412 protein-coding genes, 3 tRNA genes, 2 other RNA genes, 1 pseudogene and 2 riboswitches (2 of these 420 only partly in view) are annotated in these 461,373 nt (G+C 36.4%); of the genes and pseudogenes, 231 read left to right on the top strand and 187 right to left on the bottom strand.

From position 1 onward, the window contains the following. Nucleotides 1-81, bottom strand: the beginning of a protein-coding gene (locus AQF98_RS10340; RefSeq protein WP_055131856.1) for a trypsin-like serine protease. 849 nt of this gene lie to the left of the window's left edge; only the first 81 of its 930 coding nucleotides appear in the window; its start codon is at nt 79-81; its stop codon lies beyond the left edge, outside the window. Nucleotides 82-169: 88 nt separating this feature from the next. Between AQF98_RS10340 and AQF98_RS10335 the strand changes: the two genes are divergently transcribed. The 3 genes from AQF98_RS10335 (at nt 170) to AQF98_RS10325 (ending at nt 2,928) form a co-directional block, all read left to right on the top strand. Further along, nucleotides 170-1,672, top strand: a complete 1,503-nt coding sequence (locus tag AQF98_RS10335; protein ID WP_055131855.1) for a sensor histidine kinase KdpD — start codon at nt 170-172, stop codon at nt 1,670-1,672. Further along, nucleotides 1,662-2,339 (top strand): response regulator transcription factor, encoded by a 678-nt coding sequence (locus AQF98_RS10330; RefSeq protein WP_200911868.1) that lies wholly within the window; start codon nt 1,662-1,664, stop codon nt 2,337-2,339. The genes AQF98_RS10335 and AQF98_RS10330 overlap by 11 nt, the downstream gene beginning before the upstream one ends. Nucleotides 2,340-2,550: 211 nt before the next feature. Then, nucleotides 2,551-2,928, top strand: coding sequence for a YchJ family protein (locus AQF98_RS10325; RefSeq protein ID WP_055131854.1), 378 nt, complete (start codon nt 2,551-2,553; stop codon nt 2,926-2,928). A 77-nt stretch (nt 2,929-3,005) separates the two neighbouring features. Here the strand turns inward: AQF98_RS10325 and AQF98_RS22255 are convergent, their stop codons facing one another. Beyond that, nucleotides 3,006-3,581 (bottom strand): hypothetical protein, encoded by a 576-nt coding sequence (locus AQF98_RS22255; RefSeq protein ID WP_235524207.1) that lies wholly within the window; start codon nt 3,579-3,581, stop codon nt 3,006-3,008. A gap of 155 nt (nt 3,582-3,736) precedes the next feature. Here AQF98_RS22255 and AQF98_RS10315 point away from each other — a divergent pair, with 155 nt between their 5' ends. The 9 genes from AQF98_RS10315 (at nt 3,737) to AQF98_RS22365 (ending at nt 12,215) form a co-directional block, all read left to right on the top strand. Next, a complete protein-coding gene (locus AQF98_RS10315; RefSeq protein WP_152969691.1) occupies nt 3,737-4,369 on the top strand; it encodes a hypothetical protein in 633 nt (210 codons plus the stop codon). 229 nt (nt 4,370-4,598) lie between these two features. Further along, on the top strand, nt 4,599-7,208 hold the full coding sequence (gene mutS, locus AQF98_RS10310) for a DNA mismatch repair protein MutS (RefSeq protein ID WP_055131852.1): 2,610 nt from the start codon (nt 4,599-4,601) through the stop codon (nt 7,206-7,208). A gap of 14 nt (nt 7,209-7,222) precedes the next feature. Then, nucleotides 7,223-7,990 (top strand): methyltransferase domain-containing protein, encoded by a 768-nt coding sequence (locus AQF98_RS10305; RefSeq protein WP_055131851.1) that lies wholly within the window; start codon nt 7,223-7,225, stop codon nt 7,988-7,990. A 70-nt stretch (nt 7,991-8,060) separates the two neighbouring features. After that, nucleotides 8,061-8,597 carry a C40 family peptidase gene (locus tag AQF98_RS10300; protein WP_055131850.1) on the top strand — a complete coding sequence of 179 codons (537 nt, stop codon included), beginning with the start codon at nt 8,061-8,063 and terminating at the stop codon, nt 8,595-8,597. A 4-nt stretch (nt 8,598-8,601) separates the two neighbouring features. Continuing rightward, the gene (locus AQF98_RS10295) at nt 8,602-9,150 is read left to right on the top strand and encodes a redoxin domain-containing protein (RefSeq protein WP_055131849.1); all 549 of its coding nucleotides are present in this window, start codon (nt 8,602-8,604) and stop codon (nt 9,148-9,150) included. A 30-nt stretch (nt 9,151-9,180) separates the two neighbouring features. Then, nucleotides 9,181-9,654 carry a TlpA disulfide reductase family protein gene (locus AQF98_RS10290; RefSeq protein WP_055132113.1) on the top strand — a complete coding sequence of 158 codons (474 nt, stop codon included), beginning with the start codon at nt 9,181-9,183 and terminating at the stop codon, nt 9,652-9,654. Between the two features lie 6 nt (nt 9,655-9,660). Beyond that, nucleotides 9,661-10,275, top strand: coding sequence for a thioredoxin family protein (locus tag AQF98_RS10285; RefSeq protein WP_055131848.1), 615 nt, complete (start codon nt 9,661-9,663; stop codon nt 10,273-10,275). 197 nt (nt 10,276-10,472) lie between these two features. Next, a complete protein-coding gene (locus AQF98_RS10280; RefSeq protein WP_055131847.1) occupies nt 10,473-12,005 on the top strand; it encodes an alpha/beta hydrolase in 1,533 nt (510 codons plus the stop codon). An 87-nt stretch (nt 12,006-12,092) separates the two neighbouring features. Continuing rightward, nucleotides 12,093-12,215, top strand: coding sequence for a hypothetical protein (locus AQF98_RS22365; protein ID WP_255352927.1), 123 nt, complete (start codon nt 12,093-12,095; stop codon nt 12,213-12,215). Here AQF98_RS22365 and AQF98_RS10275 read toward each other — a convergent pair. Together AQF98_RS10275 and AQF98_RS10270 are read right to left on the bottom strand one after the other, a co-directional pair. Next, the gene (locus AQF98_RS10275) at nt 12,199-14,103 is read right to left on the bottom strand and encodes a DUF3857 domain-containing protein (RefSeq protein ID WP_055131846.1); all 1,905 of its coding nucleotides are present in this window, start codon (nt 14,101-14,103) and stop codon (nt 12,199-12,201) included. The genes AQF98_RS22365 and AQF98_RS10275 overlap by 17 nt on opposite strands. Then, nucleotides 14,104-16,080, bottom strand: a complete 1,977-nt coding sequence (locus AQF98_RS10270) for a DUF3857 domain-containing protein (RefSeq protein WP_055131845.1) — start codon at nt 16,078-16,080, stop codon at nt 14,104-14,106. A 170-nt stretch (nt 16,081-16,250) separates the two neighbouring features. On the opposite strand from AQF98_RS10270, the gene AQF98_RS10265 reads away from it, so the two are divergent. The 3 genes from AQF98_RS10265 (at nt 16,251) to AQF98_RS10255 (ending at nt 20,307) form a co-directional block, all read left to right on the top strand. Beyond that, complete coding sequence (locus AQF98_RS10265; RefSeq protein ID WP_055131844.1) at nt 16,251-17,213, top strand: 3'-5' exonuclease; 963 nt, start codon at nt 16,251-16,253, stop codon at nt 17,211-17,213. Nucleotides 17,214-17,273: 60 nt separating this feature from the next. Further along, complete coding sequence (locus AQF98_RS10260; protein ID WP_055131843.1) at nt 17,274-19,133, top strand: M1 family metallopeptidase; 1,860 nt, start codon at nt 17,274-17,276, stop codon at nt 19,131-19,133. A gap of 160 nt (nt 19,134-19,293) precedes the next feature. Further along, nucleotides 19,294-20,307, top strand: coding sequence for a DUF6624 domain-containing protein (locus AQF98_RS10255; protein ID WP_055131842.1), 1,014 nt, complete (start codon nt 19,294-19,296; stop codon nt 20,305-20,307). 8 nt (nt 20,308-20,315) lie between these two features. Here the strand turns inward: AQF98_RS10255 and AQF98_RS10250 are convergent, their stop codons facing one another. Both AQF98_RS10250 and queG read right to left on the bottom strand, forming a co-directional pair. Further along, the gene (locus AQF98_RS10250) at nt 20,316-21,149 is read right to left on the bottom strand and encodes a hypothetical protein (protein ID WP_055131841.1); all 834 of its coding nucleotides are present in this window, start codon (nt 21,147-21,149) and stop codon (nt 20,316-20,318) included. Continuing rightward, nucleotides 21,146-22,084, bottom strand: a complete 939-nt coding sequence (gene queG / locus AQF98_RS10245) for a tRNA epoxyqueuosine(34) reductase QueG (protein WP_055131840.1) — start codon at nt 22,082-22,084, stop codon at nt 21,146-21,148. The genes AQF98_RS10250 and queG overlap by 4 nt, the downstream gene beginning before the upstream one ends. A 110-nt stretch (nt 22,085-22,194) precedes the next feature. On the opposite strand from queG, the gene AQF98_RS10240 reads away from it, so the two are divergent. Continuing rightward, nucleotides 22,195-22,416 (top strand): hypothetical protein, encoded by a 222-nt coding sequence (locus AQF98_RS10240; RefSeq protein WP_055131839.1) that lies wholly within the window; start codon nt 22,195-22,197, stop codon nt 22,414-22,416. 39 nt (nt 22,417-22,455) lie between these two features. Here AQF98_RS10240 and AQF98_RS10235 read toward each other — a convergent pair whose 3' ends face one another. From AQF98_RS10235 to AQF98_RS10225, 3 genes are all read right to left on the bottom strand, one after another. Then, nucleotides 22,456-23,964 (bottom strand): carbon-nitrogen hydrolase family protein, encoded by a 1,509-nt coding sequence (locus tag AQF98_RS10235; protein WP_055131838.1) that lies wholly within the window; start codon nt 23,962-23,964, stop codon nt 22,456-22,458. An 83-nt stretch (nt 23,965-24,047) separates the two neighbouring features. Further along, nucleotides 24,048-25,070, bottom strand: a complete 1,023-nt coding sequence (ruvB, locus tag AQF98_RS10230; protein ID WP_055131837.1) for a Holliday junction branch migration DNA helicase RuvB — start codon at nt 25,068-25,070, stop codon at nt 24,048-24,050. A gap of 105 nt (nt 25,071-25,175) precedes the next feature. Next, nucleotides 25,176-26,063, bottom strand: coding sequence for a 3-hydroxybutyryl-CoA dehydrogenase (locus AQF98_RS10225; RefSeq protein WP_055131836.1), 888 nt, complete (start codon nt 26,061-26,063; stop codon nt 25,176-25,178). A 435-nt stretch (nt 26,064-26,498) separates the two neighbouring features. Between AQF98_RS10225 and AQF98_RS10220 the strand changes: the two genes are divergently transcribed. The 4 genes from AQF98_RS10220 (at nt 26,499) to AQF98_RS10205 (ending at nt 32,250) form a co-directional block, all read left to right on the top strand. Continuing rightward, complete coding sequence (locus tag AQF98_RS10220; protein ID WP_082434975.1) at nt 26,499-29,540, top strand: TonB-dependent receptor; 3,042 nt, start codon at nt 26,499-26,501, stop codon at nt 29,538-29,540. Nucleotides 29,541-29,551: 11 nt separating this feature from the next. Continuing rightward, nucleotides 29,552-31,027, top strand: coding sequence for a RagB/SusD family nutrient uptake outer membrane protein (locus AQF98_RS10215; protein WP_055131834.1), 1,476 nt, complete (start codon nt 29,552-29,554; stop codon nt 31,025-31,027). Nucleotides 31,028-31,097: 70 nt separating this feature from the next. After that, complete coding sequence (locus AQF98_RS10210) at nt 31,098-31,484, top strand: hypothetical protein (RefSeq protein ID WP_055131833.1); 387 nt, start codon at nt 31,098-31,100, stop codon at nt 31,482-31,484. Nucleotides 31,485-31,569: 85 nt separating this feature from the next. Continuing rightward, a complete protein-coding gene (locus tag AQF98_RS10205; protein WP_055131832.1) occupies nt 31,570-32,250 on the top strand; it encodes a hypothetical protein in 681 nt (226 codons plus the stop codon). On the opposite strand, the gene pdxH is transcribed toward AQF98_RS10205, so the two are convergent. Then, nucleotides 32,251-32,901 (bottom strand): pyridoxamine 5'-phosphate oxidase, encoded by a 651-nt coding sequence (gene pdxH, locus AQF98_RS10200; RefSeq protein WP_055131831.1) that lies wholly within the window; start codon nt 32,899-32,901, stop codon nt 32,251-32,253. A 49-nt stretch (nt 32,902-32,950) separates the two neighbouring features. Between pdxH and AQF98_RS10195 the strand changes: the two genes are divergently transcribed. Then, nucleotides 32,951-33,514: a YqgE/AlgH family protein gene (locus AQF98_RS10195; RefSeq protein ID WP_055131830.1), complete on the top strand. Its 564-nt coding sequence runs from the start codon at nt 32,951-32,953 to the stop codon at nt 33,512-33,514. Between the two features lie 103 nt (nt 33,515-33,617). Here the strand turns inward: AQF98_RS10195 and purE are convergent, their stop codons facing one another. Together purE and AQF98_RS10185 are read right to left on the bottom strand one after the other, a co-directional pair. Next, nucleotides 33,618-34,100, bottom strand: coding sequence for a 5-(carboxyamino)imidazole ribonucleotide mutase (gene purE / locus AQF98_RS10190; RefSeq protein ID WP_055131829.1), 483 nt, complete (start codon nt 34,098-34,100; stop codon nt 33,618-33,620). A 104-nt stretch (nt 34,101-34,204) separates the two neighbouring features. Continuing rightward, the gene (locus tag AQF98_RS10185; protein ID WP_055131828.1) at nt 34,205-35,344 is read right to left on the bottom strand and encodes a 5-(carboxyamino)imidazole ribonucleotide synthase; all 1,140 of its coding nucleotides are present in this window, start codon (nt 35,342-35,344) and stop codon (nt 34,205-34,207) included. Nucleotides 35,345-35,400: 56 nt separating this feature from the next. Here AQF98_RS10185 and AQF98_RS10180 point away from each other — a divergent pair, with 56 nt between their 5' ends. After that, nucleotides 35,401-36,591 (top strand): NAD(P)/FAD-dependent oxidoreductase, encoded by a 1,191-nt coding sequence (locus AQF98_RS10180; RefSeq protein WP_055131827.1) that lies wholly within the window; start codon nt 35,401-35,403, stop codon nt 36,589-36,591. Between the two features lie 40 nt (nt 36,592-36,631). On the opposite strand, the gene AQF98_RS10175 is transcribed toward AQF98_RS10180, so the two are convergent. Then, complete coding sequence (locus tag AQF98_RS10175) at nt 36,632-39,886, bottom strand: amidohydrolase family protein (protein ID WP_055131826.1); 3,255 nt, start codon at nt 39,884-39,886, stop codon at nt 36,632-36,634. A 119-nt stretch (nt 39,887-40,005) separates the two neighbouring features. Between AQF98_RS10175 and AQF98_RS10170 the strand changes: the two genes are divergently transcribed. The 9 genes from AQF98_RS10170 (at nt 40,006) to AQF98_RS10130 (ending at nt 49,639) form a co-directional block, all read left to right on the top strand. Beyond that, on the top strand, nt 40,006-41,898 hold the full coding sequence (locus tag AQF98_RS10170; protein WP_055131825.1) for an ATP-dependent DNA helicase RecQ: 1,893 nt from the start codon (nt 40,006-40,008) through the stop codon (nt 41,896-41,898). 32 nt (nt 41,899-41,930) lie between these two features. Next, nucleotides 41,931-43,253, top strand: coding sequence for an MFS transporter (locus AQF98_RS10165; protein WP_055131824.1), 1,323 nt, complete (start codon nt 41,931-41,933; stop codon nt 43,251-43,253). A gap of 25 nt (nt 43,254-43,278) precedes the next feature. Further along, on the top strand, nt 43,279-44,016 hold the full coding sequence (locus AQF98_RS10160; RefSeq protein WP_055131823.1) for a (Fe-S)-binding protein: 738 nt from the start codon (nt 43,279-43,281) through the stop codon (nt 44,014-44,016). Nucleotides 44,017-44,123: 107 nt separating this feature from the next. Continuing rightward, nucleotides 44,124-45,032 carry a hypothetical protein gene (locus tag AQF98_RS10155; protein WP_055131822.1) on the top strand — a complete coding sequence of 303 codons (909 nt, stop codon included), beginning with the start codon at nt 44,124-44,126 and terminating at the stop codon, nt 45,030-45,032. Nucleotides 45,033-45,190: 158 nt separating this feature from the next. After that, a complete protein-coding gene (gene thrS / locus AQF98_RS10150; RefSeq protein ID WP_055131821.1) occupies nt 45,191-47,116 on the top strand; it encodes a threonine--tRNA ligase in 1,926 nt (641 codons plus the stop codon). 13 nt (nt 47,117-47,129) lie between these two features. Continuing rightward, nucleotides 47,130-47,699, top strand: a complete 570-nt coding sequence (gene infC, locus AQF98_RS10145) for a translation initiation factor IF-3 (protein ID WP_055131820.1) — start codon at nt 47,130-47,132, stop codon at nt 47,697-47,699. Nucleotides 47,700-47,725: 26 nt separating this feature from the next. Further along, on the top strand, nt 47,726-47,926 hold the full coding sequence (gene rpmI, locus AQF98_RS10140) for a 50S ribosomal protein L35 (RefSeq protein ID WP_055131819.1): 201 nt from the start codon (nt 47,726-47,728) through the stop codon (nt 47,924-47,926). 82 nt (nt 47,927-48,008) lie between these two features. Then, on the top strand, nt 48,009-48,353 hold the full coding sequence (gene rplT / locus AQF98_RS10135) for a 50S ribosomal protein L20 (RefSeq protein ID WP_055131818.1): 345 nt from the start codon (nt 48,009-48,011) through the stop codon (nt 48,351-48,353). Nucleotides 48,354-48,553: 200 nt separating this feature from the next. Continuing rightward, on the top strand, nt 48,554-49,639 hold the full coding sequence (locus AQF98_RS10130; protein WP_055131817.1) for a peptide-N-glycosidase F-related protein: 1,086 nt from the start codon (nt 48,554-48,556) through the stop codon (nt 49,637-49,639). A 45-nt stretch (nt 49,640-49,684) separates the two neighbouring features. Here the strand turns inward: AQF98_RS10130 and bioD are convergent, their stop codons facing one another. The 5 genes from bioD to AQF98_RS10105 form a co-directional block, all read right to left on the bottom strand. After that, nucleotides 49,685-50,296, bottom strand: a complete 612-nt coding sequence (gene bioD / locus AQF98_RS10125; RefSeq protein WP_055131816.1) for a dethiobiotin synthase — start codon at nt 50,294-50,296, stop codon at nt 49,685-49,687. A gap of 2 nt (nt 50,297-50,298) precedes the next feature. Continuing rightward, nucleotides 50,299-51,417, bottom strand: a complete 1,119-nt coding sequence (locus AQF98_RS10120) for an 8-amino-7-oxononanoate synthase (protein WP_055131815.1) — start codon at nt 51,415-51,417, stop codon at nt 50,299-50,301. A gap of 67 nt (nt 51,418-51,484) precedes the next feature. Continuing rightward, a complete protein-coding gene (locus AQF98_RS10115) occupies nt 51,485-52,222 on the bottom strand; it encodes an MIP/aquaporin family protein (protein WP_055131814.1) in 738 nt (245 codons plus the stop codon). 62 nt (nt 52,223-52,284) lie between these two features. After that, nucleotides 52,285-53,775, bottom strand: a complete 1,491-nt coding sequence (glpK, locus tag AQF98_RS10110; protein WP_055131813.1) for a glycerol kinase GlpK — start codon at nt 53,773-53,775, stop codon at nt 52,285-52,287. A 24-nt stretch (nt 53,776-53,799) separates the two neighbouring features. Then, nucleotides 53,800-55,383 carry a glycerol-3-phosphate dehydrogenase/oxidase gene (locus tag AQF98_RS10105; protein WP_055131812.1) on the bottom strand — a complete coding sequence of 528 codons (1,584 nt, stop codon included), beginning with the start codon at nt 55,381-55,383 and terminating at the stop codon, nt 53,800-53,802. Between the two features lie 150 nt (nt 55,384-55,533). Between AQF98_RS10105 and AQF98_RS10100 the strand changes: the two genes are divergently transcribed. The 7 genes from AQF98_RS10100 (at nt 55,534) to AQF98_RS10070 (ending at nt 66,361) form a co-directional block, all read left to right on the top strand. Continuing rightward, nucleotides 55,534-56,298, top strand: coding sequence for a DeoR/GlpR family DNA-binding transcription regulator (locus AQF98_RS10100; protein ID WP_055132112.1), 765 nt, complete (start codon nt 55,534-55,536; stop codon nt 56,296-56,298). 478 nt (nt 56,299-56,776) lie between these two features. Next, the gene (locus tag AQF98_RS10095) at nt 56,777-60,106 is read left to right on the top strand and encodes a SusC/RagA family TonB-linked outer membrane protein (protein WP_082434973.1); all 3,330 of its coding nucleotides are present in this window, start codon (nt 56,777-56,779) and stop codon (nt 60,104-60,106) included. 7 nt (nt 60,107-60,113) lie between these two features. After that, a complete protein-coding gene (locus AQF98_RS10090) occupies nt 60,114-61,676 on the top strand; it encodes a SusD/RagB family nutrient-binding outer membrane lipoprotein (protein WP_055132110.1) in 1,563 nt (520 codons plus the stop codon). Between the two features lie 11 nt (nt 61,677-61,687). Continuing rightward, nucleotides 61,688-63,229, top strand: coding sequence for a DUF5689 domain-containing protein (locus AQF98_RS10085; protein ID WP_055131811.1), 1,542 nt, complete (start codon nt 61,688-61,690; stop codon nt 63,227-63,229). A gap of 119 nt (nt 63,230-63,348) precedes the next feature. After that, nucleotides 63,349-64,752: a calcineurin-like phosphoesterase family protein gene (locus tag AQF98_RS10080; protein ID WP_055131810.1), complete on the top strand. Its 1,404-nt coding sequence runs from the start codon at nt 63,349-63,351 to the stop codon at nt 64,750-64,752. A gap of 11 nt (nt 64,753-64,763) precedes the next feature. Continuing rightward, nucleotides 64,764-65,666 (top strand): glycerophosphodiester phosphodiesterase family protein, encoded by a 903-nt coding sequence (locus AQF98_RS10075; protein ID WP_055131809.1) that lies wholly within the window; start codon nt 64,764-64,766, stop codon nt 65,664-65,666. 8 nt (nt 65,667-65,674) lie between these two features. Further along, on the top strand, nt 65,675-66,361 hold the full coding sequence (locus AQF98_RS10070) for a GDSL-type esterase/lipase family protein (RefSeq protein ID WP_055131808.1): 687 nt from the start codon (nt 65,675-65,677) through the stop codon (nt 66,359-66,361). Between the two features lie 56 nt (nt 66,362-66,417). On the opposite strand, the gene AQF98_RS10065 is transcribed toward AQF98_RS10070, so the two are convergent. Together AQF98_RS10065 and AQF98_RS10060 are read right to left on the bottom strand one after the other, a co-directional pair. Then, complete coding sequence (locus tag AQF98_RS10065; RefSeq protein ID WP_152969690.1) at nt 66,418-66,852, bottom strand: hypothetical protein; 435 nt, start codon at nt 66,850-66,852, stop codon at nt 66,418-66,420. Nucleotides 66,853-66,925: 73 nt separating this feature from the next. Next, nucleotides 66,926-67,702, bottom strand: a complete 777-nt coding sequence (locus AQF98_RS10060) for a LexA family transcriptional regulator (RefSeq protein WP_055131806.1) — start codon at nt 67,700-67,702, stop codon at nt 66,926-66,928. Between the two features lie 135 nt (nt 67,703-67,837). On the opposite strand from AQF98_RS10060, the gene AQF98_RS10055 reads away from it, so the two are divergent. Beyond that, nucleotides 67,838-68,188: a GIY-YIG nuclease family protein gene (locus AQF98_RS10055; RefSeq protein ID WP_055131805.1), complete on the top strand. Its 351-nt coding sequence runs from the start codon at nt 67,838-67,840 to the stop codon at nt 68,186-68,188. Nucleotides 68,189-68,257: 69 nt separating this feature from the next. Here the strand turns inward: AQF98_RS10055 and AQF98_RS10050 are convergent, their stop codons facing one another. Next, nucleotides 68,258-71,380, bottom strand: coding sequence for a basic secretory protein-like protein (locus AQF98_RS10050; protein ID WP_055131804.1), 3,123 nt, complete (start codon nt 71,378-71,380; stop codon nt 68,258-68,260). A gap of 70 nt (nt 71,381-71,450) precedes the next feature. After that, a complete protein-coding gene (locus AQF98_RS10045; protein WP_055131803.1) occupies nt 71,451-73,907 on the bottom strand; it encodes a transglycosylase domain-containing protein in 2,457 nt (818 codons plus the stop codon). 118 nt (nt 73,908-74,025) lie between these two features. On the opposite strand from AQF98_RS10045, the gene AQF98_RS10040 reads away from it, so the two are divergent. Both AQF98_RS10040 and AQF98_RS10035 read left to right on the top strand, forming a co-directional pair. Then, nucleotides 74,026-74,907 (top strand): polyphosphate kinase 2 family protein, encoded by an 882-nt coding sequence (locus tag AQF98_RS10040; RefSeq protein ID WP_055131802.1) that lies wholly within the window; start codon nt 74,026-74,028, stop codon nt 74,905-74,907. 51 nt (nt 74,908-74,958) lie between these two features. After that, complete coding sequence (locus tag AQF98_RS10035; protein ID WP_055131801.1) at nt 74,959-75,696, top strand: hypothetical protein; 738 nt, start codon at nt 74,959-74,961, stop codon at nt 75,694-75,696. Between the two features lie 8 nt (nt 75,697-75,704). On the opposite strand, the gene AQF98_RS10030 is transcribed toward AQF98_RS10035, so the two are convergent. Continuing rightward, nucleotides 75,705-76,952 (bottom strand): serine hydrolase, encoded by a 1,248-nt coding sequence (locus AQF98_RS10030; RefSeq protein ID WP_055131800.1) that lies wholly within the window; start codon nt 76,950-76,952, stop codon nt 75,705-75,707. Nucleotides 76,953-77,050: 98 nt separating this feature from the next. Continuing rightward, a riboswitch (cobalamin riboswitch) is annotated at nt 77,051-77,242 on the top strand. Between the two features lie 94 nt (nt 77,243-77,336). On the opposite strand from AQF98_RS10030, the gene AQF98_RS10025 reads away from it, so the two are divergent. From AQF98_RS10025 to AQF98_RS09975, 11 genes are all read left to right on the top strand, one after another. Beyond that, nucleotides 77,337-79,376: a TonB-dependent siderophore receptor gene (locus AQF98_RS10025; RefSeq protein WP_055132109.1), complete on the top strand. Its 2,040-nt coding sequence runs from the start codon at nt 77,337-77,339 to the stop codon at nt 79,374-79,376. Beyond that, nucleotides 79,373-80,500 (top strand): YncE family protein, encoded by a 1,128-nt coding sequence (locus AQF98_RS10020; RefSeq protein WP_055131799.1) that lies wholly within the window; start codon nt 79,373-79,375, stop codon nt 80,498-80,500. Before AQF98_RS10025 ends, AQF98_RS10020 begins: the two co-directional genes overlap by 4 nt. A 14-nt stretch (nt 80,501-80,514) precedes the next feature. After that, nucleotides 80,515-81,639, top strand: coding sequence for a YncE family protein (locus AQF98_RS10015; RefSeq protein WP_055131798.1), 1,125 nt, complete (start codon nt 80,515-80,517; stop codon nt 81,637-81,639). Nucleotides 81,640-81,675: 36 nt separating this feature from the next. Then, complete coding sequence (locus AQF98_RS10010; protein ID WP_152969689.1) at nt 81,676-82,773, top strand: YncE family protein; 1,098 nt, start codon at nt 81,676-81,678, stop codon at nt 82,771-82,773. A gap of 5 nt (nt 82,774-82,778) precedes the next feature. Next, on the top strand, nt 82,779-83,723 hold the full coding sequence (locus AQF98_RS10005; RefSeq protein ID WP_055131796.1) for a hypothetical protein: 945 nt from the start codon (nt 82,779-82,781) through the stop codon (nt 83,721-83,723). A gap of 21 nt (nt 83,724-83,744) precedes the next feature. Further along, nucleotides 83,745-84,878, top strand: a complete 1,134-nt coding sequence (locus AQF98_RS10000) for a hypothetical protein (protein WP_055131795.1) — start codon at nt 83,745-83,747, stop codon at nt 84,876-84,878. A gap of 20 nt (nt 84,879-84,898) precedes the next feature. Then, entirely contained in the window at nt 84,899-85,996 is a 1,098-nt protein-coding gene (locus AQF98_RS09995) for a DUF5074 domain-containing protein (RefSeq protein ID WP_055131794.1), read from the top strand. Nucleotides 85,997-86,060: 64 nt separating this feature from the next. Beyond that, the gene (locus AQF98_RS09990) at nt 86,061-87,371 is read left to right on the top strand and encodes a DUF5074 domain-containing protein (protein ID WP_055131793.1); all 1,311 of its coding nucleotides are present in this window, start codon (nt 86,061-86,063) and stop codon (nt 87,369-87,371) included. A 191-nt stretch (nt 87,372-87,562) separates the two neighbouring features. Beyond that, nucleotides 87,563-88,138, top strand: a complete 576-nt coding sequence (locus tag AQF98_RS09985) for a DUF6580 family putative transport protein (protein WP_055131792.1) — start codon at nt 87,563-87,565, stop codon at nt 88,136-88,138. A 69-nt stretch (nt 88,139-88,207) separates the two neighbouring features. Beyond that, the gene (locus AQF98_RS09980) at nt 88,208-88,900 is read left to right on the top strand and encodes a Sir2 family NAD-dependent protein deacetylase (protein ID WP_055131791.1); all 693 of its coding nucleotides are present in this window, start codon (nt 88,208-88,210) and stop codon (nt 88,898-88,900) included. Further along, a complete protein-coding gene (locus AQF98_RS09975) occupies nt 88,893-89,591 on the top strand; it encodes a diphthine--ammonia ligase (RefSeq protein WP_055131790.1) in 699 nt (232 codons plus the stop codon). The genes AQF98_RS09980 and AQF98_RS09975 overlap by 8 nt, the downstream gene beginning before the upstream one ends. 118 nt (nt 89,592-89,709) lie before the next feature. Here AQF98_RS09975 and AQF98_RS09970 read toward each other — a convergent pair whose 3' ends face one another. The 3 genes from AQF98_RS09970 to AQF98_RS09960 form a co-directional block, all read right to left on the bottom strand. After that, nucleotides 89,710-90,345, bottom strand: coding sequence for a hypothetical protein (locus AQF98_RS09970; protein ID WP_055131789.1), 636 nt, complete (start codon nt 90,343-90,345; stop codon nt 89,710-89,712). A gap of 365 nt (nt 90,346-90,710) precedes the next feature. After that, a complete protein-coding gene (locus AQF98_RS09965) occupies nt 90,711-90,959 on the bottom strand; it encodes a hypothetical protein (RefSeq protein ID WP_055131788.1) in 249 nt (82 codons plus the stop codon). A 62-nt stretch (nt 90,960-91,021) separates the two neighbouring features. Further along, on the bottom strand, nt 91,022-93,190 hold the full coding sequence (locus tag AQF98_RS09960; protein ID WP_055131787.1) for a S46 family peptidase: 2,169 nt from the start codon (nt 93,188-93,190) through the stop codon (nt 91,022-91,024). A gap of 128 nt (nt 93,191-93,318) precedes the next feature. Here AQF98_RS09960 and AQF98_RS09955 point away from each other — a divergent pair, with 128 nt between their 5' ends. From AQF98_RS09955 to AQF98_RS22155, 12 genes are all read left to right on the top strand, one after another. Then, nucleotides 93,319-93,507, top strand: a complete 189-nt coding sequence (locus AQF98_RS09955; protein ID WP_055131786.1) for a PLDc N-terminal domain-containing protein — start codon at nt 93,319-93,321, stop codon at nt 93,505-93,507. Nucleotides 93,508-93,592: 85 nt separating this feature from the next. Continuing rightward, complete coding sequence (locus AQF98_RS09950) at nt 93,593-94,069, top strand: GAF domain-containing protein (RefSeq protein ID WP_055131785.1); 477 nt, start codon at nt 93,593-93,595, stop codon at nt 94,067-94,069. Next, complete coding sequence (locus AQF98_RS09945; protein WP_055131784.1) at nt 94,062-94,667, top strand: DNA-3-methyladenine glycosylase; 606 nt, start codon at nt 94,062-94,064, stop codon at nt 94,665-94,667. Before AQF98_RS09950 ends, AQF98_RS09945 begins: the two co-directional genes overlap by 8 nt. A 99-nt stretch (nt 94,668-94,766) precedes the next feature. Then, complete coding sequence (gene kynU, locus AQF98_RS09940; protein ID WP_055131783.1) at nt 94,767-96,053, top strand: kynureninase; 1,287 nt, start codon at nt 94,767-94,769, stop codon at nt 96,051-96,053. Next, the gene (locus AQF98_RS09935) at nt 96,050-96,910 is read left to right on the top strand and encodes a bestrophin family protein (protein ID WP_055131782.1); all 861 of its coding nucleotides are present in this window, start codon (nt 96,050-96,052) and stop codon (nt 96,908-96,910) included. The genes kynU and AQF98_RS09935 overlap by 4 nt, the downstream gene beginning before the upstream one ends. A 44-nt stretch (nt 96,911-96,954) precedes the next feature. Next, nucleotides 96,955-97,857, top strand: coding sequence for a histone deacetylase (locus AQF98_RS09930; RefSeq protein WP_055131781.1), 903 nt, complete (start codon nt 96,955-96,957; stop codon nt 97,855-97,857). 298 nt (nt 97,858-98,155) lie between these two features. Then, complete coding sequence (locus AQF98_RS09925; RefSeq protein ID WP_055131780.1) at nt 98,156-98,839, top strand: pseudouridine synthase; 684 nt, start codon at nt 98,156-98,158, stop codon at nt 98,837-98,839. Nucleotides 98,840-98,878: 39 nt separating this feature from the next. After that, nucleotides 98,879-99,625 (top strand): hypothetical protein, encoded by a 747-nt coding sequence (locus AQF98_RS09920; protein ID WP_055131779.1) that lies wholly within the window; start codon nt 98,879-98,881, stop codon nt 99,623-99,625. 23 nt (nt 99,626-99,648) lie between these two features. Further along, nucleotides 99,649-100,605, top strand: a complete 957-nt coding sequence (locus AQF98_RS09915; RefSeq protein WP_055131778.1) for a hypothetical protein — start codon at nt 99,649-99,651, stop codon at nt 100,603-100,605. 2 nt (nt 100,606-100,607) lie between these two features. Beyond that, the gene (gene dinB / locus AQF98_RS09910) at nt 100,608-101,717 is read left to right on the top strand and encodes a DNA polymerase IV (RefSeq protein WP_055131777.1); all 1,110 of its coding nucleotides are present in this window, start codon (nt 100,608-100,610) and stop codon (nt 101,715-101,717) included. Between the two features lie 108 nt (nt 101,718-101,825). Beyond that, nucleotides 101,826-103,463, top strand: a complete 1,638-nt coding sequence (locus tag AQF98_RS09905) for a glycosyltransferase family 39 protein (protein ID WP_055131776.1) — start codon at nt 101,826-101,828, stop codon at nt 103,461-103,463. 107 nt (nt 103,464-103,570) lie between these two features. Continuing rightward, a complete protein-coding gene (locus AQF98_RS22155) occupies nt 103,571-103,729 on the top strand; it encodes a hypothetical protein (RefSeq protein ID WP_161805861.1) in 159 nt (52 codons plus the stop codon). Here the strand turns inward: AQF98_RS22155 and AQF98_RS09900 are convergent, their stop codons facing one another. From AQF98_RS09900 to AQF98_RS09860, 9 genes are all read right to left on the bottom strand, one after another. Continuing rightward, nucleotides 103,730-104,359 carry an RNA polymerase sigma factor gene (locus tag AQF98_RS09900; RefSeq protein WP_082434971.1) on the bottom strand — a complete coding sequence of 210 codons (630 nt, stop codon included), beginning with the start codon at nt 104,357-104,359 and terminating at the stop codon, nt 103,730-103,732. A gap of 100 nt (nt 104,360-104,459) precedes the next feature. Beyond that, the gene (locus tag AQF98_RS09895; RefSeq protein WP_055131775.1) at nt 104,460-104,825 is read right to left on the bottom strand and encodes a response regulator; all 366 of its coding nucleotides are present in this window, start codon (nt 104,823-104,825) and stop codon (nt 104,460-104,462) included. 64 nt (nt 104,826-104,889) lie between these two features. Then, entirely contained in the window at nt 104,890-106,029 is a 1,140-nt protein-coding gene (locus tag AQF98_RS09890; RefSeq protein ID WP_055131774.1) for a cytochrome-c peroxidase, read from the bottom strand. Nucleotides 106,030-106,033: 4 nt separating this feature from the next. Then, a complete protein-coding gene (locus tag AQF98_RS09885) occupies nt 106,034-107,638 on the bottom strand; it encodes a DUF6850 family outer membrane beta-barrel protein (protein ID WP_055131773.1) in 1,605 nt (534 codons plus the stop codon). Between the two features lie 25 nt (nt 107,639-107,663). Beyond that, the gene (locus tag AQF98_RS09880; protein WP_055131772.1) at nt 107,664-108,977 is read right to left on the bottom strand and encodes a DUF4876 domain-containing protein; all 1,314 of its coding nucleotides are present in this window, start codon (nt 108,975-108,977) and stop codon (nt 107,664-107,666) included. 11 nt (nt 108,978-108,988) lie between these two features. Beyond that, nucleotides 108,989-111,742, bottom strand: a complete 2,754-nt coding sequence (locus AQF98_RS09875; RefSeq protein WP_082434967.1) for a TonB-dependent receptor domain-containing protein — start codon at nt 111,740-111,742, stop codon at nt 108,989-108,991. 81 nt (nt 111,743-111,823) lie between these two features. After that, complete coding sequence (locus tag AQF98_RS09870; protein WP_055131770.1) at nt 111,824-113,191, bottom strand: MATE family efflux transporter; 1,368 nt, start codon at nt 113,189-113,191, stop codon at nt 111,824-111,826. Nucleotides 113,192-113,244: 53 nt separating this feature from the next. Beyond that, nucleotides 113,245-113,877, bottom strand: coding sequence for a helix-turn-helix domain-containing protein (locus AQF98_RS09865; RefSeq protein WP_055131769.1), 633 nt, complete (start codon nt 113,875-113,877; stop codon nt 113,245-113,247). A 12-nt stretch (nt 113,878-113,889) separates the two neighbouring features. Then, nucleotides 113,890-114,375: a PaaI family thioesterase gene (locus AQF98_RS09860; protein WP_055131768.1), complete on the bottom strand. Its 486-nt coding sequence runs from the start codon at nt 114,373-114,375 to the stop codon at nt 113,890-113,892. A 104-nt stretch (nt 114,376-114,479) separates the two neighbouring features. On the opposite strand from AQF98_RS09860, the gene AQF98_RS09855 reads away from it, so the two are divergent. Further along, complete coding sequence (locus AQF98_RS09855; protein ID WP_055131767.1) at nt 114,480-114,791, top strand: hypothetical protein; 312 nt, start codon at nt 114,480-114,482, stop codon at nt 114,789-114,791. Between the two features lie 157 nt (nt 114,792-114,948). Here the strand turns inward: AQF98_RS09855 and AQF98_RS09850 are convergent, their stop codons facing one another. After that, nucleotides 114,949-115,632, bottom strand: coding sequence for a response regulator transcription factor (locus AQF98_RS09850; RefSeq protein ID WP_055131766.1), 684 nt, complete (start codon nt 115,630-115,632; stop codon nt 114,949-114,951). Further along, the gene (locus AQF98_RS09845; RefSeq protein ID WP_055131765.1) at nt 115,632-117,233 is read right to left on the bottom strand and encodes a sensor histidine kinase KdpD; all 1,602 of its coding nucleotides are present in this window, start codon (nt 117,231-117,233) and stop codon (nt 115,632-115,634) included. Before AQF98_RS09845 ends, AQF98_RS09850 begins: the two co-directional genes overlap by 1 nt. Between AQF98_RS09845 and AQF98_RS09840 the strand changes: the two genes are divergently transcribed. The 3 genes from AQF98_RS09840 to AQF98_RS09830 all read left to right on the top strand — a co-directional run bounded on the left by AQF98_RS09840 (nt 117,232) and on the right by AQF98_RS09830 (nt 121,081). Further along, entirely contained in the window at nt 117,232-118,416 is a 1,185-nt protein-coding gene (locus tag AQF98_RS09840; protein WP_055131764.1) for a TIGR03435 family protein, read from the top strand. The two genes, AQF98_RS09845 and AQF98_RS09840, sit on opposite strands and share 2 nt — an antisense overlap. A gap of 11 nt (nt 118,417-118,427) precedes the next feature. Next, nucleotides 118,428-119,603, top strand: coding sequence for a TIGR03435 family protein (locus AQF98_RS09835; protein WP_055131763.1), 1,176 nt, complete (start codon nt 118,428-118,430; stop codon nt 119,601-119,603). 257 nt (nt 119,604-119,860) lie between these two features. Continuing rightward, the gene (locus AQF98_RS09830) at nt 119,861-121,081 is read left to right on the top strand and encodes an MFS transporter (protein ID WP_055131762.1); all 1,221 of its coding nucleotides are present in this window, start codon (nt 119,861-119,863) and stop codon (nt 121,079-121,081) included. 71 nt (nt 121,082-121,152) lie between these two features. On the opposite strand, the gene AQF98_RS09825 is transcribed toward AQF98_RS09830, so the two are convergent. Together AQF98_RS09825 and AQF98_RS09820 are read right to left on the bottom strand one after the other, a co-directional pair. Further along, a complete protein-coding gene (locus AQF98_RS09825) occupies nt 121,153-121,371 on the bottom strand; it encodes a hypothetical protein (RefSeq protein WP_055131761.1) in 219 nt (72 codons plus the stop codon). A 55-nt stretch (nt 121,372-121,426) separates the two neighbouring features. Then, nucleotides 121,427-121,651 (bottom strand): annotated as a pseudogene (locus AQF98_RS09820) (hypothetical protein); the annotation flags it as partial. Nucleotides 121,652-121,842: 191 nt separating this feature from the next. Here AQF98_RS09820 and hemF point away from each other — a divergent pair. From hemF to AQF98_RS09760, 13 genes are all read left to right on the top strand, one after another. Next, the gene (hemF, locus tag AQF98_RS09815) at nt 121,843-122,739 is read left to right on the top strand and encodes an oxygen-dependent coproporphyrinogen oxidase (protein WP_055131759.1); all 897 of its coding nucleotides are present in this window, start codon (nt 121,843-121,845) and stop codon (nt 122,737-122,739) included. A gap of 114 nt (nt 122,740-122,853) precedes the next feature. Then, entirely contained in the window at nt 122,854-124,041 is a 1,188-nt protein-coding gene (gene dinB / locus AQF98_RS09810) for a DNA polymerase IV (RefSeq protein ID WP_055131758.1), read from the top strand. A 67-nt stretch (nt 124,042-124,108) separates the two neighbouring features. Beyond that, nucleotides 124,109-127,099 carry a DNA polymerase III subunit alpha gene (gene dnaE / locus AQF98_RS09805; protein WP_055131757.1) on the top strand — a complete coding sequence of 997 codons (2,991 nt, stop codon included), beginning with the start codon at nt 124,109-124,111 and terminating at the stop codon, nt 127,097-127,099. An 872-nt stretch (nt 127,100-127,971) separates the two neighbouring features. After that, nucleotides 127,972-130,551 carry a DNA gyrase subunit A gene (gyrA, locus tag AQF98_RS09800; RefSeq protein ID WP_055131756.1) on the top strand — a complete coding sequence of 860 codons (2,580 nt, stop codon included), beginning with the start codon at nt 127,972-127,974 and terminating at the stop codon, nt 130,549-130,551. 29 nt (nt 130,552-130,580) lie between these two features. Further along, complete coding sequence (locus tag AQF98_RS09795; RefSeq protein WP_055131755.1) at nt 130,581-131,663, top strand: lipopolysaccharide assembly protein LapB; 1,083 nt, start codon at nt 130,581-130,583, stop codon at nt 131,661-131,663. A gap of 81 nt (nt 131,664-131,744) precedes the next feature. After that, nucleotides 131,745-132,878, top strand: a complete 1,134-nt coding sequence (locus tag AQF98_RS09790; RefSeq protein ID WP_055131754.1) for a lipopolysaccharide assembly protein LapB — start codon at nt 131,745-131,747, stop codon at nt 132,876-132,878. 235 nt (nt 132,879-133,113) lie between these two features. Beyond that, nucleotides 133,114-133,521, top strand: coding sequence for a helix-turn-helix transcriptional regulator (locus AQF98_RS09785; RefSeq protein ID WP_055131753.1), 408 nt, complete (start codon nt 133,114-133,116; stop codon nt 133,519-133,521). 18 nt (nt 133,522-133,539) lie between these two features. Further along, nucleotides 133,540-133,713: a HEPN family nuclease gene (locus AQF98_RS22435; RefSeq protein ID WP_161805860.1), complete on the top strand. Its 174-nt coding sequence runs from the start codon at nt 133,540-133,542 to the stop codon at nt 133,711-133,713. Then, a complete protein-coding gene (locus AQF98_RS22360; RefSeq protein ID WP_255352926.1) occupies nt 133,710-133,916 on the top strand; it encodes a HEPN family nuclease in 207 nt (68 codons plus the stop codon). The genes AQF98_RS22435 and AQF98_RS22360 overlap by 4 nt, the downstream gene beginning before the upstream one ends. 3 nt (nt 133,917-133,919) lie before the next feature. Then, a complete protein-coding gene (locus AQF98_RS09775) occupies nt 133,920-134,699 on the top strand; it encodes a restriction endonuclease (RefSeq protein ID WP_055131751.1) in 780 nt (259 codons plus the stop codon). Between the two features lie 148 nt (nt 134,700-134,847). Further along, a complete protein-coding gene (locus AQF98_RS09770; protein ID WP_055131750.1) occupies nt 134,848-135,666 on the top strand; it encodes a Shedu anti-phage system protein SduA domain-containing protein in 819 nt (272 codons plus the stop codon). Continuing rightward, nucleotides 135,663-135,896, top strand: coding sequence for a hypothetical protein (locus tag AQF98_RS09765; protein ID WP_055131749.1), 234 nt, complete (start codon nt 135,663-135,665; stop codon nt 135,894-135,896). Before AQF98_RS09770 ends, AQF98_RS09765 begins: the two co-directional genes overlap by 4 nt. Before the next feature lies 1 nt (nt 135,897). Next, entirely contained in the window at nt 135,898-137,226 is a 1,329-nt protein-coding gene (locus tag AQF98_RS09760) for a hypothetical protein (protein ID WP_055131748.1), read from the top strand. A 25-nt stretch (nt 137,227-137,251) separates the two neighbouring features. Here the strand turns inward: AQF98_RS09760 and AQF98_RS09755 are convergent, their stop codons facing one another. The 3 genes from AQF98_RS09755 to AQF98_RS09745 all read right to left on the bottom strand — a co-directional run bounded on the left by AQF98_RS09755 (nt 137,252) and on the right by AQF98_RS09745 (nt 142,221). Continuing rightward, nucleotides 137,252-138,547, bottom strand: a complete 1,296-nt coding sequence (locus tag AQF98_RS09755; protein WP_055131747.1) for a reverse transcriptase domain-containing protein — start codon at nt 138,545-138,547, stop codon at nt 137,252-137,254. Between the two features lie 660 nt (nt 138,548-139,207). Then, the gene (locus AQF98_RS09750) at nt 139,208-140,035 is read right to left on the bottom strand and encodes a metallophosphoesterase (protein WP_082434962.1); all 828 of its coding nucleotides are present in this window, start codon (nt 140,033-140,035) and stop codon (nt 139,208-139,210) included. 197 nt (nt 140,036-140,232) lie between these two features. After that, a complete protein-coding gene (locus AQF98_RS09745) occupies nt 140,233-142,221 on the bottom strand; it encodes a tetratricopeptide repeat-containing sensor histidine kinase (protein WP_055131746.1) in 1,989 nt (662 codons plus the stop codon). A 442-nt stretch (nt 142,222-142,663) separates the two neighbouring features. Between AQF98_RS09745 and AQF98_RS09740 the strand changes: the two genes are divergently transcribed. Both AQF98_RS09740 and AQF98_RS09735 read left to right on the top strand, forming a co-directional pair. Beyond that, the gene (locus tag AQF98_RS09740; RefSeq protein ID WP_152969687.1) at nt 142,664-143,128 is read left to right on the top strand and encodes a hypothetical protein; all 465 of its coding nucleotides are present in this window, start codon (nt 142,664-142,666) and stop codon (nt 143,126-143,128) included. Between the two features lie 32 nt (nt 143,129-143,160). Then, the gene (locus tag AQF98_RS09735; RefSeq protein WP_152969686.1) at nt 143,161-143,535 is read left to right on the top strand and encodes a hypothetical protein; all 375 of its coding nucleotides are present in this window, start codon (nt 143,161-143,163) and stop codon (nt 143,533-143,535) included. A gap of 286 nt (nt 143,536-143,821) precedes the next feature. Here the strand turns inward: AQF98_RS09735 and AQF98_RS09725 are convergent, their stop codons facing one another. Further along, nucleotides 143,822-144,670, bottom strand: a complete 849-nt coding sequence (locus AQF98_RS09725) for an AraC family transcriptional regulator (protein WP_055131742.1) — start codon at nt 144,668-144,670, stop codon at nt 143,822-143,824. Between the two features lie 90 nt (nt 144,671-144,760). Between AQF98_RS09725 and AQF98_RS09720 the strand changes: the two genes are divergently transcribed. From AQF98_RS09720 to AQF98_RS09705, 4 genes are all read left to right on the top strand, one after another. Next, nucleotides 144,761-145,951 (top strand): MFS transporter, encoded by a 1,191-nt coding sequence (locus AQF98_RS09720; RefSeq protein WP_055131741.1) that lies wholly within the window; start codon nt 144,761-144,763, stop codon nt 145,949-145,951. 88 nt (nt 145,952-146,039) lie between these two features. Then, entirely contained in the window at nt 146,040-147,242 is a 1,203-nt protein-coding gene (locus tag AQF98_RS09715; protein ID WP_055131740.1) for a DUF763 domain-containing protein, read from the top strand. Then, nucleotides 147,242-147,958 carry an endonuclease V gene (locus AQF98_RS09710; RefSeq protein ID WP_235524206.1) on the top strand — a complete coding sequence of 239 codons (717 nt, stop codon included), beginning with the start codon at nt 147,242-147,244 and terminating at the stop codon, nt 147,956-147,958. The genes AQF98_RS09715 and AQF98_RS09710 overlap by 1 nt, the downstream gene beginning before the upstream one ends. A gap of 51 nt (nt 147,959-148,009) precedes the next feature. Continuing rightward, nucleotides 148,010-149,224: a TCR/Tet family MFS transporter gene (locus AQF98_RS09705; protein ID WP_055131739.1), complete on the top strand. Its 1,215-nt coding sequence runs from the start codon at nt 148,010-148,012 to the stop codon at nt 149,222-149,224. On the opposite strand, the gene AQF98_RS09700 is transcribed toward AQF98_RS09705, so the two are convergent. Beyond that, on the bottom strand, nt 149,225-150,568 hold the full coding sequence (locus tag AQF98_RS09700; protein WP_055131738.1) for a PhoH family protein: 1,344 nt from the start codon (nt 150,566-150,568) through the stop codon (nt 149,225-149,227). A gap of 848 nt (nt 150,569-151,416) precedes the next feature. Here AQF98_RS09700 and AQF98_RS09695 point away from each other — a divergent pair. Together AQF98_RS09695 and AQF98_RS09690 are read left to right on the top strand one after the other, a co-directional pair. Continuing rightward, a complete protein-coding gene (locus tag AQF98_RS09695) occupies nt 151,417-153,573 on the top strand; it encodes an FUSC family membrane protein (RefSeq protein WP_055131737.1) in 2,157 nt (718 codons plus the stop codon). 65 nt (nt 153,574-153,638) lie between these two features. Next, the gene (locus tag AQF98_RS09690) at nt 153,639-154,049 is read left to right on the top strand and encodes an organic hydroperoxide resistance protein (RefSeq protein ID WP_055131736.1); all 411 of its coding nucleotides are present in this window, start codon (nt 153,639-153,641) and stop codon (nt 154,047-154,049) included. Between the two features lie 296 nt (nt 154,050-154,345). Here the strand turns inward: AQF98_RS09690 and bioB are convergent, their stop codons facing one another. The 4 genes from bioB to AQF98_RS09670 all read right to left on the bottom strand — a co-directional run bounded on the left by bioB (nt 154,346) and on the right by AQF98_RS09670 (nt 158,641). Continuing rightward, nucleotides 154,346-155,347 (bottom strand): biotin synthase BioB, encoded by a 1,002-nt coding sequence (bioB, locus tag AQF98_RS09685; protein WP_055131735.1) that lies wholly within the window; start codon nt 155,345-155,347, stop codon nt 154,346-154,348. A 16-nt stretch (nt 155,348-155,363) separates the two neighbouring features. Further along, nucleotides 155,364-156,713 (bottom strand): magnesium transporter, encoded by a 1,350-nt coding sequence (gene mgtE, locus AQF98_RS09680; RefSeq protein ID WP_055131734.1) that lies wholly within the window; start codon nt 156,711-156,713, stop codon nt 155,364-155,366. Between the two features lie 197 nt (nt 156,714-156,910). Beyond that, nucleotides 156,911-158,029 carry a magnesium/cobalt transporter CorA gene (corA, locus tag AQF98_RS09675; RefSeq protein ID WP_055131733.1) on the bottom strand — a complete coding sequence of 373 codons (1,119 nt, stop codon included), beginning with the start codon at nt 158,027-158,029 and terminating at the stop codon, nt 156,911-156,913. A gap of 3 nt (nt 158,030-158,032) precedes the next feature. Continuing rightward, nucleotides 158,033-158,641, bottom strand: coding sequence for a WbqC family protein (locus AQF98_RS09670; RefSeq protein WP_055131732.1), 609 nt, complete (start codon nt 158,639-158,641; stop codon nt 158,033-158,035). A 434-nt stretch (nt 158,642-159,075) separates the two neighbouring features. Here AQF98_RS09670 and AQF98_RS09665 point away from each other — a divergent pair, with 434 nt between their 5' ends. Further along, nucleotides 159,076-160,101 carry a glycosyltransferase family 2 protein gene (locus AQF98_RS09665; RefSeq protein WP_055131731.1) on the top strand — a complete coding sequence of 342 codons (1,026 nt, stop codon included), beginning with the start codon at nt 159,076-159,078 and terminating at the stop codon, nt 160,099-160,101. On the opposite strand, the gene AQF98_RS09660 is transcribed toward AQF98_RS09665, so the two are convergent. Genes AQF98_RS09660 through aroQ form a run of 3 tightly spaced genes read right to left on the bottom strand, consistent with a single transcriptional unit; the run spans nt 160,098 to nt 162,037 of the window. Continuing rightward, nucleotides 160,098-160,844 (bottom strand): hypothetical protein, encoded by a 747-nt coding sequence (locus tag AQF98_RS09660; protein ID WP_055131730.1) that lies wholly within the window; start codon nt 160,842-160,844, stop codon nt 160,098-160,100. The genes AQF98_RS09665 and AQF98_RS09660 overlap by 4 nt on opposite strands. Nucleotides 160,845-160,879: 35 nt before the next feature. Further along, a complete protein-coding gene (locus AQF98_RS09655; RefSeq protein WP_055131729.1) occupies nt 160,880-161,596 on the bottom strand; it encodes a TlpA disulfide reductase family protein in 717 nt (238 codons plus the stop codon). 21 nt (nt 161,597-161,617) lie between these two features. After that, on the bottom strand, nt 161,618-162,037 hold the full coding sequence (gene aroQ, locus AQF98_RS09650; protein ID WP_055131728.1) for a type II 3-dehydroquinate dehydratase: 420 nt from the start codon (nt 162,035-162,037) through the stop codon (nt 161,618-161,620). A gap of 60 nt (nt 162,038-162,097) precedes the next feature. Here aroQ and xerD point away from each other — a divergent pair, with 60 nt between their 5' ends. Continuing rightward, on the top strand, nt 162,098-162,997 hold the full coding sequence (gene xerD / locus AQF98_RS09645; RefSeq protein WP_055131727.1) for a site-specific tyrosine recombinase XerD: 900 nt from the start codon (nt 162,098-162,100) through the stop codon (nt 162,995-162,997). Here the strand turns inward: xerD and prmC are convergent. Next, nucleotides 162,972-163,856, bottom strand: a complete 885-nt coding sequence (prmC, locus tag AQF98_RS09640) for a peptide chain release factor N(5)-glutamine methyltransferase (protein ID WP_055131726.1) — start codon at nt 163,854-163,856, stop codon at nt 162,972-162,974. The genes xerD and prmC overlap by 26 nt on opposite strands. 86 nt (nt 163,857-163,942) lie before the next feature. On the opposite strand from prmC, the gene ribD reads away from it, so the two are divergent. From ribD to AQF98_RS09615, 5 genes are read left to right on the top strand one after another with little or no spacing between them, the layout of a single operon-like run. Then, nucleotides 163,943-164,989 (top strand): bifunctional diaminohydroxyphosphoribosylaminopyrimidine deaminase/5-amino-6-(5-phosphoribosylamino)uracil reductase RibD, encoded by a 1,047-nt coding sequence (ribD, locus tag AQF98_RS09635; RefSeq protein ID WP_200911867.1) that lies wholly within the window; start codon nt 163,943-163,945, stop codon nt 164,987-164,989. Between the two features lie 4 nt (nt 164,990-164,993). Beyond that, nucleotides 164,994-165,863 carry an EamA family transporter gene (locus tag AQF98_RS09630; protein WP_055131724.1) on the top strand — a complete coding sequence of 290 codons (870 nt, stop codon included), beginning with the start codon at nt 164,994-164,996 and terminating at the stop codon, nt 165,861-165,863. Then, nucleotides 165,850-166,464, top strand: a complete 615-nt coding sequence (locus tag AQF98_RS09625) for a YigZ family protein (RefSeq protein WP_055131723.1) — start codon at nt 165,850-165,852, stop codon at nt 166,462-166,464. The genes AQF98_RS09630 and AQF98_RS09625 overlap by 14 nt, the downstream gene beginning before the upstream one ends. A gap of 49 nt (nt 166,465-166,513) precedes the next feature. After that, nucleotides 166,514-167,383 (top strand): nucleoside phosphorylase, encoded by an 870-nt coding sequence (locus tag AQF98_RS09620; RefSeq protein WP_055131722.1) that lies wholly within the window; start codon nt 166,514-166,516, stop codon nt 167,381-167,383. A 6-nt stretch (nt 167,384-167,389) separates the two neighbouring features. Continuing rightward, nucleotides 167,390-167,884, top strand: coding sequence for a GtrA family protein (locus AQF98_RS09615; protein WP_055131721.1), 495 nt, complete (start codon nt 167,390-167,392; stop codon nt 167,882-167,884). Here the strand turns inward: AQF98_RS09615 and AQF98_RS09610 are convergent. From AQF98_RS09610 to AQF98_RS09590, 5 genes are all read right to left on the bottom strand, one after another. Continuing rightward, nucleotides 167,881-168,657, bottom strand: coding sequence for a polysaccharide deacetylase family protein (locus tag AQF98_RS09610; RefSeq protein ID WP_055131720.1), 777 nt, complete (start codon nt 168,655-168,657; stop codon nt 167,881-167,883). The genes AQF98_RS09615 and AQF98_RS09610 overlap by 4 nt on opposite strands. Further along, a complete protein-coding gene (locus AQF98_RS09605; RefSeq protein ID WP_055131719.1) occupies nt 168,657-169,592 on the bottom strand; it encodes a glycosyltransferase family 2 protein in 936 nt (311 codons plus the stop codon). The genes AQF98_RS09610 and AQF98_RS09605 overlap by 1 nt, the downstream gene beginning before the upstream one ends. Then, nucleotides 169,585-170,796 (bottom strand): glycosyltransferase family 87 protein, encoded by a 1,212-nt coding sequence (locus AQF98_RS09600; protein ID WP_235524205.1) that lies wholly within the window; start codon nt 170,794-170,796, stop codon nt 169,585-169,587. The genes AQF98_RS09605 and AQF98_RS09600 overlap by 8 nt, the downstream gene beginning before the upstream one ends. A 95-nt stretch (nt 170,797-170,891) precedes the next feature. After that, nucleotides 170,892-171,284 (bottom strand): DUF1398 domain-containing protein, encoded by a 393-nt coding sequence (locus AQF98_RS09595; RefSeq protein ID WP_055131718.1) that lies wholly within the window; start codon nt 171,282-171,284, stop codon nt 170,892-170,894. A 9-nt stretch (nt 171,285-171,293) separates the two neighbouring features. Beyond that, entirely contained in the window at nt 171,294-172,340 is a 1,047-nt protein-coding gene (locus AQF98_RS09590; protein ID WP_055131717.1) for an aldose epimerase family protein, read from the bottom strand. 67 nt (nt 172,341-172,407) lie between these two features. On the opposite strand from AQF98_RS09590, the gene AQF98_RS09585 reads away from it, so the two are divergent. The 4 genes from AQF98_RS09585 to AQF98_RS09570 all read left to right on the top strand — a co-directional run bounded on the left by AQF98_RS09585 (nt 172,408) and on the right by AQF98_RS09570 (nt 177,380). Then, nucleotides 172,408-173,559, top strand: a complete 1,152-nt coding sequence (locus tag AQF98_RS09585; RefSeq protein WP_055131716.1) for a galactokinase — start codon at nt 172,408-172,410, stop codon at nt 173,557-173,559. 30 nt (nt 173,560-173,589) lie between these two features. Continuing rightward, nucleotides 173,590-174,120 (top strand): RNA methyltransferase, encoded by a 531-nt coding sequence (locus AQF98_RS09580; RefSeq protein ID WP_055131715.1) that lies wholly within the window; start codon nt 173,590-173,592, stop codon nt 174,118-174,120. Nucleotides 174,121-174,142: 22 nt separating this feature from the next. Then, entirely contained in the window at nt 174,143-174,805 is a 663-nt protein-coding gene (locus tag AQF98_RS09575) for a YdeI/OmpD-associated family protein (protein ID WP_055131714.1), read from the top strand. Between the two features lie 118 nt (nt 174,806-174,923). Next, nucleotides 174,924-177,380 carry an outer membrane beta-barrel family protein gene (locus tag AQF98_RS09570; RefSeq protein ID WP_055131713.1) on the top strand — a complete coding sequence of 819 codons (2,457 nt, stop codon included), beginning with the start codon at nt 174,924-174,926 and terminating at the stop codon, nt 177,378-177,380. Between the two features lie 117 nt (nt 177,381-177,497). On the opposite strand, the gene AQF98_RS09565 is transcribed toward AQF98_RS09570, so the two are convergent. The 8 genes from AQF98_RS09565 to AQF98_RS09530 all read right to left on the bottom strand — a co-directional run bounded on the left by AQF98_RS09565 (nt 177,498) and on the right by AQF98_RS09530 (nt 190,783). Beyond that, on the bottom strand, nt 177,498-179,627 hold the full coding sequence (locus tag AQF98_RS09565) for a xanthine dehydrogenase family protein molybdopterin-binding subunit (protein WP_055131712.1): 2,130 nt from the start codon (nt 179,625-179,627) through the stop codon (nt 177,498-177,500). Then, the gene (locus AQF98_RS09560; RefSeq protein WP_055131711.1) at nt 179,627-180,610 is read right to left on the bottom strand and encodes a xanthine dehydrogenase family protein subunit M; all 984 of its coding nucleotides are present in this window, start codon (nt 180,608-180,610) and stop codon (nt 179,627-179,629) included. Before AQF98_RS09560 ends, AQF98_RS09565 begins: the two co-directional genes overlap by 1 nt. Continuing rightward, a complete protein-coding gene (locus tag AQF98_RS09555) occupies nt 180,607-181,227 on the bottom strand; it encodes a (2Fe-2S)-binding protein (protein ID WP_055131710.1) in 621 nt (206 codons plus the stop codon). Before AQF98_RS09555 ends, AQF98_RS09560 begins: the two co-directional genes overlap by 4 nt. Before the next feature lie 485 nt (nt 181,228-181,712). Next, nucleotides 181,713-183,179, bottom strand: a complete 1,467-nt coding sequence (locus AQF98_RS09550; RefSeq protein ID WP_055131709.1) for a glutamate synthase subunit beta — start codon at nt 183,177-183,179, stop codon at nt 181,713-181,715. 1 nt (nt 183,180) lies between these two features. Beyond that, complete coding sequence (gene gltB / locus AQF98_RS09545) at nt 183,181-187,689, bottom strand: glutamate synthase large subunit (RefSeq protein WP_055131708.1); 4,509 nt, start codon at nt 187,687-187,689, stop codon at nt 183,181-183,183. A gap of 258 nt (nt 187,690-187,947) precedes the next feature. Further along, complete coding sequence (locus AQF98_RS09540) at nt 187,948-189,066, bottom strand: TlpA disulfide reductase family protein (protein WP_055131707.1); 1,119 nt, start codon at nt 189,064-189,066, stop codon at nt 187,948-187,950. Between the two features lie 17 nt (nt 189,067-189,083). Beyond that, nucleotides 189,084-190,421: a M56 family metallopeptidase gene (locus tag AQF98_RS09535; protein ID WP_055131706.1), complete on the bottom strand. Its 1,338-nt coding sequence runs from the start codon at nt 190,419-190,421 to the stop codon at nt 189,084-189,086. Then, nucleotides 190,418-190,783 carry a BlaI/MecI/CopY family transcriptional regulator gene (locus AQF98_RS09530; RefSeq protein WP_055131705.1) on the bottom strand — a complete coding sequence of 122 codons (366 nt, stop codon included), beginning with the start codon at nt 190,781-190,783 and terminating at the stop codon, nt 190,418-190,420. Before AQF98_RS09530 ends, AQF98_RS09535 begins: the two co-directional genes overlap by 4 nt. Before the next feature lie 298 nt (nt 190,784-191,081). Here AQF98_RS09530 and ffs point away from each other — a divergent pair. Next, an RNA gene (ffs, locus tag AQF98_RS21830) (signal recognition particle sRNA small type) lies at nt 191,082-191,181 on the top strand. An 87-nt stretch (nt 191,182-191,268) separates the two neighbouring features. Further along, on the top strand, nt 191,269-191,928 hold the full coding sequence (fsa, locus tag AQF98_RS09520; protein WP_055131703.1) for a fructose-6-phosphate aldolase: 660 nt from the start codon (nt 191,269-191,271) through the stop codon (nt 191,926-191,928). Nucleotides 191,929-192,000: 72 nt separating this feature from the next. On the opposite strand, the gene AQF98_RS09515 is transcribed toward fsa, so the two are convergent. Then, a complete protein-coding gene (locus AQF98_RS09515) occupies nt 192,001-192,498 on the bottom strand; it encodes an HAD-IIIA family hydrolase (RefSeq protein ID WP_055131702.1) in 498 nt (165 codons plus the stop codon). A gap of 103 nt (nt 192,499-192,601) precedes the next feature. Between AQF98_RS09515 and AQF98_RS09510 the strand changes: the two genes are divergently transcribed. Next, a complete protein-coding gene (locus tag AQF98_RS09510) occupies nt 192,602-194,659 on the top strand; it encodes an OPT family oligopeptide transporter (protein WP_055131701.1) in 2,058 nt (685 codons plus the stop codon). A gap of 75 nt (nt 194,660-194,734) precedes the next feature. Here AQF98_RS09510 and AQF98_RS09505 read toward each other — a convergent pair whose 3' ends face one another. The 8 genes from AQF98_RS09505 to fucP form a co-directional block, all read right to left on the bottom strand. After that, nucleotides 194,735-195,517 (bottom strand): SDR family oxidoreductase, encoded by a 783-nt coding sequence (locus AQF98_RS09505; protein WP_055131700.1) that lies wholly within the window; start codon nt 195,515-195,517, stop codon nt 194,735-194,737. Nucleotides 195,518-195,533: 16 nt separating this feature from the next. Further along, a complete protein-coding gene (locus tag AQF98_RS09500; RefSeq protein WP_200911866.1) occupies nt 195,534-196,355 on the bottom strand; it encodes an amidohydrolase in 822 nt (273 codons plus the stop codon). After that, nucleotides 196,352-196,681: an L-rhamnose mutarotase gene (locus AQF98_RS09495; RefSeq protein ID WP_055131698.1), complete on the bottom strand. Its 330-nt coding sequence runs from the start codon at nt 196,679-196,681 to the stop codon at nt 196,352-196,354. The genes AQF98_RS09500 and AQF98_RS09495 overlap by 4 nt, the downstream gene beginning before the upstream one ends. An 87-nt stretch (nt 196,682-196,768) precedes the next feature. Further along, a complete protein-coding gene (locus AQF98_RS09490; RefSeq protein WP_055131697.1) occupies nt 196,769-197,617 on the bottom strand; it encodes a fumarylacetoacetate hydrolase family protein in 849 nt (282 codons plus the stop codon). Between the two features lie 12 nt (nt 197,618-197,629). Beyond that, nucleotides 197,630-198,955, bottom strand: a complete 1,326-nt coding sequence (locus tag AQF98_RS09485; RefSeq protein ID WP_082434958.1) for an alpha-L-fucosidase — start codon at nt 198,953-198,955, stop codon at nt 197,630-197,632. 3 nt (nt 198,956-198,958) lie between these two features. After that, on the bottom strand, nt 198,959-199,723 hold the full coding sequence (locus tag AQF98_RS09480; RefSeq protein ID WP_055131696.1) for an SDR family NAD(P)-dependent oxidoreductase: 765 nt from the start codon (nt 199,721-199,723) through the stop codon (nt 198,959-198,961). A gap of 178 nt (nt 199,724-199,901) precedes the next feature. Further along, a complete protein-coding gene (locus tag AQF98_RS09475) occupies nt 199,902-201,536 on the bottom strand; it encodes a UxaA family hydrolase (protein ID WP_055131695.1) in 1,635 nt (544 codons plus the stop codon). Nucleotides 201,537-201,548: 12 nt separating this feature from the next. Further along, the gene (fucP, locus tag AQF98_RS09470) at nt 201,549-202,826 is read right to left on the bottom strand and encodes an L-fucose:H+ symporter permease (protein ID WP_369816917.1); all 1,278 of its coding nucleotides are present in this window, start codon (nt 202,824-202,826) and stop codon (nt 201,549-201,551) included. 191 nt (nt 202,827-203,017) lie between these two features. Between fucP and AQF98_RS09465 the strand changes: the two genes are divergently transcribed. Continuing rightward, nucleotides 203,018-203,878 (top strand): AraC family transcriptional regulator, encoded by an 861-nt coding sequence (locus AQF98_RS09465; protein ID WP_055131693.1) that lies wholly within the window; start codon nt 203,018-203,020, stop codon nt 203,876-203,878. 170 nt (nt 203,879-204,048) lie between these two features. Continuing rightward, nucleotides 204,049-204,121: transfer RNA gene (locus AQF98_RS09460), tRNA-Lys, on the top strand. Between the two features lie 144 nt (nt 204,122-204,265). On the opposite strand, the gene AQF98_RS09455 is transcribed toward AQF98_RS09460, so the two are convergent. Both AQF98_RS09455 and AQF98_RS09450 read right to left on the bottom strand, forming a co-directional pair. Continuing rightward, nucleotides 204,266-206,011, bottom strand: coding sequence for a S41 family peptidase (locus AQF98_RS09455; protein WP_055131692.1), 1,746 nt, complete (start codon nt 206,009-206,011; stop codon nt 204,266-204,268). 276 nt (nt 206,012-206,287) lie between these two features. Continuing rightward, entirely contained in the window at nt 206,288-206,908 is a 621-nt protein-coding gene (locus tag AQF98_RS09450; protein WP_055131691.1) for an NAD(P)H-dependent oxidoreductase, read from the bottom strand. A gap of 79 nt (nt 206,909-206,987) precedes the next feature. On the opposite strand from AQF98_RS09450, the gene AQF98_RS09445 reads away from it, so the two are divergent. Beyond that, complete coding sequence (locus AQF98_RS09445; protein WP_055131690.1) at nt 206,988-207,881, top strand: LysR family transcriptional regulator; 894 nt, start codon at nt 206,988-206,990, stop codon at nt 207,879-207,881. A 665-nt stretch (nt 207,882-208,546) separates the two neighbouring features. On the opposite strand, the gene AQF98_RS09435 is transcribed toward AQF98_RS09445, so the two are convergent. Continuing rightward, nucleotides 208,547-209,932: a tetratricopeptide repeat protein gene (locus AQF98_RS09435; protein ID WP_055131688.1), complete on the bottom strand. Its 1,386-nt coding sequence runs from the start codon at nt 209,930-209,932 to the stop codon at nt 208,547-208,549. Nucleotides 209,933-210,165: 233 nt separating this feature from the next. On the opposite strand from AQF98_RS09435, the gene AQF98_RS09430 reads away from it, so the two are divergent. Further along, a complete protein-coding gene (locus AQF98_RS09430) occupies nt 210,166-210,882 on the top strand; it encodes a DUF3667 domain-containing protein (RefSeq protein WP_055131687.1) in 717 nt (238 codons plus the stop codon). Between the two features lie 5 nt (nt 210,883-210,887). Further along, nucleotides 210,888-211,085, top strand: coding sequence for a hypothetical protein (locus AQF98_RS09425; RefSeq protein WP_055131686.1), 198 nt, complete (start codon nt 210,888-210,890; stop codon nt 211,083-211,085). Nucleotides 211,086-211,182: 97 nt separating this feature from the next. On the opposite strand, the gene AQF98_RS09420 is transcribed toward AQF98_RS09425, so the two are convergent. Both AQF98_RS09420 and murQ read right to left on the bottom strand, forming a co-directional pair. Next, a complete protein-coding gene (locus AQF98_RS09420) occupies nt 211,183-212,448 on the bottom strand; it encodes a sugar MFS transporter (RefSeq protein ID WP_055131685.1) in 1,266 nt (421 codons plus the stop codon). Then, the gene (gene murQ / locus AQF98_RS09415; protein ID WP_055132103.1) at nt 212,445-213,263 is read right to left on the bottom strand and encodes an N-acetylmuramic acid 6-phosphate etherase; all 819 of its coding nucleotides are present in this window, start codon (nt 213,261-213,263) and stop codon (nt 212,445-212,447) included. Before murQ ends, AQF98_RS09420 begins: the two co-directional genes overlap by 4 nt. 128 nt (nt 213,264-213,391) lie before the next feature. Here murQ and AQF98_RS09410 point away from each other — a divergent pair, with 128 nt between their 5' ends. Further along, complete coding sequence (locus AQF98_RS09410; RefSeq protein WP_055131684.1) at nt 213,392-214,414, top strand: GntR family transcriptional regulator; 1,023 nt, start codon at nt 213,392-213,394, stop codon at nt 214,412-214,414. A 63-nt stretch (nt 214,415-214,477) separates the two neighbouring features. Here the strand turns inward: AQF98_RS09410 and AQF98_RS09405 are convergent, their stop codons facing one another. Next, nucleotides 214,478-215,341, bottom strand: coding sequence for an AraC family transcriptional regulator (locus tag AQF98_RS09405; protein ID WP_055131683.1), 864 nt, complete (start codon nt 215,339-215,341; stop codon nt 214,478-214,480). A 263-nt stretch (nt 215,342-215,604) separates the two neighbouring features. On the opposite strand from AQF98_RS09405, the gene AQF98_RS09400 reads away from it, so the two are divergent. Continuing rightward, a complete protein-coding gene (locus AQF98_RS09400; RefSeq protein WP_055131682.1) occupies nt 215,605-215,952 on the top strand; it encodes a hypothetical protein in 348 nt (115 codons plus the stop codon). Between the two features lie 125 nt (nt 215,953-216,077). After that, nucleotides 216,078-216,455 (top strand): hypothetical protein, encoded by a 378-nt coding sequence (locus AQF98_RS09395; RefSeq protein ID WP_055131681.1) that lies wholly within the window; start codon nt 216,078-216,080, stop codon nt 216,453-216,455. Here the strand turns inward: AQF98_RS09395 and AQF98_RS22355 are convergent. Then, a complete protein-coding gene (locus AQF98_RS22355) occupies nt 216,442-216,564 on the bottom strand; it encodes a hypothetical protein (protein WP_255352925.1) in 123 nt (40 codons plus the stop codon). The genes AQF98_RS09395 and AQF98_RS22355 overlap by 14 nt on opposite strands. 92 nt (nt 216,565-216,656) lie before the next feature. Between AQF98_RS22355 and AQF98_RS09390 the strand changes: the two genes are divergently transcribed. From AQF98_RS09390 to AQF98_RS09375, 4 genes are all read left to right on the top strand, one after another. Further along, nucleotides 216,657-217,763 carry a TlpA disulfide reductase family protein gene (locus tag AQF98_RS09390; RefSeq protein WP_055131680.1) on the top strand — a complete coding sequence of 369 codons (1,107 nt, stop codon included), beginning with the start codon at nt 216,657-216,659 and terminating at the stop codon, nt 217,761-217,763. A 191-nt stretch (nt 217,764-217,954) separates the two neighbouring features. Then, entirely contained in the window at nt 217,955-218,509 is a 555-nt protein-coding gene (locus AQF98_RS09385; protein ID WP_152969685.1) for an RNA polymerase sigma factor, read from the top strand. After that, nucleotides 218,502-219,311, top strand: coding sequence for a HEAT repeat domain-containing protein (locus AQF98_RS09380; protein ID WP_055131678.1), 810 nt, complete (start codon nt 218,502-218,504; stop codon nt 219,309-219,311). The genes AQF98_RS09385 and AQF98_RS09380 overlap by 8 nt, the downstream gene beginning before the upstream one ends. Before the next feature lie 30 nt (nt 219,312-219,341). After that, nucleotides 219,342-220,346, top strand: coding sequence for a hypothetical protein (locus AQF98_RS09375; RefSeq protein WP_055131677.1), 1,005 nt, complete (start codon nt 219,342-219,344; stop codon nt 220,344-220,346). Nucleotides 220,347-220,447: 101 nt separating this feature from the next. Here AQF98_RS09375 and AQF98_RS09370 read toward each other — a convergent pair whose 3' ends face one another. From AQF98_RS09370 to AQF98_RS09360, 3 genes are all read right to left on the bottom strand, one after another. After that, nucleotides 220,448-221,602: a serine hydrolase gene (locus tag AQF98_RS09370; protein WP_055131676.1), complete on the bottom strand. Its 1,155-nt coding sequence runs from the start codon at nt 221,600-221,602 to the stop codon at nt 220,448-220,450. 112 nt (nt 221,603-221,714) lie between these two features. After that, nucleotides 221,715-222,281, bottom strand: coding sequence for a helix-turn-helix domain-containing protein (locus tag AQF98_RS09365; RefSeq protein WP_055131675.1), 567 nt, complete (start codon nt 222,279-222,281; stop codon nt 221,715-221,717). A 111-nt stretch (nt 222,282-222,392) separates the two neighbouring features. After that, complete coding sequence (locus AQF98_RS09360; RefSeq protein ID WP_055131674.1) at nt 222,393-223,823, bottom strand: TlpA disulfide reductase family protein; 1,431 nt, start codon at nt 223,821-223,823, stop codon at nt 222,393-222,395. A gap of 260 nt (nt 223,824-224,083) precedes the next feature. On the opposite strand from AQF98_RS09360, the gene AQF98_RS09355 reads away from it, so the two are divergent. Then, a complete protein-coding gene (locus tag AQF98_RS09355; protein WP_055132102.1) occupies nt 224,084-224,557 on the top strand; it encodes a hypothetical protein in 474 nt (157 codons plus the stop codon). Nucleotides 224,558-224,638: 81 nt separating this feature from the next. Further along, on the top strand, nt 224,639-225,262 hold the full coding sequence (locus AQF98_RS09350) for a bifunctional 2-polyprenyl-6-hydroxyphenol methylase/3-demethylubiquinol 3-O-methyltransferase UbiG (RefSeq protein WP_055131673.1): 624 nt from the start codon (nt 224,639-224,641) through the stop codon (nt 225,260-225,262). Between the two features lie 125 nt (nt 225,263-225,387). On the opposite strand, the gene AQF98_RS09345 is transcribed toward AQF98_RS09350, so the two are convergent. Beyond that, on the bottom strand, nt 225,388-225,846 hold the full coding sequence (locus tag AQF98_RS09345; RefSeq protein WP_055131672.1) for a hypothetical protein: 459 nt from the start codon (nt 225,844-225,846) through the stop codon (nt 225,388-225,390). Nucleotides 225,847-225,885: 39 nt separating this feature from the next. After that, nucleotides 225,886-226,302: a hypothetical protein gene (locus AQF98_RS09340; RefSeq protein ID WP_055131671.1), complete on the bottom strand. Its 417-nt coding sequence runs from the start codon at nt 226,300-226,302 to the stop codon at nt 225,886-225,888. Nucleotides 226,303-226,852: 550 nt separating this feature from the next. Between AQF98_RS09340 and AQF98_RS09335 the strand changes: the two genes are divergently transcribed. Together AQF98_RS09335 and AQF98_RS09330 are read left to right on the top strand one after the other, a co-directional pair. Continuing rightward, entirely contained in the window at nt 226,853-228,841 is a 1,989-nt protein-coding gene (locus tag AQF98_RS09335) for a sensor histidine kinase (RefSeq protein ID WP_055131670.1), read from the top strand. Then, entirely contained in the window at nt 228,828-229,463 is a 636-nt protein-coding gene (locus tag AQF98_RS09330; protein ID WP_055131669.1) for a response regulator transcription factor, read from the top strand. The genes AQF98_RS09335 and AQF98_RS09330 overlap by 14 nt, the downstream gene beginning before the upstream one ends. Before the next feature lie 6 nt (nt 229,464-229,469). Here AQF98_RS09330 and AQF98_RS09325 read toward each other — a convergent pair whose 3' ends face one another. Then, entirely contained in the window at nt 229,470-230,039 is a 570-nt protein-coding gene (locus AQF98_RS09325; RefSeq protein WP_055131668.1) for a hypothetical protein, read from the bottom strand. A 185-nt stretch (nt 230,040-230,224) separates the two neighbouring features. Here AQF98_RS09325 and AQF98_RS09320 point away from each other — a divergent pair, with 185 nt between their 5' ends. From AQF98_RS09320 to AQF98_RS09310, 3 genes are all read left to right on the top strand, one after another. After that, nucleotides 230,225-230,722: a hypothetical protein gene (locus tag AQF98_RS09320; protein WP_055131667.1), complete on the top strand. Its 498-nt coding sequence runs from the start codon at nt 230,225-230,227 to the stop codon at nt 230,720-230,722. A 344-nt stretch (nt 230,723-231,066) separates the two neighbouring features. Next, nucleotides 231,067-231,648 (top strand): TetR/AcrR family transcriptional regulator, encoded by a 582-nt coding sequence (locus tag AQF98_RS09315; protein WP_055131666.1) that lies wholly within the window; start codon nt 231,067-231,069, stop codon nt 231,646-231,648. A gap of 53 nt (nt 231,649-231,701) precedes the next feature. Further along, nucleotides 231,702-232,193 (top strand): thioesterase family protein, encoded by a 492-nt coding sequence (locus AQF98_RS09310; protein WP_055131665.1) that lies wholly within the window; start codon nt 231,702-231,704, stop codon nt 232,191-232,193. 57 nt (nt 232,194-232,250) lie between these two features. Here AQF98_RS09310 and AQF98_RS09305 read toward each other — a convergent pair whose 3' ends face one another. After that, a complete protein-coding gene (locus AQF98_RS09305) occupies nt 232,251-232,733 on the bottom strand; it encodes a hypothetical protein (RefSeq protein WP_055131664.1) in 483 nt (160 codons plus the stop codon). Nucleotides 232,734-232,860: 127 nt separating this feature from the next. Here AQF98_RS09305 and AQF98_RS09300 point away from each other — a divergent pair, with 127 nt between their 5' ends. From AQF98_RS09300 to AQF98_RS09280, 5 genes are all read left to right on the top strand, one after another. Continuing rightward, a complete protein-coding gene (locus tag AQF98_RS09300) occupies nt 232,861-233,397 on the top strand; it encodes a GNAT family N-acetyltransferase (RefSeq protein ID WP_055131663.1) in 537 nt (178 codons plus the stop codon). Nucleotides 233,398-233,489: 92 nt separating this feature from the next. Then, nucleotides 233,490-233,987, top strand: coding sequence for a GNAT family N-acetyltransferase (locus AQF98_RS09295; protein WP_055131662.1), 498 nt, complete (start codon nt 233,490-233,492; stop codon nt 233,985-233,987). Continuing rightward, on the top strand, nt 233,984-234,460 hold the full coding sequence (locus AQF98_RS09290) for a MarR family winged helix-turn-helix transcriptional regulator (protein ID WP_055131661.1): 477 nt from the start codon (nt 233,984-233,986) through the stop codon (nt 234,458-234,460). The genes AQF98_RS09295 and AQF98_RS09290 overlap by 4 nt, the downstream gene beginning before the upstream one ends. A 77-nt stretch (nt 234,461-234,537) precedes the next feature. Further along, nucleotides 234,538-235,446 carry a helix-turn-helix transcriptional regulator gene (locus tag AQF98_RS09285; RefSeq protein ID WP_055131660.1) on the top strand — a complete coding sequence of 303 codons (909 nt, stop codon included), beginning with the start codon at nt 234,538-234,540 and terminating at the stop codon, nt 235,444-235,446. A 71-nt stretch (nt 235,447-235,517) separates the two neighbouring features. Further along, on the top strand, nt 235,518-236,432 hold the full coding sequence (locus AQF98_RS09280) for an alpha/beta hydrolase (RefSeq protein ID WP_055131659.1): 915 nt from the start codon (nt 235,518-235,520) through the stop codon (nt 236,430-236,432). A 283-nt stretch (nt 236,433-236,715) separates the two neighbouring features. Here AQF98_RS09280 and AQF98_RS09275 read toward each other — a convergent pair whose 3' ends face one another. The 8 genes from AQF98_RS09275 to AQF98_RS09240 all read right to left on the bottom strand — a co-directional run bounded on the left by AQF98_RS09275 (nt 236,716) and on the right by AQF98_RS09240 (nt 245,115). Further along, a complete protein-coding gene (locus tag AQF98_RS09275) occupies nt 236,716-237,279 on the bottom strand; it encodes a DUF3347 domain-containing protein (RefSeq protein WP_055131658.1) in 564 nt (187 codons plus the stop codon). Between the two features lie 23 nt (nt 237,280-237,302). Next, nucleotides 237,303-238,529, bottom strand: a complete 1,227-nt coding sequence (locus tag AQF98_RS09270) for an efflux RND transporter periplasmic adaptor subunit (protein ID WP_055131657.1) — start codon at nt 238,527-238,529, stop codon at nt 237,303-237,305. Between the two features lie 4 nt (nt 238,530-238,533). Then, the gene (locus AQF98_RS09265) at nt 238,534-239,757 is read right to left on the bottom strand and encodes an efflux RND transporter periplasmic adaptor subunit (protein ID WP_055131656.1); all 1,224 of its coding nucleotides are present in this window, start codon (nt 239,755-239,757) and stop codon (nt 238,534-238,536) included. Next, complete coding sequence (locus tag AQF98_RS09260) at nt 239,735-240,958, bottom strand: TolC family protein (protein WP_235524204.1); 1,224 nt, start codon at nt 240,956-240,958, stop codon at nt 239,735-239,737. The genes AQF98_RS09265 and AQF98_RS09260 overlap by 23 nt, the downstream gene beginning before the upstream one ends. 13 nt (nt 240,959-240,971) lie before the next feature. Continuing rightward, nucleotides 240,972-242,909 carry an efflux RND transporter permease subunit gene (locus AQF98_RS22350; RefSeq protein ID WP_055131654.1) on the bottom strand — a complete coding sequence of 646 codons (1,938 nt, stop codon included), beginning with the start codon at nt 242,907-242,909 and terminating at the stop codon, nt 240,972-240,974. Continuing rightward, a complete protein-coding gene (locus AQF98_RS22345; RefSeq protein ID WP_055131653.1) occupies nt 242,906-244,204 on the bottom strand; it encodes an efflux RND transporter permease subunit in 1,299 nt (432 codons plus the stop codon). The genes AQF98_RS22350 and AQF98_RS22345 overlap by 4 nt, the downstream gene beginning before the upstream one ends. 50 nt (nt 244,205-244,254) lie before the next feature. Continuing rightward, entirely contained in the window at nt 244,255-244,617 is a 363-nt protein-coding gene (locus tag AQF98_RS09245; RefSeq protein ID WP_055131652.1) for a heavy-metal-associated domain-containing protein, read from the bottom strand. A gap of 99 nt (nt 244,618-244,716) precedes the next feature. Next, nucleotides 244,717-245,115 (bottom strand): hypothetical protein, encoded by a 399-nt coding sequence (locus AQF98_RS09240; protein ID WP_055131651.1) that lies wholly within the window; start codon nt 245,113-245,115, stop codon nt 244,717-244,719. A 169-nt stretch (nt 245,116-245,284) separates the two neighbouring features. Between AQF98_RS09240 and AQF98_RS09235 the strand changes: the two genes are divergently transcribed. The 9 genes from AQF98_RS09235 (at nt 245,285) to AQF98_RS09195 (ending at nt 253,450) form a co-directional block, all read left to right on the top strand. Further along, complete coding sequence (locus tag AQF98_RS09235) at nt 245,285-245,755, top strand: VOC family protein (RefSeq protein WP_235524203.1); 471 nt, start codon at nt 245,285-245,287, stop codon at nt 245,753-245,755. Beyond that, the gene (locus tag AQF98_RS09230) at nt 245,752-246,285 is read left to right on the top strand and encodes a GNAT family N-acetyltransferase (RefSeq protein WP_055131650.1); all 534 of its coding nucleotides are present in this window, start codon (nt 245,752-245,754) and stop codon (nt 246,283-246,285) included. Before AQF98_RS09235 ends, AQF98_RS09230 begins: the two co-directional genes overlap by 4 nt. A 14-nt stretch (nt 246,286-246,299) precedes the next feature. Next, on the top strand, nt 246,300-246,863 hold the full coding sequence (locus tag AQF98_RS09225; RefSeq protein ID WP_055131649.1) for an AraC family transcriptional regulator: 564 nt from the start codon (nt 246,300-246,302) through the stop codon (nt 246,861-246,863). 216 nt (nt 246,864-247,079) lie between these two features. Continuing rightward, entirely contained in the window at nt 247,080-249,494 is a 2,415-nt protein-coding gene (locus AQF98_RS09220; RefSeq protein WP_055131648.1) for a heavy metal translocating P-type ATPase, read from the top strand. 55 nt (nt 249,495-249,549) lie between these two features. Beyond that, nucleotides 249,550-249,987, top strand: coding sequence for a heavy-metal-associated domain-containing protein (locus AQF98_RS09215; RefSeq protein ID WP_235524202.1), 438 nt, complete (start codon nt 249,550-249,552; stop codon nt 249,985-249,987). Between the two features lie 138 nt (nt 249,988-250,125). Next, the gene (locus tag AQF98_RS09210; RefSeq protein ID WP_055131647.1) at nt 250,126-250,572 is read left to right on the top strand and encodes a DUF1569 domain-containing protein; all 447 of its coding nucleotides are present in this window, start codon (nt 250,126-250,128) and stop codon (nt 250,570-250,572) included. Between the two features lie 325 nt (nt 250,573-250,897). Then, complete coding sequence (locus AQF98_RS09205) at nt 250,898-251,566, top strand: DUF2306 domain-containing protein (protein WP_055131646.1); 669 nt, start codon at nt 250,898-250,900, stop codon at nt 251,564-251,566. A gap of 151 nt (nt 251,567-251,717) precedes the next feature. Next, on the top strand, nt 251,718-252,287 hold the full coding sequence (locus AQF98_RS09200) for a Crp/Fnr family transcriptional regulator (RefSeq protein ID WP_055131645.1): 570 nt from the start codon (nt 251,718-251,720) through the stop codon (nt 252,285-252,287). 86 nt (nt 252,288-252,373) lie between these two features. After that, entirely contained in the window at nt 252,374-253,450 is a 1,077-nt protein-coding gene (locus AQF98_RS09195; RefSeq protein WP_055131644.1) for a DUF418 domain-containing protein, read from the top strand. Here the strand turns inward: AQF98_RS09195 and AQF98_RS09190 are convergent. Beyond that, nucleotides 253,447-254,361 carry a phosphotransferase gene (locus AQF98_RS09190; RefSeq protein WP_055131643.1) on the bottom strand — a complete coding sequence of 305 codons (915 nt, stop codon included), beginning with the start codon at nt 254,359-254,361 and terminating at the stop codon, nt 253,447-253,449. The two genes, AQF98_RS09195 and AQF98_RS09190, sit on opposite strands and share 4 nt — an antisense overlap. A 9-nt stretch (nt 254,362-254,370) precedes the next feature. Continuing rightward, nucleotides 254,371-254,757 carry a VOC family protein gene (locus AQF98_RS09185; RefSeq protein WP_055131642.1) on the bottom strand — a complete coding sequence of 129 codons (387 nt, stop codon included), beginning with the start codon at nt 254,755-254,757 and terminating at the stop codon, nt 254,371-254,373. Between the two features lie 259 nt (nt 254,758-255,016). Between AQF98_RS09185 and AQF98_RS09180 the strand changes: the two genes are divergently transcribed. Beyond that, a tRNA-Lys gene (locus tag AQF98_RS09180) sits at nt 255,017-255,089 on the top strand. A gap of 410 nt (nt 255,090-255,499) precedes the next feature. Here the strand turns inward: AQF98_RS09180 and AQF98_RS09175 are convergent. The 4 genes from AQF98_RS09175 to AQF98_RS09160 form a co-directional block, all read right to left on the bottom strand. Beyond that, nucleotides 255,500-256,105: a hypothetical protein gene (locus AQF98_RS09175; RefSeq protein ID WP_152969684.1), complete on the bottom strand. Its 606-nt coding sequence runs from the start codon at nt 256,103-256,105 to the stop codon at nt 255,500-255,502. Nucleotides 256,106-256,355: 250 nt separating this feature from the next. Beyond that, nucleotides 256,356-256,784 (bottom strand): hypothetical protein, encoded by a 429-nt coding sequence (locus AQF98_RS09170; protein ID WP_055131640.1) that lies wholly within the window; start codon nt 256,782-256,784, stop codon nt 256,356-256,358. Next, nucleotides 256,781-257,389 carry a hypothetical protein gene (locus AQF98_RS09165; protein ID WP_055131639.1) on the bottom strand — a complete coding sequence of 203 codons (609 nt, stop codon included), beginning with the start codon at nt 257,387-257,389 and terminating at the stop codon, nt 256,781-256,783. The genes AQF98_RS09170 and AQF98_RS09165 overlap by 4 nt, the downstream gene beginning before the upstream one ends. Next, a complete protein-coding gene (locus AQF98_RS09160; protein ID WP_055131638.1) occupies nt 257,386-257,952 on the bottom strand; it encodes a Crp/Fnr family transcriptional regulator in 567 nt (188 codons plus the stop codon). The genes AQF98_RS09165 and AQF98_RS09160 overlap by 4 nt, the downstream gene beginning before the upstream one ends. 380 nt (nt 257,953-258,332) lie before the next feature. Between AQF98_RS09160 and AQF98_RS09155 the strand changes: the two genes are divergently transcribed. The 3 genes from AQF98_RS09155 to AQF98_RS09145 all read left to right on the top strand — a co-directional run bounded on the left by AQF98_RS09155 (nt 258,333) and on the right by AQF98_RS09145 (nt 262,889). Continuing rightward, a complete protein-coding gene (locus tag AQF98_RS09155) occupies nt 258,333-260,051 on the top strand; it encodes an SLATT domain-containing protein (RefSeq protein ID WP_152969683.1) in 1,719 nt (572 codons plus the stop codon). Between the two features lie 12 nt (nt 260,052-260,063). Then, on the top strand, nt 260,064-261,989 hold the full coding sequence (locus AQF98_RS09150) for a hypothetical protein (RefSeq protein ID WP_055131636.1): 1,926 nt from the start codon (nt 260,064-260,066) through the stop codon (nt 261,987-261,989). Between the two features lie 168 nt (nt 261,990-262,157). Then, entirely contained in the window at nt 262,158-262,889 is a 732-nt protein-coding gene (locus AQF98_RS09145) for a hypothetical protein (RefSeq protein ID WP_200911865.1), read from the top strand. A 78-nt stretch (nt 262,890-262,967) separates the two neighbouring features. Here AQF98_RS09145 and AQF98_RS09140 read toward each other — a convergent pair whose 3' ends face one another. Beyond that, nucleotides 262,968-263,762, bottom strand: a complete 795-nt coding sequence (locus AQF98_RS09140) for a LuxR C-terminal-related transcriptional regulator (RefSeq protein WP_055131634.1) — start codon at nt 263,760-263,762, stop codon at nt 262,968-262,970. Nucleotides 263,763-263,890: 128 nt separating this feature from the next. Between AQF98_RS09140 and AQF98_RS09135 the strand changes: the two genes are divergently transcribed. Genes AQF98_RS09135 through AQF98_RS09125 form a run of 3 tightly spaced genes read left to right on the top strand, consistent with a single transcriptional unit; the run spans nt 263,891 to nt 266,845 of the window. Continuing rightward, nucleotides 263,891-264,649, top strand: a complete 759-nt coding sequence (locus tag AQF98_RS09135) for an RHS repeat protein (protein WP_055131633.1) — start codon at nt 263,891-263,893, stop codon at nt 264,647-264,649. Nucleotides 264,650-264,660: 11 nt separating this feature from the next. Continuing rightward, nucleotides 264,661-265,710, top strand: a complete 1,050-nt coding sequence (locus AQF98_RS09130; protein WP_055131632.1) for a hypothetical protein — start codon at nt 264,661-264,663, stop codon at nt 265,708-265,710. 25 nt (nt 265,711-265,735) lie between these two features. Further along, the gene (locus tag AQF98_RS09125; protein ID WP_055131631.1) at nt 265,736-266,845 is read left to right on the top strand and encodes an OmpA family protein; all 1,110 of its coding nucleotides are present in this window, start codon (nt 265,736-265,738) and stop codon (nt 266,843-266,845) included. A gap of 229 nt (nt 266,846-267,074) precedes the next feature. On the opposite strand, the gene AQF98_RS09120 is transcribed toward AQF98_RS09125, so the two are convergent. From AQF98_RS09120 to AQF98_RS09110, 3 genes are all read right to left on the bottom strand, one after another. Continuing rightward, complete coding sequence (locus AQF98_RS09120; RefSeq protein WP_055131630.1) at nt 267,075-267,749, bottom strand: hypothetical protein; 675 nt, start codon at nt 267,747-267,749, stop codon at nt 267,075-267,077. A gap of 129 nt (nt 267,750-267,878) precedes the next feature. Next, nucleotides 267,879-268,991, bottom strand: coding sequence for an agmatine/peptidylarginine deiminase (locus AQF98_RS09115; protein WP_152969682.1), 1,113 nt, complete (start codon nt 268,989-268,991; stop codon nt 267,879-267,881). Between the two features lie 90 nt (nt 268,992-269,081). Further along, nucleotides 269,082-269,918, bottom strand: a complete 837-nt coding sequence (locus AQF98_RS09110; RefSeq protein ID WP_055131628.1) for a GyrI-like domain-containing protein — start codon at nt 269,916-269,918, stop codon at nt 269,082-269,084. 66 nt (nt 269,919-269,984) lie between these two features. Between AQF98_RS09110 and AQF98_RS09105 the strand changes: the two genes are divergently transcribed. From AQF98_RS09105 to AQF98_RS09095, 3 genes are all read left to right on the top strand, one after another. Then, the gene (locus tag AQF98_RS09105; protein ID WP_055131627.1) at nt 269,985-270,557 is read left to right on the top strand and encodes a Crp/Fnr family transcriptional regulator; all 573 of its coding nucleotides are present in this window, start codon (nt 269,985-269,987) and stop codon (nt 270,555-270,557) included. Nucleotides 270,558-270,628: 71 nt separating this feature from the next. Next, nucleotides 270,629-271,321 carry an alpha/beta hydrolase gene (locus AQF98_RS09100; RefSeq protein ID WP_055131626.1) on the top strand — a complete coding sequence of 231 codons (693 nt, stop codon included), beginning with the start codon at nt 270,629-270,631 and terminating at the stop codon, nt 271,319-271,321. 137 nt (nt 271,322-271,458) lie between these two features. Further along, entirely contained in the window at nt 271,459-272,301 is an 843-nt protein-coding gene (locus AQF98_RS09095; RefSeq protein ID WP_055131625.1) for an NAD(P)-dependent oxidoreductase, read from the top strand. Here AQF98_RS09095 and AQF98_RS09090 read toward each other — a convergent pair. After that, entirely contained in the window at nt 272,290-272,601 is a 312-nt protein-coding gene (locus AQF98_RS09090; RefSeq protein WP_152969681.1) for a hypothetical protein, read from the bottom strand. The genes AQF98_RS09095 and AQF98_RS09090 overlap by 12 nt on opposite strands. Before the next feature lie 47 nt (nt 272,602-272,648). After that, nucleotides 272,649-272,927, bottom strand: coding sequence for a hypothetical protein (locus AQF98_RS09085; protein ID WP_152969680.1), 279 nt, complete (start codon nt 272,925-272,927; stop codon nt 272,649-272,651). Nucleotides 272,928-273,069: 142 nt separating this feature from the next. On the opposite strand from AQF98_RS09085, the gene AQF98_RS09080 reads away from it, so the two are divergent. From AQF98_RS09080 to AQF98_RS22215, 5 genes are all read left to right on the top strand, one after another. Then, a complete protein-coding gene (locus tag AQF98_RS09080) occupies nt 273,070-273,948 on the top strand; it encodes an AraC family transcriptional regulator (protein ID WP_055131622.1) in 879 nt (292 codons plus the stop codon). A 97-nt stretch (nt 273,949-274,045) separates the two neighbouring features. Beyond that, nucleotides 274,046-275,083 carry a bestrophin family protein gene (locus AQF98_RS09075; RefSeq protein ID WP_055131621.1) on the top strand — a complete coding sequence of 346 codons (1,038 nt, stop codon included), beginning with the start codon at nt 274,046-274,048 and terminating at the stop codon, nt 275,081-275,083. 79 nt (nt 275,084-275,162) lie between these two features. Beyond that, nucleotides 275,163-275,705, top strand: coding sequence for a GNAT family N-acetyltransferase (locus tag AQF98_RS09070; RefSeq protein ID WP_055131620.1), 543 nt, complete (start codon nt 275,163-275,165; stop codon nt 275,703-275,705). 151 nt (nt 275,706-275,856) lie between these two features. Further along, a complete protein-coding gene (locus AQF98_RS09065; RefSeq protein ID WP_055131619.1) occupies nt 275,857-277,554 on the top strand; it encodes a S41 family peptidase in 1,698 nt (565 codons plus the stop codon). 82 nt (nt 277,555-277,636) lie between these two features. Further along, a complete protein-coding gene (locus AQF98_RS22215) occupies nt 277,637-278,101 on the top strand; it encodes a hypothetical protein (protein ID WP_055131618.1) in 465 nt (154 codons plus the stop codon). Between the two features lie 2 nt (nt 278,102-278,103). On the opposite strand, the gene AQF98_RS09055 is transcribed toward AQF98_RS22215, so the two are convergent. After that, a complete protein-coding gene (locus AQF98_RS09055) occupies nt 278,104-279,051 on the bottom strand; it encodes a peptidoglycan DD-metalloendopeptidase family protein (protein WP_082434955.1) in 948 nt (315 codons plus the stop codon). Nucleotides 279,052-279,225: 174 nt separating this feature from the next. Here AQF98_RS09055 and AQF98_RS09050 point away from each other — a divergent pair, with 174 nt between their 5' ends. Beyond that, nucleotides 279,226-280,131, top strand: coding sequence for an AraC family transcriptional regulator (locus tag AQF98_RS09050; protein WP_055131616.1), 906 nt, complete (start codon nt 279,226-279,228; stop codon nt 280,129-280,131). 90 nt (nt 280,132-280,221) lie between these two features. Further along, nucleotides 280,222-281,061: an oxidoreductase gene (locus AQF98_RS09045; protein WP_055131615.1), complete on the top strand. Its 840-nt coding sequence runs from the start codon at nt 280,222-280,224 to the stop codon at nt 281,059-281,061. Nucleotides 281,062-281,101: 40 nt separating this feature from the next. On the opposite strand, the gene AQF98_RS09040 is transcribed toward AQF98_RS09045, so the two are convergent. The 3 genes from AQF98_RS09040 to AQF98_RS09030 form a co-directional block, all read right to left on the bottom strand. Beyond that, nucleotides 281,102-281,413 carry a hypothetical protein gene (locus tag AQF98_RS09040; protein WP_055131614.1) on the bottom strand — a complete coding sequence of 104 codons (312 nt, stop codon included), beginning with the start codon at nt 281,411-281,413 and terminating at the stop codon, nt 281,102-281,104. A 166-nt stretch (nt 281,414-281,579) separates the two neighbouring features. Beyond that, the gene (locus AQF98_RS09035) at nt 281,580-281,759 is read right to left on the bottom strand and encodes a hypothetical protein (protein ID WP_055131613.1); all 180 of its coding nucleotides are present in this window, start codon (nt 281,757-281,759) and stop codon (nt 281,580-281,582) included. Between the two features lie 182 nt (nt 281,760-281,941). Beyond that, nucleotides 281,942-282,337, bottom strand: coding sequence for a hypothetical protein (locus AQF98_RS09030; protein WP_055131612.1), 396 nt, complete (start codon nt 282,335-282,337; stop codon nt 281,942-281,944). A gap of 111 nt (nt 282,338-282,448) precedes the next feature. Here AQF98_RS09030 and AQF98_RS09025 point away from each other — a divergent pair, with 111 nt between their 5' ends. Continuing rightward, entirely contained in the window at nt 282,449-283,216 is a 768-nt protein-coding gene (locus AQF98_RS09025; protein ID WP_055131611.1) for an MBL fold metallo-hydrolase, read from the top strand. Nucleotides 283,217-283,423: 207 nt separating this feature from the next. On the opposite strand, the gene AQF98_RS09020 is transcribed toward AQF98_RS09025, so the two are convergent. From AQF98_RS09020 to AQF98_RS09010, 3 genes are all read right to left on the bottom strand, one after another. Next, a complete protein-coding gene (locus AQF98_RS09020) occupies nt 283,424-284,455 on the bottom strand; it encodes an LD-carboxypeptidase (protein ID WP_055131610.1) in 1,032 nt (343 codons plus the stop codon). Nucleotides 284,456-284,521: 66 nt separating this feature from the next. Then, nucleotides 284,522-286,369 (bottom strand): DNA topoisomerase III, encoded by a 1,848-nt coding sequence (topB, locus tag AQF98_RS09015; protein WP_055131609.1) that lies wholly within the window; start codon nt 286,367-286,369, stop codon nt 284,522-284,524. A gap of 289 nt (nt 286,370-286,658) precedes the next feature. Then, entirely contained in the window at nt 286,659-288,941 is a 2,283-nt protein-coding gene (locus tag AQF98_RS09010) for a GH92 family glycosyl hydrolase (RefSeq protein WP_055131608.1), read from the bottom strand. 177 nt (nt 288,942-289,118) lie between these two features. Between AQF98_RS09010 and AQF98_RS09005 the strand changes: the two genes are divergently transcribed. Both AQF98_RS09005 and mnmA read left to right on the top strand, forming a co-directional pair. Beyond that, the gene (locus AQF98_RS09005) at nt 289,119-290,150 is read left to right on the top strand and encodes a LacI family DNA-binding transcriptional regulator (protein WP_055131607.1); all 1,032 of its coding nucleotides are present in this window, start codon (nt 289,119-289,121) and stop codon (nt 290,148-290,150) included. Between the two features lie 77 nt (nt 290,151-290,227). Next, nucleotides 290,228-291,319 (top strand): tRNA 2-thiouridine(34) synthase MnmA, encoded by a 1,092-nt coding sequence (gene mnmA, locus AQF98_RS09000; RefSeq protein WP_055131606.1) that lies wholly within the window; start codon nt 290,228-290,230, stop codon nt 291,317-291,319. A gap of 167 nt (nt 291,320-291,486) precedes the next feature. Here mnmA and AQF98_RS08995 read toward each other — a convergent pair whose 3' ends face one another. Together AQF98_RS08995 and AQF98_RS08990 are read right to left on the bottom strand one after the other, a co-directional pair. Further along, on the bottom strand, nt 291,487-292,257 hold the full coding sequence (locus AQF98_RS08995) for a zinc-dependent peptidase (protein WP_055131605.1): 771 nt from the start codon (nt 292,255-292,257) through the stop codon (nt 291,487-291,489). A 92-nt stretch (nt 292,258-292,349) separates the two neighbouring features. Further along, a complete protein-coding gene (locus AQF98_RS08990) occupies nt 292,350-292,868 on the bottom strand; it encodes a glutathione peroxidase (protein ID WP_055131604.1) in 519 nt (172 codons plus the stop codon). A gap of 233 nt (nt 292,869-293,101) precedes the next feature. Here AQF98_RS08990 and topA point away from each other — a divergent pair, with 233 nt between their 5' ends. From topA to pbpC, 5 genes are all read left to right on the top strand, one after another. Next, complete coding sequence (gene topA / locus AQF98_RS08985) at nt 293,102-295,651, top strand: type I DNA topoisomerase (RefSeq protein WP_055131603.1); 2,550 nt, start codon at nt 293,102-293,104, stop codon at nt 295,649-295,651. A gap of 86 nt (nt 295,652-295,737) precedes the next feature. Continuing rightward, entirely contained in the window at nt 295,738-296,142 is a 405-nt protein-coding gene (locus AQF98_RS08980; RefSeq protein WP_055131602.1) for a hypothetical protein, read from the top strand. A 49-nt stretch (nt 296,143-296,191) separates the two neighbouring features. Next, the gene (locus AQF98_RS08975) at nt 296,192-297,178 is read left to right on the top strand and encodes a S41 family peptidase (RefSeq protein WP_055131601.1); all 987 of its coding nucleotides are present in this window, start codon (nt 296,192-296,194) and stop codon (nt 297,176-297,178) included. A 143-nt stretch (nt 297,179-297,321) separates the two neighbouring features. Then, nucleotides 297,322-302,907 (top strand): alpha-2-macroglobulin, encoded by a 5,586-nt coding sequence (locus AQF98_RS08970; RefSeq protein WP_055131600.1) that lies wholly within the window; start codon nt 297,322-297,324, stop codon nt 302,905-302,907. A gap of 229 nt (nt 302,908-303,136) precedes the next feature. Beyond that, nucleotides 303,137-305,527: a penicillin-binding protein 1C gene (gene pbpC / locus AQF98_RS08965; RefSeq protein ID WP_055132099.1), complete on the top strand. Its 2,391-nt coding sequence runs from the start codon at nt 303,137-303,139 to the stop codon at nt 305,525-305,527. Here pbpC and AQF98_RS08960 read toward each other — a convergent pair. The 5 genes from AQF98_RS08960 to AQF98_RS08940 form a co-directional block, all read right to left on the bottom strand. Further along, nucleotides 305,517-306,251 (bottom strand): lysoplasmalogenase, encoded by a 735-nt coding sequence (locus AQF98_RS08960; RefSeq protein WP_055131599.1) that lies wholly within the window; start codon nt 306,249-306,251, stop codon nt 305,517-305,519. The two genes, pbpC and AQF98_RS08960, sit on opposite strands and share 11 nt — an antisense overlap. Beyond that, nucleotides 306,226-307,461, bottom strand: a complete 1,236-nt coding sequence (locus AQF98_RS08955) for a sterol desaturase family protein (RefSeq protein ID WP_055131598.1) — start codon at nt 307,459-307,461, stop codon at nt 306,226-306,228. The genes AQF98_RS08960 and AQF98_RS08955 overlap by 26 nt, the downstream gene beginning before the upstream one ends. Nucleotides 307,462-307,709: 248 nt before the next feature. Beyond that, the gene (locus AQF98_RS08950; RefSeq protein WP_055131597.1) at nt 307,710-308,015 is read right to left on the bottom strand and encodes an RNA-binding protein; all 306 of its coding nucleotides are present in this window, start codon (nt 308,013-308,015) and stop codon (nt 307,710-307,712) included. Nucleotides 308,016-308,312: 297 nt separating this feature from the next. Beyond that, nucleotides 308,313-308,666 carry an MmcQ/YjbR family DNA-binding protein gene (locus AQF98_RS08945; RefSeq protein ID WP_055131596.1) on the bottom strand — a complete coding sequence of 118 codons (354 nt, stop codon included), beginning with the start codon at nt 308,664-308,666 and terminating at the stop codon, nt 308,313-308,315. Between the two features lie 2 nt (nt 308,667-308,668). Then, nucleotides 308,669-309,439 carry a queuosine precursor transporter gene (locus AQF98_RS08940; RefSeq protein WP_055131595.1) on the bottom strand — a complete coding sequence of 257 codons (771 nt, stop codon included), beginning with the start codon at nt 309,437-309,439 and terminating at the stop codon, nt 308,669-308,671. A gap of 136 nt (nt 309,440-309,575) precedes the next feature. Here AQF98_RS08940 and AQF98_RS08935 point away from each other — a divergent pair, with 136 nt between their 5' ends. The 7 genes from AQF98_RS08935 to AQF98_RS08905 are packed head-to-tail and all read left to right on the top strand — an operon-like array spanning nt 309,576 to nt 318,022. Next, the gene (locus AQF98_RS08935; protein ID WP_055131594.1) at nt 309,576-310,781 is read left to right on the top strand and encodes a multidrug effflux MFS transporter; all 1,206 of its coding nucleotides are present in this window, start codon (nt 309,576-309,578) and stop codon (nt 310,779-310,781) included. A 60-nt stretch (nt 310,782-310,841) separates the two neighbouring features. Further along, the gene (locus AQF98_RS08930) at nt 310,842-311,987 is read left to right on the top strand and encodes a methionine aminotransferase (RefSeq protein WP_055131593.1); all 1,146 of its coding nucleotides are present in this window, start codon (nt 310,842-310,844) and stop codon (nt 311,985-311,987) included. A gap of 28 nt (nt 311,988-312,015) precedes the next feature. Next, nucleotides 312,016-312,819, top strand: coding sequence for a nitrilase family protein (locus AQF98_RS08925; protein WP_200911864.1), 804 nt, complete (start codon nt 312,016-312,018; stop codon nt 312,817-312,819). 30 nt (nt 312,820-312,849) lie between these two features. Continuing rightward, nucleotides 312,850-313,884, top strand: a complete 1,035-nt coding sequence (locus tag AQF98_RS08920; RefSeq protein WP_055131592.1) for a N(4)-(beta-N-acetylglucosaminyl)-L-asparaginase — start codon at nt 312,850-312,852, stop codon at nt 313,882-313,884. 14 nt (nt 313,885-313,898) lie between these two features. Then, nucleotides 313,899-314,651, top strand: coding sequence for a copper homeostasis protein CutC (locus tag AQF98_RS08915; RefSeq protein ID WP_055132097.1), 753 nt, complete (start codon nt 313,899-313,901; stop codon nt 314,649-314,651). Beyond that, nucleotides 314,648-315,085, top strand: a complete 438-nt coding sequence (locus tag AQF98_RS08910; RefSeq protein ID WP_055131591.1) for a hypothetical protein — start codon at nt 314,648-314,650, stop codon at nt 315,083-315,085. The genes AQF98_RS08915 and AQF98_RS08910 overlap by 4 nt, the downstream gene beginning before the upstream one ends. Before the next feature lie 9 nt (nt 315,086-315,094). Continuing rightward, a complete protein-coding gene (locus AQF98_RS08905; RefSeq protein WP_055131590.1) occupies nt 315,095-318,022 on the top strand; it encodes a GH92 family glycosyl hydrolase in 2,928 nt (975 codons plus the stop codon). Nucleotides 318,023-318,073: 51 nt separating this feature from the next. Here the strand turns inward: AQF98_RS08905 and AQF98_RS08900 are convergent, their stop codons facing one another. Further along, entirely contained in the window at nt 318,074-319,177 is a 1,104-nt protein-coding gene (locus AQF98_RS08900; RefSeq protein WP_055131589.1) for a S41 family peptidase, read from the bottom strand. A 183-nt stretch (nt 319,178-319,360) separates the two neighbouring features. On the opposite strand from AQF98_RS08900, the gene lepA reads away from it, so the two are divergent. From lepA to AQF98_RS08880, 4 genes are all read left to right on the top strand, one after another. Beyond that, complete coding sequence (gene lepA / locus AQF98_RS08895) at nt 319,361-321,148, top strand: translation elongation factor 4 (RefSeq protein ID WP_055131588.1); 1,788 nt, start codon at nt 319,361-319,363, stop codon at nt 321,146-321,148. A gap of 84 nt (nt 321,149-321,232) precedes the next feature. Then, nucleotides 321,233-322,114 carry a bifunctional 5,10-methylenetetrahydrofolate dehydrogenase/5,10-methenyltetrahydrofolate cyclohydrolase gene (locus tag AQF98_RS08890; RefSeq protein ID WP_055131587.1) on the top strand — a complete coding sequence of 294 codons (882 nt, stop codon included), beginning with the start codon at nt 321,233-321,235 and terminating at the stop codon, nt 322,112-322,114. A gap of 84 nt (nt 322,115-322,198) precedes the next feature. Next, nucleotides 322,199-322,456: a DUF6364 family protein gene (locus AQF98_RS08885; protein ID WP_055131586.1), complete on the top strand. Its 258-nt coding sequence runs from the start codon at nt 322,199-322,201 to the stop codon at nt 322,454-322,456. 2 nt (nt 322,457-322,458) lie between these two features. Next, nucleotides 322,459-322,884, top strand: coding sequence for a PIN domain-containing protein (locus AQF98_RS08880; RefSeq protein ID WP_055131585.1), 426 nt, complete (start codon nt 322,459-322,461; stop codon nt 322,882-322,884). Here the strand turns inward: AQF98_RS08880 and AQF98_RS08875 are convergent, their stop codons facing one another. Further along, complete coding sequence (locus tag AQF98_RS08875; protein ID WP_055131584.1) at nt 322,885-323,220, bottom strand: Rieske (2Fe-2S) protein; 336 nt, start codon at nt 323,218-323,220, stop codon at nt 322,885-322,887. Nucleotides 323,221-323,266: 46 nt separating this feature from the next. On the opposite strand from AQF98_RS08875, the gene AQF98_RS08870 reads away from it, so the two are divergent. Beyond that, a complete protein-coding gene (locus tag AQF98_RS08870) occupies nt 323,267-323,890 on the top strand; it encodes a 7-carboxy-7-deazaguanine synthase QueE (RefSeq protein WP_055131583.1) in 624 nt (207 codons plus the stop codon). A 69-nt stretch (nt 323,891-323,959) separates the two neighbouring features. Here AQF98_RS08870 and AQF98_RS22340 read toward each other — a convergent pair whose 3' ends face one another. After that, nucleotides 323,960-324,094 (bottom strand): hypothetical protein, encoded by a 135-nt coding sequence (locus AQF98_RS22340; RefSeq protein ID WP_255352923.1) that lies wholly within the window; start codon nt 324,092-324,094, stop codon nt 323,960-323,962. A 488-nt stretch (nt 324,095-324,582) separates the two neighbouring features. Here AQF98_RS22340 and AQF98_RS08860 point away from each other — a divergent pair, with 488 nt between their 5' ends. Further along, nucleotides 324,583-326,481, top strand: coding sequence for an OmpA family protein (locus AQF98_RS08860; protein ID WP_055131581.1), 1,899 nt, complete (start codon nt 324,583-324,585; stop codon nt 326,479-326,481). A 220-nt stretch (nt 326,482-326,701) separates the two neighbouring features. On the opposite strand, the gene kdsA is transcribed toward AQF98_RS08860, so the two are convergent. Together kdsA and recQ are read right to left on the bottom strand one after the other, a co-directional pair. Continuing rightward, nucleotides 326,702-327,511, bottom strand: a complete 810-nt coding sequence (gene kdsA, locus AQF98_RS08855; protein WP_055131580.1) for a 3-deoxy-8-phosphooctulonate synthase — start codon at nt 327,509-327,511, stop codon at nt 326,702-326,704. A 95-nt stretch (nt 327,512-327,606) separates the two neighbouring features. Further along, nucleotides 327,607-329,796 (bottom strand): DNA helicase RecQ, encoded by a 2,190-nt coding sequence (gene recQ, locus AQF98_RS08850; protein ID WP_055131579.1) that lies wholly within the window; start codon nt 329,794-329,796, stop codon nt 327,607-327,609. A gap of 87 nt (nt 329,797-329,883) precedes the next feature. Between recQ and AQF98_RS08845 the strand changes: the two genes are divergently transcribed. Continuing rightward, on the top strand, nt 329,884-330,849 hold the full coding sequence (locus AQF98_RS08845) for an SIS domain-containing protein (protein WP_055131578.1): 966 nt from the start codon (nt 329,884-329,886) through the stop codon (nt 330,847-330,849). A 21-nt stretch (nt 330,850-330,870) separates the two neighbouring features. Next, nucleotides 330,871-331,962: a mannose-1-phosphate guanylyltransferase gene (locus AQF98_RS08840; RefSeq protein WP_055131577.1), complete on the top strand. Its 1,092-nt coding sequence runs from the start codon at nt 330,871-330,873 to the stop codon at nt 331,960-331,962. 202 nt (nt 331,963-332,164) lie between these two features. Here the strand turns inward: AQF98_RS08840 and rlmB are convergent, their stop codons facing one another. Beyond that, nucleotides 332,165-332,932, bottom strand: a complete 768-nt coding sequence (rlmB, locus tag AQF98_RS08835; RefSeq protein ID WP_055131576.1) for a 23S rRNA (guanosine(2251)-2'-O)-methyltransferase RlmB — start codon at nt 332,930-332,932, stop codon at nt 332,165-332,167. Nucleotides 332,933-333,120: 188 nt separating this feature from the next. On the opposite strand from rlmB, the gene dnaB reads away from it, so the two are divergent. Further along, nucleotides 333,121-334,689, top strand: coding sequence for a replicative DNA helicase (dnaB, locus tag AQF98_RS08830; RefSeq protein WP_055131575.1), 1,569 nt, complete (start codon nt 333,121-333,123; stop codon nt 334,687-334,689). On the opposite strand, the gene chrA is transcribed toward dnaB, so the two are convergent. Beyond that, nucleotides 334,690-335,889 (bottom strand): chromate efflux transporter, encoded by a 1,200-nt coding sequence (gene chrA / locus AQF98_RS08825; protein WP_055131574.1) that lies wholly within the window; start codon nt 335,887-335,889, stop codon nt 334,690-334,692. 43 nt (nt 335,890-335,932) lie between these two features. Further along, complete coding sequence (locus AQF98_RS08820; RefSeq protein WP_055131573.1) at nt 335,933-336,268, bottom strand: lipopolysaccharide assembly protein LapB; 336 nt, start codon at nt 336,266-336,268, stop codon at nt 335,933-335,935. A gap of 120 nt (nt 336,269-336,388) precedes the next feature. Here AQF98_RS08820 and AQF98_RS08815 point away from each other — a divergent pair, with 120 nt between their 5' ends. The 6 genes from AQF98_RS08815 (at nt 336,389) to AQF98_RS08790 (ending at nt 342,697) form a co-directional block, all read left to right on the top strand. After that, nucleotides 336,389-337,126: an electron transfer flavoprotein subunit beta/FixA family protein gene (locus AQF98_RS08815; protein ID WP_055131572.1), complete on the top strand. Its 738-nt coding sequence runs from the start codon at nt 336,389-336,391 to the stop codon at nt 337,124-337,126. A 65-nt stretch (nt 337,127-337,191) separates the two neighbouring features. After that, on the top strand, nt 337,192-338,160 hold the full coding sequence (locus tag AQF98_RS08810) for an electron transfer flavoprotein subunit alpha/FixB family protein (protein ID WP_055131571.1): 969 nt from the start codon (nt 337,192-337,194) through the stop codon (nt 338,158-338,160). Nucleotides 338,161-338,223: 63 nt separating this feature from the next. Next, nucleotides 338,224-338,838 carry a bifunctional nuclease family protein gene (locus AQF98_RS08805; RefSeq protein ID WP_055131570.1) on the top strand — a complete coding sequence of 205 codons (615 nt, stop codon included), beginning with the start codon at nt 338,224-338,226 and terminating at the stop codon, nt 338,836-338,838. A gap of 176 nt (nt 338,839-339,014) precedes the next feature. Next, nucleotides 339,015-340,400: a nucleoside permease gene (locus AQF98_RS08800; protein ID WP_055131569.1), complete on the top strand. Its 1,386-nt coding sequence runs from the start codon at nt 339,015-339,017 to the stop codon at nt 340,398-340,400. Nucleotides 340,401-340,435: 35 nt separating this feature from the next. Then, nucleotides 340,436-341,527 carry a DUF3667 domain-containing protein gene (locus tag AQF98_RS08795; RefSeq protein ID WP_055131568.1) on the top strand — a complete coding sequence of 364 codons (1,092 nt, stop codon included), beginning with the start codon at nt 340,436-340,438 and terminating at the stop codon, nt 341,525-341,527. Nucleotides 341,528-341,572: 45 nt separating this feature from the next. Continuing rightward, on the top strand, nt 341,573-342,697 hold the full coding sequence (locus AQF98_RS08790) for a DUF3667 domain-containing protein (RefSeq protein WP_055131567.1): 1,125 nt from the start codon (nt 341,573-341,575) through the stop codon (nt 342,695-342,697). Nucleotides 342,698-342,765: 68 nt separating this feature from the next. Here the strand turns inward: AQF98_RS08790 and AQF98_RS08785 are convergent, their stop codons facing one another. Next, nucleotides 342,766-344,055: a citrate synthase gene (locus tag AQF98_RS08785; RefSeq protein WP_055131566.1), complete on the bottom strand. Its 1,290-nt coding sequence runs from the start codon at nt 344,053-344,055 to the stop codon at nt 342,766-342,768. A 125-nt stretch (nt 344,056-344,180) separates the two neighbouring features. Beyond that, nucleotides 344,181-344,720: a DUF3347 domain-containing protein gene (locus AQF98_RS08780; RefSeq protein WP_055131565.1), complete on the bottom strand. Its 540-nt coding sequence runs from the start codon at nt 344,718-344,720 to the stop codon at nt 344,181-344,183. Nucleotides 344,721-345,097: 377 nt separating this feature from the next. Here AQF98_RS08780 and AQF98_RS08775 point away from each other — a divergent pair, with 377 nt between their 5' ends. From AQF98_RS08775 to AQF98_RS08760, 4 genes are all read left to right on the top strand, one after another. Next, nucleotides 345,098-346,123, top strand: a complete 1,026-nt coding sequence (locus AQF98_RS08775) for a LacI family DNA-binding transcriptional regulator (RefSeq protein ID WP_055131564.1) — start codon at nt 345,098-345,100, stop codon at nt 346,121-346,123. Between the two features lie 165 nt (nt 346,124-346,288). Further along, nucleotides 346,289-347,770 carry a xylulokinase gene (locus AQF98_RS08770; protein ID WP_055131563.1) on the top strand — a complete coding sequence of 494 codons (1,482 nt, stop codon included), beginning with the start codon at nt 346,289-346,291 and terminating at the stop codon, nt 347,768-347,770. Between the two features lie 20 nt (nt 347,771-347,790). After that, the gene (xylA, locus tag AQF98_RS08765; RefSeq protein ID WP_055131562.1) at nt 347,791-349,122 is read left to right on the top strand and encodes a xylose isomerase; all 1,332 of its coding nucleotides are present in this window, start codon (nt 347,791-347,793) and stop codon (nt 349,120-349,122) included. Nucleotides 349,123-349,219: 97 nt separating this feature from the next. Beyond that, nucleotides 349,220-350,896 (top strand): sodium/sugar symporter, encoded by a 1,677-nt coding sequence (locus AQF98_RS08760; RefSeq protein WP_055131561.1) that lies wholly within the window; start codon nt 349,220-349,222, stop codon nt 350,894-350,896. 189 nt (nt 350,897-351,085) lie between these two features. Here AQF98_RS08760 and AQF98_RS08755 read toward each other — a convergent pair whose 3' ends face one another. Genes AQF98_RS08755 through AQF98_RS08745 form a run of 3 tightly spaced genes read right to left on the bottom strand, consistent with a single transcriptional unit; the run spans nt 351,086 to nt 362,941 of the window. Further along, entirely contained in the window at nt 351,086-353,104 is a 2,019-nt protein-coding gene (locus tag AQF98_RS08755) for an OmpA family protein (protein ID WP_055131560.1), read from the bottom strand. A gap of 11 nt (nt 353,105-353,115) precedes the next feature. Continuing rightward, nucleotides 353,116-354,111 carry a PorP/SprF family type IX secretion system membrane protein gene (locus AQF98_RS08750; RefSeq protein WP_235524201.1) on the bottom strand — a complete coding sequence of 332 codons (996 nt, stop codon included), beginning with the start codon at nt 354,109-354,111 and terminating at the stop codon, nt 353,116-353,118. Nucleotides 354,112-354,160: 49 nt separating this feature from the next. Further along, on the bottom strand, nt 354,161-362,941 hold the full coding sequence (locus tag AQF98_RS08745) for a putative Ig domain-containing protein (RefSeq protein WP_055131558.1): 8,781 nt from the start codon (nt 362,939-362,941) through the stop codon (nt 354,161-354,163). Between the two features lie 294 nt (nt 362,942-363,235). On the opposite strand from AQF98_RS08745, the gene AQF98_RS08740 reads away from it, so the two are divergent. Both AQF98_RS08740 and AQF98_RS08735 read left to right on the top strand, forming a co-directional pair. Further along, nucleotides 363,236-365,758 (top strand): hypothetical protein, encoded by a 2,523-nt coding sequence (locus AQF98_RS08740; RefSeq protein ID WP_055131557.1) that lies wholly within the window; start codon nt 363,236-363,238, stop codon nt 365,756-365,758. Nucleotides 365,759-365,945: 187 nt separating this feature from the next. Beyond that, nucleotides 365,946-368,492 (top strand): hypothetical protein, encoded by a 2,547-nt coding sequence (locus tag AQF98_RS08735; RefSeq protein WP_055131556.1) that lies wholly within the window; start codon nt 365,946-365,948, stop codon nt 368,490-368,492. Here AQF98_RS08735 and AQF98_RS08730 read toward each other — a convergent pair. The 6 genes from AQF98_RS08730 to AQF98_RS08705 form a co-directional block, all read right to left on the bottom strand. After that, complete coding sequence (locus AQF98_RS08730; protein ID WP_055131555.1) at nt 368,489-370,840, bottom strand: ATP-binding protein; 2,352 nt, start codon at nt 370,838-370,840, stop codon at nt 368,489-368,491. The two genes, AQF98_RS08735 and AQF98_RS08730, sit on opposite strands and share 4 nt — an antisense overlap. A gap of 180 nt (nt 370,841-371,020) precedes the next feature. After that, nucleotides 371,021-371,881 carry a flagellar motor protein MotB gene (locus AQF98_RS08725; protein WP_200911863.1) on the bottom strand — a complete coding sequence of 287 codons (861 nt, stop codon included), beginning with the start codon at nt 371,879-371,881 and terminating at the stop codon, nt 371,021-371,023. A gap of 334 nt (nt 371,882-372,215) precedes the next feature. Then, nucleotides 372,216-372,602, bottom strand: coding sequence for an acyl-CoA thioesterase (locus tag AQF98_RS08720; protein WP_055131553.1), 387 nt, complete (start codon nt 372,600-372,602; stop codon nt 372,216-372,218). Nucleotides 372,603-372,695: 93 nt separating this feature from the next. Further along, nucleotides 372,696-374,996: a 5-methyltetrahydropteroyltriglutamate--homocysteine S-methyltransferase gene (gene metE / locus AQF98_RS08715; RefSeq protein ID WP_055131552.1), complete on the bottom strand. Its 2,301-nt coding sequence runs from the start codon at nt 374,994-374,996 to the stop codon at nt 372,696-372,698. Between the two features lie 197 nt (nt 374,997-375,193). Then, nucleotides 375,194-375,391: riboswitch (cobalamin riboswitch) on the bottom strand. A gap of 310 nt (nt 375,392-375,701) precedes the next feature. Continuing rightward, nucleotides 375,702-376,298, bottom strand: a complete 597-nt coding sequence (locus tag AQF98_RS08710) for a cupin domain-containing protein (protein ID WP_152969679.1) — start codon at nt 376,296-376,298, stop codon at nt 375,702-375,704. A gap of 131 nt (nt 376,299-376,429) precedes the next feature. After that, nucleotides 376,430-376,783: a hypothetical protein gene (locus AQF98_RS08705; protein ID WP_055131550.1), complete on the bottom strand. Its 354-nt coding sequence runs from the start codon at nt 376,781-376,783 to the stop codon at nt 376,430-376,432. 249 nt (nt 376,784-377,032) lie between these two features. Here AQF98_RS08705 and AQF98_RS08700 point away from each other — a divergent pair, with 249 nt between their 5' ends. From AQF98_RS08700 to AQF98_RS08680, 5 genes are all read left to right on the top strand, one after another. Beyond that, nucleotides 377,033-377,392, top strand: a complete 360-nt coding sequence (locus tag AQF98_RS08700; protein ID WP_055131549.1) for a hypothetical protein — start codon at nt 377,033-377,035, stop codon at nt 377,390-377,392. 307 nt (nt 377,393-377,699) lie between these two features. Further along, the gene (locus AQF98_RS08695) at nt 377,700-377,933 is read left to right on the top strand and encodes a hypothetical protein (RefSeq protein WP_055131548.1); all 234 of its coding nucleotides are present in this window, start codon (nt 377,700-377,702) and stop codon (nt 377,931-377,933) included. 189 nt (nt 377,934-378,122) lie between these two features. Next, complete coding sequence (locus AQF98_RS08690; protein ID WP_055131547.1) at nt 378,123-378,485, top strand: response regulator transcription factor; 363 nt, start codon at nt 378,123-378,125, stop codon at nt 378,483-378,485. A gap of 182 nt (nt 378,486-378,667) precedes the next feature. Then, complete coding sequence (locus AQF98_RS08685; protein WP_152969678.1) at nt 378,668-378,997, top strand: hypothetical protein; 330 nt, start codon at nt 378,668-378,670, stop codon at nt 378,995-378,997. Nucleotides 378,998-379,123: 126 nt separating this feature from the next. Continuing rightward, entirely contained in the window at nt 379,124-380,080 is a 957-nt protein-coding gene (locus tag AQF98_RS08680; protein WP_055131545.1) for a carbon-nitrogen hydrolase family protein, read from the top strand. A gap of 7 nt (nt 380,081-380,087) precedes the next feature. Here AQF98_RS08680 and AQF98_RS08675 read toward each other — a convergent pair whose 3' ends face one another. The 5 genes from AQF98_RS08675 to kdpB form a co-directional block, all read right to left on the bottom strand. Beyond that, the gene (locus AQF98_RS08675) at nt 380,088-381,839 is read right to left on the bottom strand and encodes an ATP-binding protein (RefSeq protein WP_055131544.1); all 1,752 of its coding nucleotides are present in this window, start codon (nt 381,837-381,839) and stop codon (nt 380,088-380,090) included. A 43-nt stretch (nt 381,840-381,882) separates the two neighbouring features. Continuing rightward, the gene (locus AQF98_RS08670; RefSeq protein ID WP_055131543.1) at nt 381,883-383,004 is read right to left on the bottom strand and encodes a histidine kinase; all 1,122 of its coding nucleotides are present in this window, start codon (nt 383,002-383,004) and stop codon (nt 381,883-381,885) included. A gap of 314 nt (nt 383,005-383,318) precedes the next feature. Beyond that, nucleotides 383,319-384,392, bottom strand: a complete 1,074-nt coding sequence (locus AQF98_RS08665; protein WP_055131542.1) for a porin — start codon at nt 384,390-384,392, stop codon at nt 383,319-383,321. A gap of 141 nt (nt 384,393-384,533) precedes the next feature. Further along, nucleotides 384,534-385,097 (bottom strand): K(+)-transporting ATPase subunit C, encoded by a 564-nt coding sequence (locus AQF98_RS08660; RefSeq protein ID WP_055131541.1) that lies wholly within the window; start codon nt 385,095-385,097, stop codon nt 384,534-384,536. A gap of 114 nt (nt 385,098-385,211) precedes the next feature. Then, the gene (gene kdpB, locus AQF98_RS08655; protein WP_055131540.1) at nt 385,212-387,242 is read right to left on the bottom strand and encodes a potassium-transporting ATPase subunit KdpB; all 2,031 of its coding nucleotides are present in this window, start codon (nt 387,240-387,242) and stop codon (nt 385,212-385,214) included. Nucleotides 387,243-387,405: 163 nt separating this feature from the next. Here kdpB and AQF98_RS08650 point away from each other — a divergent pair, with 163 nt between their 5' ends. Then, nucleotides 387,406-387,771 (top strand): four helix bundle protein, encoded by a 366-nt coding sequence (locus tag AQF98_RS08650; protein WP_055131539.1) that lies wholly within the window; start codon nt 387,406-387,408, stop codon nt 387,769-387,771. A 48-nt stretch (nt 387,772-387,819) separates the two neighbouring features. On the opposite strand, the gene kdpA is transcribed toward AQF98_RS08650, so the two are convergent. The 5 genes from kdpA to AQF98_RS08630 form a co-directional block, all read right to left on the bottom strand. Beyond that, entirely contained in the window at nt 387,820-389,538 is a 1,719-nt protein-coding gene (gene kdpA / locus AQF98_RS08645; RefSeq protein ID WP_055131538.1) for a potassium-transporting ATPase subunit KdpA, read from the bottom strand. Nucleotides 389,539-389,632: 94 nt separating this feature from the next. After that, nucleotides 389,633-389,710 (bottom strand): potassium-transporting ATPase subunit F, encoded by a 78-nt coding sequence (locus tag AQF98_RS21820; protein ID WP_152969700.1) that lies wholly within the window; start codon nt 389,708-389,710, stop codon nt 389,633-389,635. A gap of 254 nt (nt 389,711-389,964) precedes the next feature. Beyond that, nucleotides 389,965-391,086 (bottom strand): M20 family metallo-hydrolase, encoded by a 1,122-nt coding sequence (locus AQF98_RS08640; RefSeq protein WP_055131537.1) that lies wholly within the window; start codon nt 391,084-391,086, stop codon nt 389,965-389,967. Between the two features lie 21 nt (nt 391,087-391,107). Beyond that, nucleotides 391,108-391,710 carry a GNAT family N-acetyltransferase gene (locus AQF98_RS08635; protein ID WP_055131536.1) on the bottom strand — a complete coding sequence of 201 codons (603 nt, stop codon included), beginning with the start codon at nt 391,708-391,710 and terminating at the stop codon, nt 391,108-391,110. A 172-nt stretch (nt 391,711-391,882) separates the two neighbouring features. Continuing rightward, nucleotides 391,883-393,220, bottom strand: coding sequence for a sigma-54 dependent transcriptional regulator (locus AQF98_RS08630; protein ID WP_055131535.1), 1,338 nt, complete (start codon nt 393,218-393,220; stop codon nt 391,883-391,885). Nucleotides 393,221-393,346: 126 nt separating this feature from the next. Here AQF98_RS08630 and AQF98_RS08625 point away from each other — a divergent pair, with 126 nt between their 5' ends. The 6 genes from AQF98_RS08625 to AQF98_RS08600 all read left to right on the top strand — a co-directional run bounded on the left by AQF98_RS08625 (nt 393,347) and on the right by AQF98_RS08600 (nt 401,561). Then, nucleotides 393,347-394,027, top strand: a complete 681-nt coding sequence (locus tag AQF98_RS08625) for a response regulator transcription factor (RefSeq protein ID WP_055131534.1) — start codon at nt 393,347-393,349, stop codon at nt 394,025-394,027. Continuing rightward, complete coding sequence (locus AQF98_RS08620) at nt 394,028-395,374, top strand: HAMP domain-containing sensor histidine kinase (RefSeq protein WP_055131533.1); 1,347 nt, start codon at nt 394,028-394,030, stop codon at nt 395,372-395,374. Nucleotides 395,375-395,430: 56 nt separating this feature from the next. Beyond that, nucleotides 395,431-396,699, top strand: a complete 1,269-nt coding sequence (locus AQF98_RS08615) for a TolC family protein (protein ID WP_055131532.1) — start codon at nt 395,431-395,433, stop codon at nt 396,697-396,699. A gap of 5 nt (nt 396,700-396,704) precedes the next feature. Further along, nucleotides 396,705-397,799: an efflux RND transporter periplasmic adaptor subunit gene (locus tag AQF98_RS08610; RefSeq protein ID WP_055131531.1), complete on the top strand. Its 1,095-nt coding sequence runs from the start codon at nt 396,705-396,707 to the stop codon at nt 397,797-397,799. Nucleotides 397,800-397,830: 31 nt separating this feature from the next. Further along, complete coding sequence (locus tag AQF98_RS08605) at nt 397,831-400,971, top strand: efflux RND transporter permease subunit (RefSeq protein ID WP_055131530.1); 3,141 nt, start codon at nt 397,831-397,833, stop codon at nt 400,969-400,971. 80 nt (nt 400,972-401,051) lie between these two features. Next, complete coding sequence (locus tag AQF98_RS08600; RefSeq protein ID WP_055131529.1) at nt 401,052-401,561, top strand: DUF1772 domain-containing protein; 510 nt, start codon at nt 401,052-401,054, stop codon at nt 401,559-401,561. Between the two features lie 36 nt (nt 401,562-401,597). Here AQF98_RS08600 and msrB read toward each other — a convergent pair whose 3' ends face one another. Genes msrB through AQF98_RS08565 form a run of 7 tightly spaced genes read right to left on the bottom strand, consistent with a single transcriptional unit; the run spans nt 401,598 to nt 406,567 of the window. Continuing rightward, nucleotides 401,598-402,101: a peptide-methionine (R)-S-oxide reductase MsrB gene (gene msrB / locus AQF98_RS08595; RefSeq protein WP_055132096.1), complete on the bottom strand. Its 504-nt coding sequence runs from the start codon at nt 402,099-402,101 to the stop codon at nt 401,598-401,600. A gap of 6 nt (nt 402,102-402,107) precedes the next feature. After that, nucleotides 402,108-402,875 (bottom strand): thioredoxin family protein, encoded by a 768-nt coding sequence (locus AQF98_RS08590; protein ID WP_055131528.1) that lies wholly within the window; start codon nt 402,873-402,875, stop codon nt 402,108-402,110. Between the two features lie 54 nt (nt 402,876-402,929). Continuing rightward, a complete protein-coding gene (locus AQF98_RS08585) occupies nt 402,930-404,723 on the bottom strand; it encodes an NRDE family protein (protein WP_055131527.1) in 1,794 nt (597 codons plus the stop codon). After that, nucleotides 404,711-405,211, bottom strand: coding sequence for a hypothetical protein (locus AQF98_RS08580; RefSeq protein WP_055131526.1), 501 nt, complete (start codon nt 405,209-405,211; stop codon nt 404,711-404,713). Before AQF98_RS08580 ends, AQF98_RS08585 begins: the two co-directional genes overlap by 13 nt. 7 nt (nt 405,212-405,218) lie before the next feature. Then, entirely contained in the window at nt 405,219-405,623 is a 405-nt protein-coding gene (locus AQF98_RS08575; RefSeq protein WP_055131525.1) for a DoxX family protein, read from the bottom strand. A gap of 11 nt (nt 405,624-405,634) precedes the next feature. Beyond that, nucleotides 405,635-406,078 carry a YHS domain-containing (seleno)protein gene (locus AQF98_RS08570; protein WP_055131524.1) on the bottom strand — a complete coding sequence of 148 codons (444 nt, stop codon included), beginning with the start codon at nt 406,076-406,078 and terminating at the stop codon, nt 405,635-405,637. Nucleotides 406,079-406,102: 24 nt separating this feature from the next. Then, the gene (locus tag AQF98_RS08565) at nt 406,103-406,567 is read right to left on the bottom strand and encodes a YHS domain-containing (seleno)protein (protein WP_055131523.1); all 465 of its coding nucleotides are present in this window, start codon (nt 406,565-406,567) and stop codon (nt 406,103-406,105) included. Nucleotides 406,568-406,709: 142 nt separating this feature from the next. Here AQF98_RS08565 and AQF98_RS08560 point away from each other — a divergent pair, with 142 nt between their 5' ends. Together AQF98_RS08560 and AQF98_RS08555 are read left to right on the top strand one after the other, a co-directional pair. Beyond that, on the top strand, nt 406,710-407,297 hold the full coding sequence (locus tag AQF98_RS08560) for a sigma-70 family RNA polymerase sigma factor (protein ID WP_055131522.1): 588 nt from the start codon (nt 406,710-406,712) through the stop codon (nt 407,295-407,297). Between the two features lie 11 nt (nt 407,298-407,308). Continuing rightward, nucleotides 407,309-407,584 (top strand): zf-HC2 domain-containing protein, encoded by a 276-nt coding sequence (locus tag AQF98_RS08555; RefSeq protein WP_055131521.1) that lies wholly within the window; start codon nt 407,309-407,311, stop codon nt 407,582-407,584. Nucleotides 407,585-407,626: 42 nt separating this feature from the next. Here the strand turns inward: AQF98_RS08555 and AQF98_RS08550 are convergent, their stop codons facing one another. The 4 genes from AQF98_RS08550 to AQF98_RS08535 all read right to left on the bottom strand — a co-directional run bounded on the left by AQF98_RS08550 (nt 407,627) and on the right by AQF98_RS08535 (nt 413,671). Continuing rightward, nucleotides 407,627-410,059, bottom strand: coding sequence for a TonB-dependent receptor (locus AQF98_RS08550; protein WP_055131520.1), 2,433 nt, complete (start codon nt 410,057-410,059; stop codon nt 407,627-407,629). After that, nucleotides 410,035-411,378, bottom strand: coding sequence for an HTTM domain-containing protein (locus AQF98_RS08545; protein WP_055131519.1), 1,344 nt, complete (start codon nt 411,376-411,378; stop codon nt 410,035-410,037). The genes AQF98_RS08550 and AQF98_RS08545 overlap by 25 nt, the downstream gene beginning before the upstream one ends. Further along, on the bottom strand, nt 411,368-412,486 hold the full coding sequence (locus tag AQF98_RS08540) for an imelysin family protein (RefSeq protein ID WP_055131518.1): 1,119 nt from the start codon (nt 412,484-412,486) through the stop codon (nt 411,368-411,370). The genes AQF98_RS08545 and AQF98_RS08540 overlap by 11 nt, the downstream gene beginning before the upstream one ends. Before the next feature lie 93 nt (nt 412,487-412,579). Next, nucleotides 412,580-413,671 carry a DUF4856 domain-containing protein gene (locus AQF98_RS08535; RefSeq protein WP_161805858.1) on the bottom strand — a complete coding sequence of 364 codons (1,092 nt, stop codon included), beginning with the start codon at nt 413,669-413,671 and terminating at the stop codon, nt 412,580-412,582. Nucleotides 413,672-413,819: 148 nt separating this feature from the next. Here AQF98_RS08535 and AQF98_RS08530 point away from each other — a divergent pair, with 148 nt between their 5' ends. Further along, on the top strand, nt 413,820-414,494 hold the full coding sequence (locus AQF98_RS08530) for a response regulator transcription factor (protein ID WP_055131516.1): 675 nt from the start codon (nt 413,820-413,822) through the stop codon (nt 414,492-414,494). Next, nucleotides 414,494-415,735, top strand: a complete 1,242-nt coding sequence (locus AQF98_RS08525; RefSeq protein ID WP_055131515.1) for a HAMP domain-containing sensor histidine kinase — start codon at nt 414,494-414,496, stop codon at nt 415,733-415,735. Before AQF98_RS08530 ends, AQF98_RS08525 begins: the two co-directional genes overlap by 1 nt. A gap of 9 nt (nt 415,736-415,744) precedes the next feature. Here AQF98_RS08525 and AQF98_RS08520 read toward each other — a convergent pair whose 3' ends face one another. The 4 genes from AQF98_RS08520 to AQF98_RS08505 all read right to left on the bottom strand — a co-directional run bounded on the left by AQF98_RS08520 (nt 415,745) and on the right by AQF98_RS08505 (nt 417,656). Next, complete coding sequence (locus AQF98_RS08520; RefSeq protein WP_055131514.1) at nt 415,745-415,930, bottom strand: hypothetical protein; 186 nt, start codon at nt 415,928-415,930, stop codon at nt 415,745-415,747. Nucleotides 415,931-416,020: 90 nt separating this feature from the next. After that, nucleotides 416,021-416,629 (bottom strand): hypothetical protein, encoded by a 609-nt coding sequence (locus tag AQF98_RS08515; RefSeq protein ID WP_055131513.1) that lies wholly within the window; start codon nt 416,627-416,629, stop codon nt 416,021-416,023. A 22-nt stretch (nt 416,630-416,651) separates the two neighbouring features. Beyond that, nucleotides 416,652-416,900: a hypothetical protein gene (locus tag AQF98_RS08510; protein ID WP_055131512.1), complete on the bottom strand. Its 249-nt coding sequence runs from the start codon at nt 416,898-416,900 to the stop codon at nt 416,652-416,654. A gap of 120 nt (nt 416,901-417,020) precedes the next feature. Further along, nucleotides 417,021-417,656 carry an HAD family phosphatase gene (locus AQF98_RS08505; RefSeq protein WP_055131511.1) on the bottom strand — a complete coding sequence of 212 codons (636 nt, stop codon included), beginning with the start codon at nt 417,654-417,656 and terminating at the stop codon, nt 417,021-417,023. 67 nt (nt 417,657-417,723) lie between these two features. Between AQF98_RS08505 and AQF98_RS08500 the strand changes: the two genes are divergently transcribed. Together AQF98_RS08500 and AQF98_RS08495 are read left to right on the top strand one after the other, a co-directional pair. Next, a tRNA-Ile gene (locus AQF98_RS08500) sits at nt 417,724-417,797 on the top strand. 202 nt (nt 417,798-417,999) lie between these two features. Further along, nucleotides 418,000-418,323 carry a hypothetical protein gene (locus tag AQF98_RS08495; RefSeq protein ID WP_055131510.1) on the top strand — a complete coding sequence of 108 codons (324 nt, stop codon included), beginning with the start codon at nt 418,000-418,002 and terminating at the stop codon, nt 418,321-418,323. 243 nt (nt 418,324-418,566) lie between these two features. Here the strand turns inward: AQF98_RS08495 and AQF98_RS08490 are convergent, their stop codons facing one another. Beyond that, nucleotides 418,567-419,268 (bottom strand): CPBP family intramembrane glutamic endopeptidase, encoded by a 702-nt coding sequence (locus AQF98_RS08490; protein ID WP_055131509.1) that lies wholly within the window; start codon nt 419,266-419,268, stop codon nt 418,567-418,569. Between the two features lie 87 nt (nt 419,269-419,355). Between AQF98_RS08490 and AQF98_RS08485 the strand changes: the two genes are divergently transcribed. Beyond that, complete coding sequence (locus tag AQF98_RS08485; protein ID WP_055131508.1) at nt 419,356-419,796, top strand: helix-turn-helix domain-containing protein; 441 nt, start codon at nt 419,356-419,358, stop codon at nt 419,794-419,796. Between the two features lie 25 nt (nt 419,797-419,821). Here AQF98_RS08485 and AQF98_RS08480 read toward each other — a convergent pair whose 3' ends face one another. Continuing rightward, a complete protein-coding gene (locus AQF98_RS08480; protein WP_152969677.1) occupies nt 419,822-420,232 on the bottom strand; it encodes a TfoX/Sxy family protein in 411 nt (136 codons plus the stop codon). A 91-nt stretch (nt 420,233-420,323) separates the two neighbouring features. Between AQF98_RS08480 and AQF98_RS08475 the strand changes: the two genes are divergently transcribed. The 3 genes from AQF98_RS08475 (at nt 420,324) to AQF98_RS22335 (ending at nt 423,338) form a co-directional block, all read left to right on the top strand. Continuing rightward, nucleotides 420,324-420,641, top strand: coding sequence for a DUF962 domain-containing protein (locus AQF98_RS08475; RefSeq protein WP_055131506.1), 318 nt, complete (start codon nt 420,324-420,326; stop codon nt 420,639-420,641). 208 nt (nt 420,642-420,849) lie between these two features. Next, nucleotides 420,850-423,138, top strand: coding sequence for a catalase/peroxidase HPI (katG, locus tag AQF98_RS08470; protein ID WP_055131505.1), 2,289 nt, complete (start codon nt 420,850-420,852; stop codon nt 423,136-423,138). Nucleotides 423,139-423,215: 77 nt separating this feature from the next. Next, the gene (locus tag AQF98_RS22335) at nt 423,216-423,338 is read left to right on the top strand and encodes a hypothetical protein (RefSeq protein ID WP_055131504.1); all 123 of its coding nucleotides are present in this window, start codon (nt 423,216-423,218) and stop codon (nt 423,336-423,338) included. A gap of 95 nt (nt 423,339-423,433) precedes the next feature. Here the strand turns inward: AQF98_RS22335 and AQF98_RS08460 are convergent, their stop codons facing one another. Beyond that, nucleotides 423,434-424,618, bottom strand: coding sequence for a proline dehydrogenase family protein (locus tag AQF98_RS08460; RefSeq protein ID WP_055131503.1), 1,185 nt, complete (start codon nt 424,616-424,618; stop codon nt 423,434-423,436). Between the two features lie 95 nt (nt 424,619-424,713). Here AQF98_RS08460 and AQF98_RS08455 point away from each other — a divergent pair, with 95 nt between their 5' ends. From AQF98_RS08455 to AQF98_RS08410, 10 genes are all read left to right on the top strand, one after another. After that, nucleotides 424,714-424,920 (top strand): RNA-binding S4 domain-containing protein, encoded by a 207-nt coding sequence (locus AQF98_RS08455; protein WP_055131502.1) that lies wholly within the window; start codon nt 424,714-424,716, stop codon nt 424,918-424,920. After that, on the top strand, nt 424,920-425,978 hold the full coding sequence (gene aroB, locus AQF98_RS08450; protein ID WP_055131501.1) for a 3-dehydroquinate synthase: 1,059 nt from the start codon (nt 424,920-424,922) through the stop codon (nt 425,976-425,978). Before AQF98_RS08455 ends, aroB begins: the two co-directional genes overlap by 1 nt. Nucleotide 425,979: 1 nt before the next feature. Further along, entirely contained in the window at nt 425,980-426,891 is a 912-nt protein-coding gene (locus tag AQF98_RS08445) for a sterol desaturase family protein (protein WP_055131500.1), read from the top strand. 216 nt (nt 426,892-427,107) lie between these two features. Then, nucleotides 427,108-427,347, top strand: a complete 240-nt coding sequence (locus tag AQF98_RS08440; RefSeq protein WP_055131499.1) for a hypothetical protein — start codon at nt 427,108-427,110, stop codon at nt 427,345-427,347. A gap of 252 nt (nt 427,348-427,599) precedes the next feature. Further along, nucleotides 427,600-428,436, top strand: a complete 837-nt coding sequence (locus tag AQF98_RS08435; RefSeq protein ID WP_055131498.1) for a prephenate dehydratase — start codon at nt 427,600-427,602, stop codon at nt 428,434-428,436. A 104-nt stretch (nt 428,437-428,540) separates the two neighbouring features. Then, the gene (locus AQF98_RS08430; RefSeq protein ID WP_055131497.1) at nt 428,541-429,677 is read left to right on the top strand and encodes a chorismate mutase; all 1,137 of its coding nucleotides are present in this window, start codon (nt 428,541-428,543) and stop codon (nt 429,675-429,677) included. Nucleotides 429,678-429,766: 89 nt separating this feature from the next. Beyond that, on the top strand, nt 429,767-431,041 hold the full coding sequence (gene aroA / locus AQF98_RS08425) for a 3-phosphoshikimate 1-carboxyvinyltransferase (RefSeq protein ID WP_055131496.1): 1,275 nt from the start codon (nt 429,767-429,769) through the stop codon (nt 431,039-431,041). A 95-nt stretch (nt 431,042-431,136) separates the two neighbouring features. Further along, the gene (aroC, locus tag AQF98_RS08420) at nt 431,137-432,234 is read left to right on the top strand and encodes a chorismate synthase (protein WP_055131495.1); all 1,098 of its coding nucleotides are present in this window, start codon (nt 431,137-431,139) and stop codon (nt 432,232-432,234) included. Nucleotides 432,235-432,239: 5 nt separating this feature from the next. Next, nucleotides 432,240-432,848, top strand: a complete 609-nt coding sequence (locus AQF98_RS08415) for a DUF1684 domain-containing protein (RefSeq protein ID WP_055131494.1) — start codon at nt 432,240-432,242, stop codon at nt 432,846-432,848. A gap of 169 nt (nt 432,849-433,017) precedes the next feature. Beyond that, entirely contained in the window at nt 433,018-433,764 is a 747-nt protein-coding gene (locus tag AQF98_RS08410; protein ID WP_055131493.1) for a LytTR family DNA-binding domain-containing protein, read from the top strand. A 248-nt stretch (nt 433,765-434,012) separates the two neighbouring features. Here the strand turns inward: AQF98_RS08410 and AQF98_RS08405 are convergent, their stop codons facing one another. Together AQF98_RS08405 and AQF98_RS08400 are read right to left on the bottom strand one after the other, a co-directional pair. Continuing rightward, nucleotides 434,013-436,298 carry a tetratricopeptide repeat-containing sensor histidine kinase gene (locus AQF98_RS08405; RefSeq protein ID WP_055131492.1) on the bottom strand — a complete coding sequence of 762 codons (2,286 nt, stop codon included), beginning with the start codon at nt 436,296-436,298 and terminating at the stop codon, nt 434,013-434,015. 214 nt (nt 436,299-436,512) lie between these two features. Continuing rightward, nucleotides 436,513-438,939 carry a thiamine pyrophosphate-dependent enzyme gene (locus AQF98_RS08400; protein WP_152969676.1) on the bottom strand — a complete coding sequence of 809 codons (2,427 nt, stop codon included), beginning with the start codon at nt 438,937-438,939 and terminating at the stop codon, nt 436,513-436,515. Between the two features lie 130 nt (nt 438,940-439,069). Between AQF98_RS08400 and AQF98_RS08395 the strand changes: the two genes are divergently transcribed. From AQF98_RS08395 to ssrA, 3 genes are all read left to right on the top strand, one after another. After that, complete coding sequence (locus AQF98_RS08395; RefSeq protein WP_055131490.1) at nt 439,070-439,462, top strand: DUF1573 domain-containing protein; 393 nt, start codon at nt 439,070-439,072, stop codon at nt 439,460-439,462. Between the two features lie 60 nt (nt 439,463-439,522). Next, a complete protein-coding gene (locus AQF98_RS08390) occupies nt 439,523-440,722 on the top strand; it encodes a pyridoxal phosphate-dependent aminotransferase (RefSeq protein WP_055131489.1) in 1,200 nt (399 codons plus the stop codon). Between the two features lie 151 nt (nt 440,723-440,873). Further along, nucleotides 440,874-441,240: a transfer-messenger RNA gene (gene ssrA, locus AQF98_RS21815) on the top strand. Between the two features lie 318 nt (nt 441,241-441,558). Here ssrA and AQF98_RS08385 read toward each other — a convergent pair. Together AQF98_RS08385 and AQF98_RS08380 are read right to left on the bottom strand one after the other, a co-directional pair. Next, the gene (locus AQF98_RS08385) at nt 441,559-442,479 is read right to left on the bottom strand and encodes a hypothetical protein (RefSeq protein WP_055131488.1); all 921 of its coding nucleotides are present in this window, start codon (nt 442,477-442,479) and stop codon (nt 441,559-441,561) included. Nucleotide 442,480: 1 nt separating this feature from the next. Further along, nucleotides 442,481-442,885 carry a hypothetical protein gene (locus AQF98_RS08380; protein ID WP_055131487.1) on the bottom strand — a complete coding sequence of 135 codons (405 nt, stop codon included), beginning with the start codon at nt 442,883-442,885 and terminating at the stop codon, nt 442,481-442,483. Between the two features lie 79 nt (nt 442,886-442,964). On the opposite strand from AQF98_RS08380, the gene AQF98_RS08375 reads away from it, so the two are divergent. After that, nucleotides 442,965-443,195 carry a helix-turn-helix domain-containing protein gene (locus tag AQF98_RS08375; RefSeq protein ID WP_200911861.1) on the top strand — a complete coding sequence of 77 codons (231 nt, stop codon included), beginning with the start codon at nt 442,965-442,967 and terminating at the stop codon, nt 443,193-443,195. Nucleotides 443,196-443,383: 188 nt separating this feature from the next. Here AQF98_RS08375 and AQF98_RS08370 read toward each other — a convergent pair whose 3' ends face one another. From AQF98_RS08370 to AQF98_RS08355, 4 genes are all read right to left on the bottom strand, one after another. Next, nucleotides 443,384-443,626, bottom strand: a complete 243-nt coding sequence (locus AQF98_RS08370; protein ID WP_055131486.1) for a hypothetical protein — start codon at nt 443,624-443,626, stop codon at nt 443,384-443,386. 6 nt (nt 443,627-443,632) lie between these two features. Further along, nucleotides 443,633-444,343: a hypothetical protein gene (locus AQF98_RS08365; RefSeq protein ID WP_152969675.1), complete on the bottom strand. Its 711-nt coding sequence runs from the start codon at nt 444,341-444,343 to the stop codon at nt 443,633-443,635. Between the two features lie 242 nt (nt 444,344-444,585). Beyond that, nucleotides 444,586-444,939, bottom strand: coding sequence for an AlpA family transcriptional regulator (locus tag AQF98_RS08360; RefSeq protein WP_152969674.1), 354 nt, complete (start codon nt 444,937-444,939; stop codon nt 444,586-444,588). 110 nt (nt 444,940-445,049) lie between these two features. Next, complete coding sequence (locus AQF98_RS08355) at nt 445,050-446,291, bottom strand: site-specific integrase (protein ID WP_055131483.1); 1,242 nt, start codon at nt 446,289-446,291, stop codon at nt 445,050-445,052. Nucleotides 446,292-446,713: 422 nt separating this feature from the next. Between AQF98_RS08355 and AQF98_RS08350 the strand changes: the two genes are divergently transcribed. Together AQF98_RS08350 and AQF98_RS08345 are read left to right on the top strand one after the other, a co-directional pair. Then, entirely contained in the window at nt 446,714-447,049 is a 336-nt protein-coding gene (locus AQF98_RS08350) for a helix-turn-helix transcriptional regulator (protein WP_055131482.1), read from the top strand. After that, complete coding sequence (locus AQF98_RS08345) at nt 447,036-447,518, top strand: SRPBCC domain-containing protein (protein ID WP_055131481.1); 483 nt, start codon at nt 447,036-447,038, stop codon at nt 447,516-447,518. Before AQF98_RS08350 ends, AQF98_RS08345 begins: the two co-directional genes overlap by 14 nt. A 50-nt stretch (nt 447,519-447,568) precedes the next feature. Here the strand turns inward: AQF98_RS08345 and AQF98_RS08340 are convergent, their stop codons facing one another. The 3 genes from AQF98_RS08340 to AQF98_RS08330 form a co-directional block, all read right to left on the bottom strand. Further along, entirely contained in the window at nt 447,569-448,159 is a 591-nt protein-coding gene (locus AQF98_RS08340; RefSeq protein ID WP_235524200.1) for a YdeI family protein, read from the bottom strand. Between the two features lie 4 nt (nt 448,160-448,163). Next, the gene (locus tag AQF98_RS08335) at nt 448,164-448,616 is read right to left on the bottom strand and encodes a DUF1569 domain-containing protein (protein WP_055131480.1); all 453 of its coding nucleotides are present in this window, start codon (nt 448,614-448,616) and stop codon (nt 448,164-448,166) included. A gap of 241 nt (nt 448,617-448,857) precedes the next feature. Then, complete coding sequence (locus AQF98_RS08330; protein WP_055131479.1) at nt 448,858-449,439, bottom strand: GrpB family protein; 582 nt, start codon at nt 449,437-449,439, stop codon at nt 448,858-448,860. A 170-nt stretch (nt 449,440-449,609) separates the two neighbouring features. Between AQF98_RS08330 and AQF98_RS08325 the strand changes: the two genes are divergently transcribed. After that, nucleotides 449,610-450,224: an insulinase family protein gene (locus tag AQF98_RS08325; protein ID WP_055131478.1), complete on the top strand. Its 615-nt coding sequence runs from the start codon at nt 449,610-449,612 to the stop codon at nt 450,222-450,224. Between the two features lie 65 nt (nt 450,225-450,289). On the opposite strand, the gene AQF98_RS08320 is transcribed toward AQF98_RS08325, so the two are convergent. Continuing rightward, complete coding sequence (locus AQF98_RS08320; protein WP_055131477.1) at nt 450,290-451,351, bottom strand: patatin-like phospholipase family protein; 1,062 nt, start codon at nt 451,349-451,351, stop codon at nt 450,290-450,292. Between the two features lie 225 nt (nt 451,352-451,576). Here AQF98_RS08320 and AQF98_RS08315 point away from each other — a divergent pair, with 225 nt between their 5' ends. Continuing rightward, nucleotides 451,577-452,245: an HAD family phosphatase gene (locus AQF98_RS08315; RefSeq protein WP_055131476.1), complete on the top strand. Its 669-nt coding sequence runs from the start codon at nt 451,577-451,579 to the stop codon at nt 452,243-452,245. A gap of 38 nt (nt 452,246-452,283) precedes the next feature. Here the strand turns inward: AQF98_RS08315 and AQF98_RS08310 are convergent, their stop codons facing one another. From AQF98_RS08310 to AQF98_RS08285, 6 genes are all read right to left on the bottom strand, one after another. Further along, on the bottom strand, nt 452,284-455,073 hold the full coding sequence (locus tag AQF98_RS08310) for a TonB-dependent receptor domain-containing protein (RefSeq protein ID WP_055131475.1): 2,790 nt from the start codon (nt 455,071-455,073) through the stop codon (nt 452,284-452,286). A gap of 165 nt (nt 455,074-455,238) precedes the next feature. Continuing rightward, complete coding sequence (locus AQF98_RS08305; RefSeq protein ID WP_055131474.1) at nt 455,239-456,216, bottom strand: FecR family protein; 978 nt, start codon at nt 456,214-456,216, stop codon at nt 455,239-455,241. 81 nt (nt 456,217-456,297) lie between these two features. Continuing rightward, a complete protein-coding gene (locus tag AQF98_RS08300) occupies nt 456,298-456,876 on the bottom strand; it encodes an RNA polymerase sigma factor (protein ID WP_055131473.1) in 579 nt (192 codons plus the stop codon). A 131-nt stretch (nt 456,877-457,007) separates the two neighbouring features. Next, nucleotides 457,008-457,391 carry a DUF3037 domain-containing protein gene (locus AQF98_RS08295; RefSeq protein ID WP_055131472.1) on the bottom strand — a complete coding sequence of 128 codons (384 nt, stop codon included), beginning with the start codon at nt 457,389-457,391 and terminating at the stop codon, nt 457,008-457,010. Next, complete coding sequence (locus AQF98_RS08290) at nt 457,369-458,169, bottom strand: HipA family kinase (protein ID WP_055132093.1); 801 nt, start codon at nt 458,167-458,169, stop codon at nt 457,369-457,371. Before AQF98_RS08290 ends, AQF98_RS08295 begins: the two co-directional genes overlap by 23 nt. Nucleotides 458,170-458,265: 96 nt before the next feature. Beyond that, complete coding sequence (locus tag AQF98_RS08285; protein WP_161805856.1) at nt 458,266-458,955, bottom strand: DUF4397 domain-containing protein; 690 nt, start codon at nt 458,953-458,955, stop codon at nt 458,266-458,268. A gap of 390 nt (nt 458,956-459,345) precedes the next feature. Between AQF98_RS08285 and AQF98_RS08280 the strand changes: the two genes are divergently transcribed. Together AQF98_RS08280 and AQF98_RS08275 are read left to right on the top strand one after the other, a co-directional pair. Then, nucleotides 459,346-460,152 carry a hypothetical protein gene (locus AQF98_RS08280; protein ID WP_055131470.1) on the top strand — a complete coding sequence of 269 codons (807 nt, stop codon included), beginning with the start codon at nt 459,346-459,348 and terminating at the stop codon, nt 460,150-460,152. A gap of 7 nt (nt 460,153-460,159) precedes the next feature. Continuing rightward, nucleotides 460,160-461,373 carry the 5' portion of a helix-hairpin-helix domain-containing protein gene (locus tag AQF98_RS08275; protein ID WP_235524199.1) on the top strand. The gene runs 805 nt beyond the window's last position, so 1,214 of the gene's 2,019 nt are visible here — the first part of the coding sequence; its start codon is at nt 460,160-460,162; its stop codon lies beyond the right edge, outside the window.

The following is a 461,373-nucleotide window of genomic DNA, read 5'->3' as shown; positions in this document are numbered from 1 at the left end:
TACCGTTGTGCCTATCAATAATCCTATTTTTTTCATATCATTTCTTATTTCTTGTTGGGGTAAAACTATAAATACTGCCATTGGCCTAGTACTAATCATTATAAACTAGTGTTAATTAGTGTTAACTTTTTCTGCCAACATTTAAAGTAATTGTTAATTTGTATCAAGCATGAAAAGAAAGATCAATCTTATTATCATTTTAATGACCATTTGCACGGCATTATTGTTGGCCCTACAGTTATATTGGAATGATGAGGTATACCAAAACAATGATCGAATTTTTAGAAGTGATGTGAACGATGCCTTAGAAGAATCAGTAGATAAACTGGCCAACTTACGTAGAGATGAATTTGCCAATCAGTATAAAAAATGGATGGCTGATACTAATCTAGTTGTAATTAGCTGTAGTTATAACAAAAAATCAAAGGAAATGGTATTTAGCCTTAGTGATAAAGACCCAGTGTTAAGGAATGCACGTCCTCCTTCAAGAATAGCATTGAGAGATTTTAAACAACATTTAGATCATATTACTCCTGAGGCTAAAACTATATTTATCAATTCATTTGTAAAAAACTTTGTTTACTACGACCTGAGAGATGCTAAAGTATATTATCATACTACAAAATTGGGCGAATTACTGGGAAAGGCATTTAAAGATGAAAAGCTCGACACCATAAGATTAGGTAAACTTTACCGACAGGCATTAGCCAACAGAGGTATTAAAGAGTTATTTAAGTTCCATACATTCAAATATGAGTTTCATAAATTTGATACCAATAATCCTGATTCAGTAGGTAAAGTATATACTACTCGCCAGTTTAAGTATGGTTTCGGTAATACAATTGCTTTGAATGCATCATTTGCTAATCCTAAACTCATTTATCTACAAAAAATGAAATGGATTTTGTCTAGCTCTTTATTCTTGATTGTGATCACTTTGGGTTGTTTTGTTTATACCATCAAGACTATGCTCACGCAAAAGAAGCTAACCCTGCTAAAAGATGATTTTGTAAACAACATGACCCATGAACTTAAAACACCAGTGGCTACCATTAGCATTGCGGCAGAGGCTATTGATCATTTTAACTTAGATGAAAAAGCCAAAACTGAATACATTTCCATTATCCGCTATCAAGCAGCAAACCTTACCCATTTAATAGACCAGATATTAACCAATTTAGTTAACCAGCAGGCTATTATAGGATTAGGTAAAAAGAAAGTTCTCTTTAATGAACTGCTGCAACTGGTTATACAACAATATCAGCCCCAGTTTTTAACAAGCAATAGTACGTTGAAGCTTAACCTGAGTACAAAAGAAATGTGGATCAATGCAGATCCAATCCATTTGGGTAATACCATAGCTAATTTGTTAGATAATGCCTTGAAATATGGAAATCATCAATCGCAAATTACTATAGATTTACTGCAACAAGAAAATAGTGCAGTATTAAAGATAACTAATATAGGTGATGAGATACCAACAGAGTACTTATCTAAAATATTTGAACCCTTTTTTAGAGTACCTACCGGCAATGTGCACCAGGTTAAAGGGTATGGCCTAGGTTTAAGTTATGTACATGATATTGTTAAACAACATGGTGGATATATTAAGGTTACCAGTATCAATCAATTAACCACGTTTACGCTTCAATTACCATTGTATGATAGCTAATGTATTGTTTTTGGAAGATGAGCCACAATTGGCTAAAATTGTGAGTGAAACCTTGCAGAGTAGGGGTTTTATTGTGAGTCATTTTAGTAATGGTCGATTAGGTTTAGCTGCTTTAAATAGCCAAACATTCGATATTTGCATAGTAGATGTAATGATGCCCTTTATGGATGGCTTTACCTTTACTACTGAACTTAGAAAAACCAATCTGCAATTGCCAGTGTTGTTTCTTACTGCCAGATCGCAAGATAAAGACTTGTTTGAAGGTTATGAGGTGGGAGGGAATGACTACCTAAAGAAGCCTTTTAGTCTCGAAGAGTTGGTGTTAAGGATGAAAGAACTCCTCAAAAGAAACAGCCTCAATTTGTTTACCACCGAAATGGTAAAAATAGGGGCTTTCCAGTTTTTCCCCAATCGACAAGAATTGTTATTTAATGAACAAAAAATTAGGTTATCACATCGAGAAACAGAGCTTCTTTCCTTATTGGTTAAACATCAAAATCAGGTATTAGATAGAAAAGCAACCTTACTTAAATTATGGGGAGATGATAGCTCCTTTCACGCTCGTACCATGGATGTTTTTATCACCAAATTGCGTAAACACCTTCAGGCAGATCCACATATAGAGATCATCAATATTCGGGGCCATGGCTATAAGTTGATTGTTTAAATCTGAGGGCTTCAACATTAAGAAGTTAAAGGCTTATTTTACGAGTATTACCTTTACCATCTAAGCTATCTTAGTTCATCTAAGTAGGTCTAATAAGCCTTTCTTAAGTTGTTGAGCTGGCGAATATGATATAAAATCTTAATGCCTTCATGTTTCAATAGCTCTAACCTTGCTTTTATCATTAAATTAGCAACCGTTTAAATTAATTAAGATGACCGATCCTTGTTTTTGTTGTTCAAACTTAAGTTATGACCATTGTTGCCAGCCTTATCATTTAGGGACGGCCAAGCCCGCTACACCAGAAATTTTGATGCGCTCACGTTACAGTGCCTATGCCTTGCATTTGATCGATTACCTGATACAGACTACCCATCCAAACAAAAGACATTTGTATAAAAAGAATGAAATCGAAAACTGGGCCACCAGTAATCATTGGGTTAAACTAGAGATCTGTAAGGCTAAAAAAGACAAAGTAGAGTTTAAAGCCTATTATCAACAAGGTATACAAGCTTATATGCACCATGAGAACTCTACCTTTAAAAAAGAACAGGGAGTTTGGTATTACCTAGAAGGAAGCTATTTTGATTAGTTAAAAGAGATGCAAACAAAAAGGATAAGCCATTAGACTTATCCTCTCTAGTTTATTGCAAAAATAGATCGGCTAAACTATTTTTTAGCCACAGCTTTTTTCTTTACCGTAGGAGTTTCAGCTGCAACCTCTTTCTTTTTTGTAACCGCTTTGACTTTCTTTACTGCCTCAACAGGTGTTTCGATAACTTCAGTATTCTTTTTAGCGCTTGCTTTTTTAACCTTTGGCTCTGCAACGGCTACTTTTACAATTGTATCCTTTTTAACAGCTGTCTTTTTTACTTTTTCAACCTGAAGCTCAACAACATCAGCGTTTTCTTTTGTAACAGCTGCTTTTTTAACCGCTACTTTTTTAACTTTTTCTGTTGGTGCAACCACAGTTTTAACTTCTTCCTTTATCACCTCGGCTTTTGGTGGATTAGCCTTAATGTATATTTCAGCAAGCTGTTTAAGGTACAGATCTGGTTTTGGCATATTGATTACCGTTCCTGGTTCTTTATCCTGTGCTTGTTTAATGTAAGCAGCTTTAATTTTGCCCCAATCTTTCGAGTACAATTTAATAAACATGCTCACAAAGTCTTCGTCTGTATAATTCTTAGGCAACCTGCCCAATACTGCCTGTATCTTTTCTTCTTTTCTATGTAAAATTGCCATGTCCAAAGATAGACCTTATTTAACATTAATTTAAAATATCACCTAAAATGGCCTTAATAGGTGTTTAAACGCATATTATTCTTGTGTGTTGTCCAAAATAATTACTTACATTGAATGTAATTAACAAAAAATGCACCCTTAAACGACAAATACCTATGTCAACAATTTACGAAATGAAGCACGTCAAGAACCTGACGAACTTCGAAAAATTAGTCTCGCTGGTAAGCAATTATGGTAAAGCTTATAATCCACCAAAACCAGCACTCCAACTCGATAGCTTAAAGGCTATAGCTGTTAATGCGCATGCTGCAATTACAAACCTCAACGAAATTTTTCAGGTGTATAACAATGCTGTCACCATGAGAGAAATTGCATTTGAACCTTTAAATAAGCTGAGGGCACGTTTCTTAAGCCTGCTAAAAACAACAGATGTAAAGAGTAAAACCGTACTTGAATATAACTCACAAGCTCATTACGAAAGTACATTAGAAAGCCTTTCTGAACAGATCAAATTCTTAAAAACAATTCCATTAGAAATTCCAAATCATACCGACCTACAGACAGCAACACTACAAATTCTTTATGACGATCTTCAAGCTAAGCACCAAATGGCCATTAACCAAAGTCTATTGTTTAACAATGCTAGGCTAATTTGTAATGAAGTAATGTACCACAAGGAGTTTGGTTTGGTAACCATTGCAATTCAAACCAAAAACTATATCCAATCGCTGTATAGCGAAAAGAGAACGAATTATCAGCAGGTTTCTGTGTTAGAATTTAATATATAGTACATACGGTATCAACAGCAGTTGAGCTTCAATTCAACTGCTGTTGATTTAGCTAAGACCTCATTAATTTTGTGTATCAAGCAATTAATTAAAAGAAATACAGCTGTGCTAAATTAATCCAAAACTTTACTCACAATTTGTGGATATCAGCCACTCAACAAATTTCAACAAAAACTTCAACCCTAAGCCTCAAGATGCTATATTTACACCTTAGTAATTTAGAAATATTTTGGCCAAAGCAAAGCAGACAGAAACACCATTAATGCAACAATACAACACCATTAAGGCTAAGTACCCGGGTGCGTTATTGTTGTTTAGAGTAGGCGATTTTTACGAAACATTTGGCGAAGACGCAGTAAAAACGGCCAATATATTAGGCATCGTTTTAACTAAAAGAGGGACTGGTCCAAATGGTGCATTAGAATTAGCAGGTTTTCCGCACCATTCCTTAGAAAATTATTTATCTAAACTAGTTAGGGCAGGGCAAAGGGTAGCCATTTGCGATCAGCTGGAAGATCCAAAAATGACCAAAACCATTGTAAAGCGTGGGGTTACAGAATTGGTTACGCCCGGTGTTGCCTACAATGACAATATTTTAAGCCAAAAAGCAAATAATTACCTGGCTGCAGTTTTTTTTGATAAACAAAATATAGGCGTAGCTTTTTGCGATATCTCTACAGGAGAATTTTTAGTTGCCCAAGGCAATGCAGAATATATAGACAAACTTTTGCAAGGTTTCAGACCTACAGAAGTTGTTTTTCAGAAGAGTAAACGTCAAGAATTTTTAAACCTATTTGGCGATAAATTTTATACTTACACACTTGACGATTGGGCATTTACCAACGATTATGCCAATGAAATATTAACCAAACATTTTGAAGTTAACTCTTTAAAAGGGTTTGGGGTAGATAAGCTGCCATCGGGTATTGTGGCGGCTGGTGTAGTGCTTTATTACCTAGGCGAAACCGAACATCGCAACTTACAGCATATTTCTGCTATTTCTCGTTTAGAAGAAGATCGTTACATGTGGTTAGACCGATTTACCATTCGCAACTTAGAATTGGTAAGTACAGCTAACGATGGTGGTGTAACCCTTTTTGAGGTGTTGGATCAAACCTGTACCCCGATGGGTGCCCGAATGTTGCACAAGTGGATTATCATGCCGCTAAAAGAGCTTAAACCGATCCAAGAACGTTTAGGTATGGTAGAATATCTTGTTAACCATGAGGAACTGGTACAGGAGTTTTTAGGGCATATTAAACCTATTGGCGATTTAGAAAGGCTAATTTCTAAAGTTGGTTTACAAAAAGCAGGACCAAGAGAGTTGGTGCAGTTGAAAAGAGCACTAACACATATTGAGGAGGTAAAAGTCCTAGCCGATCAGACCCAGAACCCTTTCTTAACTGTATTGGCCTCACAATTAAATCCTTGCTTAAGTATCAAAGAAAGACTTGAAAGAGAACTACAGCCAGACCCACCTGCCTTATTGATTAAAGGAAATGTGATTGCAGATGGTATTGATGAAGAACTAGACCGTTTGCGCAAAATTGCATTTGGTGGTAAAGAATATTTGGTAGAAATCCAAAAAAGAGAGGCTGCAAATACAGGTATCCCGTCTTTGAAAATATCATTTAACAATGTTTTTGGCTATTATTTAGAAGTTACCCATACCCATAAAGATAAGGTGCCAGAAAGCTGGATTCGTAAACAGACTTTGGTAAGCGCAGAGCGATACATTACGCCAGAGTTGAAAGAATATGAAGAACAGATTTTAGGTGCTGAAGAAAAGATACAGGCCATTGAAGTTCGTTTGTACAATGAGCTCATGTATCAGGTAAGCCATTATATCAAGCCAATTCAGCTCAATGCCTATTTAATTGCGCAATTAGATGTGTTGCTTTGTTTTGCGCAATTGGCTGTTAAAAACCATTATGTAAAACCTCAACTCAATAATAAAAAAGATTTAGATATTAAAGGTGGTCGCCACCCTGTAATAGAAAAACAATTGCCCATTGGACAAGAGTATATTACCAATGATGTCTTTTTAGATAGCGAGAACCAACAGATCATTATCATTACTGGTCCCAATATGTCGGGTAAGTCTGCCATTTTGAGGCAAACGGCCTTAATTGTACTAATGGCACAAATGGGTTGTTTTGTGCCTGCAAAAGCGGTACAGATAGGTTTGGTAGATAAGATTTTTACCAGAGTTGGTGCTTCAGATAACTTATCATCTGGCGAAAGTACATTTATGGTAGAGATGAATGAAACCGCAAGTATTCTCAACAATATTTCAGATCGGAGTTTAATTCTGTTAGATGAAATTGGAAGGGGTACAAGTACCTACGACGGTATTTCTATTGCTTGGGCTATCGCCGAATTTTTGCATGAGCACCCAACGGCCAGGCCAAAAACCTTGTTTGCTACCCATTACCATGAGCTTAACGACTTAGAAAATACCATGGTGCGCATTAAAAACTATAATGTTACCATTAAAGAAGTAGGCAATAAAGTTATTTTCTTGCGTAAATTGGTGCCAGGTGGCAGCGAGCATAGCTTTGGTATCCATGTGGCTAAAATGGCAGGTATGCCAGCCAAATTGATCAATAGGGCCAACGAGATCTTAAAACGGCTGGAGATAGACCGAACAGAAGGCCAGAGCATTAAAGACAGTATTAAAAAAGTACAGAACCAAGCTTACCAGTTGCAGATGTTTGCTGTAGATGATCCTGTTTTAGTTAAAATTAGAGATACGCTCAATAATTTAGATGTAAATACGCTAACGCCAGTAGAAGCGTTGTTAAAGTTAGACGAAATACAAAGACTAATTAAAACATAAGTTCAGATTAAATTATGGCATGGAACCCAGATCAATACAATCAATTTAAAACAGAAAGATTTGCTCCATTCTACGATCTGTTACAATTGATCGATGTAGGTGCAGACCTTGATGTAATTGATTTGGGCTGTGGAACTGGAGAATTGACCAGTAAGCTAGCCGAAATATTGCCCAATGCAAATGTGTTGGGAGTCGATTCGTCAGCAGAAATGCTGGCTCAATCTGCCACATTTGTTAAGCCACACCTCAAATTTGAACAACGGACTATCGAAGCACAATTAAACACAGGTCAAAAATGGGATCTTGTGTTTTCAAATGCTGCATTGCAATGGGTTGATGATCATGAAGCGCTCTTACCCAAAGTTATTGCCTCAATTAAGGCAGGTGGACAATTGATTGTTCAAATTCCTTCGCAAAATGAAAACCTGTTGAACAAAATGCTCAATACCCTTGTTGCAGAAGAACCTTATTGTACTGCGTTGGTTAATTGGAGCAGAACCTCGCCAGTTTTAACTACAGATACCTATGCTCAAATTGTATTTGAAAATGGAGGAAAGGAAATCAACATCTACGAAAAGATTTACCCACTTGTAGTAGCCAATCCAGAAGAGCTTTTCAATTGGATTGCAGGTACGGCAATGATCCCATATATAGAAAAATTGAATGGACAGGTTAAGGAAAATTTTGTGGCCGAGTTTAAGAAAAGGATCAACGAGCGCTTTGTAAAAACTCCAATCTTGTATCCATTTAAAAGAATAATTATAGCTGCAAAATTTGAATAAACGCATAAATATATTCTGGTTTGTGATAACACGAACCAGAATGATGATATCAAAACATAATTTATAGCTCATGATTAAAAACTACAACCCAATAAAAGCATTTAATTTTTTGAGACCCAAAAGATCATTTACTTGGGTAATTTTGGTTTTTGTGCTTATCTTGGCTTCTTGTAGTTCGAGAAAACATGTAGTTAAAACCGATACCAAAGCCGCTAAGGCCGCAGAGGTAATGGCCAATTTAAGAAGCAAAGAACTGTACCGTTTCATTACCGATTGGACAGGCGTGAGGTACAAATTGGGTGGTTTAGATAAGAGTGGAATAGATTGCTCAGGTTTTGCACTATTGTTAGAAAAGAATATTTATGGCTTAAGCATGCCCAGAAGATCCAAAGATCAGGCAGATGCCATTAGAAAGAAAAATATAAACAATTTAGAAGAAGGCGATTTGATCTTTTTCTCTTTTGGAGGCAATGAAGTAGACCATGTTGGCGTTTACTTGAATAATGATTTTTTTGTACACGCATCAACTACCAGAGGGGTAATAGTTGATGATCTGACTTTACCTGTTTATCAGAAAGCTATTGTAAAAACAGGAACTTTAAAATAAAACTATGCGTAAAATAATTGTCACTCTCTGTCTATTGGTTGTTGCAACCGCTACTTTACATGCACAAAAAGTATATAAAGTAGGTGAAATACTGCCTAATATTGCTTTAAAGAGCACAAAAGGCACTATTTATGATTTAAAAGCCCAAAAAGGCCCAAAAGGTTTTATTGTGGTTTTTATGACCCCAACCTGCGATCATTGTATTGCCTACGAAAGTAGAATTATGGCCTTAGATAAAAAATACAGAGCCAAAGGTTATCCAATAGTTGCTATAGGCCCATATGGCGATGATCCGGTTAAATATCCACTAGATGCCATGCCTGAAATGAAAAAATTGGCCACTACCAAAGGCTTTACTTTCCCATACCTATCAGACGAAGGTTTTAAATATACTTGGATGTTGAACATTACCCTTACACCAACAGCTGTGGTATTACAGAAAAAAGCAAATGGTTTCTTGATCAAATACATCGGTAAAATTGACGATGAACCAAACCCAAAGAAATTGCCTAAAAATAAATTTGTAGAGCAAGAGGTTGATAAATTGTTATAATCTAGATTTTCGGTTTTGATTAAATTTAAAGTGAAATATCTTGTAACCTTATTGTTGTTATTGGCGGGTTTTGTTGCAAATGCTCAAGTTAAATTGTTAACTTTAAGTCAATTAGAAAGCAGGGTGGCTAAAGGAAAAGACACCACTTACGTTATTAATTTTTGGGCAACATGGTGTGGGCCATGTGTTGAAGAACTTCCAAATTTTGAAGAGATCACTAAAAAAAGTGCCAACAAACCTTTAAAGGTAATATTGGTAAGCATGGATTTTAAATCTAAATTGAACTCGGCAGTTATTCCATTTGTTCAGAAAAACAAAATTAAATCGGAAGTGTATGTCATCAACGAGCCAGACCAACAAGCCTTTATAGAAAAGGTAGATAGCAAATGGTCTGGAGCAATACCTGCAACGCTTTTTGTAAATACAAAGCTTAAGATTAGGCAATTCTACGAAAAGGAATTTACAGTACAAGAATTGACAAAAACTATAGAAACCTTAAAGTAAAAAATTATGAAAACATTTTTATTCGCTTGTCTGCTAGCGTTAAGCGTTACAGCAAAAGCTCAAAATGGTTATCAGGTTGGAGATGTGGCTTCAGATTTCAATTTAAAAAATGTAGATGGCAAAAATGTCTCTTTGGCTTCTTATACCAATGCCAAAGGATACATTGTAGTGTTTACTTGTAATACTTGCCCAGTGTCAAAAGCTTATCAAGATAGGGTAGAAGCCTTAAACAAATCCTATGCAGCCAAAGGGTACCCTGTAATTGCCATTAATACCAATGATCCAGTTACTTCTCCAGGCGATAGTTATGCTAAAATGCAAGAACGTGCCAAAGAGAAAAGCTTCAGTTATGCCTATTTAGAAGATCCAAACCATGTGTATACCAAGAAATTTGGTGCCAATAAAACACCACATGTTTTTGTATTGCAGAAAACAGCTAAAGGTAATGAAGTGGCTTATATTGGAGCTATAGATAACGATCAAGAAGAGGTAAATGCTTCAAGAACAATGTATGTTCAAAGTGCCGTTAATGCTTTGTTAGAAGGCAAAAAACCAGCTATAACCAGTACAAAAGCAATTGGATGTAGCATTAAATGGAAAAAAGAAGCTGCTAGCAAGTAAGATTAGCCAAAATATTCAGAACCACCTCAGTAACTAATAAACCAAGTTGCTCAGGTGGTTTTTTAATGCAATTTATAGTCAGTATGTCCAAATATTTTAAAAAAGCGAGCAATGCTTAAAAGAAATCTGGTCAATTTGGAAGCTGCTGATAAGTTTGTATATTTAAAAGTGTTACACAAAAATGGAATGTTAATGCGATGAAAATTGACAATAATAGAATAGACCCGCAAAAAATAAAATATCACCATTTCCTAAAGGTATTCCTTTTATTTTTTATACCATTCTCAGTAGCTGCGCAAACTAACCCTCCGGCAAATGGTGCATTAGCACTTTTTATACAGCAACAAAAAATTGTCAATCGTTCTTTTAACACCTATTTCAATACTAATCTTGCAAAATTATATGGAGCTAATGAAAGCACTTTTATACAAAAGATAGACTCGCTTCGCAATACCTTTATTCTTCCACTCGATAGTCTTAAACAAGCTAATAAAGACATCGAAGCCTCTTTTTTTGAAGAACAATATACAGACCTTAACTATACCTTTGATAAATTTATACTTGATTATGTACCTGTACATAAACGGATTACAGGACAGATAGTAACATTAAGTAAGCCTATACAAGTTCGGCTTCAAAAAATAGAGGTTAACAATCCTGAAAGCTTAAAGTATGATGCATTTCGTAAATATTTGAATTCAATTTTACAGCAGAGTATTGATGCAGAACTGTTAAAAAATAAAAAAGTTTACCAAAATAGCAACAATAAACGCTTAGATGCAGGCATGGTAACAGTGACACAGCTGTTCAAAAATCCAATTGTTCAAAACCAAATGTTATATGAGTTATTAGCTTATCATATAGATAATTATGGTGTAAAAGATATCAGTCGCCAATTGGCTGTTTTTAAACAAAAAAATAACAATGATAGGTTAGGTGCCAAAATAGATAGCGCTTACCAAGAAGGAATTACAGATCGTAAATCACATTTGGTTGTAGTTTATAAGAAAGTAGAAGGCTATGCACTAGATGCTCATATTTTTAAACCGAAAGATGGTAAAAAAGTACATCCTGCAATTGTTTTCTTTCATGGAGGTGGTTGGAGTGAAGGAAAACCAGATTGGTTTTTCTATACCTGTCAGGAGTATGCAGCAAAAGGATGGGTAGCAATAGCTATAGAATATCGTTTACGCGATCGCCATGGTAATTTACCACCTCAAGCCATTGCTGATGGTAAATCGGCAATCCGTTACCTGCGTATCAATTCGAAACGTTTAGAAATAGATCCCAATCATATTGTAGCTTCTGGAAATTCGGCTGGTGCAAATTTGGCATTGGCACTTGCAGTTATCGATACCCTTGATAATAAAAAGGAAGATTTACGGGTTAGTTCTGTGCCCAATTCGGTAATGCTTAATAGTGTAGCTACCGATTTTACCCAAGGTGATTTTTGGCAACAGTATTATACTGATTCAAAATTTTTAGAAAGAATTTCACCACTTCACCAGATTAGAAAGAACCTGCCTCCAATACTTATCATTAGTGGCAATAGAGATAATAATGTGCCTGTGCAACCTACAATTGCATTTGCAGAAAAAATGAAAGCTATTGGAAACGATTGTGAGATACATATATTAGATGGTGCAGGTCATTTTCTTTGGTACGACAGAAGATTTGGTAAACAAGTACAAGAATACCGTTCGGGCTTTTTAAAAAGGTTAGGATATTAGTTGTTGAATAGCTTTTTTGGCTATTCAACAGTGGTCAATTCCAAACAAAATCCTTAGTTTTGTGGCAAATTCAACCACTGAGTTTTTATGGCTAAACCTAAACAAGATTACTCTTTCTGGACCAAATACAAACGTTTTGCCACCACCGAAATCCTCATGTATTTGATCATGATTATCGGTATTACACTTGGTATTATTTTTTTAAGTTAAGGATCAGTTTCTGATGATCAGCAGAATTTACGTCTGCAATGAATTTACTGTATACCGCATAACTCTCTGCTTTAAATGTACCATCATTCAGTATAAACTTTCTGGTATAGCTTAATTTTTTACCCTCTAGCTTTGCTGTTGCAACATAAGATCCATACTCACAATTGATCACTTTTTCATAAGGCTCAATGGCGCCATTAAAATAATCTGGCAATAGATATATAATGGTATCTACATCTGTATACCCTCTATTGATATAAACTGGCATCATTCTATTCTTAACTTCAGGTATGGTACGTTGCACATTGAAGGGGTTAAGGGGTAAAAATATTTTATCGTTGTTTAACGCACCATAGTTTTTAATGTTTAACGCTAAGGTTTCAATCAACTCTGGTTCAATATTCTTCTTTTGGATGTAGTCTATTTTGTCGAAGTTGATATTGTCAATGGCATAAGCCTCCTTTAGCATTTTTTCCTGTTCAAGCAACGGTTTGCCAATAATGTGCTCATGGTTGTCATATTGTGAACCAGAAAATACGGTTTTCACGGTACCTGTTATATTACCTTGATCTGTAAGTGTCAAATCGGCTTGGCGTACCTGTAAGTTATTTTGTACAGTTAGTTTCGGTGTTCTTAAAAGTTTACCGCCTTCTGGGGTGCATGCCAATACATAACGATCGTCTGTAAAGTCGCTTAAAAAGCCAAAAGGGATTTTCTGACTAGTACATTCTAACCAAGTGGTATCACCTTTAAGGGGCATGCATAAAATAATGTGGTTCCCTTGGTTCATACTGGCATAAGTAGGATCTAAACTCTTTTTTTCACTTCCAGCTTGTACTACACAATAGTAAGATTCGATGCCTACAACAGCTAAAAGACTCTGCATATAATTAACCAATGCTTTACAGTCGCCATAGCCCAAACGGTCAACCTCTGCAGCCGCAAAAGGCTGAAAACCACCAATACCTATTTGCACACTAATGTATCTTGTTTTGGTTTGTAGGCATTCATAAATCTTTTTGGCTTTTTCTTTGTCTGTTGGGATGTCCTTTACCAATGCTTTAATCGTTTCAACAGTTGCTGCTGGTAACACATTTCTACCTTTTAATAAATTTTCATAGTACCATTTGCCCAACTCTTGCCAATTGGTATAGGCTCCTTTATAGTTGTAATAAGTAAATTGTTCTGGAGCAATTTTAATGCTGGGTTGGTAGCTTTCCTTGTCTGGACTAAATGGTTCATCTTTTTGACTAGTTAAATTACTTACTTTCCAAACTAATGATTTTTGTTTGTCATTTACCTGTTCTTCTGCCTTGTTGTTGATGTTTTGTGCCTTAATTCTAAACTGATCAGTAGGCTTGCAAACAAAGGTGTAACTGCTTTTTTCTACAGAAACATCGTTAGCAGGTTTAGGTGTCCAATTCGGAATAATTAGATTTTGCTTAAATCGAATGGTATAATTGTAAACAATGGTGTAGGGATAAACATTCAGGTTTGGTAGGTAGTGTTTAATCCTATTGTCTTCAAATAAAGAAAAATCATGTACTGCACTTTCGTCTTTAAAAGCACTTTCATTAAATTTTCCCATTAATTTGCCAACCTCATTATAAATTTCGCCTGTTACATTTTTAATGGTGGTGTTTTTATCGTAAAATAAAACCAAACGGGCATTGTCTTCTCCATTTTTGTTCAAAATGGTAATGGCCTGTTTAACGGTATATTGTACATTGTTTGGCGCTAACATGTTTACATAGGTTTCTTCGTTACGTATAACTGCATTAGCTCTATTGCGAAGTGTGGCAGGTATCAAGTCTGCATCGTAATTGTCTTGTGCAATACATGGAGTTAAACCAAAGAAACAAAGGATAAGGGTAACTGCTAATTTCATTTATTTTGTCTTTTTTAATAAAAGATCTTTCTTTTGGTTTTGGATAATGCGACTATAAAATTCTTTTAATGAGAGGTAGTGATCTGCAGGATAAATGGCATTGCTGAACTGTAAAACCTGATTAACCGCAATTTTATTATCCAATAAACTGGTCTGTAGCAAATACCTTCCACCATTTTCAGGTAAGGCTATGGCCATATCTTTAGGTTTCTCTATCAATTCGTATGCTTCAGGTAGCGTTACGCTAATGTTAATTCGTTCATCAGATGCAGCGCCTAGATCTATTGGATAGGTTCTGTCATTCAAGTTGAATGGGTTTTTTGCTATCCTATTAATGAAAAATGGATTGAAATATACCTGATCCATTACTTTTCCATCAAATACTGTAAATTCTACGTCATACCTCTCAGTCAAAGTATTCTCCACACTGTCAATATTTAAAATCTCATGTTTTACAATACTTAGCTTGGGCATCTGCTCATCTAATTTTTCTACAAACTCATCAATAGAATTGTATTTTTTGATTTCCTTTCTTCTATTAAAGGCAGCATAACCAAGTGTATAGGTAGTAATGGTACCTTTAATTTTTCCATCGGTAGTTAAGGCACCAGATAAGATATAATTGGTTACATTTTTTTGGTCGGCTTTGAGATCTATCCAGTAAGAAGGTTTTTTAAGGTTAATTACCCTTCCTTGATCGTTAATGCAACGTAGTGGCAATAATCCAAAAGGTAATAAAGGTTCAGTAGCATCAAGCAAATAACTTTTGTTTGCAATGTTTACCTTGGCCACAATGTAGTTAAAGTCCGACATTACTGGATAGAGCTTATTTACCGTTCCATTTTCTCTGGTTGATAAAATTACGGCCTCTGCATCTAAACCGGCAGCAGATAGTGCTGCAATTAAGCTTAGGTTAATGTCTGCTACATTGCCAGAACGCATTTCTACTACATCTTTAATGTTTTCTTCACTATATTTTCCATAGTAGTTGTTCCATTTGATCTGTTTTTTAATATAGTTGTAAATCGCTTTGGCTTTACTCAGCTCGTCGGTAGCATTTTTAAGTACATTGGGTAAAATATCCTTAAAAACATCTTTACGTTTCATCTGTCCACCAATATTTTTAGCTGTAGTTAATTCAAAGTCTACATCTTTCCAGGTTTTGGTATAGCTCTGTCTACTGCCGTTGAGGTTTTGTACATCAGAAAGTTCAAAATAGATAGCAGATCTGAAGTTGCTCGCAGCCGTCATGTAATCCTCTTCCAAAAACGCTGGAATATTTTTCATGATGTAAGTGATTTTAGAACAATCGATAGCGTTTCCGGCAATACGTAAACATTCTTTAAACAGTTCAGTTTTTTGATCGGTTAGTTTATAGGGTCCACGTAACGATACATTATAGTTGTATATGGCTGGTATGTTAACTTGGTATTCGCTATAAACTTTAGGAATGTTGCTCTGAAAATCCCAAGTTTTAAAATTAAACAGGTTAGGAGATTGCAATTCATAAACATACTCTATAACTGAACCTTCTTTAATGTTGGGCAAAGTAAACTTGGTCAATAAAGTGTATTTGGATCTATCTTCGGTAAAAACCGCTTTTTTATCTAAAGGGGTTTCTACAAAAACACCATTATTATAATTAAAGGTTGATGCTTTTGTAATTTTGATCATTTCCCTGTTGCGTTCATCTTTATATGTAGGGATTACAATATTAGAATGGTTAAAACCGTCTTTATTAAAAATTTTAATCCGAACATGATATTCGAAGTGTATTTCAGGTCTGCCATCGCTCTCATTGATTTGGATAGACGTTCTTCCAAACTCTTTAAGTACCACTGCATTGGCGTTGCTATCTAAAGTGTTTTTTTTGAATTGATAATCGCTTTCGGTAAGGCCACCGAAATTAAAGTCTTGAGCAACGGCCGTAAAATGGACAATAAAACAGAGTGTAATTAGTGATAAAAATTTTTTCATGGTTAGATTTAATGTAAATTGCAATTTAAAATTTAGAAATTAATTGAAAACTAAATTTTAAATTAATAGTATTGTTTTACAAAACTAACCAAACCTTTTTAGCATTTTTGAAAAATATAATTAATGGTATAAGTTTTGAGACTTGTACAGAAATATCGGACCATATATAAATGAAATTAAATTTAAAACGCCCACTGGCATTTTTTGATCTTGAAGCAACTGGAATTAACGTAGGAGTAGATAGGATAGTTGAAATTGCAATTTTAAAAGCAATGCCAGATGGATCAGAGCTAGTAACAACTAAACGTATCAATCCAGAAATTCCAATTCCGTTAGCTTCTTCTTTAATTCATGGCATATATGATGAGGATATTAAAAATGAGCCAACCTTTGGCCAGGTTGCTAAAGAAATAGCTAAGTTTATTGGCGATGCCGACTTAGCAGGATATAACTCTAACAAATTTGATATACCGATGCTCTTAGAAGAGTTTTTACGAGCTGGCGTAGATTTAGATATGCAAGGCCGTCGTTTTGTTGATGTGCAGAATATTTTTCATCAAATGGAGCAGCGTACCTTAAAAGCAGCATATAAATTCTATTGTAACGAAGAGATCATCAATGCACACTCTGCAGAGGCTGATATTAGGGCAACCTATCATGTGTTACTGGCACAGTTAGATCGTTACAAAGACAAAGACTTTGAGGATAAACAAGGTAATATCTCTCAACCTGTACAAAACGATATTGACGCTTTACACAATTTTACCAACATGAGTAAACCTGTAGATTTTGCAGGCAGAATGGTGTACAACGAAAATGGCGAAGAGGTAATCAACTTTGGTAAACATAAAGGCAAAATTGTTGAGCAGGTATTTGATATCGAACCTAGTTACTATGCTTGGATGAAACAAGGTGATTTTCCTTTGTACACCAAAAAGAAACTAGATGAAATTTGGAACCGTTGGAGCAAAAAGAAAGACGAGCAACGTTTGGCCAAACAACAAAGCCAAAATGCTAAAAGTAATCCTCCGGTAAATAACAATAAACCAAAACCAGTACAACAGAAACAAAAACCTGCTGCAGTAGTTACAAATGACATGTTGGAACAACTGAAAATGAAATTTGGAAAATAAGTTATTCGTTTTGAGCTATCTGAAAATTGCTTAAAGTAGTTTAACTAAACCCTCGTTCCTATGAAATCTATCAAATTATTGTACTTAATGCTTTTCATAGCAGTAAGTGCCAATGCGCAATTGCCTGTAGAGCAGATTTTTAAAAATGCTTATCAAAAGGGAACGAGAGATGTTAGTGGTAAACCGGGTAAAAACTATTGGCAAAATACGGCCAATTATCAGCTTAAAATTAATTTCGACCCTACTTCTAGAGTAATTAAGGGAACAGTAGATGTACAATACTTTAACAATAGCCCTGATACCTTAAAAGAGCTTTGGTTTAAATTATATCCAAACTTGTATAAAAAGGGTGTAGTGGTTAAATCAAAAATAAATGAAAGAGATTTAGGAGACGGAGTGAGCATCACTGCTGTAGTATTGAACAATGCCACAAAAGATGTTGCTAGTTTGGTTATTGATGGTACCAATATGCATACGCCAATTAATCCATTGGCACCTGGAAAAAGCCTTACCCTTAAAATTGAATACAATTATATTTTAAATAAGGGCTCGCACGTACGTACCGGACAGGTTGATGATGGCGCACATTTTATTGCTTATTTCTTTCCACGAATAGCTGTTTACGATGATGTAGATGGCTGGAATAAAATTCCATACACTGGTTCTGAAGAGTTTTATAATGATTTTTGCAACTTCAATGCAGAAATTACCGTACCTAAAGATTATGCGGTTTGGGCAACTGGAGATTTGTTGAATGGTGCAGAAGTATTTGCCCCAAGCGTATTTAAAAAATATGAGCAAGCGCAATTAACAGATCAGGTAATTGATGTAATTGATAGTTTGGATTTAAAGCAACAAAAGGTCACTGCTCAAAATGCTTTCAATACTTTTAAATTTGATGCCAAGAATGTAGTCGATTTTGCTTTTGCAACCAGTAACCATTATTTGTGGAAATCGACCAGTTTGGTTGTTGATCCTAAAACCAAAAGAAGAACTCGGGTAGATGCAGTATTCAATCCTAAACATAAAGATTATTACGAGGTAATAGATTTTGCCCGTAAAACCGTTCACGCCATGAGTTACGAATTCCCAAAATGGCCTTTTCCCTATAGTCACGAAACTATTTTTGATGGTTTAGACCAAATGGAATACCCAATGATGGTGAACGATAACCCGGTTGACAATAGGGTAGATGCCATTACTTTAACAGATCACGAAATTTTCCATACCATGTTCCCATTTTATATGGGCATAAATGAAACCAAATACGGTTGGATGGATGAAGGGTGGGCAACCATAGGTGAGTGGTTGATCTCCCCAATGATAGATAGCAGTATTGTAGATGAATATGGTATTGCACCAACTGGAAATTCATCTGGTGAAAAGGAAGATACCCCAATTGTAACCTTAACCACTGCCTTAAAAGGGATAGGTAGCTTTACCAATTCTTATCCAAAACCAGGTTTGGGCTATCTTTTCATTAAAGATTATTTAGGCGATGAACTGTTTACCAAAGCCTTGCATAACTATATTAAATTGTGGAATGGTAAACATCCTATGCCATACGATTTCTTTTACAGCATGAATGCTGGAGCGGGAAAAAATCTAGATTGGTTTTGGAAACGTTGGTTTTTTGAAGATGGGGTAACTGATATGGCTATTAAATCGGTAAATAAAGTGGATGGCGGTTTTGCTATTACCATAGAGAATAAAAGCACCAAACCCTTACCAATAGACCTCAGCATTACTTATAATGATGGTTCGTTAGAAAAGGTACACCATACCATTGGCGTTTGGGAAAGTGGAAGCAAAACCTTTGTATCAACAATTAAAACCACAAAAAAAATAACAAAAGTGGTACTGGGCAGTAGCCATGTACCTGATAAAAATAGAGACGACAATACTTTCGTAGTCAATTAAATAAAAGCCTTATCTATGTAGATAAGGCTTTTTCATGCAACATTTTCTAATATGGTACGTCTTATCGTACATGGGTATTTTTCAAATCTTTGAGCAAAAAATGCTTTTTGATTCGATGGATTGAATACCCCAATTGTATAATTATATAAAATATCACATTATGAAATATCTGATGCTTAAGTTTTCTGGTTTAACCTTTATTTGTTTATTGTTGCTTACAAATTCGCTGGTTGCACAAACAAAATATCAGCAATCTATTGATAGTGCTATGCATTTTTACGATAGCAAAGAATATGCTAAAGCAGGAGCTTATTTTGCCAAGGCAGCCAAAATTAATAACAACAGAGATACACAAACCAATCGCTATAATGCTGCCTGTTCTTGGTCTTTGGCTAACCAACCCGATCTGGCTTTTAAAGAGTTAGATCATATACTTTTAGGTAAAGGCATGATCAGAGGTTGGGACGATCCAACAGAATTCCATAACATGTTGCTTAAAGATGCTGATTTTGCGAACCTAAAAAAAGATAAAAGATGGGAAAAAGTAATAGCAGCATCAGCAAAGAGAAAAACGCTTTTCGAAACTAATGTTGATCAAAAACTAGTTGCCGAATTGGCCACTGTAAGAAAAGAAGACCAAGGTTTAAGGTTAAAATTAGATACCATAAGAAAAGACAAAGGCCCTAATTCGGTCGAAGAGAAAGATTTGTGGAAGAAAATAAACCATAGCGATTCGATCAATCTGGCTAAGATTGAAACTTTGCTAGACCAAAAAGGTTGGTTAGCTCCAGAACAAGTAGGTTATGTGGGTAGTCAGACTATTTTTTTGGTGATACAACATGCAAACCTTGCGGTGCAACAAAAATACTTGCCGATGATGAGGGCAGCAGTGAAAAAAGGCAGTGCAATGCCAAATGATTTGGCACTTTTAGAAGACCGTGTGGCCATGAGAGAAGGAAAAAGCCAGATTTACGGTAGTCAGATAACGATTGATAAGGAAACAAAAAAATATTACCTATATCCTGTGATCGATCCAGATCATTTAGACGATAGAAGGGCAACTGTTGGTTTAGAGCCGATTGCCAATTATCTAAAAAGTTTCAGTTTAAATTGGGATCTGGAAACTTACAAGAAAGAGTTGCCAGCCCTTGAAGCGAAGGTTAAAAAGAAATAACAATTGCACTAGTAAGATTTGAAAATCGGATAATACGCTTTTTCAATTCTACCTTCGTCGCTTAATAGTGGGTTTAAATTTGGCTCAGCCAATACTTTTTGTACAGTAGTTTTTTTGCCATTTACCCATACTTTATTTTGGATTAGTCTAATACCATGACTATAATCGGCCCAAGTATTGGTGTGTTTATTGTAAACGGGTTGTATTGCTTTCCCATCTAACTTGTGCCAACCATAAATCACCACTCTTGGAGTTTGTTCACCATAGATTTTGTTGCTAATGATGACATCTTTTTGATTGCCTGCTGTAAGTTTCCCTTTTGGATAAGATTTCAATTGAAGTTTAACCAATTCATTATGGGCTACAAAAACTGGAACAGTAGTCATTGCTTTGGTAGGTGGCATAGGCTGGGGTTCAAGTTTAATGTTTGCACTTTTGTAAATCCTATCTACCATTTTCTTGGTGGGTAAGCTACACTTTAAAAGATAGGCAATACGTTGTGCCAAGATAGGTGTCATAGGTATATAGATGTAATCGTCATTGTTGCCAATAGCTAGGTAATCTGGTAATACATCATATTTGATGGTGGCAAATTGTTTGGGATTCAATTGAATAGTATCTCGAACCTCTTGTAGTATTCTTAAGAAATCAGGGATGTTGCCACTTTTTATTTCTTTAAAAATTAAAATTTCTCGTTGCTGTAAAGTTAAACTACTATCAGCAATGGATTTGGCAAATTCACTTCCTGTTAAAGCATTCTTTTTTCGTGTCTTTAACTTTAATTGCTGTGCATCAGCTGTGCTGAAAAAAAACAGGAGCAAACATAGTGATACGTATTTCATTCTATTTGATGTAAAAAATCAATATTTCTCTTTAATCCTGTAAACTTTGTTCTTTTAACAGCAGAGCCTTTGAATACTTGTTTAAATACCTCGTCGGTCATGTCAATCAACTCATTTTTATTTAAGTTCAAAAGTTCATGTGCAGGTGTAAATGCAGGTTCTTGGTGAGGTGTTGCAAAACGGTTCCAAGGGCAAACATCCTGACAAATGTCGCAACCAAACATCCAGTTTTCTAATTTGCCCTTAAATTCTGTAGGGATTTCATTTTTAAGCTCTATGGTTAGATAAGAAATACATTTGCTACCATCAACTACATACGGAGCCATAATGGCATTAGTAGGGCAGGCATCCATACAACGTGTACATGAGCCACAGTGGTCTGCCGCAAATGGCGTGTCGTATGCTAGGTCTAAATCTATGATCAGCTCTGCTAAAAAAAAGAAAGAGCCAGTGTTTTTACTGATTAGGTTAGAGTTTTTACCTCGCCAGCCCAAGCCAGATTTTTGTGCCCAAACCTTATCCATTACCGGTGCCGAATCTACAAAACATCTGCCGCCAACTTCACCAATGTTATCATTGATAAAAGCCATCAACTCCTGTAGTTTTTCTTTGATTACGGTATGATAATCTGTGCCGTACGCATATTTTGATATTTTAGGTGCATTGACATCAACTTGCTTGTCTTGGGTAAAATAATTCAGTGTTAGGGAGATCACAGATTTTGAACCTTCTACCAATAACCGAGGATCAAGTCGTTTATCGAAATGATTTTCCATATAGGCCATTTCGCCATGGTTATTATTTTTTAGCCAATTTTCTAAACGAGGTGCTTCTTCTTCTAAAAAATCTGCCTTAGCGATGCCACAAGCCATAAAGCCAAGCCTTAGGGCTTCGGTTTTAATCATTTGACTATATTTTGCAGCATTGTTGTACATCGCACTACAAAGATAGGTTTTTAAGGTAAAAACCTTTTAACGCAATGTTTGTTAGTTAATAAAGCGTAATAAGGGTTATTGTGCTGCTCTTACATTTAATTCTCAATGTTATGGAAAATACAACATCAAAACATACCGAAGATCCAAATAAACCAGCACCGCCGATAGAAACGAATTATGAAGCCCATAAAGAAAACCCAGGACCGGCACCCACAGTGAATGAACCTGATAATGAAGGTGCCGGACAAGCAATGAAGTGGATTATCCCAATTGTAATTGTGGTTTTATTGGTTGTTTGGTTTATATTTTTCAGGAATAATACTTCTGCTTAGTTTAACTTGTTTGAAGAAAATTAATGGGGTGCGAGAGATTTAATTCTTTAAGAGTTTAACCTCATAAAGGTCATTCCTTCGGTCTTTGAGTATCTTAACCGTACCGAAGTGATGAAGTTCATCTAATAAATGCAAGTCCACATCAACTACCAACATCATTTCTGTATTGGGTGTGGTTTCTGCTTTTACGGCATTGGTAGGGAAGGCGAAATCTGAAGGGGTAAAAACTGCCGATTGCGCAAATTGGATGTCCATGTTGTTTACTTTTGGTAAATTGCCAACACAGCCAGCTATGGCTACATAACATTCATTTTCAATAGCCCTGGCTTGGGCGCATCTTCTTACACGGGTATAGCCATTCTGTGTATCTGTTAAAAAAGGCACAAACAAAATTTGCATGCCTTGGTCTGCATAAATTCTACTTAGTTCAGGAAATTCAACATCATAACAGATTAAAATGCCAATTTTACCACAATCTGTATCAAAAACACCAATTTTATCGCCACCAACCATACCGTAGTATTTCTGTTCGTTGGGCGTAATATGGATTTTTCTATATTCTTCTGTTAAACCATTGCGGTGACATAAGTAGGTGGCATTATATAGTTTACCATTGTCAATAATGGGCATGCTGCCAGAAATGATATTTACGTTATAAGCCACAGCATATTCTTGAATTTTGCTTACAATTTCTGTAGTGCTTTCGGCCAATTTTCTCATGGCCTCCATTTCTGGTAAGTGATTATACGGTTGGAGCAGGGGAGTATTGAAAAATTCAGGAAACATGATGAAATCTGATTTGTAGCCACTCACTGCATCTACAAAGAATTTAACCTGTTCATAAAATGCTTCGATATCATTAAATAAACGCATTTGCCATTGCACTAAGCCTAGTCTAATCGTTTTTGCAGATCTGGCAGATACATTATCTTGATAATAAATGTTATTCCATTCAATCAGCGTAGCAAATTCTTTAGATTCTAAGTCTCCGGGTAAATAGTTTTTTAAAATTTTGCGAACGTGAAAATCATTAGATAATTGGAAGGTAAGCGTAGGATCGTATATTTCTTTGGCCTTTACCTTATCGATGTATTTTCGAGGTGTTAGGGTAGCCGCATATTCATGATAGCCCGGTATTCTACCCCCTGCAATGATACTTTCTAAACTTAAAAGTTCGCAAAGTTCTTTTCTGGCTTCATATAAACGTCTGGCCAAACGTAAGCCCCTATAATCTGGATGTACAAAAACTTCAATACCATATAATACATTTCCTCCTGCTGTATGGGTAGAAAAGGTATACTTTCCTGTAATCTCTTCATAGGTGTGGTTGTCGCCAAAAATGTCGTAATCAACAATAATCGAGAGCGAGCAAGCAACTACTTTATCATCTACTGCAATACATTGTTGTCCCTCTGGGAAAATATTGAGTAGGTTCTGGATATTTGCCTTGCTCCAAATGCCATTGCCACTCGCATCATAAGCTTGCACCATTGATTCACGTAGGTCTTTATAATCTGCTATCGTGAGTTTTCGTATTTCTATATTCATAAAAATAAATTAATAGGCAATAGAATATAAGGCCCATTTTATTGAGAATAATTAGTTTGTTAGCAATACAAACAATAGAAATACTAAAAAAGTTTGCCTGTTTGGCCTATTTTTATTCGATTGAGGTGTTTGTAGGCCGCTTCGGTTACCTCACGGCCGCGAGCTGTGCGCATTAAATAACCTTCTTGTATCAGAAATGGTTCATAAACTTCTTCAATGGTACCATCATCTTCACCAACAGCAGTTGCAATGGTTTTTAGCCCCACTGGGCCGCCTTTAAACTTATCGATAATCGCCAGTAAGATTTTATTGTCCATTTCGTCCAAGCCATGTTCATCAACGTTTAAAGCGGTTAATGCATATCTTGCAATTTCAGTGTCAATGTTTCCATTGCCTTTAATTTGAGCAAAATCTCTAGTTCTGCGAAGTAGGGCATTGGCAATACGAGGTGTGCCGCGACTTCTGCGGGCAATCTCATAAGCACCTTCGTCTGTAATAGGCGTTTTTAAAATCTCAGATGAACGTAAAACAATGGTGGTAAGTAATTTTGCATCATAATAGGCTAGCCGAGAATTAATGCCAAATCTAGCTCTTAATGGAGCTGTTAATAATCCAGAACGGGTAGTGGCACCTACCAAGGTAAAAGGATTTAAGCTGATTTGAACAGAGCGGGCATTTGGACCACTCTCTAACATAATGTCAATCTTAAAATCTTCCATGGCAGAATATAAATATTCTTCAACCAGAGGGCTTAAGCGATGAATTTCATCTATAAAAAGAATATCACCAGTTTCTAAATTGGTTAACAAACCCGCCAAATCACCGGGTTTATCTAAAACCGGACCAGATGTAACTTTAATATTTACACCCATTTCATTGGCAATGATATAAGATAAGGTTGTTTTCCCTAATCCTGGTGGGCCATGCAATAATACATGATCTAAGGCTTCGCCACGAAGTTTAGCCGCTTTTACAAAAATCTTGAGATTTTCTAGAATCTTATCTTGACCTGTAAAGTCTTCAAACTCTTGAGGACGCAGTACTTTTTCAATATCACGTTCAATTGGGCTTAAATTTTCAGAAGAAGGGTCAAGGTTTTCGTTCATTTTAAGGTATGGTGTAGATCGTATTTTTGTATATACAGGTGGTATATACAAAAATACGTCAAATATTATAATATGTGATATAAATAGTCTTCTATAAGCTATAGTTTACGCAAATTTGGCCGCTACCTTGGCTTCTTTCACACCATTGCTATAATCGTAAAAACCTTCACCAGATTTTATTCCTTTCTTTCCGGCCATTACCATGTTTACCAATAGGGGGCATGGCGCATATTTTGGATTGCCAAAACCATTGTGTAATACATTTAATATAGCAAGGCATACATCCAGTCCTATAAAATCGGCTAATTGCAATGGGCCCATCGGATGTGCCATTCCTAGTTTCATTACCGTATCAATTTCTTCAACTCCAGCAACATTTTCATATAGGGTGTAGATGGCTTCATTGATCATTGGCATTAAAATTCTATTGGCTACGAAACCTGGGTAATCATTTACTTCAACTGGAGATTTGGCTAGATTTTTAGATAAATCCATTACCAAATTTGTGGTTTCGTTACTGGTTGCATAACCTCTAATTACTTCAACCAATTTCATTACAGGCACAGGGTTCATAAAATGCATACCGATTACCTTATCTCCGCGATTGGTTACAGCCGCAATTTGAGTAATTGAAATTGACGAGGTATTGCTGGCTAAAATAGCTTCTGGTTTGGCAAACTGATCAAGGTCTTTAAATATCTTCAATTTTAAATCGATATTTTCTGTTGCTGCTTCTACAATTAGATCTGCATCTTCAACGCCTTGTTCTAGATTAGTGTAGGTAGTAATATTAGCTAATGTATTTTCTTTGTCCTGTTCAGTTAAAGTGCCTTTAGCAACTTGTCTTTCCAAGTTTTTAGTGATGGTAGCAACCGCTTTACCCAAGGCATCTATATTGATATCTACTAAGTTTACCTGATAGCCAAATTGGGCGAAAGTATGTGCTATGCCATTACCCATTGTACCTGAGCCTATTACTGCAATATTTTTCATTCGTTTATTTATTTTTTTTTATGCTGATGATACCATTATGCTTTATACCTACTTACAAAGTAACAGCTGTTGACATAAAGGTTTAATTTGAAAAAATGTTAAGAACAAAGCTACAAAAAAGCGATAATGAAAAGGAAGCTTTCTATGGGGATGGCAGGAAGAAAGATTAATTATGGTTTTTTTTAAAAAAATGTTGCCTTACAAAAATGAATTATGACGGACAAAACGGTCAAAAACTGAGTGTACCATGTTTTTGTTTGTCATTGTATTGTAATATTAGGGTGTTTGATGTATTTTAAAAAGGACAATATATACTAAATAGGACACTTTTAGTAAAAAAGTACACTTTTGATAGAGTATGGAGTGTTATTGGATTGAATGTAATATTTATATTGCAGAACAAATTAACTCATTATTAATCTAAAATTAATCTAAATGAAAAAACAACTACTAGGACTAATTGTTCTTGGGTTGCTGACGTTGAGCACAGCAATGGCCCAAAATAGAACGATTACAGGTAAAGTGACTAGCGCAGATGATGGCTTACCAATTCCATCAGCAAATGTGAAAGCTTCGGGTACAGCACTCGCCGTACAAACTAAACCAGACGGAACTTACTCTATTTCAGTTCCTCAAAATGTTAAATTTCTTGAATTTTCTTACATCGGACTTGGAACTGTGTCAGAAACAATTGGTTTAAGAACAGTAATTGATGTGAAATTAGTTTCAACATCATCTTTAGAAGAAGTTGTAGTTACAGGCTTTGGTATTAGACAATCTAAAAAGGATATCACCGGTTCTACTACTTCAATTTCAGGTAAGGATATAGAAAACCTACCTGTACAAAGTGTGGATAGAGCGATGCAAGGTAAACTTGCTGGGGTTCAGGTAACTTCATCAAGTGGTATTCCAGGATCGGCCATGAGTGTAAGGATTAGGGGGGTAGGTTCCATCAATGCTGGAAGTTCGCCATTATATGTTGTTGACGGAATTCAGGTAAGTGCTGGTGACTTTACTAGTGCAACTACCAGTGCAAATGCTTTAAGTGCACTTAATCCAGATGATATCGAATCGTTAACTGTATTGAAGGACGCTTCTTCCGCAGCGATTTATGGTGCTTCAGGTGCAAATGGTGTAGTGATCATTACCACAAAAAGAGGTAGAGAAGGTAAAACCCAACTTACTTTTAATGGTTATGCTGGTTATAACGACTTCATTAGTCTTCCAAAATTGTTAACTTCTCCAGAGTGGATCCAATTGTCATTAGAAGCTTATGCCAATCGTTATGGAGCTACATCTACTCAATATGTTAACTTTTATAATACTTATGTAACTCCATTTGGTGGAATTGACAAAGTTCCTACATATGATTGGTTATCTGCGGTTTCTACAAAAGGGATCACTCAAAATTATGAACTTAATGCAAGAGGTGGTAATAAAGAAACTAAATTTTATATTTCTGGAGGTTACAACACTCAAAAAGGTCAAGTTATTGGTACTGACTTTTCTAGAGGAAACATTAAAGTTAATTTAGACCATAAAGCTACAGAAAAGTTAGATTTTTCAACATCTTTAGGTTTAAGTACAATTACTCAAAATACAACATCATCTGCTGGTGCTTTTGCTAATATTAGCAGAACGGCTCAGTTACAGTCGCCAATCAATGCGATCTATAATGCTGATGGTACCTATAATACAAATCTACCTGGTGCATACGATCAATTTAACGTGGTTCAAATTGCTAAAGGAAATATTCAGCGAGGTACGAGTAATCAATTTACTGGTAATGGAAATGCTAAATATAAATTCACAGATTATTTATCATTCAGATCTAATTTTGGAGTTGATTATTTAGAAATTGTTGAAAATACATTTAATGACCCAAGGTTTGGTGATGGAAGATCTGTAGATGGTTCTGCAACGGCTGGTAATACAAGAAATACCAACTTCCAGACAGATCAAATCTTAAATTTTTCTAAAACAATTGCCTCTAAGCATAATATCAACGCTTTATTAGGCTTTAACTATAGAAGTGAAGTTAGAACTTATTCTAATGCAACTGGCCAAACTTTGCCATCTTACAGATTTACTCAGGTTTCTTCTGTAAGTACACCGCTATCTCCATCAGGAACTTATACTACTTTCAGAACTGCAGGTTATTTTGCTAAAGTTGATTACAACTATGACAATAAATACTATGCATCAGGAACAGTAAGATATGATGGATCTTCTAGATTCGGGTTAGAAAATATATTTGGTTGGTTCCCAGCTGGAGCAGTTTCTTATCGTATCTCTCAAGAAGATTTCCTTAAAGATGTGAAGTTTCTTACAGATTTGAAATTAAGAGCAAGTTATGGTACTACTGGTAACCAAGCTATTGGTAACTTTGACTCTAAATCTTTATACAGTAAAACTGGTGAGTATGTGACAAGTGGAACTGGAGCAGCTCTAGGTGGAGCCGTAGCCCCTTCTCAACTTGGCTACCCTGCCTTGGCATGGGAGCGCGCAACCACTTTAGATGTGGCTATGGAATTTAGCTTATTTAAAGGAACTGTAAATGGTACAATTGGTTATTATAATAGAGCCAATACTAATCTATTGTTAGGCCAGCCTTTACCATTAACCTCTGGTTTTAGTACAATTAGCCAAAACGTAGGTAAAATGAGAAATAGAGGTGTTGAGTTTGAACTCTCTACACAAAACGTGAAAACGAAAAATTTCTCTTGGAGAACTGATGCCAATATTGCTTATAACAAAAATAAGATCGTTAAACTATTAGATGGTCAGACTTTATTAGGTGGTAACTTTGGTATTGCTGTAGGTCGTCCTCTCAATTCAGTTTATACCTATAGATCAGCAGGTGTAAATCCAGCAGATGGTAGACCAATGTGGTATGATGGTTCAGGAAATATTACTTATACTCAAAATGCTGCAACTGATAGAACCTATATTGGCGATCTAAACGCTAACTATACTGGTGGTTTAACCAATACTTTTAATTATAAAGGATTATCTTTAAGCGCATTCTTCCAATTTAGTTATGGTAACTTAGTTCTAGATCAAGACAGGACCTTCTTTGAAAGAGCTGGTTCAACAGTAGATAGAAACCAATATGCTGTTAACTTAGAGAGATGGACTACACCTGGTCAGTTTACTGGAATTCCAAAGCCATTTTTTGGAGGTACAATTTTGAATGTTGGTGGAATTAATCACACCTCATCAACTGCGATCTCAGATCGTTTTTATGAGGATGGTTCATACATTAGGTTAAAAAGTATTACCTTGGGCTATGACTTGCCAAAATCATGGTTAAATGCTGCTAAGTTAAGATCAGTGCGTATTTATGCACAAGGTTTAAATCTTTTAACCATTACAAAATACCAAGGTGTTGACCCAGAGTTTGTGAATGCTAGTGGAGATTTTGGACAGTACCCTCAGTTTAAAAATTACACCCTTGGTTTAAGTGTTGGATTTTAATAAAAATAAAAATGAAAAATAAATATATATTAATATTGATGACAGGAATGTTAGTTCTAAGTTCATCATGTAAAAAATTACTACAAACGGAACCGAAAAACTCGATTGCGGCAGATATTGCTTTGACTGAAGCAGCTGGTATTGAAACATTGGTAAATAGTTTTTACCAAACTTTGCAAGGTTCTGGTTATTATGGTAGAGATTTTATTGTTATTCCGGAAGTACTTTCAGATAACATGCGAATTGTGAGTACAAACTCTAATCGATTTGTGCAAGAATCTAATAATGCAATTGCTGCAACCATCAATTTATGGCAAACCAATTATAACTTGATCAATAGAACAAATGGCGTATTAAAATATGTGAATACTGCTACTGGTTTAACGCCATTAAGAGTTAAACAATTGAGTGGAGAGGCGTATTTTATGAGAGCTTTGGCTTACTTTGATTTAGTTAGAACTTATAGTTATAACCCTAAACAAGTTGTACCTGGAAGACCTAATAGTAATTTGGGTGTGCCAATTGTATTAAATTTTGTGGAAACTTTTCCTGGTGATATCATTTATCCTTCTAGAAATACAACGGATGAGGTATATACTCAGATCAAAAGTGACTTAGATAAAGCAATCACCTTATTGGATAACAATTTTGCACCAAAAAGAATAAGCTTATCTGCTGCCAATGCGTTAAGAGCTAGAGTAGCTTTATATAACGGAGAGTGGGAAGCTGCTGCTACTTTTGCCAATGCAGCGATCACTGGTGGTGTAGGTTCTTTTGTTGACCCACCTACTGCAATTACTCCAGCATTAAAATCTGCAGCTTATGCAAGTATATTTACTGCAGCATCATCAGCAGAATCAATTTTTGAATTGAATTATGAACTTACCGAAAGTTTAGGATCTGATGGATTGAGTTCTATTTATACGAGAAGTAATCCTGGTGGTGCTCCTCCATCGTTAGCTGGTGCTGGTTATGGTGATGCTGCTCCACAAGCTAATATGGTAGCTGCTTATGAAGCAGGTGACGTAAGAAAAGATCTATTGTTTGCAATAACTAAAGGTTCTGAGGCCATTTTATGGAATCAAAAATATCCTGCAGCAAAAGCAGCACAAATTGATAATATTAAGCTAATTAGAGTAAGTGAAATGATTTTAACCAGAGCTGAAGCTAATTTTAGAAATGGTTCTGCAATTGGAGCTAGTCCACAAGCAGATTTAGACAAAATTAGATTAAGAGCTAATCTTGCAGCTGTACCGGTTACGTTAGATGCCATTTTGAAAGAAAGAAGAGTTGAGCTAGCTTATGAAGGTCATAGATGGTTTGATTTGTTAAGATTAGGTTCTGATGTGAATAAATCTAACTCAACTTTACCAGCTAACGCTACACCTAATACAGTTATTCCATTTACTGACTTTAGGTTATTGTCAAGAATTCCTTTAACGGAAGTTCAAAATAATCCTAAAATTATTCAAAACTTCAATTATTAAAATCATTAATATGAAATCGAAATTATTAATACTATCTATATTTCTTTTGAGCATTTCAAGTATGTCATGCATGAAAGATAGAAAAAACATATACGAGGGTCCGGATGTAGTAGAGTTTTTAGGCATTACAGGTACCGTTAAAAAAGGTACTGTAGCAACCCCAGGCGTTGCAAATGTTACTGTTCAATTGGTAGGCCATCAGTCTACTAGTCCAACAGAAATTTCATATGCAATTGCAACTACAGGAACTGGAGTTAATGGTACTGACTATACAATTGCAGGTACGGCTAATAAAATAACCATTCCTGCGAATAGTAGTTCTGCAAATATTGTAGTTACTGCAATACCAGCTAACATTCCTACTGGAACAAAAACTGTTGTTTTAACCTTGTTAGGTAACTCAACAATTGGAGTTAGTGCTAACTATAAAACTTTTACATTAAGCATTACCCAATAAAATTAATCAGTTAATTAATTTTTAATTTAAGCCCCTAATCAAAAATTAGGGGCTTTTGTTATATTTTATTTATATATTTATTGATATGAAAAAGCAATTTTATTTTATTTTATTCGTGTTTATTAGCCTGATAAATGCGAGTGTAGCTATGTCCCAAACCTTAACTGATATTAAGGGGCAACCCTTAAAACAAATTATTTATGCTGAATTTGAGGGCTCACCTTTTTTCTCTAAAGTATGGTCAAAGGGAATTGTAGAAATGGCTAATGGAGCAAAATATACCGATCTTGATCTGAAATACGATCAACTTAAAGATGGCTTGGTTTTTAAAGGTAAAAATGATGAAGAGCTTTATTTTTCAGATGCTATTAAAAAATTCACTTTAAATAATACACCTGATAATGGAAAACAATCTGTGTTTAGAAATGGTTTTGAAGCTTATAAAGATTTTACCACCCAAAGTTTCTACGAAGTAATTACAGCTGGAGAGATTTCTTTGCTCAGAAAGAATTTTAAAACTGTTATAGAAAATAGAGAATATAATTCAGCAAATGTAATCAAGAAAATTCTCAATAATAATCTTTTGTATATCGCTAGAGATAACAAAATTATCGCTTCGCAGAATGACAACATTAAAGTTATTGCGAATGCCATAGACGCTAATAAATCGTCTTCTATCATTGAATTTTCAAGTAAAAACAAGTTAAGTCCAAAGAAAGAAGAAGATCTAAAGAAAATTATTGAATATTATACTTCTATAAAATAATTAAGGAGCCAATCTAGTTGTTTGCCATTTTCCGTTAATTAAATCATATTTAATTCGATCGTGCAAACGACTGGTTCTTCCTTGCCAAAACTCTATAGAGATCGGTTTCACAATGTATCCACCCCAATGTGCAGGTTTTGGAATGGTTTTATCTTGATAAAACTCGTTTAATTCTTCAACCTTTGTTTCTAATAGTGCTCTGTTGGTTATAACTTGGCTTTGTGGAGATACAATAGCTCCAATCTGACTTCCTTTTGGTCTGGAGTGGAAATATTTTTCTGATGCCTCTTTATCAAGCTTCTCTACCTTTCCTTCAATTCTAACCTGTCTTTCTAATTCGGCCCAAAAGAAAACTAAACATGCTTGTGGGTTTTTCTTCATTTCTTTACCTTTTTGACTTAGGTAATTGGTATAGAAGCTAAAGCCATTTTCATCAAATCCTTTCAATAGCACAATACGTGCATTAGGTTTCCCAGATTTGTCGGCAGTTGCCAAAGTCATTACATTGGGTTCATATAATTGGGCCTTCATTGCGTCTGCAAACCAACGCTCAAACTGCTGAATAGGATTTTTATTGACATCATTTTCGTTCAATTCTGCAGCACGATAATCTTGTCGTAAATTTTGTAAAGTTTCTTTTGTAAGCTCCATACCACAAAAATACGCTTTAGTTCTTTTAATTTTTTCTTAAATTTCGCAAATGTTAAGTAGAGTAGAACCTTCAACGGGAAAATTATTAATTTCAGAACCGTTTCTAAATGATCCAAATTTTAAACGCTCGGTGGTTTTAATAGCCGAACATGAGGAGCAGGGCACTTTGGGCTTTATTTTAAACCAACCTAGTACTTTATTGTTGAAAGATCTGATCCCTGATTTATGGGAAGCGAACTATCCTGTCTTTATTGGTGGACCTGTAGAAGTTGATACCGTGCATTTTATTCATCGCTGTTACGATAAATTAAATAGTGGAGAAGAAATTGCCAATGGAATTTACTGGGGTGGCAATTTTGAAACACTTAAGGTTTTGGTAAACAATAATAGTATTTCAGCAAGTGAAGTAAAGTTCTTTCTCGGGTACTCCGGATGGGGAGAAATGCAACTGACTGAAGAAATTAAGGAGAATACCTGGATAGTTTCGGATAAATACCATCCTGATATTGTTTTTTCTGCCAATGAAGAAGAACTATGGAGGGAAGTAATTGTCAATTTGGGCCCTAAATATGCTCATATTAGCAATTTCCCTAGCGATCCAAGTCTTAATTAGCCATTTATTGGTTCATTTGTTCACTAGTTCATTGGTGCTAAAAGATTGGTATACTTATCCGTCTAATCTTAATGGGCGCTTGAGTTTATTTCGAGCTTGAAACTTACATGTCAAGCGCACTTTCCTCAACCTTTTTTCTTAATTCATCTTTGTAAGCCTGCATTTTTACAGTTAATGAATCATCAGCAGTAGCTAAGATTTGTACAGCTAATAAACCTGCATTTTTAGCGGCATTTAAAGCTACAGTGGCTACTGGAATACCATTGGGCATTTGTAAAATAGATAAGATCGAATCCCAACCATCTATTGAGTTGGAAGATTTAACAGGAACGCCAATCACTGGTAAAGTAGTAATAGAAGCAACCATGCCTGGTAAATGAGCTGCACCACCAGCACCTGCAATAATTACTTTTAAACCTCTGTTTGCTGCTTCCTTAGCGTAAGTAAACATACGTTCTGGTGTGCGGTGTGCTGATACCACTGTCATTTCAAAATCGATATTAAATTCTTTTAAAACTGCTGCTGCATCATTCATGATGTTTAAATCAGATTTGCTACCCATTATTATACCTACTTTTGCACTCATATTGTATGTTTTAATCTTTTTTCTTTAGTTAATTGGTTCATCAGTTCATTGGTCATTCGTAACCAACCTAAAACCCCATTAATATGTACTCTTTATTTCTTGCCCTAAGAAACTACTTTTAAGGTTTGCTGTATGTACCTAGCTTTTTCTATCGCTTTTTCTCTGTTCTGATCTACAATGGTAATATGACCCATTTTACGGAAAGGTTTTGTATATTTCTTCCCATATAAGTGAACGTAAACGCCATCTATGGCCATTATTTTTTCTAATCCATCATATTTAGCCAAGCCATCATGTCCTTTTTCACCCAAGAGATTGATCATTACCGCATTGCTGATAGAACGGGTATCGCCCAACGGTAAATTGAAAATAGAACGTAGATGCTGTTCAAATTGCGAAACATAATTCCCCTCAATGGTTTGGTGACCACTGTTGTGTGGACGTGGAGCCAATTCATTTACTAAAATATCGCCATTTTTAGTAACAAACATTTCTACCGCTAAAATTCCTGTAATATTTAAGGCCGAAGCAATGTTTAAGGCAATTTTTTCTGCTTTATGTTGGATATCTTCTGGATAGGTAGATGGAGAAATTAAAAACTCCACCAAGTTGGCCTCCGCATTGAATTCCATTTCTACCATTGGGAAAGTTTTCATATCCCCATTGGCATTTCTAGAAACGATCACCGCTATTTCCTTATCAAAATCAATCAATTCTTCAATTAATGATGGACTTTCAAAAGCTTTGCTAACGTCAGCAAGGTTACTGATTTTCATTACTCCTTTGCCATCATAACCATCTTTTCTTTGTTTTAAGATGTATGGAAAAGCAAAATTGCCATTACTCAGATCTGCTTTGCTATTTACCAGTTGAAATGGCGCAGTAGGGATATCGTTTTCTTTGAAAAACTGTTTTTGAACACCTTTGTCTTGAATTAACCGAATTACCCGTGATTGAGGAAATACGAGTTTACCCTCTTTTTCCAACTGTTCTAAGGCTTCGATATTTACCTTTTCAATTTCAATGGTAATGATATCGGCCTTTTTGCCAAAGTTATAAACGGTATCAAAATCGGTAATAGAACCGCACTCAAATTTATTTGCAATGTTTTTGCAGGGTGCATCTGGGTCTGGGTCTAATACTAAAGTAGTTAAATTATAGTTGATAGCTTGTTGGATGAGCATTCTGCCCAATTGTCCACCTCCCAATATTCCTAATTTTAACTCGCTGATCTGTTTTGCCATTATCGAATATAAATTTATGCTTATTTTGCACAAAAATAACAATATAAACCAAATTGATGGATGTAGATGCGATAATTATTGGAGCCGGAGCTTGTGGATTGATGTGTGCGGTACAAGCAGGGTTTTTAGGGAAAAGGGTTGTTGTACTAGAAAAAAACAACAAACCGGGTGCTAAAATCCTAATTTCTGGTGGTGGTAGGTGCAACTTTACCAACCAATGGGCAACGGCTGATCAATTTATTTCCGCTAATCCACATTTCCTAAAGTCAGCTTTTACGCAGTGGACAGTTGAAGATACCATTAACTTTTTTGAGACTTATGGCATTATAGGTAAAGAAAAGACTTTGGGACAGTTATTCCCGGAAAATAAAAATGCAAAAGACGTAGTAGAAGTTTTTACTTCACTTTGTGCAGAAATGGGACAAGAAATAAGGTGTAATGCCGATGTAACTGAAATTGAACAAACAGATGGTTTTTTTAATGTAAGTTATAATTCTGGCGAAAAAACGAAGAAAATTACAGCAACAAAATTAGTGATTGCCAGTGGTGGCTTACCTATCCCGAAAATGGGGGCTAGTGATTTTGCCTTACGTTTTGCCCGTAAACAAGCCCTAAATATTGTTGAAACTGCACCTGCTCTGGTTCCTTTAACCATAACTGGTAAAGATGAAGATTGGTATGCTCAACTTTCGGGCAACTCAGTGTTTTGTGAAGTGAGCAATGACCTGATTTCTTTTGAGGAAAATATTTTATTTACCCACTGGGGATTAAGCGGTCCGGCCATTTTACAGATTTCGTCTTATTGGCGTAGGGGAGAAACAATCAATATTGATTTACTCCCACATCAAAATATTCTTGAAATTATTGAAGAAGAGCGTAAAACCAATGGAAAAACGTTGCTTTCAACATTGTTGAATCGCTTTTATGCTAAAAAATTTACCGATGCATTGAGTAAATTTTTACCATTAACAAAAACGGTAGCAGATCTAAGTAAAACTGAGATGGAAACCATCCATCGTACCATACACGAATTTAAAGTTAAACCAGCAGGTGATAAAGGTTATGATAAAGCTGAGGTAATGCGAGGTGGGATTGATACCAATGAGATCTCTTCTAAAACGCTCGAATGTAAAAAAATACCTGGTTTGTATTTTGGAGGAGAATGTATGGATGTTACAGGTTGGCTAGGGGGATACAATTTCCAATGGGCTTGGGCCAGTGGGTATGTGATTGCGCAACAGTTATAAATCACTGTGGTTCGTGCGGACACGAACCACAGTGTAAAATTTAATCACAATTAGGAACGGTAAAGGTCCAAGTTTCTGACATTTTATAAGGAATAGAAAAAGCAACACCTCTATCTAATTCAAACCATAGTTTAGAGCGCACTTTTTCTCTGCTTCCAGTTTCATTCATGGTTAAGCTATCATACAACCTACCATTTACCATAACATACTTGATTTTTTCAGAGTTTCTGATATCGTCTAAAGGATTAGAATCCATTACCACAAGATCGCCCAATTTACCCACTTCTAACGAACCAATTTCTTTATCCATACCTAAATAAGCTGCACCATTAAGTGTAGCATAACGAATGGCCTGCAATGGTGTAGCACCACCTTGTACAAACATCCACAGTTCCCAGTGCGCACCTAGACCTTGAATTTGGCCATGGGCACCTAAATTGATTTTTGTACCCCCATCTGCAATCTGTTTTACTGTTTTAGCTACTTCAATGTGGCCATAATCTCCATATTCAGAAGTAGTTCTTCTTCTAGAACGGGCATCAATAATGGCTCTCGGTGTAAAGCTTAACAAACGCTCGTTTTCCCATACATTGGTTCTGTCGTACCAGTAATTTTCGCCCCATTGCCCTCCGTAAGCTACAATTAAAGTAGGGGTATAAGCAACGGCAGTATTGTTCCAAAAGTTAACCACATCTTTATATGCTGGAGCAACTGGAATGCTATGTTCAATTCCTGTATGCCCATCAGCCACCATTGTCATGTTATGGTAGAACGTTGAACCTCCTTCTGGAACAACTTCCATTTTTAACTGTCGCGCTGCCTCTAATATTTGTTGACGTTGATCTCTGCGGGGCTGATTGTAAGATTTTACAGAAAATGCACCAACTGCTTTTAATCTTTTTAAATGTGATAAAGCATCATCTAAACTGTTGATCACCACTTTGAAATCGCCATCGGCACCATATAAAATTGAACCTGTAGAATATAGACGCGGACCAATCATTCTTCCGGCTTTTAACATCTCACTTTGGCTAAATACCATTTCTGTATTGCTCGACGGATCATGAGAAGTAGTTACACCAAAAGATAGGTTAGCTAAATACGACCAATCTTGTTGTGGGCTAATTCCATCCGGGCTGGTACGCAAATGTGCATGTACATCAATAATCCCAGGCATAATAGTTTTGCCAGTTACATCTACCACTTTTGCAGCAGCAGGAATATTAACTTCAACAGCTTTGCCAACAGCAGTAATTTTATTGTTTTCTAAGAGAATGGTTCCTTCTTCAATAACTTCATCCCCTTTCATGGTAATGATTCTAGCTCCTTTTAATGCTAGGATACCAGTAGGTACATCAGTTTTTAATTTTAACCCTAGCGAAATGCCAGCAGTGTCAAGTTCTGGTAAAACCTGTGGGGCACCTTCAACAAAAGTAAATGTGTTTTTAATTTCTCTATTGTAATATTGCTCGCCTAAAGTCCACAATAACTTTTTGCTATCTGCACTCCAATGCAAAAAGGTACCTGCATCTTTGGTTACTCTAGCTAAAGGGATAGATTTGTTGTTTGCAGATAAATCTAATGGAATACCCGTGGTAACCATTGGGGTAATATAGGCATTGAACAGTTCTGTAAATGCCATCCATTTTCCATCCGGACTTGGAGCAAATTGTGTAGCATATTGAGAGGTGTAATGTGTTCTTTCATTGCCACCATTCAAATCCATACTTTTAAAGGCCTTTTTGCCAGCTTCATATCCTTGGAAATAAATACGAGTATCGTCACTGTTAAAAATAGGCTTAATTCCGCTTTCACTTACCAATGTTTTGGCCCCACCATTGGCTGGCATAATGAAAATGCCTGTGTTTTTACCATAAGTTAAACCTAAAGTTTCATTACCAACTCCTTTTCTAAAAACAATTTTATCGCCTTTATTAGAATATGATGGAGAATAATAATAACCTTTCTCATCAGTTAACGAAATGGTTTTACCAGTTTTAAGGTCTGTTCTTTTAATTGCACCTTTAAACTCATCACTCCAAGTGGTATAGATTACAAATTTACCATCAATGCTAAATTCGGGTTCAAACTCAAAATCAATACCATTACTTATCCTTTCAGGTACACCATTTGGCAATTCTTTTTTATATAAATAACCAGCCGCATTAAATACAACTAGTTTACCATCTGGCGATGTAGTTAACTGACGAACCATTTTAACCGTAAAATCAGGGCTAAAAACCTCATGATCGAAATGTACTGCCTGTTGAATGGTTTGTTGACTGTTCACTTCAAAAGGAATATCGCTCACATATAAAGAGCTAAGGTCTATTTGTTTGATTTTTCCTTTGGCATAAAAAATAATTCGTTTAGAATCTGGTGTCCACGCAAAATTTGGATAAACCCCAAAAATGGCCCATGTTTCTTGCTGATCATGTGATAGATCTTCATATAAAGGCCATTCTTCGCCTGTTTTAATGTTTTGGATATAAAGAGCAGATTTTAGACGGACCCTTTTTACATAAGCCATTAATTTGCCATCAGGCGATATTTGCGGACGGGCAGAACCACCTTGCTCAGCAATTAAGTTAGACAGTTTTCCTGTAGTGAGGTTCAATTGTCTAATGGCATAGATTAATCCATTTGGGTCTTTGCTGTATTCGAAATTTGGACCTGGAGAAACGTCTTCACTAAAATATAAAAATTTGCCATCAGGCGATACATTAGGCTCCCCAGCATCTTGTTGGTCATTTTTTCTTTTGGTTAACTGTACCCCATCGCCACCGTATATGCTATACATCCACATCTCACCAGCACCTAAAGAACGAGAACCAGTAAAATGTTTACGGGCGATCAGATAATCACTATTTGGCATCCATGTGGCATTGTTTAATAAGCGGAAGCTCTCTTTTGTAATTTGTTTTTTATTTCCACCTTCTCGGTCCATAATCCAAATGTTATCAGCGCCATTTTGATCGCTGGTATAAGAAATGTATTTTCCATTTGGGCTAAAACGTGGTTGTACCTCAAAAGCAATTCCGCCACTTAACAGTTTTGCAGATCCACCATTGATCGGCATTTTATAAATATCACCTAATAAATCAAATACAATTTCGGTTCCATCAGGGCTAACGTCTAAGTTCATCCAAGTGCCTTCATCAGTATTAATGGTAAAGGTTTTGGTTTGTCCTCTATATTTCTCTACATTCCATTTGGTTGTTTCTTTTTTATCTTGGGCAACAGCCGAAACAACAGTAAATAAACAGGTAAGGAATAGGGAGTATTTTTTCATCATTGCAGTAAAATTTAATTTGAATAGCGATGAAGATTGCCTTCATTTTGCTATTTACGATTAATTAATGCGCAATTTAATAATATCAGTCCGTTTTTGTTAGTTTTGGTGACACCTTTTTTATGACAGCAGCGGAGATATTAAAAAAATACTGGGGATTTGACAACTTTCGTCCATTACAAGATGAGATTGTACAATCGGTCTTAAATGGAAATGATACATTGGCTTTGCTTCCAACCGGTGGAGGAAAATCGATCTGCTTTCAGGTGCCTGCAATGGTAATGGATGGGATCTGTATTGTGGTTTCGCCCTTAATTGCTTTGATGAAAGACCAAGTTGAGAATTTAAAGGCGAAGGGGATTGAAGCTATTGCCATTTATGCAGGCATGGGGAAAAGGGAAATTGATATTCTTTTGGACAATTGTATCTATGGTAAAATTAAGTTCCTTTATCTATCGCCAGAAAGGTTACTCGCCGAAAAAGTAAGAGAACGAATCTCTTACATGAATGTCAATTTGATTGCTATTGATGAGGCTCATTGTATTTCGCAATGGGGTTATGACTTTAGACCTCCCTATTTAAAAATTAAAGATTTACGCGAAATCCTTCCTGGTAAGCCAATTTTAGCACTCACTGCTACTGCAACGCCTTTTGTTAGGGAAGATATTGTACAAAAGTTGGATATGAAGCATACCCAAGTTTTTGTAAAGAGTTTTGAACGTAGAAATTTGAGTTATGTAGTATTTGATCTGGAAGACAAACACAAAAAACTACTAGAAGTTGCCAGAAATGTAAAGGGTTGTGGATTGGTCTATGTACGTAACCGTAGAGAAACCACAGAAATTGCAAATTTCTTACGCCGAAATGGAATTGCAGCCGATTTCTATCATGCTGGGATAGAAAAAGATCTTCGGTTTAAAAAACAGGAAGATTGGAAAAAAGACATTATTAGGATTATGGTGGCCACAAATGCCTTTGGAATGGGCATTGATAAACCTAACGTTCGCTTTGTGATCCATTTAGATTTGCCAGATAGTTTAGAGGCTTATTACCAAGAAGCAGGGCGGGCCGGACGAGATGAGAAAAGAGCTTTTGCTGTGCTATTGGCCAATAAAGCTGATCAATTGATCCTGAATGGGAGATATGCAGATAGTTTTCCAACCGTTGATGAAATTAAAAAGACGTATCATTATTTAGGGAGCTATTTTCAATTGGCTTATGGAGCAGGAGAGGGCCTGAATTTTGAATTTGATTTGGCAGATTTCTGTAAGAAATTTAGTCTGAGTGTAATGAAAACTTTGGCCTCACTCAAATTTCTAGAGCATGATGGGTACATAGCCTTATCTGAAAATATATTTCTGCAATCGCGGATCATGTTTACGGCTAGCCATGAAGATGTGTACCGCTTCCAAATAGAAAATTCGGGATATGATCCCATTATAAAAACCATTCAACGTTCTTATGGAGGTGCATTTGATGGTTATGTTAAAATTAAAGAGGCCGATTTATCCAATCGATTAAAAATCTCCTATAATGATGTAATTACTCATTTAAATCGTTTGCAGCAATTGGAAGTATTATCTTATCTGCCACAAACAGACAAGCCTCAATTACAGTTTATACTGCCACGGGCAGATCAGATGCATTTAGATATTGATGTAAAATACATTAAGCTTAGACAAGAAATACAGATAGAGCAGATTAAGGCAGTATTGGCTTATGCAAGTGCACAAACCTGCCGAAGTCAACAGTTACTTCATTATTTTGGAGAAACCAATGCCGATCCCTGCGGATTTTGTGATATCTGTTTGGCAGAAAGAAAATTAGAAGAGTTAGCTGAACTGAAAGATAAAATAGATTTTGAAATTGTAACCCTTTTACAAAGCGAACATTACGGTTTAGATGAGCTGGTGCAAGGGATAAATACAGGTAATGAAAACGATAAGATAGATAGGATCAGAGAGTTACTAGATGCTGGTAAAATTAAAACAGATGGAAAGAAATATTATTTATAGAAATTTAATTACTTTTAGTTCCTCATAAAGATATGCAACAGAAAAACGATAAAAAAGTTATTCGCTCTTGGGCCTTTTTCGATTGGGCCAATTCTGCTTATAACTTGGTAATTACCTCCACTATATTTCCGGCCTATTATACCGCAATTACATCAGATAATGATAACAATACCATAGATTATATTACCTTTTTTGGTAGAAAATTTGTGAATTCTGCATTGTATAGTTATGCCATGGCTTTTGCCTTTTTGGTTATTGCCATCATTTCTCCAATTTTATCTTCAATAGCCGATACCAGAGGTAATAAGAAGATTTTTATGCAAATGTTCACTTATATAGGTGCCTTTGCTTGTTGTGGCCTTTTCTTTTTTAAGCTTGAAACCTTAGAAATGAGCGTGGTCTTTTTTGTTTTAGCTGCCATTGGTTTTTGGGGTAGTTTGGTCTTCTACAACTCATATTTACCAGAAATTGCCACAATTGACCAACAAGATAAAGTAAGTGCTAAAGGCTATACCTTTGGTTACATTGGTAGTGTTATTTTACAGTTGATCTGTTTTGTTTTTGTATTTAAACCGGAGTGGTTTGGTATTACCGATCCTTCTTTGCCCATGCGTCTTTCCTTCTTTATGGTAGGGCTCTGGTGGATAGGTTTTGCACAAATTCCATTTAAAAATTTACCAAAAGGAAGTCCGAATTTTAAACCAGAAAAACAGAATGTAATGACCAGTGGCTTTAAAGAGCTACAAAAGGTGTGGAGGCAAGTAAAACAGGCAGCCTATTTGAAACGTTTTCTGTTCTCGTTCTTCTTTTACTCAATGGGTGTGCAAACCGTGATGTTGATGGCAACCATTTTTGCAGAAAAAGAGTTACACATGTCGACCAGTAAGTTGATTGCTACCATTCTATTATTGCAGATTGTGGCTATTCCTGGTGCAATGTTAATGTCATATTTATCTACCAAAAAATTTGGGAATGTGAATGTGCTGATCGGTGTAGTGTTAATTTGGATTGGCTGTTGCGTTGCTGCTTATTTTGTGCAAACAGAATATCAATTTTATGCCTTGTCTGCAGTTGTAGGTTTAATTATGGGTGGTATCCAATCGTTATCTCGTTCAACCTATTCTAAATTTTTACCTCAGGAAAGTCCAGATCATACTTCATTTTTCAGCTTTTATGACATTGCAGAAAAGGTGGCTCTGGTAATTGGAATGTTTAGTTTTGGTTATATTGAAGAGTTTACGGGTAGTATGCGAAATTCTACACTTGCATTAGCCCTGTTTTTCGTTTTAGGATTACTATTTTTGTTGCTTTTAAAAAGGGTAGAACCTAAAACAGTTGCTGTTGTTGAAGAATAACAGTCTTAAATTTTAACATCCACCAATGAAGATAGAGTTATTTGTTCCTTGTTTTGTAGATCAATTGTACCCAGAAACTGCCTTTAATACGGTTAAAGTATTAGAAAAAGCGGGATGTGAGGTAAGCTACAATTCAAAACAAACGTGTTGTGGTCAGCCTGCGTACAATGCAGGGTATTGGGAACAGGCCAAAGAAATTGGCAATAAGTTTTTAAATGATTTTTCTGAAAGCGAATACATTGTAGCGCCATCAGCCTCATGCGTTGGTATGGTTAAAAATGGATTTAACGATTTGTTTACCAATACGATAGTGCATAACAAATGTAGGAGTATGCAAGCCAATATTTTTGAACTGTCTGATTTTTTAATCAATGTGTTAAACAAAGATTATTTCGGAGCAGAGCTAGAAGGAAAAGCGGTGTATCATGATTCATGCAGTGGCTTGCGAGAGTGTAAAATCAAAGAAGAACCTCGTCAATTGTTAGCTAAAGTACATGGATTAGAGATGGTAGAGATGAAAGATACAGACATGTGCTGTGGTTTTGGTGGTACCTTTGCGGTTAAGTTTGATGCCATCTCATCGGCAATGGCCGAACAAAAAATAAACAATGCATTAGAAATGGGTGCAGAGTATATCATTTCTACAGATTTGTCTTGTCTAATGCATCTAGAAGGCTATATCAAGAAAAACAATATCCCTTTAAAAACCATGCATATTGCCGATGTATTGGCCAATGGTTGGTTAGAAAGTACAGAGTATTAGTCTTTGCTTTGTAAAAGAATGGTTATGTTTCTATGAATTAACCTTTTTTAACATTTGAAATCTAAAAACTACAATAAATTTGTAGTATCAAAACAATAGAGATATCGATGAAAAAAATGATGATCGCCTTTGTAGGCTTAATTACTTTGACCTTAGCAGCTCAGGCACAAAAAAAATCTGGAGCAATCCAATTTGAGACTACCATGGATCCTGCTGCAATGGCATCAGCGAGCGGTATGCAATTAACAGATGAAATGAGAGCACGTATGCCAAAAGCAATGAAATCTAATTTCGAATTGCTTTTTACAGCTACAAATGCAAGTTATATGCCTGTTGAAGAAACAGAAGATAGCAATGGTGGCGGCGGTGGCGGTGGCATGGGCCGTATGATGATGCGTTTCGGTGGAGCTGGTGGTGCAAGAGAGTATTTTTACACTTTTGCAGATCAGAAATTAGTTGAAGTATTTGATGTAAGCGATACTACGTATGCCATGCAAAGCAAATTAACTGTAGCACCTAATGTTCCTGCAAACTTTAACATGGGCGGTAACAATAGACAAGGTGGTGCAAATGCTCCTGCAAGTACTAGTGCAGTGCAGTTTTTACCGGGCTTGCCAACAATGGAAGTTGTAAAAACCGAAGAGACTAAAAAAATTCTAGGTTTTAACTGTAATAAGGTAATTATCAAATCTATTCGTAAAGCGAAAGTTTTAGATATGGATAAAGATATTGTAGACGAAACAGCAGTTTGGTATACCAATGATTTAGGCTTTAACTTTTCTCCAAATCCTAACTTATGGACAGAAGGAACGGTATTGGCTATTGAAAATAAAGGTAACAGCACCATTGCTAAAAGTATCGAATATAGAGGTGTAAGTACTAAAGATGTAACTGCTCCTAAAAAGGCATTAGCAATTACTGCAGATCAGTATAAAACTAAAATGGAAGCCATGATGAAAAGATTTAGTGGTGGTGGTAGACAAGGTGGTGCTCCAGTTAGAGTAAATATTAATTAATTTTTCCCTTTTTAATTTTTAAAGCCCTCGATTTATTGAGGGCTTTTTTGTGATTTTATCTTTAAGTCAATTCCAAAAATCGTATCTTTGCATTTCAAAAATCACGTGGTATGTGATTTGATTAAACCAATTTTTTAACCTTTAAATCATAGTTGTAGATGATTAACATTACTTTACCTGACGGATCTGTTCGTCAGTACGAAAAAGGCACAACTGCCTATCAAATTGCCTTATCTATCTCAGAAGGCTTAGCAAGAAACATTTTAGCAGCAGAAGTAAACGGAGAAGTTTGGGACTCGTCAAGACCCATTGAATCTGATTCGAGCTTAAAATTATTAACCTGGAATGATACTGCCGGGAAAGCTACCTTTTGGCATTCTTCTGCCCACTTAATGGCTGAGGCTTTAGAGTCTCTATACCCAGGTACAAAATTCGGAATTGGTCCGGCCATTGAAACTGGTTTTTATTACGATGTAGATTTTGGCGATAGAGAGTTTTCTTCTGATGATTTCAAGGCCATTGAAACCAAAATGTTGGAACTGGCTAAACAAAAAGAAGTTTTTAGCAGAGAAAGCGTTTCTAAAGCAGATGCAATTAAATATTTCACCGAAAAAGGTGATGAATATAAATTAGACCTTTTAGAAGGTTTAGATGATGGAAAAATCACCTTTTACACTCAAGGTGCTTTTACTGATCTGTGCCGTGGTCCACACATTCCGAATACTGGTTTTATCAAAGCCATTAAATTAATGAATGTAGCGGGTGCTTATTGGCGTGGCGATGAAACTAAAAAACAGTTGACCCGTATTTATGGCGTAACTTTCCCGAAAGCGAGCGAATTGACAGAATACCTGTTGATGATTGAAGAAGCTAAGAAACGCGATCACCGTAAATTAGGTAAAGAACTGGAATTGTTCATGTTCTCTGAAAAAGTAGGTGCAGGTTTACCAATGTGGTTGCCAAAAGGAACTGCTTTGCGTGAGCGTTTGGCGCAGTTTTTAACAAAAGCACAAGTGAAATCTGGTTACGAGCAAGTAATTACCCCACATATTGGACACAAAAACTTATATGTAACTTCAGGTCACTATGATAAATATGGTAAAGATAGTTTCCAGCCAATTAAAACCCCACAAGAAGGAGAGGAGTTTTTCTTAAAACCGATGAACTGTCCGCACCACTGCGAAATGTACAAGTTCAAACCCCGTTCATACAAAGATCTACCTGTTCGTTTTGCAGAATTTGGTACCGTTTATCGTTATGAGCAGAGTGGTGAGTTACATGGTTTAACCCGTGTTCGTGGCTTTACTCAAGATGATGCACACTTATTCTGTCGCCCTGATCAGGTAAAAGAAGAGTTCAAAAAAGTAATTGATCTGGTATTATATGTATTCAAATCTTTAGGGTTTGATAATTACATTGCACAAGTTTCTTTACGTGATCCAGAGAATAAGGCAAAATATATCGGTGCTGATGAAAATTGGAAACTGGCCGAAACTGCCATTATCGAAGCTGCTGAAGAAATGGGATTACCAACTGTAGTTGAACTTGGTGAAGCTGCTTTTTATGGGCCTAAGTTAGATTTTATGGTGAAAGATGCCCTAGGTCGTAAATGGCAATTGGGTACCATTCAAGTAGATTATAACTTGCCAGAGCGTTTTGAATTGGAGTATACCGGTAGCGATAACCAGAAACACCGCCCTGTAATGATCCACCGTGCACCGTTCGGTTCATTGGAACGTTTTGTGGCCGTATTGATCGAACATTGTGCTGGTAATTTCCCATTATGGTTGTCGCCAGAACAATATATTATTCTTCCGATCTCAGAAAAGTATGAAGAATATGCAAAAAAAGTTTCAGATGAACTAAATAATTCCGATATTCGCGGGCTGATAGACTTTCGAGATGAGAAAATTGGAAGAAAAATCAGAGACGCTGAGGTTAAAAAATTGCCTTATATGCTGATAATTGGAGAAAAGGAGATGGAAGAGGGGAAAGTTTCAGTACGTAAGCATGGCGAGGGAGATTTAGGAGAAATGACTTTAGCAGAGTTTAGCGCATTAATAATTAAAGAAATAACAGTTTAAATAAGAATTACATTTGGCATTAGGAAGACCAGGATTTAATAGGGGACCACGTCCTCCTTTTAAGAAAAAAGAAGCAGAACATAATATTAATCAGTATATCAGAGCCCAAGAGGTGAGGTTAGCTGGAGATAATGTTGAGCCAGGAATTTACCCTTTGGCAAAAGCTTTGGCACTTGCTGATGAGTTGGAATTGGATTTAGTAGAAATTTCACCAAACGCAGTTCCACCTGTTTGCCGCATTATCGATTATAGCAAATTTGTTTACGAACAAAAGAAAAAGCAAAAAGAGATTAAGGCAAATGCCAAACAGACTGTAATTAAAGAAATTCGTTTCGGACCGAATACCAACGATCACGATTTTCAATTTAAATTAAAACATGCTGTTAGCTTTTTAGAAAACGGCGAAAAAGTGAGAGCTTACGTACACTTTAAAGGTAGAGCTATTGTTTACAAAGAACAAGGTGAAATCTTATTGTTAAAGTTTGCTCAAGCATTAGAAGACATAGGTAAGGTAGAATTGTTGCCTAAATTAGAAGGTAAACGCATGTTCTTAACACTTGCGCCTAAAGTAGCAAAGAAGTAATAAATTATATAAATTAAAACAGGGTTATGCCAAAAATGAAAACCAATTCCAGTGCTAAAAAGCGTTTTTCGCTTACTGGAACAGGTAAAATCTCAAGAAAGAACGCATACAAAAGTCACATTTTAACAAAAATGAGCACTAAACGTAAGCGTAATTTAGGCCAGACAAGTCTGGTAAGTGACGCTGATATGGGCAACGTTAAACGTATGCTTTGCATCGGTAAATAATTAATTTTTAACCAGATACTCGGTTGTAAGATTGCTGAACCCTTAGGTAAAACGCAACACCGCTTATCAAAAACAACACACTATGCCACGTTCGGTAAACGCAGTAGCTGCTAGACGCAGAAGGAAAAAAGTCCTAAATATGGCCAAAGGCTATTGGGGATCAAGAAGCAAGGTATTTACCATTGCTAAAAACACGGTTGAAAAAGGTTTGCAATATGCATACCGTGACCGTAAAGTTAAGAAAAGAGAATTCCGCGGATTGTGGATCCAACGTATCAACGCTGGAGCACGTGAGCACGGAGTATCTTACTCTCAATTAATTGGTAAATTGGCTGCAAAAAACATTGGTTTAAACCGTAAAGTTTTAGCAGATTTAGCAATGAACCATAAAGATGCTTTCAAAGCAATCATTGATGCAGTAAAATAAGAAATACAATAACAAAAGAAAAGGGGAGCAATTTGTTCCCCTTTTTTTATGCCCTGTTTTTTGTTGTTCAGGAAATTCTTTATTGATCGTAATTTATCCTTTTGCTAAGGACAATTTTAGATTATGGATTTGAACCTCAAGATATTTCCTGATGAACCAGATGGGTAGAAATGTATTTTTTATTTTATATTCGTTGACCAATGAAAACACAAAATCTAATTCTCCTAAGTTTGCTGCTGTTCTTTGCTATTCCTGCAAAAGCAACTCCAGCTGATAGTTTAAAATTAAACATCTTCGAAAATGTAGTTTATTACGACGGTTATGCCGCTTTAGTGCCATTAAAAGTAAAGGAAGAACTGTATAGAAGCAATACTTCTTATACTCGAAAATTAAGTTCTGAAGAAGTTGCTACCCTAACCAAGGGTGAGGTTAAGATGCAAGTAGACCTAAGAGCTGCTTGTGATAACTACGATCGCATTGCTTATGTGTCTTTGTTGTTTGTTGAAAAGGGAAAGAAATATCCTCAAGTAGCTAAACAGTTAGAAGTGGGCCGTTACATTACACCATTTATGGATATGAACAAACAACCCAACATTAGACCGTATTTTTGGGATGTAACAGCTGTTGGCAATGTATTAAGAAATAAAGAGCTCAGTTTAAAATATGACGTTTATGTACAAATGAATATTTTTGGTGTTCCTTATGCGGCGCAAAAGCAAATTAAAGGCTGTGAAGGTAAAAATGACGTTTTTATCGGTAATTTATATTTTACAGTATTTCCTGCCAAAAATAAATTGAAGACAGATTATCAATTCAATAGTATTGCTTATCAAGATTCTTTAAGCAATTATAAAAACACGGATACCTTAGGGAAAACAACAAAAACTTATACTTTTAAAACAACAAGAAACCTTAAAGATCTGGAATTGTTGATCATTTCTTCTAACCATGGTGCCAATAAGAATGGCGAAGAATACAATAGAAGGATTCATTATGTCTATTTGGATGATGAATTGATCTTGAAATATATACCTGGTGAAAATAGCTGTGAACCTTATCGACAATACAATACGCAATCGAATGGGATTTATGGAAAGAACATAAAGACCAATGAACAATGGCAGAAGTTTTCCAATTGGTGTCCAGGAGCGGTAATTCCACTACGCAAAGTTAATGTTTCTAAACTCAAAAAAGGTGAACATAGGCTTAAGATTATGGTTCCAGATGCTAAATTCGTAGATAAAGAAGGGGTAATCCCATTTTCAGCTTATTTGATAGGCCGATAATTGAATTATGGGGTTTTATTCCTAATCAACGCTGTCTTTTTAGGATTAAATATTAAGGTGCTTACCTGCTTCAATAATTGAGTGTTGATTAATGTTGTTTAACAAAGGAACATTGCCCAAAGAGTTAACTTGTGTATATTTTAAAATATAGGTTTCGCTTTCCATATTTGTTTCGCCATTAAAAATAATGCCTTTAATGTTGATGTTGTGTTGTTTTAAGGTGTTGATGGTGAGTAGGGTATGGTTGATGCTGCCCAAATAGTTTTGCGAAACCACAATCACTGGGATTTGAAGGTGTTTGATGAGATCTAAGATAAGCTCCTGATCATTTAAAGGTACCATTAAGCCCCCAGCGCCTTCAACAATTAACGAATTTTCTGTTTCTGGTAAATGAAATTGGTCTAATTCTATTGCTACTCCATCCATTCTGGCAGAAAGATGAGGAGAAAGCGGATGGTTTAAGCGATAAGTTTCTGGATGAATTTTAGTTTTAGAATTGTTGATCAAATTCTCAATGGCTAAACTGTCACTTTGTGCCAAATCTCCAGATTGGATAGGCTTCCAATAATCTGCATTTAATTTTTCGGTTAAAACGGCACTTGTAATCGTTTTGCCAATTCCTGTACCAATTCCTGTAATGAAATATTTTTCGGCCATTGTTATGCTAATTTTTTGAGATGCGTTACCAGATCTTTGATCTCTTCGTCGCTATTGTAAATATGTAAACAGATTCTCAAACGCTCTTTTCCTTCGGCTACCGTTGGACTTAGGATTGCCTTAACGTCAAAACCTTTGTCTTGTAAATCCGTAGATACTTTTCTGGCATTGGCGTTTCCGCTGCACAAGATAGTTTGGATGGCACTAGAACTCTGTATAATTGGTAAATGGCTTCCTTTAATCAATTCGTTGTAAAGGGCTATTTTTTGAGTAATTTGGCTAATGTAATCGTGTTCCATTAACATTTGATAGGCGCAATTGATAGCGATGATGTTATGGATCGGTGCAGCAGTAGTATAAATGAAAGAACGGGCAAAATTGATGAGGTAATTGCGGAGCTCATTGCTGCCCAGAATGATTGCACCATGGGTTCCGATAGCTTTACCAAAAGTGACAATACGGGCAAAAATATCCTTTTCTAGACCCAGTTGTACGGCTAAACCTTGACCTTTTTCTCCAAAAACCCCGGTAGCATGTGCCTCGTCTACAATTAAATGTGCTTTGTATTGCTGGCAAAGTTGAATAATTTCTTTTAATGGAGCAGTATCTCCATCCATAGAATATACACTTTCTACTACCACATAAATGATCCCTTTGGCATTTTTAAGTTTCTGTTCCAGGTCTGCCAGGTCATTGTGTCTAAATTTATAACGCTCAGCATGGCTTAGTCTAGCCCCATCAATCAAGCTGGCATGGATCAGTTCGTCGGTTATAATGGTATCTCCGCGTTGTGGTACAGCCGATAAGAGCCCAATATTGGCATCATAACCAGAATTAAAGATCAATCCAGCAGTTGCTTGATGAAAATTGGCTACAAATTGTTCAGTTTCTTCAGTATAAGGATGATTTCCACTTAACAACCTAGAACCACCTGAACCATTTTGAAGATAGGTTTTGTTTTGAGCTTCAATGGCCTGTTTGAGTAGAGGTGATTTGGCAAAACCTAAATAATCATTGGAGCAAAAATCAAATGGAAGATTGGTACTGGTTAACTTTCTTAACAGCCCTTTTGTTGTTCTTTCTTTTAATTTATCTTGAAGAAATATTTCTGCCGAGTTCATTACCGCCAAAAATAAAGAAAGCCCGGCTGATTATCGGGCTTTCTTGTGTATATTTTTAAGATGAGGGTTATTTTGTGCTTAATGCCAAGAATACCAATGCAGCTAATGAAGAGCCGATGATAGGGCCAATAATAGGCACCCAGGCATAAGACCAATCACTATCGCCCTTTCCTTTCATTGGAATTAATGCATGTACAATTCTAGGTCCTAGATCTCTTGCTGGGTTAATGGCATAACCAGTTGTGCCGCCTAAGGCAAGGCCAATTACCCATACTAAGAAAGCAACAGGAATTGCGCCCATAGAGCCTAGGCCAATTTTGGTTACTTCTGGTGTACCCAAAGTAGCATCTGTAATGTAAAATATCACAAAGATGAGCACAAAAGTACCTACGATCTCAGAAAAGAGGTTTGAAACCTTATTTCTAATGGCTGGAGCGGTTGCAAATGGAGCTGCTTTTAGGCCTTTATCTTCCGTAGCATCAAAATGATCCTTATATATCAGCCATACCAAAAAAGAGCCTACCATAGCTCCGCTGAGCTGTGCAAGGATATAAAAAGGAACTTTAGCCCAGTCGAATCCTTTGGCAATAGCCACCCCAAGAGTTACAATAGGGTTAAGGTGTGCTCCGCTATAAGGGCCTGCAACCACTACACCTACAAATACGGCCAATGCCCATGCTGTGGTGATCACGATCCAGCCACTGTTATTTCCTTTTGTGCCTTTAAGCACTACATTGGCTACTACGCCATTGCCCAATAGAATCATCAGCGCTGTGCCTATAAATTCTGCAAGATATTCTGTCATTTTAGTTTGGTTTAGTCTTTAAATGTAAAACAATTTAAAGCGGTTTGGGTTGATTTGGTTATTTAATCTTCTGCGTTTACACGGGCGGCTTTTACAGCTCGGTTCCATCCTTTGATGCGGTCTTTGTTGTCAATTCCATCTTCTGCTACAAAAGTTTTGTTGATTTTCCATTGCGATCTGATCTGGTCAACGCTATCCCAGAAACCTGTTGCTAGTCCTGCTAAATAGGCAGCACCGATAGCGGTAACCTCCGTAACTTCTGGCCTGATTACTTTACAGTTCAATAGATCTGCTTGAAATTGCATTAACAAATTATTTGCAGTTGCGCCACCATCAACTCTTAATTCGGCAATGCCAACACCAGCATCGGCTTCCATAGCTTTTAAAACATCCATGGTTTGATAGGCAATACTTTCTAAGGCTGCTCTGGCAATATGAGATTTGTTGGTTCCTCTGGTTAAACCTGTAATGGTACCACGAGCGTGTTGGTCCCAATGTGGGGCACCTAAACCTGCGAAGGCCGGTACAATGTAAACTCCTTGACTATCTTTAACCTTTGAGGCCAAAGTTTCTACATCTGCAGATTTAGAAATCATACCTAGTTCATCTCTAAGCCATTGTACCACTGCGCCACCAATAAAAATACTACCTTCTAAAGCATAGTTAACCTCTCCATTAATTTTCCAGGCAATAGTTGTTAAAAGATTATTGGCCGATATTTTCGGCGTATTTCCAATGTTCATCAGCATGAAACAACCTGTGCCATAAGTGTTTTTAACCATGCCTGGTTCGGTACACATCTGACCAAATAAGGCAGATTGTTGATCTCCGGCAATACCTGCAATCGGTAATTTGGCTGCTAAAATATTTCCAGCAGTTTCTCCATATACCTCACTTGATGATTTCACTTCTGGGAGCATGGATTGTGGAATGCCAAAAAGAGCTAATAGTTCTTCATCCCATGTTAAGGTGTGGATGTTATAGATCATAGTACGTGAAGCATTACTCACATCGGTAACGTGGGTCTGTCCGTTGGTCAATTTCCAGATTAACCAAGTATCAATGGTGCCAAATGCCAATTGACCTGCTTCGGCCTTTTCTTTGGCACCTTTAACATTTTCTAAAATCCATTTGGCTTTGGTGGCTGAGAAATAAGAATCGATAATTAAACCTGTTTTATCCTGTATTTTTTGGGCTAAGCCTTGGCTTCTAATTTCGTCGCAATAAGCTGAAGTACGTCTGTCTTGCCATACAATAGCATTATAAATAGGTTGGCCAGTTTCCCGATCCCAAACTACGGTGGTTTCTCTTTGGTTGGTAATACCTATAGCATTGATGTCTTTTGCAGAGAGGCCTGCCTTTACAATAACTTCTGCAGCTACAGATAATTGTGTTGACCAGATTTCTAAAGGATCGTGTTCTACCCAACCGGCGTGAGGATAGATTTGGGTAAATTCTTTTTGTGCAATGGCTACAATTTCGCCATCATGGTTAAAGACAATTGCTCTCGAGCTTGTGGTTCCTTGGTCGAGGGCTAAAATGTAATTGCTCATACGTTTATATTTGGTTAGGTTATTTTAACTCGCTTGTGTTTGTTTTTTTGTGGCGTGATAAATATATCCAATAGCTAATGTATTAAATATTTCAATTTGATTTTGCACCCAGTTTTCATCTTCACCTAGTTCTTTGGCTAAAAGTTGGGCTACTTTTGTGCTCATGGCTATGGCTGCATTTGCATCAATAAATAAAATTCTTAATCTACGGCTCAAGATATCTTCTACAGTTTCGGCCATTTCATTTTTGATTGCCCAAACTACTTCTGCGGCGATATGTGGGAAATCAGGATGAAGCTTTTCTTTTAGTTCTGGACTTCTTTCTGCCAGAGCCTCGATATTTGCTCGATCTGAGCCATAGCTGTTGAGGTAGTTGTCGTCACTTGCAATTAAAGCACCATGTATTTTTAGGTTTTTGGTTGTGCAGGCTACCGCACTCAGGCCTGCATGTTTAATGGTTAAATCTATTGTTTCTTCGGCCATTCTTCTATAGGTGGTCCATTTACCACCGGTGATGGTAATGAGGCCTTTTGCAGAGACAATTAACTTATGATCTCTACTTATTTCTTTGGTGCTATTGCTATTGACATCGGTAGGGGCGGCAAGTGGACGCAAACCAGAGAATACACTTAAAATATCTTTTTCTGTAGGTTTAAGATTAAAATAATTACCAGCAGTATTTAAGATAAAATCGGTTTCTTCTTTTAATGCTCTAGGCTCTAAACTATGTTCGTCTAATGGAGTATCTGTAGTACCCACCAGCAGGTGATCGTGCCATGGTACAGCAAATAACACCCTGCCATCGGCAGTTTTAGGGATCATTAAGGCCGATTCGCTATTTAAAAACTCTTTCTTTAAAACGACATGAACACCCTGACTAGGACGCACCATTTTTTTAGCATTTGGGTTGTTCATTTGCAAAATCTCGTCTACAAAAACACCAGTTGCATTGATCACTACTTTAGCTTGCAGTTTAAAACTGGCTTTAGTGAGCATATCTTCTGTTTCAACACCAACAACTGTATCGCCTTGTTTAAGCAATTGCACAACTTTCATGTAGTTGATCAATGTTGCACCTTGTGCTATAGCGGTTTGTGCAATGTTAATGGCTAATCTAGCATCATCAAATTTACCATCGAAATAACTAATGGCTCCTTTAAGCCCTTTGGCTTTAATGCCCGGCATTAAACTTAAAGTATGTTTTTTAGAAAGGTATTTGGATTTTCCGAAACTAAACTTTCCTGCCAGCCAATCGTACAAGGTAAGTCCGGTTAGGTATTTTAAAATTGCAAACCAATCATAACAAGGAATGATAAATTCTTCTTTATGTACAAGATGTGGTGCGTTTTCGGCCAACAATCCTCTTTCTCTTAAAGCGTGTTTAACAAGACCTATATCGCCCTGTGCTAAATAACGTACGCCACCATGTACCAATTTGGTACTTCTGCTCGAGGTACCCTTGGCAAAATCGGCCTGTTCTACCAATAGTGTTTTTAATCCTCTGCTAGCGGCATCAAGTGCTGTGCCCAGGCCTGTAGCACCACCACCAATAATGATGATGTCCCAGCTGGACTGATCAACAAGATGGTAATTATGTATTCTGCGCATTGATCATGAAAGTAATAAAACGAAACAATAAACAATTATAAGTAATCATTATCGAAATAATAAAAATCAAGTAAAAAATATTTTAAAATTGTGTGGAATGAAGTATTTTTTGTTTTATTTATTATTTTGCAAAATAAGTCAAGCACCATGATCATGAATTTAGCCGAAAGGCACCAGTTTATCATTAACAGGATACAAAAAGACCAGTACATCAATGTAGTAGAACTGTGTAAAGAATTGAAGGTTTCATCGGTAACAATTAGGAAAGATTTGAAATTGTTAGAAGAGAAAAATCTGCTTTTCAGAACGCATGGTGGCGCAACGGTTAATAATCCTTACACAGTTGATCGACCTGTTAATGAGAAGGAAAAGCTACAGTCTGCTGAGAAAAACAAGATCGGATTAGCAGCAACCCAGCTTTTAAAGGAAAATGATTCTATTGTGGTGGCTTCTGGTACAACCTTGTTGTATTTTGTGAAAAATATTCCTGCTGGTTTGAATTTAACAGTAGTTACATCGGCATTAAATATCGCATTAGAGCTAATGCGAGAACCAGCTATTGAAGTGATCCAATTGGGTGGTTTATTGCGTAAAAGTTCATCTTCGGTAATGGGTACCTATGCAGAACAAGTATTACAAGATTTTTATTTTAATACCTTGTTTTTGGGTGTAGATGGAATAGATCTAGACTATGGCTTAACCACTACAAATGCCATGGAAGCACATTTGAACCGTAAAATGATCAATGTTTCGCAAAAAACAATTGTGCTAGCCGATTCTACTAAATTTGGTAAAAGAGGTTTCGGTAAGATTTGTGGTTTGGAGGATATCGACCATGTGATCACAGATAAAGGTATTTCTCAACAGATCGTTAATCACTTAGAGGGCTTAGGGGTTACGGTTACTATTGTATAAAAATCTGCTGCTGTATTTCTTTATAACTTTCGTTTTTTGAACTCAACTTTCATTTGCGCTGCTTTGGTATATCCATTGAATCTGTAAGAATGGGGGGGGTGCTGTCTTAATTATTTCTTTGTAATTGAAATATTACATAATACCTATCATTATCTGTTTTTCCACTTGATTTGGCCGTATGACGTTAATTTAAAATTAAATTTTTCAGTTTTCTGTCTTGGATTTAAACTTATTTAATGTTTAGAGTAACAGCTATTTGCCTTCTCTTTTGTGCTGATGAAATATTTTATTAGTTTCAATTTGTTTTTATATTTATATAATGAAATGTTTAGTAACATAAAATTGTATAAAACGTAATAATATGTAGGTTTCGATTATGTTAACTTTCTATTAACATCTGCTTAACGTAGGCCGGCTAGTTTTGCAACTTTCGGTAGTAAGCCTAATTATTTGTATAAACTAACCGGATATAATCATTATGAAGAAAACATTTACTCAAAAAAGTGATGCGCTGTGGCAACATCTAAGTTCTGAACGTGATGTTGCTGTTACGGGTTACAGAAAAAAGAAAACCAGATGCACATTTCTTGTAAGTGCCTTTTTTTGCTGCAAAGTAGTATTGGCAGGAACACTGGCTCAAACTCTAATTGCACAAGATGTTTTTGCACAAAGTACCAACCAGAATATTGTAGTTAAAGGTAAGGTGGTTGATGATAGCGATGGACAAGGAATGCCTGCCGTTACCATTATGGATAACAATAAAAAGGTATTGGGTGTAACCAACGAAAAAGGAGAGTATACCATTACTTTACCTAAGGGAACTCCAGTTAGCTTTACCATGGTTGGTTATACTACTGTAAGCAGAACGTTTAATGAAAACCAAAACAATGTAGTTATTGCTATCAAATCGTCTTCAAGTCAATTGAATGAGGTTGTGGTTACAGCACTTGGTATTAAACGTGAGGAAAAAGCCTTGGGTTATGCCATTACCAAATTAGATAGCACTTCATTTACCAATGCGGTAGCAAGTAACTGGACTGATGCACTTTCTGGTAAGGTAGCGGGTTTAAATTTGGTAAGAAATGGCGGTCCTGCTGGATCAAATAAAATAATTTTACGAGGAGAGAATAACCTAACGGGTGATAATGAGGCATTGATTGTAATTGATGGGGTAGTTGCCAGTAGCTCTGCCAGACGTACTGCTGGTGCAAATGGTGGTGTTTATGGTACATCTGGTGACATTATGCCTGCAGATTTTGGAAGTGCATTAAACGATTTAAATCCTGATGATATAGATAATGTAACTGTACTTAAAGGGCCAGGTGCTTCTGCACTTTATGGGCAAAGAGGTGCCAACGGGGCCATTATTATCACCACTAAATCGGGTAATAAAAACAAAAATAAACTAGGGATTTCCTTTACTTCTAATACGGCATTTGAGTCGGTGAATCGCAGTCCAGATATTCAAAATCAATATGGACAGGGGCAATATGGTGTTTCTTATTTCTCTTATGGGGCTACCGAAGATGGGGCAAGTACCAATGCAACCAGTGCAAGTTGGGGTGCACCTTTTGCAGCTGGAGGTATGTTTTATCAATACGATCCAACAACTAAGACCAGAAATTTAGTAAGAACACCTTGGATGGCTTATCAAAATCCAATTGATGCTTTTTTTAAAACGGGTGTAGAAACTACCAATTCGATAAGTTTAGATGGTACTTATCAAAAAGTTGGCCTTCGTTTTTCTGCAAGTCATGGAAGTAATGACTGGATCGTGCCAAATACAGGTTTAGAAAGAACTTCTGTTTCTCTTTCTGGAAATACCAATTTGACCAAAAGACTTGGGTTAACTTTTAAGGCAGCTTATAATAACAGAAATAGTGATAATTTACCTGCAACAGGTTATGGCAATCAATCGTTAATGTATTGGTTCATGTTTGCCCAGCCCAATGTAAATACAGATTGGTATAGAGATTATTGGGCACCAGGCAAAGAGCTTACACAGTTTGTAAACATCACTACTACCAACCCTGAGAGTCCTTATGCTATTTCTGAACAATACCTCAATACGCAAAAAAGAAACGGGTTTTTGGGTAATGTTCAGCTTAATTATAAGTTTACAGACGAGTTGAGTTTCTTGGTTCGTTCATCAATAGATTATAATAAAGAAAATCGCGAAACACTTCGTCCGTACGATGCGGCTGGAAATAAATTTGCACAAGGATCTTACCGTGTTCAAAATATTAGCTCTTATGAGGTTAACGCCGATTTCCTTTTAAAGTACGATAAGAAAATTAATTCTGATCTACGTGTTTCTGCTACAGCAGGGGGTAGCCAGATGAGAAACCACTATAATAAATCTGAACTCCGGGCTGATGGTTTAATTGTTCCGGGTGTTTACAGATTGGATAACAATGCTAATCCTTTGATTTCGGTACCCGATACCGCGAGGTACCGTATCAATAGTTTTTATGGAGCCTTGTCATTTACTTACAAGAATTATTTATTCTTAGATGTTACCGGTCGCCAAGATTGGAGCAGTACCTTGGCTACGCCAACACGTACAGATAATGTTGGTTTCTTCTACCCATCTGCCAGTTTATCTTTTGTGCCTTCAGATCTTTGGAAAATGCCAAGTACGATCAACTTCGCAAAACTGAGGTTGTCTGTTTCGCAAGTAGGTAGTGGTGGTACAAGCCCTTATCGTACGGCTTACAACTATATCTTGGCAGCAAATGGTATTTATCCGGATAGTGCAATGACAAATCCAACGGTATTGCCTAACCCAAACTTAAAGCCGCTTAAAACCACAACTATTGAAGTTGGTGCTGAAATGAGGTTATTTAAAAACAGGTTAAATATTGATATCGCTGCTTATGCTGGAAATACCAAAAATCAGATCTTAAATCGTTTGGTTGATCGTTCTACGGGTTATGCCGTGGCTGTATTTAATGTGGGGCGTGTAGATAATAAGGGAATTGAAATTGCACTTAATGGTACACCCATACAAACCAGGAATTTTAAATGGACACTTAACGGAACCTTTACCGCTAACCGAAATAAAATTAAAGAATTGGCCGATAGTTCTGTGGTATTGCGTACGGGAGCATTGGGTGGTGGACAGGTAGTAGCTAATGTAGGTGGAAGTATGGGCGATTTATATGGTCGTGGTTTCCTTCGCTCTCCTGATGGACAGATTGTATATGACGCGGTTACCGGAAATGCAAAAACCAATACCAATGACCTGATCTATCTCGGTAATACCATGCCTAAATTCAGGTTCAGCTTTGGTTCTGGTGTAAGCTATAAACAATTCAACTTAAATGTATTGTTCGATGCACAACTTGGTGCAGTTGGTCATTCGTTAACTTTTTCTAGAATGGCTGCCTTGGGTAAACTTAAAGTCACTTTACCGGGCAGGTACAATGGGGTAATTGGTCAGGGCGTGGTACAAAACCCAGATGGGTCTTATCGCCAAAACAATGTAATTGCTACCAATTTTGAAAGTTATTACACTTCACTTTATGGTTCAGATCAGGCTGAAGGAAGTGTGTTCAGGACTGACTACCTTAAATTTAGAGAGGCGAATATCAATTATACCTTGAATTCAAATTTTGTGAAACGTTTGGGCTTAAGCAGGGTAGCTATTGGAGCTTATGGCCGGAACTTATTTATTTGGTCGCCATGGCCAGCATTCGATCCAGAGTTTGGAACATTGGCTGGTTCAGATATTGTTCAAGGTTTCGAAACTGGGCAATTGCCATCTACCAGAACCTATGGTGTACGTTTAGTTGTTGGTATTAATTAAAAGGAAGATGAAAAATATAAAAATATATACATTATTACTTGTACTTGGTGTTTCGTTCTTTTCTTGTAAAAAGGATTTTAATGAAGTAAATACAGATCCTATTGGGAAAAGTGGTACAACAGCTAACCAATTATTAGCTCCTGCATTGGTAAATATACTTAATGCCAATATGGTGCGTAATCGGAACTTTACCAGCGAATTGATGCAGGTAACCGTTGATATAGGTGATGCAGAAGGAAAAGTATTTAGGTACGATGTTAGACGTAATTTAGCTGATTATACCTGGAATACTTGGTATCTGGAGTTGACCAACTTAAAGAATATCCATACCATAGCCAGTAAGGCCGAAAGTTCAAATAAATCTTATCAAGCTATTTCATTGATCACAGAGGCTTGGGTTTTTCAATTGTTGACTGATGTTTACGGTGATGTACCTTATTTGCAAGCCAATCAAGGTAAAGATGGCGTGTTAGAGCCAGCATTTGATAAGCAGAAAGATATCTACTTGGATTTGTTCAAGAAGTTGGAGGAAGCCAATACATTATTGGCAAATGGTGAAGCTATTATACCAACCGGAGATCCTGTTTACCAAGGTGACGTTTCAAAATGGAGAAGGTTATGTAATTCTTTATACCTGAGATTGTTAATGCGTATTTCTGGTAAAGCCGAGGTGAGTGCTACGGTAATTGCCAAGATCAAAGATATTGTAGATACAAATTCTGCAAAATATCCGATAATGCAGAACAATAGCCATACAGCCAAAATTCTTTGGAATGGTACCAACAGCAGTACTGCGGTATATTCTTCGCCATTTATGATCAATGTTCGTGCAGTAGATTTTAGAACACCAGCAATCTGTGCTTTCTTTATTGATAATTTATGGAACTGGAAAGATCCACGTATCGTGACCAGTTATGGTAAAAATGGAATCAGTAGATTAGGAATTGCACCTGGTTCAATTGGTTTCGCAGGCGTACCGAGTGGATATGATACTGGAAGTTCTATACAAAGACAAGCTTATTTCTATTCAGATGCAACCACAAATAATCCAACAACTTTACAGACCGATCCATATACAGGGATCATAATGAATGCAGCTGAAGTTGATTTTATATTAGCCGAAGCAGCTGCAAAAGGTTGGATCAATGGTACTGGCGAAACGTATTATTATAAAGGTATAGCAGACGCGATCAATTATTGGTTGCCAACTGTGTGGGTAAATCCAACCGATCCTGCGGTTAAAGCTTATGCTGTTGCAGCAGATATTGATTGGAATGATGCTTTGCCATTAAATACAACTACACCAGGCACTGGCAGTAAAATGGAACTTATCCAACTGCAAAAATATTATGCCCTGTTCTTGGTCGATTTTCAACAATGGTTAGAATATAGAAGAACTGGACATCCGTTTTTGCCAAAAGGCAGTGGATTGGCCAATGGAGGGAAAATGCCTGCTCGTTTAAATTATCCATTAATTAGTCAGTCTACAAATCCAACAAGTTATAAAAATGCCGTTGCAGCACAGGGTGCTGATGATATCAATACGTTAGTTTGGTGGCAAAAACCTTAAAAATTACGACAATGAAAAAGACATTAGATTATATAATTGTATTAACAGCCATTGTTAGTATTTTTTGGATGGGCTGCAAGCGAGATGATGATTATATTGTGAGTACACCTAGTGCGTATATCTCCAATTTCGATCTGAAAAAGTTGTATAAAAACACAGATTTACAACTTAATGCAGATTTACTAGGGGGTGCAACCTCAATTAAAGGTGTTGTCATTTCAGATTTTAGGTCTGGAAATTCGCCAGCAGGACTGCTTATTATGCAGAACAGCAGGATGACAGGCAATGGAATAGATTCTTTAAGAGGAATAGCTATTAATTTGGGTGCAGAAGCCTCCAAATATATCCCTGGCGATTCTATACACGTTAAAATAGATGGAACAGTATTGAAACGGATGAATGGTATTCTGCAGATTGTTGGTGTGCAAAGTACCGCCGTGAATAAAGTGGCTGCAGGGAGAGCATTGAGAACACAAGCGGTGAATACCGGTAAGATTTTGGCGTCGCCCTCAACTTACGAAAGTACACTCGTTACCATTAGCAGTGCTTTAGTTGAGCCTGAACCAGTATCTGGAGAAACCTATTCGGGTGATAAGACTTTGAATGATGGCTTTGGGAAAGCTACATTGCATACTGAAACAACAGCTAGTTTTGCCTCAACGCCAATATTGGGCAGTGGTAACTTTACAGGAATAGCCTTTGTAGTACCTAGCGGTACCTCAAATAAATTGCAGTTATGGATGCGCTCGGCAAGTGATTTCTTCTTTGTTGTGCTTCCTAAATTGTCTCCAGCTATTATTACTGGATATTTGGTAGATCCGAATGGCTCTGATGCCAATTACGAGTATATCCAGTTTTTGGCTACAAAAGATATTGATTTTTCGGTAACACCATTCTCAGTTTACACCACTAATAATGCGGGTTCAACCAATCCATTCCCAACTACAGGTTGGAATTTAGGTGGGATAAGGACCTATAAATTTAATTTAACATCTGGTAAAGTTGTTAAGGGAGAGTATTTTTATGTAGGTGGTACAGGTAAACTGATCAATGGTAGTCCAACTGCTGGACCTTCAACAGATATCAGCTCTGCAAAATGGATCGCTAGTGTTAACTATACCAATACCACAGGTGCGGATGGTGTAGGTGCGGTAACAACCAATTTATTGGCCAATAGTGGTAATGCTGCTGGTATTGCGCTATTCGCAGGTACGCTTGTAGATGCTTCTACAGTTCCTTTAGATGTGATTTTCTATGGTGGTGCAGGGGGTAATTTTTATACAGCTGGCCCGCCAGAAGCAGGTTATCGAATTACAAATACTGATTATTACAGTACAGTAAACCCACTTACCCGTTTGCCTCAAGCATTTCATGGAGCAGGTACCAATACCAATCGCTTAGGTTTTCCGGCAGCCATTAGTTTTGCGCAATTGGGTGGTGTGTACGACGCGACCTCTGGAAGATGGGTTACTGGCAGAACATTAACAAGTGTAGCGGTAAGCTCAACCGACCAAATAACGGTTATTGAAGGGGGAACCAAATTAGTTAATTAATAAACTATAGCGCCAATTAGTAAAAATTGGCGCTATTTATTTAGGCTTCAATTGTTTTGAACTAAATTTTTAAACACTATACTATTGCGCTAATTTTATATCAGTATATAGAAAATAACATGAACAGAAGATCATTCCTCCAGAAATCAACCTTATTGGGCACCACTATGTTTGTGAGCCTAAAATCCTATTCGTTTAATCTTTTTGATCTCGAAGCTAAAATTTCAGGCCGTATTACCAGTAAGGGAAAAGGAATTGCCGGAGTTGTGGTGTCGGATGGATTTAGTGTGGTACAAACAGATAAAAATGGAAACTATACCATTGAAATAAATACATTGGCTAAATTTATTTGGTTAAGTACACCATCGGGTTACGAGTTTAAAACTGAAAGTAATATTGCAAAACATTACGAATCGGTTACTGTTAAATCAGCCCTCAATTTTGAGCTGAAAGCACTCCAGCAAAAAGATGATCGACATAATTTTATCATTTGGGCAGATCCACAAGTAAAAAATAAAAAAGATGTAGAGTTGATGATGACTACTGCTGTGCCTGATGTAAAGAAAGTAGTAGGGGCTATGGGCAATGTGCCAGTACATGGCATTACAGTTGGCGATATTGTTTGGGACAACCATGCACTTTTTGTAGACTACAATAAAGCAGTAGTACAAATGGGTATTCCATTTTTTCAGGCCTTAGGTAACCATGATATGGATTATAGAATGGGTGGTGATGAAACATCGGACAAAACCTTTGGTGAACATTATGGACCAACTTATTATTCATTTAATAGGGGTAAGGCTCATTATGTGGTGTTAGACGATGTTCGTTATTTAGGTACTGAACGTAATTATGATGGTTTTATTAATCAGATGCAGTTAGATTGGTTGGCAAAAGATTTGAAATTTGTAGCTAAAGATGCCTTATTGATCATTTGTTTGCATATTCCAGTACACAATTCTGTTAAAAATAATACCGATTTCTATAAAGTTCTAGAAGGTTTTACCAATGTCCACATCATGTCTGGTCATACGCATTACAATAAAAATGTAATTACAAATGACATATATGAACATAATCATGGTACCGTTTGCGGTGCTTGGTGGACGGGGCCAATTTGCGAGGATGGTACACCTTGTGGTTATGGCGTGTATGAAGTTGATGGCACGAAACTTAAATGGTATTATCAGCCTACTGGCTTAAGTAAAAATGAACAGATCCATATTTATGTGGATGAATTGACCAATCAAAAAAGGTTGATCGCTAATGTGTGGAATTGGGACCCTCAATGGAAAGTAGAATATTTCTTAGATGGTAAAGCTATGGGCGAACTGTCTCAAGAAAAAGGCTTTGATCCTTTAGCCGTAACTTTATTTAAGGGTGATCAATTGCCAATGGGAAGAACGTTCGCTGAACCTAAAAAAACAGACCACTTATTTGTAGCTCACTTTAGTCCTTCGGTTAAAAAGGTTAAAGTAGTGGCAACAGATCGTTTCGGACAACAATTTACAACTGAAGTTTAAAATCATATCAAATGAAAAAATATATCTTTCTTGGTTTTTTTGGCGTAATTTCAATTACTGGATTTAAAGTAGCCAATCAGCAGCAAAATATGCAAACAAGTTTTCCCGAATTTAGTGCAGAAGCACATCGTGGTGGTAGAGGTTTGATGCCTGAAAATACCATTATTGCAATGCTAGATGCCATGAAATTTGAGCGTGTAACCACCTTAGAAATGGATACACATATTACAAAAGATCAGCAAGTAGTGGTTACGCATGACGATTACTTGAGCCCAGGTTTTATGTTGACCCCTGATGGAAAGGAAATCCCGAAATCGGATGAGAAGAAATATGCTGTTTTTCAGATGGATTATGCTGATTTGAAAGCATTTGATATTGGTACAAAAGTAAATGCAGGTTTTACTGAACAGAAAAAAGTTAAAACTTATATTCCTTTATTGGCTGATTTAATTGACAATGTTCAACGTGAAGTTAAGCAGAAGAACAGAAAGCAGGTGTTTTATAATATTGAAACCAAGTGTGCGCCACAAGGTGATGGAGTGGTGAACCCAACACCAGAGGTTTTTGTAAAACTGTTAATGGATGTGATTGAAAAAAAGAAAATTACTCCATTTGTAGTGATCCAATCATTTGATAAAAGAACTATCCAATTGATCCATCAAAAATACCCTAAAGTGAAAACTTCCTTTTTGGTGGCCAATAAAAAAACATACGAAGAGAATATTGCAGATTTGGGTTTCAAACCATTTATTTTAAGCCCTGAATGGAGAATGGTTGATGCCAATTTGATACAAAAAGCTCATGCAGATGGTGTGAAAGTAATTCCATGGACTGTAAATGCAGTTGATGATATCAATAAATTGAAATCGCTTAAAGTGGATGGAGTGATTACAGATTATCCAAATCTATTTTAAATTAGCTTATGAAATCCCTCAAGAAAATAATTGTACTTGGCTTATTCCTTAGTTTAGGTTTTAATGTTTCATTTGCACAGACAGTTAAATGGGACAGCACTTATCGTCCTGGTAAATACGTAGAACAGGTAGCTAAGTTTAAAGCCGAAACCACATCTAAAAAAGACATTGTGTTTTTAGGTAATAGCATTACTGCTGGTACAGATTGGGCTAAGTTGTTACAATTGCCCCAAGCAAAAAACAGAGGGATTTCTGGAGATATTACTTTTGGTGTTTTAGAACGTTTGCAAGATGTGATAGACGGTAAACCCGCCAAAATCTTTATTTTAATAGGTATCAATGACATTTCTAGGAATATCCCAGACAGTGTGATCTTAAACAATTATAAACAAATGATCAGCCGCATCCGTAAAGGATCAAAGCAAACACAGATCTATTTTAATACCCTGTTACCTGTAAATAGTTCTTTTGAGAAATTTAAGAACCATTATGGTAAGGATGAGCATATTCTTTATATCAATAAAGAAATTAGAAAAATGGCGGCAAAAAATGTGACAATTGTAGATTTATATCCTGTTTTTCTAGATAAGGAAAATCATTTAAGAGCTGAATTGACCAAAGATGGTCTGCATCTTATTCCAGCAGGATATCAGGTTTGGGCCGATTTTCTAAATGCAAAAGGATATTTGAAATAAAAGGAATTGTGCTAAAAATAAAAAAGTCTCCAAATTAAACTTGGAGACTTTTTTATTTAGTTATTTGCTGGTGGAGGTGGAGGGGTTCCTTTTTCAGGTCTCGGTCCTCTAGGACCTTTGCCACCTCTTCTATCTTTCATTTTGTCTCTCATTTCATCACGAGATGCAGCTAAAGTTTTTTTCTGATCTGCAGTTAAAATGGCGTCCATTTTTTCTTTGTTGGTTTTGAAAAAAGCTTTACGCTCTTCCATTTTACCTTGCATAGCGGTTCGGTCTTGCGTACGCCATTCGTCGTTTTTCTTGATACGGTCTAATTCTATTTGCTGTATCTTTTGTTTCTGGTCGGCAGTTAAACTTAACTTTTGTTGTAGTGCATTTGCCATTTTTTCTGCTCTTTGTTCTGCAGTTGCTTTCTCTTTGCCTGGTTTTTGGGCGTAGCTAGCAGTAATTCCCATTACTACTAAAGCCATTGTATAAAATAATTTTCTCATCTGTATTTTTTGTTATTTAATAACATAGATGAAAAAATGATTGCAGAGTTTAATTTAAGCTTGTTAAAATATGTTAATTCTTATTGAGCTGAGAAATAGATTTTTGCATTTGTGCCATCATACTTGATAGGGTTTCGATGGTAGGTTCTGGTGTAGGGTCAGGCAAAGAAGTAGAGATATATGCTTTTGCTTTCCAGATTTCTAAAATATCATCAGCATCAATAGAATAAGGATCATATACTTTATTGTCTGAAATTAGCTTCAGTTCTTTGTTCTCTTTGAAACGGTTACCTGCTCTTTTGTAAACAACACCTTCATTTTTACTAATGATTACATAAGTTTCTCCGGTTTTAACTTCGCTCCAGTTGTCTAGATATTCTCCAATAATTACACTGCCCGGTTGGATCGGTAACATTGAGTCTCCCATAATTTCAAATGCCCTAAAAGTTCCCTGTCTTAAAGCGGGTAGGGGAAGCTGGAATTTTGGTAGGTCTTGGATGTATTGTGGATCTGAAAAACCATTTAAATATCCGGCGCTAGCTTTAACAGGTACCAATTCTATATTCTCATTGTCGTTCTGATCAACAGAGATACTTAAAACCCTAAGGTTAGAACCTTGGCTCTTTGGTTTAGGTTTCCAGTTGTCATTTATATTTTCATTGATAAATTCATCAATAGTTAAATCAAAATATTCTGCTATTTTTTTTAGTAAATCATATTTTGGTTCAGCTCTATCTTCTTCATAGGCTCCAATTAATGAACGCTTAATTTCCATAGCATCAGCGAATTGTTGCTGTGTATGACCTTTTTTCTTTCTTAAGTACTTAAGGTTGGATGAAATGTTTGACATAAAAAATAATTTTAAAATAAATTTGTTTTTACTAAAATTGTTAGTATTATTGTGCCAATAAAGTTAGTAATATTTATTTAAAGTACAAGCAATAATCTAATTAATTTAGTTTTTACCTTTTAAAGCATAGAAATCATGAGAAGATTTGTTTACATCGTAACCGACAGAAATCGCACAAGTTTACACGTAGGAATGAGTGCAGACCTTATTAAAACGCTTGATTTCTATAAACAGATGCCAAATCTGTTTTTTGATAGCGCACAACAACTTACGCGTTTAGTGTACTTTGAAGAGTTCAAAACTGAAACACAGGCTTTAAGTCGTTTCAAGTTAATTAGCCGCTTTACAAGGTTGCAGAAGGAGAGAATTGTACGTTCTTGTAATCCTGATTGGATTGACCTTACGATCGGCCTTGATTTTGAAAATATTCTTTCTCATCAAAAGCTGAATACCCAAGTAGCATTGCCACTTAGCATACTTTCATAATACAACTACCTATAAATAAAAAAGGCGGCCAGATTTTAAAATCTGGCCGCCTTTTTTATGTGCTTATTTTTACCAACCTGGGGCAAATGTTAAGCCGAATACACCACCTTTAACATCTTTCCGTTGAAAAGGAAAAGCATAATAAGGTTCTAATATAAAGGCATTGAATAGATTTACCCTCAATGAAACTCCTGCACTAAATACAGGTACGCGTTCTAAAGGTGTACCATCTGGTAATAAAGTACTACTTGGCTGACCTTTAAAAACTACTTTTGAATCTTCTGTCCATGCTAAACCTGCATCAAAGAAGAGGTTTAAGTCAGAGAACAGGTATCGAGATTCTATTTGAGCTAACTTTTTAGGACCAGTAAATGGCAATCTAATTTCAAAATTAAATACAGCAATCTTACTTCCAGATAGCTGATTGATATCAAAAGTACCCGTATTCTGATTTTTACTATTGTAGAACGAATTAGCTTCATAACCCCTAATTAAATAAGGGTAGCCTAAAAACATTGGATATAGATTCTCACCATCTCTACCAATACGCATGTAATTGTAGGTTCTTACAGCAAAAGTTACTGGTTTAGCTCTAAAGTATTTTCTGGCATCGACAGAGATGGCCGTAAAGTTATAATCTCCAAAATATTGCTCTGCACCAACCCTATATCGGAAACCATCTAAAGGCCCAGTCATCCCAAATATGGAGTTATCGCCAATAAACGAAGCATTGGTCTGGTAAATTGTAAAAGAATTTAATGGAATACCTAAGACGTTTCTGGCATTTTCTGTAGAAACCTTTTCTCTATCTGAACCTAAATAATAAGCTGGATAACCATTAACATCTTGATAATAATTGTTAAAGCGATCTAAACGATAACTGTAACGTGATATGGCCGTACCAAGCTCAAAACGATGCGCTTTATTAAATGGATAAGAACCAAAAACTTCTAGTTTATCTTCAAATGTTCTTAAAATATTGGTACTAATGGTATCAATTGGATCGCCACCTTTAGTCGGATCGTAAGCGCCAAAAGTTCTAAAACCAGTAACATAAGGAATATGTGAAGCTGCAACTCCCCAATTGATTCTGCTTTTTTGGTTAATATAACCTACAAGCCCACCAAAATCGTAAATCTCACCATTTACAGAAAGGTTGGCAATAATTTGATTACGTCCTAATATATCACTGAACATGCCAATAATACCTCCTTGTATGCCTGTTCCGAACCTACTTGTAGAAACACCAACGCCACTATTTGCCAAGTAATCTAAACGGAACTTAGGTCTGTAAGGAACAGTTTCCATTGCATCGTCTCCAGTTTTTTCGAAACGATCAAAGTTGCCAAGATTTGAATTGACAATATTAACGCCTAGATTTTCCATTGGAGGTAAAATGGCCGGTCCAAAGTTGACATCTTCAGGGTTAACAGTCTTTGCCTTAAAGTTGCTTAAAGGAGAGTTGTATAAAGTGTATCGTTGGTAACGATAATAACTGTAAATGATATCATCATTACGTGAAACAGTAATGGCAGGAGAGAACTCTGTAATACCACTAATACCAGTAAAGTAATCTGTAAGTTGCTTTACAGTGTTATCGGCTAAAGTATATTCGTATAAGTTTCTAAAACCATCTCTATTCGATAAGAAAAAAATACGTTTACTATCTCCAGAGAATTGTGCGTTTAAGTTATTCGCTCCTTTAAAAACAGGGATGTTAGTTAATGCTTTAGTTTCAATATCATAAACAGTTAAATTGATCGGATTAACAGCATTGATATTTCCGGCCATCATTGCCGCTCTATCGCTTGAGAAAACTATTTTAGTACCATCAGGAGAGAAGTTAGGTGCATAATCAGAATACTCATCATTGGTAATCTGTGTAACCTCTTTTGTAGTTAGGTTATAAGAAAAAATGTCACTTTGACCTTCTACCATACCAGAGAAAGCAATTTCATTGCCACTTGGCGACCAAGTTAAATTTCCAAATTGTTCAACCTTGCCCATACCAGTTTGTAGCACGGTGTTTCCATTGGCTACATCTACTACCAACAATTGGTTTCTTCCTTTTCCAAAGATACTGAAGGCAAATTTTTTGCTGTCTGGCGACCATGTACCTGCAGATTCGATAAAGTTAAAATCATCAATGTGTGTATTGGCAATTTGACTACTCAGTTTTCGAATAATGTGACCTGTTTTGGCATCGGCTAAAAAGAGATCTATACCAAACAAATCTTTCTCTGATAAAAAGGCCAAATATTTACCATCAGGACTAATGGCAGGGGCAACGTTCATATTACCTGCATTTTTATTATCGATAATCTTGGTGCCTGCTATTTTGATCTGAGAACTGTCTGCTTTTAATAATGGTCTGTAATGTTGTTCAATTGAATTCTTCCATAAACCAGATAAGGTTTTATCATCGTAACCAAATGTATATCTTATTCCATTTTCGTATCCGTATTTAGCAGTAGCTTTAAATAATGGAACAATAGTAGTATCGCCATAAAGTGAGCCTACAAAGGTCCAGAATGCTTGTCCATAACGATAAGGAAAGTATTTGTTAGAATTGGTAAGGTCTTTTAAGGAAGGAATATCCCTATTTAGTAAGGCATCTCGCATCCACATGGAAGTAAAGGCATCTTTTTTGCCTACAGATAAGTATTCGGCCATACCTTCAACCATCCATAAGGGGGTATTGCCAACATTTTCTAAACTAATCGAGTCTTTCTCTAACAATAAATGATATTGGAAAGCGTGTACAAGCTCATGGCCCAAAACATGTCGTGTTTGGCTGTTTAACTCTAACACAGGCATAATTACCCTATTCTTTAAGGCTTCTGTAACGCCACCAGTACCCACGCCAATCTCGCCATTTAAGGCTGTAGTTTGTTGGAAATCTGGGTGATTACTATAAAGAATGATAGGGTTTTTCTTTAAAAAAGTATCTCTAAAAACCTCTTGGTGCATTTTGTACCAAGTTTCGGCATCTTGGGCAAACTTCTTTAATAGCTTCTCATTTTTGATGTAATAGTAAATCTCAAAGTGAGGGGTTTGCAGAACCTTGAAATCCTCATTTTTATACCTCACTCTGTTTTGGCCAAAATATTGGGCCTTTACAGTTGTAAATGATACCAAAATGAGCAATAAAATCAGTAACGATTTTTTTGATAAGGTAAAGTTTCTATTCATATGTCGAATTTTTAAGAACAATTTTATATTAAATTACGGAAAAATCTATTTGTCAGATCTAAATGCACAATTAGCCACCATTTCTTTGTTGTTTCTCTTTCTCTTTTTGCTCCTGTTTTTGTTTTCTTTTTAGCTCTCTTTCTTCTTTTTTAGTTAAAGGAACTGTTGCCGGAGGAGTCTGTTTTACAGGGGCTTCGGTGTTTTTCTTTTCCTCTTGTTTTGGTTGTACTTCTGGTTCTGTTTTTGGGATTTGAGGCTCTTCAGCAATTGGAATGCTCATATCTAATGAATCTATTGCAGTACTATCTATTGCAGTGGTGTCAACTTGTTGTACTGGGGTAGGGCAATTGATGTTTCTAGTAATTTCTACCTTTGATTTAGGGAAAGGCCCATAGGTGTAACCAGAATTAGGATCGTGGTAAACTTTCTCCATAAATTTAGCAAAAATAGGTAAGGCAGTACGCGATCCTTCTCCTTGTTCGCCATTTTTAAAATGCGCAGTACGTTCATCACAGCCTACCCAAACACCTGTAACCAGATCTTTGGTAATACCCATGTACCAAGCATCTACATAATCTGAAGAGGTACCGGTTTTGCCTCCAATTTGATTGTTCTTTTTCCATAAATCCCATTCCCATAACGCTCTAGATGTTCCTCCTGGCTCGTCCATACCTCCTCTAAACATATATAACATTAACCATGCAATTTCTTCGGTTAATACCCGCTTGGTTTTTGCAGTAAATTCTTCAATCAAATTGTCGTTTTGATCTGTAATTTTTTCTACTAAAATAGGATCTGTTCTTACGCCTTCATTTAAAAAGGTACTATAGGCTTTAACCATTTCAAAAACAGTTACATCATTTGGACCTAAACTTACCGATGGAACAGATTCTAAATGACTCTCAATACCACATTCTTTGGCCCATTTAACCACGTTATCCCAACCCACTTTTTCTGTTACCTGTGCAGTAACTGTATTTACAGATTTACCCATGGCCCAACGTAATGACATTTCTTGATAGCTATTGCTCCAATCTGCATTTTTTGGTTCCCAATATTCAGTTTTGCCCTTGTTTTGGTAAGCAATCTTCACAGGTTTATCTACAAAGGTATCGCATGGGCTCATGCCACTTTCTAAAGCTGCCAAATAAGCAAAAGGCTTAAAGGTAGAACCGGCTTGTCGTTTAGCTTGGTTTACATGGTCGTATTTGAAAAACTTATGGTCTATACCACCAACCCATACTTTAATTTTACCACTTTTCGGCTCCATGGTCATCATTCCGGTATTCATGATCTTTCCATAATAGCGAATAGAGTCCATGGTAGAAAATAACGTATCTCGATCTCCCTTATAAGAAAAGATTCTCATCTTTTTCTTTTTGTTAAAATAGGCATCAACAGAATCGGTGTTGTTTTTGTATTTTTTCTGTAATAGGGCATAGATAGGCAAGTTACGTTTGGCCCTATCTGGATAATCTACCTTTTTGCGTTCCGAATCTTCCCAAGGGTCTTCGTTGCCCCAAACACTATAAAACCTTTTCTGTAAAACCTTCATCTGGTCTTTTACAGCCTCCTCAGCATAACCTTGTAATTTAGAATCGATAGTAGTGTATATTTTTAGCCCATCTTCGTATAAATCAAGATCATTATCCTCGCACCATTTCTCTAGGTATTTGTCAACTGCTGCCCTTAAATACGAATCGCCATCGCTACCATCTTTCATTTTACCTTCTTTGAGCTGCATAGGCTGTTTAACCAATAGTGCCAAACTATCTTTACTCAAGTAATTGTATTTATTCATTTGGCTCAGTACTATATTTCTTCTTTCTAAAGCCCTATCTGGACTTTTTAGTGGATTATATAGATTGGTACCTTTAAGCATACCTACCAATAAGGCCGCATCGGTAGTAGATAATTCTTTAGCTTCTTTATCGAAATAAATTCGAGATGCTGTTTTAATACCATAAGCATTATTACCAAATGATACCGTATTTAAATACATGGTAATGATGTCATTTTTGCTGTAGTTGGCTTCCAATTTTAGTGCAGTCATCCATTCCTTAAATTTAGAAACCAGTGTACGTACCAATGGTACATGTTTAATAAAACCAGATGATTTGCTATATCGGGTACGGTAAAGATTTTTGGCCAATTGTTGGGTAATGGTACTTGCACCACCATCTTTTCCCATTCCTACCACCGCTCTTGCAACAGCTTGTACGTCAATGCCAGAATGTTTGTAGAAACGAACGTCTTCTGTGGCTACCAAAGCTTTGATTACACTGGGTGATATTTCTTCGTAGTTAACAGGTGTTCGGTTTTCTTTAAAGTAACGGCCAATTAACTTGCCATCTGAAGTATAGAGTTCTGATCCAACTCGTTGGGCTGGTTTCTTAATGTCGCTGTAACTTGGAGAATAGCCAAAAAGCCATAAAAAGTTAAGCTGTAAGGCGCAGAAGAAAATGATAATGTAAAATATAAAAAAGGCGATATAACGAAGGTATCTATTTTTTATTTCTTTAAACATGGGATAAAGATGTAAAAATCGTGAAATATTATCTGTTAAATTGTGTTAAAACTGTAAGTACAAATTAACGTATTTAATTTACTTAAATTTCGTCTATATTTAAAATAAAAATACCTAAATGAAGACCAATACAAAAAAATACCTAGCAAATCCTGACGTAAAGTTCCAGTTAAAAAACTTTAGCACGACCTATGATGGTCATTTAGATAAAGATACAGGCAAGATCGAATTGGAAAAAGTGAAGGAAGATCTCGATGTGTATCAAGAAGTATTGTATGCTGCAGGCACACATTCAATTCTAGTTATTTTTCAAGCAATGGATGCTGCCGGGAAGGATAGCGTAATTGAGCATGTAATGTCTGGCCTAAACCCTCAGGGCTGTCAGGTGTATAGTTTTAAAACCCCAAATAGTGAAGAATATAAACATGATTTTTTATGGAGGCATTACAAGGCCTTGCCAGAAAAGGGTAGGATAGGTATCCATAACCGTTCACATTACGAAAATGTATTGGTTTGCAAGGTGCATCCTGAATATATCATGAGCGAAAACATTCCTGGTTATACCGATGTGAAAAAAATTGACAAGAAGTTTTGGAGCAACAGGTACGAAAACATTAAAAATTTCGAAAAACAATTAACTGATAATGGAACTGTGGTGCTTAAATTTTTTCTTCATGTTTCTAAAGAAGAGCAAAAACAACGTTTCTTAGACCGGATAGATGATCCAGCCAAAAATTGGAAATTTGCAGTAGGCGATTTAAAAGAAAGAGCCTTATGGACCAACTATATGCAAGCTTATGAAGAAGCTATTGCAGCAACTTCTACTGCAAATGCACCTTGGTATGTTATTCCGGCAGATAAGAAATGGTATACCAGACTTGCAGTTAGTCAGATTATTGCTGAAACATTAGCAGGTTTAAAATTGAAATTTCCAGTTTTACCAAAAGAAGAAGCAGTGCAATTGGCTACATGCAAAGAACAATTGCTAAAAGAGAAATAGAAAATAGTTTCCTTTTAGGATATGCCTAATGTATTGTATTTTCGCCGCTGAATGAAATCAATTGGATTAACAAATGATGTCCTAAATGGTAACGAGGTAATAGGATTCCGCTTGTTGCAATGGTTTCCATTGTTCTTTTTGCTCATTACCCCGTTTGCTTTATACTTAGATTCTGTTGCCTTTACCAAAGCATATTTTGATTTGCGATGGTTGGTGAACGTTAGCGTGATCATTTTCTTTTGTGCATTTTATTATGTTTCTGATGTGCAGTTGCGAAAGCTAATGCTTATTATGGTCCCCTTGTCTTATTTGGGAGAATGGATTTTTTCTAAATGGTTTGGTTGGTACACCTATCGTTTGGAAGAAATACCCATTTATGTACCTTTTGGACATGCCATTGTTTATGGGGCTGGTTATGTGGTTGCTGGTTACAAAACAGTAATTAAACATGAGCTATCGCTCCGTAAATTGTTTTCAATCGTATTTATCTTATTATTTGCCGGAGTAACTATTTTTGTTGAAGATTATTTCTCGGGTATATTGGGTATGTTGTTCTTTTGGTTAATCTATCGCAAAAAATGGCAAAACCTTTATTTCCTTATCGCACTTTGTGTAATTTATATTGAGCTATGGGGAACCTGGTATGGCTGCTGGGCCTGGGAAGCAAAAATAGGTGGCCTACTGCCTACTGCCAACCCACCAATGGGTGCAGTTTTTTTGTATGGCGGTGGCGATGTACTCTTGGCCAGAATTGTGCGTCGATGGGACAGGTATAAAGCGAATAGCTAATTTGGATCTTATTTATAATCCATTTTAAATTGATCTAGCTTTGGAAGCTGTTTTTTATTTCTATTCAATTCGTACTCGTAAATACTCTTACCAAGGTTTTTCATAAATGGATAACAAACAGTTTCGTATTCATATTTTCCATCGTTATAAATGCCATCTTCATTAGATTGAACTACGGCGGTTAAAAAGAACTCTACTTTATTTTTAAAATCTACGAAATAAGCATTGTCGATAATGAAGCCATAGCTATCACCATATTTGTTAAAAATTCTGATGTTAGGATCTATTACAGCATTTTTTTCTCTACCATAATATAACATTTTAGCATAGGTTGGCCAAAACTCCTTGGCATCGTATTTAGGATAATCGCTTTCTGTTGGCAATTTACTCATATAGGTGTAAATGAGTTTGTAATCTTCTGGCGTTAAATTAAAACGATCTTTTGCTTTGTAAGCTTCGGGCATCATCAAACGCTTCATTAATGATTGCTGATCTGCAATAGTAAAAACATTTTTGTTCTCAAAACTATAGGGTTTGTTTACCAATTGCTCTTTACTGTCCATGTAACCTACACCTACAATTAAATTAGTTAAGGTTAATGGATATTCTTTAGCATCGTATTGTGCTGGTTGATGGTAAACCAATTGATCACCATTATAAAAATCGATAGGGTTGGTGTTTTTAGCGGCCTCTCCGGCATCGCCAATGGCTAAACGGTTTAAGATTCTACTTTCGGTCATGCCATACTTTTTAAGCTTAGCGTTGATTTCTGCACGGCCAATAAATTCAAATAAACGATTAAATGCATCGTTATCGCTGGTTAGCAAAACTTTTTTGATATAGTGTGCTAGAGAAGGCTTTCCATTTGCTGCACTTTCATCTTTCAGTACTTTGGTTTGACCTTTAAAACTGCTGTCGGTAAGCATGGTCAGGTTTGCAGTTAGTCCTTTGTTTTTAAGCTCATTTACTTTTTCGAGAGCAAAAATTACACCCGCCAACTTCACGGTACTGGCAGGATAGAAATATCGGGTTGGATTTAAATTATAACTAAAACTTTTGAAACTAGGTTTGTTGTTAGCATCGCGATTAACCTGCGTGTACATGATTTGTACCTCATTTTTATTAGGGTGATTGAGTATGCCAGCAAATAATTCGGGTTTGTCTTGCATCAATTTTTTTAAAAATAAGGTGTCGGTCTGTTGGGCCATTGCAGTGCTGCTGATTAGAAAAAATAGACAAAAGGATAATTTACGCATAAGACAAATCTTGAGGTTTAAAGATAGGATTTTCTGTTGTTTCTATAAGTTGCTATTGTAACAATGTCTATTTAATTTGTATTTGAGGCTAAATTAGCTACCTTTGCGCTGCTTTTGGTTCCCGATTTAAGGTCGGGATTAAAAGGGAATACGGTGTAAATCCGCAACTGTCCCGCAGCTGTAAGCTCTATAACGGTTTTCAATTCTATGGCCACTTTTCGTGTAAAACGAATGGGAAGGCTGGAAACCGGGAGTAAGTCAGAAGACCTGCCTAAGCATTATAATTTCATAGCTTTCGGGGATTGAAGCTAGGAGTGGGTGTTGCTTTTGTATTTACATACTCCTTAATTTCTGCTTGCTGTGGGTAATACTCACAACAAAAAAATGATAAAGAAAAGTTTGACCTTTTTTAAAGGCTTTAAATCTTTTATATTTTTTGCTATGGCGATGGGCGTTTATATGCTCCCACAACTTTGTTGTGCTCAAGTAATAGATACAACAGAAAAAGTAAAACAATTAAAGGCCGTAGAGATCAATGAATATCGCATTAGCAAGCAAAATTTATCTCCAACTCCTTTACAAATTCTTACTGCTGCCGAACTGAAAAGGATCAATAGTCTTTCTGTGGCCGATGCCATCCGTTATTTTTCGGGTGTACAATTGAAAGATTACGGCGGGATAGGTGGTTTAAAAACAGTAAATGTACGCAGTTTAGGTACCAACCATACGGCAGTTTTTTTAGATGGGATACAAATTGGCAATGCACAAAACGGACAGGTAGATTTAGGCAAGTTCTCTTTAAATAACTTAGAAGAAATTGCCTTGTATAGCGGACAAAAGCCAGAATTGCTTATTCCTGCAAAAGCCTATGCTTCGGCAAGTGCCATTTATGTGAAAACCAAAGTTCCTGAATTTGAAAAAGATCAGCACAGCTTATTAGACATCAACTTTAAAATAGGCGACTTTGGATTGCTGAACCCAAGCTTTGTGTACCAGCAAAAAGTTAACGATCAGATTAATGCGAATGTGAGTGCCGAATATATTCGTGCCAATGGCAAATATAAATTTAGGTATACCAATGGTGTTTATGATACTACAGCTGTAAGAAACAATGGCGATGTAGAAAGAATAAGGTTACAAACTGCTTTGTTTGGAAAGTTTAAAAATGGCAAATGGCATGCGCAAGCTTATTCATTTTTGTCGGATAGAGGTTTGCCAGGTGCAATTGTGGCCAATAAATTTGATTATACACAAAGAATATGGGACAGGAACTTCTTTGTTCAAGGAAGTGTAGAAAAACAATTGACCGATAAATTTACAGTTTTGGTTAATGCAAAATATGCTTATGATTATTTAAGATATTTAGATCCAGAATACATTACACTGGATGGTTTCTTGGATAATCGCTTTAAAGAGCAAGAAGCTTATATTTCTATTGCATCAAAATATAAATTAAGCTCAATTCTAGAGCTGGCCTATATTTCCGATTATCAATATCAAACACTTGATGCCAATATCTATCGTTTTGCTTACCCTTATCGAAATACCTTTTTAAATGTGTTGAGCTCTTCGGTAAATTTCAAACGTTTAAATATCCAGGCCAGTTTGCTAAGCACTACAGTTATTGATCAAGTTAGGGTATTTAGCTCTTCTGGTAATAAGCAGGTTTTTAGCCCAACAGTAATGCTTTCTTGGAAAATATTTAAGGCCGACGACTTAAGATTGAGAGCTTTTTATAAGGATATTTTCAGGATGCCAACCTTTAACGACCTCTATTATACCTTTATTGGAAATACCCTGCTCAATCCTGAATATGCCAAACAATATGATGTAGGGCTTACTTATTTTAAAAATTTCAAGAATCAGCGACTCAAGTTTATCGATGTACAGGCAGATGCCTACTACAATAGGATTAAAGATAAAATTGTGGCTCAGCCAGGTGCCAATCTCTACCGATGGATCATGTACAATATTGGTCTGGTAGATATCCGTGGTTTAGAAATCAATACCAAAATGGCTTTTGAACTAGGGAGCAATTTGGTGCTGAATGCAGGGATAAACTATACCTATCAAAAAGCGATAGACATTACCTCCAAACAAGACGAGAGTTATAAAGACCAGATCCCTTATATTCCAAAACATAGTGGCTCTTTCTTAACCAAGCTCGATTATCAAAACTGGCATGCTAATTATAGTTTCATTTATACAGGTGCTCGCTACAATCAAAAGGCAAACATCATTTATAACTATATGGAACCTTGGTATACCCATGACGCAGCCATCGGTTATGATTTTAAATTCAAGAAACAGAAATTCGGAATTAATGTAGAGGTAAACAACCTGTTGAACCAATATTATGATGTGATCCCAAATTTTCCGATGCCGGGAAGAAATTACCGTTTAACTTTAAATATGACTATATGAGGTTAAATCATTTAAAATATCTAGGTGTTTTTATCCTCTTTCTCACCTCATGTAGAAAAGAACCACAACCACTGCCTGCAGAAGTAAGCAGGGTAGAGCCTGATCCCAATGCTGTGATCAAAGGATTTTACCTCGTTAATGAAGGCAATATGAACATGAACAAGGCCTCTTTAGATTACCTAGACTTGGTGAATGGCGTTTATACCAGAAATTTGTACAATCAGGTTAATCCAGAAGCCACAAAAGGTTTGGGAGATGTAGGTAATGATATTGCCATTTATGGATCGAAATTATATATCGTAGTCAATATTTCGAATAAGGTAGAAGTATTAAATGCCAAAACGGGTAAACGTTTGGGGCAGATCAATATCACCAATTGTCGTTACGTTACTTTTAACAAGGGTAAGGCTTATGTAAGTGCTTACCTGGGCAAGGTTGGCGATCCAACGGCACCCAATGGAATGGTGGCAGAGATTGATACCACAAGTCTAACGATTAACCGTACCGTTGAAGTTGGCCGACAGCCAGAAGAAATGGCTATTGTTAACAACAAACTTTATATCGCTAATTCTGGAGGTTATAGCCCACCACATTACGAAAGTACGGTGTCTGTAATAGATCTGGATAGTTTTAAGGAAGTGAAAAAAATTGAGGTGGCCATTAATCTGCATCGCCTCAAAGCAGATCGTTATGGCGATCTGTACATCACCTCAAGAGGAGATTATTATACCATTCCATCTAAACTCTTGGTTTTGGATACTCAAACAGACCAGGTAAAAAAGGTCTTCAATATTGCAGCCAGTAATTTGACCATTGATGATGATTTAGCCTATATCTATAGCACAGAATGGAATTATATAGAAGGTAAAAATAAGATCAGTTATAACATGATCGATACCAAAAATGAAATATTGTTGGATAGAAAGTTCATCACTGATGGTACAGAAAAGAATATCAAGGTACCCTATGGTATTGCAGTAAACCATGCCAATAAAGATGTTTACGTAACAGACGCCAAAGATTATGTTACTCCAGGTAAACTCCATTGTTACAATGCTCTCGGAAAATTAAAATGGTCGGTAACCACTGGAGATATACCAGCCCACATTGCTTTTGTAAACTAATAAATAAATATAGTATGAAATTTAACAATTACCTTAAAACAACTTCCCTTGCATTTGTAGCCGTAGTGCTACTATTTAGCTCGTGTAAAAAAGACCGTCAGATTGAAAAGGCAGCGCCAGAAATTTCAGGTACCAAAGGTATCTACGTATTGTCTGAGGGTTTATGGAATAGGAATAACAGTACAATAGCTTATTATGATATAGCTAAGGGTACAGTAGAAGCGGATATTTATAGTAAAGTTAATGCCACTAATTTGGGCGAAACTGCAAATGACCTACAAGCTTATGGTAGTAAAATGTACTGTGTAGTGAGCGGTATTAAAGGGAGTAATAATTCTTTTGTAGATGTGATGAGTATTGCTACTGGTAAATCATTAAAAAGAATTTCATTTAATGGGGCGACTAATTTAGATATCCCACGTTATGTTACCTTTTACCAGAACAAGGCTTATGTATCTAGATATGATGGTGTAATCAGTCGGATTGATACTGCTACCATGACAGTAGATTCAGAACTACAGTTGATGAATGGTACCAATAAAGCAGCCGTTTTAGAGGGAATTACCGTAGCCAATGGCAAACTGTATGTAACCAATGCGGTAAATGATTATGCTAGCCCAAATAGCTTAAAAACAAAAGTGACTGTGGTAGATCTGGCAACATTCAAAAAAACAAAAGATATTGAAGTAGGTCCAAATCCATCAAAAATTGCAACCGCAGCCAATGGTGATGTATATGCAATTACCTGGAATGTATATGGACAAACCAACAAACCAACCCTAGTTAGAATAAATAGTATTACCGATGCGGTAACACAGACAGAAGAATATGATCTAGGTGCAATAACTATAGCAAAAAGCCAAGCGTGGGTAACCAAAGATCTTTATAGTGGTAGTGCAGAGATTAGATCGCTTAATTTAACAACTGGTAAATTGGGTAATGCATTAATTACCGATGGTACTGTAGTTAGCTCGCCTTATGGTATTACCATTAATCCTTTTGATAATACGGTAGTGGTTAGCAATAATGCAGGTGCAACTAAAACAGCTTTTGTATTTGGTGCCGATGGTAAAAAGAAATTCAGTTTTGCTACCGGCGAAGGACCACAAACTGCAGTATTCAATTACAGCTATAAATAAGCCAATATGATTCATCTCAATTGCTTTAAAAGAGTTGTGCTTGTATTCTTAGCAGTAGCAATGCTGTTAAGTGCCTGTAAAAAAGAACGCTCAATTACACCTAAAGTGCCGGAAATTTCTGGCACCAAAGGTATTTATATGTTGTGCGAAGGTTTATGGGGTCAGAACAACAGCGCAATTTCGTACTATGACATTGCTACTAATAAAGTGGAAAAAGATATCTACAGTAGGGTTAATAAAGCCGCTTTGGGAGAAACAGCTAACGATCTGAAAGCTTATGGCAGTAAAATGTACTGTGTGGTGAGTGGTACACAGGGCGAAGCCAAATCATTTATTGATGTGATGGATATTGCTACCTGTAAATCGCTCAAAAGAATTTCTTTTAATAGCACCAATGATGGTTTTATGCCACGTTATATCACTTTCTATAAAGATAAAGCCTATGTGTCTCGTTACGATGGTAAAATTAGTAGAATAGATACCGCTTCATTGACTGTTGATGGTGAATTGCAATTGATGAATGGCACCAAAAAAGCAGAAGGTTTGGAAGGTTTGGCTGTAGCCAATGGCAAACTTTATGTAACCAATTCATCCCATCCTTATTATCCAAATGGATTAAAATCTAAAGTAACGGTAATTGACTTGAACACTTTTACAAAAGTAAAAGATATTGAAGTGGGCAATAACCCAGCAAGAATTGCAGCCGCAAATAATGGCGATTTATATGTGATCACTTGGCAGGATTTTACCATTTTCAATGATCCTACATTGGTTCGGATCAATAGCAACACAGATGCGGTAACCCAAATAGAAAAATATGATTTAGGCACTATAAATATTGTAAAAGATCAGGCTTGGGTAACAAAAGATGTGTACAACAAATCTACTGTTAGACCGATCGACCTATCTACAGGGAAATTAGGCAATAGTTTAATTACTGATGGAACGACCATTGCCACCATGTATGGTTTAACAGTTAATCCATTTGATGGTTCGGTAGTAGTTGCCGATTCTGAAGGTAACAATGGTAGTACTGGTAAAGCCTATGTTTTTGGCTTAGATGGAAAAACGAAATACAGTTTTGCAACAGCTGGCCTACCACAACATGCCGTTTTTACTTATACCTATAAATAACAATCATGAAAATTATTTTTAAAATAAGATTACTGCTTTTGATGCTACTTGTAGTACTAGTTTATTCTTGTAAAAAAAGCAAAGAAGCAGAGCCAGAAGTAAAGCAAAGTCCTTATATCTCTAAAATATTCGAGTATAAACCTGCTCCAGGCCAATTCATCAACGATCCTAGTTATGGCACATTAGATAAGGCCAAAAGTTTAATTGGAACTGTAGACAATGGTTTACTTTCTTTAGGTGGTTTTGGTGGCTATGTTATTTTTGGTTTCGACCATGCTATTCAGAATGGCAGTGGTCACGACCTTGGTATTTTTGGTAATCCGTTAATAGGTGTGGGTATGGAGTGGGCAGAACCTGGAATTGTTTGTGTAATGCAAGATGTTAACAAAAATGGTTTACCAGACGATGGAGAGTGGTTAGAATTGGCTGGAAGCGAATATGCGAGTTCCGAAACAATTAAAAATTACAAGATTACCTATTACAAGCCAACTGGTGGTGACGATATTAAGTGGACAGACAATAAGGGTGGAACAGGCTATATTTTAAAAAATGGTTTTCATTTACAAGACTGGTATCCATTAGGGTATGCAGGCAATGAAGTTTCTTTTGAAGGTACTTTACTTAAAAACACCTTAAAAGATGGAGGTATCATCACCAATCAGCCATTTGCATTTGGTTATACAGATAGTGGCTCATCAGAATACTTGAAACTACAAAACGAACTAGGCAGAGGTTACAATACTTTTGATATTGATTGGGCAGTGAACAAGAATGGCCAAAAAGTGGCTTTAACAGCGATAGATTTTGTGAAAGTTTATACCGGACAGAACTGTAATGGCAATCCATACCATCCAATTACCGACAATGCACGCTCACGTTACCTTGGCGAAATTTCAACAGAAATTGCCGGGGCAATAGACATCAAGTTGTATCAACAACAGAAAAAATAAATCATCTTAATATACCCTTAAATGAAGTTTAAATATTCTACACTCCTCGTGCTAGCCATAGCTACGACTCTATTTTCTTGTAAAAAAAATGCTGATCCGCTACCAGAACCTATCTTGTCTATTCCTGTAGGTAGTGTTACGGTTGCAGTAAATGCTAAATATCCGTTTGTGGCAAGTGCTAACGGAGAAATCAACTATACACACGAATGGCAGTTAGATGGAAAAACAGTAAGTAACACCAATTTTTATGTATTTAATCCTAACAGTGCAGGAAGTTATACCTTAGCTTATAAGGCGACGAATGCTACAGGTGTTTTTACACATACTTATAAAATTGAAGTGCCCATTCCAGTAGTAGGTGTTTCTCCAACGAGTAGTAAATACATCAGCAGAATATTCGAATACTTGCCGGCACCAGGTCAGTTTATCAACGAAGCACCGGTAGGTTCTTTAGCTCAGGCACAAAAACTAATTGGCAATACCAATAACTTATTAACACTTGGAGCCTATGGAGGTTACGTTATTTTTGGTTTCGATCATTCTGTAGTCAACCAAAATGGGAATGATTTAGCTATTTATGGCAATCCGATAGGTGGAACAACACAATGGGCAGAACCAGGCATTGTAATGGTAAGTCAAGATAAAAATGGAAATGGCTTGCCCGATGATGAATGGTTTGAATTGGCAGGAAGTGAATATAACCATCCAACAACTATTAAAAACTACGAAATTACCTATACCAACCCTAAAGGTTATGCCAATGTAACTTGGACAGATAACCAGGGCAATAGTGGTGCAGTAGAAATCAATAATTTCCATAAACACAATTACTATCCAGAGTTTGCGCCTAACCAAGAGACATTAACCTTTAAAGGAAGCCTGTTGAGGTCTACATGGGGTAAGGTAGGAAGCATCTTTGTAAATGATGCCTTTTCTTGGGGTTATACCGATAGTTGGTCTTTAGGTGATGACTACCAGACCAATCGTTACAATGGTTTTGATATTTCGTGGGCAGTAGATCAAAATGGGAAAAAGGTAGACTTGAAAACCATTGATTTTGTGAAAGTATACACAGGCCAAAATGAAAAAGGAAATGGATTATTGGGTGAAATTTCGACAGAAATTAAAGGTGCAACAGATTTAAATATCAAATAAGAATAAAACACAAATACCAAATGAAACAATTTACACTACGAACATCTATTTTATCATTAACATTATTCGCACTTTGTCTCTTTTCTTGTCAAAAAGACGATATCCAAGAACCAGCGCCTGTAGCTAAAGGCAAATATGAAAATGGCTTTTTTATTGTTAACGAAGGCTGGTTTGGTCACGGAACCGGAGAAGTGAATTTTTATAGCTACGATACTGGAAAATTAACAGATAGTATCTTTAAAAGAGAAAACCCTACTAAGGATTTAAATCCGGCAAGTTCAACTTTGCAATTTGGAAGTATCTATAAAGGTAACATGTACTTGGTAAGCAAGGTTGGCGGGCCAGTAGTGGTGGTAGACCCTAATACGTTTAAAGAAAAAGGCCGTATTGATGCTAAAGGTGGTAATGATTGGCGTGCCTTTTTAGGAATTGACGAAAATACAGGCCTTTTAAGTAGCTCTTCAGGCGTGTATATGTTGAATCTTAACACCATGAGCACCAATAATAAATTGGTAGGTGCAGATGGACAGATTGGTGATATGCTAAAAGCAGGTAAATACATTTTTATGCACAGTGCAACTAATGGAATGCTGATTTTTAATGCAGACGATTACAGCTTGAACCAAAAAGTAAAAAATGTAACCATGGGCTTTGTACAAACACCCAATGGTAAAGTTTGGTATACAGGTGGTAAATACCTTTATCAGATCGATCCTCAAACCTTGGTTAAAGATAGCGTTGATCTTAAATTTACTACCTATGCTTCATGGGGTGCTTGGCATCCAAGTTCAATTGTGGCTTCAACTAAAGAAAATGCCGTGTATCTTTTAAAGAATGCAAGTTTCAGCGGTGGTAGCGAAGTTTATAAATATGTTTCTGGTAACAACGCTTCGATAGATGCGCCGTTGATTACCAATCCTGCCAAGCAGATCTTTTATGGCAAAGGCATCGGTTTTGACAGCAAACAGAATCAAATCATTATCCAAACCGTACAATCTGGTTTCGGCGCTAATTTTGCCATCAATAACCTTTTCTTTTATGATCCTGCCGGAAATTTGAAGAAGACCATTGCTTACGACGGCTATTATTTCCCATCGGTAACTGTGTTTAATCAATAATCAGAAATTAAATAGAATAATTCATTTTATCGGCTCTTTTGTAAGGGCCTGTTAGCAAATATTTATGAAATACGTACATTTAAGATATATTACAGCCTTCCTTTTTGTGCTATTGTTTACTGCTTCATGCAAAAAAGAACAAATGGCCACAATAGTATTAAACCATGAGCGAGTAGGAGATGGTGCGTTGTCTGTAAAGATAAAGCAAGACTTAATCCTTAACCCAAAAATGACCGGACAGGTAGATACCTATCAATGGCTGGAAGATGGAAAAGAAATTGCAAATACTGCTTCTTATAAGTTTAACAGAGCAACGCCAGGTGTGTATACCTTAATTTTTCAGGCTACCAATGCTGCTGGTACAACTACCTTAACCTATCGCATTAAAGCTTTAGGAGCTTATGGAGATGGTGTTTTACTGTTAAGTTATACAGATAAAACAGGGAGTGGTGCGGCCGAAATCTCGCATATTGATGAACAAGGTTTATTGAACTTGGATGTGTTTTCGAAAGTAAATCCAGGTTTATCCCTGTCGTCATCGGCAAATAATCTTTATCATTTTAACAACCAATATTATGTGAGCTCTGCAACTGGGCCAAACCATTTAAGTGTGCTGGACGACCAGACCTTAAAGCTAAAAGATGTAGTTAGTCAATCGGGCATTACCGGAATTACTTATTTTGCTACTACCGATGGGAAGACAGGATATGCCAATGTAACCAATAGAAGAAAACCTGGTTTATATCCAGTTGACTTGAGTAATAAAAGCATTGCTGCAGATCCAATTGAGGGTTCAAAAGACATTTCTTTGGTGCCGATCAATACCATTAATCAGTCTATTGTTGCTGGGGCAGGAAAACAATTGGTTCAACTTGATAATGGTAAAGTAAAAGTGTTATACACTTACAAAGAAAACGTTGCTGGTGTAGTAAATACAGCGGGTAAAACAACATGGGTAGTCGTACAAGGATTTACCAACAAAGCCAAATTTGTTAAATTAGATCAAAACCTAAAAGCGGTAGATTCGGTTGAACTTGCAACTACGTATAAATTACCTGCCAATGGTATCCTTACCGCATCTGGTAACGACGATTATATCTATTGGCAAGAAACCTCAAGAGGGGTAATTTGCAGGTTCAATACAGCAACTAAAACAGCAAGTGAATTTGTGGACCCTGGAAATGTGGGGATCAGTTTCGCAACAGCTTGGAAAGTAAACCCAAAAAATGGCGAACTTTACATTGCCGATAGTCCAGGATTGTTTACTGGTGAGGAAAACTGGAGCGATGTTTACATTTTTGACCAAACTGGGAAAGTAAAAAAACAGTATAAAAAAGCGGGCCGATGGATTACAGATATTGTGTTTCCTAAGTAGTGAATAGGGAATAGGGAATGGAGAGAATGGAAATAGGTAATGGGAAATAGAGTGAATTCTAAAATAAACAGTTTAGTTAAGCATCAAACTAATCTATTTCCTATTTACTATTACCCATTTCCTACTTTACAATTATATACTAGGCATTTTATTAAACAAAAATCTTAGCTTTGTGCATTAAATCGATAAAAATGGAAAATAAGTCAAATTATAGAACACCAGTATTGTTATTGTTTATGTTGCTTATTGTTGGGTTAAGGGTGATTGCACCACTTTCGCCAGACTTTAAGTTAATTGCCAATTTCTCTGGAATTGGAGCAGTAGCCTTATTTGGAGGTGCCTATTTTAAAAATAACATTTCAGCATTTTTATTACCTGTATTGGTTTTGTTGATTAGCGATTTAGGGCTTGCCGCTACAATGGGTATAGATTACGGTTTTTATCAAGGTTGGTATTACACTTATATTGCTTTTATTTTAATGGTATTGGTAGGAAAGTTAATCGTAAATAAAGTAAATGTTCCAAATGTTTTAGGTGCTGGTTTAGCTGCGGTTTTAATTCACTGGATTGTTTCAGATTTTGGTGTTTGGTTCGGTTCTACTTTTTATCCACAAACTATAGCAGGCTTTTGGGCATGTTTAGTAGCAGCAATTCCTTTTGAATTGAAATTCTTGTACGGTACTTTAGGCTACTCGGCTTTAATGTTTGGAATTTTTGAAGGATTAAAAGCAAAATACCCAGCTTTAAGTTTAAGCAGAACAGTATAAAATAAGTATTGAAAAATATAGTAAACCCTTTTGTAGAAATACAGAAGGGTTTTTTATTTAAATTTGAATATGAAGAAGAGACTTGTCGTTTTAACCGGAGCAGGAATGAGCGCCGAAAGTGGGATCAAAACCTTTAGAGATGCAGATGGCTTATGGGAAGGTTACAATGTAATGGAGGTGGCTACGCCAGAAGCATGGCATGCTAACCCGGTATTGGTACAGCAATTTTATAACGAAAGAAGAAAACAAGTGTTACAAGCCGAACCAAATACAGCACATTTTGAATTGGCAAAGCTCGAAGAACATTTCGATGTATACATTATTACGCAAAATATAGACGATCTGCACGAACGTGCTGGTTCTACTCAAATTACCCATCTGCATGGCATCATTACCTATGCACAATCCGATCGAAATTCAAATTTACTTTACCCTATCGAAGGAGATGAACTTAAAATGGGAGAATTGTGCGAGCTGGGTTCGCAACTACGCCCACACGTGGTTTGGTTTGGAGAAGCTGTGCCCGAAATAGAAACTGCTGCCGCAATTTGTGCAACTGCTGATGTGTTTATGTTGGTTGGTACTTCATTGGCTGTTTATCCTGCTGCCGGATTGATTGATTTTGTTCCCGTTCAAACCCCTAAGTATATCATTGATCCTAAAATTCCTTCTGTTGGCCAATATCAAAATGTAATTCAAATCGAAAAATCGGCAACTGCCGGATTAAAAGAAGTAGCTAACTTACTAAGAGAAAATGGCTGAGTTGATCCCAGCGGTATTCAATTGGAGCGGGGGTAAGGATAGTACGCTCGCTTTGCATTACATTTTGCACCAACAAGAATTTGAAGTACGTTATTTATTGACTACTGTAAACGATGCTTTCGATAGAGTGGCTATGCATGGCGTAAGAGCGACTTTATTATTGAAACAGGCCGATGCTTTAAATATTCCTTTGGTTCAAGTACGCCTGCCAGAAATGCCTGATATGGAAAGTTACGAGACTGCAATCAATGCGCAGTTTGAAAAATTGATATCAGTTGGAATTGGTCATTCTATTTTTGGTGATATCTTTTTGGAAGACCTTAAAGCTTATCGAGAGGCGCAACTGGCCAAAATTGGAATGAAAGCCGTTTTTCCATTATGGAAAAGAAATAGTCTCGAATTGGTAAAGGAATTTATTCAATTAGGTTATCAGACCATTGTAGTTTGTGCAAAAGATGGCTTACAAGATTTTTGTGGAAGGGTCATTGATGATTCCTTTTTAGCTGACTTACCTGTCGATGTTGATCCATGTGGCGAAAATGGTGAATTCCATACCTTTGTATTCGATGGCCCTATATTTAACAAACGAATTGATTTCGAACTCGGAGAAAAGGTATTTAAAACTTTCCCCAATCCAGATCAATCAGAAATGCCTAGTGGTTATTGGTATATCGATTTGATTCCGGTTTAATTGGGGAATAGTAAATAGGGAATGGGAAATAGGGAATAGGTGTTGAAAATTGGAAACTGTTAAACCCTTAGTCTTTATACTTACTACTTTGTACTTTTGTCTTTCTACTTTACACTTTTTACTTAAACAGTTTGCTCAAATTAGGTTTGATTCCTATGACAATTGGGACTGCGTTAAAACTGCGGTTCTGCATTTTGTTAAATCCATGCATGTAACTGGCTTCAATAAATAAAGCGGCACCTCCAATGTTATATTCTGTACCTGCGCCTGCTTCAATCATTGCCATGCCATTACTCTTATTGTCTAGGGTGGCTTGTTGGTTTGTAGGGTTTACAGTAACTCTTGGACTTAAAATGATTCCACCACCACCGCCTGCAAATCCATACCATGCAAATTTTCCGGCAATTTTACGATAACCCAAAGCAACATTGAGTAAATAGGTAGTTGCCCTTGCCTTTTGTAAGCTATAAACATAACCAGCATCTGGTGTAATTTCATTGTGGCTATAAGCATGTAAACTCACCTTTGGATATAAGAATAATCCACCATTACCTAGCCCCAAATTTAAACCTAATGAGGTAGAAAATTTTGGCTTCAGATAATCACTGGTTTCACCAACTGGGAATGAGAAACCGATGCCGCTCATGGTATATAATTTATCAGGTCTTGGTGTGTTGTTTTGTGCATGTGTACTTGCGGTCGAAAGTAGGAGTGCACCACAAATAAGGGAAGCGATACTTATATATTTTTTCATATCAGATCAGTTACTTAGGCACAACAGCAAGAGTAGGGCTTTTGTTTTTAAAGACTATCGCTAACACTGGAAATAAACCGCTAACTGATGAGATAATTATAGCAAATAAGCTTTTCATTAAAATCGCTTATTTAAGGCTTAAATCAACAAAACCTCTATAATATTTGGTTAAAACAGCCAACAAAATCATATTTTGTTTACTTATTTAATAACTTATATTTCAATAAATTAAGTTTAATTATTTAGATTTTTAATTTACTTCAATAGTATTTGAAAGATGGTAAAAAAGAAAAAACTCAAAACATTATTTTGTTTTGAGTTTAAATGTGTTAATTTACAGTAAGTTATGTATTTTATCTAAATGCTTACTGGTGTCTTCTGTAAGCGGCAGAAAAATCAGCTCTCATTGTTTTAAAACGCTCGGTTACGGTGTTTAAAAAATCATCATCAAGTATTTGAAATACTTCATTTGCTCCTCCTCCAGATAAGTCAAGTTCTGATAATTTATAGCTTTGCTCTAGCTGGCCTTGTTCAAATTTTACAATGTATTTTTGGTTCATGCTAAACAAAGTAATCTTAAATTCTGGGTGTGGTAGTTCGGCAATTGTTCTCATATATTTTGGATTAAAACCGTCAATTCATGAGTAGTTGAATTGACGGTATAAGCATAAGTTTTTTACAATTTAACACCCATTTCTTTTAACAAGAAATCGGCATGGTCTATCTTAGAAGCTACCCATAAAACATAACGGATGTCTACCCCAATAGAACGGCTATAGCTTTCGTTCCAAGCATAGTCATTAATGGTTGCGCCATAGGCTCTGTCGAAGTTTACACCAATCAATTCGCCATAAGCATTCATAATCGGAGAGCCAGAGTTTCCACCTGTGGTATCCATGTTGTATAAAAATGCTACCGGAACATCATTTAGTTCTTTTTTGGCAAATGGACCAAAGTCTTTGGCTTCCCAAAGGGTTTTAATTTGTGGTGGGTAGGCAAAATCAGGATTTCCTGTCGCTCCTTTTTCTAAAATCCCTTTAATACTGGTGTAGGGGGCCATAAAGCTCGCATCGGCAGGAGAGTAGCCACGTACATGGCCATAGGTTAATCTTAAGGTGCTATTAGCGTCAGGCACAAAATCTTTCTTTAAAAATTTCTCTTTTACGTTTACATAATCGCCCATTAGTTTGTTTAAAACGCCATCTCTACGGTCTTTTTCTGGTTTGAGTTCTGCAATCTGTTTGGCAATATCTTTTTCAAATAACAATAGGCCGTCATTATAATCAGCTATGCTCTTGCCAGATTTGAGCAAAGTATTCAGTACATAGTTTTTATCTTTCAGCTTGCTTAAGCCAAATGTATCGCCAATAAAATCAGTAATCATTGCATCGTTGTTACTGCCTCTATTGGTTACTTTATCAATAGCGCTTACCCTTTGGTTAGAAGAGAATTGTGTAGCATCGCTCATCATCTTCTTTAAAATTCTGCGGTCTACATCAATGTCGTAAGCATCATAAGTCACATTTAAGGCTTGTTTCAGCTTTTCTATATTAGTGTTAAAATAAGTTTCTTTTTGGGCACTTGGTTGGCTTTCTAGGTCGGTTTTAAAGGTGTTGATCTGTTTGGCAATGTTTAACAAGCTGGTAGAAGTATAGATTTGTGTCAACCATAGATCACGATTGGCATCGCCGTTAATTTGTTTGTAGAGTTGGTCAATATCGGTCATTAGATTGCCGTATTGTGCTTTAACTTCTACATTGTTGTTAATGAATTGAGCTAAAGCAGCATCTTCTTGTCTTTTTTGTGCAACCAAATCAATATCTCTAATCCCTTTCAGTTTGCCTCTGTAATTTTTCATTACGTTGGCATTTCTCTTAATTCTTGTAGCTAATTTAAGTTCGGTAGTTTTATCTCTTTTACCCACGTTTTCCATTGTTGTGTTCTGGAAATCGTACAATTCTGAGGTATAAGGCAACAAATATTTTGCTTGGTAATCTATAAATTGTGCTGGGCGATGACGGAATGTTTTACCTGGATAACCCAAAATGAATACAAAGTCTTCTTCGGTTGTTCCTGATGGATTTACTTTTAAGAACTTTTTAGGGGTGTAGGGAACATTATCTTTCGAGTATTTAGTAGGAGAGCCGTCTTTGGCTACGTAAGCTCTCATGAAAGAGTAATCACCAGTATGGCGTGGCCAAACCCAATTGTCTGTCTCACCACCAAATTCGCCTACTTTTCGGTTTGGTACATAAACCAAGCGCACATCTAAAATGGTTTTATATCTGAAGAGTACGTAGCTTTTGCCAATAAACATTTCAGACACTTCCGCTTTAATGCTTGGGTCTTTTTTCTCTGCTTCAATTGCAATGTTTTTCATAGCATTGTTAATGAGTTGTAGTCTTGAAGCTGGATCGCTAACTTGAGCAACAGCACCTAAAACCCGATCAGATACATCTTCATAACTATCAGTAATTCGACAGGTTAATCCTTTTGCTTCAATTTCTTGTTCATGTGATTTAGCTACAAACCCATTATTCAAATAGTCATGTTCTGGAGTGCTTGCCAATTGTACAGCACTAAAGGCGCAATGGTGGTTGGTAATGATTAATCCTTCATTAGAAACAAAAGAGCCTGTGCAGCCACCTACGTTAACCAAGGCATCAACCAAGCTAATCCCATTCGGATTGTAGACTTCATTCTGATCTATTTTTAGGCCCGCTTTCTTGAGGTCTAATTTATGAATTTCACTCAACGGAAACATCCCTTCTTCTGGTATGTGGTATCCAAATTGGATCATCCCAGCAAAGAAAAGTAAAGTAATGAATAAGGTTTTTTTGTTCATGTGATTGTGTATTATACTTATAAATTTCAAAGCTAAGTATTTTGTTTAAAGTAGAGGAAGAATGTGGAATAGTCTTAGAGATGTTAGTTTTAAATGATTTTTCGTATCTTTAAATCAAAAGAAAAGAGATGGTTTTTATTTATTTGATCGTTATTGGATGGATTTCGCTTAGCATTTGGGCGGTAATGGATATTGCTAAATATCCCTATAACAAAAGAATGAGAAAACTGGTGTGGACCAATATCGTGGTGCTTTTTCCATTTATAGGTCTACTCATCTATTTGATGATAGGAAGAAAAAGCCTGCTTTCTGCCTAAATTTTCATCTGTTTATTGTCAATCTATTGAAGTGATGTGGAGTTGATTTGGTCATTTCGTAACTTTGTATTCTAAAATCAATCTCATGGCCGAAGACTTAACAATTACCAAGGTAGGAACCAAAGAAGAACAGTATCAATCTTTAATCCCTCAAATAGAAGCTTTACTTTACGGAGAAACAGATCTTATTGCCAATTTGGCTAATGTTTGTGCAGCACTAAAAGAACAATTCAATTGGTTTTGGGTAGGGTTTTACTTGGTTAAGAATGGAGAGTTGGTGTTGGGGCCATTTCAAGGTCCTGTTGCCTGTACTAGAATTCAGTTGGGAAAAGGAGTTTGTGGTGCATCTTGGGAAAGGGCCGAAACGATTATTGTACCTAATGTTGATGAGTTTCCAGGTCATATTGCCTGCGCTTCTGCATCCAAATCAGAAATCGTATTGCCGCTTTACCAAGGAGGCCAAATTATTGGAGTTTTAGATGTAGATAGCGAATATTTTGCTCATTTTGATGAAGTTGATGGTCAATACCTGAATCAAGTCATTAAGCTCTTAAATGTCTAAATTACCCTTTTCCTTTTACCAACAAGAAGATGTAGTAAGTTTGGCTACTCAGCTTTTGGGCAAGCAGTTGTTTACCTTAATTGATGGGCAATTGACAGGTGGTACCATTGTAGAAACAGAAGCTTATAATGGAGTAACGGATAAAGCTTCTCATGCTTATGGTAGGCGATTTACTCCTAGAACTGCCCCTATGTATGAGGCTGGTGGTATTTCCTATGTGTATTTGTGTTACGGAATTCATCATCTTTTTAATGTGGTTACAGCGACTGAAAATCAGCCAAACGCTGTATTGATACGTGGAATTGAGCCAGTAGAAGGTGTATCAATCATGTTAGAACGGAGAAATATGCAAAAATTGGCACCTCGTTTAACTGCTGGACCAGGTGCTTTAGCCAAAGCGATGGGTATAGATAAAAATCTGAATGCCAAAGACCTTATGGGCGATGAAATCTGGATCGAAGACAGTGGTATTCATTTCAAGGCTGAGCAAATTGTGGCTTCACCACGTGTTGGAGTAGCTTATGCTGCAGAGCATGCCTTATTGCCTTGGCGATTTTACATTAAAGGCAATCCATTTGTAAGCAAGCCTAATTCATAAAATAGAGTTGGTCGGGATTTATTAATCTCGACCAACTATTTTACCAAGAAATAGCAAGCTTAACCCCCTAGTTAGGCTTTTTTTTGTTAATATTGGGACATGAATTTTGAGAATAATCTAGCCTTTGCACAAACATTAGATCAGCAAGATCCTTTAAGAGAAATGCGGAATGAATACCTGTTTCCACAGCAAAATGGTAGGCCATTTATCTATCTGTGTGGTAATTCTTTAGGGTTGCAACCTAAAGTAGCTAAACAGGTATTAGAAGTCCAATTAAACAATTGGCAAAACCTTGCAGTAGAGGGTTGGTTCGAGGGCAATTCTCCATGGATGTTCTACCATAAGGAACTGAAAAAACTAATGGCACCTCTAGTTGGTGCACTGCCTGCAGAGGTTTGCCCAATGAATACCTTAACGGTAAATCTTCATTTATTGATGGTTAGTTTTTACCAACCCAAAGGCAAGCGCTTCAAGATTATCATGGAAGGTGGTGCTTTCCCTTCAGATCAATATGCAATAGAGAGCCAAGTGCGTTTTCATGGTTTTGATCCAAAGGAAGCCATTATTGAAGTGAACCCAAAAGCCGGCGAATATACTTTAAGAACCGAAGATATAGTTCAGGCTATTGCAGATCAGGGCGATGAAATTGCTTTGGTGCTGTTTGGAGGGGTCAATTACTTTACTGGACAATGGTTTGATATGCCTGCCATTACCAAAGCAGGTCATGACGCAGGTGCAATTGTTGGCTTCGATTTAGCGCATGCTGCAGGTAATGTGCCCTTACAGTTACATGATTGGGATATCGATTTTGCCTGTTGGTGTTCTTATAAATATCAAAATGCAGGTCCTGGCGGGATCAGTGGAATTTTTGTACATGAAAAACACTTTAACGATACCTCATTGAATCGTTTTGCGGGATGGTGGGGTTACCAGGAAGAACAACGTTTTAAGATGGAAAAAGGGTTTATACCCGAGCTTGGCGCAGATGGGTGGCAAGTGAGTTGTACACAGGTAATGCCGATGGCTTTGTACCATGCATCCCTACAATTATTTGAAAAGGCAGGCTTTGTAGAATCATTAAGAGCTAAAAGTAAAACTTTAACTGCTTATCTATTTTATATTATAAATGAGGTAAATAAACAAATTGGAGAAGAGCAATACAAGATTATTACACCGCAAACTGAAGCAGATAGAGGCGCACAGATATCGATTATAGCGAAAGCCAATGGCAAACAAGTTTTTGATCAATTGGTGGCCCATAATGTGCTTGGCGACTGGCGTGAACCTAACGTGATCCGTTTAAGTCCGGTACCGATGTACAACAGTTTTGAAGATGTATACAGAACTGGTGAATTATTGTTGACTATTAGCCAAACCCTAAAATGATCAATTACAATCCAAAAGATTGGGTCAGCTTTATATTTCATGTCCATAAAGCAGATACCATTATCAAGTTATGGCCTTTAATGCTCAGTGTAGCAGTTTTTTCGGGTGGTATTGCCTATGTAGAGCTCAATTATTTAAAGCTGGCAGAAACCACTTACATCAAAAATGTAGGGATGATGCACAATCTCTTGGGTTTTGTAATCTCTATGTTGTTGGTTTTCAGAACGAATACTTCTTATGACAGATGGTGGGATGGAAGAAAGCTATTGGGGGCTTTAACCAATGTAAGTAGAAACTTGGCTATTAAAATCAAGGCTTTAAACTTAGATACTGAGGAGATCGAATTTTTCAAATATGCCATTCCGAAATACGGCTTTGCATTAAAAGAACATTTGAGAGAAAAACAATATTTTGGTAAGGATAGCTTCCTGATTGAAATTGATGGGGGTAAACATATCCCAAATCAGGTGGCAACCAGTATTGTAAGCAGGGTTTATGCCTTACAAAAGGCAGATAAGATTACCCAAGAGCAATTGATCATTTTAAGTGCCGATGTAAGCCAGTTTACAGACATTTGTGGGGGTTGCGAAAGGATTAGAAATACGCCAATTCCGTACTCTTACAGTGCTTTTATCAAGAAATTCATTTTTATCTACGTGATCACCTTACCATTTGGTTGGGTATTTAGCTTAGGCTATTTTGTAATCCCGATTGTACCCTTTATTTTATATGTATTGGCCAGTTTGGAGCTCATAGCCGAAGAAATTGAAAATCCATTTAATGAAGATGCCAACGATTTACCGGTTGATGAGATCTGTAACAACATTGAAAAACACGTAAAGCAAATTTTGGATTAATGCTTGTCTAGTGCGCTAAAATTTTCTGACTTTCTGACTTTAAAATGATAAAAATAGCCTGTCATCCTATTTACGCACATCCTTTACCAGAAGGACATCGTTTTCCGATGCTTAAATATGAGTTGATACCAGCACAATTATTGCACGAGGGTACAATTGGGCCAGAAAATCTATTTGCTCCAAAAGAATTAACAGAAGAATATATTCTAAGTACACATGATTTTGCCTATTGGCAACAACTTAAAGAATTGACCTTGCCAGTAAAGGAACAACGCAGAATAGGGTTTCCATTAAATACGCAATTGGTAGAGCGAGAAATCAGAATTGCACAGGGAACGATTGATGGCGCTTTATATGCACGGCAATACGGCGTGGCCTTTAATGTAGCTGGTGGTACGCACCATGCAGGGAGCAATTGGGGTGAGGGTTTTTGTTTGTTGAACGATCAAGCTATTGCAGCTAATTATTTATTAAGTAATAACTTAGCTAATCGTATCTTAATTATTGATTTAGATGTTCATCAAGGCAATGGAACAGCAGAAATCTTTCAAAATGAAGCTCGTGTATTTACATTCTCTATGCATGGCGATAAGAATTTTCCTTTCAGAAAAGAACAATCTGATTTAGATATTCCCTTAGCAGATGGTACCACAGACGAGGTCTTTTTAAACACATTGGCAGAAACACTCACCTTACTTTTTGAAAATCAACGACCAGATTTTGTATTCTACCTAGCTGGAGTTGACGTATTGGAAACAGACAAATTAGGGAAGTTAGCCTTAACAAAAAATGCTTGTAAACAACGAGATTTATTAGTGTTTGAAACCTGTATCAAATATCAAGTGCCAGTTCAGGTAAGTATGGGAGGAGGTTATTCTGCAGACATTAAAACGATTGTAGATGCGCATTGCAATACTTTTAGGGTGGCTATAGATTTGTTTAGTTAGTGAGTATCAAGATTTGAGAACCAGTTTTCAGTTTACAGTATCCACAAATGAACTAATGACGAATGAACAGTTTTCAGCTGGCAGTTTCCAGTATTCACAAATGAACCAATGACCAATGAACAGTTTCTAGTTGGCAGTTTCCAGTGCTCACAAATGAACCTATGAACAATGGGCTATTGCATCTTTATACTTTGTACTAACTACTTTGTACTAATGAACTAATGACCAATGAACTATTTATGCTAGTCTGGATTTATAATCCATATTTCAATAAACATAATTTCCTTACCTTCGCAGCATGTTAGAAATAGTGTACCAAGATGAAGATTTAATTGCGATCAATAAGCCCCACGGATTATTGGTACATCGCTCTAAAATGGCCAACGATGCTACTGAGTTTGCTTTGCAAATGCTGAGGGACCAAGTTGGCAGACACGTAAGTCCAGTACACCGTTTAGACAGAAAAACAAGTGGTTTGTTGCTTTTTGCATTCGAAAAAGAAGTAGAAATAGCCATGCACAAGCAGTTTCAAGAGAGTTTGGTAGAAAAAAAGTATTTGGCAGTACTGCGTGGTTATGCCCCAGACCAGCTAGATATCGATTATCCATTGGCCAAAGAAAATGGTACCATGCAAGAAGCCTTTACTTCATTTAGAACCTTGCAGAAAGCCGAAATTGCAGTGGCCTTTGGTAAACACGAAACCTCACGTTATTCTCTGGTAGAGGCTACGCCAAAAACAGGACGCATGCACCAATTGCGCAGACATTTTGCACATATTTTTTACCCAATAATTGGCGATCGGAAGCATGGGTGTAACAAGCAGAACAAATTTTTTAAAGAACAATTTGAAATGACAACCATGTTGTTACATGCATCAGAACTCACTTTTAATCACCCAGTAACAGGTAAACAGGTAAAGTTAAACGCTACCATACACGAGGAGTTTAAAAGAGTAGCAGAAATGATGGGTTTCAATATTTAGCATCATAATTGTTAGGCATAGGCTATTATCAATTTACCTATGTTTAAATATTTCCGTTTTTTACCCATTTTATTAGTTGTATTAACAGGCTGTTCTTCTATTTACATGCCAAGTGTGCCCAATACACCTATGTTAACCACACAAGGTGAAATTGCTGCAGGTGCCCATATTTCGCTCAAAGGCAACGCCAATTTCAATTCGGCCTATGCGGTAAGTAACCATTTTGCAGTATTGCTAAATGGGGCCTACATGAACAATGAAGCCACAAAAAAAGACATTAAACATAAAATGGTTGAGGTTGGTGCTGGCTACTTTAATACCTTCGGACCCGACAACAATAGGATTTTAGAGATCTATGCAGGTATTGGAAGTGGTAATAGTAAACGTTTATTTAGGGAATTTGACTCCAATAGTATTTTAACCAGTACGGATCTTCAAGAGTCGAAATATGATAAAAAGTTCATTCAAGTCAATTACAGCTCCAAAAAGAAAGACAACATGCGTTTATTCGGGGTAAATTTTGGTTTAAACTATGGTACTGCCTTACGGATGAGTTTTGTAAAAACCAATGATTTTTACAGAAATGGTATCAAACAGGCAAATGAAGACAATATTTTTATAGAGCCCGTATTTTTTACCAGAATGATTTTGAGTGAGCAGGTACAGTTACAGTACACCAGTGGTAGTAATTTTGGCCTAAAAAGCCGAAAATTCTTAAATGCGGGCAATTCTGTATTTAGTGTAGGTGCTGTTGTAAATTTAGGAAGAGCACCCAAAAAACAATAAGAGATTATTGTAAATTTGTAGGTATGAGGTACAGTTTGTTGATCTTTTGCCTATTCTTTCTCAATGCACAACTAAAGGCACAGAACAGCTTTGAAGCCCATTTTAAGGCTTTAAAAACAATAGCAATTGACAGTGGCATCACCTTAACAATCGACGAACCAGCTCAGTTTAATACAGCCAAACCTACCCAATTGATAGTTTTTGCATTGCCAAATGGCAATACCACGGCACAAACTTTTGGTAAAAAACTAAAAGATGGAGACGATTGGCATTTTGATATTCAACACATTGGTGCACAAACTGCTTTTATCCGTAATACCGATCAACATACAAATTATATTGTTGTTTACGCCGCAAACAATTTAAAAAGCTGGCCAGCATGGCGAAAGAAATATGAGGATAGTGATTTGAGGATTGCCAAAGTTGTTGAATACCTAGCCAATTATTACAAAAACTACAAACCAAAAATTATGCTCAGTGGCCATAGTGGTGGTGGCAGTTTTATTTTTGGGTACCTGAATTCGCAAAAACAGATTCCTATTGCGATTAACTGCATTGGCTTTTTAGATGCTACTTATGGTTATGAAAGTGAAAAGCATCAAGCGAAGCTTAAAACTTGGTTAAAGCTTAAAAATACATCCTTGCAGGTAATTGCCTATAATGACAGTGTAGTTGTTTTTAATGGAAAACCATTGGTATCGCCAACTGGCGGAACTTGGTACAGAAGCAAGTTAATGGCCAAGGAACTACAGACCGACTTTAAACTGATCCATCAAGAGCTTACAGATCGATTGATTTGGGAAGACCAACGTAAACGAATTGCATTTTGTTTGATCAAAAACCCCGAAGCCAAAATCTACCACACTGTTCTAGTAGAGAAGAATGGATTTATAGCACTAGTTTTTAAAGGTACTAGATTTGAGACCCAGCAATATCAATTCTGGGGAGATCGGGCTTATCAGCAATATATCCTGCAATAAGCATGGAAAATGAGAGCCGCAATATCGTCAGAAAGATTATCCATATTGATATGGATGCCTTTTATGCATCTGTAGAACAACGAGATTTTCCGGAATACCGTGGTAAGCCTTTGGTAGTAGGAGGCTCGCCAGAAGGACGTGGAGGGGTAGTAGCTACCGCAAGTTACGAAGCGCGTAAATTTGGTATTCGCTCTGCGATGACCTCCAAAAAAGCACAACAACTTTGTCCTTATGCCATTTTTGTACGACCGAGATTTGATGCCTATAAAGACGTATCTCGAAAAATTAGAGAAATATTTGGGCGTTATACAGACCTGATTGAGCCTCTTTCTTTAGATGAAGCTTATTTAGATGTGAGTGAAGATAAATTGGGAATAGGCTCTGCAATTACCATTGCCGAGCAGATTAAACAAGCCATTAAAGACGAGCTTAACTTAACGGCTTCTGCAGGTGTCTCCATCAATAAATTTGCAGCCAAAATAGCTTCAGATATGAATAAACCAGATGGTTTGACTTTTATTGGCCCATCAAAAATGGAGAAATTCATGGAAAAACTACCTGTTGAGAAATTTTTTGGTGTAGGTAAGGTCACTGCCGAAAAGATGAAACGACAAGGACTGCATACAGGAGCCGATCTGAAACAACTAACTGAGCAACGCTTAACACAGCTGTTTGGTAAAACTGGAAAGTTCTTTTACAATATTGTAAGAGGGATAGATAACCGTCAGGTACAGCCTCACCAAGAAATTAAATCGATCAGTGCTGAAGATACCTTTTCTTACGATTTGGATAAGGGAGAGGAGTTGGATGATTGGTTGGAACAGATTGCCAAATCGGCCTTTAAACGTTTACAACATTACCAGATCTACGGGCGTACCCTTACCCTTAAAGTTAAATTTGCCGACTTTAAACAAGTAACCAGAAGTATTTCTTTTCCAAGCCCAATTAAAGAGCTTGACCAGGTTTTAACAGAAACAAAAGCACTATTGCATCATCTTGACTTGGGTGGAAAGAAAATAAGGCTTTTAGGTGTCGGATTTTCTAATTTCGGAGAGGTTAAAATAAGAGATCGATTTGATGGCTATCAACAGTCATTGTTCCCAATGGATTAATATTAGTTTAATCTTCTGTAAATATGCGCTAACTATTTTTGGTTCAGCTAGGTATAGCTAATCTTAGTCTTTTCACGATGAAGAGTAGGGGCTATTTAGTGTAGGCTAATGAAAGTATCAGAAAAAAAGTTATACTTAATTCTTATTATCTTAATCATCATCCTTAGTTTTGGTGGCCTATTTGGTTCCTTAATGGAGCCCGATTCGGCATTGTATGCCTCAATTGCTAAAAACATTGTACTTAGAAACGATTGGGTAAACTTATATGTAAGAGGAGCCGATTGGCTAGACAAACCCCATTTGGTTTTTTGGTTGGCAGCTGCAAGCTTTAAAATTTTTGGTATTAGCGGTTTTGCTTATAAATTGCCTTCTTTTTTAATTGGTTTGTGGGGAGCATGGTATTTATTTAAGTTTACAAAAGCCATCTTTGACGAAAAAACAGCATTGATCAGTGTCATCATATTGCTCACGGCATTACACCTCATTATCTCAACTTACGATGTAAGGGCCGAAGTTTACCTTAGCACATTTACATTTGCGGCAATTTATCATTATTACAAAGCACATTATCGTCAATTACACATTATTGCAGGTTCACTTTTTGCAGCTTTGGCCATTATGGTTAAAGGTATTTTTGTGCTGATTCCAATTTTTGCAGGTTTTATTATTTATTGGTTGTTTACCCATAAAATAAAAGAATTAATCAAACCCAAATGGTGGCTCGCTATTTTGTTGATCTTTATTTTTATCGTTCCAGAACTCTATACCCTTTACTTACAATTTGATCTGCACCCAGAAAAGATGGTATTTGGGCAAACCCATGTTTCTGGCTTAAAATTCTTCTTTTACGATAGTCAGTTTGGTCGCTTTTTTAACAATGGGCCAATTAGAGGTAGAGGCGACATTACTTTCTTTTTGCATACTACATTTTGGGCATTTTTGCCCTGGTCTGTTTTGCTCTATACTGCCGTGATAGCTTTAGTTAAAAAGAAAAATAGAAAAGAAATGCCACCAGAAATGATCGTGATTTGGGCCAGTGCTGCAATTACATTTTTGCTGTTTTCTTTGTCAAAATTTCAATTGCCTCATTATATCATTATCATTTTTCCGCAATTGGCTATCATCACGTCAGTTTACCTACAAAGATTAACCGATAAAGGAATAAAAACCTTCACCATCATACAAAGTGTTATTTTAATTGTCGTAAATCTATTATTGATTGGTATTGCGCTCTATTTCGATTTCGAGAACAAATATGTAGTGATCGGAATTTTAGTTGTTATGCTAACTTTTTCATTTGTCAAGTTTAGTCCTATCAAATTACAGACCCTTGTGGGTAGGAGTGTTTGCACTTCATTTGCATTGATGATCTTTTTGTACTTTTTCTTTTATCCTTCAATTCTACAGTATCAAGCGGGTGTACATGCTGCTATTTGGTTAAAAGATAATTATCCAACGGTTAGGCCGAAGGTGTTTTTGTTTCCAGATGCTTTTTCATTTGATTTTTATGCACATGGTGAAGTTGAATATTATTGGAGCCGCGAATCGCTGATGCGAGACAAAGAAAAAAAAGATATGGTTTTGTATGTGCCAAAATCAGAATTAGGTTGGCTTAAAGAAAATTATCAAATCAAAGTATTAAAGGAATTTAAAGACTTCCATATTACCAAGCTTAAACCTAAATTTTTGAATAGTGCAACAAGAAGTACTACATTAAGCAGCTTTTACCTCATTCAGTTTAACTGATATGTTTGTTTTCCAGTTTTAACAAATAACCTTTATTTAACTTAAAGTAAACAAAAGGATGTTAATTTTAATTATTAGAATAATAATATCAGTTAAATAAAGAAAAGATGAAGGTTAATATTGTAATTATAGCCATTGTAATTGTCGCCGTTATCGCTTTTGTCTATTTTGTGGTTAAACGCAATAGAAAAGATCAAAAAGATTTAGAACAAGAGCTTAACGAAAAAGAAACCACGCCTAAAAAACACAGCGATGTGCATGTTTAATTAGGTAAATAAGCAACTGGTTTTTGTATTTGTTTCGTTAAAATATTGCCTTAAAGTGATAAGGGATAGCCTGATCTTTGTTTTCACACTTCCCAGAGGCATTTGTAGATATTCGGCAACTTCTACATGGGTATGCCCTTTAAAATAGATGAGTTCTAAAATGTGCTGTTGGTCTGCTTTTAGATTGGTCAGCAATTGTTTCATTCCAATAGCTTCTGGGTTAAATTGCAACTTGTGCTGAAAGGCTATAGTATTTATCGGTATTTCATTAATTGTTTCTGTTTTACAGCTTTGGCTATGTTGTTTACTCCTTAGTTCATCAATTGCGGTATTTCTGGCCAAATTTGCCATCCAAGTAAATAATCTGCCTTTGGTCGAATCGTAGTGGGCAATAGACTTCCATATTTTGATGAAAGTGTCCTGTAATACATCTTCTGCCACCTCATCTGATTTAACAATACGTGTAATGATTCCCAACAATGATGAAGCATACTGATTATATAATTGCTCAATAGCATTGCTATTGCTTGCTTTCAACGCTTTAACTAAGCAGGCCTCTACGGTAGTAGGTTCACTAATACTTGTTTCTTTACTGAGTTTAGGCTTAAAGGGGAGTAGAAATGCAACCATTATCGCTATTGTTGTTATTAATGTTTAAACAACAATATTTTACTAATTGTTTAGCATACTCTCGTAGGCTATGCGATTTATTGGTTTGACAATGAATAAATTAACTTACGCTTTTCAGTTGTTCTTCCAATACCTCTAATAAGCCATCAATATCAAAAGGCTTTGGTACAATTTCATCGGCGCAGATTTCTTTTACCTTCTGGATCTGGGGATGTGTAGATAATACAATTACAGGAATATGGCTAGTTCCTTCAGCCTCTTTTAGCTGTCTGCAAAGTTCTGTTCCTTCTAGGGTAGGTTTAACAATATCAAGTAGTATGGCATCTGGTTGAAATGCTTGGATATGATCAAAAATATCAGTTTCATTAGTATGTAAGCTCAATTCGTAGCCTTCACCCTCCAAAATCATTGCAATCAATTCAAGGATATCTTTATTGTTCTCTACAACCAGTATGCGCTTTTTCATGGACTTAAATATAAAGCATTTTCTATTAAAGGAAAAGAATTGAATAGAGCTATAAGCTCTAGATTTATTTAGGTAGAACTGGTGGTCTGTCTTTCCAAGGTGCTGTAGTAATCGCATTTAAAAAGGCAATAACAGCATCTCTTTCGTTTTTGCTTAATCTCAGTCCACGTAATAATTTATCGTTTTTAGGCAACAATGGATCTTTTTCTTGCTCAGGTTTTACCCTTTGTACAGGCATACCCACGTTGTACATGTTCATGATGCCATCCATATCTCCAAATAACCCATTATGGAACCAAGGTCCAGTACGCATTACATTACGTAAGCCTGGTGTTTTGAACTTACCCACATCTTCAGGCTTTTTGGTTACATTGTATAGACCCAAGTCTTCATATTTCCTACCATAATAGGTGAGGCCAACATTGTGGAATTCATTATCAGTAAATAATGCTCCATTGTGGCAATTGATACAACGGGCTTTGGTTCTGAACAAGTGTAAGCCCACTAGTTGCTGATCTGTTAAGCTGTTTTTATCTCCCTCTAAAAAACGATCGAAGTCTGATTTTCTGCTTACAATAGTGCGTTGGTAATCGGCCAAACTTTTAAAAATGCGTTCAGCATTGATTTGATCATCGCCAAATGCAGCACTAAACAATTCCCTATAGCCTTTGATCTTTTTTAGTTTTTTAGGCAGCACCTTCATATCTTGGTGCATTTCTATTGCAGAGGTAAGTGGACCATGAGCTTGATCTTCTAAGCTTTCTGCTCTTCCATCCCAAAATAAACGTTTATAAAACCAAACATTTTCTAAAGAAGGGGCGTTACGGGTATTTACAGCATGATCATGACCAATGGATACTTCTCTGCCATCGGCCCAGTTAAGGTCGGGTACATGGCAACTAGAACAAGAAATCTGATTAGATGAAGATAACCTTGGGTCGAAGAATAAGAGTTTACCTAAGTTGACGATTTTTTTGATGGAATCGTTTTTTACATCCAATGGAGAAGGAGGCAAAATACCTAACTCTTTATAATTAACTCCAGAATCAACTGTCGGTTTTGGCCATTGGCTTGGCGCTTTTGAATAGATTTTTCGAAGTGAATCAACAGTTACTTCATCACCAACTCTAAACTCTGTAGATCTAAAAGAAAGAAATAATAAAATAGCTAAAACAATAGCTAAGCCTGGCAATACTTTATTCATTGGGTCAAAAATACAGATTTAAGCTGATATTAGAAGAAAAACGATCTTTTCCTGGTAAAGATAATACTTGCCTATCTAAAGGCTCTAGTGCTCCCAAACATTGGATGTAGTTAAGATTGAACTTAATACTAGCCTGTAAAACTTTATAAGCTGGAAATGAATATTCTCCATTTAAACCTATGGCAGCATATTTTGCAGTGTTGTAAAGAAAATCATGATAAATGACATATTTATAGAAGATTTTCTCATTAATGGCAGGTACTATAAATGTATTTGATGGACTAAGACTATACATTCCATTTAAGCCAATACCATAGGTCTTTTTTGTTAAGGTATGTTTGTTAATGCTTAGGCCACCATTAATATTTAATCGGTTATAAATTACATTATTACCAGAAGAACCATCTTGTTTACCTTCTTTGCTAAATGAACTGCCTATAAACGCACTGAGATTGGTACGGTTTAATAAGTTGTTTTGCGTACCAATGAATTTAAAATCAATAACCTGTAAATCATACAAGTAGTTGTTGTATTTGTAAAGTACCTCACCTGCATTCAATTGGGCCTTATGTCCTCTTGGATAATACAAATCTTTTCCCGTTTCGTCTCTATAGCCTATTTTGAGCAGAAACTGTTTCGATTTAATATTGAATTTCCAAAATAATGTACCCTCTATAATTTCGTTGGTATAGTCCATTAATCGCCTTGGATCTAAAGAAGATATGTTAGCTCCAACAGGTAAAATCACAAAATCGTCAGTTTCTTTTAAATAAGATAGCTTTAGCATTAAGTTTTGCTGTTCGGTCAATTTGTAATCGAAATTTAAATCCAGACCTTTTCTTTTGAACAAGGTTACATAATCTAGATCTGAGATGAACTCTTCAGATGTACCATAACCTACATTTCTCCAAGTTAACAATTCGGTAGGTTTAACATTTTTGTTTTTATAACCAATATTGATATCTTCTCTACCATAACCATAAATAAAGCTTAATCCTGTTTTCAGTTGCTTATTTAAGCGATAGGCGAGTGTTGTAGTGGTATTGAGCTGAAAATCGCTCAAATCTCCCCGAGGGTCATTATTGCTAAAGTGATTTCCAATTCTATAATCTATTTTAAAGTTTAATGGCAGGTTGTTTTGTAAGATATTCCTTTCGGCCATTGCCTTAAAAGTATATATAGAACGTTCGTAATGGTTATACTTGATAGATCCAAAATATAATGGAACATTGGGTTTAAATCTGGTTTGGTGTGCCCAACGGGTACTGTCTTCAAAAATTTTATGAAAGGTAAATGAACCGTACAAATCAACTTTTTCTAATCTTGTTTTCCCTTCTGTATTGAAAAAGTAGTCTTGTGTTTTAGTACTACCTTGCGCAGTAATGAATTTACCTTTATCAAAGTTTAATCCTGCGTTAATGGAGTTGAAATTTACCGGGATATGATTTTGATAAAAAGGATTGTTTTTATAAAAGTTATACAGCGTGTTGTTAATAGAATCAGCTACATAAAGCTTATTTCTAAAGCTATTTTGTACACTGTCTATATTTTGGGCTTTGATCTGTTTTGTTACAGCCAACACAAAAAGCAACACTACTATCTTTCTCATAAAAACAATCCTTCTTTTAAATTACCTATTTATAAAATCCCCATGGTTGAGCAATATCAAATACACCAAAATCATCAGAAGAATTATTGGTGTCTTTTAAGATCACTCGACCATCAATTGTACTAGCAATTTTTCTAATTACAGATTGAGAAGAGTAGATACCTTTTGGTGTAAATGTGAAACCAGAATCGTAGCTCGCACTTAGTTTTTTTGGAATTCTAGCCGATGCAGCTTGTGGCTGTGTTTCTACTGCATCTAAAATATACTTGTTTGGAATTTGGTAATATTTTTTTTCGCTTGTGCCAGGTGCAGCTTTTAATGGATAGTAATATTGTTTAAGATCTCTAGGACCATCGTTAATTTTAAAAATAATGTAAGCTGTACGACCATTGGTATCAAAAATCATATCTCTTCCACCCATTTGTAAAACCTCTATGTTTACAGAGTTAGGGTTGTCAATATCAGAATCCAATTGATTGGCACCATAAGATGCATAGTGAGCCTCAAATTGAGCAGTACTTAAGTCTACAGTTAAACCAGGGTTACGTACAGAAATACTAGTTTGATCTGCACCTGTAAAAGGTTGTTTATGATTTTGTGCAGTTTGTGCTATAATGATACTTTTACCAGGTAAAACAGGATATTGTTGTCCAGATCCAGGAATCATATGTAATGCTTTGGTATACACATAGTCGTTATTGGCATCAATGTTAATTGGCATATCAATAGATTTGCTCCAATCCAATTGGCCATCGCTAAGTGTTTGATAAGTACTATTTGTAAGTGATTGTCTTCCTGTTAATTCAGCAAAATATAAACCATCGGCATATAGAGTCTTATCTGAGTTGTTGTGGATTTCTATAAACTGGTCTCTGTACATTGCACCTTCTACTAGGTCAGAACCCGCATAATAAACCTGTTTAATTACCCAGTCGCTAGTTGTACCTGTAATTAGCGTTAGATTAAGGTTGCCAGAAAAATTTGGCGCAATAATCTTGTTTAAGATAGAAGCATTAAATGTAACTGCTGTATTGGTAGCAATACCTGTTGCTGCAGTATATGCTGTAGCTGGGATTACAATCTTTGCAGTAATGTCATAAGTGCCAGTAGATATCGACTCAAATGTAAATTCGCCATTGGCATTGGTACTTCCTTTTTGGATATTTCCGGTAGTTAAGTTTTTGATGCTCAGCTCTACACTAGTTATGGGTAATTTACTATCAGTAACACTATAAGCAACCTTCAAACCCAAGTTTACAGGTTGAGCTTCGGGAGTATTGTTTTTTTTACAGGCGCCAAATAGGAGGGCGAGACATAATAAGTAAGCTATTCTTTTCATATTTGATATATTTATAATTTAATTGATAATTCTGCTCCGAATGTTGGACTGCTGTTGGGTTTAATTACAGAGGTTCCTAACACATTAAGGTATCTGGGTTGGTAATTGAAAACGTTATATACGTTGAATGCGAATTTGAAACGTTTTTTGATCTCTTTGGCCACACTCATATGGTAATTGGTAAACACCCTAAATTGGTTGGTTTCATTCTGTTGTGCTGTGGAAAGAAACAAGTGTTTGTAAAGAGGGTTGGTAGGATCTGGGTTAGGAAGATCGATATAATCGTTATTATTATTGTAATAACCAATTGGTATACCGCTACCTGGTTCGTATATGGTTTTATTGATGAAACTAAACTCTGCAGTAAACTGAACCAATAAACTGATTTTTGGAATGTGTGTGCTAGAAGAAATTCTGCCCGAACTGAAATAGGTAGTTCTAGAATTGTGTTGGTAAAAAGCAATTAATGGACTTTCTGGTAAGGTATTTGAAGCAAGTAGTGGACTGATTCGATTATTGGCATCAAAATAGGCCGATCTAAATATACCGCCACTAAGGTTAAAGGAAGTAGCAATGGCCTCATATTTTGGGGTATTTAAAATCAATTCAATACCTTGATTTTTAGATTTTAAACTATTGTTGAAATAATGGTAATTGATCAATTTCTTTTTGGTACCTGTTTCAACAATTAAAGGTTGCTGACCGGGTCTGAAAGTAGCTTGATAAACTGGTAGATCAATCGCTTTATATTCTTGAACGGTATTGATACCATTGCGAAGATCTTTGTTAAATAAGGATACCGAGAGGTTATAGTTCCCAAGTTTATATAAAGCAGTTAATTCTATGGTTTGTGTATTCGACGATTTTAGATTAGACGTAGGGTCATATCTATACATATAAAATATGCTTCTACTCTCTTTAACATTGCCATTGTACGAATTGATAAGTGGGATTTCAAAAAATGCTGGTCCAGGATATAAATGAGCTAAGCCCGGAGACTTATAAGCCAAACCATAGGCCAAACCTAACCTTAGGTTTTTAGAAACCTGATAATTGATATTGGTTCTTGGCGATAGGTTAAAATAATTGTTCTGCCCATCTAATCTTACCCCGATGCGGGTATTGAGGTCTTTACCGAACAAACGGATCTTAAATACATCTTCCGCATAGGCGCCAAAATCTTTTTGAGGAATGACCAATGAAAAATCATAATAACGCTCAGTTGGACCACTACTAAGCGTAGTACCTGTAGTATTAAAAGAAGGTCTTGGTCTGCTTGGATCAACTATTCTTCCTAAACCATTGTTAATTGCATAAGAGTAATTTGTACCAAAATTTAGATAATGGTTAATCTCTCCAGTTTTAAAGTAGGTGTTTAGTTCTACTTGCCCTGATAAAGTAATTGGTCTACCATCAATATGACTTACTGAGGTATAAATACCAGTATCATAAATACCATCTGTAAAACCTGTAGTAATAGCATTGGTATATAAGATATAAGCATAATTCTGATATTGCTCAGTGTAAGTGCTTTGATGCGATTGACTGTAGCGAGCATTGAAGCTAATATTTTTAAAGAAGGGGTGATTGAAACGGTAACTTGTTCTATTGCTAAAACTTAAATTCCAGCTGGTAAAATCGATAAAACGACCATAAGGATCATCAGGGTCTTTTTTAATACCATCTAAGTTTCTTCCATAATCAAAACTAAACGTGTTTTTTAAACGTTTTTCTTTGCCAAATGTATTGGTCCACATGGCATTCAGATTGAGCCTTTTATAAGCTTTCATCTTATCCCTGTTATCGGCAAAAGAATTGACATAGTTTAAGCCAACATTAAAGCTACCCAACTCTGGACTTAACCTGAAACCTTGAGAATAGCCATATGAGGTGGCATTGTCACGCAATTGCATTCTGACATAGGCTGGAGATTTTCCCGCTTGTCTCTCAACAATAATAGCACCATCTGTTAAATCGCCATATTTTACAGAAGGTACACCAGCAATCACCTCAATGCTTTCAATATTATCAGCAGGAATTTGTCTCAGATCTGTACCACCAAATGTATAATCTCCATTGTAACCCACTTTATTGGCATTGGTTAAGCCATAATCGCCACTGCCCAAAGTAACCTTTGTAGAACCAAATCCTCTATTACCAGGGTTGTATCCTTGCATATTGGCGTTGTTACTAATCGCGTTTCCATCTATAATAATGGCTACACCAAATGAGTTGTTTAAGTCAAAAACATTTGAATTATAAGCACCCCGTAATGAAATGTTTTGTACAGACTGTAGAGAGGGGGGCATGATTTTCCGATTTGGAATTTGATTGAGCAGATCGTTGATACTTAAGGCTGGAATCTGTTCAATGATATCTCTACCAATAATCAAAGAAGAATTTGACGAACCCTCGTAGTTTCTTTTGGCATTGATTTCAATAGTCTCAAGACTTAAATTGAGCTCTTTTAAGGTAATTGTCCCTAAATCTATTTTAGCATCTTTAAGATTTACAATTCTGGTTAATTTTTGAAAACCGATGTAACTAAATTCTAAAGTAAGTAGCTCATTATTGTTGTTGATTTCGAAATTAAATTGACCTAGTTTGTTACTAACAGCCAATTGATTGGTTTCTACAATCTTAATGTTTACCGCCTCTAAGGGAGTTTTTTGAGCATTTAAAACTTTCCCACTAATTGTATTTTGAGCCAATACAGTGGTTGTAGTGATGATAAGGACGAAAAGGAAGGATATATGCTGTTTCAATTTAGACTAATTCTAATTTGCCGCAAAGGTGTGAAAAATACACTATATACGCAAGTTATTTAGACTAATTCTAAGTAATTTTTATGTTGTTTGTTTGCTAACCAACAACCTTGTTCGGTGTTGGAGCCTGAAAAACAGTAGGATAGAGGCCGTTAAGAGCCCAAAAGTTAGTCCATACCAAATGCCTTTTACACCCATTTCTAAGTAAATTCCCAAGAAATAACCCAAGGGGATACCAATTACCCAATAAGAGAGAAAAGTGATAAATGTGGGCATATTTACATCGCCAATACCTCTTAAAACTCCCAAACCAACTACCTGTGTACCATCAAATAACTGAAAAAAGCCAGCGATGATTAAAAGTTGGGCTGCAATGGTTACTACTTTTAAATCGTCTGTATAAATGTAAGGTAACAATGAGCTGGCAAAGACAAATAGGAGTGCTGCGCAGATCATAAAGGCCAATACCACATGGTAACTTGCTATGGCCGAGCGACGCAGGTCTGTAAAATTTCTTTGCCCTAAATAATTGCCTGTTTTAATAGTTGCTGATGAGGCAATACCGTTGGCTACCATATAGGTTAAGGCCGCCAAGGTAATAGCAATCTGGTGTGCCGCCTGAGGTGCTGCACCTATGGTACCAATTAAAATGGCGGCACCACTAAAGGCGCTGATCTCAAAAATATATTGCATGGCCACCGGAGCACCAATTTTGAAAATTTGCATGCTCCTTACTTTATCTATGGCATTGATTTTGAATTTCTGAAGATAGATTTTGAAGTTTTTAGAACGAAGTACATAAATACACATTACCAAAGCCATTAACATTCGATCTACTAAGGTGCTGATCCCAACACCTTTAACGCCCATTGGGGTAATGCCAAACATGCCTTTAACCAAAATAATACCCAGGATAATGTTCAATATATTACCAAAAATAGAAATCAACATGGCTTGCATGGTAAAGCCCAACCCTTCGGCAAACTGCTTAAAAGTTTGGAAAATCATTAGCGGAACAATAGAAAAGGCCAATAGGCCCAAGTAGGGTTTGGCATAAGCTACTACCTCGGCCGATTGACCCAAGTGGTCGATTATAGATAAGGTTCCGAAATGAAGTATCGCATAAAGTAATGATCCAGTAAGGATATTGATGATCAGACTATTGGAAAGTAGCTTTCCGCATTCGTCATAGTTTTTTCTGCCATTTTCTTGGGCTATCAATGGAGTTAATCCGTAAGAGATGCCCATACCCAATACCAAGGTTAACATAAACAGGCTGTTTACCAAAGAAACTGCTGCCAATTGCGCTGTACCAGCAAACTGACCAACAATGATACTATCGGCAATATGTACGGCCATGTGGCCAATCTGCGAAACCACAATAGGACCCGCCAGAATTAGATTTTCTCTATAGTAAGGTTTGTATTTTGTATATAAATTGAGTAACATAGGCGGAACAAAAATCGCGTATTTATACCACAAAGCTCAAGATTGCGAAGAATTTATTTTACCTCTGCTGCTGTAAAGTATTCTTCTTTTTCAGAAATGTGTGGTAAAATTACGCCAGTGAGAATTAAACTAACAATAATTTTTTGTGCCTTTTTATAAGCACTTTTGGTCAACTTACTATATTCTTTCAAGGTAATCCGACCATGTTCTGCCAAATAGGTAAGCAATTTTTTCTCTTGATCGGAATAAGAGATCAGCTGGCCATTTTCATTGTTGCTTTCCTTTAACACGTCTACTATAATCTTGCTCGCTAATACACTTTTGTCTTTAACCCGAAAATAGACCCACCATTTTTTGTTCTCGTCCATGGCGTAGTGCGGTTTGGTATCACTTTTTGGAATGTCGACCATTAAAACAACTTTATCGTCTATATAGATTTCCTCAAATTTGGGTTCAATGGCAGGTTTACAATAGATGTGGGCAGCTTTGGTGATCATGTATTTTTCTTCATCTTCAGATTTTACGCCTTTGATCTGTCCATCGTCAGTTACACCAATTAACAGTTTACCACCTCGGTTGTTAGCAAATGCCACCAAGGTTTTCGCTATTTTCTCGCTACTGCTAATCGTCTTTTTAAAATCTAAGCTTACGTTTTCGCCTTCTAGTATTAATCTTTTGATATTCATAGCCCATGTTCATTAAATGGCAACGCGTTGTTTTTCTCCTGGAAATTTTGTGCGCAAATAAACTTCATTCATTACGGTAGCACACAATTCTCCTTGTTTATTAAATAGTTCCATTGGGTATGATTTCACAAACTTACCTGTATCTTTTAGCGAATGTTCAGCCTCTGCAATCATCTCATCGGTGATTTTTAAGGTGAAATATAAACTAGTTAAACCCGGTTTAAGGTATTGGATGGAAGCACTTTTTAGCCAAACCCTTACTTTAAAGCCACGCCGTTGCATCAATTGATCGAACAAAATGGCATAAAAAGGGTCTGTTGCCGCATAAATGGTTCCGCCAAAAATAGAGCCGTTATAGTTTCTGTTTAAAAAACTGTTGCTGATCTTCACGTCTACACCCAAAAAGCCAGAATGGAATTTTTTAACCCAAATGCGCTGAAATAATAAAGGTGGATAAAGACACATCGCCCATTTAAGGGTTTTCTCAGAAACTATCATGATGGTTAAATATCAGAAATACAATTGAGGTTTAAAAGTTTTGAGAGTTGATTTTACACACAATAAATATTTAATTGTTATTGAAAAAAATGGTAAATTGCTGAATGCATATTTACGATACATTAAGCGCCGCTGTAACCGATTTAGAGCAAAGAGGTTACGAATATGATTTTAATCTGTTAGAAGATTGTATTGAATGTAAATCTTTAGATCTTCAATTAATGCCTGAGGAGTTTGAAATTGAGGAATTCTATCGTTTTGAAGGAATGACCGATCCTGGAGATAGTGCGGTGATCTACGCCATTTCATCGCAGGTTGGAAATTTAAAAGGAGTGTTGATTGATGCCTATGGCGCTTATGCCGAAAATATTTCTCCAGAGCTCCTAGATAAACTCAAAATGCACCACGATAGTTAAGCTGTTGCTGATGTATTAGTTAAGGTCGAGATTAAAAATCCCGACCAACAACAGATGTTTCGTTCCTCAGCATGACAAACTTGAAAATCTATGTCTAGGATTTGCCTATGTGGTCATAAATTTTAGGAGCTAGATAATGTAGTAAAAATCGCTAACATTAGCAGATCAGTTTATAACCCATTCCACGTACGTTTAAGATTTCTATTCGTTGGTCTTTTTTAAGGTGTTTGCGTAATTTGGTAATGAAAACATCCATAGTTCGGGTGTTGAAAAAACTATCATCGCCCCAAAGAGAAAGGAGGGCCATTTTTCTATCTGTTAAGTTATTTTTGTTTTTATACAATAATAACAGCAGCTCACTTTCTCGGCTAGAAAGTTTAATCACTTCCTGATCAAATATCAATTCTTGTTTGTGGTGGCTAAAATTATAATTGCCTATATGAATGTCACTTAAATTTAGCGGCTCTTGTTTTTGGGTTCTTTTCAAGAGCTCATCTACCCGAAGAAACAGCTCATCCAAACTAAATGGCTTTTTAAGGTAATCATTTCCACCACTTTTGTATCCGGTTATGAGGTCTGCAATTTCTGTTTTAGCGGTTAGAAAAAGAATGGGAATAACTGAATTTACTTTTCTAATTTGTTGGGCTAAGGTAAAACCATCGGTATGGGGCAACATCACATCCAAAATCAACAAGTTAAAATTGTTGTTTAGAAACAAGTTATATCCTTTTTTGCCATCAGCCGCATAGGTTACTGCGTAGCCTTTTTGTTTGAGACTGTCTTCAATTACCTTGGCTAAAAAAGGCTCGTCTTCTACCAAAAGCAGGTGTCCATTTTCCATTAGTAGGGTAAGTTAATCAAAAAAATAGTTCCATTTGGATGGTTGTCTAATATCTTGATGGTACCTTGATGTTGATCAATCACCTTTTTAACATAACTTAAACCTAAGCCATAACCTTTGATATCGTGCACATTACCAGTTGAAATGCGATAAAATTGGTCAAAAACCTTTTCCTTAAATTCGTCAGCTATGCCAGCACCATTGTCTGCAATTTGGATTTCAATTCCTTTCTGGTATTCTTTGATCTTAATTTCTATAACTGGTGCTGCTGAGGTATTGTACTTTACTGCATTCTCTAAAATATTGCTCAATGCACGAGATAAATGGGTTTGATTTCCTTTAAATGTGCTACTTATTGCATTTGGAGCATATTTTAAGTTGATATTGTCGGCTAATTTGAGCTCGGTTGTTACCGCTAAAATGAGATCATTGATGGCAATCTGATCAGCTTTGCTAAAACCTAAAGAATCTAGTTTGGCATTGCTTAAAATTTCTTGGGTCAATGCTGTTAACTTTTGGGTTTGATATAAAATAATATTCAAATAGTTTTCTCGAGTTGCTGGGTCTGGTGCAAACTTTTGTAAAGCTTCTGCCGTAATTTGTATTGATGCCAGAGGTGTATGGAGCTCGTGCGTCATGTTACTGATAAACTGATCTTTAAGTGCAACCAGTTGATGTTGGTTAAACAAGGTTTTAATGGTGTAGTAAAAACAGAATAAGGTTATTCCAATCAATAACAAAGAAGTAACAATCAACCATTTCATTTCTTTTAAATAATAGTTGTTTGGGTTTTCTAAGCTTGCCCAAACCAATTGTATTTCAAATGGTGCTTTTAGAGAGGCATTTACCTTCGATGTTTGAAAAAATCCTTTGCTAGGAATAGTGGTTGGATTCAATTGAAAAGGAGAATAAATCTCTTTAAGTCGAAGCTCTTTTTGATACAAGTTGCTCAGTCGATGCTTATTTAATTTGTTTTCGTCAAATGCCTGGGTGATACTATCGCCCAAGCCCTGTGTGTAATAATAGATACTCCCATCTTTGATATCTTCTTTAAGTATATTTTTTGCAAAATGGTCAATAAAGATCGCTTTAGCAGCAGGGGTTATTTTTCTAAGCTTTTGTGTAAACTTAGACAAGCCGACTTGAAAAAACTTTACTTTTCTAGCGGTATCTTCCAAAAAACGTGGGTGCACATCTTGTATGGTAAAAACGGTATTGCTATCTCTATTGTTGATGTTGCATTCGATATTGATAAATGAAGTATCGGCCAGCCAATGTCTTACTTTTGAAATGATTTCTTCTTGTCTTAATTTTCTTTCTCTATTTACAGCTTGATCCAAAGCATTGTTGGCAGCTGTTTGATAATTGCGCACAGTAGTTTGATAGTTCTGATAGTTCCAATAGAGCTGTAGGCCAGTTATGCCCAAAACACAACAGCTCATCAAGACTAGTACATACACTATTTTTTTCTGCATGGTACAAACATAAGGGGCAACGATGAGAATTTCATCAGCGTTAACACTAATTAACTCAGCTTTAACTGCGGTTAACTTTTGTCTATTGAAGTTTACACCATTTTTGTTCAAAATAATTAAACACATGAAGAAGATCATTTTAATAGGCTTGTTAACTTGGAGTTGTGCTTTTGCCCAAGTTAAAAATGGCGAACAAGTACCAGATATTGAGTTTAAGACCATCTTGAACTCGTCTGTAAAAGATGTTAAACTAAGCCAGTTAAAAGGCAAGGTAGTACTGATTGATTTTTGGGCAACTTGGTGTTCGCCCTGTGTAGCAGCAATGCCCCATTTACAAGCGTTACAAAAGAAATTTAAAAATCAGCTACAGGTTGTTACTGTTAGTGATGAAACAGTGAAAAGGGTAGAACTCTTTTTGAAGGTAAGGCCTTCTAATTTATGGTTTGCTATAGATAAGGGTGAAACCTTAAACGTCTTATTCCCACACCGAACCATTCCGCATGTGGTTTTAATAGATGCCGAAGGTAAACTGATTGCCAATACCAGTTCTGAAGAGGTAACAGAAGCAGTAATGGCCAAACTCATTAAAAAGGAAACAGTAGACCTGAAAATAAAATCAGATAACATGACCCAAGATTTTATAAAAGACTACTTTTTTGCTGCCGATACAGTACAATCTCGTTTGCTGATCCAACCAGAAATTAAAGGCGGTCCGAGTATGTCGAGGCAATTTAGAGATGTTCCTGTATTTGCAGGCAGAAGGTTAACCATGATTAACCTAGGCCTACAAAACATGTATCGGATTGCTTATGGGGGCTTTGCCTATGGTAGGGTAATTGATCAAACTACAACTGTCGAAAAAAATAGAGAAGAACGGTTTTGTTTAGATCTCATTACCAAAACAGCAGAAGAATTGTTGCCTACTTTAAAAAGCGAATTGCTTAAAAGATTTGAATTACAAGCTAAAATAGAACAATTTCCTAAATCTGTGTATGTATTAAAGGTTGAAGACCAAGCAAAGGTAAACCAGATTACAGTGAGCAAAGTTGAAGGTAAGGGCGCTTATGGAGGTGGTTCGGGTACCTTTTCTGGAGATGGGGTAGTGTTTGAAGATATAGCTGATTACTTGGAAAGTTTTGGCATTGTAAATCTTCCCGTAATAGACGAAACAAAGATCAATACAAAGTTTAATATCCAATTGGTTTATCAGCCAGAAAATCCGGCAAGTTTAACAAAAGCTTTAGCTGAGCTCGGTTTGAAACTAGAAAAAGCAGAGCGAAAAATAGACATGCTTGTTTTATACAAATAATCACCACACACATGAAAAGAATAATTTTAGTTTGTTTATTGCTCACAAGCCATGCCTTTGCGCAAGTAAAAAATAAAGAACAGGTGCCGAATTTTAAATTGGAAACAATTTTAAATGCACCAATAAAAACAATAGAACTTCAACAATTGAAAGGGAAATTGGTATGGATAGAATTTTGGGCCACTTGGTGCGGGGGTTGTATCGTTGCCATGCCACATTTGCAACAACTACAGGCCAAATACAAAGATAAATTGCAGGTAATTACCGTAACGGGTGAAAGTGTAACACGGACCAAACAATTTTTAAAAGCTAGGCCATCTAACCTTTGGTTTGCCGTTGATACGGGATACACTTTACAAAAACATTTCCCACATTCGCTCATTCCGCATAGCGTACTCATTTCTACCGAAGGGAAGCTAATTGCGGCAACAGCCCCAGAAAATATTACCGCACAGGTAATTGATAGCTTACTGGCAAATCAAACCGTGCATTTAGCAGAAAAGAAAGATAACCCAACCGAAGACTATATTAAGGAATACTTTTTTGCAGCAGATACGGTACAAAATAGGTTAATGTTACAGCCCGAAATTAAAGGCGGTTCTGGTATGATGATTCCTTTTTTAGATCAGCCTGCTTTTGCAGGGAGGAGGTTAACTTTTGTGAATGCGACTTTAACAGGTATGTATAGTAAGGCTTTTGGCGATTTTCCTTATCAACGAACGATAAATAAGGTTGCTCAAGAAGGAAAAAAAGAGATCTACTGTTTAGATATCATCGTAAAAGAACAGAAAGATTTAATCCCCACATTAAAAGCAGAATTGTTAAAACGATTTGACCTGCAAGCCAAAACAGAAAAACAAGAAAAAGAAGTATATGTCTTAAAAATTGCTGATGTAAATAAGTTCAATGCCATTCCCCGAAATCAATCTGGTAAACGAACCTATTATGCCAGACATGGAGAAATTGATCAGCAAAGTATGGATATGCCCGATTTTGCAGATTTCTTAGAAACCTTTGGAACTTTTAAATCGTTGATTGTTGATGAAACTGGCAACAAAGAAAAATTAGACATTAAATTTTCTTTTCAACCAGAAAATCCAGCCAGTTTACCAAAAATACTAAACAGCATGGGGCTGAGTTTAGAAAAAGCCAAACGGCCAATTGAATTTTTGGTACTATATAAATAGTGTTGGTCGAGATTGTTAGTCGGGATTTATAATCCCGACTGTTTTAAAAACCATACACTGTTTCATCTCGTATATATGTTATAACATTTGATTTTAAGCAATGGTATTAGCCTTGTAATGAAGGTAGTTTTAAATACCAGAATAAAATAATAAGTTTAGATGGTTAGTTAGTTTAAGCCCTTTCATTTATTGATAGGGCTTTTTTGATTCTATACTATTTTTGTTGTAGTTTAATGGCACCAAATTAAACAAACGATATGAACCCTTCTAACAAGCGAAATGTGACGCTGATTATTATTGTAGCGGCATTAGGCTACTTTGTTGACATTTACGATCTTATTCTTTTTTCGGTAGTGAGGATCAAAAGCCTCCAAGATTTAGGCGTTGCAGATGCCGACATGTTAAGTGTTGGTGCCACGATTATTAATAGCCAGATGTTCGGTATGTTGATAGGCGGGATATTGTGGGGTGTATTGGGCGATAAAAAGGGGAGGTTAAGTGTATTGTTTGGTTCAATTATTGTCTACTCTCTGGCCAATATAGCCAATGGTTTTGTGAGTTCGGTAACGGCTTATACCATCATCAGGTTTATTGCAGGGGTAGGTTTAGCTGGCGAGCTAGGCGCAGGAATTACCTTGGTTACCGAAAGCATGGGTAAAGAAAATAGGGGCTATGGAACCATGATTGTGGCAGGTGTAGGACTATTTGGTGCGGTAGCTGCTGCATTAATTGGAGGTCATTATACTTGGCAAACCAGTTATTTTATTGGTGGTGGCATGGGGCTATTGTTATTGTTTTTACGAGTAGGTTTAGCAGAATCTGGCTTATTTAAAGATGTAAAAGAAACAAGCATTCAAAGAGGTAATATCCTAATGCTTTTTAATAATGCCGGACGTTTTAAAAAATACCTTTGTTGTATCCTAATTGGTTTGCCACTTTGGTTTGTGGTAGGCGTACTCATCACATTTTCTCCCGAGTTCGGAAAAGCGCTAAATGCTACAGGTATCTTAAATGCAGGTAAAGGGATCATGTATTGTTACATTGGCATTGCAGTTGGCGATGTGGTAGCAGGATTTTTATGTCAAATGTTAAGGTCTAGAAAAAAGGTAATGCTCATTTTCTTGTTGTTAACTGCAGTAGCTATTGTGGTTTATTTAAATGCCAAAGGCTTAAGCCCTGAAACGTTTATATGGTTAAGTCTGTTTTTAGGGTTTGCATCAGGCTACTGGGCAACTTTTGTAACCATTGCCTCAGAGCAGTTTGGTACCAACCTAAGGGCTACAGTTACTACAACGGTGCCTAATTTTGTGCGTGGTTCTGTAGTAGCGGTTACGCTTTCATTCCAATTTCTAAAAGGCGAATATGGTATTCTGCAAGGTGCAATGATTGTTGGTTTCGTTTGCCTACTTATTGCTTTATTGGCCTTAAGTCAATTGAAAGAGACCTTTCACAAAGATTTAGATTACGTAGAGGTATAAATGAAAAAAACCAATCTCCTGTTAAGGAAATTGGTTTTTTAGATTCATTGATTTGTCAATTTACTTTTTTACTAAGGGCATGGTACACAAAATGATTCTGATGCACTATAAATTACTCCAGAACAAGCAATGCCTATAGAAAATGTTTCACAATCTGGTACATCAAATTTCATAACGGTATTGCCTTGATCATTAACACAGTGAATTTGAGGAGTACAAAGGCCAATAGGATCTGTACCCCCGTTTACTTTCTTCATTTCAGCTTTGCTTAATAAATTTGCTTTTTTCATTTTTTTTGTTGGTTAAGGTTGAAAATTAATAAGTAGGTATCTTATAAAGAGTTAACTAGCAAGTTACACATACAGCTGATACTGAATTTTCAACTCCTACACAAGCGAATTGTAAACTAACCCAATCTGCAGCACAACCAGGTGCGTCATATTTAGTAATCGTGTTGCCACTACCATCTTTACAATGAACTTGATCCACACAAAATGATTGAGGATCATCGCCTCCTGTTACTTTTTTCATTTCAGTTTTGCTTAATAAATTTGTTTTTTTCATTTTTTTTAGGTTAAGGTTTTGAAAATTAACTAATTACTTAGTGTAAAATAGCTAATAACTTTGAGCATTTGAACTGTTCATGAAAATATTACTTAAAGGTTCATTGAAAACCAGTTATATGTCAAACAAACGTAATTCTAATTATTCCTTCGCTATAAAGCTTCGATTAGCCTTAACTTTGAGTTCTAATTTAAATAATGATGTTTAGGGACGAAGTAGCGGCAGCGTATCAACAAATACAAGATAGCATTTGTGCAGGATTGGTTCAAACAGATGGAAAAGCTAATTTTGAAGAAGAAATTTGGCAACGTGATGGTGGTGGTGGTGGCCGCACCAGGGTAATGCAACAAGGCAATGTAATTGAAAAAGGTGGCGTTAATTTTTCTGCAGTACATGGGAAACTTCCAGAAGCTGTTAAAAAGGCCTTTAATGTAGCAAATGACGATTTTTTTGCCACTGGTGTTTCTATCGTAATGCACCCAGAAAATCCATTTGTGCCCATTATTCACATGAACATTAGGTATTTTGAAATGGATGAGCAAACCCGTTGGTTTGGCGGTGGAATTGATTTAACGCCTCATTACATTATCCCAACCGATGCCCGATTCTTCCATCACCGTTTAAAACAGACCTGTGATCATTTTGATCCCACTTTTTATCCGAAATTTAAGGCACATGCCGACGACTATTTCTTTATCAAACACCGTGAAGAAACAAGAGGGGTAGGTGGGATATTTTACGATCGCCTAAAACCTGAAAATACCAATATGGACTTTAAACAACTGTTGGATTTTTCTTTAGCAGTAGGGAATACATTTTTGCCAGTATATACCGAACTGATCGATCGTAACCGTAACCAATCTTATACCGAACACGAAAAAGAATGGCAGTATTTACGCAGAAGCCGTTATGCAGAATTTAACTTGGTTTATGATGCAGGCACCAAATTTGGCCTAGAAACCAATGGGCGTATAGAAAGTATCCTAATGAGTTTGCCACCTACTGCCAAATGGAATTACAATCCTCAGGTTTTGGCCAATAGCGAAGAAGAAAATACCCTAAACCTACTTAAAAAAGGAGTAGACTGGGTTTAGCTAATATTATTTGGTTCGTGTAAACACGAACCAAATAAATCTTTGTATACTAATTATTTTAGTTTAATTTTTAATTAAACTAAAATAATTAGTATTATATTTGCTGTCATCATTATGGATTTCAGCGATAAACATATCATACACATGGATCAGGATGCTTTTTTTGTTTCTGTAGAGATCCAAAAAAATAGTAGCCTAAAAGGAAAACCTGTAATTATTGGTGGTTTGTCTGATCGGGGAGTGGTAGCCTCCTGTAGTTACGAAGCCCGTAAATATGGCGTCCATTCGGCAATGCCCATTCGCATGGCCCGCCAACTTTGCCCACATGCAACCTTTGTAAAGGGCAGCATGGAAGATTACAGTAAAAAATCGCACGAAATTACAGCACTTTTACAAGAAAGGGTACCCGTTTTAGAAAAAGCGAGTATTGATGAACATTATATCGATATGACCGGTATGGATCGTTTTTTCGGCTGTATGAAATTTGCCCAAGAACTCCGGTTGGCCGTACAGCACCAAATAGGTTTGCCCATTTCATTTGGCTTATCGATCAATAAAACCGTGTCAAAAATGGTAACCAATGAGTGTAAGCCAGATGGAGAAATGCAGATCGAAAAACTGGCAGTTAGGCCATTTTTAGACCCATTATCTATCAAAAAAATTCCTGGATTGGGCGATTCTACCTTTATTAAATTGAGTGAAATGGGCGTAAGGAAAATCCATACGCTTACTCAAATTCCACAAGACCTCATGTTTAAGATATTAGGACAAAATGGCCTTAGCCTGTGGCAAAAAGCCAACGGGATAGACCTCTCGCCTGTGGTACCTTATCGCGAACAAAAATCTATTGGCAAACAAACCACTTTTGATAGTGATAGCATGGATATTGCTGGCATGAAGCTCATTTTAACCGATATGATTACCAAATTGGCTTTTGAACTGAGGCAGAAACAGAAGTTAACAGCCTGTGTTACGGTAACCATCAGGTATGCCAATTTCGAAACGGTAACACAACAAGCCAAAATTCCTTATACAGCTATAGATTCTACCTTAATTGCTCAAGCAAAACAGCTTTTTGATAAAGTATATACCAAACGGATGTTGTTGCGCTTGGTGGGGGTTAAATTGTCTCATTTGGTGAGTGGAAATGAACAGATTTCGTTGTACGGACCTTCAGAAAAGATCTATAACCTTTACCAAAGTATGGATAAGATGCGTTCTTTATACGGTGTAGATGCCATTAAATTGGCAACCCTGATGCCTAATAAAGGCGAAACTAAGAAAATGTATAAACGGCCATAAGGATCAATAGCCTATTGGTTAATGATTTTTATGCAAATAAGCCATGGACTATTAATCCATTTAAAAAATGTTTTTAAACGTACATTCTCAATATAGTCTCCGTTATGGTACCCTAAAAATAAAAGACCTCATTGCCGAGGCCCGGGCAAAAGATATCCATCAGCTGGTACTCACCGATATCAATAACTCTACAGGTTGTATGGAGTTGATTAGGCTCTGCCGTAAAGAAAATTTTGATCAGAAAAATGATGAAGGAGAAATAATTAAGCCAGCTTACCACATTAAACCAATTATAGGGATAGAATTTAGGCGTGATCATCAATTATTGTATATAGGTATTGCCAAAAATAAAGAGGGCATGAAAGAGTTGAATGATTTTTTAACCTACCACAATCTTAACGAGTTGCCTTTGCCAGTCGAACCCTTTTCATTTAACCATGCTTTTGTGGTTTATCCTTATGGTAAAAAAGAGAATTTAAAAGACCACGAATATTTAGGCATACGTGCCAATGAACTTCATAAAATTGTAGGTAAAGCACTTCAGGCAATCAAACATAAATTGGTGGTTTTTCATCCAGTAACAGTTAAAGATAAAATACAACATAGGTTGCATAAATATTTAAGAGCTATAGCTTTAAATACAGTTTTAGGTAAGCTAACCGAAAACAATTATTGCCAGCAAAATGAGTGGTTTATTAGTGAAAATGAACTGAGGGACAAGTTTGCCTCCTATGCTTTTATCTTAGAAAATACCCAAAGGTTATTAGATTCTTGTACAACAGACGATTACCTATTTGGCAAAAAGAACAAAAAGTACTTTAAAGGTAGTGCACAAGAAGATTTGGCTTTATTAACCGAGTTGGCCATGAAAGGTTTGGCTTATCGCTATGGAAATGATAATGAAGAGGCGCTAAAAAGGATAAATAAAGAGTTAAAAGTAATCGATGAATTGAATTTTTCTGCTTATTTCCTCATCACCTGGGATGTGGTTCGCTATGCAATGGAAGAGCGGGGCTTCTATCATGTAGGTAGGGGTTCTGGCGCCAATAGTATTGTGGCTTATTGCCTTAAAATTACAGATGTTGACCCCATTGCATTAGACCTTTATTTTGAGCGTTTTCTGAACCATAAACGCAGTTCTCCACCAGATTTCGATATCGATTTTAGTTGGGACGAACGGCCATCGATCCAAAACTATATTTTCAAAAAGTATCCCCATACTGCTTTGTTAGGTACCATGAGCAGTTTTAAAGATCGGGCCATTATTAGGGAGATTGGTAAGGTAATGGGCTTGCCAAAAAGCGAGATCGACGATTTTACAGATCCTACCAAAGAAAAATTCAACCTCAACAATCCTGTTTTCAATAAAATCCTGCTCATCAATAGTTTGATGAAAGATATGCCAAATCAACGGTCTATACATGCCGGTGGGATTTTGATAGGCGAAGAGCCTTTAACTTATTATACGGCCTTAGATCTGCCTCCAAAAGGATTTCCGACCGTACAATGGGACATGTACGAAGCAGAAGAGATTGGTTTGGATAAATATGATATCCTAAGTCAAAGAGGCATTGGGCACATTAGAGAGGCTGTACAATTGATTTTAAAGAACAAGAACAAGTCTATAGAAATCCATAATTTTAAGGCTTTTAAAACAGATCCAAAGCTCAATGCACAATTACGGGCGGGTACGCCGATTGGTTGTTTTTACATCGAATCTCCAGCCATGAGGCAATTGCTGAAAAAACTGCAGTGCGAAGATTATAAAACCTTGGTAGCTGCAAGCTCTATCATTAGGCCCGGAGTAGCCAGTTCTGGAATGATGAAAATGTACATCCAGAGCTACCATCATCCAGAAGCGGTAAATTATTTGGATAACGTAATGAAAGAGCAGCTCGAAGAAACCTTTGGCATTATGGTTTACCAAGAAGATGTAATTAAGGTCTGTTGTCATTATGCGGGTTTAGATTTAGCAGATGCAGATATCCTAAGGCGTGGAATGAGTGGTAAATACCGAACCAAGAATAGCGAATTTGAAAAACTATCCAGACGCTTTTTTACCACCGCAAAATCCTTAGGTCGCGACGAAGAAGTGACCAAAGAAGTATGGAGGCAGGTATCTAGTTTTGCAGGCTTTAGCTTTTCTAAGGCGCATTCGGCAAGTTTTGCGGTAGAAAGTTACCAAAGTTTGTACCTCAAAACCTATTACCCCAAAGAGTTTATGGTAGCGGTACTGAACAATTATGGGGGTTTTTATCAACGTTGGGTTTATGTGCATGCCTTACAACAAACAGGAGCAAGGGTACATTTGCCCTGTGTAAACCATAGCGATAGTGTAGTGAATATCAATGCAGATGATGCCTATTTGGGCCTGATCGGTATCCAAGGATTGGAAAATAAACTAATCGATAGCATTCCGCAAGAGCGCAAACAAAATGGAAAATATATCGATTTAGAAGATTTAATTAAACGCACCTATCTTTCTCTAGAACAATCGATTATATTGATTAGAATTGGCGCCTTGCGCTTTACTGGTAAAACTAAAAAAGAACTGTTATGGGAAGTGCACAATTACTTGGGCAACAGCACTAAACCAACTGTAGGGCAAGAGCTGTTTCATTTAGCTGCCAAATCTTATGTGCTACCAGTTTTAGAAAGTCATTTAATTGAAGATGCCTATCAAGAACTGGAACTGCTAGGCTTTCCGGTAAGTTTAAGCATGTTCGATTTGCTTAAAACAGCTTATAGGGGAGATGTTTTGGCCAATGATCTAGTTAAACACGAAGGTAAGATTGTAAAAATGCTGGGTAATTTTGTTTGCGATAAAACAGTTTACACCATCAAAAATACCAAAATGTGGTTTGGAACCTTTATAGATAGAGAAGGGAGTTTTTTCGATACTACCCATTTCCCAAATAGCTCTCCCGTTTATCCTTTTAGAGGTAAGGGCTGTTATCTAATTTTAGGTAAAGTAATGCTAGATTTTGGTGTGCCAAGTGTAGAAGTAATCAAATTTGCCAAATTGCCAATTGTAGATAATCCCGTGTTAAAAGTTTAATTGTTCATTCCTCCTTATTACCTATTCCCCATTTTCTATTTCCAATTACCTATTCACTATTTCATATTTACTATTCCCCATTCCCTATTTTACATTAGAAAACGAAAGGTAGTAGCATTTTGGCCAATGCAGCCCCGCTTTCCGCTTTACTTCGCCTGCGGCTCCGTGTTCGCTGCAATCAGGTTTAATTGACAAGGGCATTTCGCTAGGAAACTGAACGCTCAAAAAAGACACTGTTTTCTGTGTGCTAAACCCGATGGCAGCGGCACGCAGTAGAGCGTACAGCGGGGCTATCGGAACCAAAGAACCACAGGTACTTCTTTTCCGAAATGAAGAATGATCAATATTTGCTCCTAATAATGTTTAACAAATGGATTAGCAAACGATAGTCAGTTTCTCTTCGCAAAGTCAGTCCTGCTTTCCGCTTTACTTCGCCTGCGGCTCCGTGTTCGCTCCAATCAGGTTTAATTGACAAGGGCATTTCGCTAGGAAACTGAACGCTCAAAAAGGACACTGTTTTTTGTTAGCTAAACCCGATGGCAGCGGCACGCAGTAGAGCGTACAGCGGGGCTATCGGAACCAAAGAACCACAGGTACTGCTTTTCTGAAATGAAGAATGATCAATATTTGCTCCTAATAATGGATAAAAATCTATTTTGCTACTAATAAATGACCTATTTTTTCTGATCAGAAGAAGGATTAAATGTTGGAACTGACAAGAAATCATTCGGTTAAAAATTACCCTAAAAACTCATTATCCCCAAGGGTAAAACTTTTCCACATAAAGGTGCATATTGGCGCATATTTTATTAAATTCGCAAGGTTATAGTAAAACCTAATTTAAATTCGCTTTTTAGCGAACAATATTATTTATGGCAGAAGATTTAGAAAATCAAGAGAACGACAAAATTATTTCAATAAACATAGATGAGCAGATGAAATCTGCTTATATCGATTATTCAATGTCGGTTATCGTAAGTAGGGCATTGCCTGATGTGCGTGACGGCTTGAAACCAGTACATCGCCGTGTTTTGTATGGTATGTTAGGATTAGGTTTGGGTGCAGGAAAACCTTATAAAAAATCTGCACGTATTGTTGGAGAGGTATTGGGTAAGTATCACCCACATGGAGATTCATCGGTATATATGACCATGGTACGTATGGCACAGGAGTGGAGCTTACGTTATTTAATGGTTGATGGACAAGGTAACTACGGTTCAGTTGATGGCGATTCGCCTGCTGCTATGCGTTACACCGAAGCAAGATTTAGTAAACTTGCTGAAGAAATGGTAGCAGATATCAATAAAGATACTGTCGATTTTCAGTTAAACTTTGATGACACTGAGCAAGAGCCAAGTGTACTTCCTTCTAAAGTTCCGAACTTATTGATCAATGGATCGTCTGGTATTGCCGTAGGTATGGCAACTAATATGGCACCTCACAACCTTACAGAGGCCATAAATGCAACAATAGCATACATTGAAAACAATGAGATTACGATTGCAGAGTTGATGAAACATATCAAAGGTCCTGATTTCCCTACAGGAGCTATTATTTATGGCTATACAGGTGTACAAGATGCTTTCGAAACAGGTAGAGGTCGTATTGTAATGCGTGCCAAAGCAGAAATAGAAACTGTAAAAGACCGCGAAACCATTATTGTAACCGAAATACCTTACCAAGTTAATAAATCTCAAATGATTGAGCGTACCGCTGAATTAGTGGGCGAGAAAAAACTGGAAGGTATCTCCAACATCAAAGACGAATCTAACAAAGATGGTATCCGCATCGTTTACGAAATTAAACGCGATGCCAATGCGAGTATCGTTTTAAATAACTTATACAAACAAACTGCATTACAAACATCTTTCAGTGTAAATAACATTGCTTTGGTTCATGGCCGTCCGCAAATGTTAAACCTAAAAGACTTAATTCGTCATTTTGTTGACCACAGACATGATGTAATTGTTCGTAGAACGAAGTATGAATTAGCAGAAGCAGAAAAACGTGCACATATTTTAGAAGGATTATTAATTGCTTTAGATCATATTGAAGAAGTAATTAAATTAATTCGTGGCTCAAACACACCAGAAGAAGCGAGAGTTGGCTTAATGGAGAAATTTGGTTTGAGCGACATCCAGGCTAGGGCCATTTTGGATATGACCCTACGTAGGTTAACCGGACTGGAGCGCGATAAGATCAAAGAAGAATATGCAGAGTTGATGAAAACCATCGAATACTTGAAATCTATCTTAGCTGACGAATCTTTACGTATGCAAATTATTAAAGATGAATTGGCAGAAATGATTGATAAATATGGCGATGAGCGTAGAACTACAATCGTTCACTCGGCAGAAGACATGAGCATGGAAGATTTCATCGAAGACGAAGAAGTTGTAATTACCATCTCGCACGAAGGTTATATTAAACGTACCCCTGCTACAGAGTACCGTACACAAGGCAGAGGTGGTAAAGGCGCTAAAGGAAGCGATTCTAGAAATGAAGACTTTATAGAACATTTACTAATTGCCTCTAACCATAACTACATGTTGTTCTTTACCGAAGCTGGCCGTTGTTTCTGGTTAAGGGTTTACGAAATTCCGGAAGGAAGCAGGTTAAGTAAAGGAAGAGCATTACAGAACATTATCAATATCCCTAAAGAAGAAAAAGTTAAAGCTTATATCAAGGTTGTAAATTTAAAAGACCAAGATTATTTGGAGAATAACTTTATCATTATGTGTACTAAAAAAGGTACCATTAAGAAAACCTCTTTAGAAGCTTATTCGCGTCCACGTGTTAACGGTATCAATGCCATTAACATTAACGAAGGCGATCAATTGCTAGAAGCAAGTTTAACAACGGGTAATAGTGAAATTGTAATGGCCTTGCGTTCTGGTAGAGCAATTCGCTTTAACGAAAGTACGGTTAGACCAATGGGAAGAACGGCTACGGGCGTAAGAGGCGTTACTTTGGCACATGATCAGGATGAGGTTGTGGGTATGATTGCCATTAACGATGCTGAGGCAACTGTTTTGGTAGTATCAGAAAAAGGATATGGTAAACGTACTGATATTGACGATTACCGCGTAACCAATAGAGGTGGTAAAGGTGTTAAAACAATTAACGTAACCGAAAAAACTGGCGCATTAGTTGCTATAAAAAATGTAACAGATGCTGATGACTTGATGATTATTAACAAATCAGGTATCGTTATTAGAATTGTAGTGAGCGAATTGAGGGTAATGGGAAGAGCAACGCAAGGTGTTCGTTTAATTACTTTAAAAGGTAACGATGAAATTGCATCTGTAGCTAAAATTGAACATGAGGATGAAGAAGTAGAAACTTTAGCAGAAGGAAGTGAAGATTCTACGGAAACCGCAAGCCCAGAATCAGATGAAAAAACTGATAATGATAACAATACTGATACCGAAGAAAAAACTGAAGAGAATTAATATAATTTAGAAAAAAAATTAAAAAGAACATGAAAAAATTACTTTTAAGTATATTGATTGTAGGTAGTGCTACATTTGCCAATGCTCAAAAGAGTGAAGTTGCAGACGCAAAAAAGAAGTGGAACATTTTCGCATTTGCAGGGATAAGTCAGGCTTATGATAAAAAAATGACTGCTTTGAATGATGGATTGGTGAATACCGATAAAGCGATTGCCAACGAAAAATCTAAAGATTTACCAGAAGCTTGGGTATATAGATCTTTATTTGCTTCGGCCATAGCAATAACTGATACTGTAAGTGAAGCAAACTCATTGGCTAAGCAAAAAATTGCAGAAGAAGCAATTGTTAAAGCAAAAGCATTAGATACAAAAAATGCAGACAAAGACAATATTGCAACTGCAGAAATCAATATTCGTAATGCAGTTTTTGGCAGAGGGATGAGAGCTTATAAGAGCAAAGACTATCCAACTGCATTAAATGTATTTGAGCAAATGATTGTTTTTAATCCTCAAGATACTGCTATGTATTTAAATGCTGGTGTTACAGCTAAATTGGTTAAAAATTATCCAAAAGCGATTGGTCACTTTAAAAAAGTAATTAGCTTAAATTCTCCAGACTCTAGAGCGCTTTATGCTGAAATTATAGACATGACCTTGAGAGAACTAAAAGATACTGTTGCTGGTTTGGCAGAGGTAAAAGCTGCATTAGTTAAATTCCCAGAAGATGGCGATTTTATTGGTACTGAAACAGATATCTATATTGCCAAAGGTGATATTGCTAAATCTCAAGAATCATTAAGCAAATTAATTGCTAAAGATCCAAATAAAGCAGTTTACCATTACTTAATGGGTGGTACCTATTACAAACAAGCATTGAACATGCAAGATGAGAGAAAAAAGATAGATTCTAAAAAAGTAAAAGAATTTAATGCAGCAACTGCAAAAATGACCGAATTAATTGATCAGTCTTTACCTTTCTATAAAAAATCTTTAGAAATCGATCCTAAATTTGTACCATCGTTAGAAACGTTGAAACAGATTTACGCTTTCAAAAATGATACTGCAAATTACGAAGATATCAAGAAAAGATTGGATGCTATTCCAGCAAACTAAACCAATTGAATAGATTTAAAAAGAGGGGTAATTATTATCCCTCTTTTTTTTTGACTATTTTTGTGTTAAATAGCTTGGTACATGAAATATAGAATATCCCTTTTATTTGTTTTTATGCTTGGTTTTGAGGCTTTTGCGCAAAAATCGCAAGTACAATTGGCGCAAAATAGCGTTGGTAAACTGCAAGCAAGCATTGCAGCTAAGGCCGATGTTAAAAAACAATTGAGCATTATAGGAGAGGGGATCAAAGCAATTGAAGTGGCCCAAAATGATAAAAAAACCAAAAATTGGCCAGAAACCTGGGCAACAAAAGCTTATTTGAGTTCGTACGTTGCCATTATTGATGATAACGTGGCTAATGCTGATAAATATTACGATCTGGCTGTAGAAGCTGTTGATAAAGCAAGCAAACTGGATAAATTTCAAGACAATTCTGGTTTAATCAAAGCATCAACCTACAACATCAACATCAAAAAACAAACAGAAGGAAATAGGGCATACCAACAAAACGATTTTTTTACAGCTTTTAACCTATTGAAACAAGTAAGCGACTATTTGCCTACAGATACAACTTTAGCTATAAATGTGGCTTTGTGTGCGCAAAATATCCAATCGTATGATGAAGCCTTGAACTATTTCAAAAGAGCTAAAGAAAATGGAATTAGAAATCCGGTGGTATTTCAGCACATGGCCAATATTTATGCCTCTAAATTTGAAAGCGAGATAGCCATAAAAATATTGGATGATGGTTTAAGACTCAATCCTTACCATCCATTTCTAACTAACGATTACATCAATTTGTTGCTCGATAATGAAAAATACGATAGAGCCATGAAAGTGATAGAAACTTCTATAGCAACAGAAAAGAGAAGTAAATTATTGCTGTTTTTATTTGGTTATTTACAGCAATCGCAATCCAATAATGCTACAGCAGCAGAACAAGCTTATAAAAAAGCTTTAGATATCGACCAGAACTATTTTGATGCACTTTATCAATTAGGATTGGTTTATGTCAATTATTCAAATGATGCCTTAAAGCAAAAAAACAAACAGAAATTTACTTCCTATATCAATCGATCAGAATTTACTTTGTTACGTGCATTAGAAATTAATCCTAACGATCGGAACACCATTCAATTGCTCATAGAAATCTATACCAGAAAAAATAGGTTAGATAGAGTTCAGGATTTAAAACGAAAACTTAACGAATTTTAATAGGCATTTATGGCAGTGTAGGGTTGGTTCTAAATTTATTACTTAACATAATATTTATTATAGGACAAAACGATCAACGCGGCTGCATAAAGGATTGATCTTCAGTTTATAAGTAACGGTCTTGTATGCCGCATTATACCAATGCACTTTGGCTGATATTTTTATTTGTTTTACTGGTAATTTACTGCGGGAATCCGTAATTTACACGGAAGAAAAATTTTAGATTTGCCTTATTATGACAAACACCGCCAACCCGAAGCACATACACCAGGGCCGCAACATTAAGCGTTTCCGCGAAATGATGGGCCTGAAACAGGATGCCCTGGCCTCTGAGCTGGGCTACGACTGGAACCAACAAAAAGTATCGCTACTGGAGCAAAAGGAAACCATCGAAACCGATATATTAAAGCAGGTATCTGCCATACTGAAAGTACCTGTTGAAGCCTTCGAGAATTTTGATGAGGAACAAGTTGTAAATGTTATTTCTAATACGTTCAATACGCATGACCAATCAAACGGAATGAATGTATATCCTACTTTCAATTTCAACCCTCTTGATAAAATGGTTGAGCTGTATGAGCGTATGCTAGCGCAGCAAAAGGAAATGATTGATAGGTTGGAACGGTTGATGGAGAAAAAATAGATACTAATATTATTTAAAATGGGCTATCCAACAATTGATCAGTTTGACATTAAATTTATTGAGCGCACAAAGCAAAATGTTGCAAGTTTTAGTGGCCCTAATAAGTTTACACACCTATTGAACTCCTTGATAGGATTAATATTCGTTCCTCACGAATTTAATAATAAAGGAAAAAGAAAGGCGACCTCTTGAGGTTGTTCAGAAACTCAATTGCCCACCAGAACATAACACCCGTTGCAGAAGGAGACGAATGGCAAGGGATTATTATAAAGAATTATAGAAACAAAACAGACACAGCTAATGGGTTTTTTAATTTTGAAGCATTCTTAAACCAAAAAGAGGTAAGGCTTTTTGCAACCTTAATTGCCGATGAATATTTAAAAAATGCTCAGTAATTTATGGAAAACTATAGCCAAAGGCATAAATACCAACCGGGAATGACCTGTTCTGTAGACGGATGTGAAAATCCGGCAGAATATGAAGTTGTCTTGTATGATTTTTATGATTATTCTTCTGGACCTACAACTTTCTATGAGCAAGATTATACCTGTCCTTTTCTTTGTCAAACACACTTAAATATTAATGAAGAACAGGCAGTAGGAGAAAGACGTCCAAGGGGCTCAGTGCGCTATCCATATACAAATCGTCACAACTCACTAGGCTATTCAAAATACAACCCTCTAAAAGATGTTTATCCACAGTTCTTTTCTGCTGGTGAAGCAGAAAATGCTTCTCAGATACAGATTGATTTAAATGAGATTAACGCTGAACTTATCTCTTACTTAGCCAAGCATCCAGAATATCTTAGACATCTTAACGCCAGAAAGTTTGAAATGCTAATTGCTGAAATTATTAGAAGCAAAGGATACGATGTTACTTTGACACCTCAGACACGTGATGGCGGAAAGGATATAATTGCATTGTATAAAAGTCCATTTGGACATCAAATGTTTATAGTAGAATGTAAAAGATATCAGGAAGATAATAAAGTTGGCGTTGAATTAGTAAGGGGTTTGTATGGGGTTAAAATGGCTGAAAGGTATAATCAGGCGCTATTAGTTACAACCTCAACTTTTACGCCGGATGCGCAAGAGTTTGTTAAACCTTTGAAATTTGAATTAGAGTTAAAAGATTATAATGACATAACAAATTGGTGTAAGGAGTATAGCAAAAAATAAATCGATGAGCTAAGAATAAAGAAAGCAATAAAATAGGTAGAAATGAATAGAAAACTCACAACCAATTCAAGGCTTGTAAACGAATTATTTGCAAGTTATATAAGCACATTTGCTGCGTTTAGCGAATTGATGAATAATTCCAATTGATATGCTCTACCAAAGGAACTATTTTGAACTAAGCCCAAACGAAATTAGTCAGCTCGATAAAGCAGAAAAGTATTACAAGAAAGCGCTTAAAAAAAATGATGGTGGGTTAGATGGTGCAGAGTTTATCCGCTATCACGAAATGTTGCCAAATGCCTATTACAATTATAGTTCGTTGTTTCCCAACAACCATATTCTGTTTGATTTTGAGAAGCATGGCAAGGTCATCGGGCAAAAGCTTGAAGGTTTTGCAGCGTTGGTAGAGGCTGAAGAAACGACCGAACGTGATATACTGAACTATATCCGCACAACCGAAAGCTACTTTATACTCGAAAGCCTGCTTATGGATTTCTATACCGGAAACCATGAAGCCTACCTGTTCCGGGAATTTGCACTTCCTCCCAACTACATTGTCGATTTTCTATTAGTGGGCAAAAACTCTGGTGGTTATGAGTTTATCTTTATCGAGTTCGAAAGCCCCAATGCCGATATAACATTAAAGGATGGCAATTTGGGTGTGGCATTTCGCAACGGTATTAAACAGATTGAAGATTGGGACCTATGGCTTGAGAGTAATTTTTCGAGCTTAAAGAACGTGTTTAAGAAATACAAAAACCCAGACGTTGATTTGCCCGAAGAGTTTTACGAACTGGACAAGACAAGGATACATTATATTGTAGTGGCAGGAAAGAGAAAGGATTTTACGCCCAAGACTTATAGACTGAAGAGAAAAAACATAAATGGTGTAAAAATATTGCACTACGATAATGTTCTTGACCAGGCAAATTTTTACGTGTACCATAGGCATAAAATACAACCATGAAGAATTTGCTAAAACTCCATGAAGCTGTGGCCGTGGTCTTATTGGGTAAACAAAACAGAACCTCCACATTCGAGGAGATTGCGCAAGAAATAGAGAACCGCAACCTCTTTCCAGAAAGGAAAGGCGGCATTACACTGGCCGAGCAGATAAAACTGCGAACGTCTATCAGCTCTAGTCGCTACAAGCACATGTTTGACTTTAGCAAGCCTAATCTGCTAACCCTAAAATAGTATGAGCGACAAAATCGAAGACAACTCGTCATTTAAAAAATTTGACAAAAACATTAAAAGCATTAAAGCCATAAAACAGATTGCGTCTTTATTTTCACCCTTTAGCAAGGATGCAAAGGACATCTCAAAACTGTTTGCAGGTATGGATAATATTGAACAACAGTTTAAAGCGCTTTCCAAAAGTCCAGACGAGTTCAATAGTTTGTTTAGCGAGCTGGGATGGATAGCCCACGAATCGATAAACCACGACCTGATGTTGGAATGCATAGCTTTAGCCAAGAACAACGACATTGCAGCGGCCGAAGAGAAACTTGCGGATTACTACACTTCTGACGTTCTTAAACACCTCTCTCATCAGCTTAAAGGCACCAAAGAGTTTTACCCACGCTATCCACTTATCAGGCTGGCTTACGAAGATACTATAGCAAAAAGGTTTCATGCCGCAGTTCCATTGATCTTGATGATTATTGACGGCGGTGTAAACGATATAGATAAAAACAAAGGCTTTTTTACAGAAAGTACCGACCTTACTGCTTGGGATTCTATTGCTGCCCATAGCTCTGGCCTTACTAAGCTTAGAGACATTTTCAACAAGGGAAGAAATAAGACCAACGAGGAAGAAATACGTCTTCCCTACCGCAATGGAATTCTGCATGGCAGGGATATTGCTTACGCAAACAAGTTTGTAGCCGGTAAATGTTGGGCCGCACTAATGGCCATAAACGATTGGGCAAAGGCCCTGAAAGATGGTAAGAAAACGCCTCCCAAAAAAGAAGAAGAAAAAGAATCAAGCCTTAAAGAAATACTGGAAAACCTAACAAATGTTTCAAAAGAATTTCAAAAGCACAGGGAGAAGATAGACGAGGGCAAAAGGCTTATAGATAACTGGAAGCCGAGGAACCTGATAGTAGGTACGGATATACCTGCAAGTGGTAATGTAGGCGATTACGAGGAGTTTACTCCTGAAAGCGACGCCATAAAATTTATGCATCATTGGCAGAAAAAGAACTATGGTGCAATGGCAAAGCAGGTAAGCTATTATGCAAAAGACGTAGTTCTTAGCAAAGAAGCGGCCAAAGTAAGAGGTTTCTTTGATGGCAAGTTGCTTAAAAGCTTTGAACTAAAGAAGGTGATAGATTGTGCTCCGGCGATTTCGGAAGTATTTATTGATGTATGTTTTGAGTTTGAGCAAAAGAAGTACAAGCTCGATCTAAAACTAAGGATGATTTATCAGAACGAAAAGAAAGAGAACCTGATTTTGGGGCAAGAAAATGGAGAATGGAAATTCGTAGATACATCCTTCTTTAACCAGGTAAGCTATCCAATATAATATTTTCGATTGTTCCTTTCCACCTTTATACGTGAGAAATAGTAGGGTCTATTGGAGGTCGTCTCAATTTTAGAATATCATCACAAAATGGTACCCCTGAGTTTTGGCGCTGCAGTTTTGATAAACATTGCCCACTACCTAATAAATTACCCGATTTGTCTTTCTTTCTGAATTTCCCTTTGACTCTTCCCTTTGATTTTGTAGAAAATACCCAATTGAGACGTTCTAATCCATTTAATAAGCCTTGATCCATTTCTGAATCAATTTCATCGAAATATCTTTTCAGATCCGTATAAGAGTAGGTAGAAACCCAACCATCGAGCGAATTGCGTAGCTTGAGCAATAAGGTGTATACATCTTTAACCTTAGGGGCGTTACATAGTTTGCGTATAGTATCAATATATCGATTTACACTTTTTCGGCTCGGAAAAATCTTGTCGCCATCAAACGCTACAGAAAGAAAAGAAAAATCAATGCCTGGAGCAGGTGCAACAATTCGTGTTTTGGCTCCTGCTTCGCTACTTAAGGCATGTAATTTCAACCCGAGTTGATCTTCCAAAACCTCTAGAGAAACTTTGTGTGCCCGCAGAGCTTCATTTTCGTCTTTACACATCACAATGAAATCGTCTGCGTACCTAATGAGCTTAAACCCTTGGCTTACCATTCGTGCATCGAAGCTTCGTAAGAAAAAGTTAGAAAACAACGGAGATAGTGCATTGCCTTGTGGAATGCCACCTGTAGTAAATAGTGGATGGTGTTCTGATTTAATTTTATCCAAACCACCAACCGGCTGACTTATACCACTGCGGATAAGCTCATTTATACTGGTATCGGGCAAATGGGGGAAAATATCAAGTAATAACTGTTCTTTGTTTACAGTGGGAAAGAAATTGATAATGTCGGCCTCAAATACCACTTTGTAACCTTCCGAATAGTATTGTTGCATGGCCTCAATAGCCTTTTGAACGCCTATCCCCTTTTGATAGGCAAAGCTTACATTCTTACTTTGTTCTAATTCTTTTTGAAGATGTTCTTCCAGTAATATTGCAATACCTTTTAATACAATTCTATCTTCTACTTCTGGTATCTGGAGTGGCCGGAATTTGCCATTATCCTTCGGAATAGCATATGCCCTGGTTGGAGAAAAATCGTACTTACCATTTTTTAAGCGGTCTGCAAGGGCGGGTATTTTTGTATGAAGATTTTTTCGGTATTGATCAATATTTTCGCCAGATATACCAAACGACTCCGGGTTACCTTTATTTATATTCTGCCATGCTTGTTGAAGCAAAAATTCTTCCGAGGCTAATTTATCTAGCATAAAATCAACATACCTAAAATCTTAGTGTAACGTCTTAGATTGACAAAATATATGTCAGTGTGACAGCATTACATCTAGACACAGCCCCCATGACCTTTATGACTAAGCAAATCATTTGCAGCCACCATAACAGGTTTGAGAGGACTCGGGCAATCGTGCCAATTGATGACTTGCGCCGTCGCTTGACAAAAAAACTCAATACTAGTATGTTATCAAATTATGTTCCATGATTAAAATTGCGTCATAATGTCAGAAATTGGTTTGTTCTATTAAACTTCCCCAACACCCAAGCCCCATGGCGGAGCCACGGGGCTTGGCATAACGTTATTACTGCACATGGTAACGGGCACATTGTTAATAATTTGGGCGTGCCCCCTGCCCTTTTAATGTTTGTACTGCAGGTAAGTTTTCACATGAGCAGGGGTCGGGCTATCCGCTTGTAGTCCTCGCCATTTCGTGCCTCATGGCTGTGGGCTACCCGCTTCTATCCCTCACGCAGGAGAACTTATCTTCGGGGGCAATAAAGAACAACTTTAAAGGGCAGCTACGTTAACATAATGCAATACATTATAAGACAAAATGTATAAATCTTTTTTATAGTAGTTTGGCTGTCAGCAAACCGTTTGTTATCAATGTTATAAGAGTTTGTCAAGACGGCTATTAACCTCTTTCTAAATTAAATATAGCGATTTCGGCCCTTGCCCCAAATCTTGCAGGGAAAATGCTCGTGCCAATGCCTTTTGAAACATAAAGTTTAGGTATATTATCGTTATACCAACCTTTAACATATTTGCCACTGCCTTGCGGTAAAAATGGAATGAAACCAAAAAAGTTGAATTGGCCACCATGTGTATGTCCAGAAAGGATAAAATCGACTTTCATGTTATTGGCAAGTTGTGCAGAAATTTGCTCACTATACTGTGGGCAGTGGTTCAAAATAATGTGGTAATCGCTTTCTCTATATTCTTTTATGGCAGCAGTAAAGTCTGGTTTACCTCCAATAAAGTCATCTACGCCGGTTATTGAAATTGTTCTGTTTCTAAAAGCGTAACTTACAGTTTGGTTAACGAGTAATGTACAATTGTTGTTTTCATAAACTTTTTTCAGTTCATTTAAATCTATACTGCCCCAGTATTCCCAATTCCCCAGAATTGCCACTTTTTGAATGTTTTTATCAATCAGCTTCAAAAATTCATTCAATAATGGAACATGCTCTGCCTTATCTATCGCATCTCCAGTAATTAAGATCAGTTCTGGTTGCATCTTATTAAGTTGAGCAGTTAACCGTCTCAATTGATAATTAAGCGACTGCAGATGTAAATCAGAAAGCTGTACAAGTTTTATGTTTTCAGTTTCTTTAGTTGCTTTGTCGAAAAAGAATTCGTTTATTTCTATGAAAAATTTTTCTACCCAGAACATGTCAGCAATTAAGGCACAAAATGCCACAAGAATACCACCTTTAATAAATTTTCTTCTTGTTAATCCCATTGTCTGCTACTTGAGATGGTACATAGATTTTCTACTACCATCTTAGAAAGTTAATCTACGAATTTATTCATTACCTAACTTATTTAAAATAATTCAAAAATCTTCCAGCCATTTGCGCATTAGGCAGATCTGCAGAAATCTACCGCACTGATGTTCATTAACTATAATTATATTGTGTCGGCGCTTCGGGCTAAAGCCTAAGTAGTTATGGGAAGTTTAATAAAGAAAGTTGTGCCATTACCCAATTCACTTTCAAGCCATATTTTACCATCATGCGCCTCAATAATTTGCTTGGCAATAGAAAGTCCTAAACCAAAAGAAAGTTCGCCTGAGGTACCTAAACGTTTGGCATCTGTAGATAGATCAAATACTTTATTTTTTAGCTCTTCAGGAATGCCAATGCCCTGGTCTTTTACCTTTATTAGTATATAATCTTCTTCAACGCTCATCGCTAAATCTATTTGAGTGTTCTCTGCGCTAAATTTAATTGCATTCGTAATCAAGTTATTCATTACCCGCCAAATTTTTTCTCGATTAAGTTTCAATGTGGCCGGTTGTGTTTGTAAACTAATCCTTTGTTTTTTTTCAGCGGCCTTAAAGCTGAATATATCAACACAATATCGAAGCAGATTATGAATTTCGACAGGCTCAATTTTAAGTCCCTCTTTTGTGGTATTCATATTTAATAGATCTGCTATCATTTCTAAAGAAGTATAATTGGCTGTTTTTATCAAGTCGAGCAACTCTTTATCAGGTTTTTTAACACTATCATCAGCCAACATTATGTCTGCAATACTAATGGTAATGGCCATTGGGCTACGTAAATCGTGTGCTACGATTTTCACTAAGCGGGTATTTTCATCTTGACTTTGTTGTAGGGCTAATAATGCCTTCTGCATATCAGAATTTTGAGCTGATATCCTGATGTTCAATTGTTTCAATCGCTTTCTGTTATACCAGATTATCGACATAATAACTACAGAAAGTAGTATAAAAATGATCGCAATACTGAGATATAATGTTTTAATTTGGGCTTCTTTTTTTAAGAGAGAAAGAGACTGTTTCTGTTCAAGGTCAGTAAAGTCTTTTTCGAAATTCGTATGGATAAGATCTTTATTAGTAAGAATAACAGTATCCCTTAGGGCAATATAAGATCTTAAATACTTATTGGCCTCTTTGTGGTCATTTGTAACTTCGTTGTAAGCAGCCTCTATCTTATAAAACCTTAATTTAATATTAGGTATATACAAAGTTACAGGTAAAGATGAAATTTTTCGACGAATCGCCTCTAATAAGATTTTTGCTTCCTTTAAATTAGGAATACTCATGTACTGTTCAACAAGCTTGATTTGGGTAAGCAAAGCATCAGCATTTTCATAACCTTCTTTGGAGTTGATAGCAATACTCTTTTTATAGAGTGCTTCGGCCTCAGGTAATTTCTTCATCTTATTATAAATGGTACCCATATTACCATAGATGATACCCTTTGACATCTCCATATGCTTTTTTTCTGCCGGAAACTTGTCTTCATAACTACTAATATAAGCCAGGGCCCTATCAAAATAATAGATTGCACTGTCTAGCTTCCCATATTTATCAAAACATAAGGCGATGTTATCCAAAGTGGCCGTATAATAATGATGATTAATAAATGTTTTATCCTTACATTGATCAAAATCATACAAAACGGCTTTATTGTATTCAATTGATTTTAGATACTGTTGCTGGCGGTATTCGATATCTGCCAGCCTGATATTAAAACTGGCATAAAGACAGTAATTATTTGTCTTTTTGATATTTTGTTCCGCTTTGTACAGGTACTTTGATGCACCCTTATAATCAAATTTTTTAATTAGAGAATCGCCCTTACTTAACAAAGCATCACAGTAGATATCTGATAAGTCTAATTCTAACTTGCTTTTTTCAACGATTAAAATAATGCTATCTAAATAAACTGTAGCTGAAGATTCATTCCCTACAAAATGGCTGTTTTTAAATTGGTATCTCCTGCACTGTTCTTCTGGTGTGGGAGCACCTATATTGTTAAATGCTGAATCTACTCGAGCAACCAATACAGCATTGGACAACTTTTGAGTAGCTACTTCTTTTAGCACTTGATTGAATTGTACCGATCCACCCCTACTATGTTTTTTTGTAGGTGTATCACAAGAAACAATAAATAGCATCAAACATAAAGTTATACTGAGCTGTATAAAATGGGATTTATATTTTAAAATGGACAATGAAAAATGCTTTGATAAATACACAATGGGTTTAATTTGCAAATAAGTTGATGACGTTCAATTAGCTCATATCAATGATTAATTGCCTTTAAATATAGCTTTTATTTGTTACTAATTATTTGGGACAACACATACCCTTTTTCAGTTACATAGGCACCGCTGTGAGTAAGGCAGATTTTGAAGATAATGTACCTCAATAATCTGTAAGGATATATTTTGTGGAATTTTAAAGGTTGCTTTTAAAGAAAATCCAAACAAAGTATAATGTATTTCATCGCAAGTTATGGCCTTTCTGCCTATTTTCTGTTTCATGGCCTTGCCCTTAGACCTAATTTTGAGGTATAAATTAAGATATACACAAATACAACCAATTTCTCTTGAACTGATGAAAACTTTTAAAAAGAACAAATTAAATATTTCAATACTAAAGTTCGCTTTAGTTGCCATACTAACTATGGGGCTATTTAGTAGTGCCAGTGCCGCCGAAGGTTGCGGTTTTTATGGCAACCCCACCGATGATGGTTATACCTATTACATAAAGATTGGTACTTATAATGGTAAACCTCAATTTCGATTTACTTCAGATTGGCAAGGTGAAACTTTTGCTAATCCAACCTACTGTCTTACAGTAACTGGTGCAGAAGGGAGTTGTTATGTTCGTTACAATAACGACCCTAGTTATCCATATCAAGCGGGTAGAACAATAGAGTACACCAATAAACCTTGTAACCTACCTCTTGATAACTATAGTTGGCTAATGGTTGTGTTGGTTGGAGGAGTGGCTGCAAGATCATTAGTGAGAAAAAATAATAAGAAAGATGCAAAGGACTCATCCTTACATTTAGATTAAGGCAATACCGAAAATAGGCTAACCAATAAAACGTGAACAAGAAGTTTTTAATATTGGTGATGATGGGCATGTGTTTGATGAAAACATATGCGATGCCCGCTATAAATGGAAGAGGTTGTATGGATAGCAATGGTAAAATTTACCAGATCGCTATGACCAACCCTGATGGTAAAGAGCTTAAAATTAAGAATCTGCCCATATATGAGAATTTTGGCGAAATTACTGAACGGACAGATATCTGTTACCAAACCTCATATAGTGGTGGATGTTTGATACATGGACAAAGCAAAATCCACAATGCGGTATGTGTTACCATAGTAGAATGTCCTTTAAACAGTTATATTGTGCCTTTAATAGCCATGGTTATTCTGGGTAGTGTATTTTATCGATTTTTAAGAAGAAGTTAGATTTATAGGGAATATAGAAATATTAACAAGATTGTATATCACCCTTGTGCTATGGTTTAGCCACAGTTCTTTTTTGTTAAGGCCCATTGTTAATAATTAGGGCGTGCCCCTGCCCTGCCCGTGTTTGCAAAAATGAGTGTTGGTGCAGGGCAGTGGTCGGGCTATGCGCTATTACTCCTCGCTCGTGCCTCGCTGTGGGGTAACCGCTGCTATCCCTCACGCAAAAAAAATATTATCAATAAAGGTAAACATCCAAAAAAAAGACAAACCACTGCTATATTAATAATTAATTGGCAACAGCACATATTGGTGTTAATTTTCTAAACTCTGTTAAGCTCATTTGGTGGCGTTTTTTGAAAAATTTATTCAGATGACTTTCGTCGGCAAAACCAAATTCGTCAACAATTTCATTTATTCGCCTGTCGCTAAAACGCAATCGGTGTTCTATCAATCTCATTTTATAGTTTGAAATAAAATGTTGGATAGTTTCTCCACTTTGTTTTTTAAAGTAACTGCCCAAATAAGTTTCAGAAAAAGCAAATTCTGTACTAATTACTGAGGCTTTTAGGCGTTGTGGCTCATAGATGTTCGATTGAATATAGTCTATAATCGCTAAAAAACGCTTGTCTGGATTGATAACAGCTTGTGCAGGCCTCATCTTTGATATATTTCTTGCTGCAATTACAATTAAAGCATTCACATAATGCAAGGTTAAATCTTCGTTGTACACATCATTGTGCTGCATGATATGTAAGAGCGAATCTATAATGGAGTTTACCAAAACTACATCAGCTTTATTTTTTAGGATACAACCCATTAAATGCGACGAATGGTACAATAAACATTCAATACAATTGATGTTTTTCCATTTGTATTCTCTGATGTAGCGTTCATTAAATTTCACGAACAAAAACTCAGTTGTATTGGAAATTTCAAAATTGTGAAGGTCATTGGGTGTAAGCAATAACAAACTGCCAGTACTGTAATCTACCCTGTTGTCGTTTATTTTTAAAAATCCTGAACCTGAGATCACGTATACCATTTGAAAAAAAGAAAGTTGCACATCTTTTACCGGACATTGCGCTGTTTTACAGTATTCTACGTCTACCAATCGGTGTATGTTTTCTTTTGTCATGCAGCAAATTTACTACATTATCATTAAAATATACTGATATAATAGAATTATTCTGTTCATTTTTGTGAAATAGAATTTTAGAAACCACAAATGAAAAAATCAATTTACATTCTTGCATTAGGTGCTTTCGGCATCATTACTACCGAATTTGGCGTCATCGGGATTCTACCTACCATTAGTAGAGAGTTCAAAGTATCTATGGATACTGCCGGATGGTTGCTAAGTGCCTTTGCGCTTACTGTTGCCGTGTTCTCCCCTTTTATCACTGCACTTACTGCTAAAATTAACCGTAAACTATTGTTGTGTTTGGTATTAGCTGTATTTATCTTATCTAATTTGCTTTCAGCTTTTGCAACCAGTTTTACTGTATTGATGATTGCAAGAATTTTACCTGCATTTTTACACCCTTTATTTTGGAATATTTCTCTGGCAGTAGCATTTAAACAAGGTGGTGCCAAGGCCGTTTCTATTGTAATGACCGGACTGAGTTTGGCTACAGTATTAGGAGTACCAATTACCACCTATGCAGCCGAGTTTTTCAACAATTGGCAGGCATCCTTTTTCTTGGCCAGCTTTATCAGCCTCATCGCCTTTTTAGGTTTAGCATTTTTAGTACCTAATATGCCAGCTAGTAAAGAGAAAGCAGCACAAAGTCAAATGTTTGTGCTCAAAGATCCACAATTGTGGCTTAACCTGCTTTCCACTATTCTTACACTTGCTGCCATGTTTTCGAGTTATAGTTACTTAGCTGGCTACCTTGAAAAAATTACCCACATGAACGGGGTTCAAATTAGCATGATGTTGCTGTTATTTGGTGCAATGGGGATTTTAGGCAATTGGCTTGCAGGTATTGCTTTGAGTAAAAATATAAAGGTGGCCACTAGAGTGTTTTTTATACTCCTAATCTTAACCCAGACCCTCGCCTATTACTTTGGAGACATTTTTAAACCGATGGTAATTATCCTTTCTTTTTGGGGATTGATACATACTGGCGGATTTTTGGTGCCAAATATCCGTACTACGCAGGCTGTGCCACATAGCGCTTTAGAATTTGTGAATAGCTTGTTAACCTCTTGTTACAATATCGGGATTTCTCTGGGTGCTTTTCTGGGTGGTTTTGTAATTGCACAATATGGCATCCATCAGATTGTGTGGATGAGTATTGCTTTACTTGCAGTAACATTGGGTATCAGCTTTATTAAATTACCAGAAAAAACCAAAACGAGGAAAGAAACCATTAAAGGAATTAAGGTCTCGCTACCTGTTTGCGAACAAGTATAAGACTTATTGATACTGTATTCAATTATTTAATAAAAGTTTTAGTAATTGTTTGTATTGTATTTTTCATTTTACTAAATTTGTTAGTAAAATGAAAAATACTGGAACTGCAGATTTACCTTTACACTATGGCCATGTTCCGCTTTGGCTTGCAGAGCGAATGGGTAAGCTAGGTTTGGCCATAGTAGAAGAAATTCTATCCAATAAAGGTAAAAATGAATTGTTAACTCGTTTCAGCGATCCTTTTTGGTTCCAGAGTTTGGGTGCAGTAATGGGAATGGATTGGCATTCTTCTGGAATTACTACCGCAGTAATGGGCGCCCTCAAAAGAAACATCAATCCTTACGCTAAAGAATTTGGTATTTTTATCTGTGGTGGTAAAGGAAAACAATCTACACAAACGCCAATAGAACTTACCCGCTATGCTGAATTAAATAGTTTGGATGCCGCTGCATTGGTTAAATGCAGTAAGCTCAGCGCAAAAGTAGACAATACGGCAATTCAAGATGGATTTCAGCTCTATCAACATAATTTTATCATCAGTAATGAGGGTAATTGGACTGTTATACAGCAAGGCATGAGCAATGTAAATGCTACAGCCAGACGTTACCATTGGCATTCGCCCAGTTTAAAATCGTTTACAGAAGAACCACATACTTTTATTTATGGGCAAAACAGGGGGCAAATCTTAAACTTAACAGCGCAAGAGGCCCAGCCTTTAAAAACTTCGATCTTAAGTATTACTTCAGCTCAACCTGAGCAAATGATCAAAGAGCTAAAGAAACTAAAAATGCCTGCTCATCATGATGTAAGAGCCGAAAATGTGGATATGAAACGTTTAGGTGCGATACTCTGGCTGGCGCAGGAACAAAATGTTTCCAATTTTGAAGAGTTATTGTTACTAGAGGGTTTAGGTCCCAGAACATTACAATCATTGGCTTTGGTTAGCGAGGTCATTTATGGAAGCCCAGCTAGATTTAAAGATCCTGCCCGCTTCTCTTTTGCACATGGTGGAAAAGATGGTCACCCCTTTCCTGTTCCCTTAAAAGTTTATGATGAAACCATCCAAACTTTACAAAATGCCATTCATAGGTCTAAATTGGGCAATTCGGATAAACTCAAAGCCATTCAGTCTTTATATCAGGTGGCTGAACGTGTAGAACAAGATTTTGTGCCCAATGGCAATTTCGAAGAGTTGATTGAAAAAGAAAGGGCAGATTCTTGGAAATATGAAGGCCGAACTGTATTTGGAAAGGCTAAACCACCAATTGTTAAACAACTTACCTTATTTTAATGATCAATTACGATAAAGTTACCATTGCCGAAGCCATCGTAATGCAAGAAGAGTTTCGCAAACAATTAAAGTTTGAAGTGCCAGACGATCAAGCTATTCAAACCATTGCTGGTGCAGATATTTCTTTTAATAAAAATAGCAATACCTTATATGCAGCTATCGTGATATTGAGCTATCCACAAATGGTATTGCAAGGATATGCTTTAACTACTGCTACAACCGAATTTCCTTATGTTTCTGGTTTTTTGGGCTTTAGAGAGGTGCCTGCATTAATTAAAGCTTGGCAATTGATCTTGGCCAAACCAGATTTAGTAGTGTTAGATGGTCAGGGCATTTTACACCCTCGCAGAATGGGTATTGCTGCTCATTTCGGGGTTTTAACTGCTACATCAACTATTGGTTGTGCTAAAAGCTCACTTTACGGGTTTTACGAAGAACCAACTGCCGCGAAATACTCAGCATGTTTAGTTCATGAAAAATATACAAAAACGCATATCGGTTATGCTTTACGTACAAAAGACCATACCCAACCAGTTTATATTTCTCCTGGCTATGGTTTGAGTTTGCCAAAAAGCTTAGCCGTAATGAAAAAATGTATTGGAAAATATAGGATACCTGAGCCCACCAGAATGGCCCACGAAATTGTGAATGAATTTAGGCTAGGTAAATTGAAAGAAGGATTCACCTTTGTCCATCAAACTCCCGAACTATTTTAAACAACTCGTATTCATTCATTTAAATTAATTTACATTTGCCAACTTAAACATATGAACGAAAAGAAAAACTCAGGCGTTGCTTTTATTTTAGTTACCATCTTAATTGATTGTATTGGTTTTGGTGTAATTATTCCTATTATGCCCGACTTAATAAGGGAGTTAACAGGTGTTACCTTAAGTGAGGCTTCAGAATATGGCGGTTGGTTATTGATTGCTTATTCTATTATGCAGTTTATTTTTGCACCAATTTTAGGAGCATTAAGCGACAAGCTTGGCCGAAGACCTGTTTTATTGATTTCGCTTTTTGGCCTTGGTGTCGATTATGTTTTTCTAGCATTTGCACCTACCATTGCATGGCTTTTTGTAGGTAGGATACTTGCGGGGATCTCTGGTGCTAGTATTACTACTGCTTCTGCTTATGTTGCTGATGTTAGTCCGCCAGAAAAACGGGCCCAAAACTTTGGTTTAATTGGTGTGGCCTTTGGCGTTGGTTTTATTATTGGTCCTGTAATTGGTGGTTTGTTTAGTCAATATGGTGTTCGTGTGCCATTTATGATTGCTGCAGGTCTTTCTCTTTTAAATTGGTTATATGGTTATTTTATCTTGCCAGAATCATTAAAGAAAGAAAATAGACGCAATTTTGATTGGAAACGGGCAAATCCGATTGGTGCTTTGAAACAAGTTAAACGTTACCCTGCCCTATTGGGATTATTGATTTCTCTATTCATTTTATATGTGTCGGCCCAGGCTACACAATCGGTCTGGTCTTATTACACCCTCGAGAAATTTGGTTGGAATAGTAGAGATGTTGGTTATTCAATAGGTTTTGTAGGCATTACGGTGGCCATTGTACAAGGGGGATTAATAAGGTTGATCATTCCAAAAATTGGAAATAAAAAGTCAATCCTTATGGGTTTAACCTTATATGTGATTGGCTTTATCTCATTTGCATTTGCTAGCCATGGCTGGATGATGTATGCTTTTATTGTACCTTATGCACTGGCAGGGATTACTGGACCGGCCATACAAGGCATTGTATCAACTCAGGTAGCAGCAAATGAACAAGGCGAACTACAAGGCATAATGACAGGTTTTATGAGTTTGGCCAGTATTATTGGGCCATTGTTAATGAGCTATCTGTTTTTCTTTTTTACACAAAAGAATGCGCCAATTTATTTCCCGGGTGCTCCATTTATGATGGGTGCATTTTTAACTTGCATCGCCATCCTCATTTGTAGACAAGCTTTAAAGAAACATCACTCTTAATTACAGCAGTTCGGTTGCCAGATTGGCCAATTCGCTTCGCTCTCCTTTTTGTAAGGTAATGTGGGCGTACAATGGATGTTTTTTCGCATTTTCTATCAGATAAGATAAACCATTACTTTCCGAGTCGAGGTAAGGGGTGTCAATTTGATAGATATCACCTGTAAATACAATTTTGGTATGTTCTCCAGCCCTCGAAATAATGGTTTTGATCTCATGCGGTGTCAAATTTTGGGCTTCATCTATGATAAAAAAGATTTTGGTAATCGTTCTTCCCCTTATAAATGCCAATGGAGCAATTTCAATCTTTTCTGTACGGATCAGTTCATCAATTTTGAAGATCATTTTATCGTCTTGGGCAAATTGTTCTTTAATGAACTTCAAATTATCCCATATTGGCGCCATGTAAGGATCAACCTTTGCCTTTACATCACCCGGTAAAAAACCAATATCCTTATTGCTCAACGGAACAATTGGTCTGGTAATATAGATCTGTCTAAAATCTTTACGTTGCTCTAATGCACTTGCCAATGCCAATAATGTTTTTCCGGTGCCTGCATTGCCTTGTATGGTAACCAGTTTAATGTCTGGATTTAAAAGGGCATCAATAGCGAAAGATTGTTCGGCATTGCGAGGGAAAATGTTAAAAATTGGCTTTTGGTCTACACTCCTTAAGGTTTTATCCATTACACTATAGAAAGCGGTAATGTTTTTTTTCTTGTTTTTTAAAAAGTAAAAATGGTTAGAGTCGGTATAAGGAAGTGTTAAAGCAGTAGCATCAACAACTTTATTTTTCTTGAGGTCGTCTATAATTTCAACTGGACAGTCTAGCAGTTCTGTTTTTCCGGTATAGAGTTCATCTGCGTTTTTAATCTTACCTGTTTCGTAATCTTCAGCATGTAGATCGAGTGCTTTAGCTTTTAAGCGTAGGCAAATGTCCTTCGAAACGAGGATCACTTTACGGTCTTTATGTTGTTCTTTTAAAACAAGTGCAGAGTTTAAAATCCGATTGTCAAATTTCCCATCGCCAAAGAGCTTCTCTGCATTGACTTTTTTCGGATTTTCATCTAAAACTACTTTAAACTTGCCTAAGCTATTTTTCTTTAAGGTAAACCATTTATTGATCAGGTTATTTTTAGAAGCGAGGTCGATTAACCGTATAAAATTTCGGGCTTCAAAATTTCGGGTATCATTGCCACTTTTAAAATTATCTAGTTCTTCTAATACTAAAATAGGAACGGCTACATCATGTTCCTGAAAATTATTTACAGCATCGTGATCATATAAAATAACGGATGTGTCTAAAACAAATATCTTTTTTGAGGTCTGATCTTCTTTCTTTGCCATAATGCTTAAAATTAATGTTTAGCATTTAAAGATTATAGTTTATTTGGCAATAAATTGGCTATAAATGAAAACGGAGACCCTCCTCTTTCGATTTGGCTCTCCGTTTAACCTTATCTTTAACCGTAGTTAAAAATATGGCGTCAATTGAACGTACTTAACTCTATTTATGATTATCTTTTTTCTTTCGAATTTTGAAACCCTTAATAAATCATTACACCTTGCTTTACTCCGTAAAATGCCACAATTAGTAATAATGTTCGATATTTTTAGTAAATTTAATAATTTATTTGGATTTTGCAACCCTTAGTTGTATAAAATCCATCTGTTCTTTCAAATGATCTGATTTTAATCTAACTCAAATTTTTACACTCTTTCTGTTTTTCAACTTCCTGACTGTAAACCACTTTACATTTTTCAATGTATGTTGGCTTAATTTAACTTGTTGAACATTCCCAAAAATTTGTAGCCTTGCGACTTAATTTCTGTTTTGGATTATTCTATCGAACTGTCAAAGTACTTCGTTATTGATATGATCTAAATTAGCTGCAAAAGCAATACATGTCAAGAAAAATCAATTTATTTTTTTAACAAGTTATGAACCTTATTTCGTTGGTTATCAACAGGGTTATGTTTCTGTAATGTTCAATTATATGGTTTAAATACAAGATTTTGTATTGTTGATTTCTGTTATTAACATTTTTAACTAAATGGCTTATGCACAATTAGTTAAAAACAATCAATTTATCTTCCTTCAAATTCTGCCCATTTTTCTTTATTCAGCTTTTAAATAGATTTTTTTTATAGCCAATTTAAGGTGTTTTTTATGCCTCAAAAATGTAGATTTGTGTATGCTCAACCGGCCAATTAGAAACATACAAGATTTTTTGCTCAGTACTTATTTTGCAGACGGCTTGCGGATTACTATTGGCGTGCTGTGTCCATCGTTGATATTGGCGCAGTTTGGCATGTTACAATATGGGATGACCTTATCTTTAGGTGCCCTTTGTATCAGCGTAGTTGATACCCCAGGACCAATTGTACACCGGAGAAATGCCATGTTGATTACAACAGCACTCCTTTCGATCATCTCTATTTTGGTTGGGCTAACCAATAAGAATGTTTATGTAACTGGAACATTGTTAGTGGTTTGTAGTTTTATCTTTTCCATGTTTTTCTTGTATGGCAATAGAGCGGCAGCCATTGGTACTGCTGTATTGCTAATTATGGTGTTAAGCATAGACGATATTAGACCTTGGAGAGAGGTAATGCTTTATACCTTATTGATCCTTGCTGGAAGTATTTGGTATACCTTATTAAGTTACTTTGTTTATCGATTGCGGCCTTATCGATTGGTTCAGCAAACGTTAAGTGATTCGATACATGAAGTGAGCGAGTTTTTGAGGGCTAAGGCCAAATTCTATCATGAAGGTACAGATTATGAGAAAAACTATGCAGAATTGCTACAGTTGCAGGTTCATGTACACGAAAAGCAAGACGAGGTAAGAGAAATTTTATTCAAAACCAGAGAAATTGTAAGAGAATCTACACCAGAAGGTAGGTTTCTATTATTGGTTTTTGTAGATATGGTGGATCTTTTTGAGCAAGTGATGTCTACTTATTACAATTACAAACAATTGCACGAACAATTTGACTCTGCCGGAATTTTACCACAATATGAACAGGTAATCAATAAAATAGCCTCCTCACTAGACAATATTGCTTTTGCACTAAAAAGTGGAGGCACGCCTACCCTTTCTCGTTCCTTGGTTAGTGATGTGGCTAAACTTAAAGAAGAAATAACTGTTTTAGAGCTCAATAATGAAGAGAAATACAATACGCTTGGCCTAATTGCCTTAAAAAATATTGAGGTCAATATTGAAAATATCCTGAGTAGAGTTAAAACGATTAATGGCTATTTTAACAAAAAAGAAAAGAAGAACTTAAAAAAACGCAACATCGACGTTGATAAGTTTGTAACCAGACAGAAATTTGATCCTAAACTTTTATTAGAAAATCTAAGTTTTAATTCGTCTACTTTTAGACATTCTCTTCGTGTAGCCATTGTGATGTTGATCGGTTTTGTGGTAGCAAAAAGTTTAAATTTTGCCCATAGCTATTGGATCTTGTTAACCATCTTGGTAATCTCTAAACCAGGTTTTAGCCTTACAAAAGAGCGAAACTATCAAAGATTGATCGGTACGGTTGTGGGTGCTTTTATTGGGATGGGGATATTGGTCTATATTCACGACAAGCATACCCTATTTGTGATCTTGTTGGTTTGTATGATTGGCTCTTACAGTTTTCAGCGTAAAAACTATGTAGTGAGTGTACTCTTCATGACCCCCTATATTTTGGTATTGTTCGATTTCTTGGGCATGGGGAGTCTATCAGTGGCTCGAGAAAGAATTTACGATACCTTAATTGGCTCTGGTATTGCTTTATTGGCCAGTTACTCCTTGTTCCCTAATTGGGAACATGAAAAACTGAAACAAGCGATGATAGATGTGATCAACGCCAACAAAAACTACTTTAAACAGGTTACTTTATTGTATTTTGAAAAAACACATGATCTGACCAATTATAAAGTTGCCAGAAAAGAGGTTTATGTAAATTCTTCCAACTTAGCCTCTTTATTCCAAAGGATGTTTTCTGAGCCTAAAAGCAAACAAGTGTATATTCAGGAGCTGCATCAGTTTACGGTATTGAACCATTTGTTGTCATCTTATATTGCTACTTTATCCTTATACAATAAAGAGCATGATTTCATTTATCACAATTTTGAAGAGCTGAAGCCTGTTTCGGAAAATACGATGTACTTGTTAGATCAAGCTTCAGAGCATTTAAAGGTTCATAAGGAAGAAGTAAGTAATGTGCCGTTAATTAGAAGAAAGAACATTAGCGAATTGGCTTTAGAAAATGAAAACATGATCATTGCCGAGCAATTTGACCTGATCCAAAAAGTAGCTTACGATATTTTTAAGTTGGCCGAAAAGTTAAAGATCTAACTAGCTGGTTTTATTGGCGTAAGATAAATCTTCAAACATCTGCGCTTTGCATTTGTTCTTTGTTCATGGAAAAGTTATATACAGCAGCTGTTACCGCTACAGGTGGTAGAGACGGACATATCAAATCAAGTGATGGAATTTTAGAGTTAGAGCTAAGAAAGCCTAAAGAGTTGGTTGGGCAAGGTGGGGCAACAAACCCCGAACAATTGTTTGCAGCAGCATGGGGTGCTTGTTATTTAGGAGCTTTGGGCAGCGTAGCTGAACACAATGGTGTAGATACAAGTGAAGCCAATGTAAATGTTCAGGTTTCTTTTAATAAAGATGGGAATAGTTTTGTACTCTCTGCAGAATTGGATGTACATATTCCTGGTCTTTCGCATGATGAGACACAGGCTTTGGCCGATAAGGCACATCGAGCATGTCCTTATTCAAAAGCAATAAAGGGTAATATAGAAGTTAGGGTTACCGCTGTTTAAAAACAATTTGAGCTGTATTATTACCTGTCGAAGTGTTGTTACTAATTGATATTTAATTTATAGCTTTTATTTATTAGTTGTCACACTGAGTTTATCGAAGTGCTTTTAGTAATTGGTCTTCGACAGGCTCAGACTGACAGATATGATTTTTATTTAGTTGATTGTCACACTGAGCTTGTGAAATGTATTTGATGGTTTTGGTCTTCGACAGGCTCAGACTGACATTCATATCATAAAAAAAGAGAAACCTAAGCTAGTAGGTTTCTCTTTTTTTTATTAACAGCTCAAATGATAAATTAAGCGATCACTTCTTGTTTTTGTGTATTTTCTGGTCGGCCATTTTTAAAAGCCTCTCTGGTTTTTAAGCCTAGCAATTCAAACATTGCCATATCATCTACAAATGAAGGGTTTGGTGTGGTTAATAATTTATCGCCAGCAAAAATAGAACTGGCACCAGCCATAAAGCAAAAAGCTTGCTCTAAAGTGCTCATTTCATTTCGGCCAGCACTTAAACGTACTACAGATTTTGGCATTACAATTCTGGCGGTTGCAATCATTCTCACCATATCCCAAATTGGTACACGGGGCTGATCTTCTAATGGGGTACCTTTTACCGGAACCAAGGCATTTACCGGAACAGATTCTGGATGTTGTGGCATATTTGCCAATGTTTGCAACATGGCTACCCTATCTTCGGTTGTTTCTCCTAAACCAATAATACCACCACTACAAACTGTTAATTTAGCTTTACGTACATTTTTAATGGTATTTAAACGGTCATCATAGGTACGGGTAGAGATAATTCTTTTGTAATCCTCTTCAGAAGTATCGATGTTATGGTTGTAAGCATATAAACCTGCATCAGCTAAACGTTGCGCTTGATTTTCGGTCAACATTCCTAGTGTACAACAAACCTCCATATCCATATCGTTAACCGCTTTAACCATTTCTATTACACGGTCAAAATCACGGTTATCTCTAACTTCACGCCATGCGGCACCCATACATAAACGAGATGCTCCACCCTCTTTTGCTTTAACTGCTGCACTTACCACCTGTCCAATTTGCATTAAGGGCTGTACGGCCAAATCTGTATGGTAACGGGCAGCTTGTGGGCAATAAGAACAATCTTCTGCACAACCACCTGTTTTGATAGAGATCAATGAGCTGATCTGTACTTCGTTATAATCTTTCTGCTCACGATGAATACTTGCGGCTTCATAAACCAGGTCTAAAAAAGGTTTATTATAAATTGCCAAAATCTCTTCTCTGGTCCAATCGTGTTTCAATATTTGCATATAATTGTGATAATATTTAGAGTAATAATTTGCTTGCTAATCCTAATAAAAGTAAAAATCCGAAAACGTCGGTAAAGGTCGTAATAATTATAGAAGATGCAATGGCTGGATCGATACCAACACGTTTTAAAACTAAAGGAATGCTTGATCCGGTAATTCCGGCAATCACTAAATTGCCTGTCATGGCTAAAAAGATCACTAGGCCTAACATGGGGTTTGCATCAAAAAAGTAGGCAAACATAAATACAATCAAACCTGTTACAGCCCCATTAATTAAACCTACCGTAAATTCTTTTAATACAGTTCGGTAAGCCTGATTGTCAGTTAAATCGTATAATGAAATACGCCTAACGGTTACGGCTAAGGCTTGTGTAGCTGCATTACCACCCATACCAGCAATAATTACCATGTAGGCAGAAAGCACAGTTAGGTTGCTTAAAATATTGCCATAATGCCTAACTACTGCCGAAGCCAAAAATGCAGTGCCTAAATTGATAATTAACCAAGGTAAACGAGATTTTACCGCTTCTATCCAGTTACCGCTCAATTCCTCATCTTCTGATACCCCAGATATTTTCAGGAAATCTTCCGTGTTTTCATCTTCTAAAACATCGATCACATCATCGAAGGTAACCCTGCCCAACAAGCGCATTTCGCCATCAACAACTGGAATGCTTGTTAAATTGTATTGTGAAATGAGTCTTGCTACTTCTTCTTGATCGGTATCCGTTTTAACATATACGGCATCGGTATTGACCATGTCGGTGATCTTGGCATTTCCCTTTGCTTTAATGATCTCTTTTAAGGAAACAATGCCTTTAAAAACATTGTGATCATCGACAACATTAACGGTATAAAATTCTTCTATTTCTTCGCTTTGACGGATAATTTCATCAATGGCGTCTTTTTTGGTCAAATTGATGTTAATGCGGATCACCTCCGTATTCATCAAACCCCCAGCAGTTTCTTCGTCGTAACTTAATAGGTTACGGATACTGGAAGCGTCATCCTCACTAAGGTCTTCAAGGATTTCTTTTTGTTCGTGCTCTTCTAACTGCGAAATGATATCCGTCGCATCATCATAATCGAGCTCTTCAACAATTTCGGTACGTTTATCGGGGTGTAATTGGAGGAGTAATTCTTCTGGGTGTGCCTCTTCATGCATTTCTGCAATTACTTCAGAAGCTGTCTCTACATCCAGTAAGTTGATGATCCGTTGTTGATCTTCACTACTAATGCTTTCAAATAAAATGGCAATTTCAGATGCATGGTATTCCTCAAGCGTAGCTTTAAGTAGTTCATTATCACCACTTATTGCCTGCTTTAATTTGGATACATCTGTTTTGTCCAATTCAAATGACTGCATAAGATGCTAAGATAGAAATAATTTATTTTTGAAATGCCATAAAAACGCATTTAGAATGCTTATAAAAGCATATTTAACATTCTGGAAATGGAAGTAACAGTGTGATCACTTTACACTTTACAATTGCGCTATTTCTACCTTAAAGATTCCTTACGATATGCTACATCACAAATGAACCAATGAACAAGTGAATCAACTTACTTGAACCAGCCTTTACGCCAAAAGTAGATGACCTGTACCACTGCAATGAGACCCATTACTATCATAGTGTATAAATAACCATGTTCTTGATAGAGTTCTGGCATATTCTGAGGAAGTACTTTTCCGGTAACTGGGTCTTCCCTACTAAAATTCATCCCATAAATTCCGGCAATAAAAGTTAAAGGAATAAAAATGGAAGAAATAATGGTCAGTACTTTCATGATTTCGTTCATCCGGTTACTGATAATGGAAAGATACATGTCTATATTACTGGCAGAAATCTCTTTTAACGATTCGACCATATCAATAATCTGTACACAATGATCGTAAGTATCTCGAATGTAAATTTTGGTCTGGTCATTCACCAATGGACTATCAGAACGTAAAATGTCATTCATCTTATCTCTTTCTGGCCATGCCACACGTCTTAAGGTAATTAAGTTTCGTTTGATCAATTGTGTGTCGAACATAATCGTCTTATCAGGTTTTTCGAACAAACGATCTTCGATCAAGTCTAATTGCTCACTCCAATTGCCTAACACAGAAAAATATTCGTCAGTAATCATATCCATTAAGGCGTACATCAAATAACTACTCCCACCTATTCTAATGTTACCCTTCCCTATTTCTAAACGTTTACGTACGGCTCCCAAACAATCTTCGTATCGATCTTGAAAAGTAAACAATACGTTTTTGGTCAAGATAAAAGACAGTTGTTCGTTTTCTAGGTTTTGTTCTTCATCCAGATATAACATTCTACTAATGGCAAAATCATAACTGCCATATTCTTCGTATTTAGGGCGTTGGTAGGTTCTGGTAATGTCTTCTAGAATGAGCTTATTGATGCCATAATCTTTGCTTAAGGTTTCGAACATGGCTATAGAATTGAAACCTTTTACTTCTACCCAATAAATAAATTCACTTTCATTAAGCCGCTCTTTAAGTCCTGTTAAATTTGCAATACTTTCTACTTTATAACTGTTTGCATTATAAGTATGTAAACTTATTTTAGGGTCGAGAGAATTTCCATCAATATATACCAAACCTGGACTAGAGCCGGGCATTGGTAAAGCATAACGGTGCTTTCTTTTTTTATGTTTATTGGGTTTTGCCATCTTTTACAGATATGATTTTGTTTGTGGACCTTGGTTAAACAATAGGTCAACAATACTTAAGTTAGGAATAAATTCATTTCTATCGCTAAACACCTGAAAATAGCTTTTCGTTTCTATTTCGTGAATTGTTTTTTTGCTAAACTGGTTTCTATAATCTAACCCTTCAGCAATGTCCTTTTCATAAGTTTCGGTTAAAGCCAATTCTGGATTGATTTTTAATTGTTTAAATAGCCAGTTCAACAAATCAAGGTTATAATCGAATAAAAAATCATATTTCTTTTCATAAAATGGCACTAATCCATCTTCATAATATTCAAAATAGGCTGAGCTTCTATAGCAAGTCTGTATGCTTAACCAATGCAGGCGTTGCCATTTAGAATCGTAACTGATTTTTACATCTTTGGTAGGTGTATGTAATTTAGCCCCTTTAACCACCGGGATAATGAGGTCTAATGTGCCATTGGGCGATGATATGGTAGCCCTGTTTCTATAAGTCTGCTTAGGGAAATGTTCTTGATTTTCTAATAAAAAGTTATAATCGTTTGATTTTAAGGCAGTAAAATAACTAACTGGGGCGAGATAAAAAAGGGGGAATATAGCTGAACTTTGCATCTGATAATTTATGTTTGCAATCTAGCGACCAAATTAATGATTAAAAAAGGCTTTTCGTATATCAGTATATTTTTTTTGTATTTGATATCGTTATTGCCCTTAACCATAAAGCATTTTTTTGCCAGCGATCAAACCCCTACTCGTGAGGAAGTGTAATATACTTTACAGCTTTTAAATCAGCCTACAGCAGTATAGTTAGGTTGAGGAAAAATAGCGATACAAACCAACAGACCAATATTTTACTTTGATGTGGTTTCAGTTAAAAGCGGTTATTACGAGGTGGATTGTTTACCTTTGTGCTTAAACCCCAAAGCTATTTAGGGGCATGAGATTACAAATTTACTATTTGAATCTTTAACAAAAACCATTCATAAAGAACCTGCTTACTGGCTGTGGAGCCATAGGCAGTGGAAATTAAATTGTTGCTAATCAATATGGAACCAAGTGTTGCGGTTGTTATTTTAAATTGGAACGGTAAAAAACTATTGGAACAGTTTTTACCAAGTGTAGTTGAAACTGAATACCCCAATCTTCAAATTATTGTTGGTGACAATGCCTCTACCGATGATTCTATTGCTTTTGTAAAAACACATTATCCGCAAGTTACCATTATTGAAAATGAGCAGAACTATGGTTTTGCTGGCGGATACAACCATATTTTGGCCAAAGTAGAAGCTGATTATTTTATACTGCTCAACTCTGATGTTGAAGTTCCAAAAAATTGGGTTAAACCAGTAATTGAGCTGATGCAACAGGATGAACGCATTGCAGTGGCACAACCCAAAATTAAATGGCAATTACAAAAAGCGCAATTTGAATATGCTGGTGCTGCAGGTGGTTTTATAGATCAATATGCTTTTCCATTTTGCAGAGGTAGGGTTTTTGATACGGTGGAAAATGATGAAAACCAATACAATAATTCAATAGATATCTTTTGGGCCAGTGGTGCTGCCTTTTTTATTAAGAGTAAGGCTTGGCAACAGGTAAATGGCTTAGACGAAGATTTGTTTGCCCATATGGAAGAAATTGACCTTTGTTGGCGATTGAAAAATTTGGGTTATCGTATAGTGTGCTGTACAGCTGCCGAAATCTATCATTTAGGTGGTGGTACGCTCAATGCCAACAATCCATATAAAACTTACCTTAACTTTAGAAACAACCTGATTATTATGCAAAAGAACTTGCCTAAAGGTGAGGCTTATGTAAGGGTTTTTATAAGAATGTGGTTTGATCTTTCTGCCTGGTTCCAATTTTTAATTAAAGGAAAACCACAATTTACTTGGGCCATTAGCAAAGCACACTTTCATTTTTTAAAACAATTGGGTAAAACGGCCCAGAAACGTACGGAGACTCAAATTCCAATGAACGCATTGAGTGGTGTATACCAAGGAAGTATTGTTTGGGCCTATTTTGTTAAAGGCATCAAAAAATTTAGCCAGTTGGGTTGGAAAAGCAATTAGTTAAAATAATTATCCACTAAATTTTTTCGCTCATTTGTAGCAAGATCAATCAAATCAAAACGTTTTACGGCAGTAAAAGAACCCATTTCGGTATCGCTATTGATGTGGATTGTTCCCATTAATATAATGTACTTGCAATGGTAGCTGGTTAGCTCAATCAGTTCATTTATACGATTGTCTATTGCTTCGTAAATAACCTCAGTGGCTTCCATCATCGGAATTTGGGCAGTAATTACCCTTTCCTTCTCCTTTAATAAGATCTGTTCCAGCATGTTCATCTGGTAATCAATTTCAGTAATGTTCCCCGGTTCAATTAAATTGTGAATCAGTTTGGTTAGTGCCCCTTTTGCTGCACCACAACAACTAGAGTTTTTACGCTGTCCTACCCTATGGATTTCTCCAATCTCTCCTTTTTTAGAAATGCCAATATGTGGACCATAATAAACAAAAACAGCGCCTTCGTCTGGTACATGACTAGCGAAAGCGCTCATTCCTGTTAAACCCGTAAAAGGAAAACCATCTAGTCCTCCCATTTTAAACGGCCCTAAAAATTCTGTTGCTCTAACTGGATATTGGATACTGTTGACATCATCGCTGCAAATGCTATCTGCCAACATAATTTTAGCTGGTTCTAGGTCTAATTCTTCCTCAACAAAATCAATTACCCTATTGATACCATCAATTGTGGTCAGTGCATTTGGGTAGTATTGCCTAACAATGGCTAATTTCTCTCTTTTTTTCATTGTGGACTTAGGCTTTACACCAGTTGGGTTATGTATTAATTTCCTATCTGTTCTTTAATTGTTTTTTCAATGGATGGAACTGTACCTGGTCCAAAACCAGTTGTACTGAATTTGATTAATCCGTCTTTACCAACAATCACATGTGTGGGATAACCCTTAATGCCATATTTATTCGCAAGAGGCTTACCTCCATCTACAATGTTATAATCAAAAGGGGTCTTTTTTAAGAAGCTTTTCAGTTCAGAACGTTGATCTAGTGCAATGGCTAGAAAAACTACGTCTTTATTGGCTTTATATTGTTTAACTATTTTGTTTAATTCTGGCATTTCATCTCTACAAGGTGCACAATCGATAAACCAAAAATTAATCACATAGGTTTTGTTGTCAATGTTGCTTAGGTCGTATTTATTACCATTGATATCGGTCATTTTTTCGCCGCTAAACTTTTCTCCTTCTTTAAAAACATCACTACCTGGCGGCTTCATGTTTTTTAGCAATTCTTGAATTCTTTGTGCCCGTTTTTCTTTTTCTTCGGCACTTACCGGATAAAGTAAATATTCTGTGCTACCGGGAATTGCTTTAATGGAATATTCCCCCATGGCCATCATTTTTCTCCAAGTATCATAAGGGTAAACCGTGCCTGCGGCATCTTTAACGATAGTACTTTGAGTTGGCCCAGCTTGTTTTACTGGAGTTTGGGCATAGCCGCTAAAAGCAAGGCATAGCAGAAAAATAATAAGGTATTTTTTCATATGTTTTTGTTAGAATAGGTGTTATTGTTTTAAAAAGCTTTCTAAAGCCAGGCGATAACCATCTAGGCCAAAACCTGTTAATACGCCTTTACAGTTTTTTCCAGTTAAAGAAACATGTCTAAACTCTTCTCTGGCATAAATGTTAGAGATGTGTACTTCAATTACAGGCGTTTTAATGGCTGCAATGGCATCGGCAATGGCTACAGAAGTATGTGTATAGCCTCCACCATTTAAAATAATTCCATCATAGCTAAAGCCCACTTCATGTAACTTATTGATCAGTTCTCCTTCTACATTGCTTTGGTAATAATCAATATCGATAATGCTGTACAATTCACGCAGTTGCGAAATGTAGGTTTCAAATCCCTCAGATCCGTAAATTGAGGGTTCACGCAAGCCTAACAAGTTTAAATTTGGCCCATTTATAATTTGTATCTTCATTGATTGTTTAAATTTGTATCATTACAATAATACACAATTGTAAGGATAGCCCCAATAAAAATGAATACCCAATCTTACCTCAAAGGATTTAAAGATTATCTAAAACTAGAACGCTCGCTTTCTAGCCATTCTATTGAGGCTTATTTGAATGATGTAGATAAATTGATTCAATATCATTTGTCAATAGATAAAGAGTTGATCTTGAATCAATTGCAGTTGTCTGATTTGAGGGAGTTTATTACTTGGCTAAATGAAATTGGTATGCAGGCCAATACACAGGCAAGAGTAATATCGGGGATCAAAGCTTTTTTTACCTACCTGATGCAGGAAGAAGTGATTAAAGAAGATCCGACAGCATTGTTAGAGGCCCCAAAATTGAGCAGAAAACTTCCAGATACCTTAAATATTTATGAAATTAACCAATTAATTGATGCCATAGATGCCTCTAAACCAGAGGGGATGCGCAATAAGGCTATTATTGAAATGCTTTATGGTTGTGGCTTACGGGTTACCGAACTAACAGAACTGCGTATTTCTAATGTTTATGCCGAAACTGAGTTTATTAAAGTGATTGGCAAGGGAAATAAGGAACGGATTATTCCCATTGGTGGCGTGGCCTTAAAACTGCTCGAAATTTATGTGAGCCAAATAAGGGTGCATTTAAACATTAAAAAAGGTCATGAAGATTATATCTTTTTGAACCGTTCTGGCACTAGGTTATCAAGAATTTCGGTATTTAACCTTATCAAATCTTTGGCACTTAAAGTAGGCATTCATAAAAGTATTAGTCCACACACTTTGCGTCATTCTTTTGCTACCCATTTAATTGAAGGTGGTGCAGATTTGCGTGCTGTTCAGGAAATGTTGGGCCATGTGAGTATCACTACCACAGAGATTTATACCCACTTAGACCGAGAATATTTACAAAGTGTAATTACACAGTTTCATCCTCGGGCTTAGTACAACAAATCATTCGATCTTTCCCTTGCATATCTTTCTTTAATTGAATGTTATTAAATCCTTTATGATTTAATAAGTCAACTGTTTGTTTACCTAGATACTCATTGATCTCAAAAAATAATAAACCATTTGCAGTTAAATTTTCTAAGGCAAAATCAGCAATGGCATGATAAAAAACTAAAGGATTTTCATTGCTTACAAATAGTGCACGGTGAGGTTCATGTACAAGCACATTGGTATGCATCGCCTCTTTTTCATCTTCTTTAATGTAAGGAGGATTGCTAACAATGATAGTGGGTTTAAGCTTAAGGGTTGTTGGTTGGGGGCTAAGTATATCATCAAGGATAAATTCAATATCAACATGATTGAACAAGGCATTTTCTTGGGCAATTGCTAAACTATCTGCAGCAATATCCAATGCCAATACCTGAGCTATTGGTAAATGCTTTTTAAGGGCAACGGCAATACAACCACTTCCAGTACCGATATCAAGTATATTTACACGAGGTTCCTCAATTGCAAACTGCAAACTGCAAACTGACAAGATCCATTCCACCAATTCTTCAGTTTCTGGACGTGGAATAAGTACCGACTCATTTACCTTGAACTGTAATCCGTAAAAATAAGCTTCACCTAGTACGTACTGGATAGGTCTTCCAGTTGCCAATTGAACCAAGATCTGCTCCAATTTATTGGTATTTTCAACGCTTAAAATGGTCTCTTTTTTTAACAGATAATCGCCTTTGCTGTAATGGAGTACATGGGCAATGGCGATTAAAAAAATAGCATGTGCTTCATCTTCATCGTAAATACTGCTTAATGCTGTTTTAAACCTATTGGCTAGATATTTTAATTCCATTTGGCGTAAAAATAATCATTACAATAGCCAATCTAAAATCGTAAATCTAAAATTGTAATTCATAAATATAGTTTACTTTTGCAATAATGATCGATGAGCTTTACATGCAGCGTTGCCTTGAACTGGCAAAAATGGGAATGGGTAATGTAAGTCCAAACCCAATGGTTGGTTGTGTAATTGTTTGTGAAGGCGAAATTATTGGCGAAGGATTTCATCAAAAAATTGGCGAAGCACATGCAGAAGTGAATGCAATCAACAACGTTTTTCATAACCATGGAACGCAAGCAGCTACCCTACTCAAAAAAGCCACTGTTTATGTTAATTTAGAGCCTTGCGCTCATTTTGGTAAAACTCCACCTTGTGCCGATTTATTGGTTAAACACGAAGTTAAAAAGGTGGTGATTGGAAATACCGATCCATTTGCTGGTGTAAACGGTAAAGGGATTGAAAAACTGAAAGCAGCAGCAATAACTGTTGTTACTGGTGTTTTAGAAGAGAAATGTAGTGAACTCAACCGTCGTTTTTTAACCAGAATACAAAAACAAAGACCTTTTATTGTGTTGAAGTGGGCTCAAACTGCCAATGGCTATTTTGCGCCAAATCATGCTACGCAGCAATGGATTTCTGGTTCGCTGGCCAAACAATTGTCGCACCAATGGAGAAGCGAAGAAGATGCCATTTTGATTGGAAAAAATACGGCCCTGATTGATAATCCTCAAATGACCACCAGAAATGTGAACGGAAAAAATCCGATCAGGATTGTAATTGATCGAAGTTTAAGCGTTCCGTCAAGTCACCATATTTATAATGATGAAGCAAAAACCATTATTTTTAATGAAATTAAAACGGCTGTAGTTGGCAACATCCACTTCGTGCAAATGGAAGATATGCAGTTTTATTTGGTACAAAAAGTGGCTTTTCAACTCTATTTAATGGATATTCAGTCGGTAATGATAGAGGGCGGTGTACAACTTTTAAACCAGTTTATAACTGCTGGGTTATGGGATGAGGCTAGGATATTTACGGCAAAATCAATTTGGGATTCTGGAATTAAGGCACCATTAATTAGTGGGAAGCTGATGGAAGAGCTACAAGTTGGAGAAGATAACTTAACGATTTACTCAGCAATATAACAACATGATTTATTTAGTTTTAAGTATTATTTGTAGTGTAACTGTTGGTGTGTTGCTCAAACTGGCCAAAAGATACCAGATCAGCATTATGCAGGCAGTTACCTGGAATTACCTTTTTGCCATTGGTTTAAGTTTATTCTTTTTTAAGCCAGACTTTAGTACAATTGGACTAAGCAACTTATCTCCTATTTATATTGTAATTGGCATATTGCTGCCAGTTATCTTTTTGGTTCAGGGTATTGCTGTGCAACAAACCGGTTTGGCAAGAACAGATATTGCACAACGTTTGTCGTTGTTTATCTCACTTTGTGCGGCTTATTTTCTTTTTAACGAAAGTTTCGATCGCTTAAAATATGTAGGATTGGTATTTGGTCTGGTTGCTATAGTATTTACCATGTACCGTAAAACGGATAGCTTATCTACAAAAAAAGGCTGGTTATACCTACTGCTTGTTTTTGTTGGTTTTGGTATTATTGATGTATGTTTTAAACTGGTAAGCCAAATTACCATTATCCCCTACACTACTTCCTTGTTTTTGATCTTCTGTTTGGCGTTTGTACTTTCGTTAAGCTATATCTTATATCTTTCTATCACTAAACAGACCAAACTACAACTTGTTAATTTTATATGTGGTTGTGTGTTGGGCTTTTTTAATTTTGGCAATATCTTATTCTACCTAAAAGCGCACAGAGAGATGGCCGATAACCCATCTACTGTATTTGCTGCCATGAATATAGGTGTAATCATTGCAGGTAGTATTATTGGTATTTTCTTATTTAAAGAACGATTGAGCAAACTGAACTATTTTGGTTTGGTATTGGCGCTAGCGGCTATCGTTTTAATTACTTTATCCAAGTTACATGCTGTTCGATGATACTTACCAAACCATAGCAACAATCTCAGAAGGTATTTTTAGAGATAAAGGCAGTAAGTTTATTGGTTACGCCTATCCCATTAAAAGCGAACAAGAGGTTAAAAATATTATCGCTAAACTAAAGGCAGAACATGGAAAGGCTAGGCATTTTTGTTGGGCCATCCGTTTAACCCCAGATCGGAATGTTTTTAAACTGAACGATGATGGAGAACCTTCTGGAACTGCTGGCAGGCCAATTTTAAACACCTTGCTTTCTGCTGATGTAACCAATGTTTTAGTGGTAGTGGTTCGCTATTTTGGTGGTACATTGTTAGGAGTGCCCGGATTAATTAATGCTTACAAAACAGCTACCGTAGAGGCCTTACAGGCCAATACCATTATTGCTAAAACTGTAAATGATGTGTACGAAATCAATTTCGATTATCTAGAAATGAATCCAATTATGCGGATCATGAAAGAGGAACAATTGGAAATGATTAAACAAGAGTTTGATACGCAGTGTGCCATTCAATTCGAGATTAGAAAAGCAAACCTGAATACGGTTTTAGGAAAGTTGGAAAAGATTGAAGGGGCTAAAATAAAATACCTCTATACTATTTAACTTGGCACATTTCTGCTAAATTTGTGTAGTTAACCAAATCGTTCCTACTATGCAAAAATTATCAGAAGCTGATTTAATTATCAATCCAGACGGAAGTATTTACCACCTCAATCTTTTACCTGAAGACATTGCAGATACCGTAATTACTGTGGGAGATTTAGATCGTGTGCCAGAGGTTAGTAAACATTTCGATTCTATTGAGGTAAAAAAGGGAAAAAGAGAATTTATTACCCATACAGGATATATCGGAAAAAAACGGATTACTGTACTTTCTACTGGGATTGGTACAGATAATATCGATATTGTTTTCAATGAGTTGGATGCTTTGGTTAATATAGATTTTGCCTCTAGAACGATTAAAGAAAAACTCACTTCTTTGGATATCATTCGCATTGGTACTTCGGGTGCGGTACAACCAGATCTTCCTATGGGTACTATCCTAGCCTCTTCTTTTGGTTTGGGGTTTGATGCTTTGATGAATTATTATATCCATCAAGTTTCTGGTGATGAGCACAGTTTATTAGACAGCATCAAATCTCACTTTTCACATATCAAAGGTATTCATCCTTATTTAACTGCTGCAGATCAGGGTTTGTTGCAAACCATTGGAAAAGATATGGATCAAGGCATTACCGCTACGGCTCCCGGTTTTTATGCTCCACAAGGTAGACAAGTAAGGGCAAAAAATGCAGTTCCAGATTTCATTAGCCAATTGAATAGTTTCAAAGAAGGAAAACACAGAATAACCAATCTAGAAATGGAAACAGCAGGTATTTATGCATTGGCAAAAGCATTGGGGCATAAAGCACTATCTGTAAATGCCATATTGGCCAGCAGGGTAAAGTTCGAGTTTAGCAGCGAACCCAATAAAATAGTAGAAAAAGCCATCCAAATGGTGTTGGAGCGTTTGTGCAATTAAAAGAAAATGGCAATTCAGCATCCTATTAAAACTGCTATTTTAAAGTTTATCGATTTCTTTTACCCTCCATTTAAGAAATTTCTTGGGCTGCAAACCTTTAGATATGCAGTATGTGGTGGAAGTAATGCCTGTTTAAACTTGTTTATTTTCTTTATCGCCTACAATTATCTGTTTTTAAGAGAAGTAGTTTACCCTTTTGATATTGCCATTAGCAGATATATTGCCGCTTATTTGGTAGCACTATCGGTGAGTTTTCCTGTCGGATTTTGCCTCAATAAATATGTAGTTTTTCAAGAGTCAAATCTATTGGGACGAACACAGTTCATCAGATATGCCAGTTTAACTGTTACCAATATCTTTTTAGATTATTCGCTTTTACACTTGTTGGTGGGATATTTTGGTTTGTGGGCAACCCCATCGCAAGCATTGATCATAGTCATTTTATCTTTGTTCAGTTATCTTTTTCAAACTTACTATTCGTTTAAAACTGTAAAAGATTAAACTAAGGGTTGAATAAATTGATTAATGGTACCATTAGGATAACCCTTTGTGTTGAACCAAGCCATCAATCGATCCATCCTATCTTGCATGTCTTTACCTGAGTTTTTACTTACATAACCCGGAAATCCGTAACGCTTTTTGTCTTTAAGATCTGTAAATTCCCAAGGGTGGAAATAGATGTTGAGGTAACCATCTTTTTGATAGGCTCTTTTGGCCAAGTGTTGATATAATCCCAATGGGAAATTATGGAATGATAACCAGAACAATGGGATCCGCAATAATGGACTTACTGATGCAGGTAATTGTAGTACTTTACCTTGTTTAAAATAGGTTCTGGATATGTGCAGGTTATTATAGCGGCCAGGCAACCAAGTTGGATTGATAGAACTATTGTAAACATAACCAGCTTTTTCAATCTCTATTTCGTCTACAGGCATCATTCTTGGCATTCGATATCCAGTAATGGGCAAGCCAGAAAGTTCTTCTAGTTTTTGCTTTGAGGTCAATAAATCTTTAACCTCAAATTTAGAATGGTAATAACCATGAGAAGCCAGCTCATGGCCTTCATTTTTAATTCTAGCAATAATTTCAGGTGCATTTAAAGCAAAAGTAGCTGTAGAAAAAAAAGTAGCTTTAAACTGATGCTTTGCCAATAAGTCTAATATAGTGGTAGTACCTGTTATAGAAATACTGATTTGGTCTTCAAATGAAATGGATTTCCCATATTCGAAAGCCATATCAAACTCTTCGATATCAAAACTTAACAATACCATTAAAGAATATCTTTAAGGTTGGTAGAACGGATAATATAATTTGGTCTGTTTTTGCCCTGCATAAACATTTTTCCAATATATATACCGATAATGCCTAAGATGATCAATTGCAGTCCACCAAAAAAAGCAATGGTTGTAATTAGCGAAGCCCAACCACTTACATGCTTGCCAATATAATAGGCATACAATACATAAGGGATATACAATAAGGAAATGAAAGAAAAGAAGAAACCAAGATATACTGCAGTATGTAAAGGTCTTGTAGTTAAGGAGGTAACGCCATGAATAGCCAGTTTACGCATCTTTTTAAGATTGTATTTACTGGCACCAGAGAAACGTTGATCTGGAATATAATCTATAGCATATTGCTTAAAACCAAGCCATTTAACCAATCCTCTAATAAAAGGATCATTCTCTTTAAACTGTTTCAATACATCTACAGTTTTTCTATCCAACAGCCTAAAATCTGCAGTTCCAGCCTCAATCTCTATATCTGATAAAGAGTTCATTAATCTGTAGAAGTACTTAGATGTAGCCCTCTTTTTAAAAGATAGGCGTTTGTCTTCTTTTCTGCGGGTATATACAATTTCATAGCCCTCATCCCACTTCTCTAACATCTGTTTAAACAGCTCTGGGGGGTGTTGAAGATCTGCATCTAATGAAATCACACAATCGCCTTTGGCATAATCTAAACCGGCCTTTAATGCGGGTTGGTGACCAAAATTTCTAGAGAATTCAATGTAAAAGAAGTTGCTTTTTATTTTTGCCAAATCTTCAATTACTTCTAATGTTCTATCTGTTCCACCGTCATCTACAACCAAGATTTCAAAATCGTAAGTTAACGTTTCGAAAACCTTTTCTATTCGGTCTACAATGACAATAATATTTTCTTCTTCGTTATGTGCTGGGATAACAATTGAGACGAGTTTATTCATTTTTGGCTTTAATCTGTGTTAAATCAAATTGTTTAATTAAGAGTTCATAGGTTAGAACTAGCCATATTAAGATGCAAGGTAATGCTTTTAAAGAATAAGGTTTGATATAATTTTCTCTAAGGTATTTAGGAAATAGATCAGAGGCTGATAGCGTGGTTAATAACAATGCCAATACAAATAATGCAATTACACCCTTATTGATAGGTTTTTCTTGAACCACAAACCAGATAGCAACACCTGCAAAAGCAATTACATAGGTGGGCGACTCGGAAGAATTACTGAAAATAACTGTAAATATTAAGGTTGAAGCCAAGAAGAATAACCTGAACAATGGTGCTTTATATTGTTTAATGCGTAAGTACGGTAAAGCAAATAAGATTAAACCTGTTAATAAGAAAGGTAGGTTTGGTATAGTTGGATCCTGGGCAATTCTTCTTACCATGCCCATTACAGAGATATCTTGCATGGACACCAATGAAGCATTTAACAATTGTTTTTCAGACAAGGAAACATACCAATCATGATAAGATTGAAGGATGTAGCTTGGGGTAAAGAAGATCATGGGTGCAACTAAGAAAACAATGCCCCAAAAAAAGCAATAGGCAATAAATTTGGGTTTTTCTTTGGCAAAAAAGAAAAAGGCAAGGCCTACAATACCATAAAGTTTTACAAAAGTGCCCAACATAATGACAAAAGTGGCCCAAAAATTCTGTTTCTTTTCAATACATACATAGGCCAAAATAATAATGGCTGCTATAGAAATGTTAAATTGAAAACTGAACATAGAGGTCAGCATTTCGTGTGCTACAATCCAATAAACGGCATTGATTTTTCTTTGCTCAATTGGTAATTGTTTAATGGCAAAATAAAGAAAAAGTACATTGGCCAACTGCCAAAAGAACATGCCTATATAATCTGGTAAAATGGCAAAAGGTGCTATCAGCAAACTAAAAAATGGCCCGTAATGATTGGTGTCCAGGTGTTCGGGATGTACAATATATAGGTTGAGGTGATCAACCGCATGAAAATAGGCGTGTTTGAAAATTAAATAATTGTTATTGATCGAAGGTTTAAAGAATTGCTTAATGGCAACAACTACCACGAGTAAAATCCATACGCCAAGTATGAATTTTTGATTGTTTAACAGATTGCCGACTCTTTGCCAAAAGGAAAGCGTCGACTCTTTTTTATTTAAAGAGAACACAAAAGATGGAGTTTTATACTTGGTTTAACCTAACCTTACAAAAATATATAATTATATATAATATTCTTGTTACAAAAGAACAAATTTAACATTAATTAACAATTCGGGATCTGCTCAACCAGCAGCTCATGTCCGCTTGCATCTAGATAAGTTACCGTCATTGCAGTTAGGTCTGTAACCCATTTTTCTACACCTGCAGCAGCAGCCTCTCTACAAAATGTTTGATAATCTGTTTGGCCTTGTTGATGAATTTTCAATGCTGCTTTGAAATCTTCTGGCGAAGACTGTACTTCGATCAATAAATTCTCGTAAGCCGGAGCACTTTCTACGGTATGGTTATCGTTGCCAAAGTAAACTGCCATGCCATTCATTACATATACATCATTTCTAATTACACCCATAGCCTTAATCTCTTTAACGAAATTTGGAAAATCTGCACCGGTTTTGGTCTTGCTTTTGGCAAGTTGTATACTTTCAATTGTGAACATAGGCTTGGTTTAATGTATTAAAACCTTATAAATGGTAGTCTGTGTATACACTTCTTCTGGTTGCAAAATCGTACTTGGAAAATGTGGAATGTTCAGCGCATTTGGATGATGTTGAGTTTCTACACAAAAGGCATCAAATTCACCATAATCTTTTCCGTTCTTTCCATTTTTAACTGACAGATACTTGGCTGTATACAAATGGGCAACAGGCTCTGTAGTATAAATTAACAAAGAAAGTCCACTACTTGTTTCGGTTGTTTTACTGGCCAGTGTTAATGCGCCATATTCTTTATCTAACACATAAGTTTGATCATAACCACTTTCGCTGTCCCAGTTTGCTCCTATGGCTTTTGGTTTGGTAAAATCGTGGATAGTGTCTACTACAGGAATCAACTTGCCCGTAACCACAAAATTGCTATCCTGCTCTAGATAGTTAGCGGCATTCATTTGATGGATATGATTGATGATGGACTCTCCTTTTGGAGAAAGATTGAAATAACTATGGTGTGTTAAGTTGATGGGTGTAGCCTCATCTGTATCTGCCTGATAGGTAAGAATTAGCTCATCATTATTGGTCAACTCAAAAGTGAGTTGTATGGCTAAATCTCCAGGGAAGTTTTCTTCTCCATCAAGACTAAAATATTGAAAGGTTACGCTGGCATGTGGTTCTTCGCCAATATTAACAATGTCCCATACCTTTTTATCGAAACCAATTTCACCACCATGTAAACAGTCTTTGCCGTTGTTGGTAGCCAATTGATATTCAATACTGTCTAACTCAAACTGTCCATTTTTTATCCTATTGGCATAACGGCCTATAATGGCACCAAAATAAGGGTAGTTGGCTAAATAAGCTGGGTTGATGTAGTCTTCAAACTTGTCGAAGCCTAGCACAATGTCCTGTTGTTCACCGTGGGCATTGGTTACTACAAATTGGTTAATAATTGTACCATAGTTAAAGAGTTTAACAAAGCTTCCCTTGTCATTTTTTAACTCTACTATTACTACTTCTTTTTGGTCAATAAAAGTATTGGTGTGTATCTGCTTTGCTTTCATAAATTGTATCTTAGCGCCGAGCTAAATTACAACTTAAACTCAAAATTCTACCAAGAAAACACATTTTATGAAGGAGCAGTTAATCGAAGTATTTCAAAGCAGATATCAGCAGCAGCCAACAGCAAGCTACTTTGCACCAGGTAGGGTTAATTTAATAGGCGAACATATCGATTACAATGGCGGTTTGGTAATGCCTTGTGCCATTACTGCTGGAACATGGTTGCTCTTAGCACCTAACTCTGATTCTGTGATCAGGTTTAAAAGTGTAAATTTTGAAGAAGAAGCTATTATTCCAATAGCAAAAAGTTATAAGAAAACAGGTACAGAATGGTACAACTATCCTTTGGGTGTTTTTCATGAGCTTCAACAATTAGATTGGAATGCCACAGGTCTGGATTTATTGTTTTTTGGTAACATTCCAATTGGTGCCGGACTTTCTTCATCTGCTTCTATTGAAGTGTTAACCGCTTTTGCGCTGAATGATTATTTTAATCTAAATCATGATAAATTAGAGCTGGTCAAACTCTCTAAAAGCGTTGAAAATAACTTTATCGGATTAAATTCTGGAATTATGGACCAGTTTGCTATTGCCTTTGGCGAAGCAGACAAAGCCTTGGTGTTAAATTGCTATACCTTGAAATACAAAGTGGTAGATTGTGATTTAGGTGACTACCAATTGGCGATCATCAATACCAATAAAACCAGAAAATTAGAAGAATCTAAGTACAATGAAAGGTTTGCACAATGTGGAACTGCTTTAGCTGCCCTGCAACAAGAAATCAACATCCATAACCTTTGCGAACTGACTGCCGAAAAATTTGCCTTGCACAGCCATTTAATTACAGATGAAACCATTTTAAAACGAGCCACGCATGTGGTTAAAGAGAATGACCGTGTTCATTTGGCGGCCAAGGCTTTAAATATGGGCGAATTGGAAGAATTTGGCAGGTTAATGTATGCTTCTCATCAATCGCTAAAAGAGCTTTATGAAGTTTCGGGTAAAGAACTAGATACTGTAGTAGATTTTTGTAGTGGTTACGAACAGGTAATTGGTGCCCGGATGACGGGTGCTGGCTTTGGCGGTTGTGCCATCGCCCTGCTTAAAAAAGGCTACGAAGAAGATTTTGCTAAACAATTAACCGATTATTATGTAACTGAAGTTGGTTATCCTGCGGTTATTTATATCCATCAGATTGGCGATGGTGTAAAGGCTGTTTAAAGCTTCAATAATAATTTTTAAGTTTGCAGCATGCGAAAATTAAAACTCGATGAACTCAATCGTGTAGCTATACAAGAATTTAAAGAGCAAGAAAAACTACCTGTGGTAGTAGTGTTGGATAACGTAAGGAGCATGCACAATGTAGGCTCGGTTTTTAGAACGGCTGATGGTTTTTCTATAGAAAAGGTGGTGCTTTGTGGTATTACAGCCCAACCTCCGCACCGCGAAATAGAGAAAACTGCCTTAGGTGCTACTCAATCTGTAGATTGGATCCATTTTGAGGATACCTTGGTAGCTATTGACACCTTACGTGAAGAAGGCTATCAGATCATTGCCATAGAACAGGCAGAAAATAGCGCCATGCTCAATACTTTTAAGCCTGCTACAAATCAGAAATATGCCTTAATTTTTGGAAATGAGGTAAATGGGGTAAGTGATGAAGCCATGCAGAAAATTGACAACTGTATTGAAATACCGCAATTTGGTACCAAACACTCTTTTAATATTGTAATTTCTGCAGGTATTGTACTTTGGGATTTCTTTGCTAAATTAAAACTTTAGAATTTGTTAGCTCAGTTGAATAATGGATAATCTACTTTTAAAGAAACTACAGCTCAAGTCTGGTTTTAAGGTTCAAGTATTAAACGCACCAACAAATTTTCCTGCCATAGTGGGCACGGTGCCAAATGATATTGAAATTTCATTAAACGAAACCAAAGATTTTGATGCCCTACTTATTTTTGCAATTACCAAAGCAGAAATGTTAGCTGCTTTAACTGCAAAGCATCAATTGATACTGGGGAAAACCATTTGTTGGATCATGTATCCCAAAGCAAAATCGAATTTGGCCAGCGATTTAAACCTGATGCAGAGTTGGGATGATTTAAAAAACTATCAGCTAACTCCATGTGCTTCTGCTGCTATAGATCAGGTTTGGACCGCACTTAGAATAAAACCTATAGACAATACCAAGAAATCTGGAATGGGCAATGCCGAAATTCAAAATAATGAGTATGGCGAATATGTAGATGTAAAGCATAAAATTGTGAACCTTCCACCTGATTTGAAATTAGCTTTGGAAAAAAACAATGTGGCTTTAGATTTTTATACGCAACTCTCCTATTCTAATCGTAAAGAATATGTATTGTGGGTACTCAGTGCCAAACAAGAAAAGACCAGAATAGATCGGATAAAGAAGACGGTAGAAAAATTAGCTTTAAAAAAGAAAAATCCAACAGAAAAATAAGGTTTTTAACACTTCTTAACTCAATTTAACAGAAGGGGTTAAACTATGTTAAAATAAATATAACGATTTAATTATCGGTTAATTTTGCTTTAACCTTTAACAAACTTTATATTTTAACATGCTCCACACTACTATTAGATCTATTCTTTTAGCATCTTTTCTTTTCATCTCGTTTATTGTTCAGGCCCAAACCAAACCTGCACCTGGTAAAATTATTGGCAAGTTGGTTGATGAAAAAAATGTCCCGATCCCTTTTGCTACATTAAGCCTGTACTTACAAAAAGACACCACATTAATTAAGGGTACCCTCACCTCAGAAACTGGAGATTTTAGCTTTGAAAACCTACCTTTTGGTACCTATGCCATAAAAATTGAAGTTTTAGGCTATGAACAGTCTGTAACCAACATGATTGTTATTGATGAACAAAAGCCACAATTTACGCTAGCTCAAATCATGCTGCATATCCAAGTGCAACAATTGAGGGAAATCAGTATCACGAGAAAAAAACCATTAATTGAAAGGAAAAGTGACAAAACCATTTTAAATGTTGGCAATAGTATTTTAGCCACTGGAAATTCGGCATTGGATATTTTGGCCAAAGCACCAGGCGTAACCATAGACAATAGTGGCGACATTAGCTTGCGTGGAAAATCTAGTGTAAGTGTAATGATTAATGGAAAATTGACCTATTTATCTTCGGCTCAGCTGATCACTTTGTTACGCAATACCAATGGGAATACCATTGAAACTATTGAACTAATTAACAATCCTTCTGCTAAATATGATGCAGCTGGTAGTGGAGGGATGATTAACATCAAGTTGAAGAAAAATCAGAACTATGGTACCAATGTGAACCTTTTACTAGGTGCAGGTTATGGCCAGCATTACAAAAGCAATGGTGGAATCAATTTTAACCACAGGAATAAAAAACTAAATGTTTTTGGTAGCTACGATTATACCAATGACAAAAATTTTGAAGACTTGAACCTGAAAAGAAGTGATCGGTCTGAAACCGAAACTACCTATTTTAACCAAGAAGGAAGAGATATCAATACGAGTAAAAATAATACTTATAAAATTGGGCTAGATTATGAATTAAATGATAAAAATACGATTGGGTTCACATTTAATGGTTACCACAATAACAATAAGAGTAACTCGAAGATCAATACCTTAATTGGTGCACAAGAATTGCAGCATGATTCGGCTATTGTGGCAAGCAATTTAGGTAAAAGCAAATACAACAATCAAACCTATAACCTGAACTATAAGTCGGTAATAGATACTTTGGGGCAAGAACTAAATGCGGATCTCGATTATGCAAAATTTGACAACATTAACCAGATCAATTACAATAATTACTTTTTTAAAGCTAACGGATCTGGCTATAAACCTCCATTGATCTTTAGAACGGCTACACCTGCAGCTGTAAAGATCTGGTCGGGCAAAATTGATTACACCTACCCTTTCTCTACCCAAACCAAATTAGAAACTGGTGTTAAAAATAGCTATGTGAACACGAACAACAATTTTAGGCATGAGAATTTGATAGATCAGCAATGGGTTAATGATGCGAACAGGCAAAATGCTTTCAACTATAAGGAAACCATTACAGCTGCTTATGCAAATCTAACACACAAGTTTAAAGCCTTAACCCTACAAGTAGGATTACGTACCGAGTTGACCAATTCTGAAGGTTATTCGCCAATTACAGAAAGCAGGGTAAAGCGAAACTACATAGATTTTTTTCCGAATGTGAGTTTAAGTAAAACAGTAGGCGAAGATCATGAGTTTGGTTTGTCGTACAGCAAAAGGGTAGATCGACCTGATTACCAATCGCTTAATCCTTTTGTCTATTTTGCAGATTTATATACCTTTTCACAGGGTAATCCCTATCTTAATCCTCAATATACCAACGCATTTGAGTTTACCTATAGCTTTATGGAGAAGATAAGCGGGTCTTTAGGATACAGCCATACCAGAGATGTAATTACCACTACATTGATCAATGATCCGGTTAAAAAGACGTTGATGATTTTAGAACAGAACTTGGCAAGTCAGAATACCTATAACCTCAATATTGGTGCACCAATAGCCATTAACAAGTGGTGGAATACCACCAATGATGCAACTTTGTACTATACAGATTTTAAGTCGCCAAACTTAATGGGCGCACCATTTAGCAGTGGAAAATTAAGCTATATATTGAATAGCACACAGACTTTTTCGGTAAGTAAATCTATTAATGCAGAGTTGTCTATGGATTATCAATCGGCGCAAGTATATGGTACTTATGCAGTAAAACCCTTATACGGAATAGATTTTGGTGTGAGCAAGTCTTTTGCCAACAAAAAGGCAACACTTAAATTGGCCGCTAATGATGTATTTAATTTAAGAGCAGCAAAAATTAGCAGTGCGCTTCCATTACAAGATTATCGCTTGTACCAAAAAGAAGAAAGTCGGGTATTTAGACTAAGCTTTAGCTACAATTTTGGCAGCAGTTCCATAAAAGCAGCTAGAGAACGTTCCAAAAGTTCTGATAGTGAACAAAGTCGGGTTAAATCTAAAAATTAAGATTTTAGCCCACTATCATTTCAATAACAATTTACAATGGTTCGCAAAAATACGATGTGTCCTTATGCGCTACAGGTCGAGATTATAAATCTCGACCAACAACCTTTTTTATTAAAATTAACCAGCCAAAACCTTATCAGGTGTAATGGGTAAACTTCTAATTCTTTTACCAGTAGCATTAAATACGGCATTGGCAACAGCGCCAGCAAAACCGATCAGCGCAATCTCTCCCATCCCTTTGGCACCCATCGGATTAACGATTGGATCTGGTTTGTCGATAAAAATCACATCAATCTCAGGCACATCGGCATGTACAGGTACATGGTAATCGGCAAAATTGTTGTTCACATATTTACCATAACGATTATCTAAAATAGCTTCTTCTGTTAAAGCCATGCCAATACCACCAACGGCCCCGCCCACCATTTGGCTACGGGCAGTTTTAGGACTTACAATTTTTCCAGAATCACCTACCGATACAATTTTACTCACCTTAACCACTCCTGTTAATTGATGCACTTTTACTTGCACAAAGTGGATGGAGAAAGAATACATTGAATAATTTTTAGCATCTGGATTGTTTTGCGAAGATTGAATGGTTTTCTCGATCATAGGCAAATTGTTCTTCTTTAGTACATCAACAAAGTTTGCTGTGGCATCCATGTTGGCATTTGCTGCCAATTCTGCAATGGTGGCTTTTAAGGCCACACATACGTCGTTAACTGCCGAACCCACGGTTGATAAGGTAGCAGAACCACCTTGGCTTGGTGCTGGTGGAAGAGAAGAATCGCCCAATTCAAAAGTAATTTTATTTACAGGTAATCCCATCAATTTACTGGCAATCAAAGTCATTCCAGTTCCAGTACCTGGGCCAATATCACTGGTGGCACTTTGCAGTACTAAAGTTCCATCAGCTTTTAAAATGCCTTTTACACTTGCCCTCCCTCTGCCTGCATTAAATACACCAATACTTACTCCATAACCGATTTGCCATGGACCTTCACTAATACTTGCAGGCTTATTTTTTCTTTTGTTCCAACCAATTTTGGCTGCTCCCAATTGATAGGCTTCTTTAATGTATTTACTAGAAAAAGGTCTATTTTGTGCAGGATCTTTTTCAGGGTCATTTTTAGTTCTAAAATCTAATGGATCCATATCCAAAGCATGCGCCATTTCATCAATAGCACTTTCTAGTGCAAAAGCACCAGTGGCTTCACCTGGTCCGCGCATCCAGATGGGCACACCCATATCTAATGGGATGACATAATAATTGGTGTTTACATTTTCAGAATCATACATGAACTTACTCATATTCACCACACCTTCAGTAAAATTCTCGTAGGTGGCTGTCTGCCCAAAGGCAGTATGGGTAATGCCTGTAATTTTACCTTCTTTTGTAGCACCTAGACCTATTTTCTGATGCGCAGCAGGCCTATTGCCCACCATCGTAAACATCTGGTCTCTGGTAATTACCAATTTAACAGGACGCTTTAAATGTTTGGAGGCCATAATTGCAGCAATTTCTAATGGCCATGTTCTCAAAGCCATTCCAAAACCACCACCCACAAATTCTGAATTAACCTGTATATTTTCTTGAGGGATTTTAAAAGTATTGGCAATGGTACTCTGTGTGGCCTTTACACCTTGTGTTTTGGCATATACAGTCACTTGATCATTGGCACGCCAATCGGCAATAATGCCATGTAGCTCCATCGGATTGTGGGTTTCTACTGGCATGGTATAAGTTTGTTCTACTTTTACTTCAGCTGTTTTGTAAGCATCAGCCACTCCTCTTAGATATGGAGCTTGCCCTTGTAGTTTTTTTACGCTGGCATCTTTAATACTGGCTTCAAAATCGGTATTAAAAGCAGCTTTTTCATAACTCACTTTTACTAATGAGGCTGCATAAGTTGCTCGTTCAAAAGTATCTGCTACTACAATGGCAATCGGCTGTCCGTTAAAAAAGATTTGATCTGTATAAAAAATCTTCATTGGCGAACCACCATTTTGCTCATAACTAGCAGCAGCTGGTTTATTTAAATGAGACAATACGCCTAAAACGCCAGGTGCATTGCTCGCTGCTTTGGTATCTATTGCTGTAATTTTTCCTTTGGTAATGGTACTGGTTACCAATACGCCATAAGTTAGGCCCGGTAATTGAAACTCGGCAAAATATTTGGCTTTTCCGGTTACCTTATCTATACCGTCTACACGGTCGTTTTCGTCCATTAAAAATAAATCTTCCATTAGGCTTTAGCTTTGGCAACAGTTAATGCTTCGATAATTGAGTTGGGTGCCATTTTGAGTTTAAAATCATTTTCTCCAAAGCCTTTTGCTCCATACATAGCTATTCTTGCAGCATCTTCAAAATTACTTGCATTTGCTGTTTTGCCTTTTAAGAAATTTTCGGCTTCTATCAATCTCCAAGGTTTATGTGCTACACCGCCCATAGCTAAACGTGCCTCACTAATGATATTGTTTTTAATTTCAAGAGCTGCTGCCACCGAAACTAAGGCAAACGCATAAGAAGAACGATCTCTTACTTTCAAGTAGTGATAATTTTTATGGAAGTTATTTACAGGGATGTCTATTCGGGTAATCAATTCTCCTTTTTGTAAATTATTGTCTTTTTCTGGCGTATTTCCTGGCAAGCGATGAAAGTCTATAAAATTTATTTTTCGCTCACCCTTGGTACCTGTAATTACTACTTTGGCATCTAAGGCCACTAAAGCCACGCACATGTCACTTGGATGTACGGCAATACAAGACTCTGAGGTGCCAAATATGGCATGCATTCTATTGTAGCCACCAATAGCCCCACAGCCACTTCCAGGTTGACGTTTATTACAAGGCATTGTGGTGTCGTAAAAATAGCCACAACGGGTACGTTGCATCATATTGCCCCCAACGGTAGCTACATTACGCAATTGTGCAGAAGCACCAGATTGTAGGGCCAGCATTAATAATGGAAATTTCTCTTTAACCAATGGATGTTCGGCCACCACCGAATTAGCGGTTAAGGCACCGATCTGTAACACATTGTTAACCAGTTCTATCTTTTTTAAGGGTAAATGGTTAATGTCGATCAGTTTTTCTGGTGCGGTTACCCCTCTTTTCATCAAGTCGACCAAATTGCTGCCCCCAGCAATAAATGTTGCTTTAGGGTCTTTACCAATTAAACTTAGGGCTGTTTTAACCACAGAAGTTCTTACGTATTGGAAATTGATCATATTGATGCCCCCTTTTCTTTAACTTCTTGTATGGCATCCACAATATTTGGATAAGCTCCACATCTACAAATGTTGCCACTCATGTATTCTCTTATTTCCTCTTTCGAATTGGCATGCCCTTCTCTGATGCAGGCTACAGCACTCATGATCTGTCCTGGGGTACAATAGCCACATTGAAAACCATCATGTTTAATAAAAGCAGCTTGCATGGGGTGTAATTCGTCGCCTTTAGCCAAGCCTTCAATGGTGGTAATGCTTTTGCCTTCGTTCATTACCGCTAGACTCAAACAAGAGTTGATCCGTTGTCCATCAACATGAACCGTACAGGCTCCACATTGTCCGTGGTCGCAGCCTTTTTTAGTACCCGTTAAGTGTAGCTCCTCTCGTAATAAATCTAACAAGGTAACCCGTGGTTCAATTTTAAGGGTATATGGTTTATTATTTACCTTTAAGTTAAGGGGAATTTGCTCGAAAAGTTGTGCAAAACGTTCATCAACCTTATTATCGGCAGCTTTTAATACGGTTAAGGGTGTTAAAGATAGTGCGGTAAACAGCGATGTTTTCTTTAAGAAATCACGGCGGGTATCATTAGATGGGTTAGCATCGATCTCAGACATGCGCAAAACATTTAGTTACAATAGTGGACAATGTTCTAATATCGTGATAATCGGATACGTTTGCCTAGGTTTTTGGTAATTTAGAAGGATTCTATTGTAAAAATGGACGAAGATTGCAGATTGCGATTAACATTAAGGAATTAAGGTAATTAAAGAAGTAAATTAAATGTCAGTCTGAGCCTGTCGAAGACTTTTTGGTAATACATTTAACTAAGTAAACATAAACCTATGTGTACTATGTTTCTATGTGGTCACATTTAAATAAAAAAGTTGAGATTACAAATGTTGATCAACATTAAGAAATTAAGTTGATATTGAAGATTTCTTAACTACAAAGGCACTTCGACTGGCTCAGTGTGACAATCGTTAATAATAGGTTACAATATAAAACCTATGTGTGCTATGTTTCTATGTGGTCACAATTAAAGGAAAAGGTCGAGATTATAAATCTCGACCAACTTATTGCAAATCCAGAGCAACTCTAATTAAGCATAAGCTATGGCATCTTTAGAAGGTAATTTGCTATAACCCATTAAATATTCATCAACTTTTCTAGCTGTTTCTCTACCTTCAGAAATGGCCCAAACCACTAAAGATTGCCCTCTGCGCATATCGCCGGCGGCAAAAACTTTAGGAATATTGGTTTGATAATTTCCTTCAATAGCTTTCACATTACCTCTTTCGTCTAATTCTACTCCAAGTTTAGCCAATAAACCTTCTTTTTGGGGATGCAAGAAACCCATTGCTAACAGTACAAGCTCGCACGGATATTCTTTTTCTGTGCCCGGAATTTCTTTGAAACCTAAAGCCCTACCATTGGCATCAATTTCCCACTGCACCTCAATTACACTCAAAGATTTTAGGTTACCATTTTCGTCTGCATTGAACTTTTGCGTATTTACTGCCCAATTTCTATGGGCACCCTCCTCATGCGAAGAAGTTACCTTTAACAACATTGGGTATTGTGGCCATGGCATATGCTCCGTTCTGCTTTGTGGTGGCATAGGCATAATCTCAAACTGGGTAACCGATTTGGCACCTTGACGATTTGAAGTACCAATACAATCAGAACCTGTATCGCCACCACCAATTACAATTACATTTTTACCAGTGGCTTTCAATTCTTGTTCAGTAACTACCCTACCACCCACACGTTTATTCTGTTGTTTTAAAAAGTCCATTGCAAAATGAATTCCTTCTAATTCTCTTCCGGGTAGATTTAAATTACGTGGAATGGTAGAACCTCCAGCTAATATTAGAGCATGGTAATCTCTCAAAAGCGTACTCAATTCTACATTCTCGCCCACATTAGCATTGCATTTAAAAGTAATGCCTTCTTCTTCCATTAAGTTGATTCTACGGGTAACTACATCTTTTTGTAGTTTAAAGTCGGGAATGCCATAACGCAATAAACCTCCAGGTACATCATCACGTTCAAAAACCACCACCTCATGACCAGCTTTATTCAATTGAGCAGCAGCGGCTAAACCTGCCGGACCTGAACCGATAATGGCTACTTTTTTTCCCGTTCTAATTAAAGGTGCATTCGCTTTGATGTAACCTTTGTTAAATGCAATTTCGATAATGTGTTTTTCAATTTCCTCAATAGATACTGGCGATTTGTTGATCCCCAATACACAGGCACTTTCGCAAGGTGCTGGACAAATTCTTCCTGTAAATTCTGGAAAGTTATTGGTACTCAATAAAATTTCAGCCGCATTTAACCAATCGCCCTTATAAACGGCATCGTTAAACTCTGGAATAACATTACCCAGTGGGCAACCCGATTGACAAAAAGGTACCCCACAATCCATGCAACGGGCAGCTTGTTTGTTCAATTGTTCGGCTGGTAAGGGATCTAAAAACTCTTTATAATGCTGTATGCGGTCTGTAGGCTCCTGTTTTGAAGGCGAAACTCTTTCGTATTCAAAAAATCCTGTCACTTTTCCCATCTTAATTGATTTTAACTTGTTGACGTTGTAATAAAACTGCTTTGTACTCTTTAGGGAATACCTTTACAAAATGTGCAGACTGTGTTTCCCAATCACTTAAAATAAACTCTGCTACTCTACTGTTGGTAAGTCTGATATGGTTTTTTAATAAGGTGATGATCCTTTCTTCATCCTCTGCTTGTAAAGGATCTAGATCTACCATTTCTGGATTGCATTTTTTGGCAAACGTACCATTCACATCATAGATCCAAGCAATACCTCCACTCATTCCGGCTGCGAAATTGCTCCCTGTATCACCAATCACCAATACTTCGCCCCCTGTCATGTATTCGCAACCATGATCGCCAACTCCTTCTACCACAGCAGTGGCACCAGAGTTACGCACAGCGAAACGTTCTCCTGCTTTTCCTCTCACATACAATTCTCCAGAAGTAGCTCCATACAACGCTACGTTTCCAATGATAATGTTTTGTTCTGGTACGTAGTTAATGTCTCCAAATGGATAGATGATTAATTTAGCACCAGATAATCCTTTACCTACATAGTCATTTCCTTCGCCTTCTAACGATAAAGTAAGACCTTTAGCTGCAAAGGCACCAAAACTCTGTCCGGCAGAGCCGAAACACTTAAAGTTAATGGTGTCTGGAGCAAATCCATTACCTTGATGGACTTTAGAAATTTCGTTAGATAACATGGTGCCAATGGCCCTGTCTGTATTTTTAACATCAAAATTGGCAAATACAGGCTCATTATTTAAAATGGCTGGTTGTGCTTTGGCGATTAATTGATGATCTAATACTTGATCCAATCCGTGGTCTTGGAACGCTGTTTGGTACAATGGTAAGCCATTGTCTGGTTCTTTATATAAAATTGGCGCTAGGTTAACATATTTCAATTTCCAATCTGCATCGCTGATCGTTCTCATTTGCAATACTTGCGATTGACCAATCATTTCGTTTACCGTTCTGAAACCTAGTTCTGCCATGATCTCACGCAGTTCTTCGGCCAAAAAATGGAACAAATTCACCACATGGTCTGCATCACCTGTAAAAAGCTTCCTTAATTCTGGATCTTGTGTAGCTACCCCAACAGGACAAGTGTTTAAATGGCATTTGCGCATCATGATACAACCCGAAGTAACTAAAGCTGCTGTAGCCACACCCCATTCTTCTGCACCCAATAAGGCGGCTATGGCAATGTCTCTACCTGTTTTCAATTGCCCATCGGTTTGTACCACTACCCTGCTCCTGAGCCTATTTTTAACTAAAGTTTGGTGTGCTTCAGCTAAACCTAGCTCCCATGGTAAACCTGCATGTTGGATAGAAGTTAATGGCGATGCACCTGTGCCTCCATCGTAACCAGAAACCAAAATCACATCGGCATGTGCTTTGGCTACACCTGCCGCAATGGTACCTACACCTGCTTTAGAAACTAATTTTACATTAATTCGAGCTGTTCTGTTGGCATTTTTAAGATCAAAGATCAATTGTGCCAAATCTTCGATCGAATAGATATCATGATGTGGTGGTGGCGAAATTAAACCTACGCCTGGTGTTGCATGACGAACTTTGGCAATCCAGTCGTCTACTTTATGTCCTGGCAGTTGTCCACCTTCACCCGGTTTAGCACCTTGTGCCATTTTAATCTGCAGTTCATCTGCATTGGTTAAATAATAGCTGGTTACCCCAAAACGTGCAGAAGCAATCTGTTTAATGGCCGAGCGCATCGAATCGCCATTAGCCATTTTTTGGTAACGCATTTCATCCTCACCACCTTCGCCGGTATTGCTTTTTCCACCAATGCGGTTCATGGCAATGGCCAAGGTAGAATGTGCTTCGTGAGAGATGGATCCGAACGACATGGCGCCTGTAGCAAACCTTTTTAAGATAGATTCTGTAGACTCAACTTCATCTAAACCTATTGGGGTACGGTTGTAATTGAATTCCAATAGACCACGAATGGTATAGGCCTGAGCAGTTTGCTCATTAATTAATTTCGAATATTTTTTGAAGGTCGCAAAATCATTCCTTCTCGTCGCATTTTGCAACAAATGGATGGTTTCTGGATTGAACAAGTGTTTTTCTCCACGTCTTCTCCATTTGTATGTTCCGCCAGCTGTTAAAATTGGCTCTGCTTGCGTTTTTGGTCCAAAACTACGACGGTGTTTGATTAGGGTCTCGTGCGCAATTTCATCCAACCCTAAGCCACCAATACGAGATATGGCACCTGTAAAGTGGGTGTTTACCACTTGCTCATTGATCCCTAAAATCTCAAAGATCTGTGCCCCATGGTACGATTGTAAGGTAGAAATCCCCATTTTTGAGAAGATCTTCAATAAGCCATTATTAACGGCATAAATGTAGTTGTAAATCAGTTTTTCTGGTTTCAATCCGCTTTCTTGGTCAAAATGGCTAATGGTTTCTAAAGCCAAGTATGGATTAATTGCCGTTGCTCCAAAGCCGATCAGCGTGGCAAAATGGTGCACTTCCCAAACATCGCCTGCCTCTACCACAATGCCCACAGCTCCGCGGTAACCTTTTCTGATGAGATGATGATGAACAGCAGAAACCGCCAATAAAGATGGAATAGCCGCATGTTCTGAATCAATAGCTCGATCTGATAGTACAATCACCTGAAAACCATCTTCTACGGCATCTACCGCATAGCGACATAAACGGTCTAAGGCTTTGGCCATTGCTCCGGATTTTCCATCGGCCCTAAAATACATTTGTAGGGTTTTAGATTGGAACAGTCCGGTATCAATACTTCTGAGTTTCTCGAGCTCTAAATTGGTTAATATAGGGTGTTTAATGCCTACACAATGGCATTGCATTTGGTTCTCTTCTAATAAATTACCATTGTTGCCCATAAAACCTGCCAAACTCATCACCACTTTTTCTCTGATCGGATCAATGGGTGGATTGGTTACTTGTGCAAACAACTGTTTGAAATAAGAAGAAAGGTGTTGTGGTTGTTTAGATAAAATAGCCAATGGCGTATCGGTACCCATCGATCCAATGGCCTCTTTACCTTCAATGGCCATCGGTTTGAGCAATAAGTCGATATCTTCTCTACTGTAACCAAAAACCTGTTGATATTTGAAGATCGAATCGGCCGCCAAATTGGTAAACATTACCCTTGGTTCTGGCAATTCTTCTAATTTAATCTGGTATTGGTTAATCCAATCTGCATAAGGTCTACGTCCACAAACTTGTTGTTTGATCTCTTGATCGCTGATAATTCGGCCCTGTTGCATATCCACCACAAACATTTTGCCCGGGGTTAACCTTCCTTTTTCTATTACCGTACTTTGGTCTATAGCTAAAGCACCAGATTCAGAAGCCATGATCACACGGTCATCACTGGTTAATACATAACGAGAAGGGCGTAGTCCATTGCGGTCTAAGGTAGCACCAATCAATCGTCCATCAGTAAAGGCTATCGCGGCTGGCCCATCCCAAGGTTCCATTAAAGAAGCATGGAATTGGTAAAATGCTTTTTTAATTGGATCCATATCTTCATTGCCATCCCAGGCTTCTGGGATCAACATCATTAAAACATGGGGTAGAGAACGCCCTGCATGCAATAAAAGCTCAACTACATTATCTAAACAGCCAGAATCTGATTGGGTCTCGTCAATTACCGGCAAAATCATGTTCAGTTCTTCTGGGGTAAAATACGGAGAGGCGAATGATTTAACGCTTGATCTGAACCAGTTCAGATTTCCTTGTAAGGTGTTGATCTCGCCATTATGGGCAATAAACCTAAAAGGCTGCGCTAAACGCCATGAAGGAAAAGTATTGGTGGCAAAACGTGAGTGGATGAGGCCAAAGGCCGATACCATACGTTTATCACTTAGTTCTGTAAAATAAGTTCTTAACTGTAATGAAGTTAATTGTCCTTTATAGATAATGGTGCGTGAAGAAAAGGAAACAATATAGAAATCGTCTTTGCTCCCTGCAACGGTATTGTAAATGGTTTTGGTTAAATAGGTCTTTAAGACGAAAAGCTTGCGCTCAAAATCGGCTCCTTCGGCAATGTGGTACGGCCTGGCCACAAATACCTGTTCTATTTCTGGTTCAACAGAAAGTGCCATGTTGCCAATATCTGTGGTGTCTACTTGTACTTTCCTAAAACCTAAGATTTCTAAACCTAGTTTTTCTGCAGTGCGATAGATAATTTCACGACATTCTTCTCTGGCCCGAATTTCTTTAGGTAAAAAAAGCTGACCAACGCCATAATCGCCATAAGCTGGTAGGCTGAAACCTGTTCTCAAACATTCGTCGAATAAAAACTCGTGTGGAACCTGAATCATGATCCCTGCCCCATCGCCTGTGTTTGGTTCTGCACCACAGGCTCCGCGGTGATCTAGGTTCTCGAGAATGGTAATGGCATCTGAAATAATCTGGTGCGATTTGCGCCCTTTCACATGGGCTACGAAACCAATGCCACAGGCATCATGTTCGAAGCTTTTACGGTATAATCCTTGGTGTTCATTCAAGTCAATCATCTTTGGTTTTAGTTAGTGTATAGGAAACACTAAGTTAAGCAAAATGAAACTTAAATTACATTATCGGTAATATTTTTAGGAAATAAACATATTCTATTAAAAATTTATGTGCTTAATTTACAATTTGATAATGGATATCGTTATCAATTATGAAATTGATAATTTAAATAACACTTACTGCTTCTTAAAAGCCACTTCTTAGTCTATTGAAGAGTACAAACAACACGCCAGCAAAGTGAACTAAAATGAATAAGTACCTTATTTTACACCAGACACTATTTTGGCAATTTTAGCAATATTTGCTTCGTTATAACCTTCAAAACGTTCAATAATTATACCTTTAGGATCAATTAAAAAAGAAGTAGGCATTGCTTGTACATTATAAAGTGTTTTGATTTTGCCTGCCATTCCCTCCATATCAGATACATTAGACCATACAATCTGGTCCAATTTGGCTGCTGCTTCCCATTCTTTACGATTAATATCTAGTGAGAAATTTACAATGGCCACATGTTTGTAAAGTGAAGCATATTTTTTTGCAATCTCCAGATTCTCCATTCGGCATGGACCACAACTAAAACTACCAAATGCCAAGTAAATGTATTTGCCTTTCAAATCTGAAAGTTTAAAAGGTTTACCATTAATGGTATGTGCTTTAAAATCTAAAAAATATTCGCCTTTTTCGGCCAGTCTTTTAGTGGCGTAAATTTGTATAGACTGTGCCTTGTCTGTAGCTCTAAGCACTGGCGGCATATTGTTGTACAATAAAAGAAGCGAATCTTTAGGAATTTGCTTGCGATTACGGTATACAATATCTAAGCCCAGGTATGAGTCAATGTGGTTACGACCATAATTGATATAAATATTCATATAATGGTCTTGTGCCGTATTAAAGGTTTTGGTAAGTTGAGCCTTATGAACCGCATCGCTATATAACTTAAGTTTTAAACTATCGTAGGCACGGGTATAAATTACTTCATAAGGTCGTTGTAGTTTATTCAATTCATTCTGTAAAGATTGCTCTCTATCACCTGTTGCAGTATAGTTTAACTTCATTTCTTGAAGAGGTGAAGTAAAAGTCATTGCTGTATTTTCTACTTGGATAATAGCGTATTCATCTTTACATAAGATCCAACAAGCGGTTGGTTCATTCACATAGCCCTTTAGTACAAAAGTACCATTATTGGTGTTTGCCGAGTCTATTACCAGTTGCTTTTCAATATCAAACAACTTCACCTTAGTGCCATCTGTTGTTCCGCTGATCTCACCTTTCAGTAAAAAGCCTTTAGTAGATTTATTTTGGGCATTTAGCTTTGCCGAAACCAATACTAATGGACATAGTAATACTAGCCCTAAAAATTTTAAGGAATTTTTCATATCATATTTAATTTGGATTATTTGCTTGGTTTTTCGGGATATGCCTTTACATAAACAACCCCGAATTGGGCTTGTTGGCCCCATTTTTTTACTGCATTGCTATCATTAGCATTGTACATACCTATAATTGGTCGCTTGGCCAGTATCATTTCTAACCTACCCTTAAGTTTTATAGCTGTTCGTATCTGCTCATCCGATAATATCTTATCGTCTACCACATAAATCCCGTTAAAACGACGATACACACTATCGGGAACCAAGCTAAATTTTACGGTATCTGTACGTGCATCTATATATACAGCGGAGAGTTCAGGTTTTAGTTCAGATGGTTTACCAATAAGTATCGTTTCATCTTCCTTATTTTTTTTTACAACAAATGGTTTGATAGGTAAAGTAGGTTTGTTTATTGCTGCACCAGCTTTGTTGATCAATAAGCTATTTTGAAGTGTAAATTTTTGCCTGTCTTTTTGAAAGCCCACCAAAATAGACAATACTAAAATTGCTGGTACCAACATTACGTATTTATAGCTCTTACTGATACTGGGTTTGGCGGTGTTCATTTTGATGATCCGTTCTTTTATTTTTGAGGTAAAGAAGGAGTTTGCAGACCGATAAGTTGTTAAAATGCCCGAATGTTTCAATAAGCTGAATTGGTAATCACGGGCATCAATACCAGTGTTTAATACCGCTTCATCTGCCAAAAATTCGAGATTTAGTTTAAGCTGTTTGCGGTAGAGGTAAATTAATGGATTTATCCAAAGTATACTACAAGCTATATCGGCCAGTAATACATCTATACTGTGCAATTGGTGCGAATGGGCACTTTCATGGGTTATGATCTGAGCGTATTCTTCAGTATGGAAAGCATTTTTGGATATGATTATGAAATTGAAGAATGAAAATGGTGCACTTCCATACGCAGATTCGCAGTAAGTAAGCCCATTGGCTTTATGTTGATGACTTGTATTAATGATCAGATAAACTTTATACAAGTTTGCTAAAAAGATGAGCAGCAAAATGACTGTTACTATAAAATAAGCAATGGTAACTAGCATGGTACTATCCATTTGCTGTACAGGTTTAACAATAGCTGTTAAATGTTGGGGTGATTGAGGAACTGTTACGAATTGTGGGAATACACTATTTGCTTTAACCTGCGGCTTGAGCTGATTGATGTTAAAGCTATTGCCATCAAATGTGCGCAATGTGGGCAATATAAATGCAGTGGCAATAATGCCAATAAGGATGAACCGGTTAAGGACTAAAAATTTTTCTTTGCGCAAAAAAGTATAGTACACCAAAAATAAGATGGTGAAAACGATTTGCACTTTGATGATGTAGGCAATAATCATCATTTTTTCCTTTTTTCTATCATTTCCATAATTTCACGTAATTCTTCAACAGACACCTGCTCCTGCTCTGCAAAAAAGGAAATGGCATTTTTAATAGAGTTGCCAAATAAACCAGCCAAGAGCGGCTGTACAAAACGAGTTGTATAGTCTTTCATGCCAATGGTGGCCGAATAGCGATGTGTAGACCCAAAATCTTCAATGGCTAAAAAACCCTTCTCGGCCAAACGGCGCATCATGGTAGATACCGTGCTGATATGTGGCTTTGGCTCTGGAAGTGCTTCACGTACTTCTTTGGCAAATATCTGGCCTTTGGTCCAGATAATATGCATAATTACCTCTTCTTTTTCGCTAAGTCTACGTTTCATAACACAAGTATAAAACTAATATTGTAATTAATCAACTACAATTGTAATTTAATTTTAAATTATCTATTCATATAAAGTAATTCAGTTTATCAAATTTTATGGTTTCGAACAAATTTTTCATTCTATTAGGTAAGAATTTCCTACTTTAACTAAGGCATATTAAGGTTTTTGCCATTTTTAAGCTCTTTTTTTACAATTAGGCATTGTACAATTCATTACTAATCAAACAGATATATTTATATCTAAAAATAAACAATTTCTTTTTTTGTAAAATGGGTGCTTTTGCTACCTTTGTGCCGGGCAAGTCTTTTACGATCAGCTCCCTTTGAACTCCCCCAGGGCGGGAACGAAGCAAGGGTAGAAGGTTGTAGCGGTGCGATAAAAGTTGCTTGCCCATTTTTTTCCCCTAACCCCCTGAAGGGGCGATGTTAAACTAATCAGGGTTTCTCTTATATTAATTGTTTCCTCACGGAATTTTAGGGATTATGAAATTTTTTATTGATACAGCAAATCTTGATCAGATTAAAGAAGCACAGGATCTAGGCATTTTAGATGGTGTAACCACTAATCCAAGTTTAATGGCCAAAGAAGGTATTTCTGGTGATGCGAATGTAATTGCACACTATAAAACCATTTGCGACATTGTTGATGATAATGTGAGTGCAGAGGTGATTGCTACAGATTTTGAAGGTATTGTAAAAGAAGGTGAAGCTTTAGCTGCCCTTAACCCTAAAATTGTGGTAAAAGTACCGATGATCAAAGATGGTATCAAAGCCATCAAATATTTTTCTGGTAAAGGAATTAGAACCAATTGTACATTGATCTTCTCTCCGGGACAGGCTTTATTGGCTGCAAAAGCTGGTGCAAGTTATGTATCTCCATTTTTAGGTCGTTTGGATGACATTTCTACTGATGGTTTGCAATTGATTGAAGATATCCGTTTGATATTTGATAACTATGGTTATCCAACAGAGATTTTAGCAGCCTCAATTCGTGGCCCATTACATATTGTAGCTTGTGCTAAATTAGGTGCTGATGTAATTACTGCTCCTTTGGCAGCAATTACCGCATTATTGAAACACCCGTTAACTGATAGTGGTTTAGCTACTTTCTTAGCAGATCATGAAAAAGCTAACAAAAAATAAGCCTTTTTACATTCTATTATAACTAAAGAGCCTCGATTATTTCGAGGCTTTTTTTATTTAACAAGCAAAAATTTAACTATTCAGTACCGCTTTTACCTGATCGTAATCTATCTGCTGGTCGGGCTCAATTAGTATTCCTTTTACTCCTACCCCATTTGCAGCCTCTACATCTCTTGGTTTGTCGCCAATCATTACAGATAAGGCAGGATCTATATCATACGTAGCTATAGCTTCTAGCAACATACCAGATAAGGGTTTTCTACAGTTACAAGGCTCACTTACTGTTGGGTGATGTGGGCAATGGTAGGCATGGATAATTTTTGCTCCCTGTTGTTCAAAGGCATCAAATAAAAGCTGGTGCATCATGGCAAGGCCTTCTTCGGTATAACGCTTTAATGCAATGCCACCTTGATTGGTAATGATGATCAATAAATAGCCTTCATCATAAAAGCGTTTCAAAGGTTGAATTTGATATTCCAAAACCTCAAAATCTTCTACCCTACAGATATAATCGTTAATCTCGTGGTTCAATACGCCATCTCTATCTAAAAAAATTGCCTTATTCTTCATTTGGCAAATATATGATTTTCGTTTACCTAGCTCATGTATTGAATAATTAAATCCTTGTCCACTCATTAAAATAAATTAACTTTAAGACTTTAATTTCAAACAGATGAGTAAAGAAGAATTTAAACCTTTTGTACCTGCAGAAAGTAATGTTGCAGAGTTTACCATTAAATCTATTTTATTAGGTTGTATTGCGGGAATTATTTTTGGTGCTGCCACTGTTTACCTTGCTTTAAAGGCAGGACTAACGGTATCGGCCTCTATCCCTATCGCAGTATTGGCAATTACATTAGGCAAAAAGTTTTTCAAGACCACTATTTTAGAAAATAACATTATTCAAACTACAGGTTCTGCTGGCGAGTCTATTGCTGCAGGTGTGGTGTTTACCTTACCGGGCTTTTTGTTCTTGAGTACAGGTATTGGAGGGCAAAGCTCTGGTGAAGCCTTTTTTAATTACATGACCATCTTAATCCTAGCTATTTTAGGTGGTATTTTGGGAACATTGATGATGATTCCCCTGCGTAGGTCGTTAATTGTAAAAGAACATGAAAACCTACCTTATCCAGAAGGTACTGCCTGTGCCTCAGTATTACAGGCTGGAGAAAAAGGTGGCAATTTTGCAAAAACAGCATTCTGGGGTTTAGGTTTCTCTTTGGTTTATGCCATGATGCAGAAAGTATTCCATGTAGTTGCCGAAGCGCCTACCTGGGCCAGTAAACAAGCCAACAAGTTTTTACCTTCAGCACAGATTAGTGGAGAGATAACACCTGAATATATGGGGGTTGGTTATATCATTGGTCCCAAGATAGCTGGTGTTTTAGTAGCTGGTGGTGTGTTAGCTTGGTTAGCCTTAATTCCTTTATTGTCTACCTTGATAGATCCTTTGGTAGCGGCCAAACAATTGGTTAAATTGGGCTTGTTAGCAGATATCACTAAACCAGGGGGTGCAGGAAACTGGGATCCAGTTACTTTAACCTTTGCCGATTACCCTAGAGCAATTTATCAAGCTTTTGTGAAACAGATTGGTGCAGGTGCGGTTGCTGCAGGTGGTTTCATTACTTTGTTAAAAACTATTCCAACCATTATATCTTCATTTAAAGAAAGTGTAAGCGCTATTAAAGAAGGTAAAGCAGGCGGTGCAGTTAAACGTACAGATAGGGACCTATCAATTAAATTGGTAGGGATTGGAAGCTTGGTATTGATTCTTTTAATGGCTATCCTTCCTCAAATTCCTGGAGATAGCATCGTTAACAAATTGTTGATCGGAGTTTTGGTCATCGTATTTGGTGCTTTCTTCGTTACGGTTTCGAGCCGTATTGTAGGTTTGATCGGTTCTAGTAACAACCCTATTTCTGGAATGACCATTGCTACCATTATGGGTACTTGCTTGGTATTTATTGCAGTTGGTTGGACAGGTAAGGTGTATGAACCGATGGCTTTGGTTGTGGGTGGGATGATCTGTATTGCTGCTGCAAATGCAGGTGCAACGTCTCAAGATTTAAAAACAGGTTATCTGATTGGTGCTACACCAAAATACCAACAGATTGCTTTATTTATAGGTGCTATTGTTTCTTCCATTGTAATTGGATTAACGGTTAGGATTTTGGATACACCTACTGCCGAAATGGTAAAACAGGGTATTCACCACGCCATTGGTACAGAAACTTATGCTGCACCACAGGCTACTTTAATGGCTACCTTAATTAAAGGAATGCTTTCATTTAACTTAGATTGGCAATATGTGTTGGTTGGTGTGTTTATTGCCATTACCATTGAGCTATGTGGTATTAATGCACTTTCGTTTGCTGTAGGCGCTTATTTGCCATTGTCTACTACCCTGCCAATTTTTGCAGGTGGTGCCATTAAAGGCTTAGTGAACTGGCGTGAAAAACAAAAGGTTAAATCGGCAGAGGAAGAAGAAATTGCACCGGGCAACTTGTTCGCTACTGGTTTGGTGGCAGGTGGTGCAATTGCGGGTGTAATTGTAGCCATATTGATGGTCATACCTGCTGTACGAGATAATTTGAGTAAAGTCAATATTGAACCTTTGTTTACCAGTTGGTTCGGCGATAATGGTTACCAGATATTAGGGGTATTGTTCTTCTTGTTTATGGGCTTTGTGTTGTACAATATCGGTATCAAAAAACAGGATAAGGTTGATTAATGGTTAGTCTGGATTTGTAATCCAGACTAAATATACTGGTCGAGATTATAAATCTCGACCAACTTAAAAATAAACTTATGATAAAGCTCTGTCTAAGTGTACGTAACCGCCATCTACATGAATCAATTGTCCGGTAGTGTGGCCAGATCGGTTAGATAGTAAAAAGGCAACAGCATCTGCAATTTCTTCGGTTTTGGTCATTCTTTTTTCTAGTGGTATTTTAGCAGTAATGCTTTTTAGTTTTTCTTCAGGTTCATCAAAAGTCTCTATCCAGGTTTGATATAAAGGGGTGTACGATTCGGCTACTAACACTGCATTTACACGGATACCAAAGGGCAATAATTCTACCGCCCATTCGCGGGTTAAGGCATTGCGGGCACCATTAGCTGCAGCATAAGCAGAAGTTCCTCCCTGTCCAGTTTCTGCAGTCTTACTGCTGATGTTGACAATGGCTCCCTTGCTTTCTTTTAATGCAGGCAAAGCATAATGCGCCAACAGGTAATAATGGACTACATTTTTATGTAAGGAGGCCATAAAATCCTCATAATTACCATTTTCAAGCCCTATGCCATCGTTAACACCCGCATTGTTAATCAAACCATCAATTTTTCCATAACGTTGCATCACGGTATCAATCACCATTTTACTGCTTTGTGGCTGGGTCAATTCTGCAGTAACATAATCGCAGTTTAAGCCAAGTTCCTTAATTGCTGCATTGAATTTTTGATTATCGGCTTCATTTCTGCCAATGATGATCGGAAATGCGCCTTCCACAGCTAATGTTTTTACTATTGCTGCTCCTATTCCTTTTGCGCCACCAGTAACGATTACAATGTTGTTGCTTAAATTTAAATCCATCTTTTAAGGTTTGGTACTACAATTTATAAAATGTGTAGGCATTATCGTTAAATATTTGTTGTTGTTCTTGCTGGCTCAACTGCTGTACATACCGTTGGATCAAGCCTTTCCACTGACTATAACTACCTGCCAATAAAAGTACTGGCCAATCGCTGCCAAACATTAATCGCTCTGTACCAAAACTTTCGAAAACAACATCTAAGTAGTTGAAAATCTGTTTTTCATCCCAATGTTTCCAGTCGGCTTCGGTTAATAGACCTGATAGTTTACAATAGACATTGGGGTGTTGGGCAATGCTTTGGATATGGCTTTTCCAGTCGGCAATCTCGTTATTTTTAATGGCTGGTTTGGCGCAATGGTCAATTACAAAAGCTTGATTTTGGCATTTGTCTACCAATTGAATAACTTCTGGCAATTGATGTTGGTGAATTAAGATATCATAGGTGTACCCAAATTCGGTTAATGCTTTAATTCCTCTTAAAAACTCAGGTTTAAGCATCAAACCATCAGGTTCTGCTTGCAGAATATGTCGCCAGCCTTTGAGCTGTTTAAACTGACTAAAATAATGTAGTCGTTCGTTAATGTTAGCATTTTGAAGGTTTACCCAGCCCACAACACCTTTAATAAATGGATTTTGCTTGGCTAAATCTAATAAAAAATTGGTTTCCACTTCACTCTGATCAGCCTGAACAGCAATGCAACCATTAATTCCGTTATCCTTTAAAATGGGTACCAGATCTACTGGCAAAAAATCTCTTTTGATCACAGCCATCTCATCGCTAATCCAGCTGTCTTTTACTGGATGGTGTTGCCAAAAATGTTGATGGCTGTCTATCATAATTTAAAAATCTGATCCATCAGCACCCATTTTTCGCCTGGTTTAGCAAAAGGTAAAGCTTGTTGATATTGCCACATTAAGGTTTCCCATTCTTGTACTTTTGGGTTTTCAGCATCAGCTTTTCCTTTAGCCTCAAAATTAAAGTGATCATTTACCTCCATCATCATAAATAGCCGATTACCTGTACGATAAATATCAAGCGCTTCAATTCCTGCTGTATGGATACTCTCTAAAATTTCTGGCCATACCGCTTTATGATAGTCATCATAGCTTGCAATTAAAGCTGGGTCGTCTTTTAAATCTAAGGCTAAACAATATCTTTTCATCTTTTTTTAAATTTTGAATGACGGAATGATTGAATTTTGAATGGCTTTCATTTATTCAATTATTGGTTCATTCGTTCATTCAATCATTTACTGATAGGCTTGGGCTATTTGTTTACTTGTACCTAAACCATCAATTCCTAGTTCAATTACATCTCCTGGTTTAAGGTACCAAGGTTCTGGTTTCTGGCCTAGGCCCACTCCTGCTGGTGTGCCTGTAGAAATCACATCGCCAGGTAATAGAGTCATAAATTGGCTAACATAAGAAACCATAGTTGGTACATTAAAGATAAAATTAGCCGTATTGCCATCTTGTACGATGTTTCCATTTACACTTAGCCACAGGCGAAGCTGATGTACATCTTTAATTTCATCCTTAGTAGCCATAAAAGGGCCTAAAGGCGCAAAAGTATCGCAACCTTTGCCTTTTGCCCATTGTCCGTTGCGTTCCAATTGAAATTCGCGTTCGCTATAATCGTTGTGCAAACAATAACCCGCTATGTAGTCTTCGGCCTCTTCTACACTTACATAAGCTGCTTTTTTACCAATTACAATGGCTAATTCAACTTCCCAATCTGTTTTTATACTATTTTTTGGAATAACAAGCGCATCATTAGGGCCAACGATGGCAGTAGTAGATTTAAAAAATAAAATGGGTTCTTTAGGGATAGGTGCATTGGTCTCTTTGGCGTGATCTGAATAATTAAGACCTATACAAAGTAGTTTAGATGGTCTGGCCACGGCAGCGCCTAGGCGTACACTTGGATCTACTTTTGGTAAGGTAGCTCCCTCCAATTGTTGTTGGAGTTTGTTGAGGCCATCATTTTCAAAAAATGCTTCATTATAGTCTGTTACCAGTGCTGATACGTCAAAATATTCATCATTGATAATTACGCCTGGTTTTTCTTTTCCTATTTCGCCAAATCTAATCAGTTTCATCTATTTATGTTTTTATTGTATTTCTAGTTTGATAATCTTGTCTATTGTAGCAGGTTCCTTTTTAACAAAGAGATGTAGGCCATCTGCCTCTTGTTTGTATTGGATTTTGGTTCCATTATCAAATGTAACCGCATTTTTAATTTTATGGTTAAAATCTGGTAAAATGATATGGTCTGCACCCATATCATTTAAGATATGTACATACAAAACCTTATCTTTTCGGGTAATGAGACCCCATTTCTGTGGTTTAATGACATTGCCAGTAGTACCATAGATCGTTTCGCCATATTTGGCCATCCATTTGCCTGTAGCTTCTAAAGTATCCACAAATTCTTCTTGGATCTTTCCATTTGGCATTGGCCCAACGTTTAATAATAAATTGGCATTACGGCCTGCAGCACCAATCAAATAGTGGATAACCTGCTTTTCTGATTTGTATTTGTTATCGGTAAGATTAAATCCCCAAGAATCGTTCATGGTTTCGCAGGTTTCTACTGGTAATTGATCTGATGCTTCCTGAAAACTAAGCCCAGCCTTATTTTCTCCTGGCAAGTCTTTTTCAAACATCTGAAAGTCTTCACCGGCAAAAGGGCTTAAATGGTGGTTATTGCCTATGAGCGCCCAAGGCTGCAATTTATGGATCAGGGTATAGATTTCATCATATTTCCAATCTATTCTTGATGACCTGTCTTTTTCTCCTTCTGGTGCCGTTTGGTCCCAATGGCCATCAAACCAGATGCCTGAAATTTTGCCGTAATTGGTTAAGAGTTCGGTTAATTGGTTTTTCATGAACTGTAGATATGCGGCGTAATCGCCTTTTTTCCCAACTCGACCAGTTTTCTGTCCGGTTTTACCAGTTTCGTGTGGGTAGTCTTCTCTACGCCAATCTAACAGCGAATAATATAAAAAAAGCTTGATATCCTGTTTATGGCATTCATCAGCCAATAGCTTTACGATATCTTTTTTATAAGGTGTATTCATGATATTGAAGTCGGAATATTTGGTATCCCACATACTGAAACCATCATGGTGACGGGTAATTAACGTAATATACTTCATACCTGCCTTTTTTGCCAAGCTCACATAAGCTTTCGCATCAAACGCTATTGGATTAAAAAAGTCTTTTAACCTTGTATAATCTTTTACTTTAATGTTTCGGTTGTTCATTACCCATTCGCCGCTACCGGGGATGCTAAAAGGCCCCCAATGGATAAATAGTCCAAAGCGCATCGCCTCAAATTCTTTTCTGGCAGCAAGGTTCTCTTTTGTTGGCGTGTATTGTGCCTGTAGGTGTTGTGTAGCTAAGGCCAATAAACAAATGATTAAAATTCTTTTCATGGTTTAGTTATTTAATGTGGTAAATCCGCCATCAATTGGGTAATCGACACCAGTAATAAACGAAGCTTCGTCGCTACAGAGATACAGTGCCAGGTGCCCTATTTCTTCTGGTTGTGCCATTCGGCCGATGGGTTGTGATTTAGATAGTTTCTCAAACATTGCTGCTTTCTGATCAGGATAGTTCTTTTCTAAAAAACCATCTACAAATGGCGTGTGTACCCGGGCTGGCGAAATGGAGTTGCAACGGATATGCTCGTGCAGGTAGTCTTTGGCTACACTCATGGTCATGGCCTTTACAGCGCCTTTAGTGGTAGAATAGGCAAAACGATCGGCTAAACCTACCAATGCGGCTATAGAAGCCATGTTGATAATAACACCACCCTTATTTTTGCGCAATTGCGGAATGGCCGCTTTAATACAATTGTAAACCCCTTTTACATTGACACTCATTAAACGGTCAAAATCATCTTCTGTAGTAGTATCTGCTTTACCTACATGAGCAATCCCTGCATTGTTGATCAAGATGTGGATGGCTCCAATTGTCGAAAAAACAGTTTCAACAGCCATTTGATCGGCCACATTACAGCTGTAAGCAAAAGCTTTACCTCCATTGTTTTCTATTTCGGTAAGGGTTGATGTTGCATTTTGCGCATCTACTTCCAAAATATGTACCTCGGCCCCATTTTTGGCCAAAGCAATGGCTATGGCCTTGCCGATACCACTACCACCACCTGTTACTATTGCTTTTTTATATTGTAGGTTGAACATTTTTTTTAGTATTAAGTATTAAGATCAAAGTATAAAGATCGTTTTGAGTTCTTCGTTTTTAGTTATTAGTAGTTAGTTGGGTATTTCTATTTCCTCTTTATTAGTATTCATTAGCGAGTATCAAGACGGACCAATGAACTGCCTCACCTTAAACCCTACACCTTCTAACTTCCACCTTTTACAGGCTGACACCTCGTTTCCACGGGATAAAGTCATCTTGATTGAGCAGTACGGCTTTGGGTATTTCTTCGCCACTGGCCACCCTAATGCAATACTCCAAAATATCGACACCCATTTCTGCTATGGTTTTCTCGCCAGCAATAACGGGCCCTGTGTCTATATCGATAATATCTGCCATACGTAGCGCTAACTGAGTATTGGTGGCTACTTTAATAGTTGGGCATACTGGATTGCCTGTAGGCGTTCCTAAGCCCGTTGTAAACAAAATAAGTGTAGCTCCTGCTGCTGCCTTACCTGTGGTAGCCTCTACGTCGTTACCGGGTGTACAAACCAAGCTTAAACCTGCCTTGGTAGCAGGTTCGGTATAATCCAATACATCTACTACAGGTGCTGATCCACCCTTTTTTGCCGCACCGGCAGATTTGATGGCATCGGTAATTAAACCATCTTTGATGTTTCCGGGTGAAGGATTCATGTGAAAACCAGAGCCCACCTGATGTGCCAGTTCATCATAATCGGTCATGAGTTTGATAAATTTGCGAGCAGCTTCTTCTGTTTGGCAGCGATCAATCAACTCTTGTTCTACACCGCACAATTCTGGGAACTCGGCCAATAACACTTTGGCACCCAAAGCCACCAATAGATCGGCAGTATGGCCTACGGCCGGATTGGCCGAAATGCCACTAAAACCATCACTACCGCCACATTTAACCCCTACACATAATTTGCTTAAGGGTGCAGGTTGACGTTCTATTTTATTGATGGAGATTAAACCGTTAAAGGTTTGATAAATGGCATCTTTGATCAATTGCTCTTCACTTTGTGCGGTCTGTTGCTCAAAAATCAATAAAGGTTTATCAAAATTGGGATTACGCAGTAAAAGGTCTGCTTTAAAATCGGCAAGCTGTAAATGCTGACAGCCTAAGCTGAGTAAAGTAACCCCAGCCACATTGGGATGATCTGCATAGGCCACCAAAAGCTTACTGAGGATTGCGGAATCTTGTCTTGTACCTCCACAACCTCCTTGGTGGTTTAAGAATTTAATGCCATCTACATTTTTAAAAAGTCTGTTTTCTGTTTTAACCGTATCAGAAGACAGGTTATTGAGGTCGGTTTCATTTTTAAAGGCTGTAACTAAGTTGTGGGTATAACTTTTGTATTTATCGCCAACGGCATAACCCAATTCGTTATGGAGCGCCTCTTTGATCATGTCGAGGTTACGGTTTTCGCAAAAAACAGTAGGAATAAACAACCAGTAATTGGCTGTTCCTACTTCGCCATTGCTCCGGTGGTAGCCGTTAAAAGTACGATTGGCAAATGAAGCAACTTCTGGTGCTTGCCACTGGTAGCTTGCTTTGCGATAACCATAAGGTTCTGCGGCATGTTTGGTATTCGTTACCGTCATTCTACAACCCTTAGCTACATTAAATTGTGTTTTACCAACCAAAACCCCATACATGGTAATTTCGTCACCCTGTGCCATGTGTTGCATAAAAAATTTATGCTTGGCCGGAATATCTTCTTGTAAAATGTAATTATGTCCTTCAAAAATGATTTCAGCACCCTTTTCCAAATCGGTTAAGGCTACCAATACATTGTCTTTTGGGTTGATTTTTAAAACTTGATGTCTCATTTGAATTAGGGATCAGTTTGCTAAGGGCAATTCTTTTTCTAGATTTACCGGTCTCCAGGTTTTCCAAGCAAAATAAAATACCACTAGGAAACATATAAATGGTACTACATAACCATATTGAATATTATGGGTAAGGTCTGAGATGTAGCCTAAACCCAAGGGCAATAATGCACCACCAACTATAGACATCACGATTAGTGAAGATCCTATTTTGGTATCTTTCCCTAAGCCGGTAATGCCCATTGAAAAGATAGTTGGAAACATAATTGACATGAAAAACGCAATACCTATTAAAGCATAGGCCGTAAGCATTCCTGTTCCGAAAATAGCAATTAAAGAAAGGAACATACTGATTGCCGCATACAACATCAATAAACGATGAGGGGCCACAAATTTCATGAAGAAAGTTCCTGCAAAGCGACCAATCATAAAGGCCAGTCCTGCTGCTGCTGCATACCAAGTCGCTTCTTTTTCGCCTAAATTAGCCGATACGGTAATGAAACGTACAAAAAAGCTCATTACACATACTTGTGCCCCCACATAAAAAAACTGTGCAATAATGGCCCAAACCAAATGTTTGTGTTTTAAAGCTTGGATGATGCTGGTGCGCTCTCCTTCTTTCTTGTCTTCTTTGATATCTGGAAGTTTGGTAAAAATAAATAAAACGGCTACTAGGATAATGACGATCCCTAAAATGAGATAAGGCCCCTTTACGCTACTGGCTTCTTCAATTAGGTAGGCTTCTTTAACCGCAGGTAACATTTTGGCCAATTCTTCATTTGTATGGTTAATACCAGATAAAATGAATTTACCTCCAATTATAGGCGCTAAAAAAGCAGCAAGTCCATTAAAAGATTGTGAGAAATTTAAGCGCTGAGTAGCGGTTTCTGGTGGCCCCAAAACAGTAACGTACGGATTTGCTGCTGTTTCTAAAAAGGTTAAACCACAGGCAATGATAAATAAAGCACCTAAAAAGAAGCTATATTGTCTAGTATCTGCAGCAGGCAAAAATAAAAAAGAGCCAATGGCAAATAAGGTTAGACCTAAAATGATCCCACTTTTGTAACCCCATTTGCGCATGATGTAACCTGCTGGTAAGGCCATTACGAAATAAGCAATAAAAACAGAAAAATCGACCAGAGCTGTTTCCAGATCGCTCAATAAGAATGCTTTTTTTAAGTGAGGGATTAAAATTGGATCGAGGTTGTGTACAAAGCCCCAGAAAAAGAAGAGGCTGGTCACTAAGATGAGGGCAAAGAGGTAATTTTTGCCTTTGGTTGGGTTCATCATGTTTTGGTCTATTTGGTTAGGTTGTGGTAAAAGGTACCAGTTTTAATGAAACAATACCCCTTCCCTATACAAATAAAACGATTGGGCCTTAGACTTCATTTAAAGATTTTGTCTAAATATTAAGAGATATTGTATTATTCTACTTAAATTCATTTCTAAATTGATGATAAGTTTAACTAATTCAAATACCATTGAAACCTCAGTTATTAAAGGTTGCTACAGACTTGATCCATTCTTTTAGTGCCCGTAGGGATAGGATTGCTGATACCAATAGCCATTGGCATTACCACCCAGAGGTAGAATTGATCTATTTTGAAAAAGGAAGTGGCATGCAGTTTATTGGTGATAGCATTCAAACTTTTAAAGATGGTGACGTGATGTTGGTAGGCAGTAATGTACCCCATTATTGGCGTTTTGATACCACAATTGAAGGTAATGGCGAGGTAGATGTAAAAGTGGTCCATTTTAAGGAAGATTTTTGGGGAAATGATTTTTTGACCTTACCAGAAAACGCAGCGCTTTTTGAGATTTTACAACAGGCAAAATTGGGAATTCAGGTATTGGGTGAAGAAAGGAAAGCCATTGCTCAATTGATTACGCAGGTAATTGCAAGTAATGGCAGTAGAAAACTGATCAATTTAATGGAGGCCCTCCTCGCTATCCAAAGCTGTAAGGAAAAGAGAAATTTAGTGTCTATCGGTTTTAAATATCATTTTCAGGCATCGGAAAAAGACAGAATCCATGCCATATACGAATATACGATTGCCAATTTTAAAGAGAAGATCAGTTTGGATACCATTGCAGGGATTGCCCAGATCAGTCCAAATTCATTTTGTAAATATTTTAAATCTCGAAGCAAAAAGACCTATTCTACCTTTTTAAATGAGATTAGGGTAAGCCATGCCTGCAAATTGCTAATGGATGGAAACCTGAATGTAAAGCAGATCTGTTACGAAAGTGGTTTTTATAATTTTGCCAGTTTCCACCAATACTTTAAAAACATTACAGGCAAAAGCCCTTTACAATATCAGAAATTGTATGCTGTAGCTTAAAATGGAACTATTTTAAGTCTATTTTTTAACCTGTAATTAACGATTTGATAATTAATTCCCTTATAAATCAGCAGGGTACGCAATGCTTTAAAAAAAACCTTGCATTGAAAGGAGCATAACCCTATATTTGCACCACTTTAAAACAAACGGTTAAACGTTTATTCAAAGTAGATTCCGTAGCTCAGCTGGTAGAGCATTACACTTTTAATGTAGTGGTCCTGGGTTCGAATCCCAGCGGGATCACAAATAATAAGTTAAAAAGAAACTAAAACCCTGCAATCATTTGATTTGCAGGGTTTTTTCTTTTACGGGATATATCAAAATATGCAATAAATTAGTGCCCCCTTAACAATTAATTGATATACAAGTTATACTCCTCTAAGAACATTACTTAGCATTAATATGCAATAAGTTTTTAAATACAAATTCTAGAACCGCATCCCTGTTTCCAAGTATGTCCTCAACAGAGTTTGATACCTGATAATTAGGAATAGCTCCTCTTTTCTGTATAATTGGGTTTATTGCATACACGCCATGGAAAAGCGGTATGGTTATGGCCGTTTCAGTATGGCCGCCCAATATTGATATTTTTTGAACACCATTACTTATACCTGCATATCCGGAAGTTTCACTACCGACCAAAATAGCATTCGTATATTCTTTTAGAAGTCCTGCAGCTGTGCCACCCGCTGAAAGCGTTCCACCATTAATGAGCACCACTAAATTTCCATTAAAATGATATTCATTAATTGGATCAAATTTCTCTAGTGCGATATCTGATTTTGTAACCTTAAAAGTTCCATCCATTTGCTGAGCCAGGCCAAAGTCTTCATCTAATCCAAGTTTAACGCCGGTTGCTTTCAAAAAGTAGTTATCATTCCCCAATGTAGTTATTTCTTTAGCTGGAATTATGGGCTTATCAATTAAGTATTGAAGTAAATAAGCGGCATTTTCTGCCTTACCACCACTATTATCTCTTAAGTCGATGATTAAGTTTTTAATTTTGTTAGCATAAATTTCTTTGAAACATTTTTTATAATAATCAGGAAAGGTATTTTGGGGTTCATTAAAACTGTCTTTGAAAAATCGATCGATTTTGAGAATTGCATGATTTCCATACTTATTAAGCGTAAAATTAAAAGCATCTGTCGATTGGATGGTTAATGGATAACGTTTTCCTTTGAGTGCCATGTAGTTTTGTTCAGAGATTGGTTCCACTTGTGCGGTTAAAATTTTGTTAGACTTATAATCACGGTAAGAAAGATTGTAGGACAATTTTTCTCCAAAGATCTGCGGATATAGTTTACCAAACAGATGGAAGTAAGAAACTCCTAATTTATGTAGTGTAGGAGATTCGCTGGTACCATCGGAAGAGAAATATTTCAAAGTTTCAGATAAAATCTTATTGCTTAAATAACCATCTATTGCCAGAATTTCAGAGCCTTCAGGGATTTGTAAATTACTCAAGTTGTTGACAATGAAAATGCGCTCATCTTTAACGTAAATTTGAAAGGGTAGCCATTTTTGATTAGCTATAATATCGCCCAAATGGTTAAAAGCCTTTACACTCGTATGGTCATCATGAATATTAGCAATCATTTGGAGTACAACCTTGTAAAAATCTGCAGCCTGCATAGGTTTGGAAGTTTCCAACATTAATTTGTTTACCATTTCTTCAAATTTCTCCGGGGATTGATTTGTGTAAAGGCCTGGATGTGTTTTGATAAGTGCATTTTTAAATTTATTGAGATCAGCTTGCATGGCTTCAGGCTGATAGATTATGGGTTGTTGTGCGATTACCGTTTGAGGTGTAAAGTTATTCTTGGTAAATAAAGATATGTCTCCGCCCTGGTTCACCGTCATTTCACCTTTGGAAGCATCAAATAACAACTCAATGCCAGCCTTATAATACAAGAACTGATCTTTGGCACCGGCCTCCAATGGAAAAGCGTTCTGCCCGGTTGCTTGGGCTATTAGCGTCGTATTATTTTTGCTGATGGTTATTTTGATCGACGATTTTTTGCTGCTGTAAATGCCTAGGTAGCTGTCTAAGGGAGGCATCATGATGGTTTGTGCCGCTACGCCAAAGGTAAATTTGATAAAGATTGCTAAGAGTATAAAGAGTTTTTTCATTATAAAGGCTTTCTAATAAGACGAATATAATATAAAAGGCATCACCATTAACAAACTTTCCGGATGTAAACGCTAAAAATTGAACTAAGTTCATATCCCAACGGAATCACGAAAAGCCTCACAGAAATGTGGGGCTTTTTTGTTTAAAAGATATTAAAAACCGTAATTCTGAAAGAATAATAAGTTATTTCAAATCATCTTACACCATACAAACTGGTGCCCAATTGTAATCGGCAAATTTGGGCACCAATTGAGCGAGATGCTGAAACATTAGTATTAATTTGGAAACCATCTATCAATCAAAGTTTTTATTTCCAATTTCGCATTTTCAAGAATTGAATTTAATTGGTCTCTATTTTGGTCAACCCCAAAAGCTGAAATCTGTTCTGAAGAAATACCCATAAAATCAAAATTTTGTTTGATTGTTGCTGAAGCAAATTCCTTGATCTTATCGGAATTATTATAATCGAATCCACCAACTACTATTGATAAAGCTTTTTTATCTTTACAAAGACCACTAAAGCCTGTTTCAGGGTTAAAAGAAAATGTCTTATCACTAACAACAATAGCATCTATCCAAGCCTTTACTGTTGCTGGCATTGTAAAATTGTAAATAGGAAAAGCCAATACAATATGATCAACTGCAATAACTTCATCTATAAGTTTATGATGATTAGATAGCGTTAAGAGTTCTATTGCTGAAAAGTCTCTTTTACCCCTATTCCATTCCATTATTAAATTCAAATTTTTCTCTAATAATAATTCTGGTGGGGTTTCAGCTAAATTTAAATGTTTGATTTCTGTTTTTCCTTTTGCTAGTTCCACAAACTCATCAAATAAAATTTGGGTGTAAGAGCCTTTTCTAGGCGTATAATTTATTACCAATGTTTTTGTCATTTGTTCTTTTTTTTACAAACATAGAGTCAACACATTAATAATTTTAATTATTTTTGTTTACTTATTTATAATATATGTTATGATTAATTTAGAGTGGTTGAGAACATTCAGCGCTATATATGAATGTAAAAATATAACAGAAGCTTCAAAAAAATTAAACATGACTCAACCTGGAGTTAGTAAACATTTATCTGCCCTAGAAAGCCATATTGGAAAAAAACTATTTGAAAGAACTACTCGGAAATTAGCACCTACCGAATATGGAAAATTTTTATATTCACAAATTAATAATCCATTAAGTGAATTAGAAAAAGTAGAATACTATTCAAGTCAAAGAACAAAAAAACAACGGTCTGCAATAACAATTGGCTGTACCACAGATTTTTTCAAGAAAGAATTAATACATCACATTTATACTTTTGACATGTATATAGTGACCCAATTTGGAAATGAAAAAGAATTGATTGAAGCTCTTGAAATGGAAAAAATTCAATTATTGGTTGGCATAAAAAAACACGATACTTACGACCATCAATTCACCTACTTAAAGCATGAAGAGTTAGAATTAATTTGCTCCAATTCTATTGTTATTCCAGAGCATATTGAAAAAAATGATAAGCAATTCATCACATGGCTACAAAAGCAAACTTGGTTTACCTATGACAATAACCAAAATGATATAAAAAAGTTCTGGGATTCTAGATTTAATACTCATCCTAGAATAGTTCCAAGATATATTTTACCCTCTTATTTGGGCATCATAGAAACTTTAAAAAATAATAGTGGATTTAGTATAGTTCCTAAACATTTATGTGATGAAGAGTTAGACAAAAATTTAATTAAAGCACCAATTAAGTCTTCTAAAATAATAGAGCAAAAACTATTTTATTCATTCAAACTGAAGAATAATAACTTGAAAGAAATTAACCTTTTTATAGAGCAAATGAAAAAAACTAATTTATCACCTTACTAAATTAGTTTTTAAGAACACAACTCATTTAGTATCGATTGGATTAATAAGTCATTATCCCAGCGGGATCACGAAAAGCCTTACAGAAATGTGGGGCTTTTTGCTTTATGCTATTATTTGAGTTTTTTTCAAATAGCATTACAACCAATCTTCATGTATCTCTTAAACCTGTACCATTGAAAAATTAGAAAACTAAAAAAGGGAATGATCATGGCCAACACGTACTTTAAATCTGCTGGCCATCTATTGAAAGTTATAGGTATAATGATAAAACCACAGATTGTGGGGAAGAGAAAAAATGAAAGCAGATTTGAAACTGTGTTTTGCCTAACTTTTTTATTCAGATTAAGAAAAACAGTAAAAAAGCTAAAAGATAAAGCCATTGAAATTAAAGTGCATACCAATTCAGTAAAGTAAGGCATGTAATGTTTCAAATGATCAGTTCTGTAAATTTCAATTAAATGCACCAATAGAAATGTAGCTATCGCAGTTGTTAGAAAAGTAATAATCCAGATCTTTAACAAGTGTTTTTTAATCATATCGTGTTAAAGCAATTTCTATAGTTTTGACTGAGTTTATTGATCAATTCGATGTATGTACCGATAAGATTAAATATACAAAAAAATAGCGATATAGTAGTTTTAGATTGATCGCAACCAGCTATTTGTTTATTGAACCTGTAAATAAGAGTCCCACCATTCGTTAGGTTTGATATGCATCTGGTTGGCAGGGTCCTGTATCCAATAAGTATTGTCAACATAGAGTTTATAAGCATACTTGCCTGAAGGAATATGAAGCGTACATATCCATTCACCGTCCTTCTTCACAAATAGGTTGGCTTTTGGATCATAATTATTAAATGTACCTGCCAAGGCAATGGTTTCAGCTCCTTGCATGCCTTTTATGCTAAAAGTAACCATGTTTTGCTTTGGCCCAAATAGATTGAGGTAATAATTGGAAGGGTTGACTTCTTTTATCAATTGATACAGCTGATTTGCTTTCTCCTTTTTTCCACTACGGATGTAGGCATTTGCGAGTGCTACTTTTGCCCTTTCTGAATTAGGGTAATAGCTGAGATTAGTTTCTAACAGCTTTTCTGCGTCTGTTATGCGATTGCTATCTATCAACTGATAACCTAATGTTTCCAGGTCTTTCTCTGTAAATTGATAAGCCGCTTGATTTGATTTTCTTTGTTGTTGGTAGCTTTTAATGGCAGCCGAGATCCCCTCCTTTTCATACGTATTTTTGATTTGATCAAATACAGTTTTTGGGAATAGCGCTTTTATTTCTATATTCTGACGTCCTTTTTTAAGCAATTGAAGTAAATCAATTTTTTTAGAAACAGTATAATCATGGCGCTGATATAAATAAATGGTTTTATTTTTCAGATCACATACTTGACTGTAAACCGTACTGTTGTCGGTTTCTCGTTGTGCAGTAGCATCGAGTATTTTAGTGAAATCCCCTACTGTTACTGGGCTATTGTTAAGCATATGGTAAGCCGTTTTTCTGCGCCAGCATTTAAAATCAGCATTTTTTGCATCTTGGAGATTATAATTGGTCAATACATATTTTTTATCGCTCGGATGGATCGTATAGCTTGCATTGACAATGGCATAATCACCTGTACGATCGGCGATCATGATCTGCGCTTTTTGCTGCCAAGTAAGGTTATAGCGATTAAAAAGCGCTAATGCTTCTTTTACCGTACTACATTCTTGTAATATTTTCTCTAGAATATATCCTTCAAAATCAGGTTTTATAGGGTTTTTTACCATGTTTACTTCCTGTGGAAGAGCAGCTGCATCATAGAAAAGCCCTTGGTCATTCATTCCTCCTTCTGGATATTTTTCTTCAAATCCCCAGAAAACGTAACCTTTCTTTTGCTGTGTTGCAGGTCTTACCCACAAAAAAGTTCTTTTTAATGGAGAATAATCCTCGTTATTTCCAACTAAGATATGCTTGCCATCGTTAGCAATGAAAATTGTGCAGGAGAAAGCAGGAATAAGGTTTAAGGAAAGTACTCCGATCAGAAAGATGATTGTTCTTTTCATTTTTTGTAATTAATGTTGGGTGGGTGGCAGAAAGATGATCATTTACTCCCCATTGATAGGTATAACAGTAAATAAAGATAAATATTTTGATGTTGCTTTAATTAAGCTAATCTTACTTAATGTTTATAATAATTTCATGAAGCAATAATCTGAATCCAATACACAGTTGAAATATTTGTTTAATTTTGGTTTATTCGTAACCGACAAAGTAATTAACGACTGACAGACAAATTATGAATTGCAAAAATTGCAATGTAGAAGTGAATCTAAACTATTGTGCCAACTGTGGACAACCTGTTAAACTCAAACGGATTAGTGGACATTACATTATTCACGAAATTGAGCACATTTTACACTTTGAGAAAGGCATACTCTATACTATTCGAGAATTACTAACAAGACCTGGAGAAAGTGTTCGGCATTTTGTAGCTGAAAACAGGAACCGATTGGTTAAACCAATTATTTTTATCATTATTACCTCTCTAGTTTATACACTTGTCAATCACTTTTTTCATATTAAAGATGGATATGTGAAATTTGACGAAGTGGAAAAATCTTCAGCTGGGTTAATTTCAGACTGGGTTAAAGACCATTATGGCTATTCGAACCTAATTATGGGGATGTTTATTGCCTTTTGGTTGAAAGTCTTTTTTAAAAAGTACGACTATAATTTCTATGAAATTTTGATACTGCTTTGTTTTGTAATGGGCATGGGAATGTTGGTTATGGCTGTTTTTGCGCTGTTTAAAGGGCTCACAAACATTGACTTAATGCAAATAGCAGGCATGGTATTTATTGTTTATGGTACTTGGGCTATCGGCCAATTTTTTGACAAGAAAAAAGTAATGAACTATGTGAAAGCATTGGTTTCTTATCTATTAGGAATGATTAGTTTTTGGCTCTCTGTAGTGCTTTTAGGCGGATTAATCGACTTTGTCATCAAACATTAAAAAATATGGAAAAGAAAAAAGCAACATCCTTTGTATTTTGGATTGTGGCAATCATTTTAGGAGTAACATTGTATGAACAATTCGACTTTCAAAATTTTAAATTTGAAAAACCTGCATTAGCTGTTGTTTACATCATCGTTTTTGTGGCTTGTGTTTTCTTTATCATCAAAAATGCTAGAGAAAATAAAAAGAATCAAGAGTAATCATCCCATATTCTCAATTTGAAATTAATAAATAAGCCCATTGAAATAATTCAATGGGCAAGAGTGCTAATTTTTGAATGTATGATTAATTATTATTCTAAGTTTTTGAGTTAGATGGTTGATAGAAAAAATAATAAATATTAAAAAGATAACATGGAATGAGCACCAGATAAGCAATCTGATTATTAAAGGAATGAGAAATCCAACCATAAAGCAAAGGCAATAATGCCCCTCCGGCAATACCCATAATTAATATTGCTGAAGCCTTATTTAATTGTTTTCCAGTAAGTGTTTTCAGTGCTTTTGGCCAAATAGCAGGCCATAATAAGGCATTGGCAAAACCTAACAATGCCACAGCAGCAATAGAGGTTGTACTGGGACTAAAAAGAATGACCATTGTAAGTACCATTGCCAAAAGGTTTGACAATAAAAAGGCTTTTTCTTGACTTACATATTTGGGAATGATTACCACACCGATGATATAACCCGTCATCATCGCTGCTAGTGTATAAGAGGTTAAACTTTTAGCAATATCTAAGCTCAAATTATGGTAAAGACCATAATTCCCTATCGTATCTCCAGCAATAACCTCAACACCAACAGTGCAAAATATAGCCAAAAATCCTAATGAAAAACTTTTCACTTGCTGGCTTGTCAGAGATTTTTTGTGGTCATCTTCTTTCGAGCTTTCGGCTTGCAGAGGAGGAAGCTTAGGGTACTTTAAAAGCCAAGCAATCAATATCAGAATTGCTGTTAAAACCATATAAGGTAAAATTACCCCACGAGCCAGTTCATCCAATCTTTCCTGTTTTGCTAAACCACTAAGACCTTTTAATTCGGAGATCAACAAATCTGATTGATGCAGCAGGATTGCTCCTAAAATTATTGGTGCAATAACACCTGCAAACTTATTACATATGCCCATTATACTAATTCTCTGGGCAGCTCTTTCTGGTGGTCCGAGCAGGGTAATGTAAGGGTTAACTGCGGTTTGTAATAAGGTTAATCCCGTACCAACAATAAACAGCCCTAGAAGAAATAAAGGAAACATTCTGGTCAAGGCGGCTGGTACAAATAACAAACAACCGAATGCCATTATAAGTAAGCCTATCCTCATTCCACTCACCATCCCTGTACGTTCCAGAAATTTTCCAGATGGCAAAGCCATTACCGTATAAGAAATGTAAAAGGCAAAAACAACCAGGTAAGCCTGCCATTCTTCCAGTTCGCATGCTATTTTAAGGTATGGAATTAATGTACCATTTACCCATGTTAAAAAGCCAAATATGAAGAAGAAACCACCTATTGTGATGACCTGAGCAGTATAGTTTTTTTCTTTTAATGGTAGAGATACATTTGTCATAATTGCTTGGTTATTTTTAAAGCTTCCTGAACACTTCCATATCTGATTAACATTGCTTTTGCTTTTTCATAATCTTCAATACCTGTCCTATCCATTAACATTTTGGTACCCCTGTCTATCAATTTCTGATTGGTGATCTGCATATTTACCATTTTGTTATCATCAACCCTTCCAATGCCAATCATAGCTGCAGTAGAGATCATGTTCAATATTAACTTTTGTGCAGTGCCACTTTTCATTCTTGTGCTACCAGTAATAAATTCTGGTCCTACAACCACTTCTATTGGAAAATCAGCAAATGCAGAAATAGGACTATTTGGATTGCAAACAATTGATCCAGTAACAATGCCCATCTTTTGAGCTTGTTTTAAAGCACCTAGTACATAAGGTGTCGTTCCGCTCGCCGCTATACCAACAACTACATCTTTTTGTGTAGGTTCATAGTTATTCAAATCTGCCCATCCTAATTGCTCACTATCTTCAGCATTTTCAATACCAAATCTTAGTGCCTTGTCTCCACCAGCTATAATGCCTATAACTAGATGAGAAGAAACCCCAAATGTTGGTGGACACTCACTAGCATCTAATACACCCAATCGTCCGCTGGTACCTGCTCCGATATAAAAAAGCCTCCCTCCTGATAAAAGCCTTTCTTTAATGATATTGACCAAGTTTCCAATTTGTGGGAGATGTTGTTTTATAGATTCAGCAACTGTAGCATCTTCTGTATTGATATTATTCAATAGCTCAACTGTCGACATTTTTTCCAAGTGCCTATATTTCGATGGCATCTCTGTAGTTTTTTCCAAATTCATCTGATAATGCAAGTTATTTATATTATGTACTGGTATATACTGGTACATACAAAACAATATTAAATATAAATTACATTAATCCAAAATATTTTTTAATGATAACTATGTAGAAGTTATATATTTGGCATATGAAAAATGCTTTGAATGAGCAATCCCTAATCAAAATCAATGCTCAGGAATCGACACCTATTTATAAACAAATAGTGCAATCCATTCGTGATGCGATTACTTCTGGCAAACTGAAACAGGGCGATACCCTACCTTCGGTTAATCATATTGCAGCAGCATTTTCTATTGCAAGGGGATCAATATTTAAAGCTTATAATGATCTTCGCAATACAGGTACTATCGACTCTATACCAGGAAAAGGGTATTTTGTAACCAACGATAACTTTACACCTGATAAAAATATATTTTTACTACTCAGTACATTTAATCCTTACAGAGAGGTCTTGTTTAATGCATTTATTAACGAGATAAAAGCCAAAGCAACAGTTGACATCTATTTTCATCATCATAATGTTAAGGTTTTTGAAACATTGATCAAGAACCACTCGGCCTATTACAATACTTTTGTTGTAATGCCGGTACTTCATAAAGATACCAAGAAGATATTGACAGAGCTTGACCAAAAGCGATTATACCTACTAGATTCAGGAATGAAAGAATTAGGGAATAAATACCCTTATGTGTGCCAGAATTATGAAAAAGACATCTATAATTTCTTTGAAAGTTATAAAGAACGATTGAACAATTATAAACGTGTAGTATTACTTTTCTCTAGTAATTCGCGCTCCTATGATGTGATTACCGGCTTTGAGAATTTCTTTAAGCATTCGGCCATTCCAAGTATTGTAGAAAGGGAAACTGTAGGTTATAAATTAAGAAAAGGTGATCTTTATATTATCAACGATGATAACGACCTGGTTCATATTATCACTACTGCAAAAATGAATGGTTGGGTTTTAGGCAAAGATTTGGGAATAGTTTCTTATCATGAAACCCCATTAAAAAGTATCATTGCCGAAGGAATTACCACAATAACAAGCGATTTTGGTAAAATGGGTACTGATATGGCAAAGATGGTTTTAAACAACAAAAGAGAAAAGATAGCAAACCCTTTCTTAACCATTGAGCGAAATTCTTTTTAAGTGATAAGTTAGCGGTTAGAATCTCCTTTGATTACAATTTGATTCTAACTACACATGAGGTTGTTATGATTTAATTAATCGTGCAGATCGAGCAGTATTTCTAAAATCTGAGGGTGAGAAACCACTATTTTTTTTGAAAAAATTTGAAAAATAGGACACATCGTCAAAGCCAAGCTCAAAAGTAATGTGCTTGATAGATTTATCGGTATAACAGAGCAACCTTCTAGCCTCTATGGTAATGCGCTCTTGAATAATTTGTGAAGGTGGCTTCTGATTAAAAATGGCAAAAAGATTGGAAAGTGTTTTAGGCGATTTGTAGAGCTGACCTGCATAAAAATGAACGGAGTGCTCGGTTCTGAAATTTCCCTCTACCAAAAGATTGAATTTTCTAATGATGTGAAATCTCGCATCTTCCATTTTTTTGATTGGATGATAGCTTAATTTAGCCAATTGCGTAATATAGATGATCAATCTTTTTAACAATACCAACAACATCTCATTCTGGATATGGTCTGAAGTTTTAAATTCTTCAAGAAAAACATCAGAAAGCAGTTTTAACTTTTGCTGGGCCAAATTGTCTAGCTTAACAAATAGATGATCTGTACTGCTAAAAAGAAAGCCCACACAACTTACTTCACTATCATGATCAATGATACAATAAAATTCCCTATTGAATTGCCATGCTAGGAGCGTTTCTGAATTTTCAAAACTAAAGGTCTGATTGAACAGCAGCGTAAGCAAGGTATTGGCCGGAAACTGATGTTCAACCCCATCAATTGTAACGATTTGGCTTGCAGCATTGTTCCAAACTATGGTAAAGTATTTATTAAATCTATCTCTGGTAAATGATAACCGATCAAATCCAGCTTCTTCTTTGAAAAGGATCAGCTCTCCTTTGGTGTTTTCATCTTTTACTTTAAGATTCATATATACATTATAGATTTACAAGTGCAATTACCAAACTAAAATACAAAATACTTGCAAAGCACATCAGCTATTGTTCTAAAACTTTAAAAGATAAAACCTGGCTTGCTTTAAGTTTTATAGCATTAGCCTGATGGTTAGTAAAAGTAGTTGATAACCAGTTGTTTTGTGCTGTTTTGAAGGGTGCAAATTTTATTTAAAATTTGTCGTAAATTGAACATATTTACATCAAATTTCTCAATTTTATAAACCAACACAAACAGCTAATGAAAATATTGATCACTATACTTGGACTTTTGAATGGTGGATATATGCTTCTTGATGGCATATATGTAATGATAAATGGTAAATATATTGGTCCTGAGAAACCAGGGCCATGGGCTAACCTATTTTATAAGCTAGACATAGATGTATTTAAACTTGGTCCAGTTTTTATCCTTTACGGATTACTATGGTTAATTTGGATCTATGCCCTGCTAACTGCACAGAGTTGGGGTTATATTTTTGGGCTAGCACTTGCAGTACTTACGCTCTGGTACCTACCTATTGGTACTTTAATCGCTGCACTAACATTCATAGCCCTGATCATTTCAAAGGCTAAACTTGGCTTTTAATGAACGAGTTAAGGTAATAGCCTGTATGACCAATTGGGCATGAAAATATTTTTATCCTAAGGTGTAAATACTATTGGGTAAAAATGCTTCGTTTATCGTGGTATACAATTTAATGTAAAGATAAAATGACCAAGTATTTTATAGTTGTTTGCGGTGTGATTTGTTTGATTTTCTCTGCCTGTACAAAGAAAATAACCAATACTAAAGAGAAGAGAATTAAAGATGGAGCAACAATTGAAATTGGAGCTGTACTTCCAGAAATACTTTCCATCAAGAACGATACCGCAAGTATTGTATTAGCTCCACGTGCCCAGTATTTTTTCATTGACCTAGGGTTAAAAGGAAGCGCCCAAAACATTAAATTGATTAAAGAGGCTAAACGTTTAGCTATTCCTGTGCGTGCTACAGTATTTAAAGATAATGGCAACGAAATTGCTCAAATCTATCCAGCCACTGAAGAGGAAATAAAAAATTACCAAAAAGCGAAACTCAAGAATGAGTAGTTAAGCCCCAAAACATCTTTTTTTTTACTGCAATGGTATCCTTATAGATGATGGGTATTTCTCCTTTCCATCTATTCAAGAGCCTGCTGTCTATTATCAATTGTTCCATCGATTGTGATACGTTAATGCAACATTATTTCTGAACCAGCGACTTGCTGGTAAAACAGATCTCTATTAATTAATTCACAACTAGGGTAATATATGAAAAGAAACAAAATAAGTTTGGTATTGGCGCTATTGCTGTCATCGCATTTATTGCAGGCGCAAACCGCAAAATCATTTAGGTTACAAGGTAAACTTCTGGCAAGTGCAACAGGTTATATCTACCTTTATTATCCAGAGACAGATGGGCGTTGGAAACTAGATAGCAGTTTGCTTGATAAAGGGAATTTTGTTTTTAAGGGGGGCATTGCAACACCAACCATAGCTAGACTTTCTTATGCAAAGAGCATGACACAGGTTATTCTGGAGCCTGTACCTATGCAAGTGTTGATCAAAGATAGAGATGACCTAACGAGGCTTTCTATGACAGGTTCAAAATCGCAACATGAACTTAATGAGCTGAACATTTCCCTCCAAAAAATAGAAAAAAGATGGAAAAGGGTAATCGATACTTTAATGGCAGTAAACAAACGGAGTAATGTTGCTTATCAAACCTTAAAAGATTGGGTACTCGACCCCTACTTTAAAGAAGTAGAAGAAACTAACCATCACTTCATTAATAAATATCCTTATTCCTTTGCATCAGCTTATATTCTACAGGTTTTTGCAAGAGAGCTGGGTACAGACAGTCTTCAATATTTTTACAATAGATTTCCAGCAGCAGTTAAACAAAGTAGGTATGGAAAAAACATAGCTCAGCAGTTAGCAGAAAGAAAATTGGGCATTCCCGGGGTGATGGCTCCAGCATTTGCAAAAGAAGATATCAATGGCAAAAAATTATCACTTACAGATTTGAAGGGGAAATATGTATTACTTGATTTTTGGGGTTCCTGGTGCGTTCCCTGTCGTAAAGGAAATCCACATTTAATCAAATTATACGAAAAGTATAAAAATATGGGGTTTGAGATTATCGGTATTGCTGCAGATGATAGGACACCAGATGCATGGCGTAAGGCTGTTGCCGATGATAAACTCCCTTGGTTACAGGTATTGCAGGGCGATACACCATTAACAGCTATTTCCGTATCATATAATGTAACAGCGTACCCTACATCGATATTGATTGATAGAGAAGGAAAGATTATTGGGCGTTTTAGCGAAGACCATACACCGCTTGATACTATGCTTGAAAATATTTTCAAATAACCCATCCTACCAGATCAGAATAATTCATTTTTAAATGAAATGACTGTAACTTAATCTATAATTTGATCAACTATTTTTTTGGCCATAATTTTTTTGAAAAAATATATCAAACTGATGCAACAATAATCCACTCACTGCGACTACCCTATAAACAACTAATTTTATTTTTACGCAAGAATACACCATTGACATTGAAAGTAGAAAAAAACGACCATGAACTCATAGCGATGTGCCAAGCTAACGATGATCTGGGCTATAGTGGATTATACAGAAAATATGCCAAGGGGATTTACAATTCTATACATCGAATTGTTTCACATACTGCCGAAGCTGAAGATATTTTACAGGAGACATTTCTAACTACTTTCAAAGATATCGACCGCTTAACTACTGTAATGAGTTTTGAAGCATGGGCAAAAAGGATTGCCATCAATAAATCCATAACCCATTTAAGAAGAAAGAAAATTCAGTTTACGGAGATGGATTTTGTAGAGATAGCAGCAGAAAAGGAGTACGACCCTAGTGAACATGAAATATTTGAGAGCAAAATGGAAGATGTACGGAACAGTATAGAAAAGCTACCACCAGGTTATAAAACAATTGTATGCCTCTATTTATTTGAGCAGATACCACAAGAAGAAATAGCAGTGATGTTAGCAATATCACACAATACGGTAAGAACACAGTACCATAGAGCCAAGAAAAGAATTTTATTATCATTAAAAGATAAAGTATATCATGAATGATCAATTAAAAAAATATGTAGAAGCGAACAGAGAAGGCTTTGATCATCTAGAACCTTCTGAAGCTATCTTTTTTAGGATAAAGGATGAGCTAAAAGCATCACCTAAAAAGAAAAAACCTTTAATACAATTGTTGATTAACCATAAATGGATGGCGGCAGCTTCTATTTTAATCATCATGTCAATTACCTATCTGTTATTTACAAATACAGCTAAAGATCAAAGTGCTGGTCATTTGCAGTTAGCAGGTAAAAAACAACCTCAGGCAGTTATCGAAGAAAAAATAGCAAAAGGTAAAGTGGCAAGTAGTGCCCTAAAAAACGAGCAGCACACCACCAATAATTTTGAGGTAGCAATCTCTCCTATCAAGAAAAATGAGCGAGCCCGTAAAAGTGCACACCAACCGACAGATATGGTTGCCATATACCGCAATCTAACAGATAGCAGTTCGGCAAGTAACCGTTTAACGGCGGTACTTAAAATCCAAGAAACTAAAATCATCAACAATCAGATCATAGATGAGTTGACAAAAACTTTAAATCATGACTCTAACAGTAATGTACGCTTGGCTGTTTTAGAACTACTGAGCAAATATGCACAAGACAATTATGTGGTTAAAGCATTTGTAAAATCGTTAATTAGCCAAAAAGACCCATTGGTACAGGTTGAACTCATTAACCTACTAGCCAGAACCAATGATGCTAAACTTGATGAAAAATTATATGCACTTGCCAATGACCCAACCACTGCTGGCATGGTGAAAGACCAAGCCTATCAAGTACTATTGAACCAAAGTAAACTTTAAAATTTAACATATTATATAAACGAAAAAGAAATGAAAAAGCAATTAGTAATCTTATTTATCCTGTTAACTGTAGGCCAATTGGCCAATGCACAAAAAGAATACAAGTTGGCAAAAGCTACCGGATGGTTAAAGCTCAATGTAAATAATGTTGTAGTAGAAGGCTATGATGGTAAGGATATTGTTTTTATGACCACAAAGACTGAAACAGGCCAAGTAGACGAACGAGCAAAAGGTTTGGTAGCGGTAAGCAGTTCTGGTTATACAGACAATACCGGACTAGGAATTAGTGTGGTAGAAAATGGGCCAGACATTAATGTAAATATGGTATCAAAAAGTTCAATTGGCATTTTAACTATCAAAGTACCACAACAGATTAAAGTATCATTTGTAAATAACAACAATAACTTATTTTATACCTATACTAACAACAATAGCACATCAACAAACGAGATTGTGCTCAAAAATCTAAAAGGCGAAATAGAGGTTTCTACCAATAGCCAGAAAATTAAACTCGAAAACAATACCGGACCAATGAACATTAAAACTGTTAATGGCGCTATTGAAGGTATATTTGGTGGTGATATAAAAGGTCCAATCTCTATTATCTCGGTATATGGGTATGTAGATATTACTTTAGCCACAAACACCAAAGCGAATTTGGAATTAGGCTCTAGTTATGGAAAAGTTTACGTAGACAAAGCTTTTAATATCGATTTTGAAAAGAAAGAAACCGAGAAAAAAGAAGCCACTATTACTAACGATAAAAGCACTACGTTAACTGGTGTTGGTAGCAGCTCTTCTAACAAAGACGTAAGTACATCAATCACTCTTTCTGGTAATACTTCAGTTAACAAAGATAAAGTTCAACATGGTATTGATGCAACAACGCTACTTACAGATAATTTTGGCACATTCTCTAGTTCTTCTGTTAATTTTTCAAGCTCTGGAGAAAAAATCAAGGGAAAACTAAATGGTGGTGGTATTGTCCTCATTTTAAAGTCTACCAATAAAAGTATCTATCTAAGACAGCAATAAAAACTATTTATAAATCAACCACTAACTCCTAATTGAATATAAAGCGTAAGGTTTGGTCACAAATAATGGAAACCAAACCTTACCTACTGCTTCTAGGTTTTTTAATGATCTAAATGCCCTAACCAACGCCATGGCGAATATTGGTCGCCAATACAGGCCGCTACGAGCTGCATTGAAACAGACTCAAAATTTTCGCTATTGCTAAGCAGTACTACAGCAATGCCCTTTGCCGGATAAGCAACAAAATAATTCTGATTGGCTTCGCCATGGCCGGTATGGAAAAATGCTTTGCCAGCTTTACTCTGAAATAGTCCAACACCTAATCCCCAAGCCAAATGCATTTGATCGTTATCAAGGGTTAAACTATCTCTTAAAGGACCAAATCCGCGTTTACTTTTGATATTGATCTGAGCCGAAAGCATTTGTCTGTACAATTGAGTCGACATTCCTTTCTGTAACATTAAATTGGTTACAAACTTGGCATAATCTGAAGCAGTGGTAGTCATTGAGCCTGCTGCCCGACTATCAGTTCTTCTTTCAGATCCATAAACTTTCCCATCTTTATAATAAGCCAAAGAAAAATTCTGTTCAAATTCAGGCTCCCAAACCATAGAAGTATGGTCCATTTGTAGGGGGATAAAAATCTCTTCTTTTGCTAACAGCTCCAGTCTTTTGCCTAAATATTCTTCTATCATAAATCCCAACAGGTTTAATCCTTCGTTAGAGTAGTAGAATTTTTCTCCGGGTTTGGCAATTAGGTTCACCTTATTCTGGTATAAATAACGTAATACAGGCATGCCAGAACTGTGACTTAAAAGCATTCTTGGGGTAACTTGATTAAATGCAGCAGTGTCATCGCCAAGGTCTTTCCATTTAGCGTACTGCCCTATTGGTTTTTTTAAGTAATGCTGAACTGGTACATCAAGGTTGAATAAACCTTTCTCTGCCAAACGTAAAAATAAGTAAGCACTTACTGGTTTGGTAAGCGATGCCGCGTACATTACAGTATTCTCTTCAATCTTTAATTGTTTTTCAATATTTCTCGAACCAAAGTTTCCTTTCCAAACGGTTTCGTTGTTGTTGATAATGGCAATTTGTAGGCCAGCTATTTTTGCACTATCTACAATGTGCGCTAGTCTTTTTGTTAATGTAGTGATGGCAATGGTTTTGCCATTGAGTTGTTTAATTGTAGTAACCTGTTGTGCAAATGAGGTTAAATAAATAAAATTGATAAGGATAAAGATTAATTTTTTCATGACTTGTTTTTTTATCAAATCTCCGACGAAATTAAAGAACATACAACGACAGCACTACGTCACCTACACGACAAATAAGTCTTAATTAAGCAAATAATCAGTTTTTGATAGCTTATTGGTCTATTTTTAAAAAAGGATAAGAGAAAGGATAACGAACTGGCTGTAGGTTAATGCAGCGGAATAAGTTCAACAAAGTCATGATGACCATAGTTCCATAAATGATCACCACCAAAGGAAAACCTACCGGAAAATAGAGCACCATTAAAACAATAGCAGGGAAAAACAAAATGGTTAATGTAAGATGGAAGTTGAGTACTTTTCTTCCCTGTGTATCGAAATCAGGTCCCTCATCTTTTTTCATGAGCCACAAAATAAATGGAAGAATAATATTTAAGATTGGAAAGCCTAAACCTAAAAGGGCCAACAAATGAAAAAGAGGAATGATAGATGAAGATTTTGTTTTTTCTTTTGTTTCAGCATGACCTTCTGCCACATCCATTAAAAGTTCAGTTTCAATATCCAAACAGTTCGCCAGCATTTTTAAGGTTTGGATATGAGGAACAACGGCTCCTTTTTCAATCCGTTGGATCGTCCTTGTGGTTACTCCAGACAATTCGGCCAATTGCTCTTGGGTCAATCCCTTTTTTCGACGGTAAATAGCAAGTTTGGATATAGACATAATTTGTTTTTGCTAAAATCGAAAAAAAATATGAGAATATGCATGAAGAGATATGAGCACTACACTTCATCATTTTATGACTTGATTATTATGCTGTTAACACTCTTTACCTTATAGCCCAACGCTTTTAAACAAGTCTTCAAGTTTTTCTTTATCCGATGGTCTTGGCGCATTGTAGGCAATAATCTTTCCCTCTGGATCTAAAAATATATATCTCGGGATACCATTAACTGCATATTCTTTAATAAAACTACTTTGAGGTTGTTTTACTAATAATTGTATGCCATCCATAGCTTTTTCTTTCACTGTTTTAGCCCATTCTTTTATATCTTCATCTAAAGAGATACTCACAAAAACTATATTCTTACCCTCATAAGCATGTTCCAATTCTTTTAGGTATGGCATTTCATTCCAACAATTACCACACCAGGTAGCCCAAAGATCTATGTAAACATATTTCCCTCTATAATCCTTAAGCGAGTTGGTACCCCCTTTATAGTTTATGTAATCTACAAATTCTGGCGATGGGGTACCTTTTTTTAATTTTACCAAGCTCTGGTAAGCATTTGCCATGCTATTTTTAAACTTTTCGTCGGTGCCTGTATAGTATTTTTTAAAATCAGTGTAAAAAGTTTCAAGGTCTTTGGCCGCTTTCATGTCAAACATCGCCATTTCATAAATCAGGTAATTTTTGATGTATTGATTTGGAACTAGTTCTGCCAATAATTTTACTCGGTGTTGTGCCAATGAATAAGATGGATCCTTTAGTATAGATTTCTTCTCTAGGTTTCTGAGCACTTTCATATAATATTCATATACCATTCGCCTGTAATAATTATATGTGATATAGTCTTTTTCGTTATTATAATTAATTACAAACTCTTTTAAAGTAGCTGCACTAGGTTTAAAAGAAGGATCATCCAATTCTCTCAAGGCAATAAAAAGATATTGGTTAAAGAGATATTCGTATTGTATGGCTTTTCTTTCTGTAGCAACCAATTCTTTTGGTAGGGTTGCCTTATTAACCCTATCTAATGCTTTTGTCTTTAGCGCTATTGCAAACTCCTTAAATTGAGCTTCAGTTTTACCAGTACCACTAGGGTCAAATATTTCTCTTTGTTGCGCTTTTTCTATATAATAACGGTTAATGGCAATATCATCGCCGCCCAATATTACCTTACCTCCTTTTCTAAATTGATCAGCATCGTATGCGATATGATATGTTTTAGACTTGCTTAAGTAGAAATAAATTGGAAAATTTCCATCCAATAAAATACACATACCGCTCATATTGGCTATGGTATCCCTAAAAGAACCTTCTGCATCCAAATTGATCTTTTTAGCAGGTCGATTTAGGCTAAATGGAAAACTGAGTTCGATAGTCTTTTTCCCGTCTGGCTGGGGAGCTACATTTTTGATCGTGCCAGAAAGAACAATAAAACCTTGTTTTGCCTGTGCATAACAAAGTTGGCTAGAAAAATGGCTAAAGAGCACTAATAACACAGTAAATTTAAAAATAGGGAACCGCAAAAAGATTTTCATGCGCAGTAAATTGATTGAATGTGATAGAGAATTATTCAACTAAAAGTAGTTGAAATAAAGCATTTAATGGGAAGAGTTTAGTCACCATCTACTCCATAAACATCTTTTTACATTTTTTTGATATTGTAACTATGAAAATTAATCATTGATGGTGAAACTTGATCAACTCGGCTCGGTATTTAATTAAATGGACACGTCCAAAATTCCAGTTTTTTACAATTAATATTTAAATTAGAAGTTCATCCTTTTAAATGATCATCATGAAGATTAAAATTATATTACTTACCCTTTGCACCACTACTTTTTTGGCTTGCGTCCGTTCTCCTCAAATCGAAGAAACCACTGTTGCACTTAAAGGTACTTGGCAATTGCTTTCTGCTACAACCTTAGATAAAGGAAAAAGTACAGTAATAGATTTTACCAAGGGCAACAAACGAATGATCAAGATCATTAATGATACCCATTTTGCTTTTTTAAACCATGATCTGGACACAGCTAAAAACAGCAACGACCGTTTTGATGCAGGTGGTGGTAGGTATAAATTAGCAGGAAACGAGTATACTGAATATTTAGACTTCTATAAAGACAAAAACTGGGAAGGTAAAACCTTTAATTTTAAAGTGAGTATTCATAAAGATACCCTCATCCAAACCGGAATGGAAAAAGTAGAAGCAGCTGGAGTTGATCGCGTAATTACAGAGAAATATGTAAGGGTTAAGGAGAACCTGCATTGATAGCATAATGTCATAAAAACACATAATAAAGATAAACCATTGTCATTAAGTGTAATTTGGCCACAACCAAAAACCATAAAGATGACGAATACCTGGACCGACAGATGGAACGAGAGATATGCAAACAATGAATTTGCTTATGGCGAAGAACCCAACAATTATTTAAAAGAACAGTTAACTCAATTACCAATTGGAAATATACTTTTTCCTGCCGAAGGTGAAGGACGTAATGCTGTATTTGCAGCTCAACTAGGCTGGAAGGTGACCGCTTTTGACATTAGCAATGAAGGACAAAAAAAAGCTTTTCAATTGGCAGAAAAGAATAAAGTAAGTGTTGATTATCAAATTGGAGAATTGGCAAATCTGGGATATAAGGCTGAACAATTTGATGCCATAGCATTAATTTATGCTCATTTTCCGGCAAATTTAAAATCTAAGCTGCACCAAGAACTAGATCAATACTTACGCAAAGGAGGCATTGTCATTTTCGAAGCTTTTAGTAAAAATCACCTTGAATACCTGGCAAAGAATGATAAGGTTGGTGGACCTAAAGACATCGAATCGTTATTTTCTATCGACGAAATTAAGGCCGATTTTCACAACTATGAAATAATCACATTAGAAGAAACAGTAATTGAACTTAATGAAGGTTTTTTCCATAATGGGCAAGGTTCGGTGATTAGATTTGTAGGTAGGAAAAAATAATAATCGTGAGTATATCAAAAGAAAGAGCCATTATCAGTTGACAATGGCTCTCCTATTGTTTAGCCTTATTTGCTATTTGAATGATTTTGTTTTTAAGCTTGCCTTCTATTTGTAATATCAAACAGCTATAGTTTTACCTTTACCGATATTTCACCATCGTCCATTCCATCAATATTTTTATCGGCAAATATGGTTGGGTTGGTTTTTTGTAGGATTTTTAAAAGGTCTTCGGTACTACCCACATGTTGCAGTAAAATGGTAGATCCAGTAGCACTAAACTTCATTTTTGTGCTTTCTACTCCTTTGGCGATAAGCAACTTTTCATTCAATTCTTTTAGCGCGGCAAAATTAACACCTGTAAGTTTGAGTGTGGTTTTTGTTTCTGCCACTTCTGCTTCCGTGCCTTTTTTTTTAGCCAATAAATTGGTTGCTTTTTGTCCGGTTTTTGCAGCCTTATCTGCTGTATTGGTAGCACGATCGGCTTTGTTCAGTATGTTTTCAATTTTGTCTAATACACCTTGTGCATTTACAGAAGTACCGCCAAATACCAAAATGGCGAAACAGATTAGTGCTATTTTTTTCATGGTTGTTCTTAATTTTAATTAATAAGTTATACTGTTCTCTTATCGCTCATAATAAAGCTCAAATTTGGTTTTAGAGGGATCTAAAGTTTTACCACTCGACATTTGAAGTAATACTTCTTGAGCGGAGGTAGTATTTGCCTGTAAATCTGGTATCAATCGGCTTTGCTCGTAGGTGGTACCATCTGTTGTTGCAATGGTAAAGCGGACGTATATAATGTGTTGTGAATTATCTAATATGACATAATTTTTTGTAGAAACATTTTTAATGTCATAACTGATATAAACAGAAGTACCGTTAACCCTTGGGGCAGTAGTGGTAATGTTAAAATTGGTTAATGGAAATTTGTCGGCATTTGGTATTGATCCTCCACCACCCTTTTTACAAGATGATAAAATTGATACGGCAGATACTAATAAAATAAGGGCAACAGCTAGGTTTTTTAATGTAGTTTTCATGGTAAATAGGTTATGTTTAAGAGATGTAAATGAATATTTATCCAAAATTAGGGTAACTAGCATAGAGAGACAATGACTGTAACACGTCATTTTAGACTAGCTGTTTATAGCTATTTTCGTCGCCCATGATCTAATAGCTATGATATCACTTACAGGTAAAGGTTTGTAAATTAGTCTTAAAAAAATAAAGGTCGTTACCATCCGATAACGACTCTTTATAATCAAACATTAGTTATTAGTTAACAGTTATTAATTTACACTCCCCTTTTAGTTACTTAGTTAATTTATAGTTTAGTTTTTAGTTTTAGTCTTTCTTTATAATTCCACTAGCAGTCTTTTTATTGACAAACAGTATAGTTTTTTTTTTGTAGCCACTTTAGCCGATAAGCTTGTTATGCTCGGTGAATACAAAATTATAATGACCAGAGTAAGGAGACAATAACTATAATACGTCATTTTATACTAGCTGTTTATAGCTATTTTTCTAGCTTAATTTTCATAATCCATAATTTATGCTAAACATTGTCCTCCATTATATTAGCTACGTGTTATGAAAAAATATTTGTTCATTATCTGGTTATCCATTTGCTTTTTTGCTGTTCATGCACAGATTCCTTTGGGTGATTTTAATTATGTAGATAGTCTACAAAAGCAATTGAATACAACAGTTGCCGTAAATGTAAAGGCAAAAAGCAGTTTTTTACTTTCAGAGTATTACTTGAAAACTGATAGCACAAAAGCTAGAGCTTATTTGTTAAAAGGCTTAAAATACAGCAAGAATGATCCTTTTATGAAAGCTGTTTTTTTGTATTACCAAGGCTTAATTATTGCAAATAAGAACCCAAAATTGGCCAAGGAAGTTTTTTTGAAGGCTGATTCGGCCTTGCAACAATTCCAGAGCAAAGAAGCTTTTCGTTTGAGGTCTATGTGTTGGTACACTTATGCATTTTATCAATACATTGGTGCTAGGTCTAAAGAGTCTATAGAAATTATTATTGATAAGGCCATTCCTTTGATCTTAAAATCTGGAGATTTCGGTTTTCTAGGTAAAAACTATTACCAACTCTCGGTAAGTTTCAAAGAGCTACATCAATATGATAAAGAAAAGATTTATTTGAATAAAGCATTGGTAACGCTCAAAAATGCTGATGCTCCTCATTATTTGGCGATGGTATATCAATCTATAGCCGAAAATAATATCTCTTTAGGTAAGTTGAAAGCGGCCAAAGCCAACTTAGATAGTCTAAAATTATTGATAGACCCCTACCCAAAATCTAGTATCTGGTTAGCCTATTATGCGGCAGAAGCACTTCGGTACAATGTAGCATTTAAATACGATAGCGCGTTAAGAGTAATTGATAAGGGAATGTTATTGGCCAAAGAAATAAAAGGTACTTATGCAGAACAGCGTTTATTGTTGCAAAAATTTTATGCACTGTACAATACCCATAAATATGCACAGGCTAAAGATGTGGCACTAATTTTAGCGCAAAATAAACAGTTTATGGTTTGGGACTCCAACAAATTGCAAGTTTATAATGGTCTTTCTATTAGCTACAAAGAATTGAACAACAATAAGAAAGCATACGATTGGTTAAAACTTTATACCGTTCTAAGTGACAGTATCCATACTAACAAACTAAAGGAAACCGTTAATTTGTTTGAGGTGAAATATAGGACTGAAGAAAATCAAAAGAAGATTATTCAACTCAATGCCGAAAATCAACGAGCAAAACTAGCCACCAAAAATAGCCGTTTACTGAGCTGGTTATTAGGCTCTACCAGTTTGTTTTTGCTAATTGTAGCAGGTTTAGGTTGGCTTTTTTATAGCAGTAGCAAAAAATTGGCTGCACAAAAAGATTTGAACCACCTGCAACAACTTAAAGATATAGATAGCCAGCAGCAATTAAAAATTGCCGAAGTAATGTTAAATGCCAAAGAAAACGAACAAAATAGAGTAGCCCGCGATTTACACGATGGTTTAGGTGGAACACTGGCCATGGCCAAAATGGATCTTGCCCATTATGCCTTAGAAAAGAAAAACGATAAAGATGTTGAACTCCAACACATTATTTATCAGTTAGAAAATTCCATAACGGAACTTCGGCAAATTGCCTATGATATGATGCCTGGCATGTTGCAGAAGTTAGGACTGCAAGCATCGTTAAATGATTTGTGCGAATCGCTTACCACTGAAAAATTGAAAGTATATTTTCAGTGTTTGGATATGGAAAGTACTATTCCTAAAAAGGAACAACTGATAATTTATCGTATTGTACAAGAGGCATTGGCCAATGCAGTTAAACATGCATCAGCACAAAACATCCTATTGCAATGCTCTCAGGATAAAAACATAGTCTTTATTACTATTGAAGACGATGGCAAAGGGTTTAATCCAGCAGATGCACTTAAAGGACAGGGGTTTGGTTTAAGTAATATGCAAAACCGAGTGGCTTATTTAAAGGGAAAAATTGAGATATTGTCGGCAGAAAATAAACAAGGTACCTCCATTAATATAGAACTCAATGTTACCACCTAAAATTACAATTGCCATAGTTGATGACCACCCAGTAGTGATAGAGGGTTTGGTTAGACTTTTAAGCAAAAAACCAGAATTTGAAGTGGTTAAAACTTTTACCTGTGGTAGCGATTTTATTCGTTTTATTAAAAAAACGCACGTTAAAATTGTTTTATTAGACATTATCCTTCCAGATATTAATGGAATGGATTTGTGTAAGGAGATCAAAAAAATATCGCCGAAAACCGTTGTACTGGCATTTAGCAACCATAAAGAACGAAGTGCCATTATGCAGATGTTGGCAAATGGTGCAAGTGGTTACGTACTTAAAGATGCAACTGTTGAAGAAATTGTAGGTTGTATCAATGGAGCTTTAAGTGGTCAGATCACTTTTAGCAAGGTAGTGAATGAAATTATAGCCCGCCCGGTATTAAATGAACAACAAGATTTACCCAAATTAACCGTACGCGAAACGGAGATCTTAAAATTGATTGCAGCCGGAGAAAATTCGCCCGGTATGGCAGAACTACTCTTCTTAAGTAAGTTTACGATAGAGAACCATCGAAAAAACCTGATGCAAAAATTAAAGGCTAAAAACGTAGCAGATCTTATCCGAATTGCCACACAGCAAAATCTACTTTAAAGCGCATCATTGTTTCAAAAGATGAGGGCCAAGTGCCTTAATGCTTACTTTGCTAAAATTCCCTTTTACTATAATATTCTTTTCGGCACCTTCTTCTACGGCGTTTTTACCTGTAAATTCAAAACTTCCAGATAAAATAACTTGATTACCATTTACAGTTACATTGCTGATGATAAAACTCCCTTTTTCTGAATCTGCTGAAATATCTTTTGCTGTACCTGCTCCAGCATTATGATCATTTGCATCTGCATCTCCTGGCGGGATATTACTAAATACACCAAAATTTGGATTGGCTTTATTGTCCATTTTAGCAAGCACTATTGCTCCAGCTTTTAACTCGCCCATTTTTCTTAAATAGAACCGAACCCCTACTTCCCTTTCTTTTTCATCTACGCTAAAATTCAAAGTTAGGATGGCATTATTGTCCTTGCCTGTTAGCACTGTTCCACTAATGTTTTTGGCTGTATACTGTTTGCCATTTTGCTCAAAGGTAATTGTTCCTCCAAGTGCTGCTGGTTGTGCAGTGGCGGCTCCATACCATAGCATAGCAAAAAATAAAAGAATTAGGTTTTTCATAGGATAAAGTTTATTGAAATTAGCACAAATTACAGGCCAAAATAGAGACTAAATTTTAGGTGTGCTAGGTTAATCATATGATGACCATAGACATCTCTTTAAGCAGAGGATTTAATATTTTGATTAAATACTTTTGTTAACTTTAACTACGCAAATGTATTCTTTGTAAATAACCAAGATCTAATATGGACATAGCAAATTATTTAGATAAATTTAAAAAGGCAGCTAAACTCCTTGATCAAAAACTATTGGATGAAAAAGACATCGAAATAGTAACTGGAGTCTGTTTAGATTCTGTTGTTTTGAAGTTGTATAAATGTTCTTGGGCAAGTCCACTTCAAGATCCTGTTACTGCCGAATCGAGGATTTTCTTTTCTATTTGGTTAACCGAAGACGGTATCAAAAAGAATGAGTTGTTTTATAATATCCATGCATTGAAACTGCGCAAATTAAAAGGTTATACCATAGAAAGCAGAAAATTTGCTGATGATTTTAGAAATGCTTTTAAAGCTTTTGAACAGGCATGGCCAAATGTAAGTGTAAATTTTGGACCACTCACCTTAATGCAAGGCACAGTAAAAGCTGATCTCAATCAATTGAATACAGAGATTGTGACATTGAGCCATGAGTTTTTGAAAATAGCACATTTGGTTGATGCTACTTTACTGAGATATAAGAAGTAAGCTTTCTTGTTTAAACATTAAGGAATTAAGATTCTAGTTGGTCTTTTGTTGGTCAAGAAATGTTTTCTCGACCGTTAATACGGTGGATTTGTAATCCACTTTAAAGACATTTTTACTTGATACCCTTGAAAATTAAGCTAAATAGACCTAATACCCACTAAATAGATACTTCGACAGGCTCAGCATGACCATATTTTGGCCTAGTCAGAAATGTTTTCCAGACCGTTAAACCATTCATTTATCATCCAATTTAAAACGGCAAAAAAAATATTTGCCAATAATACATACCGATTGGTATTTGTTGTTATATTTGTTCACCCTTTTTATAATCACTTACTAGTTGTATGAATACTGCAGAATTTATATTGGATAAAGTTGCTCCTGTTTTTAACAAAAAGGGCTACATCGGTACAAGTTTGGCAGACATTACTACAGCTACCGGTTTAACTAAGGGTGCTATTTACTGTAACTTTCAAAATAAAGAAGATTTAGCCCTTAAAGCTTTTGAACTGAATGTAAAAATAGCGCTCATCCCCTTATTCAAATTAATTGCTAATACAACTGGAAGTATTTCCAAATTACAGGCCATTACCAATTACCAACGTAATTATTACGAATTGGTTAAGGACCGTGGAGGCTGCCCTATGTTAAGAGTTGGGGTAGATGCAAGTTATAATAATCCACTACTGTTTAAGGCTGCACAAGCACTATCTAAACAAATGATGGATGGCCTAAGCAAAATTATTGTTGATGGGATCAGTAACAAGGAGATCAACGTAAACATTGACGCGTCATCTTATGCAAAAACGATCTTATCCATCATCGAAGGAAGCTCTCTCCTAGCCTTTACGCATTACGATCAAAGCTATATCAAAACTGCCATGGACTTCATAGATGAAGTAATCATTGAGAAAATTAAAATGTAAAAAAATTTAACCCGCCACATACCGATTGGTATTTGGTTTAAAACAACATAACAATGGAAAAAATATTAAAAAACAAAAGAAAAATTAGGTTTCAAGATTGTGATCCTTTTAACCATTTAAACAACTCTAAGTATTTAGATTACTTCTTAAATGCACGTGAGGATCAGATTGCCACACACTATAATCTTGATGTTTTCAAGAATATGGAAACCACAGGACTGAGCTGGGTAGTAGTATCTAACCAGATCAGTTATATCAAACCTGCTTTTACCATGGAAACTGTTCTGATAGAAAGCCAGTTGATCCAATTTACAAACAATATATTATTGGTAGAGATGAAGATGTGGAATGAAGATGAAACTGAACTGAAGGCCATTCTTTGGATGAAATTTATCCAATTTAATATCCAAACCAAAAGAGTAGCTAACCACTCTGAAGAATTGATGAAATTGTTTGAGTCTGTTGTACTACCTATTGAGCATAGCATTTTTGAAGAGCGCTGTGTAGCAATTGTGCAAAGTTTAAGAACAAAAGCATCTGTATAACTTTAGGTCGGGATTACAAATCCCGACCAACGTCTATAATTTCGACCAACTGATCTATTACAGTTTCAGTTTGATGATACGGTCTTGTATATTTTCTTCTTTTTGGCTGCCATTGATGGTCAGTTTATCAAAAATATAGTTTGAGCATTTGGTATCATTTTGTTTTTTCGTCGTATAATCAATGGTAAATTTAAGTTCATCCAAAATGTAAATTTTTATACTACTAGCTGTAGTACTATTATTTGGAATAACAAAGTGTTTACCCAATGTAGTTGAGTTATCTATCTTTGGTTTTATTTTTGCTTTTTCATTTCCAATGGTATAGGTAATATCGTCAACAGTGTAACGCGGTATAGTTGGAAAGAAAAGGTCAGAACCTGTAGTTTTATCAACTACATTAATGCGCAATAGATCTGGCGCAAATATGGCCAAACATGCTGGGTCTTCATTTTCCTTTTTAGTACAAGATGGGAGTAAAAATAAAGTGGCAATGAATAAAATTACAGTGTTGAATGTTAAAAGGGATGTTGCTTTTTTCATGAGTTATTTATTTGAGGTTAATGTATATACGGGTTATTATTGCCAAACGCTACACAAATACTATTAATTTATTAGATGTGAGTGTACAAACAATGACGATTTTACTATATTGCCCAACAAGTTATCCATGCAAAACATTACCTATAGACCTTTAGAAGCTAAAGAACTGGTTAAATTCCAAGAAATTGACCGAACAGAGTACATTACCGAAATATATGCATTTGAAAATGGCCAATTGATCCTTAAACCAGAACCTTGTTTGGCTGGTGCTTTTGAACCTGATGAACTACAAAACTTGATTGCACAACAACAAATGCTCTTGACCGATGGTGGAGAAGTGATTGGTGCTTTTAATGGCGATAGATTGGTAGGCATTACGTCTGTTGAACATAACAGAAGAGGAAAAAGCAACAACTATTGTAAAATGGATATTTTGTATGTAAGCAATGCTTTTAGGGGCAAAAGGATTGGTCATTACTTGGTACAAGAATGTAAAACAGTGGCATTGAGCTTTGGTGCAGCTAAACTTTATATTTCTGCCACTCCTACTAAGGCAACTGTCGATTTTTATTTAAACCTTGGAGCTACACTGGTAAAAGAAATTGACCCTCAGTTGTTTGAGCTCGAACCGCTTGACATCCATCTCGAATTACAAGTTCAATAAGCATTTAAAATCTTATTACAAGATAATTTTTTTTAAAATAATTTCCATATATGTAGTTAACTACGTAGTTTTGTTTTATAAATGAAAAACTGATGAAAGCACAAATTATTCCAATTCATAATGATGCAGCAGAAGCTGTAATTGAGCTGATCTTGAACATTCAGCAAAACGAGTTTAATATTGCTATTGGCATACAAGACCAGCCTGATCTTTTGTCAATCACCGATTTTTACCACAGTGGTGGTGGTTGCTTTTGGGGCGCTTTTATAGCAGGAGAATTGGTTGGTACCATCGCATTGATCAAATTTGATGAGCAAGCAGGTGCCATCAGAAAAATGTTTGTTAAAAAAGAGTTTAGGGGTAAAGAATTCAATATTGCCCAGCACTTATTAGAAACCTTAATCGCCTATAGCAAAGCAAAGGGCTTAACCTATCTGTATCTTGGAACGATCCATATTTTAGAAGCGGCCTTGCGTTTTTATGAAAGAAATCAATTTACCCGCATAGCGAAAGAAAGTTTACCAAAAACATTTCCTTTAATGGCTGCCGATGATGTATTTTGTGAGCTCGATTTAAACAACATCAAATGAATGTAATTAACGAAACAGGCATTCTAGCCATTTCTACAAGGCTACAGCGTTTAAGTGAACAATTGCGCAAGGATGGTGCCCTGCTTTACAAAACATTTGGTATTGATTTCGAACCCAAATGGTTTCCGGTGATTTTTACGCTCTACCATAAAGAAACGTTAAGTGTGGTAGAAATTGCCAATGAAATTGGATATACCCATCCTTCAACCATTAGTTTATTAAGAGAACTGGAGAAACAGAAACTTATTCGTTCTAAAAAAGATAAAACAGACGAACGTAAGAGATTGATCATGCTCACTACAAAAGGTCAAGAGTTGATTTTACAAATGAAACCTGTATGGGAAATTATGACTACCATTTTAACTGAGATTGCTGCCAACCAAAACAATTTATTGAAAGCGATTGAAGAAGCTGAGGAAAAATTGGCCACCCAAAGCTTTTTACAGAGGGCACTGCAATTGAAAAATAAATAGGTATCGGTAAACAAAAACAGAGAAATTGGCGTTAGACTTAGATATTACCCTGCACTAGCTATAGCCTTTAGTACGATATGTATTTTACCAGTTTGCCAGACCATACCAAACCAGACTTTGATGAAGAATTGCATTTTAGCCTATTCAAAAAGCACAACATTATATTCAATGCTGAAAGTAGTTACAGTTCTTGTGATCGGCATGTAGGTTGTCTTTCTTTTAAAACAATACTGAGCGGAGAAGAATGGTATGGCATAAACAGACAGGAATTGGCCATTAGACCGGGTCAATTTTTGATTTTAAATAACGAACAGGAGTATTCTTGCCACATGGATACTGGAGAGAAGGTTAAAAACCTTTCTGTTTTTTTTAAGCAAGAATTTGCGGCTGCAGTATTTCATGATACCATTAATAAGGAAGAAAGTGTATTGGATGCTCCCTTTGATCATCTTCATCAAGCACCTGAATTCTTTCAGACCTTACAAAACATTACTCCTGAGCTGCAACAGCAATTGAATCTTTTACTCTATAAATTGAACAACCAAGGCTACCATAGCAGCATGGCTGATGAACAGCTGTTTTTTTTACTTCGTTATTTGCTCCAAACCCATCAGTCGGATACAAAACGTGCACAACAGGTAAATGCCATTAAGCGCAGTACAAAAATGGAAGTTTATAAACGTTTATGTATTGCAAAAGACATCCTCCATTCGTCGTATATAGATGATATTGACCTCAATGTAATGAGTAAACTTTCTTGTTTGTCTGTTCCACAATTGGTAAGGCAATTTAAATCTGTTTTCAATACTACCCCCTATCAATACTTAATCAATATTAGACTTCAACGTGCTGCTGAACTATTGAAATCGACTACCAAGCCGATACATGAAGTTACCTGGCTATGCGGTTTTGAAAATGTAAGCGCTTTTTCAAGGGCCTTTAAAACAGCATACGGCACACCACCCACTAGTTATAGAAATTGCTGATCAATTTGAGCATTTTTGCACATTTTCCTTTTTATTGAAAGTATAGTTTTGTGGTATCTGATACATACTTTATGAAAAACATACTCCTGCTTTCAGTTATTTTCCTGCTATTTCTATCTGCAAAGGCACAAGATCAAATTATCCCACTTTATGAAAAGGAAATCCCTAACTCGAAAAAAGCACCTACAAACTATGTTGAAGAAATTGATAGTAATGGGTTAATTAGTAAGGTAACCGTACCAACTTTAACTGCTTATTTTGCAAAGAAGGAATTGGCTACTGGAACTGCTGTGATCATTGCGCCTGGTGGTGGTTATTTTGTGTTGTCGCCTAAAAAATGTATTGAATTGGCCAAAGCGTTTAACCAGATTGGAGTTACCGCTTTTATCCTCAAATATCGTTTACCTAATGATGCCATTATGGTGAATAAATCTATTGGTCCTCTACAAGATGGACAAGCTGCCGTTCAATTGGTGCGTAAAAGAGCAGCAGAGTGGCGTATCAATCCTAGCAAATTAGGCATGGTGGGGCTTTCTGCTGGCGGGCACCTGGTAGCTACTGAAGGTACAAGACTAAACAAAATTGTGATCGCAAATCCAGAACAAGTCAATCTCCGACCAGATTTCATGCTCTTACTCTATCCAGTTATTATCTATGATCCAAACATCCCCAGAACTCGTGAAAATCTAATTGGGAAAAAACCTTCTCCAGAATTGTTGAATTTTTATAGTGCCGAAAAACATGTTACCACTCACACTCCACCTACATTTTTGGTCCATGCCACAGATGACGATGTTATTCCGGTAAAAAACAGTTTATTGTTCTTTAATGCCTTGCTCCAAGCAAATGTAAAAGCCGAAATGCACATTTTACAGTCTGGTGGTCATGGTTTTGGCCTAACAGATCTGAATAGCAAAAACAACTGGTTTAACCTTTGTAAAAGTTGGTTAATTGAAAATGATTTCTTAAAAAAATCAAAGAGGTAAAAGATATAGTGGCCTTAGCTAAAGGTTAATTAAATAGTCGGGATTACAAATCCCGACTAGCAATCTTGACTAATAAAGAAAAGCTGTCAGTCTGAGTTGGTCCAAGATTAAAGTATTAAATGCTTCGACAAGCTCAGCATGACAAGACTTGTGCAAGTCTTGAACAATAACAGTTAATTTAAAAAATTGTCAGTCTGAGCCTGTCGAAGACCAGACCAACAAATGCTTTTATAAGCTGATGTTAGTCGAGATTATAAATCCCGACCAACAATTGACTAACAGATTATTTTAGTGTTTCCTTTACTTCACCGCAAGTCAACATGCTTTCGCCGTAATAAGGGTTTTTGATGTCTTTCTGGTTACTTAACCAAGAAGCTCCTTTGTCATTCAAGGCCATTGGACAATATTCAACATAGATTTCTCCAGACTTTAAGCCACTGCTTTTTACCCTTGCAATAAAATCAGTACTTAAATCAGCATATAAAGCTCTTTGTACTTCTATGTCTGTTCCCGCTCCTATTTTAGCAGCAAGACTCGCTAATGCACTTCCATTAGCGAGAGCTTTGGCACCAAGTTCAATGGCGTTGGCTGCAACTTTAGCCTCAGCCAAATCGCCATTAACCAACGCAGTGGTTAAATGGGTATAGTGTGGGTAAACAGCATTTAATTGATCATCTTTTAAACTTACCCCTACAGCAGTTTGTGCTACTGGAGCTCCATGTCCTTCGCCTTCTGCATGGTTATGACCTGCATGCTCATTAGCTTCAGTAGGTTTCTGAGTGTTTCCACAGGCTGCAAATAAGGCCACTGCTGCAAAAGCGATGGTAAAATTGGTGATTGTATTCATGTTTTCTTTTTTATAATTACTTTTTAAGATTTGAGTTTAAGTCCTTCAACAGGGTTTTTACCTTTTTTAAGGATATATTCACTATATAAGAGGTATGCGCCAGTTACTACAACTTGATCGCCATTTTGCAGACCTTCGGCTATTTCTACTTGCTGATCGTTTTCTGTTCCAGTTTTTACCAATCGAGGTTCAAAGTTGTCTTTTCCACTTTTAATCCATACGTGCATCCCTTTACCATCTCTAATTACAGCATCTACAGGTAAGGTTAGTGCATTACCTTGGTTTCCGGAAGGAAGAAATACATTAGTCTGTAAACCGGGTTGCCATTGGTTTTTTAGATTTGGGATACTTCCCCTGATCTGCGTAAGTTGTGTGCCAGCCTGTAGTGCAGGTGTGATAAAATCAATGGTCATTTCCTGTGGTTGATCTTCCCAACCGGCAATAATTACTTTAACCTTTTGTCCTTGTTTAACCTGTTTGGCTTCACTTGGATAAACATCGGCTTCTACCCACAATTGACCATAACCCTCTAATCGTAATATCGGACTTCCCTCTGCCACATATTGACCTTGTGTAATGGATAATTCGGCAACCACACCGCTTGTTGGCGCATAAAATGTAACATAAGGATCTTTTTGTTGTGTTTTTGCCAATTGTTGCACCTGATTTTCTGATTGGCCATACAACAAGAGTTTCTGTTTGGCCGAAGCTACAATCTGACGCTCTATTTGATCTCCTCTAAACTGTTTTTCTTGTGCTATTGCCATCATGTATTCTTGTTGAAGTGTAGCCAATTGTTCTGAATACAATTGATATAAGGCTTGTCCTTTGTTTACTTTTACACCTGTTTCTCTGATATACAATTGTTCTACTCTACCAGCAATACGACTAGAGATATAATTGCTTTGCTCTGGGTTAATCGTTAAACGACCATTCAATTGTTTAAAACCAGTAAGACTATTCACACCAATAACCATGGTGGTGATGTTAGCCAAAGCCTGACGTTTCTCGTCTATTTTAAGCGCTTTCTCGTTGCTGTTTTTTTCAAAAGGCACCAAGTCCATCCCACAAATTGGACAGGTACTCATTTCATTTTTAATTACCTGTGGGTGCATTGGACAGGTAAAAGTTTGTAGTTTTTTATTTGCTGCTGCGGCTTCTGGTTTTTTCTCTTCACTGCAGGCAGCAATAAACACCGATGGAAGCACAGCCATTAAGGCAAATTTTTTGATGAATGATTTACGTTCCATAATTCTATTTTTTTGTCGGCTGCTCTTTGATAAAACTTTCACTATCTATCAAATACGCTGCGTTTTTACTCACTTCCCAATTACTAATGTCTGTTTTAACTTGTACCATGCCCGCAATGGTAATTCCTGCATCTATGGTTTTAGGTACCACTACATTGCCTTCTTTTTTAAAGATGATGGTTTGGTTACCGATAGAAAGCACTGCCGTTTCTGGAAGCCACCAAGAAGCAGTTAACAATACTGGAATTCTGGCTGTTAGTAGTTCACCAACTCTAAAATTGGATTGGTTGAGGTAAGTTCTGGCAATGGTGAAGTTCTCTCCATTTTTAAAAATGGGTTGAATTAAACCAATGGTCGCACTTTTAATGGTGCTTTTATCTGCTGTTTTATAAAAAGCAAATTGATCTCCCTTATTAACTAATGCAGCTAATGCAGGTTTAAAAGCAAATTCTGCGATTAAGTTGTTGCCATTGTAGATGGTAAAGAGCGATTGGCCAGCAGTAACATATTGTCCTTCTCGCAACAATACAGGAGAATTTGCAGGTGTTGCGCTACTGCTAGGTGTAGCAGCAGCTGTACTTCCACCACCCATTCCGCTCATCCCATCGCCACCGCTTGCTGTAGTTGCAGCAGGTGCTGCAACCGAAACAGGTGCGGCAGACTTTTCTAAGATATAACCATCAGCATTGCTATAAACTGGAATAAGATAATTTACTTTTCCGGTTTTTAGTACTTGATTAATTCCTGCAGCATTCATTCCTAATAACATTAACCTTTGTTTTGCTCTATCTATTAAGGTTTGATCTGTTTCTGTCCGTTTAAGAAACAAGAGTTCTTGTTGTGCAGCTGCCAGGTCTGGAGAATAGATTTGCATAATCAATTGTCCTTTACTAACCGGTTGATAGTTGTATTTGATCAGCAAACGTTCTATTCTACCACTTACCCTACTGGCTACACTGTTTTGGTTACGGGTATCATAATTGATGATCCCTTGAGCTTCTTCGGTAAATATCCGTGTACCATATTCTGCCTTGATTACTGGCAAGGTAGATACAACTTGCTCATTTGATGGCTGTAACAAATGAGACAAGTTACTATCTATGGTCAACGCACCAGGGTCATTATGTGTAGTATGTTTATTTTCTTTATTTCCTTTGCAAGAACTGATTACCAATACGATTGCAGCAAGGAAATAGACCAATGGCCTAACGATATAATTCTTTCTCATAATCAGCAATCATTAAATAAAGTTTCAGTTTCTCATCCAATACATTGGTCTGCATCATGGTCAGTGCTTCCCACGAATCGATGACCTGTGGCAATTCCATTTTGTTCTCTCGGTAGCTCAAGAAGTTTACGTCCAATGTTTTTTGTAAACTCGGAATAATCTTATGCTCTAAGGCATCAATGCGTTTTTGCATCGATTGAATTTCAAATTGCATTCCATAGAGCATGCCTTGTGTTTCTTGCAACATGGCCGCTTTTTCTTTGCTCATGGCCTCAATTTCGTAAGCCATACCTTTGGCTTCTGATTTGTACATCTTTGCAGACCAAGGCGCAATTGGAATACTAACCATACCCATTATACTAAATGCTTTAGGCATCATTTTGGTCAGTGGCGACATGTGGTCGAACCTCAATCTAAAATCTGGTCGGCTCTGTTTTTTCATGGCCTCGATATTCAATTGCATAGACTGGATGTTATAGTCCATCTTTTTGATATCATTTCTAGCCAAAGCCAAACTAGCCGTATCAATCTTGGCAGCAGGCACAAAAAGAGGCTTGTAGTTAGTGTCGATAGCGAAAATGGCATTTCCACTGCTATTCATCAAACTATTTAACCAAGCCCTTGCTTTGGCAATATCACCTTCCTGCATCCTGATCATATTATTGTTCTCTTCCAGTTTGGCCGCTGTTTTGTAAACACTACCCAGTTTGGATTGATTGTAGGGATACCTGATCTCTTCAATCTTTTTCATGGTCTGCATAATCTTCTCGTTTTGTTGCAACACATTAATTTTCTGTGCAGCAACCAACCAACCAAAATATAAACGTTTAGCCTGGGCTCTGTATTCGTTTAACGTAATCCCTCTGGTTTCGTTCTCTACCTTAGCTTTCGATTCGATGTACCGTTTATTGGCCTTTAATTTTACCGGATTGGGAATATCCTGTTCCAGTTGTAACATTAAAGAACCTTTGTCTCTATCGTCCATGAGTTGTTGACCTGGATAAGGTGTCATAAACGTACCCACACCAACCATGGGTGCCATCCAGGCAGTTGCCGCTTTTGCACTGTGTTTATAGCTTTCGGCTTTTAAACCATAAGATTGTAACAAAAGGTTGTTTTTATCTATCCTGTTTAGGATGGTATCCAGCGATAGCACTGGACTTTGTTGTGCTAACCCATAAAAAGGCAGTAACAACAGCATAATTACTATTCTTTTAATGATGTACATCGTGCACCTCCAATTTTCCATATTTCCTCAATTCGTATTCTTTAGACATTAAAAAGATCAGTGGTGTAACCAGTAGAATGTGTGTTGAAGAGGTCAATACCCCACCTATCATGGGCAGCACAATTGGCTGCATTACATCTACACCTACACCAGTAGCCCACAATACAGGCACTAGGCCAAACAACGACACACAAACAGTCATCAGTTTTGGTCTTAATCTTTTCGCAGCCCCATTAATTACATAAATTCTCAAGTCTTCTTTTGTAATTGTTTCGCTTGAATTTCCTTTCAGTTTGATGAGTTGTTGCATGGCATCGTTCAAATAGATGACCATTACAATTCCCGTTTCTACGGCGATACCAAACAGCGCAATGAAACCAACTGCTACACCAACAGATAGGTTTACGCCCCAGAAATAGATCATATAAGCTCCACCAATTAAAGCGAAAGGCACCGTAATGAGACTTAAAAAAGCCTCTCTGATAGAACGAAATGCAAAATATAAAGAGAAGAAGATGATCAGCAATACCACGGGAGCAATCCACATTAAGGTTTGTTTACCTCTGATCAGGTTTTCGTACTGGCCACTCCATTCTAAGAAATAACCTTCTGGAAGTATTCCTTTTTCTTTATTCAATTTCTCCATCGCTTCTTGAACTGTGCTACCCAAATCTCTGTCACGTACATTGAACATTACGGCACCACGTAAAATGGCATTGTCAGAACTGATCATTGGCGGACCATCTTCAAACTTCACCTCAGCAACTGCTGACAATGGAACCTCACCAAAAGTGGTCGATTGGATTGGAATACGCTGAATACGTTCTACACTATTTCTATATTCTTGGGCCAAACGCACACTGATAGAAAAACGTTGTCTACCTTCTATCGTATTGCCAACGGTTGCACCACCCAGGGCACTCTCTACCACTTGGTTTACATCATCCACATTGAGGCCATAACGGGCCAATTCTTCTCTTTTAATATCAATAGAGAGGTATTTACCACCAGTAATGGGTTCTACAAATAGATCGCTTACCCCTGCTGTACCTGCTAAAGCTGCTTTTACTTTTTCTGATACAGAAGCAATCGTATCGAGGTTTTGTCCGAATACCTTAATCCCCACATCGGTACGGATACCCGTAGCCAACATATTGATTCTGTTGATGATCGGTTGGGTCCACCCATTTACCACACCTGGAATTTGCAATTTGGCATCTAATTCGGTTACAATATCCTTTTTGGTAATGCCTTTACGCCATTCGCTTTTTGGCTTTAGGGTTATGATCGTCTCGATCATACTAATTGGCGAGTTATCGGTAGCAGTATTGGCCCTACCTGCTTTGCCTAATACTTTATCAACTTCTGGTACAGACTTGATGATCTTATCTTGCACCTGTAATATCCGTTTAGCTTCAGCATTAGAAACATCTGGTAAAGTTACCGGCATAAACAAAATGCTTTGTTCGTCTAATGGCGGAATGAACTCTGTACCCAAATTTTTAAGTAAGGGAATGGTAATCAGTAAAGCAATGATATTAATAGCGATAGTCGTTTTTCTCCACTTTAGTACCGTTCTGATAATGGGTTCATACACCTTCTCTAATATTCTATTTACTGGATTAGCATTGTCTGGCCTGAATTTTCCTTTCATAAAGAAGGAAATCAGTACCGGGGCCAAAGTAATCACCAATAGCGCATCCACAATCATGATGAATGTTTTGGTATAAGCCAATGGATGGAACAATTTACCTTCTTGCCCTGTGAGCATAAATACAGGTAAAAAAGAGGTAATGATAATTACTGTGGCAAAGAATACGCCCCTCGACACCTGTTTACTAGATTTGGTAATCACCTCCAAGCGATCTTCTTCAGTGATCCAATCTGGAGATTTACGAAATATATTTTTTAACCATGTTCTCATGATGATGTTGTTTTATTTTGATCTTTTTCCCACAATTCGTAGCGTTCTGCGAGATGTTTATATGCATTTTCACTCATGATAATCCCATTGTCTACAATTACACCAATGGCCAAGGCAATACCCGTTAACGACATGATATTTGAAGAAATATCAAAAGCATTGAGCAGGATAAAACTGGCGGCTATGGTAATTGGAATTTGTATGATGATACTTAAGGCACTGCGCCAATGGAACAAGAACACAAATACGATGAGTGAAACCACGATCATCTCTTCAATTAAGGTGTGTTTGATTGAGTCTACTGATTCTTTGATCAGTTCTCCCCTGTCGTACACAATATCAAATTTGACACCTTTGGGTAGTCCTTTTGATACTTCCTTCATTTTGGCCTTTACCTTGTCAATTACCTCAGCAGCATTTTCGCCATAGCGCATTACTACAATACCACCTGCACGTTCGCCTTTGCCATCTTGATCAAATATGCCGAGTCGGGTTTCTCCTGTCATCTGTACCGTAGCCAAGTCTGAAACCTTAATTGGTGTACCATTTTGATTTTTAACAGGGATATTGGCAATCTCGGCTATAGATTTGAGGTAACCAGATGTTTTAATGATATACCCCATGTTACTCATTTCAAACTTTCGGCCTCCAGATTCGTTGTTGTTGCTCCTCACGGCAGCAATTACCTGTGGTACGCTCAGTTTATAATAAAGCAGTTTATTAGGATCGATATTGATCTGGTATTGTTTCTGGAAACCACCAAAAGAGGCAATCTCGCTTACACCAGGTACATTCTGCAGGGCAAACTTCACATACCAATCTTGTATGGCACGCTGTTCGCCCAGATCCATATCTGGTGCATCTAAAGTATACCAAAGTACATGTCCAACACCCGTACCGTCAGGGCCTAATTGTGGTGCTACGCCATCGGGCAGGGTTTTAGAGATGGTACTGATCCTTTCCATTACCCGTTCTCTGGCCCAATAAACATCTACATCGTCTTCAAAAATGACATAGATAAAGCTCATGCCAAACATTGACGAGCCTCTTACGTATTTAATTTTAGGTATCCCCTGTAAATTGGTCACTAAAGGGTAGGTTACCTGGTCTTCTATCAATTGTGGCGATCTGCCCATCCATTCGGTAAATACGATCACCTGGTTTTCTGAAAGGTCTGGAATTGCGTCTATCGGGTTCTTTTGTACGGAAAATATACCCCATACAAATAGTCCGGCAGAAAGCATCAGCACAATAAACCGGTTGCGCATTGACCATTCTATAATTTTATGTACCATTTTATTTTTTTCAAAGAGGTGCCCAATTGCTCGGGCACCTGATGTTCATATTAGTGATGTGTTTCTGGTTTTTGAGCAGGCTGACCTTCCCTGTCGTATTTGCAGCAACCTGGAAGTTTGGTGTAAACTGCTTCGGTGGCTTTAAATTTTGGGGTGTCGTAACCAACATCAGCAATTTTGCGTTGAATGTCGTCTAACTTAATTTTGCTCGCATCGTAATTAATGCTGAGCATTTTGGTTTTAGCGCTCCACTCGGCACTTGTTACACCATCTGCTTTTACAGCTGCTTCGATGCGTTTTTTACACATGCCACAGTTGCCAGCAACTTTGATACTGTCTGTTTTAGACTGTGCAAATGCAGCACTGCCAAGGAAAGCCAATAAGGCTACCAAAGAGAATCGTAATGATTTCATGATTAATTGGTTTGAAAAAATAATTGGATTATAGAAAGTTTGGGCATAGCTATGCTACACCTGATACACGAATGTGCTAGTGATCAATAGAAAGGAATTCTATATTCTGTAGGTACAGTTACGGATAAAGATGGGTACACACTCACTTTCGGGTGGTGAATGACCATATACAGCTTTATTGGTCTCACTAGACAAAACAATTGGGTCTGTAACAGCTCCATATTGCTGATCGACTGCAACAACAGGTGCATTGAACTGATAAACCGTTTGTGCTGTTTTTTTGCTAGTGTCTACTTTGGCCTGTTTATAATCGTCTTTGCAGCAGGAGTGTTTTTTAACTTCCTTTTTAGACATGCCGCATACCCCACAATTATCTTTTTGGGGTTGATTTAAGCTCAACTTTACCAGTTGGCCCATACAATAATGAAAATGCACAGTTGCCCCACTTGAAACGCTCAGGTAAAAAATTGCAAGAAAGGTAAATAGTGCTCTTTTCATTATTTTACAATTTTAGAAAATATAATACAGGCACTTGTTATATAATTTCTGGTTTTATTTACATTATTTTCAAGAGAGCGAAATTTTGGACCTAGCGTAAATAAAATCTCTTAAATTTGGATGAATGTTTAAATGTTGCAGCTATCGAACCCTAATTGGTCTAATCATAATGATTAGCCTAACTATCTCCTGTAAAAACAGTACTAAAAAAGAGAAGGCTACAATTGAAACCAGTATGAAGAAATCATCAAACCCTGTAGTTTATTTTGAAATTCCAGTAACTGATATGGATAGAGCGATAAAATTCTATACGGCTGTGTTTAATTTTTCTTTTGAAAAGGAGATGATAGATCACAATGAAATGGCTTTGTTTCCTTTTGAAGCAAAACAAGAGGGAATTTCTGGAGCATTGGCCAAAGGCGAGATCTATCAACCAAGTATAAATGGCACGCTCATCTATTTCAAAACTGAAAATATAGATGAAACTTTAACATTGGCCCTAAAAAATGGCGGAACGCTTTTGTATCCAAAAACCTCAAATGGACCGTTGGGTTTTGTTGCAGAATTTAAAGACAGTGAAGGCAATAGAATTGCTTTGCATATGGATGCTCCTAATGCCAATTCAAATAGTTTAAAATGAAAGTAGAAATCAGAAAAGAGGAAACAAGAGATCATCAGCATGTTTTTGAATTAATTGAAAAAGCTTTTGAAAACGAGTTGTTTAGTAACCATAGAGAGCAGTTTTTAGTTGAAAAGCTCCGAAAGTCTCCAGCATTTATTCCTGAACTTTCCTTAGTGGCCTTATACAATGGTATGTTAGCAGGCTATGTTCTTTTAACCCCCATTCAAATTGTTAACCAACAGCAATCTTTCAGTTCATTAGCCTTAGCTCCTGTTGCCGTATGGCCAAGCTACCAAAATAAAGGCATTGGCCAAATGTTGATTTTAAATGCCCATCAAAATGCCATTGCAGCAGGTTTTCAATCTGTGGTGCTTTTAGGTCATGCCGATTATTATCCCAAATTCGGTTATCAACCTGCCCATCAATTTAACATCAGTTTGCCTTTTGATGTGCCACTAGAAAACTGTATGGCTATTGAATTGGTTAAAGATGGACTAAAAGGGGTGAGTGGAATGGTCGAATATCCAGCTGCATTTAGTAATTATTAAACCATTTATAGGTGATGACAAAGATTTATATCAAAAACATGGTTTGTGACCGTTGCAAATTGGTGGTTCGTACAGAATTAGAAAAATTAGGTATTGCCCCAATTGCTGTAACCTTAGGCGAAGTTACGCTTGAAGAAGAAATGACAACAACAGCCAAAATAAACCTTGGAACAGCTTTGAACGAGCTGGGTTTTGAGCTGATTGACGATAAAAAGACAAGATTGACCGAAAATATTAAAAAACACATCATCGAGTTGGTACACCACCAAGACGTGAACTTAAAAGTAAACCTTTCCGATTATTTAAGCGAAAAACTTAACCACGACTATAACTACATCTCCAATCTATTTTCGGAAATAGAGCACCTCACCATTGAAAAATATTTTATTGCCCAAAAAATTGAAAGGGTAAAAGAACTCATTGCTTACGGAGAGTTATCGCTCAGCGAAATTGCCTATCAGCTCAACTATTCAAGCATTGGTCATTTGAGCAATCAGTTTAAAAAAATAACTGGCTACACCCCTAGTCAATTTAAAAATAGCACTGAAGACAAAAGAAAGTCTTTAGATCAAGTATAATAGCTGTCAAGACCCTAAACCTTACGCCTTACACCTTTTCCCTCCCTAAACATCAAGATTTAACTGTTACTAGGTAAAATACACCTTAAACCCTATCCCTTTTACCTTCTACCTTATTAAAACGTAAAATCTATAAATCAATCTAGGAATAGTGTAAATGAAACGAACTTAATGTATCGAACTTTGTATTGTTAATCAGAAATAGTACAAAGAAATATGTCAACAGATCAAAAATCACCTATTTATATTCCATTAGAAGGTGTAGAAAGTGAGCATTGTGCATTGATAGTAGATAAAGGCCTGGCAAAAGTAAAAGGTGTCGATTCTCATCAAGTAGAACTCAATAACAATAGAGCGTTAATTACAACAAAAGACAATTCAACCATTGCCAATGCAGTAAATGCCATTCGCGATTTAGGTTACGGGGTAACGAGTGTAAAAAAAACAATTCCAGTTTTAGACATGACCTGCGCTTCTTGTGCTGTGAGTACGGAAAGTATCATCAAAGCTCAGCCAGGTGTGATTAGTGCTGCTGTAAATTTCGCAACGGCTAGCGTAACTGTCGAATATTTGCCCAATCTGATCAGTACAGAAGAAATACAAAAAGCCGTACAAAGTATTGGCTACGATCTATTGCTGGCTAATGCCGATAAGGAATCTGAAACACTAGAAGAAATTCATGCGCAAAAGTTTGGCCAGTTAAAACGCAAAACCTTATGGGCAAGCATAATTTCGCTACCAGTTGTCATTATTGGCATGTTTTACATGAATATGCCTTATGCCAACGAGATCATGTGGGTACTTTCAACACCAGTAGTGCTTTGGTTTGGTAAAGACTTCTTTATCAACGCCTGGAAGCAGACCAAACATCGCTCTGCAAATATGGATACCTTGGTAGCCTTAGGTTCAGGTATTGCTTATCTATTTAGTGTCTTCAACACCTTATTTCCTTCATTTTGGATGGAAAGAGGCTTACATGGACATGTTTATTTTGAAGCAGCAGCTGTAATCATCTCTTTTATTTTATTGGGTAAACTATTAGAAGAAAAAGCCAAAGGCAATACCTCTTCGGCCATTAAAAAACTGATGGGGTTACAACCAAAAACCGTGACTATTATTAAGGAGAATGATCAACAAGTAGTAATTGCCATTGAAGAAGTAAGCAAAGGCGATATCATTTTGGTCAAACCAGGTGAAAAGATTGCTGTGGATGGCCAAGTGGTAAAAGGCAACTCTTATGTAGACGAGAGTATGTTGAGTGGTGAACCTGTACCTGTATTAAAAAAAGAAAACGAATCAGTTTTTGCTGGTACCATTAACCAAAAGGGAAGTTTTCAGTTCCGTGCCGAAAAAGTAGGCGCAGAAACGATGCTGGCACAAATCATTAGAATGGTACAAGAGGCACAAGGCAGTAAAGCGCCAGTACAAAAACTGGTTGATAAAATTGCAGGCATATTTGTTCCAGTTGTGATTGTAATTGCAATGATTGCTTTTGTAACCTGGATCATTTTAGGCGGACAGAATGGTTTTTCTCAAGGTTTAATTGCCTTAGCCACCGTACTGGTTATTGCTTGTCCTTGTGCTTTAGGTTTAGCCACTCCTACCGCAATTATGGTGGGCATTGGCAAAGCTGCCGAACATGGCATTTTAATTAAAGATGCGATAAGTTTAGAACTGGCCAAAAAAGTAAATGTAGTGGTTTTAGACAAAACAGGAACCATTACCGAAGGCAAACCAGTGGTAACAGACGATTTTTGGTTAAACCAAGATGAATTGGCCAAACAGGCTTTAGTTAGTATTGAAAAACTATCTGAACATCCTTTAGCCGAAGCAGTGGTTAAACATTTTGAAAATCTAGCTTTAAAAACAGTTCACCACTTTGAAAGTATAACTGGTAGAGGTGCAAAAGCCGATATAGATGGTCAAATCTATTTTGTGGGCAACTACAAATTACTTACCGAACATCAAATTAAAGTTGAGGAGCAATTGTTAACTAAAGCAACACAATGGGGTAATGAGGCTAAAACTGTAATCTGGTTTGCAAATCACGAAAATGCATTAGCTGTATTGGCCATCGCTGATCAGATTAAAGAGACTTCTAAACAAGCTATTGAGCAGTTAATTAATAACGGTATAGCAGTCTATATGCTTACAGGCGACAATGAAACTACTGCCAAATCTATTGCCAAACAAACTGGAATTACAGCTTATAAAGCAGAAGTAATGCCTGATCAAAAAGCAAGTTTTATCAAACAACTGCAAAGTGAAGGAAAAATTGTAGCCATGGTTGGCGATGGAATTAACGACAGTACAGCATTGGCACAGGCCGATGTAAGTATTGCCATGGGCAAAGGCAGCGATATTGCTATGGATGTAGCAAAAATGACCATTATTTCTTCAGACCTGACCAAAATTCCAGAAGCCATTAGGCTTTCAAAAAATACGGTAGCTACCATTCGCCAAAATCTATTCTGGGCATTTATCTACAATATCATTGGTATTCCGCTTGCAGCAGGCATTTTATATCCTGTAAATGGCTTTTTATTGAACCCAATGATTGCTGGTGCCGCCATGGCTTTGAGCAGTGTAAGTGTAGTAACCAATAGTCTTTTGTTAAAGTGGAAAAAATAGCTGCTTTCAACATTTAAAAACAAATAATCGAAACCATAAATAAAACAATTTAAAAATGAAAACAATAAAAATTTCCATTCCAGATATGACAAGCAGCCATTGCCAAATGCGTGTTAACAATGCCATTTCAAAAATAGAAGGTGTTGGTATTAAAGAAATCAAACCTGCCATGGCAGTTGTAACGATTGAAAATAATGGCCTGCAACAGCAAGTAATTGATTTTATTGCAGATGCTGGCTATGAAGTAGCAGGTATTGAAGCAGAAATAAACGATGCAAATAACGATGAGGTGCTGAGATTTAAAACCAATATCAATTGCGGTGGCTGTGTGGCAAAAGTAACACCTGCTTTAAATGCAAATGCAGGTATTGCCGAGTGGAGTGTTGATACAACAGATCAAAACAAAATCCTTTCGGTGAAAAGCAATGGCATTAGCGAAGAAGAGCTCATTGAAACCATTCAAAAAACAGGGTTTAAGATCGAAGCCATTTAAATAAATGAACATTGTTCGAAAAGGGAGTGCTGTATAGTCTCCCTTTTTTGTTGTCCGAAATCGCACTATAAAATGTCGGTATTGCACCCTATCCTTTTCAGCTATTGCAATTATATTTGATTAAGCACACTAACGAATATGAAAACAATATTTGACCAAGCCACGAGAGCCGAATTGATTGATCGGATCAATACATTGGATGAAAAAAGTACGGCCCAATGGGGCAAAATGAATGTCTATCAAATGTTAAAACATTGTACTACTTATGAAAACATGATGTTGGGCAAAACCAAATACAAAAGGGCATTTATCGGTTTGTTATTTGGCAGAATGGCATTGAAAGATTTCACAGAAAATGATCAGCCCATTAAAATGAATGTGCCTACCTTACCTGAACTTAAAGTAAAAGAAAATAGTGGCAATATACTGATGGAGAGAAAAAAATGGATTGCCTTATTTGAAGAATATGCACATTTAACAAACCCAGATGTGGTCCATTCATTTTTTGGACGACTAACAAAAGAACAGATTGGACTATTGGTATACAAACATACCGACCACCATCTTCGTCAATTTAACAGTTAGCCATTCTTACTTATATTTTGCTCTTAGCCAGAAAGGTATTATTCCTATAGGTTTTAGGCTATTCTATTGAGCTTAAAATCTACTTACGATGAGTTCATCGTCTATAAAAAATGAATAAGATGAACGTTTAAAACAATGGGCCATAACTATAAAATTAATTATCTTGTTTGAAGCTAGTTTATTAATAACCAAAATTAAATAGCTACAAGCGCTCAAACTTAACATCTATTTCAAGATGCTTCATTACAGTACCTTATCAAAGGAAAGCTATTGATGTGGATGGAATTGGCTTGCGGTTTATTTTACAATTTTTTGGTTCAAAAAGATGAAGAAGAAAGCATTATGGATTTTATTAGTTGCTCTTGCTATTGTAATAGGATTCTATCCAATGGTCTATATCGTGTTAGATAAACAATTTGGTCTATTGAGTTTCAAATCAACATCACTTTTAACCAATCCATTCTGGAATAGTGCTTTTTATATCCATATCTTTTTAGGTGGCTTGGCATTATTGATTGGCTGGGCACAATTTGGAACAAAATTTAGAAATAAGAATAGAGGTTTACACAAGCAAATTGGCAAGGTTTACGTACTTTCTGTTTTGTTGAGCTCGGTAGCAGGCATTTATATCGCTTTTTCTGCTACAGGTGGCCTATTAACTGCTTTAGGATTTATTTGTTTAGGTGTAATTTGGTTTGCGACTACATTAATGGCTTTTGTGAGCATCAAAAACAGACAGGTTCAATTGCATCAAAAGCTAATGATTTACAGTTATGCGGCTTGTTTTGCCGCTGTAACCTTAAGAATATGGTTGCCTTTGTTGGTTGTACTCATTGGCGATTTCATTATTGCCTATACCATTGTAGCTTGGTTATGTTGGATCCCCAATCTGGTTGCAGCCAATTTAATTATCAAACGCAGCATAGTTAAAGTGAATACCACAACAGATTCTACACCCTATCACTTCGGATACCAGAATAGACCAAGCATTTAATGAGATTAGCGTAAATACTGGAGGCTATTGAATTTTATTTAAGTGTTATCTTAGAGACCTTAACAAACTCAATTGCTGCTTCTGCTTTTCATAAAATTAATGTATCATTGCCAAGCTTGTAGCTGATTTTAAAACTAGTCTTTGCTCATCAATGATTGCTTATCTCAACAAAATCAATGCTTTTATCAACTATCTCGATCCCCAAATTTTAACAGCATTACAACATATTTCTACCATCAAAACTTTTAAAAAGGGTAGCTTTTTGCTGAGCATGGACGAAACCTGTAAAAAAAGCTATGTGCTAGAAAGTGGGATAGCCAGAAAATACTACCTGAATGATGGAAAAGAAATGACAACTGAACTGTTCTTTAAGGATGATATTGCAATTTCATTGCACAGTTATGTCCAACAAAGCCCTAGTAGAGAATTTATACAGGCCATTACCGATGTTTCAGTTACAGTAACAGACTATCAAGCTTTTCAAGTACTCAAAACACAATATCCAGCATTAATGGAGCTCGATCTAATGATGACAGAATATTATGCCATCTGGCTAGAAGATAGGTTATTCCAATTTCATACTTTAACTGCTACAGAACGTTATCTGTTTTTACTTCAAAAACAACCACACATTATACAATATATTCCCTTAAGCTACATCGCTTCTTATTTGGGTATTTCATTAGAAACACTGAGCAGAATAAGGGCTAAACTTATTTAATCAACAAGCTGGTATTTATTTGACCTAAGTCAAATGTCGGTTGAAATGCTAACTGCAATTTTGCCAAAAATTAAATACCCACTTATATGAAACAAAGAATAATTGGATTCGACCTGGCCCGAGCATATGCTATATTGGGCATGTTTATTGTAAATTTCAACACAGTTTTTGGTGCTAAAACAGACAATAGTTTCATTGGCCAGTTCTTGCTATTGTTTAATGGCAACTCAAGTTCTGTTTTTGTAATGTTGGCAGGTATGGGTATTGCATTGATGAGTAATAGAACAACTTACACGCTTACAGAAAAAACAGCATTACAAATAACCATTGTAAAGCGGTCGTTGTTTTTATTTATTACTGGACTATTGCTTTGTTTGTGGTGGCCAGCAGATATTTTACATTTTTATGCTGGTTATATGTGCATAGCTGCTTGTGTATTGTTTTTGCCAAAACGTGTTTATCTCTATATTGCTGCATTAACGGTATTGATCTTTCACGTGCTGTTGATCTGTATCCCTTATGAACGTGGGTGGAATTTCGAAACCCTTCAGTATACTGGTTTCTGGACTTTTAATGGCTTTATGCGAAATACATTTTACAATGGTTGGAATGCTATTTTTCCTTGGGCGGCCTATTTCCTTTTTGGAATGTGGTTAGGTAGGTTAAACTGGAGCATAGCCAATACACAAAAACGCATGTTTAGCTTAGGCTTTTTTGTATTTGTTTTGGTAGAAGGCATCCAGTTTTTGGCACCAAAAATAATGATTGATAAAGATGTATTATTTTACCTCACTGCCGATTACATCCCTCCTTTTTTACCCTTTATGCTCGCTACTGCTGCTTTTGGATTGATGTTAATTGCTGGTTTGATGTATTTAGGCAATTATGTAGAGAATAATAAAGTGGTACAGGCAATTGCTGCAACAGGAAAAATGACTTTGAGCCACTATGTCTCACATCTAGTTATAGGGATCTTATTGTTTACTTTTATCCAGCAGGTGCTATCGGTAAATCATTATAATCAAAGGGAAAATGTTAGCCCAATCTTTATATTGTTATTTTCAATAGCTTATTTTATAATTAGTGTATGCTGGAGTTGGTTATGGCTTAAAAAATTTAAAAACGGACCTTTAGAAATGTTGATGCGAAAAATATCTGGTTAAATGGAACGCCATGATATTCCATCTGGTTCATCTAATTCAAGGCAATGAGCTGCCCATTCTAGTTCTATAGCAATTAATTTCTTAAATACATTTTTTAACCATGGTGGCATAGCATGTTGTACTGTTAATCTAGTGATGTGCCTAGCACAGCTCAATGCTGCCTCACTCCCTGCTTCTGGCATGACTTGGTATGGTGCAGGACCACCCTCTAAGTAAAGTGTGGGCAGTACCGAAGCCAGATCATGAAGGTCGTTGCCTTGAGCAGCATGACTCCAATCGACAAACATTACTTGCGAATCTAAAAAACAAATATTATCGCTTCTAAGGTCTCCATGTACAAGATAATGACCAGTTACATCAGTCATTTTTTCTGCTGCAATCAAAATAGCTATAGCCTTGTTTAACCAAGTTGTAGAACACAATTCCAAGCTTAAAAAAGCTGTTGGATTGCTGGCAATTTTAGACCAAAGAGAATTAGTTGGCTTGTATAACACTGGGAGTACTGAATTCGCCCTAACAGTAGAAAGCTCTTTGATACCTTTAAATAATAAATCAAAATCACCCTCACGCCAAGTAACCCCATTGTGGCTTGCTGGCCAATAGGCACTGCTTAAGTCTTGCGTAATCAGCACCGGGTAAATTGTGGGTTCGTCAATCCATTTGATCACTGTAGGCATAAATTTTTGCTGATGAGTTGACAATACCAAATACTCATTACGCAACCATTGGGCGGTCTCTTGATCAGTAGATGCTTTAACAAAAACACAACTATGATCTGCTAATTGTACAGAAAATCTAAGTGCTGATGAGAGTCCACAATCAGGAATGTTCCAACTAATGCATTTTTTACCAACTGCAGTGGTTACAAGATCTTCCAAGTATGGTGGTGGTACATTTTTGTTGGTTATCATTATATACTCCTACTTGTCAATTTTTTTCTGCTTAATTTGAAAAACATTCCCTTCAGGGTCTTCACCATCGCAAAGCCAATAATCGTAATTATCGAAAGTTTTAATTGCTCTCATGGCTACTTTTTGATCAAGCAACTGTGTTCTGATCTGATGAATGTCTGCATCAATTTCAAAAACAATTTTAGTATTGTTGTCAAATTTAAAAGCACCTTTACTTTCGTCCCAATACTGTTCCCCAATTTTGTGCAAGCCTATTTTGCCATCACCAACTTTAAGCAATGCCCATGTCGATTCGTAGGTTTCAATTACTTCGAGGTTAAAGGTTTTGGTATAAAATGATTTTAAATTGTCCACATTCTGAACATAGAGAATAATGCTATCTAAATTTACTTTCATAATTTTGGTATATACGTATCAATTTTAACCTAACAGTACCAGATGGGGTAATACTAAGGTAAGAAGAAATCAAAGATTTTATTAAAGCTAGAGCATACAAATCTAGTTGACTGCTATTTAAACAAGACATTGCCCAAGGCTAAAAGAATAAATAAGCTCATTTACAGGAGTTAAACTCATTGATTTTAATTTTTTGTAGAAATAGTTGGGCAAATTAATTTTAATTTCTATATTTGCCCCTCCTTAAACAAAAGGAAATGATTCCGTAGCTCAGCTGGTAGAGCATTACACTTTTAATGTAGTGGTCCTGGGTTCGAATCCCAGCGGGATCACAAGATAACCTTCAAGCTTAAAAGCTTGGAGGTTTTTTGTTTTAGAGCCGTTGGGATTTGAACTTGCGTTGGCCTAGGCCTTAAACAGGTTATTAAATACCCCTTTTCCGCTAAACTGTACCGTATTGGCAGGCTTTTATACATTATAAACCAAATACAGGCCATCTCCTGCCCCAAAGAGCCCCGTGGCCATGCAAAAGCCCAGTAATGTTATGCGAATGCTCATACTCGTCCCAATCTTCGCGGGTGGTGGTGCAGTATATCCTTAAAGGTTTGCCGCCTAGCCATCCATGTATCCTGCCCCGCGTGTTTGCATGTGAGAATGTGTTGAAAGCGTTATGTAGGCAATGAAGCCTTAGCCTAATATATAAATTATTTGGGCTAAACCACAAGGCCTAAAACACTTAGAGTTACTTGTTGCCCGAAAGGATATAACCTATTGAAGTATGCAACATGGGTTTCCACGCAAAAAAAGAAAGGTTATAATTGGCATGGGTACTTACACCTCCATTGATATTAAAGAGCAACTTTCTTTTAGCACCTACGGCTTTTTGATAACCGAATATTGCACCAAGGGTGTAATTTTCTTTCATGGGTTTAACCTCTTCTTTTAACACAAAGGCTGGCGCCGTATACATTTTTAAACGGGCACCTACATACAGCCCAGAATTATGACCGGTATAAGCTCCCCTTCTTTCATCGCTTTTTCTTGCAAAATAGTTGCGGTACTGGATATTAAAGTAAGGCGCAAAAAAGATATCAGGTAAAACCACATCTGTGCCTCTTTGGTTGTGTTTACTTTTATCGAAATATTTATGTAAGTCTATAGAGCTTACACTACCTGCCCCAAAACCAATAGCGGTGTATAAGGTGCTGTTTGCTGAGAGATTAATTTCGGCCGCGGCATAGGCATCTATTAAATTGGTATTAAAAGAAAGCTGAACCTTTTTTTGTTGGGCCAAAGCCATACTAGTGCACAAACATGCCAGCAGAGAGAGCATTAATAACTTGTTCATTTAAGTGTTGTTAGGTTTAAGTTTTGAAGATATTAAATATTTGGTAAATAAGGTTAAGGTATAGGGTTAAGTTTAGTATAAGTTTATGCTATTTAGTTAAGGCACAAGCAGGACGCTTGCGCCAGCATGGGTTGACAAGGTTCATTTTGCAAGAACAGGCCCGATTAAGCATCTTGTCATGTTGGATTTCCTGAGAAAGTCATTTGGCAAACAGTTCCCATTGCTACATCTCATGGTTTTCAATTCATAACTAATTATTGTCAAAAAAGTGACTGTCCATTTTTGCCTGGCTTAATTCGGGAATTGCCTGCCGGAGAAAATTTAATGCCTCTTGTATTGAAGATACATTTTTCAAGTATGTACTTTTACGTTTTTCTATAGGTGTCTCATTGATTCTTAATTCTAAATGATTCGGTTTCACAATTACTATGTGATCAAGAAATGGATGAAGAAGTAAAGGTGATGAGTTTTGTAATTCTTCTAAGGAAAATAATTTGTTCAACGGTGCTAAACGGTTATCTATTATTATTTGAAATGGTCCTTTCGTATCCATTAATAATTTCTGGGTTTCAGTAAATACACCAATCATATCTTCATGTGTGATTTCTGAATGAAAATGAGTTAGTGCAGCAACTTTAGTTTCTAATATCCAACCGACTTTGTAATTTGGAGCTCTCATATCGTGGTCTTTTTATTTTTTAGCCAATGGATTATATTCCTACCTATAAAGAATAAAATTAATAAAACACTAGTTGCGCCACCTATCATTTTAATAGCGCTAAATGCACTTGATATGGTTACTCCTAAAGCCGATATTTCAGGAAAATTATTCATCAAAATAATTTGCGAAACATTTTCAAAAACATCTGAAAATGTTAAAAAAAGAGGCAGAATAATATACCATTTTTCCCTTTTAACTAAGGCTGCAAGTAACAGGGAATAACCTATGCCGGAAATGGTGGTGTATAAAAAATCCACTCCAAGCATTTTAAAATAAAAGTTTCTTCCTTCTTCGCCTAGTTTTTGATAGAGGTTCACAATGTATTCATAGTTATAAGTAAAGAGCTGGTCGGGGTTCTTCACATTATCGGAATATTGAAGAAATTTAGGCAGATAATCTATTATTAATAAGGCTTGTAGAGCAAATCCAAATCCTAATATCGGCAGGGCAATTTTATATTTTCCATTTTTAAAAAAGAAACTCGTTAGCTTTTTCACTTCGAAATAAATTTTATGATTAATAACTACAAAATTATTCCAATGGACTTCTAATTCTGTTATCAATTGTTATCAGTTTTTACAATCATTATTTTTTTTAAGCGGCTGAGTGAAACAGGGGTGATACCTAAGTACGAAGCTATATAGCGTTGAGAAATCTGCCTTTCTAAATTGGGATAAAACGCAATAAACTTCAAGTATTTGTCAACGGCTTTTACTTGCATCAAACAATCATCTCTATTCATAAGTCTGGTCAGTTCTCTTTCCTTTATTGCTTTACCTATTTGAGATAACTTTTTTTTCTCTGATAGTAGGTCCTTTAATTGCCTTGAATCGAATACCAATAATTTTGTACGACATAAAGCTTGATAATTATAGAGAGAAACACCTTTTTTAGTTCTAAGTGCCTGCGTGCTCATAAACTCTCCTTCTTCAAAAAAAGACGTGCTTTTCTCATTACCATCTTCATCTATCATAAAGCCTCTAACGATTCCATCTATTAAAAAAACTTCCTTATTTACAGACTCACCTTTTCGAAAGATGATTTGATCTTTCTTCAAATGGACTGTAGTTCCAATATTTGTTATGGAAGACCATTCATCTTCATGTATATCCTTAATTATTTTCATGATCTGTTTATTTGCGTCAAACTTTAATATACCATCTTTTTAATGTGTCAACCGCATTGAACCGGTATCCAATTTACGCACTTCTTCGCAATTTAAAGATAACGATCTGTTAGTGTATCAAGCCTTCTAATATGAGTTCGTCCTTCGAGATCAATTTCTGGTTCTTTAGGCGGGCTATTTCTTAAATTGATGCAGCGGGTCAATTAAAATGGTTGAGACAACCAGTCGCTGTTCTATCCTTATACGAAAAATATTCTACAATATATAGAGGTAAAAAACTGTAAATAATTAGGATTTACACCCCTAACAAATCACATCGCTCCTATTATTTTTACTTCAATGTTGCAAAACATTATTCGGGAAATTTAAGAATCAGTACCATGAGTAACGAGAAAAAATATTCTACATCTTCCTTGCTTGACTTCACGTTATTAAAAAATTGGGATAGTAAAGTCGCTTCATATAAGTTGGAGGAATTGTATCAGCAAACCATGAAGGTTATCGATAATAAGATTGAATGGTATTATGCCTATGGTAAAGAAAAGGGATACTGGGCCAGAAAACTGCGCTCCATAGCAATATGCTTATTTATCATCAGCACTTTAATGCCATTGATTGCCTATTTTTTTATAGAGACTGATGAGAACAAAGATGTACAATTAACGACATTTTTATACCTGGGATATCTAGCGGCAGGAATTGGTGGTGGTCTTCTACTATTTGACAAGTACTATGGATTTACAAATAGCTGGGTTCGCTTTGTAATGACACGAATGGATCTGACCAATATGAGAAATACGTTTGTTCAACGTTGGCAATCTAATCTCTTAACTAACACGCCACTAACGCCCATCACTTTTGCCTATATGATCGATTCACTGATCGTGTTTCAAAATGGTTTTAATGAATTGGTACGCACCGAAACCGAGGCCTGGTCTAAAGAGTTTCAACAGGGTTTGGCCGAGCTGATGTCAGCATTAAAGACTCAAAGCGACACCATTAAATCAGAAATTGATCGTAAACGACAAGTAGAAATTCGGCAGCAAGAGAACGAAAAAGATAAAACGAAAAGTGCTGCGCTGATCGATATTCATAGCCTACCATCAGAAGAACAGAAGACCATCATCAATCAAGCGATTATTCAAAACATGGATACCTGGGAAACAACGATACAAAATTATACTGGTGTTGCCATTGCCAATAAATTAACTGGGAATACTCAAGCTGTTGTTGATGAAAATGCGTATTGTATACAGTTCTATGTTACGCAAAAAGTAACAAACCTAACTCCAGGGACCACCTCTTCTGTTCCTACAGAAGTCCTTTATCAGGGCTACAGCATACCCACCGATGTGCTTGAAACCGGCATTATAGAAAGTGGAAATTTTACTGGTGTGGGAATAAATGGACCTAGACCTCTAGGATGCAGTATTGGTAAGTCTGGCATCAAAGCCGTGGGCACACTTGGGTTAAGGGTACAACTGCCAGATGATAAGCAGGTCTATGGGTTAAGCTGCTATCATGTATTGTTCCCTACTGAAATGGCGAACGGCATATTTCAAATTCCAAAACCAAATGGCACTTCTACAGGTAAAATGAAGGACGTAATTTCACCAAGTGAGATTGATTTGACACCAGCTTTCCCATCTCCAGTTTTTATTGGCACCGCTTCACATGGTATATTCAATAACAAATTAGACATTGGCCTATTTACTACAACAAGAGCTGAAATTGACCAAAAGATTTATACCATGCCCTTTGCTGACCAAATTCATGATGCTACATCGGAGGAAGAGAAGAAATTAAAAGTCAAATTTTGCGGTCGCACTTCAGGTGCAGCCTGCGAGGGTGTGCTATTCAATAAAGATGCATCACCAAAAATTGGATTTCGACTATATACCGGCAATAGAATAGTTCAGGTTTTCTCAGAAGTCATTCAGTTGAAAATTTGCGCTAAAAAAGGAGATAGTGGAGCTGTTGTTTTAACTGAAGATAACAAGCTTCTGGGCATGATCTTCGCTGTTGCCGAAGATGAAGGCTATGCCTGGATAATTCCAATGAGATCAATCTACAATAATATTTATTTCACCGCAGTTTAAATTCAATTCAATATGAAAACAATTATCTACATTTTCGCTCTAACCTTATTAATGCTATTTTGCATTTCGGTAAAAGGCCAAACCAAAACAGGAACAGTTATTAATGTTAAGGATCTGAAGAAAGACAATTGCAAAGACCCCAAGCAGGAGGAGCTTGGTAAAAACGATAATTTCTATGTTACGATTAACTTTCCCGACAAAAAAGAAGCGGAGCGTAATCAGGCCAATTATAAACTACAACGACTTAATAGTGCAGGCACTCCATCACCGCTACTTGAAGGTAAAGTTTCTAATACCCATCTAACTTTCATATATAATGCCGCATTGCAAGCTAAGGGCGATAAGGATATCATTTCCTTTAAAATCCTTTATATTAAAGATGCTAAAGATCCAGCTAAAAATGAATGTCAATATGAAATTAAATTAGTAGAAAAAAAAACTGGAACGCCTACAGGGGATGCTGAGACACCTAAAATTGTGGCACCAGCAGTTGATTATCTAGCGATCGCAAAAAAACACAACTTTAACGTTAATTTGTCAAACTTAGACATTGTATCAGAATGTTGTCCTGAAGATGTTTATCCTTGTTTGGAGGGGGAAAGTATCACTTCATTTCTAGACACAGGAAAGAATGAAAAATTAAACAAGGATACAGCTCGCTATAAAAGGCTCAAGCAAACAGTACCTAGAAATCGAATATTTTATGACGCAAAAGCGAACCAAACCTATTTCGTAGACAATAAAGGAGATGTAACTCGCCTGTCGGCAGCTACGAAAAGAAAATTCCATGTAAAGGGTGGCGATCCTTTAGGTTTTGAAATTATCAATGTAAATCCCAACATCTATAAACTGGATATAAATGAAAGCTCTGAGAGTCTTTGGCAAAATACAAATGCACTGTTGGCAAGATATTTTTCTCCTTTTGATGGTGTTGCTGGCGAAGGCGCTAGTGATGGACCAGATGAAAAGGAAAACCGTATTGATGTAGTAAGAGCAGGAATATTGACGATGATCGCTGCATTGAACGATTTTTGGCTTGGCCAACAATCCGCCTGCGACAATTTAAACTTTAAATTGACCTATAATAAAATTGAAGCTAAAAAGAGAGTTGACGCATTCCTTCATGCTCAACCAATGGCGAAATCTCCTACACTTACTTTAAATGAGTTCCTAAAACAGGAATTAAAGATTGCTAAAGAAGACAGTACATTGTATAAAACAGCCACACAGTTGTACAATAAACTAATAGGTACCTATATCCACATGTTACGCAATACACGTGCTGCTACCAACAAAGACCGTATCGACTTTAAATTTAGTATTCTAGCTAAAGAAGGAACCGCTTACATAGACAAGGTAAAAGAAATGGTAGTGCCGGTACCTATCATCGGTAATTTCAAGGTCGATGTAAGCTCAGGTCTATATTACGCACCATTTTTAAAGGATCATATTTATTCACTTAAATCAGATTACAACCTCGTGCCTAATCGTGCTGGTACAGGTTTGGATACCCTTAAGGGTAAAAGGATTAAAGATGATGGAAGTTCTGGAGAGTTTGGGTTCGTTAGTTACCTGCATTTTTACAATCGATGTTCTGTAAACTTTAGTTGGGGCTGGCACTTAGGAGCGGGTGTTAGCTTAAACGATCAGATCAGGCCTCGATATTTTACAGGCCTTAGCTTTTTGCTCGGTAAAGAAAATGGACGTATAGCTTTAAATATAGGTGCAGTAATGGGCAATGTTAATCGGATAAGCAACAGATACGAAAAAGTAATTGGAGATAGCAGATCGGATTTCGAACTTGTGAATGCAGCAGAAACGAGCGTTTCCTATGTTAAGAAATTTAAGATTGCACCAGCTATTGGCATTACCTACAACATACCATTCAGTCTAAAAAAAGGTACCCAAGAAGAGCCAGTTTCGGGTACAAAAAAGTAATAAATGTATAAAAAAGGGTAAAAACACCTATCTAATTCTTGATATATTTTCAGAATTTTATTGAACTAATTGTTATTCAATGCCAAGAACGGTGGCTTAAACTAATCGTATGCTGATAAACACTTGATCTGTCAAACTAACCATCAAAAAACATATAAAATGGCTACAATGAAAAAGACTGCTAAAGGAGACCGACTAACAAAGGCACTTAAAATTGACTACACCGAAGAAGAAAATATCTGGCTCACCAACAGTGCAACCCTGAGAAGATTGATTGGCATATTGGGAATGGCCCTACCTTTATTGTTGTGGTGGTTTCTTTCGATCACAAGCCATTACAATATAGTTCTTGAATCCATAAGCCATTATTACTACACCAGGGCTGGAAGCATCTTTACCATCATCATCAGCCTGATGGCCATATTTCTAATCGTTTATAAAGGAAAAGATCCTGTAGATTTTTACCTGTCTTTTGCTGCAGGTATCTTTGCCCTTTGTGTATTGTTATTTCCTACCAGTAACATTACCGAAACTTGTTGTCAAACCAACTTTGAATACTCGGTCACATTCATCCAACCGAGTAAGTTCAGGCACAATTTCCATTACATCTCAGCAGGGATATTCCTTGGTTGCCTTGCCTATATGTCGCTGTTTATTTTTACCCGATCAAGTATAAAAAAGATCAAGGACAGAGGACGAACAAAAAATATCAGTAACGGAATTTATATCTGCTGTGGGATCATGATGCTGATTGCGATGTCTATCATTTTCTCAGGATTTCTGGGATGGATAGACGAAGCTTATTACACTAAACATCACCTTACCTATTGGATGGAAGTAGTGGCCGTTGAATTCTTTGGATTATCATGGCTGGTAAAAGGCCAAACCATTTTTAAATAGCATCATCCTTCCAAAACTAATCAATAGTTAACACCTTTGATGTACACGATATATTAATCAATAGGTAACTATAACAACTTACAATAAATTATTGCTCATTACAAAGTGTACCAATTCTGCCGATGTTTTTGTTGCCGTTTTTCTACGTAAATTTCTTTTATGATTTTCTACTGTAGAATACGAAATACACAAGTCTTGAGCAATAGCCGGACTGGTTAGCCCTCTAAGCATTAAATTTAACAATTGCCTTTCTCGCTTAGTGATATGAGGTAGTTCAATACCATTAGCTGTTACGCCCTCTCCCATTGCCAAATGGTAATATTCGGTTTTGCCATCAATGATGTCAACAAGTGTCATTAAAATCGGTCTGCTATTAAAGTTAAAGTGTGTTAAATCGGTAATCATCATCAAGCCGCAGGTAGTCAAATTTTCGTTATTTACATAGATACTGGGCATTTGTATCAATACCCAACGATATATTTTATTTGCATTTAACATCCTGGCATAGATGTTTATTTTCACATCTTGTTGTCGTTCTACAGGCAAACCAACAATTCTATCTGTAGCAAACTGTATGGCCGATAAAACGTAAGGGCTGTCTTCTGGATGTATGTTTTCTACAAAAAATAAGGCCGATTTGTTTTCCCATTCAGATTTTGTGAACGGAGTGAGTTCATCAATATTCTCACTGGCAGTAGTAATGAGCATATGGGCACTATCGCCAATAAACCAATAATATGGACCAATAGCGAAATGATGGGCTTCTTTAATTTGGCGTTCAAAAAAAGTTTGATAATCAACAATGCCTAATTCTTTATCCGATTTAGCATTTTTCTCAAATTGTGCTGTAGTTAAGGGTTTTAAAGTTTTCATAAGATAGGTTACAGCTACCTAAGATAATCTTTTTTAAAGGGAATTAAAATGATAGATATCTGCTATTTTTTGGTCTTTTTTTAACCATTAGATTTGATTAAAATCTTCACCTAATTGAAAACCTTACCATGAAAACAAAAATTTTAATCATGCTATGTATTGTTGTATTGGCAGCATGTAAGAAAAAGGAAACAGCAAATGAACCCAAAGTTGAGCAAAAAACTTATGTCAAAAAACAAATATTTGCCAGTGGTGAAAACACTTGGAACTATGATGCAGAAAACCAATTGAGAACAATCACTTTTGTAAGTAAAAATGAAGCAGCAAGTCCCTCATTTACTTTTACTTTTATATACGATGCAAATCATCGCATTACAGAAAGACATGCTGATGTAACCAACCCATCATCTGATGATTATGTTTATAAAAACACCTATGATGCAAACGGGAAAGTGACCTTAGAAACCTATGCTAACAAAACAACTGGTGCATTCATATCATCTAAAAACTTTACCTATACTGCAAATACAGTTACAATCTCTAAAAAAGACGCTTCAGGTACAGTTACAGGAAGTGAGGTATACACCTACAGTAATGATGGAAAAAATGTGATCAAATTAGAGATTTTTGGGCCTACTGGAACTTTATTCTCTACTCAAGTATTTGGTGGCTTTGACGATAAGAAAAGCTTTTTGCAGTTATACCCTATAGGTTACACCACTCCGATAATGCATGCTAATAACCATACCATACAAAATTTCACGAATAACATCTCAGGTTCAGCCATTAATGCTACTGTAACTTACGAGTATAATATGGATGGATACATCACCAAACGCACTATTAATTCAAACAGTGCGGAATCTTTCGAATACATTAAAAAATAACTCACCCTATCATGAAAACAAAAATTTTAATCATTTTATGTGTTGTTGTATTAACAGCGTGTAAGAAAAAGGAAATAGAAACGGAACCAACACCGATACCAGTTACTAAAAATTATTACGCAGTTGGACAAGATATTAATCCTACAACAGGTATATCGGTTATCAAATATTGGAAAAATGGAATAGCTACTAATTTAACCGATGGCACCAAAAATTCTTATGCAAGCAGTATTGCAATAATTAATGGCGAAGTATTGGTAACTGGATCAGAACATAACGGTACAAATTTAGTGGCTAAACTATGGCGCAACGGCGTACCTACTACATTAAGCAATACAGCATACAATGCTGTACCAGATAGAATTTTTGTTGCTGGTACAGATGTGTACGTAACTTTTAGTGAAAAAAATGCGAATGAAATATATGTGACTAAACTTTGGAAAAATGGCGTCGTTACAAATATTAGTAATGGGCTTGTAGGCATACAAACTGGGGGTTTATATGTTAACGGTAATGATGTATATGTGGCTTATAGCGAATTTGTGGCTAGCCACGGTACTTATAAAGCAAATCTATGGAAAAACGGAACAGTAACTGGTTTAACTGGCGGCTTGTATAATGCCTTAACAGCTGGCATAACTGTAATTGGAAGCGATGTTTATGTAGCCGTAAAGGAGCAGGTAGAAAGCTCTGGCAACTACAAATTAAGACAATGGAAAAATGGCACATTTACAGACCTAACTAATGGTGCTGTTTTTACTGATATCAGGGATTTAGTTGCTTTGGGTAACGATACTTACATTGTTGGTGCAGAAGCCTCTAGCGGATCTACCACCGTAGGCAAAGTTTGGAAAAATGGAGTAGCATCTAACCTAACCGATGCTAGTAAAATTAATTATTTATATAGCATAGCAGCAAGTGGTACCGATGTTTATATTGGTGGATACGAGCGTATTGGAACTACCACAAAATATATTGCCAAAACTTGGTTAAATGGGCAAGAAACCAAACTGAGTGATGGAAGTAGCGATTGTAGAATAACTGGTGTTTTTGTCAAATAGATCTTAGTGAATTCAATCAAAAACGATGAAAGCAAAAATATTTATCCTATTGATGTGCATTTGCGGCCTAAGTAAGGCACAAGTTAACAACGATATTACCAGAAAATTTGATTTTGTACAAGGTGATAAAATTCTAGTACTCGAAAATTTTAGTCAAGATCAATTAGGTGATTTTCCTGCCAAATGGAGTACAAATAGCGGTGGTGAAATTGTAGCGCTAAATGGTGAAAAATGGTTCAACTTTGGTAAAAATGGAGTATTCATACCACATGTTATCAATAACTTACCTGATAATTTTACATTTGAGTTTGATGTAACTAGTAGTGCCAATTTTAATTTCTATAGCAATCCCTTAAGTTTTGCTATCGCCGAGTTGGCTAAACCAAGTACTGATTACGTGAAATGGAAACAGTTTAACAGATTGGGCAGAAATGGTATCGAAATAGGCATTCATCCAAAATCGGTATCTACTTCAAATAGTAAAGGCACTACCAATTATCAAATTTACAACAACGGCAATTATGGTGATAAAAATAAAGCCATACAAAATGAATTTGTCAGTGATGTAAAAGCTACCGTTCATGTGAGTATTTGGCGTCAAAAAAACCGGTTACGGGTCTACCTCAACCAAGAAAAAATATGGGACTTACCAACTGCTTTTGTTCAAGATAAAAAGTACAACAGCATCCTCTTTCAAACTGGAAACTTTAAAAAAGAAGAAGACAAATATTACATCAATAATTTGAGATTAGCCGTTGGTGATCCAGATACACGTCATCAACTCATCAACGAAGGTAAATTTGTTTCATCAGGTATTTTGTTCGATGTAAATTCAGCGAATATCAAATCTGAATCACTGGGTCTAATTAAAGCCATCGCAGTTATTTTACAAGAAAACCCGACAGTTAAAATTAAAATTATTGGCCATACAGATAGCGATGGAGAAGAAAAAACTAACCTCAAACTATCTGTACAACGTGCCGAAGCCTTAAAGAAAATGTTAAGCGCTGATTTTGGCATTGAAGCTGCCAGAATGCAAACCGATGGCAAAGGCGAAAGTGTACCAGTAATGCCAAATACCAGCGAAATTAATAAGGCCAACAACCGTAGGGTTGAGTTTGTAAAAATTAAATAGTACTAAATCAAATACCAGGAAAAAAATATTGCTTGTACGCTTATTCTTCCCAACCATTTTATTTGCCCAACTCAGATCTGGCCAATATAAATTAGGCTTAGCTACTTATAATTTACGTATGGAACTTACCAATAGCAATTATATGAGGGTTGCTATTGTTGAATTTACATTAACACGATAGCAAAAAACATTGATTAAGCTAGTAGAAGCAATAATGAAGATGATCGCTTTACTGTCTAAAACTATAAGTGATACCAGCTTGTATTAAACCAATAATACCTTCTAAAAAATCGGGTTGAACATTAAATTCCCAATTATACTCCAAATCTTGGTTTAATAAATCACCTAAATCAGACTGATCTACATGGATACACTTTATCCTTAAAACCTTATCAGAAACAGTTAACGCTTCTATTGGCAAACGCAGAGATGGTTCTGGATAACGACGCAAAAAAACATTCCCATGTTTCTCACTCAATGTAATCAATATACGTTGATTAGCAGATGGATTAATCAAACGCAGGGTGAGTCCATCACTTTCCAAAAGAATATTTACTTCATCGCTGAATTGCTTATCTACTGAAAGCCCATTCTGATGGATGCTTTTAATCATTTCTAACATAGCCTCAACACCTTTATATTCTGGTGTTATCGATAGCCGTTGATTTCCTTTCTGAAAACAAGCAGTAAACTTCAATTTGCCTTCACTTATGGAAACATTTTGAATTGGAACCAAAGATGGATCACTTAATGGCGTTTCATTCATCCATAATTTTTGATCATGGAGGTAAAATGATTCTCCAAAACCAACTTTCAGCTTATGATATACTGGATCAAGTTCTAGCAGCAGTGTATCTGCAATACGCTCATTTTGACCTTCTGGAAATTCAATTGCTGCACCCATAAAAAAGATAAACTAGTGAAATAAAAGTATTGATAATTATGCTAGTTAAAAAATCGGTTATCTGTAAAAAGTCTCACAGATAACCGAAAGAAAACTCATAAAATGAAGAAACTGAACTACGTTTCTATATTATTTAGGTTGTTGTTGCGTAACACAATGTACCATGCCACCATTAGCAAACAAATTGCGACAATCTATACCAATAACCTGTCTTCCAGGATATAATTTTTGAATGATAGCGTTGGCAACCGTATCATTCGGATCGTTATAATTGGGTACCAATACCACATTATTTGCAATATAATAATTGATATAAGAGGCTTTTCCAACATTTTTACCATAGGTGGTAAATACATCGTTTTTTGTTAAGGGAATTTCAACAAAATTATAACCTTTGCCGTTCTTATTAGCAGCCTTATAGAGTGTAGCCACATCTCTTGTTGGTACTTGCCAATACTCTAAATCCTCTTCTGCCATGGTAACAATGGTAGATGGATTGGCAAATCTTGCAAAACCATCAATATGCATATCAGTAATATCAAGTCCGGCTTTTCCTTCTAGCCAGATAAATTTGGTCACACCCAAGTATTTGGTAAAGATCGCTTCTGCCTGTTGCTGCGTCATACCAGGATTTCTGTTTTCATTTAGAATAGAACTTTTACAAGCCATTAAAGTACCATTGCCATCAATTTCAACACTTCCACCCTCATTGTTCATCACCTTATTGAGGTTTACTACTTGCTTACTTTGCTTTGCAGCTAATTTTGTCGGAATTTGATTACAGTGATCGTAGCCAGCCTTATTTCCCCAACCGTTAAAACCCCAATCTTCAATCAGTACTTGTCCATTTTTGTCTTTTACGTATATCGGACCATTATCACGTACCCATACATCATCAGTAGGACTAATTGTAAAGTCTATACGATCAAATGCAACTTGAGCGTTTTCTAACAATTGGGTTACTCTTGCCTTTTCAAGCTCATTGTATACAATTAAATGCACTTTTTCGCTTTTAACGAGGGCTTTTGTCATGGCTATCCAAGTCTCATCAAGACGATTGCGATAGGTTTTGCCATATTGATATTCATGTGGCCATTGCAGCCAGGTGGCTTCATGTAAAGCAGACTCTTCTGGCATGGTGTATAAGATGTTAGAATCAGTAGTAGGAACAGATTCAATGTTTTCTGCTTCTTTTGAGCAGGATAAAAATATGACGGTTAAAACCAACATTGTAATTTCCATTTTGTACGTTTTTAAATAAGATAAAATTTTCATAGGGCAAAACTACAAGAGCCACAACATAGATTGTTGTCCAAAATTGACAAATTCAATTCAGGCTAAAGGCAACCAAATATAGGTTAACTGCCCTTCTGTAGAACTGGTATTGTCTGGGTGCCTGATATATTTTTCGATAACAGGTGTATGCCCAAATTCAAGGTCGGCCATTAAAATCCAACCCGCATATATTAGACTATAAGTTTCTTCAATCGTTTCATAACTACCGTGATGAGTAAATTGGGCATACCTACCACCTCCTATTGTTTTAGCAGGTAGCTTAAGTGTTTGCGATTGCATTGCAGAACAGGTATCATATCTACAATCAAGACTTTCTCTAAGCAGTGGTTCATCAGCTACAATACCATAAAACTCGTTCCCATTTAACGGAAATACATTTTCCAGAAATTTGTCCCATTGTAATTCAATTTCATCATGTACATATCTAATAAAGGCACTCTTGAAGTAAACCGTTACAGGTGGTACGTATACAATTTCGGGTTTTAAAAGATGGGCTGCTTCAATTGGAAATATTTTAGCTTTTGCCAAGAAAGGAGTTTTTTGACTTTTAGCAGCTTTAGGTGCCATACCAAAATGTTGTTTAAATGCTTTTGAAAATGAAGCCAAATTTGCAAAACCAACTTTCAGTGCAATAAAAGAAATGCTGTTGTGGGTATACAGGATCATTTTATAAGCATTCTCTACCCTCAGTCGTTTCTGATAGGCACCAATAGTTTCACCGCAGGTATACCTAAAAATCCGTTGAATGTTTCTATACGAGTAATTGGATACTTCTTCTAGCTCCTTGATAGAAATTGCTTGGTCATAGTTTTTTTCAATAAAACTCAATGTATGGTAAACACAATCAAGATTGGTAGAAGTATCCTTTTTCATCTTAATACCAATTTACTAAATTGTTTAAAATATACCTATCTTAATATCTAAATAAAGCCGATTAAGATGACAGAAAATTTCAATAAATATGGCGCTTCATTTTTTGTTGACGAAGCTCATTTTGAAGAACTATTCTTATTACTAAAAAGCGTGACATTGAAAAAAAATAATTTTTTCTTAAAAAGTGGAGAGAAATGTAAGTACCTGGGCTTTGTAGAAAGTGGCACAATGAGAAGTTACTACATTAACGAAAATGGAATTGAAAAGAACTTTGATTTCTATTTTGACCGTAATTTTTTTACAGACTATGAAAGTATTTTGTGTAATACAAAATCCAATCTCAATATCCAAGCGCTTGAAGAAACCAAAATTCTACTTTTAAATAAAGAAGACCTGCAAAAACTCTATCTTAAAGAAGCGTATTGGCAAGAATTTGGTCGGGTAATGGCCGAAAGGATATTCCTTAATGCAAAAAAAAGAATTGAGGATCTACTCTATTATTCGCCTGAAAGACGGTACACCAATTTATTAAAAGAGGCGCCATTGGTATTTGAAAAAATACCACAAAAACTTATTGCAAGCTATCTCGGAATTACGCCACAATCACTGAGCAGAATTCGTAACAGAATAACTCATTAATTAACTTAAGTGAACGTTTTTTAGATTCACAGCTGATAAATTTGTGATATAAAAATCTAAAAACATCAACTATGGAAACAAAAGATTTAACCATTATCTTGGTTCATGGTGCCTGGGGCGATGGCTCACATTGGCAGCATATTATCCCATCACTTGTAAAGGAAGGATACAAAGTACGTTCTGTACAAAACCCATTAACCTCTCTTCAGGATGACGTTAACAAAACGAAAGATCTGATTGACGCTCAAGAAGGAAAAGTGCTTCTAGTAGGCCATTCTTATGGTGGAGCAGTAATTACCGGAGCCGGAAATCACGAAAAGGTAGTGGGGCTGGTATATATTGCAGCTTTTGCTCCGGATGAAGGAGATAGCCTTGGTAGTATTTTTGCTCGTAGGGAAGCACCATCTGGTGGAGCTAGTATTTATCCCGATGCAAAAGGGTTCTTATGGATCAAATACGATGATTTTCACCAATCATTCTGTCAAGATTTAACTGAAAAAGAGGCCTTGGTCATGTCCTTATCCCAAAAACCTATTTACAACGGTTGTTTTGGAGATGAAATGGGAACACCAGCATGGAAAACAAAACCAAGTTGGTACCAGGTTTCCAATCAAGATCGGATGATCCCTGCTGCAACTGAGCAAGAGATGGCAGAACATATCAATGCAAAAAAAATCATTCATTTAGAGGCCAGCCATGCTTCATTAGCTTCTCATGCTACAGAAGTAACAGCATTAATTGTAGAAGCTGCTCAAACAGTATAAACTGCTAAAGTTAGCGTATTCGCATAATCTAGTGTTTGTGATTAAAAGAATAATTAAAAAGGAGGTTGTCTTTATTACAGCCTCTTTTTTAATTTCTGGCACTATTGATACTTTATCCTTATTTTTGAAAACAAAGCATGAGAATTTTAGTTACAGGATCATCCGGACAGTTAGGCTCAGTAACCGTTAACCATCTAAAAGCTTTTGGACATGAGGTAATCGGAATAGATATCGTTCCACACCCATCAACTACTTATTTGATGGATATCCAAAATGCTCAAGAAATGGAAAATATCACCATGGGGATAGATGCCATTGTACATACAGCAGCTTTACATGGCAAACATTACGATTTGAATTATACTAGAACAGCATTTGTAGAGGTAAACATTAAAGGCACGCTTAACCTACTTAATGCAGCTGTTATAAACGGAGTAAAGAAGTTTTTGTACATGAGTACTACTTCTATTTACGGTACTGCAATGACAGATGAAACACAAGCCGTTTGGGTAGATGAAACCTTAACAGAAGAACCTAGAGACATTTACGATATTACCAAGCAATGTTGCGAACAGCTCTGTAAAGACTTTTTTGCTAAAGAGAAACTAGAAGCAACTGTTTTTAGGGTAGCCCGATTTTTACCTGAAACAGCCAATATGGCTATTAACCATCGTTTGTACCGAGGGCTCGATGAGAGAGATGGAGCCGAAGCAATAAGATTGGCACTAGACCATCATTTTAAACAATTTGAAGTCTTTAATATCTCCAGTGGCTCTCCATTCAATAAAGAAGACTTAAGCATTCTTAAACATGCTCCTTTAGCAGCAATTGAAAAATACCATCCTGAGGCGATAGCCATTTACCAACAAAAAGGTTGGGTATTTCCAGCAAGCATTGATCGGGTTTATGTATCGGCCAAAGCCAAAGCTATTTTTGGCTATACTCCTAAATATACATTTGATTTTCTTTTAGGGCAATAACACTGATGGTTTGTTCATCACTTTCCAAAAGAAACCCCCACCCAATAAGTACATCAGTACATCTACAGAATCGCTCACGTATCTTTCCATAAAGTATGGCAACAGTACCTCAAAAATAATACTACACATCATGATGATAAAAATAAGCTGCCAATATACCAACACAAAATTTTGTTGCGATAACAACCAACGCATTAACCATAAGCTTAGTGTAGCTATTACTGGAACGGCCAATAGGTCGCTCAGGTAAAACTGGATCAGGTTTGGAAATATATACCCTAGCCTATTGGCTACATACAATAATAAGTATATTGAAAAAAAGGACCAGAACCATTTGGCGGTATGCATTAACCAGCTACCAAAACTACCACGGCAATGATACTTAAGATAATGCCAATAAAAAGTGTTGCGGCGTAGTTACTGATTTTACGCACAATAGGATTCTGTTTGGCAATCTTAGCCTGCTCTACAGCTTCCTGCGCTTCTTTTTTAGCTGCTAATTTATTCAACTTGTTGATCTTTTCTTCTTCTAACAAGGCGTTGCAATTAATGCAACGATCGTGTAATTGCCCTTGCCATACTGTCCATTCTTTGCAATGAGGACATTTTAATTCTTGTTTTGCCATACCATTTGATGTTAACCTATCCATTCAAAGGCAAAGATCGTTAAGAATGTGAGGCAATAAAAGGGTGATAAAACGGCAAAAATGGTCGAAATCACTGATTTTAGAAGATAATTAGCTAATTTTATGGTAAAAATAGAACATTTTGAAAGCTACCATTCCAGAATTTAGTATTTTAGAAATCGTTAAACCCATATCTACTGGTAAAAAAGCGATAGATTATTACGTAGCTTTTTGCTCTGCGCCTATGCAACTGAGTAAGTTTCCACAACGTGGTGCTTATTATGGCATTGCAATATGCACACAAGGCAGTGCTACCCTTTTGGCCAACTTAGAGCAATATCAATTAACACCAGGTACCTTAATTGTAATGGGGCCAGAAACAATACGCAGCTGGCCTACACAAACAGCTGACTATGTTGAAGAGATTTTGTTCTTTACCGAACCTTTCTTTCTAGCAATCACAAAGAATCCGAACAGTCTCCATCAATTTACTTTTTTAGACAACAACAGCCCTAAAACTATCCTGTTAAGCACAGATCAATGTGATATCATTAGCAAACTCTTGAAAGACATTAAACAAACCATTGCCCAAGAGAGCCCCCGTGAGCCTGAACTGGTTGGCAGTTATATCAATATTGTACTGAACCAAGTGGCAGATCTATATGAACTGCATTACCCTGATGGATTGTTGAATAATACCAATATCCAGCGCAATATGGTATTACAGTTTAAAAAATTGCTATTGGCCAATTACTTGCAGCTCCATACTGTAAATGCCTATGCAGCACTTTTAAATGTAACAGCCAAACACCTGAGCCAGACCATTAAGGCAAATACGGGCAAAACAGTGAGTGTGTGGATTCAAGAGATATTGATTTTAGAAGCCAAGGTAAGGCTGAAACAGACCAACCTGAGTATTAACCAAATTGCTGATGTTTTGAACTTTAGCGACGCTTCTTTATTTGGCAAATATTTTAAGCGTTACGCTGGTTGTTCGCCAGCAGCTTACCGTAAAAACTAAAATGTAGATGATTTAGGGATGCTACTTAATAAAATGATATTTATTAATTATTTTTCTATTACCTTAATCATTGAAAAACATTTAAACTACTTGTGACATGTACATCAATAAAAATTTCAACTTTAAAGGCCTCATGGAATTTGCAGGCCGACACCTGATCTGGCTTGGCTTATGGTCTTTTATCGTTGTTTTTATCTATAAAATACTGGGCATTAGATGGGTGGCCATTCCACTTTCTGCAGTAGTAATTGTAGGTACTACTGTAGCATTTTACATTGGCTTTAAAAATAACCAAGCTTACGATCGACTTTGGGAAGCCCGAAAAATTTGGGGATCTATTGTAAACGGAAGCCGTTCTTTTGCCACTAACATTAGGGCATATGTGAGCAATAAGTTTCGTGCGGATGCTTTACCACAACAAGAATTAGACGCCATTGTAAAAAAGATCATTTACCGTCACATTGCATGGATATATACCTTAAGAAGCCAGTTGCTTGCCCCCACCGCATGGGAACATATCAGTCAGAGTGTTCACATTGCAAGACTTACCAAAAGAAGAATCCAGAATAGTGGCCTCGGTCTTTTAGAAGATGATGATGCAGATCATCAATTGACTAAGCATCTAGAAGCAGCTGAGTATCAATCGTTGGTTAAATACAGCAATATGGCCACCCAGTTGATCGATATTCAATCGCAACAACTCAAACAACTAAGAGATGAAGATCTAATTGACGACTTTCGGCACGTTGAACTCCAAAAAATACTGAACGATTTTTATGAACAACAAGGCAAAACAGAACGGATCAAGAAATTTCCATTGCCCCGTCAGTATGGTGGTGCCAGTTTGTTGTTCGTTTCTATTTTTATTTTTCTTTTGCCATTTGGTTTGGTAGCAGATTTTGATAAACTAGGGCCATACGCTTCTTGGTTGGCCATACCTGTGATTACTTTAATTGGTTGGCTTTTCTTGGTTATGGAGCTCGTTGGCGATTATTCCGAGAACCCTTTTGAAGGTCTGCCCAATGACATTCCGATGTTATCTATTTGCCGCACCATAGAAATAGACCTTAAAGAAATGATTGGCGATACTGATATTCCACATCCAGTAACTGCAAAAAAAGGAGTATTGATGTAGAATGTTGTATTAAAAATTAGTAAAGCGATATTTTTGAATAACAATTGACGTTTTATATACTCCTATATTTTGAATCATTATGCCGATCACCATACGTCCAGCAACTTTTGAAGATATTCCACAATTGCAACAATTAATTACCATCTCTGTTCGTGGTTTGAGCAAAGGTTATTATACTCCTGCCCAAATTGAAAGTTCTATTCAACACATTTTTGGAATAGATACACAATTGGTAAAAGATGGCACCTATTATGTTGCCCAATCAGACGAGACAATTGTAGCTTGTGGAGGCTGGAGCAAACGCAATACTTTGTATGGTGGCGATCAGTATAAAGAAATTGAAGATCCACTATTAGATCCAGAAACAGATGCCGCCAGGATCAGGGCTTTTTTTGTACATGCAGATTGGGCCAGACAAGGCATAGGTAAAAAATTGATTGATGTTTGCGAAAAAGCAGCATTAGCACATGGTTTTACAAGTTTAGAGCTAGGTGCTACTTTACCCGGTGTACCACTTTACGATGCGCTAGGTTACAAGGCCTTGGTACGAATTGATGAAGTACTACCTGATGGCGAATTATTAGGTTTAGTTAAAATGAGAAAAGAACTGATAATAAGTTAAACACTATCTTTTCATCCCTCCTTATTACCAGTCAATTAGCTAAAATTTTATTTATTTTTTGAAATATGATTTGATATACGAAATTATTCGTACAATTGCATTCAACAAACTACGAATCAATTCGTAATACGATACCAAATTATTGATCAAAATGAAAAAACTATTCAAGACCTTTTTGTATGGTACATTGTTATTGATGGTTACCAACACTTTTGCGCAAAGAACAATTGGCGATAAATATGCAGACAGCGTACAAAGGATTAGAAATAATGTAAGAAAAATATGGATAGATCAGAAAAAACCTACACCAACTGAATTAGAAAAGAGCATTGAGCAATTAAAAAGCGCCCTCACCTACTTAGATCAAACAGAAGTTAAAGATGTTGCACAAGGAAGCTCCTATTTATACAACAGGAAAAGTGACGTTTATTCTAGTCTTTTAGAAATGTATACCCTTAACAAACAATATGATAAAGCCATTGATGCTTTTGAAAAAGCCTATGAAAATGCAAAATGGGATCGTTCGGGTATAGAAAAAGACACTATCTATAAAGAATTAGTTAAACTGCCTAAGTTTATTACTTTAACAGAAAAATATAAAGCTCGGGCAGCTTTATGGAAAGGCGATATTTTTAAAACACCTTATAAACCCAATCTTTCTGACGAAGAAAAAGTAGCTGGCCTATCTCAATTATGGGCGCAAGCTAAGTACAATTTTGTTTACCTAGATCGATTAACTACAGATTGGAACAAAACCTATTTAGCTTATCTTCCTTTAGTTAAAGCTACAAAAAGCACTAAAGAGTATTATAGGGTACTTCAGCAATTTTATGCGCAACTACATGATGGACATACTGATGTTTTCCCTCCTGCTGAACTAGTTAGGGAATTTTATGCCAAACCACCAGTTAGAACCGAATTGATAGAGGGACGTGTATTCATCACTTCGGTAAGTAGCGATAGTTTGCAACAAAATGGAATTGTACCGGGTTTAGAAATTTTAAAGATTGATGGAGAACCCGTAATGAGCTATGCAGACAAATATATAAAGCCTTATCTCAACAGCTCAACACTACAAGATTTAATTGCTCGCCAATTCTCTACTTATCTATTACGAGGCGATGAGTTTACACCAATCAGTTTAGAACTTAAAGACAAAAAGGGCAAGGTTTGGACTACTACGCTCAATCGAAGTGGTTACAAAAACCTTAAAAAAGTACCTGCAATGGAATTTAAAACCATTGGTGATATTGGCTATTTAACGATCAATAGTTTTAATGATGAAAGTATATTAAAAAAATACGACTCCTTATTTACAACAATTGCCAATACTAAAAGCCTAATTATTGATGTAAGGGACAATGGTGGTGGCGAAGGAGCTTATGGCGAATACATTTTAAGAACCTTAGCCAATCAGACTTTTAACTTAGCAAAGGGAAGCACCATACGCTATGAAGGACAACCTGTACCTGGAACAAATTGGGTAACCAGAAGCATGGGCAGCACAGCTCCAAACAAAAAAAATCATTACGATAAACCTATTGTGTTATTAATTGGTCCGAATACCTATTCTGCTGCAGAAGATTTTACAATGCAATTTGATGCCATGCAACGAGGAAAACTGATTGGTTTACCTACCGGAGGCAGTACAGGGCAGCCTTTTAGTTTCGATTTACCAGGTGGTGGCTCTGCTAGGGTTTGCGCTAAAAAAGATACTTACCCAGATGGGAAGGAATTTGTGGGTATTGGCATCATCCCAGCTATTACAGTAACACCCACCATCAAAGGCTTATTTGAAGGAAAAGATGAAACATTAATGAGAGCACTCGAATTTCTAAGCCAAAAATAACAAGCTCCATCAAAAATCAATATCAAATTAACCTTTGATCATTTTATCTTTTGCATAAATAGGTTTATGCGTATCTTTGAATATGCAGGATATAGAAACTTGGACCTCAGCCCAATTGGCTGTTTTAGCAACAAAAACTCAATTATTGACCACAAAAGAAGCAAAAACTTATCATGTTGATTTTATTGGCAATGCAATTCGTAAAGTACCAAGCAAAATTACGGAAGAGGTTGACTTAGCACACTTCCAATCTAAATTGGAAGCCCTATTAACCTTATTTCCTGTTAAAAACGAAAACAACAAGTTTATTGATAAAGCCTATCTTAAAGCAGTAAATGAATTGAAGATCGAACTGCAGAAAAAACACAACCTGGTAAGTGAAGGTTACTTTATTGCCATTTTTCTACCATTAGGTGTGGCCATAGGTTTGCCTTTTGGTCTACTCTTCAAAAACATTGCTTTAGGTTTACCAATTGGACTGGGCATTGGTTTAGCCATTGGGGCTTCTTTAGACCAGAAGGCAAAAAAAGAAGGCCGAGTTATCTAACGCTATTTTTTGACTAATGCCTTTAACTCTTTCTTAGTCAATTCTTTTTGAACAATAGCTGGTGCAATAACTGAAGTATATACTTGATTCGATTCTAAAACCATACTTGAATTTTCTCCTGTGAGAAATTTACCAGTGATGTAACCATATAAACTCTTATCACGTTGCTTGGTTTTGTCTTTTGCACTTTCAAAATCGGCAGATTTTAAATAACTCAACACTAATGTAATACTAGGTTCTGCATTTTCGCTAGCTTTTGAACTCATACCTAAACTTGCACCCGGAAACACCACATCTCCTACTTTAACAGTAGTACTCCCCTTTTTAAAACCATTGTATTCTGCCAAAGTACCATCCGCATGTTCAATCATAATAAAATTCTGATTGGAAGTAAATGCCACTCCTTCCCTTGAATCAGTATCGTAAATGTCTTTTAGCTCAACAACTATTCCTTTTCTAACTGCTGTAACTGTATCTGCTGCATCTGTAGAAAAACGATAGATTTTCCAGCTATTTGGCGTTGTACTACCAAGATACTTAGCCTTTCCATCTGTTAATTCTAGCGCCTTTACCTTCGTTCCATTTTGATAAGGCAGGAGATAAACAAATTCAGGATCATATTTTGGATTGAGCTTACCTCTGATATAAGAAAAAGTAAAATTAGAATAACGGATGTCCTGATTTTTATTTTCAGGTCTCATCGTGTAAACATTACCAGCATAGCCAGTTATGGTTGCAATCTCTCTTTCTTTTGACAGAGAGTTAGTTAAATTGGTAAAATTCAGTACGACAAGAAAAGTACCTGGATCTGTTTTTGTTGCAATATAATCAATGCTTCTATTGGTATTCGTTTCGACTTTAATTGATATATGTGGTACTTGTGCTTTTACTGCGGACACTGCAAAACAAGCAATTAAGCATATAATGACTGATCGAAGTATATTTTTCATAGCGCGTAGTTGGTTTAACTTAAAGGTAAGTTACAAGATAAATTTCAACTTAAGAAAAGTATGAAATAAATTCACACTCACCATAAAACTGTTTGAATTTTGCAATTCAATGTTTCAATTTTGCAAGCTGCTTGTTTAAATAAGTATTAACTTTAATCTTTATTTAAACGAGATATGTCGAACATAGAAAGTCTTGAAGATTTTTATCAGAAAAAATTCAATTACCTACCAGTTGGTCTGCAACAAGAAATAGGTCATTTTAATGTTTTTAGATTAGAAGATTGTGTGGGTCCAAATGCCAAACCCGTAAAATACAGTCGAAAAGATTTTTACAAAGTAAGTTTGGTTCGTACAAAAGGCATTTACCATTACGCAGATAAAAGCGTTGCTATTGAAGGAACAACGTTGATATTTTTCAATCCGCAGGTACCTTATATCTGGGAATCCTTAAGCGAGAACCAAACTGGCTATTTCTGCATTTTCTCTAAATCATTTTTCACAGAAAAAATCAGAGGCGGATTGAATGATCTACCTATGTATAAGTTTGATGGCAAACCAGCATACGAGCTTAACCAAGAACAAGAACAACAAGCAAGCGAGGTATTTGAAAAAATGTTGAGCGAAATAGAATCAGATTATGCTTTTAAATACGATCTGTTAAGAAACTATGTGATGGAACTGACACATTTTGCCTTAAAATCGCAACCCTCAACCAATCTTTATCAGCATACTGACGCGAAATCAAGAATCACTGCTGTATTTACCGAGTTACTAGAGAGACAGTTCCCAATAGAAACCCCTTCTCAGCGTTTTACCATGCGTTCTGCAAAAGATTTTGCTACGCAATTGGCTATGCATGTGAACCACTTAAACAGAGCCATTAAAGAAACTACAGGCAAAACAACTACTGATGTAATTGCAGAGCGTTTAATTATAGAAGCCAAAACTTTATTGAGACATACCGATTGGAATATTGCCGAAATTGGATATTGCCTAGGCTTTGAAGAACCTGCCCATTTTAATAATTTTTTCAAAAAACAAACACAGTTCACACCAAGCAAGTTCAGAATAGCTTCTTAAAAAGTGTTTGAATTTTGTAATTAATAACTTGAATATTGCAAACTCTGCTGTAGTTTTTGCTATAATTTTGGATCCATAAAAAATCAAATTATGGAAAATCAAAAAGTATGGTTCATTACAGGAGCCTCCAAAGGACTAGGTTTATCACTAGTTAAACAATTACTGAGCAAAGGCGATAAAGTTGCCGCCACTTCAAGAAATGCAGCAGATTTAAACAAAATTATTGCAAACCATCCAAATTTTTTGGCACTTACTGTCGACATCAATAATGAAGAAGACGTTAAAGCCGCCATTGCCAAAAGTATGGAGCAATTTGGAAGGTTAGATGTAATCGTAAACAATGCAGGCTATGGATTATTGGGCAGTCTCGAAGAACTTAGTGAAGAAGAAGCAAGGAAAAATTTCAACATCAATGTATTTGGTTCTTTAAATGTAATCAGAAACGTAATGCCACATTTAAGAGCACAACAAAGTGGTTATATCTTTAATATTTCTTCTATTGGTGGCTTTAGTGGCAATTTTCCGGGTTGGGGCATTTATTGTGCTACTAAATTTGCGGTACAAGGTTTTAGCGAATCGTTGGCCGAAGAAGTAAAACCATTTGGAATTAATGTAACCATCGTTTCTCCTGGCTATTTTAGAACAAGTTTCTTAGAGAAAGATTCTATCAATGTACCAAAGAACCAATTAGATGTTTATCAATCTGTTCGAGCTTCTCAAACAGCACATCAACAACAGATCAATGGTAACCAAGCTGGAGATCCAGAAAAAGCAGTTGCAGCCATTATTGAAATGTCTAGTGTCGAAAATCCACCTTTACATTTATTTTTAGGTGAAGATGCCTACAACAGAGCTTATGTTAAAATGGACGCAGTAAAAACGGATTTAGAGAAATGGAAAAAAATGACGATTGCTACAGGCTTTAACTAATCAATTGCCAAAACTTATTGCTCTAAATGATTTAGAACAATTATTTAATGATACTTAAGGATGAGCCTATAAAAGTTAAGGTTTCAAACTTATGACTATCATTTAGCCCACTCTCATCTCTCTCTTTTTGAAACTGCAAAAAGGAAGGAACATGCAATACTTGATGTTGTACATCTTCATCATCGTACATAGAAATATGTAAGAATGTTAGGCCATCTTCTTGTAAATAAACATTATAAAGAAAATTTGCACTCACTAATTTTTTAAAGTCGTTTAAGAATATGCTAATGTTCTGTTTGTTTTTTTCAACAAACTCTGGCTTTACGGTATAGCTTACTTTTACTGAAATCATCTTTAAGGCTATTTAATCTTTCTTGGTGTTAAAAGTACAAAATTTTGTTCATCTCACTCTATTTACTTCAATACAAAAGACCAATTGTTTAGACAAGATCAAAATGGTCTATCAACAAAAAGACCCTACAAAAGCAGGGTCTTTTTTAATGATTAAGCTCAAAAGCTTATTTAGCCGAGTTTTTTTTATCAGTTACCTCAGTACGGATTTCTTGAGCTAAACCTTTAAGGTCTTGCATTGCTTTACGTACTCTAGTACCTGCTGCTGCGTTACCACCATTATAAAATTTTTCAGCATCTGCCTCAATTGCAGCGATTACTTCTTTAACTTTTGAGAATTTTTCCATTTTTCTAGTTTTAATTTGATTTCAAATATATCATTTATACCTAATAAACAAATGAATTTAAAATATTTATAATTGCTTTTATTGGTGCGTTAAGCCACTTTTTCGACAAAAATACCTGAATGGCAATTTGTTAGCTCTTGATATCAACTTTTAAAAAAAATTAACAAAAGTGCCTTGAAAAGCTATTTAACCATGGTTAACAAGCAAATACTGTCTTTAATAGCCTTTGCGTTAAACGATAATTGTTGGTGTAAAGTTAGTAATTCGCCATTTTTTAGTTCAATTTCATTACCCAAGCTTTCAAAAAATAAATGACCATCAATAAGCTGTAAACTCATGGTAGCTTCATTTTCTTCACTACCAGGATGTATATTTTCTCCAGCTTTAAGCGCAATTAAAGTAATGGTTATCTTTTCTGATTTGAAAACAGTGATTGCATTCTTTCCATTTCTATGGTAAGCATCTTCATTTCTAATCTGATCAATATATTTTGGAATAGCTATGGGAATAATCCCTGCATCGAGAGGCCTTGCCCCTTCAGGTCTTTGCGGTGTAGCATGGTTATATTTTTCTTCCATTATATTTCATTTAAGGTAAAACAGCAATTGGTTAAAGTTGTTTCGGCATTTGTAAATGTTTATAAAATTGCAGATTTTAAATCGATTATTTCGTTTTCTTTGTAGCTTCTTATGGCATTATTCATCAGCTCTTTAAATACAGGTAGTAACGGCAATTGTTTTTATATAGGCAATGCCGATGAAGCAATATTGGTAGATGTTGGTCTGAGTTGTAAGGAAACTGAAATTAGGATGCAAAGGCTATCATTGCAGATGGACAAGGTTAAAGCTATTTTCATCTCTCATGAGCATAGCGACCATATTAGAGGCGTACCAGTATTAGCCAAGAAATACCAATTACCTGTTTACATTACCCACAATACTCTTTTAGGTGGCAAACAAAGGTTGCAAGAACATTTGATCCAATCATTTGCTGCTTATACTCCTATTCAATTTGGTGGCTTACAGGTTACGGCCTTTCCGAAAAAACATGATGCAGCAGAACCTCATAGTTTTACCGTTAGTTGCAATGGCATAACCGTTGGTGTGTTTACAGACATTGGTTCGCATTGCGACCATGTAATCAACAACTTTAAAAACTGTCATGCTGCATTTTTAGAAGCCAATTATGATGAAGAGATGTTAGATAAGGGTAGATATCCCTATTATTTAAAGAATCGGATCCGTGGCGGAAATGGTCATTTATCTAACCAACAGGCTTTAGATTTATTTTTAGCGCATAAACCTGAATACATGAGCCATCTTTTGCTTTCGCATTTAAGTAAAGACAACAACGATCCTAATTTAGTTTATGAGTTGTTTCAGCAACATGCAGGCAATACAGAGATTATTGTTGCCTCTAGGTATGAAGAAACTGCCGTTTACCATATCGGAGCTTAAGTTATACAACATATTTTTGTCCTATTAACTACTAAACTCCTAGAGTTATCATACTAGGCTTAGCTGACCACATAGAAACATAGAACACATAGGTGATATTAGCTCCAAAAGCTGTCATGCTGAGCTTAGTTCATACTGAGTTTACCGAAGTATCGAAGCATCCCGAATAAAAAGATTCTTCTTACGTCAGGATAGCAAGCTCTAAAATTAAGCTTCTTCTAGTTTACTTCCTTCTGCAGTAACTTCCAACACATGTTTAACACCACATTTTAACGCGAAATTTGCTCTTTGGTGCCCTACCGGGAAATCAAAACAAACAGGGTAATTGTACTCTTGAACTTTATCCATTACAATCTGTACCAATGTTCGTCCAAAGCCATCCCCTTCATCATCAGCTTTCACTTTAAAGCCTCCAATAATCAAACCTTTTAATTTAGCTAGTTTACCGCTTCTTTTCAGGTTATAGAACATCCTATCAATACTGTATAAATATTCGCCGGTATCTTCTACAAAAAGAATCTTACCATCTGTTTCAATCTCAGATTTACTTCCTGCCAAGTTCTCAATACACCTTAAATTACCTCCAATCAATTCTCCTTTGGCTTTTCCTATTCTATTGCTGGCATTGTAAACAGCACTATATTTCATTGGCTCTCCCTTTAACGCCTTCTGGATAGAGTTAATGGTTTCTATTTGTATCGGTTCTGCCAAATTCCAATCAGACGGAAAGCTATTGCACATTTTAGAATGGATAGTGGCTACCTGATAATTGCTGTTGATATGGCAATGTAAAATGGTAATGTCGCTAAAACCGATCAACCATTTGGGTGCAGCCTTATAGGCACTAAAATCTAATTGATCTATAATTCTAATCGCTCCGTAACCCCCACGGGCACACATAATGGCTTTGATAGTTGGATCATCCAACATTTGTTGCAAATCGGCTAAGCGTTCTTGATCTGTACCACCAAAAGTAAAATCTCTGGCACCAACTGTTTTACCTATCACCACATTAAAGCCCCAACTTTTCATTTGGAGTACAGAAGGATCTATTTCAGCTTGCGTAATGTAACCTGCCGGACAAGTGATCCCAATGCTATCTCCAGGTGATAAATAAGCTGGAATTTTTATTCTTTTAGGTTCGTTAACCAAAGCAGTAACAACAGCTGCCTTGCTACTTAACGAGTTTAAAAGTAGTGAAGCGGGCAGCAGCGAGGATAAAAAATATTTGCGATTCATTTCAAGGCAATTTAGCAAACTCTAATTGATTTGCCCAATCGTCATAGCCAATTTACATAGACAGCACTATGCAGTAGTTGGAGCAGCTTCTAATTGGGCCGACAAGCCTATACCATCAGCTAAAAGCTCTTGCGTAATGGTTTTAGTATAATCGGCAATTTCCGTCTTAAAGTCGGTTACCGAGGCACCAGAACGGATCTCCTCTAAACGTTTCTCCCATTGCCCGGTTAATTCTGCCTGTGCAATTTTTTTATCCTTTACCACTTCATAAACTGCCAAACCTTTTGTGGTGGGTACTAGGTTACGCTTTTCGCGGACAATATATTCTCTAGTTAACAAGGTTTCTATAATTGCAGCACGTGTGGCCGGTGTACCTAAACCACTATCTTTCATGGCATAGCGAAGTTCCTCATCCTCAATTTCTTTACCTGAGGTTTCTAAAGCTTTTAATAAGGATGCTTCATTGTATAAAGCTTTAGGTTTAGTTTGCTTTTCTAACAATGTTTTATTTACAATTGGTAATAATTCTCCAGCTTTTACTTTTGGCAATGCAGGATTATCCTCATCCTTTTTATCGTCTTCAACTTCATTAAATACCGATCGCCAACCTGCCGAACGAATAACAGTACCATTGGCCATAAATACAGAACCCGACTCAATAGTGATCTTGGTAATCTCTTTCACACATTCCTGATGGAAAGCTTCCAACATCCGTCCGGCTACCATATCGTACACCGCTTGATGGTCTTTACTTAAATTATAGGGTTTTTCGCCAGTTGGCAAAATTGCATGGTGATCGGTTACTTTTTTAGCATTTACACTTCTTTTGTTGAGCATTACCGTTTGTAAAAAACTAGCCTGTTTTCCAAAATCGGCATGTGTGGTAAAAGTTGCAATGAGGTTGGGCACATTTGCAAAAACATCGTCGCCAATATATCTACTTCCGGTACGAGGATAAGAAACCAATTTACTTTCGTAGAGGTTCTGGAGCAAATTTAAGGTCTGGTCTGCCGTAAAACCGTTCCGTTTATTGGCTTCTTGTTGCAAACTACTCAGATCGTGCAATAATGGAGGTGGTTCTTTTCTAGGTTTTGCCTCTACTGCTGTAATATTACCTCCCGTTGCAAAACCAGAAGCCACATCTTCTACCTTTTCGAATAGCTCTTGGGCTTCTGCTAAGGTTTTAAAATTAGCAATAGAAATGGCTTTGAACAACTGACCATCTTTATCCAATTGAATACTGATCTGATAATAAGTTTGTGGTACAAAGTTTTTAATTTCTATGTAACGGGCACAAATCATGGCCAATGTAGGGGTTTGTACCCTACCTAACGAAAGTACGCTTTTAGAGCCTGCAGAGATGCTCAACGCTTGTGTGGCATTCATGCCTACCAACCAATCTGATTCAGAACGACAATGTGCAGAATTAAACAAAGTATCGTAATCTGTACCAGGCTTAAGGTTTCTAAAACCATCTTTAATCGCTTCATCAGTTTGTGAAGAAATCCACAATCTTTTAAAAGGTTTTTTACATTTCAGAAAATAATAGATGTACCTGAAAATCAGTTCGCCCTCACGCCCAGCATCCGTTGCCACAATGATCTCTGTAGCTTCATCAAATAGTTTTTTAATGATATCCAATTGTTTTCTAACACCCGGATCTTCTACAAAGCCATCTTTGGTTTTTATTTTACGGATAGAAAGTTTGAATTTAGCTGGCAACATAGGCAAATGTTGTTTTCGCCAACCAATAAACCCATATTCTTGTGGAGGAGCCAATTGCAGCAAATGCCCGAATGCCCAAGTAAAAGAATAGCCCTTACCTTCGATATAACCATCTTTTCTGGTTGTTGCACCAAACACTTTTGCTAACTCACGACCAACGGAAGGCTTCTCGGCAATAACTATCTTCATCCCTTACAATTCAGTTTTAGAAGTCTAAATATCTAAAAAATATTGGAGCTAAAGGCAGGAAAGTTCTCTACAATTGATTTACTTGGCTTATGTATTTGGCTGTAAGCAAAATAAAATTGACTAAGAAAAGGCTTACTTTATAAAGAATAAGTATAGTAAGATCGTTTGGATATATACAGAAAAAGCCATCAAATTGATGGCTCCTCTTAAAATTATGTGTTATATAATATTAAAATATAATGTGGTAGTACAAATCTAATAAATTAAATCTTTAATTCATCAACATTTATTACTTTTTTGGTTTGGCACTCATGTAAAAAGTCAATTTACCACCATTGGTAATATCAGCATGCTTTATAAATGGCTTTATTAGTTCTTTTCCATTTAACAATACCTTTTGCACATACACGTTTTTATCGCTTTGATTAATAGCCTCCACAGTAAATGTTTTTCCATTTTCTAAGTTTAAACTGGCATTATTTACCGATGGCGAACCTAAAACATATTCGTCGCCACCTGGCGAAACAGGGTAAAAACCTAAGGACGAAAACATATACCAAGCACTCATTTGTCCACAATCATCATTACCCCCCAACCCATCTGGTGTTGGCTTGTACTGCATTTTTAAAATATGGCGCACTTGTGCCTGTGTTTTATAGGGTTGATCTGTATAATTATAAAAATAAGCTACATGATGTGCAGGCTCATTGCCATGTACATAACCACCTATAATACCCTCTCTTGTAATGTCTTCTGTGTCTTTAAAAAACTCATCTGGTAAATGCATATTAAACAAAGTATCTAAACGAGCAGCGAATTTTTTTTTCCCTCCCATTTGCGCCATTAGCGACATTGGATCATGTGGTACAAAGAAACTATAATTCCAACTGTTACCTTCAATAAACCCTTGTCCATGGGTACTCAACACATCAAATTCTTTTTTAAATGTACCATCGGCCAGTTTTGGACGCATAAAACCAATACTTGGATCAAAATTGTTTTTCCAATTGCCCGAACGTTTGATAAACTCTTGGTACACATCCTCGCGATTGAGTTTTTTGGCAATCTGTGCTATACACCAGTCATCATAAGCATATTCTAAGGTATTTGATACCGATACCCCACTTCGCTCTGCTGGAATGTAACCTAAATCCATATAATAACCTATGCCTTCGTAATTGCGTTTTTTGGCTGTTGCAATACAGGCCTCTAAGGCTTTATTCGCATCTCCATTGTACACCCCTTTTATAATGGCATCGGCAATAACAGAAACACTGTGGTAACCGCTCATGCACCAATTGTCGTTTGCATAATGCGACCAAATGGGCAACATGTGTAACGAACTTTGATCATAATGTGCCAACATCGATTTCACCATGTCGTTGTTACGGGCAGGTTGCATGATGTTAAAGAATGGATGTAAAGCCCTGTAAGTGTCCCATAGAGAAAAAGTAGTATAATTGGTAAATCCGTTAGCGGTATGGATATTTTGATCTAAACCCTTGTACTGTCCGTTTACATCGGTATAGGTAGTTGGATTGATAAAAGCATGGTACATTGCTGTATAAAAATTAACCTTATCATCCTCTGAGGCAGCTATATTGATCTTGTTCAGTTCTTTGTTCCAGGTAGCTTGTGCTTGCGCTTTTACTTTTTCAAAATCCCAGCCTGTAATTTCAGCACGCATGTTTTGCAGGGCATTTTCTTGACTAACTGGTGATAGCGCAAATTTGATCTTTATCTTTTCACCTTCATTGGTATCAAAGTCAAAATACATTCTAACCTTTCTACCGGCAATTTCAGGAAAATTCTTACTCTGGTCAAACTTGCCCCAGAAACCACGATAAGCCTGACGTGCATCATAATTCTTTTGTCCGTAGCTTTTAAAAGGCTTAGAGAAACTCATCGAAAAATAGACGGTACGTGTACGGGCCCAACCATAAGTTTGACGGTAGCCAGTTACTAGGGTATCATTTACTACACGTACATAAGTCCAGACCGTTTTATCATCATAATTATATATTCCAGCCATTAAATCTAAAATAATATGGCTTTGGTCAGATTTTGGAAAGGTATATTGATGCATTCCTACTCTATTTGTAGTTGTCATTTCGGCTAAAATGTTGTCATCATCCAATTTCACTTTGTAATAACCTGCTTCTGCAACCTCATTGGCATGAGAAAAGGCAGAACGAAAACCAGATTTGGTATTATTGGCAGTACCCGGGTTCATTTGCAATTTGCCCTGTGTTGGCATCACCAAAAAATCGCCTAAATCTGAATGTCCAGTACCGCTAAAATGCGTATGGCTAAAACCTACAATAGATTTATCTTCATATTTATATCCTGCACAGTATTTATATACATCACCATTGTATTTTCCATTCATTTCGTAAGGAATGGTGTCTGTTTCAGGGCTCAGTTGTACTGCACCAAATGGAACAGTAGCTCCTGGATAAGTATGTCCCATTTTTTCTGTACCAATTAATGGTTTTACATATTTTACCAGATTCTGTTGGGCATTAACAGCTAACGAAAGGAAAAGAAGAGAATAAAAAAGGATTTTTTTCATGGTTTTAATTAACGGAATGATCAATTGAAAATCTAAGGTATTAATTTTAACAGAATTCTATAAGATTGACAAAAAACTATTACTAAATGGTTTTAGTTAAGTCCAAAAACTAGTCATTTTCAAAGATCAAAAATGGCAAAAAAACGTATATTTAGCCCTACAAGTTTTCCTTAGTTAATGAACAAAACGATTACGCTTCGTGATATTTCAAAAGCATTGAACTTATCTGTTTCTACGGTATCTAGAGCATTAACAGATAGTTATCAGATTGGCGATGAGACCAAGCAAAAGGTTTTGGCTTATGCAAAAGAGCATCATTACCTGCCCAATCGCATGGCCAGAAGTTTAAAGGAAGGCAAAAGCAGGTCTATTGGTGTAGTGGTTTGTTCTATTGATAACAATTTTGTGGCTCAAATGCTCGATGGTATTGACCATTACTGCACTGCACACAATTACCAACTGATCATTATGCAAAGCAAAGAATCGTTTGAGCAGGAAAAAGCTTGTGTAAACTTATTGTATGCTGGCGGAATTGATGGTTTGTTGATCTCTCCTACCTATCAAACCACAGATTTTGAATATTTGATCAATCTCCAAAAAACAGGATTACCAATTGTACTATTTGATCGGTTGAGCAACCAGATACAAACACATAAAGTTGCTGCCGATAATTTTAAGGGAGCTTATGATGCCACTTTACACCTCCTTAACAATGGACATAGGGCAATTGCCCATATCAACAGCAATACCAAACTCAGCATGGCCACAGAACGCTTTGAAGGTTACAAAATGGCTTTAAGCGATGCGGGGATTGCTTATAAAGGTGAACTGGTCAAATTTTGTGATACCCCAACAGCCACTGCCTTAAATGAAAACCTGAACAATGCCATCAATGAATTGATGGCAGTAAAAGATAGACCAACAGCTATTTTTACAGCCACAGACCTATTGAGTACCAATTGCTTAGCTTTATTAAATAAAGCAGGTTACCATATCCCTAATGATATCGCTTTAATAGGCTTTAGCAATACCGACCTTGCCGATGCTTTAAATCCCTCATTAAGTACAGTACATCAACCTTCTTTTGAAATTGGAAGTTTAGCCACTGCACAACTGTTATCCTTAATTAAACATGATACAGCAGATTTCGAAACAGTTCTTTTACCTGTTCAGATTGAGATTAGAGCATCGAGCCAACAAATAAAGTAGCCTTTTTTACATTGTTCAGACTACCTTCATCAATTAATTCAGCAAAAACCTGTATTTTTGCAACCTGACTTTTAGTAATGAGTAAACACGGTAGAATTTTGGTGGCCATGAGTGGCGGGGTTGATAGTTCGGTTGCAGCTGTAATGTTGCACGAGCAAGGTTATGAGGTAATTGGCCTAACCATGAAGACCTGGGATTATGCCACATCTGGTGGAAGCAGCAAAGAAACTGGATGTTGCAGCTTAGACAGCATCAACGATGCACGTACTTTAGCCGTAAACTATGGTTTCCCTCATTATATCCTTGATATTAGAGATGAATTTGGCGATTTTGTAATCGACAACTTTGTAGACGAATATTTGGCTGGTCGTACCCCAAATCCTTGCGTTTTATGTAATACCCATATCAAATGGGAAGCCTTATTGAAACGTGCCAATAAACTAGATTGCGAATTTATTGCAACTGGCCATTATGCAAACATCCGTCAACAAGATAGCGGGCGTTATGTAATTTCTAAAGGTAAAGACGAAAACAAAGACCAATCTTATGTGCTTTGGGGTGTTTCTCAAGAAAACCTATCACGTACCAAATTCCCTTTGGGTAGTTTTGCCAAATCTGAAATTCGTCAAATGGCGTTAGATATGGGGCAAGAAGAATTGGCTAAGAAAAGCGAAAGTTATGAGATCTGTTTTGTTCCAGATAACGATTACAGAGCATTTTTAAAACATAAAGTTGAAGATTTAGAAGATAGAGTTGCTGGTGGAAATTTCATCAATAGTGATGGCATGATTATCGGTCAGCACAAAGGCTACCCATTTTATACCATTGGACAACGTAAAGGCTTAGGTGTTGCTTTTGGTGAGCCTATGTTTGTTACTCAAATTTTACCAGAAAGCAATACGGTTGTTTTAGGCAGAGCCGATGAGCTAGAACGTAGAGAAGCCATGGTTAGAAACATTAACTTGATCAAATACGAAAACATTAACGAGCCTTTAGACAATGTGATTACCAAAATCCGTTATAAAGATGCTGGCATGTTGAGTACAATTGTACAAGAAAAAGATCAAATGCGTGTGGTATTCGATCATTCTGTTTCTGCAATTGCTCCAGGTCAATCGGCAGTTTTCTACGAAGGAAATGATTTATTGGGTGGTGGTTTCTTAATTTAAGTTGAATTTTTAAGTGGGATTAGAAATCCCAAAATATCTTGGTCGAGATTACAAATCCCGACCAACTTAACCGTAGCCTTGCTTGTCATGCTGAGCCTGTCGAAGTATCATATTGCATAGTTATTGCTCAAAAAGGATTCTTCACTGCGTTCAGAATGACAAAACAACTATGCAGGGTCTTGTGCAAAAATCCTGCTCAACTGTTCATACAAACCGGGATGTTTTTCTTTGAGCAGTTCTGGTTTTTCGAAAAAGTATTCCGATATCACCGCAAAAAACTCTGCCTCGTTCGTAATGGCATAAGGGTTGATATCTGATTTGTTGTCTTCAATCCTTTCTATTTCTTGATGGATCATTTTTAACCAAGGAAGTACATATTGGTGACCAATCAAATTTTCGGGTACACCATCAGTAGCACCATCAGATTTATCTAGAAGGTGTACAAACTCGTGGATCCCTGTATTTTCTTTACCTGCGCTTTTCGAAAAACCATGATGCAAGGCCGACTGCGACAAAATCATCTGACCATTCATATAACCAGTACCCACCATGCCCATAATATTTCTCTCTCCACCCTCAAACTGAAAATCTCTATTAAAGGTATCGGGATACAAAACCACATTGCTTAGGTTTTTATATTGCCAATCGTTAAAACCAAATATTGGAATAACTGCACTAGATGCTACCAGTAACCTATCTAAAGGTGTAATGGATAGGCCCACCCCTTCTATTTTAACAGCGCTCAGAAACAAAGCTATTTTTTGCTCAAATAGTAGTTTTTTTGAATTGGTCAATTCCACATAATAATCAACATTGTTATTTAAAAGTTGTCGATCACTATCACTTAATGCCTGAGCAACAACTTTCTTTTTGCGGAGGATAAAATATAAGGCTACCAACAATACAGCACCTAGAATAAAATATGGAGATAAGTTCAAATGGAATAGATTTAAAATGTGTTGTTAAAGATAGAAAATAAAAAAATCCCAAAGCAATGTGCCTTGGGATCGATAAAACTCTAAAGAAAATATTATAAATTTTTAACGATGGCTGGGTCTAATGGTTTTACAGCAGAACGGTAACGGTGTACCAATTCTCCTTTTTCATTGATCAAGAATTTTTCGAAGTTCCATTTGATATCGCCTTTAAAATCTGGATTTTCTTCAGTTGTTAAATAGCTAAATAATGGATTGATATCTGCTCCCTTTACACTTACCTTCTCGCTTAATAAAAAAGTAACACCAAAGTTCTTTTTACAGAAATCTTGTATTTCATTGTTGGTTGCTAACTCTTGGCCACCAAAGTTACCTGCCGGAAAACCGATCAATACAATATCTTTACCATATTGTTTGTGCAATTTTTCTAGATCTTCATACTGCGGTGTATAGCCACATTTAGATGCCGTATTAACGATCAAAATCTTTTTACCCTTAAATTTTGACAATTTTACTGTTTTACCGTCAATCGTTGTCATGGTAAAATCGTAAACAGATTTAGGAGGTGTTGGACTAACCAATAAACTAAATAGTATTAATAAAGTATTAATCATGTGATTTTTTTTTTAAATGTATAAACGAATATAGTTACAAATTGGATTGTTATAATAATTATAACGTCAAGAAATTAATAATTTAAAAAATTAGTAAAAGGCGATTTGAATACGGTTAGGCAATGTAAAAGAGCAACTTAAACGTTATTGTAAAGTATATTTTTAAAAATAATTAGTAGAACGATTTTGATTTTAGACTAATTTATAGTTTTATTTGCAGAAAAACGTTCTGAATGGCAAAAAATTTACTAATAGTCGAGTCACCTGCAAAAGCTAAAACCATAGAGGGTTATTTAGGAAAAGATTTTTTGGTTAAGTCTAGTTATGGTCATATCCGCGATTTAGTAAAAGGAGATATGGGAATAGATACCGAAAATAATTTTTCCCAAACTTATGAAGTACCTGCCGACAAGAAACAAGTAGTTGCCGAATTAAAAAAATTAGCCAAAGAAGCCGAAATGGTATGGTTAGCATCCGATGAGGACCGCGAGGGAGAAGCTATTTCTTGGCATTTATATGAAACCTTAGGATTGAAAGAAAGCAATACCAAACGGATTGTTTTTCATGAGATTACCAAACCTGCCATTTTAAAGGCAATAGAAACACCACGTACCATTGACTATAATCTGGTACATGCACAACAAGCCCGTCGTGTATTAGATAGATTGGTTGGTTTTGAACTTTCTCCTGTTTTATGGAAAAAAGTAAAACCTTCTCTGTCGGCTGGTCGTGTACAATCAGTAGCCGTACGTTTAATTGTAGATAGAGAACGTGAGGTTAATAAATTTAATGCAACAGCTGCATTTAAGATTACCGCACAATTCAGTACCGGAAAAGGTAAAGAAATTGTTAAAGCAGAGTTGCCACATCGTTTTGAAAAAGCAACCGATGCTGAACAATTTTTACAAGATTGCATTGCTGCCAATTTCTCGGTTAGTAATTTAGAAGTTAAGCCTGCCAAAAGAAATCCGGCAGCACCTTTTACCACTTCAACTTTACAGCAAGAAGCTTCACGTAAATTAGGTTTTTCTGTAGCTAGAACCATGCAAATTGCACAAAGGTTATACGAAAGCGGAAAGATCACTTACATGAGAACTGACTCTGTTAACTTATCTGAAACTGCTATTGCCGCTGCAGCTGCCGAAATTAAATCGGCTTGGGGCGACAAATATCACCAACCAAGAGTATATAAAACCAAATCTGCTGGTGCACAAGAGGCACACGAGGCCATCCGTCCTACTTATTTTAACCAACACGCTGTTGATGGAGACAATTCGGAAAAACGTTTGTACGATTTGATTTGGAAGCGTGCCATTGCTTCTCAAATGAGCGAAGCATTGTTCGAAAAAACAACAGCAAATATTGCCATCAGTACCAGAAAAGAAGAGCTATTAGCCGAAGGTGAAGTACTCAAATTTGATGGTTTCTTAAAAGTTTACCTCGAATCAACTGATGAGGAAGAAGAAGAAAACGAAGACAACAACCTACTTCCACCATTGGCAAAAGGCCAAAGCCTACTTTTAAAAGATTTATCGGCAACCGAAAGATTTTCTCGTCCGCCTGCAAGGTACACAGAGGCAAGTTTAGTAAAGAAATTAGAAGAATTGGGCATCGGCCGACCTTCTACCTATGCACCAACCATTTCAACGGTACAAAACCGTGGTTATGTGGTAAAAGAAGATAGAGAAGGACGCAAACGTGATTTTATGAGCATGGTTTTAACCAATGGAAACATTAGTAAACTGACCAAATCTGAAATTACCGGAGCCGAAAAAGCTAAACTTTTCCCAACAGATATTGGCGAAGTGGTGAATGACTTTTTGGTTGAACACTTTAAAGGCATTGTAGATTTTAACTTTACAGCCAAAGTAGAAAAGCAGTTTGATGAGATTGCACAAGGTTTACAAGAATGGACCAAAATGCTCCACTCCTTTTATACGCCTTTTCACAGTGAGGTTGAAGATACCCTAGAAAATGCTGATAGAGCTAACGGCGAACGTTTGTTAGGTGTTGACCCAGATACAGGTAAAAATGTATACGCTAAAGTTGGCCGTTACGGACCTTTAGTGCAGATTGGCGAATTAAGTGATGATGAGAATGATAAACCTCGTTACGCTAGTTTAGGTAAGTCTCAGTCTGTTGCAACCGTTACCTTAGCAGAAGCATTAGATCAATTTAAATTGCCTTTCCAATTAGAAGATTACCAAGGTAAAGAAGTTTCTGTTGGTGTGGGTCGCTTTGGTCCTTATGTAAAATGGGGCGATGCTTTTATTTCAATTCCAAAAAATGAAGACCCATTAACAGTTGATATTGACAGAGCCATAGAAATTATTGGGGAGAAAGTTTCAGCAGATGCACCAGTTGCCGAATATGATAACCTTCCAGTTACCAAAGGAACTGGCCGTTTCGGACCTTTTATCAAATGGAATGGTTTGTTCATCAATGTACCAAAAGCTTATAATTTTGATCAGCTTTCTCAAAAAGATATCGTAGAACTGATTACCAAGAAAATAGAAAAAGAAAATAACCGTTTTATACAGCAATGGACTGATGAAAAAATTGCTATCGAAAATGGCCGTTGGGGACCTTTCATCCGTTTTGGTAAAGAAATGTTAAAACTGGGGAATAATCCAGCCAGTAAACAAAAATATACTGCAGAAGAATTAGCTGCCGTTTCTTTAGACGAGGTTAAAAAGTTAATTGTGGCCCAAGTTCCTGATGCTTTTGAACCTAAAAAGAAAAAAGCACCAGCTAAAAAGAAAGCAGTAGCAAAGAAAAAGTAGTTTTCAGTTGGCAGTTATGAGTTTCCATTTTTAGATGCATAACTGCAAACAGTTAAACTAATAAACAATTAAACAGTTAACCAGTTTTGAAAGCAGATCTGCCAGAAAATATAGTAGAAGATATAGCTATTGCTGTAGTGTTGATGAGTGAAACACCAGAGGTTAAAAATTGGACGGTTTATGTGGTGAATTTTAAAGATGAACCCATAACCAATGTCATGATTACCTCTAAAGGTTACGGAGAAAAAGATGGCAAACAAGTTAAAACATCTTTATTAAGGCATTTTATTGGCGATTTAGACGCAAATTCTTATGCCGGAGTTGAGGCTATAGACACCGCGGTTTTTGGATTGACCAATGAATATTGGATGAGCTATTACATTGGCAAAGAAATATTCGATAAAAAATTTATTTTTTTACCAGAAAGCATTGTGGACAGCAACATTATACGCATCCCATTGTTAAACAAACCAGGTGTAATGATCAAATAGTTGCAACTTAGTTTCATTTACCATAATTAATCAACCCCTATTCTATTTTATGAAAACTGCTTTTCTATTTCTATGCTTATCCGTAGCCTGTTATACTGCCCAAGCACAAGCCGATTCTGTAAAAAACTATGTAACTACTGCACTCGATCTAATGAAAACAAGATCGGTTAATAAAAACAAGATCAACTGGACAGAAGTTTATGCTTCTTCCTATAAAGCGATTGCAAACGCAAAAACCATTAAAGAAACTTATCCTACTTTAGAAGCTGTAATTAAACAATTGGGCGACGCCCATTCTAATTTTTATAGACCAGCACAGGTTAGTTTTATCCTTAAACGTTACAGTGAAAATGGACAAAAACTCCCGCTTGTAGAAGCTAAAATCATTGATCAACAGTATGGCTATTTTACAATTCCTGCTATTGGTTCTTATAATTTCCCCGACTGGCAAGAATATGTGAGCTATGCACTAGCCGAGATTGAAAAATTGGACAAACAACCATTAAAAGGCTGGATTATCGATTTAAGAGCCAATGAAGGCGGCATGCTTTTGCCAATGTATGCAGCACTTTCGCCATTTGTGGAAAATAAAAAATTGATGGGTGCTCGTAATGCCGATGGCATAGACACTTATTTCAACATCAAAAAGGGAGTAATTTACGAAGGCAAAAAAGTAGTACATCGCTTTGCCATCAAAGTTCCAAAAATCAAACAATTGCAAAAGCCAATTATTGTGCTTACCAGCAAAAGAACAGCTAGTTCAGGCGAATTCATCACCATCGCCCTTTCTGGTTTAAAAAATGTAACCATTTTAGGTACCAATACAGGTGGTCTTACTTCTGCCAATCAAGAACACCCCTTAGCCGATAATGCCTTTTTGGTATTAACAGAAGGAAGTACCATTGACTATAAAGGAACTGCATTTGATGTAGTTGGCAAAGGAGTTACACCAAATATCCAGTTTGACAATACCAAGGATAATGAAGCGATCTTAAAAAAAGCAAAGGAAGTTATCAATAGCGCCCCTAAGAAATAATTTCAGTAGGCTATGGTTTAAAAGCCAAATGTTTTCAGGTTTAAGCAGGTATTAAGAATACGAATATGAGAAGTTGATAAATAATTTCTTTGTCCTAATCATTTTTCGTTAATTTTCGTAGAACATTTACCAATGTATCTGCTATGGAAAACACCGCTAAATACTCCTCCTCTACTTTTAAAAAAGCAATTTTTGTTGCTTTAATAGGCATATCTATTGTAGCCTTATATTTTCTTTTCTTTAAAAAGAAAAAACAACAAGACAATCAGGCTTATGCCAAATATGTAGAATCATATACTTCAGGTACCATCTCTAAAAAGAGTTACATCAGGGTACATTTGGCCAGTGCAGTCAAAAGCGTAAGTGATCTGGGCAAACCAGACGAAAGAAATTTGTTAGATTTTTCGCCGAGCATTAAAGGAAAAACCTATTGGATTGATGCCCAAACCTTAGAATTTAGACCAGAACAGCCACTCAAACCCGATCAGGTTTATGAGGCTACCCTAAATCTATCAGCCATTACCACCACAGAAAAAGGTCTAGAGGAATTCGATTTTGACTTTAAAGTCATCAAGCCAGGCTTAAGTTTAAGTCAAAATGGTCTTGTTAGTCAGAACAATACTTCTTTAACTTACATGAAGCTAAGTGGTGAAATCAATACTGCAGATGTAGAAGAACAGGCAAAAATAGAAATGGCCCTACAACTTGATTTCGGACAACAGCTAAAAATCAAATGGCAGCACCAACCAGATCAACATCGATCTACCTTTTTAATAGACAGCATTAAAAGAGGTAACCAGGAAACGAACTTAGTTTTGAAATGGAATGGAGATGCTATTGATGCTGCAGCCAATAAAGGAGAAGAAAAAATTACAGTTCCTGCCAAAGGAGTCTTCAAGGTATTAGACATTAAAGCCATTCAAGGTGCCGAAGATTATGCGCTTATCCAATGTTCAGACCCTATCAATGTAGCACAAGATTTAAATGGTTTAATTGGATTGGGAAGCTTACAAGACCTTCGTTTTACCATAGACGCCAGTCAGATTAAGGTATATGCACCCGATGCCTTAGAAGGAAATTATGCAGTAAATGTAAATGCAGCCGTTTCCAATATTGAGGGTAAAACTTTGCAAAGTGCCAAAACAGCGAATATCATTTTCGAGAATAAATTGCCTGCAGTAACCATTGCAGGTACGGGAACTATTCTGCCAAATTCTGGCAAATTGGTTTTACCATTTGAGGCTGTTAATCTAAAAGCAGTAGATGTAACCATTATCAAGATCTACGAAAACAATATCCCTCAATTTTTCCAAGTTAACAACTACAAAGAAGGAAATGAGCTGAGAAGGGTTGCCAAACCAGTAGTACAAAAAACGATCCGTTTAGATGAAGACAAAGGTGTTAACCTACATAAAAAAACACGTTTTACTTTAGATCTAGATAAATTGATCCGCACTGAACCTGGAGCCATGTATCGAGTAACCATTGGTTTTAGACAAGCATACAATGTATATGCCTGTAAAGAAAATACAGAAAGTGCTGAGGGAGACAATGAAGATAGCGAAGAATACAATAGCTATGGACAAAAAATAGATGAGGATGATGCATTTTGGGAAAGATACGATAGTTATTACCCCAACCATTACAGATGGGATGATCGCGAAAACCCATGTACTTCTTCTTATTATACCAATGAGCGTTGGGCAAGTCGTAACTTATTGGCCTCTAATATTGGCCTAGTAGCCAAAAGAGGAAATGACAACAGCATGTTGGTGGTTGCAACCGATTTATTAACTGCAAAACCTTTAAGCGGGGTAAGCATTGAATTACTGGATTACCAACGTCAATTGTTAACCACAGTAAAAACAGATGGAGAAGGTTTGGCTACTTTTGACTTGAAAAAGAAACCATTTTTATTGATTGCCAAAAATGGAACCGAGCGTGGCTATTTAAAACTAGACGATGGGAACTCTTTACCATTGAGCCGTTTTGACGTAGGTGGCGATGTAGTGCAAGATGGCATTAAAGGATTTATTTATGGCGAAAGAGGTGTTTGGAGACCTGGAGATAGTGTATACCTATCTTTTATACTAGAAGATAAACTTAAAAAGCTCCCAGAAAATTATCCTGTTACCTTCGAGTTTTATAATCCAAAAGGTCAATTGGCCAAAAGAACTGTAAGTGCACAAGCTTTAAATGGTTTTTACAGCTTTAAAACAGCTACAGAAAGTACAGCACCTACTGGTAATTGGTTAGCTAAAGTGAAGGTTGGTGGAGCATCGTTTAGCAAAACCATTAAGGTAGAGACGATTATGCCGAACCGATTAAAAATCAATTTTGATTTGGGCGGTAAAACTTACCTCGGCAACGGCGCTTCATCTGCCACTACCCTTTCGGCTAAGTGGTTGTTTGGTACGCCAGCACAAAATCTAAAAGCAAAGGTTGATGTAAACTTAAATACTACTGATACCAAATTCAAAGGTTTTGATGAATATACATTTGACAACCCTACTGTTAAATTTGTATCGCAGATCAAAACTATATTTGAGGGTACCTTAAACAGTACAGGAACAGCTGTAGTGAATACCAATTTAAGTGAAAGTAATATTGCACCGGGTGTATTAAGAGCTAATTTTACCACTAAAGTATTCGAGCCAGGAGGTAATTTCAGCATCGATAATTTTAGCATTCCTTACCATGTTTACAATAGCTACTTAGGTATTAAAACTCCAAAAGGAGATCGATTAAGTGGGATGTTGTTAACTGGACAAGACCATCAAATCTCCGTTGTAAATGTAAATAGAGATGGTCAACTTTTAACTGGCTCAAAAACAGTGCAAGTAGAACTGTATAAAGTGCAATGGCGTTGGTGGTGGGAACAAGACAACCAAGAAAGTTATGCCAACTTTACCCAAAATCAGTACAACAAACTAATCAAAAAGGAAAGTGTATCCTTAACTAACGGTAAAGGGGCTTGGAGTTTCCGTATCAATGAACCAGAATGGGGACGCTACCTGATCTTAATCCGTGATGAAAATGGCGGGCACACCACAGGCAAGTCGGTTTATATCGATTGGCCAGGTTGGGCACAACGCGAACAAGGCAACAACCCTACCGAGGCTTCTATGTTATCGTTTACTGCCAATAAAGAGAAATTTAATGTAGGCGAAGAAATTACGCTAACCATCCCAACCGGAGAAAATGGAAGAGCATTGATCGCTATTGAAAACGGTAGTCGTGTGCTAAAAACCTATTGGGTTGATACCAAAAAAGGTCAAACTCAATTTAAGTTTAAAGCAGAAAAGAACATGGCTCCAAATGTATTTGCCAACATCACTTTGTTGCAGCCACATGCTCAAACTTTAAACGACTTACCGATTAGAATGTATGGTGCTATCCCTTTGAGTATCGAAGACCCAGAAACCATTCTAAAACCTACCATTAAAATGGCCAATACGCTAAAGCCAGAAGTAGAAAGCAGAATTACAGTGGCCGAGGCTAAGGGCAAATCCATGACCTATACCATTGCCCTAGTTGATGAAGGTCTGCTTGACTTGACCCGTTTCAAAACCCCAGACCCACATAGTATTTTCTATGCCAGAGAAGGCTTGGGTGTAAAAACTTGGGATTTATTCGATCAGGTGCTTGGCGCTTGGGGAGGAAATTTAGAACGAATATTAAGTATTGGTGGTGATGGTAGCATTAACAAAAACTTAAATCCGGCCAAAGCCAATCGTTTTAAACCTGTAGTTAAATTTATGGGACCTTTTTACCTCAATAAAGGAGAAAGTAAAACCCACAAATTTACCTTACCACAATACATTGGCTCTGTAAGAGCAATGGTTATTGCCGGACAAAATGGTGCTTATGGCTATGCAGAAAAAGCGGTTGAGGTTAAAAAACCTTTGATGGTATTGGCCACCTTACCAAGAGTAATTGGCCCTGGCGAAAGCTTTACCTTACCTGTAAATATCTTTGCCACCAATAACAACCTTAAAATGGTAAATGTACAATTACAAAGTGCAAACTTAAATGTAGTTGGTGCACAAACACAACAATTGAGCTTTAAACAAGCTGGCGAACAGATGACTTATTTCCAAGTGGTAGCACCAAATTCGGTAGGTATTGCAAAAGTGAAGATCATTGCCCAGAGTGGCGCTGAAAAAACAGTTTACGATGTGGAGATGGATATCCGTAATCCGAACCCTTATGTAACCAATGTGGTATCAGCTACCATCCAACCCAAACAAACTTGGAAAACAAGTTATGCGCCAATAGGTATGCAGGGGACGAACTCTGGTACAGTAGAAGTTTCCTCAATCCCACCTATCGACTTGAATAAACGTTTGAGCTATTTAATCCAGTATCCACATGGTTGTGTAGAACAAACCACTTCGGGTATTTTCCCTCAATTGATGCTAGACAAATTAACCCCATTGAGCACTCAGAAAAAGACCGAAGTAGAAAGAAACATCAAATCTGGTATCAATAGATTAAAAGGTTTCCAAACTACCGATGGTGGCCTAAGTTATTGGCCTGGAGAAGGCAATGCCGACGAGTGGGGAACAAATTATGCAGGACATTTCTTAATCGAAGCCCAAAACGCTGGTTATACGCTCCCTGTAGGCATGATGGATGAATTGATCCGTTATCAAAAAGGCAAAGCCAACAATTGGGTGCCAAATAGCAATAATTTTTACGGTGGCGATTTAAGCCAAGCTTATCGACTTTATTTCTTGGCCTTGGCTAAAAAACCAGAAATGGCTGCAATGAACAGGTTAAGAGCTTTCGAGTACCTTTCTGTGGGTGCCAAATGGCGATTGGCTGCTGCTTATCAGTTGGCAGGTCAGGCACAAGCTGCAAATGCCTTAATTAAAGGATTAGCACAAACTGTACAACCTTATAACCAATTAGGTGGAACCTATGGCTCTGAACTAAGAGATGAGGCCATGATTATGGAAACGCTAACCCTAATGGGTCAAAAAGGAAAGGCAGCTCAGTTATTACAAACTGTTGCTGCTCGTTTAGGACAAAATACTTGGTACAGTACGCAAACCACAGCCTATAGTTTATTGGCTATTGCCAAATTCTGTGGGCAAAATAGCAGTACAAATAAACTACAGTACAGTTATGTTTTAGATGGAACAAAAGGTAATGTAAATAGCGATCAGTATTTAAACAGTACAGCAATTGCTTTCAAAAACAACAATGCAAGTATTACCAATACTGGAAATAATGTATTATTTGTTCGTTTAATATTACAAGGACAGCCAATTGCTGGTCAGAATAATTTCTTGCCCAACAAACCAGAAGTATTACAAATGGATATTGCCTATAAAACGTTAAAAGGTCAGGTTTTAGATCCATCAGTACTTAAGCAGGGTACCGATTTTTATGCAGAAGTAGTGGTTAAAAATCCAGGCAAAATGGGATATTATGAGCAAATGGCCTTGACACAGATCTTCCCTTCTGGCTGGGAAATTATCAATACCCGATTAAATGACAATGAGAGCATGTTAGCTTCTTCGCCATTTACCTACCGTGATGTGAGAGACGATCGTGTATTCACCTATTTTAATATCCGTGAAAACGAAACCCTAACCTATAAAGTGCTCTTAAATGCATCTTATGTAGGTAAATATTATTTATCGGCAGTACAATGCGAGGCCATGTACAACAATAACATCAGTGCTACACAAGCTGGTAAATGGGTGCAGGTAGTTAAATAGCAATATCGTCATTGCGAGCAGAGCGAAGCAATCTCTCTTTAATTAGATTGCTTCGTCGTTTCACTCCTCGCAATGACGATTTATTGATTAGAGCCTCGGCCAAATATTAACCATCAAAAAACGTACAAAACCTAAACACAATCTTAAATAAGTAAATAATTTTTCCATAACAGTGTATTTATCATAAATCAACTGCAATAGAAAAATGTTACCTCATTACATTTTAACCATGAACAAAAAACAAAAAACGCTGCTTATTTCTGATGGAATCTGCTTCTTGTTGTTTTTGTTTTTTATATTTTCTTTGCCTAAACAGCTTTTCAAGTCGCCTACCTCTTATGTAATTGAGGCCAGTAATGGGGCATTATTAAGTGCTGCCATTGCAAGTGACGGCCAATGGCGATTTCCGGTTATAGACACGGTGCCTGATAAGTTTGTAAAATGTATCACTGCTTTTGAAGACCAACGTTTCTTTAAACATTTTGGCGTAGATCTTATAGCCATGAGCAGAGCAATGAAACAGAATTTAAAAGCTAAAAGTGTAGTGAGTGGTGGCAGTACTTTAACCATGCAGGTTATTCGTTTATCGCGTAAGCAAAATAGAAGCATCTGGCAAAAAATAACTGAAGTTTGGTTGGCTACCCGATTAGAATTTACACATTCTAAACGAGAGATCATTAATTTATATGCTTCTAACGCACCATTTGGAAGTAATGTAGTAGGTTTAGATGCTGCCAGCTGGCGCTATTTTGGGCGCAAGGCCGAAAACCTATCTTGGGGCGAAATGGCAACCTTAGCGGTGCTGCCCAATAGTCCCTCTCTTGTTCACCCCGGAAAGAATTCAGCACGTTTGATCAAAAAACGAAATGACTTATTGGATAAATTGGTCAAATTGAAGGTTATCGATCAACCTACTGCTGCATTGGCCAAAACAGAACCCATACCAGGGAAACCTCTGCCACTGCCACAAAATGCGCCACACCTGCTCAATCGTTTCAAAGAAGAAAGCAAACGTTTGGCTATTAATTCAACAAGCTTAACCACAACCATAGATTATGAGCTTCAACTTAAACTCAATGAACTGCTGAAACGTTACAACAATCGGTACAGGGCAAACGACATCAATAACATTGCTGCTTTAGTATTGGATGTAAAAAAGGGAACCGTTGCAAGTTATGTAGGGAACAACTATCAACCAGAAAATGTAGCTTTAGAAAGCCATGTAGATATGATCAAGGCACCCCGAAGTCCTGGTAGTACCCTAAAACCATTGTTATATGCCAGTATGTTAAGCGATGGCCTATTGCTACCACATACCTTAGTACCTGATGTACCCACACAGATTGGGGGTTATAATCCTCAAAATTACGACCTTGGTTACGATGGAGCCATTGCGGCCGATAAAGCATTGAGCAGGTCGCTCAACATTCCAGCTGTAAAAATGCTCCAACAATACAAGTATGAGCGTTTTTATGATAAACTCAAAAAGCTAAACTTTACAACTTTAAATCAACCTGCAGATCATTATGGTTTATCTTTAATTTTAGGAGGTAGTGAGGTAACCATGTGGGATTTGGCTAAAAGCTATTTGGGTATGGCCAGAACGTTAAATCACTTTAATGATTATCAAGGTAAATACAATCCACACGATTATGATCCACCTGTTTATGCCAAAGGGATTCAATCGCCATTTAAAAAAGAAGAAAAAGAATTGAACTCTATTTTAGATCATGGTTCAATCTGGGCAACTTTTAATGCCATGGAAGAAGTAATGCGACCGGGAGAAGAAGGTTTATGGGAACAATTCTCCTCCTCACAACGTGTAGCTTGGAAAACAGGCACAAGTTTTGGTTTTAGAGATGCTTGGGCCATTGGCTTAACACCAGATTATGTGGTTTGTGTATGGGTTGGCAATGCCGATGGCGAAGGAAGGCCGGGTTTAATGGGTATTGAAGTTGCAGCCCCCGTATTGTTCGATATTTTTAAACAGTTACCAGCAGCTAAATGGTTCGAAATTCCTAAAACCAAACTCAAAAAAATGTTGGTTTGTAAACAAAGTGGTTTCAAAGCTGGAGAATATTGTACAGATAAAATCGTTGAATTGGTACCATTTGCGGGTGATAAAACTGCAGTTTGCCCCTATCATAAATTGGTTCATTTAAATGCAGCTGGAACGTTTAGGGTAACAGACCAATGTGAAAGTATAGCTCAGATGCAACACCGAAGCTGGTTTATTCTGCCACCTGCAATGGAGTATTATTATAAAATTAAGAACAGCGATTACAAGCTGCTACCCCCATTTAAACCGGGATGTAATGATATCTCTGGGAATGTTGTAATGGATATGATCTACCCTAAGAACAATGCTGTTGTTTACATCCCAGTTGAATTAAATGGTCAAAGAGGGAAAGTTATCTTAAATGTGGCGCACAGAAATCCAGATGCTAAAATTTATTGGCATATTGATCAAGAATTTATTGGAAGTACACAATCATTTCATCAATTGGCCGTTAGCCCTGCTCCCGGCAAACACACCTTAACCCTTGTTGATGAAGATGGTAATCGTTTAGTACAGGTGTTTACCATACTAGATAAAGAAAAGAATAAAGCTATGCACTAGCTTTTTCACTATCAATTACCGTATGTTTTTTAAGTTTACGTTCTATTGAACCTATGGTAATGCAATATTGAGCCAACATATAGGTAGCCATAATTGCTATTCCGCTATAGGCAAAAGGTGATACAAATTTATTGTAGGCCAAAAGAGAATCAGAAATTAAGAATAAGAGCGCACCATAAAAAACCAAGTTAAAGCTCAATGTATTTACCCTACCTTTTCTATTTACGGCCATAATTGCCATTAACGAAATTACAAATGCATAAATCATTACCGGAATTTTCATATCTCCCAGATAAGGCCTTAAGAATAAATAAAAAGCCACACAAAATACCCCAAAAACACCAATAGCTATTCTGGTGTATAATTTTTCGATTGATGGAGCCCATTTATAATCCAGATAAAAAGCACTGATATACAACAAATGTCCAATTAAAAAAGCTGTGAGGCCAAACATGAAAAAATAGGGATCTACATCATCGTACATTAAAAAAACATCGCCCAATAAACCAAATACTAAACCTGCAAAAATCCGTTTGGCAAACCTACCCTTTAATTGAGTTCTGTAAATCACATACAACATCAATGAGATGGTAATAGAGGGTTTCACGATGTGATGAAAATCAGCCAATACTAATTTTGCTGTACCTTGATCAGTTTCTGCCAATATTTGAACAATAAAGATAAAAGCAAAAGCAAAGCTAAACTGGAGATTTTTCTTGAACATGAAATTCGATATTTTGTAAATAATAAAACCAAACTAACGATCCTAATTGGACAATCAGAACTGTAAGTGCTAATGAATTGAAAATAGTTAACTCCCTAAATAGGTATAATGCAAATAAACTAAATATTAACCTAGCAAACTCAAAATATTTTAACCAATTTTTCCTTTCTAAAAGTGCTCCACAGCTCAGTAGGGTAACAATGGTAAATATAGCAGTTGCCACAACCGTTGCAGTTTCCATTTTTGGATAAAGAAATAACAAAGCAGAGCCACTAGCCAACGCAATGGTAAATTGTACCAAAACGTATAAGATAAGGTTGTTACTATAGCTAGAGTCGAATTTTTTATAATTGGCAGCATCGATTTCTGGCGCAGGCTTAAAACCACCCAATTTAGCTGGAAACCATCCTGGGGGTTTAATAAACACATTTATTTTATCGCCTATAGTATCAGATTTCTTTGCGGTATGCCAAAGCTCTGCCCAGTAATGAACATTTGCCCAAACTGGGTTCCAACTGGCCAAAGGGGTCGTAATTCCATAGTATACCTCTTCTTCCTCTTTTTGAAATGTACCGAACATTTTATCCCAGATAATTAAAGAACCCGCATGGTTTTTATCAATATATTTAGGATTAGAGCCATGATGTACCCTATGGTGAGATGGGGTATTGATAATGTATTCTAAAAGTCCCATGCTTTTAATGGTACGGGTATGAATCCAAAATTGGTATAAAGTATTAAAAGCACTTAAAGTAACAAACATCAAAGGATCAAAACCGATCCAGGCCAATGGAAGATAAAAAACCCACGAAAACCAACTCTGGAACCACGATTGACGAAGTGCCACGGTGAGGTTATACTCTTCAGATTGATGGTGAACAATATGGGCCGCCCATAAAGCATTTACTTGATGGCTCATTCTATGGAACCAATAATAGAAAAAATCAACCCCGATAAAAAGAATAATCCAGATCCAAATGGTATTGGGTAAATCGAATAAGCGCCAATGCTCAAAAATATATTTGTAGCCAAAAAATAAGGCTGTTTTCATGAACAAGCCTGTTACCTGTTGCCCGATACCTTGGCTTAAATTGGCAATAGAATCATTTAATCGATAATAACCTAGTTTTTTATAGAAGGTATAAGCAAGCTCTATTCCGATTAGAATAAAAAACACAGGTACCGACAAAGCGATATAATCAACTTTCATCTATTTATATTTGGTGCTACTTTAAACTTTATGTTAAGCTGATACTATTATAACAATAAAAAGCCACATATAAAGCAGATGTTCATAAAAACAGGGCAAAATTTTGGGCAAAAAAATTGCGGACTATCAAAAATCCGCAATACTTTATTGAGCTTGACACCTAAGTGTAAGTCTTCTAGGTAAGAAATATTAATCCGTAAAAATCCTTTAGCCTATAGTAGACTTTAAAATGCCAATAGGATTGGTAATTAGTAACTACGCTCTCTGCTGTTGTTACGTTTAAAACCACCACCAGCATTACCGCCTGTATTTGGTTTCTCTTGAGCCTCAGCAACTTTAATTCTGTTACCGTTGTAGTCTCCACCGTTCATTCTTTTGATAGCTTCTTTCGCTTCATCATCATTCGGCATCTCTACAAAACCAAAACCACGGCTTTGATTAGTTTCACGATCTTTAATAATCCTAAGTGATTTTACTTGACCGAAATCACCAAATACGGCTGTTAATTCATCTTCCCCTACTTCTAAAGGAAGGCCTGTAATAAATATCTTCATTAATGTTTAAAAATTTGCACAAAGATACAAAAAAATATGGGTGTTTTGCTATCTGAGTGTCAGTTAATCTAATTATAAGTTATTGTTTTTCAATATTATTCCTAAAATAATGATAAGTTATTGTTTTGTTATTCATTCATTTAACTCATTCTATTTTTTTCGACAAATTGATAAACTTGTAAAAAGCACATCAACATTGGTCTATATATCTCTTTTTACGTAAATATAACGCAGCAGCATGCCTTTTTGTGTTAAATAAAAATTAATTTATTCCAATAAAAAATTAGTTGTTTAAGGCTACGATTCCTGATCAGGTAATTCTTTCCAAAACTTTTTAGGCGCTCTGTTTTTCCAGGCAGTAAGAAGCAGTTCTTTTAAATCGTTAGGCTCTACACGATCTAAATTAACCAACATGTATTTGTAATTGAGGTAATGTGCTGTGATGAAGAATGTTTCTGGGTCTTTGAGCATCCATTTTTCTCTTTCCAAAGTATGAACAACTATATTTTCTTCATCTTCTTTCAATCGAGCAAAAATGTGCTTGTTGACATAAAATGCTGGGGTTTCAAAACACAACTGTTCTGTTACACCTGGTAGTGATAAAACAACATTACGCACAAATGTTAGGGCCAATATTGTTTTATCTTGCATATTTATCCCCTCCCAGCCATTTTGATCATTCTATGCGCTAAATCTTTGCCCAAGTACCCATCTATAATTCCATGCACCAAATAAAGAATTGGGGTCATGGCAATGGCAATGATAAACTTATAGGTATAACCCACCAAACCAATAGCAGCAACCATTTGCCAGCTCCAATGGTAGTTAGGGTTAAGATAAAAGGCAATGAAGATCACCACAAAACTATCAATCAATTGCGATACCAATGTTGAACCTGTTGCTCTTAACCATAAGGCTCTTTCGCCGGTAAACTTTTTAATGCGATGAAAAATCAGCACATCAACCATTTGTCCAATTAAAAAAGCGGTAATGGAACCTACAATAATCCACATGCCTTGACCAAAAATAGCATCAAAAGCCACTACCATATTGATTTGTTGACCGTCTACCTGTTGTGTTACCCAAAAATCTGAGGGTTGCAATTTCATGGCCAATCCAACAACTATAAAAGCAAAACCAATCAACACACAAGTTAAAACAGATAAGAAACGAACCTGTTTAACCCCAAAGTATTCATTGATGATATCTGTCATAATGAAGATAATCGGCCAAGTTAAAACACCTGCTGACATATTGAAGGAAAGATTCGGTACGCTAAATAGATTGATGTCGAACTTTTTAATCCCGAGAGTCCCTTCTACAGAAAAAATCTTAACTCCAATAAATTCTGATAGTATGGCATTAGCCACAAAAAAAGCGCCTAGAACTAGGAGCAATCGGCTTTCTTTGGTTTTAAAAGTCATATAGCTAAAATACAATTAATTTCAGATAAACGAAATGTAAACCCTGCTATTGAAGAATTATCATTCTATTTTTACAAAGCTTAGACGCCAAAGAATTTCCAATTCCTCATCTTTGTGCCTCTTTAAAAATCAGTCGATGGCAAAATCCAAAGCGTTCTTTTTGATCTTAATTTTAGGTTCTTTAGCTGCCTTAGCACCCTTTTCTATCGACATGTATTTGCCAGGTTTTAAAGCGATTGCCAAAGATCTTCATACAGATGTTTCTAGTGTGTCTTTATCTTTATCAACTTTCTTTATTGGCATCTCTGCTGGTCAGCTTTTATATGGTCCGCTATTAGATAAGTTTGGCAGAAAAAAACCACTTTATTTTGGCCTCAGTCTTTTTATCCTTTCTTCATTAAGCTGTTTATTTGTGACCACCATTGATCAATTGATTGTGATCAGGTTTGTACAGTCCATTGGTTGTTGTGCTGCTGCAGTTGCGGCGGTTGCCATGGTTAGAGATTTATTTACCGTTAAAGAAAGTCCGAAGGTTTTCGCTTCACTAATGTTGGTTATTGCAGTTTCACCAATGTTAGCACCAACTGCTGGTGGATACCTCATTGCCGCTTTAGGCTGGCAGTCTGTATTTGTATTTTTGGGTTTAATGGCATTTCTAATGTTATTGGCCAGCATTTGGTGGCTACCCGAAAGCTATAAACCAGATCCTTCCTACTCTTTAAAACCAAAACCGATATTGGGTAATTTTTTAACTGTACTCAAAGAACCCGGTTTTTATACCTATGCTTTAATTAGTGCCATTACCTTTAGTGGGCTTTTTGCTTACGTATCTTCATCACCTGTGGTGTTTATGGATATCTATAAGGTTAGCGAAACAGGTTATGGATGGATCTTTGCACTTTTATCTGTTTTCTTTATCGGCTTTAGTCAGGTAAATAGCTTTATTCTGAGGTGGTTTAGTAGCAAGAACATTGTTTTTTGTGCATTAATTGCACAGTGCATTTTTAGCTTATTATTTCTGTTTGTGGCATTGAACAATTGGCTTAACCTTTATACAACCATTACTTTTATCGCCTTATTTTTGGCTTGCCTAGGTTTTATCAATCCAAATGCATCTGCATTATCGCTAGCGCCATTTACAAAAAATGCGGGCAGTGCTTCAGCATTAATGGGTGCCCTACAAATGGGTTTAGGTGCCTTAGCTTCGGCAGTGATCAGTTTGTTTGCAGCTGACGTAGTTTGGCCAATGCCAGCAGTAATGACAATAGCAGCCATCATGGCCTTAATTTGTTTACTTATTGGAAGAACCAAGATCAAAACAACTGCCCATCTAATGCACTAATGTGTCATTTATCTCCACATTGGCAGTAATTTTATAAGATTATTGCTATTTTCGTGTTGCATGATACTTATTAATTCTAAACTTCCAACCGTAGCTACAAACATCTTTACGGTAATGTCTAAACTAGCCCAAGAACATCAGGCTATCAATCTGTCGCAAGGTTTTCCAGACTACGCTGCCAATCCAAAACTGATCAAATTTGTTGCCGATGCCATGAAAGATGGGCATAATCAATATGCACCAATGGCTGGTCTACCTGTTTTGAGAGAACTAATTGCAGAAAAAACAAACAGGCTCTATGGTGCCAATTACCATCCAGAAACTGAAGTTACCATTACCGCAGGTGGTACACAAGCTATTTTTACGGCCTTAGCTGCCGTTATCAATCCTGGCGATGAGGTGATTATTTTTGAACCTGCTTACGATTGTTATTCGCCAACCATAAAATTATTGGGGGGCTTGGTTAAACCCTTTGAGCTTCATGGACCAGATTATGCCATCGATTGGGAAATGGTGAAAAAACTTTTTACAGCCAATACCCGAATGATCATTTTAAACAGTCCACAAAACCCAACTGGGAGTATTTTAACCAAACCCGATATTGAGGCGCTGATTAAATTGACAAAGGACACCGATGTGCTTATTCTAAGTGATGAGGTTTATGAGCACATCATTTTTGATGGAGAAAAACACGAAAGTGTAGCCATCTATCCCGAACTACAAGAACGGAGTTTTATTGTGGCCTCTTTCGGAAAATTATTACATACTACTGGATGGAAACTAGGCTATTGCCTTGCCCCTGCTAAATTAATGAATGAATTTAGAAAGGTACATCAATTTAATGTATTTAGTGTAAATACACCAATGCAGATGGGCATTGCCAATTACCTTAAAAGTGAAAATGTGTACGAAGATATTGCTGTGTTTTTTCAAGAAAAAAGAGATTTGTTTCGCTCTCTTTTAAGTCAGACTAAATTTAAATTATTACCTTGTAAAGGTTCGTATTTTCAATGTGTAAACTACGAAGCAATTAGCGATGAAAAAGACAAAGACATGGCTAAAAGATTAGTAACCGAATTTGGTGTAGCAAGCATTCCAGTTTCTGCTTTTTACACTAAGAACAATACCGATAAAATATTAAGATTTTGCTTTGCAAAAGAAAAAGATACATTAGAAAAAGCCGTTGAAAGACTATTAAAAATATAATTTTCATCCCTTAAAAAATTATAAAAAAATGGAAAGTCCACAATATTTGAACATCCAAAATCTCAAGGTAACCGTCTTTCAGGCTTACCTGTTTTGGGAGAACATTGATAAGAACTTACAAAATATAAGTTTGAGATTATCAGGTGGTGTTCGAGAAAAAACAGACCTCATTGTACTGCCAGAAATGTTTAATACTGGTTTTACAATGAAGGCCGAAGAACTTTCGGAAGAAATGGATGGTAAAACCATGCAGTGGCTCCGAAAAACAGCATCAAACTACGATTGTGTTGTTACAGGCAGCTTAATCATTAAAGAAAATGGCCATTATTATAACCGCATGATCTGGATGTTGCCAGATGGCAGTTATCAATATTATGACAAACACCATCTATTTGGCATGGGCGATGAAGATCAAAACTTTACTGCCGGTACAAAATCATTAATTGTTGAATTAAAAGGATGGAAAATTAGACTTGCTGTTTGTTACGACCTCCGTTTCCCAGTATGGTTACGCAATAAAAATGCCGAATACGATATTTTATTGTTAGTTGCCAGCTGGCCAGATAAACGCTCCTCACATTGGAGAACGCTCATCCATGCCAGAGCCATTGAAAACCAGAGTTACGTAATTGCAGTTAATCGTGTTGGGCACGATGGAAACCAAGTTTACCACAGTGGACATTCGATGTGTATCGATCCTCATGGCAACACAGTCTATTACAAACCAGAAGATGAAGATTTATATACCTTCAGCATCAATTACACTGATCTAGAGAAAACCAGAAGACAGTTTCCATTTTTAAAAGATGCCGACAGTTTCTCCTTAACTTAAAAACAACCTCAAACCAGTTAGAACCACCAAATGTTTAACAGAAGAAAATTTATAAAGGCTACTGCCCTATCAACAGCACTTTTGGCTATTGATCAAAAAAGTATGGCAGCAGCAATTCCAACTACAAATGGCAAAGCAGTAAATAAACCCATCGTTATTTCTACCTGGGATTTTGGTGTAGCTGCCAATGCCGCCGCATGGAAAGTACTCAAAGCAAATGGCAAGGCGCTAGATGCAGTAGAACAAGGTGTTTGGGTACCAGAGGCTGATGAATCTAATCAGTCTGTAGGTTATGGGGGCTTGCCAGATCGCGATGGTAAAGTAACCTTAGATGCCTGTATCATGGACGAATTGGGCAATTGTGGTGCCGTATTAGCTTTAGAACACATTGTACATCCCATTTCTGTTGCCCGTAAAGTGATGGAAAAAACACCTCATGTAATGCTAGCCGGAGACGGAGCACTCCAATTTGCCTTAGAACAAGGTTTTAAGAAAGAAAATCTACTTACACCAGCTAGTGAAAAAGCTTGGAAACAATGGTTAAAAGAGGCTAAATATGAGCCTGTAATGAACATAGAGAACAAACTTTATGACAAAGCTTCGCCTAACAAACTTCCAGGAAACAAATACAATCACGATACCATTGGCATGATTGCCATGGATGCCAATGGCAACCTATCAGGAGCGTGTACCACAAGTGGAATGGCCTATAAACTTCATGGTCGGATTGGAGATAGCCCTATTATTGGTGCTGGTTTATATATCGACAATGAAATCGGTGGTGCAACTTCAACAGGTGTTGGAGAAGAAGTAGTAAGAAACGTAGGCTCATTCTTGGTAGTAGAGCTCATGCGACAAGGTTACACACCTGAGGCAGCTTGTAAAGAAGCGGTAATGCGTATCATTAAAAAGAAACCTGAAACAGCTAAAAATATACAAGTGGGTTTTTTGGCCATGAACAAAAAAGGCGAATATGGTGCTTATGCCATTCAACAAGGTTTTACTTATGCAGTTTGCGATACCCAGAAACAAGATCTGGTAATCAAAGGAAAAAGTTACTATTAATCTACCCATTCAGTTTGGAAACCTCAAAAAATACCAAATTCGGACTTGAAGTTTGTGCCAATTCCTTTGCATCTGCAAAAGAAGCAGAAAATGGTGGAGCCATACGTGTAGAACTATGCGAAAACATGGCCGAAGGCGGTACCACTCCCAGTTATGCCCAGATTAAACTTTGCAAAAGCAGGTTAAAACTTCAGGTCTGGCCCATCATCCGTCCAAGAGGTGGCGATTTTTTATATACAGCCGATGAATTTGATCTCATTAAAGAGGATATTAGTCTCTGCAAAAGCTTAAATTGCGATGGAGCTGTAACTGGAATTTTATTGGCCAATGGCGAAATAGACCTCAAACGTTGCGCAGAGCTTATTGAATTGGCACATCCCATGCCTTTGGCTTTTCATCGTGCTTTTGACATGGCCTTGGATCTGAATAAAGCATTGGAAGATTTAATAAAATTAGGTTTTGTACGGGTGTTAACCTCTGGCGGTGCCAATACAGCTTACGATGGTATTCGCACCATAACCGAATTGGTTAAACAAGCTCAGGGCAGAATAGAGATTATGCCAGGCGCAGGAATTAATCCTCAAAATATTTCAACCATAAAACAAAAAACTGGGGCACAAGTATTTCATTCTTCTGCTAGGGTTAAAATTGAGAGTAAGATGCAATATAGAAATACAACAAGCAAAATGGGGAGCATTGAAGAGGAATACCAGTATGAACAAACTTCTGCAGACCTAGTTAAACAAATGGTAGAAAATAGCTTATGAGAAGACTGAATATCACATTTTTATTGCTTGGATTAATTTTCATTGCCAAAGCACAAAATGTAAAACCAAAGGCTCCAGAATTTGCTTTGGGCAGCTTTACAGACGATTACGGAATTACCTATACCATTAACGATACACTTTGGGTGCAAAATCCAACTACAAAATACCATATCATTAAATGGAATCCAGAAAAACAGTACTTGGTAGCCAAAAATGATGCTGGAAACAAAACCGATGGTAATAAATATACCCGTATAGATTACATGACCTTTAGCGGAATGGAACCTTGGCGATGGGGTTTTTGTTTAACCGCCTATGATGCTGCAACCGATGTAATTGCAGAACAGACCGCTTACGTTGATAGGCAGAATCCTAAAAAAGGCTGTAATGGCTATCCATTCTCTAGAATGAAAAAAGTTGAAACCAAACCATAAACTTGATTAATGAAATTCTCTAAACTCTTTTTAGCGTTGGTATTACTTGCCAATTTCTCATTTGCACAAAATAAAAGAAACTACAACCAATATGTAAACCCATTTATCGGAACTGGTGGTCATGGGCACACTTACCCCGGTCCAGCCCTACCTTTTGGAATGATTCAACCTGGACCTGATACCCGTTTAGATGGTTGGGATGGTTGTTCTGGTTATCATTATACAGATTCGTTGCTTTATGGCTTTTCGCAAACCCATTTAAGTGGAACAGGGGTTGAAGATTATTGCGATTTTCTATTTATGCCAACCATTGGGAAACCACAGTTCTTAAATAAACAATACGCCTCTCCTTTTCAAAAGAAAAATGAAAAGGCAAGCCCTGGCTATTACAGCACATTTTTAGATAAATATAAAATTAAGGCCGAAATTACCACTACCAGACGTGCTGGCCTATATAAATTTAGCTATCCAAAATCTAAGGAGGCCAATATCATTATCGACCTTAAACACCGTGATAAGGTTTTAGAAAGTTGGGTAGAAATTATAAACGATAGAGAAATTAAAGGTTATAGAAAATCAAGTTCATGGGCAAAAGGGCAGGAACTCTATTTCCATGTACGCTACAATAAACCATTTAAATCTTACGGTATTGCCATTAATGATGAATTACAACCCGGTTTAAAAAAGGCAAAAGGAACCAATATCAAATTATATATCCAATTTGAAACTACCGAACAAGAATCAATTTTATCTAAAGTTGCCATTTCTGCAGTTGACGATAAAGGTGCCTTAAAGAATTTAAATGCCGAAACAGATGGTTTTGATTTCACTAAAATACTGGCAAAGGCAAAAGCCGCTTGGAATAAAGAGCTTTCTAAAATAGATGCAGAAAGCACAGACAAAAAACAATTAACTACTTTTTATACTGCACTTTATCACAGTCTACTTAATCCAAACTTATACATGGATGTAGATGGAAGATATCGAGGTTTAGACAAGAAAGTACATACAGCTAAAGGCTTTGAATATTACACCGTATTTTCTTTATGGGATACCTATAGAACGGAAAATCCACTGCTCACTTTAATTGATCGGAAAAGAACTTTAGATTTTATTCAAACCTTTTTGGCAATGCACAAAGAAGGTGGTTTATTGCCTATTTGGCCATTGGCTAATGACGAAACTTTTTGCATGATCGGGAACCATGCTATTCCGGTAATTACAGATGCCTATGCCAAAGGAATTCGTGGCTTTGATACCAAACTGGCACTTGAAGCCATGAAACATGCAGTAAACCGTAAACAATTTGGTATTGATGTATATGCCAAACATGGAGCTGTAATGGCCGATATGGAACATGAAAGTGCTTCTAAAACCGTAGAATATGCTTATGATGATTGGTGTATTGCACAATTTGCCAAAATGATTGGCTCTGAAGCTGATTATCAAACCTATTTAACAAGAGCTCAAAACTGGAAAAATGTTTATGACCCCTCAACTGGGCATATTAGAGCTCGTAACAATGGAGGTTGGTGGAAACCTTTCAACCCTACAGAAGTAAACAACAACTATACTGAAGGCAATTCTTGGCATTACAGTTTCAGTACCCAGCAAGATGTAAATGGACATATGGAAATGATGGGCGGTGAGCAGATCTACCAGAAAAAGCTAGATGAATTGTTTACCACAAAAGAAGGCTTAACAGGTCGCGACCAAAGTGACATTACAGGTTTAATTGGTCAATATGCGCATGGGAATGAACCTAGTCACCATATGGCTTACTTGTTCAATTTTACATCTCATCTAGAGAAAACCCAATATTACATTAACAAGATCATGAACGAACAATACCATGATCAACCTGATGGTTTATCTGGAAATGAAGATTGTGGACAAATGAGCGCTTGGCTAGTGATGAGTGCAATGGGTATCTACCCTGTTTCTCCAGGAAATAACATGTACAATATTGGTACACCTTGGTTTAAAAAAATGACCATCAGTTTAGAGAATGGTAAAAAAATAACCATAAATGCACCGGCTAGAGATTTGAACAATTATTACATCAAAGGCATTTCTTTAAATGGCAAACCACACCAGAAATTGTTTTTAGATTTTAGTAACCTTGCCAATGGAGCCAATTTAAATTTTGCGTTAGCTGCTAATCCCGACTTAAAATACCTCAGTAGTTTGCAAAAACCAGTAATGAAAATCAGTACAAATTTAATTGTACCCAACCCTATTATTGAAGGTCCTCAAGAAACATTCAAGCAAAATGCTGAGGTAAGCATCACTTCTGCCCTGCCAACAGCAACAATTTATTATACTTTAGATGGAAGCATACCAGACCAAAATGCTAAGAAATACACTGCTCCATTTAGCATTGATAAAGGCCTTACCATTAAAGCAATTGCTTATCAAAAAGGTTTCAAAACCAGTTATGTAAGTACAGCTACTTACCAAAAAATCACGAATAACTACAATATCAAAATCAACAGCGAAATTAACAAAAGCTTTACAGGAGGTGGGAATGATGCGTTGATTGATGGTGTTAGAGGATCGGTAAACTGGCGTGTAGGTAACCGTTGGCAAGGCTTCTGGGGCATCCCATTCGAAGCTGTTTTAGATTTGGGTAAAACACAAATGGTCAATTCGGTAAGCATTGGTGCTTTACAAGATACCCAAGCTTGGATTGTTTTCCCACCTGAAACCGAGTTTTACATTGCTGGAGATGACCTTAACTTTAAATTGATTGGAACCGTAAAAGCACCAGCTGAAGCAAAAGATTATACCATACAGATTAAAGAACTGACTACCAAAGTAAACAGTGAGTGTAGGTATATCAAAATCAAAGCTAAAAACTATGGTACACTTCCTGAATGGCATGAAGGTGTCGGAGGTAAAGCACATACCTTTTTTGATGAAATTACAGTGAAATAAACGATATAACTACCCAATAGAGAAATAATTAAATTAATTTTCAGCCTATACCTATTTTTGTTGTTGAGCTGATTTAATAAAGTTTAACTTTTGCTTTTCGGCATTATCTATCAATACATCAGGTTTGATACCTATGTTGTCAATAGGATGTTTAGGAAGACGTTTAGATCTTGAAATAGGAATGGTTAAATTATAAGCTTCGCAAGGAATATCGAAATACTGATAATTGGCGTAATCTAACATCCCATAAGAGTTTTCACCGAAAATGGTTACCTTCTTACTTTGTTTGGCCATCAACAAAAAGGATTCTGCCGAACTTGCCGAATTGCGATCTATTAAAAAGGCTACTTTTTTAGGATATTCATAAACAGAATCTAAGGTAACATAGGTGGTATCCTTACCAGATGGATTAACAAAACGACCTTTATTGTTCATCATTAATGCTACAATACTAGAAAGATAGGCCTTTGTTTCTTTAGACACGTTTTTATCTGCAAGCTGTTGTTCAAGAATTCCAATATTATCTTCAGTTACCCAAAATTCTGATGACAAGGTAGCCATACGATTGGTATACAAGTACGGTAAAAATGGACTGTACACAAAATCACTCCCTCCCATATTCCCTCTTAAGTCAATAATCCAATTTGGTGTCGCTTTCAATTCCTTAGCATAACGTTTCATTAAACTGTCTACATTTTTCTTTTCAGACCAATCAAAAGAAGGTAATCTGAGTAATAACGTTTGATTGTCTAACACTTTGATATTGGTTACTTCACTTAAAGTGTCTTTTGCCGCTGGCGGAAGTGTTCTAAACTTAGGAAGCTGTTTGTTCAGCTGGCTTAGTTTTTCAGGATATTTTTCGCGGTAACGCCAATCCAATTGTACTCTTAAATGTTGGTCTTTAAAATAATTCGTCCATGTACGAAGTAAAATATAACAAGAATCAACATTATTTGTCTTTTTTGCTTTGAGTGCCAAGCTATTGGTAAATGCTTTAAATAGCTTACTATTGCTTGTATTGATTTTATCGTTATAACCAGCATAGTTTCTACTGACCTGTGATACGGTATAATTAAAATTGACAGCACAATCGCAGTTTTGGGCCATTAAATTTGTGGTCCATAGTGTAAATAAAATCAAATAGACAGCTTTCATAAATAGGGATTTATAAGTAAAGACGATAGTTTCATCAAATCGGTTGCGTACGTTCAAAGATTGAATAATTTTGTCACCATACCAAGCAAATTAAATCCCTTTTATTTACTTTCTTTTCCCTCCTATTTTACAACTTCCATTTTCCATTATATTTTACCTTAAAAAAACTATCTTTGCACAAAGATGAAGCACATACGTAATTTTTGCATAATTGCACATATAGACCACGGCAAAAGCACATTAGCTGATAGGTTACTAGAATATACAGCGACGATTTCTCAACGCGAATCTCAAGCACAATTGCTTGATAATATGGATTTGGAGCGTGAACGTGGGATCACGATCAAAAGTCACGCCATCCAAATGAACTTTAAGATAGATGATCAGGAATACAATTTCAATCTAATTGATACCCCTGGTCACGTAGATTTTTCTTACGAAGTATCGCGTTCTATTGCTGCTTGCGAAGGTGCCTTATTAATTGTTGATGCCTCACAAGGTATTCAGGCACAAACCATTTCTAACCTTTACCTGGCTTTAGAACATGATTTGGAGATTATCCCAATTTTAAATAAAATGGATTTACCTGGTGCAATGCCAGAAGAAGTAAAAGACCAGATTATTGATCTTATTGGTTGTAAAAGAGAAGAAATTATCCCAGCATCTGGTAAAACAGGAATGGGTATTCCTGAAATTTTGCAAGCCATTGTAGACCGTGTTCCTGCCCCAGTTGGCGACCCAGAAGCACCGCTACAAGCTTTGATTTTTGATAGTGTTTTCAACTCTTTCAGAGGAATTATTGCTTATTATAAAGTTGTTAATGGCGAGATTAAAAAAGGTGACAAAGTAAAATTTATTAATACTGGTAAAGAATATTTAGCTGATGAAGTTGGTATTTTGAAACTAGATATGTCGCCAAGAAATTCTGTAAAAACTGGTGATGTAGGTTATATTATTTCTGGAATTAAGGAAGCCCGTGAAGTAAAAGTTGGTGATACGATTACAAATGTTGCCAGACCATCTTTAGAAGCTATTCAAGGTTTTGAAGAAGTAAAACCAATGGTATTTGCCGGGATCTACCCAGTTGATACCGATGAGTTTGAAGAGCTGAGAGAGGCCATGCACAAGCTACAACTGAATGATGCTTCTATTGTTTTTGAACCAGAAAGTTCAGCAGCTTTAGGTTTTGGTTTCCGTTGCGGTTTCTTGGGCATGTTGCACATGGAGATCATTCAGGAACGTTTGGAGCGTGAATTTGATATGACGGTAATTACTACAGTTCCCAACGTATCTTACATTGCGCATACCACCAAAGGCGAAGAAATTTTCGTTAATAATCCATCTGATTTACCTGATCCAAGTAAATTGGATTCTGTTGAAGAACCTTATATCAAAGCAAATATCATTACAAAAGCTGATTTTGTTGGACCAGTAATGTCACTTTGTATTCAGAAAAGAGGAACAATTATAAATCAATCTTATTTAACATCTGATCGGGTTGAATTGGTTTTCGAAATGCCAATGGGCGAGATTGTATTTGATTTTTATGATAAATTGAAGACGATTTCTAAGGGTTATGCTTCTTTCGATTATCACCAAGTTGGCTACCGCAAATCTGATTTGGTACGTTTAGATATGTTAATCAATGATGAGCCAGTTGATGCTTTATCTTCATTAATTCACCGTAGCAATGCTTACGATTTTGGTAAAAAAATCTGTGAAAAGTTGAGAGAATTAATCCCTCGTCAGCAATTTGAAATTAAAATTCAAGCTTCAATCGGTGCAAAAGTTATTGCTCGCGAAACATTGAGTGCTTTACGTAAAGACGTTACCGCTAAATGTTATGGTGGTGATATCTCTCGTAAACGTAAGTTATTAGAAAAACAGAAAAAAGGTAAAAAACGCATGCGCCAAGTGGGTAACGTAGAAATTCCACAATCAGCATTTATGGCAGTTTTAAAATTAGATTAAAATAGTAGCAAGATAAAAGTATCAAGTAGCAAGACAGCTTGCCAACTCTTGATACTTGATACTTGATACCTGATACTTTAACAAATGCAACTACTCAACGGAAAATTCGCTTCAGAAAAGATAAAAACAGAAATTGCTGCAGAGGCTTTGGCTTTTTTAGCACAAAGTGGACGCAAACCACATTTAGTTGCCATTTTAGTTGGCAATGATGGTGGTAGCGAAACTTATGTGGCCAGCAAAATGAAAAACTGTGAGAAAGTGGGTTTTCAATCGTCGTTAATTAGATACGATAATTCGGTAACAGAAGCTGAATTGTTAGCTAAAATTGAAGAAATCAATAAAGATGCTGGTGTTGATGGTTTAATTGTCCAATTGCCTTTGCCTAAACATATCGATCCAGAAAAAGTAACTGAAACCATCGATTATCGCAAAGATGTAGATGGTTTCCATCCAGTTAACTTGGGCAGAATGATGCGCAACCTACCTTGTTTCATTCCGGCTACACCTTATGGCATTCTATTGATGTTAAAAGCATATGATATTGACACTACTGGCAAACACTGTGTAGTGGTTGGCCGTAGCAATATTGTAGGTAGCCCGATGAGCATTTTAATGGCCCGAAATGCCAATCCAGGTAACTGTACTGTAACTTTAACCCATAGTAGAACGCATAACCTTAAAGAAATGGTTTTGCAAGGTGATATTGTAGTAGCTGCCATTGGTAAGAAGAATTTTGTTACTGCCGATATGGTTAAACCTGGCGCCATCATTATCGATGTGGGTATCAATAGAGAAACTTCTACCGAAACCAAATCTGGTTATAAACTATACGGCGATGTAGATTTTGAACATGTAGCGCCAAAAGCATCGTGGATTACGCCTGTACCTGGGGGTGTGGGCTTGATGACTATTGTTGGTTTATTAAAAAACACGCTAGCTTCGGCTAAAAAGGAAATCTATTCTTAAATTAAGATAAGCTTTAATCTATACGTATAATTATTTTTTTTATTACGTATAAATTCATTATTTTTGATCAATCATCATCAAATAATGGATACTAAATTAACTTTAAGTTTTAACAAAGAGGTTGTAGAAAAAGCAAAAAAATATGCTGCTGCCAACAACATCAGCTTATCAAGGCTAATTGAGCATTTATTAATTCAGGTTACCACCAAAACATACAAATCTCTAGAAGATTACCCCCTAGCAGATTGGGTAGGTATGGTTGCCGAAGGTGAAATCGAATATAAAAAATCAAAACCTTCTCGTAAATCATCAAAAGATGATTTTTTCTCTTCTAAAAAATAAAGATGAAGCTGTTTTTAGATGCCAATGTTTTGGTTTCGGTATTAAACAAAGAATATCCCATTTTCCCTTATTCATCTCGGATTTTAAGTTTGGTTTCTACTTATGCCAGATTTGAAGTTTATACTTCTCCCCTATGTTTAGCCATTGCTTTTTATTTTGCCGAAAAAAAACATGGCACAAAATTGGCCAAACAAAAAATTGACTTGCTCTGTCAACATATTCAAATTGCAGAGAACTTAAAGGAAGGTGTTTTACAAACCCTCAGTAATAAAAAGATACACGATTTTGAAGATGGGCTTGAATATTATGCTGCCAAAGCAAATCATTGCGACTGTATCATCACCGAAGACATCAACGATTTTTATTTTTCTGAAATTGAGGTTTTAAATTGTAAGCGTTTTTTCGACCAGTATTTGTCAAAGCTTTAATTAGCTAAAAAATCTTTTCCATAGGCTCTGTTTAAAGCCAACATACAATCCATCAGCTCTCAACTCTGTTGGATAGGTATTGATGTAATCTCCCTGTCCCTCTGCTCCTCTTCCAGTTTTTAGATTATACTCCCAACGGTGTATGGGGCATACCAAATTCCCTTCTTTACACCAGCCACCACTCAATATTCCACCTGCATGCGGACAAGTATTTTGTGTGGCATAAAATTGTCCCTCGTTCTTAATTACGCAGATTTTACGGCCATCGGCCTTTACCATCGTCACAAAATCCTCTTGTTCAACTTCCTGTTTTGACAAAACCTTTACCCAAATCATCTTTTCTACTTTATTGAATGTGTATATTTGCGCTCTAATTTACGAAATGGCACATCAAATACCAGAAGACGGCACACTACTTCCTTTAATGGAAGAATTTTACACCATACAGGGCGAAGGATTTAATACAGGAAAAGCTGCTTATTTCATTCGTTTAGGGGGTTGTGACGTAGGTTGCCACTGGTGCGATGTAAAAGAAAGTTGGGATGCAGAACTTCATCCACTTACTTTAGCCAATGAAATAGTTACAAAAGCAGATACTTTTCCGGGTAAAGCTGTGGTAGTTACTGGTGGTGAACCCTTGATTTATAACTTAGATTACCTGACTAAAAAATTGCAGGAAAAAAATATCTTAACTTTTATTGAAACCTCTGGTGCTTATCCACTTTCAGGTTCATGGGACTGGATTTGTCTTTCTCCAAAGAAGTTCAAGGCACCCCGACCAGACATTACCCCATTTGCCAACGAATTAAAGGTAATTGTATTTAACAAAAGTGATTTTGAATGGGCAGAAAAATATGCCGAAACAGTATCTCCTACTTGTAAACTATATCTTCAACCAGAATGGTCTAAAGCCAAAGAAATGACACCATTAATTGTTGAGTATGTAATGGCCAATCCGAAATGGGAAATCTCTTTGCAAACCCATAAGTTCCTTAATATCCCATAAATACAACAAAGCCAGTAAGCGTAGAAAGGTAAGGACTAACAAATTTTATTTTTACGTTAAATAATGTATTTATAAATAGATCAGTAAACGAATGGCGGTATCTATTGGCATCAGCAGTCCTGCTTTTCGCTTTACTTCGCCTATGGCTTCGTGTTCGCTGCAATCAGGTTTAATTGACAATGGTACTGCTACTAGGGTATTCAATGTTTCAAAAGGACAACTGTCTTTTGTGTGCTAAACCTGATGGAAGCGGCACGCAGTATAGCGCACAGCAGGACTACCTGAACCGAAGAACCACAGGTTTTGCTTTCCAAATATCAAGAAACATCTATTTTGTGAATAATAATGTGTTTATAAATAGATTAGTAAAAGAATGGCAGTAGCTGGTGGCTAAACCTGTCCTGCTTTACGCTTTACTTCGCCTACGGCTTCGTGTTCGCTGCAATCAGGTTTAATTGACAACGGTACTGCTACTAGGATGTTCAAAAGGACAACTGGCTTTTGTGTGCTAAACCCGATGGAAGCGGCACGCAGTAAAGCGCACAGCGGGACTATCGGAAACCAAGAACCACAGGTTTTGCTTTTCTAAAATCAATAATAACAAGATAAGCAGCCTCACTACACTTTAAAAAGTCTCTTAAATATTCGATATTTTATCTACTTTAGTCTAACACAAATGGTTTGCTTAATTAATGAAATATCTGATCTTTTTTTTATGTTGGATTGCATTTTCGGCTAATGCCCAGAACTCTACCGTTAAAAGAGCGCAAGGTAGTTTTGAAGATGCACAACAGTTTCTAAGACAAAGCATTTACGATGAGGGCATCAAATATTTAAACGAAGCCGTAAAAGCTGATCCAAAATTCCAATTGGCCTATATTCAGCTTGGCGATGTATATAAAAGATTAAAAGACCATCCAAAAGCGATAGAGAATTACCGCAAGGCAATTAGTGCAGCCCCTACCATTGAAGCTAGAATTTACTACGCTTTGGGCGAAAGTGAATTACTCTCTGGCTTATATGAAAAAGCAAAATCTGATTTTTTATCTTTTCAAAAAAATTATACAGGAACGGAACTTGATGTAATCAACAAAACCAAAAAGTACATCAAAGACTGCGATTTTTCGATGGTTGCCATTCAATCGCCATCAAAATATGAACCTATTAACATGGGTTTTTACATTAACAGTGCCAATAGAGACTATTTTCCGGCACTAACTGCCGATGGTGAAACCATTATATTTACGCGGGTAGTTGACAAAAATGAAGACTTTTTTATTTCTACTAAAAAAGACAACGAATGGCAAAAAGCGCAACCCTTAAGCAATGTGATCAATACACCTAATTTTAATGAGGGTGCTCAATCGATCTCTCCCGATGGTAAATACCTATTTTTTACGGGCTGTAACCGCCCAGATGGCTTAGGAAGATGCGACATCTACGTTTCTAGAAAAGAGGGCAAAGAATGGGGCAAACCAATTAACTTAGGCAAAATAATCAATTCAGAATACTGGGATTCGCAGCCTTCAATCAGTCCAGATGGAAGTACACTATACTTTGTAAGCAACCGCCCAGGTGGTATTGGTGGTTACGACATTTGGAAAAGCACTTTAACAGATGAAGGACAATGGACGGAACCTGTTAACCTTGGCGACACCATTAATACACCTTACGATGAGAATACACCATTTATGCATGCAGATGGTAAAACACTTTATTTTTCATCAGACGGATGGCCCGGATTTGGCAATAAGGATATTTTTTATAGTAGACTGAAGAATGACGGAAAATTTTCAACCCCTGTTAATTTGGGTTACCCCATCAACACTTTTAATGAAGAAGTTGGACTTATAGTAACTGCAGATGGTACAGAAGGCTTATTTTCATCAAATATAAAAAATGGTGGTTTTGGCGATCTGGATATTTATCGTTTTAAATTACCTGAGCAAGTAAAACCACTTCCTGTTACTTATGTTAAAGGAATAGTAAGAGATAAAGAAACCAAGGCATTATTAGAGGCCAATGTATTGGTAATAGATTTAAAAACACACAATGCTGTTTTTAACGATTATACCTCGAAAGAAACAGGCGATTTTTTAGCCGTTATGCCCATTGGCAGTAATTATTCATTTGATGTAGAAGCAGATGGCTATATCTTCAATTCCTTACATTTTGAGCTGAATAAAGCCAATGGCAAACCTTATGAAATAGAGATTTTATTGGAAAAGATTAAGGTTGGCAGCAATGTAACTTTACAGAATATCTTCTTTGACACTAATAAGTTTGAGCTTTTACCAAGCTCAATGGTTGAACTGAATATTTTGATAGAACTGTTAAAGAACAATGCCAACATCAGCATTGAAATACAAGGACATACCGATAATGTTGGAGATGTTAAACTGAACGAAAAGCTCTCTGAAAACAGAGCCAAAGCAGTTTATGATTTCTTGATCAATAATGGAATTGACCGGAAAAGGCTTTCTTTTAAAGGATATGGCGAAACCAAGCCACGTGCAGATAATGCTACAGAAGAAGGGAGAAAACAGAACAGAAGGACAGAATTTGTAGTTACAAAAATCACTGTCAATTAATGATAGTATGCTGCTAAAAGGCATTGGCAAATGGCAGGAAATCTATTTTATGCCGAAAATTTGAAAAGCAAAAACAGGCGCTTTTTTTAATGTTCGTCCCGTTTTTCGCTTTACTATGCCTCGTTCCTCGTCTTCGTGTTCGCTACAACCGGGTTTAGCAAACCAAAGACTCTGCAAAATCTGCACTTAATTCTAGAAAAAACTAAATTCTCTTCTCCAATTAAAGAATTGCTTGTCTAACTCTAATTAATTTCACCAATAAATCTTCTAACAAAGCTAAATTTAACATGTTAGCGCCATCAGATTTGGCATTTGCTGGATCAGGATGAGTTTCGATAAACAAACCATCTGCCCCTACCGCAATGGCAGCTTTAGCAATGGTGGTAATCAATTCTGGTTTACCCCCAGTAACTCCACTGCTTTGGTTAGGTTGTTGTAGCGAGTGCGTACAATCCATTACCACAGGTACACCAAAACCTTGCATCTCTGGTAAGCCACGATAATCTACAATGAGGTCTTGATAACCAAAAGTATTACCTCTATCTGTCAAGATCACTCTATTGTTACCAGAATCAATAATTTTATCAACTGCAAACTTCATAGAACCTGCAGAAAGGAATTGACCTTTTTTTACATTCACTACTTTACCTGTTTCTGCAGCAGCGATTAATAAATCTGTTTGACGGCATAAAAATGCAGGGATCTGTAAAACATCTACATAAGCTGCCGCCATTGCCGCCTCTCCACTTTCGTGGATATCAGTAACAGTTGGTATATCGAAGGTTTTTCCTACTTTCTCTAATATTTTCAATGCTTTTTCATCGCCAATACCGGTAAAAGAACTGCCCTTACTTCTATTCGCTTTACGGTAAGAACCTTTAAAAATATAGGGGATATTTAATTTATCAGTAATGGCTACTATCTTTTCGGCTATGCGTAAAGCCATATCTTCGCCTTCAATGGCACAAGGCCCAGCCATTAAAAAGAAATTGTTTGAATCTTGGTGTTTGAGTTTATCTATTTGCAACATATGTTATGTAAATGATGGAAGATGTTAAATGGAAAATGGAAGATGTGTTTTGGTTTTTACATCTTCCATCTTACCTTAACCATTTTACCTAGTTATTAGTTTCCTAATTCGGACATGAACTTAATCCTCATTAGCTGTATTTCTTCTCGGGTGTAATCACTTTCGCCTAAATCGCTCAAGGCTTCGTCAATTGAATCATTGTCGGCAGCCCTAAAGTAATCGAATACCTCATCTTGTCTGTCTTCATCAATCAATTCATCAACAAAGTACGAAAGATTTAATTTGGTACCTGAGTTAACAATGGCTTCTACTTCTTTTAAAATATCGAAATAGGTAATGCCTTTTGAGCGGGCAATATCTTCTAAACCAATCTGTCTATCAATATTTTGAATAATGGAAACCTTTAAAGCAGATTTGTTAGCTTGTGTTTTGATGACTAAATCAATTGGTCTTTCAATGTCGTTATCTTCAACATATTTTTTGATCAACTCAATAAACGGACCACCAAATTTTAAAGCCTTACCATGTCCAACACCTGAAATTTGTTTCAGTTCATCCATCGCAATTGGATAGTGCGTGCACATCTCTTCTAAAGATGGGTCTTGGAAAACCACAAATGGTGGAACATTTTTTTGTTTGGCAATCTTTTTACGCAAGTCTTTTAACAGTTGAAGCAACTGCGTATCTAGTGCACCTGTGCCATGTTTTACATCATCTTCATCATCATCTGCTGCACTTTCTATCAATTCGTTTAAGATGAATTTTAAACCATACGGGTTTTCGATAAAATCGTTACCCAATCTGGTCAATTTTAATAACCCGTAGTTATCAATGTCTTTGGCTACAAAATTATTTAGTACAGCCTGTCTCATCAACGATTTCCAAAGGATTTCGCCATCTTCTTTACCATAACCAAACTCTGGCAGTTTATTCTGCTCATAGGCAATGGTTTGGGCAGTTTCACTCCCCATAAAGATGTTGAGCAAATGTGTATCGTCAAACTTTTCGCCAGTAGATTTGATCAACTTTAGCAAGGTTAACAAGTGTTCTTCTGCTTCGAACTGTTGTTTTGGCTTTTTGCAATTATCGCACATGCAATTACAGCCGGTTTCATTAAAATTCTCGCCAAAATAATGTAAGATTTGCTTTCTGCGGCATACGCCAGATTCAGCATAATCAATTACCTCTTTTAATATTTGTGTACCAATCTCTCTTTCAGAAACTGGTTTGTCTTTCATAAACTTGGCCAGTTTATCCACGTCTTTTTGCGCATAAAAGGCAATACAAACCCCTTCGCCACCATCTCTACCTGCCCTACCAGTTTCCTGATAATAGCCTTCCATACTTTTTGGAATATCGTGGTGGATAACGAAACGTACATCTGGTTTATCAATACCCATTCCGAAAGCAATTGTTGCAACAATTACTTCTGCATCTTCCATCAAAAAGCGGTCTTGCGTTTCTGCCCTCACTTTTGGTTCTAGACCCGCATGATAAGGTAAGGCCTTAATCCCGTTCAAGTTTAAGCTTTCTGCAACCTCTTCTACCTTTTTACGACTTAAACAATAGATAATCCCGGATTTGCCAGTATTGTATTTAATGTATCTGATAATTTCTTTAATGACATCACGCTTAGGTCTGATCTCATAAAACAGATTTGGTCTGTTAAATGAAGATTTAAACAAAGTAGCATCAGTCATTTGCAGGTTTTTAATAATGTCCTGCTGTACTTTTGGTGTGGCTGTAGCCGTTAGGGCAATAATTGGAATTTCTTCGCCCAAGCCACTAATTACCTGTCTTATTTTACGATATTCTGGTCTAAAATCATGTCCCCATTCAGAAATACAATGGGCTTCATCAACTGCAACAAACGAAATTTTAAGCAATCTTAAAAACTCTACATTCTCTTGTTTAGCTAAAGATTCTGGTGCAACATATAACAATTTGGTCTGTCCATCCAGCAAATCGCTCTTTACTTGTGTAATTTCGGTTTTATTTAACGATGAATTAAGGAAATGGGCAATGCTATCACTCCCTCCAAATGCTCTCAATTGATCTACCTGATTTTTCATCAAGGCAATTAACGGCGAAATTACAATGGCAGTTCCTTCGCTCATTAACGCTGGTAATTGGTAGCAAATAGATTTACCACCTCCCGTAGGCATAATTACAAACGTATTTTTTCCTTCTAAAATATTGGTAATTATTGACTCTTGGTCTCCTTTAAAATTGTCGAAACCAAAGAAAGTCTGCAAATTATCAAACAACGACTTTTTCACGTCCATTTTTTGTATCAAATATTCTGTGCTATTATTGTTCAAAATAACATAATTTTGCAGTAATTAAAGCATTAATATACTAATAAATTCTCTTTGAAAAGTAAAAAATCTATTATCGAGACCGCTATTTCTACCTTGAAGTTAGAATCGGAGGCCATATTAAACCTTTTACAGCATATTAACGATGATTTTGTAAAAGTGGTACACGCTATTTTAGAGAGTAAAGGACGTGTAATTGTTACAGGTATCGGGAAAAGCGCCATCATTGCACAAAAGATTGTTGCAACATTTAATTCGACGGGTACGCCTGCTATTTTTATGCATGCTGCAGATGCCGTACATGGCGACCTTGGTATGATCCAAAAAGACGACATTGTGATCTGTTTATCTAAAAGTGGCAATACACCTGAAATTAAGTTGCTGGCCCCACTTTTAAAACAATCTGGCAATTTACTGATCGGACTGTTAGGAGCAATCGATTCGGATTTAGCCAAACAAGCCGATTTAATTTTAAATACTACAGTAGAAAAAGAAGCTTGTCCACATAATTTAGCCCCTACTACAAGTACAACTGCACAATTGGCCATGGGCGATGCTTTAGCCATTTGTTTATTAGAAGCCAGAGAATTCAATACAGAAGATTTTGCCCGTTACCACCCTGGTGGCTCATTAGGTAAACGTTTGTATCTAAAAGCTGGCGATTTGGCAGCAAAGAACGAAAGCCCAAGTATCCATCCATCAGCTGCTGTAAAAGATGTAATTATAGAGATTAGTAAAAACCGTTTAGGGGCAGTGGCGGTGATAGAAAATGATCAAATTCTAGGTATAATTACTGATGGAGACATTAGAAGAATGCTTGAAAAACATACAAACATAGAAAACATCAAAGCTGCTGATTTAATGAATATCAATCCGAAACGCATTGATAAAGATGAATTGGCACTTTTGGCATTAGAGGTGATCAAAAAAAACAACATTACTCAACTTTTGGTAACAAAAGGCAATACATATTACGGAATGATACATTTGCATGACCTTTTGCAAGAAGGTATTATATAAATAACTTTATATTTGTAATACATGAATAAGAATAACTACGCATTAATTATGGCTGGTGGCGTTGGAAGTCGTTTTTGGCCAGTAAGCAGAACAGAATTTCCAAAACAGTTTATTGATTTTTTTGGCGTAGGCAAAACACTTATTCAGAGTACATACGATCGGTTTTTACAAATCTGTCCACCAGAAAATATCTTTATTGTAACCAATGAGATCTATGTTGATTTAATTAAAGAACAATTACCTGAAATTAGTCAGAACCAAATTTTAGCAGAACCAATTATGCGCAATACCGCCCCGTGTATTGCTTACGGTTCGATGAAAATTGCCGAAATTAATCCTGATGCAGTAATTGTAGTTGCTCCTTCCGATCATACCATTGCCAATCAAAAGGGATTTATCCAAGCCATTGAGCAATCTATGGAGGCTGCAGCAGCAAATAAAAGCCTGATTACACTTGGTATTAAACCCAATAGACCTGATACCGGTTATGGTTATATCCAATATGTAGATGACACTTTAAAAAGTGATGGTGCGATACACAAAGTGAAAACATTTACCGAAAAACCAAATTTAGAATTGGCTCAATCTTTTCTTCAGAGTGGCGATTTTTTATGGAACGCAGGCATTTTTATCTGGTCGGCAAAAGCCATTAATCATGCTTTTGAAAAACATTTACCAGAAATGTATGAGATTTTTCACCAAGGTAATCCTTTCTACAATACAGCTAACGAAATTGAATTTATAGCCAATGCTTATTTACAGTGTACCAATATCTCTATAGATTTTGGCATTATGGAGAAAGCAGATAATGTATATGTACTGCCATCAGATTTTGGTTGGTCTGACCTTGGAACTTGGGCTTCTATTTACGAAATGGCCGAAAAAGATTATGTAGGCAATGCGGTAATCCCTTCAGAGCAAGTAATGATGTTTGACTCATCTAATTGTATGGTTAATGTACCTGGCGAAAAATTAGTGATCTTACAAAGCTTGCACAATTACATTGTGGTTGAATCTAACAATACGTTGTTAATCTGCCCACGTTCAGAAGAGCAAAATGTAAAAAATATCGTGGCCGATGTAAAAGCTAAGTTTGGGAACAAATTTATTTGATGTAAGACGTAGGATGGAGGATGGAAAATGGGGGTTTTACCTGACCTTTTCCATGTTTTAGATGATGAAAAATGAGCCTTTTGCCTACCTTTTCCATTTTACATTACCCCTTTTACATGTTATGCAGGATGGAACAATGGAATTAAACTTTCCATCTTACATTTTCCCTTTTACATTTTACTTTCCAAATCCCCTTTTACATCTATTTCATTCTCTGTCTAACGGCTTCATATAGAATTACTCCGGCAGACACTGAAACATTAAGTGACTCTATTTTTCCAGCCATTGGAATCTTGGCTAAATGATTGGCTACTCTTAGCAATTCGTTTGATATGCCTTCATCTTCCGATCCCATTACAATTGCAGTTGGCATGGTATAATCTGGTGCATAAATTAAATCGTTGGTTTTTTCGGTACAAGCTACAATCTGCAAACCACTGTCTTGTAAAAACAAGCAGGTTTTATGCAAATTGGCATGTCTGCATATTGGGATACTAAATAAAGCACCAGCCGATGTTTTGATGGCGTCTGCATTGATCTGCGCTGCATTTTTTAAAGGCACCACAATGGCATGTACACCTACACAAGCTGCTGTACGGGCAATAGCACCCATGTTACGCACATCGGTAACACTATCTAAAATCAAAATTAATGGGGTCTCTCCTCTTTCGAAAACAGCAGGAATAATATCTTCAATATTTTGATAAGTGATGGGAGAAATTACCGCAATTACACCCTGATGGTTCTTTTGCGTCATTCTATTCAATTTCTCAATAGGTACAGAGTTTAAAGGAATTAAAGTTCCATTTAATAATGTTTTTAACTCTAAAAACAATCCTCCTGTTAAACCACGTTGTAAATAGATTGTTTCAATATCACGTCCGGCCTTAATGGCTTCAATTACTGCTCTTATGCCAAAAACAAATTCGTTATTCTCTTTTACGCGCTGTGGTCTTCTAAAATTATCCATACTTTTTAATCTGCCACAAAAGTAAATTAAATTAATTTCTATGGCGAATTGTTTAACCGCTTATTAACATTTAATTGTTTAGAAATAAATAAAATATGTTAGAACAATTAATAGATGCAACATCTTAACTCACAGCTTGTTTAAAAAGATTTAAAAATACACCCATTCTTTTACCTAATTTTGATCTTATGATTACGGATAACGAACCACAGGGACAAGGTAAATTTTCAACTTCGGCAAGAAAAAGCAGACTAGCCAGCTCTATGAATACCATGGGCAAAATACCACCACAGGCTATTGATTTGGAAGAAGCTGTTTTAGGTGCTTTAATGTTAGAAAAGGATGCTTTATCTACTGTAATCGATATTTTAAAACCCGACGTATTCTATCAAGAAGGACATAAAAAGATTTTTGAGGCTATCCAACAGCTTTTTCAAAAATCTAAACCAGTAGATATTTTAACGGTTACTTCAGAGATGCGTACCCAAGGTACCTTAGAGCTTGTTGGTGGTGCTTATTACATTACCAATTTAACCAATCGTGTGGCTTCTGCTGCCAACATTGAGTACCATGCTCGTATCATTTCTCAAAAATACATTCAACGTGAGCTGATTAGAATCTCTACCGAGATCATTACCAATGCTTATGAAGATACAACAGATATTTTCGACTTACTAGATCATGCAGAAAAGAACTTATTTGATATTGCCCAGAACAATTTACGTAGAGATACGCAAAAGATGGACGAAATCATTAAACAATCTTTAGCCACTTTAGAAGAGTTACGTACCAAAACCGATGGTTTAACGGGTGTTCCTTCTGGTTTTACAGATTTAGATCGAATTACCGGAGGTTGGCAAAAATCAGATTTGGTAATTATTGCGGCAAGACCAGCGATGGGCAAAACAGCTTTCGTATTGAGCTGTGCCCGTAATGCTGCTGTAGATTTTAAAAAACCAGTAGTAGTTTTCTCACTAGAGATGTCGTCTGTACAGTTGGTTAATCGTTTAATTTCTGGTGAAACTGAGATTGAGCAAGAGAAAATCAGAAAGGGAAATTTGGCCGAATGGGAATGGCAACAATTACACAGTAAAATTGGAACTTTAACTGAAGCTCCATTGTTAATTGATGATACACCCGCCTTAAATATTTTTGAATTCAGGGCCAAATGCCGTAGGTTAAAATCACAATACGATCTTCAAATGATCATTATCGATTATTTGCAGTTAATGCATGGTAAAGCCGAAGGACAAGGTGGCGGTGGTAACCGTGAACAGGAAATTGGTAGCATTTCGAGGGCACTTAAATCGGTAGCTAAAGAATTAGATGTTCCGGTACTGGCACTTTCTCAGTTAAGTAGAGCGGTAGAAAACAGACCTGGTCCAAATGGTAAACGGCCAATGTTATCCGATTTACGTGAATCGGGGTCTATTGAGCAGGATGCGGATATGGTATTGTTTTTATACAGACCAGAATATTACGGATTAACCGAAGATGAACAGGGACGTTCGCTTGCAGGTGTTGGTGAGGTAATTATTGCCAAACACCGTAACGGTGAAACCGGTATTGTTCCATTACGTTTTATTGGTAAGTATGTTAAATTTGCCGATCTGGAAGAAAGTTTTATGCCTCAGAATAGTTTTTCTTCAGAAAACAGCAGTTTAGCACCTTCGCAAAGTTTTGAAAAATCATCTGGAAACGTCATCATTAAACCTTCAAAAATGGACGATTTCATTGATGATGATCCACCATTTTAATTAAAGAAAATAACCTAAAACAATACCTGCTAAAATGATCAATGGCGGACTGATCTTGGTAAAATTCAATAATAAAAAGGTAGAAACAATTAATGAAATAGGTAGCCAGTGAAAACCTATCGGTTTAGCCAACAAGATAAACGCGGCAACGATAAAACCTACACTTACTGCGTTAATACCAGAAATAGAATGTTTAATACGGGCTATTTTTTTGAGGTCATTCCAAAAAGGAACAATAAATAGCACCAATATTAAGCCAGGTAAATTGATACCTAATACTGCTAAAAGCCCACCCAAAACCTGACCAGAAATACCATAACTAGCATTTTTCATGCTCAAGGCCCCCAAATAACTGGTAAAAGAAAAAGTTGGGCCGGGTAAAACTTGTTGCAAGGCAAAACCCGATATAAAATCAGATTGGAGCAGGTAATGTTTCATTTGCACAAACTCTGTAAACATCAATGGCACCAGCACCTGCCCACCGCCAAACACAAAAATTCCGTTACGGTAAAAATTCTCAAAAAGCCTAATTGGTAAACTAAATGGTGATGTTCTGTTAATTATTGCACCTAAAACAGCCATAAAAAGCATTACTCCAATAAAATAAGAAAGTTTCCTTGGGTTGATATTGGCAAATAATTTTACCCTAATCTGGGCCTCTTCTGTAGGGGTAGCAATAGCCGATGTAACCATCCCTCCTATTAAAATGGCCAATGGAAAGACATAGGCATTTTTTAAAACCAAAGTGGCCACTACAGCACCTAAAGCCAATAATATAGCCACCTCGTTAAGTAAAACCTTTCTGGCCAAACTATAGGCCCCATAACCTACAATACCTAAAGCAATGGGATGGATAAACTTTAAAATTTCTATAAACTTTTGCTTCTGGTCTAACATGGCATAGCTAATTGCGGCTAAGGTCATGATGGCAGCCGAAGGTAAAATCCAGATCAAAAAAGTAATGATCGACAGTTTTAGTCCACCAACTTTATAAGCAATACCCACCAAGGTTTGTGTTGATGCTGGTCCGGGTAAAACTTGGGCCAATGCATTTAACTCTAACAGTTCTTCTTCAGAAATGTAATGGGCATTCTTTACAAAATACCTTAACAATAAAGAAATGTGTGCTTGCGCTCCACCAAAGGCAGTAAAAGTAAAAAAGATAACGTTTTTAATAAATAAGAGTTGTCTTTTCGCCATTGGTTTTTAATGTCTGCTCAAATGTATTCTAAAAAAACGAATATTAATCATCTTCATAATCTAAACCAGCAGCAGAATTATAGGCGCCCTGCAGTTCTGAAAGGGCATGCATATCTCTTTTCCCTCTGGCAGTTGCCATCCCCTTTTGGTATATTTCAATAGCCTTCTCCTTTTGACCCTCTTTTTCGTACAACTTACCTAAGTGATAATAGGTTCCTACATAATCAGGGTGGTCATTTATTAACCTTAAATAATAGACAAATGCATTTTCTGTGTCATTTAATGAATTATATTCAGTAGCTAAAGCGTATAGAATAAAGGTATCGTTAGGTTCGTTCTCTAAAAATTCCAATAACTTCGCTAATCGTGTGTTTTGCATTTTAAATCCCTGCTTTTTTAATTAGATTTGCACAAAGACAATTTAAAGAATCTGTTCTTGGTTGATTACATAAAATATTCACCAAAATAGGTTCATTACCTTTAAAACAAATGTAAACGTATGAAAATATTAGTTTGTATCAGTAATGTGCCCGACACGACTACAAAAATAACTTTTACCAACGATAATACACAATTCAATACTGCAGGTGTACAATTTATTGTAAATCCTTATGATGAGATTGCTTTATCTAGAGCGATTGAACTTTGTGAAGGTGGAAAAGGAACAGTAACGGTAATTAATGTTGGCGAGAGTGCTACAGAACCTACCATTAGAAAAGCTTTAGCCATTGGTGCTGATGATGCTGTTAGAATTGATGCTGCACCTAGAGATGCTTATTTCACGGCATTCCAAATTGCAGAATATGCAAAAGCAAATGATTTCGACATGATTTTGTGCGGAAGAGAATCAATTGATTACAATGGTTCTCAGGTTGCAGCAATGATTGGCGAATTTTTAGATATCCCGTCTATTTCTATCATTAAAAAATTAGATTACGATGGTTCAACCGCTACCATAGAAAGAGAAATTGAAGGTGGTAAAGAAGTAGTAGCTGTAAGCGGAAAATTTGTTGCAAGTTGTGCTGAAGGTACAGCAGAAGCTAAAATCCCTAACATGAGAGGAATTATGTCTGCAAGAACCAAGCCTTTAACAGTTGTACCAGCTAGCCAAATTGAAGAATTAGGTAAAGTGAGTAAGTTTGAAACTCCTGCCCCACGTGGTGCTGTGAAGTTAATTCCGGCAGAAAGTGCTGAAGAATTGATTTCTTTATTGCATACCGAGGCTAAAGTAATCTAATCAATCCCTAATAAATTTTATAAAAAGAACTTAAAAATTCCCAATTATTGGGATTGGAGGTAAATATGTCAGTATTAGTATATGTAGAACAAGCCGATGGTAAATTTAAGAAATCTGTTTTCGAAGCAGTTTCTTATGCAAAAGCTATCGCCGATAATCAAAATACAAACTTAACCGCTATATCAATTGGTAACGTTGCTGAAAGCGAATTAAAGGAATTAGGCAAATATGGTGCAAGCAAAGTATTAAATGTTGCTGCAGATCAGTTAAAGAACTTCGTTAACCAAGCCTATGCATCTGTAGTTGCCGAAGCTGCCCAAAAGGAAAATGCCAATATTGTGGTACTATCTAATTCATTCTCAGGTAAAGGATTAGCGCCACGTATTGCAGTAAAACTTAAGGCAGGTTTAGTAGACGGAGCAGTAGAACTACCTAATTTTGACGGTGGATTTTCTGTAAAGAAAACTGCTTTTTCTGGTAAGGCTTTTGCCATTACATCATTAACATCGGCTAATAAAGTAATTGCTTTAAATCCAAATGCTTTTGGCGTAAAAGAAAATGCTGCTGATGCAACCATTGAAAGCTTTAGTCCTGCAATTAAACCTACAGACTTAACTGCAATTGTAAAAGAAATTGTAAGAGCAACCAATAAAATCTCTTTACCAGATGCAGAATTAGTTGTTTCTGCAGGTAGAGGCTTAAAAGGACCAGAAAACTGGGGAATGGTTGAAGAATTAGCAGAACTTTTAGGTGCTGCAACAGCTTGTTCAAAACCAGTTTCGGATGCAGATTGGAGACCACATTCAGAGCACGTTGGCCAAACAGGTATTGCCATTAGCCCTAACTTATACATTGCAATTGGTATTTCTGGTGCCATTCAGCATTTAGCTGGAGTAAGCTCATCAAAAGTAATTGTTGTGATCAATAAAGATCCAGAAGCTCCTTTCTTTAAAGTTGCTGATTACGGTATCGTTGGTGATGCATTTGAAGTTGTTCCAAAAATTATTGCAGCTTTAAAAGCGCACAAAGGATAATTACATTGTTGTTTAGAGCCTATTGAAAATATTTTGATAGGCTCTAAATGACATTTACAATTTATGAAAAAAGTAAAACTCGATATCGTAGGCTTATCTTATAGCCAAACACAATCTGGAGCTTATGCATTGGTTCTGGGCGAAGTAAATGGAAGAAGACGTTTGCCTATTATTATTGGCGCTTTTGAAGCACAGGCCATTGCTATAGAAATTGAAAAGATGACCCCTACGCGTCCACTTACGCACGATCTCTTCAAATCTTTTGCGCAAGCTTATCATATCGAAATTTTAGAAATTATTATCTACAACTTGGTTGATGGTGTTTTCTTTGCCAAACTAATTTGTACAGATGGGCAAAGCACCCAAGAAATTGACGCTCGAACATCAGATGCCATTGCTTTAGCTGTTCGATTTAATGCCGTCATCTATACTTACGAATTCATTCTATCGTCTGCAGGAATTGTTATTGAAGGCAATGATTTTCTGTTCTTAGAAAACATGGAAGCCATTACCAAAGAACACAGCTCTGAAGATATTCCCACCACTATTCCTGGCTCTGGTTATCAATCATTAACCATCGAAGAACTTCAAGAAAAACTGGAAGAAGCGCTAGCTGAAGAAGCTTATGAAAAAGCGGCTCGCATTAGAGATGAAATCAATAAAAGAAATTCAGCTTAATCAATCCCAATTTTCAGTTTACCATTTTAGCATTTTATGATATCCTAGTTCATCCTTATCAGAACAATTGCTAAAAATCTCTTGCTATTTCAACATTTTTGATAGGCATGTAGTTATTGTTTCAAAATAATGATAACTTACGGCTGCTTTTAAATCAACAAAAAAACTATTCTAATATGAACATTAAGTTTCGCTTAACCCTGATGAATTTTCTACAATTCTTTGTTTGGGGTGCTTGGCTGATTACAATTGCCAATTATTGGTTTGGCACCAAACAATGGGATGGCACACAGTTCGGAGCCATTTTTGCCACTATGGGTTTTGCTTCGTTATTTATGCCTACCATTACAGGTATTATTGCAGACAAGTGGATCAATGCTGAGAAACTGTATGCAATGCTTCATATTTTATATGCTGGGGTATTATTTTATTTACCACAGGTTGAAACCCCTAATGCATTTTTCTGGGTAATGTTATTGGCCATGTGTTTTTACATGCCAACCATCTCTTTATGCAATTCCATATCTTATACTACCCTAAAATCAGGTAAATTAGATGTTGTTAAAGATTTCCCTCCTATTAGAGTTTGGGGTACTGTTGGTTTCATTGCAGCCATGTGGATTACCAACTTAACAGACAGCAAAGCAAGCGCCTATCAGTTTTATATTGCTGGTATTGCTGCATTAGGCTTGGGCATTTATGCTTTAACGTTACCTGCTTGTAAACCATCTAAACTAATTGATGAGAAAACAACCTTGGTACAAAAATTAGGTTTAGAAGCATTTAAGCTATTTGCAAATTATAAAATGGCTTTGTTCTTTATCTTTTCTATGTTTTTAGGTGGAGCATTACAATTAACAAATGCTTATGGAGACGTATTTTTGGATGAGTTTAAGCACTTTCCTAAATATGTAGATTCTTTTGTAGTGAAATATTCTACCATTATCATGTCTATCTCTCAGATTTCTGAGACCTTATTTATTTTGGCTATTCCATTTTTCTTAAAACGATTTGGCATTAAAAAAGTAATGATCATTGCCATGCTAGCATGGGTTTTCCGTTTTGGTCTTTTTGCCTATGGCGATCCGTCTGGCAATTTATGGATGATCGTAATGTCGTGCGTAGTGTATGGTATGGCTTTCGATTTCTTTAATATCTCAGGTTCATTATTTGTAGAAACCTCTACCACTGCAAAAACACGTTCGTCTGCACAAGGCCTGTTCATGATGATGACCAATGGTTTTGGTGCCGTATTTGGCAGTTTGGTTTCTGGTTGGATGATTGATAAATACTTTACCAAAACATTTACCTCACTCCAAGCTACTGCTGATTTTGTAGGATCAGAAACTACAAATAGCCATCTACTTAGTTTTGTAAAAACACAAGGTGTAAACATATTAGAAAATGGAACTTTTGATAAGGCTATCAATATGAAAGATTGGCACCATATCTGGCTTTCTTTTACCATTTATGCTTTAATCATTACGGTTTTGTTTGTGATCTTTTTTAAACATAAACATACCAGAGCTGAAGTAGAAGCCATCGAAGCTATCAGTCACTAATTAAAAAGCGCTTAAATCAATCACATTTCATCCCCATGTCATCCGTTAAACTCAGAAAAGAAAAAGATTGTCTTAATTGCGGCCATATTGTAGAGGAAAAATTTTGTCCAAATTGTGGTCAAGAGAATATTATTGTAAAGGAAGATGCGCTACATATGGTAGCACACGCTATTGCAGATTATTTTCACTTCGAACATAAGTTTTTTGGTACTCTGAAACCTCTTTTGCTCAAACCCGGTCAATTGACCAAATTATATGTAGAAGGGAAAAGGGTTTCATTCATCCATCCTATCCGTTTATATATTTTTATAAGCATTGTTTTTTTCATTGCCATTTTTAGCGGGCAAAAACCCGAGAAGAGTGAAGCTAAAGAAACAAAAACGACTACTACCTTAAAGCCAACAGAAAAAGATAGTTTAACTAATATTGATGTAAAACGTTTAGAAAAAACTTTAGCTTATATTCCTGTAGATCGCAAACTGAAGGATAGTATTATAAATGAAGCTAAAAAAGACGTTCTAAAAGATAGTAGCAATGCTGGTATTAAATTTGGAATGGGGACAAAGAAAAAGAAAAGTAAATGGCGTGGCGATTGGGTATCAAATGATACGACTGTTGCCCAATATGAAAAAAAACAATTGGCACTTCCAAAAGCAGAAAGAGATGGTTTTATCAAACACTATTTTTCAAAAAGAGTTATAGAGCTCAATCAATATCCAAATCCAGGAGAGAAATTTAAAGAAGATTTATTACACAATATTCCTAAAATGATGTTCCTTTTGTTGCCATTATTTGCATTGATTCTCAAATTAGTCTACATCAATAAAAAGAAATTCTATTACGAACATATCATCTATTCTTTCCACTTGCATTCGGCTATATTCTTAAGCGTTTTGGCTATGATGTTACTCAAATGGCTATTTGGATTTGTGGTAAATATTGATGGTTGGCTTGAGTTTTTAGGTGTGATCTACATCCTATGGTATATCTACCGATCTTTGCGAACATTTTATGGAAGCAAAAGATGGATAACCATACTCAAAATCTTCTTCTTGGGCTTTTGTTATGTAATCGTATTCACCATTTGTATTTTAATTGTAATGGCCTTTAGTTTTGTAATGGTCTAATATTTTGTAAAATTGAGTTTTTAAAATCAAAATCTTCCTTTTTTAATGTCTAACGGAAAATATAGAAAAGACCACAATTGCTTAAATTGTGGCTCTCATGTAGAAGAACATTATTGCAGTAGCTGTGGGCAACCCAATTTAGAGCTTAAAGAAAACTTTTGGCAGTTTATTAGTCATAGTATTGCCCATTATTTCCATTTCGACAATAAGTTTTTTCAAACCTTAGTTCCCTTATTAACCAAACCCGGAAAAGTAACTTTAGATTATCTAGCGGGCAAAAGAGCCAGATACATCAATCCGGTAAGCATGTATATTTTTGTATCCATTGTTTATTTCTTAGTTGTTTCTACACCTAATAAAAAACATAAGGCAGAAAAAGAACGTGCCGTTGTTGCCCAAAACATACACAAAGCAGATGCGCTCGATAGTTTGGAACAACCATTAGATGAGCTTAATCTTGGTAAAAGTAAGCTCGTTAGTAAAGCCAAAAAATCGATAAAGCAAAGCATGGTTAAAGAGACCTTCTCTAGATATACCTTTAAACAACAAGACACCGTTTTAAGAGAATTGAAGGCTCAGAATTTGGTTAAAAAATCTGACTCATTGACTGAAATTATTGAGGAACTCGACCTTATCCATATCAGTAGACAAGATAGTACCTATCTCTCCTACCTAGCCAGACAAAAGAAATTACCTATGATGGAACAGGATAATTTCTTTGAAAGACTGGTTAAAAAACGTAGTATAGAAATGGGACAAAATTCAGAAATTATCCAAGAACAATTGGAACATAACCGCCCGAAACAATATTTCTTACTAATGCCGCTGATGGCGCTTTTCATTTCGATCAATTTTAGAAAAAACCATATCTATTACCTAGATCATCTCATTTTCACCATACACGGAATGACCGCATTCTTTTTGGTGCAAATTATTACCAAACCACTTAACAAGTATGTTTTTGGAAATGCTTCTATATTGGCCAGCGTTGTTTCCTTTGTGGTAGTAGCTTGGTTATTATGGTATATGTTTAAAAGCTTGAAGATTTTTTATAACCGTAGCAATTCTACAACTGTATGGAGAATGATTGCCATATTTGCCCTTTATAGTGTTGCTTTTAAAATTACAGAGGTAATTATTCTAAATATCATCTATTACATTGCAGTATAAAAAGCAGTATACAAAAGAAAAGGCTCATTATTACTAATGAGCCTTTTTTATGAATTGATTATTCAGTTTTATTTTCTGTCTGCAATATCAACAAATTCCATGTTCACATCGCCAACATAAACCTGACGAGGGCGACCAATTGGTTCTTTGTTCTCATGCATCTCTTTCCATTGTGCAATCCATCCTGGTAAACGACCTAGGGCAAACAATACCGTAAACATATCAGTTGGGAAACCCAATGCTCTGTAAATGATACCTGAATAGAAATCTACGTTTGGATACAATTTACGATCGATAAAGTAAGGATCGTTCAAAGCCGCTTCTTCTAATTTTTTAGCAATCTCTAATACTGGATCATTGATACCTAATTTTTCTAAGATATCATCACAAGCTTTTTTAATGATTTTTGCTCTTGGATCAAAGTTTTTGTATACACGGTGACCAAAGCCCATCATACGGAAAGGATCATTTTTGTCTTTAGCTTTGTTGATCCATTTTTCTGTATCACCACCATCTTCTTTGATCAGCTCTAACATTTCGATTACTGCTTGGTTTGCACCACCATGTAATGGGCCCCATAAAGCAGAGATACCTGCAGATACAGAAGCGTATAAATTACAATCAGACGAACCTACCATTCTTACAGTAGAAGCTGAACAGTTTTGCTCATGATCTGCATGCAGAATTAACAAAGTATTCATTGCGCTTACTACCACAGGATCGATTTCTACTTCTTCTGTACGTTGACCAAAGATCATGTTCATGAAATTGGTAACATAATCGTATTTGTTTTTAGGATAGATTAGTGGATGTCCTAAAGATTTTTTATAGATGAAAGAAACAATAGTTGGGAATTTAGCCAACAATTTGATCATGGTTAAATTCATTTCTTCTTTCGAAGAATTTGCATTTAACGACTCTGGATAAAAAGTAGATAAAGAACAAACCAGAGAAGCAACTTGAGCCATAGGATGTGATTTAGAAGGATAACCATCTAAAAACTTCTTCATATCCTCATGGATCAGTGTATGTCTACTAATTGTGCTTTGGAATTCATCCAACTCTTGTTGTTTAGGCAAAACGCCATATATCAATAAATAAGCAACCTCTAAAAAAGTAGACTTTTCTGCTAATTGCTCAATAGGGTAACCACGATATTTTAAAATACCTAATTCACCATCTAAAAAAGTAATGGCACTTTTTGTAGATCCAGTGTTTTTATAACCTAAATCTAAAGTAATGTGACCAGTAAGGTCTCTTAATTTTGAAATATCGATGGCCTTCTCACCCTCGGTTCCAGTAATTACTGGAAACTCGTAAGTTTTACCGTCTATCTTAATTTCTGCAATAGCTGACATATATCTTATAATTTATAAATAACAAAAATAGTTAATCTGTTTTTAAAAAACGGCTTTCAAACTTAACAATGATGTTAAATTCATGTTAATTTTTACATGAAAAGCCTCCATATTAAATGAAAAAATTATTTCGCTTTAATTTCTTCTATTACGGCCCCACATTCCATCATCTCACTTCCATAATATGGGTTTTGAATCTTTTTCTCTGATGCCAACCAATCTCCCCCATCTCCTTTGTTAGCCATTGGGCAATGTTGAACAAATATTGCACCCGAACTTAATTCGGCATGTTTAAACATGGCAATAATATCAGAACTTAAAGCTGTAAATTCTTTGCGTTGCCCTGCAAGATCTTTTAAGCTCTCTATTTTTTGAGCAATCAGGGCTGTGTTTTCGCAACCACTATAATTTTTTAGTTCTGCGGCTAATGCTTTTGCTGCAGTTTGTGCTTCGGTTGGTTTAGCAAGTACCAATGCATCTTTTAAACTAATATATGATGTATAGATAGTTTGTAATTTTGCTTCCTTAAAGCTTACTGCTGTTGCCGCAATTTTTTCTACTGGTTGAGCAGTAGAATCTTTAGTTTCAGCTTGTTGTTTAGTTGCATTGTTACATGCCATCAACACCACCATTGCCGAAATTCCTAAATATTTTTTTACCTGCATTTTGATTTGGTTATATCAGAGCTCTTCACCCCAAATGATCATAGATTTTGTATTTCGCTCAAAATAGCATTTATAATTCTAAAATCGCAAAAAAAGCCCCTTAAAAATTGATTGAAATGCAATAAAATTAGATTTTAATTATAATTGAAAAATAGAAATTAGCTGATCAATAATGAGATCTTATGCTTACATAGCTTTAAAATGCTCAAACCCAATGCACTAGTTTATTTGCCCTATTGATTGTCACAATTTAAGGATATTACAAAATTGCAATCGGTTGCATAATTTTATTTCAATTATTTTTTTCTATTGTAGAAATGCTGCTATTTTTTATTTAGTTTGCTAAAAAAATCATAGATTTTAACTTACTTTAACACGTGAAAAAGAAAACCACCATATACGATATTGCGAAAGAGCTAAACATTACAGTTTCAACTGTTTCTCGAGCACTTAGTGGTTTTCCTGCCATTAGCGAAACCACCAGAGAAGCTGTGATCAAAACAGCCAAAAAGCTCAATTATAGCCCAAATCGCCTAGCTTCTGCGTTAAAATCTGGTAAAACCTATATCATAGGTGTAATTGTACCTAGTGTACAGGCCCATTTTTTTGCTTCTATTATCCATAGCATTGAAAAAGGTTTAAAAGACAGTGGGTATCGTGTTATTCTCTATCAATCTAATGAGTCTGTTGAAAATGAGATCAATGGGGTTAAAACCTTATTAGAAGCCCAAGTTGACGGAATTATGGCTTCTATGTCTCTAGAAACTGAAGATGTAGCTCACTTTGCAGAAATTATTAAACAGCAGAAGCCTTTGGTTCTGTTTGACCGTGTACATGAGGATTTAAAAGCACCAACAGTAACCATAGATGACTTTAAAGCAGGTTACCTCGCTACCCAACATTTAATTGACCAGGGTTATCGAAATATTGCTTTTGTAACTACCATCCACCAGATCAAGATTTTTAACGATAGATTAAAAGGCTACCAATTAGCATTGAAAGACAACAATCTTCCTATTTTAGAAGAAAATATCATTTTTGGAGGTCTATCCATTAAAGATGGCAGATTTGGGGCAGCTAAGCTGATGCGCAATGAACTTCAACCTGATGCGATTATTGCAGCAGACGACTTTACCGCATTGGGTGTGATTAAAAAATTAAAAGAAATTAACGAAACCCCACCTAAAATTGGGGTAATCGGTTTTGCCAACGAAGCCTTTTCCGACTACATTACCCCTAACCTATCTACAATAGACCAACACCCCAATCAAATGGGTAGTGAATGCGCAAAGCTATTTTTAAAGATGATCCAACAAGAAGATCCTTACCAGAACATTAGCCACGTGGTAATAGAACCTTCTTTGGTTGAAAGACAATCTACGGAGAATTCTGCTACTGCTTAAGCTCATTTACTTTTATACTTCTTTTCACGATAGTTGAAAATCAAGAAGATAAATTGCAGAAATTCTTAAAATAGTTTGAAAAAAAACAGAGAATATTTGACTTTGTTAAATTAACGTATATCTTTATGCAACCGTTTGCATAAACTAGATATAAATTTTAATTCAATGTATTTATTAGGGATTGATATAGGCACTTCATCTATAAAAGTTGCCGTTGTTAATGTACACACCCAAAAATGTGTAGCTACTGTACAATATCCAGACGAAGAGACTCACATCAAATCTATTCAGCCTGGTTGGGCAGAACAATCGCCAATGGATTGGTGGCACAATACGCAACAAGCCATCTTAAAAGTAAATGCGCTCCATCTTTTCGATCTAAAAGAAATCAAAGCAATAGGTATTGCCTATCAGATGCATGGTTTGGTGGTGGTAGATCAGCACCAAGAAGTTTTACGCGATAGCATTATATGGTGTGATAGCAGAGCAGTTGAGCTGGGCGAAAAAGCTTTTGATACTATCGGGCATCAAAAATCATTAAACCACCTCTTAAATTCGCCAGGAAATTTTACCGCTTCAAAATTAGCGTGGGTAAAACAACATGAACCTAATATCTATAGTAGTATTGCTAAAATAATGTTGCCTGGTGATTTTATTGCCATGAAACTAACTGGCGAAATTACCACCAGCATCCCTGCCCTATCTGAAGGCATTTTCTGGGATTTTAAAAACAATGAAATTTCTAGAGATGTAATGGACCATTATGGGCTAGATGAAAACTTAATTCCAGAAATAAGACCTCTTTTTGCAGAACATGGTTACCTAAAAGAAGACATTGCCAAACTATTGGGTTTAAAAGCAGGAATACCTGTAGCTTATAAGTCTGGCGACCAACCTAACAATGCCTTGTCTTTAAATGTACTTCAACCTGGCGAGGTTGCAGCTACTGCAGGTACTTCTGGTGTAATATATGGGATAAGCGATCAATTGACCCACGATCCGCAATCGAGGGTGAATACCTTTGCACATGTTACCTATGCCCCAGAAAAGAAACACACCGGTGTTTTGTTGTGTATCAATGGTACTGGCAGTATGTACAGATGGGCCAAGCATAATTTTGCACCACAGCTCTCCTACACTGAACTGAACCATATTGCGGCACAATCGCCAGTTGGCAGTAAAGGGTTAAAGGTATTGCCTTTTGGTAATGGTGCAGAGCGAATGCTGAACAACAAATATACTGGCGCACAGTTGCTCAATATCGACCTCAATATCCACAATCAATCAGATATTTTCAGGGCAGTACAAGAAGGAATTGCTTTTTCATTCAGGTACGGATTAGACATTATGCGTGAAAACGGAATGCAGCCAAAAGTAATTAGGGCTGGCAAAGCAAATCTATTTTTAAGTGATCTATTTGCACAAACCTTTGTAGATGTAACAGGTGTACCCGTAGAACTATATGAAAACGATGGAAGTGTTGGTGCCGCTTTGGGTGCAGGTATTGGTGCAGGTATTTTTAAAGATGCAGCAGCAGCCTTTTCACAACACGAGTTATTCAAACAACTTACCCCTCAAAACTCATCCGCATACGAGTCCATTTATCAAGACTGGAAAAAACAATTAATCAAAGCACTATCAAATTAGAACCCCTAAATATAATTACAATGACAAAAGTAGTAAAAGGAGAAAAGGAATTTTTCAAAGGCATAGACCAAATACAGTTTGAAGGTTTGCAGAGCGATAATCCAATGGCCTTTAGATGGTATGAAGCCGATAAAGTGGTGGCAGGCAAAACAATGAACGAGCATTTCAAATTTGCCTGTGCTTATTGGCATTCGTTTAATGGAAATGGTGCTGATCCTTTTGGTGGTGCAACACATATTTTCCCATGGGATGAAAAGAAAGATGCCATTGAGCGTGCCAAAGATAAAATGGATGCTGCTTTTGAATTCATGACCAAGATGCAAATTCCTTATTATTGTTTTCATGATGTAGATGTTGTTGATTACACAAATGATATTGTAGAGAACGAGCACCGTTTGCAAACACTGGTTGAATACGCCAAATTAAAACAAGCAGAAAGTGGCGTAAAACTACTTTGGGGAACTGCAAACCTATTCAGCCATCAACGTTATATGAATGGGGCTTCAACCAATCCTGATTTTCATGTATTGGCACATGGCGCCGCTCAAGTAAAAGCCGCTTTAGATGCAACTATTGCCTTAGATGGAGAAAATTATGTGTTTTGGGGAGGAAGAGAAGGATACATGAGTTTGCTCAATACCAATATGAAACGTGAGCAAGAACATTTGGCAAAATTCTTACATACCGCTAAAGATTACGCCCGTAAACAAGGTTTTAAAGGTACTTTTTTTGTTGAGCCTAAACCATGTGAACCTTCTAAACACCAATATGATTACGATGCCGCAACTGTGAAAAGCTTTTTGCAACAATATGGCCTTTTGAATGATTTCAAACTCAATTTAGAAGTGAACCATGCTACATTAGCAGGTCACACGTTTCAACATGAACTACAGGTTGCAGTAGATAATGGCTTATTAGGTTCTATTGATGCCAACCGTGGCGATTATCAAAATGGATGGGATACTGACCAATTCCCAAATGATATTAATGAACTGACAGAAGCCATGTTGATCATTTTAGAAGGTGGTGGATTAAAAGGTGGTGGTGTAAATTTCGATGCTAAAATCCGTCGCAATTCTACAGATCCTAAAGATTTATTTTATGCCCACATTGGTGGAATGGATATTTTTGCCCGTGCTTTGGTTACTGCAGATGCCATTTTGCAAAAATCGGATTATCAAAAGATCAGAAGCGATCGTTACAGCTCTTTCGATATTGGTAAAGGTGCAGAGTTTGAACAGGGTAAACTTTCTTTAGAAGACTTGAGAAACTACGCTGTAGCAAATGGCGAACCGGCAATCACCAGTGGCAAACAAGAATACTTAGAGAATTTGATCAACAGATACATCTAACCTGTTCGCTAACAATTCAATGTGTAGTTAAATTGTTATTGAAACCTATTTACCTATTGATTACATTTAGAATGCTAAACCAAAAAAACCATAATGAATGAAAACTAATTTACTAGACACGAAGGATTATATTGTTTTTTTAATCTACTTCGTCATTGTAGCGGCTTATGGCCTGTACATCTACAAGAAAAAGAAATCTGCCTCTGGTGGTTCTAAAGATTACTTTTTGGCAGAGGGTTCTTTAACCTGGTGGGCCATTGGAGCCTCATTAATCGCTTCGAATATTTCGGCCGAACAGTTTATTGGCATGAGCGGATCTGGCTTTAAAATGGGCTTAGCAATTGCCACTTACGAATGGATGGCGGCAGCCACCTTAATTGTGGTAGCGGTATTTTTTATACCTGTATATCTTAAAAACAAGATATTTACCATGCCCCAGTTCCTCCACCAGCGTTACAATGGCACTGTAGCTATGATTATGGCTGTTTTCTGGCTCTTGTTGTATGTAGTAGTTAACCTTACTTCCATCCTCTATTTAGGTGCACTTGCGGTAAGTAGTATTTCAGGTTTCAGTATTGACGCTTGTATGTATGCCATTGCTGCATTTGCCATTATCATTACACTCGGCGGTATGAAGGTAATTGGTTATACAGATGTGATCCAAGTGTTCTTTTTGATCTTAGGCGGACTGGCAACTACTTACCTGGCTTTAAATCTAGTATCAGACCATTATGGCACAAAAGGCATTTTTGAAGGTTATAATGTAATGACTGCTAAGGCATCTGAGCATTTTCATATGATCTTGAAACCAGACAATGAAAACTACATCGACTTGCCTGGTTTAAGTGTATTAGTTGGTGGTATGTGGATTGTAAACTTAAATTATTGGGGCTGTAACCAATACATTACCCAACGTGCCTTAGGTGCAGACCTTAAAACAGCACGTAGTGGAATTTTATTCGCCGCTTTCTTAAAACTCTTAATGCCTATTATTGTAGTATTACCGGGCATTGCAGCATATGTGCTTTATAAAGATGGTGCTTTTCAGACCGAAATGCTACAAGACGGCAGTGTAAATCCAGATCGTGCCTACCCAGTATTGTTAAATTTATTACCTGCCGGACTAAAAGGGCTTTCTTTTGCAGCTTTAACTGCAGCTGTAGTGGCTTCTTTAGCTGGTAAGGCCAATAGTATTGCCACCATCTTTACGCTAGACATTTATAAAAAAGTATTAAAAACAGATGCTTCTGAGAAAAATTTAGTCGTTATTGGTAAAATAGCCATTGTTGGTTCAATGCTCTTAGGTGTGCTGATTGCCCCTCATTTAGGGATCGATAAAAAAGGAGGCTTCCAATATATCCAAGAGTATACAGGCTTTGTATCTCCAGGTATTTTTGCCATGTTTATTTTGGGCTTCTTCTGGAAAAGAACCACTTCTAATGCAGCTTTATTTGCCACAATTGGTGGTTTTGGATTATCATTGTTATTGAAATTCTTACCAGGAATGGTAGACTTAGCTTTCCTTTCGGATGTAGGATTTGCTGTAAAAAATGCTGTTGGCGTTTACGAAATCCCTTTCATTGATAGAATGGGTTTTGTATTCTTGTTCTGTATCATTGGTATGGTTATCATCAGCATGTTCGAAAACAGAAATGGGGTTAATCCCAAAGGACTGGAAATTGATGCCAAGATGTTTAAAACCACAACTGGTTTTGCGGTAGGTGCTTTATTAATTATCGGATTATTGGTTGCCCTTTATACCATCTATTGGTAAGGCTTAATAGCTGTTATATTTTACCACCTAAGAAAGCTAAGAATAACTAAGTTAATTGCATTAGCATAGACAATGATATGCATTTTAATAAAAAGAGAGCTTTCGATAAGTTCAACAAGATAAAATTTGACACATTCATACTAAAATTGAAAGTAAAAAGCCTTCTAGATTTCTAGAAGGCTTTTCACTTTATTTGCTTTTGGTAACCTTAAATTCTGTTCGTCGGTTTAAGGCTCGTCCTTCTGGATTGTCTTTTCCATCTATCGTTGTATTTGGCGCAATAGGTTGGCTATACCCATAACCTCTCCATGTCATCCTACTTTCTGTAACTCCCTTACTTACCAGATAATCTACACAAGAACGGGCACGTCTGGCAGATAGGTCAAGGTTATACGCTTCTGTACCGATGATATCAGTATGTGCGCTAAGTTCAATCTCAATATTAGGATTATCGACCATCACACTATACAAGTTATCTAAGGTAACTTTTGAGGCTTCTGTCAATTCTGCTTTATCAAACTCGTAAAAAATATTCTCCAATACAATTGGTTTATCAATTACAATAGGTTCTAAACATAAATTTGCACTTAACAAAGTATCTGCTACCACTAGCTGATCGTAAGAATAGTTCAGGTTTTTAGCAAAATAATTGTCCATTGTAGCATTTAACTGTAAGCCACGATTAGAATTAAGCTGAAAACTATAACTTCCATTGGCATCGGTTAATACAGATTGTTTATCTATATCGTTACCCGTTAACGTAATTTTAGCGCCTTCTAGCGGTTTCATTGTAGCACAATCAATCAATGCACCTGTTACTGTTAGTTGTTTTCTAGAAATCTGGAAAACCTCTAAACAACAAACTGATTCGCGATCTGAGCTGATATAACCTTCTTTATCTAGATCATCTAACGAGGTAAAGTAGATATCATCTTTAGCCGAGTTGAATGGATAACCCATATTTGCTGGTGTTGTCCAGTTATCAAAATCACCTGTACTTTCGTAAAAATCAAAACCACCCAAGCCTATTTTTCCATTACTGCTGTACAACAGTTTTTTGGTTTTATAATTATAGTATGGTGCTTGTTCATCTTCTGGGGTATTGATCTTACTGCCCATATTGGTTGCTTTGCCCACAGTTCCATCAGCAGCTAATGTGGCATACCAAAGGTCGTATTTACCAGAACCACCGGGTCTATCAGAAGAGAAGATCAAATATTTACTGTCTTTGCTAATAAAAGGCTGAATTGAATTGTAACCTTCTACATTAATTTCATTACCCAATGCTACCGGATCAGACCAATTGGTACCTGTTCTTTTAGAGATGTAGATACTTCTTATCTTTTCATCTTTATTTACCCATGCGGTAATGAACATCATATTTCCGTTAGGATGAATGGAAATAGCAGCTGCCTCCATCTTTTTTACATCAATAGGTACTTTTTTAATACTTACATTCGACGCACGAGGGCTATTGTCTTGAATGGCATAAATGGTATTGATGTACGGCGTTTCTTTTCTCACCACCTTAACCGCATTTTGTACCCCACCCAATACCTGGTTTTTTCCTGCAATCATATTTACAGGACGCGATGAAGTAAAATAAAAAACTTGGTTGTTCAGCACAGGAGCATAATTTGAGCCTGCTTGGTTAATGTCATTTTGCAGTCTCGCCAATCTAAACAATCTCGGATATTTCATTTCGTTTAAGGCGTACTTACAAGATGAGATTTCTAGATCTGCCTTTTCTTTATACCCATCGTTAATTGAATACTTTGCCATAAAACTATTGAAAGCCGTAATGGCATCATCATATTTTTTGTTGGCCCTTAAACAATCGCCATACCAATACATGCTCAATGCATATTTAGGATTGGTAAAACCGTTGGCAATGAGGTACCATTTTTCAGCATCTTGAAAGTTCTTGTACAATCGTAACGACGATGCCAATTGAAATACCAAATATTCATATTCATCTTTTTTGATTTCACCTTTTTGCTCTTTGACCTTGCTTTCAAAGGCATAAGGAACCGTAAAACCAACACTGTCTGAAGAAATCTGCAATGACCTTTTATAATATTCTGCTGCTGCATAATATTCTTTATTGATAAAATAGACATCGGCCACTCTCCTATTGTTAGAAACCATTTGGGCTTTAGCTAACGAAAGAGTACAAAATAGTACGAGAAAAATTTTTATGGTCTTCATAAGTCAAAAAATTAAAGTCTAGGACAGAAGAAGTTAGGGCCTACAATGCCTTTTCTGCTGTTAAATGAAATTGATAATTCTAGTCCACCTTTACTTCCGGTAGCTCTGTTCAAGTCTGATGTATTGAAATCGTAGCTCAGGCCAAATACCATACTTTTAAAATGGACACCCACATAAGCAATGGCAGCATCTTTAAATCTATAGTTGCCCCCAAAAAGAAGATCAGATTGTGGATCTAGCATCAATTGGGCGTACATACTTAAAGCATACTCTTCCGCATTTCCCTGTTTCATATACAATGCATTTGGCGTAAGGGCCAACATGTTGTTTACCTTAAACCTTACACCACCATGTCCTGTAAAACGCATGGGTATCTTAGCATCACCACCCACAAACTTGTCTTTTGGCTGGTTAATATGGGCTACTGAGGCACCTACAAAAACATTGGCGCTTTTATAACTGCTTCCGTCAAAATACATCACACCAGCATTGATATCTGGTGCAACAAAATCTTGAGAGTTCACGTTTTCATTAAATGGCATGGAAGGATCGTAACCCATACCAGGATTATACTGGTTACCAAAAGTTGCTTTAGAAGCATCAAAACTTTTACTGATAATTCCAGCCTGCATACCAAAGTTCACAATCTGATCGCCATTTTGGCCAAATCTAATGCGATAGGCAGCCGAGGCCAATACATTTAACTGATTGTAACTAATTGCCCCTGCCCTTTGGTTGATGATCATTCCTCCAAAAGCCAGATTCTTAACCGGAGCAGCATCAAAAGATGCTCCTGCTGTTAAAAAGCCATTGTTTAAGTTACTCCACTGCTGTTTGGCATTAACGTTTACACGATAAGCGCCTTCAGTTACACCTGTTAAAGCAGGGTTTAGCCAGATAGGGTTGGCATAATATTGAGAAAAGTGAGGATCTACCTGCGCATTTGACTGCTTTATTCCTAAACTTAAACCCAAGGTAAGTGCTATTATCAATTTTATATTTTTCATCGGTATCGTTTTAGTTAAAATCATTTCACCATTATTAATAAGCCAATAATTATCTTAAAAGTGTTATCGTTCCTTTAAGCATTTTACTATTACCGCTATTGAATGTTACATCGATATAGTATACATATACCCCACTTGGCTGTAATGTTCCTTTAAAGGTTCCATCCCATCCTTGTGTAATGGATAGCGATTCGAAAACGAACTGACCCCATTGGTTGTAGATTCGGATTTTAAAATTCATTACTGTACCATAAGCATAGAAAACATCATTCCTTCCATCACCATTTGGTGTAAATGTATTAGGCACATACAAATCATCACTAGATGGGTTGGTAGCTGTTCCGGTAGTTGGTGTAGAATTGGCACTGGTTTGGCAACCTAATTGTCCCTTTGCCCTTACAATAATGGTTACACTTTGTCCGGCCTGTAAACCACTTGCTAAATAGCTAGTTCCGGTTGATGCAATCCAAGTAGTTCCGTTATTGGTAGAAACTTCATAAGATGTTGCTCCAGATACAGCATTCCAACTAAACAAAATACTGTTATTGGTTACAGTTTCTACCCTTACAACTGGTGTAGCTAAAACTGGGGCTACCGTAACTGTAATTGATGTTCTGGTAGGGCTAGCACATCCGCCGGTTTTTGCAACACTCTCTACATAATAGGTAGTTGTAGTTGCTAAAGGAGCTGTAGTATAACTATTGCCTTCAAACAAAGCGGTTCCACCTGTACTTGTGGTATACCATCTGTAAGTTAAATTGGCATCTGGATTATTGACACTCAATACCACGGTGCTACCAGAACAAGGTGAGGTGTTAGAGCTCGACAAACTTGATGGTGCAACTGGAGATGCATTAACAGTAATGTTAACTTGTGCACGACCACTAGAAATACAACTACCAGCACTCGCTTCTACAAAATAAACTGTATTGGCTGTAAGAACAGGTGTAGTAAAGATAGCACCTGTACCCAATGGAATGTTACTTGTTGCACTGCTATAATAGATATAAGTAATGCCTGCAACAGCATTAGTTACTGTAATTGTTGCTGTACTACCAGCACATGCATTGATGGTAGAGGCATTTAGTGTAGGTGTATTCGGTTTTGTGGTAATGGTTACTGTTGCTTTAACCCTAGCCGTTGTACCTGTACAACCTGTTGTTCCTACTGCTCTTACATAATAATCTGTATTTACATTTAAAATTGGTGTGGTAAATGATGAGCCTGTGAATAACAATGTTCCAGCTGTTGCATCATTATACCATTCGTAGCTCACACCAGTTTGGGCATTTTGGATGGTTAAGATGGTTGCATTTCCGGCACAGATTGTTGTTCCAGTGGTTGAAATGATTGGTGTTAGTGGCCCTGTATTTATGGTAATTGTGACGTCTTTGGCCGCACCAACTAAATTCTCACATTTATTATCTCCTTTTACAGTAACATAATAAGTAGTGTTTGCAGTAAGCACTGGGGTAATAAACACTGAGCCAACAAATACCACATTGGTCAAGTTAGCATTGCTATACCAGGTAAATATTGGATTGGTAACTGTAGTGCTACTTGCCGTTAACATAGAAGAGTTGTTCTGACAAGTAAATAGGTTACCACTCACGGTAATATCGGCAGCAACCGCATTTGGATTAACCACGACAACCACTGTTTTTGCAGTTGCAGCAGTATTTTCGCACTTATTGCTTCCCTTAACAGTTACATAATAAGTTGTAGTTGCGGTTAATGTTGGTGTAGTAAAGCTATTTCCAGTTGCTACAACAGTGGTTAATGCCGCATTGCTGTACCATGTAAATATTGGGTTGGTAACTGTTGTAGTACTTGCAGCTAATGTAACACTTGTAGAACCACATGCTGGAGGTGGTGTAGAAACTGTAATATCAGCACTTGTTGCTGGTGGATTTACAGTTAAAGCCACTATTTTGGCATCAGCAGGTTTGTTTTCGCACTTGTTGGTTCCTTTAACCGTTACATAATAGGTTGTATTTACCGTAAGCACTGGTGTAGTAAATACCGCTCCTGTAAACACTACTGTGGTAAGGTTGGCATCACTATACCAAGTAAATATTGGATTATTTACTGTAGTACTGCTTGCAGTTAAAGTAGTAGTAGTTGAACCACATATTGAAGTTGTACCACTTACCTGTATATCTGCAGCAAGCGCCGAGCTACCCACACTAAGGGTAATTTTTGTACGTGCAGCGCTGCTACAGCTATTGCCATTTACAGCTTCTACAAAGAAATCATAAGTACCAACTGGCAGATTTGTAGGTGTGGTATAAGTATTGTTGTTTACAACCAATACCGTTCCGCTGGCATCATACCATTTGTAGGTAATACCTGCAACTTGTTGAACACTTAAGGTAGCAGCAGTTCCAAAACAAACACTTGTCGGATTTCCTACTGCAGCTACTGGTGGTGCAGGTAATGGCAAAATAGTAACCACAACTTTTGTTGGTAAGCTTTCGCAACCATTTGATGAAGCGGTAACATAATAATTATAAGTTCCAGCTACCAAAGTTGTTGGTGTGGTAAACGAGGTACCATCTTTTCCTGTCTGATAAGTAGTTTCTAAATACCATTTATAGGTAACCCCAACTGTTGGATTTTTAATACTCAATGTAGCCGATGCACCTTGACATGCACTTGCAGTTGTTGCATTTACTTGTGGTGCAGCAACTATTCTTTGTGCGTAGTTTAAATCTACCGAAGTTAAAGCTCCCAACAACCCAGAGTTTAACCTTACTTCTACGCCATCAAATTGTGCGGTAGGAATAAATGTTAAAATGGCGCTACTGTTATCGCTCAACAATTCTATGTTGATTAGTGGATTTGAAGCGAACATTAAATCATTATTGCTGACAGCTCCTTTATAGGTTACTACTCCAATAGATGGAAGTACACCTAACGATAACAATTTACCCGGCGAAGTAATTTTAATACGTAGGGCATCGCCAATATTCGAAAGTCCGCCAGTAAAGCCAACTCTTTGATAAACATAAGCACCCAAAGCACCAACTGGCATTACTAAAGAAGAAGCTGTTTCAATTTTATCATCTACTGCTAAACCTGGATTAAACACACCAGCTAAAAGGGCCACGCCACTTACACCATCTGCCACAGCAATAGTAGCCGAACCGCAAGGTACTGTTGTTGGTGGTCCGCCAGGAATAACTGTAACCACAACTGGCACACGTACCGAAGCACAACCACCCGGAACCGATGCTTCTGCGTAGAAAGTTGTGGTAGTTGTTAATGTTGGGGTAATATATGAATTACCTGTGGCCAAAATGGTAGTAGAAGTTGCGGTTTGGTACCAGTTGATTACTGCGTTTGCTGTACTTGATGTAGCGGTTAGTATGGCTACCGATCCAGAACTTATACTTACAGAAGCTGGGGTAACTATTGGAGGATCTAATGTACCTACTTTTACGGTTGCCGTAGTACGAGCTGAAGCTAAACCACAGGCATTAACCGCTTCTACAGCATAAGTGGTATTTGCAGTAACTGATGCAATGGTAAATGAAGTTCCATCTTTTCCAGTTTGATAAACACCAGCTGCATTATACCATTTATAGGTTATTCCAGCTATTGGGTCTTTTACTTGTAATACTACATTATTGCCAGAACAAGTAGTGACATCATTTGACAATAAGGTTGGTGCTACAGGAGCTGGAGTAATGGTTACATTGATTTCTGATTTAGCACTTAAACATCCTGTTGAAGAACTAGCAGCTACAAAATATTTGGTATTTGCTGATAAAGCTGGTGTTGTGAAGCTTACGCCATCCTTACCAGTTTGATAAACTCCAGTAGCATCATACCATTTATAGGTTAGGTTAGCTTTAGGGTTTTTAACCGATAGTGTTGTAGCTTGATTTAAACATGCAGTAGCATTAGCCGTGGTAACTTCTGGCGCTGCGATAACATGTTGTGCATAATTTACACCAATTGAGGTTAAGGCACCTAAAACACCAGAATTTAATTTAATCTCAACAGCATCGAATGCTTTAGTAGGTACAATGGTAACCAATGCTTGGGTATTTCCACTTAATAATTCTAAGCTTACCAAAGCACCTCCCAATGATACTGCATCATTATTGCTTACTCCACCGTTGGAAGTAGAGATCTCAACATTTCCTAAAAGTGCCAATGATAGTAATTTTCCAGGCGAGCTGATCAACACTTTTACAGCATCGCCAATATTACCAGCACTACCAAAGGTTAATCTTTGATAGACTGATGCATTCAATGCACCAACTGGCATCAACAATGTTGATGCGGTTTGGGTATCATTATCAATTGCTAGGCCTGAATTAACCACACCCGAAAGCAAGGCTACTCCATTTACACCATTTGTTTCGGCTGCAGCCCCCTCACATGGTACTGGATTTGGAGTACCCCCATTGTCAACATTGATAGTGATGGCTACCCTACTTGCAGATACGCAGCCATTTGTTTTAGATTTGGCATCTACATAAAATGTAGTGGTTGCATTAAGTGGTGGAGTTACATAAGTTGCACCTGTATATACTGGTGCAGTTGCATTAGCAGAAGTATACCAATTAAAGTCAACATTTGAATCTGTAGAGGTAGCTGTTAAAATTACAGTCTGACCAGCAGTTATTGTTGATACTGAAGATTGTACTTGTGGCAAACTTGGACGAGGGTTAACGGTAACTGGAACCGCTGCTCTTGTAGCACTGGTACAACCTAATTTAGTTGCTTCTACGTAGTAAGTTTTGCTTGCAGTTAATGCTGGCGTAGTAAATGATGCTCCACTAAACAATGATGTTCCACCAGTGGCCACATCATACCATTTGTAGGTAATTGTTGGGTCTGGACTTGTTACAGATAAAACAACAGCAGAACCTTCGCAACTTGCACCAACAGCGGCTACAACTGGAACTGCTAAAACTGGTACAACAGTTACATTAACTGGTACACGTTCTGGATTAGCACAACCATTTCTACTTACTTGGATGTAATAAATGGTTGAAGCTGTTAATGCCGGACTTGTATAGGTATTTCCAGTAGCTAAAAGTGTTCCACCAGTCGCTGCACTATACCAAGTTAAAGTAGTACCCCCATTTGGTGTGGCACTTAATGCAGCTGTGCTTCCTGAACAAACAGATTGACCAGAAGCAGCAATGGTTGGTTTTGGATAAATAATTTCGGCACCATAAATATCTAAGCTACTTAATGCAGCTACTACAGCACTGAAGCTCACTTCAACACGATCAAAATCTGCACCAGCAGGTACAGTTGCTTTAAATCTGTTTCCACTGAGCAGTTGTAAATAGATCAACGATGAATTTAATGGGTACGAACTTACTACTGTAGATCCATTCATCACTTTAACGGTGATACCGCTTAATACCGAAAGGTCTAATAATCCTGTTGGCGTAGCTAAATCTAAGCGAATACTGTCGGTACTTAAACCAGCAGTTGGGAATATTAGTCTTTGGTATCCTGTAGCGGCAACACCTACCGAGAGCGTAATTTTTGTAAAGTTATTTGGATCTGCATCAGTTGAATTTGTTGGTCCTGTGATATTACACAACACACATAAAAGCGAAATGATACCTGTATTTTGTGAATTTGCAGCATTACATGCTGTACCACCACCACCAGTGGTAACTGTTACAGTTACAGGCGCACGAGTAGCACTTTTACAACCATTTGCATTTACAGTTTCTGCATAATAAGTTGTGGTGGTTGATAAGTTAGGTGTAGTAAAACTAGTACCTGTTCCTAATAGAGTGCCTCCAGTAGCAACACCATACCAATTAATGGTAAGGCCTGCATCGGCACTTGCCTGCAAAACAGTATTTTGACCACTATTAACCACCTGGTTGTTTGTAGTAATGGTAGGCAAATTAGGCGAAGCATTAATGGTTACATTAACTGCTGTTTTGCTACTTACCCCAGTACCAGAAACTGCCTCAACATAAAAAGTTGTATTGGCATTTAAAACTGCTGTGGTATAAGTACCATTGTTATTTGTAGTTAATGGTGTATTACCAGTTGGACCATACCAATTGTAAGTAACACCTGCCTGCAAATTTGACACTGTTAAGGTGGCACTTGTACCATTACAGGTAGTTACGTTGGCGGCAATTGGTGCTTTAACCTTAATGGTAATTGCATAGTTGGTATTGGCAACATTCGAGTTGGCATCTGTAACTTTTAACGAAATTGAATAATTTCCACCTACTGTTGGTGTACCAGTAATTTCTCTGGTTGTTGCATTAAATGACAAACCCGGAGGCAGATTGCTTGCTACATACGTATAGGGCGCAGTACCACCAGTAACAGCAGGTAATATCTGCACCGGATACACATCTCCTACTGTACCATCTGGCAATGCCATGGTAGGGAGTGATAGCGCACCTATTACTTTCAATGCATAATTGTTGCTTACCGTTTTTCCTTCGCTATCTGTAGCCGTTAACTGAATGGAATAATTACCAGCTTGCGTTGGTGTTCCACTCACTTGCCTAGTTGTTGTATTAAAACTTAAGCCAGGTGGCACATTTACTGCCGCATAGGTATAAGGACCTACACCACCAAGTGCTGCTGGCAATGTTTCGGTAACATACACAGCACCTACTGTTCCATCAGCCAATGTTTTAGCAGGCAACGATAGTGCTTCAGTTACTTTAATAGAATAATTTCTATTTACCGTTTTATTCTCGGCATCGGTAACAGTTACTGCTACAATAAAGGTTCCAACTGTAGTTGGTGTTCCTGTAATTTCTCTGGTTGTTGTATTAAATGATAAACCTGGAGGCAGATTGGTTGCAGCATAAGTATAAGGAGTTGTTCCGCCAATAGCCGCAGGAATAGTTTGAATAGTATAAGGTGTATTTACTGTTCCATCGGCTAAAGTAGCTGCTGGTATGCTCAATGGATCTTTTACAATAATCGTATAATCTCTGATCACTATATTTCCATCACCATCGGTAACCTTAACAGGTACCACAAATGTTCCTGCAGTTGTTGGTGTTCCGGTAATTTCTCTCGTTGTTGCATTAAATGACAAACCTGGAGGCAAATTGGTTGCGGTATACACATATGGTGTACTGCCACCTGTTGCAGCTGGTATCACTTGTGTTGGATATAATGTTCCTACTGTTCCATTTGGCAAAGCCAATGGGCCAAGAACAAGTGCATTGTTAACTTTAAGTGTATGTGGAGTAGTAACTTTACAGTTTTTACTATCTGTTGCAGAAATACCAAATGTATAGGTACCTGCGGTAGTTGGTGTACCAGATAATAAGCCTGTACTACTTAATGTTATTCCTGGTGGCAAGGTACCGCCTGCCTCAAAGGCATAAGTATATGGTCCAGTACCACCTGTTGCTAGGGTAATTTGTTTTGAGAAAGCCGTAGCAACAATTGCATTTGCCAAAGTAGTTGTAGGCAGAACAATTGCAGGGTTTACAGTAACATTTACTGCAACTCTAGCCGATTCGTCTGGGCAACCAATTTTTTTGGCAGCTACATAATAAGTTTTATTAGCTGTTAATGCTACTGTAGTATAGGTTCCGTTAAAAGCAGTAGTAGCTAATGGCGCACCCCCATCTAAAGCTGCATACCAAATTAGTTGATTGGTTGCGGCTGTTGTGGCCCCCAATACTGCTCCAGTATTGTAACAAGCCGTCATTGCATTTGAATACGGTGCACTAAAAGTAGGTCTTGGTGCCGATCTGGTTACCCCATAAACACTAATGGTTTGGGTTACATTTACATTTAAAAGAGAGGTTAGCGTTATCTTAACCCGATCAAAAGCTGAACCAGGTGAAAATGGTATATTCACCACCTGACCGCTATTTAAAAGTCCTATTAAATCTAAACCCAATAAACTATTAGTTAATGCTTCAGAATAGACCAAATTATTTCCATTATAGGCACTAACAGATATTTTATTTAATAAACCAACATTAAGTAATGCCGGATCAACGCCTAATCTTACATTAAATTCATCGCCAGAATTTGAAGGAGAATTAAAGTAAACATTTTGACTAATTGAACCAGCAACACCTAATGCACCTAAACTAATCTGAGAGGCAGTTGAGGAATTGTTATCAATCGCATTCTGCATATTGGTAACACCTGCTTTACCTACTCCTAAAAGACTTACTGTTAATCCAGTACCTTCAAAATCTGTTGCAAAGGCCGGATCGCAACTACCTGTACCAGATATATAAAAAGCGTTATATACTTTTGTCTGATTTGAACTTCCCAGTAACAAGGCACTGGTTACATCTTTGATATAAACCCTATCATAAGGATTTTCTGGCGTAATGGCTACATAAAATTTGCCACTTGCATCTTTAACCAAACGTAAATTAGAAGAAGAGAAACCTCCACTACTTGAGCCCGTTAACACATCATTGCCTGCTGAATTTCTTGCACCTACATTAAAGTAGTGATTTCCTAATACAACCGTACCTAAAACATCGGCTAGTGTAGTGCCCAAATTACCACCTAAAAGTGCATTTAGCACATCGGCATCGAAATCGATCCTGATAAAGGTGGTTTTATTAGCAGGTATTGTACTTGCAAACTTTAGTTCAAGCTCACCACTTGGACCGCCGCCAAGTAACGAACCTCCCGATTTTACGATCGCAAAGCTATCATCATCTAGTATGGCATTGTTAGGATCTTGAACAGGATTTGATTTTACTGTTGCAGTATTTGCTAAAATTTTCGTCTGTGCATAAGAAAGATTACTGATTAGCGTTATAACTATAATACTGAAGAGAAAAATGATCGTTTTGATCAATTTAGTCGAATAGGTAGATGTCAACTTCATACAATACGGATTTAGTTTAAGCTGTTTTTTATACAATTTTAGCTACCAATCCATAGATATTTGTTATTCGATTTGTTCATTAAACAAGTCTAATAGCATTTATTTGTTCATTTTGTTCAAGTTAGTTATTAAGAAAACTTATTTAATTCACGATTTGTTCACTAGCGATTGAACTGAACGAGAATTAGACATTTTTTTGTTCATTCTTGAAATTTCACCACAATTTCCAGTTACATATTTTCTTAATAGTTAAATCTATATTGGTAGTATATATCGCAACTTTTATCCCTTATTATGCTAGATCTCCATGCGCTGAACGAACTGAGAAACTTAATTTTGCAAAAAGCAGGAATTAAATTTATTTCGCCATCAGATTGCCAGCACATTGCACTTTCGATCAGTAAAAAAGTAAATAAAACCATCAGTAAAACCACTATCAAGAGACTTTTCGGCTTTGCTGTAGTGAAACATAACTTCTCTAAGTTTACCATCAATACCCTCTTAGAATATGTAGATAGTTCTGATACAGAAATTGTATTAAAATCTAGCGTTACCCCTATTTATAAAAAAGATGTAGAAGATTGGAAACATGTTGCTTTAAAAGCAAAAGCAATTTCTCAAAATACCCTAAGTGGCATTGTCAATCATTCTGCAATACCATATAAAGCAACAATAAATAGAAAATTTGCTATTCAAGATTTTGAATATTTTTATAAATCAAATTTTAGTTTTACAGCATTCATTTCGCAACCTGGCTATGGAAATAGTACCCTCCTCTCTCATTTGGTGCAAAATCTATTTTTTAAACCCCAGGCCAAATTTCACAACGACATTGTGTTATTCATAAATGCTACCGATGTATTTGATAAAGAGGGTAATCATCAAAGTTTTGAAACCGAAATCAAAAAAAGGCTAAATATTTCAAAAAGCAGAAATCTAATTCCCGCTTTAAATAACCATTACGAGAAAACCGGAAATAAATTTGTAATCATTATAGATTCGTTCCACGAGCTGTTCATCGCTAATAAGGAAAAATCAAAAATATTCGAAATCATCATTTCTTGGTTATGTGAAATTGAAGATAGTTCTGCCATTAAATTGGTGCTGAGTATGAGAAGTTATTATTGGGTTAGGTTTTACTCATTAATGCGCAATTCTCATTATTTAAGACAAAAATGGTATTCGGGTAGTTATTACAATCATGAACAGGCTTCGAATGTACCAAAATTCACGATTGAGGAAGTAGACCTAGTTTTGAATAATATTGACCATAAAGCGCAGAAAAAACTCGACTTAAAGGTTAAATCTAAACTTAAATACCCTTACTATTTCAAGTTCTATAATGAACTAAGAGAGGAATATCCACAAAGTGAATTTCATACAGACATTATCTTTCACGAAATCTATTTAAAATATATCCTAGAGAATATTTACAGATCCAATCAATCGTTAGAGAAACTCATTCTGTGTAAAAAAATCATACAATTTAGTGATTATGGGCACAGTAACCTATCGGTTGATAAAAAACTGTTCTTTCATGATTTTACCATATTTAAGCAAGCATACATGGAATTACTTGCTGATGGGATACTTGTTGAACATAAACAGATACAAAATGGTATACTGATAGAAACCGTTGGTTTTGTACATGCGCATATTTTTGAATATTTTCTGTTTAAAGAATTATTGGAGCGTACACAGCATACCATGAATGAAAATTTCTTAGCAGAAATTACAACAGCTTACCACCCTAATTTATCAGCTAGTTTATTGCAATGGTCTATATTTACTGCGATAAGAAATGGCAATTATGAAGTAATCAAACTTATTTTCAAATTAAAATTGAACAATCAGAATGAAAATTACTTTTTCTTGTTCACTTTAGAAAACATTAAGCACCAATTAAAATACAAGCCTGGAGATGCGGTACAATTAAAAAAGAACGGATTGCAAGATCAATTTGTTACCAAACTTGTTCAACAAGATTTCCTCTCTCCTTCCTTTAAAAGTATCATTACTTTTTTCTCTGGTATGGTAGACAACAAAGAAAATGCTGTGATCTATCAATCCATATTATTAATTTCTGATTGTTTAAATTTAAACCTAAAAAATATAAAAGAACGGCTTAACTTTTTCTTGAAACTGAATGCAATTACAAAAGAATGGCCAATAGATCCATTCGAAACTGCACTCTTCATCAATGCTAAATTATCAGGTGATAAAAATATCAACCTTGCTTTTTTAGAAAAAGTTAAAACATTTGAGATTAATACAACAGAAAAAGAGAGTTATGAAGTGTCGATAGCTCAAGTAAAAAGATTGATTTCTTACTTGTTCATTTTATTAATTAATGAATTAGAGCACAATACAAAAGGTTCAGTTCATTTGATCTTGTCTATTGAAAAATTGTATCCACTATTTGCTAAATTTTACAGAAAATATCACCTCTATCTCTTATATATTCTGGCTTTAGAAACCTCAAAAAATCCTGGCAGTAAAAAAGCAGAAGAATTAGAAAGAATAATAGAACACCTCAATCAAAAATCGACATCAAAATATGCAAATGCTTTTTTAATGTCTATCAAAGCTCAACAACATCTTAATAGAAACGAATTTGCCAAAGCAATTTCTTATGCGCACAAATGCATCAATTATTGCAGAGAAAATGCTTTTAGCTTAGTAACCATTTTAAACTTTAATATACTTATTAAAATTTATACCAAATTAAAAGATCTGGTTAAAGTAGAAGAATATAAATTTTTGAAAACAATGGAGTTAGAGAAAAGAAATATTACCAAGAGTCTAAGTATTACTTAATGTAATTTTTTATTGGATAACAACTCTAAAAAGCGATATTCTTAATTTGTTTACAATCGATTGAAAGACTGTTTATTAAAACATTATTTTTATTTTTTGATATTTTTTTTTTACAAAAGGTTCAGTATTACAGTTTTAAAAAACCTATATTAGTGTGTAAATAACCCTTAATTATTGCGACTCTCTCATGCCTGAAACTATTATCTTAGATAATTTAAAACGTTTAATTTTAATAAAAACTGGCATCAAAATAATCAGTCCGTCTGACTGTAAATTTATTTCAATATCTATTCAAAAGGAACTGCATAAAAGTATTAGCGAAACTACTATAAAAAGGTTGTTCGGTTTTGCAGAAATTAAAAATCAATTTTCTAAATATACCATTAATACTTTGTTAGAGTTTGTTGAAAAAACAGATCCTGATGAGGCAGTTGACAATCACCATTTAGTTAACTCGGAAGCTGCCGGAAGTTTAGAATTAACGACTGCAAAAGCACTTGAAATTACCTTACATACTTTAAAGTATATTCGGAATAGAAGTAGTGTTCCGTACGACATGACTATTGGTAGAAAATTTGCCAAATATGACTTCGAATATTTTTATTCGAGCGACAAAAGTTTTACTTCATTTATCTCTCAACCTGGCTATGGAAAAAGCATTTTACTAAGCCATTTGGTGCAAGAACTTTTGTTAGAAGATAATTCGAGGTATAAGAATGATGTATTTCTATTTTTAAATGCTACAGATATCTTTGAAAGGCAATACGAATCTTATAGTATCGAAGATAGAATTAAAGAAAAATTGGGCTTGCAATCGCACATCAAATTGATCGATTACTTTGATGAACATTATGCAAGACTTGGTATTAAACTCATCATTATTATCGATGGATTTCCAGAACTTGTAGTTAATAAAATTTCTAAACCTCGGGTATTTGATAAGATCATCAACCTCATTTCGAGCATTGATGAAAGTGACAACATCAAACTTATCTTAAGCATGCGTTCTACCATGTGGAATAGATTTTACGAACGTTTTAGATATGTACATTTCTTAAAAAGAAAATGGTTTGCCGGAAGTTATTTCAATCTTAACGACAACTCAAATGTACCACCATTAACGGAACAAGAAATTGAGGAAATATTTCAAAAGATGTGTCCGCAAGACTTTAAAACGATCAATAAAAATGTAAAATCTCAACTGAAATTTCCATTCCATATTCAATGGTATTATCAGCTTAAAGAAGAGTATCCAGATTTTAATTCTTATACCAATATTATCTTTTTTGAAATCATAGATAAATTTATCCAAGAAAAAATCTATCGCTCTAATTACGCCACAGAAAAGATTCTTTATTGTAAAAAAATAATTCAACTGACCAATTTTGGCAGAAATAATAGCACTGTTTTAAAATCAGATCTAATCAAGGAACTTTCGGTATTTAACAACGCCTACATGGAGTTGTTGGCAGATGGAATTTTAATGGAAGAAAAGATTAATCAAAACAGTTTTGCACTTGAATTTGTACGTTTTATACAACCACATGTTTTCGAATATTTCTTATTTATAGAACTTTTGGATGTGTTTGATCAGCAAATGGACGAACATTTTTTTGACAATTTAAATAACGATTATTTTGGAAATCAGGTTCGTTTCCAATTGTTGCAATGGTCAATAAGATACATTATCCGTAGTGAAAAATTTGAACACTTGGGTTCTATCCTTAACTTAAAGCTTAACAACTACGAGAAGAACTATCTGATTTATTTCATTGCAGAAAACTTAAATTACAAGCTTAAAGATGACCCTGAGCTTATCAAAAAGCTGAAAATCAATAAAATACACGAAACCTTATCAAAACACCTTATTCATTTTGATTTCATAGATTCTTGTTATAAGGAAGCTATCAATTCTTTAATCTTGGTAGTAGACACCGATCAAAATCTTTTATTTTACCATTCCATACTTTCTATTTTTGATGCATTAAGCCTAGATCCTGAACTGATTGCCAATCGATTAGAGAAAATGGAGAAATTGGCTAATGAAGCCGAAAAATGGTTAGTAGATCCTTATGAAACCTTAAAACTTATTTATCTTAAGGTTAAAGGCATTTCAATTAAAGAACATGATACGCTGTTCAAAATTGAGGAGTTTAAAAATAATGAACATAGTTTGAACATCAATGGTAAAGCATTGCCCAATGTTCAACAGGTATTGATCTTTTTGCTAATGTCTACAGTGAATCTATTTTATGGCTCTCCCCATGAAGCCATTAAGATTATTCATTCGATGATTAAACTTTATCCAAGATTATTTGTAACCAAAAAGCCTTTTGGCCTATACTTGTTAAATTTACTAGCTGTGGCCAAGGCCAGAACCACTCCAGACGAAAAGACTGATCAGATGGAAAGGATTTTAACTACGTTATATAAAGAGCGCTCTAGCATCAATCCAACTTTATATGCCCAAACTATATTCTTATCGTTAAAAGCACAGCAAAGCAAAAATAGAAAAGAATATGCAGTTGCTTTACAATATGCAGAGGAGTGCCTTAAAATTTATCAACGAAATAAATTAGTGGTCAATGAAATTACAATGTACAATCTGATCATTAACATTTATCAAGAAATTGATGAAAAGGAAAAAGCGAATGAATATATCTACAAAAAGCTGAGTATTTTAGATGACAAAGGGATCAACCCTGCCCCTTTTCATGCTGTGAATAGCAATTAAGTATATTGTTGTACTTTTTTATACAACTCTTCTGGCAAAAATGGTTTCACAATAATATCATCCATCCCCGCTTCCTTTACCTGGTGCTCAATCTCTTTCTTCAAGTTAGCTGTAAGTGCGATAATAGGAATTTTAATGCCATTGGCACGCATTGTTTTGGCAGCTTCATATCCATCCATAATTGGCATGTGCAAATCCATAAAAACTAACCGATGTTGATGATCTAATTTGGCCAAGGCTTCTGAACCATTTACTGCTGTATGTACAATAGCACCCCAGTTTTCTAGAAATCTCTTTGCAACCATTACATTTAAGGCATTATCGTCAACTAACAAAATCTCTATCCCTTTAAACGCTTGTTTATCTTCATTTGTAAAATTTTCTTCAACAACCTGTGTATCGCTTAATAGTGGACCTTTTTCAAAAGTTTGAATAAAATAGAATACAGCTCCTTTTCCTTCCTCACTACTTAAATTTAGGGTAACACCTTGCATTTCAAGAATCCTTTTTGAAATGGATAAGCCCAAACCGGTACCTCCAAAACTCCTAGATGTTGAAGAATCTGCCTGTGTAAAGCGCTCAAAAATCACCATTTGTTTTTCTTTAGAAATACCTATCCCTGTATCTTTAACTTCAATCTTTAAGGTTACATTTTTAATTGTTTGTGCAATAACCCTAATGTTAACCTCTACAGAGCCCTTTACCGTAAATTTAATGGCATTGTGCACCAAATTTGTAATCACTTGAAATAGCCTTGTTGGATCTCCAAATAAGTTATTTTCCAGTTCTTTATCGATAACTAATTCCAATTTAATACCTTTTTCTTGGGCATTTCCTTTTAAGCCAGCTACAATATTTTTTACAATTGAAATGATGTCTATTTCTGCATTTTCGAAGGCTATTTTTCCTGCTTCAATTTTATTATAATCCAGAATATCATTTACGATACCTAATAGATTATTGGCCGAAAACAACATGATATCAAGTTGTTCCTTTTGATCATTTCGCGGATTATTTCTGAGCAACAAATGGCTCATCCCTATTACAGAATTGAGTGGGGTTCTAATTTCATGGCTCATTGTGCTCAAGAACTCACTTTTGGCAATCAGGCCTTGTTCAGCTTGTTCTTTTGCTTTACCCAACTGGAATGATACCCTATGTGATAAAATGAGCGATTGCAAAAAGAAAAAACCGATATAGCCAATAAAGGTAATGAACTGCAATGGGGGGATCACGTTCCAATAATGCAATAAAGAAATAGCAAACACAAACATCAAAGAAATTGAGCTTAACAATGCATATCTAGAACCAGGTCTTTTATTTTGATAAGCTAGGATATATACAATGGGTGTATAAATAATGCAAAAAACGGTAACAATTAAAAATGGATTAATTAACCTCGTAAATATTATAGGTGGTAGAAAAACAGAGGCTAGGGTAAAAAGTAAACAAAGTCCACATACTATTTTAACTATAGTTTTATTCATATCTAAAGGATATAAATAACGCGTATATAGACCAAATAGGCCAACACTTAAAAATAGGCTTGAATATTCGAGCCGTACCATGACATACCAGCTGGCATTGGGAATTACAGTGTGTAACACATAATTGTCTACCCCCATAATGCGGTAGCAATACACAATAGAATACAAAGAAAATAATAAAGTGGCTTTGTCTCTATTGCCCAATAAATACAATCCTAGAAAGAATAGGCCACCCATAAATAGACAACCTGTTAATAACAGATCAATAGCTTCAGCCCTTCTTCTTTCTAAGTTGATGTTTACTTTTTTTCCAATAACAATGGCATTTTTCATTCCACCATATACATGGGTGAAATTTGCAATCTGTAGTATCAGATTGATCGTATCTGTGTTTTTAGGTATATCAAAAGCTTGATATTGCCATTTCGGCACATAAGCTTTAACATTAGTGGCTACCGTACCGTTAGCAGCTACCAATTGACCATTTAAGAATAAGCGATATGAAGTATAAGAATCGGGCATCTCTACCCTTAATGTCTCCTTATTTTGAGGTAATAAAACTTTGAGTTGATAAGATGCATAACCAAATGAGGGCAGATGATCTCCATTCACTTTTAGATCGTTCCACATTGAAGGAAAATTGACCGTTTTACCACTCAATGGTACAGCTTGATGAGGATCGACCAACTGTTTCCAATAAAAAAACCACTCTCCTTTTAAAGTTGCATTTTCATCAAAAGATTGCTTGCTTAAATCTAATACACCATTTTTGGCAATTGGTGTTAAATCTTTGGTATTACCATAAGCATTTGTAATGCAGAGTAGAATGAATGTAATAAAGAAAAAATGTAAAATCTTCATTCTAACTAATTTATTTTACTAATACAACAATTGCGATGGTTTACAAGGGATGTTCCAAATCGCTAAGATAAATTAAATCACCACATATTATCTTATAATTAAATTTTTTAATTATAAATTATAATCCATAAAAAAAGCCCAATGTATATTGGGCTCTTCTATATCATAAGATAAGTAATATTAAGGCTTGCTTTGTTCTGGTGCTTTACCTATTAAATCCATAAACTGATCTAACTTAGGTGTAATGATAATTTGGGTACGTCTATTTTGAGATTTACCACTCTCGGTATCATTAGCAGCTATTGGGTTATATTCTCCCCTACCACCAGCAGTTAAACGTTTTGGATCTACGCCATAATTAGTCTGTAAAGATTGTACTACAGAAGAAGCTCTTAAGGCACTCAAATCCCAATTGTTTCTAATGTTAGGTTTAATAATTGGAATATTATCGGTATTACCTTCAATCAATACATCGTAACCTTTGTAGTCTTGAATAATTTTTGCGATTTTGCTCAAGGTCACACCCGCTTTATCAGAAATTTCATAACTACCTGATTTGTATAACATATTATCAGACAAAGAAATATAAACTACACCTTTCAATACTTTTACATCAACATCGCTCATTTCTTCTCTACTTAAAGAACGAGTGAGGTTATTGGTCAGTACCAAGTTCAATGAATCACTTTTGTTTTTGGTGTTTACCAATTGTTGGATGTATTTATTAGAGCTGTTAATCTCATCAACCAATTTAGAAATGTTCACATTTCCTTGGCTACTTGAGTTTAAACATTTGTTTAAAGCTGCTTGTAATGCGGCTAAATTTGATCTTTCGGCTACTAACTGTTCTTCTAAACTTTTAACCCTAATCTTCGAACCAGAAAGATCTTGTTCGCTAGCCTGTAAACGTTGATTGAGTTGAGTATTACTTTCTTGCAATTTACCATTGGCAGATTGCAGTTCTGCGTACTTCTTATTGCTTACGCACCCTTGAGTTAATATAGCTGCAAGAGCTATAATAGGTATACTAAATGATTTCATGATCTTATTTTTAATTTTTTAAAGATTATCTAATTAACAAAATAAAAGTTGTAAAGTTTGCCTACTTATGTTAATAAATCTTGTTCAATTTATCTTTTGATGAATATGTGACATCAACGCTGTTTTGAAACAGTTAATCGATCTAAATCTATAAACCTATTAAAAAACTAGAACCAATAGCACACACTATTGGTTCCAGATTACAAGGTAGCGTATCCGCGACTACATTGTACATATTATTTATTTCCCTAAGCGTTTAACAAAATGATTTTCAAATTGTTTGCTAAAGGCTTGTCGATTTTTCATAAACTGATTTTCAATACTTTTACAAGTATTATTTCAACACTAGGGTTGGTTTTTTGTCTTTATCTATGGCCACAAAAGTAAACTCACCATGCACTGCAAGCTCCCGTCCTTCATCGTACATTTGTTCGATATAAATTTCAACATTCACTTTTAAACTGGTGTTACCAACTTTGGTTACTATACCAATCAATTCAACAATTGTTCCGGCGGGAATAGACTTTTTAAAATCGATACGGTCACTACTTACCGTAACCATAATCTGTCTGCTAAAACGTGTTGCTGTAATAAAAGCAACTTCGTCCATCATGTGCATGGCTGTACCCCCAAAAAGGGTATCATAATGATTGGTGGTGTTTGGAAAAACAGCTTTAAAAATACTGGTTTTAGAGTTGGTTATTCTTTCTTCTAATGTCATGTTAAATTGATCTCACGTGTACTTATTCTATTTTTAAAAGGTTCAAGATGCAACTCTATTGCCTTGCATCTTGAACACTTGTGGTATTGTTTTTTAATTGTTGCGCATTTCTTTAGCTGCCTCAACCATTTCAATGAGCGCTCTTTTAGTTTCGTCCCAACCCCTTGTCTTTAACCCACAATCTGGATTTACCCAAAGTTGTGCCTCAGGTATTACAGCTTTGGCTTTCTTCAAAAGATGAACCATTTCTGCTCTTTTTGGTACTCTGGGCGAATGGATATCGTATACCCCTGGACCAATTTCATTGGGATATTTAAAATTGGCAAAAGCATCTAACAACTCCATTTGCGAACGAGAGGTTTCTATAGTGATTACATCTGCATCCATTTCTGCAATATTATGGATAATGTCGTTAAACTCAGAATAGCACATATGGGTATGGATCTGTGTTTCGTCTTGTACCCCACTGGCTGCAATTCTAAATGCTTTAACTGCCCAATTTAAATAGTTTTGCCAATCTAGTTTGCGCAAAGGTAAACCTTCTCTAATAGCTGGCTCATCAATTTGTATAATTTTAATGCCCGCTTTCTCCAGATCAACTACTTCGTCTCTAATAGCTAGCGCAATTTGGGTGCAGGTTTCAGAACGCGGTTGGTCATTTCTTACAAAAGACCATTGCAATATGGTAACCGGACCAGTAAGCATCCCTTTCATGTGTTTTGAGGTAAGCGATTGTGCATAAGCAGTCCATTTAACAGTCATGGCATGTGGCCTTGATACATCACCAAAAATAATTGGAGGCTTAACGCAGCGAGAACCATAACTCTGTACCCAACCATTTTTTGAAAAAGCAAAACCATTAAGCTGTTCACCAAAATATTCTACCATGTCATTGCGTTCAAACTCTCCATGTACCAAAACATCTAAATCAATCTCTTCTTGCCATTTTACAGCTTTTGCAGTTTCTGTTGCAATAAGTTCATCGTATGCTTCACTGCTAATCGATCCATTTTTAAATTTAGCCCTCCAGCTTCTAACTTCTGGGGTTTGAGGAAAAGAACCAATCGTTGTAGTAGTATACGCAGGCAAATTCAGTGCTTGTTGTTTGATCTTTCTTTCAGGAAATTTGTTGATCCGTGATGAATCCTTTTCTACAATAGCAGCTACCCTATTTTTAACCAATTGATTGTGTATCAACTGCGATGTAGCTCTATTCTGTTTAGCCAATTGATTTAATTCCAGCTTTTTTAAGGCAATTGCTGATGGCTGGTTTTCGAGCAAGTTTTTTAAAGTAACCACTTCCTCAATTTTCTGTTTGGCAAAGGCAAGCCATTGTTTCACTTCAGGTGTGAGGTTTTTTTCATTCGTTTCATTCGCTAAATCTACTGGCACATGAATTAATGAACAAGAAGGAGCAATCCATACCCTATCCTCACCTAATTGCGCTATTGCCTGGGCAATTAGGTTTAATGATTGTTCAAAATCATTCTTCCAAATGTTCCTACCATCAACTAGGCCTAAAGAGAGAATAATCTGATCATTTAATGCCTCTATTACAGTGTTCAACTGTTGTGGTGCCCTTACCAAGTCAATATGTAATATCGAAATAGGCAAAGTAGTTGCTAAAGCCAAGTTATTTTCTAAACCTTCAAAATAGGTTGCCAATATAATTTTTAAATGCGGAAATGCCTTTCTAATTTCTTTGTATACGAAGGTAAAGGCTTGTTGTTCTTTGACCGTTAAATCTAAAGTTAAAAAGGGCTCGTCAAATTGAACATATTCTACTTCTAGTGCAATTAACCTAGTAAGGATATCTAAATACACTGGGAGGAGATTCTTAATCAAATCGATTTTCTCAAAACCTGCTTCCTTCTCTTTACCTAATAAAAGATAAGATACTGGACCAATTAATACCGGTTTGGTAACAATGCCCAACTGTTTAGCCTCATAATACTCGTCGATAATTTTGGTAGAAAAAAGCTTAAAATGCTGATCCTTATAAAATTCTGGAACAATATAATGGTAATTGGTATCAAACCATTTGGTCATTTCCATGGCTACAATATCCAAACCTTCTTTTTGATAACCTCTTGCCATCGCAAAATAGAGATCCAGTTCGGTATTGCCTTTCTTTAAAATCACTTCATTATACCTTTTGGGTATGGCACCGAAACTCAACGAATGGTCTAATACCTGGTCGTAAAATGAAAAATCGTTTGAAGGAATAATGTCAATTCCTGCTTCTTTTTGTAATTGCCAATTTTCATGGCGAATGTTCTTTCCTACTTGAAGCAAATTTTTGTAGGTTGTTTGGGCTGCCCAATAGTTTTCACAGCTCTTTTTCAATTCTCGTTGGCTACCAATTCGCGGGTAACCCAGATTTTGCGTTAGCATTTCTTTTAAAGATTAAGTAAATAAATCGTTAAAAGCTCTTAGGCCATATTTTACGAAGCCATGGTTAATTAAACTTAAGGTAGGGATATAACAAGTTCACCTTCTGGGCGAAAGTACACCTAAAGCGAGTTTGAATAAAATACTAATTTTATTGTTGTGATATCAGACCTGACCAATTGCTTTTTTAACGCGAAAGCATCGTCAATTCGATAAACGGCAGGTCTCCTGACTTATCCCCAAATGTATCGCCTTCCCGTTTAATTAAATCAAACAGTGGCATTAATGATACTTTGTTGCCTTTAGAGGCAGGATTTACAGTTGCGCGACAGTTCGTGATTTACACACGATTCCCTATTAATCTACAGCTAAGTAAAACCGATATCGGTTGATGAAAAAATAAAGTTAAGAACTTACATCGTTACAAATGTATGTAATACCGTTATAAAAATGACTATGATTTCAAACTAAATCAAATACCGACTATCATTTTGAGGTTCAATTAAAACAGATATAAAAAAGCCTCTGGTAATTACCAGAGGCCATTAAATATAAATTGAAGAAAATAAATTTTCAGACTTACTTTATTTTAACAACTCAAAAATCCAAATTTCATATTTCTTTAGCTTAAAATTAATATTACTAATTAATTAATAATCAAAAGAATAGAGTGTTAACATGAATAAATTAGTAAAGAATTTCTTTAACTTACACTCTAATGTGCTGTAAGATAGCAGTTACCTGAGAGCTTAGCAATTCCACTTCATGTAACTCATATAATGGGATTTCCATAAAATCGCCAGCCTTCATTAAGCGCACCTCATTTGCAACTGTGCATTTACATTCGCCGGCTAGAATTAAAAAACTTTCGTACTCTTCTTGATGAACTTCTTGTTCGATGGCTGTTTCAGAAACAATGAGTAGCTGTGTTACCTGTTCATCCTGGCGAAGTACTTTTACATACCTACCATCAATCAATTCAGGTTTATCAAAACTGGCAACAAAATTTAGCCAGTTAAGGTGTACAGAAAATTTGTTGATCAACGGAAGGTCATTCTCATCCATTATCTTCTCTTTCTGCAGGTTATCTATCGAGTCGAGTACGAGCTTTTTTAAATGTTTAGGTGCTTGAACAGCTGTGGCTATGGCCTGTTCTTCCATCGAAACCTGAATTTTATCTAATTCATTGCCCAGTTCTGGATAAGCAGCCAACATCCGCTCTACATTAACTTTTTCAGTTTCAGTAAGCAAATCCATAACATACAGCTCCAGTACACCACTTTCTATGTAGGTCTTTAAATTCAAGCTTGATTTTTTTCTGTAAGTTCTTTTGTTTGGCTTTATCACTTTTGCAAATTAATAGAGACTATAACAAAGTTAAAGCCAATCATTGTATATACACTCTAAAATTTACCTAGAGAAATGCCATCACTAGACTATTGGGGTTTAACTACCAGTTGTTTTGGCTCTGTTACTACAATTTGTGGTTTTTCATTATACAATACCAATTTGCCTGTAATGCATACCTTTTTATTTAGATAGGTCTTTTCTGGTTCTTTAAATTTGGCTAGATCTGCCTTATAAATTACCACAGTTAGCAACTGCTTAGGAAATTCGGCTCCCAAGTTAATCAGTGTTAAATTGGCTAAACCCCTAGTGGTATATACCGAATCGCAAATAGTTACTTCTTCTCCAATATGCTTGGCAATATCTTTAATAGCAATAGTGGTTTGGCCTTTTGCTAGGCTTACCACGAATAAGAAAACGACAAAAGAAAATAGTTTTTTCATAAGTTAAACATGAATTAATTACGAATATATATGTTTAAACTCTTATTACGATCATTGAAAAAATATTTCGATAAAAGAAACTCAGCAATCTTCAACAAAAATTAAATTCATCTAATAGAGATGACACAAAAAATTGAACCTAAAGCATTTAAGCTCATCAAACATTTAGAACTGCTTATATGTTAATATCTTGTTAAGAAAACAATGTTGAGATATTTTACTTTAGCATTTAGATAATGTAACCCACCCATGAAACCAAAATTTGATTGCCTTTATTTTCTTGATAATACGACCGTTTTTATTATTGAAATCAAAAGAACCGATCTTGCTGAGGGTGCTGATATTTCGGCCGTTTACAACTGGATGAAAATAGATAAAGCAACTTTAGAGGTTACTTCATTAAGCTTTCGTTCCATGGATTCTTCTGCACAAGTTGAAGAAAGGTTCTTTGAGGAGGGTTATCTCAAATTCAATGAAGATGAGGGAACTTTTATTGAAAAGTTCAATTCTGGTCAACATCAATTAACCAATAGAAAAAACGTGGTCCTTTCCGAAGCCATTAAAAGTAGTATCGAAAATTACTTATTAGTTAAACATCTTGTTCATTAAAGTAATTCTAAAAACTATCCCCTACAATTAATAAATAGCCCGTTTTATAAATATACTTATGCAACTGATCAAATCTGCTTAAGTCGGAATCGAGATTTAAAATGGGATTTTCTCAATACGTGTGTATTTTTCCCCATTATTACCCAATTACATTCATACAGCCATAAGCCGTTGTACAAGTTTGACATCCTATAATAGTTTAAAATTGCTTAATAGTATAAATTTTAACTATTTAAAGCATATTCTTTTGCATGAATTGATGAAATGGCATTACTGTTGCCTTATAGTTAATATCAATTATACAAAAATGAAAAATTTAAGATCAATACTTGTCATCACTGTTTTATTAGCCTTAAGCTTTACTGTTTTTTCAAGCTTTAGTAAAAATAATCAATCAGCAACTGCAGAAAAAGCAGAAGATCTAAAAATTGCTCAAACACATTCAGGTCAAATACCTAGCAAAGATCCATTACATGGTGATGTTTGGTTTGCATTTACTGCAATAGGTGTAATAGGTACTTATTTAGCCTTCAAGAAATAATATAATAATTAATTTTTCTCACATTTTAGTTTAAAACAGCCCAACTATTCGGGCTGTTTTTTTTATGCCCTCTTTGTAATTGAAAAGATCACAGAAATCTCATAAAGTTGATAAGTTGACCGGCGTTAATAAATAATATAAACAACTCATTACTACCGCTGTTCTATAAATGCATTTAAGTAATATCCTATGGAAAAGTGTATTTATGTAGTAGAAGACAATGCAGCAATTAGAGATGTGATCGAATTTTTGCTCACTGAAGAAAAGTACCAGGTAAAAACCTGCCCAAACGTCACAAATTTTTGGCAACAAATGAAAAAACATACCCCAGATATGATTGTGTTAGACATTATGTTGCCTGATGGAAACGGACTCGACATTTGCAATCAATTAAAAAAGAATGTCAAAACTTACCATATTCCAATACTAATGATGTCGGCAAATAATCATCTCAATGCAGTTAAAGCTAAATGTGATGCTGAAGATTTCATCAATAAACCATTTGACATTAATGATTTTATAAACCGGATTGGTCATCATCTACAAAATTAAAATTGATCACGATGTTTGAATTTTGCGATAATCTTGCTGTTGATAAATGCCGATTTCATAACGGATTTCAGTGTAAAAACAGCTTCAAAAAAGCCAATGTTAAGCGTTAAAAGCCTTGTTAACATAATGATAATATGAAATTAACCTTTGAACAACATAGCTTTGTACAAATCAAAATTTTCATGAAAAAGAACAAACAAAAAGCACTCGTTAAAGAATCAAAGAAGGTAGCTAAGCAAGAAATAAAGAACAACATCGTTGAAGATTTGAAAAAGCTTGTGGGAAGATTTGGTCAGACTTCAAAAAAAATGGATAAGGTAATTGAGAAAGAAGCTACTCAATTGGCTAAAAAACTTTCAAAAGAGTTTAAAGTTGTAGCAACTGCCATTACAGATAAAAAAATTGAGGAGATTAAACCAACGGCCGTAAAAGCAGTCAAACCTATAGAGAAAGCTCCGGCAAAAAAGACCGCCAAAAAACCAACTACAAGCAAAGAAAACACACCAGTTTAAATACAGTTATAATCTAGAGTTAAGGGCCTTTATCATTTTTATGATCTAGGCCTTTTTTATGCACTTCATTATTCTACTTTAATGGCAACAAAGAGTTTAGTATCTTAGCTCATCAACGCACCTCTTATGAATAGCTCTATTACTGTTGGATTAGCACAAATTTCGCCTGTTTGGTTAAACAAAGCAGCAACCATTAAAAAAATGCTGGATTACATTGTAACTGCCGCTGCACAACAATGTCAATTGATAGCTTTTGGCGAAGCACTTTTACCTGGTTATCCATTTTGGGTAGAGCTAACCAATGGGGCTGCATTTAATTCTAGCCTTCAAAAAGAAATGTATGCCCACTATGCCTATCAATCTATCTCTATCGCAAATGGCGATCTTACTCCTTTTTGTGAGATAGCTAAAGAAAAAAAGATCAATATTGTTTTGGGTTTTATGGAGCGTGCCGATGATAGAGGTGGACATAGTTTATACTGCTCGTTAACAAATATCAATACAGATGGCAAAATTGAATATGTGCATAGAAAATTAATGCCCACTTATGAAGAACGACTGGTTTGGGCCATTGGTGATGGAAATGGCCTCCAAGTAAGAAAATTAAACGATTTTACGGTTGGAGTTTTAAATTGTTGGGAAAACTGGATGCCCTTGGTAAGGTCTACCCTCTATGCTCAAGGTGAAGATCTACATATTGCACTTTGGCCTGGTAGTGTAAGAAACACCAGTGAGATTACACGTTTTATTGCTAAAGAAAGTAGGTCTTACGTACTTTCGGTTTCAAGTTTACTCCATAAAAAAGACATCTCTCCTTCACTCCCAGTTGCTACCGAGATGCTTGCTAAAAGCGACGAATGGCTAGCCGATGGAGGTTCTTGTATTGCAAAGCCAAATGGAGAATGGCTCTTGGCTCCAGTACAATATGAGGAAGGTTTATTTGTTCAAACCTTACAACATCAAGCTATTTTAGAAGAAAGACAGAATTTTGATCCCTCTGGCCATTATGCCCGACCAGATGTGCTACAATTAACCGTAAATAGGGAAAGACAAAAGCTAGTTCATTTTAAGGATGAAATTTAAATGGTAATTAGGCAATTGGAAGTGAGAAACAAAATTTACTTCCTGCACCAATTGCACTTTCTACCCAAATTTTTCCGTTTTCTGCTGCAATGAAATCTTTTGAGATGGCTAGGCCCAAACCTGAGCCCGACTTATTCTGTCCATCTGTAGGTACTTGATAATAACGATCAAATAATCTTTTTTGGTGTTTTTCTTCAATTCCCTTTCCGAAATCTTTAACCGAAAACTCAATAAATTGATCTTTTTCGATGACTTGAATAACGATTTTTGATTTTTTGGCGCTGTACCTCAATGCATTTGATAAGAAATTAACTAAAACCCAAGCCGTTTTTTGTACATCTGCATTTACATTTGGCAAATTGTTTTTACTGATCAGCTCCAATTGAATTTCATTCTGTTCTGCCTGAAAACTGACAACGTCTAAGGCCAATGTTACAATTTGATGTGGACTTGTTTGTACAATATTGAGTTGGAGATTTCCTGTTTCTACTTGTGCCAAATCTAGCAGTTCGCTCGTAATCTTCAATAAACGTTCGCTATCTTCTTTAATGTGCGTAACCAACTGGGTCTGTTCTTCGTTCATGGTGCCCACCCTTTCATCATTTAATAGCTTTAAGCTCATTTTAATAGATGATAGTGGTGTTTTTAACTCATGCGAAACCGTAGCTATAAAATTGGTCTTGGCCTCATCCAGCTCTTTAAATTTGGTAATGTTTTTTAAGATATAAACTTTCCCTGCAGATTTGCCAGTAGTAACCACTGTATCTTCGTTAGGTTCTTCAAAATTTGGAATAGTAATTTCTCTATTCTCTAACAAGAAATAGGATTCTTTTTCATTGGCGTAGATTTTTAATGGTTCTTCATCAGTATGTGCCGCCAAAACCCTTCTCAACAATTCATTTTTCTGACTTAGCTCTATAGCACTCTTTCCAATGGCCTGCACCGAATTAAGATCTAACAACTGTTTGGCAACTTTATTTAAGAATAAAACTTCCTGTTTATCATTTAAACCAATAATTGCATCTTGCATATGTTCAATAATTGTTTCAATACGCTGTTTTTCAGATTTCAGTTGGGCAATATTAGAATTGTCCCAATTTTTCAATTCAACAGCCATTTTATTAAAAGCCAAGGCCAATTCACTAAACTCATCACTCCCTTTAACTTCTAAGCGTTGTTTATAGTTTTTTCGACTAATTTCTCCAATACCTTTTAACAGTTCTCTCAAAGGATTGGCTATAAAACCAGGAAAGTTGACAATGAAACTGAACAAGATCAAAAAAGTAATAGATGCAGTAATCCCTAAATAGAGTGTAGCCTTTTCTGTTGCCCTTTGCGCATTGTCATTTTTCCTCACAATAGCATCCATGTTCAGCTCATCAATCTTTCTAAGTTGTGCACGAATATCTGAAAGTGCCTGCGATTTTTGCAACACAATTGCATCGGTAGCCATCATCTGCTGAAAAGCATTGCGTAAGGCTACAACGGCTTCTTTTTCACCTTTTTCGGTTACATTTTGTTCTTCTAACTTTAGTACCTGATCAAACATTTTACTGTTAATCTGATTAAGGGTGCCATTCTGGCGATCTAGCGCAGCACGCATTTCACTTACATAAACCAAAGATTTATAATTATCCTTTAAAATAACCTTCGAATGTACTGAGATTTCGTTGAGCTGATAAAGAGAGATGCCTCCAAAACAGATCACTACCAAGAATAAAAAGCCGAAGCCTAAGCGGAGTTTTGTTTTAATTTTCATCGTTTTATTTTTTAGGTGATGATGAAATCATGTAATTATATTTTTAGGATAAAATGACCAAATCTGTATCTTTTTTTGCCATTGCTTTTAACAAACCATTGAATACACTTGTACTTAAAATCAATTGAAACAGGTTAAAGTGTGGCTTACCAATACAAATGGTGGTAATTTCTTTTTCGTCTGCCAAATTGATAATCGTTTTAGTAATTTCATCACTTTTTATTCGAATAATTTCTGCCCCCAACTCAGTTGCCAACTTTAGGTTATTGAGTAAATATCGCTGTTTATCGAGTTTAATCCGGCTGGCATTTTCTTTATTACTTTGCACATACAAAACAATCCATGGCGAATGGTAATAAGAGGCCAATCTGGCTGTTTTTCTGATCACTACTTTAGCCGTTTCTTGATTGGAAGAAATACAGGCTAAGAATCGCTCTTGCCTTAATTTAATCTGTTTGGGAACTTCTATATTTACTTTACGTTCAACTTGATGGGCTACTTCTTTTAAGGCCAATTCTCTTAACTGTAGAATTTTTTCTGGCTTGAAAAAGTTGTTTAATGCTTGTTCTATCTTATTGGCCTGATAAATTTTGCCTTCTTTTAATCTAGTGAGCAGTTCATCGGCCGTTAAATCGATATTTACAATTTCATCAGCTGTTTCTAAAATCTTATCGGGTATACGTTCTGTAACCGAAATACCTGTAATCTGCTCTATTTCTTGATTGATACTTTCTAAATGCTGAATATTAACCGCCGAAATTACACTAATTCCAGCATCTAACAGGTCATAAACATCTTGCCAGCGTTTGGCATTTTTGCTCCCTTCAGCATTGGTATGTGCCAATTCATCAACTACTACAATTTCTGGATGGGCATTTAAAATTCCCTGCACATCCATTTCCTCAATTTCCTTGGCTCTATAAAAAATCTTCTTACGTGGAATAATAGGCAAACCTGCCAAAAGCTCATGGGTTTCTTTACGTTGATGTGTTTCGATGTATCCAATTCGAATGTCGATCCCGTTACGCAATAAGGCATGGCTTTCCTGTAACATGCGATAGGTTTTACCCACGCCTGCACTCATCCCAATGTAAATCTTTAGTTTTCCCCTCCGGTTCTTTTTAACCAGATCCAGAAACTCACGAACCTTATTTTCTTCTTCCATTTTATTTTAAAGTATCAAGACCCGATGCTGAATAAATATCTAGTTCCATTTTAAAAGTATCAAGTACAAAGTATCAAGTATCAAGACTGAGTGTTAAATAAATATCTAGTTCCCATTTTAAAAAAGTATCGAGTACAAAGTATCAAGTATCAAGACTGAGTGTTAAATAAATATCTAGTTCCCATTTTAAAAAAGTATCAAGTACTTAGTATAAAGTATTCATTACCAATATTGAGTGTAGAAAAGAGGGCTTATTTCTATTCCCCCCCTTCTATTCTCTATTTCCTATTAACTATTTCCTATTCCCCATCCCCTCAAAAAGCCACCGCTATACTCGCCGTAATTGTTGCATTCTGATTTACTGCATTGGTATTACGTGTAAAAATCTGATCCTTGCTATCATATAATTTGCCTTCTAACCTTACTACAGCATTGCTAATTGGTGCATAATCTAAATTTAGCGAATAACCTTTTGTTTGAAAACCATTTGGTGTTTCTGTTGCTATAAAAACACCATTTTTATCTTGATAATATTCAAACCTACCTGCTATGGCCCATTTAGGATCAATTTTATATTGGGCAATCAGTACTGGAGAAATCACTTTACTTTTTGCCGATTGGCCCTTTACTTTTTGCTGTGTTCCATAATCAAAGCCAGCTGTTAACCCAAAATGATCTGTTAATTGCGCAATGGCATAAAAATTATGGTAAATGCGATTGACACGAGCAGCATTTAAACCCTCTGTACCTATGTAATTGCTATAATTGAAGGTAAGCTTGGCACTTGGTTTATATGTCAATTGTACACCACCAGCAGGTTTACTGTTACCTGTTTGGCGATTGATCCTTTGCCAACCATTTAAATACAATAAGGTAGCGGTAAATTGACCATCGGCTGTACCATAAGTTAATTTGGCACCAGATTCGTAATAAGGCGTGTTTTCTGAAGAAATGTTTCTGGTTAGTACCCAACAATCTTTAGAAATGGCGCTTTCAAAGCCTATGTGGGAAGAAAAAACACCTGCATCAAGCCATAAATTCTCCTTTTCACTTAATTTGATTCCTGCATTGGCTTCAAAAATATTCTGAAGAACGCCAGGCTCAGCAGCTAGGTTGGCATTGGTATAAGTACCAGCCATCAAAGCCACATTGGCTCTTATTTTTTCAGTCTCGTAGTTTGCTTTGATAAAAGCTAAATTCAGGTTTACTTCGTTGTGTCTGTTGTGCGAATAGATGAACCCAGGTCTATTGCTAGTGGTAGGTTGATTAAAATCGTAGCCATAATAAGTTTCTAAATAACCAGAAACCTTAATTTTTGGACTTTCTTGTGCTTGTGTATATTCGGTTGCTAATAAGGCAGCAACAGCCATTGACATTATTTTTTTCATCTGTTTATAATCTATTTTTCATTTGTGATGAAGCTATCATGATTTTATAGCCATTTCTCTGTGCTTTTTGAAAAATCATGATGGTTTCATCTTTTTTTATTCATTTAATAAGTTTGTTGTAGCGAGGCGTTAATTCGTTATTTATTTCAACTCGTCTAAAGCCAAATTCAATTGCAATACATTTACTGTGCTTGGTCCAAATAAGCCTAACAATGGTCCATTTGTATTTTTCACCACTAATTCTGCAATTTTTCTTTCGTCTATTTTACGGTAGGCAGCTATTCTTTTAATTTGGATAATGGCACCTTGTTCAGAAATATTAGGATCTAAACCACTACCAGAAGCGGTTACCATATCTGCAGGGATATCTGCTCTTTTTAAACTTGGATTGTATTTTAATAAAGTATCAATGCGAGCCGCAACTTCTTTCAGGTAATCAGGGTTGGAAGGCCCTTTGTTTGAACCTGCAGAACCAGCAGCATTGTAATTGACAGCCGAAGGGCGACCCCAAAAATATTCAGGTTTGGTAAACGATTGGCCCAACAAGGCATAACCCACAACTTTACCATTTTTGGTAATTTTTTCTCCACCCCCATTGCCTTTGCTCAATTTGCCAGCCAATGCAATACCCATTGGATAGATGATGCATAACAAAACGATTAAAACTAATGTTAAACGGATGGATTGTATGATGTACTTTTTCATGATTTTTATTTTATGGGAGTCGCAATGAGGTTTTAATCTCCCCATTTTCTATTCCCGATTAACTATTTCCTAATTACTATTCTCTATTTACTATTCCCTATTTCCTACTCCCCTCTACACCAATAACCCCACAGCTAAATCGATCAATTTAATCCCGATAAAAGGCGCCACAACACCACCAATACCATAAATAAATAGGTTTCTACGGAGTAAGGCAGTTGCACCAATAGGTTTATAGGCTACACCTTTTAAGGCCAAAGGGATAAGAATTGGGATGATGATGGCATTGAATATCACTGCCGAAAGAATAGCACTTTCAGGACTATGCAAGCCCATTACATTTAAACTTTGTAATGCTGGAATTGAAGCAATAAACAAAGCTGGTACAATGGCAAAATACTTGGCCACATCGTTGGCAATAGAGAAGGTGGTTAAGGTTCCCCTAGTAATCAATAACTGTTTACCGATTTCTACAATCTCAATCAGCTTGGTTGGGTCGTTATCTAAATCGACCATGTTACCTGCTTCTTTTGCAGCTTGTGTTCCACTGTTCATGGCTACACCTACATCGGCCTGAGCCAAAGCTGGTGCATCGTTTGTTCCATCGCCCATCATGGCTACCAGTTTACCTAAAGCTTGCTCGTCTTTAATGTAATTCATTTTATCTTCAGGTTTCGCTTCTGCAATAAAATCATCTACACCAGCTTTTTCAGCAATATATTTGGCTGTTAAAGGATTGTCACCAGTAACCATTACTGTTTTAACTCCCATTTTACGCAAACGTTCAAAACGTTCGCTGATGCCTGGTTTAATGATATCCTGCAGTTCGATTACCCCTAAAGCTTTGTCATTTTCGGCAACTACCAATGGGGTTCCGCCATTTGAAGCAATGTGTTTAACTTTTTCTTCTATATCTGAAGGAAAAACATGACCTGCGGTTTGTACGATATTTCTAATGGAATCAAAAGCTCCTTTTCTAATTCTACGGCCGTCTGTTGTATCAATTCCGCTAGAGCGGGTTTCGGCAGTAAACTTGATAAATGTTGCTCCTGCTGGTGCTACTGTTGACATGGATGAATTGTCTTCTTTGGCCAATTCGATGATCGACTTTCCTTCAGGTGTTTCGTCGGCAAGCGAACTTAAAACACATGCTGCAGTAAATGCTTTTTTGGTTACACCCGCTGTAGGATAAAAATTAGTTGCTTTACGGTTACCAATGGTAATGGTTCCGGTTTTATCCAATAACAATACATCAATATCTCCGGCAGTTTCAACTGCTTTACCCGATTTGGTAATTACATTGGCTCTTAAAGCCCTGTCCATTCCGGCAATACCAATGGCAGAAAGCAAACCACCAATTGTAGTGGGAATTAAACACACAAACAAAGAAATCAGTGCAGCAATGGTGATTGGGGTATTGGCATAATCGGCAAATGGTTTGAGTGTTACGCACACAATAATGAATACCAATGTAAAACTTGCCAATAAAATGGTCAAAGCAATTTCGTTAGGTGTTTTCTGACGAGAAGCTCCCTCTACCAATGCAATCATTTTATCTAAAAAACTTTCGCCAGGTTCGGTACTTACCTTTACTTTAATCTCATCAGAGAGTACTTTGGTACCACCAGTAACAGATGATTTATCACCTCCAGATTCTCTAATAACAGGGGCAGATTCGCCAGTAATGGCCGATTCGTCTATCGTTGCAATCCCTTCGATGATCTCTCCATCTGTTGGAATGATGTCTCCTGTTTCGCAAACAAATACATCTCCTTTTCTTAATGAATTGGACGAACGGATTTCATAACTTCCATTGGCCAATACCACTTTAGCGGGTGTTTCTTCACGTGTTTTACGCAAACTATCTGCTTGGGCCTTACCTCTTGCTTCGGCAATGGCTTCGGCAAAGTTGGCAAACAATACAGTAAGCAATAAAATCAGAAAGATAAAAAAGTTATATAGGGCAGATCCTTGATCGGTATGGCTGATTGAATATATTGTAACGTAAGCCATTACCAAAGTACCGATCTCTACCGTAAACATTACGGGGTTTCGAACCATTAACCTTGGATCTAGTTTGATAAATGATTGTTTAAGCGCTGTCTGAACTAATGCAGGCTCGAATAATTTATTTGAAGTTTTCATTTTTTTATTTGATTAATTGTAGATGGAATGTCCTGGGTACTATTTGGAAATAGGGAATGGTGAATAGGAAATAGAATGAATTGTAGGAGTGTGATTTATTCTCACCAAGCTCATCTTGCTATTCCAAAATGGTACATTGAGCGTACATAAATCTATATTGCCTATGAAACCACACCAAAACTTAGAAGTATGGAAACAAAGTTTTGCCTTAGTTAAAAAGCTGTATATCCTTACCTCAACTTTCCCTCTAGAAGAGCGGTTTGGATTAATCTCACAAATTCGAAGAGCCTGTACCTCAATCCCTGTCAATATTGCCGAAGGTGCAGCAAGAAGATCAGATAAAGAATTGCAACAGTTCCTATACATTGCATTAGGATCGGCAAGTGAATTAGATACCTTATTACTTTTAGCAACGGAGTTAAACTTCCTGTCTGCAAAAGAATTTGAGCTGATCTCTATTGATTTAGATTCCATTTTTAAATTGTTATTAGGTTTTATTAATATGGTTAAGAAGCGGATTAAAGTATAGCAACCCCTTCCCCATTTACTATTTACTATTTACTATTTCCTATTCCCCTTACTTAAGCATTGTAAAATATTCTGCCAACGGACCTAATGTTAATGCTGGGAAATAAGAAAGGGCATTCAATACGATAATGATGGCAAAAGTCATTAAGCTAAAGGTTAACGTATCTGTTTTTAGTGTACCAGCAGATTCAGGAATGAATTTCTTTCTGCCCAACAAGCCTGCAATAGCTACAGGACCAATAATTGGCAAGAAACGACCTAGAAATATGACAATTCCTGTAGATAGGTTCCAAAACGTATTGTTATCTCCCAAGCCTTCAAAACCAGAACCATTGTTGGCATTTGAAGATGTCATTTCATACAACATCTCCGAAAAACCATGAAAACCTGGATTGTTCAACCAATTTTTAGGTTGCACTGTCCATGTAGCATCACCATAATTGGTAAACAAATGTGCCGACACGGCTGTACCTGCCAAGATTAAAAATGGACTGAGCAAAGTAATGATGGCGGCTATTTTAATTTCACGAGCTTCTACTTTATGTCCCAAAAACTCTGGGGTTCGCCCTACCATTAAACCAGAAATAAAAACGGCAATAATGAGATAGATGAAGTAGTTTAACATTCCTACACCACAACCACCATAAAAACCATTGATCATCATGGCCAACAATTGCCAAAGACCAGTTAAAGGCATGGTACTATCGTGCATTCCGTTTACAGAGCCTGTAGAAATAATGGTAGTTAAGGTACTCCAATAAGCAGTAGCAGCAGGGCCAACCCTTACCTCTTTCCCTTCCATAGCTCCAGTATGTTGACTAATGCCCATTTTGGCAATCTCTGGATTTCCACCTAGTTCAGAACTTAATGAAGGAATCATCAATAACAACATCCCGATGGTCATTACACCAAAAATCATCCAGCCTAGCTTTCTGCGACGGATAAAATATCCAAAACAGATCACCATAGCGATTGGAATAATGGTTTGTGCCATCATTTCTACCATGTTTGTGATGTAATTAGGGTTTTCGAAAGGATGTGCTGAATTGGCTCCAAAAAAGCCACCACCATTGGTTCCTAAATGTTTAATGGCAATAAACTGTGCTGCAGGACCGCGAGAAACATTAACGGTATCGCCTTGCATTGAAATAAACTGATCTTTAGATTCGTAACTTGAAGGCGTGCCGTTAAACGTTAAAATTAGGGCAATAACAATGGCAATTGGCAATAACAAACGGGTAATTGCTTTTACAAAAAACTCCCAAAAGTTACCTAGTGTTTCGCTGGTTTTATCTCTAAATGCTTTAAATAATACCACTGCGGCAGCAATACCAGTTGCAGCACTTACAAATTGCAAGAACATCAATACATATTGTTGCGTAAGGTAGCTTACTCCACTCTCGCCAGAATAGTGCTGCAGGTTACAATTGGCTACAAAACTGATAATGGTATTAAATGCAAGGTCTGCTGTCATACCAGGATTACCATCTGGATTTAATGGTAATTTATCCTGATAGATCAGCACCACAAAGCCGTATACCAGCCATACTGAATTAATAAGTAACAACACTTTTAAATGTTGTTTCCAGTTCATTTGTTCTTTTGGATTGATGCCCGAAAGTTTATAAATTCCTTTCTCTATCGGGTTTAAAAAGTCTGTCCATACTTTTTCTCCTGCAAAAACCTTTGCTAAGTATTTACCAAGTGGTATGGCAATAACAAGTGTGAGCAGGAAAGTGGCAATAATGCCAAGAAATTCTGTGTTCATTTTCTTTTTTTAAATTGGAGATGGTAAATAATTAAGTTAAAATGGAATTAGGTTTGTTTTTACGTAAAACCTTACTATTCCGCCTTATTTCTAATTAAAACTTTTCTGGTTTGATGAGTACGTAAACCATGTAAAGGAATACAGCTACTGCGATGATAAATAGTGTTAGCATAAGTCTAAATGTTTTCGAACCAGTCAATGGATTTGTACATTATCCAACAAAAGACAAGTAGGGTGAGCAATAAGATAATTGTGATCATGTTCTTTAATTTTTAACGCTTATACCAATCGCTATACCAATGAAATAAATAAAATATAAACAACTGTAATACAAATACTTAAATAAAAAACAAAAACTTAGGTTATAAAAAAACCCTTCCATTTTGGAAGGGTTTTTATCAAAATGAAAATTGGGTTTAGAAGGACTTAATTTTCATTAATGCTTTGTAAAGCGGGCAAAGGTTGAGTAGCCGAACTCGCTAAGTAAGGTTTAATAGATTCGAGCAATTCGATATAAATGGCTATCCCCTGTTCTATTTCTGCCAGAAAGATAAACTCATCAGCCATATGAGAACGGGCCGAGTCGCCTGGCCCCATTTTAACCGATGGCATTTCTAACCAACCTTGATCGGAGCTTGTTGGAGAAATGTATGTTTTTCTACCAATGGCCAAACCTGTTTTTACTAATGGATGCAAAACATCTATTGCCGAAGGGGTTAAAATATTGGGTCTGATCTTAATATCACAAAAGGTATGGTTTTGGATCACATTCATGATCTCTTTTACCGTGTAGCTATGGTCAAACCTAACGTCTACTGTAAAGGCACATTCGCCCGGTACGACATTGTGTTGTTGCCCTGCCTGAATTTGGGTAACTGTCATTTTAACCGGGTTAGGAAGATTAGACTCTACCGGAAAAACATAAGTCGAGAACCATTGAATATCTTTGATGGCTTTGTAAATGGCATTGATGCCCTCGGCTCTAGCTGCGTGTCCTGATTTCCCAGTAGCCAAACAGTCTAATACCATCGATCCTTTTTCAGCAATTGCAATTTGCATGGTAGTTGGTTCGCCAACAATGGCAAAAGAAATGGGCAATAAATCATTCAAGATACTTCTGATACCTTTCTGTCCCGAGTTTTCTTCTTCAGCGGTTGCCGCTAAACAAAGGTTAAATGGTAAATCTTTCTGTGCATAAAAATGTAAAAAAGTAGCTGTTAACGCAACCAACGCCCCACCTGCATCATTACTGCCCAAGCCATAAATTCGTCCATCTTTAATTGTGGGGTCAAAAGGATTGAGTTTGTACTGCTCATTTGGTTTCACCGTATCGAGATGAGAATTTAATAAGATAGTCGGTTTTTTGGTATCGTAATACTTGTTGTAACACCAAATATTGTTGTGTTTTCTTGTGGTTGGAACCAAGTAGGTATTTAAGAATGATTCGACCTGATCTGCAACTTGCTTTTCTTCTCCACTAAAAGAAGGTGTAGCGATCATTTTTTCTAACAATTGTATGGCTTGGTGATATAATATGTTCGTATTCATTTGCTTAATTTTAAGGGTTTGTTAAATGAGTTGAGAAAGAGGATAACGTAAGGTTGGTTTTTCAAATTGGACGCTGTTTGCAGTAAATTCAGGATCGAATAGCATGGCTGTACATAAACAATTGCATCTTTTGTTACGCTCCAGAATATCGTAGTTTACACAGCTTTTGCAGCCATCCCAAAATTTTTCGTTTTGCGTAATTGCTTCAAAAGCCACTGGCTTAAAGCCCAATTGGCTATTCATGTTCATAATAGCGTTACCTGAAGTAATACTGAAGATTTTGGCATTTGGGCAAGTCCATCTCGCTATTTCAAAAACTTTACTTTTGATAGATTTAGCTACGCCTAAATTGCGAAATGCAGGCGCCACAATTAAACCAGAGTTTGAAACAAAGTTGCCATCATCCCAAATTTCTAAATAAGCAAAGCCAACCCAATTTCCGGTACTGGTTAAAGCAATTACTGCTTTTCCGTCACGCATTTTTTGCATCACTGTTAGCGCAGAACGCTTAGCGATACCTGTTCCTCTGGCAATAGCCGAACTTTCTGTTTCTTTAATAATTTCATCTACGTATTTGATATCTTCAATTGTAGCAATACGTATAAAGATCTTTTGATTTTCCATTTTTATGAATTTATAAAAACGGGGATTTCAATAGCCGTGCCTAACAATTACCAAGCCTAGAAAAGTGCCAATAGACCTATCAAAAAAATATAACTTCCTCTTTTTGCCATTGGCCATTCATTAAAAAACCCTTCCAAAATGAAAGGGTTTTTTATTAAAATGAAAGCTTTTACTAGTCTTCCTGAAGTTGATATTCTTCTATTTTACGGTATAAAGTAGTGAGCCCAATATTTAATAACCTAGCGGTTTCGGTTTTGTTGCCTTTGGTATGTGCCAAAACTTTTTGGATATGTTGTTTTTCTATCGTTTGCAAATCAAGCGCATTGCTTTGTGGCGTATCAATAAAAAACTCATTGGGTAACTGTGCAGTATGTAAAGTATTGGTATCGGCTAAAATCACCAACCTTTCCATTACATTTTTAAGTTCCCGTACATTCCCTTTCCAGTTGTGTTTGGTTAGGGCTGTTAGTAATTTATCTTCCATTTTTAGCTTAGGTCGATTTACCTTTTTGGCAAATTCTGCTAAATAGAAATCGGCTAACAAAGTAATGTCGGCCTTTCGCTCCCTTAATGCAGGTAGCGGAATGATAAATACAGATAAACGATAATATAGATCTAACCTAAAATGGCCAGCATCTGCTTGTTCCTTTAAATTTCGATTAGTGGCCGCTATAATCCGTACATTAACCTGGCTGGTTGTGGTGGCTCCTATTTTAATAAATGATTGATTCTCCAGTACCCGCAATAGTTTAGCTTGCAGATCGAGGTTCATTTCACCAATTTCATCCAAAAATAAGGTACCCCCATTGGCTTCTTCTAATAAGCCTTTTTTATCTTTATTTGCTCCTGTAAAGGCGCCTGCCTTGTAGCCAAACAGTTCACTTTCTAACAGTTCAGGGCTAAAACCACTACAGTTTAGGGCTACAAAAGGTTTTAAATTTCTAGGGCTTTCAAAATGGATGGCTTGAGCAAATACTTCTTTTCCTGTCCCTGTTTCGCCCAACAGTAAAACCGTAGTATCGGTAACCGCTACTTTTTCTGCCAAAGTAATGGCTTCTTTAATGGCTTTCGAATTTCCTAAAATATGTTTGAAACTGTATTTGCCAACTATTTTACTTTCCAACTCGTATACTCTCAATTGCAGTTCGGCCTTGGCAATGGCCTTGTACACCAACGGAATAATCTTATCGTTGTCATCGCCCTTGGTCAGGTAATCAAAAGCGCCATTTTTAATGGCCAAAACTCCATCGGCTATTGTACCATAAGCCGTAAGGTTAATGATCTCGATGTAAGGTTTAATGGCCTTCATTTGTTTAACCAATTCTACTCCATTGGCATCAGGTAGTTTAACATCACTAATCACCACTACCACATCGTGATTACTGATCATTTTTAAACCTTCTTTTGCATTTTGTGCCTGTAAAACAGCAAAACCTTCCAGTTCTATAATCCTGGCAAGTAAACTGCGGATTTTACTTTCATCATCAATGATGAGTATTGTTGAGCTCATGGTTTGAAATTATGTGACAATATTAGGTATAAAGATCACAAAATCCATACCTGCTTTAAAATTCAACTTTGTAAAGCCTTAGGCAAAATCATTTATTTATTGAGCCTAGATAATTACATTTGTTGCATGCTTAGAATTGGAATAGCTGAAGATGATCGCAAAATTGCATCACTACTAAAATCTGCTTTAGAAGAAAATGGCTATGATGCTGTGGCTATAGACAGTGGTGCAGCCGCTTTGCAGGTCTTTCAACAAGAAAAATTTGATCTTTTAATTTTAGATGTAATGATGCCCGAAATTAATGGCCATCAGCTTTGCCAAAAGATCAGGGCCACAAATCCAAATATTCCAATACTGATGTTAACTGCCTTGGGCACTGTAGATGATAAGGTGACTGGATTGGAAGCAGGTGCAGACGATTATTTGGTTAAACCCTTTCATTTGAAAGAATTGTTGGCCAGAATTAGCGCTTTATTGAGGCGCTATCAACCAGAAAGCATAAAAGAAACCGCTCATTTGCTTTGTTATGAAGACCTTTGCATGGATACCTATAGCAAAGAGGTAAAAAGAGCTAATGTACCCATTAACCTCAGTGCAAAGGAATATGTATTGTTAGAACTTTTCTTACGTAACCCTAATCGTTTATTATCCCGTCAGTTTATTGCAGAACAGGCTTGGGACATCAATTTTGATACGGGCACTAATGTAATTGATGTGTACGTTAATTTTTTAAGAAAAAAGATTGAAAAGGGCTTTGAACGGAAGTTGATCCACACCAAAATTAATATGGGCTATATCTTAAAGTAAATGAAGATCAAAGATAGATTGGCATTAAATTTTACACTCATTAGCACTGGTATGCTTTTGTTTGTGCTCTGTAGTGTCTATTTTATTTTCCTTAAATTTTTGGAAGCCGATTTTTATGCTCGATTAACCGACCGTACCATGGTAACGGCTAAACTGTATTTAGAAGCCGATGAAATTTCTAGGGATGCCCTGAATAAAGTGAGGAGCCAATATCTTGTTAAATTGAGTGATGAAGTGATCAGGATCTATGATTCAAAGAACAAGGCTACATTTATTGGAGATCGGGCACAATACTGGACAGCAGAGGTAATTGATAAGGTTCGGAAAGAGCGAAAAATCCAATTTAAAGATGGCGAACATCAAGTAGTAGGTATTTTTTATAAAGACAATCAGGGCGATTTTGTGATTTTGGCTTCTGCAACTGATCAGAGTTCGCTTTACAGACTGAAAAAGCTCTTTAAGATCATGCTGGCTACTTTTATCATCATTTCGATCTTATTGTTATTTTCTGGAAGATGGTTGGCTAAAAAAATTCTACAACCTTTACATGTCTTTATGGAAGAGGTGAAAAAAGTAGGTTCGGCTAATCTGGAATTTCGGGTAAAAGAAACCACTGCCAAAGATGAGATCAATCAATTGGCTCAAAACTTTAACCAATTGATGGAAGAACTAGAACAAGCTTTTATCTTGCAAAAAACGTTTGTATCTAATGCTTCGCATGAGCTCAGAACCCCAATTACGAGGGTAATGATGACCGCAGAATTGGCTTTATCTAAAGAACGACAAATCACTGATTATCAAAAAGTATTGGAATCGATGCTCGAAGATATTTCAAAAATGGACGATATCATTACCGGTCTGCTCACCCTTGCCAAAGTAGACCTGGAATTAGCCAGCTCCCATCTCTCTCCCATCCGTCTCGATGAAATTCTGATCGATCTAAAAGAAGAATGGCAAAAGCAAAACGGGGCCAATCTTCAGTTGACTTTTCAAATAGACCATGAGCCTATCATTTTGGCAAATACCATATTATTGCATATTGCCTTGAACAACATCATCTCCAATGCATTCAAATTCTCCAACAACCAAACCATCGAATGTATACTCGAAAGTAATCCTCAACAGATTAGGTTAGCCATTCAAGATCAGGGTATCGGCATTAACGCTACAGATTTAGCGGAGATTTTTAAGCCCTATTACAGTAGATCTGCACAAAGTGGACAATATGGCGAAGGAATGGGCTTATACATGGCTTCCAAAATTATCAGTCTATTTAAAGGGCACATTGAAGTAGAATCTACCCCAGCCAAAGGAAGTACCTTTATCTTATCGTTTCCTAAACTTTAATCCCGTTTTAATTTCGCTTTAATTCGGCTTTAATTTACTGGCAATAGCTTTGCCAAATGAAAACAATTCGTTTATTGTTCGCTTTGCTGCTATTGTCTGCTATGGCTGTAAAAGCCCAAACCGATAGTTTAAAAATAGACCTTACACAAGCAGAACGCTTATTCTTGACTAAGAATTATCAATTGCTGGCCGCCAATTATCAAATTAGCCAAGCACAGGCAGAAATCATCACTGCAAAATTATTTGATAATCCAGAACTGAGCTACGAAAACCTCTTCTACAATCACGAAACAAAGCGGTTTTTTGAAACTTCTTTTGCTACAGGGCAATATAATGCTCAAATTTCTCAGCTGATTAAATTGGCTGGCAAACGCAAAAAAAATATAGCCTTAGCAGAAACCGGGGTAAAAATGGCGACGCATGAATATGCTGACCTCTTAAGAAATCTTCGTTTTCAATTGAGAAATACATTTTACAAAGCCTATTACAGTAGTCAATCTATTCAAGTCTATCGTCAAGAAATTACTTCAAGTGAGCAGCTGTTAAACATTTACCAACAGCAATTTAAAATGGGCAATGTTGCTTCAAAAGATGTGATCAGGATCCAATCTTTATTGATTAATCTAAAATCGGAGCTCAATAGCTTGTTAAATGAGTTAGAAGACAATTACAAGGACATTAAACTGATGTGTGGCATTGAGGCCAATACTAAGCTTTATTTGAGCTTAAATCCAAACCAAGGCTTGGGTAATGAGGTTCAAAAAACTCCTTATGTTAACTTGTTAGATTCTGCTAAGGCCAATCGCTCTGATTATCAACTGGCTAAAACAGGGCTAAGCTACAACGAGGCCAATTTAAAGCTACAAAAAGCAATGGCCATTCCAGATGTCGAATTATCACTCAGCTACGATTTAAAAGGGAATTACCCAGAAAAGTATACAGGCATAGGCATTAGAGTTCCCATTCCATTGTTTAACCGCAACCAGGGCGAAATTAAAAAAGCGAAAATTGGTATTGAGGCAGCAAGCACCCACATTCAGATGCAAGAAGCGCTATTGGCAAACGAGGTATACAATAGTTACCAAACCGCCCTTAGGTCTGAACAACAGTACAAAAGCATCGACCCCCAGTTTAGCAACAGTTTTGACCAGTTGATGGTAGGTGTAAACAAGAATTTTAGAGAACGGAACATCAGTCTAATTGAGTTTTTAGACTTCTATCAATCTTATAAAGAAAGTACCCTACAGCTTAACCAATTAAAATTTGAAAGATTAAGCAACAGAGAAGAAATTAACTACGTAACAGGTTCAAACATTTTCAACTAATCCACATGCAGTTCAAGCAAAAACAAATCAGCATTTACTTTATTCCATTAGCCCTATTGATGATGCAGAGTTGCAGCCAGCATAAAACTCCGGTAGTGGCAGAGAAATTTGAAATTACAGATTCGCTGCTGAACCGTTTGCTGATTGATACCGTACAACAGGCCAACAGCAAAACAGACCTTAGTTTTTCGGCCAAGATTACTGAAGACCAAGAACGCAAGTCTGAAATTTTCCCAATGGTAAGTGGCACTTTAAGACAGATTAGTGTTAAGGTTGGCGATCAGGTAAATAAGGGACAAACTTTAGCCACAATGAGCAGTGCTGAAATGGCTGGTTTTGATAAAGAAGAGATCACCGCTGGCTCTGAACTAAAAAATGCCGAACGTAACCTGAAACAGGCCGAAGCATTATTTGAAAATGGACTTTCTTCTGCAAAAGAACTGGAAGAGGCTAAAAACGAATACGAAATTAAAAAGGCTGAGCTGAAAAGAGCTAGCAGCGTTTTGAAGTTGAATGGAGGTAATAAAATTGGATTATACGCCATCAAATCGCCAATTAATGGTTTTATTATAGAGAAAAATGCCAATAGCAATATGCAGATCCGGAGCGATTTTGGGAAAAGCCTGTTTACCGTTGCCGATCTTTCTGCTGTTTGGGCCATGATCAATATTTACGAATCTGATATTGCCAAATTGAAAGAAGGTGATCAGGTCAATATTTCAGTTCTGGCCTATCCTGAAAAGGTATTTACTGGAAAAATTGATAAACTATACAGCTTAATTGACCAAGACAGCAAGGTGATGAAAGCAAGGGTAAGCATTAATAACCCAGGTTATACGTTAAAACCAGGAATGCTGGCCACGGTTAAAGTAGCCGCAAGTACAGGTACAAACCTGCCTGTAGTAAATGCAAGAGCCATTATTTTCGACGACAATAAAAACTATGTACTTGTAATTGACCCCAATAAAAAAGTTCGGGTGCAAGAGATTGAACTTGGACGTAAAACTGCCGATAAAGCTTACATCAGCAAGGGATTAAATGCTGGCGATCAAGTCATTTCATCAAAGCAGGTCTTCTTGTTCGAAAGCCTGAAAAAATAACCCATTCTTTTATCTCTATTAATTTACCGTAATGAACAAATTCATAAAGAGTGTAATTGGGTTTGCACTAAAGAACAAATACTTTGTTTTTTTCACCACCTTTATCCTCATACTTTCAGGCTATTTAAGCTTTAAACATACTACCATAGACGCTTTTCCTGATGTTACCAATACCAACATCACCATTATTACCCAATGGCCCGGGCGTAGTGCAGAAGAGGTAGAAAAATTTGTGAGCAGACCGCTAGAAATTGCCATGAACCCAACAGAGAAAAGAACAAGCATTCGTTCTTCTTCGCTATTTGGTCTTTCTATTGTGAAGGTAACCTTTGAAGATGATGTAGATTATGCAGCCGCAAGGGTTCAGGTGAATAACCACTTGGCCGAAGCCGACTTACCAGAAGGTGTGCAACCAGAGGTACAACCACCGTATGGGCCAACAGGAGAAATTTTTAGGTATACCTTAACCAGCGATCAAAAATCGGTTAGGGAATTGAAAACCTTGCAAGACTGGGTGATCCAAAGAGAATTGTTAGCCGTTTCTGGCATTGCCGATGTGGTTAGTTTTGGTGGAGAGGTGAAAACCTATCAGATTACCGTAAATCCAGAAAAAGCGATCCAATATGGGGTAAGTGCAACTGAATTGTTTGAGGCCGTTTCTAAAAGCAATATCAATGTGGGTGGCGATGTGATTGTACAAAGTGGTCAGGCCTATGTGGTAAGAGGAATTGGGGTATTGAACAATATTGATGAGATTAGAAATATTGTAGTAGACAACGTAAATGGAACACCAATTTATGTAAAAACCATTGCAGATGTAGCAGAATCTACCCGTCCACGTTTGGGCCAGATTGGAAGAGACCTCGACCCCGATGTAGTTGAAGGCATTGTAGTGATGCGAAAAGGTGGAAATCCGAGTGAAGTGATTGCCAAATTAAAAGAAAAAATCAATGATATCAATACCAATATCTTACCTGGAGATGTAAAAATCAAAGCTTTTTACGATCGTGAAGATTTGGTCAATTACTCTGTTCATACGGTAATGAGCAATATGTTAGAGGGCATTTTGTTTGTTACGCTGATCGTTTTCCTTTTTATGGCCGATTGGCGTACCACATTGATCGTGTCCATTATCATTCCCCTTGCCCTCCTATTTGCTTTTATCTGTTTAAAACTGAAGGGTATGCCAGCCAACCTGTTGTCTATGGGGGCCATAGATTTTGGGATCATTATAGATGGCGCAGTGGTGATGGTAGAGGGGATATTCGTTGCCTTAGATCATCATGCCAAAAAAGCTGGAATGCCTCGTTTCAACAAAATGAGCAAATTGGGTTTGATTAAAAAAGCTTGTTTAGAGAATGGAAAAGGCATTTTATTTGCTAAACTGATCATCATTACAGGTCTCCTTCCTATTTTTACTTTTGAAAAAGTAGAAGGAAAAATGTTCTCGCCCTTGGCATGGACCTTAAGTTTTGCGTTATTGGGGGCATTGATTTTAACCTTTACGTTGGTGCCAGCGATGGCCAGCATTTTGTTGAAAAAAGATGTAAAGGAAAAGCACAATATCTTTCTGGAATGGATTACCAAAAAAACACTTAAAATCTACGATTTCTGTTTTAGAAAGAAGAGGCTTGTTTTCGGTACGGCTATCATCATCTTGGTCTTGGGCATCTTCAGTTTTAAATTTTTGGGTACAGAGTTTTTGCCTACACTTGATGAAGGTTCAATCTATGTACGTGCAACTGGTCCGTTGAGCATCTCTTTAGATGAGACAAAAAAACTATCCAACGACATGCGAAAGATCTTTTTAAGTTTTGAAGAAGTGAAACAGGTAATGTCGCAAACCGGACGGCCAAATGATGGAACCGATGCTACAGGCTTTTACAATATGGAATTTCACGTAGATATCTATCCCAAAAAAGAATGGAAAAGGAAACAGACCAAAGAAGAGCTGATTGAGCGGATGCAAGAGAAATTGAAAAGTTTCCCAGGCATTAGCCTTAACTTTTCGCAACCCATTTCTGATAATGTGGAAGAAGCTGTTTCTGGTGTAAAAGGTTCTATTGTGGTTAAAATGTTTGGCGAAGATTTTGAATACATTGAAAAACAAGAAGAAAAGATTGAAAATATCTTAAAAACTGTTGATGGTATTGAAGATCTGGGTATTTTAAGAAATCTGGGCCAACCCGAACTGCAGATCAACTTAGACCAAAAGAAAATGGCCTTATATGGTGTAAGCACAGCTGATGCCAACGCTGTAATTGAAATGGCCATTGGAGGCAAGGCTGCAACACAGATTTATGAAGGTGAAAGGAAGTTTGATCTGGTGATCCGTTATCCTGAGGATTTTAGGAATGATGAAAGTTCGATCAGTAAATTGCGAATCCCTACCCTTTCTGGTTCTAATGTGCAATTGGGAGAAATTTCTACCATTAGAAAAATTACTGGGCCAAGTATGATCTATCGTGATAAACATAAACGTTATGGGGCCATTAAATTTTCAATTAGAGGCAGAGACATGGGCAGTGTAATTGCCGAAGCACAACAAAAAGTAAATGCGGCTATCAAATTACCTAAAGCCTACAAATTAGAATGGGCTGGTGATTTTGAGAACCAACAGCGAGCCATTTCCCGTCTAAGTGAAGCAGTACCGATTAGTTTATTACTCATTTTCTTTATCCTTTTTGTACTTTTTGGCAATATCAGAGATGCGCTATTGGTATTAAACAATGTACCTTTTGCCATGATTGGTGGCATTCTGGCCTTATTGGCTGCAGGTGTAAACTTTAACATTTCTGCTGGGATTGGCTTTATCGCACTATTTGGTATCTGTGTTCAAAATGGGGTAATTCTCATCACCAAATTCAAAGCCAATATTGCAGAGCTTAAACACCATGAAACTTGGACCTTTACCGATGCCATGAGGGATGGAATAGCCAGCAGGTTTAGACCGGTATTGATGACTGCAATGATGGCCGCTATTGGTCTGATGCCTGCAGCCTTATCAACCGGAATTGGCTCTGAGGCCTCTAAACCATTGGCTATTGTAGTGATAGGCGGTTTAATTACCAATACTTTGTTTAATCTCTTTGTTTACCCAATTGTATTTTATTGGTCTTATCAAAAGAAAGTGCAAAAATTAGGGGCTAGCAGATTGGAAATAAATAGTTAGCAAATTATAGCATTCTAGGTGATAGATGAGTAACTTTAAATGGGTTTACTCATCTAAACCTTAATCAATTGTAATGCTAAATGAGTGCTAACACAAAAAATATGATTTTTATCTTAACCACAGTTGTCACTGGCCTAATTGCTGGGTTATTTTATGCGTATTCATGTTCAGTAAATCCAGGTCTAGCTCGTTTAAAAGATGCCGAATACCTTTCGGCCATGCAAGCCATCAATAGTGCCATATTGAACCCCGTATTCTTCCTCACATTTATGGGGACATTAATATTACTCCCTATCTCAACTTGGCTTCAATACAAGGCTGGCGGCAATTCAAACGCTTACTTTTTGTTATTGGTGGCCTCCTTAATCTATATTATTGGCGTTTTTGGCGTCACCATCATTGGAAATGTTCCTTTAAATGATTTATTGGCAAAGGCCGATTTAAAATCGATGTCTATTGAAGAACTACTCACACTTCGTTCTAAATTTGAAAAACCTTGGTTATTTTATCATCAGATTCGAACCATTAGTGTGGTCATTAGTTTCATTTTAACGATAATTGCTCTCTTTTATCGAACTAAAATCGAATAAATAGTAGTTAAAGAAAGGGGACTGCCTGCTGCTATTTTATTTTCCTAAGCCACTAGGTTCAAAATCCATTGATATTGAATTCATACAGTACCTTTTATAAGTTGGTGCAGGCCCATCGTCAAAAATATGGCCAAGATGAGAATTACAACGACCACAAAGCACCTCAGTTCTATGCATATTTAAAGAATTATCTTCTTTATAAATGGTGCTGTTTTTACGAATGGGTTCAAAAAAACTTGGCCAGCCACAAGTACTCGCAAATTTGGCATCCGATTTAAACAAAGCATTGCCACATACTTTGCAATAATAAGTACCCTTGGTTTCAGAATCCCAATATTTCCCTGTAAAAGCTCGCTCGGTAGCGCCTTCTCTAGCCACTGCATATAAGGCTGCCGGAAGTATCTTTTTCCATTGGGCATTACTTACATTTAGTTTATTGGTGGCTGTTCTAGAGTAATAAGGATTTTTTACCTCACTATTTTGTGCATTAACACTGCCAAAAAGCAGTACAAAAATGATTGAATTTACGATTGTTTTCATGGCCATCTATTTATTGAAAGTATATTGAGTTGCACCTGTAATTTCCATTGATGCTTTATCTTGTATATATACGATAATAGCGTAATTATTGGTTTTTAGATCATTAGGTAAATTAAGATTGACATGACCATTATTGGCTGCTACAGTTTTAAAATTTCGAACAATATTGACATGTTTCAGTTGAAGCCCTTTGTTTTCCCCTGCTTTTATTTCATCCTTAGCACTGTTTTGTACCACTGCAATATTTAATACTAACGATTTTGAAGACTTTTCTATTGTATAATCAATATCAACTGTATGATTTTCATTCTCCTTCGCCATTATTTTAACCTGATTTGTTGAGGATTGCTTACCTAATTGAGCAATTCCATTTAACATTTTCTCTTCATCCGATCCGATTAAATGTAATTTACCATTGATAATTGCTTGTGGTGTATACAAACCATCTGCACCGCTCATTGATGCGTATTCACGTTGACGTGCACTATATGCCGCATTACTAAACTGGTCTATCCAGCCCAATTTATTCCAATAATCTACATGAAATGCCAATAAATATAAATTCTTCTGCCCCGACTTCGCCAACCTAGCTAAAACCTCGTCTGCTGGCGGACAACTTGAACAACCTTCTGAAGTAAACAGTTCTACTATGGCAAATCCTTTTATTTCAGACAAATGTGGTTTCACCAATATACTACGGGGCTTAACCCAGGCTAAAAGCCCTGCAATCATAATTAATGAAAGTACAGCTATACTTAATATTTTTATTTTCATCTTGTCTATTTTGAATAAATCATCTTTAACTTTTATTCACCTAAATTTAAGCAACTAAGCCAATATTTTTAGGTATTGCGCATGCGCTCTAATCATTTTTACACCCTCTGCTGTACTCATTAAACTTAACCCCTTTCTTTCTGCGTTAAGTTTGCTGATTTGGTAAAGTAGTTGCCAATGTCTGATGATTTCTTTCCATGCAAAAAAAATGGAATGAGCTGGATCATACATGTGTGTGGGTTCGCTTGCAGCACCATTTACTTCAATTACAGAGAAATTCTTACCTGCTGATAAGTCTTCCCAATTCTTAAATTTAATATCCAATCGACCGAAATAAAATTCTGGAATTTTCTGACAAAGCTGATCAATTGTAGCTACCAATTCAGTATTGATCATATGGCTAGAATCTACAAACTTGGCACCCCTACTATGGTTGCCATAAGGCACCAAAGTTTGAAGCTTCCCTACAGGTAAAACCTGATCTAAAAATTTACCATAGGTATTTCTTAAAATAGGGAGCTGCAAGAAGAAACGATCTTCCTTCATCAATAACATTTCGATACTAGATACTCCATCTCCAGTAACAGCCAAAAATTCTTTACTTACAATTCCAGAAATATTGCCTTTCCCCTCACCTGGAATACGGTAATAAAAAACTCCAGCTTCTTGTTCATAATCAATAAACTCTTGTAGTAAAAAATCAACTTTACATTGTTGTTGATACAAACTAAGTTCTGTTGCTGTTTTTAAAAGTTTTACCTGTACGCCTCGTTCTCCAACATCAGGTTTGGCAATCATCGGAAAACCTAAGTTTTGCATTTTACATAAGTTGAGTAATTCTTCTGTTTTTGCCTCAGTTCTACACACTAAAGTATTTGGGTAATATTTGGTGGGCATCAGTTCATATATTTTGCTTTTTCGTCCAAGCGCAAAACCCGCATTGAGTATTAAAGGATTTGCTGCACTAAAAAAGAATAAAGAACGTGCTTTTAAACTCAACCAAAACCAATACAACATTGGCGGTGCATACACCAATTGAAGTGGCCAATATTCCCAATTCAAAATCTTGATCATGGTTTTTTTAAAACTAGAAAACAACGGTTTATTGAACAGATTCTTTTTATGGTTAGTTTTTAAGTTGATAGCTAGGCTCTCTAAATCTGGCACCTGATGTTTTAAATCGAGATAGATCATCCTGGCATTATCCTTAGAAAGATGAATATGAGTAATACTTACCGTAGCTATTTTTCCATCTCTATTCATCACCAAATCGTTATTCTGATCTCCGGTGCCTGCAAAACGATGAAAATTTAAAATGCTATCTGTACCAATTGATTGTTGGTTAGCTGCTTGCCAATTTATAAACCAACGCTCCCGTTCTTGCATTGTTTTTTGGGTGTATAAGGTTGCAGAAGACCAAATGTGCGCAATTTTATTATTCAACAAGGCTTGATGTTTTTTCTTACCATCCCACCTATACTCGTGTAATTGACCCTTGGTAAAAAGGATCAATGTAAAAGGCTCAATCTCTTCTAAATTAAGGTGGTCAAAACAAGTAGATGGCCGCTCATGTCCAAGTACCTCTAAGAGAATAAGCCCTCTACTTTTAGCATAAGGTGGTAAAGCCACATGACCTACAAAAGCCCCATTAAGTAAAACAGCAACGTCTCCATTTTCTTTTAAAGCTACCCAAGTACCTCCTTTAGCTGTGTCTTTCGGGAACAATATATCATAACCATTCATATGGTATCGTTGCGGAGCCAAGGCATTGGCCCTGGTCCATTGTTCATCACGGTTAGATGTAATATAATAACCGTTTTTAACTGGGATAAAGGTTACTGTGCACATTCGTTTCTGTATTTTAAAGTAGAAATGGCTAAACCAAAATCTATAGGTAAACTAATGGATGAAAATTCAGCAACAGCTATTCTAATCAAAGCCATGTGATGAACAGTATGCTCTAAATTATAAACCAATTCTCTGTAGTAACTACTGGGTACCGTGAATTCATCATTGTTTGCAATGGTATAATTAGCAGCTAACAATAATTGATGATTTGGCTTCTCAATTGAAGCTGCTATTTGCTGTAGTTTGGCGATGGCAAAATATCGATCCGTTTCAATAGCATGATCTCTTTTACGCTGATCGTAATTAACTTCTCCCGAAATATAACCTTGATCAAGTGCTAAATAAAACTCAATAATGTGTCGCATATGTTGACCAATTGTTGCACTAGACATTATGGGTATCTGTTTGATAAACTGATCATCAGTTAAGGCTTTCAAAAGCTCACTTAATTGGGCAAAGAGATTTACTATTGGCTCTTTTAAATACATAGCGATCTTATTTAGGATTTCTTTTTTTGAGCAAGGCGATGGGTTGTGCTCTAAAAATATAAAGTAGAAGAAGACAGGGTATCAAAACAATTAAGGCCAACATAAATAATTTCCCATGGTCGTTCTGTACCACAATACCTAAATTACTCAGATGAAAGTAAATTGCACCTGCCATTAAACCAGTACCCATTAGTGCACCAATACCAGTAGTTCGAGGCATCAGAATCAAAATAGATGCGAGTAGTTCAAGTACCCCAGTTCCAATCCTACCCCAAGGTTCCATTCCTAATTTTGAAAAAATGTAAATTGATTCTGGTGCTCCAGTAAATTTAAAGAACAAAGTTTGGAGCATAATTATTGCTGCAATTAGGCGTAATACCCAATAAATAACGTTTTTCTGTTGTAAAGTCATCAGTTATTATTTTAAGGTTTGTCTATTATTTTAGGCCATTGTTCATCCGCTTTTTTAATTAAAGCTTGCTGATCTTTTGTCCACATCTCTTTAACTTTTGTATTGTAATTGAAATACAGTTTACCCTCTACAATTGTCCATGTATCAGTTTGGGTTGGTGCTTTGTAACCATTAGAGGTACCATAAGCGCAATAACCGCCATATTGTGGTTCAAAACGAGTTGGGTCGGCTTTAAAACTTTCTAGGTTAGCTCTATTTGCAAATAACCACTTGGTATCCTTCCAATTAAAAGAGAGACTGTCTTCTCCTTTTACAGGTTTTGAATCTTTAAAAAATGCAACCGGATCATAACCTTTTATGGCTTTGCCACCGGGAGCAAATATTTGCGATTTCTGTGCATTGACATTGGAGATGGTAAAAAATGTAACTATGGCTACGGTAATTAAGATTTTCATGTCTTGTTTTTATTTTATAACTATTTATTGATTTGTTTTGATCCAGTTTTGATCTGCTTTCGTTTTTAAATTCGTTTCATCCTTGTTCCAATCTTTAAGGGTGTTGGTGAAAAATTTATTATAGAATAGATATAATTTCCCATTCAATATTTTAAAAGTTTCTGGATCTACTGATACCTTTTCATTGTTCTTACCCATGGCATAAGCACACCATCCGCCATATTGTGGTTCGTATTTAGACGGATCTGCTTTAAAGAGTTCTCTATTTTTAACGGAGCTGAAATGATACTTTACTCCTTCAATGGTGATATTGATATCTTTTTTACCTTCAATCGCCTTGCTATTAACAAAATATGCAACAGGATCATAGCCCTCAATGGCTAATGCAGATCGATCTAGATTAAATTGTTTTTTCCGTAAGTCAGTTTGGGCTGACCCATTGGTGATTACAAAAGTGGATAGGATTAAAAAAACTAGGATTTTTTTCATAATGATATGGTCTTTTTCCCCTTTGTCGGACTTTTTTTTGAAACCTTACAAAAAGATTCAATTAATTTATAAATCCTTGTAAGGTTCAATGCTTTAGTACGACTAACTAAATAAAACCCTATATTGAATTATACAAAAGCTTATGCAAGACGCTAAACCAGCAACAGTAGAAATGGTAAACCCTCGTCAATGGATTGAGAATTATGCTGATTACTTGTATCGGTATGCCTTGACCAGAATAAATGACGAAGAACAGGCAAGAGACCTGGTACAAGAAACTTTTTTGGCTGGATTAGAAAAGACTGCCACTTTTGAAGGCAAAAGCTCTGAAAAGACTTGGTTAACGGCCATCTTAAAAAATAAGATTATTGACCTATATCGTAAAAAATCGTCTGGATTAAGTGCCAAAACAGAAGCTTTAACGGAAGAAACCTTTCAACAAGATTTTTTCGATGCTGAAGATGGGCACTGGAAACAAGAACATCGACCAAAAGAATTTATCGCATTACAAGAAGAACCCTTGCAACAGAAAGAGTTTAACAACATTTTACAAGGCTGTATGAAAAAATTACCGGAATTATGGTATGCTATATTTTCGATGAAACATATCGATGAGGAACCAACAGAGGTGATTTGTACCACGCTAAAAGTAACACCATCTAATTTTTGGGTCATCATCCATCGCACAAAACTCAGTTTGAGGGCTTGTTTACAAAAACACTGGATCTAAATCATTAAGCTATGAACCCTATCACAAAAATTGCTTACAACTGCCAAAAAGCTACTTTCTTGATTGAGAAAAAACAGCTTAGTCCTTTAACTGCTAGAGAAAAGATGGAGCTTAAAATTCATTTGGCTGGCTGTTCTGTCTGTAGAATGTTTCAACAACAAAGCATTTTCATTAATAAAATGTTTAGCGGAAAATTGTTTGGCAATCGGTATGAGCACATCAAACTTGATGAAGATTTCAAATCGGCATTACAGCAAAAAATTGAACAGAAGCTAGAAGAACATTAATGGTTTGGTTGATTAGCTAACCAACCAGACCATTCGTTTATTTTATAATTTGAACTGTAGGGTTAAGTAATAACCTCTGGGGTCAGATGGTAAAATACCTGGTCCAGGATAACCATCAGCCCTACGCGTAAAGTACTTTTCATTTAACAAGTTATTGATACTGCCAGACAAAGTAAACCACTTCCAACGATAACTGGCACTCAAATCCATTACCTGATAAGCAGGCACTATGCCATCTACAGCTGTAGGGGTAATTTCTGCGTTGGTAGCATCCGAATAATGTTGGGCAACATGCGAATACTGTATACTCGTATTGAAAGTTTGATTGCCGAATGATAAACCTGTACGAAATAATAAAGGTGGTACAAATTCTACCTTTTTATCTTTAATTTCTGGCCTTTTTGTATTGATGTAGCGAGCATCTATCAAAGAGAAGTTGGTATAAACTACCAGTTTATGTTTGCTGGTTCCCTTAGTAAATGCCCTCAACAGGTCGGCCTCTATTAAACTTTCGAAACCAATATTTCTACTGTCTGCAACGTTTGTTCTTAATCGATAGATCATATTGCTTTGATCTGTGGTAAAAACAGACCCTATCCTATCGTTGTATTTCAAGTAGAACACACTCAGGTCGTAATAAAGCCAATCTTTTAAATTCCCTCTTACTCCCCCATCTATGGTATAACCTTTTTCATCTTTCAACAGAGAATCTACCCTTGCATTTTGGTTCTGCACCCTTAAATCGGTAAAATTGATCGATTTATAATTCTGAGAGATGTTGGCATACATTTCAATGGCAGCATGTGGTTTGTAAGAGGTTCCAACGCCAAACAATACAAATGAGCGTGGGTTTCTTCGGTGATCAATTTTTTTCAAATCTGGCACACCGATCTGACGTTGTATATAATAGCCATCGGCACCTGTTGCAATGTGTTCAAACCGCATTCCGGGGGTAATACTCCATTTGCTATTGAGCTGAAAAATATTTTCGGCAAATAATGACAAATTGGTACCAGGGAAACGAAAATCTGATTTATTGGCCATGGCATTCAAAAAGTTGAAATCAGCGCCAGCACCGGTATCAGCATCACCCTGTTTTTTAGCGGTCATCCCTCTATAGACCCTGGCACCAACCAACAAGGTACTTTTTTCGCTATTAAACAACTCGTACTGATGAAGTACCCTCAATTCTGAACCATAGTTATTGTATTGATCGGCCATTAAATCTCTTGGTGTCCCTACACCTGGATCGGGTCTATTGATATAAGTGAGTACCCCAAGGGCATCTCTACTGGCCTGCAAATGGTAATTACGCCAGTTCAATTTGGTATGCTCGCTCAACTGATAGTCTAATGTGACGTTCAAAAGATCCCATTTCACTTTAAACCAGTTTCTATCTCTAACTGAAACCGAAGGATCAGTATTGAATTGATCGTCTGTTAAACCACCGGGTTGTTGCGCCAGATAATCCATATGGGTATATTCTGTAGTGAGTTTAAGTTGATCGGTAAATGCATAATCAAGATGGATATAGCCCGAATTTTGGTTAAAATTTCCATTTGGACGCCAACTATCACCCTTTTTATATTGATAGAAAGCATAATAATTTAACTTCTTTACTTGACCACCAATGCTGTTAAATGAATTGAAAAATCCAAACGATCCAACGGTTTGTCTACTGGTCAATTCAATTTGTTTATGCTCAGGACCTTTTTTCATTTTAAAATTGATCATTCCACCAAATTGAGTTCCATATTGTAAACTGGCAGCACCTCTTACAATTTCAATTCTATCCAGCGCTTCTGTAGGTGGTGTATAGTAACTTTCTGGATAACCCAAGGCATCGGCACTGATATCGTAACCATTTTGACGGGTATTAAAATTAGAAACCCTACTCGGATTTAATCCACGGCCACCAATACCCAGCTGTAAGCCTCCACCATCGTACTCCCAGATATTCAATCCTGCAATACGGGCATAAACTTGCCTGGCGTTATTAGTAGCCAAGTTTGCATTGATATTTTTCAGATTGATCACTTCAGTTTTTTTACCTGCATAAATTGCAGTTCCTTCTACCTGTTTCAATTGATCTGCCACTCTGTTATTTACTTTGGTTACGGCTACCATTTCTAGCTCTATTACCTGGTCTTCTTCTAGAACGAGATCAAGATCAATACTTTTCTCTTTGATTTCGATTGTTTTCTTAACCGTTTTAGCCCCCATAAAAGATACCGTAATTTCATACCTACCTGCTAACAGCTCTTTGAAGCTAAACTCACCAGCCGCATTACTCATGGTGCTTTTATTTAAAGGTTTTAAAATAACTGTTGCGCCATCAACAGGCTTTGCTTGCAATGAAATTTTCCCTGATAGCTCGAGTTGTTGGGCAATAGTAAAAAATGGCAGCAAACAAAAACATAAAATGCTGATTAATCTCATAAATTGTGGTGTTATGGTGTAAATGGTAAAATCCATTTGTAATGTTTAAAACTAAGTTGTTGATTGGCCAAATCAACGGTATGATCAACAAATGGAGCTGATCTTCTTCCATTTAAGGTTACGTACACATTTGCATAAACCTGAGGCTGCCTAATGCCTCTTCTAGCATAGCTATCGGCTAAATAATGCGCATACCTTAAGATGAGGTCGGGCTGGGTACTCATCATTTTTTCTTGTTGGGCAGTTAAAAATTCGGCATTGTTCACTTCATAGGTTTTTCCGGTTTCACTTTCTCGAATAGTAAAAGTGGTAGTACCTACCTTTTCTATTAACATTACCCGCCACGAAAATCTGTAGCCTTCTTCTGTCCAGAACAAAGGTCCAGAATAAGCTAGGCATCTGATTGGTGCAATAAGTTGAATGATAAAAAAACAACCAAACAGATACAAAAGCTGTTTTTGGTACCGTGGTTGATTAGATTGATTTCTTTTTTTTACTAGCGCCAATGGACCAGCAAAAAATCCGAGTAACCTCAAATGAAAATCTCCGCTAAAAAAGATCAAGGTACAAAGCACCATAATGTAAGGAAACATACCAATGGCCGGGAAAAATAAGGCTGTGGCGAAATGGAAAACCAATACTGCTAAGTAACCTAATAAACGGGTTTTACGGTTCAATAAAAAGAAAACAATAAAAAGGTCGTACACTGCACCAAACCAGCTAAAGAAATAAGCTACCCACTCCTGATACATCAATGAACCTATAATAGGAAGATGGCTCTTGGTGGGCAACCATATTTTCATGGGTTGGGCTGCCAAAAGCCAATCTGGGTTTATTTTGGCCAGTCCGGCAAAAAAATAGACCAGTCCAAGCTGTAAACGGATGGCGCCAATACACCATCTTGGAACTTCAGTAAGTTTAAGAGAAGGGTTGAACTTTATGTCAAGCGAAAAAAATCTACCTGCCGGAAGCCAGATCATCAGAAAGCTGATCACACTTATAAAATAGTAGTGATTGAGGTAATAGGTAACATCAATCAATTCAACATAGGTAAACAACAAGAAGAAAGTGACGATAGCTATACGATACCACCAGCCAAGTGCAATTAAAAGTGCTGATAAGCCGATCAAAAAGAATACGAAATGCATCCCTACACTACCTAATGGTTGCACCCAATCAAAGCCCATGAACGTAAAATGAAAGGTTGGATCAACGTATTGTGTAGTGATCCAACCCTTGAGCCAAAACCGGATTGTACTTAACAACATCATGGCTCCAAAAATGATCCTGAAACTTGCTAATGGTGCAATAGATACCGGAAATTGGATCCATTTGATGGCTTTATTAATCACCATCGTTATCAACGTAGGAAATTTGAACGCCTAATTTCGAAACCGCATCAGTTTTGATAAGCCTTAATAAAAGTTGTATTTCTTTAGCCGCATCTTCTATTAGCGGTTTATGATTGGCTAACGAAGTAGCTAAAGGAGCTGGAATGGCCTTTAATTTAGTGTTAACGATATCAAACTGGTTTAAGATTTCTGTTCTTAATTGTGTATGACCAAGTGCTGCCAACAGATCTGAAAGACCCTTGCCACTGTTTCCACCAGTAAACATATTTTTTAGGCTACTCATGTTCTCTATGGCAAGTTCAAGAGATAAACCCGAATAATAACCTTCACACAGTTGTGGAAATTGTACACCACCAGACTGGCTTCCGAAAGGCCAACCTAGTCTTGGACCTTTAATCATGTCCATTTCAAAAGAAAACTGGTTCATCATATAACTAATTGGACTACCAGAATTACTTTTAGTATTGGAAACAAACTGGCTACGGTAAGTACCTTTCCAAAGCGATAAGGTCTGATCTACCAAAGATTTAATCCTTGTTAACACATCCTGAACATATTTTTTGCGATTCGCACTTCCAGCATCTCCAAATTTCGCAATGGCACCATCTGCAAACAACAGGTAATCCAAAACAGGAAACCCTTGCTGATGTATGGTAGAGTTCTGTACCAAATTCCAATTTCCACTGCTGATGTTTTCTTCAACAATAGTTAGATCAGGTTTGTCTATACCTACTTTTTTCATGGTATTTGCAGGTAACATGTTTATGAAACTGCTTAACGATACCTCATCGGCAGGGCCAAATTGTAAAGCCGAAATTTTTTCTACCTGTAAAAATGCATCTTTAAAAACAAGCTTTAAGGCATTCTGGTTGGCTACGTTTGGACTATTGACAAAGGTATTGACAGCAGCCTGTAAAGGGACCATTTTTTGCTGCATCTGTTCAAATGCAGGTATAATCAATTGATCAGCGTAGTTGACCAACATTGCTGTTTTATCAAATTCGTTGACTTTGGTGTCATCAGGTTTGTTGCTGCTTTTACTACAAGCTAGTTGAAGTGTAAGTGCCAATAAAGGCAATAAGTAGAGGTATTTTTCAAATCTTCTTTTCATCTCAAATGGGATTTTAATAAAAAGTAAAACTCTCTGCGGTAGATTTACCACAGAGAGTTCCACTAGTAATGGATTGCGTACTATTTCAAAAAATTAAAGACCATAAGCCGTTTTTAAAATAGTTTGTCCTTCTTTAAGCATGGTATAACCTGCTTCATTCAATAGCGTATAAAAATTAGTTTTGATGATCGTTTGTAACCTGGTATAGTTGGCAGCACTCAATTTGCTGTTTGCTGGTCTGTATTTTAAGGCTTCTACAAAACCATAAGCTTCAGATAAAGCATGTAATTTTACACCAGGAAATGTACCAACACCAGCATCACCAGTAGTAGGGTTAGTGAAATAGGCCAATGCTGCAGCTGCTGCCAATTGCTCCCATTTCTCTTTAATGATGGTGATCTGCTCATCACGAACTTTAATGTCTTTTGCACCTATAGCCGCACGACCTTTTAAAAATGCATCGAAAATAACTTTACCGGCATTGATATCCTTACCACGTTCGGCTAAATAACCACCCCAACCAATCGGTTTTGCAGGGAAAACAAGAGTTGATGCATAGGTAACGGTAGGGTCATAATTAACGGGAACAGAGAGGTAACCAAAAGCTTCATCAAAATGTTTCTTCTGATCAGCAATCGTTCCATCGGTTTTTACCAATGTAAGTAGGTCCATTGCTTGTTTAAACAACAAACTACCCATCAATCCTTTAGCTACTGCCTGACCATTCTCTAAACCTGTTGCATTTACAATTACTTTAGTCGTTGCACTTCTTTCTGCATAACCAGCTTTTCCGTTAGTTGCAATGGTGGTAATTGCACTCTCGGTTACTAAATCATCTAGGTATTTTTTAAATACTGGGGCATCAGTTGTTTTTTCTACAATACTAACGCCAGAGGTATTTAAAGCGGCTTCTGTAAAAGCATTGCCGGTATTGTTAAATAGATTAGTAGCTTTTGTTGCATCTAGTGCAGTACCCGCATTTGGAAGTTTCATGTAAGCATCCAATTCTAACCACATTTTGGCACGATTAGTTGAACTAGTATAATTTGCATCACTGAAATTATAAGTCGTAGGGATATCGTATGGTGCAATTACATCATCTGGTGTTTTGGTCTTTTTACATGATGCAAGACTTAGAATAGTAAGCGCAACTAAGGCTGAATTTTTAAAAAATTTGTTTTTCATTTTTGGTGTTTTTATTGGATTATATAAATTTATTAGTAACATTGTTTATAATAAGTCTAAATAAGAATATTGAGCTGCAAACATAATGACCCTTTCTAAAGATTTTCTAAAGATTTAGAAGATGCCTTAGAAAATTTTACACCTACCCATGAAAATACTACTTGTTGAAGACGAGCCTGTGCTGCTCGATGAGATAGCAACCTATTTCAAATCGCACCATTTTACCTGTGAACATGCCACTACTTTTAAGCATGCTGAACAGAAACTGACAGATTATCTCTATGATATTGTGGTACTTGACATTACCCTCCCCGATGGCAACGGAATAGAACTGATCGAAAAGATTAAACAGAAACATTTAGAAACAGGCATTTTAATGCTTTCGGCCAAACATTCTCTTCAAGATAAACTCAATGGTTTTAATCTTGGAGCAGATGACTACCTGACCAAACCATTTTACCTTGAAGAGTTAAATGCCCGTGTAAATGCTATTTATAGGAGAAAAGCATTAAAAGGAGCAGAAAAAATAACCTTTGATGGAATTACCATAGAACCCCTATCTAAATCGATTACTTTTCAGAACCAAGAAATTGGCTTAACTAGAAAAGAATGCGAATTGCTCATTTATTTTGTGATCAATAAAGACAGGGTGGTGAGCAGAACCTCAATTGTAGAGCACCTATGGGGAGATCACTTTGACCAAAATGACAGCTTTGATACCATTTATGTACACATGATGAACCTGAGGAAAAAACTGCTTAAAACCTCGGGTAAAGACTATATCAAAACCGTTTACGGCATTGGTTACAAATTTACATTCTAATGCGCTTACTCTCTAAAATTAGCTACTATCATTTTGGGTTGAGTGTAGTGGTACTTGGCGTTACTGGTTTTATCATGTTTCTTTCTTTAAGGGCCGAAATTTCTAAAGAGATTGAAGAGCAGTTAGAACTACAGGCAGCTATGGTTGCCGAAGAGTTGCAAATAGGTAAAAATGTATCTTTTCCGTTGGTGCAAATTACCAAAGGCAACAGCAACCTGATGAAACTACCTAAAGTTTTCACAGATACACTGATCTATGATAAACTGCAAAACGCACATGAAGGTTATTACTATTTTAAAGAGAGTAAACTCATCAATGGCAATTATTACCGGATCAGGGTAATGACCACCTACATTGGTTGGGGTAGTTATTCTCGTACCATCAGCTATATCTTTTTAGGCATAGCAGCCCTTTTAACCCTCTTAGGCACCCTCATCAATTACCTCATCAGCCGTGGCATTTGGCGTCCATTACTCGTCAATCTTAGAAGAATGAAAGACTATTCTGTAAGTTCGGATGATGGACTGCAGCTAATTAGTACCGATGTTAAGGAATTTAAGGAAATGAATGCCGTAATGGTGGATCTGGCCGAAAGAGGTAAAAAAGAGTATATGGCATTAAAACAATTTACAGAAAATGCCTCTCACGAGATCCAAACCCCACTTAGTATTCTCAAAACAAGGTTAGAAAGCATCAGTCAGTTGCCACTTGAACCAAATGTGGTGCATTTACTTGGAGATGCTAAAACTGCGGTAACAAGGTTAAGTAAAGTGAGCACTGGCTTGCTCCTATTGGCTAAACTCGAAAATGATACGTTTGTAGATAAGAAATGGCTAGCACTAGATGAGGTGGTAAGACGAAATTTAGAGCTACAGGAAGACTTATTTGAATACAAGCAGCTAAATATTACATTGAACCTCAGCCCGAAACAGGTATTTGCCAGCACTTCTTTAATGGATATCTTAATCTCCAACTTGTTAGCTAATATGCTTAACAATACCAATGATGGAGCTAATGTAGCCATTACCTTAGATCACGAAAAAATAGTTTTCTCTAATACTGGAATACCACTTTCATTTCCAGAATCAAAATTATTTACCCGTTTTACCAAAGGTGCAGGTGCAAATACGCATAGAAATGGCTTAGGACTATCTATTGTGAAACAAATCTGTTCGAACAACAATTGGAAGATTAGCTACAACTATAAAGATGAGCTGCACATTTTCGAAATTGAGTTCTAAGACCGTAACTTAGTAACTACTTGGTTTTATTTTCTTGTAAAGAAACGGCAATAACATTAATCCAAAGCCTGTTCCAAATAAAAGACCTCTTACCAAATCTGGCATGGCTTGAAACTGTGCAACTATGAATGTTCCTGAAATTAAAAAAAGTCCCATTGGGATCAATACAAATCGTTTTTCGAATTTCTGTTGCATATTTTTTAATTTTTGAGGGGCATTAGCTATTTCAGCTTGTACAATTGATCAATAGCTATGAAATTTTGCTTTACTAATATACTGATATTTCTATTTCAGCATTCTGTTTTTAGTCAATTCGATACTTTTTATTGAACCAACAGGCGAAATTTTTACAGCAGGATTACCTTTTGCCAAATAGAAATAATAGAGACTGTTAGATCCAACCATATAAATATCTTCAGATTCTCCGCTACTATAATTCAATTTATAATCATAATCCAATTTATTGTTCTTGATATTTCTAGCTGTTTTTGCACCTTGCCCAATGCCAAAGCCGAGGAAAAAAGACAATAACATAAAAGCAAAAATTTGAATAGCAGTAGTGGTAAAAATCCCTTTTAATACTTTCTCAGATGGTTCTGGCTCAATGTTGTTTAGATCAAATGCTTTTTCTACCCATTTTTTAGTACGCAATCGATATAAGATGAGAGGCAGCACTAGCACACAACAGATAAACATCATGGTAAAGATGATGAGTATAATCGGGTCGAGCGTTAAAGTGGCTATAGGGCTAATCAAAACATCCATAATTGATGAATATTTCAAAATGTTGATCCCAATTTGATGAAAGAATACACTTTCTTTGATAATACCCAATACCACCAAAAAAAGATAGCCCAGGGGGAGTAAGTTCTGTAATTTATCTATAGATTTCATGTTCACAAATCAAATGATTAGACTATTTCGATTCACGTGATTTGATTTCGGTATTGAGCTGACTCAACACAATAAAGCTAGGTAAGAGTGTCATTAAGCAGCCCGGAACAACAGCTAGCAGCACAAAATTTTTGGTTTTAAAAATGAGATAAAGCAAAACCGAACATATAACGACCATACCTATACCAATACCCATGCTAGTGCTTTTTAATTTTTTTCTCTTTTCGTACAGTTCTTCTAATGTTAAGGTTGATAGCTTATTCTTCTCCATAAAATGAGGGGTTGAAAATGTTGTTTGGGTTGAAATTTAAACGAACTTATTTATAAATTCTATTGATAGGCTAAATATAACAATTGAGTTCGTTTGGTTAATGTTTTTTAGCGTTATCTCTTAAATTATTCCGTGTTGTTTTAAAAAATCTGCTAATTTTTCTGGATGTACATCCATTAACAAGGCATGTAGACCTGCTTTTTTTGCTCCTTCAATATGTTGAGGACTATCATCAATAAAAAGGGTCTCTGCCGGATTGAGGTTGTTCTCTTTAATTACTTGTTCAAATATATTGGTATTGGGTTTACGCAAGCGCATTTGTTGTGAGAAGTAGGCTTTTTCAAAGTGCTGATTGTAATTGTCCAGTCCAAATTCCTTTTGTAGATAATTTACAATCCAATTGTAATGAATTTCATTATTGTTGCTCAACAAAAAGGTGCGGTATTTTTCTTTAACAGTTAGTAAAACATCATGGTTTTGGGCAGAAACCCCAATCAATAAACTGTTCCATGCTTCGTCAATTTGTGCATCTGTTAAGGCCGAATTGGCTGCAGCAGCTCTAATTCCGGCTCTAAATTCTGCTGGAGTAATACCCCCTATCTCAAAATCGTCAAATAATGGATTATGATTTTTATGGGCAAAAAAGTGTTCAGCATCTGTGATACCTAATTGTATAAGAGCAGCTTGAGTGCGTTTAAAATTGATTTCAAAGATGACATTACCGTAGTCGAAAATAATATTTTTTACTTTTTCCATAAAAACCGTTTCCAAAATTCGTTGCAAATATGTAACATTGCACTCGCAAAACCTAATCGGTTTTTCGGGGCCTATAGCTCAGTTGGTTAGAGTAGAAGACTCATAATCTTTTGGTCCCTGGTTCGAGCCCAGGTGGGCCCACAAACCCTCTTTACAGACTGTAAAGAGGGTTTCGTTTTTTAAATGGATTTATTTTTCACAGAATATCAGTAGTTATAGGCTTGTTTTGTTATAAAATGCAAGTAAATTTAATGCTCAATACAAGCCTATATATATGTGATTAAATGGAAGTTAATCTTAAATTATAGGCATTTCGGCGCTGATAGGATAATAAATTTGTTTTATGAATTTTAAAAAAATCAAATCCATTTTTGTTTTTGCATTATTAATCATTTGCTTTTATCCATTTTTAAGGGAATGTAATCGACGAGATTCATTACGCAATGATAAAACAAAAATAGTTAAAGCTATCGTAACTTCTGAAAAGCATATTTTAGCGAATAGTAGAGTAACCTTTCCCTTTACCTATGGTTATGAGTTTTATATCGATGGAAAAAAATACGAGGGAGACACCCATAATGAGAGTTACTCTCCAGGAGACTATATCCTCATTGAATATGTTGATGGCAAACCTGAGTACAATTCTCCTCGGGGCTATTATAAATAATTCTGTATCCTTTTTTTAGAATTGATTTTGATGTTGAGAATTCAAACTATAAATCAGACTCATCGCAGTCCAATATATCCTACATTAGAGATTTTTATGATACCAGATGTTACACTTTTTAGCCGCTAACTTGTTGGTGAGCTCGATCAAAATTACAATAGCTAGATGGCAAAAATTACTTTATCATGCTGTACAAGAAATGGTTCGAAAAAAGCTGAGCTAGTCCTACTGCTTAAAAGCTAACTATCTCATTGGAGTAACAGGTTTTAATAATTTAAGATAGATAAAGCAGAGTATGGGAAATCCTGTATAATAAATAACAACCATCATTAAGGGCAATATACCTTCTGGTTGAACAGGATCTATTACATGCGTTTTAACCATCAATTGTTGACCAATGTTCTTTTCGTTGGAGAATAAAATCATCGAGGTGAAATTGTAACCCAAATGCAGTGCAAAAGGAAGCAGTACGGTATGGCTTTTTACAAATGCCAGTGCCAGTAAATAACCCATTACCCCAGTAGAGACAAATACGATTAACATTTGTACAGGCTGCCCAAATATGCCATAAGAAAACCAATGATAGATGCCGAAAGCTATAGCTGATAAGATCATCGCCTTATTGGCGCTAAGTTTTTTGATCAGCACATATAATAACGCACCCCTAAAAATGAGCTCTTCTAAAACTACTCCTTTTAATACAAAAAACGAACTTTTGGCAAAATTGGTAAAGGTGTAATCTGGATTGAGTTTGTAGGGGTTTTGCACCCACAAAGAGAGGCTAAAGTACAACACGGATAAATAAACGAGTGGCAAAACAAAGCCAGAAAATATTAATAGTAAACATTTAGTATCAATATATAAGCCCAATACATTTAGGTACTGACCATATACATACTTTAACAATAACCAAGAAAATAACAATGCAACAAAAATAGCAATCATGAGTTTTTTTCTGTAAAAATATGCGCTTAAAATTGTTGAAGATGACGACATTTACATACGCCGTAACAATGCCGTAAGCTAACCATAATGAACAGTAGTAAAAAAGAAGGAATTGCCAAACTGATTAAAGAAGCACGTTTAAAAAAGGGTTATTCTCAACAACAGCTTGCAGACCTTACTCAACTCAACCTGCGTTCGGTACAACGGATTGAAAACGCAGAGGTATTGCCTAGAGCTTATAATTTGAACTTGTTGGCTAAACAACTAGGTCTAGATATGGAAGAATTGAAATCATTAGATGATATTACTGAAGTATCTGTTTCTGTTGGCATGCCCCTAGCCAAGCCAATCACCAACAATCCCAGAAAACTTATTCTTAGTAGTACACTTGCACTCGTGAGCATCTTGTTCACTGCGGCTTTTCTTTCGCAATCTAGTAGATTTCCTGAAACAAACTTTGAACTGTTTCTATTGCTCTCGGCAGTGGCAAGCCTAGATGCAATTGTACTATGGCGTATATGGAATTAACAATAGGCTCCAAATAGTTGATGCATTATTGTTTTTTCTTGGATGCTTTAGCATAGGGATTAAATGCCAAGCAGAGTTTAACCCAGTAAAAGAGTTTTTTAGGCTGATCAAAACCTGCTTCTTCCACATATACATAATCTTTCATCAAACGGCCATTGTTCATCATGTTACGGCAATTTCCATTTTCTAATTCCAACTGTACTTTCTCTGTGCCTATTCTACATAATAGTTCATCTCCAGAAACACAGATGCACATTTTTTGATCTACCATAAAACAGACCCCACTAAACATCTCTTTTTCTGTTACCTCCTCTTCATCCACCAGTAATTCTCTTACCCGATCTGCCAGTTGATTGTTATAAGCCATAGCTTTATAGATTGGAATGCTTTTAAGGTAAATGTAGCAAATGCGATTGAAGATTAACAGTAATCGCATAGGTGCTTGTTTAAATTCAAGTTTTACCCCTAGCACCTCGAATTCATTTCACATTTTTTTGTTAAATTTACCTAACCAAAACTTAAAAAGAATGAAAGAGAAAAGATTTACCTCCCTTAAAGAATTTTACCCTTTCTACCTTACAGAGCATCAGAATCTAACCAGTCGTATCCTTCATTTTATTGGTACGGCCCTATTGATTCTATCCTTAATTACTGGTATTCTTTTTCACAACTGGCGTTTCATTGTCGCCATTCCCTTTATTGGTTATGGATTTGCCTGGGTGGGGCATTTTTTCTTTGAAAAGAACAAACCTGCTACCTTTCAATACCCTGCCTATAGTTTGGCTAGCGATTTTATGCTCTTCTGGGACTTATTGAATGGGAAACAACCTTTTAAGGTGAAATAGCTTTTACCTATAGCCATATAGAAAAAAGCAGTTTGTTCTGGCACCCCTTTCTCTATAGTTTTGTTTAACAAGAAAGCCAATTGATTTGCATCTCCTTTTTAGAGAATAATTGAATTGCTTTCATTAAATTAGCTGATAGACCTACTCCAATTCGTAAATACTCCAGGTTGATCTAAGCGTACATTAAGAATAAACAAAAAACAAAACAATGGAAAACAACCCTAACGACATTAGCAAATGCCCATTTCACAATGGTAGCAACAAAACTAACCCGCTTAATGGTGGCACAAAAAATTTAGATTGGTGGCCAAATAGATTGAATGTAAGTATTCTTCGTCAACATTCTTCCCTATCAAACCCGATGGACAATAGTTTTGATTATGCAGCAGCCTTCAACAGTCTAGACCTAGCAGCACTAAAGAAAGACCTGCATGAGTTGATGACAGATTCTCAAGATTGGTGGCCAGCAGATTTTGGGCATTATGGTGGGCTATTTATCCGTATGGCTTGGCATAGTGCTGGTACCTACAGAACTGGCGATGGTCGTGGTGGAGCTGGCAGAGGACAACAACGTTTTGCACCATTGAACAGTTGGCCAGATAATGTGAATTTAGATAAAGCACGCAGATTGCTTTGGCCAATTAAACAAAAATATGGCAACAAAATATCGTGGGCAGATTTATTGATCCTTACCGGTAACATTGCTTTAGAATCGATGGGTTTTAAAACTTTCGGATTTGCTGGTGGACGTGAAGATGTTTGGGAACCAGAGGAGGAAGTGTATTGGGGAGCTGAAAATGAATGGTTAGGTGGCGATAAACGTTATGCCCATGGTTCTGATGGTGTAGCAAAAAGCGGTGGCGTATTAGCTGCTGATGACAATGCTGATGGCGATATCCATAGCCGTAACCTAGAAAAACCACTTGCAGCTGTACAAATGGGTTTAATTTATGTAAATCCAGAAGGTCCAGATGGTAATCCAGATCCAATTGCTGCCGCCAGAGATATCCGCGAAACATTTAAGCGCATGGCGATGGATGATGAAGAAACCGTAGCCTTAATTGCTGGTGGACATACTTTTGGAAAAACGCATGGTGCTGGCGATTCTAGCTTGGTAGGTAAAGAACCAGAAGCTGCTGGAATAGAAGAACAAGGTTTTGGATGGGCAAGCAAATATGGTACAGGAAAAGCCGGAGATGCCATTACTAGTGGACTGGAAGTAACTTGGACTACTACCCCAACCCAATGGAGTAATAACTTTTTCGAGAATCTTTTCAATTTCGAATGGGAATTAACCAAAAGTCCTGCAGGTGCCCATCAATGGATTGCAAAAAATGGTGCTGGTGCAGGAACCATTCCTGATGCCTTTGACCCATCAAAAAAACATGCGCCAACCATGTTAACTACAGATTTATCTTTAAGATTTGATCCCGCATACGAGAAAATATCTAGACGTTTCTTTGAAAACCCTGACCAGTTTGCAGATGCCTTTGCCCGTGCTTGGTTCAAACTCACCCACCGCGACATGGGCCCAAGAGCATGTTATTTAGGTCCAGATGTACCAGCAGAAGTATTGCTTTGGCAAGATCCTATCCCTGCAGTAGACCATCAATTGATTAACGATCAAGATATTGCCAATTTAAAAGAAAGAATATTAACCTCTGGCCTATCCGTTTCAGAATTGGTTTCAACAGCTTGGGCCTCTGCTTCTACTTTCCGTGGTTCTGATAAACGTGGTGGAGCCAATGGTGCTCGCTTACGTTTGGCACCTCAAAAATATTGGAAAGTGAATAGCAATGGACAAATAGATAAAGTGCTTGGTACTTTAGAGAAAATCCAAAAAGACTTTAATGATGCACAAACTGGGGGTAAAAAGATTTCATTAGCAGATCTAATTGTTTTAGCAGGTAATAGTGGTATAGAAAAAGCAGCTAACAATGCTGGTCAAGATATTAACGTACCTTTCAACCCAGGTCGTATGGATGCTTCACAGGCAGAAACTGATGTTGAATCTTTTGGTGTATTAGAGCCAATAGCAGATGGTTTCCGTAACTATCAGAAAGCAAATTATACCGTTTCTACAGAAGCCCTGTTGATAGATAAAGCGCAGCTTTTAACCTTAACTGCTCCAGAAATGACAGTTTTACTTGGCGGATTGCGTGTATTGGATACCAATTTCGATCAATCTAAACAAGGTGTGCTAACTACTCAACCTCAAGCATTAACAAATGATTTCTTCGTCAACCTATTGGATATGAACACGGCATGGAAATCAGTAGACCACTACCAACAAGTGTTTGAAGGTCGCGATAGAAAAACAGATGAGCTCAAATGGACTGCAACTCGTGCCGATTTGGTATTTGGCTCAAATTCTGAATTAAGGGTAATTGCTGAAGTTTATGCCAGTAGCGATGCAAAAGACAAATTTCTAAAAGATTTTGTGGCTGCATGGAACAAGGTGATGAATCTTGACCGTTTCGATTTAGCAAAACACTAGTTTCAATAAAATAAATAAGGGTTGGTTAATCAACCCTTATTTATTTTAATCTTTTCAATTAATTAACTTTGTGGCAAATGAGAGCCGAAAGAATAGAAAAATTTAAAAAATGGGGTAAAAAGCTCGGCTTCTGGGGCTTTATGTTCTTTCTAGTTAAAGGATTAGTTTGGCTGGCAGTTGGTTATTTTGTAATCAAATAAGTTCACATTCCTTAGCCGGGAGTCGTTAGTCTATTTACTTCCTATTCTCTATTCCCCATTTCCTATTCCCTATTTACTATTCCCTAATTTCCCTTCTACAACCTCCTCCTAGCTTTCTCTTTACTAATTAACCCTAACTCTCTTCCCGTTTGTCCGGCTACAGATGTATTTTCTTGTGCTCTTCTAAATAAATAAGGCATTACTGCTTTAATTGGGCCATAAGGTACATATTTAGCAACATTATATCCTGCATCAGATAAGTTGAAACTTAAATTATCGCTCATACCCAACAATTGTGCAAAAAAAGCATGTGGGTGCTCATGTGGAATATTGTTTTCATCCATCAATTCCGTTAGTAAACGACTACTGTCTTCATTATGCGTACCACAAACAAAACCAATCTGGTCAATATGTTGTACACAGAACTTCAGCGATTCATCATAATCTTTATCTGTTGTTTCCTTATCTGGTTGTATTGGCGATGGATAACCCATTTCTAAAGCACGTTTGCGTTCTTTTTCCATGTAAGCACCACGTACCATTTTTACGCCTAAAATAAATCCAGTTTCTTTGGCAATCATGTAATCGGCTTTTAAATCGGCTAATTTATCATGACGGTACATTTGATAAGTATTATAAACGATTAATTTTTCTTTGTTAAAAGCTGTCATCATTTCTAATGCCAACTCATCTATAGGACCTTGAATCCAAGTTTCTTCAGCATCGATCATAATCGGCACCTGTTTTTCAAAGGCAGTTCTACAGATTTTCTCGCAACGTTTTTTTACCCTATCGTATTCTTCAATTTCGGCTACGTTTAATTCTTGTTTAGCATGGATTTTTTCCAATAAGGCAAAACGACCAATACCCGTAACCTTAAATACTGTAATCGGGATTCGCGGATCACCATCGGCCCTGTCAATTGTTCTAATCGTTTCTTCGCAGGTAAAATCAAAAACTTCTTCTTCTTCTTCTCCCTCTACAGAATAGTCTAAAATAGTTCCAACCTTGCCTATATGCAATTGTTCAATGGCATGCTCACATTCATTAATGGTTTCTCCACCACAAAACTGTTTAAAAATTGTAGCCCTAATGGCACCTTTAATCGGAAAACCCGCATTGAGTAAGAAATTTGTAATCGGTGGACCAACCTTGGTTAAAAAATTACTGCTGATGATTTTGAACAACCAATAAGCTTGGTTCAGTTCTGCATTAGATTTATTGCGAAAAGCGATTTCAGTATTGTCAAAATTGATCTTTTTTCTGGGCGATGTTTCCATTCTATTGATTTACTTGGTCAGAAGAGTGCAAAAATATAAATTACAATGATTGTTAAGGCAAAACACTTTATAAATAATTGTAAATTTGCACCACAATGATAAAATTCAAACTTGAAGGCGAATTTATTCCGCTAATTGCACTCTTAAAGGCTACTTCTTTGGTACAAAGTGGTGGCGAAGCTCAAACTGTTGTAGAAGATGGCTTGGTTAAATATAATGGTGTAGTTGACCATAGAAAGCGCCTCAAAGTGCGTGTTGGAGATAAAATAGATTTCATGGGCAAAATAATTGAAGTGATCTAATGGAACCTATTAAAAGCGCTGGACATTCGATCTATTTTGAATCGGGCTTGGCCCCATTAAAGGAGCTTTTGGCTCAAAATAAGTACAGTAAAGTATTTGTTTTTGCCGATACCCATACAGCAGAGTTGTGTATCCCTGTTTTCAGGTCTTTTTTGGATGACCTTGAAGATTTTGACATTATTGAAACTGACCCCGGAGAAGAGAATAAAAACATCGATTTCTGTATTGGAATTTGGAAAACACTCTTAGATTTTGGTGCCGACAGAAAATGTCTGATGATCAATTTGGGCGGTGGTGTAATTACAGATATGGGTGGTTTTGTAGCTTCAACCTATAAAAGAGGAATCGATTTTATCAATATCCCAACCACACTATTGTCGCAGGTAGATGCCTCAGTTGGTGGCAAAACAGGTATTGATATCGATAATGTGAAAAATATGGTTGGTACATTTAGCTTACCTCAAGCTGTTTTTATCGAAAATATTTTTTTAACTACCTTATCTAAAAGAGAATTGCTTTCTGGTTTTGCAGAAATGATTAAACATGGTTTAATTGCTGATAAAGCTTATTACCATCGTTTAAAAGTAAGTAATTATGAAGCGTTGGCACCTGAAGAGATTTATCATTCTGTTCAGATTAAAAATAAGGTGGTTACCGAAGACCCCTTAGAAAAAGGTTTGCGCAAAATTTTAAACTTTGGCCATACCATTGGCCATGCTGTAGAAAGTTATGCTTTGGCAAATGACAAAAAACCTTTAACACATGGTGAGGCTATCGCGATAGGAATGGTTTGTGAAGCTTTTTTATCGGCTAAATATTGTAACTTAAATCAAGAAGAACTAGCTGATATCAGCAAATACATACTTACAACTTATCCTAAATACAACATTAAACAAAAGAGTTTTGATACTTTATTGAGTTTAATGCAAAGTGATAAGAAAAACGAAGATGGACAGATCATGTTCTCTTTATTAGATGAAATTGGTAAATGCACATTTAACTGCCGTGTAACTACCGATGATATATTGGGCAGTTTAAGTTACTACAATAGTTTATAAAATGAAGTTTACCGGAAGCGATATTTCTGTAGGTGGATTATTTGGTTTTGTGATCATTTTAACGCTGGTTGAAATGTATTTTAGCTATGCGCACGATAAAAAAATATATACCAAACGAGATACCTGGACCAATATTTATTTAATGACTGCCGCAGTTGTAATTAACTTAGGCATGAAAACGGCAACCTTCTTTTTATTAGATTATTGTTATCAATTTAGGCTATTTCAAATTTCTAATATTTGGTTGTATTGGATTGTGTTGATCCTAGCACAGGATTTTCTATATTGGTTTTTACATACCGTTGGGCATTATGTACGTTTCTTTTGGGCCATGCATGTTACCCATCACTCATCAGAACATTTTAATCTAACCACAGGTTTCCGCTCAACGGTTTTTGAGCCGCTATACCGTGTATTCTTTTATTTGCCCTTAGCATTTATGGGCTTTACGGCAATGGATGTGCTTTTCGCTTATTTGGTAACCCAAATTTACGGCAACTTGGTACACACCCAAGCAGTTGGCAAATTGCATCCCTGGTTCGAATACGTTTTTGTAACCCCCTCACACCATAGGGTACACCATGCAAGCAATGTTCGCTATTTAGATAAAAACATGGGTATGGTTTTAATTCTTTGGGACAGATGGTTTGGCACCTTCCAAGAAGAATTGCCAGAAGATATCATAAAATATGGATTAACTACACAACCAAAAGACATTGGCCCGGTTAACATCATTTTCCATGAGTTTATTGCGCTAAAAAACGATGTTAAGAAAGCACCTACACTTTGGGATAAGGTAAAATATATAGTCAATCCGCCAGGATGGAGCCACGATGGCAGCACTCAAGTTGCTAAAGTGATGCAAAGAGAGCTAAGAGAATCAGAACAAAAAGCCAATCTAGAGAAATCTTAAGTTAAAATTAGTCACCTATATATTTATTGGCTAAGCACTATTTTAAAAGCAAAAGGGTTTGTTGTACCCAAAATTTTTAACTCTATTTTTTCATTGATTCAACACTAAATTTCAGGTTATCAATAGCTTATACTTCATTTATTGAAACAAATTTTATAAAAGATTATAAAAATAGTTTTGTAGATTAGTATATAATCACCCTTAAAAAAATAAATCATGTTAAAAAATTCTCAAAAACTAAGTCGCGAAGCGCTCAGAAAAATTAGTGGTGGCGGAGGAACAGGACCATGTGATATTGCTCCTGTAGACTGCCCTTGTATTGTACCACCAAACCATCCATGCTTAGGCGGAGGTGGTGGAGGTGGCGATCCAGTAGGTTATTGTTTCAATGATCATTCCTATATTCCATGCGATCAATTGTGCACCAATGGAATGCAACCTTTTTGTCCAGCTTAAAAACTTTAACACCCTCTTTTTGCATCAAAATTTAATTCTGTTTAAATTATTTTCATTTCCCTATTGACAAATTAAATTTTGAAGTGTACATTTGACACCAAGAAACAAAAATGAGATTAACAACTACATATTGGTTTGGTTACTTTTACTATTTTAGTAAGAGCCGGGACTAATATGCAAAAAACATAACAAGAATATTTGTATATAAAAAGTCCCGGCCTACAGCCGGGACTTTTTTTGTTTAACGCAAAAATGAAAACAAAAAAGACAAGAGTTGCCATACAAGGCATCAAGGCATCATTCCACGAAGAAGCAGCATTTAAATTTTTTGGTAGAGATATCGAAACCATTGAGTGTAACTCTTTTAAGCAAACTTGTGATGCGCTAGAAAACGATAAGGCCGATTTTGTAATCATGGCCATCGAAAACTCAATTGCAGGTAGTTTATTGCCCAACTACACGCTAATTAGAGAATACAATTTTGCGGTAAGTGGCGAGGTTTATTTGCCTATCCAACTGCATTTAATGGCCTTTCCAGGTGTAAAATTTGAGGATATCAAATTTGCCACCTCCCATCCTATCGCCATTAGGCAATGTGTTGATTTCTTTGATGATTATCCCCAGATCCAAGTGATCGAAAGTAGCGATACCGCTGCCTGTGCCAAAAAGATAAGAGATGAGCAATTAACTGATACTGTAGCCATTGCCAACACCTTGGCAGCTGAATTGTATGGTTTGAACATCATTGAGCGTAGAATAGAATCGAACAAAAAAAATTATACCCGTTTTTTGATCCTTCAAAAAGACAAAACAGAAGATTCAAAAGAAATCAATAAAGCCTCTATCTGTTTTCAGGTTGGCAATTATGTAGGTGCACTATCTAAAGTACTTAACATTTTTGCAGAGCTGAATGTAAACCTAACCAAAATCCAATCTATGCCAGTTTTGGGCAAAAGAAACGACTACTATTTCTATGTAGACATGGAATGGAAAGACATGGAAAACTATGATACTGCCATTCGTAAGGCTCTAAAATACACGGTTAACTTTAACATTATGGGCGAATACCCAAAAAATGACAAAGTATAATTACCCTAATTAAAAAGAAAAAACTAAAACTGTGTAAAGTGAACACCCAGTCTTGATACTTGATACTAACTACTTGATACTTAAAAAATAAAATCCCAAAAAAAATGAAATTACAATTAAACATCCAACCATTAGAAAGTTGGATCAACGTTAAAAACGAACCTTTATTGATCTCTGGCCCATGTAGCGCCGAAACAGAAGACCAATTGTTATCTACTGCACATTTATTAGCTGCTACCGGAAAAGTGAGTGTGTTAAGAGCTGGAATTTGGAAACCACGTACCCGTCCGGGAGAATTTGAAGGAATTGGAAGCATTGGTTTAGAATGGCTAAAGCGTGCTAAAGCAGAAACAGGTTTGCCTACCGCAGTAGAAGTTGCCAATGCTAAACATGTAGAAGAAGCACTTGCTGCAGGTGTAGATATCCTTTGGATTGGTGCCCGTTCTACTGTAAATCCATTTACCGTACAAGAAATTGCCGATGCCCTACAAGGTGTAGATATTCCTGTATTGGTTAAAAACCCAGTAAATCCAGACCTACAATTATGGGTTGGTGCATTAGAGCGTATCAACAAAGCAGGCATTACCAAATTAGGTGCAATCCACCGTGGTTTTTCTTCTTTCGAAAAAAGTGCTTTCCGTAACGAACCAATGTGGGAATTGGCTATCCAATTGAAGACATTATGTCCAGAACTGCCAATCATCAATGATCCAAGCCACATTTGCGGAAACCGTGAGTTGATCCCTTACATTGCACAAAAAGCGCTAGATCTAGACATGCAAGGTTTAATGATCGAATCTCACCTTGATCCTTCTATTGCATGGACAGATGCTAAACAACAAGTTACCCCGGCTGCTTTGGCAGAAATGGTGAGTAAATTTACTTTGCGTCAACCAGAATCTAAAAACGAAGAATTTACAGACAAACTTGCTGACTTAAGAAAAGAAATCGATAAAATTGACGACTTGGTACTTCAAAAATTAGCCGAAAGAATGAGCATAACTCAGAAAATTGGCGAGTTTAAAAGAGACAATAAAGTAACTATTTTACAAGTTAACCGTTGGGATGAAATTATGCAAAAACGTACTGCTTTTGCAAAAGCATTGAAATTAGATGTGAATTTTACGGAGAAATTTTTAGAATTGGTTCACGGTGAATCGATCCGTAGACAAACCGAAATTATGAATGCCGGAAAAGCAGAAAAAGGAATTGCTGCCGAAAACCATATTGAAGTAAAGTAAAAGAGTAGTAAATAGGTTCAATAGTTCATTTGTACCAGCTACGCCACTTATTATTTTATATTTCTTACACCTTACTATATACTAAAAGAATGTCCGAAAACGTATTGCTTTCTTTCAAAGGAAACAAACAGATTGATACCGAAATTAAACTTACAGGTTCTAAGAGCGAATGCAATAGAGCTTTGATTATCAATGCGCTAAGCAAAAACACTGTAAAAGTAGAGAATTTATCAGTTGCGGCTGATACAGTTACCCTTACTGGCAGTCTTAAAGCTATATTCGAGACTCAAAACTCAGGACTTAGTACTGAGGACTCAAGACTAACAGTAGATATTGGCCCAGCTGGTACAGCAATGCGTTTTTTAACGGCTTTTTTAGCTATTCAGCAAGGAGAGTTTACCTTAACAGGAACAGAAAGGATGAAGCAACGGCCCATTGGGATTTTGGCTGAAGCCTTAAGAAGTATTGGTGCGCAAATAACCTATCTGGAAAATGAAGGATTTCCACCTTTGCAAATTTCTGGTCCTTTTGAACAAACAAGCTCAAATGTGAAGATAAAAGGTGATATCAGTAGCCAATATATTTCGGCATTGTTAATGATTGCCCCTTCACTCCCACTAGGTTTAACCTTAGAGATTGAAGGAGAACTGACTTCTAAACCTTATGTAGAAATGACCTTGGCCATGTTGGAGCAAGTTGGGATTAGCAATGACTGGGATGAAAACACAATTACCATTGCCCCACAAACTTTTAACCAAGCTACACTTTATGTAGAACCAGACTGGAGTGCCGCTTCTTATTGGTATGCCATTGCTGCCCTAGCCGATGAGGCTAGTCTATTTTTACCGGGATTAAATGGTTATAGTTTACAAGGCGATAGTAAAATCACAGAAATCATGGCGAATTTTGGGATCACCTCACAATTTAAAAATGGTGGTGTTTATCTCAAAAAAGAACCTAAAAAAATAGAACGAAAGATTTTTGATCTAAAAGAATGTCCAGATTTGGCACAAACAATAGTAGTTGTTTGTGCCGCCTTGGGCCATGATGCAACTTTTACAGGCCTAGAAACCTTAAAAATTAAAGAAACCAACCGTGTTTTAGCCTTACAGACCGAACTGGCAAAAATTGGAGTTAAATTTATTGAAAAGAACTTCAGTTATAAATTAGATTGTAGTGGACTACATTTTCCAGAAAAAGTAACCATTAGCACTTACGAAGATCACCGCATGGCAATGGCCTTTGCTCCTTTGGCATTGAAAATTGATACTTTAGAAATTGAAGAAAAACAAGTAGTTGAAAAATCTTATCCTTACTTTTGGGATGATCTGGAAAAAGCAGGTTTTTCAGTAGTTAGTACTTAGTATAAAGTATTTAGACTGAATGCAAAATTACAATTAAGATTTATTACAAGTAAAATCAATCTAACTACTAAATACTAACTACTTTATTCTTACTCATGGCAGGTAACTCATTCGGGCAATTATTTAAAATCACAACTTTTGGCGAATCGCACGGAATTGCTATTGGTGTAATTATCGATGGCTGTCCGGCAGGATTAACAATCGACTTAGCATTTATTCAATCAGAATTAGATAAGCGCAAACCCGGTCAATCTAAAATTACCACCCAACGTAAAGAGAGCGATACGGTACAGGTTTTATCTGGAATTTTTGAAGGTAAAAGTACAGGAACACCTATAGCTTTACTAATACAAAACGAAGATCAACGCTCTAAAGATTACGGACATAACATAGATGTGTATAGGCCTAGCCATGCAGATTATGTATATGATGCCAAATATGGTATTCGTGATCATAGAGGCGGCGGTCGCTCTTCGGCCCGCGAAACTGCTGCCCGTGTGGCTGCTGGGGCAATTGCAAAACTGCTACTGAAAGAATTTGGGATAGAAATTTTCGCACATGTAACTGCAGTTGGACAAATTACGGCGCCAAACTTTAACACCAACGATTTGGCTTCGGCCTTGGCAACCAGAGAAGAAAATATAGTGCGTTGTGCAGATCCTGCAACAGCCAACCAAATGATTGATTTTATTGATTCTGTTCGCAAAGATGGGGATACCGTAGGTGGAAAGATCAGTTGTGTAATTAAAGGCTGCCCGGCTGGTTTAGGCGAACCCGTATTTGATAAACTACATGCAGATTTAGGAAAGGCAATGCTAAGTATCAATGCAGTACACGGTTTTGAATATGGTTCAGGATTTGCTGGCAGTGAACTTAGAGGTTCGCAACATAACGACATTCCACAGCCTAAAGCTAGCAATGTTCAGGTTTTCAAAACCATAACCAATCATGCAGGTGGTATTTTAGGGGGTATCTCTAATGGAATGGATATTACTTTCAATGTTGCATTTAAACCTGTGGCTACCATTATGCATAACCAAGCCACCATTAATGCTGCTGGTGAAGCTGCAGAAATTAAAGGTAAAGGCCGACATGATCCTTGTGTAGTGCCTAGGGCAGTGATTATTGTGGAGGCTATGGCAGCATTGGTACTTGCCGATCAATTTTTAAGAAATAAAACAGCTAAATTATAAACAACATGGGTAGATATTTAGGTTTACTTTTTTGCTTTTTCAGTTTGAATGGAATTGCCCAAGGCTATAAAAGTTCAATTGAAGCACATCGAACTAAATATAAAGCAGATTTTCTGGCCGAAGCTCGTTCCCCACTTCAAGCAGAAGACCTCAAAAACCTTCACTTTTATGAGGCTGATAGCAACTATAGCGTTAATGCTTCGGTTAAAATATTAACCGGTGAAAAAATTTTTAAAATGCCAACCTATGATGGAACGAGCAAAGAATTTATTCGTTATGCAGAATTGAACTTTACGCTCAAAGGAAAAGCTTTAAAAATAACCGTATATAAAAACATTGCCTTAGCAATTAATCCAGCCTATAAAGATTTGCTATTTCTCCCATTTACAGATCAAACCAATAACAAAGAAACTTATGGGGGTGGAAGATATATTGATTTGAATAGCAATGACATCAAAAATAAACGCATTACAATAGACTTTAACAAAGCCTATAATCCTTATTGTGCTTATAGCGATGGTTACCGCTGCCCAGTACCTCCAGAAGAAAATGACCTTCCCATTGCCATTACCGCAGGCGAAAAATTATACACAGGAGAAAAGAAACATAAATAATTTAATTCCTTCAAATATATAATTTAGAACAAGTCCAAAGCTAAAAAAAGCTAATTAGCTATATTTCAATTAGATAAAAAAACAACTGTGATCATTTCTTTTTTTAAAATTATTACCTTATACGATAATTATTTTTTAGATTGGATTTTAAATTTATCTTTAAAGTTAAATGAGGAATTATACCTGTTTAATAGTTGACGATAACGAGATTGAACGCGATGCAATTGAAATGTTTTTGCGTAAAATTAACAGACTCGAAATAAAAGCTGCATGTGAGAATGGGATTGAGGCATCGGATATCCTAATTAATGAACAGATCGATATTGTTTTCTCAGACATTGACATGCCAGAGCTTTCTGGAATGGGCTTGTTGAAAAGCATTAAAAATCCTCCCATTTTTATCTTTATTACTTCTTTTACAGAGTACGCTGCCGAAAGCTTTAATCTGGATGCGCTAGATTTTATTGTGAAACCAGCCACATTTGAACGCTTGTTAAAAGCGAGTACTAAAGCTATCGAATATCTCGATCTTAAAAGACAAGCCGATTTAAATCAAAACAATGTAATCCCCTCTTCAGATTCAGATCATTACTTTTTTATCAAGGAAACCAAAGGTTTTACCAGATTGAATTATGAAGATGTGATCTATATTGAAAGCATGGGTGATTTTTCAAGGTTATTTACTGCAGAAGGAAAACACATCACTTTAGTTAATCTTAAGAATTTAGAAAAGCAGCTCCCACAAAATTTTGCGAGGGTACACAAACAGTATATCATTAACTTAAATCAGATTGCAACTGTTGCCAATAACGAAATTATGTTGAACCATAATTACAATGTACCAATTAGCTTGGCAAATAGACAGGAATTAATGGAGAAAATTACCAATAAAACCATTTCTAGGCATACAAAATAGGTTTATTTCAACCTTTTAACCATCCTATTGTTACTTATTCCCTGGCTATAAAGAAACACAACAAAATTTCCAACTAATTTTCCTAAAGCTTTAATCTTAACAATACTCATTTTTATCTCCTGTTGTACGAATTGAATGGTACAAATTTCAATAAAATAAAACTAGGCTTTTGGTATAGTTGATGAATTGGGCTATTTAGTCGATTAAAACAATTATTGGGTAGACCTTTTAACCTAAAAACTACGATTTTACGTCGCTTTGGGCAATTGTAAGGTAAAAGTACTGCCTTCATTCTGTTTACTAACTACCTCTAAACTGCCATTCATTAAACCGGTAAATGTTTTGCAAAGTACCAGGCCAATTCCAGTTCCTCTTTCTCTATTGGTTCCTAAGGTACTCTCTCCTATTTCTTGGTTACCAGGTTGATTAAACATTAGCAATTGGCTTTGCGACAGCCCTCGTCCATTATCGGTGATATTGAGTAAGATATGGCTTTCGGTTTGTATGGCATTCACCTTAATCCAACCATTATTGGCTGTAAATTTAATGGAATTGCTAATCAAGTTCCGCAAAACAAGCGAAGTCATGTTCATATCAGCTAAACAAAGTATCCCAGACTTGATCTTGTTTTCAATTTTTATATTTTTCTCATTTGCACCTATCTGCAACGAGTTGATTACATCTCTAGCACAAAGTTCTGCATCAAATTTTTCTAAAATCGGTCGGTAACCTTCCATCTGACTGGAAGCCCAATTCAATAAATTTTCCATCATTGCAGAGGTATAACCTAGCGTATTTTTAAGGTTTGCTGCATATCTGGTTAGTTTTTCTTGGCTAATATTTCCACCTTCAAGCAACTGAATAAAGGAAATTAGAGAATTTACAGGTGTACGCATATCGTGGCTTACCAAACTAAATATCCGATCTTTTACCTTTCCCAGTTTTTCCAACTCTAATTTTTGTTCAGATACAATCTTGTTCAGTTTTGCAGTTCGATGCTGGGCATAGAAAACAAATAAGGCAGAGGCAAACAAAACTGCAGCCAATACTCCTAAAAATATATTGATGTTCCTATTCACTCTCAACTCTGTTCTTTGTAGGCTAATTTCTTTGTCTTTTAGGGCAGCTTTTAATTTTTGCTGTTTAAGTACATCGCCTTGAGCACGTTTTTCATTTTCGAGATCTGCTTGTCTTTTTAAAAATGTTAAACGTTGTAAACTCTTTTCTTGGTCGCTTAAAGTCAATTCTTGTTGCCTTAATACTAGTTTTTGCTGTTGTTGCCTTGCCAATAAAACTTGCCTTTGCAATTCGCCATCAGTTACCTGTTGTTTCAATTGATAATCCTTTTCTTTAACAGAAAAATCTATTTGCAATTGTCTCCTCGTAATCTCCTTTTCTTTTTCTTGGTTAAAAATCTGGTCTTTAAATAAGATATACTGTCTGTAATAATTTAGAGATTGGTTAAAATTCTTCTGTTTTTCTTCAACTTTACTTAAACTTAGGTAAGCATTTCGCTGTAGCTCAAGCAATTTGTTCAGCTGTCCAATATTTAAGGCCTCCAATAAAAACTCCCTAGACTTACTATAATTGTTATCTTGTTCATAAAAATCGCCTAAGGCCAAAAGACTAAAACCATATTCTCTGCTATTGTCTTCTTTTTTATTGTGTTCAACCGACTTTTCATAGGCTTTAAGTGCAAGCCCCCTTTGTCCCATCGCCTCATAAACGCCGCCAAGGTTTTTATTGGCAACACCCTGAACTCCATTGTCATTAATGATTTTTGCAATTCTTAGCGCTTTTGTAAAGCTTTCTAAGGATATTTCATTTTTTTGACTTGGCTCAACCCCCATTTTAATCAGCTCATCACTCGAAGCCGTAAAATAGGCCCTTCCAATTGTATTGTACACTACAGCAACCCCACGGGTATCTTCGCCAGCCTGAGAGAAAATTTTTAGTGCTTTTTTCAAATAAAATAAAGCATTGTCTTGTTGTCCAAGATCTTGATAAATGCCAGCAACATTGGTATAACAACTTGCCAAATCTATCTCATTGCCTGTTTTGAGGTAAATGGCAATTGCTTTTTGATTGACTTCTAGCCCTTTGGCATAATCGGGAATTCGATAATACATCTCCCCCATGTTCAAGTAGATACCCGCCACCCAATCCAAATCTTTTAAAGCGATAAATTTCTCTATGGCTTTGGTGTAATACTCTTCAGCTTTTTGGTAATTGGCGAAAGTATGATGATAGAGGCCAAATCTATAAAAGGCTTCTGCTTCGTAGTTCTTTTGGTTGGTCTTTTGAGCCATTACAATGGTTCGAAAAACAAATTCTTCTACTTTGGCAGTATTTTTTAACCTGATATATTGGCGATAGATTTCCTTTAAGATTACTACCTTCATCGAATCTTCTTTCGGATGGCTTTGATTTAGCAATAATAAACTATCGAGTCTTTGTTGTGGCGTTTTAACTTGTGCTTTGGCAATGAAACTCGTCAAAAATAAAATGAAACAAAAGATATAAACTTTGAACATATCATTTAACCAGTTTTAGTCATTCAACATTACCATAAAAGCTATCAATTTGATCATTAACAGCACATGGATGAGGGAAATTCATGCTACGGAAATAATGGTTCAAGATAATGTTTATTACCTAATAAGCAAATATTTTTCATTAAAAAACAAATACAAAAAAGCCCTGAATAAAAATATATCCAGGGCTTTATGCTAAATTCTAGTTATTATTTCAATTGAAAATAGCAGGATATTTTGCTGCATTACTTTCATTCATCATTTGATATACTGCTTCAATTACATCATCTACAGAAGGCTTGCTAAAATAATCACCATCTGAGCCATAAGGCGGACGATGTGCTTTGGCCGTTAATGTTTTAGGCTGAGCATCTAACAAATAATAACCTTGCTGATCTTCCAAAATCTGTTGTAAAATAAATGCACTTGCACCTCCAGGTACATCTTCGTCAACCACCAAAAGTTTATTGGTTTTTTGCAATGATTTTTTACACAATTGATCAATATCAAAAGGTAGAATAGTTTGAGGATCAATAATTTCGATATGTATACCCAATTGCTCCAATTCTTCTGCAGCTTCTTCTACAATACGTAAAGTAGAACCGTAGGTAACCACTGTTAAGTCGGTACCTGTTCTTATTACTTCCGCTTTGCCTAAAGGTACTGTAAACTCTCCCACATTTTCTGGAAGTTTTTCTTTTAAACGGTAACCATTTAAACACTCAATTACCAAGGCTGGTTCATCAGATCTGAACAAAGTATTGTACATTCCGGCAGCTTGGGTCATATTTCTCGGTACACAGATGTGTAAGCCACGTAGCGACCCTAAGATCATTCCCATTGGCGAACCTGAATGCCAAACGCCTTCTAAACGATGGCCACGAGTACGCACAATTACAGGAGCTTTCTGACCAGCTTTTGTTCTGTAAGACAAACTAGCTAAATCATCACTTAAAATATTTAATGCAAATAGAAGATAATCAAGATATTGTATTTCTGCAATGGGTCTTAATCCACGCATGGCCAAACCTATACCCTGGCCCACAATGGTCATTTCTCGAATGCCTGTATCAGTTACCCTTAAATCGCCATATTTCTGTTGTAAACCAGCAAAACCTTGGTTTACATCTCCAATATTCCCTAAATCTTCGCCAAAAGCAACTAAACGTTGATCTCTTGCAAAATTAGAATCGAAACAAGCATTTAGCAGTTCTCTCCCGTCAATCATCTTGCTACTTTCTGTATATTCAGCAGGAACAACATTGACTAAAAATGGGCTTTCTTTACCATCTGTAAATAACTTTGAGCTATATCGCTCTTCATTTATTTCTGCATTCTTTAAATACCATTGAACCAAAACTTCACGTTCTGCAGATGGCATGTGTAAACTTTGTCTAATTGCTTTCCTTGCAGCAGACATTACCTCTCTGCGTTGTGCATCTGATGCAGAAGCCAATTGAGCGGCTATTTTTGTTAAAGCTGGCTGTCCGTTTGCAAAAGCATTGATCATGTTGATTACTTCACTCTGCTCTTGTTTAATCCCTTCTAAAAATTCATTCCAAGCTTCTTTTTGGGTATTGCGTACCAATATTTTAGCTTCTTCTTCTAGTTTAACCAGATCTTCTTCGGTAGCAATAGCCGATTCGATCATCCATTTGCGCATCTGTAAAATACAATCGTATTCTTTTTCCCAATCCAAGCGATCTTTTAATTTATATCGCTCATGCGAGCCAGAAGTAGAGTGACCTTGTGGTTGTGTAACCTCGGTTACGTGGATTAAAACTGGTACATGCTCATCACGGCATACCGCAATAGCTTTTTGATAGGTTTCGCATAATGCGGGATAATCCCAGCCTCTCACCTTAAAAATCTCGTAACCATTAGTACCTTCTTCTCTTTGAAATCCTTTTAAAATTTCTGAGATATCTTCTTTGGTAGTTTGGTATTTTGCAGGCACAGAAATTCCATAACCATCATCCCAAACAGAAATGGCCATAGGCACTTGCAATACACCAGCTGCATTAATGGCCTCAAAGAAAACACCTTCAGAGGTTGATGCATTACCAATGGTACCGAAAGCAACTTCATTCCCTTTTACCGAAAAGTTTTTAAGGTAATCAAGCTCAGGATTTTGGCGGAATAATTTTGAGGCATAAGCCAAACCCACTAAGCGGGCCATTTGTCCACCTGTTGGTGCAATATCTGAAGAACAATTTTTAATTGTTGTTAAATCTTTCCAAGAACCATCCTCATTTAAAGAACGGGTAGCAAAGTGGCAGTTCATTTGTCGCCCTGCCGAAGAAGGATCTGCCTCTACACTTGGATTTGCATACAATTGTGCAAAAAATTCCTTTATAGTGGAAATTCCAGTAGCAAATGCAAAAGTTTGATCGCGGTAATAACCAGAACGCCAATCGCCATTTTTAAAAGCTTTGGCCATGGCAATCTGTGGCACTTCTTTTCCATCACCAAAAATTCCGAACTTTGCCTTGCCAGTTAAAACTTCTTTACGGCCCAACAAACTTGCCTGACGGCTCTCGTAGGCAATCTTATAGTCGTTAATTACAATTAACTTAAAGTCATCGAAACTTAGTTCTGAGGCATCAATCTGATTAGTGGTAAGTTTACTATCTGACATCATAAGTGAAATTGGTTAGAGCGCAAAGATACAATTCTTTCTAATTATGACTTAATCTGAACGGCAAATAATATTTGGAATACTTTTTGTTTTAACCTATTAAAACATTAAATTTGTTTAAACCCGAAAAACCATGAAAAAGTTAATTTTAATATTTGCATTGATCCTAGGCGTTGGCATTACAGTAAATGCACAGACCAAACCAGCTGAGTTTAAGTTCGATACGGAAGTTCACGATTTTGGAAAAATTGCGCTGAACAAACCTGTGGTGTATACTTTTAATTTCACCAATATTGGAGAAGCACCGTTAATTATCTCTAAAGTAGAAACTACTTGTGGTTGTACAGTTGGCGAATACACTAAAACCCCTGTTAAAAGTGGCGAAAAAGGCTTTGTAAAAGTTACGTTAACTCCTTCTGGAGCACCTCTACCTTTTAACAAAGGAATTACCTTAACCTCTAATGCCAGAACGACTACTAAAGTACTCATTATTAAAGGTGAGTATGTAGAAGGCAATACAAAGTAAAATTTTAAACATATTTAAATAAAACCCCGTTAATCCAACGGGGTTTTTTATTTTTGTGCCATGCCAAAAATTTCAGAAAAAGGGTTACAAATGCCCGCTTCACCAATTAGAAAACTTACACCTTTTGCAGATCAAGCTAAAGCTGCTGGTAAAAAGGTATATCACTTAAATATAGGTCAGCCAGATATTGCTACACCAGAAGGCATGTTAAATGCCATTAAAAACATAGATTTCAATGTTTGGGCCTATACCCCATCTGAAGGTACTTTAGCCTATAGAACCAAACTGACTGAATATTACAACAAATTAGGTTACAACATTCAACCTGAAAACATATTGGTTACCGTAGGTGGCTCTGAGGCCATTACCATTGCCATGCAAACTTGCGTAAACGAAGGTGATGAAATCATTATCCCAGAACCATTTTATGCCAATTACAATGGTTTTGCCTGTATGAGCAATGTGGTGGTTAAACCGATTTTATCTTATATTGAAAATGGTTTTGCCTTACCTCCTATTGCAGAGTTTGAGAAACTGATTACTGCAAAAACCAAAGCCATCATTATCTGTAATCCAAACAATCCTACTGGATATCTATATTCTAGAGAAGAACTAGAAGCCTTAAAAGCATTGTGCTTGAAATACGATCTTTTCTTGTTCTCTGATGAAGCTTACCGTGAATTCTGTTATGATGGGCGTGAATTTATTTCGCCAATGCATTTAGATGGTCTGGAAGATAACGTAGTCATTATGGATACTGTTTCTAAACGTTACAGTGCTTGTGGGGCTCGTTTGGGTTGTTTAATTACCAAAAACAAAGATGTAATTGCTTCGGGATTGAAATTTGCACAAGCTCGCTTAAGTCCGGGTATGGTAGAGCAGATTGCAGGTACTGCAGCAGTGGACACACCAGATAGCTATTTTGAAGAAGTAAATAAAGAATATACTTTACGTCGTGATACTTTGGTAAACCGCTTAAACAGCATTGAAGGTGTATTTTGCCCAAATCCGGGTGGTGCATTTTATGTGGTAGCTAAATTTCCAATTGACGATGCAGACGCTTTTTGCCAATGGATGTTAGAAAGTTTTGAGCACAATGGCGCTACCGTAATGATAGCACCGGCTACAGGTTTCTATTCTAGCGCTGGTAGTGGTAAAAATGAAGTACGCATGGCTTATGTTTTAAATACAGCCGATTTGAATGCGGCTATGGATTGTTTGGAAGTGGCTTTGCAACAATATCCGGGTAGACAAGCTTAATTGTTAAAACTGTTTAAATTGGTTAATTGTTTGAAGTATATGAACAGTTAACCGATTTAAACAATTAACCCGTTAGCCATTTTTTTTGTATCTTTGTTCTCCAGTTCTGCTTGTTCGATAGCTAAAAGCTAAGAACTGGAAATTTACAAATGGGGCCGTTTTGGATTTGACAGGGTGGCGCTGAGTATGTTAGCATGCAGTGCGTTGTACGGAGAGCACTTAAAAGAGAACGTTCAAAACAATAATTGGCGAAAATAACTACGCCTTAGCTGCTTAATTTAGAATTAAATAGCTTTTGTCTCGCTAACTGCTGCATTGTTAGGTTAGTAATAGAGGCATCGAAATAACAGCGCTAGCGATTGTAAGGTACGGTACAATGGCGAAACAAAGTACCTAAGGAGAAAGGTTAGGTCGGTTTCCAGCCCGCCAGATCCCGACAACTAATTGGAAAATAAGCATGTAGAAGGTGTAATTTATCACACAACTGGACAAGGGTTCGAACCCCTTCGGCTCCACAAATTTTTATCGAAAGCTGCGAAATTTCCGAGATTTTTCGCAGCTTTTTTCTTTCCCATACAAAATCCCATACAATTCTTGAATACTATTGGTTTTGATATTTTATAGTAGAAATTCATAAATTTTTTGATTGATGTAGAGAATTTTTAAATTTTAAAAAAGTTTTAATATTTTTTTATTAAAAAATAAATTTAAGACCTCTTTTATTTTTAACATTAAAGTCGTGAAGATTTAGAAATTCTTCCAAATGCAAATTTTTTTATAGTTTTTATTTAACCTAACAAAGGTAAAAAGGGAATTTTTGAAGGAAAAATCTTTCTTTATTTTAAGTCACAGTAAATCAAAGAGCCAATTCTATTTTTTATACTCTTGTCATACCAATTTAAGTTTAAAGATATTATCCCCTCACTAAACCATTCGGTTACCTCAAACACTAATCCTTTAATACAATTCCTATAGACGTAAGTTTTATGCGCCCCATCATTTACACTTATGTTGACAAATTCATACCCCAGTAAATTCATTTTTTCAAGTGAATATTTGTAGATTTTGTTAGTTGACTCCCTCCAATTAATTAATCTCCAAAGCTTATCATTATACTTTGTTGCAATTTTATTTCCAGTTGGAGTAATATTATTTATTATCAATCTTTCTAATTTAAGTGTGCCTATTTCAGTATCTGTAATTGAAACTCTACTATCTGTGTTCGTTTCACTTATCAGCTTAAAATCAAATTCCTTTGATATTCTTGGTAAAAAGTAATTTTCAAATTCATATTCAGGCTGGGATTTTTGGTGCAGTCTCATATTAGAAGAGTACCACTTACTAGTTATATATAACTTATTCTCATCAAATCGATTTCCAACGCTTTTCATTAAACTGACAATTATTCCTTTAGGTTTATTTACGAAATAAAAAGTATCCACTTTTGAATAATATCCATTATCAAAGTAAATCAAGTTACCAATTTTATAATCGCATGGACTGTATCCTTTTTTGATTAGGCTTGAATAATAATCATTAACAAATTCAAGTTCATCAATCCATCTGACAAATTTTTCATCAATTCTATCTAAACTACTTTTTTGTACATCCTCAGGAACTTTCTTAGTATTAAAACTATTCTCTGAAGCTGAAATTAGATGCACTAGGCTTTTATCTTGGGCATATACTATAGTAGAAAAAATTAAGGCTATAGTTAACCCTAGTAATTTTTTAAGCATTAAATTCTGAAAGTCCATTTTATTTATATATTATTTGTCTATTCTCGTTCAAAAATTCAATCATCCAAAGACCTTCCATTTTAAAGAAAGTAGAACCTTCAATTTCAAAAACCTTTAAATCATAGATTTTATTATTATAATTAATTTTAAAGTTTATTGTTTGCTCATTTGACCCATTAATTCTTTTTGTGATAATATAAGTTTGTAAATTTTTTCCCTTTAATAGTTGGACTTCCTTATCATTTATAAATACAGCAACTTTCTCATATTTTGGATTATCCATGGCCTGTGCCCAACTTTTATATTTGGTTAAATCAGCCCATTTATCTGCTCTATATGTTATTCCATCAATTCTTTGAGCCAAACTCATTATTGGACACAATAAAAGCATTATTAACATTATCCTAGTTAAAGTTTTCCTCATAATTTATATTTTGAAAGTTTAGTAAAAATAGCGCATATATGCGTCAAATAAAAATAAACGTATCCACCAATTTGGTTGCGTGATAAAAATTAAAAATGACAAAGCTATAAAGGCCTTTGGCCAAAGGGTAAGAGATTTAAGAAATTCTCTTCTTTTATCACAAGAACAACTTGCCAACTCTGCAGACATACCATTATCTCAAGTTGGAAGAATTGAAAGAGGAGAAGTAAATGTAACTATTAGTACAATCTATGCTCTATCCAAAGCACTAAATACACCTATCGATAAATTACTTCCACTAGTTGATTAAAATATATTTAATTATATTTTTTACAACTTTAATATAATCCATATACGGGACTTAAATTTCTTTTCGCATAAGATACCGAGAAAAAAGAGTTCTTGCCGTACATCGCACATATTGACCCATATTTCAACACAAAAGGCCAGCAATGCCGACCTTTTATTTTTAATTAATTATATATTTTTATTATTATTTCAATTTTTTTTATTTTTAAAATTTATTAAATCTAACATATCCTGTTTTAAAATATTTAATCCATCCATATTAGGATGATTTTTAATTACTAAATCTATATCACGGATACTACTATGTAACATTTTAACCCAATCAAATGAACTAATACTTCTCTTTTGGGTTTTATGTCCATGTTTTTTTACTCCAAATGTTCCATAACTTTTTCTTTTAGGTCTTATTTTAGATATTGTTATTGTTTTCATATTATTTTAATTTAATTCCGTTTCACAGTTACTTACAAGCGATGCAACGGGTACGGTTATTATTTTTTTTATTTTATTATATATTTTTTTATTGATTAAAACGTGAACATTCTCGGTGGCATTGTTCCAAAAGTTATAACATTCTACATTTTCCATCCTTGCTTTATTATAGTGAGTTGGAGTTAATGACCTTTTTAAATCGCTCTTAAATTGACTATTACATTCTGCATAAATTTTATTCAAGTCTTTAACAGCAATTACATTCCCCTCGATTAGAGGGAGCTTTTTAATGTTTCTGTAAACTTTTAACAAATAAAGCCCAAAATGCACCCAGGTTTCCCTTTCGCACAATGTCTGCAAAGTCAGATTATCTCTTCCTACAACGGTTCTAATCTTCCTTAGTTGGTCAAACACTATCTCATACCTAAGTATATTTCTTCCACTTAGTTTTGCTTGCTTGGATTTATCATAAAATTTAATTTTATAATCAGTAAAAAAACATTTTCTAGTAATTGGTCTCCCTCTATCCCTTGGCTCAATAGTATGAAATGCATTATTGCTACTACCAGCTAAATAAGATTGGTATCTGTTAATTATCTCGAATGGTGTTGAACCAATAACATCTATATTTACTCCAACTTCAATCGGTCTTGAAAGTAAAAAATGATGAATAGGTCTTTCAAAAATTCTCGACAATTCTTCTGCTACTTCTTTCATATTATTTATGTTAAAATCATTATGATTTTCTGCAGCTCCCATTATTCCAATTGCGGAATTGTAAAACTTATGCAAAGAATTATTTATTCGTATTGATTTGTTATTAGGGGTAGTACCTTATTCTAAGGTTGTGAAAATTGAACCACACTCTATTGCTACCAATTGGACAGATTATACCCAGTCTATCAGTTAATTGTTCAAACTCTAGTATGGAGTAATTGTTAATTTCGAGGCCTACATTGTCAAACATTTTTACCTCTCTTTCTAGCTATGCTTTCCATAACTTTTACCTCATCAAAAAGAACCTTTTTGCCAATTCTAAAGCATGGAATACTTCCATCTTTAATTCTTGCATCTAAGGTTGGAAGTGAGATTTTAAGTAGTTTACAGGTCTGTAGCCGTGTAAGTAGGTCTGATTGTGTAGAAGAAGGCTCAATTTGATGTTGAGCCTCGATTGTTGTTTTTATTGTATTTTCTACTAGTTCTTTTAATTCTGGTAGAAGTGTATCTAGGTTTATTTTAATAATAATTTCATTACTATTTTTATTTAATAATAACATATTGTTTGTTTTTGCTGTTGCAACATTTATTGTCATTATCAATCGCAGCATTTGATAATGTAGTGTGTACTCCATCATCTACTTTAGCAGATGGGGATTTCAAATCCAGCGTACGTATAGGTAATTTTTTTTAAGTCATAATTTTTTTAAGCTGTTTTAACGTTACTAAATGCAAGCCTCATTTCAGTGGCTTTATGTTCAATATTAATATTAACATACCTTGAAAATGCAGATATGCTTTTATGGTTGGAAATAGACCTGATAAGTTCACTGCTCATATTTTGGCTAACTAAATAGCTGATACAAGTTTTCCTTCCCATGTGCGTAGTAATTATATCATGTAATGGATAAGTTTCCTCTAATCGTTTACTACCCCTATATCTAACTTTTGTTATAGGTCTTGTTAACTTTGCCATTTTTGCCACTACTTTTAGGTACTCATTCATTTTTTGGTTAGAAATTACTGGTAATGCTCTATTACCCAATACATTTTCATATTTACTTAAAATTGCTTGTGCTTCAAGAATTAATGGAATAGTGGCTTTCGATTGAGTTTTTAAGGTTATAATTTCAAAAATATCTCCGTTTATATCTGTTTTTTTTAAATTTTTTACGTCTCCATACCTTAGAGCTGTAAAACAACAGAAACAAAACACATCTCGAACCTGTGAAAAACATTCATTATCCAACTTTAAGTTATACAGCCTAAATAACTCTTCATAGGTTAAATTAATTACCTCTGCCTCTGTTATTTTATAAGTAAATGATTTAAAAGCATAATTGGAATGATAGCCCATCTTCGCACAATGGTTTAAAAACCATTTCAATACCTTGACATTTCTACCAATTGTCCCATTAGTGTGAAGTTTTTTAACTTGAAAATACTCCACATATTTATTTAAAAATGGAATATCGATGCCGTCAAAATCTAAACTAATCCTATAAGCTTTAACAAAGTTCTGTAAGTGTTTTTTGTTGGTTTGTAGCTTTTTAATTGTACCCTCTGAAGCTTTAATCCTATATCCATCTATAAAATCATCATAGTGTTGAATAACAGACTTCCTGCTTGTAGGTTTATTACCTTGTAAGATATTTCTTAAGTAACTTACACTTGGTGTTTTACCCATCAAAATAGCTTCTCTATAGATTTTAGTAATGTGCTCACATTTCTCAGCAATTATACCATTCATTTCTACACTACCAATAACATTGGGCTTAACTCTACAATTCTTTTCATCCCAATTTTTCTTGTCAATTCTTAAGCCGGTTTGTAGCCATATTCTTTGACCATCAAATGAAAAATCTATTAATATTGATACATCAATTTGTCTTGATAAACCAGTTTTAGCGTCCTTGCGCTGTTCTAGTTTTGGTGTTGCTTTTGCCATGAATTCAAATAACTTTTAATTTTATCAATTAATTACTTTATTTAAATAAATAATATAAATATATAATAATCAATTAGATATAATAACAAATATACGATTTTTGAAGGAGAATTGCAAATGAACACAAGATGTAACCTTCCATACATCTTCCCATACAAAGATTTCTTTGCTCAATTTTACTTGACTTTATCTTACTTGGGAAATAGCAATCCACAACTTATAAAGGGCTTATAATTGCTTTGTGGATTTTGAGATTTGTTTGTTGAATTTGGTGATTGGAAGAGGAACCTTCGGCTCCACATAAAGGGAATGGTTAGATACTATTCCCTTTTTTATTTATCCACCCATTTTTCAAAAAAGTAAAATTTTATTTGCGCAAGTAAATACTTGCGCTTATATTTGCAAGCACTTACTTGCGTATTATGAAAGCCAGACGAGATGTATACCAGGCCATAGCCGACCCTACCCGCAGAGAGATTATTGGTCTCATTGCCACCCAAGCTTACAATGTAAATGCCATAGCAGAAAAATTTGACATGACCAGACAAGCAATTTCGCTCCATGTAAAAATACTGGTCGATTGTGGATTAGTGGTGATTAAACAAAGTGGAAGAGATCGGTTTTGCGAAGCACGTTTAGATCAGCTAGATGAGGTAGTTACCTGGGTGGAACAATCTAGAAAACATTGGGTTAACCGATTTGAAAAATTAGATCAATATTTAGTAGACATAAAAACCAAAGACAATGGAAAAAAATAATCAAGAACTCCTCATTACGCATCTATTTGATGCGCCACGTGAGCTCGTTTTCAGTGCTTGGACAGATCCTGAGCAATTGAAACATTGGTATGCCCCAGATGGCTGCACAATAGCATTTAAAAGTATAGCTGTAAAGGTTGGAGGCGAATTTCACTCTTGCATCAACGATCCTGTACATGGTGAATGCTGGATCAAAGGTATTTATCAAGAAGTTGTTGTTCCAGAACGATTGGTTTTTTCGATGATTTTGAGCAATGAACAGGGAGACAATGTGAATGCCAACGAAGCAGGAAAGTCTGAAGACTGGCCAGAGGCGCTTGTAACCACAGTTACTTTTGCTGCCATAGGTAACCAGACCAAACTTACCCTACACCAAACGGTAGCTGAAGCAGAAGCTAAAAAAACAGGTGCTTATCAAAGCTGGTTCAGTATGTTCGATCGACTGAACAACATCTTAATTGCTGGTTAATTCTAACACCTTACAAAAATGGAATAGCGTTTAACTATTCCATTTTTATTTTATCTGAACTGTTTGGGTTTCAATTTTTGCGCAGCCAATGCTACAACTTCATCAATTCGCTTTTGCCTTGTTTCTGCTCTTTTAGCAAGCAACAGCCATTGTAAAATACTTTTTCTAGCAGATTTACTTAAACTTAAAAAGAAATCCATCGAATCTGCTTTAGCTTCTAGTGCTTTCTGCAGGTCTTGGGGTATCTTCAGTTCTTCTGCATCATCCAACGTAGTCCAAGAACCATTTTGTTTTGCAGTTTCAATGCTTTCGTGTCCCATAGATGTCATCAACCCTTTAGCAATCAATTGCTGCACTTTTTCTTTATTGATCTTAGACCACACACTATTGGGTTTACGCTTGCAGAAAAACTGTGTAAATGTCTCTTCATCCAAAGTTTTTTTTAGACTGTCTATCCAACCAAAGCAGAGTGCTTCATCTACTGCCTCGCTCCAAGAGAGCGTTGGTTGGTTGGTTTTCTTTTTATAATAAACCAGCCATACCGCTTGTTTTGAACTGTGATTCTCCAGTAACCATTGCCGCCACTCTTCCCTACTACTTGGGCAAATAGATTCGATATCTTTTTCTTTTTTAAGCATCATTCAGTTAAGCCCCAAACTGTCTCAAGTGATGGTCAAAATGTTTCCATTGCATGATAGCCCACTCTTCGGGTGTCAATTCTCCAAAAAACGCCTGAGGATGTTTGGTACATTTTGCCGGACCTCCTTCTGAAAATTGAGTAATGTGTTTGATCACTTTTGTTTTTTCTGTTTCAAAATTTGGATTACCCTTAATGATATAACTTTTGTCGGTTGTACCATTTTTAGGAAATGGTTTTTCACTAAAATACGTAGGTTTCAGCAACTTGCCAAAAAATCGCCCTACAAAGCCTAACCTTTCAGAGAAGGTTAAACCCATTGCAGTTTCAAGCGAGGCATTGCAATGTGCCAACATTTGGTTTACATTCATTTTTCCCCATTGTCGCTCTGCATTTGGCGATAGTTTTTCGATACGTACCAAGATGCCCAACACATCTAATTGATTAAATAAATTATTCATTCTAACTATTTTTTGATTTACACTCCAAAACTAAAATGCTCGAGTGACAGCCCTATGGCAGTGATAAAAATGAATAGCAAAATTATATCACCAAATAATCGGTAATAAAAGCGTACATCGCTGAATTAATTAGCCTATAATTATTTAATCGGAGATTATCAGATAATTAGGAAAGAATATGACCTTCCTCTGTCTGTGAAATGGGATAAATGATAGATATGGAGTTCTCAACTCCTACTCCTTAGTTTTTCTTTAAATTTTGCTTTATGATATCCTCAATTTCACTCATGGCTAGGCCATTTTGTGAAAGAACCTTAGCTATAAAATCACTTTTTCCTTCAATATACACTTCCATATCAGTTGTAGCATTGGCCAGGTCTTTTTTCAACTGATCATATTCTATTCTGAGTGTTGGATCAGCTCTTAATGCATTTCGCAAGGTTAAATGGTTGTTTAAGCTCACGCTATTTGCTATACAACAGTACAAATGATGTTTTGGCCATGCTTGATGTGTTCCTGTATTCGGCGTAGCAATCGAATTTGCACGAAAGGCATACCTGTCTTTGATCCCTAAATCGCCCCTAAACTCATAACCCAAACCAGTTAAAACCGAAATGACCTTTTGGAGTTTGGTTTCATTATCTATCACAAGATCAATATCAAGTACTGGCTTAGCAGCTAGACCCGGAACCGCAGTGCTACCCACATGTTCAATGCCTTTAACTATATCTTTCAAATATAGCGCATATACATTTTTCAATTCTTCAAATTGGTCTTTCCAAACTGGGTTGTAGGCTGCAATTTCTATTTTATCCTTACTCATTACACAAAATTAAAAAATCAGTTGAGCTTATTAAACGCTTCATAAGCCAAAAAATACAAAGTAAATATTCCCCCTTTCGTCGGGTACTTTTGCCTTTCTACCTATTCTTCATTTTATGGGATGTTTGGCCTCCGTACTTTTGAGGCGATCATATATTAAAAACCGATCATATGAAAATCAGAAATATCTTAACAATCGCTATCACTGTACTAACTGTTCAAATAGCAAATGCCCAATCTTCAAGCATGAAGGAACCCGTAAGTTTTAAACTTAAAAACGGATTAACTGTAATTGTAGCCGAAAACAAAAACGTTACAAAAGTACACACTAGTTTAACCAACGATTTGGTAAACGATAAACAAGCAGGTGTACAACACATTTTAACTGCTATGTTAAACCATGCTACTGGTAACAGTGGTATCAACTACAATGAAAATGGTGGACATATGATGGCATCGACAACGAATTTCGGCGATGCATTAACTGTATTGTCTGCTTCTATTCAAGATCCAACATTTAGTCAAACTACTTTTGAAGAGGCTAAAAGCAAAGTAATTGCAAGTGTTAAAGCTAAAAATCGTTATTATCCAGTGCATGTAAATGAGTCTTCATTGGCACAATTAACTTTAAACGATGTAAAAGCATATTACACTAACAATATTACACCTGCTAAAACTTATTTAACTATTGCAGGAAACATTAGTGTTTCGGAAGCTAAAACATTGGCAGAGAAATCTTTTGCCAACTGGAGCGAAACTCCAACTCGACTATTAGATAGTAAATAAATTTATTTTAAGGTTAAGTTCAAAAGGATCTATCGATGGGTAGGTCCTTTTTTTGATTCTGTAACTTATTTATTAAAGGTGTGTTTTAAAAAATCCCATGGTGCTTTACTAGTAGAACGAGATTGCTCTTCTACCAAAAGTTTCGCAATACGACTCAACAAGGCATCATTTTCACTTACTGTGCGGTCGCCCAACGCCACCAATTTTTGAATATTGCTAGGACTTGCCGCATCTAAACCTTCTTTGATACTCTCTAAACTATCTGGTTCAATTCGAATATAATTTTGTTCTTTACCAACAGAATGAAAAAGCTGTTCTAAGAAAAAATCACTGGTTTCTGCTACCCCACTCATCATAATATCAATCAATGCAGGTACAATGGCCATGGCACTGCTCTTTTTAAAATGGTCATAATCATAAGATCTTCTTGATCTACCAGTGCCTAGAGAATATAAATAAATATCGTTGATCTTTGTCTGATTAAAGGCTTTGGTTACCTCTATTAAACCACTTAAAGCCGGATTGGTAGCAAACACTCCTCCATCTAACAATGGATACCTTACATTGGCCAAAGAATAGATTTCGGCCACGCTAAAATAAGTTGGCGCTGCCGATGTAGCTCTACATACATCTTTGATATAAAAATCGCGACTCTCTCCTCTTGTAATTGCATTCTGTTGCCTAAAAAAATGTGTTTTACGTAATTCTATATTATAAGCGCTAATGATACAGGGTTTAATCAATTGGCTAAGTTTGGTCTTACCAAAATACTTTTTTAAAATTCCTTCAAAAATCTGACTGTTGTAACGTTCTCCTGCCAAACCAAATTTTGCTCTCAGTCGTTTAAGGAAACTCATTTTAAAGATTTCATTTCCGTGTTCTAAATAAAGATCTAAAGCAGCTTTGGCCGAAAATTTCGGTCTGGTTGGATGATCTTCTGAAGGACATAATAATAAACATGTTAGAATACCTCCTGTACTTGTTCCGGCAAAAAAGTCGAAATAATCTACAATGGCAGCATCCGGATTTTTACTTTCCAATTTCAGTTTTTCTTCAAGAGCTACGAGCAGCATTCCAGGAATAATCCCCCTTATGCCCCCACCATCAATAGAAAGTATTTTCTTCATAACACATTTGGCTTGGGGTAAATATAGATTACTTATCCTTTATTGCCAAGCTGTTTATATTTATCCAAAGTCATATCTTCAACAAAATCAATGTTTTTGAATGATTTAGCGACTTTTTTAAGTTAATCACAACAAAAATACGAGTGCTTATTTTTATCTTGGAGGCTTAACATTTGTTTAAATAACCACATTTAGAACAGTACCGAAAAAGCCAATACCTAATTGATGAAAAAATTAAAAGCCTTATTATTTGATCTAGACGGAACATTAATTGATTCTGAGTTTTTCCATTTTGAATGTTGGAACGAAATTTTGGAAGAATCGGGAGTAACTTTAACCTACGAAGATTGGCTAAAAAATTATGCAGGTATTCCTTTGCCAAAAAATGCTCAAAATTTGATTGAGAAGTACAATATCACTACTCCACTTGACGAGCTTATAGATAGAAGAGAACGTTTAACATTAGAACGTTTGAAAACCAAGGATGTTAATTTAATGCCCTATGTTATTGAAGTGCTTGATTTTTTTCAGGCTAAAAACCTTATCCTTGCATTGGTTACTTCTAGTCCAAGAAAAGATGTTGAAGCCATTTTTGAACGGAATGGATTAGCTAGCTATTTCAAACTGATCATTACCAGAACTGAGGTTAGCAAAAGCAAACCAGACCCTGAAAGCTACAATACTTGTGTAGAAAAATTGGGCTTAAGTAAAGATGAATGTATTGTATTTGAGGATACGATCAATGGCATTAAATCGGCCAAAGCTGCTGGTTTAACCTGTATTGCCATTCAACAAAATACTGCAGAACATCAAAATTTATTACTTGCAGATCAGTTGTTCCTTGATTTTAAGGAAGCCAAAGATCATTTAACAACCCACTACCTACTCGCATAAAAAAGAAGGCCAGTAAATGACCTTCTTTTTAAATTGAATTAACCTCTTGTACGGTTAATTACATCTTGAGCAACATTCTCTTGTGGCTTGTTCTTTTTCAATTTGCTGTTACCAAAATTATACCTCACGTTAAGGGAGATGCTTCTGGCATCGAAATAATTGTTGTTGTAAACGGTGGCATACCTCGAACGTACGGTTGATATGTTGGCCGAAGATTTAAGAAGGTCGGCTCCTGAAAGTGTAAACACAAACTGGTTTACCGTTTTTCTGAAACCTACAGTAAGATTGCTTCTTGATTTGAATTTACTATCTGTGCCAATATCAGACATCCTTGGTGTGATGTAGCTAAAATTCACATAGGCATCAACACCGCTTTTTTTGGCAATGACAACTGTGTTATTCATCTTAAAATTACCCATAAAACCATGATTATCGATAATCTCCTCATCAGCCTTACCTTTATAACTTACATAACTACCAGCCAAAGTAACCGACGATTTAATAAATCTACCAATAGACAAATTAGCAACAAAGGTTAAATCGGCTATATTTCCAGTACCATAATTGAGCCATGCTACACGGGTAATGTTATCGTTGTTATTGGCCAGTACAAACTGCGAAAAATTATCAGTGATGTGGGAATAACTTAAAAGGAAAATATACTTGCTTTTTAGGGTATAACTAAACTCGTTCTTTAAAATATAGGATGATTGTAAAAATGGATTGCCCTCAACATATTGCGTGGGATTAACATAAACTCTTAGGTTGTTCAGCTGCCAAAAAACAGGACGCTCAATTCGTTTAGAAAGTGTAAACGAAAAGGCATGCTCAACATTAGGCGTATAATTAACGGCCACCATTGGAAATAGGTTCAGATAGTCTTTATCTACTGCCACTTTATTCTGGATCAACTCTCTTCCCTTGGTGCTCGCCTGTTCTAACCGCAGGCCAGTGGTGGCGCTCCAATTCTTGCCTAAAGTAACATCAGCACTTGCATATATGGCATTGATTTGCTCTTCGTACCTATAACTGGTGCTGCGTAGTTGGTCGTCAATATAGTTTCCAAAAGTGTTGGCCACCTTGTAAAAAAGGTTGTTATTGGTAGACGTATTAAAAGACCTTGCTCCCAATTTCAGTTTGGTATTGGCGCCTATAGGCAGCTTATAATCCAAGGCAAAAGTATAGTTCTTTATTTTTTGTGGCAAAGTAGCAATTTCATCACGTCTTACCTCTCCGGTACCATCTACCGTTGCATAGGTTTTCTGGCTCGTGTTATTGGTATATTCAAAATAATCGACACTAGCTGTAATACTTTGTCCCAATGTATCTAAATTCAGTTGATAGTTAAGTCCACCGTCCAAAGAATGCCCTTTAATTTTACTGTCATTGGTAAAAACAAAGCTGGAATCTAATTTTTGGTTGGTTTTATTTAAATACAAGCTGTTATTTACCCAATTTAAAGTCTGATGGTTTGGATTATAGTCTAAATTACCTGTAATGGTTTGCCGAGGTGTAAGGTTATATTCGATGCCCAAATTGCCTCCATAAAAATTCCTGAATTCTTTCCTGTACAGTGTAGAAAAGTTAAAAATATTCTGGGTTTGGCTTCCCAAAAAGTCCACATCATGCCTTTCTGTAATCCATTTACGGTCGCGATTATAATAAGGTGTTAGATTAACGCCCAGCTTTGACTTACGGTAATTAAATGCAGCGCTTGCTACTTGCGAATTATAATTCGCCTGTCTATCGGTTAGCGAGAAAGAGCCTTGGTAACCGTCGCTTTCCCGTTTTTTGAAAATAATATTCAAAATCCCTGCATTACCTGAAGCATCAAATTCGCTGCCCGGTGAGGTTACAATTTCAATATCGCTCAGGGTAGTACTCGGTAAGCTTTTAAGGTAATTGAACAGGGCTTGACCGGTAAGATTAGACTTACGTCCATTGATATATACCACCGCACCCTGTTTGGCAGTGATAGACAGTGCCCCATTATCATCGGCATTAACCAGAGGCACCTGCTTCAATACATCCCAAACCGTATTGTTAACGCTAAGGCTACTGTTTGCTACGTTTACCACAAATCGATCTGATTTTCGCTGAATTAAAGGTCTGTTTCCAGAAACTGCAATTTCTTTTAATTGGTGAATGGCTACTTTTAAATAGATTTTAGGAACTTCTACTGATTCTTCTCCTTGCTCAATCTTTGTAGTGTAAGATTGATAACCCAAGCCTGAAACTCTTAACAACAAACTTGAATTAGAATTGGCCAAAATATGGTAACTCCCAGCAGTATCTGTATAGCTATGTGCCACAAGTGTCGAATCGCTACTTTTTAACAACTCTACTACTGCGTAAGCAATTGGCGTCTGTGTATTTTCAATATAGATTTTCCCCGAGATTTTACGTTCTTGCCTGGGAGATTCTTTTTTGCGTTCGATCAAAATGTTCAAGTCAATTTGTTTATACGTAAACGCTGTATTTTTAAGCAATTCATATAAAGTCTGTTCTACAGATCTATTCGCTGTTGATAGGTTCAATTGTTTGAGCTCCTCTACATCTGCTTTTCTATAAAAGAAACGGAACTTGGTCTGTTTTTCTATCTCCTTTATGGCAACCATAAAGGGTTCTTTATTTAGCCCAATTGTAACTTGACTTGTACCCATTACTTGACCTTTAACATTTAAGGCCATGAGCAATTGGAAGCTAATGAATAAGAGAAATATAGATAACAAGCTAATACGCATGAGTTGCCAAATAAAAGGTGTAAAAGAATTAGAAGTAAGGGCATATAATTCTTCGCTGTCCTGCTGTTTTGCAGAAATTTTCATAATTTTAAAAGTTTTATTGATTTCCAAATGATTTAAAACACTCTTGGTGCAACCAAGAATACTGTGGATCGATTGCCGTCGGTTCACAGTTTTTGAATTTTACTGCCTTGCAGGGTAAATTCTTTATTGATTGATTATTTATGCTCCATAGTATAATTTAAATGACTAGTTGCAGCCATTGCCAAAAATTGTAATTGTATTTCTTTCCCTTTTATAAGTTGAGTTGTTAAACTTACAGATGACCTCAAGAATGTCTTCTATTTCTCGGTTTGCCATGGCCGTACCAGAAAAACGACAATTTTTAATTTGTTCATTGGCAAATTCAATTTTAACATTAAATCTTTCACCCAGTATTTTTGCAGCCTCGCCAAAGGTGGCATTGTCAAAAAATAGATCGCTAGGCAGCCAGTTGATCGATTTAATGGCATCAACTTTATATTGTTGATACGTTTGACTGGTTGTATTGTAAACAATTTGTTGATTTGGGATAAGCAAGCCTAATGTTTGTTTGCCCTTACTTACTTTAACCTTACCTCTGGTTACCGTTACCTTAATCTGATTATTTTTGGGATCTGTTTTAATATTAAATGCTGTACCTAGTACGGTGGTAGTTAATTTGCCAGTATGTACAATAAAAGGTCGCTTAGGGTCTTTCTTAATGTCAAAATAAGCTTCCCCATTGAGGTACACTTCCCTGGTACTGCCACTAAATTCTGAGCTATATTTTAATTCAGACCCTGCATTGATCCATACCCTGCTCCCATCGCTTAAGGTAATTTGTTGTTTTGTATGCTCAGGCATTTTTAAACTCACCAAGTTAGGGCCAGCAAACTCTTGAGCCAGATAAGGCCAAACACTAAATATGACTAGAAATGCAGTAATTATTGCGGCAACGGCAACCATGTTTTTCCACCATTTTTTTGGCGGCGAAAGTTGAACTACCTTTTTTTCATCCAAAGTAGTTTCAATTCTTTCAAACACGGTTTTTAACCATTTTTTTTGGCTGTTTTCATCCATCTGCTCCCATGCAGATGGTTCTTGATCTTGAGTTAATAGCCAATTTTCAACTACTTCTTGTTCAAAAGCAGAGGCGTTGCCATTTATATATCTATCAAGTAATTTATTTATATCTATACCACTCATTTATGCCTTTTTTACATAAGCGTATCAAACTACGTTAGGTACTATAAATAAATGAAAAAAAGTTAAACTATTTTTAAATGCCTAAAAGCGCATCAAAAGAAAAGTAAGCAATGGAAGTGATTTTTTTAAATAGTTAAGTGCAGCAGTCAATTGGTTTTTAACGGTTTGCTCAGAAATAGCTAATCTTTCGGCTATTTCCTTGATGCTTAAATGCTCTTTTCTACTCAGGTTATAAATTTCTTGAACTCTGGGCGAAAGTTGCGCTAAAGAATTTTCCAGAAATTGTTGCAGATCTTTTGCTTCCAAATGTTGTAATGCACTATGCGCATAACTTTCTTCTAATGCCTGCAAGAAAGCAGCATAACGTTGTTTGCTACTATTTTTACGGATATGATCAATAATACGGTTACGTATGGCCGTAAAGAGGTAATTTTTAAGACTGCCGGTAATTTCTATTTTCCTACGTTCGGTCCACAACCATGTAAACAGATCGTGTAAAACATCACTGGCATCAGTTAAATCAAATAATTTATAGTTAGACACTGCAAAACTTGTTAAACTTTTAGCATACCGGTTATATATTTCGGTAAATGCCGAACGATCATCTTTCTTGAGCAGTTCTATTAATTGATCGTCTGTTAAAATATTTAATGTCGTCATCTGTACTTACTACAAGTATTGGATATCTGTTTATGGTTTGAATGGTACAATCTATTACATTAAAAAAGAAAAACCAATCTTATAATGACAAAGCATATACTTCAAATGTTGCATGTCGACCAAATAAATAATTAAAGCACCAATTCTTGATATAGTTTTTGTAAGGTTTCTTCAGCATCGATGCAAAAACCGGGATGAACCTTTGAAGCCTGTACTACTGTACTTCTGGTTGCAGTAAGCCATCTGAAACGTGAGGCAATATCTAATTTTCCAATTGGACCAGAACCACGCTCTCCCTCGCAAATTTTGGCAATTGCCATCAGGTTTGCTGCAATAACAGAAGGTTCTAATTCACAATTAAATGCCTTTAATCGTTCTTCATTCACTTCAAAAGCAACATTCAGGTATTTTTGTTTGGCACAATAAAGAATTACGCCAACATTGATAAACTCTTCTCGTTCTACCCTAGGCACAACTCGAATTACCGCATACTCAAATAAGTGTCTCTCTTGCATCTTGGGCTTCTTTTACAAAAATATTCGCATTGATAATCCGGGTATTTAAAAATGTGGCATAAGCTGCCCTTTGTGCTTCACTACTTTGAAAAATATCATCATTTAACCATTCGTCTGGTATTAGTGATAGTATTGATTCAATTAATGTTGGTGTTAAAATAGGCTTAAACATAGCATCTACAATTTCCAATTCAGTGGCCTGAGGTAACAATACATGATCTTTAACTAAGGTAAAAGGGCGTTTGGCCTGCTCTTCCCAGTTTTGCCACGAATGGTGAAAATAAAGCGAAGCTCCATGATCTATCAGCCACAGCTCTTTGTGCCACAATAACATATTGGTATTACGAGCAGTACGATCCATATTGGTTAGCAAACAATCTAGCCAAACTATTTTAGAAGCCAATAAAGGATCTATTTTCGTTACGGTCGGATCATAAGTAATCGCTCCGGATAAATAATGTAATGCCAAATTTAAACCTACACTTGCCTTAAGTAGATCTTGGATTTCTTCATCGGGTTCTGTTCTACCAAAAGCTTCGTCCAATTGTGCAAAAACCAACTCAGGTACTTTTAAGCCTAGTGCCCTTGCCAGTTCTCCTCCAATAATCTCTGAGATTAATGCTTTATGACCTTGGCCTGCACCTCTAAATTTGAGGACATATAAAAACCCATCATCAGCTTCTGCTATGGCAGGCATTGAACCACCTTCACGCAGTGGCGTAACATAACGAGTAACATTAACTGTTCTTAATTGCAATTGATGAATAGTTGTAGCCATATGAAGTTTAAGGTTGTAAAAATAGTAAAATGGATAAGTATTACCCATAAAAAAAGCATCACCAGAGGTAATGCTTTTCTTTCATCTTAATGAGCTTTAATTTTGTGCTACAACATGGTAGTTCACAGTTGTAGGGGTTATAGCATCAAACCAAATGGTATAGATTTTACCTGCTTGAAATGTTGAGGCAGGAATAACTTTAGTATCTGTTGAACCAATTACATTTACAGTTAAGCTTGATGTAGGGTCAACCGTATTATAAGCAGAGAGGTAACCATAAGCCAAACCACTTGTTACTGGACCACCACCATCTGTTACAGAAATATTGATATTATTACTCAATACAGAGCCTAAGTTCATAAATCGAACTTTTATTTTTCCGGTTGGAACTGCTAAATTTTCGTCTATAAAGCCAGCAAATGCGCCAAAACCATTCGGATTGGTATAATAAAATATGGTATAAGATACATTTGCATAAGGTGAAGCAACTGAAGAAAAACTTATGGTCTGTGTACCTTCATTTTTAAGCGCTATGGTGCTGCTTTTTCCTCCTTGAATAGTTAAATAGTCAGTATTTTGACCATAACCCACTGAAGTTGTAGATACTTTGGTCTCATTTTGATAAACATCTTGTGGGGTTGATCCTACAACAGTATTTACCACCCTAATCTTGGTATCGCCCAAAACAGGTTCTTCTTGTTTAATTTTTTTACAAGAGTATAAGGTCAATAAGGATACCGACAGCAAGAGCAAAAGCCTGGTTCGAGTTTTTAGTAAAGTTTTCATATTAGTTTTCATTTTATGTGGTTAAAAAACAGCAAAAATCAAGCCATTTCAATGGCTAAATTAGCATTTTAATTAGAGATTTTAAAAGAAAGATCAATTGGTTTGATGGCCTTTAAACTCCTATCCATTATTCGAATAAATTAAAAGTTTAAAATTAATATGTGATGATTTGATGCAATTCCCTTACAACTGAGTAATTATTCTTCTCATCTAAATAAATTAATCATTGCTAAATAAATTAAACCAATTAGAGAAATTTCAATAAAATACGAGTTAAAAAAGTTAATCAATAAAGAATTATATTATGCAATATTAATAATTTTAAAATTATATTCTCTTAATATATAAAATTCTAAATAATATTTTGTTAAATTGGGTTTACCTAAACCTATGAACAAAATAATTATTTTTCAATTGATCCTCTTTTATAGTGTCAGTTTGGTCTCTGCGCAAAATATCCTTGGTCCAAAAATGGCGGCTATGGGAAACAATGGTGCTGCAATAACAGACGTTTGGAGCATAATGGCAAATACAGCTGGCATTACCGCTATCCAATCTCCTACCCTTGCTTTAAACTACGCTAATTATTTTTTCGACAAACAGTTAAGCAAACAAGCAGTAGCCTTGATTGTACCCATCCAAAACAACTATCTGGGCCTGGGTTTTCAACGTTATGGCATTACAGAATATCATGAAATAAAAGCAGGTTTTGCCTATGCTAAAAAGTTTGGAAACAGCCTTTCAATAGGTATAAAAGCAAATTATCATCAGCTCAAGATTAGCAATTATGGCCAAACAGCTAGTTTCTCAGTAGATGTTGGCGCCATGTATCATCTCAACCAACAGCTCATTTTAGGCTTATACTTCAACAATCCTGCATTACAAAAATATAACAACACTACCATTGAAATTGATATTCCAACCACATTTCATATTGGTGCAACTTATCTGGCAACCAATAAAGTGGTGCTTGCAAGCACCATTAGCAAAAGCATACATACAGCAATTGATGTTGCATTAGGTATCGATTACCAAATTATGCCACTAATAAGTTTAAGAGGGGGCTTAAGCCTTAAACCTTTTAAACATTATGCAGGTATAGGTTTCGTCTTTAAAAAACTGACCGTTGATACCGCAATTGAAAGTGATCCATACTTAGGTTATTCACCACAAATTTCTTTAGCTTATGCGTTTTAAATTGACAATGATATGCCTCGTTATCTGTTTGACAACTAACGCACAAACACAAGAAGATACATTTATCAGAGACCTTATTGAAAACATTGCTGAGAATTTAACTGAAGACCAGGATCTTTCTGAGCTACAGGATAGACTTACATTTTACAAAAAACATCCTATCAATTTAAACAAAACAACCATTGAAGAACTCAAAAGTCTGTTCTTTCTATCTCCCCTACAAATCAACAACCTTTTTGCACACCTTAAAACCAATGGTAAATTGATAGACGTACTCGAACTACAAAGCATATCTGGTTTTGATATTGAAACTATACAAAGATTAATTCCCTTTGTAACCGTTAATTCTTCTGATCTGGTTAATCAAATTACCTTTTATAATCTTTATAAATTGGGTGATCATGATTTGGTTTTAAGATTAGGAAGGGTATTAGAAAAGGCTAAGGGATATACAGACTTACCAGGAAACAAATACCTAGGCACTCCAGAAAGACTTTTATGGCGATATAAATACAACTATGTTCATCGGGTTTCGGCCTCTTTAATTTTAGAGAAAGATGCTGGAGAAAAATTTAACAGTAGCACAAGGCCCATTCCTATCGATTATCAATCTGCACATATTGCAATTTATCAAACAGGTAGATTTAAGAAAATTGTGTTGGGTGATTACACACTACAGTTTGGTCAGGGTTTAACATTATGGTCTGGCTTTTCATTTGGCAAATCGCCTGATGTAGCTAGCATTGTTAAAAATGACATTGGCTTGAGGGCATATACATCAAGCAATGAATATTCATTTTTTAGAGGATTAGCAACCACAGTTTCCCTTTCTAAAACCATAGATTTTACTCCTTTTGTATCTTTTAGAAAACTTGATGCAAGCTTAAGCTCAAATGAGCAGGGAACAGCCATTTTAAGTAACCTCAATGAAACTGGGTTTCATAGAACAACAACAGAAATTGCTCATAAAAATAACATTACTCAGCAATTATATGGTGGGGCCATTCAATATCAGAAAAATGGTTTAAACATTGGAGCAGTAGCTTACCATACCCGATTTAGCCATCAATTTATTGCAGGTAATCAATTATATAGGAACTATAATTTTACCGGAAATGAGCTCAGCAATTGGGGTGTTCATTATGGTTATAGTTTTCGTAACATTTACTTATTTGGCGAAGGCAGTAATGCCATTAATGCAGGCTGGGCTTATCTAAATGG

It is taken from the genome of Pedobacter sp. Hv1, from assembly GCF_001412215.1.
Classification (GTDB): Bacteria; Bacteroidota; Bacteroidia; order Sphingobacteriales; family Sphingobacteriaceae; genus Pedobacter.
Note: the sequence above shows the minus strand (reverse complement) of the source record. Positions and strands in the feature narration are given on the sequence as shown.

Excerpts from the sequence above, each read along its gene's own strand:
- AQF98_RS10335 (WP_055131855.1), top strand. The coding sequence starts at position 170 with ATGAAAAGAAAGATCAATCTTATTATCATTTTAATGACCATTTGCACG.
- AQF98_RS10330 (WP_200911868.1), top strand. The coding sequence starts at position 1,662 with ATGATAGCTAATGTATTGTTTTTGGAAGATGAGCCACAATTGGCTAAA.
- AQF98_RS10325 (WP_055131854.1), top strand. The coding sequence starts at position 2,551 with ATGACCGATCCTTGTTTTTGTTGTTCAAACTTAAGTTATGACCATTGT.
- AQF98_RS22255 (WP_235524207.1), bottom strand. The coding sequence starts at position 3,581 with ATGGCAATTTTACATAGAAAAGAAGAAAAGATACAGGCAGTATTGGGC.
- AQF98_RS10315 (WP_152969691.1), top strand. The coding sequence starts at position 3,737 with ATGTCAACAATTTACGAAATGAAGCACGTCAAGAACCTGACGAACTTC.
- AQF98_RS10305 (WP_055131851.1), top strand. The coding sequence starts at position 7,223 with ATGGCATGGAACCCAGATCAATACAATCAATTTAAAACAGAAAGATTT.
- AQF98_RS10300 (WP_055131850.1), top strand. The coding sequence starts at position 8,061 with ATGATTAAAAACTACAACCCAATAAAAGCATTTAATTTTTTGAGACCC.
- AQF98_RS10295 (WP_055131849.1), top strand. The coding sequence starts at position 8,602 with ATGCGTAAAATAATTGTCACTCTCTGTCTATTGGTTGTTGCAACCGCT.
- AQF98_RS10285 (WP_055131848.1), top strand. The coding sequence starts at position 9,661 with ATGAAAACATTTTTATTCGCTTGTCTGCTAGCGTTAAGCGTTACAGCA.
- AQF98_RS10280 (WP_055131847.1), top strand. The coding sequence starts at position 10,473 with ATGAAAATTGACAATAATAGAATAGACCCGCAAAAAATAAAATATCAC.
- AQF98_RS22365 (WP_255352927.1), top strand. The coding sequence starts at position 12,093 with ATGGCTAAACCTAAACAAGATTACTCTTTCTGGACCAAATACAAACGT.
- AQF98_RS10275 (WP_055131846.1), bottom strand. The coding sequence starts at position 14,103 with ATGAAATTAGCAGTTACCCTTATCCTTTGTTTCTTTGGTTTAACTCCA.
- AQF98_RS10270 (WP_055131845.1), bottom strand. The coding sequence starts at position 16,080 with ATGAAAAAATTTTTATCACTAATTACACTCTGTTTTATTGTCCATTTT.
- AQF98_RS10265 (WP_055131844.1), top strand. The coding sequence starts at position 16,251 with ATGAAATTAAATTTAAAACGCCCACTGGCATTTTTTGATCTTGAAGCA.
- AQF98_RS10260 (WP_055131843.1), top strand. The coding sequence starts at position 17,274 with ATGAAATCTATCAAATTATTGTACTTAATGCTTTTCATAGCAGTAAGT.
- AQF98_RS10255 (WP_055131842.1), top strand. The coding sequence starts at position 19,294 with ATGAAATATCTGATGCTTAAGTTTTCTGGTTTAACCTTTATTTGTTTA.
- AQF98_RS10250 (WP_055131841.1), bottom strand. The coding sequence starts at position 21,149 with ATGAAATACGTATCACTATGTTTGCTCCTGTTTTTTTTCAGCACAGCT.
- queG (WP_055131840.1), bottom strand. The coding sequence starts at position 22,084 with ATGTACAACAATGCTGCAAAATATAGTCAAATGATTAAAACCGAAGCC.
- AQF98_RS10240 (WP_055131839.1), top strand. The coding sequence starts at position 22,195 with ATGGAAAATACAACATCAAAACATACCGAAGATCCAAATAAACCAGCA.
- AQF98_RS10235 (WP_055131838.1), bottom strand. The coding sequence starts at position 23,964 with ATGAATATAGAAATACGAAAACTCACGATAGCAGATTATAAAGACCTA.
- ruvB (WP_055131837.1), bottom strand. The coding sequence starts at position 25,070 with ATGAACGAAAACCTTGACCCTTCTTCTGAAAATTTAAGCCCAATTGAA.
- AQF98_RS10225 (WP_055131836.1), bottom strand. The coding sequence starts at position 26,063 with ATGAAAAATATTGCAGTAATAGGCTCAGGTACAATGGGTAATGGCATA.
- AQF98_RS10220 (WP_082434975.1), top strand. The coding sequence starts at position 26,499 with ATGAAAAAACAACTACTAGGACTAATTGTTCTTGGGTTGCTGACGTTG.
- AQF98_RS10215 (WP_055131834.1), top strand. The coding sequence starts at position 29,552 with ATGAAAAATAAATATATATTAATATTGATGACAGGAATGTTAGTTCTA.
- AQF98_RS10210 (WP_055131833.1), top strand. The coding sequence starts at position 31,098 with ATGAAAGATAGAAAAAACATATACGAGGGTCCGGATGTAGTAGAGTTT.
- AQF98_RS10205 (WP_055131832.1), top strand. The coding sequence starts at position 31,570 with ATGAAAAAGCAATTTTATTTTATTTTATTCGTGTTTATTAGCCTGATA.
- pdxH (WP_055131831.1), bottom strand. The coding sequence starts at position 32,901 with ATGGAGCTTACAAAAGAAACTTTACAAAATTTACGACAAGATTATCGT.
- AQF98_RS10195 (WP_055131830.1), top strand. The coding sequence starts at position 32,951 with ATGTTAAGTAGAGTAGAACCTTCAACGGGAAAATTATTAATTTCAGAA.
- purE (WP_055131829.1), bottom strand. The coding sequence starts at position 34,100 with ATGAGTGCAAAAGTAGGTATAATAATGGGTAGCAAATCTGATTTAAAC.
- AQF98_RS10185 (WP_055131828.1), bottom strand. The coding sequence starts at position 35,344 with ATGGCAAAACAGATCAGCGAGTTAAAATTAGGAATATTGGGAGGTGGA.
- AQF98_RS10180 (WP_055131827.1), top strand. The coding sequence starts at position 35,401 with ATGGATGTAGATGCGATAATTATTGGAGCCGGAGCTTGTGGATTGATG.
- AQF98_RS10175 (WP_055131826.1), bottom strand. The coding sequence starts at position 39,886 with ATGATGAAAAAATACTCCCTATTCCTTACCTGTTTATTTACTGTTGTT.
- AQF98_RS10170 (WP_055131825.1), top strand. The coding sequence starts at position 40,006 with ATGACAGCAGCGGAGATATTAAAAAAATACTGGGGATTTGACAACTTT.
- AQF98_RS10165 (WP_055131824.1), top strand. The coding sequence starts at position 41,931 with ATGCAACAGAAAAACGATAAAAAAGTTATTCGCTCTTGGGCCTTTTTC.
- AQF98_RS10160 (WP_055131823.1), top strand. The coding sequence starts at position 43,279 with ATGAAGATAGAGTTATTTGTTCCTTGTTTTGTAGATCAATTGTACCCA.
- AQF98_RS10155 (WP_055131822.1), top strand. The coding sequence starts at position 44,124 with ATGAAAAAAATGATGATCGCCTTTGTAGGCTTAATTACTTTGACCTTA.
- thrS (WP_055131821.1), top strand. The coding sequence starts at position 45,191 with ATGATTAACATTACTTTACCTGACGGATCTGTTCGTCAGTACGAAAAA.
- rpmI (WP_055131819.1), top strand. The coding sequence starts at position 47,726 with ATGCCAAAAATGAAAACCAATTCCAGTGCTAAAAAGCGTTTTTCGCTT.
- rplT (WP_055131818.1), top strand. The coding sequence starts at position 48,009 with ATGCCACGTTCGGTAAACGCAGTAGCTGCTAGACGCAGAAGGAAAAAA.
- AQF98_RS10130 (WP_055131817.1), top strand. The coding sequence starts at position 48,554 with ATGAAAACACAAAATCTAATTCTCCTAAGTTTGCTGCTGTTCTTTGCT.
- bioD (WP_055131816.1), bottom strand. The coding sequence starts at position 50,296 with ATGGCCGAAAAATATTTCATTACAGGAATTGGTACAGGAATTGGCAAA.
- AQF98_RS10120 (WP_055131815.1), bottom strand. The coding sequence starts at position 51,417 with ATGAACTCGGCAGAAATATTTCTTCAAGATAAATTAAAAGAAAGAACA.
- AQF98_RS10115 (WP_055131814.1), bottom strand. The coding sequence starts at position 52,222 with ATGACAGAATATCTTGCAGAATTTATAGGCACAGCGCTGATGATTCTA.
- glpK (WP_055131813.1), bottom strand. The coding sequence starts at position 53,775 with ATGAGCAATTACATTTTAGCCCTCGACCAAGGAACCACAAGCTCGAGA.
- AQF98_RS10105 (WP_055131812.1), bottom strand. The coding sequence starts at position 55,383 with ATGCGCAGAATACATAATTACCATCTTGTTGATCAGTCCAGCTGGGAC.
- AQF98_RS10095 (WP_082434973.1), top strand. The coding sequence starts at position 56,777 with ATGAAGAAAACATTTACTCAAAAAAGTGATGCGCTGTGGCAACATCTA.
- AQF98_RS10090 (WP_055132110.1), top strand. The coding sequence starts at position 60,114 with ATGAAAAATATAAAAATATATACATTATTACTTGTACTTGGTGTTTCG.
- AQF98_RS10085 (WP_055131811.1), top strand. The coding sequence starts at position 61,688 with ATGAAAAAGACATTAGATTATATAATTGTATTAACAGCCATTGTTAGT.
- AQF98_RS10080 (WP_055131810.1), top strand. The coding sequence starts at position 63,349 with ATGAACAGAAGATCATTCCTCCAGAAATCAACCTTATTGGGCACCACT.
- AQF98_RS10075 (WP_055131809.1), top strand. The coding sequence starts at position 64,764 with ATGAAAAAATATATCTTTCTTGGTTTTTTTGGCGTAATTTCAATTACT.
- AQF98_RS10070 (WP_055131808.1), top strand. The coding sequence starts at position 65,675 with ATGAAATCCCTCAAGAAAATAATTGTACTTGGCTTATTCCTTAGTTTA.
- AQF98_RS10065 (WP_152969690.1), bottom strand. The coding sequence starts at position 66,852 with ATGAGAAAATTATTTTATACAATGGCTTTAGTAGTAATGGGAATTACT.
- AQF98_RS10060 (WP_055131806.1), bottom strand. The coding sequence starts at position 67,702 with ATGTCAAACATTTCATCCAACCTTAAGTACTTAAGAAAGAAAAAAGGT.
- AQF98_RS10055 (WP_055131805.1), top strand. The coding sequence starts at position 67,838 with ATGAGAAGATTTGTTTACATCGTAACCGACAGAAATCGCACAAGTTTA.
- AQF98_RS10050 (WP_055131804.1), bottom strand. The coding sequence starts at position 71,380 with ATGAATAGAAACTTTACCTTATCAAAAAAATCGTTACTGATTTTATTG.
- AQF98_RS10045 (WP_055131803.1), bottom strand. The coding sequence starts at position 73,907 with ATGTTTAAAGAAATAAAAAATAGATACCTTCGTTATATCGCCTTTTTT.
- AQF98_RS10040 (WP_055131802.1), top strand. The coding sequence starts at position 74,026 with ATGAAGACCAATACAAAAAAATACCTAGCAAATCCTGACGTAAAGTTC.
- AQF98_RS10035 (WP_055131801.1), top strand. The coding sequence starts at position 74,959 with ATGAAATCAATTGGATTAACAAATGATGTCCTAAATGGTAACGAGGTA.
- AQF98_RS10030 (WP_055131800.1), bottom strand. The coding sequence starts at position 76,952 with ATGCGTAAATTATCCTTTTGTCTATTTTTTCTAATCAGCAGCACTGCA.
- AQF98_RS10025 (WP_055132109.1), top strand. The coding sequence starts at position 77,337 with ATGATAAAGAAAAGTTTGACCTTTTTTAAAGGCTTTAAATCTTTTATA.
- AQF98_RS10020 (WP_055131799.1), top strand. The coding sequence starts at position 79,373 with ATGAGGTTAAATCATTTAAAATATCTAGGTGTTTTTATCCTCTTTCTC.
- AQF98_RS10015 (WP_055131798.1), top strand. The coding sequence starts at position 80,515 with ATGAAATTTAACAATTACCTTAAAACAACTTCCCTTGCATTTGTAGCC.
- AQF98_RS10005 (WP_055131796.1), top strand. The coding sequence starts at position 82,779 with ATGAAAATTATTTTTAAAATAAGATTACTGCTTTTGATGCTACTTGTA.
- AQF98_RS10000 (WP_055131795.1), top strand. The coding sequence starts at position 83,745 with ATGAAGTTTAAATATTCTACACTCCTCGTGCTAGCCATAGCTACGACT.
- AQF98_RS09995 (WP_055131794.1), top strand. The coding sequence starts at position 84,899 with ATGAAACAATTTACACTACGAACATCTATTTTATCATTAACATTATTC.
- AQF98_RS09990 (WP_055131793.1), top strand. The coding sequence starts at position 86,061 with ATGAAATACGTACATTTAAGATATATTACAGCCTTCCTTTTTGTGCTA.
- AQF98_RS09985 (WP_055131792.1), top strand. The coding sequence starts at position 87,563 with ATGGAAAATAAGTCAAATTATAGAACACCAGTATTGTTATTGTTTATG.
- AQF98_RS09980 (WP_055131791.1), top strand. The coding sequence starts at position 88,208 with ATGAAGAAGAGACTTGTCGTTTTAACCGGAGCAGGAATGAGCGCCGAA.
- AQF98_RS09975 (WP_055131790.1), top strand. The coding sequence starts at position 88,893 with ATGGCTGAGTTGATCCCAGCGGTATTCAATTGGAGCGGGGGTAAGGAT.
- AQF98_RS09970 (WP_055131789.1), bottom strand. The coding sequence starts at position 90,345 with ATGAAAAAATATATAAGTATCGCTTCCCTTATTTGTGGTGCACTCCTA.
- AQF98_RS09965 (WP_055131788.1), bottom strand. The coding sequence starts at position 90,959 with ATGAGAACAATTGCCGAACTACCACACCCAGAATTTAAGATTACTTTG.
- AQF98_RS09960 (WP_055131787.1), bottom strand. The coding sequence starts at position 93,190 with ATGAACAAAAAAACCTTATTCATTACTTTACTTTTCTTTGCTGGGATG.
- AQF98_RS09955 (WP_055131786.1), top strand. The coding sequence starts at position 93,319 with ATGGTTTTTATTTATTTGATCGTTATTGGATGGATTTCGCTTAGCATT.
- AQF98_RS09950 (WP_055131785.1), top strand. The coding sequence starts at position 93,593 with ATGGCCGAAGACTTAACAATTACCAAGGTAGGAACCAAAGAAGAACAG.
- AQF98_RS09945 (WP_055131784.1), top strand. The coding sequence starts at position 94,062 with ATGTCTAAATTACCCTTTTCCTTTTACCAACAAGAAGATGTAGTAAGT.
- kynU (WP_055131783.1), top strand. The coding sequence starts at position 94,767 with ATGAATTTTGAGAATAATCTAGCCTTTGCACAAACATTAGATCAGCAA.
- AQF98_RS09935 (WP_055131782.1), top strand. The coding sequence starts at position 96,050 with ATGATCAATTACAATCCAAAAGATTGGGTCAGCTTTATATTTCATGTC.
- AQF98_RS09930 (WP_055131781.1), top strand. The coding sequence starts at position 96,955 with ATGATAAAAATAGCCTGTCATCCTATTTACGCACATCCTTTACCAGAA.
- AQF98_RS09925 (WP_055131780.1), top strand. The coding sequence starts at position 98,156 with ATGTTAGAAATAGTGTACCAAGATGAAGATTTAATTGCGATCAATAAG.
- AQF98_RS09920 (WP_055131779.1), top strand. The coding sequence starts at position 98,879 with ATGTTTAAATATTTCCGTTTTTTACCCATTTTATTAGTTGTATTAACA.
- AQF98_RS09915 (WP_055131778.1), top strand. The coding sequence starts at position 99,649 with ATGAGGTACAGTTTGTTGATCTTTTGCCTATTCTTTCTCAATGCACAA.
- dinB (WP_055131777.1), top strand. The coding sequence starts at position 100,608 with ATGGAAAATGAGAGCCGCAATATCGTCAGAAAGATTATCCATATTGAT.
- AQF98_RS09905 (WP_055131776.1), top strand. The coding sequence starts at position 101,826 with ATGAAAGTATCAGAAAAAAAGTTATACTTAATTCTTATTATCTTAATC.
- AQF98_RS22155 (WP_161805861.1), top strand. The coding sequence starts at position 103,571 with ATGAAGGTTAATATTGTAATTATAGCCATTGTAATTGTCGCCGTTATC.
- AQF98_RS09900 (WP_082434971.1), bottom strand. The coding sequence starts at position 104,359 with ATGGTTGCATTTCTACTCCCCTTTAAGCCTAAACTCAGTAAAGAAACA.
- AQF98_RS09895 (WP_055131775.1), bottom strand. The coding sequence starts at position 104,825 with ATGAAAAAGCGCATACTGGTTGTAGAGAACAATAAAGATATCCTTGAA.
- AQF98_RS09890 (WP_055131774.1), bottom strand. The coding sequence starts at position 106,029 with ATGAATAAAGTATTGCCAGGCTTAGCTATTGTTTTAGCTATTTTATTA.
- AQF98_RS09885 (WP_055131773.1), bottom strand. The coding sequence starts at position 107,638 with ATGAGAAAGATAGTAGTGTTGCTTTTTGTGTTGGCTGTAACAAAACAG.
- AQF98_RS09880 (WP_055131772.1), bottom strand. The coding sequence starts at position 108,977 with ATGAAAAGAATAGCTTACTTATTATGTCTCGCCCTCCTATTTGGCGCC.
- AQF98_RS09870 (WP_055131770.1), bottom strand. The coding sequence starts at position 113,191 with ATGTTACTCAATTTATATACAAAATACAAACCTTACTATAGAGAAAAT.
- AQF98_RS09865 (WP_055131769.1), bottom strand. The coding sequence starts at position 113,877 with ATGAATATCAAAAGATTAATACTAGAAGGCGAAAACGTAAGCTTAGAT.
- AQF98_RS09860 (WP_055131768.1), bottom strand. The coding sequence starts at position 114,375 with ATGATAGTTTCTGAGAAAACCCTTAAATGGGCGATGTGTCTTTATCCA.
- AQF98_RS09855 (WP_055131767.1), top strand. The coding sequence starts at position 114,480 with ATGCATATTTACGATACATTAAGCGCCGCTGTAACCGATTTAGAGCAA.
- AQF98_RS09850 (WP_055131766.1), bottom strand. The coding sequence starts at position 115,632 with ATGGAAAATGGACACCTGCTTTTGGTAGAAGACGAGCCTTTTTTAGCC.
- AQF98_RS09840 (WP_055131764.1), top strand. The coding sequence starts at position 117,232 with ATGAAGAAGATCATTTTAATAGGCTTGTTAACTTGGAGTTGTGCTTTT.
- AQF98_RS09845 (WP_055131765.1), bottom strand. The coding sequence starts at position 117,233 with ATGTGTTTAATTATTTTGAACAAAAATGGTGTAAACTTCAATAGACAA.
- AQF98_RS09835 (WP_055131763.1), top strand. The coding sequence starts at position 118,428 with ATGAAAAGAATAATTTTAGTTTGTTTATTGCTCACAAGCCATGCCTTT.
- AQF98_RS09830 (WP_055131762.1), top strand. The coding sequence starts at position 119,861 with ATGAACCCTTCTAACAAGCGAAATGTGACGCTGATTATTATTGTAGCG.
- AQF98_RS09825 (WP_055131761.1), bottom strand. The coding sequence starts at position 121,371 with ATGAAAAAAGCAAATTTATTAAGCAAAGCTGAAATGAAGAAAGTAAAC.
- hemF (WP_055131759.1), top strand. The coding sequence starts at position 121,843 with ATGATGTTTAGGGACGAAGTAGCGGCAGCGTATCAACAAATACAAGAT.
- dinB (WP_055131758.1), top strand. The coding sequence starts at position 122,854 with ATGGATTTCAGCGATAAACATATCATACACATGGATCAGGATGCTTTT.
- dnaE (WP_055131757.1), top strand. The coding sequence starts at position 124,109 with ATGTTTTTAAACGTACATTCTCAATATAGTCTCCGTTATGGTACCCTA.
- gyrA (WP_055131756.1), top strand. The coding sequence starts at position 127,972 with ATGGCAGAAGATTTAGAAAATCAAGAGAACGACAAAATTATTTCAATA.
- AQF98_RS09795 (WP_055131755.1), top strand. The coding sequence starts at position 130,581 with ATGAAAAAATTACTTTTAAGTATATTGATTGTAGGTAGTGCTACATTT.
- AQF98_RS09790 (WP_055131754.1), top strand. The coding sequence starts at position 131,745 with ATGAAATATAGAATATCCCTTTTATTTGTTTTTATGCTTGGTTTTGAG.
- AQF98_RS09785 (WP_055131753.1), top strand. The coding sequence starts at position 133,114 with ATGACAAACACCGCCAACCCGAAGCACATACACCAGGGCCGCAACATT.
- AQF98_RS22435 (WP_161805860.1), top strand. The coding sequence starts at position 133,540 with ATGGGCTATCCAACAATTGATCAGTTTGACATTAAATTTATTGAGCGC.
- AQF98_RS09775 (WP_055131751.1), top strand. The coding sequence starts at position 133,920 with ATGGAAAACTATAGCCAAAGGCATAAATACCAACCGGGAATGACCTGT.
- AQF98_RS09770 (WP_055131750.1), top strand. The coding sequence starts at position 134,848 with ATGCTCTACCAAAGGAACTATTTTGAACTAAGCCCAAACGAAATTAGT.
- AQF98_RS09765 (WP_055131749.1), top strand. The coding sequence starts at position 135,663 with ATGAAGAATTTGCTAAAACTCCATGAAGCTGTGGCCGTGGTCTTATTG.
- AQF98_RS09760 (WP_055131748.1), top strand. The coding sequence starts at position 135,898 with ATGAGCGACAAAATCGAAGACAACTCGTCATTTAAAAAATTTGACAAA.
- AQF98_RS09755 (WP_055131747.1), bottom strand. The coding sequence starts at position 138,547 with ATGCTAGATAAATTAGCCTCGGAAGAATTTTTGCTTCAACAAGCATGG.
- AQF98_RS09750 (WP_082434962.1), bottom strand. The coding sequence starts at position 140,035 with ATGGGATTAACAAGAAGAAAATTTATTAAAGGTGGTATTCTTGTGGCA.
- AQF98_RS09745 (WP_055131746.1), bottom strand. The coding sequence starts at position 142,221 with ATGCTATTTATTGTTTCTTGTGATACACCTACAAAAAAACATAGTAGG.
- AQF98_RS09740 (WP_152969687.1), top strand. The coding sequence starts at position 142,664 with ATGAAAACTTTTAAAAAGAACAAATTAAATATTTCAATACTAAAGTTC.
- AQF98_RS09725 (WP_055131742.1), bottom strand. The coding sequence starts at position 144,670 with ATGACAAAAGAAAACATACACCGATTGGTAGACGTAGAATACTGTAAA.
- AQF98_RS09720 (WP_055131741.1), top strand. The coding sequence starts at position 144,761 with ATGAAAAAATCAATTTACATTCTTGCATTAGGTGCTTTCGGCATCATT.
- AQF98_RS09715 (WP_055131740.1), top strand. The coding sequence starts at position 146,040 with ATGAAAAATACTGGAACTGCAGATTTACCTTTACACTATGGCCATGTT.
- AQF98_RS09710 (WP_235524206.1), top strand. The coding sequence starts at position 147,242 with ATGATCAATTACGATAAAGTTACCATTGCCGAAGCCATCGTAATGCAA.
- AQF98_RS09705 (WP_055131739.1), top strand. The coding sequence starts at position 148,010 with ATGAACGAAAAGAAAAACTCAGGCGTTGCTTTTATTTTAGTTACCATC.
- AQF98_RS09700 (WP_055131738.1), bottom strand. The coding sequence starts at position 150,568 with ATGGCAAAGAAAGAAGATCAGACCTCAAAAAAGATATTTGTTTTAGAC.
- AQF98_RS09695 (WP_055131737.1), top strand. The coding sequence starts at position 151,417 with ATGCTCAACCGGCCAATTAGAAACATACAAGATTTTTTGCTCAGTACT.
- AQF98_RS09690 (WP_055131736.1), top strand. The coding sequence starts at position 153,639 with ATGGAAAAGTTATATACAGCAGCTGTTACCGCTACAGGTGGTAGAGAC.
- bioB (WP_055131735.1), bottom strand. The coding sequence starts at position 155,347 with ATGCAAATATTGAAACACGATTGGACCAGAGAAGAGATTTTGGCAATT.
- mgtE (WP_055131734.1), bottom strand. The coding sequence starts at position 156,713 with ATGCAGTCATTTGAATTGGACAAAACAGATGTATCCAAATTAAAGCAG.
- corA (WP_055131733.1), bottom strand. The coding sequence starts at position 158,029 with ATGGCAAAACCCAATAAACATAAAAAAAGAAAGCACCGTTATGCTTTA.
- AQF98_RS09670 (WP_055131732.1), bottom strand. The coding sequence starts at position 158,641 with ATGCAAAGTTCAGCTATATTCCCCCTTTTTTATCTCGCCCCAGTTAGT.
- AQF98_RS09665 (WP_055131731.1), top strand. The coding sequence starts at position 159,076 with ATGGAACCAAGTGTTGCGGTTGTTATTTTAAATTGGAACGGTAAAAAA.
- AQF98_RS09660 (WP_055131730.1), bottom strand. The coding sequence starts at position 160,844 with ATGAAAAAAAGAGAGAAATTAGCCATTGTTAGGCAATACTACCCAAAT.
- AQF98_RS09655 (WP_055131729.1), bottom strand. The coding sequence starts at position 161,596 with ATGAAAAAATACCTTATTATTTTTCTGCTATGCCTTGCTTTTAGCGGC.
- aroQ (WP_055131728.1), bottom strand. The coding sequence starts at position 162,037 with ATGAAGATACAAATTATAAATGGGCCAAATTTAAACTTGTTAGGCTTG.
- xerD (WP_055131727.1), top strand. The coding sequence starts at position 162,098 with ATGAATACCCAATCTTACCTCAAAGGATTTAAAGATTATCTAAAACTA.
- prmC (WP_055131726.1), bottom strand. The coding sequence starts at position 163,856 with ATGGAATTAAAATATCTAGCCAATAGGTTTAAAACAGCATTAAGCAGT.
- ribD (WP_200911867.1), top strand. The coding sequence starts at position 163,943 with ATGATCGATGAGCTTTACATGCAGCGTTGCCTTGAACTGGCAAAAATG.
- AQF98_RS09630 (WP_055131724.1), top strand. The coding sequence starts at position 164,994 with ATGATTTATTTAGTTTTAAGTATTATTTGTAGTGTAACTGTTGGTGTG.
- AQF98_RS09625 (WP_055131723.1), top strand. The coding sequence starts at position 165,850 with ATGCTGTTCGATGATACTTACCAAACCATAGCAACAATCTCAGAAGGT.
- AQF98_RS09620 (WP_055131722.1), top strand. The coding sequence starts at position 166,514 with ATGCAAAAATTATCAGAAGCTGATTTAATTATCAATCCAGACGGAAGT.
- AQF98_RS09615 (WP_055131721.1), top strand. The coding sequence starts at position 167,390 with ATGGCAATTCAGCATCCTATTAAAACTGCTATTTTAAAGTTTATCGAT.
- AQF98_RS09610 (WP_055131720.1), bottom strand. The coding sequence starts at position 168,657 with ATGGTATTGTTAAGTTTTGATATCGAAGAGTTTGATATGGCTTTCGAA.
- AQF98_RS09605 (WP_055131719.1), bottom strand. The coding sequence starts at position 169,592 with ATGAATAAACTCGTCTCAATTGTTATCCCAGCACATAACGAAGAAGAA.
- AQF98_RS09595 (WP_055131718.1), bottom strand. The coding sequence starts at position 171,284 with ATGTTCACAATTGAAAGTATACAACTTGCCAAAAGCAAGACCAAAACC.
- AQF98_RS09590 (WP_055131717.1), bottom strand. The coding sequence starts at position 172,340 with ATGAAAGCAAAGCAGATACACACCAATACTTTTATTGACCAAAAAGAA.
- AQF98_RS09585 (WP_055131716.1), top strand. The coding sequence starts at position 172,408 with ATGAAGGAGCAGTTAATCGAAGTATTTCAAAGCAGATATCAGCAGCAG.
- AQF98_RS09580 (WP_055131715.1), top strand. The coding sequence starts at position 173,590 with ATGCGAAAATTAAAACTCGATGAACTCAATCGTGTAGCTATACAAGAA.
- AQF98_RS09575 (WP_055131714.1), top strand. The coding sequence starts at position 174,143 with ATGGATAATCTACTTTTAAAGAAACTACAGCTCAAGTCTGGTTTTAAG.
- AQF98_RS09570 (WP_055131713.1), top strand. The coding sequence starts at position 174,924 with ATGCTCCACACTACTATTAGATCTATTCTTTTAGCATCTTTTCTTTTC.
- AQF98_RS09565 (WP_055131712.1), bottom strand. The coding sequence starts at position 179,627 with ATGGAAGATTTATTTTTAATGGACGAAAACGACCGTGTAGACGGTATA.
- AQF98_RS09560 (WP_055131711.1), bottom strand. The coding sequence starts at position 180,610 with ATGATCAATTTCCAATACGTAAGAACTTCTGTGGTTAAAACAGCCCTA.
- AQF98_RS09555 (WP_055131710.1), bottom strand. The coding sequence starts at position 181,227 with ATGTCTGAGATCGATGCTAACCCATCTAATGATACCCGCCGTGATTTC.
- AQF98_RS09550 (WP_055131709.1), bottom strand. The coding sequence starts at position 183,179 with ATGGGAAAAGTGACAGGATTTTTTGAATACGAAAGAGTTTCGCCTTCA.
- gltB (WP_055131708.1), bottom strand. The coding sequence starts at position 187,689 with ATGATTGACTTGAATGAACACCAAGGATTATACCGTAAAAGCTTCGAA.
- AQF98_RS09540 (WP_055131707.1), bottom strand. The coding sequence starts at position 189,066 with ATGAAAAATTCCTTAAAATTTTTAGGGCTAGTATTACTATGTCCATTA.
- AQF98_RS09535 (WP_055131706.1), bottom strand. The coding sequence starts at position 190,421 with ATGATGATTATTGCCTACATCATCAAAGTGCAAATCGTTTTCACCATC.
- AQF98_RS09530 (WP_055131705.1), bottom strand. The coding sequence starts at position 190,783 with ATGAAACGTAGACTTAGCGAAAAAGAAGAGGTAATTATGCATATTATC.
- fsa (WP_055131703.1), top strand. The coding sequence starts at position 191,269 with ATGAAATTTTTTATTGATACAGCAAATCTTGATCAGATTAAAGAAGCA.
- AQF98_RS09515 (WP_055131702.1), bottom strand. The coding sequence starts at position 192,498 with ATGAAGAATAAGGCAATTTTTTTAGATAGAGATGGCGTATTGAACCAC.
- AQF98_RS09510 (WP_055131701.1), top strand. The coding sequence starts at position 192,602 with ATGAGTAAAGAAGAATTTAAACCTTTTGTACCTGCAGAAAGTAATGTT.
- AQF98_RS09505 (WP_055131700.1), bottom strand. The coding sequence starts at position 195,517 with ATGGATTTAAATTTAAGCAACAACATTGTAATCGTTACTGGTGGCGCA.
- AQF98_RS09500 (WP_200911866.1), bottom strand. The coding sequence starts at position 196,355 with ATGATAGACAGCCATCAACATTTTTGGCAACACCATCCAGTAAAAGAC.
- AQF98_RS09495 (WP_055131698.1), bottom strand. The coding sequence starts at position 196,681 with ATGAAAAGATATTGTTTAGCCTTAGATTTAAAAGACGACCCAGCTTTA.
- AQF98_RS09490 (WP_055131697.1), bottom strand. The coding sequence starts at position 197,617 with ATGAAACTGATTAGATTTGGCGAAATAGGAAAAGAAAAACCAGGCGTA.
- AQF98_RS09485 (WP_082434958.1), bottom strand. The coding sequence starts at position 198,955 with ATGAAAAGAATTTTAATCATTTGTTTATTGGCCTTAGCTACACAACAC.
- AQF98_RS09480 (WP_055131696.1), bottom strand. The coding sequence starts at position 199,723 with ATGTTCAACCTACAATATAAAAAAGCAATAGTAACAGGTGGTGGTAGT.
- AQF98_RS09475 (WP_055131695.1), bottom strand. The coding sequence starts at position 201,536 with ATGAGACATCAAGTTTTAAAAATCAACCCAAAAGACAATGTATTGGTA.
- fucP (WP_369816917.1), bottom strand. The coding sequence starts at position 202,826 with ATGATGAACCCAACCAAAGGCAAAAATTACCTCTTTGCCCTCATCTTA.
- AQF98_RS09455 (WP_055131692.1), bottom strand. The coding sequence starts at position 206,011 with ATGAAAAAACTCTTTATACTCTTAGCAATCTTTATCAAATTTACCTTT.
- AQF98_RS09450 (WP_055131691.1), bottom strand. The coding sequence starts at position 206,908 with ATGACAAAAACATTGGTAATAAATTATACGCCTAGAAAAGGCTCTTAC.
- AQF98_RS09445 (WP_055131690.1), top strand. The coding sequence starts at position 206,988 with ATGATTAATTTAGAGTGGTTGAGAACATTCAGCGCTATATATGAATGT.
- AQF98_RS09435 (WP_055131688.1), bottom strand. The coding sequence starts at position 209,932 with ATGAAAAGAACAATCATCTTTCTGATCGGAGTACTTTCCTTAAACCTT.
- AQF98_RS09430 (WP_055131687.1), top strand. The coding sequence starts at position 210,166 with ATGAATTGCAAAAATTGCAATGTAGAAGTGAATCTAAACTATTGTGCC.
- AQF98_RS09425 (WP_055131686.1), top strand. The coding sequence starts at position 210,888 with ATGGAAAAGAAAAAAGCAACATCCTTTGTATTTTGGATTGTGGCAATC.
- AQF98_RS09420 (WP_055131685.1), bottom strand. The coding sequence starts at position 212,448 with ATGACAAATGTATCTCTACCATTAAAAGAAAAAAACTATACTGCTCAG.
- murQ (WP_055132103.1), bottom strand. The coding sequence starts at position 213,263 with ATGAATTTGGAAAAAACTACAGAGATGCCATCGAAATATAGGCACTTG.
- AQF98_RS09410 (WP_055131684.1), top strand. The coding sequence starts at position 213,392 with ATGAAAAATGCTTTGAATGAGCAATCCCTAATCAAAATCAATGCTCAG.
- AQF98_RS09405 (WP_055131683.1), bottom strand. The coding sequence starts at position 215,341 with ATGAATCTTAAAGTAAAAGATGAAAACACCAAAGGAGAGCTGATCCTT.
- AQF98_RS09400 (WP_055131682.1), top strand. The coding sequence starts at position 215,605 with ATGAAAATATTGATCACTATACTTGGACTTTTGAATGGTGGATATATG.
- AQF98_RS09395 (WP_055131681.1), top strand. The coding sequence starts at position 216,078 with ATGACCAAGTATTTTATAGTTGTTTGCGGTGTGATTTGTTTGATTTTC.
- AQF98_RS22355 (WP_255352925.1), bottom strand. The coding sequence starts at position 216,564 with ATGGAACAATTGATAATAGACAGCAGGCTCTTGAATAGATGGAAAGGA.
- AQF98_RS09390 (WP_055131680.1), top strand. The coding sequence starts at position 216,657 with ATGAAAAGAAACAAAATAAGTTTGGTATTGGCGCTATTGCTGTCATCG.
- AQF98_RS09380 (WP_055131678.1), top strand. The coding sequence starts at position 218,502 with ATGAATGATCAATTAAAAAAATATGTAGAAGCGAACAGAGAAGGCTTT.
- AQF98_RS09375 (WP_055131677.1), top strand. The coding sequence starts at position 219,342 with ATGAAAAAGCAATTAGTAATCTTATTTATCCTGTTAACTGTAGGCCAA.
- AQF98_RS09370 (WP_055131676.1), bottom strand. The coding sequence starts at position 221,602 with ATGAAAAAATTAATCTTTATCCTTATCAATTTTATTTATTTAACCTCA.
- AQF98_RS09365 (WP_055131675.1), bottom strand. The coding sequence starts at position 222,281 with ATGTCTATATCCAAACTTGCTATTTACCGTCGAAAAAAGGGATTGACC.
- AQF98_RS09360 (WP_055131674.1), bottom strand. The coding sequence starts at position 223,823 with ATGAAAATCTTTTTGCGGTTCCCTATTTTTAAATTTACTGTGTTATTA.
- AQF98_RS09355 (WP_055132102.1), top strand. The coding sequence starts at position 224,084 with ATGAAGATTAAAATTATATTACTTACCCTTTGCACCACTACTTTTTTG.
- AQF98_RS09350 (WP_055131673.1), top strand. The coding sequence starts at position 224,639 with ATGACGAATACCTGGACCGACAGATGGAACGAGAGATATGCAAACAAT.
- AQF98_RS09345 (WP_055131672.1), bottom strand. The coding sequence starts at position 225,846 with ATGAAAAAAATAGCACTAATCTGTTTCGCCATTTTGGTATTTGGCGGT.
- AQF98_RS09340 (WP_055131671.1), bottom strand. The coding sequence starts at position 226,302 with ATGAAAACTACATTAAAAAACCTAGCTGTTGCCCTTATTTTATTAGTA.
- AQF98_RS09335 (WP_055131670.1), top strand. The coding sequence starts at position 226,853 with ATGAAAAAATATTTGTTCATTATCTGGTTATCCATTTGCTTTTTTGCT.
- AQF98_RS09330 (WP_055131669.1), top strand. The coding sequence starts at position 228,828 with ATGTTACCACCTAAAATTACAATTGCCATAGTTGATGACCACCCAGTA.
- AQF98_RS09325 (WP_055131668.1), bottom strand. The coding sequence starts at position 230,039 with ATGAAAAACCTAATTCTTTTATTTTTTGCTATGCTATGGTATGGAGCC.
- AQF98_RS09320 (WP_055131667.1), top strand. The coding sequence starts at position 230,225 with ATGGACATAGCAAATTATTTAGATAAATTTAAAAAGGCAGCTAAACTC.
- AQF98_RS09315 (WP_055131666.1), top strand. The coding sequence starts at position 231,067 with ATGAATACTGCAGAATTTATATTGGATAAAGTTGCTCCTGTTTTTAAC.
- AQF98_RS09310 (WP_055131665.1), top strand. The coding sequence starts at position 231,702 with ATGGAAAAAATATTAAAAAACAAAAGAAAAATTAGGTTTCAAGATTGT.
- AQF98_RS09305 (WP_055131664.1), bottom strand. The coding sequence starts at position 232,733 with ATGAAAAAAGCAACATCCCTTTTAACATTCAACACTGTAATTTTATTC.
- AQF98_RS09300 (WP_055131663.1), top strand. The coding sequence starts at position 232,861 with ATGCAAAACATTACCTATAGACCTTTAGAAGCTAAAGAACTGGTTAAA.
- AQF98_RS09295 (WP_055131662.1), top strand. The coding sequence starts at position 233,490 with ATGAAAGCACAAATTATTCCAATTCATAATGATGCAGCAGAAGCTGTA.
- AQF98_RS09290 (WP_055131661.1), top strand. The coding sequence starts at position 233,984 with ATGAATGTAATTAACGAAACAGGCATTCTAGCCATTTCTACAAGGCTA.
- AQF98_RS09285 (WP_055131660.1), top strand. The coding sequence starts at position 234,538 with ATGTATTTTACCAGTTTGCCAGACCATACCAAACCAGACTTTGATGAA.
- AQF98_RS09280 (WP_055131659.1), top strand. The coding sequence starts at position 235,518 with ATGAAAAACATACTCCTGCTTTCAGTTATTTTCCTGCTATTTCTATCT.
- AQF98_RS09275 (WP_055131658.1), bottom strand. The coding sequence starts at position 237,279 with ATGAATACAATCACCAATTTTACCATCGCTTTTGCAGCAGTGGCCTTA.
- AQF98_RS09270 (WP_055131657.1), bottom strand. The coding sequence starts at position 238,529 with ATGGAACGTAAATCATTCATCAAAAAATTTGCCTTAATGGCTGTGCTT.
- AQF98_RS09265 (WP_055131656.1), bottom strand. The coding sequence starts at position 239,757 with ATGAGAAAGAATTATATCGTTAGGCCATTGGTCTATTTCCTTGCTGCA.
- AQF98_RS09260 (WP_235524204.1), bottom strand. The coding sequence starts at position 240,958 with ATGCTGTTGTTACTGCCTTTTTATGGGTTAGCACAACAAAGTCCAGTG.
- AQF98_RS22350 (WP_055131654.1), bottom strand. The coding sequence starts at position 242,909 with ATGAGAACATGGTTAAAAAATATATTTCGTAAATCTCCAGATTGGATC.
- AQF98_RS22345 (WP_055131653.1), bottom strand. The coding sequence starts at position 244,204 with ATGGTACATAAAATTATAGAATGGTCAATGCGCAACCGGTTTATTGTG.
- AQF98_RS09245 (WP_055131652.1), bottom strand. The coding sequence starts at position 244,617 with ATGAAATCATTACGATTCTCTTTGGTAGCCTTATTGGCTTTCCTTGGC.
- AQF98_RS09240 (WP_055131651.1), bottom strand. The coding sequence starts at position 245,115 with ATGAAAAGAGCACTATTTACCTTTCTTGCAATTTTTTACCTGAGCGTT.
- AQF98_RS09235 (WP_235524203.1), top strand. The coding sequence starts at position 245,285 with ATGATTAGCCTAACTATCTCCTGTAAAAACAGTACTAAAAAAGAGAAG.
- AQF98_RS09230 (WP_055131650.1), top strand. The coding sequence starts at position 245,752 with ATGAAAGTAGAAATCAGAAAAGAGGAAACAAGAGATCATCAGCATGTT.
- AQF98_RS09225 (WP_055131649.1), top strand. The coding sequence starts at position 246,300 with ATGACAAAGATTTATATCAAAAACATGGTTTGTGACCGTTGCAAATTG.
- AQF98_RS09220 (WP_055131648.1), top strand. The coding sequence starts at position 247,080 with ATGTCAACAGATCAAAAATCACCTATTTATATTCCATTAGAAGGTGTA.
- AQF98_RS09215 (WP_235524202.1), top strand. The coding sequence starts at position 249,550 with ATGAAAACAATAAAAATTTCCATTCCAGATATGACAAGCAGCCATTGC.
- AQF98_RS09210 (WP_055131647.1), top strand. The coding sequence starts at position 250,126 with ATGAAAACAATATTTGACCAAGCCACGAGAGCCGAATTGATTGATCGG.
- AQF98_RS09205 (WP_055131646.1), top strand. The coding sequence starts at position 250,898 with ATGAAGAAGAAAGCATTATGGATTTTATTAGTTGCTCTTGCTATTGTA.
- AQF98_RS09200 (WP_055131645.1), top strand. The coding sequence starts at position 251,718 with ATGATTGCTTATCTCAACAAAATCAATGCTTTTATCAACTATCTCGAT.
- AQF98_RS09195 (WP_055131644.1), top strand. The coding sequence starts at position 252,374 with ATGAAACAAAGAATAATTGGATTCGACCTGGCCCGAGCATATGCTATA.
- AQF98_RS09190 (WP_055131643.1), bottom strand. The coding sequence starts at position 254,361 with ATGATAACCAACAAAAATGTACCACCACCATACTTGGAAGATCTTGTA.
- AQF98_RS09185 (WP_055131642.1), bottom strand. The coding sequence starts at position 254,757 with ATGAAAGTAAATTTAGATAGCATTATTCTCTATGTTCAGAATGTGGAC.
- AQF98_RS09175 (WP_152969684.1), bottom strand. The coding sequence starts at position 256,105 with ATGAACAAGTTATTAATGCTCTCTCTGCTGGCATGTTTGTGCACTAGT.
- AQF98_RS09170 (WP_055131640.1), bottom strand. The coding sequence starts at position 256,784 with ATGAGAGCTCCAAATTACAAAGTCGGTTGGATATTAGAAACTAAAGTT.
- AQF98_RS09160 (WP_055131638.1), bottom strand. The coding sequence starts at position 257,952 with ATGAAAATAATTAAGGATATACATGAAGATGAATGGTCTTCCATAACA.
- AQF98_RS09155 (WP_152969683.1), top strand. The coding sequence starts at position 258,333 with ATGAGTAACGAGAAAAAATATTCTACATCTTCCTTGCTTGACTTCACG.
- AQF98_RS09150 (WP_055131636.1), top strand. The coding sequence starts at position 260,064 with ATGAAAACAATTATCTACATTTTCGCTCTAACCTTATTAATGCTATTT.
- AQF98_RS09145 (WP_200911865.1), top strand. The coding sequence starts at position 262,158 with ATGAAAAAGACTGCTAAAGGAGACCGACTAACAAAGGCACTTAAAATT.
- AQF98_RS09140 (WP_055131634.1), bottom strand. The coding sequence starts at position 263,762 with ATGAAAACTTTAAAACCCTTAACTACAGCACAATTTGAGAAAAATGCT.
- AQF98_RS09135 (WP_055131633.1), top strand. The coding sequence starts at position 263,891 with ATGAAAACAAAAATTTTAATCATGCTATGTATTGTTGTATTGGCAGCA.
- AQF98_RS09130 (WP_055131632.1), top strand. The coding sequence starts at position 264,661 with ATGAAAACAAAAATTTTAATCATTTTATGTGTTGTTGTATTAACAGCG.
- AQF98_RS09125 (WP_055131631.1), top strand. The coding sequence starts at position 265,736 with ATGAAAGCAAAAATATTTATCCTATTGATGTGCATTTGCGGCCTAAGT.
- AQF98_RS09120 (WP_055131630.1), bottom strand. The coding sequence starts at position 267,749 with ATGGGTGCAGCAATTGAATTTCCAGAAGGTCAAAATGAGCGTATTGCA.
- AQF98_RS09115 (WP_152969682.1), bottom strand. The coding sequence starts at position 268,991 with ATGGAAATTACAATGTTGGTTTTAACCGTCATATTTTTATCCTGCTCA.
- AQF98_RS09110 (WP_055131628.1), bottom strand. The coding sequence starts at position 269,918 with ATGAAAAAGGATACTTCTACCAATCTTGATTGTGTTTACCATACATTG.
- AQF98_RS09105 (WP_055131627.1), top strand. The coding sequence starts at position 269,985 with ATGACAGAAAATTTCAATAAATATGGCGCTTCATTTTTTGTTGACGAA.
- AQF98_RS09100 (WP_055131626.1), top strand. The coding sequence starts at position 270,629 with ATGGAAACAAAAGATTTAACCATTATCTTGGTTCATGGTGCCTGGGGC.
- AQF98_RS09095 (WP_055131625.1), top strand. The coding sequence starts at position 271,459 with ATGAGAATTTTAGTTACAGGATCATCCGGACAGTTAGGCTCAGTAACC.
- AQF98_RS09085 (WP_152969680.1), bottom strand. The coding sequence starts at position 272,927 with ATGGCAAAACAAGAATTAAAATGTCCTCATTGCAAAGAATGGACAGTA.
- AQF98_RS09075 (WP_055131621.1), top strand. The coding sequence starts at position 274,046 with ATGTACATCAATAAAAATTTCAACTTTAAAGGCCTCATGGAATTTGCA.
- AQF98_RS09070 (WP_055131620.1), top strand. The coding sequence starts at position 275,163 with ATGCCGATCACCATACGTCCAGCAACTTTTGAAGATATTCCACAATTG.
- AQF98_RS09065 (WP_055131619.1), top strand. The coding sequence starts at position 275,857 with ATGAAAAAACTATTCAAGACCTTTTTGTATGGTACATTGTTATTGATG.
- AQF98_RS22215 (WP_055131618.1), top strand. The coding sequence starts at position 277,637 with ATGCAGGATATAGAAACTTGGACCTCAGCCCAATTGGCTGTTTTAGCA.
- AQF98_RS09055 (WP_082434955.1), bottom strand. The coding sequence starts at position 279,051 with ATGAAAAATATACTTCGATCAGTCATTATATGCTTAATTGCTTGTTTT.
- AQF98_RS09050 (WP_055131616.1), top strand. The coding sequence starts at position 279,226 with ATGTCGAACATAGAAAGTCTTGAAGATTTTTATCAGAAAAAATTCAAT.
- AQF98_RS09045 (WP_055131615.1), top strand. The coding sequence starts at position 280,222 with ATGGAAAATCAAAAAGTATGGTTCATTACAGGAGCCTCCAAAGGACTA.
- AQF98_RS09040 (WP_055131614.1), bottom strand. The coding sequence starts at position 281,413 with ATGATTTCAGTAAAAGTAAGCTATACCGTAAAGCCAGAGTTTGTTGAA.
- AQF98_RS09035 (WP_055131613.1), bottom strand. The coding sequence starts at position 281,759 with ATGGAAAAATTCTCAAAAGTTAAAGAAGTAATCGCTGCAATTGAGGCA.
- AQF98_RS09030 (WP_055131612.1), bottom strand. The coding sequence starts at position 282,337 with ATGGAAGAAAAATATAACCATGCTACACCGCAAAGACCTGAAGGGGCA.
- AQF98_RS09025 (WP_055131611.1), top strand. The coding sequence starts at position 282,449 with ATGGCATTATTCATCAGCTCTTTAAATACAGGTAGTAACGGCAATTGT.
- AQF98_RS09020 (WP_055131610.1), bottom strand. The coding sequence starts at position 284,455 with ATGAATCGCAAATATTTTTTATCCTCGCTGCTGCCCGCTTCACTACTT.
- topB (WP_055131609.1), bottom strand. The coding sequence starts at position 286,369 with ATGAAGATAGTTATTGCCGAGAAGCCTTCCGTTGGTCGTGAGTTAGCA.
- AQF98_RS09010 (WP_055131608.1), bottom strand. The coding sequence starts at position 288,941 with ATGAAAAAAATCCTTTTTTATTCTCTTCTTTTCCTTTCGTTAGCTGTT.
- AQF98_RS09005 (WP_055131607.1), top strand. The coding sequence starts at position 289,119 with ATGAACAAAACGATTACGCTTCGTGATATTTCAAAAGCATTGAACTTA.
- mnmA (WP_055131606.1), top strand. The coding sequence starts at position 290,228 with ATGAGTAAACACGGTAGAATTTTGGTGGCCATGAGTGGCGGGGTTGAT.
- AQF98_RS08990 (WP_055131604.1), bottom strand. The coding sequence starts at position 292,868 with ATGATTAATACTTTATTAATACTATTTAGTTTATTGGTTAGTCCAACA.
- topA (WP_055131603.1), top strand. The coding sequence starts at position 293,102 with ATGGCAAAAAATTTACTAATAGTCGAGTCACCTGCAAAAGCTAAAACC.
- AQF98_RS08975 (WP_055131601.1), top strand. The coding sequence starts at position 296,192 with ATGAAAACTGCTTTTCTATTTCTATGCTTATCCGTAGCCTGTTATACT.
- AQF98_RS08970 (WP_055131600.1), top strand. The coding sequence starts at position 297,322 with ATGGAAAACACCGCTAAATACTCCTCCTCTACTTTTAAAAAAGCAATT.
- pbpC (WP_055132099.1), top strand. The coding sequence starts at position 303,137 with ATGAACAAAAAACAAAAAACGCTGCTTATTTCTGATGGAATCTGCTTC.
- AQF98_RS08960 (WP_055131599.1), bottom strand. The coding sequence starts at position 306,251 with ATGTTCAAGAAAAATCTCCAGTTTAGCTTTGCTTTTGCTTTTATCTTT.
- AQF98_RS08955 (WP_055131598.1), bottom strand. The coding sequence starts at position 307,461 with ATGAAAGTTGATTATATCGCTTTGTCGGTACCTGTGTTTTTTATTCTA.
- AQF98_RS08950 (WP_055131597.1), bottom strand. The coding sequence starts at position 308,015 with ATGAAGATATTTATTACAGGCCTTCCTTTAGAAGTAGGGGAAGATGAA.
- AQF98_RS08945 (WP_055131596.1), bottom strand. The coding sequence starts at position 308,666 with ATGCAAGATAAAACAATATTGGCCCTAACATTTGTGCGTAATGTTGTT.
- AQF98_RS08940 (WP_055131595.1), bottom strand. The coding sequence starts at position 309,439 with ATGACTTTTAAAACCAAAGAAAGCCGATTGCTCCTAGTTCTAGGCGCT.
- AQF98_RS08935 (WP_055131594.1), top strand. The coding sequence starts at position 309,576 with ATGGCAAAATCCAAAGCGTTCTTTTTGATCTTAATTTTAGGTTCTTTA.
- AQF98_RS08930 (WP_055131593.1), top strand. The coding sequence starts at position 310,842 with ATGATACTTATTAATTCTAAACTTCCAACCGTAGCTACAAACATCTTT.
- AQF98_RS08925 (WP_200911864.1), top strand. The coding sequence starts at position 312,016 with ATGGAAAGTCCACAATATTTGAACATCCAAAATCTCAAGGTAACCGTC.
- AQF98_RS08920 (WP_055131592.1), top strand. The coding sequence starts at position 312,850 with ATGTTTAACAGAAGAAAATTTATAAAGGCTACTGCCCTATCAACAGCA.
- AQF98_RS08910 (WP_055131591.1), top strand. The coding sequence starts at position 314,648 with ATGAGAAGACTGAATATCACATTTTTATTGCTTGGATTAATTTTCATT.
- AQF98_RS08905 (WP_055131590.1), top strand. The coding sequence starts at position 315,095 with ATGAAATTCTCTAAACTCTTTTTAGCGTTGGTATTACTTGCCAATTTC.
- AQF98_RS08900 (WP_055131589.1), bottom strand. The coding sequence starts at position 319,177 with ATGAAAGCTGTCTATTTGATTTTATTTACACTATGGACCACAAATTTA.
- lepA (WP_055131588.1), top strand. The coding sequence starts at position 319,361 with ATGAAGCACATACGTAATTTTTGCATAATTGCACATATAGACCACGGC.
- AQF98_RS08890 (WP_055131587.1), top strand. The coding sequence starts at position 321,233 with ATGCAACTACTCAACGGAAAATTCGCTTCAGAAAAGATAAAAACAGAA.
- AQF98_RS08885 (WP_055131586.1), top strand. The coding sequence starts at position 322,199 with ATGGATACTAAATTAACTTTAAGTTTTAACAAAGAGGTTGTAGAAAAA.
- AQF98_RS08880 (WP_055131585.1), top strand. The coding sequence starts at position 322,459 with ATGAAGCTGTTTTTAGATGCCAATGTTTTGGTTTCGGTATTAAACAAA.
- AQF98_RS08875 (WP_055131584.1), bottom strand. The coding sequence starts at position 323,220 with ATGATTTGGGTAAAGGTTTTGTCAAAACAGGAAGTTGAACAAGAGGAT.
- AQF98_RS08870 (WP_055131583.1), top strand. The coding sequence starts at position 323,267 with ATGGCACATCAAATACCAGAAGACGGCACACTACTTCCTTTAATGGAA.
- AQF98_RS08860 (WP_055131581.1), top strand. The coding sequence starts at position 324,583 with ATGAAATATCTGATCTTTTTTTTATGTTGGATTGCATTTTCGGCTAAT.
- kdsA (WP_055131580.1), bottom strand. The coding sequence starts at position 327,511 with ATGTTGCAAATAGATAAACTCAAACACCAAGATTCAAACAATTTCTTT.
- recQ (WP_055131579.1), bottom strand. The coding sequence starts at position 329,796 with ATGGACGTGAAAAAGTCGTTGTTTGATAATTTGCAGACTTTCTTTGGT.
- AQF98_RS08840 (WP_055131577.1), top strand. The coding sequence starts at position 330,871 with ATGAATAAGAATAACTACGCATTAATTATGGCTGGTGGCGTTGGAAGT.
- rlmB (WP_055131576.1), bottom strand. The coding sequence starts at position 332,932 with ATGGATAATTTTAGAAGACCACAGCGCGTAAAAGAGAATAACGAATTT.
- dnaB (WP_055131575.1), top strand. The coding sequence starts at position 333,121 with ATGATTACGGATAACGAACCACAGGGACAAGGTAAATTTTCAACTTCG.
- chrA (WP_055131574.1), bottom strand. The coding sequence starts at position 335,889 with ATGGCGAAAAGACAACTCTTATTTATTAAAAACGTTATCTTTTTTACT.
- AQF98_RS08820 (WP_055131573.1), bottom strand. The coding sequence starts at position 336,268 with ATGCAAAACACACGATTAGCGAAGTTATTGGAATTTTTAGAGAACGAA.
- AQF98_RS08815 (WP_055131572.1), top strand. The coding sequence starts at position 336,389 with ATGAAAATATTAGTTTGTATCAGTAATGTGCCCGACACGACTACAAAA.
- AQF98_RS08810 (WP_055131571.1), top strand. The coding sequence starts at position 337,192 with ATGTCAGTATTAGTATATGTAGAACAAGCCGATGGTAAATTTAAGAAA.
- AQF98_RS08805 (WP_055131570.1), top strand. The coding sequence starts at position 338,224 with ATGAAAAAAGTAAAACTCGATATCGTAGGCTTATCTTATAGCCAAACA.
- AQF98_RS08800 (WP_055131569.1), top strand. The coding sequence starts at position 339,015 with ATGAACATTAAGTTTCGCTTAACCCTGATGAATTTTCTACAATTCTTT.
- AQF98_RS08795 (WP_055131568.1), top strand. The coding sequence starts at position 340,436 with ATGTCATCCGTTAAACTCAGAAAAGAAAAAGATTGTCTTAATTGCGGC.
- AQF98_RS08790 (WP_055131567.1), top strand. The coding sequence starts at position 341,573 with ATGTCTAACGGAAAATATAGAAAAGACCACAATTGCTTAAATTGTGGC.
- AQF98_RS08785 (WP_055131566.1), bottom strand. The coding sequence starts at position 344,055 with ATGTCAGCTATTGCAGAAATTAAGATAGACGGTAAAACTTACGAGTTT.
- AQF98_RS08780 (WP_055131565.1), bottom strand. The coding sequence starts at position 344,720 with ATGCAGGTAAAAAAATATTTAGGAATTTCGGCAATGGTGGTGTTGATG.
- AQF98_RS08770 (WP_055131563.1), top strand. The coding sequence starts at position 346,289 with ATGTATTTATTAGGGATTGATATAGGCACTTCATCTATAAAAGTTGCC.
- xylA (WP_055131562.1), top strand. The coding sequence starts at position 347,791 with ATGACAAAAGTAGTAAAAGGAGAAAAGGAATTTTTCAAAGGCATAGAC.
- AQF98_RS08760 (WP_055131561.1), top strand. The coding sequence starts at position 349,220 with ATGAAAACTAATTTACTAGACACGAAGGATTATATTGTTTTTTTAATC.
- AQF98_RS08755 (WP_055131560.1), bottom strand. The coding sequence starts at position 353,104 with ATGAAGACCATAAAAATTTTTCTCGTACTATTTTGTACTCTTTCGTTA.
- AQF98_RS08750 (WP_235524201.1), bottom strand. The coding sequence starts at position 354,111 with ATGAAAAATATAAAATTGATAATAGCACTTACCTTGGGTTTAAGTTTA.
- AQF98_RS08745 (WP_055131558.1), bottom strand. The coding sequence starts at position 362,941 with ATGAAGTTGACATCTACCTATTCGACTAAATTGATCAAAACGATCATT.
- AQF98_RS08740 (WP_055131557.1), top strand. The coding sequence starts at position 363,236 with ATGCTAGATCTCCATGCGCTGAACGAACTGAGAAACTTAATTTTGCAA.
- AQF98_RS08735 (WP_055131556.1), top strand. The coding sequence starts at position 365,946 with ATGCCTGAAACTATTATCTTAGATAATTTAAAACGTTTAATTTTAATA.
- AQF98_RS08730 (WP_055131555.1), bottom strand. The coding sequence starts at position 370,840 with ATGAAGATTTTACATTTTTTCTTTATTACATTCATTCTACTCTGCATT.
- AQF98_RS08725 (WP_200911863.1), bottom strand. The coding sequence starts at position 371,881 with ATGAAATCATTTAGTATACCTATTATAGCTCTTGCAGCTATATTAACT.
- AQF98_RS08720 (WP_055131553.1), bottom strand. The coding sequence starts at position 372,602 with ATGACATTAGAAGAAAGAATAACCAACTCTAAAACCAGTATTTTTAAA.
- metE (WP_055131552.1), bottom strand. The coding sequence starts at position 374,996 with ATGCTAACGCAAAATCTGGGTTACCCGCGAATTGGTAGCCAACGAGAA.
- AQF98_RS08705 (WP_055131550.1), bottom strand. The coding sequence starts at position 376,783 with ATGAAAAAACTATTTTCTTTTGTCGTTTTCTTATTCGTGGTAAGCCTA.
- AQF98_RS08700 (WP_055131549.1), top strand. The coding sequence starts at position 377,033 with ATGAAACCAAAATTTGATTGCCTTTATTTTCTTGATAATACGACCGTT.
- AQF98_RS08695 (WP_055131548.1), top strand. The coding sequence starts at position 377,700 with ATGAAAAATTTAAGATCAATACTTGTCATCACTGTTTTATTAGCCTTA.
- AQF98_RS08690 (WP_055131547.1), top strand. The coding sequence starts at position 378,123 with ATGGAAAAGTGTATTTATGTAGTAGAAGACAATGCAGCAATTAGAGAT.
- AQF98_RS08685 (WP_152969678.1), top strand. The coding sequence starts at position 378,668 with ATGAAAAAGAACAAACAAAAAGCACTCGTTAAAGAATCAAAGAAGGTA.
- AQF98_RS08680 (WP_055131545.1), top strand. The coding sequence starts at position 379,124 with ATGAATAGCTCTATTACTGTTGGATTAGCACAAATTTCGCCTGTTTGG.
- AQF98_RS08675 (WP_055131544.1), bottom strand. The coding sequence starts at position 381,839 with ATGAAAATTAAAACAAAACTCCGCTTAGGCTTCGGCTTTTTATTCTTG.
- AQF98_RS08670 (WP_055131543.1), bottom strand. The coding sequence starts at position 383,004 with ATGGAAGAAGAAAATAAGGTTCGTGAGTTTCTGGATCTGGTTAAAAAG.
- AQF98_RS08665 (WP_055131542.1), bottom strand. The coding sequence starts at position 384,392 with ATGAAAAAAATAATGTCAATGGCTGTTGCTGCCTTATTAGCAACCGAA.
- AQF98_RS08660 (WP_055131541.1), bottom strand. The coding sequence starts at position 385,097 with ATGAAAAAGTACATCATACAATCCATCCGTTTAACATTAGTTTTAATC.
- kdpB (WP_055131540.1), bottom strand. The coding sequence starts at position 387,242 with ATGAAAACTTCAAATAAATTATTCGAGCCTGCATTAGTTCAGACAGCG.
- AQF98_RS08650 (WP_055131539.1), top strand. The coding sequence starts at position 387,406 with ATGAAACCACACCAAAACTTAGAAGTATGGAAACAAAGTTTTGCCTTA.
- kdpA (WP_055131538.1), bottom strand. The coding sequence starts at position 389,538 with ATGAACACAGAATTTCTTGGCATTATTGCCACTTTCCTGCTCACACTT.
- AQF98_RS21820 (WP_152969700.1), bottom strand. The coding sequence starts at position 389,710 with ATGCTAACACTATTTATCATCGCAGTAGCTGTATTCCTTTACATGGTT.
- AQF98_RS08640 (WP_055131537.1), bottom strand. The coding sequence starts at position 391,086 with ATGAATACGAACATATTATATCACCAAGCCATACAATTGTTAGAAAAA.
- AQF98_RS08635 (WP_055131536.1), bottom strand. The coding sequence starts at position 391,710 with ATGGAAAATCAAAAGATCTTTATACGTATTGCTACAATTGAAGATATC.
- AQF98_RS08630 (WP_055131535.1), bottom strand. The coding sequence starts at position 393,220 with ATGAGCTCAACAATACTCATCATTGATGATGAAAGTAAAATCCGCAGT.
- AQF98_RS08625 (WP_055131534.1), top strand. The coding sequence starts at position 393,347 with ATGCTTAGAATTGGAATAGCTGAAGATGATCGCAAAATTGCATCACTA.
- AQF98_RS08620 (WP_055131533.1), top strand. The coding sequence starts at position 394,028 with ATGAAGATCAAAGATAGATTGGCATTAAATTTTACACTCATTAGCACT.
- AQF98_RS08615 (WP_055131532.1), top strand. The coding sequence starts at position 395,431 with ATGAAAACAATTCGTTTATTGTTCGCTTTGCTGCTATTGTCTGCTATG.
- AQF98_RS08610 (WP_055131531.1), top strand. The coding sequence starts at position 396,705 with ATGCAGTTCAAGCAAAAACAAATCAGCATTTACTTTATTCCATTAGCC.
- AQF98_RS08605 (WP_055131530.1), top strand. The coding sequence starts at position 397,831 with ATGAACAAATTCATAAAGAGTGTAATTGGGTTTGCACTAAAGAACAAA.
- AQF98_RS08600 (WP_055131529.1), top strand. The coding sequence starts at position 401,052 with ATGAGTGCTAACACAAAAAATATGATTTTTATCTTAACCACAGTTGTC.
- msrB (WP_055132096.1), bottom strand. The coding sequence starts at position 402,101 with ATGAAAACAATCGTAAATTCAATCATTTTTGTACTGCTTTTTGGCAGT.
- AQF98_RS08590 (WP_055131528.1), bottom strand. The coding sequence starts at position 402,875 with ATGAAAATAAAAATATTAAGTATAGCTGTACTTTCATTAATTATGATT.
- AQF98_RS08585 (WP_055131527.1), bottom strand. The coding sequence starts at position 404,723 with ATGTGCACAGTAACCTTTATCCCAGTTAAAAACGGTTATTATATTACA.
- AQF98_RS08580 (WP_055131526.1), bottom strand. The coding sequence starts at position 405,211 with ATGTATTTAAAAGAGCCAATAGTAAATCTCTTTGCCCAATTAAGTGAG.
- AQF98_RS08575 (WP_055131525.1), bottom strand. The coding sequence starts at position 405,623 with ATGACTTTACAACAGAAAAACGTTATTTATTGGGTATTACGCCTAATT.
- AQF98_RS08570 (WP_055131524.1), bottom strand. The coding sequence starts at position 406,078 with ATGAAAATCTTAATTACCGTAGCCATAGTTACATTTTTTACCATCTCC.
- AQF98_RS08565 (WP_055131523.1), bottom strand. The coding sequence starts at position 406,567 with ATGAAAAAAATCCTAGTTTTTTTAATCCTATCCACTTTTGTAATCACC.
- AQF98_RS08560 (WP_055131522.1), top strand. The coding sequence starts at position 406,710 with ATGCAAGACGCTAAACCAGCAACAGTAGAAATGGTAAACCCTCGTCAA.
- AQF98_RS08555 (WP_055131521.1), top strand. The coding sequence starts at position 407,309 with ATGAACCCTATCACAAAAATTGCTTACAACTGCCAAAAAGCTACTTTC.
- AQF98_RS08550 (WP_055131520.1), bottom strand. The coding sequence starts at position 410,059 with ATGGATTTTACCATTTACACCATAACACCACAATTTATGAGATTAATC.
- AQF98_RS08545 (WP_055131519.1), bottom strand. The coding sequence starts at position 411,378 with ATGGTGATTAATAAAGCCATCAAATGGATCCAATTTCCGGTATCTATT.
- AQF98_RS08540 (WP_055131518.1), bottom strand. The coding sequence starts at position 412,486 with ATGAAAAGAAGATTTGAAAAATACCTCTACTTATTGCCTTTATTGGCA.
- AQF98_RS08535 (WP_161805858.1), bottom strand. The coding sequence starts at position 413,671 with ATGAAAAACAAATTTTTTAAAAATTCAGCCTTAGTTGCGCTTACTATT.
- AQF98_RS08530 (WP_055131516.1), top strand. The coding sequence starts at position 413,820 with ATGAAAATACTACTTGTTGAAGACGAGCCTGTGCTGCTCGATGAGATA.
- AQF98_RS08525 (WP_055131515.1), top strand. The coding sequence starts at position 414,494 with ATGCGCTTACTCTCTAAAATTAGCTACTATCATTTTGGGTTGAGTGTA.
- AQF98_RS08520 (WP_055131514.1), bottom strand. The coding sequence starts at position 415,930 with ATGCAACAGAAATTCGAAAAACGATTTGTATTGATCCCAATGGGACTT.
- AQF98_RS08515 (WP_055131513.1), bottom strand. The coding sequence starts at position 416,629 with ATGAAATCTATAGATAAATTACAGAACTTACTCCCCCTGGGCTATCTT.
- AQF98_RS08510 (WP_055131512.1), bottom strand. The coding sequence starts at position 416,900 with ATGGAGAAGAATAAGCTATCAACCTTAACATTAGAAGAACTGTACGAA.
- AQF98_RS08505 (WP_055131511.1), bottom strand. The coding sequence starts at position 417,656 with ATGGAAAAAGTAAAAAATATTATTTTCGACTACGGTAATGTCATCTTT.
- AQF98_RS08495 (WP_055131510.1), top strand. The coding sequence starts at position 418,000 with ATGAATTTTAAAAAAATCAAATCCATTTTTGTTTTTGCATTATTAATC.
- AQF98_RS08490 (WP_055131509.1), bottom strand. The coding sequence starts at position 419,268 with ATGATTGCTATTTTTGTTGCATTGTTATTTTCTTGGTTATTGTTAAAG.
- AQF98_RS08485 (WP_055131508.1), top strand. The coding sequence starts at position 419,356 with ATGAACAGTAGTAAAAAAGAAGGAATTGCCAAACTGATTAAAGAAGCA.
- AQF98_RS08480 (WP_152969677.1), bottom strand. The coding sequence starts at position 420,232 with ATGCGATTACTGTTAATCTTCAATCGCATTTGCTACATTTACCTTAAA.
- AQF98_RS08475 (WP_055131506.1), top strand. The coding sequence starts at position 420,324 with ATGAAAGAGAAAAGATTTACCTCCCTTAAAGAATTTTACCCTTTCTAC.
- katG (WP_055131505.1), top strand. The coding sequence starts at position 420,850 with ATGGAAAACAACCCTAACGACATTAGCAAATGCCCATTTCACAATGGT.
- AQF98_RS22335 (WP_055131504.1), top strand. The coding sequence starts at position 423,216 with ATGAGAGCCGAAAGAATAGAAAAATTTAAAAAATGGGGTAAAAAGCTC.
- AQF98_RS08460 (WP_055131503.1), bottom strand. The coding sequence starts at position 424,618 with ATGGAAACATCGCCCAGAAAAAAGATCAATTTTGACAATACTGAAATC.
- AQF98_RS08455 (WP_055131502.1), top strand. The coding sequence starts at position 424,714 with ATGATAAAATTCAAACTTGAAGGCGAATTTATTCCGCTAATTGCACTC.
- aroB (WP_055131501.1), top strand. The coding sequence starts at position 424,920 with ATGGAACCTATTAAAAGCGCTGGACATTCGATCTATTTTGAATCGGGC.
- AQF98_RS08445 (WP_055131500.1), top strand. The coding sequence starts at position 425,980 with ATGAAGTTTACCGGAAGCGATATTTCTGTAGGTGGATTATTTGGTTTT.
- AQF98_RS08440 (WP_055131499.1), top strand. The coding sequence starts at position 427,108 with ATGTTAAAAAATTCTCAAAAACTAAGTCGCGAAGCGCTCAGAAAAATT.
- AQF98_RS08435 (WP_055131498.1), top strand. The coding sequence starts at position 427,600 with ATGAAAACAAAAAAGACAAGAGTTGCCATACAAGGCATCAAGGCATCA.
- AQF98_RS08430 (WP_055131497.1), top strand. The coding sequence starts at position 428,541 with ATGAAATTACAATTAAACATCCAACCATTAGAAAGTTGGATCAACGTT.
- aroA (WP_055131496.1), top strand. The coding sequence starts at position 429,767 with ATGTCCGAAAACGTATTGCTTTCTTTCAAAGGAAACAAACAGATTGAT.
- aroC (WP_055131495.1), top strand. The coding sequence starts at position 431,137 with ATGGCAGGTAACTCATTCGGGCAATTATTTAAAATCACAACTTTTGGC.
- AQF98_RS08415 (WP_055131494.1), top strand. The coding sequence starts at position 432,240 with ATGGGTAGATATTTAGGTTTACTTTTTTGCTTTTTCAGTTTGAATGGA.
- AQF98_RS08410 (WP_055131493.1), top strand. The coding sequence starts at position 433,018 with ATGAGGAATTATACCTGTTTAATAGTTGACGATAACGAGATTGAACGC.
- AQF98_RS08405 (WP_055131492.1), bottom strand. The coding sequence starts at position 436,298 with ATGTTCAAAGTTTATATCTTTTGTTTCATTTTATTTTTGACGAGTTTC.
- AQF98_RS08400 (WP_152969676.1), bottom strand. The coding sequence starts at position 438,939 with ATGATGTCAGATAGTAAACTTACCACTAATCAGATTGATGCCTCAGAA.
- AQF98_RS08395 (WP_055131490.1), top strand. The coding sequence starts at position 439,070 with ATGAAAAAGTTAATTTTAATATTTGCATTGATCCTAGGCGTTGGCATT.
- AQF98_RS08390 (WP_055131489.1), top strand. The coding sequence starts at position 439,523 with ATGCCAAAAATTTCAGAAAAAGGGTTACAAATGCCCGCTTCACCAATT.
- AQF98_RS08385 (WP_055131488.1), bottom strand. The coding sequence starts at position 442,479 with ATGGACTTTCAGAATTTAATGCTTAAAAAATTACTAGGGTTAACTATA.
- AQF98_RS08380 (WP_055131487.1), bottom strand. The coding sequence starts at position 442,885 with ATGAGGAAAACTTTAACTAGGATAATGTTAATAATGCTTTTATTGTGT.
- AQF98_RS08370 (WP_055131486.1), bottom strand. The coding sequence starts at position 443,626 with ATGAAAACAATAACAATATCTAAAATAAGACCTAAAAGAAAAAGTTAT.
- AQF98_RS08365 (WP_152969675.1), bottom strand. The coding sequence starts at position 444,343 with ATGAAAGAAGTAGCAGAAGAATTGTCGAGAATTTTTGAAAGACCTATT.
- AQF98_RS08360 (WP_152969674.1), bottom strand. The coding sequence starts at position 444,939 with ATGACAATAAATGTTGCAACAGCAAAAACAAACAATATGTTATTATTA.
- AQF98_RS08355 (WP_055131483.1), bottom strand. The coding sequence starts at position 446,291 with ATGGCAAAAGCAACACCAAAACTAGAACAGCGCAAGGACGCTAAAACT.
- AQF98_RS08350 (WP_055131482.1), top strand. The coding sequence starts at position 446,714 with ATGAAAGCCAGACGAGATGTATACCAGGCCATAGCCGACCCTACCCGC.
- AQF98_RS08345 (WP_055131481.1), top strand. The coding sequence starts at position 447,036 with ATGGAAAAAAATAATCAAGAACTCCTCATTACGCATCTATTTGATGCG.
- AQF98_RS08340 (WP_235524200.1), bottom strand. The coding sequence starts at position 448,159 with ATGATGCTTAAAAAAGAAAAAGATATCGAATCTATTTGCCCAAGTAGT.
- AQF98_RS08335 (WP_055131480.1), bottom strand. The coding sequence starts at position 448,616 with ATGAATAATTTATTTAATCAATTAGATGTGTTGGGCATCTTGGTACGT.
- AQF98_RS08330 (WP_055131479.1), bottom strand. The coding sequence starts at position 449,439 with ATGAGTAAGGATAAAATAGAAATTGCAGCCTACAACCCAGTTTGGAAA.
- AQF98_RS08325 (WP_055131478.1), top strand. The coding sequence starts at position 449,610 with ATGAAAATCAGAAATATCTTAACAATCGCTATCACTGTACTAACTGTT.
- AQF98_RS08320 (WP_055131477.1), bottom strand. The coding sequence starts at position 451,351 with ATGAAGAAAATACTTTCTATTGATGGTGGGGGCATAAGGGGGATTATT.
- AQF98_RS08315 (WP_055131476.1), top strand. The coding sequence starts at position 451,577 with ATGAAAAAATTAAAAGCCTTATTATTTGATCTAGACGGAACATTAATT.
- AQF98_RS08310 (WP_055131475.1), bottom strand. The coding sequence starts at position 455,073 with ATGAAAATTTCTGCAAAACAGCAGGACAGCGAAGAATTATATGCCCTT.
- AQF98_RS08305 (WP_055131474.1), bottom strand. The coding sequence starts at position 456,216 with ATGAGTGGTATAGATATAAATAAATTACTTGATAGATATATAAATGGC.
- AQF98_RS08300 (WP_055131473.1), bottom strand. The coding sequence starts at position 456,876 with ATGACGACATTAAATATTTTAACAGACGATCAATTAATAGAACTGCTC.
- AQF98_RS08295 (WP_055131472.1), bottom strand. The coding sequence starts at position 457,391 with ATGCAAGAGAGACACTTATTTGAGTATGCGGTAATTCGAGTTGTGCCT.
- AQF98_RS08290 (WP_055132093.1), bottom strand. The coding sequence starts at position 458,169 with ATGGCTACAACTATTCATCAATTGCAATTAAGAACAGTTAATGTTACT.
- AQF98_RS08285 (WP_161805856.1), bottom strand. The coding sequence starts at position 458,955 with ATGAAAACTTTACTAAAAACTCGAACCAGGCTTTTGCTCTTGCTGTCG.
- AQF98_RS08280 (WP_055131470.1), top strand. The coding sequence starts at position 459,346 with ATGAACAAAATAATTATTTTTCAATTGATCCTCTTTTATAGTGTCAGT.